Genomic DNA, 442,597 nt, shown 5'->3' with positions numbered 1-442,597 from the left:
CGCCGCGGACTTGCGCGTGCGCCCGTCACAGGAAGGCATGCAGCGGGCTCTCGTCTTTCCGTACGAGGCCCGGTTCGGTTTCGAGCTCTACGAGCTTACCTTCGCGCCCGGATTCGAGAGCATCTCGGAGCCGCACGACACCGGCGTCGTCGAGCATATCACCGTGCTGCAGGGCGAGGTCGAATTGCTGGTGGAAGACGAGTGGCGGCCGCTCAAGCAGGGGCAGTCGCTGCGTTTCCCCGCCGACCGCCGTCACGGCTATCGCAACCGGACAGCTGAGGAAGCCGTGGTCATCGACCTGATCCACTACCGCTTCGCGCCGGACTCATCCCGTCATTCCGGCTGGAGCGCAGCGGAACGCCGGAATCCATCTTAGAGCTCAGCGCTCTACGATGGATTCCGGAACTACGCCGCTGACGCGGCTTGTCCGGAATAACGTCCAGTGGCTCTGAAAAGCGTTCTCACTCCCCCAGCACCACCACCTTCGCGCCCTCGGCCACCTGCGCACCCGGCTCGGCGCCGAGCTCGGTGACGGTGCCGTCGCGCGGAGCGGTCAGGACGTGCTCCATCTTCATCGCTTCGACGATGGCGAGCCGCTGGCCCTTCACCACCGCCTCACCGGCCGTGACGAAGAGCGCGATCAGCTTGCCGTGCATCGGCGCCTTGATCACGCCGCCAGCGCCGGCGACCGCATCGAGATCGACGCTGAACGGGTCGAACAGCGCGACGGAGGTCTGCCGGCCGCGATGCAGCGCGAGATAAGTCCCAGCTTCGGCGCGGGCGAGCGTCACCTCGTGCTCGCCCTCGGGCAGCGGGTGGCCCGGCAGCGAGACGCGGGCGTCATCGCCATTCCACTCGATTCTGGCCTCGATGCGCTCGCCATCGACCAGCAGCGGCAGGCCGAGCGCCGGGCGCGGCATCAGCGAGAAGGCATCGGTGTCGAGCCAGGGCGACTTGCCCTCCTCGGCCGTGCGCTCGACAGCGAGACGCAGCAGCGCCTCCTGGCGCTCCTCCTCGAGCTGCAGCGCCGCGGCCGCGACCGCCGCCGCATCGAGCGGCTGCGGCTCGGCGCCGAGCGCTTCGATGTTGCGCTCGATGAAGCCGGTGTCGAACGGCCCCTTCCGGAACCCTTCCGCCTCGGCGAGCTTCTTCAGGAAGGCGAGATTGGTGCGCGGCCCGGCGACGATGGTCTCGCCGAGGGCGAAGGCGAGATGGTCGAGCGCCTCGTTGCGGGTGCGGCCATGCGCGATCACTTTGGCGATCATCGGATCGTAGTACGGCGTCACGGAATCGCCGGCCTCGACGCCGGTATCGATGCGGATGTCCTCGCTCTGCGGGAATTGCAGCGCCCAGAGCTTGCCGGTCGAGGGCAGGAAGCCCTTCTCCGGATCCTCGGCATAGAGGCGCGCCTCGACGGCGTGCCCTTCGGCGCGGACATCCTCCTGAGCGAAGCCGAGCGGCTCGCCGGCGGCGACCTTGAGCTGGAGTTCGACCAGGTCGAGCCCGGTGATCGCCTCGGTGACGGGATGCTCGACCTGGAGCCGGGTATTCATTTCCATGAAGTAGAAGCGGTCCGCTCTGAGGCCGTCGCGGCCGTCGGCGATGAACTCGACCGTGCCGGCCCCGACATAGCCGACCGCCCTCGCCGCCTCCGTCGCCGCCTTGCCCATTGCGGCGCGCACCTCCGGCGTCATCCCCGGCGCCGGCGCCTCCTCGATCACCTTCTGGTGGCGGCGCTGCAGCGAGCAGTCGCGCTCATAGAGGTGGACGACATTGCCATGGCTGTCGCCGAACACCTGGATCTCGACATGGCGCGGCGAGAGCACGTATTTCTCGACCAGCACGCGCGCATCGCCGAAAGCGTTCTTGCCCTCGCGCTGGGCGCTCGATAGCGCGTCGGCGAAATCCTCGGGCCGGTCGACCTTCTTCATGCCCTTGCCCCCGCCGCCGGCGACCGCCTTGATCAGCACGGGATAGCCGATGCGCCCGGCCTCCTTTGCCAGGAAATCCACATCCTGCTCGGCGCCGTGATAGCCCGGCACGACCGGAACATTGGCCTTCTCGACCAGCGCCTTGGCCGCGTCCTTCAGGCCCATGGCGCGGATCGCCGAAGCCGGCGGGCCGACGAAGACGATGCCGGCCGCCGCGCAGGCATCGGCGAAATCGGCATTCTCCGAGAGGAAGCCATAGCCTGGATGGATACAGGCTGCGCCGGCCTCCTTGGCGACGGCGAGGATCTTCTCGGCGTCGAGGTAGCTCTCGCGCGCCGGCGCCGGACCGATCCGATAGGCCTCGTCCGCCATCTCGACGAACAGCGCCTCGGCGTCGGCGTCCGAATAGACCGCGATGGTGCGCAGGCCGAGCCGCCTGGCCGTGCGGATCACCCGGCAGGCGATCTCGCCGCGATTGGCGATCAGGATGGAGGGCAGTTTGGCGGCAATCGACATGGGACATCCTCGAACCGATGCCCCGTTATAGCTCAGCCGAAGCCCTTGTCTGCGCCTTGTTGCGCAGGGTGCGGATGGGCGCCTTCACCAGAACCTTCCCGTCATTTCGGGACTTCGCGCAGCGAAGGGCCCGGAACCCAGAACCGATGCCGCTCGCCAGTTGAGAAACCTCGTCCTCTCCCCTTCGCGATCACGCGCATCTGTTCTGGGTTCCGGGCTCAGGCCTTCGGCCTGCCCCGTAATGACGGTGAGCTTCATTCGAGCAGCCGCAACCGCCGCCCGAGCTTCAACGTCGCCGTCGTGCCGACGATCAACCCGAACGCGAAGACCCAGCCCGAGGCCGCTCCGGCCGAGATGCCCGAGAGCAGCGTGCCGACCGTGCAGCCGAGCCCGAACACCGTGCCCCAGCCGAGCAGCACGCCACCGATCAGCCCACGCAACACGTGCCCACCATTCGGCCGCCGCGGCTTGAACTCGCCCGCCGCCAGCGCCGCGGCGAAGGCCGCTGCGACCAGCCCGGCGACGAAGAGCCCGTTCGGCGTCAGCAGAGCATCGCGGATCAGGGTGGCGCAGCCGCGGAAGCTGTCGAGCCCTTCCAGCCGCGCCGGCAGCCAGTCGAACTGGGTTGCCAACTGGCGCGAACGCGAGCCGAGCTCGGCGGTGACGCCGAGCGGCGACAGGCGGAGATAAGCGGCAACGCCGATCAATCCGACGAAGAGCCCGCCCAGCCAAGCCGGCCAACGACGCAGGAAGATCGCGGCGATCGGATCAGTTTGCGCTTCTTGCGCAGCGCCCAGCTCGCTTGGCCGACCAGCTCGCAGCAACCACCACGCAATTGCACCAAGCACCGTGAGTTCAGCTACAAGCGCGCCGCCATAGCCGAGCTGGCGCGGCAGCCACAGCACGGGCGAGTCCGAGATCGTCAGGAGATAGAGTTCGTTCCAGCTCAGGAAGCCGAGAATGAAACCGAGCCCTGCGCCGATCAACGCGAAGGGCGAGGTCGACGAGCCCTCCCCCAGCCGGTAGAGATGGGCGCTGATGCAGGAGCCGGAGATCGCCATGCCGGCGCCGAAAGCGAGCCCGGCCAGCAGAAGTGCCGGGCCGACCGGGCCGATATGCGCCGTCGGTGGCAGACGCAGACCCGAGGGATCGGGCAGCCAGGCGCCGTAGATCAGGGTGTAGCCGGCGAGCCCGACGCCAAGCGCAATGAGAATACCGAGCAGCCCGCGCGGATCGCGCCGGTCGAGCCAGTCCTTCCAGATGCAGAAGAAGCAGAAGCGGGCCCGCTGCAGCACGAAGCCGAAGGCAGCGCCGAGGATCAGCGAGAGCTGGAGCTGCGGCGCCAGATCGCCATGGCGCCCGACGAGATAGATCGAGACTGCGATCGCGCTAGCGACGACCGCCGCCGCGATGAAGCGCAAGGGCGGCAGCCTGATCGGCTCCGCCCCCGCCTGCCGGCGCGCCGTCTCATAGTCCAGCGCGCCGCTATCGTCGGAGATGCTCATTCAGTCTTACTTGCCGCCCCAGACCGTACCGGCCGGGTTCGCGATCGGCAGGCCGACGACATTGCCGTACTCGGTCCAGGAGCCGTCATAATTGGCGGCCTGGTAGCCGAGGACGCGCGAGAGGATGAACCAGGTGTGGCTCGAGCGCTCGCCGATCCGGCAGGAGGTGATCACCGGCTTGGAGCCGTCGATGCCGACCTCGGCATAGAGCTTCTTCAGCTCCTCCGGCGATTTCAGCGTCCCGTCGACCTGGTTGACCGCGCGCGCCCACGGCACGTTGACCGAGCCGGGGATATGGCCGGCACGCAGCGCCAGTTCCTGGAAGCCGGCCGGCGCGATGATCTTGCCGGAGAACTCGTCCGGCGAGCGGATGTCGAGCACGCGCGCTTCCGACTTCTTCTCGACAGTGGCGACGACATCCGTCAGCCGCGCGCGCAGCTTCTTGTTGGGCTCGCCCACAGTGAAGCTCGAGGCCTTGACCGGCACCGGGTTGGTCGCGACCGGGCGCTTCTCCAGCTCCCACTTCTTGCGGCCGCCATCGAGCAGCTTCACGTTGTCGCGCAGGCCGTAGATGTCGAACACCCAGGCGCCCCAGGCGGCGAACCAGTTGTTGTTGTCGCCGTAGAGGACGACGGTCACGTCCTTGTCGACGCCGAGCTTGCGCGCCAGCGCCTGGAATTTCTCCGGACCGGCGATGTCGCGCGAGACCGTCTCGACCAGGTCGGTATGCCAGGCGATGTTCTGCGCACCGGGGATATGGCCGCGCTCATAGATGCCGGACTCGACGCTGACCTCGACGATCCTGACCTTGGGATCGCTGAGGTTCTTCTCGAGCCACTCGGTCGAGACCAGCGGGCCGGACTGGGCCAGCGCCGCGCCGCCGAGCGCGAGGCTCGCGGCCAGCACGGCCGCACCACGGCGGATGAGGGAGAGGACGGACATTCTGGCGCTCCTTGGCGCCGAAAGGGCCGGGTTACCGGGCTGTTTCGGCATGAATTGCAGGGGCTGCCATGATTTCGCCACAACCTCCGCGGGAGAAGCCGCACAGGATTTTTTTGTTTGCCGCCAAGGCGGAAGAACCCGGTCGTACGACCTTGGTCTAGGAAGAATATTCTTCTTTTGCTTCGACTTTCGTCCGATCCCGCGACTGTCTGGTCGCGCGCCAGATCGCCCAGGTCGCCTGGAAGGAGAGGAAGGCGACGAAGACGTCGAACAGGTATTCCGGCCAGCGCACCGGCAGCAGCCGTGCGCCGAGGCCGAGCAGCGCGAAGCCGGTGGTCGAGATTGCGTCGTTGCGGGACGAAAGCCAGGTCGCCTTGATCACCGGGTTGGACTCGGCCCGGAAGCGCCAGAGCACGCCGATGATCAGATAGGCGATCAGGATCGCGCTCGCCGCCGAGAAGCCGAGCGCGAAGACCTCGATCGGCCGCGGCCGGGCGATCTTGTCCCAGAGATCGTAGAGCGTGTGCAGCCCCGCCACCGCCATCACCGCGCCGATGCCGAGCGCCGCGACCTTTTCAGCCCGCTCGTCGCGGCCGAAGACCAGTGCTGCGATGCCGTAGAGTGCGACGTCGTAGACCCAGTCGACACCGTCCTTGAACAGCTGGTTGTTGCCGATCGCCAGCGCCCAGAGCACGACATTGCCGGCGAAGATCAGGATGCCGAGCGCGATGCCCCAGATCGTCAGCCGATAGGCCCGGCCGACTTTGGGTTCGACCGGCGCAGCATGGCCGGGCTCGCTCTCACCGTCGGCGCCTTCATCGTCATGGTCGCCCTTGTGGCGACCATCCACGTCTTCAGTCTGCTGTGACGCATCGAAGGCTGACAAGCGAGGCACTCCAGAGCCGCCCCGGACAATGTCGCGCATGCCATGCGCTTCGCAAGACGTCGACGGCCGGGACAGGCCCGACCATGACGATAGCGGGTCGCCACTCATCGCGCCGGCGCTTGCGAGAGCGTGCGCCTCAGCCGCGGCCGACGAAGGGCGCCTTGGTCGCCATCACCGTGACGAACAGCACGTTCGCCTCGATCGGCAGCGCCGCCATGTGCAGCACGGTCGAGGCGACATGGCCGACATCCATCACCGCCTCGACCTTGATCGAGCCGTCCGCCTGCGGCACGCCGGTCGTCATCCGCTGCGCCATCTCGGTCAGCGCATTGCCGATATCGACCTGGCCGACGGCGATGTCGTATTTGCGCCCGTCAAGGGAGGAGGTCTTGGTCAGCCCGGTGATGGCATGCTTGGTCGCGGTATAGGCGATCGAGTTCGGCCGCGGCGCATGGGCCGAGATCGAGCCGTTGTTGATGATGCGCCCGCCGCGCGGCTCCTGGTCCTTCATCAGCTTGAACGCCTCCTGCGTGCACAGGAACGGGCCGGTCAGGTTGGTGTCGACCACCTTCTGCCAGTCGGCCAGCGACAGGTCCTCCAGCATGATCCCACCCGGCGCATTGACGCCGGCATTGTTGAACAGCACGTCGAGCCGGCTGAACCTGGCCTTGGTGGCGGCGAACAGCGCCTTGACCGAGCCCTGGTCGGTCACGTCGGTCGGCACCGCGAGCGCCTGCTCGGCCGGGGCACCCGAGAGCTTGATCGTCTCCTCCAGCGCATCCGCCCGGCGCCCGGCCAGCACGGTACGGTAGCCGTCCTTCAGGAAGGCGATGGCGACGGCCCGGCCGACGCCCGAGCCGGCGCCGGTGATGATCGCGACCTTGTTATGCCCTGACATGCGTTTCCTCGCCCTACCGTGTTTTCAACCGTTTCAGGTGCCGCACCATAGCAGCGTATGCAGTATACGGAACTGCTTTCCCCGCAGACCGGCCGCTTGCCAGCGTTTGCACCTAGCCTGCTGTTCTAGCGAGGGAGGATACGCCATGACCAGCCTGAGCCGTCGCAGTTTCATCGCCGCTGGGGCCGCTGGTCTTAGCCTGCCCGCTTTCGCCCAGCAGCCCGGGCATGAGCAGCATGGCGGCCATTACGAGCGGCTGAACCAGCCCGGGCGCATCGGCAAGCCCGAGCTCGCCGCCTCGCAGAACGTCTTCGATTCACCGGCGCCAAAGGCGGCCAACGCCGGCCGCTGGAGCGCGAAGGCCCTGCTGCCGCTGCCGCGCTCGGAGATGGCCTGGGCGACTGCCTACGAAGACCGCATGCACATCGTCGGCGGCTATGGCGAGCAGCGCACCGACCGGGCCTATCACCACGTCTACGATCCCAAGGCCGACAAATGGAGCGACGGCGCGCCGTTGCCGCAGGGCGCCAACCATGTCGGCGTCGCCTTCCTCGACGGCAGGCTCTACGCCATCGGCGGCTTCCTCGAGCAGAACCGCAAGCCGCATCCGCGCTGCTTCGTCTACGATCCCAGGACGGATAAGTGGGCGCAGATCGCGCCCCTGCCCCGCCCGATCGGCTCGGCTGCGATCGTCGGCCTGAACGGCCTGTTGCACTCGATCGGCGGCGCCATCGGCGACACCACCGAGAGCAAGACCTCGGTCAACTGGCACCGCGTCTACGATCCCAAGGCCGACGCCTGGAGTGAGCGGGCGCCGCTGCCGACGGCGCGCGACCACACCGGAACGCTGCCGATCGGCAACCTGATCCATGTCATCGGCGGCCGCGTCGACAGCTTCCACACCAACTCGAACCTGCACCACGCCTATGACCCTGCGACCGACAAATGGGCGCCGCGCAACCCGCTGCCGACCGCCCGCTCCGGCCATGGCGCCGTGCTCTATCGCGGCAAGGTCTTCATCATGGGCGGCGAAGGGACCAACCGCGTCTTCGGCCAGATGGAGGCCTATGACCCGGCGAGCGACGGCTGGGAGCAATACGCCCCGATGCTGACGCCGCGCCACGGCCTCGGCGCCGCCTTGGTCGGCGACGCCATCCACGTCGCCGGCGGCGGCCCGGTCATGGGCGGCGGCGTGCAGAGCGCCGTGCATGAGGCGTTCAGTCTGGGGTGAGCCAGCTGGCTCGTCGGCAGCGCTACCCCACCTCGACGACGATCTTGCCGAACTGCTGGTTCGTCTCGAGATAGCGATGCGCTTCGACGATCTCGTCGAAGGCGAAGACCTTGTCGATGACAGGCTTCAACGCGCCGCGCTTCAGCCCGTCGAGGATGAAGGCCTTGGCGCGCTCCAGCGCCCGCGGATCGCGCACGACCTCCTTGTACTGGTAGCCGGCGAGCCGCAGGTTCTTCGCCAGCAGCGGGAAGAGCGGCAGCGGCGTCGGCTCCGGCGAGAGCGCGCCATAGGCGATGACGATGCCGTTCTGCGCCATGGCGCCGAAGACCTGTTCGAGCGCCGGCCCCGCGACCGGATCGAAGGCGACGCGGGCGCCCTGCCCGCCGGTGTGCCTGGCGACGGCCTCCGCCAGATCCTCCTCCTGCGTGACGACGACATGCGCCGCGCCGGCCTCAGCTAGCGCCTGCGCCTTTTCACGCGTTCGCGTCGCCGCGATCGGGATCGCGCCGAGTGCCCGCGCCGTCTGGATCGCCGCGATGCCGACGCTGCTCGACGCCGCGGTGATCAGCACATATTCGCCCGCCTTCAGCCCCGCGAGCTCGACCAGCGCGCCATAGGCGGTGACATGCGCCATCCAGAGCGCGGCCGCCTCGATGAAGGAGAGCTCGGCCGGATGCTTCACCGCAACGGCCGCCGGCACCGTCGCGACCTCGCCATAGCTGCCCCAGCGCGTGATCGAGAGCGGCGGCACGATGCTGATCGCATCGCCCTTGGCGAAGCCGTCGACGCCCTGCCCGAGCGCAGTGACGATGCCGGCCGCCTCATAGCCGAGACGGGCCGGAAACATCGGCTCCTCGACATAGGGGCCGGAGCGGAACATCGACTCGGCCCGGTTGAGGCCGATCGCCTTCACCGCGATCTGCAGCTCCCCCGGCCCCGGCGGCGCGATCTCGACCTCCTCGATACGCAGCACTTCGGGTCCGCCCTTCTCATGAAAACGAACGATACGCGGCATGGCTGGCTTCCTCATCGGTGATGGATGAGGTCGATATGGATTGCTCGCAATGCCGCGATAAGTCGGCGTATCATCGCCACACTTGAAACGTTGAGTTTGTAATCATGGACCGTCTTGCCAGCATGGAGGTCTTCGTCAGGGTGGTGGAGGCAGGCACGCTCACGGCCGCCGGCATCAGCCTCGGCCTGTCCTCGCAGATGGTCGGCAAGCATCTGCGTTTCCTCGAGGAGCGCACCGGCGCGCGATTGCTGCACCGGACGACGCGGCGCCAGAGCCTGACCGAGATCGGCTCGGCCTATTACGAACGCTGCAAGCTCGTCCTGGCCGAGGCCGAGGCGGCCGACGCGATCGCGCAGAACCTGCGCGCTACCCCGCGCGGCAAACTGCGGATCAACGCCCCGCTCAGCTTCGGCGCCCACAGCCTGACGCCGGCGCTGACCCGCTACATGCAGCGCTTTCCCGAAGTCAGCGTCGAGCTCACCCTCACCGATCGTGTCGTCGACCTCGCCGAGGAAGGTTATGACGCGGTGATCCGCATCTCGCCGCTGAAGGATTCAGGGCTGATCGCCCGCGCGCTGAAACCCTACCAGCTGATCGCCTGTGCCTCCCCGGCCTACCTTGCGCAGCGCGGCACGCCACGGACGCCGGCGGATCTCGCGAGCCATGAATGCCTCGGCTTCGCCTACTGGGCCGCCCCGCCTCTGTTCGACTGGGAATTCACCGGTCCCTCTGGCACCGAGCGCGTCAGCGTGCGCAGCCAGTTCCTGGTCAATAACGGCCAGGCATTGCGACAGGCAGCGCTCTCAGGCTTCGGCATCACCCTTCAGGCAGAGGACATGCTGCGCGAGGACCTCGCCAGCGGCCACCTGGTCCAGGTGCTGCCGGCCTATGAGGGGCCCACACGGCCGATGCACATCGTCTTCATGCCGGACCGCCGCCCGACCCCGAAGCTACGCAGCTTCGTCGACTTCGTCGTTGCCGAATTCGGGTGATCCCGGCGGCTGGAGCCGGATCGGATCAGGTTGAACCAACCTGATCGGCGAATCCGTCTCCTATTTTAAGTCAGAGCCGGCTCACGGAATCGCTCGGCGCGACAGGCGCGTCCGGGAACCGGTCGAGGACAAAGGCGATGGCCGCCGTCGCGACGATCGCGAAGACCAGCCGACCGAACAGCACGCTGGTCAGGTCGGCGCCCAGCGCGACCACGACCAGCGTGTCCTCGATCAGGCTGTGGGCGAAGCCCATGAAGACGCTGGCGAGGAAGACCTGGCGCGGCTCGATCGGCTGCCGGCGCACCTCCGCCAGCATCAGCCCGCTGCCATAGGAAATGCCGAGCAGCAAGCCGACGGTGGTGAACGGCAGCGCCTCCTGGCGCAGGCCCACCAGGCGGAACAGCGGCGCGAGGCCCCTGTAGAGCACATCGAGGATGCCGGCGGCCCTGAGCAGTTCCATCGCCCAGGACAGGGCAAGCAGGACCCCGAGCATCACGACCAGCGTCCTGGCGGTGCCATAGGCGAAGCCGATCCAGCCGCCCTCGCCCGCTGCGGGCTTCCAGACCGGGGCGATCGGCTGCGACAGCCAGCCCGTCGCGGAAAAGAGCTGATGCAACAGCGCCGCAAAGGCCATCGCGCCGGCGATACGCAGGATCGACGTCGCCAGAAAACTCGGCCCAGCCCTGGCGACGATGCGCTGCTCGACCGGAATGGCATGCGCCATCAGCAGCAGGCTGGAGAACACGGTCATGTCGGCGGTGCTGAGCGCCGTCATCGGCACGAGCGTGAACAGGACGACCACGGCGCCCCACATCCCGACCAGCAATCCCGTCAGCCAGGCCAGTGCCAGCTCCGGCGGCAGGCCGAAGAGTCCCATCGCTGGCGCGAGCCAGGGTGACAGGAGCCTGATGACGCCGAGCTCGGTCAAAGCCTGCGTCGCCACGGCGATCGGGACCATGATCACCACCAGCTCGCGGTAGACGGCCAGCGTCTCCACCGTCTTGCGGTAAAACTGGGTTTGCAGCGGCATCGGCGGCGATCCTCGATTGGTGCCGGAACGCTAGCGCCGATGCATGCGCGGTGGTGGTCAAAATCATCGCCTTCGTGCAATTTTATTGCACGACAGTGCGTAGGATGGCCGCGATGGATCGAATCGACAGAAAGCTCCTGAACCTGCTCCAGGCCGACGCCTCACGCACCAATGCGCAGCTCGCCGATGAGGTAGGCCTCGCGCCATCGAGTTGCCTGCGGCGGATCCGGCGCCTGGAAGCGGCCGGCATGATCCTGCGCACCGTGGCGATCCTCGATCCCGCCAAGACCGGCAAGGGGCTGAAGGTGATCATCACCGTCGAGCTCGCCCGGCATGACGAGCCGAGCCGGCGGCAGTTCCTCGAGCTGGCATCGCGCCAGCCGGCGGTCGTCCAGGCCTATAGCGTCACCGGCCAGACCGACGCGATCCTGATGCTGCGGGTGGCCGACATGGACGAGGTGACCGCGCTGTGCGAGCTGCTGTTCGACGAACGCAGCAACGTGACGCGCTACTACACGATGATCGTCAAGAAGACCGGCAAGGAGACGACGGCGATCCCGCTTTGAGCCAACAGCGACAGCCTCGAACTAAGCGGCATTATCCTGCATACAAAATTCCGCATACACTCTTGTCGCTCACACGAGGGCGCATTACTCCTTGCATGCAAGAACAAGCGACAAGCATGGGAGGAAGACAATGAAGGGGTTCCGCAAGCTCGCGCTGGCCTTGGGCGCGCTCGCCATCAGCGCAGCGCCGGCCTTCGCATTCCCGGATCGACCGGTGCAATTGATCGTGCCCTGGGCAGCCGGCGGCGGCATGGATTCGGTGATGCGCATCTTCGCCAACGGGCTCGAGGCCGAGCTGAAGCAGCCGGTCAACGTCGTCAACCGCACCGGCGGTGGCGGCATCACCGGCCACTCGGCAATCGCGAATGCAACGCCGGACGGCTACACCCTTGGCGGCGCCAGCCCGGAGATCTCGTTCTTCAAGTCGCTCGGCCTCGGCGATCTCACTCCGGATTCGATCGATATGTTCTCGCGGGTGTCGCTGATTCCGGCCGGCATCACCGTCAAGGCCGACAGCCCGTGGAAGACGGCGGCCGACTATCTCAAGGCGGTGAAGGACAGCCCGAAAGGCTCGATCATGGCTTCGGGCACCGGCGTCGGCGGCTCCTGGCACATCGCCTCGGGCGGCATCCTGAAGGCGGCCGGCATCGCGCCTGACGCGGTGCGCTGGGTGCCGAGCAATGGCGGCGCCCCTGCCCTGCAGGACCTCGTCGCCGGCGGCCTGCAGGTCTTCACCGGCTCGCCGATCGAGGCCAAGGCGATGCTGGAAGCGGGCCGCGTGCGCACCATCCTGCTGATGACCGAGGAGCGTCACCCGAACTTCCCGGATGTGCCGAGCGCCAAGGAGGCCGGGCTCGACTGGACCTATCAGAACTGGTTCGCACTCGCTGCCCCCAAGGGCGTGCCGGCCGATCGGCGCAAGATCCTGTTCGACGCAGCCCAGCGCACCATGCAGCGCGAGGATGTCCGCAAGGGCATGGCCGATCGCGGCATCACCCCGGTCTGGGACAAGCCGGAAGAGTTCGCCGCCTATGTGAAGGCCTTCACCGAGCGCGGCAACGGCGTGCTGAAGGAACTGGGGTTGACGAAGAACTAAGGCATATCGCCGTCAGAGAGCGGCACGTCAGCGCTGAGCCCGGAAGCAGCGACCGCGTCTTTTCCCGTCATGGTCGGGCTTGTCCCGACCATCCACGTCTTTACTTCGCTGATCCAGCGTGGTGTTCAAGACGTGGATGCTCGCCACAAGGGCGAGCATGACGAGCTGAAATAGCCGCGCCGGTCATGAAGCCGCTTCACAGCCGGAATGACGGGCGGTCCTTCTAGTCGATTTCGATGAGCTTCTGAATCGCGTCGAGAGGGATCGAGTATCGCCGGAAAAGCGCTCTGAGCTCTTCACGTTGCCAAACTGCCAGGTGCTTCGAAATGGCGATCTGAATCACATCCGGATGAGCCCAAACTTGAACATGCATTGAATCAAGCAGGAAAAGGAAATTACGCTCGTCGCCATGGCTATAGAAGCTCATTCCTTTGAGATTTACTTCTGAATAATCGCCGTAATGCTCGATCGTAACATCCATCGGCGATAGCTCTCACATCCTGAACACGCCGAACCGCGTCTCCGGCACCTCGGCGTTGAGGCAGGCGGAATAGGCCAGCGCCAGCACGCGGCGCGTTTCGGAGGGCAGGATGATGCCGTCGTCCCAGAGCCGGGCGGTGGCGTAATAGGGCGAGCCCTCGGCCTCGATCTTGTCGCGGATGGGCGCCTTGAAGGCTTCGGCGTCCTCGGCCGTCCAGGGCTTGCCCTCGGCTTCGAGATTGTCGCCGCGCACGGTCGCGAGCACGCTCGCCGCCTGCTCGGCGCCCATCACCGAGACCTTCGAGTTCGGCCAGGCGAACAGGAAGCGCGGCGAGTAGGCGCGCCCGCACATGCCGTAATTGCCGGCGCCGAACGAGCCGCCGACCAGCACCGTGATCTTCGGCACCCGCGCCGAGGCGACCGCCGTCACCAGCTTGGCGCCATCCTTGGCGATGCCACGCGTCTCGGCCTCGCGGCCGACCATGAAGCCGTTGATGTTCTGCAGGAACAGCAGCGGGATGCGGCGCTGGCAGCAGAGCTCGATGAAATGCGCGCCCTTCAGCGCGCTCTCCGAGAACAGGATGCCGTTATTGGCCAGGATGCCGACCGGGATGCCGTGGATGCGGGCGAAGCCCGTCACCAGCGTCGAGCCGTAGAGCGGTTTGAACTCGTCGAGCTGAGAGCCGTCGACCAGCCGGGCGATGATCTCGCGGGCGTCGTACTGCTTCTTGAGGTCGGTCGGCACCACCGACTCGAGCTCGTCCGCGCCGTAGAGCGGCTCGACCGGCTCGGCAATGTCGATATCCGGCCGCTTGACGCTGTTGAAGTTGCTGGCGATCCGCCGCGCGATCGCGAGCGCATGGGTATCGTCGCCGGCATAATGATCGGCGACGCCCGAGAGCCGCGCATGGACGTCGGCGCCGCCGAGGTCCTCGGCCGAGACGACCTCGCCGGTCGCCGCCTTCACCAGCGGCGGACCGCCCAAGAAAATCGTGCCCTGGTTCCTGACGATCACCGTCTCGTCCGACATCGCCGGCACATAGGCACCGCCGGCGGTGCAGGAGCCCATCACCACGGCGACCTGCGGGATGCCGAGGCCCGACAAAGTCGCCTGATTGTAGAAGATCCGGCCGAAATGCTCGCGATCGGGAAAGACCTCGGTCTGGTGCGGCAGGTTCGCTCCGCCCGAATCGACCAGATAGATGCAGGGCAGGCGGTTCTCGCGCGCGATCTCCTGGGCGCGCAGGTGCTTCTTCACCGTCATCGGGTGATAGGTGCCGCCCTTGATGGTCGCGTCGTTGCAGACGACCATCACCTCGCGCCCGGCGACACGGCCGATGCCGGCGATCATGCCGGCGCCGTGGACTTCCTTGTCGTACATGTCGAAGGCGGCGAGCGCGCCGATCTCGAGAAAGGCGGAGCCTGGATCGAGCAGGCGCAGCACGCGTTCTCTGGGCAGCAATTTTCCGCGCGCCGTATGGCGCTCGCGCGAGCGGGCATTGCCGCCGAGCGCCGCGATGGCGCGCCGCTCCGTCAACTGCTCGCGCAGCGCGCTCCAGGCTTGCGTATTGGCGCGCGCCTCGGCCGAATTGAGATCGACCTTGCTCTCGATGACCGCCACGGCGCGCTCCCTCACGACAATTCTTCAGTGCGGGTTATGGCGCGCCGCGCCCAAAAGGCAAACAGGCGGCGGCGCACAGATGCGCCGTGCGTAAAGCCGAACCGCACGCCGCAGCCGCGCTTGACCATGTCGGACACTTGTCCTAAACGAAATTTAGGACAAATGACCTAGCGCTCTGACAGGTAGCGTGCTGGTCCGGGGAGTGGACGAGGTGACTGAGAGGACGACCCGTGACCTCATCGTCGAGACGGCCGACCGGCTGTTTTATGAGAACGGTTTCGATCACACCTCCTTCGCCGACATCGCCGGCCCCGTCGGAATTTCGCGCGGCAATTTCTATTATCATTTCAAGAGCAAGGACGAGATTCTCGACGCTGTCATCGAACGGCGCCTCGCCAACACTGCCACGATGCTCGCCGCCTGGGCAGAAGGCGATGAGAACCCGGCTGGCCGCATCCGCAGCTTCATCGACATGCTGATCGCCAACCGGGTGAAGATCATGGCCTATGGTTGCCCGGTCGGCACGCTCTGCAACGAGCTGGCGAAACTCGACCATCTCGCCCGCCCCCGGGCCGGCGAGATCTTCACGCTGTTCCGGGATTGGCTCCGCCGTGAATTCGCCCGGCTCGGCCACACCACCGAGACAGCAGATGCACTCGTCATGGAATTGCTGGCCCGCAGCCAGGGTGTCGCCGCGCTCGCCAGCGCCTTTCGCGACGAAGCTTTCATCCGCCGGGAAGTCGCGCAGATGCATGCCTGGCTGGATGCGCAGCGCCCCTCCCCGTCACCGGCCTGACCCCGCCGGTCAGCCACCGCCCCTTCCAGGAGAGACAATCGGCATGTTCATTGTCCTGCTTAGATTTTCGCAGAATGCCGGCCGGGCGGCCGAGTTGATGGACGGCCATAATGCCTGGCTGCGACGCGGCTTCACTGAGGGCATCTTCCTGCTGGCCGGCAGCCTCCAGCCGAAGCTCGGCGGCGCGATCATCGCACACGGCACCACGCTGCCGGAGCTTCAGGCCCGCGTGAATGACGATCCATTCGTTGCCGAGCATGTCGTCGAGGCCGAAATCCTGTCGATCGCTCCCGGCAGGGCCGACGATCGCCTGGCTTTCCTCCTCGATGACGCTTCGGGATTGAAAAGATGAGCACGATCATTCCGGGACCGGACGGCAGGCCGCGTTGCCGCTGGTGCGCGGCGGCGCCCGAATTCCTCGCCTATCACGACACGGAATGGGGACACCCGGTCGGCGACGACCATCGTCTCTTCGAGAAGCTGTCGCTCGAGGCGTTCCAGTCCGGGTTGAGCTGGCGGACCATCCTTGCCAAGCGCGAGAACTTTCGCCGGGCCTTTGCCGGCTTCGACTTCGATCGCATCGCCGCCTTCACCGAGCAGGACGCCGCCCACCTTCTCGCCGACCAGGGCATCGTGCGCCATCGCGGCAAGATCGAAGCCGTGATCAACAATGCTCGCCGGGCTCAGGCGATCGTCGCCGAATTCGGCTCGCTGGCAGCTTTCATCTGGCGCTACGAGCCGACTGCCGACGCGGTCGCAGCGCCGCAAACCGCCTCGACCTCCGCCGCATCGATCGCCCTGTCGAAAGAACTGAAGAAGCGCGGCTGGCGCTTCGTCGGCCCCACCACCGTCTACGCCTTCATGCAGGCGATGGGGCTGATCAACGACCATGTCGAAGGCTGCGTCATCCGGGCTGAGGTCGAGCGCTCCCGGATGGCTTTTCGAAAGCCGGCGTGATCGGCAGCCAATCCGCTGGTAGCCTTGACGCTACTCGCGCATGCGCCGGACCGAGCCGGTCACGGTCGGAGCTGCGAACGCGCCGACCGCGCCACCCGCAACCGCGCCGATCGGCCCGCCGATGATCGCGCCCGTTCCCGCACCGGCGGCAGCGCCCGCAATGCGCTCCTCAGTGGTCGAGCAGGCTGAAAGCAGGGCCGCCAGACAGCCCGCGAAGATGAACCTCGTCATCATCGTCCCCGTAGTTGATGTCACGGGGCAAGCATCCGGGCGGATGGTCAACGCAAGGTAAACGTCAGGAAACGGCGACCGTCGGGCCGAAAATCCGCTCGAACTCGGCCCGCAATGCGCTGTCGACCTCGGGCATCGTCACCAGCAGGCCGAGATCGACCAGCGAGGTCACGCCCTGGTCGGAGACACCGCAGGGCACGATGCCGTCGAAATGCGTCAGTTCCGGCTCGACATTGAGCGAGATGCCGTGGAACGAGACCCAGCGTCGGACCCGGATGCCGAGCGCGGCGATCTTGTCCTCGGCATTCTCTCCCTTCTCCGGCCGCCGCACCCAGACGCCGACGCGCTCTTCGCGCCGCTCGCCGCGGATGTTGAATGCGCCGAGCGTGCCGATCAGCCAGGCCTCCAGCGCCGAGACGAAGCGGCGCAGGTCCGGCTCGCGCCGCTTCAGGTCGAGCATGACATAAGCCACACGCTGGCCGGGGCCGTGATAGGTGAACTGCCCGCCCCGCCCCGTGCGATGCACGGGGAAACGCTCCGGCGTCAGCAAATCCTCGTCCTTCGCCGAGGTGCCGGCGGTGTAGAGCGCAGGATGCTCGACCAGCCAGACGCGCTCGCGCGCCACGCCGTCCGCGATCAGCGCGGCACGGGCTTCCATCTCGGCGACGGCCGCCTCGTAGCCGACCGGCTCGTCGGCGATCACCCATTCGACCGGCTCTGAACCCGCCTCCGGCAGGAACGAGACCGCAAGCGCCTCGCGCGTCTTCACTATGGCTTAACCTAGTTTGTTCAACTCTTGGCAACCGGTGCGGCGTCCGATCGCTTCGCCGCTGCTCATGCGCCGGTTTCTGCGTCGCTGGCAAGTTCGTGGAATCATTTTGAAGTAGGTCTGCGGAGGCGGGTTTTGAAGGCTGATCTCGATCACGTCGCGGTAGAGCTGACGGTGGTGCTCGGCTCGGCACAGATGCCGATCTACAAATTGCTGCGCATGGGCCGAGGCGCGATCATCGAGCTGAACGCGACCGAGAACGACGAGGTCCAGATCCTCGCCAACAACCACCCCTTCGCCAAGGGCCATGTCGTCGTCGCCGGAACGCGAATCTCGGTCGAGATCACCGAGATGCTGAAGCGCCCGACCGTCTACTCGCTCGAAACCGTGGCCGAGGCGGCCTGAGTTCCTGCGGCGAGAGTCGGCGCAATCTCACCCATCGGTGCCGCGCTGTTGAACGATAGACATGGCGAAGACGCCGTTGCCGACCGACCAGTCCGAATAGTCGTTCTCGTGCGTAAAGATGAAGACGTCCTTGGCTGACACGCCGGCTGCCGCGAGGCGCTCGGCGATGCCGGCGTAGAGCGCACGCTTCATCGCGTCGCTACGACCGCGACGCATCGTAATCTCGATGACAACCAGTTCGTCCGACCGCGCGATGCCATTGAACGAGCGATCGTAGAAGAACCTGTCGGGATCGTAGTCCGATACGAGGTTGAAGAGTTCGTCGGCCGGCATCCCAATTGCCTCGACCAGCGCCTGGTGAATGCCGTCGACGATCGCGGCGACGCGTTCGTGGCTCGTGCCCTTTCGAACTGAAGTGCGGATAAATGGCATTGCTCGCTTCTCCTGGAAAACAGCTTCAATAGGGCCTGTTCGAGCGCTTATGCGGGCATAAATGCGCAGAACAAATCGATATCTTCTCCAGTTCTATGTGCATTAAGCTCACAAGATGAAACGCCTGCAGATACCTCTCAATGCACTGCGTTCCTTCGAAGCTGCCGCGCGCCTTGGCCGGATGAGCGCCGCAGCCGAGGAACTCGCCGTCACGCACGGCGCCATCAGCCGGCAGGTCAGGCACCTGGAAGCCATTCTCGGCGTCGCGCTCTTCGATGGGCCACGGACGCGGCCGCGGCTGACCCCGACCGGCAAGGCTTTCCTGCCGTCCCTCTCCGCGGCATTCGACCAGATCGAGACAGCCGTGCAGACGGTGCTGCGCGCCGAGGACGAGGTTCTTGACGTCGGCTGCCTCAGCACCTTCCTGATGCGCTGGCTGATCCCCCGGTTGCACCGCTTCCGTGAGCGCCACCCGAATATCGACGTGCGCCTGAGTGCGACGGACTATTCGCCGGGTCTCAAGCCGAAGCGCTTCGATGTTGAAATCGCTGTGGACGAAGCACCACGCCCGGGTGGCGCCGGGGAGACGGCGCGCATCCTGTTTCAGGAGTGGCTCGGCCCCGTAGCGCGGCCGGATCTGGCGTCCCGGGGCGCAGGCGATCTGTCTCCGCCCCTGCTGCTTCGGACGAAGACCCGCATGAATGCCTGGCCGATGTGGTGCGCAGCGGCCGGCATCGACGCGATCGAGGCGGCTGGCACCACATTCGACCATTATTACTACACGCTGGAGGCTGCTGGAGCCGGCCTGGGTATCTGCATCGCTCCCTGGCATCTTGTCCTGGGCGATATCGAGGCGGGCCGTCTCATCGCCCCGCAGGGCTTCGTCAGGAGCGACTATTGCTACGTCGCCAGAACCAGATCGCCCTCTAATCCCAAGATCGAGCGATTCTGCGCATGGCTGACTGACGAGGCCGCCAGCATGCCCGCTCCGGCCTCCGCACACTCTACTGTCAGCCAATCAGACGTCGGGCCGTAGCAGACATCGAAGCTTTTCCTTCCCATGGCTCTTGTAGCCGGGAACTCGATTTGCTAGACCCGCGCCGCTCCGGAGTTCACCGCCACAGTGCGGTGCCCTTAGGAGCCGCTGCGGTCATGGCGGAATTGGTAGACGCACTACCTTGAGGTGGTAGCGGGGAGACCCGTGGAGGTTCGAGTCCTCTTGACCGCACCAGTTTAGAGCGAGAGCTCGCGAAACGGCGATCCGCAAGGGTCGCCGTTTTTCGTTACGATTGCATCGAATCCACTCCCGGCGCGTTGCCTTGTCGCGGCGGCGCTGACACAAGGGCGCTGACGCGTTCCGGCGCGGCTGTCCTGCCCCGAATCTCCCCACCCTCCCCTTGCCCTCGAATCGCGGAGCGACCCATGGTGGAAGCCGAGCATGCTCCGGACGAGACGCTGGAGCGCCGGGTCCGTGACGAGGACGGCGCAATCGACGCCGGATTCGTCGAGCAGGTCTCGCAGGCCGTCCTGCTGTCGGACGTCACGACGTTGCGCGAGCTCGTCGCCGAGCTGCACGAGGCCGACCTCGGCGACCTGATCGAGGCGCTCGATGCCGAGGAGCGGCCGAAACTGATCTCGCTGCTCGGCGTCGATTTCGACTTCACCGCGCTGACCGAGGTCGACGACGCCGTCCGCGAAGAGATTCTCGAGGAGCTCTCGCCGGAGACGGTCGCTGAGGGCGTGCGCGATCTCGACACCGACGACGCGGTCTACATCCTCGAGGACCTCGACGAGGCCGACAAGCGCGAGATCCTGGACAAGCTGACGCCGGCCGAGCGGACGGTGCTGCAGCAGGGCCTCGACTATCCCGAGGGCTCGGCCGGCCGGCGCATGCAGCCCGAGGTGATCGCGGTGCCGCCGTTCTGGACGGTCGGCCACACCATCGACTTCCTGCGCGAGACCGAAGACCTGCCCGAGCGCTTCTTCGAGATCTTCGTCGCCGACCCCAGCCACCATTTCGTCGGCACCGTCAGGCTCGACCGGCTGCTGCGCACGCAGCGTCCGGTCAGCGTCGCCGATCTCGTCGAGGACGATCGCCGCGTCGTCCAGGCGACCGACGACATCGAGGACGTGGCGCGCATGTTCCAGCGCTACAACCTCGTCGCGGCGCCGGTTGTCGACTCGGCCGGCCGCCTCGTCGGCGTTATGACCATCGACGACATCGTCGACGTGATCGAGGAGGCCGGAGACGACGACGTCAAGCAGCTCGCCGGCGTCGATGCGGAGGAAGAGATCTCCGACTCGGTGCGCCAGGTCGCGCTCGGCCGCTTCCGCTGGCGCTTCATCAGCCTGATTGCCGCCTTCGTCAGTGCCTCCGTCATGGCGATGTTCGAGGAGCAGCTCGGCAAGCTCGTCGCGCTCGCCGTGCTCGCACCGATCGTCGCCAGCCAGGGCGGCAATGCCGCGACCCAGACGATGACCGTGGCGGTCCGCGCGCTCGGCACCGGCGAGCTCGGCGGCTGGAACATGGGGCGCTTCTTCCGGCGCGAGATGATCGTCGGCGTGCTCAACGGCGTCGCCTTCGCGCTCATAACCGCGCTGGTCGCCGGCTTCTGGTTCGGCAATCCCATGCTCGGCGTGGTCATCGGCCTCGCCATGATCGCGACCTTGATCATTGCAGCGCTTGCCGGCGTCGCCGTGCCGTTGGCGCTCGACAAGGCCGGCATCGACCCGGCGATCGCGTCCGGCACCTTCGTGACCACGATCACCGACGTGGTCGGCTTCTTTTCCTTCCTCGGTATCGCGACTTTGCTGCTGCGCCTGACCTGACAGCCACGAAAAAACCGGTAACGTAAACCGGGCGTCAAGCTTTCTCCTTAATTGTCCGGGAAATGACCGCCCGCCGCATGAAATCCTTGTCCCTGGCCCCTTTTGCGCTGCTCACCGCCCTGACGGCGCTGGGCGGCTGCGTCGCGCTGGACAACTACCCGTCCAAGGGCGATGCGCGCCCGCATCCCGGCGTCGAGGCGGCGCGACGCTACGCGATCCAGGGCATCGACATCTCGCGCTGGCAGGGCGAGATCGACTGGGCCGCGGTCAAGGGCGCCGGCACCCGCTTCGTCTACATCAAGGCGACCGAGGGCGGCGACCATGTTGACCCGGCCTTCCAGCGGAACTGGGAAAGCGCGCGCCGCGCTGGCGTGCCACGCGGCGCATATCACTTCGTCTACTGGTGTCGCCCGGCCCATGAGCAGGCGGTCTGGTTCAAGCAGCACATCCCGAACGATCCCGAGGCGCTGCCGCCGGTGCTCGATCTCGAATGGAACGGCCACTCCAGGACCTGCCCGAAAAAGGTCGAGCGCTCGCTGGCGCTGGAGAAGATCCGGCTGATGCTGACCGAACTCGAGCAGCTCACCGGCAAGAAGCCGGTGATCTACACCGACATCACCTTCCACAAGGACATCCTGGAAGGCGAGTTCAACGACTACGCCTACTGGATCCGCTCGACTGCGGCGAAGCCCGAGACGCGCTACGAGAACCGCCCCTGGGCCTTCTGGCAGTTCACCACCACCGGCCGCATCCCCGGCATCAGAGGCGACGTCGACCGCAACGCCTTCTATGGCAATGAAGGCGAGTTCACCGGCTGGCGCGAAGGCCGCTTCGACATCGGCACCCGCACCTGGACGCGCCAGCGCCCGGCGGCGCCCAATCCGAGCCCTGGGCCTGAGCACACGCCCGTCGCGATGCTGCCCGGTGCCAGCAGGCCGGTGGCCGCAGCCGCCTTCCAGCCCGCGCCGCTCGGTGAGGTTGTCGAGGACGAGACCCAGCCGGAATCCGAATAGCGCCTATCCGCGCTGGACCCGGGCACGCAGCAGGCCGAGCCCGACAAAATAGCAGGCCGCCAACGCCAGTCCGGCCTTGCTCCAGATATCCGGTGCCATCCCCTGCCAGAGCGTCGCCGCCGCGGCGATCGCCCATAGCGCCAGCATCGTCAATGTCAGCCCGCGCCAGCGCCGCACGCGCACCGGATGCACGAACACCACCGGCAGGAACATCAGCGCCGTCGCGATCAGGATGACCGCCAGCGCAAGCCAGGCCGGCGGCGTGAAGGCGACAATGTAGAACACGACGATATTCCAGACCGCCGGGAAGCCGCGGAACCACCAATCGTCGGTCTTCATGCCGGTGTCGGCGAAATAGAGCGCGCTCGCCAGCGTCACGATGAGACCGGCGATGACTCCATAGGGCTGCGTCATCACCTCCGGCCGCAGCAGCATCGCCGCCGGCACGAAGACATAGGTGACGAAGTCGACGACGAGGTCGAGCTGCGCGCCGTCATAGCGCGTCGCCCGCTCCTTGACCGCGAAGCGTCGCGCCAGCGGCCCGTCGACCGCATCGACGATCAGCGCCACGCCCAGCCAGGCGAAAGCTTGCGCCAGATCGCCGAAGAGAACCGCCTGCAGCGCCAGCAAGCCGAGCGCGGCGCCGAGCGCCGTCAACACGTGGACGCCATAGGCCAGGACCCGGCTGCCCTTGTCTTTCCCCTTACCCTCAGGATCGTCCATCGCCAGCCTTCCGCCGGTTAACCAAGCCTGAAGCCGGCCACTCGAATGCTAACCACCTCTTAACTCGGCCGCCGCCTATCCTTGTCCCGCGAACGGGAGACAAGCATGGCGCGGCGCGCTGAGACCAGTCCAGAAGCGCGGCCGGCCACAGCTTTGCCGTTGCAGGCGCTTGCCGCGGCCGTTTTCGGCCTGCTCTGCGCCGGCCCCGCGTTGGCGCTCTACCCGAAGAAGGGCGATGCCTCACCCCATGCCGGCGTTCGCGATGCGCGCCAGCGCTCGATCCAGGGCATCGACATCTCGCGCTGGCAGGGCGAGATCGACTGGGCCAGGGTCAAGGACGCCGGCACCCGCTTCGCCTTCATCAAGGCGACCGAGGGCGGCAACCATCTCGACCCGAGCTTCCGGCGCAACTGGGCTGAAGCGAAGGCGGCCGGCGTGCCGCGCGGCGCCTATCATTTCGTCTACTGGTGCCGGCCGGCCAAGGATCAGGTGCGCTGGTTCAAGCGCCACATCCCGCGCGATTCCGACGCCCTGCCCCCGGTCCTCGACGTCGAATGGAACGGTGAATCCGCCAAATGCGGCAAGAAGATCCCGCGTGAGAAGGCGCTTGCCAAGATCCGCGAAATGCTCAAGGGCCTGCAGGAGCACACCGGCAAGAAGCCGATCATCTACACCGACATCACCTTCCACGAGGACGTGCTCGAAGGCGAGTTCAACGACTACCCCTACTGGCTGCGCTCGACCGCCGCCCCGCTCAAGCACCGCTATGAGCGCAAGCAGTGGGAATTCTGGCAGTTCACCACCACCGGCCGCGTACCTGGCATCACCGGCGACGTCGACCGCAACGCCTTCTTCGGCACGGAGCGCGAATTCGCCGCCTGGCGCGACGGCCGCTTCGACATCGGCGCCCGCAAATGGCGCGGCGACGAGCCCAAGGTCGCCACCACGCCCAAGCCGCCGGCCACCCCGGCAGGGCTTAGGACGCCGAAGGCCGCCGGCAACACGCCGCTGAAATTCGCACCGCCCGGCAAGATCCCGAAATCGGCGCGAGTCGACGTCACGACCACAGGGTCGATCGCCCGCGACTGAGCACAGTCGGCAATCGGCAATGGCGTAGTTTCGACGCGCCACCGTGTCGGCGTCACTACGTCCGCTCGCTTGTGCCGTTGAGCTGCATCAGCCTTCCTTTTTCATGCGGGGACGATCTGAGTTCGATGCTCTCGCAGGACGTAAAGCAGCTGCAGTGCGCAAGAGTGTCCTGGCGTAGAACGGCGCGCAAAAGGCCGGTGCCTACTATTGGCCTAAAGAGGACGCCGGCCAGCTGCGCATTCTTGGGTTTTCGCGCCGTCAGCTTAGGCAGGAGCCTCTGAGATATGCACCGACAAGCGTGATGTCCTCCGATGCAGGGCGGTCGGCGGGCGTCGCGATCATTTCATTGCATCAAGCGTCGTCAGGATCGTCAGGAACTGCTCTGGCGCGGCGGCGATGACGTTGTGCCGAGTGGGCAACTCCTCGATCCGCCAGTCCGGCAATTTCCTGAGACGGGTGACCGTCGGCGGGAACGGACTGTCGCTCCAGTCCGTAGCGTAGACGAAGAGCTTTTCACGAACCTGCTTCCACCGCCCAGTTAGTTGGATCGTCTGGAGAAACGACGCCAATGGGTGTGGCCGACAACGGGGGTCCATTCCCGCTGGAGGTCTAACGCCGAAGCCGTCGCCGTCTGCTCCCTCGATGGCGATCGTCCGGAAATAGTCGTTCATGAGGCGCCACCAGGAGTCGCCGTCCTCCGGCACCAGCGCGTCAATATAGACGAGCGCCGATATGCGGTCGCCCAGTCGATCCGCCACACCTGTGATCACCATCCCACCGTAACTATGCCCGCACAGAACGACACTCGAGAGGTCCTCGAATTCAAGGACGTTCGCTACGTCCTGAATATGCGTGTCCAGGTTTGGGCGCGTTGCCGCAAGGTGCGACCTATCGCCCAGTCCCGTGAGGGTTGGCGTGAACACCTCATGCCCGAGAGCGCGCAACTTGCGTGCGAAGGGAGAAAGTTCGCACCCGCCATGCCAGCCGCCCGGCACAATGACTACGTTTGCCATGAGTCTACCTCTCGCTCGACGTTGCATCCCGTTTTGGGTGCATCCCATTTTCCGTTCTTAATCAATGCGCTAAATCCAACGAGAACAATCGAGTGGGAGTGAAGGGGAGTGCCGTGGAGTAGTATCGGATAGCAGAGGACACTCGAGCGAATCCTAGGCCATCGATAGCAGTCGATAGATTCTAGGCGACCCGCAGATCGGCCGCTCTGCCCGGCGTCTCCCCGCTCTTCGAACGGCGCCCATACGCCGCCAGGCCCACCCAACCTTCGCGACTTTGCGACCTTCAAATATTCGGTCGCGCGCTGCTCGAAGAAGTTAGCGCGCGCGACCAGTTCTCGGCGTTGATCACACGGTCGTAGATCGATTACTGCTCCTTCTTGAACAGATCCTGGAAGATCAACTGGCCCCAGGTGCGGCCGTGTGCGTGCACCAGCGCGCCACCCTCGTTGAGCTTTCCCAGCTTGACGGGTGCGAACCCGAGTTGTTTGGCCAAGGCCGCCACGGGAGCGATCGCGTCCTCGTCGTCACCAGACAGAAAGACGACCCGGTGCCCGCCCTCGACGACCGGATCGGCAGCCAGGGTGGCCGCAACCAGGTGATTGAACCCTTTGACGAGCTTGGCGCCGGTGAACGCCTTCGCGACGAAGGCGGAGGACGGGAGATCGTCCAGTTCTTCAGATACTGGAAACACGTTCGTCGCGTCGATGACCGTCTTGCCTTCCCAACTCGGCAGAGCCTTCGCAACCTCGCGGTGTTCCCCGAACGGGACCGCCAAGAAGACCGTGTCGGCCTCGAGTGCTTCCCGCAGCGACTTGGCGACGACCGTGGGTCCGATCGCCCGAGCCTGCGCTGCCAACGCCTCGGGCGGCCGGCGGCTCGCGACGGTCACCTCGATGTTTTTACGGACGAAGGCATGGGCGAGGGCCTGGCCAATCTTACCGAATCCTACAATCGCGTAGCTCATGATGTTCTCCGATCCGTGTTGATATGATTCCCCGGCCTTCAACGGCGCTGGGTTACCCGTTTCGCTGCGTGGCGACCTTCGCGTAGGCGTCCCGCCGTGAACGACTTCCGCGCGGCCGGCCCGACCGTTCGGCGCGGAAGTCGTTCCACCATGGACATGCCAGTTCCCGCCGATCAGCCGCGTCCCGCGATCCGGCGCGATTTCAGATGGCCGAGAAGCCGCCGTCGACAGACAACTCCAGACCATTCACGAAGCTCGAATCATCTGAAGCAAGAAACAGTGCGACCGCCGCAATTTCCTCAGGACGACCCATCTTTCCCCGCGGGATCAGCGATTCGAACATCTGCTTCGCCTCCTCGGTGAGAACCTGGTCCTGCATCGCTGTGGCGATCGGCCCTGGGTGCAGCACGTTCACCCGGATATTCCGGCCCTTCAGCTCATTGAGCCACCCGCGAGCGAATGCGTGCAGCGCCGCCTTGCTCGCCGCATACACGCTGTAACCAGGAAAACCTTTGATCGAAGCAACTGACCCGGTCATGAAGATCGAGCCGCCATCGTTGAACAGCGGCAGCGCCTTCTGGACCGTAAACAGCGTGCCGCGCGCATTCAGGCCGAAGGTCGCGTCGAAATGCTGCTCGGTAATTTCGCCCAGCGGGACGGCTTCGCCCGTGCCAGCGCTCGCATACAAGACGTCGATCTTGCCCTTTTCCCGCTTGACCGTATCGAACAGGCGGTCGAGGTCGTCGAGATTGGCCGCGTCGCCACGCACGCCGGTCACGTTCCGGCCAATCAGCCTGACGGCCTCGTCCAGCGCCTCCTGTCTCCGGCCCGTGATGAACACATAGGCGCCTTCTTCAACGAACCGCTTGGCGCTCGCCAGCGCCATGCCGCTCGATCCACCCGTGATGACTGCAACCTTACCCTCAAGCTTTCCCATGACTTCCTTCAAACTCCGTCTTTGGCTGATCGGGGAGGTTCCCGAGACCCCCGAAATGGGTCTTTCGGCGTCAGGCGTTGAGTGCGGAAGCGCGCGGATCGGTGGTGCGAAATCGATCCGGCTGGACAGCTGACGCCAGCCGCGACGATCGGTGTCCGCCGTTCGGAGTTGAGCCGCACTCGTCGATATGGGCTATGATAACCGCCCATACTGCTGTTCGATGCGTTGGACGCGGGCTTTGGAGAGCGCACCCCGCGGTGCGGGGTTGCACCATGATCGACTGGGATGACGTTCGCTATTTTCTCGCTGTCGCGCGCGGAGGCTCGGTGCGGGCCGCTGCCGAGCGCCTCGGTGTGAACCACTCGACCGTGCTGCGGCGCATCGCCCAGCTTGAGGAACGCCTCGGGGTGCACATGTTCGAAAAGCTGCCTTCGGGCTACCGCCTGACGGCTGCAGGCGAGGAGGTCCTCGAGTTCGCGGACCAGATGGAAGCGTCCTCGCACCTACTGGAGACGCGCGTCTTCGGACGCGACCAGAGCGCGAGCGGGCTTCTGCGGGTGACGCTGCCACCGTTCCTGGCGACACATCTGCTCATGCCGGACTTCGCCGATTTCGCGCGTCTGCATTCGGACATCGAGATGGAAATCTTGTCGTCCGGCGAGGTGGCGAATCTGACCAACCGAGAAGCCGACGTCGCGATCCGCATCGTTCCCGACCGCAAGGCCCTGCCGCTCAATCTTCACGGCTTGAAGGGACCGGAGCTGTTCGGCGGCGTCTACATGTCCCGCGATCGACTAGCCGCGTGGCGTGCGGGCGCGCCTGATCCCATCCGGTGGATCGTCGTAAACACTCATGGCATCCCGGACTGGGCCCACGCGGGTGAGGTTCGTACCACAGGGGTTCCGTTCAGGACCCCGGACGCCGAGGCGCAGATCGTTGCAGCGCGGCAGGGGATCGGGATGACGAGACTGCCATGTTTCGTCGGAGATGCCGACCCGCTGCTGGCGAGGGTGCCGGGCATCGACCCGCACATGTACGGAACGCTCTGGCTTCTCACACAGGGGGAGACACGCAAGACGAAGCGCGTGCGGCTCTTCACCGAGTTCGTATCCCGCAGGCTCGCCGCCTACGCGTCGCTTCTCGCGGGCCTGTCCTTATCGCGTGACTGACGCCCGGCACGTCACCGGCGACGCTTGCAGTGGACAAGTGCCTGCAAGCGGACATCCCAGCGTACGGGTAGGGTCGCAACCGGGCGCCTTGCTGAACGCCACCCCAGCGCAACACACTGAGCAGACACGGCCTCCCCTCCCTTCGCGAACACCTGCGCATCGGCGCAGAACCATCTGCCGCCTCCCGCCCGCTGACTTGGCCGCCAACCGCGCTATAACCGGGCAAACGCCCTATCCAAGCCGGGAGGACACCATGCTCGCCAACGCGCCCCGCCCCTTCAATTTCGACCTCGGCGAGACCGCCGACGCCATCCGCGACACTGTCCACGCCTTCGCGCAGGAGAAGATCGCGCCGCGCGCCGAGGAGATCGACAAGACCAATCAGTTCCCGCGTGATCTCTGGCCTGAAATGGGCGCGCTCGGCCTGCACGGCATCACGGTCCCTGAGGAGTATGGCGGCGCCGGCCTCGGCTACCTCGAGCATTGCGTCGCGATCGAGGAGGTCTCCCGCGCCTCCGCCTCGGTCGGCCTCAGCTACGGCGCCCATTCCAATCTCTGCGTCAACCAGATCGCCCGCAATGGCAACGAGGCGCAAAAAGCGAAATACCTGCCCAAGCTGATCTCAGGCGAGCATGTCGGCGCGCTCGCCATGTCAGAGCCCGGCTCGGGCTCTGACGTCGTCTCGATGAAGACCAGGGCGGTCAGGAAGGGCGACCGCTACGTCCTGACCGGCAACAAGATGTGGATCACCAACGGCCCGATCGCCGAGACGCTGGTGGTCTATGCCAAGACCGATCCCGCGGCCGGCCCGAAGGGCATCACTGCCTTCCTGATCGAGAAGGGCATGAAGGGTTTCTCGACCCATCAGAAGCTCGACAAGCTCGGCATGCGCGGCTCCGACACCTGCGAGCTCGTCTTCGAGGAGTGCGAGGTGCCGGAGGAGAACGTGCTGGGTTCGGTCGGCCGCGGCGTCAACGTCTTGATGAGCGGGCTCGACTATGAGCGCGTCGTGCTCTCGGCCGGCCCGCTCGGCATCATGCAGGCGGCGATGGACATCGTCCTGCCCTACATCCACGAGCGCAAGCAGTTCGGCCAGTCGATCGGCGAGTTCCAGCTCGTCCAGGGCAAGGTCGCCGACATGTATGTCGCGATGAACTCGTGCAAGGCCTATGTCTACGCCGTCGCCAAGGCCTGCGACCGCGCCGAGACCACCCGCGAGGACGCCGCCGGCGCCATCCTGATCGCCGCCGAGAAGGCGACGCAGCTGGCGCTCGACGCGATCCAGCTGCTCGGCGGCAACGGCTACATCAACGACTACCCGACCGGCCGCCTGCTGCGCGACGCCAAGCTCTACGAGATCGGGGCGGGAACCAGCGAGATCAGGCGCATGCTGATCGGCCGGGAGTTGTTCAACAAGACGAAGTGAGGGATCGCGGCAGAGGCGCGTTGTGCTCAGGCTTGACCCGAGCATCTCGGGACGAGAAGCCTGCGCGGAGAACAAGCGCCTTCCCGTCCTGAGATTCTCGGGTCTGCGCTTCGCTCCGCCCGAGAATGACGTGGTGCCAATATGCCCCTCTACTTCGCCTACGGCCTGAACATGGACGTCGCCGGCATGGCGCAGCGCTGCCCGCGCTCGAAGGCGCTCGGCCTCGCCCGTTTGCCGCGCCACCGCTTCATCGTCACCACCGACGGCTATGCTTCGGTGATCCGCGACCCGCGCGAGAGCGTCCATGGCGTGCTCTGGGATTGTGCGCTCGGCGACATCCGCACGCTCGACAAGTTCGAAGAGCTCGCCAGTGGGCTCTATGTGAAGATCAACCAGCCGGTCATCGTCGAGGGCGGCGCCAAGCGGGCGCTGATCTATGTCGGGCGCAGCGGCGACATCGGTCGGCCCCGCCCCGGCTATCTCGAAAGCATCATCACCAGCGCCAGAAGCTGGGGCCTGCCAGAGACTTACCTTGCCGGGGTGAATCGCTTTCTGAGCAAGCCGATGCAGGAGGACAAGCCGCTGAATCGGGATTTCAACGAGCCGCTGCCCGCCGGCCCGGTCGCCGGCGTCAGGCCGCGTGCTGCAGCTCCGAACCTGGCAAGTCGCACCAGCAAGGCATCCGAATAGTTCGAAGGTCGAAAGATTGACACTGACGCATGCACGCCATGCGCGAACCTTCCCCGGCCGCGAAAGCAGCGCTGGTCGGGACAGGCGGGAGGCGCCCGGACGGGTTCTGGGCTCCTTTCCCGAACTGTCTCGATGGAGGCCCCAATGAGCGGAATCGTCGGCTGGATCACCGGCAAGATCAAATGGCTGCTGCTGATCGCAGCGATCGGCGGGCCTGTCCTCGCCTTCTTCAGCTGGCAGGATGGCGAGCGTGTCAGGACGATCGCAGCGAAGGGCATCGAGGCCCAGGCTTCGGTCGAAGGCGCGACCCGCACCAAGCGCCGCCGCGGCGGCACCAGCTACTCGATCGACCTCGCCTGGAAGGACAAGAACGGCCAGGACCGCACGGCCGAGAAGATCTCGGTCTCGACCGAGTTCGCCAGCCGCATCATCACCAACGACAAGCTCACCGTCGACACGCTGAAGATCAAATACCTGCCGGACGAACCCGGCAAGGACGCGGTGATCATCGCGGACGACGCCGCCAGGCAGGCCGATCAGGACAGCGAGATGATCTATGTCGGCGCCGGAGCCGGCGCGATCGGGATCGTCGGCTCGGCGCTGTTCTTCCTGCTCGGGCGTCGTCGCTCTGACGAGGAACCCCAAGCGGCTTGAACCGCGGGAGAACCCCTCCCCCTTGTGGGGAGGGGCAGGGGTGGGGGTCGCAAAGCCGGAACAATCGGTCAAACAGACAGCGTCGTCGCTGCTGCCGGCCTCCCATGCCTGCCGCCGGTCACCAAGCGGAACCACCCCCATCCCCAACCCTTCCCCACAAGGGGGAAGGGAGGAGCCAAGGCAATCGGCCTCAAGCAGTGGTTATCCGCAAGGAGCAAAGAAGCCACGCGGGCTTCATAGGGGCTGATGGCCTTAATAAGCCGCCAGCCCCTTGGCCAACTCGCTGACCTGCTTCTCGAACAGCGCCCGGTAGATGCCGCCGTCATGGGTCAGCAGCGTCTCATGCCGGCCTTCTTCCACGACCTCGCCGCGGTCGAAGACCAGGATGCGATCCATGGCGCGCACCGTCGAGAGCCGGTGGGCGATGACGATGGTGGTGCGGCCTTCCATCAGCCGCTCCATCGCCTCCTGGATCAGCGCCTCCGATTCCGAATCGAGGCTCGAGGTCGCCTCGTCCAGGATCAGGATCGGCGCGTCGGCCAGGAAGGCGCGTGCCAGCGCCACTCTCTGCCGCTCGCCGCCCGAGAGCTTGACGCCGCGCTCGCCGACGAGCGTGCCGTAGCCCTTGGGCAGGCGCATGATGAACTCATGCGCGTTGGCGAGCATCGCCGCCTGCTCGATCTGCGCCATGCTGGCGCCGGGCCTTCCATAGGCGATGTTCTCCGCCAGCGAGCGGTGGAACAGCACCGGCTCCTGCTGCACGATCGCGATCTGCGCGCGCAGTGACGTCTGCGTCGCCGAGGCTATGTCGCGCCCGTCGATGGCGATGCGTCCGTCGGTGACGTCGTAGAGACGCTGCACCAGCTTGACGAAGGTCGTCTTGCCGGAGCCGGAGCGCCCGACCAGGCCGACCTTCTCGCCGGCTTTGATCGTCAGCGAGAAGTCGCGATAAAGCGGCTCGATGTGGCCTCCATAGTGGAAGGTCACCCGCTCGAAAGCGATCTCGCCGGCGGTCACGTCCATCGCCGTAGAACCCGGACGATCCGGCACGCCGAAGGGCAGCGAATGCATCGCCACCAGCTCCTCCATGTCGTTCACCGAACGCTGGAGGTTGTGGACGTGCTGGCCGACATCGCGCAGATAGCCATGCACGACGGCATAGCTGGTCAGCACGAAGGCGACGTCGCCGGGCGTGGCCTGGCCATTGGCCCAGAGCCAGATCACCAGCCCGATCACCGCGGCGCGCAGCGCCAGCAGCACGATCTGCTGCGCCGTACCCGACCAGGTTCCGCGCACCCAGGTCCGCCGCGTCCGCCCGGCCCACTTGGCCAGCACACCGGTCAGGCGCTGGTCCTCGCGCGCCTCGGCACCGAAGGCCTTGACCACCGGGTTGCACGAGATCGAGTCCGCCAGCGCGCCACCCAGCCTGGTGTCCCAGCTGTTGGCGAGCGTCGCCGCCGGTGCGACGAAGCGCAGCGACAGCACCATCGTCACGGCGCAGTAGATCACCGCGCCGGCAAAGACGACCGCGCCCATCGCTGGCCAGTGCCAGGCCAGCAGCACCGTCGTGCCGAGCAGCACGATCAGCGAGGGCAGCAGCGCGATCACGATCGTGTCGGTGAGCAGGTCGAGCGCCCACATGCCACGCGTGATCTTGCGCACTGTCGAGCCGGCAAAGTTGTTGGCGTGCCAGTCGGTCGAGAAGCGCTGCAGGCGCGCGAACGCCTCCCGCGCCACGTCGCCCATGGTGCGCAGCGTCATCTGCGTGATGCCGATGAAGGACAGGTGCCGGAAGAACACCGTGCCCGCGCCGAGCGCGATCATCATCACGAGCGCCGCAAGCGCAGCATCGAGCCCGCTCGTCCGCTCGCCGGCGACCGCATCGACCAGCCGCCCGGCATAGAGCGGCATGAACAGGTCGGCAGCAGTCGCCGCCATCACGGTGAGGACCACGCCGGCGACGCGCCAGCGCTGGCGGCCCCAATGCGAAAATGTGAAGCCGAGAACGGCCCGGAACGGCTCCTGCCGCTCCTTCTTAGGAGAAAGAGACATGAAAGCATCCGGTCTGGGCGAGACCGGCTCCAAATTCAGGCGAAGCGCGACAAGGGTCGTCGCTTCAGAAAACGCGATGGGAAATGCTGGCTCGAGCCGCCGCAAAGGCGGGCCTCGTGCTGATCCGACCTAGTGGTGGCGGGACCGCATGGTGGGAGCGGTGATGGTAGCGAATTCCATTCAGCCCTCCCTTTCCTGAGTTGGAGCCAAGACCGGCAAGATGCCGCATGCCCGCTTATTGTGCAAGCCGCGTTTGATGCATGGGGCGGTTGCAGCCGAAACCGGTCGAGCTTCGCATTGCCGTCACGATGTTTGGCGACGCGCGGACGACATTTGCATGCGTCATCACAGCAGCACCAACAGCCCCACTCCGATTACGAACATGGGGGCCCCATCGTACAGCCGATCAAACACCTTGCTAATATTTCGGGCTCCAATCAGATTCGTAGCAGCAAGCGGCATTTTATTCATCGGGACACGAGATGTTTGAACAACCCAACAAGAGTGATATTGACCGAGCACTTTCTGCTTTGATGCACGAAGCGCATCATGATTTGGCAGCACGCCGCAACAAAATCCTATCTGAGGCGACAAAGGCCGGAGCACTCGGAAACTCAAGATTAAATTTTGCCATCGTGCAGGAAGCTGATGCGATTCATAAAAGAGCACTAGACCAGGGGATATCAACGCTAGTCAATTTTGCTCAGCGCATGGATACGGTGCCAGCGAAATTTATGGAATGGGCTCGATTCCACCTTGAGAACCTCGGAAACTCACTGCTTCGAGAGCTTTCCCCATCGGACTTCTCAGCTGAACATAAACAAGTGATTGCTCAGTATCGATTTCAATTCAGCCAAAGACTAACCGACGCGCTCCGTGACATAGAAATTGGCTTTGTGAAGGGAGTGGGTTTCACCGGATTGCCTAAGCAAAACGAATGGGTAAATGCAGCTGAAGCGATTGAGATGCTCAAACCAGTCCTAGCAGTGCATTCAGCACGCATTCGTATCTGCGAGCGCGCTCATGCTGGACTCATTCGAGCCCGCGCAGAACAATTTCACCAAGGGGACCGCGTGCTTGATAGCCATGACATCTCGAAGGAGTTTTGGTGGGCGGAGGGCCATGAAGCCCTTGAGCAGGACTGGGTTGCGGGCGATTTTTCAACTTGGATTCGGAACGGCTCAGTTCAACTAAAGGCATTTGGAGTAACATTTTCACGCAATGACATCGCTAAGCTCCTACCGCCTGCCAAGGACATAAAGGCAGAGATAAATAAATATAATGAAGAAGATGAGAAACTTATAAGTCTCTTAAACGCGTTAGTGCCGTCCGCCGCCTTGTCCTATAAGCAAGCTATTCTTGACCTAAATGACGATAGTCGAATTTCATTTCGTGGCCCCGCACTGGAGTTGCGTGAAACCCTGAGAGAGATCCTTAGTCATCTCGCACCAGATGACCAAGTGATAGCTCAGCACTGGTACAAGCCGGAAAAGAATACACCGGGCCCAACGCAACGACAAAGGGTACGATTCATCTTAAAAGGTCGGAATCAATCCTCCATAGACTTATCCGATCAAGCAATTAATTTATTTGAAGAAACAATCGAAAAACTTACTAGAGCTGCTTACGAACTATCCTCAAAAGCAGCACATATTTCCGGCGAGCGAGGCAGCGTAGCTCAAATACGTCGTTGCTTAATTGTAATTTTTCACGAGATTCTCGAAAAATAAATAGGAACACGCGCTTTAAAGCGCTGAACGGCAAAGGCCCCGCTACACTCCAGAGCTCTCACCAGAACATCGCCAGCAGCCTCATCCCGATCACCAGCAGGAACGCCGCGATGATCGTGGTCAGCACGCGCTGGCGCTTCGCCCGGTCCGGGAACTGCCTGGCAATCAGGCGGCCGAGCGGCTTGCGGAACAGGAAGGCGACAACCGCCAGAACAATCAGGATGTGGGACAAGCGGTGGGCTCAGCCTTGCTTCGGCTCGGGTGCGTCGAACGGAGCGCCGGCCTTCTTCCAGGCGCCGAAGCCACCGACGACATGCGCGACCGGCTTCAGCCCCATCTCCTGCGCCGTCTTGGCGGCGAGGGCCGAGCGCCAGCCACTGGCGCAGAAGAAGACGAACTGCTTGTCCTCCTGGAAGACCGGCTTGGCATAGGGGCTTTCCGGATCGATCCAGAACTCCAGCATGCCGCGCGGGCAATGGAAGGCGCCGGGCATGCGCCCTTCCCGCTCGAGCTCGCGCGGATCACGCAGATCGACGAAGACGGTATCGTCACGCCCGACCAGCGCCTGCGCCTCCTCGACCGACAGCGTCTTGACCGCAACATCTGCCTCCGCCAGCAGTGCCTTATAGCCCTTGGTGATCGTCTGCGGCATCGCCGGTCCTCCTGCGCGAGGCCGGCAAAGTGGCGGCTGCCGGGCCAAGCGTCAATCGCAGCTTCTCCCTCCCCCCGCTTGCGGTGGGGAGGGCTGGGGTGGGGGGCAGTTCCGCTCGGCGCGACATGAAAAGAAGGCCCGTGCGCGGCTTTCCGGCCCCCCATCCCTAACCCTTCCCCACCGCAAGCGGGGGGAAGGGAATACCGACGCCTCAACGCATCGCTGCAAATCCGGTTGCTCACATTCACAACGCCCGCCAATCTGCCGGCAGGAGGGGCTCATGGCCGGATTCGGGACGCTCGACCTCATCGCCATCGCGTTCTACGCCGCCGCCTGGGTCGGCTATCTGCTGGCCGTCGAGACTGGCCCGCACTCCAGGCGCAGCCTGAACACGCTGATGAACCAGCGCCGCGAGCGCTGGATCATGGAATCGGTGAAGCGCGAGAACCGCATCATCGACACGCAGGTGATGAACGGCCTGCAGAATGGCACCGCCTTCTTCGCCTCGACCTCGCTGATCGCCATCGGCGGCTCGCTGACGCTGCTGCAATCGGCCGACCGCGTCGTCCAGGTCTTCGCCGACCTGCCCTTCGCCACGACGACGACCCGCGCCGCCTGGGAGATCAAGGTGATCGGGCTCGCGGTGATCTTCGCCTATGCCTTCTTCAAGTTCAGCTGGAGCTACCGGCTGTTCAATTACTGCGCCATCCTGATCGGCGCGATCCCGCCCTGGACCGAAGCCGACAGGCCGGAGACGATCGCCGCGGCGCGCGAGGCAGTGGCGATGAACGTCGTCGCAGGCCTGCACTTCAACCGCGGCCAGCGCGCCTTCTTCTTTGCGCTAGCCTATCTCGGCTGGTTCATCTCGCCCTGGCTCTTCCTGATCGCCACCGCAGCCGTGCTGACGGTGATGTGGCGCCGGCAATTCGCCTCGGATTCGGCAGCGGCCGTCGGTGCGGGACGCCGCAGCGCTTGACGAAACCCGTCGCTGCGCTCAGCAAGCGGCATGACCACACCGACAGATGACGAGCTTGCCGAGACGATCCTGCGCCTCACCACCGAGCGGAGCGACCGCACGACCTCGCCGATGGACATCGCCCGCACCATTGGCGGCGACCATCCCGATGGCTGGGGCCCGCTGATGCAGCCGATCCGCCGCGTCGCAGTGCAATTGATGAAGGACGGCAAACTGGTGATCACCCGAAAAGGGCGGCCGGTCGATCCCGACGATTTCCGCGGCGTCTATCGCCTGCGCCTGCCCGGAGATGATGGGGCCGATCTGGGTTAGGGCTGTCTCGGGGCAATCGGCCCGATCCGCGCTGCTACCGCCGTCTTCGGACGAAGCTGAATCGGGCCCGTTCGCAATATCGCCGGATGATCGAGGGGATCGTTCGAGGCTGCGCTGCCAGCTCGCAAAGAGCGGTTTCAACTGCAACGGAGAGGGCCTGGAAGCGCCTCCGCTCCTTGCCACTATCATCGTCTAACGCGCCCAGGGGCTTGCGGCAAGCCCCCCTCCATGTCTTAGGAACGCTGCCCTCGGCCTGAACCTCAGGCCAAAGGGAGTAGCAAAATGCGTGTCTTATTATCAACTTACGGCTCGCGCGGCGATGTCGAGCCGCTCGCGGCACTTGCCGTGCAATTGCAGATTCTCGGCATCGAGGCGGTGGTGTCCGCTCCGCCGGATCAGGAATTCGCCGACCTGCTGGCCCGCGCCGGCGTGCCACTGGCGCCGGCCTTCATGCCGATCCGCCAATGGGTGAGCGAGCGGGCAAAGCCTGCGTCGGCGGCAGACTTCCATAGGCTCGCCTCCGACATGATGACTGCGCAGTTCGCCGCCATCTCCGCGGCCGCCGAGGGCTGCGACGCAATCGTGGCGACCGGCCTGTTCCCGTCTGCGAGTGCCGCACGGTCGGTCGCCGAGCGGGTGGGCCTCATTTATGGCCACGTCACCTTCTGCCCGCTGTTCCTGCCGTCACATCATCATCGGCCATTCCCCTATCCGGGGCATCCTTTGCCGCCGGAGGTAACCGACAACCGCAGCCTGTGGGATTTCAATATCCGGACCATGAATGCCCTGTTCGGCGAGGCGCTCGGGACGCATCGCGCGTCGGTTGGCCTGCCACCCGTCGGCAATGCCCGCGACCATGTCTTCACCACGCGCCCGTGGCTGGCGTCGGATCCGGTCCTCTGGCCATGGCGGCCGACGGATCTCTGCGATGCCGTGCAGACGGGCGCCTGGATCCTGCCTGACGAGCGCCCGCTTCCCGCGGAGCTGATGGCATTCCTGGAGGTGGGCGAACCGCCGATCTATGTCGGTTTCGGCAGCATGTTCATGCAGTCGGCAAGGGATGCCGCCGGCGTGGCCATCGAGGCGATCCGGGCGCAGGGCCGCCGCGCGATCGTGCTGCGGGGCTGGGCCGACCTCGCACTGGGCGACGACGCGGAGGATTGCTTCATCACCGGCGACGTCAACCAGCAGGCGCTGTTTCCCCGGATGGCGGCGGTCATGCACCATGGCGGCGCAGGCACCACGACAGCGGCGACTCGGGCGGGTGTACCGCAAGTGGTCGTCCCACAGATCGTCGATCAGCCCTATTGGGCTGGCCGGGTGGCGGAGCTGGGCGTTGGCGCCGCACATGACGGTCCGATCCCGACTTTCGAGTCGTTGTCGGCAGCGCTCGCCACAGCGCTGGCACCCGAAATCGGAATACGCGCGGCCGCTGTGGCGCGCACGGTTCGCAGCGACGGGGCTGCGGTCGCTGCGAAACTGCTGCTCGAGGCGGTCAGGCGGGAAGGACCGCCATTTTAGCGCCGCGTCGCAGCCTGCGCCGGCCCGGGAAACAGCGCATCGGTGTAGCCAGCGAAGTAATAGGCGACGAGCCCGGCCCATTCCTTGAAGGCGTCGTCGGCGATGTCGAGCCCGCGTGCCGCCTTGCGGTAAGGCCGCAGAAAATCTGCCCGCTCGCCGCTGGAGAGGAAGTCGACCGGGAAGGCCTCGACCTGGAAACCTGCCTTGCGGAACACGCCCATGGCGCGCGGCATGTGCCAGGCCGAGGTCACCAAGAGCCAGCGCTCACCGGGCTTGGGATCGACGAGGCGGCGGGTGAAGACAGCGTTCTCGACCGTGTTGCGCGACTTGTCCTCGAGGACGAGGCGGCTCTCCGGCAGGCCGAGCCCAAGGAAGAGCAGCCGCGCACCATCCGCCTCGGTTTTCAGCACCGGCGAGAGCAAGTTGGCGCCGCCGCCGGCGAAGACGAGTTTTGCCTCGGGATGAGCGCGGGCGAGCTCGACCGCCTTGACCATCCGCGCCGCGGCATTGTTGAGCACGATGTCCTCGCGCGCCACGCCGATCGCGCCGCCGAGCACGATGATGCCGTCGACCCTGCCGGAGTTCACCGCCTGCTGCGGGAAGCGATCTTCGAGCGGCCTGACCAGGATGCGCGGCAGCGGGCTGAAGGCGAGCAGGCCGAGCACGAACGCGCAAATAAGGCCGAGCCAGCGCCCCGGCCCGGAAAAGCGCGTAAAGGCGAGCAGGCTCGCCAGCACGAGCCCGCCGATGGCGAGGTTCACCGGCGAGGCCAGGAACCAGAGGATCTTGGAGAGGACGAAGAACATGATTTTCTTGAACAGACCAGCCTCCCCTTACGCGTAGAAAGCTGACAGGCCGTTAGGAAACGGCCGACGACGATGGGAGTTCGATGGTCGATTGCGTTCACGTTGCGGTGAGTGCCAGGTGGCGAGCAACGTCGTCCCAAGCCGTCATTCTCGGGCGAAGCGAAGCGCAGACCCGAGAATCTCAGGACGAGAAGGAGCTGTTCAGAGCCTCATCCGGCCTAAGATGCTCGGGACAAGCCCGAGCATGACGAGCCCTATTCCTACCGGAAGATCTGCGGCGGCGCGGCCGGTGGACGGCGGGTCTGGCGCGCCGCGAAGCGTTCGATCTCGAGTGCGCGCTCGGCCACCTCGCGCAGTTCGCAGCCGGCCTGCAGCCCGGCCGAACGCGCCGGCGGCTGGGATGCACCATAGAAGGCGCATTTCTGGACGGCGTAGCTTTGCCAGGCGAGCTGCAGCGCCGCGAACTGGCTGCGCGCCCCGGCATCGAGCGAACGTCCCAGCGCCGCACCCGCCAGCGTCAACCGCTCGCGCCAGACCGCCTCCTCGCGCCGGGCGCAGACGATCTCGGCCTGGGCCCGGTCGTTTGCTGAAGCGGCGCTGACACAGGGGACAGCGACAAGGCCGATGCAGCCCGGACTCGCGGTCAGCCCCTGCCGGACGCAGTTCGCCACCTGCAGCCGGTCACCTGACTGCACTGGGTTGGTCGGCGCCTGCGCGAGCGCAGCCATGCAGCCGAGCTGCGTCGAGACAAGTGAAATGGCAAGAAAACCGCGCATGGCGGCGATCATGACGGCCAAATTCGCCGGGTCAAGCGCGCTCTGCCGCCCTCACGTGATCGGCAACGGCAGCGCCGGCCCGGCCGCCGGCCGCGCCGCGACATGCTGGTACCAGCGGCGGACATTGGGCCAGTCCTTCTGCGGCACCGGCATGTGCAACCAGCGATGCGCACCGGGTGCGACCGTGATGTCGGCCATGCCGAAGCGCTCATTGGCGAGATAGGCTCGCCCGGCAAGATGCGCCTCGAGGATGTCGAGCTTGGCCTCGGCATTGGCGACAGAGGCATCGATCGACGCTTGGTCGGTATAGCCCGGCGTCTTGCGGATCAGCCCCCAGAAGGCCGGCGTCATCGCCGGCTGCAGCGAGGTGTTCATCCAGTCCATCCAGCGGTCGGCCTCGGCGCGCCTCGCCGGCTCCTCCTCCCAGATCCAGCCGGCGCCGTAACGGGCCGCGAGATAGCGCACGATGCTGTTGGATTCCCAGATGACGATCTCACCGTCCTCCAGCGTCGGAATCTGCCCGTTCGGATTCTTGGCGAGATAGGCCGGCTCGCGATTGCCGCCGAACTTGCCACCGATGTCGATGCGCTCGAAAGGCTGGCCGACCTCGCCGGCGGCCCAGACCGCCTTCTGGACATTGATCGAGCTGATCCGCCCCCAGATCGTCAGCATGTGTAGCACCTTCGCATGAGAGGGCGGCGACAATCAGCCTGCTCGCGGGCGAAGGCAAGCACCCGCGCCCCTTCAAATACTCCCGTCATTCCGGCCGCAGCGAAGCGGAGCGCCGGAATCCATCGTAGAGCTCCGGTGCCCTTCGATGGATTCCGGAGCTGCGTCGCTCCGCGACTTGTCCGGAATGACGGCGATGGTTGGCAATCTTGTTCCGCGCGGGAGCATCCGCCTCAGGCGAATTCCATGATGACCGCGTCGACCGCGAGCGAATCGCCCTCCTTCGCCAGGATCTTGGCGATGGTGACGTCCTTCTCGGCGCGCAGCACGTTCTCCATCTTCATCGCCTCGACCATCGCGAGCGCCTCGCCCGCCTTGACCTCCTGGCCGACGGTGACGAGCAGCGCCTTGACCAGGCCCGGCATCGGGCAGAGCAGCACCTTGCCGGTGTCGGCCGCAACCTTCTCCGGCATCAGCGCCGCCAGCTCCGCCTCGCGCGGCGTATAGACATGGGCGTTGGCATAGGCGCCCGCATGGCCGAGCGCGACGCCGTTCAGGATCGACCGGACCTGCGCCGCGATCGCGACCCCGCCGAGCGTGCCGCGCCAGACCGGCTCGCCCGGCCGCCAATCGCTCGCGACTGTCAGCTCACGGTCGGCAAAGGCGATCGTCACCGCCCCACCCTGCTCGGTGACCTCGCCCTCGAAGCGCTCGCCGCCGAGCGAGACGATGCGAGTGCGCTCGAACTCGACCTTGCGCCAGCCCTCCATCTGCGCCGAGACATGGCGCTTGCGGGCGTTGAGCCGGTGGTCGCAGGCAATCGCGATCGCCGCCATGCGCAGGGCGATCTCGCCTTCCGGCTGCGGCAGCGAGAAGCCCTCCGGAAACTCCTCGGCGATGAAACCGGTCGAGAGATTGCCCGAGATCCAGCGCGGATGCTGCATCACCGCCGCGACGAAGGGGATGTTGTGGCGGATGCCGTCGATGGCGAAGGCATCGAGCGCGCGCGCCTGCGCCTTGATCGCGGCCTCGCGCGTCGGCGCGTGCGTCACCAGCTTGGCGATCATCGGGTCGTAATAGATCGAGATCTCGCCGCCTTCGAACACGCCGGTGTCGTTGCGCACGGTGGCGTCGCCATCCGGCCCCTCGCTCGGCGGGCGATAGGTGACGAGGCGGCCAGTCGAGGGCAGGAAATTGCGGGTCGGATCCTCGGCATAGACGCGCGACTCGACCGCCCAACCGTTGAGCTTCACGTCGCTCTGGCCGATCGCGAGCGTCTCGCCAAAGGCGACGCGGATCATCTGCTCGACCAGGTCGATGCCGGTGATCATCTCGGTCACCGGATGCTCGACCTGCAGGCGCGTGTTCATCTCGAGAAAGTAGAAGGAACGGTCCTGGCCGGCGACGAACTCGACCGTTCCGGCCGAGTCGTAATTCACGGCCTTGGCGAGCGCGACCGCCTGCTCGCCCATCTTGCGCCGCGTCGTCTCGTCGAGCAGCGGCGACGGCGCCTCCTCGACGACCTTCTGGTTGCGGCGCTGGATCGAGCATTCGCGCTCGCCGAGATAGATGACGTTGCCGTGCTTGTCGCCCAGCACCTGGATCTCGATATGGCGGGGATCGACGATGAACTTCTCGACGAAGACCCGGTCGTCGCCGAAGGAGGACGCCGCTTCCGACTTGGCCCGGGCGAAGCCCTCGGCGACTTCGCCGGCCGAGTGGGCGATGCGCATACCCTTGCCGCCGCCGCCGGCCGAGGCCTTGATCATCACGGGATAGCCGATCTCGTCGGCGATGGTCACGGCATGGGCCGGGTCCTCGATGACGCCGAGATAGCCCGGAACGGTCGAGACATTGGCGGCCGCCGCCGCCTTCTTCGATTCGATCTTGTCGCCCATCGCGGCGATCGCGCCCGGATTGGGGCCGATGAAGACGATGCCGTTCTGCTTCAGCGCCTTGGCGAAGGCCTCGCGCTCGGAGAGGAAGCCGTAGCCGGGATGGACGGCCTCAGCGCCCGTCTGCTTGCAGGCGGCAATGATCTTGTCGATCTGGAGATAGGATTCGGCAGCGGGCGCGGCGCCGATATGCACGGCCTCGTCCGCCATCTCGACATGCAGCGCGTCGCGATCGGCATCGGAATAGACGGCCACCGTCTTGATGCCCATGCGCTGCGCCGTCTTGATGACGCGGCAGGCGATCTCGCCACGGTTCGCGATCAGAATCTTCGAGAACATGCGTGGCTTCCCCCAGACCGGTGCCTTCACTGTGCAGTGCGGGATTTACGGGAGGCAAGCGCATCCGTCCACTGATGCGAAAGTTTTGTAACGTGCGTGAAGGCCCGGCCGCGCCGTGGCCATAACGCCCGACTTGGCATCACGAAAAGCTGGGTCATCCCGGACAAGCCACGAAGCGGCGCCGATCCGGGATCCATTCCTGAGCCTTTCCGATTAAGGTTCTGGAATGGATCCCGGGTCGAGCTCCGCTCGCCCGGGACGACCGGAGTGTTTAAACCGATCGTAGATGCGGCGTGCCGGTCGCGCTCAGCTCGCCAGCAATACGCGCTGACCGACCGGGCTGGTCGAGATCCGTGCATCGGCCTTGCGCAGGGCGAAGCTGACCAGCGCCTCGTCGCAGACCTCGGCTTCACGCACCACCTCAAAGGCGATCTTCTGCGCCAGCGGCGTCGGGCCCTGCCCCGCCGAAAGCGTCGTCACCAGCCAGTGCGCCTTGTCGCGATCGATCTTGCCGGTCGGGCGGCTTTCCCAGACCGAGAAGTCGACGCAGAACGCCAGCAGCACATCGGCGAAGAGCGGCGACTTGTCGGCGACGGCGCGGTCGAGCGCCACCAGCACGTCGATGATGTCGCGAGTGAGCACGACCTCGTGCAAGATGTCGCGCTGAAGAACTCGGACGTCTTCATCGTCGATCGCGTGCCTGTCCATCACGCGATCGACGAATTCACGAAGTTCATGGCCGATCATTGTTCAACCCCTGTCCGACGTTGTTTTGTGTCGGTATGTCCCTGTCGTGTGAAGACGATGCAGTCGAGCCCGTCAGCAGGTGGTTAACGCGCAAATCTGAACGCGCGTTCAGGTTAAACGGTCCTGATCGGACGTGGTTGCGAGGATGTTACTGGCGCGGCCTTTCCCCCGTGCCCGCACGCGCTTCTCCGGGCTGCGTCTGGAGCATTGGACGCAAGCGCACGCGGCACTCTACCGTGACGCCGGATTCTCACCTCAGGCAGGCAGTGCGACCATGGCTTCTCCCGACACGCTCGCTGCGGTTTTCGACCATATCGACGCCAACCGAGGCACCTTCCTCGATCGCCTGATCGCCTATCTGCGCCATCCCAGCATCAGCGCCGAGAATATCGGCATCGCCGAAGTCGGCGCGCTGCTGGTCGAGATGCTGACCGAAATCGGGCTGGAGACCAGCCTGGTGCCGACCGACGGGCATCCCATGGTCGTCGCACGCTGGGCGAAGGCGCCGGGCAAGCCGACCGTGCTGCTCTACGGCCATTACGATGTGCAGCCGCCCGACCCGCTCGACAAATGGGTCTCACCGCCCTTCGAGCCGACGATCCGTGACGGCCGGATCTATGCGCGCGGCGTCGGCGATAATAAGGGCCAGCACTTCGCCCAGATCCTCGCCATCGAATCCCATCTCAAGGTGCATGGCACGCTGCCTTGCAACGTCATCCTGCTGCTGGAAGGCGAGGAGGAGATCGGCAGCCCGAACATCGCCGGCTTCGTGCGCGCCAACAAGGCGATGCTCAAGGCCGACCTCGCCGTCACCGCCGACGGACCGCGTCATGTCAGCGGGGCGGCTGCGATCAAGTTCGGTTCGCGCGGCGTGGTCTCCTTCGAGCTGCGCTGCCGCCACGCCGTCCGCGATGTGCATTCCGGCAATTTCGGCGGCGTCGTGCCGAACCCGATCTGGACCCTGGTGCATCTGCTCGGCACCATGAAGAACGCCGCGGGCGAGATCACCATTGCCGGCCTCCATGACGACATCGAAGCGCCGACCCAAGAGGAGCTCGCCGCTATCGAGGCCCTGCCGCTCGACATCGAGGCGGTCAAGCACAGCCTCGGTCTGACAAGGCTCGATGCGCCGGCCGACCGGCCCTTCTATGAACGCCTCTGCTTCCGCCCGACGCTGACCATCAACGGCTTCCACGGCGGCTATGGCGGTCCCGGCACCAAGACGGTCCTGCCGAATGAAGCCTTGGTGAAATGCGATATCCGCCTGGTGGACGCACAGGACCCCGAGGACATCCTGCGCAAGGTCGCGGCGCATGTGGCTGAGCACGCGCCGGAGGTCGAGTTCGTCGCAGGCGACGCCGGCATGCAGCCTTCGAAGACGCCGATCGCCTCGCCCTACACCGCCCCGCTACGCCGGGCCTTCGTCGCAGCGCAGGGCGAGGAGCCGCTGCTGATCCCGGCGGGTTTCGGCAGCCTGCCCGGCTATGTCTTCACCAAGATCCTCGGCATTCCCGCCTTCGTCACGCCCTATGCCAACCCCGACGAGGCCAACCACGCGCCAAACGAGAACCTGACGCTCGACTGCTTCTACAGTGGGCTTCGCACTGGGGCTGCGCTGTTGCACGAGCTCGGCCGGATCGAGGCGTCCTGAGCGGTGAATCCGTCTCTTACTTTTGGAAAGGGATTGTTTGCCAATCAGCTCGCGATGCAGGCTGATTGGAGCGAGCTCTCGGGAGGCAAGGAAATCGCATTTAGGTTTTTTGAGCCCTCATCCTGAGGAGCGGACCGCAGGTCTGCGTCTCGAAGGATGCTCCAGATGGTTCCGGAGCCTCCTGGAGCATCCTTCGAGACGCCATTCCAGATGGAATGGCGTCTCGAAGGATGAGGGCTCAGGGAGCAAATGCGACAGCCCTGCTCAGGGAGCGGTCCGTTCGCCCCTTAGGCTGGTTCTGCCACCGCCAGCCTGTCGACGATGCCGACCAGCTCGGCGCAGTTCTCGATCACATGCCGTGCGCCCGCCGCCCGCAATGCAGCGACCGGCTGGAAGCCCCAGGAGACCGCGACCGGAGTCACGCCGGCCGCCACCGCCATCTCCATGTCGAACGTGCTGTCGCCGACCATCAGCGTCCGCTCCGGCGCGACGCCGGTTTCGGCCATTGCCCGCAGGATCATCTCCGGATGCGGCTTCGATATCGCATCGTCAGCCGTCTGGGTCGTCGCGAACAGGCTGGCCCAGCCATGGCGTTCGATGGCGTAGTCTGCCCCGCGCCGCGACTTGCCGGTGGCGACGCCGAGCATCGTCTGCGGCCGCTGCGACAGCGTCGTCAGCAGCTCAGCGACGCCCGGAAAGAGCGGCTCGGCCAAAGACGGATCGGTCTCCGCCTGCTGGCGCATGCCGTTGAAGACGTCCCTGTAGGTCTGCGTCAGCACGTCGTCCGGCTCGGCAAGCCCCGCGACCCGCATCAGCGCGATATCCAGCGTCAGCCCGATGACACCGAGGCCAGCTTCGCGACCGGGGTGGACACGGCCGCAGCGTGCGAAGGTCTCGTACTGGGCGCCGAGGATGATCGCTTCGGAATTGATCAGCGTGCCGTCGAGGTCGAAGATGATGAGGTCCATGCCGGCGCTCTACAGGAGATGGCGAGATGCCGCCATCTCCACCGCTGCAAGGCGCTCATGCCGCCACGGCTTCATCCTTGCGGGTTGCGGCCGCATTCGGCGACGGCCGTGCGCAAGGCCTCGCCATCGAGCCCTTTCGAGCGCGCCTCCTTGCGGCATTCGGCACGCTGGGCAAGGTCCGGTCGCTTGCCGCTGAAGCAGGCGACCAGCGACGCGGTCCGCTCGGCCCCCTTGAGCCCGCTTGCATCAGCCTCCTGCTTGCAGACCGCCCGCGCCGTCGCAGCGGTGGGCTTGCCGTCGCGGGTCAGCCCGTCGCTGGCATAGAGCTTCACGCCCGGGAAGCGCTCCTGCAGGCAGTCGCGCATGGCGCGGCGCAGATCGTCGCCCGAGAGCGCGATGTTCTCGGCATAGCAGTCGCGCCGTGCCTCGGCGCGAGCGGCACGCGGCACCGGCTCATCGGCCGTTGCAGCGGCTGGTTGCGAGGCGGCCGGAGCCGGCTGCGCCTGGGCAAAGACCGTGGAGGAGAAAGTCAGAACGAGGCCGGCGGCAAGCAGGGAAATGCGCAACATGGAAAGCCTCCCGTGATGAACTGGTCACAGGAACAAACTTAGAACATAACGCGTTTTGTTCCGCAAGTGTTCTTACGTGAGGTCACGCAACTTTCCCGTGCGGACTGTCCTACTCGTCCGGCGCGTCGACGATCGGGTCGTAGGGCGCGTCCTCGAAGCCGAGCAGGTTCCAGCTCTGGCGCATATGCGGCGGCAGCGGCGCGCTGACATCGATCGTGCCCTTGCCGCGCGGATGCGGCAGCACGATGCGCCGGGCGAGCAGATGCAGCTTGTTCTGGATGCCGCCGGGCAATTCCCAGTTCTGGATGTTGAAGTATTTGGGGTCGCCGACGATCGGATGGCCGATATGGGCGGCGTGCGCACGCAACTGGTGGGTGCGTCCGGTCACCGGCTTGAGCGAGAGCCAGCCGAGCTTCTGCGCCGCGGTCTCGACCACGGCGTAATAAGTGACGGCATGCATGGCGCCCTCCCCGCCATGCTCGGCGATCGCCATGCGCTGGTCGCCGTCATAGGCTTCCTCGCGGGCGAGATAGGTCGAGATCCGGCCCTGGCGGACGCGCGGCACGCCGGCGACCAGCGCCCAATAGACCTTGCGCGCCGAGCGCGAGCGAAAGGTTTTTGCCAGCGTCGCCGCAGCAAAGCGCGACTTGGCGATGACGAGGCAGCCGGCGGTGTCCTTGTCGAGCCGGTGCACGAGGCGCGGCTTCTGCCCGTCCTTGCCGGTGAGCGCATCGAGCATGCCGTCGACATGACGGGTCGTGCCGGAGCCCCCCTGCACGGCCAGGCCGGCCGGCTTGTTGAGGACGATGACGTCGTCGTCCTCATAGAGCGTGATCGAGCGCAGGAAGCCGATCGTGTCACCATCGGCCTTGGCCGAGCGCGGCCGCTCTGCCGCCTGCTCGAGCTTGAGCGGCGGGATGCGCACGGTCTGGCCGGCCTCGAGCCGGTCCTTGCTGTCGGCGCGCTTGCCGTTGACGCGCAGTTCGCCCTTCCGGACGATGCGCTGGATATGGCTGAAAGAGAGCTGCGGGAAGCGCGCCTCGAGAAAGCGGTCGATCCGCATTTCGTTCTCGTCCGGCGTCACCACGAGCTGCTGCACGCCGGTCGAGAGTACCTCGGCGGTCACGGCCTTGACCTCGGCGCGCGTCGGCGCATCCGTGATCGGCGGCTTGCGCGGTGCGGGCTTGCGCGGTCCTGCCGCCCTCGGCGCGGGATGATGTGGCTTCGGGTTGCGCGTCGGCTCGGTGCGCACGGCCTCTTCCTCCGCCGGACGCGGCCTGGCGCGGGCCGAGCGGCGCGCGTCATGGCTCGGGCGCTTGCCCTTCGGCGCGCCGGAAGCGGGCGGCCTGCCGCCGCGCTTGGGGCCGTTGCCTCGCGCAGGTCCGCCTGTTCCCTTGCCCCCAGCTCCCTTGCCGCCGGTTCTCATGTCAGCCCCCGCACGATGGATAGTCCCGCGACCAGCGCCGCGAGCGAGAGGACGACCGAGCCGAGCACATAGAGCGCGGCCGGCAGCGCCTCGCCGCGCTCCCAGAGCAGCATGGCGTCGAGCGAGAAGGCCGAGAAGGTGGTGAAGCCGCCGAGGATGCCGGTGGCGAGGAAGAGCCGTGCATTCTGCGTCCAGCCTTCGCCGGCCTTAAAGGCGAGGAAGCCGGCGACCAGCCCCATCATGCCGGAGCCGAGGATGTTGATCGCCAGCGTCCCATAGGGGAACGAGGCGCCGAGCCATTTCAGCGAGACGAGGTTGACGCCGTGCCGGAGCACGCCGCCGATGCCGGCGCCGAGGAAGACGAGAGCGGTGGAAAGCATCGCTGAGGCATAGAGCGCCGCGCCATCGCGCACAAACGAAATCCGCTGCGGACGCGCCGGGTTCGGCCTGATATCGTCACCTACCCGCGGATTCGATCCCTCCCCGGCCGGCCCCGACAGATGAGCACCATCGGCGCCTTGTAGATGGTAGCCTTCTCTCGTCAGCCTCTGCGGCTTGGCATACGGGCGAGCCGCACCGGCAACGGAAATCGCTGTCCTGCCTCAATCCCATCCACGCAATTGACTTGCCTCGCCTGCGAACGGCAGAAACGCTGGATAGCGTGGGGTGATCGTCGCGCCGATGGCATGCGGTTCTGAGTTCGGAGGCGGATGGACCAGCACGGCGCTTCTGGCCGGGCTCGGCCTCGCACTTCTGCCGCAGATCGCCTTCGCGGCGCCGCTGCGCCTGCCATCCCATCCGGCACAGCCTCCAAGCTTCGCCCGCGCCTGCACCATCGCGCTACCCGAGACCCCACCGTTGTTCGCCAGTAAAGAGGCAGCTGCCGCGGCCAAGGATGAGGCGGACGACGACAGCGACGAGGAAGAGGACGACGACGACGACGATCCGCCGCAGCGCGGCCTCGTCCTGCCGGGCACGGCGACCTGCCTCTCGATCACCGGCACGGTCAGCGCCGGCATGCAGCGCGATGCCTTCCGGGCCTCGCGCCTCGGCCCGCCGCCGCCTTCCGACGTAACGTCATTCTCGGTCAGCGCCGCCTTCCGGATCGCGACCTCGCATGAGCTTTCATCGGGACTGCGCATCGGCACCGCCTTCGGCTTCACCCTGTACAGCCCGGTCGACGGGGTCAGCGAGAACTCGATCGACGAGGCGACGATCCTCATCGGTCCCTGGACCTTCGGGCTCGATGCCTCGCGCTTCTCGTTCTGGACCGGCGACGAGTTCATCTTCTCGACACGCGTCCCCTCACGCACCGTCGGGGTGATCGCGCTCGAGCTGCCGCTGACCGAGAGCTGGACCGCGACGCTCGCCCTCGAGGATCCGGCACTCGGCAACAGCTCCTCGACCGCGCCGATCCCGAGCGGCCGGCGAGTACCCGACGCGATCGGCCGGCTGGTCTATGCGCAAGGCGGCTGGACGATGCATGGCGCGCTGGCGCTGCGCGAGATCCCCGGCACGCCGTCCCGCTTCGGCCGGGCCGGCATCATCGGCGCAACCTATGAAGGCGAGGCGTTCGGCAAGGGCTGGAGCCTGACCGCCCAGCTCGCCGGCGCGATCGACGGCGCGCCCTATATCGGCTCGCAGCTCGATGCCCGCACCGTCAGCCGCGTGCTGCTGGCGAGCGATGCCACGCGCGGCTTCTCCGCGCTCGTCTCCGGCCGCTACGAATGGACCGAGCAGATCGCCAGCAACGCCTATCTCAGCCGCTATTGGCTGGAGGTGCCGCTGCCGGGCCAGATTCGCGGCGAGGTCAGGATCGACCGCCTCGCCGCCAATCTGGTCTGGACTCCGATCGAGGGCTTCAAGGCCGGGATCGAGAGCTCGGTCGCCTGGGCGAAGATCGCACTGACCGGACGCGAGATTCCAGTTGGGTTAGCGGGGCGGCAGATCTCGACGCAGGTTTTTATCGAGCGGAGTTTCTGAGGCGGCCGGGTGTTCGGCCGCATCCCGACGTCATTCTCGGGCGGAGCGAAGCGCAGACCCGAGAATCTCAGGACCAGTAGGCGCCGACTGGAGCCTCCTCCGGCCTGAGATGCTCGGGTCAAGCCCGAGCATGACGCGAGCTGAGCGTGCCTACTCCCCGCGCTCCTGCCGCAGCTTTTCCCAATACTCCAGGCGCTTCCTGATCTCGCGTTCGAAACCGCGCTCCGGCGGGTCGTAGAAGCGCTGGCGGCCGAGCGCGTCGGGCCAATAGTTCTGGCCGGAAAAGGCGTCGGGCGCGTCGTGGTCGTAAGCGTAGTCGGCGCCGTAGCCCTCGGTCTTCATCAGCTTGGTCGGCGCGTTCAGGATCGTCTTGGGCGGCGTCAGCGATCCGGCCTGCTTGGCGACGCTCATCGCCGCCTTGTAGGCGACATAGGCCGCATTCGATTTCGGCGCGGTGGCGAGATAGATCACCGTATTGGCCAGCGCGAGTTCGCCTTCGGGCGAGCCGAGCTGCTCATAGGTCTCGGCGGCGGCACGCGCATGCATCAGGGCCTGCGGGTCGGCGAGGCCGATATCTTCGACCGCCATGCGGACCAGCCGCCGCGCCAGGAAGCGCGGATCCTCGCCGGCGTCGAGCATGCGGGCAAAATAGTAGAGCGCAGCGTCAGGATCGGAGCCGCGGATCGTCTTGTGCAGGGCCGAGATCAGGTTGTAGTGGCCATCCTGCGCCTTGTCGTAGATCGGCGCGCGGCGCTGGATCACCTCGCTCAAGCCCGCTTCGTCGAAGATCTCGTCCGGCTTGGCGGCGCGCCAGGTTTCCTCGGCGAGCGTCAGCACCGCCCGCCCGTCGCCATCGGCGAAGCGCGCCAGCGCCAGCCGCGCCTCCGGCGTCAGCGGCAATTCGCGATTCTCCAGCGCCTCGGCCCGGCCGAGCAGGAAGAGCAGAGCCGCCTCGTCGAGCGCCTTGAAGGTCAGGACGCGAGCCCGCGACAGGAGCGCCGCGTTGAGCGCGAAGGACGGGTTCTCCGTGGTGGCGCCGACCAGCGTGATCGTGCCGTCCTCCATCACCGGCAGGAAGGCATCCTGCTGGGCCCGGTTGAAGCGATGGATCTCGTCGACGAACAGCAAGGTGCCCTTGCCGCCGAGCCGGCGGCCGCGGGCTGCATCGAACGCCTTCTTCAGATCGGCGACACCGGAGAAGATCGCGCTGATCTGCTCGAAGCCGAGATCGGTCTGCCCCGCGAGCAGGCGCGCCACCGTCGTCTTGCCGGTGCCGGGCGGGCCCCAGAAGATCAGGCTGCCGAGCGAGCCCGAGGCGATCAGCCTAGTCAGGACGCCATCCTCGCCGGTCAGGTGATCCTGGCCGGCGATCTCGCCGAGCGTCGTCGGCCGTACCCGGTCGGCGAGCGGGCGCGGACCGGACTTGTCGAGGCCCGAGGCGGAGAAGAGGTCGCTCATGATAACCGGTCGTCATGCTCGGGCTTGACCCGAGCATCTCGGAAACCAGCCATCTGGTCACGAGATTCTCGGCTCTGCGCTTCGCTTCGCCCGAGAATGACGAAATGACTCAACACCGCCCTCACCCGCCGAACGTCGAGGTCACGCTCTGGCCGCCGCGCGAGATCGTCACCTCCCAGGAGCGCTTGCGCTCGCGCGTCGCCAGCTCGATGTCGCGCGAGGCGTTGATGCGCTCGCCATTGATCGCGAGGATGAGATCGCCCTTGCGGAAGCCGACACGAGCGGCCGCGCTACCCTCCTCGATCTCGCTGACGACGACGCCCTCGGTCGAGAGGTCGATCGAGAGTTCCTCGGCGACGGCCGGCGACAGGTTCAGCACGGTCAGGCCGGTGAAGGGCGAACGGCCGGCGACCTTGACCGGCTCGCGCGGGCGCGTCTCCGGCGCCGGCGTCAACTTGATCGGGACAGTGATGCGCTTGCCGCTCCGCAACACGGTGAGCTGCGTCGTGCCGCCGATCGGCCGGGTCGCGAAGCGGTAGCCGAAGCTCTCGGGATCGTCGACACCGACGCCGTCGACCGCGAGGATCACATCCGAGCGCTTGAGGCCGCCTTCAGCCGCCGGCCCCGACTCGACGACGCTGGCGACGACCGAGCCGGCTGGCCGGTCGAGTCCAAGCCCGTCAGCGACGTCCTGGGTCAGCGCCTGCAGCCGCGCCCCGAACCAGGCCCGGCGCACAGTCGCTGCTCCCGTCTTCGCGCTCTCGACGACGACACGCACCATCGCCGAAGGAATCGCAAAGCCGATGCCGACACTGCCCCCCGACTTCGAGAAAATCGCAGTATTGATGCCGGTGAGCCGGCCCTGCATGTCGACCAGCGCGCCACCGGAATTGCCGGGGTTGATCGCCGCGTCGGTCTGGATGAAGGACTGGGCGTCGCCGACGCCGACCTGGGTGCGGGCCAGGGCCGAGATGATGCCTTGCGTCACCGTCTGGCCGACACCGAACGGGTTGCCGATCGCCAGCACGAGGTCGCCGATCTGCAACGTATCGGAATCGCCGACTTCGATCGCAGCCAGGTCCTTGACGCCCTTGAGCTTGAGCACGGCGAGATCGGTACGTGGATCGCGCAGCAGGATCGCCGCTTCGAACTCACGCTTGTCGGAGAGCGCGACCTTGACCTCGGTCATGCCCTCGATGACGTGGTTGTTGGTGACCACCAGCCCGCCGGCATCGACGATCACGCCCGAGCCGAGCGAGCGCTGCACCTGCTCGCGCGGCAGGCCAAAGCCGCCATCACCGAAGAAGCGACGGAAGAAGGGGTCGTCCATGAACGGGTTCTGCGGCCGCCGCTCGACGCGGGTGCCATAGACGTTGACGACCGAGGGCGCCGTCTTCTGCACGACAGGCGCGAAGGACAGCGTGATCTGCTGGCGCGCTTCGGGCACCTGCCGGGCCTGGGCCAGCGCAGTGCCCACCGGCAGCGACGTCAGGCATGCCGCGATCAGTGCGAGCCGCAAGCCTCGGGCGCTGGACTGGACCATGAATTTCTCCCGCCTGGGACATGAGTCGATGAAGGACATAGCTACGCGATAGCGGAAACCAATGCGCCGCAGCAAATGCCGAACGCCGAACGCACCAAAAGCCGGCGCGGTTCCCCGCGCCGGCTCGCCGAACCTAAAGATGGAAATCATGGCGACTTTGCGCCAGCCATAATGAGCAATGGCGGCGGCAGTCCCCTCTCCCCTTGCGGGAGAGGGCTAGGGTGAGGGGTCGCGCGACGCTAATCGCAAGCGTCCAGCCCGCGGCGAAACCTTCCAGACCTGAGCGACCCCTCATCCGGCCCTTCGGGCCACCTTCTCCCGCAGGGGGAGAAGGAAAGAGCGCGCGCTCGTAGGATGCGCAGCTCCCCCCTACTTCGCGTCACTCAGCAGCACCTTGTACTTCTCGATCTCGGCCGGAAGCATCTTGGCGACGAACTCCGGCGACATCTCGTCCTTCTCGGGGAGCACGGACGAAAGTTCCTTGAAACGCCCGTGCAGCCTCTCACTGGCGAGCGCCGTCCGCAGCGCCTGGTTCAACGTCTCGATCACCGGCTGCGGCGTGCCCTTCGGCGCAAAGATCGCGTTCCAGCCCTGGGCCTGGAAGGCCGGCAGCCCGGCCTCGGCCGAGGTCGGCACCTCCGGCAGGCTCGGCAGGCGCTGCGGTGTCGCCACCACCAGTGCCTTGACCTTGTTGCCCTGGACGGCGCCCGAGAGCGAGGTCGCCGCATCGCAGACGCCGTCGATCTGCCCGCCCATCAGATCGTTCAACGCCGGTCCCGCGCCGCGATAGCTCACCAGCGCCACGTCGAGCCCGGACGCCTTCAGGAAATTGCGGCAGATCAGATAGTTCGAGGAGCCGACGCCGGCGTGGCCGAGGCTGATCTTGCCGGGGTTCGCCTTGGCGTAGGCTAGGAATTCCTTGAGGTCCTTGGCCGGAAAGTCGAGCTTCAGCGCGATCATCGGCGAGGTCTTGGCGACGAGGCCGATCGGCACGAAATCGGCCGGCGTATACTTCAGGTCGTTGTAGATCGTGTAGGAGGCGGCATTGGTGCCGCTGTTGCCGATCACGATGGTATAGCCGTCGGGCTCGGCCCGCGCCGCCCGCGTCAGTGCGGTCGCGCCGCCCGCCCCGCCCATGTTCTCCATCACGATCCGCTGGCCGAGAATCCGGCTCATCTCGTCGCCGACGAGACGCGCGATCACGTCCGAAGAGCCGCCGGCGGCGAACGGCACCAGCATGTTGATCGGCTTCGACGGATACTTGTCCTGGGCCTGCGCCGGCAGGATTGCGATGGCAGCGAGAACGGCCAGAGCAGCGCGCTTCATGCGGATATCTCCCTCGATCCCGGGCTTGTTTCCCAGTGGCGTTGTACCGCCCTGCCCGGTTCGGGATGACGCTAGCATCGGCCTGACGCAGCGAAAAGCGCGAGCAGGCGCAACAATGTCTCGTAGCAATCGTTCCATCTTCGATTTGCGCGGGCAAAGAAAAAGGGCGGCCCGAAGACCGCCCTTTCAAAAATGCTTGATGCCGGTGAGGCTCAGGCCGCCTGCTCGTCATCCGCGGTGAAGACCGGGCCGGAATCCTTGCCCTTGGCCTCGACGTCGCGATCGACGAACTCGATCACGGCGAGCGGGGCGTTGTCGCCGAAGCGGAAGCCCGCCTTCATGATGCGCAGATAGCCACCATTGCGCTCCTTGTAGCGCGGGCCGAGCACGGCGAAGAGCTTGCCGACGATGGCGACGTCCTTGATCTGCGCGATCGCCTGACGGCGGGCGTGCAGGTCGCCGCGCTTGCCGAGCGTGATCAGCTTCTCGACGACCGGACGCAGGTCCTTGGCCTTCGGCAGCGTGGTGGTGATCTGCTCGTGCTTGATCAGGGCCTGGGCCATGTTGGCGAACATCGCCTGGCGATGCTCGGCCGTGCGGTTGAAACGGCGACCGCGAAATCCGTGACGCATTTTGGCTCTCCATTGATTTTACGGCCGCCGTGCCACGGTACGGCCGTTCGTTCTGATAGGGCGAATGATGAATAGCGAAATGGCGAATAGAGCGAACCACTCGCCATTCGCCATTTCGCCACTCGTAATCTCAGTAGTGTTCCTCGAAGCGCTTGGCCAGCTCTTCGATGTTTTCCGGCGGCCAGCCCTGCACGTCCATGCCGAGATGGAGGCCCATGGTGGCGAGCACTTCCTTGATCTCGTTCAGCGACTTGCGGCCGAAGTTCGGGGTGCGCAGCATCTCGCCCTCCGACTTCTGAATCAGGTCGCCGATATAGACGATGTTGTCGTTCTTCAGGCAGTTCGCCGAGCGGACGGACAGCTCGAGCTCGTCGACCTTCTTGAGCAAAGCCGGGTTGAACGGCAGCTGCGGCGCGGTCGAGACGGCCTCTTCCTTGCGCGGCTCTTCGAAGGTGATGAAGACGGCGAGCTGGTCCTGCAGGATGCGGGCGGCGAGCGCCAGCGCGTCCTCGGGGGTGACCGAGCCGTTGGTCTCGATCTGCATGGTCAGCATGTCGCGGTCGAGGTTCTGGCCCTCGCGGGTGTTCTCGACGCGATAGGAGACCTTCTTGACCGGCGAGTAGAGGCTGTCGACCGGGATCAGGCCGATCGGCGCGTCCTCGGGACGGTTCTGCTCGGAGGGGACGTAGCCCTTGCCGGTGTTGACCGTGAACTCCATGCGGATCTCGGAGCCCTCGTCGAGCGTGCAGAGCACGAGCTCGGGGTTGAGGATCGAGACGTCGCCGATGGTGTTGATGTCGCCGGCCGTGACGGTGCCCGGGCCGGTCTTGCGCAGGGTCATGCGCTTGGGACCCTCGCCCTGCATCTTGATGGCGATCGCCTTGATGTTCAGGACGATATCGGTGACGTCCTCGCGGACGCCCGGGATCGAGGAGAACTCATGCAGCACACCGTCGATCTGGACGGCGGTGACAGCCGCGCCCTGGAGCGAGGAGAGCAGCACGCGGCGCAGCGCGTTGCCGAGCGTCATGCCGAAGCCACGCTCGAGCGGACGCGCAATCACGGTGGCCTGACGCTTCGGGTCGTCTCCGACCTTGACTTCGAGCTTGTTAGGCTTGGACAGATCCTGCCAATTCTTGCTGATCACGACCGCACTCCTGGTGATTCAATAATGGCGGCGGCGGGCCGCCCCGTACCGGCGTCCGCCCCTGCGGACGCCGCTTCGATCCGGCTAAGGCTTTAGACGCGGCGACGCTTGCGCGGCCGGCAGCCATTGTGCGGGATCGGCGTCACGTCGCGGATCGAGGTGACGGTGAAGCCGGCGGCCTGCAGCGCGCGCAGCGCCGATTCGCGGCCCGAACCCGGACCGGTGACCTCGACCTCGAGGGTGCGCATGCCATGCTCGGCAGCCTTGCGGGCGGCGTCCTCGGCGGCGACCTGGGCGGCATAGGGGGTCGACTTGCGCGAGCCCTTGAAGCCCATCGTGCCGGCGGACGACCACGAGATCGTGTTGCCCTGCGCGTCGGTGATGGTGATCATGGTGTTGTTGAACGAGGCGTTCACATGCGCGACGCCGGAAACGATGTTCTTGCGTTCGCGACGACGGACGCGCTGGGCTTCCTTGGCCATAGTCTCTTTCTTCCATCCTTCAGGCGCGCCCGTGATTCCAGGCGCTGGGGATATCGCCTGCCCGCGGGCGGGTCAGGCGACGTAAAATGCGGCGAGCCGGTTGTCCGGCCCGCCGAAACTCACTTCTTCTTGCCGGCGATCGGCTTCGCCTTGCCCTTGCGGGTGCGGGCGTTGGTGTGGGTGCGCTGGCCGCGCACCGGCAGCGAGCGGCGATGGCGCAGGCCGCGATAGCAGCCGAGGTCCATCAGGCGCTTGATGTTCATCGAGACTTCGCGGCGCAGATCGCCCTCGACGAGATAATCGCGGTCGATCGTCTCGCGGATCTGGAGAACCTCGGCGTCGGTCAGCTGGTTGACCCGGCGCTCGGCGGCGATGCCGACCTTGGTGCAGATTTCCTGCGCCTTGGCCGAACCGATGCCGTGAATGTACTGCAGACCGATGACGACGCGCTTGCCGGTCGGAATGTTGACGCCCGCGATACGAGCCATGTTCTTCACCTCTCCATTGCGGCCATGACGCGAGGCGCCACGACAATGACAAGAACTCCGCGTCCGGTGGAGGCCGGCCCTTGCGGAGCGTTTGAACCCAGTCCACGCGAGAACGCGACGTCGACCCTTCTTGCGAAGGCATCGGCATCGCTCATCTGAAACCGGATTGCGCGCTGGTAGTCGGTTGGGCGTGCCCTGTCAAGCCAGGGGCGCAGGCTACCGGGGCAATCGCTTGAAAGGCTTTCTCACCGTTCCCGGAATGCGCAAAGCCCTCCCCCCGCCTGCGGTGGGGAGGGTTGGGTGGGGGGCAGCGCCGCTTGGCGCCGGATTGGAAAAATCTCGAGCCCTGCTTTCCGGCCCCCCATCCCTAACCCTTCCCCACCGCAAGCGGGGGGAAGGGAATCGCGCACGCCTCACTTCTTGACCAGCGGGCACTTGCTCTCCGACAGCGGCGCGATGATCTCGGCCGCCGGTATCTTGCGGACGACCTTGAAATAATCCCATGGCGCCTTCGACTCCGACGGCGCCTTGGCCTCGACCAGCAACATGTCGTTCATCAGCCGGCCATCCTCGCGGACCTTGGCGCCGGGCGCAAAGAAGTCGTCGACCGGCAGCTCCTTCATCTTGGCCGCGACCGCCGGGCCCGCCGCCGTGCCGGCCGCCTTCACCGCCTTGAGATAGTGCAGCACGGAGGAATAGACGCTGGCCTGGATCATGCCCGGCATCTTCTTGGTGCGCGCCATGTAGCGATCGGCCCAGGCGCGGCTCGGCTTGTCGGCGTCGTGGTAATAGGCGGTGGTGGTGATCAGCCCCTTGGCCTTGTCGAGCCCGAGCCCGTGCACGTCGCTCAGCACCACGACCATGGCCGCGAGCTTCTGGCCGCCGTCGACGAGGCCGAACTCACCGGCCTGCTTGATCGAGTTGATCGTGTCGGTACCGGCATTGGCGAAGGCGACGATCTTGGCCTTGGAGGCCTGCGCCTGCAGCAGGAAGGACGAGAAGTCCGGCGTCGACAGCGGCGCGCGCACGGTGCCGAGCGTCTTGCCGCCATTGGCCGCGACGATCGTCTCGATGTCGGCGGTGAGCTGGTGGCCGAAGGCATAGTCGGCGGCGATGATGTACCAGCTGTCGCCGCCTTCGCGCAGGACCGACAACGCCGTACCCTTGGCCGAGGTCGCCGTGTCGAAGGTCCACATGAAGCCGGTGGCCATGCAGTCCTCGTTGAAGAGCCGCGTCGTCGCCGGCCCATTGTAGAGCGCGACCTTCTGCTTCTCCTTCGCGATCCCCGCGACGGCGAGCGCAACCGCCGAATTGGTCAGGTCGGCGATCGCCGTGACGCCGTCGACATCGTACCAGCGCCGGGCCAGGCCGGCGGCCACATCCGGCTTGTTCTGATGGTCGGCGGCGACGATCTCGATCGGCTTGCCCAGCACCGAGCCGCCAAAATCCTCGATCGCCAGCTTCGCCGCCTCGACCGAGCCGAGCCCGCCGAACTCGGCATAGGTGCCCGACTGGTCGTTGAGGATGCCGATCTTGACCGCATCCTGCGCCCGCGCGGTCGATGCGGCCGCGAGCAGCGCAGCCGCCACAAGGCAAGCTATCCGTTTCATGCCGTCCTCCCGATCTCCGGCCGGTCGGCTGATCGGTGATGGCATATGCCACCAGCCTTGGCTGCCGCCGCTGCCGTGTCTTGGCCGTTATCGGCCTCAGCCGAGTTCAGTGCCCGGAAGGAGATGTGTCAATTGCGGGAGTGGCGCGGGAAACCGCGCCTGCGCCGGCCTAAATGTGCACCGCCCCCTCTCCCTGCTGGATCGCCGCCTCATCCGACAACGGTGCCCAACCTCGACCTTGCGGCTAGCGCCGCTGAGGCATATGCTCTGACATATGCCAACAGCGCGTGAAAGACACGAATGAACGAGATTCGGCATGTCAGGCTGTTCCGCAATGGCCGCAACCAGGCGGTTCGCATTCCTGTGGAGTTCGAGCTTCCCGGCGACGAGGCGCTGATGCGCCGCGACGGCGACCGCCTCGTCATCGAGCCGCTCGCGAAGCGGGGATTGACCGCCCTGCTCGCCGGGCTGGAGCCGCTCGACGAGGCTTTCCCGGAGATCGCCGATCCTCCGCCGGCGCCGGAGCGTGGCCTTTGACGCGTTACCTGCTCGACACCAACATTATTTCCGATCTGATCCGGCAGCCCCAGGGTCGTATCGCCAAGCGCATCGCCGAGATCGGGGATCGCCAAATTCTGACGAGCGTGATCGTCGCGGCCGAATTGCGCTATGGTTGCCGGAAAGCCGGCTCGGCGCGCCTGTCGGCGACCGTCGAGGCCCTGCTCTTCGAGATCGAGACCATTGCTTTCGACGAAGCAGCCTCACGCGCTTACGCTGATCTGCGTACGGCTCTCGAAGCCAAGGGCCAACCCATCGGCGGCAACGACATGCTCATCGCTGCGCAGGCTCTGGCGCTCGGCTGTGTCATGGTCACGGCTAACGCCAAAGAGTTCGCGCGCGTCGACGGGCTCGCGATAGAGAACTGGCTGAGCTGAGGGCTTCGATACTGGTTCGCGCGGCGCCTCAGCGCTTGCGCACGAACTCCGTGCGCAGAACGAGCCCCTTGATGCTCTCATGGCGGCAATCGATCTCCTCGGGATTGTCCGTCAGTCGGATCGACCTGATCACCGTGCCCTGTTTCAGGGTCTGGTTGGCGCCCTTGACCTTGAGGTCCTTGACCAGCGTCACCGCGTCGCCATCAGCGAGGATGTTGCCTGCAGAATCGCGAGCCTCAGGCTTGAGCGCTGCTGCCGCAGCCACTTCCGCGGCCGGGCGCCATTCGCCAGTCGTCTCGTCATAGACGTAGTCGTCATCGCCGTCGGCCATGGGCCTGCTCCATCCTAAGAAAAAGCCGCGCAGTGAACACCGCGCGGCATCGGAATTCAAATCGGCTCTGGGCCTCAGCCCGCGAGCGCCTGCTCGATCGCCCCGGTGACCTGATCGATCGGCTGCATCCCGTCGATCGGCGTGAGCTGGCCGCGCTTTTCGTAATAGGGCGCGACGATCGCGGTGTCGCGGTTATAGGCCTCGAGCCGGGTCTTGAAGACCTCCGGGTCATCGTCCTTGCGCACCGGCTGGCCGGCGGCCTTGGCCTCCTCGGCGCGGCGCACGATCCGGTCGACGAGCTTGCTCTGGTCGACCTTGAGCTCCAGCACCTTGTCGAGCTTCAGTCCCTTCTCGGCGAGCATGGCATCGAGCGCCTCGGCCTGCGCCAGGGTGCGCGGGAAGCCGTCGAGGATGAAGCCCTTCTTCGCATCGGATTCTTCGATGCGGTCGGCGACGATGCCGATGACGATCTCGTCCGAGACCAGTCCGCCTGCATCCATCACCGCCTTCGCCTTGAGGCCGACCGGGGTGCCGGCGGCTACCGCCGCGCGCAGCATGTCGCCGGTCGAGAGTTGCGGAATGCCGTGCTTTGCGACGATCCGTGTCGCCTGAGTGCCCTTCCCCGCCCCCGGCGGCCCCAGGAAAATCAGCCTCATCAGCGCCTTGCCCCCCTCAACTTCGCCTTCTTGACCAGGCCCTCATACTGATGGGCCAGGAGATGACCATGGACCTGAGCGACCGTGTCCATCGTCGTCGTCACCACGATCAGCAGCGAGGTGCCGCCAAGCAGGATGATCGGAATCTGGGCATAGGTGATCATGAACTCCGGGATCAAGCAGACGATAGTCAAATAGGCGGCGCCGAGCACGGTGATGCGGGTCAGCACCCGGTCGATATGTTCGGCGGTGCGCTCGCCCGGACGGATGCCCGGCATGAAGCCGCCATGCTTCTTGAGGTTGTCTGCCGTCTCGACCGGATTGAACACGATCGCGGTGTAGAAGAAGCAGAAGAAGATGATCAGCGCCGCATAGAGGAACATGAACAGCGGCCGGCCGTGCGCCAGATAGGTCGCCAGCGTTGCCAGGATGCCGGTGCCGCCCGAGGCTTGGCTGAAGCTCGCGATCGTGGTCGGCAGCAGCAGCAGCGACGAGGCGAAGATCGGCGGGATCACGCCTGCCGTGTTGAGCTTCAACGGCAGGAACGAGGTCTGGCCCTCATACATCCGGTTGCCGACCTGGCGCTTCGGATAGTTGATCAGCAGGCGCCGCTGGGCGCGCTCGACGAAGACCACGAAGGCAATGACGCAGACCGCCATGACCAGCACCAGCAGCAAGAGGCCGGTCGAGATGGCGCCCTGGCGGCCAAGCTCGAGCGTCTGCGCCAGCTGCGCCGGGAACTCGGCGATGATGCCGGCGAAGATGATCATCGAGGTGCCGTTGCCGATACCACGGCTGGTGATCTGCTCGCCGAGCCAGAGCAGGAACATGGTGCCGCCGACCAGGGTGATCGTGGTCGAGATCAGGAAGAACGGCCCCGGCTCCAACACGAGATTGCCCGAGCCCTGCAGGCCAACGCCGATGCCCCAGGCCTGGAACAGCGCCAGTACCAGCGTCAGATAGCGCGTGTACTGGTTGAGGATCTTGCGGCCCGCCTCGCCTTCCTTCTTCAACGCCTCGAAAGTCGGCACGACGCTGGAGAGCAGCTGGACGATGATCGAGGCCGAAATATACGGCATGATCGCCAGCGCGAAGATCGCGAGCCGGCCGACCGCGCCGCCCGAGAACATGTTGAACAGGCCGAGCACGCCTGACTGGGTCTGCTTGAACAGATCGGCGACCGCATCCGGGTTCATGCCGGGCAGCGGGATATAGGTACCGAGCCGGTAGACGATCAGCGCCCCCAGCGTGAACCAGATCCGCTTCTTCAACTCGTCGGCCTTGGCCAGCGCGCCGAAATTCAGGTTTGCCGCAAGCTGTTCAGCCGCCGATGCCATGCGTCCGGTCCTTGGGTGAATTCTGGTCTAGACAGTCAAACGGCGGCCAAGGCTTCGGGCCCGGCCGCCGCTCGCGTTAGTCATGTAAGCGTGGAAATCACGCCTGTGAAGCGGCAGCCGCCAGGATCTTGACTGTGCCGCCCGCCTTTTCGATCGCCTCGACCGCCGACTTCGACGCACCGGCAACCTCGAAAGCGAGCTTGGCCTTGATCTCGCCGACGCCGAGGATCTTGACGCCGTCCTTGGCCTGCCGGGTGATGACGCCGGCGGCGACCAGCGCCTCGATCGTCACCGCACCCTTGGCGTCCAGCTTGCCGGCTTCGATCGCCTGCTGGATGCGCCCGAGATTGACCTCGTTCAGATCCTTGGAGAACAGGTTGTGGAAGCCGCGCTTCGGCAGGCGCCGATAAAGCGGCATCTGGCCACCCTCGAAGCCCTTGACCGCCACGCCGGCGCGAGCCTTCTGGCCCTTGACGCCGCGCCCGGCGGTCTTGCCCTTGCCGGAGCCGATGCCACGGCCGACACGCATGCGCGACTTGTGCGCGCCTTCGTTGTCACGGATCTCTGTGAGTTTCATCAGACGATCCCCTCACTTGCCGTCGACGACGCGCACGAGATGCCTGACCTTGTCGATCATGCCCCGTACGGCCGGTGTATCGACCAGGGTCGACTGCCGGCGGAGTTTGTTGAGGCCGAGACCGATCAGGGTCTGGCGCTGCGAAGCCTCGCGGCGGATCGGGCTACCGATCTGCTCGACGACGACGGTGCTGCTCTTAGCCTTTGCCATGATCCCACCCTCACACTTCGGCCGCGGCATCGGTGCCGGCATCGCGGCGACGCGTCTGCAGGGCCGAGACCTTGAGCGAGCGACGTGCGGCGACGCCGCGCGGCGAATCCTCGTTCTTCAACGCGTCGAAGGTGGCGCGCACGAGGTTGTAGGGGTTCGACGAGCCGAGCGATTTCGACACGACGTCCTGCATGCCGACCGCCTCGAAGACGGCGCGCATCGGGCCGCCGGCGATGATGCCGGTACCGGCAGGCGCAGCGCGCAGGATGACCTTGCCGGCGCCATGACGGCCCTGGACGTCATGATGCAGCGTGCGGCCTTCGCGCAGCGGGATGCGGACGAGGCCGCGCTTGGCGGCTTCCGTCGCCTTGCGGATCGCCTCGGGCACTTCGCGGGCCTTGCCGTGGCCGAAGCCGACGCGGCCCTTCTGGTCGCCGACGACGACGAGGGCAGCAAAGCCGAAGCGACGGCCGCCCTTCACGACTTTTGCGACGCGGTTGATGTGGACCAGACGGTCCACGAATTCAGAATCGCGCTCTTCGCGAACCTGACGGTCACGAGATTCTCTCGCCATGTCTTCCTCTTACTTGCGCGGACGGTGCCGATCATGGCCCGCCGCTCGCTCGAGCGCCCCGGAATGGAGCGACTTTCCAAAATGCGACATGCGGGAAGCCGGTAAGGCCTCCCGCATCCCGCGATCTTCAACCAATCAGAAGCTCAGCCCGCCTTCGCGAGCAGCTTCCGCCAGCGCCTTGACGCGGCCATGGTACATGTAGGCGCCACGGTCGAACACGACCTCCTTGACGCCGACTTTGATGGCGCGCTCGGCAATGATCTTGCCGATCGCGGCGGCGGCCTCGACATTCGCGCCCGACTTGAAGTCGGCGCGGATATCCTTGTCGAGCGACGAGGCCGAAGCGAGCGTCAGCCCCTTCGCATCGTCGATGACCTGCGCATAGATCTGCTTGCCGGTGCGGTGCACCGACAGGCGGGCGCGGCCATTGGCCACTGCCTTGATCGCGCGGCGGACGCGGGCCTTGCGGCGCGCAGTCGCAACTGTCTGCTTGCTCATGGCTCCGGTCCTTACTTCTTCTTGCCTTCCTTGCGGAAGATGAACTCGCCGGCGTACTTGACGCCCTTGCCCTTGTAGGGCTCGGGACCGCGGTAATCGCGGATTTCCGCCGCGGTCTGGCCGACGACCTGCTTGTCGATGCCGGAGATCACGATCTCGGTCGGCTTCGGCGTGACGATCGCGACCCCGGCCGGAATGGCGTAGTCGATATCGTGGCTGTAGCCGAGCGAGAGCTTCAGGATCTTGCCGTTGACGGCGGCCTTGTAGCCGACGCCGTTGATCTCGAGCTTCTTCTCGAAACCAGCCGTCGTGCCGACGACCAGGTTGTTGATGCGGGCGCGCGAGGTGCCCCAGAGCGCGCGGGCGCGCTTGGTCTGCGAGCGCGGCTGGACGGCGATGGCGCCGTTCTCCAGTGCGACCGAGACCTCGTCGGGAACTTCGAAGGACAGTTCGCCCTTCGAGCCCTTGATCTTGACCAGCTGGCCCGAGACATTGGCGGTGACGCCAGCCGGGACCGAAACAGGCTTCTTACCGATACGAGACATTGAATCTCTCCTGAGCAGCGGCCTGAAGGTCAGAAGACCTTGCAGAGCACTTCGCCGCCCACGTTCTGCTCGCGGGCAAGATGATCGGACATCACGCCCTTGGGCGTGGAGACGATGGTGACGCCGAGGCCGTCGGCCACGCGCGGCATGGTCTCGACCGAGGAGTAGACGCGACGGCCGGGCTTCGACACGCGCGAGATCGACCGGATGACCGGCTGTCCCTCGTGGTACTTCAGCTCGATGTCGAACTCGGTACGGCCGTTGCCGAACTCAGTGGTCGCATAGCCACGGATGTAGCCTTCCGACTGCAGCACGTCGAGCACGCGGGCACGAAGCTTCGAGCCCGGGGTCGAGACGCGCGACTTGCGCCGCATCTGCGCATTGCGGATGCGGGTCAGCATATCGCCAAGCGGATCGATGATCGCCATGATGCTATCTCCTCACCAGCTCGACTTGACGAGGCCGGGAACCAGCCCCTTGTTGCCGAGCTCGCGCAGAGCAACGCGCGACATCTTCAGCTTGCGATAGAACGCGCGCGGGCGGCCGGTGACTTCGCAGCGGTTGCGCACGCGGATGCCGGCAGAATTGCGCGGCAGTTCGGCCAGCTTCAGGCGAGCGAGGAAACGCTCGTCCATGGACTGGCTTTCGTCATTAGCGATCGCGAGAAGACGCGCACGACGGCCCGCGAATTTCTTCACGAGCGCCTTGCGGCGGTTGTTGTTCTCGACGGAGCTTTTCTTAGCCATCGATATCTCCTGGTTTCCGCGTATGAGCCCGAAGGCTCACTGCCGGAACGGGAAGTTGAAGTGCTTGAGCAGGGCACGCGCCTCGTCATCCGACTTGGCGGTCGTGCAGACGATCACGTCCATACCCCAGACCTGGTCGACCTTGTCGTAGTTGATCTCGGGGAACACGATGTGCTCCTTGATCCCGAGCGCGAAATTGCCGCGCCCGTCGAACGACTTCGGGTTGAGACCACGGAAGTCGCGCACGCGCGGCAAGGCGATGGTGACGAGCCGGTCGACGAACTCGAACATCTTGGTCTTGCGCAGCGTGACCTTGCAGCCGACCGCCATGTTCTCGCGCAGCTTGAAGCCGGCGATGGCGAGACGGGACTTGGTGATGACCGGCTTCTGACCGGCGATCATGGCGAGGTCGCCGGCGGCGTTGTCGACCTTCTTGCGGTCGGCAGTCGCTTCGCCAACGCCCATGTTGATGACGACCTTCTCGAGGGTCGGCACTTCCATGACGTTCTTGTAGCCGAACTCGGCGATCATCGCGGGACGAACGACGTCCTCGTAATGCTTCTTCATGCGCGGCGAGAGAGCCGCCTGCTGATTCTCAGCCATCGATCAGATCCCCCGAACGCTTGGCGAAACGGACCTTGCGGCCGTCATCGAGCACCTTGAAGCCGACGCGAGTCGGCTTGCCGTCCTTCGGATCGGCGACGGCCAGGTTCGACAGGTCGATCGTGGCCTCCTTGCTGATGATGCCGCCCTCGGACTGGGCAGTCGCCTTGGTGTGCTTCTTGACCAGGTTCACGCCACGCACCACGGCGCGAGCGTCCTTCGGCAGGACCTGAAGCACTTCGCCGTTCTTGCCCTTGTCACGGCCGGCGAGCACGACGACCTTGTCGCCCTTCTTGATTTTCGCAGCCATCACAGCACCTCGGGAGCGAGCGAAATGATCTTCATGTGGTTCTTGGCGCGCAGCTCGCGCGGAACCGGTCCGAAGATACGGGTGCCCACAGGCTCCTTCTGGTTGTTGATCAGCACGGCCGCATTGCGGTCGAAGCGGATCACCGAACCGTCGGGGCGCTTGATGTCCTTGGCGGTGCGCACGACGATCGCCTTCATGACGTCGCCCTTCTTCACGCGGCCGCGCGGAATGGCTTCCTTGATCGAAACCACGATAATGTCGCCGATGCGGGCATAGCGCCGCTTCGACCCGCCGAGAACCTTGATGCACATCACGCGGCGGGCGCCGGAATTGTCGGCGACCTCGAGATTGGTCTGCACCTGGATCATGGCCTTGATCCTTCCATCTGTGTATCAGCGCGGTTTCCGGACAAAGGCATGAGTGCCTGAGCCCGGACTACGACTGACGGGGGTCGCTTCGCCCCCTGGCCTCAATGATTTGACTTACGCCTTGGGAGCGTTGTCGAGCACAACCCAGCTTTTCAGCTTGGAAATGGGCTTGGTCTCCTCGATCCAAACCGTGTCGCCGGTCTTGAACGACCCCGCCTCGTCATGGGCGTGATAGTTCTTCGAACGGCGCACCGTCTTCTTGAGGAGCGGGTGCGTATAACGCCGCTCCACCTTAACCACAACAGTTTTGTTCTGCTTGTCGCTGACAACGACGCCCTGCAGCACGCGCTTCGGCATTGTCCTACTCCTCAGGCGCTCACTGCCGCGGTCTTGGACCGCTGCAGTGTCTTGACGCGGGCGATGTCCTTGCGCACTTCGGTGACCCGAGCGGTATTCTCGAGCTGGCCGGTCGCGCGCTGGAAACGCAGGTTGAACTGCTCCTTCTTGAGCTTGAGAAGCTCATCCTGGAGCTGGTCCGTGCTCATCACCTTGAGATCGGACAGGCGTTGCGTAGCTTTCATGTCGCCCTCCTTACTCGGCGATGCGTTGGATGAAACGGGTCTTGATCGGCAGCTTGGCGGCGCCGAGACGGAGCGCCTCGCGGGCGATATCCTCCGGCACGCCGTCGAGCTCGAACATGATCCGGCCCGGCTTGACCTTGGCCGCCCAGAACTCGGGCGATCCCTTGCCCTTACCCATGCGGACTTCGGTCGGCTTCTTGGAAACCGGCACATCCGGGAAGATGCGGATCCAGACCCGGCCCGCGCGCTTCATGGCGCGGGTGATGGCACGACGGGCCGCCTCGATCTGGCGGGCCGTGACGCGCTCCGGCTCCTGGGCCTTCAGGCCGAACTGGCCGAAGTTGAGATCCGTACCGCCCTTGGCGACGCCGGAAATGCGTCCCTTGAACTGCTTACGGAACTTAGTGCGCTTTGGTTGCAGCATGGCTCTTCTCGATCAGCCTTACGCAGCCTGCTCACGACGGTCGCGACGCTCACCACCCGAGCGGCCGCCCTCGTCCGAGAGGCGCTTGTCCTGGGCCATCGGGTCGTGTTCGAGGATCTCGCCCTTGAAGATCCAGACCTTGATGCCGCACGTGCCATAGGTCGTGAAGGCAGTGGCGACGCCGTAGTCGACGTCGGCGCGCAGCGTATGCAGCGGCACGCGGCCCTCGCGATACCATTCCAGGCGCGCGATTTCGGCGCCGCCGAGACGGCCCGAGCAGTTGATGCGGATGCCCTCGGCGCCCAGACGCATCGCCGACTGCACAGCGCGCTTCATGGCACGACGGAAGGCGACGCGGCGCTCGAGCTGCTGGGCGATCGAGTCGGCGACCAGGGTCGCGTCGATCTCCGGCTTGCGCACCTCGACGATGTTGATGGTCACGTCGGCGTTCGTCAGCTTCGAAACCGACTTGCGCAGCTTCTCGATGTCGGCGCCCTTCTTGCCGATCACCACGCCCGGACGAGCCGAGTGGATGGTGACGCGGCACTTCTTGTGCGGACGCTCGATGATGATCTTCGAGACGGCAGCCTGCTTCAGCAGCTTCATCAGGGCGGCGCGGATCGCCATGTCCTCATGCAGCAGCTTGCCGTACTCGCCCTTCTGGGCGAACCAGCGCGAATCCCAGGTCCGGTTGATGCCGAGACGAAGGCCGATCGGATTGATTTTCTGACCCATCGTTCTCTCCTCAGGCCTTCGCAGCCTGAACTTCGCGCACCACGATCGTGATGTTGGCGAAGGGCTTCATGATGCGGGCGCCACGGCCGCGGGCGCGGGCATGGAAGCGCTTCATGACGAGCGCCTTGCCGACGAAAGCCTGGGACACGACGAGGTCGTCGACGTCGAGATCATGATTGTTCTCGGCGTTGGCGATCGCGCTCTGCAGGCACTTGCGCACATCGGTCGAGATCCGCTTGCGCGAGAACTCGAGGTCGGAGAGCGCGGTCGAGACCTTCTTGCCGCGGATGAGCTGGGCGAGAAGGTTCAGCTTCTGCGGGGAAACGCGCAGGTTGCGCGCGACCGCCTTGGCCTCGTTCTCGGGCAGCGCACGGGGGGCGGAGGGCTTACCCATGGCTTACTTCCTCTTCGCCTTCTTGTCGGCCGCGTGGCCGGGGAAGGTGCGCGTCGGCGAGAACTCGCCGAACTTGTGGCCCACCATTTCCTCGGAGACGTTCACCGGCACATGCTTGTGGCCGTTGTAGACGCCGAACGTCAGACCGACGAACTGCGGCAGGATCGTGGAGCGACGGCTCCAGATCTTGATGACTTCAGACCGGCTCGCCGAACGGGCGACCTCGGCCTTCTTCAGGAGGTATCCGTCGACAAACGGACCTTTCCAAAGCGAACGCGCCATGACGGACCTCAGTTCTTCTTCTTGCGGGCGTGACGGCTCGACACGATGAACGTATCGGTCCGCTTGTTCGAGCGGGTCTTCTTACCCTTGGTCGGCAGACCCCAGGGCGTGACCGGATGACGGCCGCCCGAGGTGCGGCCTTCGCCGCCGCCGTGCGGATGGTCGACCGGGTTCATCGAGACACCACGGTTATGCGGACGGCGACCCAGCCAGCGCGAGCGCCCGGCCTTGCCGTCATTCCGGTTCATGTGGTCGGGGTTCGAGACCGCGCCCACCGTGGCATAGCACAGGCCGCTGATCAGGCGCTGCTCGCCCGAGTTCAGGCGGACGATGACATAGCCCTGGTCGCGGCCGACGATCTGGGCGTAGTTGCCCGCCGAACGCGCCAGCGCCCCACCCTTGCCGATCTTGAGCTCGACATTGTGGACGATCGTGCCGATCGGCAGCGAACCCATCGGAGCCGCGTTGCCGGGCTTCACGTCGACGCTGTCGCCGGCGACGACGCTGTCGCCGACGGCCAGGCGCTGCGGCGCCAGGATGTAGGCGAGCTCACCGTCCTGATACTTGATCAGCGCGATGAAGGCGGAGCGGTTCGGATCATACTCGATCCGCTCCACGGCAGCCGGGATGCCGGCCTTGCCGCGGCGCTTGAAATCGATCAGGCGCAGGGTGCGCTTGTGACCACCGCCGCGGAAGCGGACGGTGATGCGACCGAGATTGTTGCGGCCGCCCGAGGACGACTTGCCCTCGGTCAGCGCCTTGACCGGCTTGCCCTTGTAGAGCTCGCTGCGGTCGACGATCACGAGCTGGCGAAGGCTCGGCGTGATCGGCTTGAAACTCTTCAAAGCCATGATGACGATCCTTCCTTCAGAGGCCCGTGGTCACGTCGATCGAGTGGCCCTCTTCGAGGGTCACGACGGCCTTCTTGACGTCCGAGCGCTGGCCGAGCCGGCCTCGGAAGACCTTGACCTTGCCCTCGGTGACGAGCGTGTTGACGCTCTTCACCTTGACATCGAACAACTTCTCGATCGCCGCCTTGATCTGCGGCTTGGTCGCGGTCTTCGCGACCTTGAAGACGACCTTGTTGTGCTCCGAGAGCATGGTCGCCTTTTCGGTGATCACCGGGCCACGAATGACGTCGTAGTGGCGCGGATCCAGATTCTTGGACTGGCTCATTTGAAGCGCGCCTCCAGCGCATCGACAGCCGAGCGCGTCAGCACGAGCTTGTCGCGACGCAGGATGTCATAGACGTTGATGCCCTGGATCGGCAGCACGTCGACGTTCGGGATCGAACGCGCCGCCAGGCCGAAGTTCACATCGATCTCGGCGCCACCGATCACCAGCGCGCTCGACAGGTCGAGCTTGCCGAAATGGCCCAGAAGCACCTTGGTCTTCGGCTCGGCGAGCTTGACGTCGTCGATGATGATCAGGCCCGCATCCTTGGCCTTGGCCGAGAGCGCGTGGCGCAGCGCCAGCGCCTTGACCTTCTTTGGCAGGTCATGGGCGTGGTCGCGCACGACCGGGCCGAAGGCCTTGCCGCCGCCGCGGAACTGCGGAGCCGAAGCTGCACCGTGGCGAGCGCCGCCGGTACCCTTCTGCTTGTAGATCTTCTTGCGGGTGCGGTCGACTTCCGAACGGCCCTTGGTCTTGTGCGTGCCGGCGCGGCGCTTGGCGAGCTGGTAGCGCACCATGCGGGCGAGCAGGTCGGCGCGCGGCTCGAGGCCGAAGATCGCATCCGAAAGCTCGACCGAACCGGCCTTGCCGCCGTCAAGAGTGACGATATCGAGTTTCATCACACGTTCTCCTCAGCCTGCGCCGCAGGAGCCTCGACAATTTCGGCCTTGCTCTCGCCGGAGACCTTGAACTTGCCCGGCAGAGGGGCGTCCTTCGGCAGGGAGCGCTTGACCGCGTCGCGGACGTGGATCCAGCCGCCGGCGACGCCGGGGACGGCACCCTCGACCAGGATCAGGCCGCGCTCGGCATCCGTCTGGACGACGCGCAGGTTCTGCGTGGTGACACGCTCGACACCGAGGTGACCCGGCATCTTCTTGTTCTTGAAGGTCTTGCCCGGGTCCTGACGGCCACCGGTCGAACCGATCGAACGATGCGAGACCGAGACGCCGTGCGTGGCGCGCAAGCCGCCGAAGTTCCAGCGCTTCATGCCGCCGGCGAAGCCCTTGCCGGTGGTCGTGCCGGAGACGTCGACGAACTGGCCGACGACGAAGTGGTCGGCGGTGAGCTCGGCGCCGACCGGGATCAGCGCGTCATCGCTGACGCGGAACTCGACGATCTTCTGCTTCGGCTCGACCTTGGCCACGGCGAAGTGGCCACGCTGCGCCTTCGAGACGTTCTTGACCTTGGCCAAGCCCGACCCGAGCTGCACGGCGACATAGCCGTTCTTCTCGATCGTGCGATGCGCGACGACCTGGCAGTTGTCGAGCTTCAGCACGGTGACCGGGATATGCTCGCCGGCATCGGTGAAGATGCGGGTCATCCCGACTTTCTGTGCAATCACACCGGAACGCATCGGTGCATACCTTCCCTTGGGGTCATGTCCATCCGGGAAACCCGGAAACAGAGGACCCGATGATGGATCAGAGCTTGATTTCGACGTCGACGCCGGCGGCGAGATCAAGCTTCATGAGGGCGTCGACCGTCTGGGGGGTCGGATCGACGATATCGAGAACCCGCTTGTGGGTCCGCATCTCGAACTGCTCGCGCGACTTCTTGTCGATGTGCGGCGAGCGGTTGACGGTGAACTTCTCGATCAGCGTCGGCAGCGGAATCGGGCCGCGGACCTGGGCGCCGGTGCGCTTCGCCGTCGAGACGATCTCGCGCGTCGACGCATCGAGGATGCGATGGTCGAACGCCTTGAGGCGGATCCGGATATTCTGACCGTTCATGGTCGTGTTATCTCCGTGACGTGAAAAGGCGAAAGCCCCGAAGGGCTCGCGCCCTCAGATCAGCCGTTACGCGATGATGGTTGCGACGACGCCGGCACCGACGGTGCGTCCGCCTTCGCGGATGGCGAAGCGCAGCTTCTCTTCCATCGCGATCGGCACGATCAGGTGCACTTCCATGGCGATGTTGTCGCCAGGCATCACCATCTCGGTGCCCTCGGGCAGGTGCACCACGCCGGTCACGTCCGTCGTGCGGAAGTAGAACTGCGGGCGGTAGTTGGTGAAGAACGGGGTGTGGCGGCCGCCCTCCTCCTTGGTCAGGATGTAGGCCTCGGCCTTGAACTTGGTGTGCGGCTTCACCGAGCCCGGCTTGCACAGCACCTGGCCGCGCTCGACGTCCTCGCGCTTGGTGCCGCGCAGCAGCGCGCCGATGTTGTCGCCGGCCTGGCCCTGGTCGAGCAGCTTGCGGAACATCTCGACGCCGGTCACCGTCGTCTTCACCGTGTCCTTCAGGCCGACGATCTCGATTTCCTCGCCGACCTTGACGATGCCGCGCTCGACGCGGCCGGTCACCACCGTGCCGCGACCCGAGATCGAGAACACGTCCTCGACCGGCATCAGGAAGGGCTGGTCGATCGGGCGCTCCGGCTGCGGGATGTAGGCGTCGACCGTCTTCATCAGCTCGAGCACCGCATCATGGCCGATCGCCGGGGTGACGCCGTCGAGCGCCGCCTTGGCCGAGCCCTTGGTGATCGGGATGTCGTCGCCCGGGAAGTCGTACTTCGACAGAAGCTCGCGGATCTCCATCTCGACCAGCTCGAGCAGCTCGGCGTCGTCAACGAGATCGACCTTGTTCATGAACACCACCAGCGCGGGAACGCCGACCTGGCGCGCCAAGAGGATGTGCTCGCGGGTCTGCGGCATCGGGCCGTCGGCCGCCGACACCACCAGGATCGCGCCGTCCATCTGCGCCGCGCCGGTGATCATGTTCTTCACATAGTCGGCGTGGCCGGGGCAGTCGACATGGGCATAGTGGCGGGCCGCCGTCTCGTACTCGACATGCGCCGTCGAGATCGTGATGCCGCGCGCCTTCTCTTCCGGCGCCTTGTCGATCTGGTCATACGCCGTGAACGACGCCCCGCCAGACTCCGCCAGAACCTTCGTGATCGCAGCCGTCAACGACGTCTTGCCATGGTCGACGTGACCAATCGTGCCAATGTTGCAGTGCGGCTTCGTCCGAGCAAACTTCTCTTTGGCCATGTCAGCCTCCGTCAGATCTTCTCAAGTGTTCCGTGTAATGCGTTGTTCAATCAGGCGTATTTGGCCTGGACCTCGGCAGCGACCGCGGACGGCACCTGCTCGTAGTGATCGAACTGCATCGTGTAGTTGGCGCGCCCCTGGCTGAACGAACGCAGCTGGTTCACGTAGCCGAACATGTTCGCCAGCGGGACCATCGCGTTGACCACGACGGCGTTGCCGCGCATGTCCTGGCCCTGGATCTGGCCGCGCCGGGAGTTCAGGTCGCCGATGACCGAGCCGGTATAGTCTTCAGGCGTCACCACCTCGACCTTCATGATCGGCTCGAGCAGCACAGAGCCGCCCTTCTGCAGGCCCTCGCGCAGAGCAGCGCGGGAGGCGATCTCGAAGGCGAGAGCCGACGAGTCGACCTCGTGGAAGGCGCCGTCGATCAGCGTGACCTTGACGTCGACGACCGGGAAGCCGGCAAGCACGCCGGAACCGATGACCGAGTTGAGGCCCTTCTCGACGCCCGGGATGTACTCCTTCGGCACCGAGCCGCCGACGACCTTCGACTCGAACTCGAAGCCCTTGCCGGTCTCGTTCGGCTCGATGACGAGCTTGACGCGGGCGAACTGGCCCGTACCGCCGGTCTGCTTCTTGTGGGTGTAGTCGATCTCGGCCTTCTTGGTCAGCGTCTCGCGATAGGCAACCTGCGGGGCGCCGATGTTGGCATCGACCTTGTAGGTCCGGCGCAGGATGTCGACCTTGATGTCGAGATGCAGCTCGCCCATCCCCTTGAGGATGGTCTGGCCGCTCTCCTGGTCGGTCGAGACGCGGAAGGACGGATCCTCGTTCGCGAGCTTCGACAGCGCCAGGCCGAGCTTCTCCTGGTCAGCCTTGGACTTCGGCTCGATCGCGATCGTGATGACCGGCTCGGGGAATTCCATGCGCTCGAGGATCACGGCCTGGACCGGATCGCACAGCGTGTCGCCGGTACGGACGTCCTTGAGGCCGGCCAGAGCGACGATGTCGCCGGCATAAGCCTCCTTGATGTCCTCGCGATTGTTCGCGTGCATCAGCAGCATGCGGCCGACGCGCTCTTTCTTGTCGCGCGTCGAGTTGATCACGCCCTGGCCGGTGTCGACCTTGCCCGAATAGACGCGGCAGAAGGTGATGGTGCCGACGAAGGGGTCGTCCATGATCTTGAAGGCGAGCATGGAGAAGGGATCCTCGTCCGTCGGGTGACGAACGGTCTCTTCCTCGGTCTTGAAGTCGATGCCCTTGATCTCGCCACGGTCGACCGGCGACGGCAGGAAGTCGACGACGGCGTCGAGCAGGGGCTGCACGCCCTTGTTCTTGAAGGCCGAGCCGCAGAGCACTGGGTGGAAGGCGCGGCGCTGCACGGCGGTACGAACCAGCCGGCGCAGGGTCTCGGCATCCGGCTCGGTGCCGTCGAGATAGGCTTCCATCGCCGCATCGTCCATCTCGACGGCGGCTTCAAGCAGCTTGTGACGGTATTCGACAGCCTTGTCGGCGAGATCGGCCGGGATCTCCTTCTCTTCGAAGGAGGCACCGAGCGCTTCGCCGTTCCAGACGATCGCCTTCATCTTGATCAGGTCGATCACGCCGGCGAAGTCCGACTCGGCACCGATCGGGATCTGCAGGCAGACGGGCTTGCCGGCGACGCGGTCGATGATGTCCTGGACGCAGCGATAAAAATCGGCGCCGATCTTGTCCATCTTGTTGACGAACACGACGCGCGGAACGTCGTACTTGTCGGCCTGGCGCCAGACGGTCTCGGTCTGGGGCTCGACGCCCTGGTTGCCGTCGAGCACGCAGACGGCGCCGTCGAGCACGCGCAGCGAACGCTCGACCTCAATGGTGAAGTCGACGTGGCCGGGGGTGTCGATGATGTTCAGGCGATGATCGCGCCAAAGGCAGGTCGTCGCGGCAGAGGTGATCGTGATGCCACGCTCCTGCTCCTGCGCCATCCAGTCCATGGTCGCGGCGCCGTCATGGACTTCGCCGATCTTGTGGCTCTTGCCGGTGTAGAACAGGATGCGCTCGGTCGTCGTCGTCTTGCCCGCATCAATGTGGGCCATGATGCCGAAGTTACGATAGCGATCGATAGGATGAGAACGGGGCATAGGAATGCTCTGTCTTTCCGGGTCCGAACGGACGAATTACCAGCGGTAGTGCGAGAAGGCGCGGTTGGCTTCCGCCATCCGGTGCGTGTCTTCGCGCTTCTTGACGGCGTTGCCACGGTTGTTCGCGGCGTCCATCAGCTCGGACGAGAGACGCTCGACCATGGTGCGGTCGTTGCGACCACGGGCGGCGGCGATCAGCCAGCGGATGGCGAGCGCCTGACGGCGCTCGGTGCGAACCTCGACCGGAACCTGGTAGGTCGCGCCGCCGACGCGGCGGGAACGAACCTCGATCGCCGGGGCGACGTTCTCGAGCGCGGTCTTGAAGACAGCGAGCGGATCGCTCTTCAGCTTACCCTCGATGATGTCGAAGGCGCCGTAGACGATGCCTTCGGCAGTCGACTTCTTGCCCTCGTACATGACCGAGTTCATGAACTTGGTCACGATCACGTCGCCGAACTTGGCGTCCGGGATGATCTCGCGCTTTTCGGCACTGTGGCGGCGGGACATCGTCTAGTCTCCGGTCAAATCTCAAAAGCTGCGAACTGGCTGGGGCATCCTGCCCCGCCAATCGGGCAGGAAAATTACTTCGGACGCTTGGCGCCGTACTTCGAACGGCGCTGCTTGCGGTTCTTGACGCCCTGCGTGTCGAGCACGCCGCGCAGGATGTGATAGCGCACGCCGGGAAGATCCTTGACGCGGCCGCCACGGATCATGACCACCGAGTGCTCCTGAAGGTTGTGGCCTTCACCCGGGATGTAGCCGATCACTTCGAAGCCGTTGGTCAGGCGCACCTTGGCGACCTTGCGGAGCGCCGAGTTCGGCTTCTTCGGGGTCGTCGTGTAGACACGCGTGCAGACGCCGCGCTTCTGCGGGCAATTCTCGAGCGCCGGAGCGGTGTTACGCGCCTTGACCGGCGAACGGGGCTTGCGGATCAGCTGGCTGATTGTCGGCATTTAAGGCCTCTCGCTCCCTTGAGCGCTAGATGAATTCGATGTGCATTCCGGCGCCTTGCGAGGCCATGACCAAACGAAGCCGCGCCATCGGCGCCCATTTCCGGGGCCTCAGGCGCGTTCGCGATGCAGAGGAACACGGAACTCGCCCGCGTTCATGCGTCCTGCCATGTCGTCGTGAGACGCTGGAATTCCGACGGAGTTTCGGTCGCGAACCTCGCTCGCAACAAAGGCAAGCGACAAACGTGTCCGACAGCCGTCGATAGTGGCGCGCTTATGACTCAGTCGGAGATTCGCGTCAACCCCGGATTTCGCGGGAGCTAGCGCAATCTCGCCATGCGCGCAGGGAGGCGGCTCAATCGGTCGCGCCCGCCGTGACCCCTGCCCCGCGCAATAAGCCTATCAGGTCGGCCTGGCGGTGCAATCCGGTCTTCGCCATCACCCGCTTTAGCGTCGAGCGCGCGGTTTCCTCCATGATCCCCAGGGCGGCGGCCGCTTCGCGCGGGCGGTGCCCCGCCGCGATCAGCGCAGCGAGCTTGGCCTCGGCCGGCGTCAGGTCGAACAGGCCCTGGACCACATCGGCCGTCGGCACGTCCTTCACCTCCACGGGCGTCACCACCAGGATGCTCGCCGCCCGCGAGAAGATGTCGTGGGCGGCACCGCGAATCGGCGTCAGGTGCAGGATCAGCGGCGGTTGGTTCTCGCGGCGCGCCACCGGAATCGAGCGCACGGTGGGCCCCTCCGCCCGCCCCGTCGCCTGCAGGGCCACGGCCAGCAAGCCATCTGCCGCCATATCGACGAGCCCGAGCCGCGACGGGCGGTCGACCGCGACTGCCGGCACCAGCGCCTCGAAGCGGGGGTTGAGCGCGAGCGCCCGGCCATTGCGGTCGAGTACCGCCGCAGGCAGGCCGATGGCGTCCAGTGCCTGGGCAGCGCCGCGTGCCCGCTCGAATTCGAGCCGGGCCGAAAGCAGCATCGCGCGGGCGAGATGCGGGCGCATCCGGTCGAGGCGCGCGATCAGCGGATCCTCGACATGGCCCTCGCCGCGTTCGCGCTCGGCATGCAGGATGAAGGCTTCCCCGGTCGGCGAAGCGACGAGGGTGGCGACACCGATGCCGAACCCCTCCGGTAACAGGAAATCACGATAGACCGGCTCCAGTGCCATCTCGGCCTCGGAGAGGATGTCGATATCGCGCAGGAAGCCGGCATGGCGGCGCTCGATCAGGCGGCGCGTGCGCTCATTTCCTGGGAAGCGGTTGAAATGCGTCGCGACGAGCTGGTCGAACTCGGCTGAGGACGAGATCCAGCGGTTGGAGGTCGGCGTCACTGCGACCAGCACGGCTCCGGCCCCGCGCGCGATCCCCTGGAACCGCTGCAGCACCTGCGGCCACAGCTCCGGCACCACCGCCGCTTCGTAAAGACTGTCGAGAAACTGCTCGTCCATGATCCCGGCCGCCCCAGGCCTGGTCCGCAGGACGAGAAACTCCTCCGCCGACCACGCCCCCGCATGGTGTGTCAGCATGCTGCACGTCGTTCAGCCGCTTCCGACCGAGCAACGAGAGGCCTGCTGACGCAGCGCTGCCCCCCGACAGATTTCGCAAGGTGAGTTTAGGCCGCTTGTCTTGGAAAAGGTCAAGGGAGCCGAAACGAAAACGGCCGCCCGCAGGCGGCCGTTCCAAGAAGCAGGCAAGCCTGCCGATATTATTCGGCGGCGGGTAGAACCGCAGCCGCCGCCGCGGCCCTGGCCGCCGCATCCGCCTTTTGGCCGACGATAAGATCGTCGCGGCGCGTCGCCACCTGCTTGATGCGGGCGACCTGCGCGCCAGTGCCGGCCGGGATCAGCGAGCCGACGATGACGTTCTCCTTGAGGCCTTCCAGCATGTCCATCTTGCCATTGACCGCCGCCTCGGTGAGGACGCGGGTCGTCTCCTGGAAGGAGGCGGCCGAGATGAACGAGCGGGTCTGCAGCGAGGCCTTGGTGATGCCGAGCAGGACCGGAACGCCGGACGCCGGCTTCTTGCCCTCCTCGCGCAGCTTGGTGTTGACCTCCTCGAGCTCGATCCGGTCGATCTGGTCGCCAGTGAGAATGTCGCTATCGCCGGATTCGGTGATCTCGACCTTCTGCAGCATCTGCCGAACGATGACCTCGATGTGCTTGTCGTTGATGGTCACGCCCTGGAGGCGGTAGACCTCCTGGATCTCGTTGACCAGGTAAGCGGCAAGCTCCTCGACGCCCTTGATCGCCAGGATGTCGTGCGGTGCCGGGTTGCCGTCGAGGATGTAGTCCCCGATCTCGACGACGTCGCCATCCTGCAGGTGGATGTGCTTGCCCTTCGGGATCAGGTACTCGACCGCATCCGTGCCGTCATGCGGGGTCAGCGTGACGCGACGCTTGTTCTTGTAGTCGCGTCCGAAACCGATGACGCCGGCCTTCTCGGCGATGATCGCGGCATCCTTCGGACGACGCGCCTCGAAGAGCTCAGCGACGCGCGGCAGACCACCGGTGATGTCGCGGGTCTTGGCCGAGTCGGTCGAGACACGCGCCAAGACGTCGCCGGCCTTCACCGACGAGCCCGGCTCCACCGAGATGATGCCGTCGACCGGCAGGATGTAGCGCGCCTCGCCGCCGCGGGCGAGCTTGGCAATCTTGCCGTCCGAGCCGTGCAGGGTCATCGCCGGACGCAGATCCGACGTACGGGCCGAACCACGCCAGTCGATCACGAGGCGCTTGTTGATGCCGGTCGCCTCGTCGGTCGTTTCCGTCATCGACATGCCGTCGACCAGATCCTCGTAACCGACCGTGCCGTCGACCTCCGCCAGGATCGGGCGGGAATAGGGATCCCACTCGATCAGGCGCTGGCCGCGCTTGACCTTGTCGCCGTCGTCGACGCGCAGCTTCGAGCCGAACTGGACGCGGTGAACCGCGCGCTCGGCGCCGTCCGGGCCGGTGATGACGATGGCGAGGTTACGCGCCATCGCGATCAGGTCGCCGTCCGAGTTGCGCGCCGCATTGCGGTTGCGGATCTTGACCGTGCCCTCGAAGTTCGACTCGACGAAGGACTGGTCGGCGATCGTCGCCGCGCCGCCGATGTGGAAGGTACGCATGGTGAGCTGCGTGCCCGGCTCGCCGATCGACTGCGCCGCGATGACGCCGACGGCCTCGCCCATGTTGACGGGCGTGCCACGGGCAAGATCGCGTCCGTAGCAGGTGGCGCAGACGCCGTTCTTGGTCTCGCAGGTCAAGACCGAGCGGATCTTCACCTCCTGGACGCCGGCGGCGTTGATCTTGGCGATATGGCTTTCCTCGATCACCGCGCCCTTGGCGACAAGGACGTTGCCCTCGAGATCGACCACGTCCTCAGCCGCCGAGCGACCCAGGATGCGCATGCCGAGCGAAGCCACGACCTGACCGGCATCGACGATGGCGCGCATCTTGATGCCGTTGTCCGAGCCGCAATCGACCTCGGAGATGATCGCGTCCTGCGCCACGTCGACGAGACGGCGGGTGAGATAACCCGAGTTCGCCGTCTTGAGCGCGGTGTCGGCGAGGCCCTTGCGGGCGCCGTGGGTCGAGTTGAAGTACTCGAGAACGTCGAGGCCTTCCTTGAAGTTCGAGATGATCGGCGACTCGATGATCTCGCCCGACGGCTTGGCCATCAGACCGCGCATGGCGGCGAGCTGCTTCATCTGCGCCGGCGAACCGCGGGCACCCGAATGCGACATCATGTAGATCGAGTTGATCGGCTTGTCCCGGCCGTTCTCGTCCTTCTTCACGGTCGAGATGCGGGCCATCATCTCCTGGGCGAGCTTGTCGGAGCACTTCGCCCAGGCGTCGACGACCTTGTTGTACTTCTCGCCCTGGGTGATCAGGCCGTCCTGGTACTGCTGCTCGTAATCCTTGGCGAGCGTGCGGGTCGCGTCGACGATCTCCCACTTGTTCTCCGGCACGACCATGTCGTCCTTGCCGAAGGAGATGCCGGCCTTGAAGGCGTGCTTGAAGCCGAGCGACATGATCCGGTCGCAGAAGATCACCGACTCCTTCTGACCGCAGCCGCGATAGACGGTATCGATCATTCCGGAGATTTCCTTCTTGGTCATCAGCTTGTTGACGACGTCGAAGGTCATGGCCGGATGCTCCGGCAATGCGGTCGAGAGGATCACGCGGCCCGGCGTGGTGTCGTAGATCTTCGTGTACGACTGGCCGTCAGGGCCGACGCCGGTCCAACGGTACCTGATCTTCGAATGCAGCGTGACGACCTTCTCGTGCAGCGCGTATTCGAGCTCGCCAAAGTCGCCGAAGACCTTGCCCTGGCCCGGTTCGCCATCCGAGATGATCGAGAGGTAGTACAGGCCGAGCACGATGTCCTGCGACGGCACGATGATCGGCATGCCGTTCGCCGGGTGCAGGATGTTGTTGGTCGACATCATCAGGACGCGCGCTTCCAGCTGCGCTTCGAGCGACAGCGGGACGTGCACGGCCATCTGGTCGCCGTCGAAGTCGGCGTTGAACGCGGCGCAGACCAGCGGGTGCAGCTGGATCGCCTTGCCTTCGATCAGCGTGGGCTCAAACGCCTGGATGCCGAGACGGTGCAACGTCGGGGCGCGGTTCAGCATCACCGGATGCTCGCGGATGACCTCGTCCAGGATATCCCAGACCTCGGGCTTCTCCTTCTCGACCAGCTTCTTGGCCTGCTTGACCGTGGTCGAGTAGCCCTTGGCGTCGAGGCGCGCATAGATGAACGGCTTGAACAGCTCGAGCGCCATCTTCTTCGGCAGGCCGCACTGATGCAGCTTGAGCTCCGGACCGACGACGATGACCGAGCGGCCGGAATAGTCGACGCGCTTGCCGAGCAGGTTCTGCCGGAAACGGCCCTGCTTGCCCTTCAGCATGTCGGCGAGCGACTTCAGCGGACGCTTGTTGGCGCCGGTGATGACGCGGCCACGGCGGCCGTTGTCGAACAGGGCGTCGACCGATTCCTGCAGCATCCGCTTCTCGTTGCGGATGATGATGTCCGGCGCGCGCAATTCGATCAGCCGCTTCAAGCGGTTGTTGCGGTTGATGACGCGGCGATAGAGGTCGTTCAGGTCAGAGGTCGCAAAGCGGCCGCCATCGAGCGGCACCAGCGGACGCAGGTCAGGCGGGATCACCGGGATGATGGTCATCACCATCCATTCCGGCTTGTTGCCCGACTCCTGGAAGGCCTCGATGATCTTGAGGCGCTTCATCAGCTTCTTCGGCTTGAGCTCCGACGTCGTGGTCGCGATCTCATGCTTCAGGTCGGCGTTGATCTGGTCGAGATCGAGCGCGCGCAGCATCTCGCGGATCGCTTCCGCGCCGATCATCGCCGTGAAGGTGTCGGCGCCGTACTCTTCCTGGGCGCGGACATACTCTTCTTCGGTCAGCAACTGGCGATCCTTGAGCGGGGTCAGGCCCGGCTCAAGCACCACATACGATTCGAAGTAGAGGATGCGCTCGAGTTCCTTGAGCGGCATGTCCATCAGGAGGCCGATGCGCGAGGGCAGCGACTTCAGGAACCAGATATGCGCAACGGGAGCGGCGAGCTCGATATGGCCCATGCGCTCGCGCCGGACGCGTGCCAGCGTCACCTCGACGCCGCACTTCTCGCAGATCACGCCCTTGAACTTCATGCGCTTGTACTTGCCGCACAGGCACTCGTAGTCCTTGATCGGCCCGAAGATGCGGGCGCAGAACAGGCCGTCGCGCTCCGGCTTGAACGTGCGGTAGTTGATCGTCTCGGGCTTCTTGATCTCGCCGAACGACCAGGATGCAATCTTCTCAGGGCTGGCGATCGAGATCTTGATCGCGTCGAACGCCTGCTGCACCGGCTGCTGGCCGAAAAGGTTCATGACCTCTTGCTTCATAGCCTGTCTCCTCTGGCCGGTGGGGTTTTAGGGAAAACCGCCCTGCCCGGCCCTTGATCCATCGGCCGGCGGCGAAAGTGCCGCCGGCATGAGTAACGAACGACGTTCCGCCCCTGCGGGCGTCGCGCCTTACTCGGCTGCCTCGGCCGGCACGTCGCCCGGCTTCGGCTTGTTGTTGATGAGCTCGACGTTGAGGCCGAGCGAGCGCATTTCCTTGACGAGCACGTTGAAGCTCTCCGGGATGCCCGCTTCGAAGTTATCCTCGCCGCGCACGATCGACTCGTAGACCTTGGTGCGGCCCGCGACGTCGTCCGACTTCACCGTCAGCATCTCCTGCAGCGTATAGGCGGCGCCGTACGCTTCGAGCGCCCAGACCTCCATCTCGCCGAAGCGCTGGCCGCCGAACTGCGCCTTGCCGCCGAGCGGCTGCTGGGTGACCAGCGAGTAGGGGCCGATCGAGCGGGCGTGGATCTTGTCGTCCACGAGATGGTGCAGCTTCAGCATGTAGATGTAACCCATCGTCACCTTGCGGTCGAAGGGCTCGCCGGTACGGCCGTCATAGAGCGTGGACTGACCCGAGCTGTGCAGCCCGGCCTGTTCCAGGAGCCGCTCGATGTCCGACTCCTTGGCGCCGTTGAAGACCGGAGTCGCGATCGGCACGCCGCGGCGCAGGTTCTGGCCCATCTCGACCAGCTCGGCGTCATCCATCGAGGCGATGATCTCGTTGTCCTCGTAGACGGCGTCGAAGGAGGCCCGCAGCGCCTTGGAGTCATGCGCCTTGCGATAGGCGTCGAGCGCCTTGCCGATCTGCTTGCCGAGACCGGCGGCAGCCCAGCCCAGATGGGTCTCCAGGATCTGCCCGACGTTCATGCGCGAGGGCACGCCCAGCGGGTTCAGCACGATGTCGGCATGGGTGCCGTCCTCGAGGAACGGCATGTCCTCCGCCGCAACGATGCGCGAGACCACGCCCTTGTTGCCGTGGCGGCCGGCCATCTTGTCGCCCGGCTGGATCTTGCGCTTCACCGCGACGAAGACCTTGACCATCTTCATCACGCCGGGCGGCAGCTCGTCACCGCGCTGCAGCTTCTCGACCTTGTCGAGGAAGCGCTGCTCAAGGCGCTTCTTCGACTCGTCGTACTGCTTCCGCATCGCCTCGATTTCGGTCATCAGGGCGTCGTCCGCCGTGGCGAACAGCCACCACTGCGAGCGCGGGAACTCGCTCATCACCTCACGGGTGATGACCGTGTCCTTCTTGAAGCCCTTGGGACCGGCAAGGCCGGTCTTGCCGGTCAGGATCTCGGCCAGACGCGCGAAGGTGTTGCGGTCGAGGATCGCCTGCTCGTCGTCGCGGTCCTTGGCGAGACGCTCGATCTCCTCGCGCTCGATCGCCTGGGCGCGCTCGTCCTTGTCGACGCCGTGGCGGTTGAACACCCGGACCTCGACGATCGTGCCCTGCACGCCCGGCGGGACACGCAGCGAGGTGTCGCGGACGTCCGAGGCCTTCTCGCCGAAGATGGCGCGCAGCAGCTTCTCTTCCGGCGTCATCGGGCTTTCGCCCTTCGGCGTGATCTTGCCGACGAGGATGTCGCCAGCCGCCACTTCCGCGCCGATATAGACGATGCCGGCTTCGTCGAGGTTCTTCAGCGCCTCTTCCGAGACGTTCGGAATGTCGCGCGTGATTTCCTCAGGGCCCAGCTTGGTGTCGCGGGCCATGACCTCGAATTCCTCGATATGGATCGAGGTGAAGATGTCGTCCGAGACGATCTTCTCCGAGAGCAGGATCGAGTCCTCGAAGTTGTAGCCGTTCCACGGCATGAACGCGACCAGCACGTTGCGGCCGAGCGCGAGCTCGCCGAACTCGGTCGACGGGCCGTCGGCGACGATGTCACCCTTCTTGATGACGTCGCCGACGCGCACCAGCGGACGCTGCGTGATGCAGGTCGACTGGTTCGAGCGCTGGAACTTCTGCAGGCGGTAGATGTCGACGCCCGGCTTGGTCGGGTCCATCTCGTCCGAAGCGCGGATGACGATACGGGTCGCGTCGACCTGATCGACGACGCCGGCGCGGCGGGCCGCGATGGCAGCGCCGGAGTCACGGGCGACCGCGGCCTCCATGCCGGTGCCGACGAACGGCGCGTCGGCGCGAACCAGCGGCACCGCCTGGCGCTGCATGTTCGAGCCCATCAGCGCGCGGTTGGCGTCGTCGTTCTCGAGGAACGGGATCAGCGCCGCGGCGACCGAGACGACCTGCTTGGGCGAGACGTCCATGAAGTCGACCTTGTCGACCGGCACGACGATGACCTCGCCGGCGCGGCGGCAGACGATCAGGTCGTCGGTCAGACGGCCTTCGTCGTCGACGACGGCGTTGGCCTGGGCGACGTTGTACTTCGCCTCCTCCATCGCCGAGAGATAGATGATCTCGTCGGTCTGCTTGCCGTCACGGATACGCCGGTACGGGCTCTCGATGAAGCCGTACTTGTTGACGCGCGCGAAAGTGGCGAGCGAGTTGATCAGGCCGATATTCGGCCCTTCCGGTGTCTCAATCGGGCAGATGCGGCCGTAATGCGTGGTGTGCACGTCGCGCACCTCGAAGCCGGCGCGCTCGCGGGTCAGGCCGCCCGGGCCAAGCGCCGAGAGACGGCGCTTGTGGGTGACCTCCGAGAGCGGGTTGGTCTGGTCCATGAACTGCGAGAGCTGCGACGAGCCGAAGAACTCGCGCACCGCAGCAGCCGCGGGCTTCGCGTTGATCAGGTCCTGCGGCATCACCGTGTCGATGTCGACCGAGGACATGCGCTCCTTGATGGCGCGCTCCATGCGCAGGAGGCCCAGGCGATACTGGTTCTCCATCAGCTCGCCGACCGAGCGCACGCGCCGGTTGCCGAGATGGTCGATGTCGTCGATCTCGCCCTTGCCGTCGCGCAGGTCGACCAGCGCCTTGACGACCGCGAAGATGTCCTCCTTGCGCAGGATGCGCACGGTGTCCTCGGCGTCGAGGTCGAGGCGCATGTTCATCTTGACGCGGCCGACGGCCGAGAGGTCGTAGCGCTCCGAGTCGAAGAACAGCGACTGGAACATGTTCTCGGCGGTCTCGAGCGTCGGCGGCTCGCCCGGACGCATCACGCGGTAGATGTCGAACAGCGCCTCTTCGCGGCGCGAGTTCTTGTCGACCTGGAGCGTGTTGCGGATATAGGGACCGACCGTGATGTGGTCGATGTCCAGCACCGGAATCTCGGTGTAGCCCTTGTTGATCAAGTCGATCAGGTTGCCCTTGACCTCGCCGGTCTTCGGGTCCGCCGCCATGCTCAGTTCTTCGCCGGCCTCGGCATGAACTTCGCCGGTGCTGGGGTCGACGAGGTCCTCGGCGATGTACTGGCCGACGAGATCCTCGTCCGTGGCGCGCAGGAACTTCAGGCCCTTGTCGGCGAGCTGGCGGGCGGTGCGCGCGACCAGCTTCTTGCCGGCCTCGATCACGACCTCGCCGGTGTCCGCGTCGATCATGTCGACGGTCGCCTTGAAGCCCTTCATGCGCTCGGCGTCGTACGGGACGCGCCAGCCCTTGTCGTCGCGGACATACTCGACGCGGTTGTAGAAGCGCTTGAGAATCTCCTCGCCGTCCATGCCGAGGGCGAACAGCAGCGAGGTGACCGGGATCTTACGCTTGCGATCGATACGGGCGTAGACGATGTCCTTGGCGTCGAACTCGATGTCGAGCCAGGAGCCGCGATACGGGATGATGCGGGCGGCGAAGAGCAGCTTGCCCGAGGAATGGGTCTTGCCCTTGTCGTGGTCGAAGAACACGCCCGGCGAACGGTGCATCTGCGAGACGATGACGCGCTCGGTGCCGTTGACGATGAAGGTGCCGTTGTCCGTCATGAGCGGCATCTCGCCCATGTAGACGTCCTGCTCCTTGATGTCCTTGACCGACTTGGCCTGGGTGTCAGGGTCGATATCGAACACGATCAGGCGCAGCGTCACCTTGAGCGGCGCCGAGAAGGTCATGCCGCGCTGGCGGCACTCGTCGACGTCGTATTTCGGCGGCTCGAAGGTGTACTTGACGAACTCCAGCAGCGACGCGCCCGAGAAGTCGCCGATCGGGAACACCGACTTGAAGACCGACTGCAGCCCTTCGTCGCCGCGGCCGCCCTTGGGTTCCTCGACCATCAGGAACTGGTCGTAGGACGCCTTCTGAACCTCGATGAGGTTCGGCATCTCCGCCACTTCCTTGAGCTTGCCGAAGAACTTGCGGACGCGCCTGCGACCCTGGAGGGAAGTTACCATCATGTTCCTCGCAATCTCGGACGGCTCACCCGGTGGTCCGGGGTATAGGCGGTCGGGCCGCCGGGTGAGCCGCTCGGCGCATCATGTCGCGCCGACATTCAAACTGGATCGACCTGACACCGCATGCGCGGGAGATCTTGAGTACGCGCCGCCCCTTCCGGAAACGACGCAACAGCCCCGGAGGCGGCGAACCGCCCCGGGACTGTCGTTGTCGACTAGATACGGACCGGCATCAGCCGGCCCGGGCTCACTTGAGCTCGACCTTGGCGCCGACGGCCTCGAGCTGCTTCTTGAGCTTCTCGGCCTCGTCCTTGCCAACGGCTTCCTTGACCGGCTTCGGAGCGGCCTCGACCAGGTCCTTGGCCTCCTTGAGGCCGAGGCCGGTGATGGCGCGGACTTCCTTGATCACCTCGATCTTCTTGTCGCCGGCGGCGGCAAGAACGACGGTGAACTCAGTCTGCTCTTCGACAGCGGCGGCGGCAGCGCCACCGGCGGCCGGGCCGGCGGAGACGGCGACGGCGGCGGCCGCCGAGACGCCCCACTTCTCTTCGAGCAACTTGGCGAGGTCAGCAGCCTCGAGAACGGTGAGCGACGAGAGTTCGTCGACGAGCTTGGCGAGATCGGCCATGGTTTAGGTTCCTGATGTAAGAGGTTCGAACGATTAAGGGTTTTCGGCTGCTCAGGCAGCGTCCTTGTCGGCATATGCCTGGAACACGCGCGCGAGCTTTGCGGCAGGCGCGGTCGAGAGCTGGGCGATCTTGGTCGCAGGGGCCTGCAGGAGGCCGAGCAACTTGGCGCGCAGTTCGTCGAGCGAGGGCATCGTGGCCAAAGCCTTGACGCCGTCGGGGTTCAGGGCGGTCGTGCCCATCGCGCCGCCGAGGATGACGAGCTTGTCGTTATCCTTGGCGAAGGCGACGGCGACCTTCGGCGCCGCGACCGGATCGCTGGAATAGGCGATCAGGGTGGGACCCGTCAGCAGGTTGCTGATGGACGCGACGTCGGTGCCTTCAAGAGCGATCTTGGCCAGCCGGTTCTTTGCGACCTTCACGGTGGCGCCATTGGCCTTCATCTCGCGACGAAGCTTCTGGAACTGGGCCACCGTCAAACCCGCATAGTGGGCCACGACAACGACCGACGTCTTCGAGAAGACATCGTTCAGTGTCGCGACGGCATCAGATTTTGCCGTTCTATCCACTGGGCTCTCTCCGGTAGGCGACAGGCTTTGAGACCCGTCGCCAGTTGCACGTGTCGCTCTCAGAAGTGACCGGTTGACACCGACCCCTCGCCGGAGCGACGCTCAGTGCCCTGTCCCCTGCCATGGCCGAAGCCGTGATCGGGCGAGATGGTTCGAACCTCGTTCGGCGCCCTTCGGCACCGGAAGAGTTCTTGCACCGTCTATGCAGGCCTCTTGGCGAAATTATGCCCTCTGGCCGGAGCCAAAGGCGCACCTGCAGTCTCAGACAGGACTGGATGCCCGGCTTTGGAGATTGCTCTCCTCGGCCAAAACACCCATTCTTCAGCGGCGAGAGCCGGATCCGATCAGGTTGGAACAACCTGATCGGTGAATCCGTCTCTCACTTTTGGTAGGAGACCGTTTTGCCGATCAGCTTGCGGCGCAAGCTGATCGGAACGGGCTCCGCCGCCAAAAAACGCGAAATGGACCTCCTCGTGCCAAGCACGCGGAAGCCCCGTCACTTATGGAAACACGGAGGAGGCTATAGACCCTCCCCCGGCTTCTGCCAAGTGGTAATCCCTGCGCTGAAGCGCAAGGCGGGGCTGCGGCCGCGATAGAAGCGGCCGCAAAGCGCTATCAGCCGCCGAGCACCGTGTTCGGCTCGATCTTGACGCCCGGACCCATGGTCGAGGAGATCGCGACACGCTGGATATAGGTGCCCTTGGCGCCGGCCGGCTTCGCCTTCGAGACCGAATCGACGAAGGCCTTGATGTTCTCGCCGAGCTTGTCGGCATCGAACGAGGCCTTGCCGACGGCGGCGTGGACGATACCGGCCTTCTCGACGCGGAACTCGACCGAGCCGCCCTTCGAGGCGGCGACGGCGGCAGTCAGGTCCATGGTGACCGTGCCGACGCGCGGGTTCGGCATCAGGCCGCGCGGGCCCAGCACCTTACCGAGACGGCCGACCAGGCCCATCATGTCCGGGGTCGCGATGCAGCGGTCGAAGTTGATTTCGCCCTTCTGCACGGTCTCGACCAGATCCTCGGCGCCGACGATGTCGGCACCGGCCTTCTTGGCCTCCTCGGCCTTGGCGCCGCGGGCGAAGACGGCGACGCGCAGCGTGCGGCCCGAGCCGTTCGGCAGGTTGCAGACGCCGCGAACCATCTGGTCGGCGTGACGCGGATCGACGCCGAGATTCATCGCGATCTCGACGGTCTCGTCGAACTTGGCGTTCGCGCGGGCCTTGACCATCGCGACGGCCTCGGCGAGCGGGTAGAGCTTGATGCGGTCAACGCCTTCACGGCCTTTGACGACGCGCTTTCCGACATGTGCCATTGTCAGTTCCCCCTCAGCCCACGACTTCCAGGCCCATGGAACGGGCCGAGCCACGGATCATCGCCACAGCCGAATCGACGCTGTCGCAGTTGAGATCGGCCATCTTCTTCTCGGCGATCTCCTTGAGCTGAGCCGACGTGACCTTGCCGACATTGCCGCCCTTGCCCGGGGTCTTCGAACCCGAGGTCAGGCCAGCAGCCTTCTTCAGCCAGTACGAGACCGGCGGCTGCTTCATCTCGAAGGTGAAGGAGCGATCCTGATACGCGGTGATGATCACCGGGATCGGCATGCCCTTCTCCATCTGCGCGGTCTTCGCATTGAAGGCCTTGCAGAATTCCATGATGTTGAGGCCGCGCTGACCGAGCGCGGGACCGATCGGCGGCGACGGATTGGCCGCGCCCGCCGGAACCTGAAGCTTCACGTAACCCGTGATCTTCTTAGCCATGATGGCTGCTCCTGTCGCTCGCCCCGGTGCCGACCGGAACGACGACGCCCCGCCCGCGAGCTGCTACCGCTCCGGATCGGGGTGTTGCAGGGCGTGGTGCGGCGTGAACCTCCGGCTGGCTGACCGGCACGCCTCCCACGCATGTGAGGGCCGCCCTATGGCACAGGGCGAACCGAAAGGAAAGCCCGGAAGCGCCCCCGCGCTGCGGACGGCGCGTCGCAGGCGAGAGCCGCTGCGCCTCGCGCGCCAGAATTCCCTCCGCATCGAGTTCCCGGATCGGCCGGTCGCGTCGCTATCCGGCCGTGATGCCCAGGTGCCACCGAGGGAACAATGACCATAAGGCGTGGTTGAATCGAGATCGGCATTGCGAACCAATTTGCCCAACGGGAGGCGACCATGCTCGTCATCTGGTTTGGTGCCCTTTTGGTTATTGCGGGCATGACCTACATGGCCATGAGGGCAATCTGGAAGGGTCCGATGAGCGGGCCGAACCGAACTCGCTCGGGTTTGCCTCGTGGCACCCTCGAACCGCCGGGGCGTGGCGGGGAGATCAGCGTCTTCGCTCTGTCACGGAACTGGCCCGGCCTACTGCTCATGGTGGTGGGCGCCATTCTCTTATTGGCGGGCGTCGTTTAGACCACTCCTCGAATCATCGGGCGGGCGGTCCGGTCAATCGACCAGACATCTCGCGAATTCGGCGCCAGGCGGCGCGAAAGGCGAGATTGAGGGGCGGCCAGCGCTCGCGGTGCCGGATGGTCGGGAAGCATAGGCTCAGCCGAGGCGGCGCGGGTGTTAACCGGTTAACGCAAGCTCAGCCGGCCTTGGCGTCCCGCGTCAGATAATCGCCGAGCGCCATCCCGATATGGATGACGACGAGCGCGATCAGCCCGAAGGCGAGCCAGGCATGGCTCGTCAGCAAGAGGTCGGCATGGCCCATCTCCTCCGGCCATATCGCTGGAAGCGAAAGGCCAAACAGCAGCTGTCGTGCCCCGAACCCGGAGGCGCCAGCCCAGCCCAGCAGCGGCACGACCAGGAGGACGAGATACAGCAGCGCGTGGACCGGCCGGCTCGCCACCCCCTTGCGCCAGCGTGCCGTGAGCTGCGCGAACAGGCGGTAGGCGATCCGGATCAGCACGAGGCCGAGCAGCAAGGCGCCCGTGGTCTTGTGGCAGAGGTAGAGCGCGTCGGCAGCCGGCCCCTCGCCGATCTGCTTCATCATCACGCCGCTGCCGAACAGCGTCAGCACCAGCGCAGCGGTCAGCCAGTGCAGGACCTGCGCGATGGCCGGCGGCGACGACGATGCTGCGCCCGCTTCCTGCTCGGACATCGCCATGCTCATGCCGCCAGCTCCTTGCGCGTGATGAAGCCCTCGACAGCCTGCCGCAGCTCCGCCGCCTGCCGGTCGAGATCGGCGGAGGCCGCCGTGACCGAGCCGGCCGTCTGGCGCCAGTTAGCCAGCGTGCCGGCGAGTTGCTCGACCTGTTCGGCGACGAGCCTGACATCGCCGGCGGTCCGCGACGTCGTCTCGCTGATCGAGCGCGAGCCGACATCCTGGCGAGCGGTCACTTCGGCGATCGAGAGCGCCGCCTTGTCGACTTTCTCGACCGAGGTCACCAGGGCGCCGATCCGCAAGGTGATGCGCTGCGCCGCGACGGTGATCTGGTTCAGCCCTGTGCGGACATCGTCGGTCGCCTCGGCGGTGCGGTGCGCGAGCTGCTTGACCTCGCCGGCGACGACCGCAAAACCCCTGCCCGCCTCGCCGGCCCGCGCCGCTTCGATGGTGGCGTTCAGTGCCAGCAGATTGGTCTGGCTGGCGACGGTTCCGATGATGTCGATGACCTGCACGATCTTGCCGACCGCATCGCTCAGCTCGACCGTGTCGGCCGTCGCCTGGTCGACCAGCGCCTTTGCGGCATCGGCGACCTCTGAGGTCCGCCAGGCCTCGCTTGCCGCCGTCGCCAGCAGCGTGGACACCTCGGCGATCGCGCCGGCGACATGATCGACATGCGAGGAGACGCGCTGCGTCGACTGCGTGGCAGCGCCGGCCCGCTCGTCGACGACACCTGAGAGCTCTGCAAATTCTCCGGCGGCCTGCGACAGCCGGGCGGCATGCTGCTCCAGCGCCTGGGCGATCGCGGCGATCCGTTCCTGGAAGGCTGCATTGCGGGCCTGGGCGGCCTCCTGGCGCGCGACTTCACCCGAAAGCGCGTCCAGTCGCGTCTGGGCGACCTCCTGTTCGGCCTGGAGCCCGCGCTGATGCGCCAGCAGGGCGCGGCCGAGCATGCCGATCTCGTCGCGCCGCATGGCGAGCTTGCCGAGCCCCCGCCCCTCTTGCCGGTTCTCGGCCAAAGCTCGCGCCATGCCGGAGATCGGGCGGACCAGCCAGTTATGCTCGAGCACCACGATGAAGACGAGGCTGAACAGCCCGAGCAGCGAGAGCAGGACCTTGTTCTGATGGGCGCTCTCGACATGATGCGACAGGCTCGCGCTCAGCCGGCCGATCTCCTCGCCGAGCCCGCGCCGCAGGGCCGAGCGCTTGTCCGCGATCACCCTGAGCTCGGCCCGGGCCGTCGCCGTGTCGGCCGTCTCGCGCATGGCGTTGGCACGCGCCGCAACCGCCTGGGTATCGGCCTGCAGCCTGCCCTCGAGCCGGGTGGCAATGTCCTCGGCCGCGATCGCGAGCACCTCGAGATCGGAAGGCTCCGCCCGATTGCCCGAGAAGATGGCGATGCTGATGCGCTCGAAGACCATGGTCGTCGCTTCGAGGCGGCGAGCGAGATCGCTCTGCGCCTCCAGGGCCTGCGTGAAGCCATGGAGCTTGCGCGAGCCGACAAGCTCGGTCGCGACATAAAGACAGGAGAGCGCGCCGAGGAGCACGCCCCACAGCGCCAAACGCTGCCCGACCGTCGCCTTGAATGTCCTGGGAAACATGCCCGCCCGCACCAAAAGCCGGCGGAACATTGCCATACACGCCTGAAGGAGGCGTTAACTACGAAATCACGCAAAAAGGGTGCCGTTTCCGGCACCCTTTGGCAGGCCGTCGCAGCGTCCAGGCGTCAGAGCTTCTCGACCTGGCTGTATTCGAGCTCGACCGGCGTGGCGCGGCCGAAGATCGAGACTGCGACCTTGAGGCGAGCGCGGGCATGGTCGACATCCTCGACGACGCCGTTGAACGAGGCGAACGGGCCGTCGGCGACCTTCACCTGCTCGCCGACCTCGAACACGATCGTCGGCTTCGGCCGCTCGATGCCCTCGGCGACCTGGCCCTTGATCCGCAGCGCCTCGTTCTCGGGAATCGGCATCGGCTTGGCCTTGTCGGCGCCGAGGAAGCCGGTGACCTTGGGCGTATTTTTGATGAGGTGGTAGACCTCGTCGGTCATCTCGCACTTCACCAGGACATAGCCTGGGAAGAACTTGCGCTCGGTGTCGACCTTGCGGCCGCGGCGGACCTCGACGACCTTCTCGGTCGGGACCAGCACTTCCTCGAACTTGTCGGAGAGGTGGCGCTGCGCCGCCTGATCCTTGATCGACTGCGCGACCTTGTTCTCGAAGTTGGAATAGGCGTGGACGATGTACCAGCGGGTGCTCACGTTATTAGCTTCCGTTCAACGAGCGCCGAGGATGAGGCCGAGACCCCAGCGGATCACCGTGTCGGTGAAGAGGAAGAACAGGCTGGACATCAGCACCATCAGCAAGACCAGGCCGGTGGTGATCAGCGTCTCGCGGCGCGAGGGCCAGGTCACCTTGGCGGCCTCGCTGCGCACCTCCTGCAGGAACTGGAAGGGATTCGTCTTCGCCATCGGGCTCGTCACCTCGGTTCCGGATCATCGCGTTTAAGCGGCGATTCGGCGGTCCTGAAAGATTCGCGGCGCGGGGCCCAGGGAGCCGCGCGCCGTCGTTAAGGGCTTCTTACAACGCGATTGCCCGCGCGCCAAGCGGTTTTGAATCGAGCGCTTCAGGGTCGCTCGGCTGCGACCAGCAGGAAGGCCGGCCGCTCGCGCTCTTTGGCCCAGTCCGGCTCGGCCGCGATCTGCTCGGGCGTCGGTCCCCATTCCTCGACATGGCGCAGGCGCAGGCCGAGCCCGATCAGCAGGTTGAGATAGGTCGCGAGCGTGCGGTGCTGCTTCATCACGCCGTCGGCCAGCCAGTCGGTGACGCGCCGGCCCTCGTCGAGATAGGCCCCGACCGGCCAGACCGGCAGGCCCGATTCATCCTGCGACCAGTTTTGATGGCGCGGCGCCGTCATGATCGGATGCTCGACCGAGAAGACAAAGCGCCCGCTTGGCTTCAGCGCCCTCTGCACGCGGCCGAAGACGACAGGCAGATCGACAAGGTAGTGAAAGGCGAGCGAGGAGTAGACGAGGTCGAAGCCCCCGGCCGCCGGCTCGTAGGTTTCGAGGTCGGCCTGCTCGAAGCGAACGCCTGTCGCGCTCGTCTCCGCCCTTGCCCGCGCCAGCATGCGCTCGGAGACATCGACGCCGACGACCTCCGCCGCCCCCTCACCGGCAGCAAAACGGCAGAACCAGCCGAACCCGCAGCCGAGATCGAGCACGCTGGCCCCGACCAGCGGCGGCAGCAAGGCGCGCAGCGCCGGCCATTCCGGTGCGCCGTCGAGCCCGCGCAGCGAACGTGGCAACTGGCTGTAATTCTGGAAGAAGCCGGCGTCGTCGTAGATGTTCTGTGTCATCGCAGCACGGACGGACGGCTGGCAGGGGCGGTAGGGCTCGAACCTACGACACCCGGTTTTGGAGACCGGTACTCTACCAACTGAGCTACACCCCTGTAGCGTCGGTTGCTTAGCCCGAACCTCGCCGGCTTTTCAAGTCGAAATCGCAACCGTCTCGTTCGAAGTTGACTCAGATCCTCAGCCGCACACGGCAAGGCCGTGCAACTTCAGCATAATTCGCTGAAGGCAGCTCGCGAAAGAGTTGGCTCTGGAAGCGCCCGCACAACGATAAGGGGCGGCGTGACCGCCGCCCTTCCGAACAACGGCCCCGGTTGGTCGCTTACTTCGGCAGCCGGCCGATGATCTTCTGCTTGCCGTCGACGACCTCCGCCAGGAAGCTCTCGCGCTGGACATCGCCCTTCTCGTCGAAGGTCGTCTCCATCAGGATGCCGGGCTCCTCTTCCGGCTTGATCGTGGCGCCATGCAGCGTCGCCGCGATCTTGGTCGGCTCGAACTTGCCGAGCTTCTCGGTCGCCCATTTCACCGCATGGACGGCCATGTAGCCCTTGATGCCGTTATGGTCGGGCATGAATTTGAAGCGTGCCTCGAAGCGCTTGCCGAACTCCTGCAAGGCCGGGATCGGCGCATCGATGGTCTGGCCGACATGGCCGCGCACGCCTTCTGCCGCCTTGCCGGCGAGCTCGATCACCTTCTGGCTCAGGATCGTGGTCTCGCCGATCACCGGCTTGCCGACATTCTGGTCGCGCATCGCCACCAGCAGCCGGGCGCTCTCCTCCTCGTTCAGATAGACGAAGACGGCGTCGGCATTGGCATTCTTGATCTTGATCGCATCGGCGGCGAAATCGGCCTGGCCCTGCTCGGTCGAGAGGTCGACCGAGACCGCGATGCCGCGGCTCTTCAGTTCCTTGAGGATGGCTTCGTGCCCGCCCTTGCCGAAGTCGTTGTTGACCCAGACGACCGCGACCGACTTCGCCTTGACCTCGTCCTTGAGATAGGCAGCGATCTTAGGCATCGCCGCCGACTGGCTGAGCGAGGTCCGGAAGATGAAGGGGTTGCCCTGGGCGGTGTAGGCCGTGCCGTCACCCGCCGCGAGCTGGGCGATCTCGGCCCGCTGCGCGATCTGCATCGAGGCCATGATCGAGCCGGTATAGACCGGCCCCAGCACCGCATGTGTGCCCTCGTCGATCGCGCGCTGCACGGCGGCGCGGGCATTGGCCGGGTTGGTCTGCGTGTCATAGGCGACGAAGTCGATCTTGCGGCCGAGAATGCCGCCCTTGGCGTTGATCTCCTCGATCGCCAGCTCGATGCCGCTCTTCCAGTTGGTGCCGGCGGTCGCCCCTGGTCCGGAGAGCTCGGCGATGGTGACGAGCTTCACCTTGTCCTGTGCCGCCACCGGCGTCGCAGCCAACGCGAGCGCCAGGGCCGCAGCTTTAAGAGCACAATTCATGACGCCTCCTCCCGAGGTTCGATGGGCCGTTTGCGGCTCTCATCCGAAAGCATAATCTCTAGGACACTGTATGCAAGTTCATTTGATCGCCCGGGGGCTCCCTGTCGCGGCGGCGCGTCAGGCCGGAACGTCGCCGCGACGCAGCACATCGGCATAGGCGTCCCAGGCCCGCATGATGTGCCGGTGCAGGATGGCGTCGAGATCGGCCAGACGACCTGCGGCAAAGGTTTCGACCATCAGGCGATGCTCGGCCATGGAGCGCTCCTGCTCGCCTTCCAGCGGCACCGAAAGATGCGTGCGCAGCGCCGCAACGCGGCCGGAGACGCCGCGATAGGCGTTGGCGAGATAGCGGTTTCCGCAATGCTGGAAGAAGACTTCGTGAAAATCGGTGTCGGCGCGGGCATAATCGTGGCGCGTGCCGCCCGCCAGCGCCGCCTCCATCGCTGCGAGCCCATTGTTCATCGCGGCGAGCGCTGCCACGCGCCCCTTGGCCATGCATTCGCGCAGGGCCTGCGTCTCCAGCATGAAACGGAAGACGCAGAGCTCGGCGACGTCCTCCTCGGTCGGCGCGAAGACGAAGGTGCCCTTCTTCGGCACGATCGTCACCAGTCCCTGCAACTGCAGCCGCGCCAGCGCCTCGCGCACCGGCGTGCGGCTGACCCCCAGCGCCTCGCTCAGCGCTTCCTCCGACAGGCTCTCGCCGAAGCCCATCTCGGCGTCGACGATCGCATTGCGTAGGCGTTCCTCAACGATCGTGACCAGGGATTTCGGCTGTTCGACCTTGAGATCAGGCATAGTGCTCGCGCCCCAGGAAAGCCTCGTAGCTCGGCAGGTCGAGCATGGTGGGCTCCAGCGCCCGCGTCGTGCCGGAGCGCTTCAGCTCACGCGCGAAGGCCGCCATCATATGGGCGTAGGCCAGGGTCGACGACACCGGATAGCTCAGCACCTTGAAGCCGAGGCGCCCGAAATCCTCGGCGGTCAGCGACGGCACCCTGCCCTCGACATAGTTGAACATCAGCGGCGCCTCGATCTCGCGCAGCGCCCGCTTCATCTCGTCCTCGGATTGCAGCATTTCGAGCAGCACGAGATCGGCGCCGGCCTGCGCATAGGCCTTGCCGCGCGCGATCGCCTCGTCGAGGCCGAGCGGCAAACGCGCATCCGAGCGGCCGATGATCAGGAAGTCGGGATCGCGCCTCGTCGCCACGGCGATGCGGATCTTCTCGGCCTGCTCCTCGCGCGTGACCAGAGCGAGCCCCGCCATGGCGCCGCAGCGCTTGGGCGTGACCTGGTCCTCGAGATGGATCGCGGCGACGCCGGCGGCCTCGTATTCGGCCACGGTCCGGGCGACGTTGTTGAGATTGCCGTAGCCGGTATCGGCGTCGGCGATCAGCGGCACCTTGATCGCGGCAGCCAGCGCCCGGCCGCGCGCCACCATCTCGGTCATGGTCAGGAGGCCGATATCGGGCGCGCCGATCAGGCTGGCGGAAAGACCGTTGCCGGTCATGTAGATCGCCTCGAACCCGGCCTGCTCGAGCGCCCGCGCGCCGATGGCGTCATGGCAGCCGGGCGCGACCACGAGGCCGGGCTGGCGCAGCCTGTCGGCGAGCGAATGGCGGGGACTCATCGCGTTTCTCCAGTCCGTATGCAAGATACAGGAAGCTGGCACGGCGCGCTCTGCGACGCCAGTCCCGAACTCGGTTCGCGGACGGGCTGGCGTCAGAATCGAAAAGGGCGGCGTTGCCGCCGCCCCTTCCCCAGTTTCGGACTGAGCCCGAAGCGTTACGCGATGATGGTTGCGACGACGCCTGCACCGCAAAGTCTGCGGTTTCCGCGGACGTCGTTGTCGCTTCGATCAAGCAATGATCGTAGCGACGACGCCGGCACCGACGGTGCGTCCGCCTTCGCGGATGGCGAAGCGCAGCTTCTCTTCCATCGCGATCGGCACGATCAGGTGCACTTCCATGGCGATGTTGTCGCCAGGCATCACCATCTCGGTGCCCTCGGGCAGGTGCACCACGCCGGTCACGTCCGTCGTGCGGAAGTAGAACTGCGGGCGGTAGTTGGTGAAGAACGGGGTGTGGCGGCCGCCCTCCTCCTTGGTCAGGATGTAGGCCTCGGCCTTGAACTTGGTGTGCGGCTTCACCGAACCCGGCTTGCACAGCACCTGGCCGCGCTCGACGTCCTCGCGCTTGATGCCGCGCAGCAGCGCGCCGATGTTGTCGCCGGCCTGGCCCTGGTCGAGCAGCTTGCGGAACATCTCGACGCCGGTCACCGTCGTCTTGACCGTGTCCTTCAGGCCGACGATCTCGATTTCCTCGCCGACCTTGACGATGCCGCGCTCGACGCGGCCGGTCACCACCGTGCCGCGGCCCGAGATCGAGAACACGTCCTCGACCGGCATCAGGAAGGGCTGGTCGATCGGCCGCTCCGGCTGCGGGATGTAGGCGTCGACCGTCTTCATCAGCTCGAGCACCGCATCATGCCCGATCGCCGGGGTGACGCCGTCCAGCGCCGCCTTGGCCGAGCCCTTGGTGATCGGGATGTCGTCGCCCGGGAAGTCGTATTTCGACAGAAGCTCGCGGATCTCCATCTCGACCAGCTCGAGCAGCTCGGCGTCGTCGACGAGATCGACCTTGTTCATGAACACCACCAGCGCCGGAACGCCGACCTGGCGCGCCAAGAGGATGTGCTCGCGGGTCTGCGGCATCGGGCCGTCGGCCGCCGACACCACCAGGATCGCGCCGTCCATCTGCGCCGCGCCGGTGATCATGTTCTTCACATAGTCGGCGTGGCCGGGGCAGTCGACGTGGGCATAGTGGCGGGCCGCCGTCTCGTACTCGACGTGCGCCGTCGAGATCGTGATCCCGCGCGCCTTCTCTTCCGGCGCCTTGTCGATCTGGTCATACGCCGTGAACGACGCGCCGCCAGACTCCGCCAGAACCTTCGTGATCGCAGCCGTCAACGACGTCTTGCCATGGTCAACGTGACCAATCGTGCCGATGTTGCAGTGCGGCTTCGTCCGAGCAAACTTCTCTTTGGCCATGTCACCTTGTTCCTGACGATGCCCGCGCAGGGCCGGAAAAACGCGGTCGCATTAGGGCGTTTTGGGGCGAAGCGCAAGCTGGCAGAGCCTGCAGCGGCACTTCCATGTGCCTGACGGCATCCGCGCCGGCTAGCGCACGACCTCGAGCCCGCCCTTCGTCAGGCGGAAGAGCTGCTTGCTGACCGGGAATCCATCATCCTTCATCGCGGCGATCGCTCGCAAAGCCGCTACGGCTTTCGGGTCGTCGCCGTCGCCGAAGGCGAGCACGCTGCGCCCCGGCATGGCGATCACGACCGTCTTCGGCAGATCGGGAATGTCCTTCCATGGATTCGGCAGCAGAAGGAGCGAGACATTGTAGTCGGGCGGGTTGAAGTCGAAGGCGCGGACCAAACCGTGATCGTGGATCTCAAACCGCTTGGCGCGCCGCTCGAGATTGGCGAGCGCCGCCTCGAACACCTGCGCATCGCTCATGCCATAGCGCCGCCCTTCCCCGACCGGGACGAAGCGGGTGATCCGCGGCAGATCGAGCGCCGGCACGACGATGACGTCGCCGGCAAGCGGCAGGTGAAGCAGCTTGCCGTCAGGCACGCCCTGCTTGCGAGCCAGCGCCGCGAAGTCGTCGACATATGAGCGGTTCTTGAGAACGGGCAGCAGCGCATCGCGGAAACGAGCGATCTCCGCCGGGCTGGGCTTGCTCGGATCTCCGCTGGCCGCGACGCGGTCGAGCTTCTGCAACAGACTGTCGAAAGCCTTTTGCCGGCGGCTCGCATCGGGCTCCCTGTTGAGCTGGGCCGACAGGCTCGCCAACCCGAAGCGCATCTCTGTGCCGCCGGCGATGACGACGAAGTCACCGGCATCGACGCGCGCGCCACTGATGCCGGCCCGGCCGCGACTGGCCGCCTGCAGCAGCGCCGCCAGTTCCGCCTCGCTGACCGGGCGTGCCTCGTTCAGCCGCGCGCGATCCAATGCTGCCGCGGACACGATGAAGCCCGCCAGGCAAACCAATGCCAGCACGAACACACGCAACGCTCTGCCCATAACGACCCCACCCTTACGTCACGAGCAGATGCTCGCACACAACCTGGGCGAGAACAATGACGTAACGGCACTCGCCGTATAATGGGCTGGTGCGCGATGCCAACCGTGGCGTAAGAGCGGGTTCTCTACCGGCTCCAGGAACACGTCATGACCGAACCCAAGCCCGGCCCGCGCATCGCCATCACCTATTGCAGCATGTGCAACTGGCTGCTCCGCTCCGCCTGGATGGCGCAGGAGCTGCTGCAGACCTTCGGCCAGGATCTCGGCGAGGTCGTGCTGATCCCGCGCACCGGCGGCATCTTCCAGATCCATTATGACGGCGAACTGATCTGGGACCGTACCGTCGATGGCGGCTTCCCCGATGTGAAGCAGCTCAAGCAGCGCGTGCGCGACCGGCTCGACCCCGAGCGCGATCTCGGCCACCTCGACGACCACAAGAAGAAGCTCGTGCAGGGCTGATCAGCCCTGCACCTGGCATCGTCCCGAAGGCGACCCGGAGGCCTTCTCGAAAGTCGCTCCGGCGAGTCGGCTGGCGGTGTTTTCGAGAACCGGAGCGTAGCGGACATCGGTCCGTGAGCACCGGAAGCGCAGAGAACGCCGTCAGACGGCCGTTGGAGTAGAGTTTCGGGACGGCCTCAGATGCCGCCGCCGCAATCGCCGGCTAGGATCTGGTCCATCGAGCGCGACGGCTCGGCGCAGCCGGCCTCGCCGACCACCTTGGCCGGCACGCCGGCGACCGTGGTGTTGCGCGGCACCGCCGCGAGCACGACCGAGCCGGCGGCGACGCGGGCGCATTGCCCGACCTCGATATTCCCGAGGATCTTGGCGCCGGCGCCGATCAGCACGCCCTTGCGGATCTTGGGATGGCGATCGCCGCCCTGCTTGCCGGTGCCGCCCAGCGTCACATCCTGCAGCATCGAGACATTGTCCTCGATCACCGTGGTCTCGCCGACGACGAGGCCGGTGGCATGGTCGAGGAAGACGCCCTTGCCGATCTTGGCGGCCGGGTTGATGTCTGTCTGGAACACCTCCGACGAGCGGCTCTGCAGATAGAGCGCGAAGTCGCGCCGGTCCTGCCGCCAGAGCCAATTGGCCAGGCGGTGCGTCTGCAGCGCGTGGAAGCCCTTGAAATAGAGCACCGGCTCGATCAGCCGGTAGCAGGCGGGGTCGCGGTCGAGCACGGCGACGACATCGGCGCGGATGCCCTGCCCGATCTCGGGATCGGCAGCGATCGCCTCGTCGAAGGCCTGCGCGATCAGCTCGGCCGGCACGGCGCCATGGCCGAGGCGCGCCGCGATGCGATGGCCCACCGCCGCCTCGAAGCTAGGCTGGTTCGCGATCGTCGCCAGGATGAAGCTCGCCATCGCCGGCTCGCTCGCGATCGCCAGCTCCGCCTCGTTGCGCAGCCGCGACCAGACCGGGTCGACGCGGTCGAGGCCGGTCGCGGGATCGCGAATCTCGATGTTCGGGCGCCCGGATGGCATGGCGTTCTCCGCTGCGGTTCGCTCGTAGATCATCTAGAGCCGGATCCGATCAGATTGACTCAATCTGATCGGTGAATCCGTCTCTAAGCTAAAGATAGAGACCGTTTTACCGATCCGCTTGCATAGCAAGCGGATCGGAACGGGCTCTAGCACGATCAGGTCGTGCCGGAGCACATGGCTCCGCCTTCTAGCTGAATCAAGCGGTGAAGAACAAGAATCGATTTGCGAGGCAAGTGTCGCAAGCTGTTGCCGTAGAATAATATTCTACCTGAGGAGAACTTTATTCTACGGCCGCCGCGCCAGGAACTCGACGACTGCCTGCTTGTGCGTGCGATCCCCGACCGCGAGATTGTGATCGCGCCCTTCGATGGCGAAGCTTTCGGCGCCCGGGATCAAGGCCGCCAGCTCCGGGCCGGAGCCGGAGACGTCGTCCCTGGTGCCGACGCTGACCAAAGTCGGCACGGCGATGCGGCCGACATCCTCGACCGAGAGCGTCTGCCGCGTGCCGCGTATGCACGCTGCAAGCGCCCGCAGATCACTGCCGGTGTTCTCGGCAAAGGCGCGGAACATCCGCTGCATCGGATCGGTCAGGTCGGCGAGTGAGGGCGCCTCCATGGCGTCGGCGATACCGAGCGGCAGGCCGACGCCTTCGACCAGATGGATGCCGAGTCCCCCTAACAGCAGCGAACGAACGCGCTCAGGATGGGCCAGCGTCAGATGCGACGCGATGCGCGCGCCCATCGAATAGCCCATGATGTCGGCACGCTCGATCGAGAGATGGTCCATCAGCCGGCGCGCATCCTCGGCCATGATGTTGGAGTGATAGGCTTCGGGATCGTAGAGCTTCTGGCTCCGACCATGACCGCGATTGTCGTAGAGCACGACGCGCCGGCCGGCATGGGTCAGCGTCTTGGTCCACTGCGTGTTGACCCAGTTCACCGCATGGCTCGAGGCGAAGCCGTGGATCAGCACGATCGGATCGCCGGAACCCTCGCCGGTTGGGGCGAGATCGAGATAGGCGATGGCCACGCCGTCGGAATCGAATGTCTGCATCTGCCCTGCTGCCGGCTGCCTTTGATCTTTGGGCTGGTCTGCCATGCCGGCGCGGCTTTGGGTAGCATCCTCGCCGGCATGCCGGTGCCCGCCACCCCTTTCCGCATTGCCGCGCGCCGCTTATGACGAAGCCATGAGCGAACAAGCGCAACCTTCGGCCGGCGGCCGTATCGAACTGGTCGATCTGGCCCGCGGCATCGCGCTCCTGGCGATGTTCGTCTACCATTTCGCCTATGATCTCTCCTATTTCCGGCTGATCGGCGTCGATGTCGTCAGCGATCCCGGCTGGCGCGCCTTCGCCCGGCTGATCGCCGGCTCCTTCCTGGCGATCGTCGGCTTCAGCCTGGTGCTGGCGACACGCAAGGGCTTCGACCGCGGCAATTATCTGCGCCGTCTCGCCCTCGTCGCCTGCGCGGCGATCCTGGTCACCTCCGCGACCTGGTTCGCCCTGCCGCAGATCTTCATCTTCTTCGGCATTCTGCATCATATCGCGCTGGCGAGCGTGCTGGCCCTGCCCTTCCTGTTCCTGCCGACGCTGATCATCGCGCTCACGGCTGTCGTCGTCTTCGCCCTGCCCTTCATCCTGGGCGACGGCGTGTTCACGCAGGACTGGCTGTCCTTTCTCGGCTTCGGCCCCTGGCCGCTCACCGCCGATTTCGTGCCGGTCTTCCCCTGGTTCGGCTGCGTCCTCGCCGGCATGGCGCTGGCGCGGATCGCTCTCCCGAAAACACAGGAGAGCGGCTGGGCAAGCTGGCGGGCGACATCCGCCCCGACCCGGCTCATCGTCCTGGGCGGCCGCAACAGCCTGTTCGTCTATCTCGTCCACCAGCCGCTCTTCATCGGCGCGCTCTTCCTGTTCATGCAGGCGACCGGCCCGAAACTGCCCGATGCGGAGGCGGTCACCTTCCTCACCTCCTGCCAACGCTCCTGCACGGCGACAGGCACGCCGAAGGACATCTGCGAGCGCGTCTGCGGCTGCTCGATGGACGGGCTCAAGCAGGCCAATCTCTGGGTCAAGGCGCTTGCCGACGCGCTGAGCCCGGCGGAAACCGAGCGGGCGCGCGAGATCGGCATGACCTGCGCCCGCCAGCCCTGATCGCCTCGCCGCCCGCAGCGGCGACAGGTCACGGCAGCATCGATGTCGATCTGTCTCACGCGCGCTGGCGCGGCCTGCGGCGAACGATTATGGTGCCGCCGAATTTACAAGGACGAGACCAGCCATGGCCGATCACGGCACCCCGCATTTCCACAATGATCCCGGCGTCGCCGTGATCCATGTCGGCGCGCGCGAGTTCATGTGCATCGGCGCCAAGCCGCCCTTCGATCACCCGCACGTCTTCCTCGACATGGGCTCCGACGACGAGATCGTCTGCCCCTATTGCTCGACGCTGTTCAAATACGAGCCCTCGCTCGGCCACGGCCATTGCAAGCCGGCCGAGTGCGAATACCACGACACCGCCGCCAAAGCGGCGTGAGGACGTCCTGCCGGGGGCGCGGCAGGACATGACATTATGGCCAACCTCCCGATCCTCATCGCAGGCGCCGGCATCGGCGGCTTGACCGCCGCGATCGCGCTCGCCCGCCGCGGCATCCCCGTCACCATCGCCGAGAAGCGCACCCGTTTCGACGAGGCCGGCGCCGGCATCCAGGTCTCGCCCAATGCCGGGCGCGTGCTCGAATCGCTCGATCTCGGCCTCGCTCTGCGCCGCGCCGCGATCCGGCCCGAGGCGCTGGCGATCGGCCATTGGGGCGGCGGCAAGCCTTTGCTCGCCATGCCGTTCGCCCCGCCGGTCGAGGGCGCGACCCCGTCGCGCTCGCTGAAGCGCGCCGATCTGCACCAGCTCCTGCTCGATTCGGCCCGGACCCTGCCGAACATCCGCTGGATCATCGGCCGCGGCCTCGTCGACGCGCATGAAACCGAGGGCGGCGTCACGGTCACGCTCGGCAGCGAGAGCGGCGGGGCCGAGACGGTCGAGGCCATGGCCCTGATCGGCGCCGACGGCCTCTGGTCGCGCGCCCGCGCCCTCGTCGGAGATACGGGCGAGCCCGGCTTCACCGGCTGGGAAGCCTGGCGCTCGCTGATCCCCGCGGAAGGGTTATCAGAGGCACTGCGCCGCTCCGCCGTGGCGCTGCATCTCGGCCGCGCCCGCCATGCGGTGCATTACCCCGTCTCGGGCGGCAAGGAGATCAACCTCGTCCTGATCCGCGCCGCGCGCGAGGCGCGGCCCGGTTGGTCGCGGGAGGGCGAGGCTTCGCAATTGACCGAAATCGCCGGCAATGCCGGACCCGGCTTGCGCGAATTGATCGAGCGCGCGCCGAGCTGGCGGATCTGGTCGCTCTACGACCGCGCCCCTGCCCGGATGGCGAAGGGCCGCATCGCTTTGCTCGGCGACGCAGCCCACCCGATCCTGCCCTTCCTGGCCCAGGGCGCGGCGCTCGCTATCGAGGACGCCGCCGTGCTGGCGCATGAGCTCGCCACGCGGCTGGCGACTGATGGGACTGCGGCCGTGCCAGCAGCGCTGGCGGCCTATGCCAAGGCGCGTTCCGAACGTGCGGCGCGCGTCCAGCAGGCCAGCCGCAAGAACGGCGAGGCCTACCATCTCGGCCGGCCATGGAGCTATGCGCGCGACTTCGCCATGCGCCGCATGGGTCCGAGCGGGATGCGCCAGCGCCACGCTTGGATCTATGACTGGCGCGCGCCATCCTGACGAAATCGTCATCGCCTCGCTTCGGCTGATCTCGTCAACGCCGCATTCGCTTCCTAGATTATCCGCGGGTGACACGAAACGAAACGAGCCATGATCCGCATCGACCTCAACAATGCCGCCAGCGCCCGTCTGGGCCGCTTGCCCCGCTGGGCGAGCTGGCTGGTCATGGCCGGTGCCTTCGTCGTCGGGGTGCTGATTTTCCTGGTCGCGGCGAGCCTGGCGCTGATCCTCGTGCCGCTGGTGATCGCCGGCGGCGCCTTCGCCACCTGGCAATTGCGCCGCCGCATGCGCGCCGCCGGCATCGACCCGCAGAACCCGTTCGAGCGTAGGCAGCCCGATACCGCCCGCGGCGAGATCGTCGACGCCGAGTACCGCGTGATCGAGCCGGCTGAGAAACGCTAACACTCATCATCTCCTTCCGTCATTCCGGACAAGCGCCGAAGGCGCGTAGCTCCGGAATCCATCGAAGGGCGTCTCGCTCTATGATGGATTCCGGCGCTCCGCTTCGCTACGGCCGGAATGACGGAGAGAATGTAACAGCGCGCAGCCTGCCTTAGGCGCGGGCCGCCAATTCGGCCCGCAATCGGGCATTCTCCATCTCGAGCTCCTCCAGGCGCTGCCGCACCGGTGCGAGCGCCGGCGCCAGCTCAGCCTCGCTGAAGCGCGGCGTGATGTGCTGCGGGCAGTTCCAGTCGAAGGCCTCGACTGCGATGGTCATGCCGCGCTCCGGCACCGCGCGATAGCCCGGCACGATCAGGCGCTGGGCCAATTCCGGCTCGGCGGCGAGATCGTGGAAGCGCGCCCGACCGAAGATCTTCAATCGCGCCCGGTGGCCATAATCCATCAGGAACAGGCAGAGCCGGTCGTCGGCCGAGAGATTGCCGAGGCTCAAGTATTGCCGGTTGCCGCGCAGGTCGGCGAAGCCGAGCGTCGTCTCGTCGAGCACCCGCAGGAAGCCGGGCGGGCCTCCGCGATGCTGCAGATAGGGCCAGCCGGTTTCCGACATGCTCGCAAGGTAGAAGGAATCGCGCACCGCGATGAAGCCGGCCTCGGCCTCGCCGAGCCGGTCGTTATGCGGCTCACCCTCCTCCTGCCTTGCATAGGCGCGCCGGCTGCCCTGCGCCTCCTGCGTCGCCTTCACAGCCGGTGTCGTCGCGATCTCAAGGAAACGATGGGTCATCTTGCGGGCCTCCGCCCGTCGAGATGACCATTTCATCACCACATCGCAATCACCGCGGCCGACAGTTCAGAATTCCGGCGAATGGAACAATCGGATCAAGGGAGCAGCCGCGACACGATACCCTCGAAGGGCGTTCCGATCCCCTGTGGCAGCAGTTGGACCGACGAGCCCGAAATCCAGACCTCGAAACAATCCTCCTGAGCACCTTCGGCACGCCAGCACAGGCTGTCGTCGCTGACACGCCAGCGCAGATCCTGTCGCCGGCTCATCGCATAGCCGACAACACCTCCGTCGGGCCTGAAGCTGTAGCGCCAGTGGACCCCATCGCTGTATTCCTTGCCGGCCAGCAGCCGTTCGATCGCGGTGCCGCGAATGCGCTTCGCCTCCGACTGTTGCGCTTGTGCCTGAGCGCAGAGACTGGCCACGATCAGCGCGGCCAGTCCCGTCCTTCTCGAATTCGCGCTCATCTCAGCCTCCCGTGAGCCGAACCAGCACGACTCCCGCAGCAGCGCAGGCGGCCAGCACCGGGATCATCCCGAACTTGAAGCGTAGCAGCGCGATCATCGCCGCTACCGCGAGTACGGCCGCGCGCCAGTCGAGTGAAGCCAGCACCGGCAGGTCCGGCGCGAATGGCCCAAATACCACCGGCTGCACTGTGCCGAACAGCACATGCAGACCGAACCAGAGTGCGAGATTGGCGATGACTCCGACGACCGCGGCGGTGATCGCCGTCAGCGCCGCCGAGAGCGCCTTGTTGCCACGTAGGGCCTCGATGTAAGGCGCGCCAAGGAAGATCCAGAGGAAGCAGGGCGCGAAGGTGACCCAGACGGTCAAGAGCCCGCCAAGGCTGCCGGCGACGAGCGGATCGAGCCCGCCATGTCCGCGCCAGGCAGCGAGGAAGCCGACGAATTGCAGCACCAGGATCAACGGCCCGGGCGTCGTCTCGGCAAGGCCGAGCCCATCGACCATCTCGCCGGCGGCGAGCCAGCCATAGGTCTCGACCGCCGCCTGCGCGACATAGGCCAGCACGGCATAGGCGCCGCCGAAGGTGACGACCGCCATGGCGCTGAAGAAGCCGCCGATCTGGGTGAAGGCGTTGCCGCTGCCGAGAAGCACCCAGAGCAGCACGACGGGTCCGAGCCAGAGCGGCAGCCAGACCGCCAGCACCTTGAGCGCCCTCCCCGCCGAGGGCTCGGCATGGGTGAGCTCGCCGCGCTCGAACATCAGGTCGACGACGCCCTTGAACTCCGGCGCGCCGTCCTTGCCGGCATGGCCACCGCCGCCGAACAGTGCCGGCGCCCAGCGATGGCCGAGCCAGCCGATCAGCCCCGCGCATATGATGACGAGCGGGAACGGCGCCTTGAGCAGGAAGAGCGCGAGGAAGGCAGCGACCGCGATCGCGATCATCGCCCGATTCTTCAGCGCCCGCTTGCTGATCCTGAGGCCCGCCTCGATCACGACGGCGAGCACCGCCGCTTTCACGCCAAAGAACAGCGCATCGACCAGTGGAACCTGGCGGTAGAGCACGTAAAGCAGGCTCAGGCCCCACATCACCAGCGCGCCGGGCAGGATGAAGAGCAGGCCGGCGATCAGCCCGCCGATGGTCCGGTGCATCAGCCAGCCGATATAGATGGCGAGCTGCTGCGCCTCCGGGCCCGGCAGCAGCATGCAGTAGTTGAGCGCATGCAGGAACCGGCGCTCGCCGATCCAGCGGCGCTCGTCGACCAGCTCCTTGTGCATCAGGGCGATCTGCCCGGCCGGCCCCCCGAAGGAGAGCAGGCCGATCTTCAGCCAGACCCGCGTCGCCTCGGCGAGGGAGGGTGTGGCGGGGGCGGCGATGGCCGCCCCTTCATTCGTCACGATCGTCATCGTCCGTCCTCAGTTCTTCACCGGCACGGACGGCCAGTTATGGGTTTCCTCGGTCGCATCCCGGCACCAGCGGTAGAACGCGTCGTAGAGCAGCATGCCGGCGTCGAGCTGTGCCAGGTCGTCGCGATACATCCGTGACAGGCCGAGCGAGGCGGCGAGGAAACCGGCCGCCTCCGGCACGAGATCGAGCCGCGCCGTATCGGCCGCCCTGACGATCGTGGCGAGCTGGTCGAGCGCTGGCGAGGACAACCCGAATTCCTCGATCATGATGTCGAAGCTGCAGCGCTCGCCGCGATGGCTCCAGAACACGCCGTCAATGTCGAACGGCGTCACCCCGAAGCGGTCCGCGACGTCCGGAACCTCCGAAGCCGAGACGAAGAGAAAGACCGCGTGACGATCGACGAAGCGGCGAATCAGCCAAGGACAGGCGATGCGGTCGACCTTGGGCCGCGCCCGCGTCACCCAGAGCGTGCGCCCGGCGGGGTCGCGCTTTGGCAGCTTGCCCGTCTCGACCAGGAGCCCGCCCGCCTCGCGCCAGGCCTCGAAGCCGCCGGTGAGGTTTTCCGCCTCGACACCCTCATGCCGCAGCCAGGCGGCGACGCCCTCGCTGAGTTTCTGCCCTCTCTGGCAGATGACGACGACCTTGCGGCCGGCATAGGCGCCGGCCCAGGCGGCGACGTCGCGATGGCTGCGGCGCTCGCTCGCCGGCAGCAGGCGCGAATCGGCGGCGATATCCTCGTCGATACGGACATCGATCAGAACCGGCGCATCGGGCAGACCGACGAGCCGCGACAATTGCGCAGATGTGATCTGGATATTGGAAGACATGAGCGTCCATCCTTGAGCTAAGGAAAGTGGACGCGATCCTTGGGCTGACGCCTCACGGGGCGGTCGCGAATGGCCCCTGCGGGAAGCTTACATCATTTGCCCTGAGCGGCGTCAACCGCCATCGCCGTCATGCTCGCCCTTGTGGCACGGCTGCCAGGTTGATTTTGCCGCCTGCGCCGAAAAGCTCGAGAAAGATTTTCAGCAAGTGGCAACGGGCGGGGCAAGCTCGGGGAACCCCTCTCCCGGATGGGAGAGGGGTAGGGGTGAGGGACCGCCGCTAATTGCTAGGGCGATACGGCGCCGTTGCGCCCTCTTTGGATAGGGCAGGCCCTCATCCCTGCCCTTCTCCTACACGGGAGAAGGGTTCCCCGCGCCCTTCATTCGCGTGCGGCCCTTCCCTCAATCCACCCGGCTGACCAGCAGCTTGTCGATCCGCCTGCCGTCGAGGTCGACCACCTCGAAGCGCCAATGGCCCTTCTCGAAGCTCTCGCCGACATTGGGCAGCCGGTTCATCTCGGCCAGCACGAAGCCGGCGACGGTCTGGTAATCGGCATCGCGCGGCACATGGATGCCGAGCTCATGCGAGAACTCGTCGACCTGCATCCATCCGGCGACCAGGAAAGAACCGTCGGCGCGCGTGACGATCGCCGGCTCCTCTTCGCCCTCGTCCTGGAACACGCCGGTGATCGCCTCGAGCACGTCGCTCGAGGTGATGATACCCTCGAAATGGCCGTACTCGTCGAAGACCAGCGCGAGATGGACGTTGGAAGCGCGGATGGCGCGCAGCACGTCGAGAGCGCTGCTGGTGTCGAGCACCACCGGCGCCTCATGCACGAGGCTGCGCAGGTCGCGGCCATCGCCGTCCGAGAGTGCGTCGAACATGGCCTTGACGGTGACCACGCCGATGATGGCATCAGCCTCGCCATCCTGCACCGGCAGGCGCGAGCGCTTGGTGGCGCGGACCTGAGCCTTGATCTCGTCAGTCGAGTCGGCGAGGTCGATGACCTCGACCTCGCGCCGCGGCGTCATCAGAGCCCGGGCCGAGCGGTCGGCGAAACGCATCACGCCCGAGATCATCTCGCGCTCGTCGCGCTCCAGCACGCCGGCGTTCTCGGCTTCGGCGATGATGGTGCGGACCTCTTCCTCGGTGACCGTCTCCTCCGGCTCGCCTTTCTGGCCGAGTAGCGCCAGCACGAGCTTGCCCGAAACGTCGAGCAGCCAGACCAGCGGCGAGCCGATCCTGGCGAGGAACGCCATCGCCGGCGCAACCTTCGCTGCAACGCGCTCGGGGTCGCGCAACGCGATCTGCTTGGGCACCAGTTCGCCGATGATCAGCGAGAGATAAGTGATGAGGACGACGACGGTACCGACGCCGAGCGCGTCGGCAGCGGTATTCGATAACCCGTGCGTGCCGAGCCATTCCGACAGGCGCGCGCCGAGCGTCGCGCCCGAGAAGGCGCCGGAGAGCACGCCGACCAGCGTGATGCCGATCTGTACGGTCGAGAGGAAGCGACCCGGATTCTCGGCGAGCTTGATCGCCTTCGCGGCCCCTCTGCTGCCTTGATCGCTGAGGACTTTGAGCCGTGCCGGCCGGGACGAAACGACCGCGAGTTCCGACATGGCGAGCACACCGTTGATGACGGTGAGGACGACGACGATCAATATCTCGGTTAACAAAACCGGCTCGGGAACTGCAGGGCCGCACTCTGTATCGGTCTGCTTCTGAGCCGCTTATAACGCATTGACGGCCGAACGCGATGGGAGAAGACGATGCCCCAGGACGATCTCCATCACCGCGATCCCCGCCAGCTCGCTCCGGCGACGCAGCGCAACCGCGAGCCGATCCTCGCGGTGCTGCGCGAGGTTCTGCCGGCGCAGGGCCTCGTTCTCGAGGTCGCTAGCGGCTCCGGCGAGCACGCCGTCCACTTCGCCGCCGCCTTTCCGGACCTGGTTTTTCAGCCGAGCGATCCGGATCCGGCGGCTCTCGCCAGCATCGACGCCTGGGCGGGCGAAGGCGCCCTGCCCAATCTGCTCGCGGCCATTCGCCTCGATGCAAGCGCGCCGCGCTGGCCCGTCACAGGGGCCGACGCGATCCTGTGCATCAACATGATCCACATCTCGCCCTGGGCGGCGGCGGAGGGGCTGATCCGGCACGCAGCGGAGCTGCTGCCGACTGGCGGGCCGCTCTATCTCTACGGCCCCTATCGCCAGAGCGACGTGCCGCTGGCGCCGAGCAATGCCGTCTTCGACGACAGCCTGCGCCGGCGCAACCCGAAATGGGGCCTGCGCGAGCTCGATGCCGTCGCCGAATTGGCCCGGGACGCGGGTTTCGGAGAGCCGGAAGTGACGGCGATGCCGGCCAACAATCTCAGCGTGGTGTTCCGGAGGCGCTAGGCATTTCAGACCTGAGCGATGTGCCTTTTCTTTGCGGTCCTTACAAATGAGGTCGCTTGGGCTCCTCCCTTCCCCCTTGTGGGGAAGGGTTGGGGATGGGGGTGGTGCCGCCTGGCGATCGCCGGCAGGAAACAGGAATGGCAGCAGCGGTGGTGCTGCGAAGTTCTACCGATCTCTCCGGCTTTGCGACCCCCACCCCTGCCCCTCCCCACAAGGGGGAGGGGTTCCCCGTGCCCCTCAGCCGCCGTCGCAGCTGGTCTCCTGCGTCGCGCAAATGCGGTCGACCCAGGCGCGGACACGGCCGGCCTCGGCTCCAGCCTTGGCGGCCGGCTTGACCTCGACGCCGGAGAGGGCCTCGCTGCCCTCCGGAAACGGGCCGTATTCGACCAGCACCCATTTGCCGCTGCAGCCGATGAGGCGGCCGTTCTGGACGAAGGCATCACCGTCGAAGCCGCTCCCATCCGATCCCGCCAGCACCGCCGGCGCCTTCGCATCGGGTCGCTGACGACCGGCATTGGCTTGCGATTTCACGGTCAGCTTGCGCCCGCTCACCCAGCCCGAGCCCTTGAACATCGGCCGCGGCGCGGCATCCGTCAGCGCCTCGTTGTCGCGGGCCTTGGCGATGCGGAACCAGCCATTGGCGCCGGCGCTGACCTCGACCTCGACCATGGCGCGCACTGGCGGATCGTCGCTGCTGAGCTTCACCGGCGGCAGCGTCCCGACCACCTTGTTGCCGGTACCCGGCCCGGCACGGACGTTGAGCCCCTCCGGATCGGTCTCGCTGACGAAGGCGCCGAAGGAGCAGGCGACCTGCCCGGCCGGCGCCGGCGCCACGCCTTCCGATTGCGCATATGCCGTCGGGGCAGCGAGCAGCAAGGCTGCCACAAGGCTGGTGGCAAAAGCGCTTTTCCACCAGCTGCGATCACCGAATCCGTCATTGCGAAGAGCGTCAGCGACGAAGCAATCCAGGGGCGGCAGAACTCTACGTCTTCCTGGATTGCTTCGCTGACGCTCGCAATGACGGCCTGAACCGATCAAAAAACACAGTAGGGCTTCAGGACGCGGCATTGACCAGCACGTAGTAGAAGGCGTTCGGCTTGCCGACCGCCTTGAGGAAGACAGGGTAGCGGTTCTTCGGAACGGTCTGGCAGCCGGCCGACCAGGTATTGGGCTCGAGCACAGTGTCCGCCCCGCCGCGGTGGATGTACATGCTGGTCCCCGCCCCTTTCGGGTCGATCCGGCTCTTGTCGTCTTCGGTGAAGCGGCCGTCGCCATCGGTGTCGCGCTCGGCGATCTGCGTGGTCTTAACCTGGAAGGCGCGGTCGCCGAGGAAGCCGCCCTGCTTCTCGAAATACTGATAGGTGCCCTCGGTCAGGCGGCCGGCATCCTTGATGCCGTCCTTGTTGATGTCGACGCCGTCGGCCTTCTTGAAGCCGACGCCCTTGTAGCGCTTGTCGCCGCTGCCGGCGCGCTGCGAATATTGCGCGCCCGGCTCGGTGCAGATCGGGAAGCTCGCAAGTTCGCGGAAGCGCCCGGTCCGGCGCATCACCACGACGAGGTCGTCATAGGAGCCCTTGCCGTGGTTGGCGATCGTGCTGCTTTCCTTGCGCAATGCGAGCAGAACGAGGCGGCCAAATCGAAGGTCGAAGCGCGCATCGGTCGAACCGAAGCGCCAGAAGATCGCCGAATAGGAATCGAAGGCCTGCTTCGTCGTGCGGAATTGCGGCCGGTCGGCCGAGGGACGACGGAAGCGGGCATCGAGGATTTCGCCGTAGAAGGCGCGCCATTCCCGCAAGGCACGCAGCCGCGTCTCGCCGGCTGGGCTGAGATTCACCTCGACGACGCGCCAGAAGAAATCCTGCAAGCCGGGCGGAACCGCCGCGACGATGTCCCGCCATTGCGAGAAGGCGATGACGCGGTCCTGGCGCAGACAGCGGTCGAACTGCCGGGCGAAATTACCGAAATCGAGTTCGGCGAGATCGGGACGGCGGCCGCTCATCTGCCACCACTGGATCGTTGGGGCGATCGCATCGAACCCTCCGCCGCTGCATCGTTCGGGAGACCATAGAGCAGCGCCGCCTGAAGGTCAGGCAGCGAGCAGCCGGTCCGTCAGCAGTTTGCGGAGGTCTGAGGGCTTTTCGCCCTCTCAGAACCAGCTCGAAAACTCACAGCCCTCATCCTGAGGAGCCGCGCAGCGGCGTCTCGAAGGATGCTCCAGGATGCTCCTGAACCATCTGGAGCATCCTTCGAGACGCGATCCTTCAGATCGCTCCTCAGGATGAGGACTCAGGGGATTCTCAGAGCACCATGGGCAGCACGAAGAAGCCACCGATGACGACCACAGCCAGCGCCAGCGCCGTCATCGGCAAATGCTTCTCGATGAAGATGCGGATGTCGTCGCCGTAATAGCGCAGCGCCACCGCGATCATCGTGAAGAAGGTGACGCGCGAGATCACCATGCCGAGCGTGAACTTCCAGATGTCGAAATGCAGGAAGCCGGACATGATCGTGACGATCTTGAACGGAATCGGGGTCAGTCCCTTGGTCAGCAGCACCCAGAACCAGTAGTCCTGCGAGGTGTGGATCAGGTGCGCCGCTTTCTCCTGCAGGCCGTAGATGCCGATCAGCCAGGCGCCGACCGATTCATAGAGCAGCGCGCCGATCGCGTAGCCGAGATAGCCGCCGGTGACGGCGCCGAGCGAGCAGACGCCGGCATAGAACCAGGCCCGGTCGGGCCTGGCGATGCACATCGGGATCAGCAGCGGGATCGGCGGCAGCGGACTGACGGAGCTTTCGACGAAGGTGATGGCGAAGAGCAGCCAGGGGGCTCCGGGATGCGACGCATAGGAAACGCACCAGTCGTAAGCACGCTTGAGCATGAAGGGGAAACCGTTCCTGGGTTCTCGCGCCGGTTGCAGGGCTGCCCTGCGTCCCATGCATTAATCTATCTGGCGCAGTCAGGCCAGTTATCTCTTGGGCTAGAGTCAATTGCGCAGATGGGCGTCAACAGCGCGACGCTTTCGTGACGAGATTGCGGGAGCCTCCATCGTCATTGCGAGGAGCGCAGCGACGAAGCAATCCAGGAAGACGTAGAGCTCTTCCTCTTCTGGATTGCTTCGCTTCGCTCGCAATGACGAGAACGCCCGTGCAGCACCTCACGACAGCCGCTCCAGCGCCTCCGCGATCTTGAGCTTGCGGGCCTCGGCGGCCGCCTTGCGCTCGCGGTTCTCCTCGACGATCTCCTCCGGCGCGCGCGCCATGAAATCGGGATTGCCGAGCTTGCGCTCGACCGCGGCGATGTCCTGGTCGAGCTTGCCGAGCTCCTTGGCGAGGCGCGCCCGCTCGGCATCGAGATCGATGATGCCGGCGAGCGGCAGCGCCGCCACCTCGCCGCGCACGATGATCTGCGCCGACTGAGCCGGCGCCTGCTCTGCGAACTCGATCGCGGAGAGCCGCGCCAGCCGCTCGATCATCGGCGCCCAGGCCTCGACTGCGGCCTTCGTCGACACGCTCGCCTTGACCAGCACCAGCGGCACCTGCGTCCCGCCCGGCACATTGGTCTCCGAGCGGATCGAGCGGATGTCGGAGATGAGATCGACGACGAAGCCGATCTCGGCCTCGGCCGCCTCGTCGACGAGCGCCGAAAGCTCGGGCCAGCGCGTCAGGCAGACGAGCCCCGCCTCCCCGGCCGGCACAATGCGGGCCGCGCCGGCATTGGCCTTCTGCGCCCAGAGCTCCTCGGTCAGGAACGGCATGAACGGGTGCAGCAGCTGGCAGATCAGGTCGATGACATGCGCCACCGTTGCCTGCGTCTCCGCGCGCGCCGCGGTACCGGCCGCGTCCAGTTCCTCGGCCTGCAGCACCGGCTTCGACAGTTCGAGGTACCAGTCGCAGAACTGGCCCCAGACGAAGCGATAGGCGCCGTCCGCCGCCTCGTTGAACTTGAAGCTCTCGATACCGGCGGCGACCGTCTCGGCCGTGCGCGCCGCCTCGCTTAGAATCCAGCGGTTGAGCGGCAGTTTCACCGCAGCCGGGTCGAAGCCCTCGGCTCGCAGGCAGCCATTGATCTCGGCGAAGCGGGCCGCGTTCCAGATCTTGGTCGCGAAGTTGCGGTAGCCTTCGACGCGCGAGGTCGCGAGCTTGATGTCGCGCCCCTGCGCCGCCATCGCCGCGAAGGTGAAGCGCAGCGCGTCCGCGCCATAGGTGTCGATGAGCACGAGCGGATCGATGACGTTGCCTTTCGACTTCGACATCTTCGCGCCCTTCTCGTCGCGAACCATCGCGTGGAGATAGACGTCGCGGAACGGCACCTCGTCCATGAAGTTGAGGCCCATCATCATCATCCGGGCGACCCAGAAGAAGATGATGTCGAAGCCGGTGACCAGCGTCGCGGTCGGGTAGTAGCGCTTGAGCTCGGCCGTCTCCTCCGGCCAGCCCAGCGTTGAGAACGGCCACAGGGCGGACGAGAACCAGGTGTCGAGCACGTCGTCGTCGCGCTTGAGCTCGACGGGCCCGCCATAATGGGCAAGTGCCAGAGCCTGCGCACCCGCTTCCGACTCGGCGACGAAGCATTCGCCGTCAGGCCCGTACCAGGCCGGGATCTGGTGCCCCCACCAGAGCTGGCGCGAGACGCACCAGGGCTCGATGTTCTCGAGCCAGTCATTATAGGTCTTGGTCCAGCTTTCCGGCGTGATCCTGGTCTTGCCGTCCTTGACCGCCGCGAGCGCGCGCTGCGCCAGCGGCTGCACGTCGACATACCACTGGTCGGTCAGCCAGGGCTCGATCACGACGTCCGAGCGGTCGCCATGCGGGACGGTGTGGGTGTTCGGCTCGACCTTGCGCAGGAGACCGCGCGCCGCCATCAGCCCGACCACCGCCTTGCGCGCCGCGAAACGATCTAGCCCGTCGAGCGCGAGCGTCTCGCGCTCGGGCGCAGCGCCTTCCAGGAAGTCGGCATTGTCCTGAATCAGGATGCGAGCTTCGCCGTCCAGGACGTTGACGACTCTCAGCGAATTGCGCTTGCCGACGTCGAAATCGTTGAAGTCGTGCGCAGGCGTGATCTTGACCGCGCCGGTGCCCTTCTCCGGATCGGCATAGTCGTCGCCGAAGATCGGGATGACGCGGCCGACCAGCGGCAGAACGGCGTTCCTGCCGATCAGTCCCTTGAGCGTGTCGTTCTCGGGATGCACCGCGACGCCGGTGTCGCCCAGCATCGTCTCCGGCCGGGTCGTCGCGACGGAAATGTAGGTCGCAGGATTCTCCGGATCGTAGACAGCGCCCTCGACCGGATAATCGAAATAGTAGAGATGGCCGTTCGGATCCTTGGCCAGCGCCTTCTCCAGCTTGTTGGCGTCGAACGCCTCCTCGCCGCCGCGCTGCCATTTGAACGAGCCGGTCTTCTCGAGCTGGAGCACCTCGATGTCCGAGATCGCGGTCTGGAACTTCGGATCCCAGTTCACCAGACGCTTGGCGCGGTAGATCAGCCCCTGCCGGTGCAGGGCGACGAAGACCTTGAGCACCGCGGCGCTCAGACCCTCGTCCATGGTGAAGCGCTCCCGCGACCAGTCGCAGGAGGCGCCGAGGCGCTTGAGCTGGTTGACGATCGTCCCGCCGGACTCGTCCTTCCACTTCCAGACCTCGGCCAGGAAAGCCTCGCGGCCCATCGTCCGGCGATCGGTCTTGTTCTCGGCCGCGAGCTTGCGCTCGACCACCATCTGCGTCGCGATGCCGGCATGGTCGGTGCCGGGCTGCCAGAGCACGTCCTTGCCGCGCAGGCGTTCGAAGCGGCAGAGCAGGTCCTGCAGCGTGTTGTTGAGCGCATGGCCCATGTGGAGCGAGCCGGTGACGTTCGGCGGCGGGATTACGATGCAATAAGGCTCGGCGCCGGGCGCGGCGCCGCGCCCCGCCTTGAAGGCATCCGCCTCCTCCCAGGCCTTGTTGATGCGCGCCTCGACGGCCGCCGGCTCGAATGTCTTGTCCATCATCGCTCTGCTCGAACGCCAAACGGCCGGGGAACCTGCCCCGGCCGCGAAAACGAAAGCCAAAAGGTCTGCGGCCTTAAGAGCGCATGCGCGGGCGTCCCGTCAACGGCTTCGATGATCGACGACCATGCAACGCCGTAGCACTCGAGCCCTCCCCCCGCTTGCGGTGGGGAGGGTTGGGTGGGGGCAGCGCCGCTTGGCATTAAGCTGGAAGAAGTCCCGAGCCCTGCTTTCCGGCCCCCCATCCCTAACCCTTCCCCACCGCAAGCGGGGGGAAGGGAATACCGGCACGCGCCAGTAGAACTCAAGCCGCGCTGGATTCGAGGAACCACAGCGCCTTGTCGAGCGCCCGCGAATAGCCGGTGAAGATGTCGGCCGTGTCGGCGTCACCGGCCTCGTCGGCGGAGTCGATCGCCGCCCGGACCGATTTTGCGGCCTCGGCATAACGCTCGATCAGTTCGGCGAGATGGTCCTTCACTGAGACGATGTCGGTCGGATAGGATTTGAGCTTGCTCGCACCGGCAACGATCTGCACCGTGCCGAGCGCAATGCCGCCGAGCTGCGCCACCCGCTCGGCCACCGTGTCGACATGGGTGTCGAGCTCGCCGCGGAAGCCGTCGAGCATCTCATGGATGGCGATGAAGCCGGGGCCCTTCAGGTTCCAGTGCGCCTGCTTGGTGACGAGCGCGAGATCGATGCCGTCGGCAAGTCGGGCGTTGAGCAGTTCGATCATTGCCGTCTTGACGTTGGATTTCAGGTCGTTGCGGGACTTGAGCTTGGCCATGGGACACCTCGCGCCTGATGGAGGGCGATCTATAGCAGCAAGTCCGGCGATCCGGCGACCACCGGAAACGGAACCTCGGCCACGCTTCGACGGTTGGGTGAGGATCACAAAGGAGCCGAGCGATGACCCACAAGACCGACCAGGACAGGACCTGGGAGCTGATCGAGGAGATCGGCCTGTGCATGCTCGTCAGCCATGACGGCAACGGCGACCGGCTGCGCGCCCGCCCGATGAGTGCCCATCCCCGTCGCGACGAGGATGCGATCTACTTCCTGACCGATCTGCGCAATCACAAGGACGACGAGATCGAGATCAACGAGAACGTCTGTCTCTGCTTCGCCGACAACGGCTCGTACAAATATGTCTCGGTCACCGGCACGGCCAACCTGCTCGACGATCGCCAGCGGGTTGCCGAGCTCTGGTCGCCAGCCGCCCGTGCCTTCTGGGAGAGCAAGGACGATCCGAACATCCGCATCCTCAAGGTGCGACCGACGTTGGCTGAATTCTGGGACAGCCCCGGCAAGATCGTGACCACGGTCAAGATGGCGGCCGCGGCGGTCACCGGTTCGCGGCCGGAGCTCGGCAGTAACCGCAAGGTCCTGCTCTGAAACCGGGAGAGAGACGATGAGGCTTCTCGTCCACCTCGTCGGCGCCTGGGTCGCCTCGGAAGCGGCCTCCGGCCGCTATCCCCGGCCCTTGTCGCTCGGCATGCAGCTTCTGGTCTCGCGGCTCGGGCCGCAGACCGCACTGATGGCGCTCGCCGGTTATGCGATCCAGAGCCTGAACGAAGGCGGGGCTTTCGGTCCGCCCCGGCCTCAACGCCGGCAGCGCCGCCGCTAGGACCTCAGCGTCGCCCGCCGCGGGCGACGCGCTCGATCTCCGCCCGCACCAGCCGCTCGACCATGGTCGGGAGGTTGTCGTCGAGCCAGGTCTTGAGCATCGGCTTCAGCATGTCCTTGACCAGGTCTTCGAGCGTGCGCGCATTGTTGCTGAGCACGGTGTTGGCGAGCGCACCGAAAGCGCTGTGCACCGCGGCACCGGCCTGGTCGGAAATCAGCGCCGCCATGTCCATCGGCGCAGCTTGCGGCTGAACCGGAGGCGGCACGAAGGCTACAGGCTGCGGCGCTTCGGGCGCAGGCTCGGGTTGCACCGCAGCTTGCGGCTCGACGAAGTCGACATCATCAGCCGATGCCTCGACGGGCGCAGCCGGCTCCTCCTCGATGCGCTCGGCCTCGGCGCCGAGATCGAGCACATCGTCTTCGATCGGCTCTGGCTCGGGTTCCGGTTCGGGCTGCGGGGCGAGCGCGACCGGTTCCGGTGCAGGCTCCGGCTCCGGGGCAGCAGGCTTCTCGTCATCGGCGATGATCCGCCGGATGGAGGCGAGAATCTCCTCCATCGAGGGTTCGCTGGCCTTGGGCTGCGCGCTCATGCTGATTCCGGTCACTCGACTCAAGGAGCGCCCATGGAATCAGCGCGCCCCAGTCATGAGTATTTCACCGGGAAACCAGCAGGCAAGGCGGCCTTGCGGCCGCCCACAGGAGAAATCCCGAGTGTTGCGCTGCTGCGTCTACGCGCCGGCCAGAGTGCCTGTTCAGCGCCCGTCCGGCGTCTGCGTGCCCCAGAGCAGGCCCTTGACCTGATCGTAGTGCTTGCGGGCGTCGTAGCGCTCGGCCTTGAGCTTCAGCGTATCGGACGAAAGCCGCCCCGTCGCCGACAGCACGGCATAGGACGCGACGACGCGGTCGCGCTGCGCCGTCACCAGCGTCGAACGGGCGATCACCAGTTCCTGCTGGGCATTGAGCACGTCGAGGGTGGTGCGCTGGCCGACCTTGGCCTCTTCGCGGACACCGGCCAGCGCCGTCTCGGCGGCCTGGACCTGGGCCTGCGCCGCCGTGATCTGAGCTTTGGCGGCTTCGTGCCCGCCCCAGGCGGACACCACCGCCGCGCGCACGTTGTCACGCGAGGTGTCGACCTCGATCCGACGCTGACCCGCCGTCTCCTTGGCCTGCCGCGTGCGCGAGTAGACTTGCCCGCCCTCGTAGAGCGGGATCGTCAGGGTCGCGACCGCAGTGGCCGAGGTGCGGTTGTCGCCGAAGAACTGGTTGTCGTAGCGCTGCTGGACGGTACCGCGCACACCGAGCACCGGATAGAGATCCGCCTCGGTGACCTTGACCTGCAGCTCCGCCGCATCGACGCCGTGCAGCGCCGCAATGATGGCCGGGTGCGCTGTCAACGCGGCGTTGAGCGCCGCCGGCAGGGATTTCGGCAGCAGGTTCTCGACCGGCCGCCCGGGAGCGAGCTGCTTCGGCTCGATGCCGACGTTCTGGCGGAAGCGGGCGATCGAGGTCTTCAGGTTGGATTCGGCCAGGATCGCCTGCGATTGGGCCTGCGAGAGGCGTGCCTCGGCCTGCGCGACGTCGGTGCGAGTCACCTCGCCGACCTGAAATCGATCCTTCGTCTGGCGCAGCTGCTCCTCCAGCACCTCGACGTTGTTGCGATTGAGGTTGAGGATCGCCGTGTCGCGCAGGACGTTCATATAGGAGGTGGCGGCGTCGAGCAGGACGTTCTGCTCGGTGTTCAGCAAGGTCGCGCGAGCGCCGAGCACCAGCGATTCGGCCTGGCTGACGGAGCTGCGGGTCTTGCCGCCGTCGAAGATGTTCTGATCGACCTGGACGCCGGCACCACGCGGGTTGAGGCGCGCGAGGCTGCGGCTATGCGGACTGCCTGCGCCCTGCGCGTTGGCTGGAAAGTCGCTCTCGGTGATGCTGGCGCCGATATCGGCGGAGGCCGTGACGCGCGGACGATAGCCCGACAGCGCCTGCGGCACGTTCTCGTTGGTGGCGCGCACCGCGGCGCGCTGTGCGTTCAGCGTCGGATTGCCTGAATAGGCCCGCGCCAGCGCCGCGTCCATCGTCTGGGCCAGCGCTGGCGAGCCTACCAGGGCCCCCAGCATGCCGGCGATCGCCAGACGGCTCGCGGTCTTCTTCAAAGTCGGTCGCGTTATGATCACTGGACGCCTCTTGTGCGGACTCTAGTCACGCCCAGGCATCGCCCCAGCCTCGGCACTCGGTCTAAAAGCATAAGCTTTGCAGCTCGCCTCGCCAATGTCGCGAGAGGAACTGGCTGTCTTTCATTTCTGCACTGCCGCAAAAATGCGACACTCCCGCCGGCGATTAGTACCGACGGACTACCCCTTCTGGGGAAAACCGCCTCGGGGGCGGCTCCGCTCACAGGGCGAACACCTCCACCTTGCGGAATTCACGCAGCGCGGGAGCCGCTGCATCGAAGACCGGTCGACCCGAAATCGATTCGCCCACCTTGCGATAGAGCACGACGCGCGCCGAACGGCCGAGCCCCTCGACCACGATCAAGCGTCCGCCCTGACGGACATGGCGGAACAGCGGCTCGGGTTGAACCTCGCAGGCGCCGCTGACCAGCACGGCATCGAACTGCCGGTGCTCCGGCAGGCTCGCGACCAGCTCGGCAGCCGGGACGCCCGGCTGGGCGAAGGCGGCGTGCGCCAGCGCCAATGCGGCCTCGTCCGGCTCGAGCAGCGTCGCCTTGGCCCCCATCGCCGCCATCAGCGCGGCACCATAGCCGGAGCCGCCGCCATATTCGAGAACCTCTTCGCCCGGCTGCAGATCCAGGACCTGGATCATGCGCGCGCTCACCATCGGCTCCGGCAGGGCCCGGCTGGTGCCCGGCAGCGGCTCCTGGCGGTCGAGATAAGCCAGCTGGGACAATTCGCCGGGCAGGAACGCCTCGCGCGGCACCGCGTCGGCCGCGGCGAGCACGGCGCGATCGGTCACGTCATAGGTGCGCAACTGGCAATCGACCATCACGCGCCGCAGTTCGGCGAAGCTGCTCATGCTCAAATTCTCCGAAGGAAAGCGCCTGGACGGGCACCTCGACCCCTGCCCGCGGGTTTTGGGCGAGGCTGCGGCAAAAGGCAAGCGGCCGCAGTGGGCAGGGTGCGGGTGGCGCTGATCTATCTCGTTCGGCGTATGCCAGCCTTGGAGAAGGCGCGCCGCGGCACACATTAAGAACGAGCGCCGCCGCCCCAACGAGAACGATCTGGCAAGCCGCGCGTTTGGCTGGAAGCAGCAACAGTCGAGGCGAAATGCGCTTTCCATCAGGAAGACAGGAATTGAGGGCCGCCTTCAGGCGGATCGAAGCCGAACTTCCGCCCCGGTTTGCCAAGGCGATGCGCTGGCTCCGGCATCGCGATTCGCGTCTCATCAGGATTCCCGCAGGGCTCGCCCTCATCATCGGCGGCGTGTTCTCGTTCCTGCCGATCCTCGGTGTCTGGATGCTTCCGCTGGGCTTGATGCTGCTCGCGTCCGACGTGCCGCCGCTACGGCGGCCGATGGCGCGCTTCGCGACCTGGTGCCTCGGCTTGCTGGAGCGCTTCAGGAAACGTCGCTCGGATTGAACGGCTGGTTTGTGCCTGCACGAGGGCATCGCCCGGCGGGGCAACCCGCCGAAAATCACCGAAACATCAGTGCAGGAATAAGGTGGAGGCCTCGCCCGGAATCGAACCGGGGTGCAAGGATTTGCAGTCCTCTGCGTAACCACTCCGCCACGAGGCCATCCCGGAGCGCCGCCTGAAGCGTGCTCCTCGGCGGGCGTATAACCACATGCCGCAGCGCGCCGCAACCGAAACTCTCCCGGCAATGTGAATTGACGCTGGGGCAAACCGGGCGCCCACGATTTTCTCCGCCTTGATGCCAGCAAAAGGCTTGCACCCGGCCGGCGGCGTCGCTATACGCCGCCCACCGATCCCGGATAGCTCAGCGGTAGAGCAATCGACTGTTAATCGATTGGTCGCAGGTTCGAATCCTGCTCCGGGAGCCAGCATTTTCAAGGGCTTAGGCGCTTATCCGCCTGAGCCCTTTTCCATTCTAGGTACGCGATAGGTACGCAGTGCCGCCCGGAATCGGCCGTAGGTACGCACCACCGCGCTTCGGAACCCCGCTGTTCGCCGTCCCCTGCCCTCGGGAATCACTCGCCTTTCTGCGCGATCGACGCCGATGCGGCGCGATAGAACCGCTGCGGTTGCTGGCGATTTGCGCGGCGATTCGAGGCGTGATTCTGTCGTTTCCATGCTTATGCGGAGCCGCCAGATTCAGGATGAGGAAGAGATCGGGTCTCGCGAGTTCGCCCGCTTGGTCTTGGCTGAGCTTCGCGACATCAGCGCTCGGCTTGAACGGATCGAGCGCGCTGCCAAGTCCGTCTCTCCGGATGCCGCGCTGCTCGCCGCCATTTCGCGCGAAGTGGGGGCGGCCAGCTTCAGCGCCGCCGACTTGATCAGGGCGGCACAGAAGCCGCATCGCGTGGCGCTCGCCGAGGCAATCCATGCGGCTGTCGGTCAGCTCAATGCGCGGCGTCTGGGCCGGAGAGTCGCACGCTTCCAAGGTCGCGAGAGCTGGGGCTTCGTCGTGGAGCATCAGGGCAAGGACCGCGCAGGGGCGATTTGGCGGATCCGGCGCATCGGTGACTCGCGCGGGTCAAAGTCGCGCCCCGCGTAGCGCCGCATGCGGCAGTCGGCGACCCTCGCTCGGACCCAACCGACCGAGGCGAGCGCCGAGATGCAGAGATTTTCATCCGTTCTGGATCGTGAAGACCACGCCGAGGCGGCTGGCGTCCTATGCGAAGTCGCCCGCTTTGTCGCCCTTGGCCGGGGTGACGCGATGCAATCGCTGGCACTGGCGCAAGCGGAACGCGCGTCCGAACTAGCTCTGCGGTATATCAAGTCCGCCGCAGGCTCCCTCAGCGACCCGACCTGGGGCGGCGCACTCGACGGCCGCGCCGAAGTGATCTCGGCTTTCGTCGAGTCCCTGCGTTCGAAGTCCGTGTTCGCCCGGCTCCTCGCAGACGGTATGACGCGGCTGCCCTTGAAGACGAGGGCGGCGATCGTCACCGCGAACGCGACTGCTTGGGCAACCGGCGAGGGCATGCCGATCTCAGTCAGTGCCATGTCGCTCGCCGGCTCGGCACTTGAAGAACGAAAGGCCGCGGCGCTGATCGTCTTGAGCAACGAGCTGATCCGCTCGACGAGCCCGGCGGCCCGTGCGTTGCTGGACGCGAGCCTGAAAAGTGCCGTGGCCGACGCGATCGACGCCAGCTTCCTCGATATCGTCACGGATGGCCTCACGCCGATCGCTGCGACCGGCACGACGCCTGCCGCCGCGTTGACCGACCTGCGCACCCTCTTGGGCCTCGTCAACACGACCGGCGCCGGCAGCCTCTACTTTCTCATGGGGGCCGATGTCGCGAACCGTGCTGCCACGCTCGCGGGCTCCGACAGCACGCTCACCTTCCCGGCCATGGGGCCGCTCGGCGGCGAAATGCTGAACACGCCGGCGCTGGTTTCGAGCGCAATGCTCAGCGGCCAGATTGCGCTCCTAGATGCCACCGGCATCGCCGGCGAGATCGAGGCGGTGACCGTTTCGCTCTCTGATCAAGCCAGCATCGAAATGGACAGCGCGCCGAGCTCGCCCCCGAACGCCGCCACTGTGCTGCGTTCGCTATGGCAAGAAAACAAGGTCGCGATCTTGGCTCGCGCCTATTTCGGCGCCGAGGTGATCCGCGCCGGCTCGATCGCCGCACTCGATGGAATCGCATGGGGAGCCGCGCCTTGAGCTCCTCCGATCTGATCCCCGAAGCCCTCGCCGACGCTCTCGGCAAGATCGTCGCCGACTGCAGGCGCGAGTGGCTGGCGGAGCTTGAGCAGCTCCGGACCGAGCGCCGCCTCTTGGTCGCCGAGCTCCGCCTCGCGGCGCTGGGCATCACGACTGAGGCGCCGGCCGATGCAGCCAAGGCTGTCGCCAAGCCGAAGGGTGGAGTCCGCGCATGACCAGCATCGAGAACTTGGAGTTGCGCCTGGACAACATGGCGGCCGAAGCGCTTCGGCGTGAGGCGCATCGCCTCGATCTCGCCAACGCCGGAAGGGAGGAGCGCGCCGCCGTGATGGCGTCGACACGAGCCAAGGTGGCTCGCTGGCGTGCGGACGCCACTGCCGGCGCTGTGCGGCCTGCTGCCGCCACCGCGAGGCCGGCATGAAGGTCAGCAACCGTGCCGAGTTACGCGCGGCCCTCGATGCCGCTGTCGAGCGCGGCCTCGATCAGGTGAGGGAGAGCTTCGAGGCCGCGGGCATTTCCAGCGATGATCTCGACGCGATCCTGTCGAGCGAGCGGAAGCGGCTGAAGGCGTGGCGCGCCGAGGTCGAAGCCTACGCGCTGCACGAGCTCGGCGCGCCGGCGATGCCATCGGGCGCGACAGTCACCCTCACCCGCAGGCCGGCCGGCAGGCTGCACTGAACGGCGACGGGACCGGGGGGGCATGTCCGAAACCGGCCACGAGGAGGCTGACACCACACGCGGTCACACGCGGAGGTTTTTTATTCCGTCGGCCTGAGAGTTTTGGCCATTTTTCGAACGGGGGACCGCCTCCCTCGTGTTTTTCCACCTCACGTCGAAGGGCTGGCGACCATGAAACGCTTGAATTCATCGGCAGATTCACCGGCGGAGGAAGCCGATCCGATCCCGCCGCGCGGGTTTTCGAAAGCCGAGAAAAGCGAGTTTCGGCGGGTTTGTGGCTTGCGCAGGAAGGCCGGAAATCCGGTTCAGGCGATCGAAAGTGACTTGGTCGCCCTTTATGTCCTGAGCCGATCTCACCTTGCGACCTGGCAGAAGAAGAACGCGTGGGGACAAGCCGTCCCACCGGGCAGCCACAACGCCAATCTGTTCCTCAGTCAGCAGCTTGCGGTGGCTGCGGCGGTGGATCGCACCGCCGCAGCCTGCCGGCGCCTAGCCCGCGACCTAAAGCTAAACGCCGGCTGAGATCGAAGAGCGGATGATGGAATGAGCCAGGCAGAGCTGAAGCTGATGCAAGTCCGTGCCATCTACGCATGGCCCGGTCTCGCCGATGTTGCAGTCCGTAGCGGCTGCGCCGTCGTGGCGGGGACAGAAAGCGATTGGCTGCTCGCGCACACGGAGGAATTCGTGGCGATCATCGGCGCCGGCCATGTCGTGCCCGGTCAGCGCGAACTTCGTCATCTCACCAAGCGCGCGATCGTCGAGGCGGATACGACACGCGGCCTTTGCTGTCGCGATCCGCATTGCGCTCATGGGGGAGCCATTGACCAGAATCTCGACGCGCCAGCGCGTCGTCTACGCAAGAGCCGCAGGAACCACGTCCAGAAAGAATATCATCCCGGCATCTTAAGCGTCCGGGTCAGGTGGTCGATTTTATAACCACACATTGAGGGTGCGTCTTTACAAGCAGTTTAGTCCGACATCCAATGCGCGTGCAGATTCGGGGCAATTGCAATTATTCGACGCCGTGCACAACTTCAGCGGCCTTGCTCGGGTATGAGCAGCGGCAGTCGGCGGGGGCGAACTTGAATCCAACATTGCCAAAGCGGTTGAAAGTCGACGCGATTCTCGAAGCGACATTTGAGCTCCGTTTCGACTCCGAAGCATCTGCGGTACCGGAAATCCTCTTCGGCCAACTTGTCTCGACACCGGCATGGGCTGGTTATCGGCCCGCGCGTCTGCCCACCGCTGACATTCCGATCTCTGTTCGGAAATCCGAGCAAAATTTAATGCACGCGCCCTCGATCGAACTGACATCGAATGATGGCGCTGTCAAAGTACGCTTTGGGCCATATTCTATCGTTTATTCGAGGGTTGGAAAATATCCGGGTTGGGATCCGACGTTTCGTGATGAAATCCGCGCGACCGTAGAACGCATTTTTGAACTTTTGCCGGACATCGAAATAAAACGAATTGGCTTGAGATACGTCAATGCGCTGAGATCGGATCTGCATGAAATTCGTAATTACGATGACGTGGACCTCAGCGTTAGACTTAGTAATGAAGTGATAAACACCGGGTTGAATGTTAACTACAAGCTTCGCGAGAACGATAACTTAGAGATAATTTGTAGAGTCGCATCAGCAGAGTTAGCACAAGGGATCGTTCCCGAGAACGCCACGATTATCGTCGATCTTGATGTCTATACGCCGGACGGCCACTTACCGCTGGACGCGACGGCAATCAGCGAGTGGGTCGAAGCTGCCCACGACATCGAAAAGAAGAATTTCTTCAAGATTCTCGGCGACGATGCTACTCAACGCTTGCGAGAAGACGCATGAGCTTCGCTGTCGACTATTTTGGGGCACTTTTCGCGACGAGTAAGGCCAGCGACAATCTGGCTCGCTGGCTACTGCGCTATTACACGCACGGTCCCGCAGAACTCGACTCATGGATCAAGTGGAGCAACTTGATGGACGCGAGCCAGACGGAAGCAGCGTCAGTTTGGGTTGGAGCGTATTCTCCTCAGCTGAACTATCCAAACGCTTGGCTGTCTGCTGTCGAGGCCCGAATCCGAGACTCTATTCTCCCTGATGGCCATAGCGAAGAATATCTCGGTGAATGGCTAAGTCCCGATGCCGCGCGAGCCGCCCTCGCATTTTTCGAGGCGGGCGCCGATATGCTGCCGTCAGAGCCTCATATCTACGGCACTTCGGATGGTGATTTGGTCGCGGAGTTCGAGGGGCCCGAGGGACGGATTACGAGCATCGTTTCCCGTGACGAAACAACACTGTTCGGCGTTTCTGAGCACAAGCCAGACAGGCCAATACAGACAGTCATTCCTCGGGGCAGCAATCAATATCGAGAGCATCTCAGATCGTTCACTAAAAAGATGGCGGCGAGGCAACATGGCGAAGTGGTCGCCGGGCACTGATATTGGCCCGAATGAGGCCATCGGCCGCCGTATCTATGAACCTGTGAAGCTGAAGGGTGCTGACGGGCAGCCAGAGTTCACGCGACTGAGATTAGAACATTTTCTCGAGAAGCGCGGGCGGGAAGCATCAGTCGATCGGCTCGGGCGTACGAACGTCGAGAAGGCAGTGAAGAACCACCTGCGGCCGCAAGCTGTCGAGTCGGGAACTGGCCGTCTGAGCCCTCACGCAATGCTCGGCTGGGTGATTACGCCTGCGAAAAGAATCACAGGCTACAAGGATCCTGATATCCCCGAACTGAAGTTCACACTGACGGCAGATCCCATTGCATCCGCCGTTCAGGCTGCGGCGGCGCCGCAGAGCCCAGGCGCGAATGACAACCCGTATCACGCCCACATTGCAGGGCCGGAAAGATTCAGCGCGCAGCAAATTGCATTGTACTTGCGACACGCATTTGAAATGCAGTTCGTATTCGAGAGCGTCGATGATCCGGTCACTGTCCCTTCGCAGCCAATCGACACTGGCGCCAACCCAGCGACTGACCGGAAAGCTTCCGCCAATTGGATCGGGGCTGGCTTGGAGCTTCTCGGGAGGCTCGTCATGCATGTTCGATCGCGGCTGTAACTGCTGCTCCTAACTCGTGCCGCCTTGACTCGTTCACCGGCTCCGCCAGTCTGATCCGGCTTGGCTGGAAGGCTCCCCCCAACCCAGCCGCCTCGCTGATCGGGCCGTGCGGGAGGTACTGATCCAGCAAGGGGGCGAGCGGTGGCGGACGGACTTACAATTGGCAGCATTCTTCAGATTGGTGGTCTCAGCGGCATCACCGCGGCGGCTGCAAAGTGGGCGATCGATGCCTTTTGGGTCGAGCGCCGCAAAAATCAGAGCGATGCGCTGTACGCAGCAATCCGTACGACGGTGATCCTTGAGCGCTACGTTCAACAATCCGAGGCGCACATGAGCGATCGCGAGGTTGAACACGAGAGAATGGGTCGTCTCAACGATGTTGGAGAGCTGCCTTCGCTCGATCCATTCCCACCGGATGTGAACTGGAGAGCCTTTGATACTGAGCTGACCTTCAAAGTCTTGAGCTTTCCGGGGCGTATCGCAGGCGCCCAAGCTGCGTGCGAACGAGCAGCTGCCGAGAGCCAAAACTACTATGACTCGGGAGACGAGGCGAAAAAGCTGGGCCTCGGTGCCTGGGAAATCGCGCTCGCGATCCGCAGTCGCTACAAGCTAGGCGCCAACGATAAAGTACGCGCGATGCTGCCACTCTTGAGCGACAGACGTATGGAGCTGGCAAGAAGGGCCGGCGAGGCCATGGCGAGGTGGAAAGAGAATAGAGCCGCTGATCCAGGAGCAATCGACCAGGCGGCCGGCGACTCGAGCGATGTGCGGTAAGTTCACCCAGTCCTTTGCCCCTCCGGAGGTGCTCTCGGTCTTCGACGGCGTCACGATCGAGGGCGGCACCCAACTCGTGCGCAAGTCGTTCAACATCTCGCCGACGGATCAGATCTCGATCATCGTCATGGTCGACGGGCAACGGGTGCTGAAGCCGGCCCGCTGGGGCTACATTCCCAAATGGTGGAACAAGCCGCTAAAGGAGAAGGCGGCGAGGATCTGCTGCAATCGCCTCCGCGCGACCTGAAGGAATGGATCGTCAGCCAGCGGGTGAACAGGGCCGGCGCCGGCCGCGATGATCCGACGATGACGGACCCGGTCGAGCCCGAACCGCCGCCGCCCCCTACAGGGGAGCCTGTTCTAGTCGACGGTAAAGACTCCGCTCAGCGTCTATTGAGCATGACAGTATATCGCGCAGCCCATCGATCCAAGGCGCGCCGCAACCCGCCATCTGGGTCGCTCCGATCCTCAGCGAGATCTCGCCAGTGCTGGACCTGCGACATTGCCACATTGCTGTCGATGGACCAGTTCTGTGGAATGTAAGCACTCTTCCTGGCCAGCAGTTGCCCGCTTTCGGAGTCGAATATCTGCAGCACACCGTTCCCTGCCAGGTGCACTTGGAATACGTTCACAATAGCGATCTCGCGGGCCGCCTCGGCCGAGCCATTGTCTGTATAAAAGACGTCACTAAGCGGGTCGAATTCCAGTCGTTCGTCTGGGAAATTGAGAATGAAGCGAAGGCGCGTGACGCTCGATTGAGATCTGTACCAAACGGCGATTTTGGCGCCTGTTCGTTCAAGCCCTGTTGGGACCATCTGAAGCAGCGGCGCGTAGGCGTCCATGTCCTTCAGGCGGACATCTACAATCGGTAATTCAACATGGTCGTCACCCTCGTAGGGACGATCACTGGCTATGATTTCGACCAGTTCAGGCCCAAACAGTTTCTTGAAGTGGCTTAGCTCGTACAGGTGCCGGCGATAGACCGTTTCCGACGTCTCAATCCCGAGGATGCTTTCAATCGCCAGCACCGCCAGAGCCGAAATGATTGGCAGATCGGACTCTACATCCCGCAGTTGGGACGGGTCGTCTGGGTCAAAGGTGCTCTCTGGAGATGCATGGGCGATCGCGCCGCGGCGGGCTCTAAAGAGGTGATCGCCAATGTCCCGCCCAGCTTCGGTATGCGCCTTGACTGCCGCGAGGGCTCGGACCTCGCTTAGTTGCGGAATGGTCTGATCAAACCACGTTTTGCGCTTTTCTCCACGGCCAACGAGCAGCTCAACGACACGGAAGAAAGATAGAAAGGCGTAGGCTGGATGGTTCAAGCCGCGCGCCTCTCTCATAAAGGCCAATGCCAATAGCGCGTCCTGTTCCTGTGGCTCGGGAAGATACTGAAGCGAGAACCCCGCATGAGGTGAAATCCCGCTGCTTTCATTCTTCCAAAGCGTCTGCGGGCGACTTGTCTGGACGATGGCGGCAACGACAAAGCCCTTATTCTCAGCCCAAGATAGCGCGCTGAGGAAGCGCACCAACAAATGCTCACAGTCCGCGGGCGAGAGTCCGGGCAACCTGCGCATCGCGACACCGGGACAGTGATTGAGCATGTAGGGCAATATCCAAACGGTGTGCCCGCGGTACTCAACTTGCTGTCGAACATATGACCAAGAGTGCGGAGCCTCGACGCTGGCAACTACCCATTCACCGGGTTCGGCTAGCTCGCCGGAAAAGACTTCGCTGGGCGTCAACAGGGCAAAGCTGCCGGCCCGGGGAAACAGCTCGCTAAAGAGAGAGGACATGGCAGGAGGATGGGGCAGTTCGGCCGCTATCTCAATCTGCTGCCATTTGATTGTTCGCGCTGCACTTGGCGAGGTATCAGTCGTCGGAGATGGCCATCTGCTCGGCGGCACCGGGCGGCCCGATTTCGCGAGGGAATACCTCGACGCGATGTTCCTTCATGGGAAACACGCGGCGGGCATCAAACCCGGTCGTCTTAAGCTTGTGCCAAAAGCCCGGCCGCACAAGTTTCGCATCGGGCGTCGCCCCTTCAGCGATGACGTGGGGGTGCTTGCAGCAGTCATCACCGTCGATGTCGACGTCGACAATAGCCTCGTAGGGCAGGACGACGGCAACCTCATACCAAGCTTGATTTGTTGGTGGCAGAGCCATCCAAAGCTTCCAAGCCTCGCCGCGCGCGTCGGCACGATTGCCGCCTTCCGACCAGGGATCCTCGTGTTCAGAAAGTACGGCGTCGTTGCTGGTTGCTGCGTAGTCCCAGCGCTCGCCGTCGTCATCGAGGAATGCAAGATGCCGTCCCACCTCAAGGTGCACGCCGTCGTGCTTGCACCCCAGATAGCGAAACACTTCCCATCGTCCCCTTTCTGATCGGGTCTTGCTCTCGTCCTCGTCCAGATAAGGGTAGCGATCATCACTCGCTGACCTGATCAGCAGAAGGTTCGGCCGGTCCTTCATGGCCCGAATGACCTTGCGCTTCGCCGCCAGTTTTGAGCGGATTGCTGTGCGTAACGCCCGTTTCCGCAACTGCAGTGAGAACCCGAAATAAGCGAAGAGCAGATGGTCGTTCTTCGGCTGGAAGAGCAGATCCTCGATTTCCGCCTTTCCCCAGAGGTATGCCTCCGAGAGCCCCATCTCGGCGGCCTTCGACCGAAAAAGGTCCCGCGCAAGTTTGGAGAAATCGCAGGCGGCCGCAAAAACGAGCCCATGTAGGTCTTCGTGTTTGGCTACTTCGGCCAGATAGCCACTCAGCTTCTTAGGAGCGATTTGGCGCTCTCGTTTGCACTGGACAAGCCATTGCCGCTGCGCCGTCCGCGAGAGGTCGGCCGCGCCACTCTCGAAGTCGGCTTCATCCGCGCGGTCGTCATCACCGGCGTCGACCGTGATGCTCTCCCATGCTCGAACATCAAAACCGTCATCCCCTCCGCCCCTTCCCGTTGCCTCGAGCTGGGCCCACGGCCGAAAATCGTACAGGAGCTGTCGGACGAGATCCTCGAATCGATGAGGCTCGAGGTCCTCAAAATGCAACGGGCCAATCGTGCGGGTGGTTGTCGGTGGCATGGTGTGGTTCCCAAGAGGAACTGACGCTAGGCGCTTCGCTTATGGCGGGGCAAGGTCTCACGCCGTCCAGTGCCTGATCGGAGGAACGCGCCACGCTCGCGTCATCGGGGCCATCGTTCGCGCTACATCACCATCGCTGCCGCCCGGCATCGCGCTTCGCGCCGCGCCCGCGTAACCACCGATGCCCGCAACGATCGCGAGGATCAAAATCCTCGCCACCGACCGTATCTCGAAACCGGGCAGCCTGATCGCGATCGGCGAAACAGAGAACTTCAAAACCGCGCTCGCCATCATGAACCCGACGACGCCGCCAACAGAGCGAAGAAAAGCCGCCGACCGCGTCGATATGGCCTATATTTTGCCCTTCTATCTGTCTGACTGCGACTTGGAACGGCCAACCACGATCGACCGCCCCCGATGTGAGCTCGCCCTTCCGTCTCATGATTTTTATCCTCATTGATAGGATCAAAATCAGATCGAGTCGGAGCGCGAGTCAATTCAAATGGCTGACGTTTCCTCCACGCTGCACGCTGCCGGCGCGGCTGACAGCCGGCGACTGGGCGAAACCCGCACTGGCCAGCTTCTATAGGGCTGTCATCGCGATCCAGATGCGGAGCATACCCCGGCCGAGGTTCACCTTAGCGAAGCCGTCATCGCTCCATCGAGATGACCCACACCGCAGCGTCCCGCGCAATGACGCGGTCGACGATAGAATAGGCGACGGTATCCCAGCCGGCCCCAGCCTCGGCCGTCTTCGTCATTTCGGCCCGGACGAGACTCGGGTTGACGACCGGCCCTTTCAGCAGTCGCCACACTTGGTACATCGCGGCGAAAAGCTCCTGCGCCTTCGTCCCCGGCGTCTGTAGCCCGCGGGCGGCTCGAATGCCGCGCCGCGCCAGATTGAAGGCCATCGTGCTGAACTCGATGAGCAGCAGGACGCCGTAAATGCCGGATAGCCATAGGCCGGTGGTTGTCCAGTCGTTGTAAAAGGCCGCCAGTATGCAGCCTATGGGGATCGCGAAGACGAAGGCGACGTACCAGAACAGATACTGGAGACGGCCTCCCCAGTCGGGCTTGCTCATCTCAGCGAGATTACCCTTCGTCGCGAAATATCGATGGTGAGAGGCGCCCAGCATGTCCCGACGCCCGGCCATGAACTGCCGCTTCACTTCCTCGCCGAAAGCCGAGAGCTCCCGCGTGATCGAGGCGTCGACGAAGACCCAGTCGAGGTGCGCGGTCTTCATCCAAGGACGTGCAAGGTAGCGCGCCGCGGTGTCGTCAAACATCTCCCTGTCGAAGTTGGTCTGATATTCGCTCTCGAAGCCCTCTCGATATCCTTGCAAGGGATCCCGTCGGCGCCACAGCGTCAGCTTGGCGGATTGACGGGCCTTGATCTGCTCCTCGGTCAGCTCGTCGCCGCGGTCGTTCCAGCCCTTGAGCTCGTCGGTCGTCAGGGTCATCCACAGGTCGTTGAGGATTTCATAGGCATCGCCGAGGCGGTCCTGGTAGTCGTAACCGTCACCAGCGGTCTTGATCGTCTCACCGAGTGCGGCTGCGGCGAGCTGGTTCATCACCATACGCATCTGATCGATGTAGCCGCGCCTTGCGGGCCCCATGCGATAGTCGATCCATTGCCGGGTGAATGGCTGCGCTTCCTTCACCGAGAGGGTCGCACCCCGGCCCGATGGAATCGGCGCGCTCTCTTCTTCATTCCCGCCCGCGTCGTCCATGCGCCCCCGCGTGCCCCCCGCCGTCAAATTTGCGTCTCAAGATAGCCGTTTCAGATCAGCCGGCGAATCCGGATTACAGGTGGATCAGGCGCCGCCCGGAATTACGGCTCGGCGCGCGGAACGCCCTCGGTGTCGTGCAAAACCTGCCTGACAGTCAGGTCACCGCTCGCCCCTTTCCCCGCGGCGTGGGGAAAGTCCCGCGAGTGACCTCCGCCCTTAGAAACCTTCACCCCAGCCCGAAGTGGGATTTTCCCACCTCGGCCAGATCTCCGGTCTCCTCAAAATTGAGGAGACGGAATTCGCCTTCATCGCGGAGACGCAAAATGTGCCTGTGGGGCGTATTTCAAGGGTGCTCGTGGTCGGTCGGGTTCGACCTTGGCTCACTGGCAGGTCGGACTAGCCTTTTCCGGCTCGCCGAGCCGAAGCCCTACCTTCTTTCCTCACGGCGAGAGGAAAGGTCCTGTCGATCGAGGGCTGCTCCTTGCCGCGATCGTCAATGTAAACTCGCGGCAGAAAATTCTGCCGCGAAAATTCCTCGGTGCAACCGCACGCCGGCTTTCCGCTCGGCGCGCCGAAGTTGGCGTGCGTCGCCTTGCTGCTGTCAGGGACTCCTTCGGCCGGCGCAATTCCTGTATGCCGGCCCAAACTGCCAGGAGATAGCGATGCCTGTGATGATCTTCGTGTCGGGTCCGGGAAACACCGGCAAGACGAGCGCCATTCTCGGCGCGATGAAGGCGCTCGGTATAGAAGTGAAGAACTCCGGTGACATCACAATGGCTGCTCAATGCTACGTCAAAAGCGGCAATTTTCGAAGCTCTTCGGTCGGGTTCGCCACTGGAGGAGACAATGCCGCCGTAGTGGTAAGCAACTGTCAATTTTTTCAAAGGCTACGTTCTCTTCCTGATTATCTCGTAATGGCTTGTCGATCAGGAGGAGGAAGCTGGAGCGCGCTCAACGCATTTGCTCAGTCTCTTGGAGTCACACCAATCTGGATCGTTACCGCCCGTCAGACCGGGGGCGTTCCAGCTTATTGGCAAGCGACAACTCAGCAGATTATTTCTCATATCCCGTGACGGCACCTATCGATCGCTCCTGGCTGCGAACGCGATGATAGCGGTAGCGATGTCGCCCGCGTTTGGATCGATCCTCATCACCAAAGCGGCGGCCTCCTGCAGTCCGTTGAGGCGGCCAGCGGCGAACTTGTTGTAGTTCGTCCCGAGCGCGAAATCGCACGGGCCTGCCGTTTGGAGCGCGAAGCGGTTCACTAGTAGGAGCTTGAGGAGTCTAACAAGCCGACAACGAGTTTCGGGAATGAGCTGAGCACGTCGTCTATGAACTGCTCGATCAGCGACAGCGAGCGATCGTCAGCCGGCCATTGCTGCGTCGCCGACTTCGATAGAGCGTGCTGCCAAATCTGCGGCCGATAGCGCACCAGTGAGCCGAGCATGAACGCCCCAAGGAACTGCAACGAATATTCGTTCAGGATGACGTCGCCGATAGGCTGGATTGCCCATCCATAGGCGTTTCTGTCGAAGCCCCCGGCCATGGGCGGAAGGATCGTGATGGGATCGGCAAACTGAGAATGTGCCCTGCTGATGCACTGAAAGCTGCCGTTTTGAAGTTGGGGCAGCATTTCAGGGGAGACGTCGTCATAGTCATAGCGGGCGTTGTCGAATTCGACGATCGAGTTGTCCCAAGCGATGCTGACGCTATCGAGCCGCCATTCCTTCAGGAACGGATAATCGGTTCGAAGCCGCGTGATAAGCTCAACGAGTTTGGCGCGATCAGTAGCCAGAAAAGGATCGTCGACCCGCAGCGTCGTTATAATTCCACTTGATGAGTGGGAGGTCAGAAGCATGCATTTCGTCTGATGGCCATAAGTCCGCGTGAAGGTCTTATGCAGGGTCGGAATCCGCGACAGGACATCAATGATCGAAAGCTCTTGGCCGATCAGTCCTTCGGCCGTTCTGAAGGGATTTGGGGCGCTCTTCCGCATTGAGTGGTCAAAATAATAGTAGCGGGCGCGGGGAGCGATTGCGTTGTTGAACTCCTGAAATGTCCCTTTCTCCTGAAAGGTCATTCGCAGGTTCTCAATGCTCGTCGGGCTGCCGACATCCTTCAGGCCGTGGGAGTGCTCCAATTCCGATATCTCGACATTCTTGATCGCTGCCGTCAGGGCGCGGGCGAAGCTCAAGACGCCGTAATAGACGAGCAGGGGCCTGATCTGGAGCGGCGCGGGTTCCGCAGCTTCGAAAAAGAGCCGCCCTTGTTGAATGCTGACGGAAATGTCCCGCCCGACCTTGGCATTCGGCTCTTTCCCGAAGGCCCGTTTCGCATAGGCCCTGACGTTGGTGGTGCTCTCCAAAAATGTGAGATCGTAGTGATTTGCGGCCACAAAAATCGCCCTATCCGAGAGAACCGGGCGATCTAATCGTGTTTGGATCGAAGGGGGAAGCGAGCGGCGGGTTAAACGTTCTCAAATCCAAAGGGGTCCTCGGATGCTGCTTAGCGCGGTCGGAGGGCTCGGAGCCGGTTGAGCTGATGTCGTTCATGGTGGAGCCTCTTTCAGATTCTGTCAGGCGCGGCGAAGCTGGGGAAGCCAGTGGACGGGCGTCGGCGGCAGAAGTCCGACCATGCGATCGAAGCGCTCAAGCGCGCCGACCGACCGCGGTTCGATCTCGATGCGCCACCGGACGGAGGTCGCGCGGAACGCGGCCAGATCGACGACCTGGGCGGAGGATGGCGCAGGCTGATGACGGCCCCAGCCGCCGAGAGGCGTTGTTTCCCAAGACCTGATCATGCCTTGGCCCTCCTCGCGGTCGGCGCGGTAGTTTCGATCTCGATTGCAGCGGCTCGAGCTTCCGCAATGGCTACGTCGGCGCTGTCGCTAAGTATCCCAACGTGACTGATCTGCTGGTGCAGCTGCTCAAGGCGGATGCGCCCCAGCATATCGGCGCGATCCCGGCCAAGGTCGAAATTCCCCTCGCCGAGCTCTTCCAGAATGTAACAAGCAGAGATCCTGTCGCCGAAAACGTCCTGCAGCCGACGTTCGCGCGGATCCTCAACCGGCGACGTTCGGCCAGGTCGGGCCGGCTCATTTTTTTGCGCTGACGCTTCGGGCACGCTCGATCGGTCGCCAAGCCCAATCTGTCTGCCGGGCGCTCCGGTCATTTGAGGGGTGCCATCCGCGCCGCCGTCCGCGACGCCAGAGCCAGCGCCAAGGCTGGGGCCGGTCGACGGTCCGGAGCGCTGCAAGCGAGGGACGGATGCAGCGCCTTGCGACCCTGAGACTGATTTGTGCGCCGATCCAGTATACTCTGTGATGCGTGCACAAACTTGTCTCACGCACAAACTTGTCTCACCGCTTCCTATCTGAGCGCACAAATCAGTCTCAGGCCGCTGCTGGCGAAAGTAAGTCGCGCGGGAGATTCCGAGTGCCTTCCAGGGCTTCGTCACGGAGAGAGATTCCGACCGTGGACGATGCTTGCCTTCCCGCCAGTTCTGCATGCGCTGACGATTGCGGAGGCGCGTCTCCTCCTTCCGACGAGCGATGCGCTCGGAACGCGGCTCGTCGGTCGCCTCGACCGTCCGGAGGCCGAGCAGATCACGCAGTTCGGCATCCACACCCAACATGCGCCCGGCCTCCTCGGGGCCGATGGTGCGGCCTTGGCTGGCCTCGTTGATGGCGCGCCTGATTTCGGGGTCATCCGACCCGCGCTGCCCCAAGCCGGCCTCTGCGGCGCGGCGAGCAAGGTCGATCGGGCAGAGGCCGGGCCATCGTCGCGCGCGACCCTTCACCAAATATGTGCCCTGCGGCGCGCTTGCGAGGGCGACGGCGAGCAGATCCAACACGTCGGCCGGCTCCAGCGCGTGCCCATACGCCAGCTGGTGCGCAGAAGCGCGGATGATCTCCCGCCGCCTCGCCGCCGCCTGCCGATGAAGCGAGCTGTCGCTCATGGCAGGCCTCCCCTCAGGCGCTCGGCCAACACCCGGAGCGCGGCCAGGCGGTGGTCGCGGGGCGTGTGTGGATGATCGGGCGAATCCGTGGCGGCCTTGCCGGCTGACAGCGGCGGAGCTATTTCAGGTGGACTTGCTTGCTCTTCGATTTGCCCCGTCGCGCCTGCCAGCGCGCCGGGGTTTTCGTTTGAGGGCGGGCGCATGGCTCAGCCCTTAGGCGCGAAGTATTCGCGCACTTGGCTTCGCCATGTCAGACGCTTCCGTCCGACGCGGACACCTTGTGGGAACCGGCCGAGTTTGCGCTGTCTCGCGATCGTGGCTCGCGAAATCGGGTAGCCTTTCTCGATCGCAGCGTCGCTTAACAGATCGGCGATCGGATCTTCTTCACCGTTATTGTTGGCTTTCGACATCTTCGGTGCACTCCTGTTGTCGGAATGCGTCGGAGGATGCCCCTCGCCTGCTCTGCTGTAACTTCCACGAAAGCCATTTCTTTCGAGGCAATCAGGGCAACTATTTAAAGCTGCTCACATATTTTCTGAGTGTCGAGAATGATGGCTCCGCGAGACCGGCCGCGCGATGACCGAGAAGCAAAAGCCGATGGAGCTTGCTTCCGTCAGAGATCGAAACGCGTGGTTCGACGTTCCGATAGGAGCCGATCAAATGGAGCGACAGCCTGAGACTATCGTTGATCACGCGCCCTCGCCCGCGCTGATCTTCGCGTTCTCCGCGCGCACGGCGCAATGCCGCATGGCTGTCAGCTAGCTCCTGCGCACCGGCCTTCAGCGCACCAAGGTCTTCTACAAACTGCTGGAATTCGTCATGGCTCATGTTTTGGCCAGTTGACCTTAGCCACGCAGCGTCCTCGACCTCCAATGCCTGCAGCAGGAATGCCGCAGCGGACGCCAGTTTTCGCGCTCGATCGCGGTCATCTTCGAAGGACCGTCTGGGAGTAAGCGGAAGCCAGTGACGACAACGCCCAACCGCAGCGGAGAATGAATTGCCGTCACCGAGCAGCTCCTCGACGAAATCGGCCTCCGCGTCGGACAGCCCGAGCGTCCCACGCAGCCGTATCGGGCCCTTCATATTCGCCAAGTCGGCCATCACGCTGCCGCCTTACGCAAGCCGTATCGCCGACGCGCCTTCGACATGGGCACAATCTCGGCGGCATCGAGCTCAGCGAGAATGGCGCTGAGCCGTTCTGACCAGAGGTCGAGCGCGGCGGTTTTTTCTTTCAAGTAATCGTGCTTGATGTAGGTCGCGGTTGTGACGGTCGACTTCGTTGTGGAGGCATGATTTAGAACAAGTCCGATATCGAAAGCTGAAACCCCAAGTTCAGCCATGTGGGTCGCGCAAGTTCTTCTGAGATCGTGCGCGGTCCATTTCTCTAGTCCAATGGCCTCTTGAGAGCGTTGGACTGCGCGGCTGATAGCCGTATTTGCCATCGGAAGACCGCGAGGACCGGGAAATACAGCAGGAAGCTCGTGCGCACTGAGCACTGGCTTTAGGACGTCGATCGCGAGTTCAGGCAGCGGCAGGTCGTGCGGTCGACCGTTTTTCGAACGCGAGGCTGGAAGCCTCCAGAGCTTCCGCTCCATGTCCAGCTCAGCTCGGACCATGCCCGCCGCCTCGCCCTGCCGGCAGCCCATAACAAGCGTGAAGCGGAGCAATTCAGCGGTCCACCGCGAAACCTTGCCCGTTTCCAATCCGTGCCAGAATCGCTTGATTTCGTCGGCAGAGAATGCGCGTTCGCGAGGCGGCCCGACTTCGGACGGCGGTTTCCATCGGTGCGACGGATCGACTTCGAGGAGTCCTTGATCAACTCCCCAGCCGAGCATGGACCGCAATAGGGCTGCGACGCGGTTCGCGTGCGTTCCCGCGCCTCGGCCCTTCACCCGGTCTGTGCAGCGGCTCAAGTCGAGGCGACGAACCTTCGAAATCGCGACGCTGCCGATCACCGGCGTCACGTCGCGAGCCAAACACCGTTCCATTTCGTCGACAGTCCGCCTTCCTCGCTGGCGGCGATCAGCGAGGAACAGCTCCGCCAGCCTCTTCACGGTCAACTCGCCCTCAAGCAGACCGGACTTGATCTCGCGTACGGCGACAGAGGCGTCCCGCCCTTCGTCGAGCCCGCTTTTCAGCTCGATCGCTCGGCCACGCGCGGCGCTTAAGCTCATGCTGGGGAACGAGCCGAACGTCGTTCTAGCGCGCGTTCGTTCTCCCGGCCGGCTGAAGACCAGACCCCACGCCCGACGCGACGCACTGACTCTCAGGAATAGGCCGGGGACTTGTTCGTCGAAGAAGTCGACCTGGGCGCCGTCCGACTTCGCTGCGGCGACGAACCGATCTGTCAGCCGAACCCGTGGCATTCGTCCCTCATTGCGTACCTATCCGTACAAGTTTAGGTACGCCTGCATGCGCTAGAGAGCAATCGAAAGAATGCGAGTGATAGAATGGGCTTGCGTAAGGCACTGATATTCAGTAGCTATCGGCAGCTCTGAATTTCTCTCTCGATCTGCCGCTATCAGATTGAAGTCGACTGTTAATCGATTGGTCGCAGGTTCGAATCCTGCTCCGGGAGCCAGGCCCTCTTTCACAGCCTTTCATAACTGATTGAAAAGCTGGAACTTTCGGGCCTTTCTGCCCACCGTGGGCATTCTCAGCTTTTCCAGCGAATTCATTGACAGCCAACAAATCTGTTGGTCGTGATGTTGGTCATCGAGGTCGACCAGCAGGGCGAGACCAACAAATGCGCCTTACCGATGCTGCAATTCGAGGTGCAAAGCCGGGCGGGTCCCGCCGGAAGCTTTCCGATGGGGGCGGCCTTCAGCTGTGGGTTGAGGCATCTGGCGCGCGACTCTGGTCGTTGGCTTATCGTTTCGATGGCAAGCAAAAGCGCCTGCCACTTGGGCCTTATCCAGACGTCCCCCTCCGGGAGGCGCGCGACCGTCGCGATGATGCGAAGCGCCTACTACGAGAGGGCCTACACGCCCGCCGAGGCTAAGGCCGTCCGTGCGATTGCGCAGACTTTCCGAGCGAGCAAAGGCGTCGACACCGCGCGCGCCATAACTGACATGGGCATCGGCGAGGCCTTGATCTCGATCATGGATCAACAAGGGGTTCCGACGCCTGTGGTACGCGCCAAGGTCAAGCTCCCAGTGTCACCATCGGCACCGCTTGATGAGTTGGAGCGTGTTGCACTCATTAGGCGCGATCCGTTACGGCAGCACTATGGCCGCCGCTTCGCGACAGATCAGGGCGCCTATGAAGCGTTCCTTACTCGCCTAGAGGCGCAGGAAGCGGCGGCGGCAGCCTCGCGGACCAAAAGTCTCTCCTGGCACGAAGAGGAATCTATCGAGTCAGTTGCCTCTTCTGCTGAAGGGCCTGTTACCTGAGGCATGAGACCACCTGCGGCTAAGCGTTCAAAACAGTCAATGAGTTAATGGCCCACAGTATAAAAACTCCAACTCCAACAGCGCTCAGGTAAAATACAGCTATCAAAAAATCAGCTTGATACGGCTTGACGCGCTTCATAATGTTTGAAGACAACTTAATCGGTAGATCGAATTCCGTCTCGGCATCGGCCGCTGCTTTTACCGCAGCCATCAACATCCGAAAATAATAAAATCGATCTAAGATGTATCCTACCAATAGAAAAACAAACGCCAATATTATCAGAGGAGATGCAATATGCACCTCCATTCTAATCCAAGGAACAAATAGAAGTCTGGATGAATTAGCCACAAAATACGCGAGTGTTGCCCCATATGCCGCAACTACAGCGGTTGCAGTAAGCTGCCTTGTGCGCTGTATCGCTTCATTAAAATGAATTTGGACTCGAATAACGCTCGACCATTGATCTTTTGCGACATCGTATCGGCTTGCCGTCATCTGCTCTTCCGATGCATCCCCTACCGAATCCAACACAGCCGCCTATCTCTTCTTTAGGGCCAATACGAACCCTATATCAAAATGCTTCGCAAGGTGCGAGCCATCGGTTCGCTTTTAAGCGCTGCTGCTCAGCGCGCAAATCGCCGCGCGATGCCGTGGCGCCGCTCCCATCACCGCCGTTGCCGCGACAAGGGTCACAGCAGAGCATCAGTCATTTAAGATAGTGTAACGCCAGCGCCCTGCCGAGCGCTGCGGACAAAAAGAAAATATTCAAACTACTTTAATTCGGTAAATATTAGCGCCGGACCGAGGGCCTTCGAGGACAGTGATTTCCTTTCCTGCAGCATCCACCCAAGCCAACACCTCAGTCGAACTGCTATCGCTCAAAATTCCCTGTACTGCATTTTTATCACGTCGAATTACAGTGCCAACCGCCGATCTTCCGCTCATAGCAAACTTATATTTTACTGGCCGCGTTGTTTTGCTGTTTTCTCCCATGAGAGAACCCAGAGCGCCGAGTGAATTATTATTAGATTCGTAACTTCCTGAGAGTTCCAGCTCTCTACCGTTTAGAGTTAGCTTAAGAAGAGATCTATTTCCTTGCCAATCTTCTGAAAGGCTTGTTTCTAATACAGAGAACCTAGCTTGCGCATATTCTCTAAGGAATGAGTTCTTTGGTCGAATCTCAGTAAGTTTTTTCTTCTCTCTAACAAGCTCGTCGTCGGAAGATTTACGAATTGATTCGATAACTGCAGGCACATTACTATGGTAGTTCTCAATTTTTAACGCATCTTCACAGAGCTTCTCGGCTTCCGGTTTGAAGCCATCTTCCTGCAACCGAGCAGCCAAATTGGCCATTGCCAGCGTGGCCGAATGATCATTAAATTCCGTCGATTTTCTCAACGAGACAACTGATTTTTCGTTCAAATTGAAGTGTTTATAGCTTATGCCCAGATTATTCCAGACCGTCGAGCTTCGTTCTGATCTCGGGATCGCCAGATAGTGCCAAAAACCCAAATCTTCAAAGTCGATTTCGGAATATCTGTAGGCAAGTTTGAACCTGGCATCGGAATCGTCCGGCTTTAGTTCGAGCAGCCTCTCCATAGACGCAATAAACAGATAGTCATCTTTCGCTAATTCGGCGTACTTACCAAGTGATTTACAAGCTTCAACCTCGGATACCGATCCCGCCGCGATCTCCGCATGTATAAGTGATATGACGCGAGCGCATTCGACATCCGCATCCGCAAGCTGAAAATTAAGCAAGGCATGGCCAATAAAATCAGCGCGCGTCTCATGGTCATTAGAATTTAATGCTGCCTTCTCAAACGTTTTAGCCGCAGATATATACTCATTAAAACTAATCAGTGCGCGGGCAAGATAAGAAATAATGATTGCATCTCTATCATTTCTATTTACAATTTCCTTGATCTTGTCGAGACTTCCTCCGCTTGCATACCTAATATGCATGCTTTCCTTTGCGGCGTCCCACCTATCAACATCTATACTACTACTGAAATTGCGCTTGTAGCTTTCCTCGATCTGCCGCTGTAGTTCATCGTTCTTAACAAGAACGGCATACTCAAGAACCCTGCGATGCTGAGAGTCCGTCCAATCAGGCTTGGGCACCGCCCAATCTTCCAACTGTTGCCCATCCGAAGTCGGCTCCTGCTCCTCCGCAATCCTCGTTTTGTCCTCCGAAGCGGAGCCGGTGCTCGCAGAAGGCGCGTTGGAAGGCGACGTTGCGCCAAAGTCCTTTGGGCTAAGCGAAGATACCATTTCCATGAATTTTCCGAAGCAACTGTCCGGATTCTGGCGTAAAAATGGTATATACTCAATATCTCCTTGAAGACCTCCGGGCTTACGCACGCCATCTTCAAGAAGAATTATGACAGGAATTTGCCTACCAATGGCAAGTCCGATCTCTTGTATAATCCAATCAGAAGTCTTCCACTCCAATTCTACTGACTTACCAGTAATTCTGGCGAGAAAATCAGCTCGCTCTCGTTTAACCACTTTTTCCTTACGGCTACATATAGCAATGAATAGATTTGAATCTTGAACAAGTGAAAGCACCTTCACCGCGAGCGCTGTAGGTTCCGCGACTTCAGCATGGACCCATGAGAAATCCGGTCGAATACGGTGAGTCTGATCAAAAAAATCTGTGAACTTTCTGATTAAATGCTTATCGTTTTCGGTAAAGCTGTGGCCGACAAATGCTCTAATTTCGGTCACGAGTGGCACCTATGAGCTTTGCTTGATTCGCATTTACGGCATGATCTATCGGCGCCGATTTGAATAGCGCAATCTAACCTCTGGTGTTATCCACGCCGTGTTCGAGAGTTCCGCGGCTCGAACTAACGGCTTCTTTTGGGCGAGGGAATTTCGCTCGTTGGTCAATTGGTGGTCAATTGGTCGCATGTAGATATCGGTACATCAGCGATATCAAAGTATTAGGCTTTGGTGTTGTCTCCTGCTCCGGGAGCCAGCATTTTCGAGGGCTTGAGCGGCGGCCGCTTGGGCCCTTTTTGCTTTCCGGAGACGGAACGGTGCAGCGGGAGGCGCGACAGACGGCGGTGCGACTCTTCGGGCTCCAGCTTTCCCTGCGCCGCTGCGCCGCCCTGATCGGCTGGGGCGCCGTCGCCATCGTCATCCTCGCGACCCTGTCTCCCATCGGCGCTCGCCCCCACCTTGCCTATCTGGGACCGCAGATCGAACGCTTCGCCGCCTATCTGATCGCCGCCGCGGCGCTCGCCATCGCCTATCCGTCGCGCAAGGGCGTGATTCTCCTGTGCATCGTCGCCGGCGCCGCCGGGCTCGAACTCGCCCAGCATTTCGAGGCGAGCAGGCACGCCCGTGCCTTGGATGCGCTGGTCAAGATCATGGGCGGCCTGACCGGGCTTGCCGTCGTGGCGCTGTGCGAGCGGCTCTGGCCGAAGCGCGCCGGCGCCCTTGCCACGGCCCGCCGCCAGGACTGACCGCGGATTCGCCGCCCTGCCCTCTGCTATGCTGCCGGCTGCACGCTGGCGAAGGCTTCGGCGATGCGTTGCGGCGCCGTCGGTCGCGCATACATGCGGTCGAGATAGCGCTGGAGCCGCGGGAAGCCATCGAGTAGGCCCTGCTCGTTCGCCCAGTCCATCAGGTAGGCGGTGACACAATCAGCCGCACCGATCTGCTCGCCGACGATGAAGTCGCGGCCCTCCATATGGGCCTCCAGCACCGCTGCCATGCGCCGGAACTCCTCGCTGGCCAGCGCGATGTCCTGCGGCAGCCGCTGCTCTTCGGGATAGAGGAAGCTGTGCTTGGTGATGCGCCAGAGCGGCTGCTCCAGCTCGGTCATCGCGAACAGGATCCAGCGGTAGACTTGCGCCCGCTCGTCGAGATCGTCCGGTAGCAGGCGCTTCTCCGGGAACTTCTCGGCGAGGTAGAGGATGATCGCCGCCGATTCCGGCAAGACACGGTCGCCGTCGACCAGCACCGGCAGCTTGCCGGCCGGGTTGATCTTCAGGAACTCGGGCGTCTGCGCCTCGCCGCCGAGCAGATCGACGTGGATGTAGTCGAACGACACCCCGAGTTCCTTCAGGCCCCATAGGGCGCGCAGGGTCCGCGTCGGTCCGAATCCATAGAGCTTCATCATCGTCTCCTCCCTTGTGATCGTCGGTTCTCGTGCTTCGACGCTCCGCCGCTAGCTGACAAAGCTACCGCGAGACTCGATCCGAGCCGCTCAGAAAATACATACTAATCGGTCTGTATATCATTCGACCTGACAGGCCCTGTCAGCAATCGCCAGCGCAGCTCGCCTGTTTTTGCGGAACGATCCTGCTAGGGAGGGGCCAATCAGCAGAAGGCATCGACCTCATGACCGAGCGTTTCACCGAGACTCTCCGCCAGGCCAGCCAGCCGGCCTGGTCGCAATCCGTCGGCCACCGCTTCGTCGCCGAGCTGCTAGGCGGCACGGTGTCTGACGCGGTCATGTCCCGCTACCTGATCCAGGATCATCGCTTCCTCGACAGCTTCCTGACCCTGCTGGGGGCCGCGCTCGCCGCCGCCGACAGCTTCGAGGCCCGCCTGCGCTTCGGGCGTTTCATCGGCATGGTCTGCGGCGAGGAGAACACCTATTTCCTGCGCGCCTTCGCGGCCCTCGGCATCAGCGAGCGCGAGCGTGCGGAACAGCCCGACACGAAGGCCACCGCCGGCTTCAAGGCGATCATGCGCGAAGCCGCCGCGACGCACTCCTACGCCGCCGCCCTTTCCGTCCTGGTCGTGGCCGAATGGCTCTATCTCGACTGGGCGCAAACCGCGTCCCAACCGCTGCCGGCGAACTTCGTCCACGCCGAGTGGGTCACCCTGCACGACAACCCCGACTTCCGCGACTTCGTCGGCTTCCTGCGGACAGAGCTCGATCGTGTCGGACCGAGCGAAGCCGAGACGAGCCAGGACTTCTTCCTGCGAGCCGTCGCGCTGGAGCGGGCCTTCTTCGACTCGGCTTATGACGGTGAGGCCTGATAAAGAAATCCCTCAGCGGCTGAAGACCACTGCAGCTCTTCTGGCCTTTGAAGAGAGCCTTCACCGCCGATGGCAGGCTCAAGCCCTCCCCCCGCTTGCGGTGGGGAGGGTTGGGTGGGGGGCAGTGCCGCTCGGCACTGAACTGAAAGAACGAACTCGCCCTGCTTTCCGGCCCCCCATCCCTAGCCCTTCCCCGCCGCAAGCGGGGGGAAGGGAATAGCCGGACCTTCCAGCAATTGCCCTGTGCCGGCCCGGAGTTCGACGTGACAGGCGCGGGCCGGTCTGCCACAAGGGCCTACGAGAGACGGGGGCGTTCGCCGCGAGGCGAGCTGAGAAGCACCCTTCGAACCTGAACCAGATCATGCTGGCGGAGGGAGTCGCTCGGGGCAGCCTCGTCAGCGCTTATCCCCGTGCCCGCCTTCCACCGGAAAGGCGAGCCTTGACGACGCATGGCGCGACAGAGCGGTGCCAGCCCTCGCTGCGAGGCCGGTGATGGCGGCGATCACCCCTGCCCTGCGGACCATTCTCGTCCTGCTGCTCTGCTGGCAGGGCTCAGTCTGGCTGTTCCAGCCGCCGCGCTACATCCTGCCCTCGCCGCTCGACGTCGCCCTCGCCTTCCAGCGCCAGCCCGGCTTTCTCGCCAGCCACAGCCTGACCACCATGGCCGAGATCGCGCTCGGCTTCGTGCTCGGCTCAGCGTTCGGCGCGCTGACGGCGGTCGCGATCGTGGCACTGCCGCGGCTCGGGCGCCTGCTCTGGCCGGTCCTGCTCGTCCTCCAGTCTTTCCCCGTCTTCGTCATCGCGCCGCTGCTGGTCGTCTGGTTCGGCTTCGGCATGGGCTCGAAGGTGATCATGGCGACGATCATCATCTTCTTTCCCGTAGCCTCCGCCTTTGCCGACGGCCTGCGCCGGACCGATCCCGAGCTCATCGACGCCACCGCGCTGACGACAGCAACGCATTGGCAGACGCTGCGCCATGTCCGCTTGCCGCTGGCCATGCCCAGCCTGCTCACAGGGCTGCGGGTCGCGGCACCGCTCGCACCGCTCGGCGCCGTGATCGGCGAATGGGTCGGCTCCTCGGCCGGGCTCGGCTTCGTCATGGTCCAGGCCAATGCCCGCATGCAGACCGACACGGTCTTCGCCGCGATGACCGTGCTCGCCGTGCTCAGCCTCGTCCTGCGCCATCTCGTCGACGCGCTCGGCCCGCGCCTCATTCCCTGGACGAGCGAGCCGTGAGGCAAAATCTCCGTTCAAAAACTGCTGCGAAACCCAAGAATGGCGCGCGAACCCCTCCCCCTTGTGGGGAGGGGCAGGGGTGGGGGTCGGAAAGTCGGAGCGATTCGCGGCCGGATCGAGCAGGCTCGCTACTACAAGCTACCAAGAACCCAGTCGTTCCACCCCCATCCCCAACCCTTCCTCACAAGGGGGAAGGGAGGCACCCCACTTCGCCTTTCGCAGAGAATCTCCATCAAGCAGAAGGATCTCGCCGCATGACCCTACGCGCCCTCACCAGACGCGCCCTGCTCGCCACCAGCCTCGCTTTGGCGGCCGGCCTCGCCAGCCCGGCGCGCGCCGCCGACAAGCTCACTGTCATGCTCGAATGGTTCGTCAATCCGGACCATGCGCCACTGGTCGTCGCGCAGCAGCTCGGCCTGTTCAGGGAGGCCGGGCTCGAGGTCACGATGGTGCCGCCCTCCGACCCCTCGGCGGTGCCGCGCCTCGTCGCCGCCGGCCAGGCCGATATCGGCATCCACTACCAGCCCAATCTCTATCTCGACCACGCCGCCGGCATCCCGATCGTCCGCTTCGGCACGCTGGTCGAGACCCCGCTCAACAGCGTCATCGTCAAGGCCGACGGGCCGATCAAGAGCCTCGCCGATCTCAAGGGCAAGACGATCGGCTATGCCGTCTCGGGCACCGAGACCACCCTGCTCGGCCAGATGCTGGCCAAGGCGGGCCTCAAACTCGACGACGTCAAGCTGGTCAACGTCAACTTCGCGCTCTCGGCCGCCCTGATCAGCGGCCGGGTCGACGCCACCATTGGCGGTTACCGCAATTTCGAGCTGACGCAGCTGAAGCTCGAGGGCCATCCCGGCACGGCCTTCTACCCCGAGGAGCACGGCGTTCCCGCCTATGACGAATTGATCCTGATCACCCGCCGCGAGCTCCTGGGCGACACCCGCCTCGCCCGCTTCCTCGATGCGGTCGAGAAGGCCGCGCTCTATCTCACCAATCATCCGCAGGAGGCCTGGAAGCTCTTCATCGCCGCCCATCCCGATCTCGACGACGCCCTCAACCGCCAGGCCTGGACGGACACGCTGCCGCGCTTCGCCAAGCGCCCGCGCGCCCTCGACCAGCGCCGCTACGAGCGCTTCGGCGCCTTTCTTGTCGAACGCGGCCTGATCAAGAAGGCCCCGGCGATCGCCGAGATCGCGGGCGAGGTGAAATAGAGCGGATGGCAGGCTCATCCGCCGCCCCCCAAGACAATCACTTGAACGGCTCCCTCGCCGCTACTGGAGCGCACGGCCCTCCCCCCCGCTTGCGGTGGGGAGGGTTGGGTGGGGGGCAGCGCCGCTCGGCACTGAACTGAAAGAACGAACTCGCCCCGCTTTCCGGCCCCCCATCCCTAGCCCTTCCCCACCGCAAGCGGGGGCCTCCCATCCCCGCTTCCACATCAGGGCGGCCCTGTGCGCGCCCCTCTGGGTCTGGCGCCGATCGCGATGCTATGAGCCGGCTTCGCGGCCATCCGGCGGGCCTTCGCCCGCCATCGCAGCTGCGCCCGGCGAAATCATCCGCATGAACATCAGCAAGCCGATCGCCTCCACCCGCCGCGCCGACCTGCCGGTGCTGTTCGCACTGAGCGCGACGCATCTGCTCAACGACATGATCCAGTCGCTGATCCCGGCGATCTACCCGATCATCAAGACGGCCTACGCGCTGGATTTCGGCCAGATCGGCCTGATCACGCTGACCTTCCAGATCACCGCCTCGCTGCTGCAGCCGCTGGTCGGCCACTACACCGACAAGAATCCGATGCCCTATTCGATGGTGGTCGGCATGGGCTGCACGCTGACCGGCTTGATCGGCCTCGCCTATGCCGGCAGCTATCCGCTGCTGCTTCTGGCTGCGGCCTGCGTAGGCCTGGGATCCTCGATCTTCCATCCCGAGGCGACCCGCATGGCCCGCAACGCCTCGGGCGGCCAGCAGGGGCTCGCGCAGGGCATCTTCCAGGTCGGCGGCCAGAGCGGCGGCGCGCTCGGCCCGCTGCTCGCCGCCTTCATCATCGTGCCGCGTGGCCAGACCAGTGTCGCCTGGTTCTCGGCCGCGGCGCTGCTCGCCATGATCCTGATGGTCTGGACGGCGCGCCGCTATGCCGCCCTGAGCAAGGCTGCTGCCGCCGCTCCGAAGCCCACGAAGATCGCGACCGCTGCGCCTGCCACCCCGGCGCACACGAAGGGCCAGATCGCTTTTGCGATCACCATCCTCGTCATCCTGCTGTTCTCGAAGAACGCCTATTCCCAGAGCTTCAGCTCGTATTACACCTTCTATCTGATCGGGAAGTTCGGCGTCTCGGTGCAGGCTTCGCAGCTGATGCTGTTCCTGTTCCTTGCCGCCGCTGCGGTCGGCGCGCTCGCCGGCGGCATCATCGGCGACAGGGTTGGCCGCAACCGCATCCTCTGGTTCTCGATCCTCGGCGCCCTGCCCTTCTCGCTGCTGCTGCCCTTCGCCGACCTGTTCTGGACCGGCGTATTGACGGTGGTGATCAACCTGATCATGGCGAGTTCCTTCGCCGCGATCCTGATCTACGCGATGGAGCTGATGCCGGGCCGGATCGGCCTGATCGGCGGCCTGTTCTACGGCCTGTCCTTCGGCCTCGGCGGCCTCGCGGCGGCGATCCTCGGCGAAGTCGCCGACTGGATCGGCATCGAGGCGGTCTACCGCATCTGCGCCTTCCTGCCGGCGATCGGCCTGCTCGCCTGGTTCCTGCCGAAGGTCGAGCACCGGCGGGGGTAGAGGCTGCCAACCAGGTCAATGGAGTAGGTCCCCAAGTGCTTTGCTGCCCGAGCTTGGATCAGCTTTGGACCCGTAGCGGGGTTTTTTACTCTTCGGTGACGATCCAGGAACGGCGGCCCGCAGCGATAGAAGGGGCGATGCAAGCGGGCTAAAAAAGGGCCTCTGAACTGGACTCTGCTGGAGAGCTATATGTCGCCTGACATTATCGACACGAGCCACACTATGGCTCTGATGGGAGCAGCGTTCTTTGTCCTCGGCGTTCCGCTCTTCTTAGGACTGGCTGAAGCATCGCTCGTGTCCGCCTTGTTGGTGGCCGCGAGCTACTTGCTCTTGAGTTTGATGGCCGGGCTTGTATTCGAGTCGTCACCCCAAACCGACCAAGCTGGGGCATTTGCCATCGTGATCCTACCAGCATACTTGATCTTAGCGATAGTGGCATGGAGCGCCGGTCGGGTGACGAAATGGATCGCTAGTCGTTGGCGGGCTTGAGAAGTTGATTGAAATCCTCGACTGGAAGCACGAGGGCATTTGCCGCGACATTGTACTCATGGAACGCAGCACCTCGTTTTCCTAAGGTCTGCTTCCGACCCCTAGCGGTCGTCCGGCCAATGTGCTGTACGCTGCTTCGCAAAAAGGGGGATCTGATGCTTCGTTTCGTTGTCTGCGCCACCGTTCTATACATGCTCACGGGTTGTGTATCCCAGCAGGCCCAACAGGAAGTCCGGTCGGGGCCCCAACAGGGCGCAGCCACGGAAGCTAGTGTCCAGCCTCCGGATAATGCCCTGATCCGCAAGCGGGTCGCGCACTTGATCGTCAATACTCACAGCCTCGGAAGAGACTGGTTGCGGGGGCAATGGAAAATCCGCGACGCCCATTTCGCAGGGCCATACAAGTCGCGAGCGCTCTTCACCGGAAAGCCGCAATTTGGCTACTGTGTGAGCTGGACTGTCAGCGACATCATTCCGGTTCCCAAGACCATGCGAGTAGTCGTGACACCAAAGCCGGAAAAACCTGGAAGCTTTGAGGCGGAGATCACAACGAGTAACCTTGCTCTTTGTAGTGGGGGCGAGGAACCCTTTCCCGAGCTCTTAGAGCTGAGCGCGGCAAAGCTGGCCGCTCAATAGTAGATGCAGCCGTCGCGTAATGTCCGCTTCCGACCCGAAGCCGCTCCTCAAACCCGCTGAAGCCCGACAGCCGTCTCAAATCATCTGATGACGGACAATGGCGCAGCGCGGCTTCCCATCGCCCGCCGGCATGCTCTAACTGTGACATGCCGCAAGAGCCCGCCACGCAGACCACCGCCGAGACCGCCGAAGCCGACCTCACCGCCGAGGGCCTGAAACCTGATGACGGGCGCTATTCAGCCTTTGCGCCGTTGCGCCAGCCGATCTTCCGTGCGGTCTGGATCGCAAGCCTTGCCTCGAACTTCGGCGGGCTCGTCCAGATGGTCGGCGCCGCCTGGCTGATGACTTCGCTCTCCAATTCGCCGGACATGGTCGCGCTCGTCCAGGCCTCGACCGCGCTGCCGGTGATGCTGTTCTCGCTCGCCGCCGGCGCGATCGCGGACAATTACGACCGCCGCCGCATCCTGCTGACGGCACAGGGCTTCATGTTTACTGTTTCGATCATGCTGGCGGTCTTCGCCTGGTATGGGCTGCTCTCGCCCTGGCTGCTGCTTACCTTCACCTTCCTGCTCGGTTGCGGCAACGCGCTCAACAACCCGGCCTGGCAGTCCTCGGTCGGCGACATGGTGCCGCGACCCGAGGTGCCGGCGGCGGTGACGCTGAACAGCGTCGCCTTCAACATCGCTCGCAGCGTCGGCCCGGCGATCGGCGGCGCGATCGTCGCCGCCTTTGGCGCGGTCGCGGCCTTCATCGTCAATGCCTTCAGCTATATCGGCCTGCTCGTCGTGCTGGCCCGCTGGCAGCCGCCGCGCGTCGAGCGCGTGCTGCCGCGCGAGACCTTCCTGATCGCGATGAGCGCCGGTCTCCGCTATGTCGCGATGTCACCCAATATCCGCGCCGTCATCCTGCGCGCCTTCCTCTTCGGCTTCGGCGGCATCGTCGGTCTCGCTTTGATGCCGCTGGTCGCACGCGATCTCGTGCGCGGCGGCCCGCTGACATACGGCATCCTGCTGGGCGCCTTCGGCGCCGGCGCGGTCGCCGGAGCCTTCGTCAGCGCCCGGCTGCGCCGTCGGTTCAGCACCGAGACCCTCGTCCGCCTGACCTTCTTGGCCTATGCGGCCGCGGCCCTGGTGGTCGGGCTGAGCCCGACCATCTGGCTCACCATGCCGGCGCTTGCCGTCGGCGGCGCCTGCTGGGTGCTGGCGCTCTCGACCTTCAATTCGACGGTGCAGCTGTCGGCGCCGCGCTGGGTGGTGGGACGCGCGCTTGCGCTCTACCAGATGGCGGCCTTCGGCGGCATGGCCGCGGGCAGCTGGGCCTGGGGCTGGGTCACCCTCCATTCCGGCCCGGCCGGCGGCCTCACCGCGGCGGCGGTCGCGCTCGTCTTCGGCGCAGCCGCCGGGCTGCGGTATCAGCTGCCCCCGCTCGAGGCGCTCAATCTCGATCCGCTCGGCCGCTGGCGAAAGCCCGAGGTCGCGGTCGATATCGAGCCGCGCAGCGGCCCGGTCTTCGTCACCATCGAATGGCGGATCAGGCAGGAGGATGTGGTCGAGTTCCTGAAGGCGATGGAGGAGCGCCGGCGCATCCGCCGCCGCGACGGCGCCCGCCACTGGTCGCTGCTGCGCGACCTGACCGATGCCGAGCTCTGGATCGAGCGCTATGACAGTCCGACCTGGGTCGAATATGTCCGCCAGGCCCAGCGCGTCACCCAGGCTGACGCCGAAATCGGCGACCGGGTCAGGGATCTGCATATCGGGCCTGAGCCGCCGGTCGTGCACCGCATGGTCGAGCGTCAGACCGGCGCGCTGCCGCGAGAGCTGCTGCGCGCGACCCGGCAGGCGCAGGCGTTGCCCTGAGCGGCGGCGCTCCTCGGCGAGGTCGCCGGCTGGATCGGGGCGGTCGACCGCATCTGCGCCTTCCTGCCGGCAATCGGGCTGCGTCTGGCTCCTGCCGAAGGTGGAGCATCGGAGGAGTTGGAGCCTGCCAGCTAGGTCGACAGAGCAAGCCCGCAAGCGCTTTGCCGCCGGAGCTTGGAGTCAGTTTTGGCCCCTATCAGATCAGCACGTCCGCTTAAGGGCCGCTTCGTTGCCCCAGGCTAGTCGCAGCGTCGCGACCACTAGGGGGATCACATCTTGTGCGTCCGCGTCGGACAGCTGTCCGTTTCGCCCAAATAATGTAATGCCTGATGCGATCTTCTGACTAGCACGAATACTCAAGCGTTGGAGCTTCCGAACGAAGCCGGCGCAGTCAGACCCCGCCCGCGTCAACGAATTATCGACGATTGCCTTGCAAGAGTGTCGGACCGGTAAAGGAGCTGGGGCTCGGATTTCGACACTGATGAAGACGCGTGCTTCCACGACGGTCCTCTATGATCCTGAGCTTCGCAGCGTCATGGTGCGCGCGCTCTACGGCACGCCATTGGCAATCCCGATCGGGATGGCGATCGCAACGATAGTGATCGCAGCTTGCGCTGCCATCACAGGTGACGCCACTTTCGCTCTCCTCAGCGCCGTCATGGGTTGCGTTGGCGCATTCCGCTTCGGAGCACAGGTTCTTTATAGGCGGAAGCAATTATCGGTTTCGACCCTCGTGTTCGAGCGTCTGGCATATGCTGGCGCGTGGGCGACCGCGTTCACGATGAGCTGTTTCGGTGCATATGCCGTCACGGTTCACTCCGACGACCGTGTCGTGACGTTGGCGGTTGCGCAGACCATCGGCTACATCGCCGGTATTGCGGGCCGTAATAGCTCCCGCCCGTTCATCACGAATGTCCAGGTCACTTTCGCAGTGCTACCCTTCGCCGGCGCGCTGATTGCATCTCAAATCCCTGCGTTCGTCGTTATCGCTGGTGCGCTGTTGATGACCGTTGTGCTGACGATTTCGTCCTCGGAAGTCATACACCGCGTGTTCCTATCGAATTTTCGCACAACACGCGATCTTAAGACCATCGCGAGGACCGACAGCATCACCTTGCTTCTCAACAGGCGCGGGTTCATCGAGGAGGTGGAAGAGCGGCTTTCGTCGGGGAGACTAACCTACCTCCTGTCCGTGGACGTCGATGACTTCAAAACAGTCAACGACACACTGGGCCACGATGTCGGCGATGCCCTGCTGTCTCTGGTAGCCGCTCGCATCTCGTCGGTCCTGGAACCCAGCGACAAAGCCGCGCGTATCGGCGGGGACGAGTTCATGATCGTGTCCGATCGCGGCGGCGAAGATGTTGCCGAGCTAGCCGCGCTAGTGGTTGGCTTGTTTGCGGACCCCATAAGCGTCGGCAAAGCCACTCTTTCGGTTTCGGTCAGTATCGGCCTCGCCAATGCGACTGGCGAGTCAATCGAGCGTTCACTCAAGCACTGCGACCTGGCTCTCTACAAGGCGAAGGCTGAAGGGAAAAACCGCTGGCTATCTTATGTGCCGGAGTTGAGCGAAGCCTATGATCGTCGGATCGAATTGGAGCAGGACTTAGCCAAGGCCATTGTAGAAGGCCAATTCGAACTCCATTACCAGCCGATCTATAGCCCGCGCGGTCGAACGATATTGATGTGCGAGGCGTTGATGCGCTGGAGGCATCCAACGCGCGGCTCGGTCAGCCCTGCGGAATTTATCCCCCTTGCTGAGCAGAATGGGCTGATCAAGAGCCTCGGTTCTTTTGCGATCGAGCAGGCGCTGAAAGCTGCGATCAGCTGGCCGCAGCCGATCGGCGTCAGCGTCAACGTATCCGCCAAGCAGTTCCACCGGGATCATGATCTAGTCGGCATCATCGAAGACGCGCTGCGGCGGACAGGGGTTGTGCCTCACCGGGTGACCATCGAGGTCACTGAGACGACGCTGGCGGAGGATAAGGAATTCGTGATCGCGACGCTGCACCGGATACGCGCGCTGGGCGTGAAGGTGGCTCTGGACGATTTCGGCACGGGATACTCGTCGCTGAGCTATTTTGCCGAGCTCCCTATCGACATGTTGAAGATCGACCGGGCCTTCGTCGGCAGCATCGCCACGAGCACCAAGGCGAGAGCGTTGATGCGGGCAATCACCGGTTTGGCGAGCGATTTGAACGTTCCGATGATCGTCGAGGGCGTGGAGACGCCAGAGCAGTTCGAAGCGGTGACGCGCTTCGCCCCTTATGGCGTTCAGGGCTTCCTGTTCGCGCGGCCAATGCCGAAGGAGGATATCGATCCGATCATCGATCGGCGCGTCGCGCTTCCCGCTATCGACCGGCCTTCCACAACCGTAAGCAAAAAGGGCCGTTCCTCCGCAGCCTAAACAGGATATGTTCTGCTTCCTAGCAACGGGAGCCAGGGCCCTATGGCTGGCGTAGGCGTCAAAGACCTCCTATCCGCCGATGATATCGACGAATCGGACCTGATCGACGTCTTGAACAAGGCTGCGGCAATTGCCGACGGAAAGTTGCCCCCACGGACAAGCGCCAAGATGATCGGCCTTTTCTTCGAGCAGGAAAGCACGAGGACCAGGATAGGTTTCGACGTCGCGGCCTCCCGACTCCGCCATCATATTGTCGATATCTCGGCATCGCCGGGCAGTCGGCTCGGCAAGGCTCAAGGCGAAGATCTGGAGGATCACGTTCGGACGGTCTCGGAGTACTGCGATCTCATTGTCGCTAGGACCGAACATGTCGCGACGATCGAAGAGATCGCGCGCCTTACGCACCTTCCCGTGGTCAACGGCGGGAACGGAATTGGCGAGCATCCGACTCAAGCCCTTGTCGATCTCTTCACGATCGAGCGGCGCCTTGGAGATGTCAGGGAGCTATCGGTGGCACTGTCGTGCGATCCGACCGCCCGTCATGCCCTTTCCTTCATGAAACTGCTCGCGTTGCGCGCCCCGCGGCGCTTCACCCTTTGCCTCGCACCTGAGACGAAATTATCCAACGTCGCTGCGGCTGCAATTGATGACTTGAGGCATTGCGGTACGACTATCGATATGGTCGACAACGTAGAAGCCACGCTGGATCATGATGTTCTCTCGATCCAAACGCAGAGAGCATCCAGTATCATCAGCGGACGTATTGGCGAGATGGATGCGGTTCAGAAGACAGAGGACGAGAAATTTACGTTGACGGCCGAAAAGGTACTTAGAAATCGGTCGAAGACGATGATTATGAACCCCTTGCCGCGGCATTCCGAGACCGACAAGTCATGCGACAGCCTCCCGAACGCCGCGTACTTCGAACAGGTCCGGCTCTCGGTTCCAATTCGGATGGCGGTTCTCAGCCGCATGCTCGCGGGTCGGCGCTGGGCGGGGCGATCTCTTTCGCGTTTGCGGCCTGGATGGCCGGAAACGTCTTCGCCTATTTCCTCCTCGCTGTCGCGATCCGTCAACTAAAGCTCGACCTCTCCTATCCGGAAATTCTCGCCATACGCTCGGCCGGGGGGGTGGCGATCGGCCTCGTCCTGGGTTGGCGCGACCGCAAGTTATTTCGCGAGGTCTGGCGCTCGCGCCTGCCGCTGCATCTCGCTCGAAGCGCTCTACATGCTATAGGCGCGATCGCGGTGGTTTGGAGTGTCGCCAATCTGCCGCTGGGCCTCGTGGCGAGCATCGAATTCAGTGGACCATTGTTTGCGGCAGCAATCGGCGTTTTCGCACTCCGGCTGCGACCCGCCGGATTCGCGTGGATCGGGCTCGGCCTAATTTTCGCAGGAGCCGCAGCTATCGTCTTTCAATATAAAGATGTCTTGGGTCTTACGATCATCATTCCGTTTGCTGGCGTCGGCATCCTGACGTGCACCAATATCATGCTCGCAACTCTCAGTCAGAGACAATCTACGCATTCGATATTGTTTATCATGAATGCAATTCAGTTAATTATCTTCTCAACACTGAGCATGATGGGGGACAAAACTCTCCAGCTTCCACCCTCCTCCATATCCACCATGGCACTCTTTACGCCCGGAACCGTAACGTTCACGTTTGCGATCGTTTTGATGGCTGTTTCCGGCTACATGACTCAAGCATCATTGAGCCAAGCGACGCGCCATGGCACCGTAGTTCAAGTCTCAGCGCTCGATACTCTGCGCATTCCAGCACTCGCAGTTGCCGGCGCGCTACTTTTCGGCGAACCGCTCAAACAGGACTTTGTTATTCCTAGCACAATCATTATGTGCGGGGCGATACTGGCCGCATATCTTGACCGAACCAAGCGAGTGCAAGAAAAAGGGGCCCGATAAAAATGTGGCAGCGCCAGCAGGCTGATTTCCTGTCCTGACACTACTCTTGTCTGGAAAGTTTAGGAACAAAAAACCGCGGCGCACTGAGCAGGTCCGCCTCTGGGCAAGTGGTTGATGTCCGGAAGTGGTGCACCGCTGACTATTGACCTGCCGATTCATCTTTCAAGCCATGGTGCGGACGGCGGGGGTCGAACCCGCATACCGTTTCCGGCGAGGCATTTTAAGTGCCTTGCGTCTACCAGTTTCGCCACGTCCGCGCCGCGAAACTGGTTAGCGACGGAATGCCTTTCCGACAAGCGCCGGTTGCGCGCCCCGGCTCAGCGCCGGTGCGCCGGCTTGTACCATTCGACTCCGTCAGGATCGACATAGAGCCCCGGCGCGACGTCGGAGCCGATCTTCTTCTCCTGCATCGGCACGCGCACCGTGTCGTCGCGGTCGCCGCGGCGGATATAGGGGCCGCTCGCCTGCTGACTGTGCTGGCCACCGCCGCTGCCGCCGCCGATCACGGCGCGGCGGCCGGCGACCTTGTCGTCGAGCGCTGCGACCTGGCGCGCCGAGAAGGCGATCTTCGCCGAGCCCTCGACGATCGGAACGGCCTTGCCGGCAGCCCCCTCGCCGGTGACGCGGATGCCGACGAAGCGCGGCACGTAAGACTGCCCGCCAGCGCCGCGCGCCAGCGCATCCCAACCACCGGTGGTCGAGACCTGAGCGCCGCAGCGCTTGTGGGCGCGCTCGCAGGCGGTCCGCGAGCCGTAGCGCGGCGCCTTCTGCTCGAACTCGGCGCGGGCGTTGCGATAGGCGTGCTCGCATTGCTCGGCCGAAAGCTTGCCGGCCTCGATGCATTCGTCGCGGCGGACATAGGTCTGGCCGGCGGCCTGCGCGGCGAGATCGGCGGGCGTCAATGCGATGCCGGCGACGGCAAAAGCCGCCGCGCGGACGGCGACGAGGGGAAGAAGCGTGATCATGCGCCCTCCCTGACCATGTGATTGTGGCGTCACAGCAGCGGCCTCATCGTGATGGCGAGCTCGCGCGTGCCACCATAATCGATCTTGCCGTTGCCGAGGACCGGAATCGAGCCGGTGACCAGGATCGCCTTTGGCAGCCACAATTCCGGGAAACCCTGCGCCTTGGCCTCGTCCTGCAGCGCCTTCTTCTCGGCGTTCGGCTTTTCGGTGACGAGGACGAGCTGCTCGCCCTTGCGCAGGTCCGGCAGCGCCACGACCACGTGATTGTGACCGGGCCACAGGCCCGAGATCATCGATTCGACCGCCGCGAGCGAGACCATCTCGCCGCCGAGCTTGGCGAAGCGCCGCGCCCGGCCCTTGATGGTGATGAAGCCGTCCTCGATCGCGACGATGTCGCCGGTATCGTGCCAGCCGCCCTCGGGCGGTACGATCGCGCCCGGCCGGTCGGCGTTGAGATAGCCGAGCATGACGTTCGGCCCCCTGACGCAGAGCCGCCCGCCCTCGCTGATGCCCTCGACCGGCTCGAGCTTCGCGGTGATGCCAGGCAGCAGCCGCCCGACGCTGCCATCCCTGGTCGCGACCGGCGTATTGCAGGCCAGCACCGGCGAGCATTCGGTGCAGCCATAGCCTTCGAGGATGGTGGTGCCGTAGGGCTCCCACATCCGGCGCGTCTCCGGCTTCACCCGCTCGGCCCCGGCGACGACATAGCGCACGCTCTTGAGGTCGCCTTCATCGGCGGCGCGGGCATAGCCTTGAAGGAAGGTGTCGGTGGCGAACAGGAAGGTCGAGCCGGTCTCGCCGATCAGCTTCGGCACCTGCTTGTAATGCAGCGGGCTCGGATAGAGCACGACCTTCATCCCGTGGATCAGCGGCATCAGCAGCGCTGCCGTCAGCCCGAAGGAATGGAAAGCCGGCAGCGGGTTCATGACGACGTCGCGCTCGGAGAGGAAGCCGGCCGCCAACTGGAAGATCTGGCGCGCATTCGAGACCAGATTGGCATGGCTCAGCACCACGCCCTTCGGCTTGCCCTCGGTGCCTGAGGTGAAGAGCACGACGGCCGGATCGTCGGGCTTGGCCGCATGGCGGCGATGCACCATGCCCGGCGCCAGCGAGGCCAGCGCGCCGATCGCCTTGTCGAGGCTGGTCAGCTCCTTGCGGACATCCTCGAGATAGATCACCCGCCGGCCGAGCTCGAGCGCCTCGATCACGTCGTCGAGCTTGGCCTGGTCGATGAAGCGGCGCGAGGTGACGATGGTCGAGATCGGCCCGATCTCGCAGGCGGCGGTCAGGTTCTTCAGGCCGGCGGTGAAGTTCAGCAGCGCCGGCACCCGGCCATAGGCCGAGAGCCCAAACAGCGTCACCGCCATGCCCTGCACGTTCGGCAGCATCAGCCCGACCGTCTCGCCGGGCCTGGTCAGCGCCGAAAGCTTGCGGCCGAGCACCAGCGCGCCCAGCACCAGCCGGCCATAGGTGATCGGCTGCCGTTCCGGATCCTCGAGCGCGACTCTGGCCCTGCCATGCTTGCCGGCGGCAGCCAGCAACGCCTGGAACAGGCTCAATCGCGCACCTTCGGCATCGAAGGGCTGCGCCGGCAGTTCGATCGCGGCCACCTCGGCTCGTGCTCCCCTTGTCGTTTCTCCCGCCTGCAACCTAAGGCGAACGGGCCGGGATACAAATGCGCCGGGCGAAACCTTCCCTTGCGTTAGCTTGCGCGCTACGGTTGCGCAGCGAACCGGGGGGATACGGCATGTTTCGGCTGCGCTTGCTCCTGTCGTTCCTGTCGCTCCTGATTGCCGGGCTCGCAGCCGGCGGCGCCTTCGCCCAGCCTCGCATCGAGTGGGAGATCGCCAACCGCTTCCGTCTGTTCAAGCAGGAAAAGCAGTTCCGCAAGCTCGCCGAGGTCTTCGCCGCGCTACCGGAGCAGGATCGCAGGGAGCGCCCCGCCTTCGCCTTCGAGGATGCCATGCAACGTGCCGCTGCGGCGCGCACGCTCGGGCCCGCCTTCGGCGATCCGGCGAGCGTCGACCGCTGGGGCTGGACTTCGGCGGTCACGCGCCAGACCTGCTTCCAGAACGGCAATCACGGCCATTGGCAATGCCTGCTCGACACCGGTGACCAGTTCATGGAACCGCGCGTCGCCGATGTGCTGGTCCGGATCGCCGACCTGCCGCCGGCGCTCGTCGGAAAGCCCTGCCGCTGGACTGCGGGCGAGCTTGCGGTGGTCGCGCCCTGCTCCGGGGAGGCCAGGCTGACCCGCCGCGCCTTCGGCGAGCCGTTCGACATCGCGGTCAGCGCCGAGGGCTCGGTCGTGGCCGAGGCGAAGGCCGTCAAACTGCGCCACATCGCCATCGCCGGCTTCGGCGACTCCTTCTCGTCCGGCGAAGGCAATCCCGATCGGCCGGCGGAACTCGTCGACGATGGCCTCAACACCTACAGGAACTCCTCGCGCAATGCCGATCGCCCGGGCTATCGCAACTATCCGCGGCGACGCGGCGCCACCGAGCAGTCGCTCGGCGGAGCCGCGGCGGCGATCTGGCTCAACGCCCAATGCCACCGCTCGCTTTATTCGCAGCACGTCCGCGCGGCGCTCGTGCTGGCTTTGGCCCATCGCGATGTGGCGGTGACGCTGACACCTTATAGCTGCACCGGCGCGGAGGTGAGCGCCGGCGTCCTCGGCTACTACGCCGCGCGCGACGATGTCGGCGACGCCGTCTACGACGCCTCGCCCCAGCTGATGCGCTATTGGCGCGACTATTGCCGCAGTTTCGCGGGCTATAACCGCTTCGACGACGAGGGCTCCGGCTTCGACTGGCGGCGCGATCTGGCGCGCTGCAGCCAGCCCCGCGCGATGAAGCCGGATGCGGTCCTGCTCAGCATCGGCGGCAACGACATCGGCTTCTCCAGCGTCATCGCCGAGGAAGTGGTGGGCCGCGGCCAATTCGGACTGCGCCTGGGCCTACTCTACAAGCTCTGGCTCAGCCAGATCGATACCAAGACCTTCACCGAGGCCCGAAGGGCCGTCGACGAGGTGATCCCGGCGCGCATCCGCGAGCTTTCCGCAGCGTTCGAGAAGCATCTCGATGTCCCGGCCTCGGCCATCGTCCAGACCGCCTATCCGCAGATCACGCGCAGCGAGGGCGGCCTGTGCGGGCCCAGCGTCGACGGCATGGACGTGCACCGCATCCTTGCGATCAGCAAGGCCAGCACGGGCGGGGATGCAGCCGCCTTCGTGCCCTATCTCAACCGCGGCATCGCCGCCGCGATCACCGCCCTGCCCGAGGCGCGGCGCTGGCGCTTCGTCGACAGCCATGTCGAGCGCTTCGCCGGCCACTCCCTGTGCTCGGCCGGCGCCCCCGGCGATGCTCCCGACCGGCAGGTCTCCGGCGCCATGCGCTTTCCGAGCTGGAACTTCGAGAGGCGCCGCTGGGAGCCGTTCGCCCCGAGCGCCTGGCGCGCCTACCGCCCGCGCCAGAGATGGTTCGTCACCCCCAACGACTCGTTCCTGACCGGACACTACATGCGCGTCGGCAGGTTCGAAGGCTCCGACACCACCGATCCGCTCAGCCCGGAGCAGCCGCTTTTCGCCGCGACGCTCGGCGGCTCCTTCCATCCCAATGCCAGCGGCCATTCCGCAATCGCCGACGCGACCATTCCGGTGCTGCGCGAGGTGCTCAAGCTTCCACAGCCTTGATCCCTTTGTCGGCGCATGGCCGCATGAGCCCGGCGCGGTGCCGGCGCTGCAATGCAGCAGAATTCATCGCGGAATCGATCGCAGCTCAACAATCTCGCAACATGATCGCCGCAATCGCCGAAATGTGACGAAGAAGCCGTTCATCACGTCGTGCTCCCGTCATTGAGATCGGGCATATTTATCGCTATCTCCGGTTGTGGAGCTGGGGACTACAGCCGTGCCGACCATTTCGAAACAAGTCATAGCGGTTGCCGCGCTGGCAGCGGCCTCGATTGCTATCGCCTCGCCCGCGAATGCAGCGGGCTTCTGGGAGACGCTGTTCGGCGTCCCGCAGCGCCGGGCCGTCGCGCCCATGCCGGAGAGCGTGCCGCTGCACATGACCGTGCGGCCGAAGCGCAAGAAGGCGAAACTCGACGGCGCCATCAAGGACGTCAAGGACGGGCCGAAGGCCCCGCTCGTCAAGCCGATGGAGTACGCCAACGACCCGTTCTGGTACCTCAGGGACGAGACGCTGAAGAAGGGCGACATCATCGTCCTGAAGGATCGCGTCGTGGTCTTCGACGGCGGCGCACGCGCTTACGCCAACTTCGCCAGTTTCCAGACCAGCAGGCTGCTGTCGAGCAAGGCCAAGAGCCAGCTCAAATACTTGGTCTCGACCCCGAGGGACAACTACACGGTCTGGGAGCCTGTCCAGTCGATCGGCGATCGCAACGCCGCCGCCTCGGCCGAGCTCTCGGAGCGCACGCGCTGAAACAGCGCGGCGCCTACGCCATCCCATTCCTGTCGCATTGATACCTTCGAATGGTCAGACCGGCGCCAGAGGCTGACCGGATTTCGCATCTAGGGTCGCTCCGCATCGGGCGTTTGCCCCTCCCTCCAGCGATGGAAAGGAGCCAACGATGCGCAATTTTGTCAGGACCGCCTGCCTGTCCCTGGCGCTGCTCGCCGGCACTGCCGCGGCGCAGGCTCAAGCTCCGTCCCTGCCCATCCCGGATAATCCCGGGCTTCCCAATCCTGATTCCATCCGCAACGCGACCGTGATCGAGCGCGGCTCGCTGCCGCCGCAGCTGCGCGTGCAGGTCGACAGTGCCGTGGCACAGGCCAGCCCCGACGACCTGAAGCAGCTCAGGCAGTCGATCGATGCCATTCCCGCCGCCACCAAGGCACTCCAGGCCAAGGGCATGAATTCGGCCGCGATCATCGCGGTCGGCGTCGACGAGGACGGCGATCTGCCCCTGATCGCGCAAGAGACGATCTGAAGGACAAGCATTCCGAAAGACGGCGGCCGCAGGGCCGGCCGATCCATGGGCAGTCCGGCGCTCCTGCCCCATTCTGAGCGGCGCCAGATCGAAAGGACCGATCATGAAACTGACCGAAGCAGGCATCGACAGCGCCCTCCACCAGATCGAGGCCCAGGCGATCCCGGAGAACCACCCGGCAACGGTCCAGCTCAGCGAGCTGTTCGGCGAACACACCTTCTTCCTCGACACCGGCGGGCTCGCCATCATCGAGCCGGTGAAGACAGATGGAAATGCCGAGAGCATGGGGCGAGTGGTCAAGCTCGCGCGCTGGGGCGACGAGACCCGAAAGAACCTCTCCCCGCATGAGCCTGAGTACACCGATATCGTGGTCGCGCTCGATCGGGCAGCGTAACAGCGCCCACCGCCTCCTCCGTCATGGCCGGGCTTGTCCCGACCATCCAGGTCTTCGTTCTTCGAGAGCGGTGTTCAAGACGTGGATGCTCGCCACAAGGGCGAGCATGACGGAGTGCGAACTCAACCGAACGCGCCGATCTCGTGCTGGATCGCGCCGGAGATTTCGCGCAGCAGCGCAAAGCATGCCCGCATCGGCTCGATCACGTCGCGATGCAGGGCAGCATAGGCGCCGCCTTCGCGCGGACCGGCAGGCTCGCCGAAATCGAGACCCAGCGCCGCATCGGGGTTGACCGGGAAGATCTCGCCGAGCAGCGCGAGCGCCCCGGTCATGTCGAGCCGCAGGATGCGCTCGAGCAGTAGCTCTCGCGTCACCCCGGCATGCGGCCTGAAGTCCGGAATATGCGTCGCCGACAGCCAGATCCGGTGCAGCAGCGCCAGCCGCAGCGTATGCAGCGCCACCAGCCGAACCGGCATGGCCGGCGGCTCGCCCGCCGCCTCCTTCAGCTTGAGCCGGTCCGAGGCGAAGCGCCAGAACAGCCGCCGCAGCGCCGGCGCAAGATCGAGCTGCGCCAACGCCTCGGCGACGGCAAGCAGTTCGTCGCGCCGCCCCTCCTTCTCGGTGCGCCGCGCCCGATCGAACCAGCTGCCGGCGTCGAGCGTGTCGAGATAGGCGCGCAGCACGTCGAGATCGCTGTTCGCCATCGCATGGGCCGCAAGTCGATAGGCCCGGCCGAAGCGCTCCGAGCTCTCGCGCATCGCAAGGAACAGTTCAGGCGCCCGCGCCGCAGCCTGGCCGATCCCGTGGACGCTGTTCGCCAGCCAGCCAAGCTGCTGCAGGATGGCGTTGTTGGGGATCGCGCGCAGCTCGCGCGGATGGCGGATCACCGTCGGCCCGCCGGCGTCGCTCTGCCGTGCCGCCGGTCGCGAGCCGGTCTTGTCGAGCAGGGACGGGCCGAAGGTGCCGATCAGCGCCGCATAGCCGGGATCGTCGACGAGATGGGTCATCTCCTCGCGCACGGTCTGGAAGAACTCGGTCGAGAAGTCCGGCTCGGCATAGATCGGATCGTCGGCTTCCGCCGCCGGATCGGCGAAGACGCTCTCGGCGATGCGCGCCACCGTCGCGCCCGCAAGCGCGCTGGTGCCGAACAGCAGGTAGCCATCGCTGCCCTGGAAGCTGGTCTCGCGTGTGACCTTGACGCCGGCCTTGGCGAAGGCGCGCCGCGGCCATTCCGGATCGAGATAGGCGAGCCGGTCCGTGAGGCTGTCGGGATGCGCGCCGCGCCCGGCCGACTCGCCATGGGTGTCGAAGATCACGAGCTCGACCTCGGTCAGCCCATAGCGCTGCAGCAATTCGAGGATGCGGCTCCTCAGCCGCTCGACCCAGAAGGTCGCGGCGACCTGGCCGATATAGCGGCCGGAATCGGAATAGCCGAACTGGACGCAGAGCCGGCCATGGCGCTTGAGATAGTCGCGCCAATGCGGGCTGCGCAGCGCCTCGTCGATGATGCGCGGCCCCTGTTCGAGCGCGTCCGAGGTCTCGAACAGCGGCGAAATCTCGACGTGATCGGCGATACCGAAGCGCTTGGCGAGATAAAGCGCCGACAGCAGCGTGTAGCCGGTCTCGGTCTCGGCGATCAGGAAGCGCACCGGCCGCGAGCCGTCGACATGCTTCACGATCTGCGCGACCATCATCATCATCCGCGCCGCCGAGGCACGCTCGACCGCGAGCGCCCCGAAATCGACCGGCGTCGGCTTCGCCTTGGCCAGCGCCTGGTTCGCGGCGGAGAGGAAGGCGCGTCGCTGCGCCGGCTGGGCTGGATCCTCGTCGAGCGGGATCACGCCGCGCATCGCGTTATGCAGCTGCGAGGCGTTGAGCCGGAAATGCGGCAGCGCGATCGAGACGCCATGCGCGATGACGCCGGCCCGCGCCAGTATCAGGGCGCCCGCCGTCGCCTCGTCCTCGGCCAGCACGATCGCCTTGTCGAGCGCTGCCAAGAGCGGTGACGCGTCGGGTAAGGCCGTCTCGCGCTCGCCGACCAGCGCCAGCGCGAACGCCTGCAATGCCGCGATCTCCGGCTTGCTGTTCAAGGGCGGGCAAAGCGCGAGCTGCCGCTCGACCGCCGCGAGCGCGCCTTCCACCAGCGCCCTCACCTCCGCCGTCGCCGGCGCTTCCGGCAGCTTCTCCAGCAGGCGGAAGAACTGGCCGCGCTTCGATTCCAGCCGATAGCGCAGCGTGTCCCACCAGCCGATATCGGTGCGCCCGTCAGTGTCGCAGCCGACCCAGGAGGCGAGCAGCAGCGCGCGTGGCCTGAGTTCGCGCCAGCGCTGCGGCCAGCGCGCCCGCGCCTCTGCGAGGAAGGCGGCGTTCAGCCGGTCGATCGCGTCGCGGGCATGGCGCACCGAAAAGCGCGCTTGCTCGAACTCGTCCTGCAGGGTGATCGCCGCATCCGGCCGGAAGGAGAGATCGGACGCCATCAGCGCCGACGCTTCGCCCTGGTTCGAGGCGAGTTCGGCCAGCGCATGCGCGACCGCCCGGCTCATGCCGAAGGTCGGATGCGCGGTGAAGACCGCGGCGAAGCGTGTGCGCGCCAGCGCCGCGCCATAGGCCTCGAAAGGCTGCGCCGCGCCGCTCGCCTCGTCGGCGACACGCCGCGCCAGCGTCGCATAAGCCTCAGCTTCGTCGCGCTCCAGCCCGACATAGTTCGCGACGCGCGCCGCCCGGTCGGCGAGCGCGGCGCGGCCGAGTTGGCGGATGAGTGCGGCAGCATCCTCGAGTGTGACCTCGCCGCGATCCATCTTGCGGGTCAGCCAGAGCGTGGCGCGCAGCACCGGGTTGCCGAACGGGTCCTCGCGCGCATCCGAGCGGGCCTGCACGATCGCCGCCGACAATTCGCTCGCCAGCGCCGATGGCGACAACTCCTCCGCACCCGCCACGCCGCTCTCCGCTTTTTTTCGATCGTTTGATGAGGCTTCCCCACAGGTGAGCAAGATTCCGGCTTTGCTGCAACTGCGAAAACCAATGCGGCGGCGCAGCAGCGATTGCGACCCTGGAATTGATCGCGCCGGGGAACATCGACTGCCGCACTTCGTTTGCCAGACAAGACCGAACGCAAGCCGTTCGTCCCCTCGCGCATCAGCAGAAGGGAGCAGATCATGCTGAAGCACGTCGTATTGGCCGCAGGCCTCGTCCTTGGCTCCACCGCCGTGATGGCGCAAAACCAGGGCCAGCCCAACGGCCTACCCGAACCGCCCGGCATCAGCAGCGAGCTCGCCCCGCGCTTCCAGCGCTATGTCGTCGAACAGCGGCCGACGTCCTACACCTATGACCAGCCTGTCATCGTCGGCACCACTCTGCCTGCGATCGGCGTGACCTATTATGCGATCCCGCAGGAATACGGTGTCAGCAGCGACTACTTCTACACGGTGGTCAATAACCGGCCAGTCCTCGTCGAGCCCGGCACGCGCCGCATCGTCCAGGTGATCGACTGATCGAATCGATCAGCTGCCGGCTCGGTCGCGCGGCGCCGGGCAGCATGCCAGTACCTCTAACCGGCTGCGCCCCTTACAATCGCCGTTGCCATGGCCATATCGGGGTAGACCCGGAGGAAACCATGGATACGACCGTTCGGCGTAACCTCTCCGACAATTGGGGCGTCTCCGACCTGCTCGAGCGCCCGATCTGCTCGATCATTCGCGACCCGCACGGCACGTGCTGGATCATCCTCTCGCAGGAGCAGGTCGCGCGTCTGAGCGACATCCGGAAGGGGCCGTTCCTGTCGGTCGATGCGGCGATGACCGCCATTGAGAAGAACCTCAAAGGACCCTGCCGCCATCGTGCGGCAACTGTTCCGGCGAACTATTTCCCATAAGGCCGCGCAGTCACAGCATAGCAGAAACCGCCCGCACAACTTCATTTGGCCACATTGCCCGGGTAGAAACGACAAGCAGGCGAAGACTGATCGGCCGGTTCCTCTGCTTGGAACTGGCGACGAGCCTCCACCCTACCCATCGAAAACCGATCGCTGCCGATGGCAGCATCATCGCCGCACGCATTGTGCCCGGCGATGTCACCACAAGACCGCGCGGCCTCGGCCGGGCGGCAAACGGACGTAAATGCAAGAATCAACACAACTGAAGTCACCCGAGACCGGGCGTGTCGCCGATGCGATCGCCAACACGCTTCCGCCGAAATCCGCACCTGACTGGAAGCCGCAGCCTTGCGGCCTGAGCCGCCAGGAACTGCGCCGCATCGTCAAGAAGATGCTGGGATAAGGAGGCTGGACATGAACATGCGCCAACCCAAACCCACCGCCTACGACAATCGCTTCACCCGTTCGGGACCACGCGCCAACGTTGCGCAGACAGGCCGGGGTGCTAGCCCGCAGGCGAACTATGAGCGCTATCTCGCTCTGGCCAAGGCCAAGGCCCTCGCCGGCGACCCGATCGAGGCCGAGCGCAACTATCAATACGCCGAGCACTATCATCGCCTGATCAACGGCACCGCGGCTTGAGACGTGGGTGCTCGCCATCGGGCGGGCATGACGGCCAGGAGGAGAACCGCGGCGCGGACCCCCTCTCCTCGCAGGCGCCGGAGCCGCGATGCAGAACCCCTCTCCCGGATGGGAGAGGGGCAGGGGTGAGGGACCGCCGCAGATTATTTGAATGCAACGGCGCCGTTGTGCCTTCTACGGATGGGGCAGGCCCTCATCCCTGCCCTTCTCCCACACGGGAGAAGGGTTCCCCGCGCCCCTCGCTTCACACGCAACGGCCTCAGCGGGCATAAACCCCCAATCAATCCCCGCCCCCAAAACCTGGCTTATGCTTCTCCCCGTCCCGCCCGAACCGAGGGGGCTTCGCGAGGCATCATGAGGCCGGGCGGGAGAGCGGTGTCCGTGGCGAGAGGGCCTTGCAAGCCTGAACGAGCATGCTCCGCAGACGTGCGAACCACGTCTGCGACCAGAGTCCGCTCGTTCCACCACGGAGGGGTTTCGTCGTTCGGGGCAGGCACCCCGGTCCAGCCGGACGCAACACACGGCGAGAACTCGAAAGAAAACCGCGCGCGGGGCTCGGGCAGTGGCCAGTGGCGCTGCCTCGACAATTCGACATCGACATTCGGCACGCAGCCGTCGACTGCGACGCCGCCCGACCCCGCGCCTCCCTCGGATGGCGTTCTGCCTCAAACCCTCGCGGCGATCAGCCGGCGGGATGCACGAGCATGACAGACGAACAGGCCGGCCGCCTCGCCATGCCGAGAGCCGATCCGCCGTCAGGCAGCTTTGCCTCTTTCATTCGAAATTAACTTTCTGGTAAGAGCTTCGGGATTCCTTTCCGGTGACGACGGCCCGCCGCCTCAGGCAGGCCAGACCCCGTAATCAGGAGATGACCGCATGAAGCGGACCGCGATCGCTGCAAATGCTGTCCGTTTCACCGGTATGAGCCGCTATAGTCGCAAGGCGATCCCGCTTCTGATTTCTCTGGCAGCGCCGGCGCTTGGCGCCTGCAGCGTCTCCCCGGTCCAGACCGCCTCGACGGCCGCCCCCTCGGCCAAGGAGCCGCACGAGGCTCGCAAGCGCGCCATCGAGCTCGCCAAGGCCGACCCGCGCGAGAAGGAATGCCTCGTCCGCGCGATGTATTTCGAATCGAACCGCTCGAGCGATGCCGGCCTGCTCGGCGTCGGCACGGTCGTGATGAACCGGGTCGGAGCGCCGCGCTACCCTGAGACGATCTGCGGCGTCGTCGGCGCGCCGCGCCAGTTCGCCCCCGGCGTGCTGACCCGCCAGATGGCCGCCCGCGACCTGCCGAAGGCCGAGGCCGCCGCCGAGGCCATCCTCGCCGGCAAGCGCAACGAGGCCGTCGGCAACGCCAAGCATTTCCACATGGCCGGCCTGCGCTTCTCCTATGCCAACATGCATTACGTGACGGTGGCCGGCGGCAACGCCTTCTACGTCAAGGGCGAGCGCCCCGAACGCCGCCGCATCGAGGAGCCGAGCTACCAGCTCGCCGCGGTCTCCGCGCCGGCGCCGCTCGCCACCACAGCCTCCGCCGGCTCGACCTCCTTCGCGGCCGCGCCGCTGGCCTACGCGCCGGAAACGCCGGCCGCCGCCGCGCCGGCAAGCCCGGCCTTGCAGCTCGTCGCCAATGCCACGCTGCCGCCGAGCCGGCCCTACGATCTCGGCATGTCCCGGAAGACCGCACAGGCCTTCATCGCGCCGCCGAAGAGCGACGCCCGCCTCGCCGCGCTGATCCCGGCCTCCCGCAGCCTGCGCAGCAGCCTGGCGCAGAACTGAGCTTCACCAACGCCGGGTGTGCTGCGCTCCCTCATGGCCCGCGCCGCAGAACCCCTCTCCCGGATGGGAGAGGGGCAGGGGTGAGGGACCGCCGCTGATCGTTAGGGCGAAGCGAAAGCCGCAGCACCTTCTTCGGAAAGGGCAGGCCCTCATCCCTGCCCTTCTCCCCACACGGGAGAAGGGTTCCCCGCGCTTCTCCTTCATAGACACGGGAATAGACCCCAATCCCAGCCTGCTCCACCCCGCCCACAAGCGCCCATGAGACGAAGCAACCAGGCCCGCCTGCCCGCGCCCTCAGGCGCATCTGGCTCGACCGCGCCGCGGTGCCGGACACAGAGGCCTATCCCTGGTGCCTGCCCGTCCTGCGCGACGAATTCGAGCTCGCCTTCGACCGGTCGATCACGATCATCGTCGGCGAGCCGGAATCGGCGCTGTCGCCGGCCCGCCAGATCGAGTTCCTCGAGCCCGTATGGACCGGCGCGGCCAGTGCCAGATGATCATGGCGACCCGAATGACCCAGGAACTTGCCGATCCTGATGGCCTATCCCGGCGCCCGCCTGCTGGGCTTGAGCAAATACGGGCTCGACCCCGTGACGATCGAGCAGACCCAGCATTTCCGGATCATCCGTGAGTTCTGCATGGATCCGGCGATGTTTGTGGAAACGATGATCGAGGAGTGAGGCGGCCCCATCCGCGCAAATCGATGACCGCCCGACGCGAAATGACCGCTTTCGACCCGTTGCGGACATTCGTGACTATCGGCCGCCCATTCGCCGCGGGCTTTTGATCTGCAAGGCTCGCCGACCGCCGAAGAGCGCATTGCCGATCATGTGCGGAATATACCATAGAAATAATGCGATGTAGATTATTTGAGATTCTTTCAAGTCGATATACTCTTTGATGAACGGTAATAATAACCCGAATAAGGCGATAATACCTGTTGCGATGGGTCGCCAAGGATATTTTTTATAATACTCCCTGGTTTCACGTTGTATCAATTCATCGTTTTGACGAGCTTCGGGGTTTTTTCGAGTGATAAAGAAGGCGATTATCATCAAAGCAAGTCCGATAAAATTTGAGATAAGGAGCCATGGGGAGTGAATTCCTTCAAAAGACATCAACGCAAGCGGAAGAATGGTTAGGACCCAACCCGCATCATGCAGCAGCTTTAAGGCTCTAATGCTCACCGAAGCCTCCGCGCGATGGACACTCGCTGCAGTCGTACACATTGGCCGGCATTGTGGCGGCTCTCCATCACTCACAGACGGGTCGTGCTCGCTTGCCGTAAGGCGTCAACGCCACAAAAAAGCGCGAACAAAAAACGCGACCGCTACCGACACCAGGGTCGAGAGCGCCCACAGGAGTGTGGCAGCCGCAATGAGCGCAGTGACTAGGTTGATTAGAACCTGATCTCTCAGCCCAAACAGTGCACACCACCAAGCGATCAAGCTCTTCACGTTCGCCTCCGCCCATGCCGTCTCACTACCTTGGGTGGCAAGGGCAATAACGCTCACGCGTTAAGAAATTTGGGTGATGAGTTAGTTGAGCTGACCGCGCTTCAGAAGTCGGCTCACGACCCAAAGCTGGCATTCCTTCAGGCGTCACGCCCGCACCAGCAGCCGAAGACACCCGCGGGCAGCGATGCTAAGCCTGCCTCACCAACAGCCACCTTCCTCGAGTCCCCGCCTTGCCCAGCTCCCTCTCCCCCGCCCGCCTCCAGGCCGCCATCGATTTCGCGCAGGCCCATGACTCGCCCTGGCCGCGCAGCATGTTCTATCCGGACGGCGCCTATGTCGGGAATCGCGAATGGGACGAGAAAGGTCCCTGGACCGAGATCGTCGGGCCGGTCGAGCCGCGCGGCGGGCCGGCCGGCATCATCATGCAGGGCGGCAAGGTCGTCGCCGAATGGGGCGATGTCGAGCGGGCCGACATGACCTTCTCGATCGCCAAGAGCTATCTCTCGGTGCTGACCGGCCTTGCCGTCGCCGACGGCTTGATCGCCGATCTCGACGAGCCGGTGGGCCGGAGCGTCGACGGCCCGCATTTCGCGAGCCCGCATAATGCGAAGATCACCTGGCGGCACCTGCTGCAGATGAACAGCGAATGGCAGGGCGAGATCTTCGGCAAGTCCGACCAGGTCGACCATAACAGGCAGATCGGCATCGGCGCCGACAACAGCCGCAAGGGCCAGCGCCGCGAGCTGCGCCAGCCCGGCAGCCTCTACGAATACAACGACGTCCGGGTCAATGCGCTCGGCTACGCGCTGCTGCGACGCTTCCGCCGGCCGCTGCCTGAGGTGCTGCGCGAGCGCATCATGAACCCGATCGGCGCATCAACGGGCTGGCGCTGGGAGGGCTACGAGACCTCCTGGCTCGAGATCGACGGGCAGCGCATGCAGTCGGTCCCCGGCGGCGGCCATTGGGGCGGCGGCCTCTTCATCAGCGCCCGCGACCATGCCCGCTTCGGCCAATTGATCGCGCAGAAGGGCATCTGGGAGGGGCGCGAGCTGGTCTCCCCGGCCTGGATCGAGCAGTCGCTGGTGCCCTCGCCGACCCTGCCGAATTACGGCTTCCTCTGGTGGCTGAACCGCGGCCCCGCCGCCAATCCCAAGCTCCCGGCGAGCGCCTTCAGCGCGCAAGGCGCCGGCAACAACCTGATCTGGATCGACCCAGAGCACGATCTCGTCGCGGTGCTGCGCTGGATCGACAAGGCCGCGATCGACGGGTTTCTGGAGCGGCTGGTGGCGGCGGTGGAGTGAAGGGCCTCCTTCTCCCCTCGGGGGAGAAGGTCCCGGCAGGGGGATGAGGGCGCCTCGACCGGGTGAGCCACCCTTCCCTCATCCGACCCGGCTTCGCCGGGCCACCTTCTCCCCCGAGGGGAGAAGGAAGAACCGCGGCTCCTCGCCTATGCACCCGGCGTCGATCACCCCGCCCGCGCCCACCCTTGCCGCCGTCCCCTCCCGCGCGCATAAGCCGCCTCGCTCCCGCAAGGCCTTAAGCCCAGTGTCCCCGACAGCTCCCGCCTCCCCTCGCCTCGCCATCGGTTTTGCCTGCGGCATCCTCTCGGCCGTGATCTGGGGCGTGCAGTCGGTGATCTCGCGGCAATCGGTGGCGGACGGGCTCTCGGCCGGCGACGTCACCATCTTGCGCTTCCTCGCCGCCGCCCTGGTGCTGCTGCCCTTCGCGCTGAAGCGGCTGAAGCCGTTTCCGGTCGGCCGGCTCGGGTGGAAGAAGGCGCTGATCCTGACCGCGATCGTCGGCCCGAGCTACAGCCTGATCCTGGTCGGCGGCGCCCATTTCGCCCCGGCTTTGCACTCGTCGGTGATCTCGCCCGGGCTGATCCCGGTCGCGACCGCGCTGCTCGCCGTCCTCGTGCTTGGCGAGCACATCAGCAAGCTGCGGGTGATCGGGCTTGCCATCATCGTCGCCGGGGTCGTGGTCTTCTCCTTCGAGGCGATGGCGAACACGCCGACTCGCGAGGGCGCCTGGATCGGCGACCTGCTCTTCGTCCTGATCGCCCTGCTCTGGTCGGTGTTCGGCCTGCTCGCCCGGCGCTGGGGCGCCGATGCGGTCGAGGTCACCATGGCGACCTGCCTGCTCTCCGTGCCGCTCTTGCCGCTGCTGGCGCTGGTGCAGCCGGTCAACCTGCTGCAGGTGCCGCTCTCGGCCGTAGCGCTGCAGGCGCTCTATCAGGGCGTCATCGTCGGCGCCGTCGCGCTCTTCCTCTACACGCAGGCGGTCGCGATTTTAGGCGCCGGCCGCGCCGCGCTATTCCTGCCGCTGGTGCCGGTGGTGACGGCGCTGTCGGGCGCGGCCCTTCTGGGCGAGCGCGCCTCGGCGCTGGAGATCGCCGGCATGGCCCTCGCCATCCTCGGCATGGTGGTGGCGCTCAAGGCGCCGAGCCACGCCTGACGCCGAACCGAACCCCGCGTCATTCCGGGGCTTCGCGGAGCGAAGAGCCCGGAACCCAGAACCGATGTCGCAACTCAGAAGGCGCAGGCATGGCCGCGCCCTCTCGGCAGCTCGCATCGGTTCTGGGTTCCGGGCTCAGGCCTGCGGCCTGCCCCGGAAAGACGGCCGCGGCCTCAGCCCTTGTGGTCCTTGGCGATCGGCTCGACATAGGACAGGCCCATGTCCCAGGGGAAATAGATCCAGGTGTCCTGGCTGACCTCGGTGACGAAGGTGTCGACGACAGGCACCCCGGCCGGCTTGGCGTAGACTGTGGCGAAATGGGCATTCGGCAGCATCTCGCGCACGACGCGGGCGGTCTTGCCGGTGTCGGTGAGGTCGTCGACGACGAGCACGCCCTTGCCCTTGCCGTCGCCGATGGCGCGGATCGAGGGCGCGATCTCCTTCATCACCTTGAGCTCGGACTGGTTCTTGTAGTCGTGATAGCTCGCGACACAGACCGTCTCGATCATGCGCAGGCCGAGCTCGCGGCAGATGATCGCCGCCGGCACCAGCCCGCCGCGGGTGATGCAGACCATCGCCTCGAACGGTCCGGCATCGGCGAGGCGCCAGGCGAGCGCCCGGGCGTCGCGGTGAAACTGGTCCCAGGAAACGGGGAAGGCCTTGTTGGAAGAAGCGTCGGCCATGGCGGGTCCTGCGGCGGGCTGGAAAAGGGCCTTTTTCGCAAAGCGCATCCGGCCGGCGCTGGCAAGAGCCTGACGGCCACAATCCCCGGCGCAGCGGCGTAAGATCGGAACGATCGCGGTCGCCGACGGTTGCTTGACCGACAGGAACAGCAGCGGAGCCGTACCATGCTCTTCGCCGTCCAGATTCTCGCGATCCTGCTCGCCGCCCTTTCGATGACGACGGCGCTCGGCCATGCCCTCGAAATGCCAGGCAAGCTCAGGCTGGCGCAGGAGCACTACCTCGCCGTCCAGCCGATCTATTATCCCGGCTTCACCATCGGCGGCGGCCTCGGCGAGATCGGCACGATCGTCGCCAGCGCCGTGCTCGCATTGATGCTGCCAGCCGGCAGTCCAGCGTCAGGGCTCGCCTGGGCCGCTTGCGCCAGCGCGCTCACGGTGCAGGCGCTCTACTGGATCATCGTGCACCCGGTGAACCGGTTCTGGCTGAAGGACTATGAGGTCGACGCCGCCAGCAAGGGCTTCTTCGCCATCGGCGCCGGCGACCGCACCGGCGCCGACTGGACGGCGCTACGCGACCGCTGGGAACGCGGGCACGTCGTCCGCGCCGTCTTCGCGACGCTCGCGCTCGTGCTGCTCGCAGCCTCGGTGGCGGTGGCCTAACCCACCGGCTTCTGCAAACGCACCCGCTCTGCCTCGACCATCGCCTGCACGGCCGACGTCGCCATCATCAGCTTTTCCGGGTCGCGCGAGCGGATGACGATGTTGGTGTCGGGGCCGGTCTCCGACCAGAACGGATAGGAGCCGATCGAGCAGTCGGGATGGGCTGTCGCGATCTCGGCGAGCGGCGTGCCGATATCGCCCTCGCGCAGGCCCGCCCTCACCGTCTCCGACAGGATCCTGGCGCCGGTCTTCAGCGTCGGCCCGACGACGTCGAGCATGGCCTGCATGATCGCCGGGACGCCGGCCATGACATGGACATTGCCGATCTTGAAGCCCGGCGCCTTCGACACCGAATTGGCGATGAGATCGGCCCCCGCCGGGATGCGCGCCATGCGCATTCGCGCTTCGTTGAGCTGGTCCTGCGGGAAGCGCTCCAGCAGCATGGCGACGGCGCGCGGGTCATGATCGATCGGCACACCGAAGGCCGCCGCGACCGCATCCGCCGTGATGTCGTCATGGGTCGGGCCGATGCCACCGGTGGTGAAGACGTAGGTGTAGCGCGAGCGCAGCGCGTTCAGCGCCGAGACGATCTCGTCGGTCAGGTCGGGCACGACCCGGACTTCGCGCAGCTCGATGCCGATATTGGTCAGATATTCGGCGATATAGCCGCTATTCTTGTCCTTGGTCCGCCCGGACAGGATCTCGTCGCCGATCACCAGGATCGCGGCGGTGATGACGGGCGGAAAGGCGGGAGAAGTTGATGCCGTCATGGCTTTTCCTGTGCTTTTCAAGACGCAGGGGCCGCCTCCCCGATCCGCCAGCGAGCTAAGCCGCTTGCGCGCGATTGCTCAAGCGGCGTGCCAGTCAGGGCCGCTATGCGCGCGCGGCGCGGCGCATCACGCGGTCGTGCGCTCGTAGACGAGGTTGAGCCGGGTCTGGGCGATCAGCTTGTAGCCCTTGCTCTCCAGCAGCGCCGGCAGGTCGCTCTGCCAGCGCCCGCGCGAATCCTCGACGATGATGAAGCTAGGCCAGAGCCCCTCCGGAGCATCGCGCAGGAAGGGTTCGAGGATCAGGTCCTCGGCGCCCTCGACATCGAGCTTGACCGCGTCGAGCCGCTCATAGCCCTCGCCCTGCATCAGCGCGAGCAGCGTCGTCGCCGGAACGCGGACCGAGTTCGCATTGCTGGAACGCAGGATGCGCACGCTCGATTCGCCCTTGTTCGCAGGGTCGAGGAACAGCGTCAGCTCGCCCGGCTTGTCGGCGAGCGCGCAGGCGACAGCCTTGACCGTGCCGAACGGATTCTGGGCGATGTTGTAGGTCAACCGCGCGAAGATGTCGGGCTGCGGCTCGACCGCCAGGATGCGCGCGCCTCGGCCGGCGCGGGCTGCGACGAAGAGCGAATAGGCGCCGATATTCGCGCCGATATCGATGAAGCAGAAGCCGTCGCGAATCCGCGACGCCAGCAGCTCGCGCTCTCGGCGATCAAAGTACTGCGGCGTGAACAGCACCCGCTTCTCGCAGACATTGCCTTCAGGATAGAGCCGCATCTGCGCGCCGAGCGACTCGATATCGACGGGCTTGCCTTTGAGCCGATTGAGCCCGAGACGGCGCAGCGCATAGGCTACCTTGCGCCCGAGGAAGGAATCCGAGGCGCAGCGCGTCCAGCCGATGATGCGGGCGATGCCGCCCTGGGGCGCAAAGGTGCCGAAAGGCTGGTCCTCGGCCGATCTGATCTCATTGAATGCCATTGGCGGGCTGATACACCCCAAGCGTTGGCAGCGCCAGCGGCTTGATCGACGCTTGCGTGGAGCCAAGGCGATGTCAGGCCGCATTGCTTGCCGCCGAAGCGCAGTCGGCGTGCAGCGGGCAAAGGCTGCCGCAATCGGCGACGCCAGCCAGCAGGTAGCGCAGGCAGCAGAGCTTGCGACGCCGGACCGGCTCGCCTTGCTCGACCGGATAGCGCACCGCATCGAACATGAGATTGCGGCGCCCGTCCGGCTCCTGCGGCCGCTCCAGCCGCAGGCGCGCCGCAGCCAATGCTTCCGCCTCGGCGAGCTCGGCCGGCACCTGCTGCAGCGTCCATTCGAAGATCGCCGCCGCATTGGCCCAGAGCAGCCGCGGCGAGACCCGGAACTGGCCTGCCAGCTGGGTGACCAGCGGCGCGACATGGCCGTCGAACAGGCGCGCAAACGGATCGGTCCCGCCACATCTCCGCGGGCCCTCGTCGGGAATGACGATGGCGCTCGTCAGTCCGGCTTCCTGCGGCACAATCGCGATCTGGTCGAGTTCCAGCGGCAGGTCGCGATCGCCGAGCAGAATCGCCGCTGTCGCCGGGATGACAAGCGCGCCGAAATGCCATTGCGTCCACATCGAGACCAGTGCGCGCCGGTCGCTGCCCGGATAGAGCATGGCGAAACGCGCCATCAGCTGATCGGCTGCGCCGGCAAGCAGATCCCGACCCGAAACGCTCTCCCGGGCCTCGCCGGGCAGCACGAGCTTGTCCTTGTACCAGGCCAGCGCTTCCGGAAAGCGAGCGGCGAAGGACGGCAGCGGCCGGGCCTCGCTCATCCGAGCACCGCCTGCTCCCCTGCCACCGGCTGTGCCGGAGCCGCAGGCCCGCTCAGCAACGCGACCAATGGCATCGCGATCAGGGCAGCGCCGGCGGCGAGCGCAAAGCAGACGCCGTAGCCGAAATGCTGGGCGACCCAGCCCGCACCGATGCCGCCGGCCATGCTGACCAGCCCGTCCATGCATTGCAGCAGGGTGAAGTCGACCCCGGCCTGGCGCGGATCGGACAGCGCCATGAAGCGGGCATAGAGCGCGACGAAGCCGAGCGCCATGACGCCGGACGAGCTCGCCAGCGCCAGTGCGAGCACGGCGGGCTGCGGCAGGCCGCGCCAGGCGGCGAAGGCGAGGCCCGCGAGCGAGGCCGCCTGCAGCACGAGCGCCAGGACGAGCACGCTGCGTGCACCGAGTAGCCGTACCAATGCGCCGCCGATGAGGGCGCAGGCGAAGCCGACCGCAAGGCCGCCGATGCCGTTGACGAGGCCGAGCGAGGCGAGATCGAGCCCGCTGTCGACGAGATAGGGCCCGAGCATGGCGACACCCCATTTCTGCGCGGGCACATAGAGAGCGGCGAGCAGCAGGCCGGAGCGCATCTCCGGCCGGCGTAGCGCTTCCTTCAGCGAAGGCTGGTGCGTACGCCGGGCCGGCGCGGCGGGAGCCAGCGAGAGCAGGAAGGGCAATGCCAGCAACAGGAGCAGCCCTGCCATGGCGAAGGTGGCGAGCTGCCAGTCGAGCCGCGCCACCAGCACGAGGAACAGGCCGGAGCCAAGCGCCGAGCCGAGATAGGCCCCGCCGACCTGGGCGGCGTTGCCCCAGCCATGATGGGCCTGCGACAGCGTCTCGACCGCATGCCCGTCGCAGGCGATGTCGCCGGTCGAGGCAGAGAACGCGATCAGCACGAAAACGGCGATCAGCGGGACGAACGCGATAGGCCCGATCAGCCCGACAGCGACGAGCCCCACCGCCGAAATCAGCGTCGTCGCCAGCACGATCGTCCGCGAGCGCGCCGGCCCGGTATCGGGCAACCGGTAGCGCTCGATCGCCGGCGCCCACAGAAACTTCAGCGCCCAGGGCAGCACGGCGAGATAGGTCAGGCCGATCTGGTCGAGCGGCAGGCCGCGCTCGCGCAGCACGCTCGGCAAGGCGATGAAGGTCAGCCCGCCGATGATGCTCTGGCCGACATATAACCCCCCGATGGCGAGGACGATCGCCATCGGCGACAGCATGAGCGCCCTCACCAGCGATAGCGCAGGCTGGCGATGACCTTGCGTCCCTCATCGAAGTAGCAATAGCCGGCGGTGCAGGTCTGCTGGACCTCGTTCAGGAGGTTGGTGGCGTTGACCTGCAGCCGCATGCCCTTGAGCTGAGGGCTGAGGTTTTCGAGGTCATAGCGGATCGAGCCGTCGACGAAGGTGCGCGCCTTGTTGTCGATCACCGGGCGGCCGAGATTGTCGCCGAGGCTGGAGCCGACATAGCGCACGCCGCCGCCGACCCCGAGCCCACGCGCCGCCCCGCTTTGCACCGTATAGTCGAGCCAGAGCGAAGCCATGTGGTAGGGCACGCTGGACAGCGGGTTGCCGACGGTCTCCGCCGTCAGCTTCTTGATGCGCGCATCATTGTAGGAATAGGAGGCCTGCAGGCTGAGCCCGTTCGCCAGCGAGGCGACGCCCTCGATCTCGAAGCCGCTGGAACGCAGATCGAGCTGGACCTGGCGGTTGAGGCCGTCGACGACCTCGTAGACCACCCCGTTCTCCTGGCGGATATTGAACACCGCCGCGCGCAGCGAGGCATTGTAGCCCGGCAGGTCGTACTTCACGCCGAGCTCGGCCTGCTTGCCGGTCGTCGGCTGGGCGATGCCGCCATTCAGCACCGTGCCCGGATTGGGCACGAAGGAGGTGCCGTAGCTGACATAGGGCGCGAGCCCGAAATCGGTGACGTAAGACAGCGCGGCGCGGCCGGTGAACTTGCCGTCATTACGCTTGCTCTCGGTGGGGACTACGCCCGCGGCACCCGCCTCGAACTTGCTGTCGACCCAGTCCAGGCGGACGCCGGCGGAGAGCCGCCAGTTCCCCCATTTGACCTGGTCCTGCAGGTAGACGCCGGTCGTGGTCAGCGTCTGCTCGGTCCGCCACAGGAAGGCCGGATTGTAGCCGAGCGGCACGCCGCCGAAGGCTTCCTTGCTCTTGTAGTGCAGCCGGCTGACATCGACGCCGGCGAGCAGCGTGTGGTCGACCGCCCCGGTCCGGACCTTCGCCTCCAGCGATGTGTCGACAGAGAAGCCTGCGGTGTTCTCGCGGGTCAGGCCGGGGTCGAAATAGACATATTGCTGGTTGTTGCCGAGCTGCTGGTACCGCGCGCGCTGGCGCAGCGTGAAGACCTCGTCGAACTTGTGCTCGAACTCGTAGCCGATGCGCGCCTGCTGCTGGCGGAAATCATTGTAGCGCTTGTCGCCGACATAGACCTTGGTGGCGCCCAGCGTCTTGGACAGCACATTGCCCTGGCGATCGACGTAAGGGCCGTACTGGTTGAGATAGGCCGCAGTGCCGCCCGTGGTCGAATCCATGTACTCGCCGAGCACGGTGAGCTTGGTCGCCTCGTTCGGCTTCCAGGTCAGCGCCGGCGCGATGAAGATGCGGTCGTCCTTGATCGCGCTGATGTCGCTCTTGGCATCGCGGATGACGCCGGTCAGCCGATAGAGCAGCGTACCCTCCGGATTGGCCGGGCCGGATATATCGAAATTGAACTGCTTGCGGCCGAAGGAGCCGCCTTGGATCTCGATCTCGCGGAACGGCGTTTCGGTCGGCCGCTTCGAGATCAGGTCGACGATGCCGGCGCTGGTGCTGGCGCCGTAGATCGCCGAGGCCGGTCCGCGCAGCACGCTGATCGCCTCCAGCCCGTAGGGTTCGAGCCGCATCAGCCCGTTCGGGCTGCCGATCTGGCGCAGGCCGTCGCGGAAGACCGCATTATGGGTGACGTCGATGCCGCGGATGGTGAAAGCGTCGTAGCGCGGATCGAAGCCATAGGTGCCTATGCGCGCGCCGGGCGTGTAGGCCAGCGCCTCGAGCAGGTTCTGCGGCTTGCGTTGCTCGAGCTGCGTCTGCGTCACCGTCGAGATCGACATCGGCGTCTCGAGCAGCGGCGTGTCGGTCTTGGCTGCGCTGCGGCCGGAGGTGGCGACATAGCCGTTGGCGCTGAAGACGCCCTTCTCGCCGGAGCCCTGCCCTTCGACGACGATGGTGTCGAGTTGGATCTGCCGTGCATTCTCAGCCTGCGCGAAGGCTGCGGCCGGAGCGAGGAACAAAGCCGACGAGATCAGAAGCGCAGAACGAAGAGTCATGACAAGGCAGTTCCGGAGATGAAATCACCGAACCGGGTACCAATATTGTTAGACGACGGTCAACGAAAACTTGTTTTTAATTATTCAAAACGGAGAAATAGCGCAAGGTATTAAAGAAAATTTGGAAAATAATACATCGATACCCAATGTTTATTTCCTTCTACACTCGACGCTCTGAAACTTCATCGTTGAAAGCAGGACCAGTCGTCAGCATGCGAAGGACAAAGCTCCCAGCGCTCGTATGTCATCTCACCTCTCCGCACCTGCGCCGGAATTTTTTTGAAGCTGCGCGAACCATTCGCGGCAGAGCGCCCCTCTTTCGGGTATTCAACCCGGAGACACGTATCATGACCTACCAAAAGAACCTGCCCCGCTGGGAACGTCTGATGCGCCTCGGTGCGGCGCTGGGTCTGGCTCTTTGCGCCGTTCTGTTCCGCGACGGCGTGCTCGGCCTCGTTTTTGCGGCCGGCGCGGTCATCACCGCGCTGACCTCGGTCTTCGGCTTCTGCCCGATGTGCGCCATGGTCGGGCGCCGCCTGCCGGGCGATGGCGGGGCTGGTCAGTGAGCGGCCTGCTGGCGCTGCCGCACGATCTCGTCGAGCGCGCCCGCGCCGGCGATCCTCGCGCGCTGGAGACCATGCTGGCGCTCTGCCGCACCGACATCGCCCGCTACGCTCGCCGTCATTGCGAGGCCGAGGATGTCGAGGAGGCGGTCCAGGACGCTCTCTGGATTCTGTATCGCCGGCTCGGGGGCCTGCGCAGCGCCGCCGCCCTCGCCGGCTGGCTGTTCCAGATCATCCGCCGGACCTGCCTTGCTCTCGTCAGACGGCGGCGCCGGCATCTGCCGATCGAGGATGCGCCGGCCGCAGCCTTACACGACAGCGGAGCGAGCGACCTCGAATTGCGCCTCGCCATCACCGGCATCATCGCCGGATTGCCGCAAAGCTATCGCGAGGTGCTCCTGCTGAAGGATGTTCAGGGTCTATCCGCCGATGAGGCCGCGAGCACGCTGGGCATCTCGCCGGAGGCCACTCGCAGCCGCCTGCACCGGGCGCGGGCGCTGGTACGCGCTGCGCTGACGGAGCAGGCTGGTCCTGGCCGAAAGGCGGTGCCGGCATGAGCTTCGGCAACGCCTCGATCACGATCCATCTGCTGCGTGGATTGCTGGGTATCCTTGCGCTGCTGCTCGCAGCCTGGAGCTACAAATGGCTCGGCCTGTTCTCTTTGCTGCTCCTGCCAGTCGCGCTGTGGGCGCTGAAGGGCTGCCCCCTCTGCTGGACGGTCGGCCTGTTCGAGACGCTCATCTCAAGAAAAACAAGGCATGAAACCGGTGAAGGCGAGGGTAAAGCGACAACGCGCCAGTGCCCCGATGCTTGCACGCCCCGCCAAACCCAATAGATAAGGAGATCAAGGAGCGGCCTCCGGAATGACCCTGAACGAATCGATCTCGCGCGCGCGGCGCGATCCCGCCATCAAGCTGCATGGCCCCGAGGCCTTCGCGGCGATGCGCAAGGCCGGGCAGCTCACCGCGCGCGGCCTCGACATGCTCGCCGGCGAGGTCAAGCCCGGCGTCACGACCCAGCGGCTCGACGATCTCGCCTTCCAGTTCGCCATGGACAATGGCGCCTATCCGGCGACGCTGTTCTATCGCGGCTACACCAAGTCGATCTGCACCTCGATCAACCATGTCGTCTGTCACGGCATCCCGGACGACAAGCCGATGCGCGACGGCGACATCGTCAATATCGACTACACGCTGATCGTCGATGGCTGGCACGGCGATTCCAGCCGGATGTTCGGTGTCGGCGACATCCCGCGCAAGGCCGAGCGGCTGATCGAGATCACCTATGAGAGCCTGCTGCGCGGCATCCGCGCCGTGCGCCCCGGCGCGACCACCGGCGATATCGGCTTTGCCATCCAGCGCTATGCCGAAAGCGAGCGCTGCTCGGTGGTCCGCGACTTCTGCGGCCACGGCCTCGGCCAGGTCTTCCACGATGCGCCCAACATCCTGCACTATGGCAGCCCCGGCGAAGGCGTCGAGCTCAAGCCCGGCATGCTCTTCACCATCGAGCCGATGATCAATCTCGGCAAGGCGAGCGTGAAGGTACTCTCCGACGGCTGGACAGCGGTGACGCGCGACCGCTCGCTCTCCGCCCAGTTCGAGCACACGATCGGCGTGACCGACACCGGCTGCGAGATCTTCACGCTCTCCCCCGCCGGCCTCGATAATCCGCTCGCCCGCACATGAAGACCAGCGGCAACGGCAAGTCAGTCCCGATTGCCGCTGCCCCGAACGACACCGCGCCGCATCATCTCGGCCATCGCGACCGTTTGCGCCAGCGCTTCCTCGAAGGCGGCGAGGCCGCCCTGCCCGATTATGAACTGCTGGAGCTCCTGCTCTTCCGTTCGATCCCGCAGCGCGACGTCAAGCCGCTCGCCAAGCAGTTGATCCAGCATTTCGGCTCCTTCGCCGAGGTGATCGGCGCGCCGCTCTCGCGCCTGACCGAGGTCAAGGGCATCGGCGAGAGCGTCGCGCTCGATCTCAAGATCGTCGAGGCAGCGCTGAAGCGCACGATGAAGGGCCAGGTCGCGAAGAAGCAGGTGCTCTCGTCATGGTCGTCGGTGATCGACTATTGCCGGCTGGCGATGGCCTTCGCCGAGCGCGAGCAGTTCCGTATCCTCTTCCTCGACAAGAAGAACGCGCTGATCGCCGACGAGGTGCAGCAGACCGGCACGGTCGACCACACCCCGGTCTATCCGCGCGAGGTGATGCGCCGGGCGCTGGAGCTCTCCGCGACGGCGCTGATCCTGGTGCACAACCACCCCTCCGGCGACCCGACCCCGTCCGGCGCCGACATGAGGATGACGCGCGAACTGGTTGATATCGCCAAGCCGCTCGGCATCGCCATCCACGACCACATCATCGTCGGCCGCGACGGCCATGCCAGCTTCAAGGGGCTGGGGCTGATCTGACGCGGTCAGAACACACCACTTGTGGGATGAAATAAAGCCGCTTCAGAGCGCGGGAGAGTTCTAGCGTGCAATAGCGTGCACAGAGGCGGGGTGGCTTCGCGCCCGCGATTGTCAGATTCGCGCCGACTGCGGACATGAGCCGGCAGTCGGATACCAGACATTGATTCCCAAAACGCGAATGTCTGTCACTCGACGTTTATGGAATGCCCAAGCGACCACGCCATCAATTGCGCAGCACTTCCGTTCGGCGGGAAAAATCGAACAGGCGGACATGGTCCAGGAAAGCTGTCATAGCAGCGCTGGGATGGCGTCGGTTGGGATAGTAGAGGAACCAGCTCGGCAACTGCGGACTCCAGTCGCGCAGCAGTTCGACAAGGCGACCGTCGTCGCAATGGGCCTTCGTATAATTTTCGAAGACATGAGCGATGCCCTGCCCGGCTAGCGCAGCCTGAAGTTCCTGATGGGCGGAGCTCAGGGTCAATCGACCTTCAGGCTCGATCTTCAGCTTCTCACCATCATTCTCGAACTGCCAGGAGACCATCGCCCCTCCGGGAGAGCGCCGCTGGATGCAGTCGTGGCCGATCACGTCTTGAGGCGTCGACGGGATATTTCGCAGCGCTAGATAATCCGGTGCGGCAACGATCGCGCAGCGCAGTGGCGGCGGCCCCAGCGGCACTGCGATCATGTCCTGCTGGATCTGCCTGCCGAAGCGAACACCGGCATCGAACCCCTGCGCCACGATGTCGACGATGGCGGCGTCGCTGATCAGGTCGACCCTGATCTTCGGATAAACCGAATGGGCGCAGTTCTTCCTCAAATGGGCCATGGCTCATTCCGCCAGCTTCTCGACGTCGAGGATGGCCTGCGCGAATGCGGCCGGCGCCTCCTGGGGCAGGTTGTGACCGATGCCCCCGGTGAGGAGCCTGTGACCGTAGGGGCCGGTGAACTTCGCCCGGTAGCCGGCGGGGTCTGGGTGCGGGGCTCCGTTCGCATCACCCTCCATGGTGATCGATGGGATCGTGACCGGAGGGCCCATGGCCAGCCTGGCCTCGAGGTCGTCGTACCGGCTCTCACCCTCCGCGAGCCCCAGCCGCCAGCGGTAATTGTGGATCACGATGGCGACATGATCAGGGTTCACGAACGATGCCGCAGTGCGTTCGAACGTCGCTTCGTCGAACTTCCATTGCGGCGAGGCCAACTGCCAGATCAGGCGGTTGAAGGCGTTGGTGTTGGCGGCATAGCCGGCCTTGCCACGCTCGGTGGCGAAGTAGAACTGGTACCACCACTGCAGTTCCACGCCGGGCGGCAGGGGCCTGGCGTTTCCGGCCTGGCTGCCGATCAGATAGCCGCTGACCGAGACAAGTGCCTTGCAGCGCTGAGGCCACTGGGCGGCCATGATATTGGCGGTCCGGGCACCCCAGTCGAAGCCGGCGACGATGGCCTTCTGGATGCCGAGCGCGTCCATCAGCGCGATCCCGTCCGTCGCCAGCGCTGCCTGCTGTGCGTTGCGCGGCGTCGATGCGGAGCGGAACACGGTCGAACCGTGGCCACGCAGATGGGGAATGATCACGCGATAGCCCTTTGCAGCCAGAAGCGGGGCCACTTCGGTGAATGCGTGAATGTCATATGGCCAGCCATGGAGCAGCAGGACGGGAGCGCCGGAGGCGGGGCCGACTTCGACATAGCCGATGTTGAGGACGCCGGCATCCACCTGCCTGGTTGGACCGAAGGATGCGGCAGAGCGCGATGGTGCCGAAATCGAGGACGATGTCTGGGCGGCCGCGCTGCCCGCGACGAGAGTGGCTGCAGCAGCGGCGGCAAGGCGTACAAGCTCGCGACGCTGGGGATCAACGATATCAAAAAGCGGTCCGTCCATATTGTCTCTCCTTTCAAAGGGGATCGGCAATGACGAAGGGGTGCGCCAAGTGCGGCTCACACGCCCGTTCGTCGCGCCGATCTCCTGAAAATGGTCTGAGTGCGGGGAGTTGCTTTCGCCGAACGCCCGATTTGGAAATGGGGCGAAGGGGCAGGTCCGATTGGAGCACGAACTCATTATCGCCATGAGTCCGCGCCTGGTTCGGCCCTACCCCAGCGAGGGTCAGTAATCCCAGAAGACCGGGACCCAACGGAAGGTGTCGCCATCGACCGCCACGCGGCCGACGGAGGGGAATGGCAGGTGAGTGGCCACCAGCAGTTCGCCGGTCGCCGCCAGCTCCGTCAAAAGTCGGACCCGAACGCGGGCTGCCTCCTCGGGATCGTGCTCGAAACCGTTGTGCCAGTCGGGATGGTCGAACCCGACGGCGAACACGGCGTCGCCGGCGAAGGTCAGCCGGTCGCCGCCGGATGCCAGGCGAACCACGCTGTGCCCGGGCGTGTGGCCGCCGGTGCGCTGGACGACCACGCCGGGCGCCACCTCATGCTCCTCGTCGAACAGACGCAGCTGGCTGCGATAGTCTTCTGCGAACCGCTTGGCGGCCGCGCGAAGCGCATCCGGGAAACCCTGCGGCATGTTGACGTGGGTGAAGTCGGGGTTCTCCCAGAACGTGACCTCGGCAGCGGCCACGTGAATCCGCAGGTCCGGGCGCAGCCGCTCCTTGACGCCGTCGACGAGCAGTCCGCCGACATGGTCCATGTGCATATGGGTGAGCACCACGTCGGTCACAGCCGCAAGATCGATGCCGGCGGCCTCCAGTCGCTTGATCAGCTGCCCGGCCCGCGGCAGGTTCAGGTCGGGGTCCAACCCCAGCCCGGCGTCGATGAGGATGGTCTGATCGCCGCTATTGACCACGACCACGTTCAGCGACCAGTCGAAGGCGTCCTGCGGCAGGAACATGTCGTTCAGCCAGGTCGCCCGCTCGGCCGCTTCGACATTGTGCCCCAGCATCTTGGTCGGGAGCGGCAGCACGCCATCGCTGATCACCAGCACCTCAATCTCGCCGATCCGCACCGCGTAGCGCGACGGAACCAGTTCTTCAGGCTTCGATCTGGCGGATTGTGAAGCAATGTCCAGGCTCATGTTCGTCTCCTGCTGACCGCCGCTCTACACACGGCATCGGCGACGCTAGGTTTGGACGTGTTTGCGGTCGATTGGGCCGAGGGAGAGGGTGAGCCGTACTGCAGTATATGTCTTGCTGGCCTCGCTGGGAGTTGCCGGCCCCCAGGTTATATCCCTCCTAGACTTTCGCATCGCCCGACAGAGGCTTCCGTTTGATGGTTTTGGCCGGCGGCTCAGGCGCATTGTCCTCTGCATTGGCCACATGGCCCGAGGAGAAAACAATGCAGACAGCAATGCGCACTCTGATCGGAATGATGATGCTCGGTACGTCGCTTGCCTTTCCGGGGAAGCCGTCGGCGCAGCCCGCCGGAAGCAAGCCGACGGTCGTGCTCGTCCATGGGGCCTTCGCGGAATCGTCGAGCTGGAACGGTGTCATCGCTGAGCTCAACAGGCGCGGCTACCGCACGATCGCCGCGGCCAATCCGCTCCGCGGCGTTGCAAGCGACGCGGCCGCCGTATCGGCCCTCATCGGATCCGTCCACGGCCCGGTCGTCTTGGTCGGCCACTCCTATGGCGGCCCAGTCATCACTGAGGCAGCCTCCGGAAAAGCCAACGTGAAGGCGCTGGTCTACGTGGCTGCGTTCGCCCCGGATACCGGGGAGTCCAGCCTCACGCTTTCCAGCCAATTTCCAGGCAGCACGCTCGGCGACGCGCTTCTGCCGGTGACGCTGTCCGCTGGAAACCTGGACCTCTACGTCGAGCCGGAAAAGTTCCACCAGCAATTCGCAGCCGATGTATCAGCAGCGCAGGCCAAGCTGATGGCGGCAACCCAGCGCCCCGTGGCGAAGGCCGCTCTGGCCGAGCCGTCGGTTACCGCCTCCTGGAAGACAATTCCGTCCTACGCAATCTACGGCTCAGCTGATCGGAATATCCCACCGGCGGTCATGAAGTTCATGGCTGAGCGCGCCCGTTCGGTGAAGACCGTGGTCATCAAGGACGCATCGCACGCCCTCATGGTCTCGCATCCCGGCAAAGTCGCTTCGCTGATCGAGGACGCCGCCAAGGCACCGTGAGGCAGAGCGGCCACAGGAGCCGTGCAGGAGGAATCAAGGCAAAGTCTTGCCCGCGCCGGCCTCGCGCATCGGCGCGGGCAGCGTTTCCCATGCCCGGATCAACTCGCCGATGGATGCGGCCTCCATCTTGCGCATGACATTGCCGCGATGCAGCTTGACCGTCACCTCACTGATGCCGAGGTCGAAGGCGATCTGCTTGTTGAGACGCCCGCGCGCCACGGCATGCAGAACCTCCCGCTCGCGCGGCGTCAGCGTCTCAAGACGTTCGACGTTGCGCTTTACGACTGCGGCGTCCGCGCGCCGGGCGGCATCCATCGCGATGCCCGCGATGACAGCGTCAAGCAGCGTTTGATCCCGCACCGGCTTGGTGAGAAAGTCCACCGCGCCAGCCTTCATCGCCTGGACGGTCATCGGAATATCGCCATGCCCGGTCAGGAAGATAATTGGCTTGGGATTGCCGCTTTGGGCCAGGTGATGCTGCAGATCGAGACCGCTTGCTCCCGGCATGCGCACATCGAGGATCAAGCAGCCCGGGCGATCCAAGACGTTGGCGTCGAGCAATTCGCGGGTCGAGGCGAAGCTGGCCGGCTGGAACCCCACCGACAAGACCAGCTCGGACAGTGCCTCCCGAACCGGCGCATCGTCATCGACGATAAGAACGAGTGACTGCCCCTCTTCACACCCTCGCTGCGGTGAAAACGGTGCCGATCTACGCTGGAGCGACTGGTCGACTCTCATGATGCTCCTCCATTTTCTCGATCGCGAACGGCGTCGCTGACGGTCGCAAGCAGAACTTTTGCGTCGAAGGGTTTGCGGAAGCACCCGCTGATGCCCTGGGCGCGGCGCTGATCCACGATCTCGTGGCGTCCGGTGATCAGGAACACCGGCAGCTCCGGGCGTGCCTTCTTCACTAGGTCGCGAAGTTCAAATCCGTCCATGCCGGGCAACCCGATATCGGTGATGAGCACGTCCAGGCCCGACAGCCCGCTGACCAGAAGCGATTCCGCCGATGAGAAGCTGCGGGCCACATAACCCGCGGATTCCAGCAGGTCTTCCAGCGACTCAAGCAGTCTTGGATCGTCATCGACAACCGCCACGATAGGCCTTCGCTTGCTCACCCTCAGCTCCCTCCCGCCCGGCGCGAGTGAGTGACCGGTATCTCCAACCACTCCGCGATACGCACGAGATCGGCGAGCGACGCCGCCTTCATTTTCTGCATGACATTCCTTCTGTGGATTTGCAGCGTGACCTCGCTGATCGCCAGCTTGGCGGCCGCCTGTTTGTTGAGAAGGCCGCTCACCACGAGCGGCAGCACCTCGCGTTCGCGTGGCGTCAGATCGAGATAGCGTTGCCTCAGAGCAGCCAGCTCGGCCCGTTCTGACCTCTTCTTCCGATCCAGGGCGATCGCTGTGCCGATTGCGGCCATGAGGTCCGCATCGCTGAAGGGCTTGGTCAGGAAATCCACGGCGCCGTGCTTGATCGCCTGGACGGATGACGGAATGTCGCCATGCCCAGTTATGAAAACGATCGGCGGATGATCGCCTTCGGCAATCTGCCGCTGCAGATCGAGACCGTTGATATCCGGCAGCTCGACATCCAGGACGAGGCAGGCTGGGACGTCCGGCTTTGCCGCACGGATATAGTCACCGGCCGATCCAAAGGCTTCGGCGTACATGCCGTGCGAGGCCAGCAACTCGCCGAGTGCCTCCCGAATCCGTTCATCGTCATCGACGATGAAGACGATATGGCCTTCCGTCGTCATGCCGCCGCTTTCAGTTCAATCGGCAATGTAAAGATGAACGTCGCTCCCTGCGGTTCATTCATCTCCGCCCACAGCCGTCCACCGTGGGCCTCTATGATCGACCGGCAAATGGCCAAGCCCATGCCCATGCCGTGCTCTTTCGTCGTGAAGAACGGCTCGAAGATCTTGTCGGGGGCTTCGACGCCGTGGCCGCGATCGCGGATCTCGATCCGGACCGCGCTTTCCGTCCTGCGCGCACGTATCCCGAGACCCCTGTTGCTCGCGCTGGCGTCCATCGCCTCCATGCCATTACGGATGAGATTGACCAGAACCTGTAGTATCTGGACGCGGTCGAACACCATCAGCGGAAGGCCGCTTTCAACGTCGATGTCCATACGGACCCGGCGCCGTGCCGCCTCTTCGGCCATCAAGCCCAGCGCCTCGGCGATGACGCCACTGAGCGCCGCAGAGCTTCTCGCCTCAGTGGACTGTTTGAACAGGGCGCGGATTTGGCTCACGACATCGGCGGCGGAATTCGCGTCGCGGATGATACGCTCCACCGTCTTTTGCGCCCGCTCGAGGTTCGGCGGTTCGGCCGTGAGCCAGCGTTGGCAGGCGTGCGAATTCGCCACGACTGCCGCGAGCGGCTGGTTCACCTCGTGCGCGATGGATGCGGAAAGCTCGGCAAGGCTCGCCGCTTGGCTCGCACGCGCCAGTCTCTCCTGCGCGAGGCGCAGCTCCTCTTGCGTCCGGATCTCACCGTCGATGTCCAGGCAGATGACATTCCATTGCACAATGGAGCCTTCGGCATTGCGCATCGGCGCGGCACGCGTCTCAACCCAGCGATACTCGCCATCGAAGCGCCGCAGACGGTGCTTGCGCGCATACGGCTCGCCTGTGGACAGCGAATGGGCATACCCCTCCTTGAAGCCCGCCAGGTCGTCGGGGTGAACACCGGCGTCGAGTGTGCCGGCCAACCGGGACTTGCCAGTGCCGTCCAGGTCATCGAGGTTATATCCGAGGAATTCGCGGAGCTGCTGGCTGCGATAGACCGGCTCGCCATCTGGCGCGGCGCAATCGATCATGGCCGGCAGCGTTTCGACGAGCTGCCAGAGGAAGCGTTCTCTCTCGCGCAGCGCCTCCTGCGCGGTCACTAGGTCATCGATGTCAAGGCAGACGCCGTACCATTGCAGAATCCGGTCATTCGGGCCGCGAAGCGGTTCAGCGCGCCCCTCGGTCCAGCGATAGGTTCCATCTGACCGGCGCTGGCGATACTTCATTACGAAGCTGGTGCCGGTCTCGAACGAGTGCGCGAGCACCTGCTCCACCGCCCGCTTGTCGTCCGGGTGGACATCGGCCAGGGACCGCGACGCGTCCGGCGCGGTCAAGTCTTCCAGGGAGACACCGACCGTATCCATCAGCTGCTTGTTGATGTAGGACGGCGCTCCTTCAGGCGTGGCGCTCCAAATCAGCGCCGGCACGGCGTCGATGAGCTGCCGGAGCTGCCGCTCGCTTTCGCGCAATGCTTCCTGCGCGCGCACTTCATCGTCGATGTCGAGGGAGATTGCGTACCATTGCACGATCGCTCCGTTTTGATCGCGCACCGGTTCTCCGCGGCCATCAACCCAGCGATAGGCGCCGTCCGCGCGACGCATGCGATATTTCATGGAGTAGGGCTCGCCGGTGGCGAGGGAATGGCGGACCGTCTCCAGCAGGCCGGACGCATCATCGGGATGGACGAGCGTCCGCATGGCCGCCGCTAACCGGCTCATGCCGGGCCCTGCCACTTGCGCGACGTCGTCCAAACCGAAGAAGTCGAGCAAGCGCCTGTTGAAAAAGGTCGGCTCGCCTTCGGGCGTCAAACGTCTGATCTGGACGGGAACCATATCCACGAGCTGCGAGAGCTCGCGCTCCCGGTCGCGCAATGCCTGCTGCGCGCGGACCTCTTCGTCGATGTCGAGAGAAACGCCGTACCATTGCGCGATCTCCCCGTCCTCATCACGCCAAGGCTCCATCCGGCATTCCGCCCAGCGATAGGCGCCATCTTTCTCGCGCCAGCGAAACCGCATCGCCGAGCCGCTGCCGGTTTCGAAAGATTTCAGCAGTGTGCGATGCACGTCAGGGGCGTCAGCGGGATAAATCAGCTCCTGCAGCAACGTTTCGATGCGCGGCTCCCCGAGGGCTCCGAAATCCGGGATAACGGAGCGGAAATGGTCCTGATATCGCTTGTTGAAGTAAACCGGCCCGCCCGTAGGCGTTATGCGCCAGATGCGAACCGGCACGGCGTCGATCATTTGCTGAAGCTGCCGCTCGCTGCGCCGCAACGCCTCTTCGGCCTTCATCTGATCGTCTATGTCGTGGCAGAGGCCGTACCACTGGACGATGCGCCCGTCCTGATCTCGCAGCGGTTCTGCACGGCTCGACATCCAGCGATAGACACCGTCTGCGCGGCGCAGGCGATATCGCAAGGCGAAGCTTTCGCCGGAGCCGAGGCAGCGACGGAGGGCATCCTCGAACTCCGCTGCGTCCTTCGGATGGACGGCTTCTATGAGCGTCGCCAGTCCGCTGGTGTCCGGCTTGCCCGTATTCGCCAGGTTGCGGCCGAGAAAATCGACCATACGCTTGTTGAAGAAAGTCGGCTCGCCGTTGGGTGTCAAACGCCAAACGTGGCTCGGAACCATGTCCACGAGCTGCGAGAGCTCACGCTCGCTTTCGCGCAATGTGAGCAGTGCCTGTTGGTGCTGCCGGGATATAGCGGCGACGATGAGGGCGGAAAGCGCCGAGATGGCCAGGAAAAGCTGCAGCATGACCTGCTTGTGCTTTTGGGACTCGGGATCGCCTGAGAATTGGCTGGTGCCGGATACAGTAAATGCCACCGTGATCAGAGCGAGAAGGGCCAAGGTGACGGCGGCGCCCTTGAACTCAAAGCGGACCGCGGCCCAAAGAAGAGGCGGCATGACGATATAGGCGAAGGGCAGGTAATCGCTCAAGGAAAGGGCGGCGACACCAAGAAAGATCAGGCCCAGAAGACCTGCTTCCACCCATCGCACGGCGGTGAACTGGGTCTTTCTCTGCCAGTTCTGGAACACGACCAGTGCCAGCGGCGCCACGATCAAGACCCCGGTGGCGTCTCCGATCCACCATAGAGGCCAAGCCGCTGCAAAGGATTGCGACTGTATGCCAAACCACGCAAGCGTTGCGCTTCCGATCGTCGCACTTATGGTTGGCGCAATTCCGGCGCCCGCTACGACGAATGCGAGAACTTCCTGCAGGGTTTCCAGCCGAACCGGCCGCCCGCAGGTCCGGTTCACGAGCCACGCGCCGACCACTGCTTCAAGAGCGTTGCCAATATAGATGAGGAACGCCGCGGGTAGCGGACTTTGGAACCACAAGAAATTGCTGAACAGTTCAGCCAGACATCCCCCCAGCACCCACCACGGCCAGCTCTGCCCGGAGGCGAGGACAAGCGTAGCGATGAAAAGTCCGCTCGGAGGCCAAATCGAAATACCCGTTCCAGGCACGATTGCGAGCGATTGGGCGAAGCCGCAGCCCAAGATATAAGTCGCTATAAAAAGCCCCAAGTGCAGGAACTGGGGACGGTGCGACCAGACGCGCATCATTGGCTTCTCCTGTTGGAAAGCCCGGAATTTTCGGCGTCTCGTATAGCAGCTGTTCTCACTATCTGGACCTGATCGTGAATTCACGGCCAAACCCTAGTCCCGCCATGCCCGAGCTGCATCTCATGGAAATCCATGAGATGTCGCGAGCGCTGGCGCGCTTCCCTGGCCTTCGGGATGCTCAGTCCCGACCAGCTGAGCAGCGGGACGGCCCCAGCACGATGTCTCGGTTCCTAAACAGGGTCAGGCGAGCGCGCCGCAGCACTCGGAGCGGAATACTGGCCGTTGGTTGTCGCTGGCACGAACACAAGGCTTGCGGCCAGCACAGTCTGCTCCTGGATGGGCGGCTGAAATAGAGGGGCCTGCCCGCGCATAGCCTAGCCGAATATCTTCGCGGCCGTCCGGGCGACGAGTTCGCCCTGGTGGCGCGCGCCGGCGAGATCGATCTCGCTAGGAGTGCGTGAGCCGTCGCCGCCAGCCACTGTCGTCGCTCCATACGGCGCGCCGCCGACGATCTCGGCCATGCTCATCTGGCCCTGATGACTATAGGGCAGGCCGACGATGATCATGCCGAAATGCAGTAGGTTCGTGATAATTGAGAAGAGGGTCGTCTCTTGGCCACCATGCTGGGTGGCAGATGAGCAGAAGGCGCCACCGACCTTGCCGATCAACGCGCCACGCGCCCACAGGCCGCCGGTCTGGTCGAGAAAGGCCGCCATCTGTGAGGTCATCCGCCCGTAACGGGTTCCGGTGCCGACGATGATGGCGTCGTAATGCTCAAGCTCGGCGACGGTAGCGACCGGAGCCGCCTGGTCGAGCTTGAAATGTGAGCTCTTGGCGACTGCCTCCGGAACCGTCTCGGGAACGCGCTTTACATCGACAGTAGCGCCTGCCGCTCGGGCCCCCTCGGCGACAGCGTTCGCCATCGTCTCGATGTGACCATAGGAAGAGTAATAAAGAACCAGAACCTTGGGCATGATAAATCTCTACGTGGTTGCCGGGATTGCTCGTGACTTGCGTTTCGTCGGTCGAACGCGGGTTGGACCTCGTAGGGACTGCAATATCCCAACGTTTCGATGAGCAAGCGCAGGGCGGAGCGAGCCCGCCCTGCCAGGCCCATCCGCGTCAACCCTTCACGAATTCGAGCAGGTCTCGATTGAGCACTTCGGCGTGCGTTGTCAGCATGCCGTGAGGGTAGCCCTTGTAGACCTTCAGCGTATTGTTCGTGAGAAGCTTGGCTTGGAGAATAGCTGCGTCAGCTATGGGCACGATCTGGTCATCATCTCCATGGAGGATGAGCGTCGGCACCTTGATTGCCTTCAGATCTTCCGTCTGGTCGGTCTCCGAAAAGGCCTTGATCCCTTCATACTGCGCAAGTGCGCCGCCATTCATGGCCTGCCGCCACCAGTTCTGGATCACGGCCTGCGAGATCGCCGCTCCCGGCCGATTGAAGCCGTAGAACGGGCCCGAGGCGAAATCGAGATAGAACTGGGCGCGATTCCCGGCCAGCGCCTTGCGCAGTCCGTCGAAGACTTCGAGTGGAAGTCCGCCAGTGTTCGCCTCGGTCTTCAGCATCAGGGGCGGAATGGCTGAAACGAGCACTGCCTTCGCGACTCGCCCCCGCGGTTGGCCGTGCTTCGCGACATAGCGAGCGACCTCACCGCCGCCGGTCGAATGACCGATGTGAACGGCATTGCGAAGGTCGAGATACTCGACGACCGCCGAGGCATCGGCGGCGTACTGGTCCATGGTGTTCGCCGTGCTGACCTGCGAGGACCGGCCATGGCCACGTCGGTCATGTGCGACAACGCGATAGCCGTTCGCAAGGAAGAACAGCATCTGCCCGTCCCAATCGTCGGAGGAGAGAGGCCAGCCGTGATGGAACACGACGGGCTGCGCGCTCTTGGGTCCCCAATCCTTGTAGAAGATCTCCGTACCGTCCTTGGTCTTGACGAAGCCGCTGCTCATGATGGTGCTGCCTTTCTGGGGATGTTGGGATGGACTGGTCTGCGCCAGCGTCACGGTTGGCAGGACGCTCGCCACCGGCAGGGCGGCTGCGCCAATCGCGACTATGCGCCGCGTGGGTAGGTTGTAGGGGTCGGGCATAATTATCGCTCCGCGACGTTGGTGACGGAGGAAATGCTAAGCAGCGGCGATCGGATGGAGAATCCTACACAGGGCTCGGCCAGCTATGTCCAAGGTCTAGGACGTCTCCCGATTTGGCGTGGCCAAGCTCGAGATTTCGCGCAAGCACATTGCGTGCGTGGGCGGAGCCGCCGCCCACGATATAAGCCGCAATAAAAAGCCCCAGATGCAGGAATTGGGGGCGGTGCGACCAGACGCGCATCATTGGCTTTTCCTGTTGGAAAGCCCGGGATTTTCGGCGTCTCGTATAGCAGCTGTTCTCACTATCTGGACCTGATCGTGAATTCACGGCCAAACCCTAGTCCCGCCATGCCCGAGCTGCATCTCATGGAAATCCATGAGATGTCGCGAGCGCTGGCGCGCTTCCCTGGCCTTCGGGCTGCTCCAACCCCGACCAGCTGAGCAGTGGGACGGCCCCGCCAGACGTTTCGGTTCCTAAACAGCGCCGGATGAGCGCGCCGCAACACTCAGAGCGGAATACTGGCCGTTGGTTGTCGCTGGCATGAACACAAGGCTTGCGGCTGGCACGGCCAGCGAAAGACCGCTTGCCTGGCATTGGTTATGGATGAGATCGATGATCTCGTTCTTGGCGGCTGTCGCCATAGCGACGCTCGCGACACGGAACTGCAGCTCCACCTCGATCGCGATCGCGTCTATGGCCTTGAGGGCCACGGCCGGCGGCGGGTCCTTGACGATTCGAGTGCTGGCTTGCAGCACCGACCGCATCACGTCCTCGACCGCGCGCGGCCGGTGTAGGGCGGCAAAGCGCACGCTCAATGTGATCTGATGCGTCTCGTCTGGGCGGCTGAGGCTGGTCAGGCCTTGCCTTGCCAGCATGCTGTTCGGTAGCACGACGATATTATTCGCGCCGGTCAGCAGGTTGGTGGAGCGCCAGTTGGTTTCGGTGACGCGGCCCGCAGTGCCGTCGCTCAACTGGACCCAGTCGCCTATTGCATAGGCCTTGCCGAGTGTCAGCGCGATGCCGGAAAAGACGTCGCCGAGCGTGTTCTGTAGCGCCAGGCCCAGGATGACGGCGACGACGCCCGAGGTCGTAACCAAGGTCGCGATCGGCATCCCGAAGACGAAGCCCATCACTGATAGCGCCACGCCGAGATAGATGGCAGCAACGGCCATGTCCAATATGAGATGGGCTTCCCGCGGCTTGCGGTTGAGCCTGACATAGATGTGGATGAAGCCGATGATCGTCCAGGCGAGATGGGTCCACCAGAGAACTCTGGCCGATTTGGAGAGCGCCGCTGCAAGGCCCTCCGTGTAGATGTCATCGGGGCGATGTGGAGCGATGTCTCCGATGTAAAGCAAGAAGCTCATGCCGGTGAAGAACAGGATCTGAACGATCAGGCGACCCGTCGGACGGTTGCAGCCCTGAACGTGCCACACGACGATCCCGGCAATTCCCAGGATGTTGATCAGGGCCAGCGGCAGGAAGTGGTCGTCGCCAAGCATGGGATGCTTCACCGATAGCGGTTGGTCGCGTTGAAGAGCGGCCAAGGGCACGGGCCGCCTTGAAGGCGGCCCGTGCCCAGGCGGTTACTTTCGAGGCGCCGTCGCGAACCAACCATCGAAGTCGATGCGGCCGATGCGCGGGTTGTTGTCGGAGACGAGCGAGCCGTCCCTCAGCTTGGTCCCGAAGTAATGGGCTTCCGGATCTGCGACGACAGAGCGGGTATCGCCGATCGCCTTGAGGTAGCGCGCGACGAAATCACAAAGACGCGCCCGTTCGGGGCCCGCGATTTCGATAATGCCATTGGCCGGTGCGGCTAAAGCGGCCTCGGTCACGAAGTCGGCGACGTCATCGGATGCGATAGGCTGGAGGTTGCCCGTCGACAGACGGGTCGTGTCGCCGACCGTGCCTGACTGGGCGATGCCGCCGAGGAACTCGAGGAACTGCGTGGACCGCACGATGGTGTAGGGAATGGCGGCGTCCCGAATGATCTTTTCCTGCGCGACCTTGGCGCGAAGATAGCCGCTGTCCGGCAGCCGATCAGCGCCGACGATGGAGAGCGCGACGTGGTGTTTGACACCGGCTGCCTTCTCCGCTGCCGTCAGGTTCTTGCCCGAAATCTGGAAGAATTCGAGCACGGCCTTGTCCTCGAAGGAGGGCGAGTTCGCAAGGTCGATCACGACCTCGGTATTCCTGAGGACCTCCGCCAAGCCTTCACCAGTGATCGTATTGACCCCGGTGCTCGGGGCGGCAGCAACGACCTCGTGCCCGTTCTTGCGCAGGCGCTCCGCGGTCTTGGAACCGATCAGGCCGGTTCCGCCGATAATCACGATCTTCATAAGAGGTCTCCATTCGTTGCGCACTCAGACACTTGCGCGGGTTTCGACAAATCCTCAGGCTGAGAGGCCCATTGAAAGCTCGGACTCGAAGGCCGAGCCAAGGCTCGACCTTCCAAGCTGCACGCCGCCATCGGGCCTGATCCAATAGTCGGTCAGTAGTCCCAGAAGACTGGGACCCAACGGAAGGTGTCGCCATCGACCGAGGCCCCCAAGGTCGCGAACGACTTTGCGGTGTTCGGATATCGGTGCGTCGCCCGATGCCGAGAAAATATCGGAAATCGCGAGAAGGCGGACCTGTTCCCCGGGATAGGTTGCGCTCGCTGTTGGATGCAGGGAGCTGCCCATACCAATGCACTCCCCAATCTTTGGCCGCTTCGGTTTCGCGTTGATCGCCCTTGCTCACGAACAGGAGCGACAATCGATGCCATGCCGCTGCTTCGATTGGACCGACGGGTTTGGAGCCGATCAGGCGCAGCTTTCCTCCCCGCGATGGCAAAGGCGATCGGTGGCGCTGCGCTGCCGGCTCAGTCGTCGAAAGGGGCGTTCATAACGAAATCGACGGCCGATCCGGCTTGGTAGCGGGGAACGAAACGCTCGCCGAAATCCCGCACAAAGTTGTCATAGGTCGTCTCCGGCCTGACTTTGGCGATGTGGCAGAAGCACTGCGTCATCCGCCGTTTCATGCCGAGCCGCGGATATTCAGCGAGAATGCCCTGCATCTCCTGCGATGGCAGCAGGCCATATTGGAGCCCGCCGACGTCGAGACAGACGCCAGCCGTGCAGAGCGCGACCTCGGCCTCCTTGTAAAGACCGATCGAGGGCGTCGAGTTCAATGCGACGCTGTCCCAGATCAGTTGGGCACGGCGCTCGTCGAGACCGCCCTTGCGGGCGAAATCCCGCGCCAGGTCCGCGCCCTCCACCTCGAAACGGCGGGGTCCATCGAAGCTCTGGTTGAGTGTGATGTCGTGCAGCAGCGTTCCCACGGCGACGACCTCCGCATCATGCTCGATATTCCGCAGCTGCCCCAGACGAGCAGCGAACAGCCAGGATCGAACGACATGGTTGAAAAGATAGGGCTCGCAGGCCTTGCGGGCATATGCGATCGCCTCCTCGATCAGCGAGCTCTCCGGCACGGCAATGCCGGCCAGCAGTCGAAATGTCCCGTCACTCATGTCCACGATCTTTCCTGGCCTTGATAACGCCGCCCGGCGCCGACCGTTCACGATGCCGAGGCGACGACTTTGGCCAGCGAAGCGACCTCGCCGAAGCACGGCACGGTAGCCGAGGGCGGGGTCTCGGTTGTCAGCGGTTCGCTTAGGTCAGCCCCAGACCGCCATCGACAGCGAGCACCTGGCCGGTAACCCAGGCGGAAGCCGGCTCGGCGAGCTGGACGATCCACCGGGCGACCTCTTCCGGGTTGCCACGCCGTTTGAGCGGGATCTGGTCGCGTTCCTGTGCCTTGATCGCCGCCGCCTGTTCTGGCGAGAGCCCCATCATCCCCGTCAGCGCGCCCGATTCAGTCGGGCCCGCTGCGACGGCGTTGACGCGGATGCCATGGGGGGCAAGCTCCAACGCCCAGCAGCGGGTCAGGTGCTCCAGGGCCGCCTTGCTTGCGGCATAGTGGGAGAGATCGGCCGCCGGTTTGTGGCCGAAGGTGCTCGATACATTGACGATCGCTCCCTTCGTCGCGATCAGATGCGGCAGCGCTGCGGAGGCGAGCAGGCTGGGTCCGACCACGTTCACCGCGAAGATGCTCGCAATGCGCTCCTGCGTGACGTCAGCCAGCGGCAGAATGGCGCCGGCACCGGCGTTGTTGACGAGAACGTCCAGGCGGCCCCAGGTCTCGATGGCCTTGGCGACGGTTCGCGCAGCATCTTCGGCGGAGGCGACATCCGCGACCAGCGCGACGATATTGGGATGGATCGAGGCGGCCTCCTCGAGGGCTGCGGTCCGCCGCGCCGTGACGATCACCTTCGCGCCCAACTCGGCGAAATCCACCGCTGCGGCCCGACCTATGCCGGAACTGCCGCCGGTGACGATCACGACCTTGTCTTTCAGGGTGCTCATGATGCTCTCTCCGTCGGTTTGATGGTGGCGTTGGGCTGGATCGTCAGCTTTCTCTCGCGTGGGCGGCGGAGCGCCCAGAGCGTCAGCAGGATCCCGAGAATGGCCGGCAGGGTCACAGCCGGAAAATCGCGCGGAATGACCGCTGGCGAGCAAATTCCCACCGCGACCTCCCAGAAGTGAAAGAGTGCATGCGCACTGAGCCAGGCGGTCGCTGCGGCCCAGAGGCCGATGCGGCGTTCGGGCACGACCATGCCGATGGCGAAGGCCACGCCGAGGAACAGCTGGATCATCCCGATGTCGCGGATGAAGTGCTGATTGAAGAAGCCCGTATCGGTCACGCCCGGCACGAGTTCGTACCAAGTCTGCGGGGCGATAAGCATGAACAGGCCGTTCGCGGAGAGGAAGGCTCCGTTGAAAGTCGCCATGGCCCCTATCAAGACCGCGACCGTCCGATTGTCCTTGAAATCCATCAGAAACAGCCTTTGCGATGTGCCGAGCCGTTTGCGCTGCTGCAGATTGCGGCGATGCAAAAAGTTAGCAGGCTTCGCCTTGAGGATCGCCTGAGACCCAAGGCGAGTACGGGCGATCCGAAAGGCTAGGGTGGCACCAAGGAAGAGTGCGCCGGCCTTCGGGCCGGCAACTAGACAGCCCGAAACCGGACGTTCCTCGTGTCCGCAATGGGCACGACGAGACGTCTGCGGTGAGCCATCGAACTGTGCGGCCTGCCCTGCCCTCTTGCGTACCTTCTGGACGGCATCCCATGCGGGTTCGCTACGCTACTCGGCGCTCTCTCCAAGGCGCATCCAATCGTGCAACAGGCTGCTGCATCATTGCTTGGCCTCAGGAGATCTCGTGTCGACCCCTGCCTACCGCACGCTCGAGGAAGTCGTTGCGCGCTATCGTGGCCAGGTCAGCGAAGGGACGCTGCGGAACTGGAGAGCGATGCGCATCAGTCTGTCCTTCATCAAGATCGGCAAGGCGGCCCCTGGCGGAGCAAGCTCAGGCAGGGTGAGCTCGATCACCCTGCCTGGCTGTTCACGTCATGAGCAATGCGAGATGATAAGATTCACGATGCGGAATCCGTGACACAGCAGTATTCTGGAGCATCGTCTAAGCTATGCTATGATCGCGAAGCGTTCATCACAAGCAATCATACACCGCATATACCAGCTAACGACCGCAATTTAGCTTGGGGCGCAAAGCCCTTGGGCATCGCGATCCACGCCCACATCATCGTCGGCCGCGACGGCCACGCCAGCTTCAAGGGGCTGGGCTGATCTGACTGTCCGGCCTCTCCCACTCACGACACGGAAAGCCCGAACCACCCACTTCAATCCGCCTCGCCGAGCGAATAACCCGGCAGGCGCGAGACGACGCCGCCGATGGGACGCAGGTGCTGTTCCAGAACCGCGCGCGCCCGGGCTTCATCCCGGGCCTGAAGGGCATCGAGCAGAGCGTAGTGCTCGCTGCGAATGCGCTCGATCCGGTTCGGCTCGATGCGCAGCGCGGTCATGGCGACACGCTGCTGGCGCGAGCCGAGCGATTGGTAGAGCTCGGACAGCACCTCGTTGCCGAGCGCCGTGACCATGGCGAAATGGAAGGCCTGGTTGAGTTCGACCCGGGCGAAATGATCGCTGAAAGGAGTAGCTTCCAGCTGTTCCAGGATCGCCGTCATGTGCGGCGGCACCGGAATCCTCTGCTGGCAGATGCGTGCGACCGCGTAGCCCTCGATCATGCGTCGCGTTTCATAGAGATCGACCAGTTCCTGCGCCGTGACCTGGCGCACGAGCGCCCCGCGACGTGGCAACAGATCGATGAAGCGCTCCGCCTCCAGCCGGTGGAAAGCTTCGCGCACCGGCGTTCGCGAGATGCCCAGCACCGAGGAGATCTGCTCCTCCTCGATGAAGGAGCCGCCGGCGAAGTTGCCACGCAGGATCTGCTCGCGGACATGGGCGTAGACCCGCTCGCGCGCAGGCTTCGCGGTGGACGGCCCTGACTCCCGCGGCTTCATTCCATCAGCGATTTGCATATCGCGACCGCCTTCCATCACGGTCCAAGGCGTCGACACTCGAACATCCGCCACGTATACATGACGCATCATGATTATGCACCATCGACAAAAGGACTCTGCAGAGGCCTGCGCCGTGATCGGTCGGGCGCCGGCGACCGCGCCGCGCATCGGCGAGCGTATGGTTCCATGATGGCGCTGTTCTTGCTCGGCGCGGCAAAGCCCCAATCCGGCGCTCTCGCAGCCCGCCACTGAGGATCAAGCCATGACGCTCTCCCGCCGCACGCTTCTTGGAGCCGGTCTTGCAGCCCCGCTGCTGACCTCCCCCCTCCTGACCGGGCCAGCGGCGGCGCAGCGCGCCAACGGCATCCTGCGCTTCGGCCTCTCTGCCTTCCCGCCCAATCTCCAGCCCTGGGTCTCGACGGGCGCCTCGGCCGGGACGGTGAAGCTGCTGACGCATCGCAGCCTCGTCTCCTATGACAACAAGGGGCAGTTGCGCGGAGAACTGGCGGAATCCTGGGCAATCGACGCTGACGGTGCCTGGGTCTTCAAGCTGCGCCAGGGTGCCGTCTTCCACAATGGCGAGCCGGTGACGGCCGACGATGTCAAATGGTCGATCGAGCAGATCGCCGGCGAGAAATCGACCGCCTATATGCGGACGCAGTTCCAGGAGGTCGCGAGCGTCGAGATCCCGAACCCGCAAACGATCCGCCTGGTCACCAAGACGCCGCAGGCGACGCTGCCGAGCTGGTTCGGCAACTACAACACCTTCGTGATCTGGCGGAAATCGACGCCGAACGAACCGATCGGCGCCGGGCCCTTCCGGCTCGTCGGGCAGGAGCGCGGCACCTCGCTCGATCTCGTCGCGTTCGACAAGTTCTACAAGCCCGGCTTCCCCAAGCTGAAGGGCATCAAGTTCGTCGTCTACGCCGACGAGAACCTGCGCCATGCCGCCCTGATGGCCGGCGATGTCGACATGATCGAATACGTCCCCTGGCAATCCATGGCCGCGGTGGAGGCCGAGGCGCGGCTCAAGCTCGATGCCGTCGAGGGACCGTTCATGGACATCCTCTTCAACGGCACCAAGCCGCCCTTCAACGATCCGCGCGTGCGCAGGGCCGTGGCCCATGCGATCAGGCGCGAGGACATCGTCAAGGCTGCCTTCTTCGGCCGCGGCAAGCCGCTGGAAGGGTTGCCGATCGTCGAAGCCACGCCCTGGTGGGACAAGGACCTCTCACGCGGCTGGGCCTATGACCCCGCCCGTGCCAAGGCGCTCCTCGCGGAGGCCGGCTTCGCCAACGGCTTCCAGACGACACTGCTTTCGACCGCGCAGTTCGGCATGCACAAGGATACCGCCGAAGTCGTCCAGCAGCATCTTTCCGCCGTCGGCATCCAGTGCGAGCTGCAGCTGCCGGACTGGTCGACGCGCGTCAGCCGCGGCTCGCGCGGCCAATACGACATGGCGATCCATGGTGTCTCGGCCGACAACAACGACCCGGACGGGCTCACCGTCGTGCTCGACACCTCGCTCTCGCCGAGCCACGGCCGCTCCTTCAAGGTCGAGGCGCCGCGCACCATTGCCGCGCTCGCCAAGGGGCGCTCCGAGTTCGACCAGGCCAAACGCGTCGAGATCTACAAGGAGATGCAGCGCGCCGCCCTCGAGGAGGTGCCGCTCGTCGGCCTCGCCTGGCGCTCGCAGGGCTACGGCATGGACAAGGGCGTGAAGGGCTTCACCAACCTGCCCGGCGCGCTGACCACCTCGTCGGGCGGCATGCTCGAGGAGACCTTCTTCGGATGACCGGCGTCTGGCTCACGCATCGCATCGCGGTCTCGCTGATCCTGGCCTGGCTCGTCGCAACGATCGTCTTCCTCGCCCTGCACATGGTGCCGGGCGATCCGGCCGAACTCCTGCTTTCGACCGGCGGCATCTCGCCGGACCCGGCCTCCGTCGCCGAGCTTCGCCAGAAGCTCGGGCTCGAACGGCCGCTCCTGACCCAATACGGTGCCTTCCTGGCCGGGCTGCTGCGCGGCGATCTTGGCACCTCGCTGGTCGACGACTATCCCGTCCTCCACGAAATCGCGCTGCGCCTGCCGCGCACGCTCGAACTCATCTTCGCCGGCACGCTGCTGGCGATCATCACCGGCGTTCCCGCCGGCATCTACGCTGCGATGCATCGCGGCGGCACATTCGATCGTTGCGCCTCGGGCGTGACCGCGCTTCTGCTGGCGATCCCGGTCTTCGTTGTCGGCACTCTGCTCGTGCTGCTCTTCGCGCAGACGCTGCGGATCATGCCGGCCGGCGGCTTTACACCCTTCGCGCAGGATCCCCTCCTCCATCTCAAGCTGCTGACCCTGCCGGCGATCGCGATCGGCAAGGGTCTCGCCGCCGTACTGTTCCGGATGACGCGCGCCGCCATGCTCGACGCGCTGGCCAACGACTATGTCCGCACGGCCCGCGCCAAAGGCCTCGCGCCAGGCCGCGTGCTCGTCGTGCATGTGCTGCGCAACGCGCTCAACCCCGTCATCACCGTGCTCGGCCTGCACATGGGCACGCTGCTCGGCGGCACGGTGCTGGTCGAATATGTCTTCAACTGGCCCGGCCTCTCGACGCCGCTGCTGCGCGCGGTCGAGGCGCGCGATTATCCGATGGTGGTCGGCATCGTGCTGACGATTTCCGTGCTGTTCCTGCTGATCAACCTGATCGTCGAAATGCTCCACGCGGCGCTCGACCCGAGGATCGGCGCACGATGAAACGGCTCTGGCTTCCAGGCGCCTTCGTCGCGCTGATCCTGCTGCTGGCACTCGCCGCTCCGCTGCTCGGCCTGCCCGATCCGGTGCGGCAGGACATCGCGCGCCGCCTCGCCGGACCGATGTCGGGCTCCTGGCTCGGTCGCGACGAATTCGGCCGCGACGTGTTCTCGCGCCTGATATGGGGCGCGCGCACCAGCCTCTCCGTCGCCTTCGCCTCGGCGTTGACGGCCGGCATCATCGGCGTCGTGCTCGGGCTGATCGGCGGCTGGTCGCGCGGCGTCGGCTCATTCCTGTCGGTGCGCAGCATGGACATCATCCTGTGCTTCCCGCCGGTGCTGCTGGCGCTGCTCGTCGTGACGTTGCTGGGACCGGGCGCCGCTACGCTGATCCTGGTGCTCTCGGTGCTCTACCTGCCGGGCTTTGCGCGCGTGACCTATTCGGAGGTTCTCTCGGTGCGCGGGCGCGACTATGTCGAGGCGACGCGGGCGCTCGGCGCCCCGACCTGGTACATCCTGTTGCGCACCGTGCTGCCGAACATCGCTGGCCCGGTGCTGGTGCAATTGTCGCTCGCCGTCGCCGCCGCCGTGGTGCTGGAGAGCGGCCTCTCCTTCCTCGGCCTCGGCGTCGTGCCACCGGCGCCCTCATGGGGCCTGATGATCCGCGGCGCGCGTGCCACCATGGAGCAGGCGCCGCTGCTGCTGGTCTGGCCCTGCGCGGCGCTGACCCTGACCATCCTCGCCATGAACCTGCTCTGCGACGCGCTGCGCGACGCAGTCGATCCACGCACGGCGGGACGCTGACCCCGCTCCCCTCTTCCACCAGCCTGAACAGGAACCAGACCATGGCTGCCAAGACCGATCCGCTCGTCCATATGGGCACGATCTCCGGGGGCGAGGCCCGCGAGATCCTGAAAGGCAATCCTGTCATCCTGCTGCCGATGGGCAGTCATGAGGACCAGGGTCCGCATGCGCCGATGGGCGACTATCTGCTCGCCGAGAAGATCGCCGAACTCGCCGCCATCCGTGCCACAAAGGCCGGCACGCGCACGCTCGTCGCCCCCGTCCTGCCCTTCGGCGGCGCCGACTGGTTCGGCTCGATGACCGGCGGCATCGCGATCTCGCAGGCGACGCTGACCACCGTCATCGCCGAGATGGTCGACTCGCTGCATCGCAACGGCCTGACCCGGATCATCGTCATCAATGGCCATGGCGGCAATGTCGGGCCGATTTCCGAGGTGGCACGCGAGCTTTACCTGCGCGAGCAGATGGTGCTGCCGAGCCTCTATCTCTGGCGCATCGGCTATGGGCTGCTGCCGTCGATCGTCGGCGCAGAGAAGGCCGCCGCCGTCTCCGGCCATGGCGCCGACCCGCTGACCTCGATCGGGCTGCATCTCTTCCCGGAACTGATCCGCAAGGACCTGATCCCGGACGGCAAGCCGCTCAAGCGCGATCCGATCCTCGACCTGCCCTTCACGGGACTTGGCACGGCCTCCTTCGAGGGCGCCGAGGTCGCGATGCCCAACGAATATGACGAGGTCTACAATCTCGGCGTCGCCAAGGGCGATCCGAAGCTCTGCTCGGCCGAGACCGGGGCGGCGCTGACCGAGAAGCTGACCGAGATCTGCGCCCGCTTCATCGCGCATTTCGCCAGCAAGGTCGAAGCCTGAGCCCAGTCTGCCCATTACAATCCGGCGCGCGGCGCGCCGCCGGTCCAGCAACCAGCAGGAGGTGTCTCATGCTCTCACGTCGTCTCGTCCTTCAGGCCGGCCTCGCGACCGTGGCTGCGCCTGCGCTGGTGCGCGCGCAACCCGGCCTCAGCGGCACGATCACGTTGATGTCTTATGCCGGCATCTTCCAGGACAACTACACCAAGGCCGTGATCGAGCCGTTCCAGCAGGCGCATCCGGGCGTGAAGGTCAACTACGTGCCGGGCGGCACCTCGGCCCAGATGGTCGGCAGCGCTCGCGCCCAGAAAGCCGATCCACAGGTCGACGTCACGATCATGGACGTGACGACATCGAGCATCGGCAATAGCGAAGGCCTGTTCGAGAAGCTCACCCCCGCCGAGTTCCCGGTGCTGAACGAGCTCCTGCCCGAGGCGCGCGCCGCAGGCGGCGACTACGGCCCGGCCGTGACCTTCGATCATCTCGTGCTGGTTTACGACGCGACGCTGCAGCCGCCGCTGGCCAAGCTCGCCGATCTCTGGCGGCCTGATCTCAAGGGCCTGCTCGCCGTCTCCGCCCCACCGAACATCCAGGGGCTGGCGCTCACCGCCATGGTTGAAAAGATGGAAGGCGGCGACCATCGCAAATCGATCGACGCCGCGATCAGGAAGCTCAAGGCGCTCGCCCCCTCCGTGAACACCTTCGAGCCGAACCCGGACGGCTATTCGCTGATCCTCAATGGCGTGGTGAAGGTCGCGACCGGCTGGAATGCGCGCTCGCAGCTCTATGCCGACCAGACCAGCGGCAAGATCGCCACGCTGCTGCCGCCCGAGGGTTCGGTCTTCCAGATCAACACGATCAACCTGACCACAGGCTCGAAGAACCGCGCGGTGGCCGCAGCCTTCGTCAACCATGCGCTGTCGCAGCCGGCGCAGAAGGCCTTCACCGAGCGAATGTTCTACGCGCCGACCAACGGCAAGGCGCAGATCGACCCCAAGGCGATCGCGCGCACCGCCGCCGCGCCGGAAAGCCGCTCGCGGATGATCGATCTCGACTGGAACGAGGTGATCAAGGTACGCGACCAGTGGAACAACCGCTGGCGCCGCGAGGTGGTGACGGCGCGCTGAGCTGAACCGGACCCATGAGCTATCTCGAACTCTCCGGGCTGCAGAAGCGCTACCGTGACACCGTCGCGGTCGACGACGTTTCGCTGTCGGTCGAGAAGGGCGAGGCCGTCGCGCTGCTCGGCCCCTCCGGCTGCGGCAAGACGACGACGCTGCGCATGCTGGCTGGCCTCGTCGATCCCGATCGCGGCGCGATCCGCCTCGACGGCGCCGAAGTCACCAGGCTGCCGGCGCATAAGCGCAACATGGGCTATGTCTTCCAGTCCTATGCGCTGTTTCCGCATCTCTCCGTCGCGCGCAATGTCGGCTTCGGTCTGGAGGAGCGCGGTGTCGCCAGGGCTGAAATCGCCCGGCGTGTCGCAGAGGCGCTGGCGATGGTCAGGCTCTCAGGGCTCGATCAGCGCCGTCCGCGCGAGCTTTCGGGCGGCCAGCAGCAGCGCGTGGCGCTGGCCCGCTCGCTCGTGATCCGGCCCTCGGTTCTGCTGCTCGACGAGTCGCTCTCCAATCTCGACGCCAAGCTGCGCGACACGATGCGCCACGAGATCCGCTCGATCCAGCGCTCGCTCGGCATCACCACGCTCTTCGTCACCCATGACCAGGTCGAGGCGCTGACGATGTGCGACCGGATCGCGGTGATGCATCGCGGTGGAATCGCGCAGATCGGCTCTCCCGAGGACATCTATGAACGGCCGGCGACACGCTTCGTCGCTGAGTTCGTCGGCCGCGCCAATGCCCTGCCGGCGACGCGCGATGCGGAAGGGCGCGTCGTCCTCTGGGGCGAGAGGCTCCCCGTCGCCGCGCCCGCCAGTGGCGAGTTCGACCTGTTCGTGCGCCCGCAGCGTATCCGTATCCTGCCGATCTCGGAACCTGTCGCGGAGAGCATGATGCGCGTGACCGGCAAGGTGCTGCGCAGTGTCTTCGTCGGCGACCATGTCGAGGTTCTCGTGGAGGGTGCCGACAGCCAGATCCAGGTCGAGCTGCAATCGGGCACGGCCCTGCCGCAGGAGGGCGCCGAGGTCGCGCTCGTCTGGCACGCGCGCGACACGCTGCCTTTCCCGCGCGAAACGGCATGAGCGACGCACGCCTCAAATGGCTGCTCCTGCCGGCCGCGCTGTTCGTCCTGGCGGTCTACGCCTGGCCGACGCTCGGCCTGTTCCGCAACGCCTTCAACGAGACCGGCCCGACCGGCGCCATGGTCGAGACCTGGTCGCTCAAGACCACGGCCGAGGTGCTCGAGGACAGCTTCACCTTCGAGCTGACGCTGAATTCGCTCTGGCTCTCGCTGAGCGCGACGCTGCTTGCGCTCGCGCTGTCCTATCCGGTCGCGCTCTTCCTGTTCCGCACCAACTCGCGCTTTCGCGGCCTGCTCGCGGTGGTCGCGATCATGCCGATGCTGATCTCCGGCGTGGTGCGCGTCTTCGGCTGGCTCGCCATCCTCGGCGACCGCGGCCTCGTCAATTCGCTGGCGCAGTCGCTCGGCCTGATCTCGGCGCCGATGAAGCTCGTCTTCAACTGGACCGGCGTCACCATCGGGCTGGCCGAGAGCATCATGCCCTACATGATCCTGGCCCTGCTCGCCGGCTTCGGCCAGCTCGACCGGACGCTGGAAGAAGCCTCGCGCTCGCTCGGCGCCACCCCAATGCGGACCTTCCTGCGGGTGACGCTGCCGCTGAGCCTGCCGGCATTGGCGCTCGCCGCAGGGCTCGGCTTCGTGCTCTCGATGTCCGCCTATATCACGCCGAAACTGCTTGGTGGCGGCCGCGTCTTCGTGCTGGCGACCGAGATCTTCGAGCAGGCGACGACCAACGCCAACTGGCCGATGGCCTCGGTGCTGGCGATCTATACGCTCGTCCTGCTGCTCCTGCTGCTCGTCGCCTCCAATCTCGCAGCGCGGGGGCTGAGGCGATGAACGGAGCCGGACGCGTTCTCTCCAGCCTCGCAGGCCTCGTCTATGCACTGATTCTGGCGCCGATCGCGATCGTCGTCGCGCTCGCCTTCTCGGCCGACAACTTCATCCTGTTCCCGCCCTCGGGCTATTCGCTGCGCTGGTTCAGGGCGCTGAGCGCGCATGGGCCGCTGCTCTCGGCGCTCTGGCTCAGCGTCCGGATCGCCAGCGTGGTGACGCTGTTCTCGCTCGTCATTGGCGTGCCCGCCGCGCTGGCGCTGGCCAAGGGGCGCTTTTCGGGGCGTGACGCGCTGACGAACTTCTTCCTCGCGCCGCTCCTCCTGCCGACGCTGATCACGGGTCTCGCCTTGCTGCTGTTCTTCACACCGCTGCGGCTGACCGCGACGCTGCCCGGCCTCGTGCTGGGACATATGACGGTCACCGTGCCCTTCGTCATCCGGATGATGACGACCGCATTCTCGACATTGCCCGACGACATCGAGGCTGCGGCGGCGACGCTGGGTGCCAGGCCGTGGCGTGTGGTCCGGCGGGTGACGCTGCCGCTGGCGACGCCCGGCCTGATCGCCTGCGCCTGCCTGTCCTTCCTGCTCTCCTTCGACGAGACGGTGATCTCGCTCTTCCTGTCGGGCCCGCGCGCCGCGACCCTGCCAGTCGAGATGGTGCGCTATGTCGAAGGCCGCACCGACCCGCTCGTCGCGGCGCTATCGGTCGTGCTGATCGTCGCGACGCTGGTTGTCGTCGTCATTGTCGAACGTCTTGTCGGCGTCGCGCGCGCTGTTGGAAAATAGGAGATTCCCGTGCCCGATTACCGCATCGCCCCAATGCCGGAACAACTGCCGGCCGCGCTTGTCGAGAAGCTGCAGAAGGTCGAGACGGCGACCATCGGCCATTCCCAGCACTGGGGCTTCATGGATCGCGGCATCCAGCCACTGCTGCGCGGCAAGCGCATCGCGGCAGCGGCCGTGACGCTCGCCATTCCTGGCCAGGATTCGACGCTGCTGCACCACACGCTCGGTCTGCTGCGGCCCGGCGACATCCTCGTCGTCGACCGGCTCGGCGACGACAAGCATGCCTGCTGGGGCGGCGGCGTCACCGTCGCGGCGAAGGTGGCCGGCGCGATCGGCGGCATCATCGACGGCCCCTGCACCGACCTGACCGAGATCGAGGACTCGGATTTCCCGATGTGGTGCCGCGGCATGTCGCCGATCACCACCCGGCTCTACAACCTCGGCGGGACGCTCAACCTGCCGATCTCCTGCGGCAATGTTCCCGTCAAGGCCGGCGACGTCATCCTGGCGGACGAATCCGGCGTGCTGGTGCTGCCGCGCGACGAGGCAGAGGCGATCGCCGACGCCGCCATCGCCCGGCAGGAGCGCGGCGAACGCAACCAGGAGCGGGTGAAGGCCGGCGAGAAGCTCGGCGACATCTCCGGCGCGACCAAGATGGTGCTCGACGCGCTCAAGCAGAACGGCTGAGGGGACAAGCCCGTGAACGCGATCGCCCCCGTGCCGCGACTGGCCCCCTTCACCTGCGAGAAGCGGCCGGCCGTTGGCTCGCGCGGGATGGTGGTGACCAACCACCCGCTCGCTTCGGCGGCGGGCTCGCAGATGCTGCTCGCGGGCGGCAATGCAGTCGATGCTGCCGTCGCCTCGCTCTTTGCGCTGACGGTCGTGGAGCCGATGATGGTCGGCATCCTCGGCGGCGGCATCGCGCATATCCGCATGGCCGATGGCCGCCATGTCGTGCTCGACGGGCTTTCGACCGCGCCGCTCAAGGCGAGCGCCGAGATGTATGACTGCCTCTCCGACGAGGTCGGTCGGCAGCGCGACGTGCGCGACCGGCTCAACGTCGTCGGGCCGAAGGCGGTCGCGGTTCCCGGCGCGCTCGCCGGCTGGTGCGAGGCCCTGGCGCGCTTCGGCACGCTCTCGCTTGAGGAGGTGCTGCAGCCGGCGATCGCCTTGGCCGAACGCGGCTTCGTCACCACGCCCTATCTCTCCAACTGCATCACCGACAATGTCGCCGATCTCGCGCGCGATCCCGGTCTTTCGGCGCTGCTGCTGGCGGGAGACAAGGCGATCGAACCCGGCACGCGGCTCGTTCAGGCCGACTATGCCGCAAGCCTGCGCCTGATCGCCAGCCAGGGTCCGGCGGCGCTCTATGACGGCCCGCTCGGCAAGGCGCTGACGGATTTCATGGCGGCGAATGGCGGCTTGATCGATCAGGCCGACCTGTCCGCCTACAAGGTCGCGACGCGAGAGCCCGTGCGTGGCAGCTATCGCGGCTATGAGATCGTCGGGCCGCCGCCGCCCTCCTCCTCGGGCGTGCACATCGTCCAGATGCTCAACATCCTCGAGGGCTACGATATCGGTTCCCTCGGCTTCGGCTCGGCGGATGCGGTGCATCTGCTGGCGGAAGCGCTCAAGATCGCCTTCGCAGACAGGGCCGTCGCCACCGCCGACCCCGCCTTCATCAAGGTCCCGGTCGAGCGGCTGATCGACAAGGCCTATGCGGCCGAGCGGCGCGCTCTGATCGCGATGAACCAGGCCAAAGGCTGGAGCGCCGGGCTCTCCGGTGGCGAATCCGCCGACACGACCCATGTCACGGTCGCCGATGCAAAGGGCAATGTCGTCACCACGACCCAGACGATCAACGGGCTCTTCGGCGCCTGCACGCAGATCCCCGGCACGGGGATGCTGACCAACAATTACATGTTCAATTTCGACCCGCATCCCGGCCGCGCCTTGTCGATCGCGCCTGGCAAGCGCGTCTTCACCTCGATGGCACCGATGATGGTCCTGCGCGACGGCAAGCTCGCCTTCGCGCTCGGGCTACCCGGGGCCCTGCGCATCTTCCCCTCGGCCCTGCAGGCGATCGTTAACCTGATCGACCACGGCATGAGCCTTCAGGAAGCGGTCGAGGCGCCGCGTGTCTGGACCGAGGGCGGCGCGCTCGAACTCGAGGCCGCGATCCCGGACAGCGTCGCGGACGAACTCACCGCGCGCGGTCACAGAATCCTCCGCATGCCGCGCATCGCCGGCGGCATGAATGCCATCGCCTTCAACCCTGACGGCACGCTGACAGGCGCGGCCTGCTGGCGCGCCGACGGCACCCCCGTCGCGATATCCGGCGGGCTCGCGCGCGAAGGCGTGCGCTTCACCATCTGACCCTTTTTGCGACCGGATTCCTGACCATGCCCGAAACCATCGTCCTCCTCGACATGACCGCCTCCGAGCGCGCCGAGAAGCTGCGCGCGCTGCTCCCGCCCGGCTTCGTGCTGACCCACGGCACGACGCGCGGCGACGCGCACATGAAGGAGATCATTGCCGAGGCCGACTACGCCATTTCCGGCCAGGTCGGCGTTTCGGCCGATGTGCTGCGCGCAGCCAGGAAGCTGAAGCTGCTGCATAAATGGGGCGTCGGCGTCGACAATATCGACGTCGCGGCGGCGAAGGAGCTCGGCATCAAGGTTGCCCGGACCACAGGCAGCAACGCCGTGCCGGTAGCCGAGTTCGCGCTCGGCCTGACGCTCGCCGCGCTGCGCTTCATCGGCTATGGCCACGCCGAACTGAAGAAGGGCCATTGGCGCACCGGGCACATGCCGGGCGACGCCTACACGCTTTCGGGCAAGACGGTCGGCATCGTCGGCTTCGGCGCGATCGGCAAGAATGTCGCCAAACTGCTCAAGGGCTTCGGCTGCACCATCCTCTATGCGAAGCGCCAGCCGCTCGACGCCGCGCAAGAGGCTGCGCTCGGCGTCAGGCACGCTTCGATGGCGGAGCTTCTGGCGCAGTCCGACGTCGTCTCGCTGCATTGCCCGCTGACGCCGGAGACCACCAATCTGATCGATGCCGCCGCCTTCCGGGCGATGAAGAAGACGGCGGTGCTGGTGAATGTTGCCCGCGGCGGCGTCGTCAACGAGGCCGATCTGGTCGTGGCCCTGCGCGCAAAAGAGATCGCAGGCGCGGCGATGGATGTCTTTTCCGTCGAGCCACTGCCCGCCGACAGCGAGTTGCTCACGCTCGACAACCTCGTCGTGACGCCGCATCTCGCCGCCATGGCCGCCGACAATTTCGCGCCGACCGTGAGGCGGATGTTCGCCAATATCGAGCACGTCTCTCGTGGCGAGCCGGTGCCGCCGCTCGATCTCGTGGTGTGAAGGCGCGTCTCAGAAGCTTCGCGAAAACCTGCCGTGACGACCTGTTTCCTCGTCATGGTCGGGACAACAAGCCCGACGATGACGATCGTCCATCAGTCGGGTCAAATCCGCCCCTCGGCAAGGTCCCGCGCCCGCGCTTCCGGGCTGCGTTCGGACGCCGGGCCATAGCCGCCGGCGCCGGGTGTGATGATCTCGACGATCTGCCCAGCCTCCAGCGCGCCATCACCCTTGACGAAAGGCTCGACGCCCTCGCTGAAGACGAAGGAGCCGCCCTGCCCCGGCCCGCCGCCGGCAATGCCCCAGGGCTGTGACTTCAGCCGCGAATTATCGATATTGAGCCGGCAAGGCGCCTCGGCGCGGTAGACCCGGCGCAGGCCCATGCCCCCCCGCTGGCGGCCCTGCCCGCCCGAGCCGTCGACGAGTTCATAGCGCAGCAGCGTCAGCGGATATTCGACCTCCAGCGCCTCGACCGGCAAGTTCGAGGTGTTGGTCATGTGGACATGGACGCCGTCGAGGCCGTCCTTGGTCGCACGCGCGCCGCTGCCGCCGCCGATCGTCTCGAGATAGACCCAGAGATCGCCGCTGCCGGGCTGCGCGCCCATGAAGGTCGCTGCTGCTACCGCGCCTGAACAGGCCGCGATGACGCGCACGGGGACGGCCTGGGCGAGTGCGCCATGGATGAGGTCGACGACACGCTGGCAGGACGCGATGCGTCCGTTCACCGCTGCCGGATGGACGCAGTTGAGCACCGTCCCTTGCGTCGCGGTGACGGTGAGTGGCCGTGCGAGGCCGGCATTGGGCGGGATCGTCGGGTCGGCGACCGTCTTGACGGCGTAATACACCGTCGAGAGCAGCGCGGTGTAGACCATGTTGAAGCCGGTGCGCATCTGCGGCGGCGAGTCGAAGGCGAGCGTCATCTCCTCGCCAGCGACGGTGATCTCGACCGAGAATGTCAGCGGCTCGTCGATCTCCGGATTGTCGAAGGAATCCTCGAAGCGATAGACGCCGTCGGGAATCGAGGCGATGCCGGCGCGCATCTTGCGCTCGGCATAATCCTGCAGTGCCTTGCCAGCGGCCAGCACGGTCGAGCGGCCGTATTTGTCGCAGAGCGCGCGCACGCGCTCGACGCCGAGCCTATTCGCCGCCATCTGGGCGCGCAGATCCGAAAGACGCTCGCGCGGGACCTGGCAGTTGAGCAGGATGAGTTCCTGCACGTCCTTCATCAACACCCCGCCGTCATAGAGCCGGATCGGCGGAATGCGCAGGCCTTCCTGATAGATATGGGCGTGGCCGCGATCGGCGAAATCGGAGTGATGGGCCGTGTTGACGGCCCAGGCGACCATCTCTCCGTCATGAAAGATCGGCTCGGCCAGGACGATGTCGGGCAGATGCGTGCCGCCGCCCTCATAGGCGTCGTTGCCGATGAAGACGTCGCCCGGCTTCATCTCGGCGATGGGATGGCGTTTCAGGATATGCGGGATGATGCCGATGAAGGAGCCGAGATGCATCGGGATATGCTCGGCCTGGCAGAGCGTGTTGCCCTCGACGTCGAAGAGCGCCGTCGAGCAATCGCGGCGCTCCTTGATGTTGGTGGAATAGCTCGCCCTGACGAGCGCCTCGCCCATCTCCTCGGCGATCGAGGCGAAGGAGGAGCCAATGACCTCGACGGTGATCGGATCGACGGCAACGGATGCGGTCGCGTTCATCACGGCGTCTCCAGGATCAGGTTGAGATAGGGCTCGACGCGGGCGGTCATGCCGGGCAGCAGCACTGTGGTCGCGTCCATCTGCTCGATGATCGCCGGGCCTTCGATCAGGTTGCCCGATTGCAACGCGTCGCGGTCATAGATCGGGCAATCGACAAAGCCTCCCGCCTCGGGGAACCAGACCTCGCGCTGGCCTATGATGGCGGCAGAGGCATCCGGACCGGCATCGGGCTGCGGCCGGAACTCGGCCTTCGGCACGAAACCGATCGCCTCGACGCGGTAGGTGACGAGTTGCACCGCCTCGCCCTCGGCGATGAAGCCGTAGAGCCGCTTGTGCGCGTCGGCGAAGCCTTCAGCGAGAGCAGCGATCGTCTCGGTCGTGATCGACCCGTCCGGCACGTCGATGGCGAGTTCGTAGTTCTGGCCATGATAGCGCAGATCGGCGGTGCGCCTGACCTTGCGATCGGCGGGGGCGACCTTCTCCTCGGCGAACCAGTGCTCGGCCTGCGCTTCGAGACTGGCGAATATCTCGGCCATGTCGGCGGCCAGCCCGTCACCGAGCGTCGCCAGGCGCGTCGTCGCAAAATTGGCGCGCAGGTCGGTAAGCAACAGTCCGAGCGCACAGCCGATGCCGGGATTGCGCGGCACGATGATGCGCTTCATCTCCAGCTCGCGCGCGAGACGGGCGGCATGAAGCGGCCCCGCCCCGCCGAAGGCAACAAGCGCATAATCCCGCGGATCATGGCCGCGCTGGACGCTGATGACGCGAATGGCCTTGGCCATGTTGGCGGTGACGACCGAGATGATGCCCTGCGCCGTCGCCATCAGGTCGAGGCCGAGCTTGTCTGCGATGCGGCCGATCGCCTGCCGTGAGAGCGACTGGTCGATCGGCATGCGCCCGCCGAGCAGATGCGTCGGGTTCAGGGTCTGCAACACGACATTGGCGTCGGTGACGGCCGGTTCGGTGCTGCCGCGACCATAGCAGACCGGCCCGGGATCGGCGCCGGCGCTGCGCGGCCCGACCTTGAGCAGGCCGCCCGAATCGATCGCCGCGAGCGAGCCACCGCCGGCGCCGACCGTGTGGATGTCGAGCATCGGCGCCTTGATCGGGTAGCCGTGGACATTGGCTTCGCTGGCGAGCTTGGCTTCGCCGTTACGCAGCAGCGCGACGTCCGAAGAAGTGCCGCCCATGTCGAAGGTGATCAGGTTCGCGATGCCGGTCATGGCGCCGATCGCCTGCGCCGCAACGACGCCGGTCGAAGGCCCCGACAGTACGGTCCGCACCGGCAGGCGCGCAGCCATGTCGAAGCCGATGACGCCGCCATTCGATTGCGTCAGATGCGGCGTCCCGGTGACGCCGAGTTCCTTCAGCCGCCCGGCGAGGCGCTGGATATAGCCTTGCATGACGGGGCCGAGATAGGCGTTCACCACCGCCGTCGAGATGCGCTCATATTCGCGGAATTCGGGCGCGACCTCATGCGAGGTACAGATGAAGGCGTCGGGAAACTCCTCGGCGACGATGCGCCGTGCGATGTCCTCATGCTCGGGCCTGACGAAGCCATAGAGGAAGCCGATGGCGATGGATTGGACGCCCGCGGCCTTCAGTTCGCGGGCCGCCTGGCGCACGCCCTCCTCGTCGAGCGGCGTCTCGACCGAACCATCATGGCGCAGGCGCTCAGCGACGCCGAAGCGCAGATCACGGGTGACGAGCGGCGGGGCCTTGTCGGCCTGGAGGTCGTAGAGATCGGGGCGCTTCTGGCGGCCGATTTCGATCAGATCGCGGAAGCCGTCGGTGGTGATGAGGCCGGTCCTGACACCGCGATGCTGGATCAGGGCGTTGGTGCCGACCGTCGTGCCATGGCCGAAATAGACGACCTCGCTCGGCCTGGCGCCAACGCGCTCGGTGCCTTCCTGCGTGCCGAGCGCGATGGCGCGGGACGGATCGTCCGGCGTCGAGGGCACCTTCCAGACCGCGACCTGCCCGCTCGCATCGTCGAAGAGGCAGACATCGGTGAAAGTCCCGCCGGAATCGATCCCGATACGCCAGGCCATGATCTCAAATCCTCCCGTTCAACCGAGCGCCGTCTCTGCGGCGGCTGACCATGGCACGCCATGGCCAAAGCCACCCTGATAGGCGCAGACCGCCGCCGCATTGGCCGCACCGGCGGCCAGTGCCTCCGGAATGCTTTTCTCCTCCAGCACGGCCAGAAGGAACGCGGCGATGAAGCCGTCGCCGGCGCCCAGCGTATCGACGATCTGAGCCTGGGTGATCCCGCTGTGGTGGAATACCCCACCTGCCGTCGCCAATGAGCCACGCTCGCCGCGCGTCACCACCACGAGGCCTGGCCCGGCATCGGCACAGCAGCGCGCGAGGTGGCGGCATTCAGCGTCCGAACCGGAGGGGAAGGATAGGAAGGCGATGTCGAGACGAGGCAGCGTCGCCGCCAGATTGGCGTCCGTCCAGCGCTCGGAGAAATCGTAGGAGAAGCGGCGCACGGCACGACGGAGCGTCTCAAGATCGGCGTCGAGCCCGCTATAAATGCTCGAATGCACCAGATCAAAGCTGGCGATATAGGCGATATCCTCAGGCGAGAACCCGCCCCATCGCCCACGCACCCCGTGCTGCGAGCGCAGGAAGCGGCGGTCATTGCCATCATGGCCGATGAAGGCGCGGGCATTGTCGCCGGCAAGCCTGCGGCAGCGGCTGGTATCCACACCCTCCCGGCGCAGGGCGTCGACGACCAGCATCCCACCCTCGTCCGAGCCGAGACAGCCGAGATAGCCTGTCTCGGCGCCGAGCCGGCGGGCCAGGACCGCGACATTGACCGCATTGCCGCCGGGAAATTGCAGGCCGCGATCGACATAGGTGTCGACCGTGTTGTCGCCGAGCCCGAGCAGCCTGTGGGTCATTGGCGTGTCCTCGGCCCTTTCCCCGCGACCTTGCTCAGTACGCAACCTTCCACATGTAGCGGCGGGTCGAGAGCGGCTGATTGTGGAGCACTGACAAATGCGCCGCCATGCGCTTCAGCGCCGACTGGAGGATATAGGGAGCGACGATCGGACGAATCTCCGGCGCGATGCCCTTCATCGCGAAATCGCGCGAGTCATATTTCATCACGCGCTCGGCATGGGTGTCGCAGAACGCCGAAACGCGCTCCATCAAGGGGCGGCTCGGATCTTCCCCGGTGATCAGGATGAGCGGCGTGCTGCGGTCGATGATCTCGAAGGGGCCGTGGAAGAACTCCGCCGCCTCGATCGGATAGCTGTGCAGCCAGAGCATCTCCATCAGGATGCAGACCCCGAAGACATAAGCCGTGGTGAAGCCCGGCCCCGAGGCGACATGATAGAAATTGCGGTCCTCAGCATAGAGGCGTGCGTCGGCTACGGCGCGCTCCTCGTTCTGCTCTGCCGCATCGCAGATCGCGCCGGGCAGCGCGTCGAGCGAGGAAACGAGCTTGTCGCCGAGAGGCCAGCCTTCCTTTTCCGCCATGACTCCGCCGACCAGCGCCTGCATCAGCATGAACATGGCCACGAAGGATTCGCTGGTGTCGCCGACGATGAAGCGTTCGGGAACGGATTGGCTCAGCGGCTTGTCGGCGTGTTGGCTGAAGGCCACGACCTTGCAGGGCTTGTCCTTCAGGAATCCCGCGGCGGCGACCGTCTCCGGCGTCGTGCCGGATTTGGAGGCGAGCAGGACCAGCGTGCGGCCGTCGAGCCGCGGCGGATCGACCGCCATGAACTCCGCCGGGAAATAGCGGCGCACCTCGATGCCCGGGGAATAGTGCTCGAGCCAGTATTTGATGCCAGCCATGGCGCGATTGGCCGAGCCACAGGCAACGAGATAGATTCGGTCGATATCGGGAGCGAGGCGGCGGCCGAACGCGAAGGCCCGTGGCACGGCGGCGCGGGTCTGCGCGAGCCCCTCCTGCACGCGAGCGCGATCGAAAGCGATGGACATGGAGAGTGTCACTTCCAGGCGGCAAAGAATTGGTATATACCAATCACCTATACCAATTCCTGTCAACCATAGTCCAACCGATCCATGGATCAGCTCGATTGCGACGGACTTGCGCGTTTATGCGCCCGGGAGATGGAGTCGACGCAATCTCCGCTATATGCGGAAGCGGGAAGCATCCGAAAGACGCCAGCCATGCGCGACCCAGTGAAGCGGGCCAAGCCAATCTATGTCGAGGTGCAGGATTACCTGCTCGATCTCATCAGCGGGCCAGATTATGGCCCGGGTGATCGCGTTCCGTCCGAACGCGCGCTCGCTGACACGCTTGGCATCAACCGCATGACCGTGCGCAAGGCGATCGACAAGCTCGTCGATCGCAATGTGCTGGAGCGCAACGGCACCAGCGGCACCCGCGTCCCGCTGGTCCAGGTGACGCGCCCGATCGAGGTGCACTCGACCCTCGGCATCACCCGCCTCATCCGCAATGCCGGCGGCAAGCCCGGCAACAAGCTGCTGCATTTCGGCGAGGAAAAGGCGACCGAGAGCATCGCGCACCGGCTCGGCATCGCCGTCGGCGCCGATCTGATCATGTTCCGCCGGCTGCGAACCGTGAACGACGACCCGTTCTGCATCGAGACCAGCTACCTGCCGGCGGCGCGCTTTACCGGCCTCGTGGCGGAAGACCTCGTTGGCGGGCAGTCGCTCTACGAATTGCTGAAGGCCCGCTACGGCGTCGAGGCCAGTGCGCGCGACCGCGAGATCGGCGTCGGCATCGCAACGGACCTGGAGGCCCGCCTGCTCCTGCTCCAGCCCGGTTCGCCCACTTTGGTGTTGAGACTGGTGGCACGCGACGGCAACGGCGCGCCGATCGAATACATGAAATCGGTTAACCACCCTCATCACGTCGTCTTTCGCAATTCCACCCCTGCCCCACAGGACTGACCATGCCGCGGCCTGCCTTTCGCCCTCGGTCCAAGGCCGGATTCCCGTCTCCGGTTGGGGAGCGCATGTGATGGGCATCACCATCGAGACGATCGCCCCCGATGCCACCCTGCCGAAGAGCAGCGACGTCGTCGTCATCGGCGGCGGCATCATCGGCATCATGACCGCGCTCTTTCTCGCGAAGGACGGGATTTCCGTCACGGTCTGCGAGAAGGGCGAGGTCGGCCATGAGCAGTCGGGCCGCAACTGGGGCTGGGTCCGGATCATGGGCCGCGATCCCGGCGAGATCCCGCTCGGGCTGGAAAGCATGCGGCTCTGGTCCGAGATGGACAAGCTCGTCGGCGGCGATACCGGCTTCACCCGCTCCGGCATCGTCTACGTCGCGGATACTCCCGCGGCGCTCGCCCAGCACGAAGCCTGGCTCGACCATGCCAGGCAATACCAGCTCGATTCGCGCCTGCTGAGTTCGCGCGAGATCGAAAGCGTGCTGCCCGGCTGCAAGCGCGCCTTTGCGGGCGCACTCTTCACGCCGAGCGACGCCCGGGCCGAGCCGCAAAAGGCCGTGCCGGCGATGGCGCGCGCGCTGCGCCGGCACGGCGGTGCCGTGCTGACGCGCTGCGCCGTGCGCGGCATCGAGACCACGGCCGGCCGGGTCAGCGCCGTGGTGACGGAGCGCGGCACGATCGCCTGCTCGCTGGTCGTGCTGGCGGGTGGAGCCTGGTCGCGCCTCTTCCTCGGCAATCTCGGCATCGACTTTCCGCAACTCAAGGTGCTGGGGTCCGTGCTGCGTACCGAACCGCTGAACGGCCCGCCGACCCATGCCGTGGGCGGCTCGGACTTCGCCTTCCGAAAGCGTCAGGACGGCGGCTACACCATCGCCCATCGCGGCGCGAGCACCGCCGAGATCGTGCCGGACTCGTTCCGCCTCTTCGCTGATTTCCTGCCATCGCTGGTGAAGCAGCGGCACGAGCTCAGGTTGCGTCTTGGGTCGCGTTTCCTGGAAGAGGCGCGGACGCCGCGGCGCTGGTCGCTCGATGAAGTCACGCCGTTCGAGCAAACGCGCGCGCTCGACCCTGCGCCCGTCGCCTCGATCCTGAGCGAGGCGCAGGCCAATCTGATCAAGGCTTTCCCGGCTTTCGCCGGCCTGAAGATCGCACAGGCCTGGGGCGGTTTCGTCGATGCGATGCCCGACGCCGTACCCGTGATCGGCGAGGTGCCGCGCCTGCCCGGCTTCTTCATTGCCAGCGGCTTCTCCGGCCATGGCTTCGGCATCGGGCCAGGCGCCGGGCGGCTGATCGCCGATCTCGTCAAGGGCACCACGCCGCTGATCGATGCCAAGCCCTTCCGGCTCGAGCGCTTCGCCCGGCTGGAGCGCACGACGCGAGCGATTTGAGAAGCTGCCCCGTAGATAGTTCCATCTCGCGCGTCATCCCGGACAAGCCGCATAGCGGCGCCGCTCCGGGATCCATCGTAGAGCTCCAGCGCCTTTCGATGGATTCCGGAGCTCCGCTTCGCTCCGTCCGGAATGACGGAGCTTGGTTGGAGCAAATCGCAGCATGCTCCAGGACAGATCAGCCCAGCGAGGTCTCCTCCAGCGAATAGGCCGAAAAGAAATTCGTGCCGCCCGGCAGAGCCTTGAAGCCGGTGACGCCCTTGACCATGCCATAGCCCTGGGACCGCCAGGCGAGGCCGACGAGCGGCGCCTGCTCCAGCGCGAGCTTCTCGAGCTCGGCGTAGATGGCCTTTCGCTTGGCGATGTCGAACTCGGCCCGGCCCTTGGCGAAAAGGGCGTGGATCTCCGGCGTCGGCAGGCCGAAGCTGCGCGAGATATTCGCCGGCAATTCGCCATCGAGCAGCGGGGCGAGCCCGTCGGGATCGTTGTTGTCGGCCGTCGTGCCCTGGACGCAGAATTCGTAGCGGCCTTTGCCGCCGAGATCGACCCGCGAGGCCCAATCCGGCAGGTTGAGCTTCACATCGATGCCGATCTCACCGAGATGGGCCTGCACCACCTCGGCGGTCGATTTGTGCATGCCGTATTGCGCCGTCGAGAGCAACGTGCAGGAAAAGCCGTTCGGCATGCCGGCTTCCGCCATCAGCTTCCTGGCCCTGTCGGGATCATAGCTCCAGAATTTCGCCCGCCCGGCGTCGTAATAGGGGCTGGTATCGGGGATCGGGATACCCTGGAGCGGCGTGCCGCGTCCGAAGAAGGCGGCCTTGACGATGTCCTCGCGCCGGATGGCGAAGCCGACCGCCTGGCGCAGGCGCGGATCCTTGAATGGCCCGCTCGTGCCGTTGAAGTTCAGTCCCATGAACGGACCGTTGGCGGCAACGAGATTGAGGCGTGGGTCCCTCTCGATCGCCGCCATGTGCTGCCAGGGCACATATTCGATCAGGTCGATATCGCCAGCCTGGAGCGCGGCAACGCGCAGGTTCTCGTCGGCATAGGCCGTGAGCTTGATCCCTGCGAGCTTGGGCAAGCCCGGCTTGTAGTATTTGTCGAAGGCGGCGACCTCGATCGAGACGCCGCGCTCCTGGTCCTTCACGGTGAAGGGGCCGGCGCCGACGCCGAGGCCGCGCCCCTCGATCGAGCCCTTGGCGACGATCGGCGCGTGCGGGCTGGCGAGCCAGATCGGCAGCGTCACCGTCGGCTGCTTCATCACGATGCGGACGGTGCGGGCATCGGGCGTCTCGATCGTCTCGATGCCGCCGAACTCGGCCCTGAGGAAAGCGGTGGAATTCGGCGCGGCGATCTGCTCCAGCGTCCATTTCACGTCGTCGGCCGTCACGGGCTTGCCATTGTGGAAGCTCGCCTGCCGCAGCTTGAAGACCCAGCCGGTCTCGCCATCCTGCGTCCAGGATTCCGCGAGCTCGGGCCGAACCTCGCCCCTTTCGTCGAAGCCGGTCAGGCCGCGGAAGATCAGGAGCTTCACGGTCAGCGCGGCGGTGCCGGTATGGACCCATGGCTGCAGGCTCGGCGGAAAACTCGACAGGCCGAAGCGCAGGACCTTCCTCGCGAGTGTCTGGGAGAAGGCAGAAGCCGAAACCAAGGGAAAGCTGGCTCCGGCGGCAAGAAGGGCACGGCGCGAAATCATCGTCATCGGAGATCCCCTTGTTGTCGGCCTGAGGAGCAGCATGGATTGGTGTATACCAAACGTCAATTCGCGTTTTTGACCTGGTAATGGTGCGCGTTTCTTCGGAGCGAGGCGGCTCTCGGGTCTTCGGCGATTTCTGCGCGCCCTTGCCGCTGGCGTCCTTGACAGCGTCGAGCGGCTTGAATGGTATATACCAACCTTACCAATGCCGGTCGTCGATGACATGGCGAAAGCCGCCGCGTTCCACTGAGTTGCCTGAAGGAGATGCCCCGTGAGCGAGATCATCAAGGTCGAGTTCGAGGTCACCGCCTATCGGCGCCGCCGGCCGGACAAGGCCGAAAAGCGCATCAGCGTCGACCTCTCCTGAGCCGGCCTGGCCGATGCCGGATGTCGTCATCGTCGGAGGCGGGATCAGCGGCGCAGCCGCCGCTTACGAGATCGCGCGCGCCGGCCATTCGGTGATCCTGTTCGAGGCCCGCAGCCTCGCGGCCATGGCATCCGGCTGGACATTGGGCGGCGTCAGGCAATCCGGGCGCGATCCGGCGGAGCTGCCGCTGGCGAAGGCCGCGGTCGAGCGCTGGGGCGGGCTCGACGAGGAACTCGGCGCGCCGACCGGCTATCGCCGGCGCGGCAATCTGCGCCTCGCCCGTACCGAAGCCGAGGTCGAGATCATCCGCGAGTTGGTCGTCGAGCAGCGCAAGCTCGGGCTCGCGATCGACTACCTGCCCGACAAGGCTGCGATCCGCGCGATCGCGCCGGCCATCGGCCCCGCGGTCCTCGCTGCCTCGTTCTGTCCGGGCGATGGCCATGCCGACCCGATTCCGGCAGTGCGGGCTTTCGCGACCGCCGCCGCACGCCATGGCGCGACCATCCGCGACGGCATCGGCGTGCGTTCGCTGACGCGAACCGGCGACAGGGTCACCGGCGTCGAGACATCGGAGGGCGAGAGCGTCCCTGCGGGGCGTGTCATCCTGGCGACGGGCATCCATGCGCCGGAGCTGTTGCAGCCGCTGGGCCTCGACCTGCCGTTGCGGGTCAAGCTCGTCTGCGTCCTGCAGAGCGTGCCGCTGCCGCCGATCTTCGAGCAGGTCTTCGGCGTCGCCAATGCCGATTGCGCCGGCCGGCAGGAGATCGACGGGCGGCTGCGCGTCACCACCGGCATCGGCGATTGGCCCTTTGAGCCGGCCTCCTGGACTACGGATGCGCTGGCGCCGCGCGCGGCGGACATCGGCGCGCTGATCGAGCGGGTCTCGCATGTCCTGCCGGCGCTGGCGGATGCTGGCGTCGCGCGCGTCTGGGGCGGACTGATCGACCTTACGCCGGACGCCCTGCCGGTGATCGACGCCCATACCGGTGTTGACGGCCTGATCGTCGCGGCCGGCTTCTCCGGGCACGGCTTCGGCATCGGCCCGGTCACCGGCGAAATCCTCGCTGACCTTGCGCTGTCGAAGCAGTCGCGCTTCGATCTTGCCCCTTTCAGACTAGGCCGTTTTGCCGAGACCCCGGCGAACGACGCCGCCCTGACGCTGCACGGCTAGAGGATTTGAGACCAATGCTTGCCCCGCAGGGACGCGTGATCCTGATCTCCGGCGCCAATCGCGGCATCGGCCGCGCCGTGGCGCAGGCCCTCTATGAAGACGGCTACTCCCTGAGCCTTGGCGGGCGCGACCTTGCCTCGCTCGAGGCAATGAGCGCCGGCTGGGCTTCAAGCCGCGTCCACATCGCGCGCTACGACGCACAGGATTGGACAAGCCATCGCGCCTGGACGGATGCGGCGATGGCGCGCTTCGGCCGGATCGACGGGCTCGTCAACAGTGCCGGCATGCATTCGTCGATCACGCTGCGCGCTCCAGACGAAGCCGAGCTCGATGCGATCTGGGCTGTAAACTGCAAAGGCCCGCTCAACCTGATCCATTGCGCACTGCCGCATCTCGAGACGAGTGGGGCGGGTCGCATCGTCAATGTCGCCTCGATGTCTGGCAAGCGCGTGCGCAACGACCATGTCGCCTACAACATGACCAAGCATGCCATGGTGGCGCTGACCCATGCGGCGCGCCGGATCTCCTGGGACAAGGGCGTGCGAGCGACCGCGCTCTGCCCCTCCTTCGTGCCGACCGACATGACGGCGACGAGCAAGGCGATGGCACGTCAGGACATGACCCAGCCCGCCGATCTGGCGCGCCTGGTTGCCACGGTCCTCGCGCTGCCCAACAATGCCTCGGTCGCGGAATTGCTGGTCAATTGCAGGCTGGAGGACATGCTCTAGGCGCGGAGACCGAAGGACAAAGAGAGGACAGAATTCGCGCTCCAGACGGGTCGTCGTCCTGCTCAGCTATCACCGGCGCAAAGCCGGGATCGTCGATACCCAACAAGAACACAGGGGAACAGCAATGAAACGAACCGGACCAATCGTCGCCGCCATGCTGGCCGGCGCGCTGCTGGCCTCGCCGGCGCTGGCACAGAAGACGGTGCTGACCGTCGGCATGCAGAGCTCCGATGCCGGCGTGCTCGACCCGCATCTGAATTCCGGCACGCCCGGCAAGGCGCTGCTGAACTGGATGTTCAACGGGCTGGTGCGGATCAAGCCCGGCGAACTCTCGCCCGAATTCATCGAGCCCGATCTCGCCGAGAGCTGGACCGCCTCGGCGGACGGCAAGGAATGGACCTTCAAGCTGCGCCAGGGCGTGCAGTGCCATCACGGCTATGGCGAGTTCACCTCGGCAGACGCGGTCTATTCGCTGAACCGGGCCGCAACCAAGGAAAGCTCGGCCTTTTCGTCGGATTATGGCGCCTTCGACAAGGTCGAGGCCCCCGACAAATACACCGTCAAGATCACGCTGAAGCAGGCCATTCCGAGCCTGCTCGGCATCGTCATGAACTACCATGGCGGCAACATGGTCTGTAAGAAGGCCGCCGAAGAACTGGGCAAGGATGGCTTCGCCAAGAAGCCTGTCGGCACCGGCCCGTTCATGTTCTCCGAATATGTGCCGCAGCAATACGCCAAGCTCGTTGCCAACCCGAACTATTTCCGGGCCAAGCCGAAGCTGACCGAGATCCTCTACCGCTTCATCCCGTCGGATTCCTCGCGCGACCTCGCCTTCCAGTCCGGCGAGCTCGACATGATGCTCGGCCGGCAGGAGCAGGCCTGGGTCGACCGCATGAACGCCTTGCCCGGCGTCAAGGTGGTGGCGATGGGCCCGGCCGAAATGTCGGTGCTGCACCTCAATATGAGCCAGCCGCCGCTCGACAACCTCAAGGTTCGCCAGGCGATCGCCCACGCGATCGATCGCAACGCGATCTGGCAGTTCCGCGGTAAGAACATCTCGCGCCCGGCCGTCTCGGTAGTGCCTTCGGGCTATCTCGGCACGGACGAGAAGGCAGCTCTTCTGCCTTTCGACCTCGCCAAGTCGAAGGCGCTGCTGGCGGAAGCCGGCTTCCCCAACGGCGTCACGATCAAGACGATCAACACGACGCTGCCCTCGATGCTGAGCTTCACCGAGGCGACGCAGGCGCTGCTGAAGCGGGCGGGCATCACGTTGGAGATCCAGCCGGTGGAGCATGCGACCTTCCACCAGCAGATCCGGCAGGACCTGTCGCAGGTGGTGCATTTCCAGGCGGCGCGCTTCCCCGTTGCGGATGTCTATCTCTCGCAGTTCTTCCACTCGCGCGCGATCGTGAAAACCCCGACGGCAGTGACGAACTTCTCGCATTGCAAGGTCGCCGATGCCGAGATCGATGCGGCCCGTTCGGAGACCGACAAGGCCAAGCAGCTCGCGCTCTGGAAGACGGCACAGGAGAAGATCATCAAGGAAGTCTGCGCGATCCCAGTCAACGAGATGATGCAGCTCTGGGCCTACAAGGACAGCCTCGACCTCGGCTACGAGCTCAAGGCCTCGCTGAATCTCGGCCCGCCGATCCTGGAAACCACGCGTTTCACGCGCTGAGCCTCGGTGCCTTGGGTTCGCAGGGAACCTCTGCGTGAAGCAATTTAGCATCCTGTTCCCAAGATTTTTCTTCCTTCCGGGATAGCGGCAGCATCATGGGCGCCTTCCTCGTCAAACGGCTCGGCTTCGCCGTCGTCACACTCTGGGCGGTGCTCTCGCTTGTCTTCGTCGTGGTTCGGATCGTGCCGGGCGACCCGGCGCAGGTCATTCTCGGCGACCAGGCCGATGCGACCGCGATCGCTGCGATGCGCACCAGGCTGGGGCTCGATGCCCCGGTGATCGAGCAATACTGGACCTTCCTCTCCGGGGCGCTGCAAGGCGACTGGGGCGTGTCGCTGGTCACTGGCCGACCGGTGATCCAGGAGATCCTCGCCGTCCTGCCCTGGACCATCGAGCTGACGCTGGTCTCGATGGCGATCGGCGTCGCGATCGGCGTGCCGCTCGGGGTCTGGGCTGCGATCGATCGCAACCGTATGCCAGACTATGTGACGCGCATCGCCTCGCTGCTCGGCCTGTCCTTTCCGCCTTTCGTCTCGGCGATCATCCTGCTGATCGTCTTCGCGATCATGCTGCGCTGGTTCCCGGTGATCAGCGCCGGCTCCGGCTCCCTCTCGGCCTGGTTCCAGGCGATGGCGCTGCCGGCGCTCAATCTCGGCCTGATCATGGCCGCCTACATCACCCGCGTCGCCCGCTCGGCCATGCTGGAGGTGCTGCAGGAGGACTATGTCCGCAGCGCACGGGCCAAGGGCGTGCCCTGGCGCGTCGTGGTCTGGAAGCACGCGCTGCGCAACGCGCTGATCCCGGTCATCACCATCGTGGGTCTGTATCTCGGCATCCTGATCGGCAATTCGGTGCTGACAGAGATCGTCTTCAACCGGCCCGGTCTCGGCAAGCTGATCATCGGCGCGCTGAACCAGCGCGACTACACCATGCTGCAGGGCATGATGGTGATCTACACGCTGATCGTCGTGCTGGTGAATATCGCCACCGATCTGACCTATGCCCTCGTCGATCCAAGAGTGAAGCTGTCATGAGGGTGAAGCTGTCATGAGCACCTCGGTCCATGATGCCAGCCAGGCTGCGCCGCCGCGCCTGCGTTGGCTTTCGGCCACGATCGGCGCCTTCAACGCCAACAAGACCTCCTGGGTCGGGCTTGTCATCGTCGTCGCAGTGATCCTGGCCGCTGTGTTCGCGCCGGTCATCGCCCCGCATGACCCGCTCGAGCAGGACATCCTGTCGCGCCTCCAGCCGCCGCATGACAATTTCTATCTCGGCACCGATTATTTCGGCCGCGACATCCTCTCCCGCCTGCTCTACGGCGCGCGCATCTCGCTGGTCATCGGTGTCGCCTCGACCGTGATCGCACTGGTGCTCGGCTCACTGATCGGCATCCTCGCCGGCTGGTATGGCGGGAAGTTCGATGTCGTCGTGATGCAGACGATGGACATCCTGCTCGCCTTCCCCTCGCTCATCCTCGGCCTGATCCTGGTCGCGATGCTCGGCCCCTCGATGGAGAACATCACCATCGCGATCGCGCTGACCTCGATTCCCTCCTTTGCCCGCATCGCCCGGGCGCCGACGATCTCGGTCAAGGAGCGCGACTATATCGAGGCCGGTCGGGCGCTGGCCTTCTCCGACGTCCGGATTATGGCGGGCCACATCCTGCCCAACATCTTCCCCGAGATTCTGGTGATGGGCTCGCTCTGGCTCGCCAACGCGATTCGCACCGAGGCCTCGCTCGCCTTTGTCGGGCTCGGCGTGAAACCGCCAATCCCGACTTGGGGCGGCATGATCCGTGAGGGCTTCGAGAACATCCTCGACAGCTACTGGCTGGTGCTGGCGCCGAGCATCGCCATCCTGATCATCGTCTTCGCGCTCAACATCCTCGGCGACGGCCTGCGCGACGCCATCGACCCCAAGCTCAAGGGCGAACGATGAGCGGGCCCGTCCTTTGCGTCGAGAGCCTGCAGACGGCCTTCCGCGTCGGCGGCCAGTGGCGCTGGGCGATCGAGGATCTGAGCTTCGACATCGCTCCGGGCGAGACCGTCGCAATCGTCGGCGAATCCGGCTCGGGCAAATCGGTCACCGCGCTCTCGATCATGCGGCTGGTCTCGGCCGCAAATGGCCGCATCCAGGGCAAGGTCGCACTCGAAGGCCGCGACCTGCTGGCGCTCTCCGAGGAGGAGATGCGCAAGGTCCGCGGCAACGATATCGCGATGATCTTCCAGGAACCGATGACGAGCCTGAACCCGGTTCTGACCGTCGGCCACCAGATCTGCGAGGCGCTGCGCTATCATCGCGGGCTCGACAAGGCGGCCGCCGAGGTCGAGGCACTGCGCATGCTGGAGAAGGTGCGCATCCCCTCCGCCAAGACCCGCTTCGCCAACTATCCGCACCAGCTCTCGGGCGGCATGCGCCAGCGCGTGATGATCGCGACCGCGCTTGCCTGCAAGCCAAAACTCCTGATCGCGGACGAACCCACCACTGCGCTCGACGTGACGATCCAGGCGCAGATCCTCGAACTGATCAAGACACTGCAGGACGAGGAGGGCATGTCGGTCCTCTTCATCACCCACGACATGGGCGTCGTCGCCGAGATCGCCGACCGCGTCGTGGTAATGTGGAAGGGCCGCAAGCTCGAGGACGCGCCCTCGGAGCAGGTCTTCAACCGGCCGGTGCATGGCTATACCAAGGCGCTGCTCGCCGCGGTTCCCAGGCTCGGCGACATGGAGGGGCATGGCAGGCCGTTGCGCTTCCCCCATATCGATCCCGACAATGGGCAGGTGCGCGGCAAGCCGGTCGAGGCCGCCGATACGGTCAAGGCCAGCGAGGCCCCACTCCTGGAGGTCGCCGGGCTGACGACGCGCTTCGGCATTCGCGGCGGCCTGCTCGGGCGGCTGCGCGGCCGGGTCCATGCGGTCGAGAACGTCTCCTTCACGCTGCAGCGCGGTGAGACGCTGGCGCTGGTCGGTGAATCCGGCTGCGGCAAGTCGACGACGGGGCGCTCGATCCTGCGGCTGATCGAGCCCTCCGCCGGCACGGTGCGCTTCGAGGGCCGGGACGTCACCGCTTTCGGCAAAAGCGACTTGCTCGGCGCCCGCCGCGACATGCAGATGATCTTCCAGGATCCCTTCGCCAGCCTCAATCCGCGCAAGAGCGTCGGCGCGGCCATCGCCGAGCCCATCGTCGTTCATGGCCTCGCCCGAGGCGCGGAAGCGAAGGAGCGCGTCGACGAGTTGATGCGCCGTGTCGGCCTGTCGCCAGCCATGGGCACGCGCTTCCCGCACGAGTTTTCGGGCGGCCAGCGCCAGAGGCTCGCCATCGCCCGGGCCCTGGCGCTGTCGCCCAAGCTGGTCGTGGCGGATGAAGCAGTCTCGGCGCTGGACGTCTCGGTCAAGGCGCAGGTGCTGAATCTGATGCTCGACCTGCAGGCAGAATTCGGCCTCGCCTATCTCTTCATCTCGCACGACATGGCGGTGGTCGAGCGTGTCAGCCACCGCGTCGCGGTGATGTATCTCGGCGAGATCGTCGAGCTCGGCCCGCGCGAGGCGGTGTTCGCCAATCCGCTGCATCCCTATACGCGAAAACTGCTCTCGGCGGTGCCGGTGCCCGACCCGGCGCGCCGGTCCTTACGCCGCGAGCTGGCGGTCGACGAGATTCCGAGCCCAGTTCGCTCGCTCGACTGGCACGCTCCGGCGCAGGCGCTGGTCGAGGTCGCGCCCGGCCATTTCGTCAGACAGGCGGTCTGACGGAGACGGGCCCCGCACGGGATCAAGAGGCGAAGAAGAGGTATCCTAAACGCCGAGGATGTATCCGCTCTGAAGCGCCGCGAGATGGCCGAGCAGGCGAGATTTCATCGAGAGCTTCCTGGGCTTCCGCATGCCGGACATCGACATAGCGGCGCTGCTGCGGGGCACTCAGGCAATCACCCAGCACCCGATGATTGACCGAGATCGGCTGCTCTGAGGTGGACACACGGGCGGGTCATCGCGCTCGGCGATGCGGGGGCAGGAGGATCGGATCGAGGATCTGCGGTCCGCTGCCAAGCTGGAGCAGGTCGCGGCCAATAACCGGCAGGTCGCCGGCTTGCTCAAGACGTCGGGCCAGGCGGAACCTTAGGCCGACCAGATCTCGCCCTTCGACGCCCTACGCACATAGTTCACCAGGAAATCGTTGAACACCCGGATCTTGGCCGGTAGGTGGTCGCGGTTCAGATACGCGATGTTCATGGTCAGCATCGGGAGTTGCCAGTCCAGGAGCACTGGCACCAAGCGGCCCGCGTCGAGATCATCCTGAACAATGTAGAGCGGCTGGACGAGGATGCCGAGCCCGGCGATCGCGGCCTGGCGGATCACCTGCCCGTCATTGCAGTCGAGCGCCGCGCCGATCCGCACGATCCGCTCGGTATCGCCCTTGGTCAGGCGCAGCGAGAACGGGTCGGCGGCGAGGTTGTAGACCAGCATGTCGTGCTGGGTGAGGTCAGCCGGGGTCCCGGGCCGGCCGCGCTCCTCCAGATAGGCGGGAGAAGCGGCCAGCACACGTCGCATGCGGCCGAGCCGCCGCACCACGATGTTGCTGTCGGGCTCGTGCAGCCGCGTGCGGATGGCGACGTCGATGCCGGCCTCGATGAAATCGAGATAGCGGTTAGCAACGGCGATGTGGACGCTGAGCTTGGGATAGAGCCTGCGGAAGGCCGGCAGCATTGGAGCCAGATAGATCGTCGCGAAGGACAGCGAGCTGGTGACGCGCAGCACGCCTTGCGGCGCCAGCGTGTGGGCGTTCACCGCATTTTCCGCTTCGCCGAGCTCGGTCAGCAGCGCGCCGCTGCGCTGATAGAACTGTTCCCCCGCCTCGGTCAGCCAGAGACGGCGCGTATTGCGCTCGACGAGCCGGGCCGCGAGGCGCTCCTCGAGGGCGGCGAGGTGCCGGCTGGCGGCGGCGTTGGACATGCCGAGCGCCTCGGCGGCACGCGACAGGCTGCGCAGCTCGGCGGTCTTCACGAAAACCTCGATCTGCGTGAAGCGGTCCATATTTCCGATTTCCGCAAAAGAGACTTACCAAAGCTCGGCTTTATTTCCGGCATTCGCAAGTCTTAACTCCTCGGACAATGACGACCAAAGGTCGAGGAAACGCCATGTCCGGTCCGGTCCGCCATATCGTGATGTGGCGCCTGCGCGGTGACACGCCCCAGCAGCGCGCCGATGCCCGTGCCAAGGTCAAGGCTGCCTTCGAGGGCCTCAGGGGCCGCATCGACGGCCTCACCCATGTCGAGGTCGGGGCCGATGTCAGCGGCGTCGACTATGCCTGCGACGTCGTCCTGGTCAGCGAGTTCGCCGATCGCGCCGCGCTCGAAGCCTATGGCAGCCATCCCGAGCACCTGCGGGTCCGGCAGGAGCTCGCCGATCTCAGGATCGCGCGTTTTCAGGTCGACTATTTCGCCGACAGCGACGTGCCTGCCTTCACGGGAAGCAATTTGCATCGCCGCAGCGAGGTCGTAGCCGGCGAGTAAGCCGGCAGCGACTGATCAACGCTCTTTCACAGGGAGCCTTCGATGATCGAGACCTTCACCTATGAGGCTCTCCCGTCCCGGGTCCGCTTCGGGCGTGGCACGATCAAGGAGGTCGCGGCGGAGGTCGAACGGCTCGGCGCCCGGCGGGCGCTGGTGCTGACGACACCGCAGCAGGCGGCCGCGGGCGAGAAGCTCGGCGCCCTGCTCGGCTCCGCTTTGGCCGGCTACTTCGCCGAGGCGACGATGCACACGCCGGTCGAGGTGACCGAGCGGGCGCTCGAAACCCTGCGCGAGACTGGGGCCGATTGCGTCGTGGCGCTGGGCGGCGGCTCCACCACCGGGCTCGGCAAGGCGCTGGCGCTGCGCACCGGCGTGCCGCAGGTCGTCATCCCGACCACCTATGCCGGCTCGGAGATGACGCCGATCCTCGGCCAGACGGAAGCTGGCCGGAAGACCACGATCCGCTCGCTCGACGTGTTGCCCGAGACAGTGCTCTACGATGTCGAGCTGACGCTGAGCCTGCCGCCGATGCTGTCGGCGACCTCGGGCGTCAACGCCATGGCCCATGCGGTCGAGGCGCTCTACGCCAGGGACCGCAATCCGATCATCTCCCTGATGGCCGAGGACGGCATTCGTACCCTGTCTTCGGCGCTGCCGATCCTCGTCCATGAGCCGGCGAACATGGATGCCCGCACCAACGCCCTTTACGGCGCCTGGCTCTGCGGCTGCTGCCTCGGCGCGGTCGGAATGGCGCTGCATCACAAGCTCTGCCACACGCTCGGCGGCTCCTTCGACCTGCCCCATGCCGAGACGCATACCGTCGTTCTGCCGCATGCGGTCGCCTACAACGCGCCGGCCGCGCCGGAGGCGATGGCGGCCATTCGCCGGGCGCTCGGCGCGCCCGATGCGGCGCAGGGCCTGTACGACCTGGTGCGCGCGCTCGGCGTGCCGCTGTCGCTGGCGCGGCTCGGCATGCCGGAGAGCGGCATCGAGACGGCGGCGGACATCGCCGTCGAGAACCCCTACTGGAATCCGCGGCCGGTCACGCGCGACGGCATCCGCGACCTGCTCGCCAAGGCCTTCGCCGGCGAGCGGCCCCGCGCCGCCATCTCCGAAGACGAGGCGGCCTGAGCCATGGCGCGCCGCATCCTCATCTCGGGCGCCACCATCCTCTCGATGGACGCCACCACGGGCGACCTGGATCGGGGCGACATCCTCGTCGCGGACGGCAGGATTGTCGCCATCGCGCCCCGCATCGAGGCTGACGATGCCGAGCGCGTCGACGCGGCCGGGCGCATCGCCGTGCCGGGCTTCGTCAACGCCCATATGCACAGCTGGCAGACCGGCCTGCGCGGGCTCGCGGCCGACTGGACGCTGCTCGAATATTTCCGCTGGGTCCATGCCGGCCTCGCCACCCTGTTCAAGCCGGAAGACATCGGCATCGCGACGTTGGCGGGCGCGCTCGGCCAGATCGACGCGGGCACCACGACGCTGGTCGACTGGTGCCACAACAACCCCACGCCCGAGCACACCGACGCCGCCGTCGAGGCGCTGGCCGAGAGCGGCATCCGCGCCGCCTTCTTCCACGGCTCGCCCAAGCCCGATGCCAAGCCCGGCGAGCCGCATTTCTCGGAGGTGCCGCATCCGCGCGCCGAGGTCGAACGGCTGCGGCGTGGCCGTTTCGCCGGCGATGACGGCTTGCTGACGCTCGGCCTCGCCATCCTCGGCCCGCATTATGCGACGATGGAGGTCGCGCGCGCCGATTTCCGCCTCGCGCGCGAATTCGGCCTCGTCGCCTCAATGCATCAGGGCGGCGGCGCGGCGAAGACGCCGGGCGGCTGGGAGACGCTGATCACCGAGGGGCTGGCCGGGCCCGGCATCAACATCGTGCACGGCAACGATCTTTCTGACGAGTTGTTAGGCCGGCTGGTCGATCTCGGCGCCTCCTTCTCCGTGACCCCGGAGAACGAGATGACCCAGGGCCACGGCTTCCCGATCACCGGTCGGCTGCTGGCGCGGGGCGTCGCGCCCTCGCTCGGCGTCGATCTTGAATCCGTGCTCGCCGGCGACATGATGGGCGTCGCGCGTATCGCGCTCGGCATGCAGCGCGCGCTCGACAACGCCGAAAGCCGTCGGCAGACCGGCACCATTCCGCCGACCTCGACGATTCCCGTCCGGCAGGCGCTGTCCTGGATCACCATCGAGGGCGCGCGCATGCTGGGGCTCTATCACCGCACCGGTTCGCTCGCGCCAGGCAAGCAGGCCGACATCACCCTGATCGACGCGCGGGCGCTGCATCTGCAGCCGGTGCACGATCCCGCCGCTGCCGTGGTCATGCAGGCCGGGCGCGGCGACGTCGAGGCCGTGATGATCGCCGGCCGCTTCCTCAAGAAGGATGGAAGGCTGCTGGCCGAAGGGCTGGACGCGAAGCTCGGCCGTCTCGCCGCCTCGGGCACACGGATCGTCGAAGAGCTTCGTCGCGGGCAACGGGCGGCGTGAGGACAGTGGAATGAGCGACACGCAAACCATAGGCTGGATCGGACTCGGCAAGATGGGGCTGCCCATCGCGACCCGCCTGGCGGTAGCCGGGCACGACATTGCTGGGTTCGACCGCGACCAGGAACGCATCGCCGCAGCGTCGGAAGGCGGCGTCAGGCCCGCCGCAACGCTCCAAGATGCGGCCAGGCGCGACATCGTCGTCACCTCGCTGCCGGACGACAAGGTGCTCGCCGCCGTCGCGCTGTCCGGCGGGCTCTTCGACGCGATGCGCGAGGGCGCTATCCTGGTCGAGACCTCGACGGTCAGCCCGACGATCTCGGCGGAGGTAGCGCGGAAGGCGGCGCAGCGCGGCGTTCTCTATCTGCGCGCGCCGGTCTCCGGCAATGCCGCCATCGCCCATACCGGCAACCTGACCTGCTTCGTCTCGGGGCCGCGCCCCGCTTTCGACGCCTTCCTGCCGATCGCGCAGGGTTTCACCCGCGCCCAGAAATATCTCGGCGAGGCCGAGGAGGCCCGCTTCGCCAAGCTCGCCGTCAACCTGATGATCGCGGTCTCGGCCGCGATGATGGGCGAGAGCATCGTGCTCGCCCGCAAGGGCAATCTCGCCTGGCAGGACATTCTGGACGTGCTGACCAACAGCGCGGTCGGCTCGCCCATGGTCCACTACAAGGCGAAAAGCCTGGAGACGCGCGACTTCTCGCCGAGCTTCTCCTGCCGGCAGATGGCCAAGGATCTCGATTTGATCATCGGCGCCGGCCATGCCGCCGAGATGGCGCTGCCACTGGCGAGCCTGACGCGGGAAACCTATGGCGCCCTGATCGGGCGCGGCGAGGGCGAGGCCGATTTCATCTCGACGGTACGCCTCGCCGAATGGCTCGCAGGCCTCGGCGAACCCGAGCTCGGCAGGGACGAAGGGAGGGTCGAATGAGGAATTTCGATCAGGACAGCATCACCCAGGCAGTACTCGAACGGATCGCCGGCGCGCCCGACGCACGCACAAGGCAGGTCAGCGAAGCCCTCGTCCGCCACCTCCACGATTTCATCCGCGAAGTCCGCCCGACGCAGGAGGAATGGGCGAAGGGCATCGCCTTCCTGACCGATACCGGCCAGATGTGCACGGGCACGCGGCAGGAATTCATCCTGCTTTCCGACACGCTCGGCGTCTCCATGCTGGTCGACGCGATCAATCACGACCATCAGAGTGCCGTCACCGAGAGCACCGTGCTCGGCCCATTCTATGTCGAGGGCCCGCCCGAGGCGGCGCTGGGCAGCGACATTTCCGGCGAGTTGCCGGGCGAGCCGATGTATGTCTCCGGCTCCGTCACCGCTGCCGATGGCAGCCCGCTCACGGGGGCGATCGTCGACGTCTGGCATTCCGACGAGGACGGCTATTACGACGTCCAGCATTCGGAGGATGCGGCCGATCTCGTCGCCCGGGCGCGCTTGCGTACCGATGCGCAGGGCCGCTTCCACTTCTGGTCGATCAAGCCGGCCGCCTACCCGATCCCGCATGACGGGCCGGTCGGCAAGATGCTGGAGGCGCAGGGTCGCCATCCCTGGCGGCCGGCGCATGTCCACTTCATGATCGCGGCGCCGGGACATGAGACGCTCGTCACCCATGTCTTCGTCGCCGGTGACCAGTATCTCGATTCCGATGCCGTCTTCGGCGTGAAGGATTCGCTGATCAGCGAGTTCACGGGGCAGCCGGCCGGCACGGCTCCGGACGGCCGGACGCTCGACCGGCCATGGTGCCGGCTCACCTACGATTTCCAGCTCAGTCCGGCGCCGGGACGCTCGCAAGGCGCGGGCTGAGCCCAGCAATCATCGACTGCAATCGAGAGAGCCCGGACAGCGGGCCGTCGTAGAGGGAGGACACCATGTTGACCAGACCATCCCGGAATGGTGGAGCCACGGAAACGGCGCTGACGCGACTGGCGCAGACGCTCGGCCCGCGCGTCACCCGCGCCCCCGGTGTCCTCGCCGACCATGGCCGCAGCGAGTCCTATCACGCAGCCTCGCCGCCCGATCTCGTGGCCTTCCCGGAAACCACCGAGGAGGTGCGCGATATCGTGTCGGTTTGCCGCAACCTGCGCCTGCCGGTCATCCCGTTCGGTGCCGGCACCTCGCTCGAAGGCAATGCTGCGGCGCCGCTCGGCGGCGTCTGCATCGACATGTCCCGCATGGACAAGGTGCTGGCGGTGAGTCCGGAGGACATGGACGTGCGCGTCCAGCCCGGCATCACCCGCAAGCGGCTCAATGCGCAGTTGCGCGACACCGGCCTGTTCTTCCCGATCGACCCCGGCGCCGACGCCTCGATCGGTGGCATGGCCTCGACACGCGCCTCCGGCACCATGGCCGTGCGCTACGGCACGATGAAGGACAACGTGCTGGCGCTCGAAGCGGTGCTCGCCGATGGCCGCGTGATCCGAACGGCACGGCGCGCCCGCAAATCCGCCGCCGGCTACGACCTCACCCGCCTGCTCGTCGGCGCGGAGGGAACGCTCGGTGTCATCACCGAGGTGACGCTCAAGCTCCATCCCCAGCCCGAGGCGATCTCCTCGGCCGTCTGCGCCTTCCTCGACCTGAAGGCGGCAGTCGACACCGCAATCGCCGTGATCCAGTCCGGCGTTCCGGTGGCGCGCATCGAGCTGCTCGACGCGATGATGATGCGCGGCATGAACCTGCACGCGAAACTCGGCCTGCCGGAAGCACCGCATCTCTTCTTCGAATTCCACGGCTCGAAGAGCTATGTCGCCGAGCAGGCTGAGACGGCGCAGGCGCTGGCCGGCGAGTTTGGAGGACAGGGCTTTTCCTGGGCGACCACGCCGGAGGAGCGCAGGCGTCTCTGGCAAGCCCGCGACAACACGCTCTATGCCGGGCTCGCTTTGCGGCCGGGCACGCGCGCTCTGGTCACCGATGTCTGCGTGCCGCTCTCGCGCCTGGCCGAATGCCTCGTCGCCACGGCCGCGGACATTGCCGAGACCGGGCTGATCGCTCCGGTCGTCGGCCATGTCGGCGACGGCAATTTCCACCTTCTCGTCCTGCACGACCCCGATAGCGCCGAGGAGTTCGCCCGGGTCAAGGCGTTCAACGAGCGTCTCATCAGGCGGGCGATCGCGCTCGACGGCACCTGCACCGGCGAGCACGGCATCGGCCTCGGCAAGATCGATTTCCTCGAGCTGGAGCTGGGCGAGGCGGTCGACGCCATGCGCCTGGTGAAGCAGGCGCTCGATCCGCTCGGGATCATGAACCCCGGCAAGATCTTCCGCTCGCCCGCGCAGATGGGAGGCGTCTCATGAGCGCGATGACGGCGATGAAGCCCCGCTTCGAAGCGGCCTCCCCACCACCTGCGCCCGACGAGGGTGTGCCGCTCTTCGAGCTCAGGGGCATCTCCAAGACCTTTCCCGGCGTGAAGGCGCTCGACGACGTCTCCTTCGCCCTCTGGCCGGGCGAGGTCCACATGCTGCTCGGCGAGAACGGCGCCGGCAAATCGTCGCTGATGAAGGTGCTGTGCGGCGCCTACCAGGCCGATGCCGGCGAATATCTCCATAAGGGCGAGACGGTCGAGATCCGCTCGCCGGCCGATGCCCGCAAGCTCGGCATCGCCGTGATCTTCCAGGAGTTCTCGCTCGTCCCCTTTCTCGACGTGGCGCAGAACATCTTCCTCGGTCGCGAGTTCCCGTCGCGCATTCCCGGCCTCGTCGACCGTCGGCGGCTCTACCGCGAGGCGCAGGCCGTGCTCGACCTGATCGGCCTCGACGTCGATCCGAGGACCAAGGTCCACACACTCGGCGTCGCCCAGCAGCAGATGGTCGAGATCGGCAAGGCCCTGTCCCAGGACGCGCGCATCCTCGTCATGGACGAGCCGACCGCCGCGCTCTCCGACCGCGAGACCGAGCGCCTCTTCGAGGTCATGCGCCAGCTTCAGGCCAAGGGCGTCGCCATCGTCTACATTTCGCACCGCATGGCGGAGGTGTTCGCGCTCGGCGACCGCATCACCGTGCTGCGCGACGGCAAGCTCGTCGGCCGGGCGCGGCCGGGCGAGACCACGCCGGACGCGCTGGTGCGCATGATGGTCGGCCGCACCGTCGACATGAGCTATCCGCGCAACTTCGCGCAGCAGCCGGGCGAGGTCGTCCTCGAGGTCAAGGGCCTGTCGGCGAAGAACGGCATCCGCGACATCGATCTGACGGTCCGCGCTGGCGAGATCGTCGGACTGTGCGGCCTCGTCGGCTCCGGCCGGACCGAGGTCGCGCGCGCCGTCTTCGGTGCCGATCAGGTCACGGCCGGCGAGATCAGCATCTTCGGCCAAGCCAGGCGTGGCGGGCCCGACGCCGCCGTCCTCGCCGGTGTCGGCCTCATCCCGGAAAGCCGCAAGACGGAAGGCCTCGCCCTGATCCGCACGGTCGCCGACAACCTCGCCGTTGCCGGCCTGCCGAAGCTGTTCCCGAACCGGCTGTTCTCGCCGCGCCGGGCGCAGCGCTCGGCCGAGGACCTGATCAGGCGGCTGCGGATCGCGACGCCATCGCCGAACCAGAGCGTCGCGCTGCTCTCCGGCGGCAACCAGCAGAAGGTGGTGATCGGCAAATGGCTCGCCGCCGGCACCAGGCTGTTCATCTTCGACGAGCCGACGCGCGGCATCGATGTCGGCGCCAAATCCGAGATTTTCGCGCTGATCGACCAGCTCGTCGCCGACGGCGCGGCGGTGCTGATGATCTCCTCCGAGCAGGCCGAGATCGTCCATGTCTGCGACCGCGCCTACGTCATGCGCGGCAAGCGCATCGTCGGCGAACTCTCCCGCTCCGAACTCTCCGAAGAGAACATCGTCCGAATGGGGATGCACCATGACTGATCAGGCGGTCTCCTCTCCTTCACCGCGCCTCCCGACGGTACCGGGCGTGGCCGTCGCATTGGGCGGACTCTCGCTGCTGTTCGCGCTGGCAAGCCCCGGCTTCCTCACCGCGGGCAACCTCTCCAACGTGCTGGTGCAGTCGGTCATCCTGCTGCTGCTCGCTTTGCCGATGACGCTGATCATCATGACCGAGGGGCTCGACCTCTCCATGGGCGCGGTTCTGACCCTGGCCTCGCTGGTGCTGGCGCTGATCGTGGTCGCGACGCAGTCGCTGGCGCTCGGGCTGATCGGCGCGCTCGCGGTCGGGCTCGCCTTCGGCCTCGTCAATGGCTGGCTGATCGCGGGCTTGTCGATCCCGCCCTTCGTCGCCACGCTGGGCACGCTCGGCGCGGCGCAGGGGCTCGCGCTCGTCGTCAGCGACGGCCAGAGCGTCGTCGGCATCCCGCGCTTCGTGCGGTTGGTCTATTCCGGCGACATCTTCGGCATTCCCACGCCGATCCTGATCGGCGCGGGCTTCTACGCGCTCTTCCACATCCTGCTCTACCACACCCGCTTCGGCACCTATGTCTGCGCGCTCGGCGGCAATCGCGATGCATTGACCCTCGCCGGCGTGGCCTGGAAGCGCCTGCTCGTCGCGGTCTACATGCTCGGCGGCGCCATGGCCGGCATCGCTGCCCTGCTGATGACCGCACGCATCAACGCCGGCCACCCGACCGCGGCGATCGGCCTGGAGTTCGACGCCATCGCCGCGGTGGCGCTGGGCGGAACCTCCTTCGACAAGGGCAATGGCTGGCTCTTCGGCACGCTGCTCGGCGTGCTGACGGTCGGCGTGCTGCGCAACGGCCTCAACCTGATGGCCGTTCCCTCCTCCGTCCAGGTCGCCTGCATCGGCGCCCTCGTCATCGCCGCCCTTCTCATCGACAGCCTGCGGAGCACAAGGTCATGAGCATTGCTAGCGACAGCGCCACCCGCCCGGCGGGTCTCCATCTCTCGCGCGAGACGCAGCAGCTCGCCTACCGGCTGCTGGCAGTCGCGCTGCTCTGCGCTGCCCTGAGCGTCGCGGCAGAAGCCTTCTTCACCGCCAACAACATCCTCAATGTGCTCAGGCAGGCGAGCCTGCTCTTCTTCCTGGCGTCGGGGCTGACACTGGTCATCCTGACCGGCGGCCTCGATCTCTCGGTCGGCGCCAATATCGGCCTCTCCGCCTGTTTCGCGGCGACCGTGATCAAGGCGACCGGCTCGCCCGTGCTCGGCACGCTCGCGGGGCTCCTGACCGGGCTCGCGATCGGCATCTGCAACGGGCTGATGGTCGCCAAGCTCAGGATCCCATCCTTCATCGCCACCTACGGCATGCTCTGGGTGCTGCACGGCATCACCTATTACTACATGGCCGGCGAGACCATCCACGGCTTCCCGCCCGGCTTCCGGCAGATCGGCTCGGGCTATTTCCTCGGCGTGCCGATCCCGGTCTATCTGATGCTGGCCTTCCTGCTGGCGGGCACGATCTTCGCCCAGAGGACGATCTGGGGGCAGCAGATCTACGCCATCGGCGCCAACCCGGTCGCGGCGCGCCTCACCGGCATCCCGGTCGATCGCCGCCTGATCCTGGTCTACGCCTTCTCCGGCGCCATGGCGGGCGTGGCCTCGATCGTCTTCCTCGCCCGGCTGAACTCGGCCGAAGGCGACATCGGCGAGGCCATGACACTGCCGGCCATCGCCGCGGCGCTCATCGGCGGCGCCTCGCTGTTCGGCGGCGTCGGCAGCGTGTTCGGCACCTTCATCGGCGCGCTGATCCTGACGCTGGTGCTGAACGGCATGAACCTGCTCGCGGTCAACGCCAACTGGCAGCCGCTGGTCACCGGGCTGATCGTCATCCTCGCCGTCTGGTTCGACATGGTCGGCCGTCGGCGCGCCTGAACCCGAGCAACACAACCACAGAACCAAAGGGAGGGAACCACCATGTCGAAATCAAAGCTTCTGGCCGCAGCGCTGCCCGCCATCCTGATCTCCACCGCGGCGTTCGCCGCCGGCGAGACGATCGCGGTCTTCACCAAGAACCAGACCAACCCCTATTTCCAGACGGTGCGGGTCGGCGCGGAGGTCGCGGCGAAGTCGCTCGGCGCCAAGGCGGTGCACTACATCCCGACCAAGCCCGACTCGATCCCCGAGCAGCTCAGCCAGGTCGAGGACGTGATCGTCAAGAAGCCGAGCGCCATCGTCTTCGTGCCCGTCGATTACAAGGCCATGGTGCCGGGCGTGGAGCAGATCAACGACGCCAAGATCCCGATCGTCAACGTCACCGACCGCAGCGCCGGCGGCAAGTTCCTCGCCTTCGTCGGGGCAGACGATTACAGCCTCGGCCTGGAGACCGCGCGTTTCCTGCTCAAGGAGATCGGCGGCAAGGGCAATGTCGTCATCCTCGAGGGCGTCAAGGGCTCCTTGACCAATATCGACCGGGTGCGCGGCTTCAACGACGCGATCAAGGAGTTCAAGGAGGTCAAGCTGCTCGCCAGCCAGCCGGCCAACTACCAGCGCCTGCAGGGCCTGCAGGTGATGGAGAACCTGATGCAGTCCCATGCGCAGATCGACGGCGTGCTGGCCGCCAATGATGCGATGGCGATCGGCGTGATCGAGGCCCTGGACGGCGCCAACCGCAAGGCCAAGGTCATCGGCATCAATGGCACCAAGGAGGCGGTCGATGCCATCAAGACCGGCAAGCTGCTCGCCTCGGGCGACTATAACGGCTTCCTGCAAGGCTGCATCGGCACGCTCGTCGCGATCCGGGCCTTGCGCAACGAGCCCATCGTCACCGAAGTGGTGCTGAAGCCGACCGTGGTGAACGCCTCGAACTTCCAGCCCTACGATGTCCCGCTGGAATCGCGTAGCTGCCCAAGCTGGAGCGAGGCGGTCGCCCTGGCCAGCAAGCCGAATTGAATCTCTGGAACTGAATCTCAGCCATAGCGGCGGCTGGTGAACCGCCCGGCCGCCACAGGAGCATATCGCATGCTGTTCGTGATCCATGCCCTCGACAAGCCGGGCGCGCTCGGCGCCCGCCTGGCCCATTACGACGCGCACAAGGCCTTCCTTTCCGACACCTCTGCGCTGAAGGTCGAGATCGTGATGTCGGGCCCCCTGGTCGCCGACGACGGGTCGACCATGATCGGCAGCCTCTTCGTCGTAGAGGCCGCGGACCTTGCAACCGTGGAGCGCTTCAATGCCGCCGATCCGTTCCACGCCGCCGGCATCTGGGAGCGCGTCGCGATCACCGGCTTCATCAGGCGCCAGGGCTGAGCCCGATAACCAACCAAGTGTTTCAGGAGACAAGACATGACGAAGGATAGCCGCCCGATCCGGGTCGTCGGGATTTCGGGCAGCCTGCGGGCCGGGTCCTACAACACCGCCGCGCTCAAGGCCGCGATCGCGCTGGCGCCCGAGGGAATGACGATCGAGACCGCCGAGATCGGCGACCTGCCGCTCTACAACGACGATGTGCGCGCCGCGGGCTATCCGCCGGCGGTCCGGCGTCTGCGCGACCAGCTCGCGGGCGCCGACGCGATCCTGTTCGTGACGCCGGAGTACAACTACTCGATTCCGGGCGTCCTCAAAAACGCGATCGACTGGGCTTCGCGCCCGCCGAGCCAGCCTTTCGACAACAAGCCCGTGGCGATCATGGGCGCAAGTGGAGGCATCTTCGGCACGGCGCAGGCACAGTACCAATTGCGGCAGATGCTCGTCTTCCTCAACGCCTTCCCGCTCAACAAGCCGGAGGTGATGATCGGCGCCGCTCAGACCAAATTCGACGAGGCCGGGAGGCTGACCGACGAGCAGACAAAGGAGTTCGTCCGGACTTTGCTCGATGCCTTGTCCAATTGGACAATTCGGCTGAGACAGTCCGTGCCCGACACGGCGCGCCCGGGCTAGGCGGCCTTCCCCAACATCATTTCCGCTGCAGATGCATGGTTTCATTTGCGCCAGCGGCGCGACCCTACATCGTCAAAATCGCCCGAGAGCGCACGATTGGCAGTTTGACAAGAGCGCAGCAGACAGAAGTCCCCGCGCCGCTTTCTGTCGAGCGCGGGATCGGACAAGCCAAGCCACGGGCCCGCTTCGCATGACGCAAGCAGGTCCAAGTAGCTCGGCTGTGCCCTGGCTGCCCAACGACCTGTCCGGCGCTCCCAGTGTGACAGGGAAGGTAGGCTCCAGCTCGGTGACCTGCACAGCCAGTTTCCATTGTTGGAGCGCTATTCCAAGCAGATCACAGTCCAGTTTCGCTGGCATCGCTGTGCCCCGGAAGTTGACATTCGAAACCTACCGGACAACGGACATAGAATATGTGGCTCTGCGCATATTTGCGTTGCGGGGCCTTCGTGAGGCTTGAAATATCAAACTTGGCGCGGTGTCAGCACCGAGTTTCCGGTATGGCGGCGACAAGGAGGCAGTCATGCGCATCGATTCGCCCGACGTCGAACAACTGATCGATCTGCCGTTGGGGGTTGGTGAAGGCGCATTCTGGCACGCCGCCGAACAAGCGCTGTACTTCGTGGACATCCTGGCTCCCGCCCTGTTCCGGCTCGATCCCGCGACGCGCGCGCTTGCGCGCTGGGATATGCCGAGCGCGATCGGGAGTTTCGGATTGTGCCGCGACGGCCGGGCGATCGTGGCCTTGCGACACGGTATCCACTTTTTCGACTTCACTAGCGCCCGGTTCGAGCTCGTGGCCCATCCCGAGGCGGATCGGCCCGGCAATCGCCTGAATGACGGCAAGGTCGGCCCCGATGGCCGCTTCTGGGTCGGCAGCATGGACGATACGCCGGACAAGCGGCCCGTCGCCTCGCTCTATCGCGTCGATCATGACGGCACCTGCATCCGGATGCTCGATGGCCTCATCGTCTCGAACGGGCTGGCTTGGTCGGCGGATGGGCGAACGCTGTTTCACTCCGACAGCCGCGGCAGATTCGTTCAGGCTTTTGACTACGACCTGTCCAGCGGCGGGCTGAGCCGCCAGCGCCGCATTTGCCTGCTGGAAGATGAAGATGGCCGCCCCGATGGAGCGGCCTGCGATGCGGAGGGCTACTACTGGTCGGCCGGGGTCTCCGCCGGCTGCCTCAACCGGATCGCGCCGGATGGCAGCATCGACCGCAAGGTTCTGCTGCCCGTGCCCGCCCCCACCATGCCCTGTTTCGGTGGGCCTGATCTGAAGACGCTCTTCGTCACCTCATTGACCACGGACCGCACCGGCACGAAGCGGGCAGGAACGGTGGTGTCGTTCCGCGTCGACGTGCCGGGAGCGCCAGTGGCCCGTTTCGGCGAGCCGCTGGAAATGCACGTGTAGGGCCAGTTCTGTAGGGCCGGTTTCAGAAGCGCGGGCGCGCCGGATTGAAGTCCGGCCGGTATTTGCGCATCTCCTTGGCGTCGTCGCGCACCCGGATGCCGCAATCGAGATATTGCTGGTGAAGGCGCGCCAGCGCAGCGCGATCCAGGTGCACGCCGAGGCCAGCCCCTTCCGGCGGCGCGACCGAGCCGTTCTCGATCCTGAGCTTGCCGCCCTCGATCACCTCCTCGACCTGCCACGGATAATGCGTGTCGCAGGCATAGGCGAGGTTGGGGATGGTGGCGCCGACATGCGTCATCGCCGCCAGGCTGATGCCCATATGGGAGTTCGAGTGCATCGAGATGCCGAAGCCGAAGACGCGGCCGAGATGGGCGAGATTCTGCGTGGCGCGCAGGCCGCCCCAGTAATGATGGTCGGACAGGACGACCTGAACGGCGTTCAGGCGGATCGTCTCGGGAATGTGCCCGAAGGCGATCGTGACCATGTTGGTGGCGAGCGGCATCGGCGCGAATGTCGCGACCTGCCCCATCTCGGCGAGCGTCCGGGCGGGATCCTCGAGATATTCGAGCAGCCCCTCCAGCTGCGGCATGACGCGCCGCGTCGTCTCGACCGACCAGCCGCCATTGGGGTCGATCCGCAACGGGTGGTCTGGAAACGCCTTGCGCAGGTGCCGGAGCGTCTCGATCTCGAAATCCGGCTCGAACACGCCGGCCTTGAGCTTGATGGAGCTGAAGCCGAACTCCGTAACCATCCGGCGCGCCTGCTCGACCATCTGCTCATGACTGAGCCCCTCGCCCCAATCATCGGCGGGATAGCCGGGGTCGTCCTTGTGACGGGCGAATTTGTAGAAGAGGTAAGCGCTGTAGGGCACGCGGTCGCGCAGCTTGCCGCCGAGGATGTCGTAGAGGGGACGGCCGGTCAGCTTACCCTGGAGATCGAGGAAGGCGACCTCGAAGGCAGCGAGCGCCGAGGCGCGCGCCTTGTCGCCGGCGGGCGCGAAGGTCTGGCCGGGATCGGGATTATCGCCTACCGCCGCGTAGACGACCCGGGTCAGCCCGTTCAGGTCGAACGGATCGAGCCCGATCAGGCCGGGCTTCGCCTTGCCGAGATTGGCCAGGGTCTCCAGGTCGCCATAGCTTTCGCCGAGCCCGACATGGCCCTCAGTGGTCTCGACCTCGATGATGCTGCGCAGGGCCCAGGGCTCGTGCACGCCGGCGACGTTCAGAAGCGGCGGGTCGCGGAAGGCGATCGGGGTGACACGGACATCGGTGATGCGCATCGGAGGCCTCGGCAGGGTCTGAGGTTGCGGGCTGGACTATTCGCGGCGCCTCATGCGCCCGATGCGGGCGGCGGAACCGGCGCGCCGGCATATTCGATCGAGCAGAAGCCGCCGCCCTGGAAGTAGAGCGCCGGCGGCTCATGCGTCAGCTCGGCCTCCCCGGCCATGGCCTCCTCGGTGTAGTCCTCGGCATGGTCCTCGGGCCTGTAGCCGAGCCCGCGAGCGACGGAATTGTCGTACCAGCCGCCGGCATTGTCCGAGACGCCATAGACGATGGTATTGTGGATGTCGGGATGCTCCAGCCCGATCAGGCAGAGCTGCGCGAGATCGCGCCCGCTGATCCAGATCTTGAGCGTGCGGGCATTGCCGGGGATGTCGGCGGCATTGCCGATCCGTACATGCATGCTCTTGACGCCATATTTGTCGGCATAGAGGGCGCCGACGGCCTCGCCCCAGCATTTGCTGAGCCCATAGCGGCCGTCCGGCCGCGGCAGGACCGTCTCGTCGATGCGCTGATGCCTGGGGTAGAAGCCGACGGCGTGGTTGCTCGAGCCGAAGACGACGCGGCGCACGCCCTGGCGTCGCGCCGCCTCGTAGACGTTCCAGGTGCCGACGACATTGGTCTGCAGAATGGCCTCGAACTCCGCCTCGCGCACGATCCCGGCCATGTGGATCACGCCGTCCATGCCCGTCATGGCCCGTTCGACGGCGGCGATGTCGCCAATATCGGCCAGCACGGCCTCTTCGTTGGCGGCGAGGCTAGCCGGAGCGACGGCATCGAGAATGCGGATGTGCGCGAAGCGGGTACCCAGCTCGTGGCGCAGCTTCCGCCCGATATTGCCGGCACCGCCCGTGATCAGCAGGTTGCGAATGGCGCTCGGCTGTTGCTCTTCCATGCGTCGTCTCCCTGCTTTTGTTCTCGAATGAGTTGGTCGGCCCTGCGGTTCAGCGCAGCAGAGCGGCCCGAAGCCGCCTATCGAGGGCGAAGACGCTTCCCGACGCCGGGGCCTCGGCGATCTGCTGCGGCGTCAGTCCGATCCGGCCGCTGGTGACATAGAGCTGGTCTCCATCCGGCCCGCCGAAGGTCAGCCCGGTCGGGCGCGGCACCGGCAGGGATAAAAGCCGCATGTCGGAGCCGTCGCGCTGCAGCCGTGCCAGACTCCAGCCATCCCACAGGGCGACCCAGAGATGGCCCGGCTCTTCCAGGGCCAGGGCCATCGGACGGCCGTGCAGGGCGTCGACGCGCGCGACCAGCTCCAGGCGTCCGAGCCGGTTGCCCGGCCCGACAGCGAAGCGGATGATGTGGCCGGCCTCCCTGAGCGCGACATAAAGCTGGCGCCCAGTCGCATCGATCAGGATGTCGGTGGGCGCGGCCGGCAGGTCCACCTCCAGCACGGGCGCCCCGTCGACCAGGCGGTAGAGTCCGGGGCGACTCTGCGGCGCCGAGGTTTCCCCGACCCCGAGCCAGATCAGCCCATCCGGCCCATGGCAGGCACAGGTGATGCCGGCGAGCAGTTCCTGCGACAGCGCCGGACGCAGGTCGGTCAGGCGCGCCTTCCGGTCGACGGTCATGGCGCCCTTCTCCGTCGCCACGAACCAGCGCCCCTCGCCGATCGAAGTCAGGGCCATCGCCGGCGAGGTGAACTGGGCCATCACCTCCGACCTGGAAGGCGCTGCAGGCTCGTCGACGCGCGAGCGCATGATCGCCGGCGCCAGCGCATCCAGCCACAGCAGCGAGCCGGTCGCTGTATCCCAGCTCGGCGACTTTCCCAGGAACGAGCGCCCGCTGGAAGCCAGCGGCACCTGCCCGCCATCGGCCCGGGCGCGCGGGCGCGTACTCCCATGCCGCTTCACCGCCTCGCCGAGCCGCCTGGCCGCGGTCGCGACCTCGGGTCCGAGCTGATGAGCCCGCTCCAGCGTCATCCGATAGCAGGGGCCCGACACCGTGAAGGCGCCGAGCGGGACGTCGCCCTCGCCGGGCACGGCGGCGCTGACGCAGCGGACCCCTTCCATGAACTCCTCGTCATCGATGGCGTAGCCCCGCAACCGGAAGACATCGAGCTGCGAGCGAAGCTGGACAGCGTCCGTGATCGTGCGATCCGTGACGCGCTCGAAGCTCATGCGGTCGATCAGGGCCTCGCACTCGGCGGGCGCCAGCGCCGCCAGGTGGGCCTTGCCCATTCCGGAGCAATAGAGCGGCCGGAGGCTGCCCAGCGGGGCGCCGGTGCTGATCGGATAAAGGCTCACGATTTTCTGGATGATGATCATGTTGGCGCCACCGGGCGCGGCGAAATAGACGGTCTCTCCGCTGAGTTCGTGCAACCAGCGGATCTCCGTCATGGCGAGCATCGGCAGATCCGGAATCGGCCAGACGGCCTGCGCGTATTCGAGAAACCTGAAGCCCGGGAAATAGCCCTGCCCGCTGGCATCGAGGCGCACGAGGCCGCGTTGCTGCAGCGTGTTGATGATGCGGTAGACCGTGCTGCGCGGAAGGCCCAACTCGTCGGCCAGGCTCTGCGCCCGGTGCTCGCCCGGCGAGGCGGCGATCAAATCGAGCAGGTTCAGCGCCTTGCCGACGAGCCTCGTGCCGCGAACCTCGGCGACGCCACTGCCCTTCTGCCCCTCGTCTTCGGGTGCGGCATCCTGTTCGAGGCTGGCGAGGCGATGACGCATGAAACCGAGGCGGCCTGTCGAAGCGAGCTGATGCGGCGAAGGCCGCAGCTTACGCAGACACTCAATCGGTCGCAACGGTTCAGTATCACGATGTAAGAAATACCTATGCTGCAAATGCGAAGTAATTCGTCTTTTCGCACATAGTAAGAATGGTCGTTGACACCACGCCTCACCACTCCTAGCCTTTTGGTCAAGATCGGGGTTCTCCCGGCTCAGTGGGGACGAAACGTGACAATGGCGGACGCGACGACGCCACCGCTCCGTTCTGCGCAGGCCTCGCCTTCCGTTCGCGCTATGGCGGCGGGGTCGATGCGGGCAACGGTGAGGCCAGCCGAGGGTGGGCGGCTCGCGGCGCTGTGGCGCGAGGAGCACGGCGGTCTGCGCACCGACCTATTGGTGCCAATGCCCGAGGCCGCTTTCGATCCGCTGATCTGGCCGAAAGCGGGCATCTATCCGCTCGTCCCTTATTCGAACCGCATCCGCGACGCCGCCTTCCGGTTCGGCGAAACCCGGGTCGAACTTGCGCCGCACCCCGCCGCGGCTCCGCACGCGCTGCATGGCTTCTGCCAGATGCGGCCCTGGACCGTGACCCGGCAGGCAAACACGCATATCGAGATGCGCTATCGCCATGATCCGCAGGATGCTCCGGACGCATGGCCTTGGGCGTTCGAGGCCGTTCAGCGCATCACGCTTGACCCGGCCGGCCTGACCCACGAGATCGGCGTCGAAAGCCGGGCAGACTCGCCGATGCCGATCGGCCTGGGCATCCATCCCTATTTCGCGGTGTCGCACGGCGACCGGATCCGGTTCGCCTGCGAGGCCCTGTGGGACCAGGATGCCGACGGATGCGGCCGGCAGCTTCGCCCGCTCACCGGCAGCGCGCGCCACTACGATTCACCTCACGACGGCAACGACGCCACGACCTATTACGCCGGCTGGGACGGGATCGCTTCGATCGACCGCCAGGACGGCACACGGATCGTGATCCAGGCCGACGCCCCGCTCGATCATCTCGTGTTCCATGTCCCATCCGGCGGGCGCTATCTCTGCCTCGAGCCGGTGAGCCACGTCGCGGACGCCTTCAATCTCGCGGCAGCCGGAAAAGCAGGAACCGGGATGCGGGTGCTGCGCCCCGGCGAAGCGATCCGGGCAACGGTACGGATCGAACTGGCATGATGTGACCTGAACAGGCGGCGACGCCACGAGCCGCGCGACGGCTCCTCGACCCTAAACGACAAGGCCAAAAAAGGCCGGCAACATCTCAATCCGGGAGGAAAACATGAGCAGGGACACCCAAAGAGGACCACACCGGCGCCGGGGCCTAGACCGCCGCCAGATGCTGAAGGGACTTGCCGGCGCCACCGCGCTCTCGGCCATGCCCCATGCGGCTTTCGCCCAGGCGGCCAAGGAAGCGCCGACCCTCGCCAAGTTGGCGGCGGAGGGCAAACTGCCGCCGCTGGCCGAGCGGGTTTCGGCGAACCCGCTGGTCATCAAGGTGGAGAAGGTCGGGCGCTATGGCGGCTCGCTCAGGCGCGGCCTGCGCGGCTCGTCCGACCATAACGGCATCCTGCGGATGGTCGGCAACCAGGGCCTGGTGCGCTGGAACCTGGCCTTCACCGAAGTCCTGCCGAACGTCGCCGACAAATGGGAGGTCAACGCGGATTCCACCGAGTTCACCTTCTATCTCCGCAAGGGCATGAAATGGTCCGACGGCAAGCCGTTCACGGCCGATGACGTCGTCTTCGCGATCGAGGACTGCGCCAAGAACACCGATCTCTACAAGTCCGCCCCCTCGCCGATCGTCATCAACGGCAAGCCGGGCACGGCGACCAAGATCGACGAGACGACGGTCAAGTTTACCTTCGCCAGCCCGTATGCGCTGTTCCTGGAGCAGATGGCGACCCCGCTCGGGCAGCATCCGACGCTCTTCGCCAAGCATTACTGCAGTCAGTTCCACCCGAAATACAATTCCGGCGTAGCTGACCTCGTCAAAGCGGCGAACCTATCCGACTGGGGCACGCTGTTCCGCAACAAGTGCGGCGATATCGAGATCCCGTCGCGCTGGGGCAATGTCGAGAAGCCGACGCTCGATCCCTGGGTGGTCAAGGAGGCCTATACGGGCGGTTCGACGCGCGTCGTGATGGAGCGCAATCCCTATTTCTGGCAGGTCGACAGCGCCGGAAACCAGCTTCCTTACATCGACCGGCTCACCTTCAGCATCTCGCAGGACGTCGAGTCGCTGATGCTCGACGCGATCTCCGGGCGCCTCGACATCCAGGAGCGCCATCTCGACACGCTTCAGAATAAGCCGACCCTGTCGCAGAACATGCAGAAGGGCGGCTACCGCCTGATCGAGCTGGTCAACTCGTCGTCCCAGCAGGTTCAGATCTATCTGAACATGACCCACAAGGACGCGAAGATGCGGGAGATGTTCGCCAGCAAGGAGTTCCGCAAGGCGCTCTCGCTGGGCATGGACCGCAAGGAGATCATCGACCTGGTCTATCTCGGCCAGTCTCAGCCGCATCAGACCGGGCCGCGCCCGGGCCACCCCTGGTATCACGCGGGATTGTCCGAGCAATTCACCAAATTCGACCCGGCCGAGGCCAACGCCATCCTGGATAAGCTCGGCTATGCCAAGAAGGACGCCGGCATCAGGCTGCGGCCGGACGGGCAGAGGGTCTTCTTCGCCATCGACGTGATCCCGACCCTGTACCCCGACCAGGTCGACGCACTCGAGCTGGTGAAGCGGCACTGGGCCGAGATCGGCGTCGACATCAAGATCAACACGATCGAGCGCGCGCTGTACTACACGCGCGGCGACAACAACGACCATGACGCCGCCGTCTGGCCGGGCCCCGGCGGGCTCGATCCTATGCTCGATCCGCGCGACTACCTCGCCCAGCACACCCAGGGCTCGCGCTATGCCATCCCATGGGCGCAATGGTACGTCTCGGGCGGCAAGGACGGCCAGGAGCCGCCGGATAGCCAGAAACAGCGCATGAAGCTCTACGACCAGGCCCGTGCCACGGCTGACCTGCAAAAGCGCGGCGAGCTCATGAAGCAGGTCTTCGACCTCACGGCCGAGGCCTTCGAGACCATCGGCATCTGCCTGGCGGTGAACGCCTTCGGTATCTGCAAGAACAACCTGCAGAACGTGCCGCCGAAATATCCCAACGCCTGGTCCTGGCCCAATCCCGGCCCGGCCCTGCCGCAGCAATTCTTCTTCACGACATGAGCGACGGGAGCCCGGCGACGCCTCTGGCGTGACCGGGCTCCCTCATCGAAACAGGCAGTGCCATGCTCCGCTTCATCGCCAAGCGCCTCCTCTGGATGGTGCCGTCACTGATCGTCGTCAGCTTTCTGTCCTTCGTGCTGATCCAGCTCCCGCCGGGCGACTTCGTCACGACCTATATCGCGACGCTTGCGGCCTCGAACGAGGTGGTCGACCAGAATACCGCAGCCGACCTGAGGATCCGCTTCGGGCTCGATCAGCCGATGATCGTCCAGTATTTCAAATGGATCAGCGGCATCGTGCTCAGGGGCGATTTCGGCCTAAGCTTCGAGTGGCAGCAGCCGGTCGGCGATCTGATCTGGGAGCGGATGGCGCTGACCCTGGTGCTGACCTTCTCGACGCTGCTCGCGACCTGGGGCATCGCGCTGCCGATCGGGGTGTTCTCGGCGGTCAAGAAATATTCGATCGGCGACTACGTCGTCACCTTCTTCAGCTTCCTCGGCCTCGCGATCCCGAGCTTCCTGCTCGCGCTCGTGCTGATGTACGTTGCCGCGGTCGAGTTCGGGCAGGAGGTCGGCGGGCTCTTCTCTGAGCAGTACCTGACGGCGCCATGGAGCGTCGGCAAGGTCATCGACCTGCTGCAGCATCTCTGGATCCCGGTCATCATCCTGGCCGTCTCCGGCACTGCCAGCCTGATCCGCGTCATGCGCGCCAATATGCTGGACGAGCTGAACAGGCCTTATGTTACGACAGCGCGGGCAAAGGGCCTGTCGGAATTCCACCTCTTGGTGAAGTACCCGGTTCGCCTTGCCCTCAACCCGTTCATCTCGACGATCTCCTGGCTGCTGCCGAACCTAGTCTCCGGCTCGATCATCGTCGCCATCGTGCTGAGCCTGCCGACCGCCGGGCCGCTCCTGCTCCAGTCGCTGATGAGCCAGGACATGTACCTGGCCGGTGCCTTCGTGCTGCTGATCTGCACGCTCACGCTCGTCGGCTCGCTCATCAGCGACATCCTGCTCGCCCTCGTCGATCCCCGCATCAGGCTGGAATAGGCCATGACCGACACCGCCCTTTCACCCGTCGACAGCAAGCGGCTGGCCGTCGCCTCGCAATGGCAGCTCGTCTGGTGGGCGTTCAAGCGCCACCATCTCGCCATGGCGGGGCTGGTCATCACGGCGTTCCTCTACATCATCGCCATTGCGCCGGGCTTCTTCGCCATCAACGACCCGTCGCAGCAGAATGCGCGGGCGGCGTTCTACCCGCCGCAGACGATCCACTTCATCGACACCGCGGCGGATGGGAGCTGGGCGATCCGCCCCTATATCCATCCCTACACGTTCAAGCGCGATCCGCAGACGCTCTCGGCGGTCTACAGCGAGGACAAGAGCCGCAAGAGCTATGTCCGCTTCCTCGGCGAGGGTTATGAATACAAGCTGCTCGGCCTGTTCAGCACGACGACCCACCTGATCGCCTCCGAGAACAAGACCCAGCCGATCTTCCTGCTCGGGGCCGACCGCCTCGGCCGCTGCGTCTACAGCCGGATCATGCAGGGTGCCCAGATCTCCCTGTCGGTCGGCCTGGTCGGCGTCCTGCTCTCCCTGACCATCGGCATCCTGCTCGGCGGCATCTCGGGCTATTATGGCGGGCGGATCGACTTCGCGGTACAGCGCGTCATCGAATTCGTGCTGTCGCTGCCCAGCATCCCGATCTGGCTCGCTTTGTCGGCCGCGCTGCCGCAGGATTGGCCGGCGACGCTCAACTATTTCATGATCACGCTGATCCTGTCGCTGACGGGCTGGGCCCAGCTCGCCCGTGTGGTGCGGGGCCGCTTCCTCAGCCTGCGCACCGAGGAATTCGTCACCGCGGCGCGGCTCGACGGCGCCTCGGAAGGACGGGTCATCTTCCGCCACATGCTGCCGAGCTTCGCCAGCCACATTATCGCGTCGATTTCGCTGGCGATCCCGGCGATGATCCTGGCCGAGACAGCACTCAGCTTCCTCGGCCTGGGGCTGCAGCCGCCGACCATCTCCTGGGGCGTGCTGCTGCGCGAGGCCCAGAACATCCGCTCGATCGCGACCGCGCCCTGGCTGTTCGCGCCCGGCATCGCTGTGGTGATCGCCGTGATCGCCCTCAACTTCCTGGGAGACGGATTGCGCGACGCCGCCGATCCGTACAACAAATGAGCGTCATCGATCTCGCCATAGCCCCGGAGGCGCGCACTGCCGCGCCGGCCCCGATCATCCTCGAAGTGACGGGTCTCGTGACGCATTTCCCGGTGCGCAACGGCACCGTCAAAGCCGTCGATGGCGTCTCCTTCACGCTCCAGCGCGGCAAGACCCTCTGCATCGTCGGAGAAAGCGGCTCGGGCAAGAGCGTGACGGCGCGCTCGATCCTGCAGATCGTCGATGCGCCCGGCCGCATCGTCTCGGGCGCGATGGTCCTGCATCGGCCGGGCGGAACCTCGGTCGACCTCGCGAAGCTCAACCCGCGGGGGCGCGAGATCCGCGCCGTTCGCGGCCGCGAGATCGCGATGATCTTCCAGGAGCCGATGTCGTCGCTGTCGCCGGTCCATACGGTCGGCGACCAGATCATGGAAGTGCTGCAGCTCCACCTGAAGATGGGAAAGAAGGAGGCCCGCGCGCGCTGCGTCGAGCTCCTGAGCCAAGTCGAGATCCCCAAGCCCGAAGCCGCCGTGGACCGCTACACGTTCGAGTTCTCGGGCGGCATGCGCCAGCGCGTGATGATCGCGATGGCGCTGGCCTGCAATCCCTCCCTGCTCATCGCCGACGAGCCGACGACGGCGCTCGACGTCACCACGCAGGCCGAGATCCTCGACCTGATCAGGCGACTGCAAAAGCAGCACGGCATGGCCGTGATGTTCATCACCCACGACATGGGCGTGGTGGCGGAGATCGCCGACGACGTGCTGGTGATGCACAATGGCAAGGTGATGGAGAGCGGCCCGGTCGACGCCATCTTCCACGCGCCACAGGACGACTACACCCGCATGCTGATCGGCTCGGTGCTGAAGCTGGAGCAGAAGGCCGAGATCCGGCTCAAGCGCGCGCCGATCGCGGAGGAGGCCCTGCCGGTCCTGCAGGTCAAGAACCTCGCGATGTATTTTGGCTCACTCAAGGCTCCGCTCAGGGCCGTCGACGACGTCTCGTTGGAGGTCAGGCCGGGCGAGACGCTCGGCATCGTCGGCGAATCCGGCTCGGGTAAGACGACGATGGGGCGCTGCCTGCTGCGGGTCTACGAGCCCCAGGGTGGAGCGATCGACTATCGACGCGCCGATGGCGAGGTCGTCGACCTGCTCAAGGCCGACAAGGAGACGCTGAAGGCCTGCCGGCGCGAGATCCGCATGATCTTCCAGGATCCCGTCGGCTCGCTCAACCCGCGCATGACGGTGGCCCAGATCGTCGGCGAGCCCTTGCTCGTCAACAAGATCGCGGCCGGCAAGGAGCTCGATGACCGCGTCGCCGAGCTGCTGCGGCAGGTCGGCCTGGAGCCGTCCTGGCGGGAGCGCTATCCGCACGCCTTTTCCGGCGGCCAGCGCCAGCGCATCGGCATCGCCCGGGCCATCTCGCTCAATCCCCGCATCATCGTCGCCGACGAGGCGACCTCGGCGCTCGACGTGTCGCTGCGCTCGCAGATGCTCGACCTGATGATGAACCTGCAGGACAAGCTCGGATTGTCCTACGTCTTCATCAGCCACGATATCGGCGTCATCCGCTACATGTGCGACCGGGTGGCGGTGATGTATCGCGGCAAGGTGGTCGAGACCGGCGCGGCCGAGCAGGTTTGCAACGCGCCGACGCATGCCTATACGCAGGCGCTGATCTCGGCCATTCCGCGGCCCGACCCGAGAGCCCGCAGCATCCACCGCAGGCATCGATACGCCGGCTAATCAACTCCCCTGGGCATTCCCCATGAAGATCGTCGACATCAAGACCTTCCTGATGCATGCCGGCGCGCCCAGCCTCAAGAGTTGGGCGTCGGACGGATCGTTCGGCGCGCAGCAATTCTCGAAGAATCTCACCGGCAGCCGCAACTGGCTGTTCGTCAAGGTCGTCACCGACGAAGGCATCACCGGCATCGGCGAATGCTCGGGCTGGCCGCGCGTCATCAGGACGGCGGTCGAGGACCTCAAATCGTTGCTCGTCGGCGAGGATCCGACCCATATCGAGCGGCTCTGGCAGAAGATGCAGATCGCGATCATGGGCCACGGCATGACCGGCGTGGTCGGCGCCGGCGCGATGACCGGCATCGACATGGCTCTCTGGGACATCAAGGGCAAGGTGCTGAACACGCCGGTCTGGAATCTGCTCGGCGGCAAGCTGCGCGACAAGATCCGGATCTATGGCCACGCCAATACGCCAGAGACCGCGCTGTCGCTGAAGCAGCGCGGCGTCACCGCGATCAAATGCGGCGGCGTCTCCGATCCCGTCGGGAAGGTCGCAGCGCTGCGCGAGGCGGTCGGCGCGGAGGTGGACATCGCCATCGACCTGCATGGCCCGCCATGGCTGACGCCGGCCGACGCGACTCAGGTCTGCCGCGCCCTCGAACCCTACAAGATGATGTGGGTTGAAGACCCGATCGCACCGGACAATCTCGACGGCTACGCCCGCATCCGCAGCCATTCCTCGGTGACGCTGGCCGCGGGCGAGCGCATGGCCACGATCTTCGGCGAGCGCGAGCTGATCGAGCGCGACCTGATCGATGTGGTGCAACCGGACACCGGACGCGCCGGCGGCATCACCCAGATGAAGAAGATCGCGGCGATGGCGGAGGCGCATCACATCATGCTGGCGCCTCATTCCGGCTCGCTCGGCCCGGTCGCGGAATATGCCGCGCTGCATCTGCTCGCGAGCTGCCCGAACGGGCTCGTCCTCGAGCGCATCGAGGACGACTGGGACGGCCGCGCCAAGACGGTCATCCCGCATCCGGTCTCGCGCGACGGCTATCTCAACGTGCCCGACCGTCCCGGCCTCGGCGTCGAGATCGACGAGGATTTCGTCGCGCAATGGCCGAGCGAGATGAACGTCTCGATTCCCGTGACGGAGGGCGCCGGCTCCTATGCCGAGGGCACCTTCCGCGAGCATGTCTACGTGCAGACGCGCTGGAAGCGCGGCGCCTATTTCCCGGAGAGCTGAGCCTATGAAGATCGAGCGCCTGCGGGCCTATATGTCGCGCGACAAGGATCGCCCTCGCGTCGTCATCGCCATCGACACCGATGACGGCTTGACCGGCTGGGGCGAGTGCTACAATCACGGGCCCGACAAGGCGCTGCTGCCGCTGCTCGACTACCTGTTCGAGTTCATCCGCGGCCAAGACCCGCGCCGGATCGAGTACCTGATCCTCTACCTAATGCAGCAGAGCCGCTTCCCGCCCGGCGCGCTCGGGCTTGCGGCGATCTCGGCCATCGACCATTGCCTCTGGGACATCTCGGCCAAGGCGCTCGGCGTTCCCGTCTACATGCTGCTCGGCGGCAATGTCCGTGACAAGGTGCGCGTCTATGCTGGCGTCTACACCGCGCCGGACCCGGCCATCGCGCGCGACGAGCTCAACGCACTGAACGAGCAATGGGGGCTGACGGCGTTCAAGCTCAGCCCTTACCGGATCGACATGCATGCCCATCGCTGGGGCGAGGTCGTGCGCACCAGCGCCGAATATTTCCGCAACCTGCGCGAGACCGTGCGTGCGGACTATGAAATCGCCTTCGACGCGCATGCCAAGATCTTCGAGGTCGGACAGGCGATGCAGCTCGGCAACGCGCTCGCCCCCTACGATCCGCTCTTCTTCGAGGAGCCGCTGCGGCCCGAGAACGTCGAAGCCTGGGGCGAGCTGAAGCGCGGGCTAAGCTGCACGCTCGCGACCGGCGAATCCCTCTACAGCCGGTTCGAGTTCCTGCGGCTGCTCTCGGTCAAAGGCTGCGACATCATCCAGCCCGACATCTGCGTCGTCGGCGGCCTCCTGGAGATGCGCAAGATCGCGGCGATCGCCGAGGCGCATTACGTCACCGTCGCGCCCCACAACCCGATGGGGCCGCTCGCCACCGCCGTGAATCTGCATTTCTCAGCGGCGCAGCCCAACTTCCGGATTCTCGAGTACCGGCTCCCGCATGGCCCCAACTACGCCTTCGGCGACGGCAGGGGCGACGCCAATGCCCAGCCCGATCGCTCGCAGGGGGCCTGGTACGTCAAGGACCCCTATCTGCCGAAGGACGGCTACCTCGAATTGCGGCCCGGCCGCCCGGGCTGGGGCGTCGAGATGGACATGGATGTCTTGGCCAAGGAGGACTACGTCCACTGGGAGCGCAAGGTCCCCCGCCGCCCCGACGGCTCGACCGCCTATGCCTGATGCGGCAGGCGGGGGATGCGGGGCGGTGCTGAAATGGGGCCTGGTTCCCCTTTCGCCACGAGCAGCCGCTTCATGGACGATTTGGCGATGGAGTGCCCGGCGCCGCGAGCGCGCCGGCCCGCTCAGCCGCAGCAGCGAGAAACAAGCGGACAGCGCGAATTTTTGAACCGCTTCCAGACGGAAATTGCCAACGGCCAATCACGGTCGCCGCCTCTGGCAGGATGGACTGCCGAAGAGCGGACATTGCTAATGTCAGCAACGGGCCGAATTCGGCTGTCGAGCGGAAAAGAGTTTTCAGTCGCTCTGAAGCAGTCCCAACCCTGCCATGCCAAGCCGGACAGCTTGGGACCGCCAGACGAGACGTTCGATAGTCCTCGCGGCCAAGGGAAAGGCTCGGCAGCGCGGGCCCGTTAAGCAGGGCTCTGCATTTCGACCCGGCGCAGCCTGGCCGAGCCTTTCGCATGCAACAGGCGAGGCCGGAAACGGCTCCGCCTGCCAGCGGTATTGGAGACGAGGTCTCGGCTTACTTCGCCGCGCGCCCTGCGGCGATCCAGCTGTCGAACTGCGTCTTGTGGGCGCCGATCCATTCGTCGGCCATCTTGGTGATCAAGGCGTTGCTGCCGCCGTTCTTGTTGATGTTGAACTCCCAGCCCGACCAGTCCTCGAGCGGGAACTTCATGTTCTCGACGAGCGCCTTCACAGCCGGGTTGGCCGCGACGAACTTCTTGTTCGCGACCGCCCCCCAGTTCCACGAGGCCATGGCCATGCGGCAGGGATCAGCGCCGCCGGCGCAGCCCTTGACGCCCTTGACCAGAGCCGAGCCCTTGTTCGGGACGGACGCCGGCAGCGCGTCCTCCGGCGTCGGCAGCCAGACGACATCCTTGCCCGGAACCAGCGCATTGTTCACCCAGGATGGGCTCCAGGCGTAGAAGAAGGCAGGCTCGCCGCGCTTCACTCGCGCCACGGCCTCAACCATCAGCGCTTCGTACTTGCCGCGGATGGATTTCACGGTGTCCTTCAGGCCGAACTTGTCGAGCTGGAAATCGACGACGTCGCCACAGCTCCAGCCGGGATCGCAATTGATCAGGTCGGCCTTGCCGTCCTTGCCGAAGAGTGCCGCGATCTTCGGATCCTTCATCTGGGTCAGCGAGGTGATGTTGTGGGCATCGGACGTCTTCTTGTCGATCAGGTAGCCGTTGATGCCGCCACCGACGATCAGGCCGCCGCCGACGATCTCGGCATCCTTTTCGACGGCACGAAAGCCAGGTTCGCGCTGTGGGAAGTTGACGTCCGTCGCGAGGTCGAGATCGCCCTGTGCCGCCGCCTGGAAGAACAGGGTCGTGTTTACGGTGCTGAGCTTGATGTCGTAGCCGAGCTCCTTCAGCGCCTTCATCACGATCTGGGCGGTGACATAGTTGGCGCCGAGGCTGTCGCTCTGGGCGTAGCGGATCGTCTTGCCCTTGCCAGGCAGTTCCTGCGCTTGCAACGGAGCCGCAGCAAAGACGAGCACGCCTGCCGCAACAGCCGCCGTCAGAATTTTCAGCCGATTGATGGTCATCATCTCGTTCTCCTCGTTGCCCGGCACGTCGCCCGACCTGCCTTGCGTTGCTTTTTATTGTTCCCCTTCCCGCCTCATGGCGGGCCTTCCAGGCCGGGTGCAACCGCACCCAGCCCGATCTGCTGGCGCATCTGACGATGCGTCAGACAGCCTGCTTGGCCGATGCGGCTACCCCGCCGGCCTCATCGGGCCGCCCGCCCTTGAACAGGCGTGCCACCGTGCCGAGCAGCGGGACGCGCGCGGCGGACTTGCCACCGGCCTTCGGCGCAGCCAGCTTCTGCGTGATCCGATCGAGCACCATGGCGAGCAACACGATGGCGATGCCACCGACCGCGGCACGGCCAACATCGAGGCGACCGAGGCCCTGGAGCACGACGAGGCCGAGGCCTTCGGCGCCGATCATCGCCACGACGACAGATAGAACCATGGCGGTCAGCACGGTCTGGTTGAGGCCGCCGAGGATGGTCGGGATGGCGAGCGGCAGCTGGATTTCGAAGAGGAGCTGCCGCTTGTCGGCACCGAAGGCGAGCCCGGCCTCGACGATCTCGTGCTCGACCATACGGATGCCGAGATTGGTGAAGCGGATCAGCGGCGGCACCGCGGCCGTCACGACCGCGACTTCGCCCGGCACGGTGCCGACCCCGAACAGCATCACGACCGGGACGAGGTAAACGAAGCTCGGCGTCGTCTGCATGATGTCGAGAATCGGGCGCACGACGTTCCAGACCCCGTCGCTGCGGGCGCACCAGATGCCCATCGGAATGCCGATCACCGCGCAGAAGACGATGGCGGTCGAGATCAGCGACAATGTCGTCATCGCCTCGTTCCAGACGCCGAGCATGGCGATCACGATCAGCGAGATGGCGCTGAACAGCGCGATCCCCAGCGTCGACAGCCGCCAGGCGAGCAGGAAGAAGCCGACGACGAAGATCGGGAACGGAATGGCGTGCAGCACCCAGTCGTTCAGGCTCAGCAGGTTCTCGACCGGCCATTTGATGGCGAGGAAGATCGGGCGCAGGTTGAGCGCCACCCAGCTGACTCCGCTCTGGATCCAGGCGTCGATCGGGAAAACGGCAAGATCGTCAGCCTTGAACATGGCGCTCTCCAGTGGAAGCGGTCTTGGGCGTGGTGGAGGAGATGCGGTCCAGGATGTCGTCGGCGCCGAGCGTGCCGACGAACTTGCCATCGTCGTCGACGACCGCGATCGGGCAGCCACCGCGATAGCTGCGAGCAACTTCCAGCAGCTTCGCCCCCTGCCCCACGCTGACATAGTCGGCGCTCGGAGCGCCGATCTCGCCACTGCTGCGGGCCTTGCCGCAGGCATCGGCGTCGAGCGTGCCGAGGATCCTGCCGTCACGGTCCAGCACGAAGCCCGCCCCACCGGTCTCGCCGACCAGGCTGCCGCGCTCCGATTGCAGGATCGGCTCGCCGCAGCGCATCACCGAGCGCGCGTCGAACAGGCGGGCCCGGTCGATCTCGCGGGTGAAGGCGGCAACATAGTCGCTGCCCGGCTCCAGCACGATCGATTGCGGCGTGCCCTCGCGGACCAGCTCGCCCTCGGACATGATGGCGATGCGGGTGCCGAGCTTCAGCGCCTCCTGGAAGTCATGGGTGATGAACAGGATCGTCTTGTTCAGCGTGCGCTGCAGGCGCAGCAGCTCGTCCTGCATCTCGGTGCGGATCAATGGATCGAGCGCGCTGAACGCCTCGTCCATGATCAGCACGTCCGCATCGGTCGCGAGCGCGCGGGCAAGGCCGACGCGCTGGCGCATGCCACCCGAAAGCTCGTGCGGGAAATGATAGCCCCAGCGGCCAAGGCCGACCACGGTCAGCACCTCCTCGGCGCGGCGCCGGCGCTCGGCAGGAGCAATGCCGCGCAGCTTGAGGCCGAATTCAACGTTCTCGATGACGCGCTTGTTGGGCAGGAGCGCAAAGTGCTGGAAGACCATGGAGATGCGGGTGCGGCGCACCTCGCGCAGGTCTTCTTCCCCGAGCGGCACGATGTCACGACCGTCGAGCAGTATCTTGCCGGCACTCGGTTCGTTCAACCGGTTGATGCAACGCGCCAGCGTGGACTTGCCGGAGCCCGACAGGCCCATGACCATGTACATGGCGCCCTGAGGCACGGTCAGCGAGACGTTGTTGAGGCCGACGACTGCGCCGAGCTTCTCGAAGACCTCGTTCTTGTCGCCACCCTTGGCCAGGATCTCCAGCGCAGGCCCGGGCGTGCTGGAAAATACCTTGTACAGATTCTGGATCTGCAGTCGCTCGGTCATCTCCGAACCCCTCCTCTCGGCGCCCGCTTGCACCGGGCTTGTGCGACCTGCCTGCCGCCTCAGTTAAGAGCCGGCAGGGCTTGTGCGTCTTCCTGCGATCCGCAGGAGAATGAAAACCTTCACTCGTCTCCCACGAGGAAGATCGGCCTCTCCTGCGTCAGCGCAGCGGCGAAAAATCCGTCGGCAGCAGGATCCGGTTCTCAGCCTGCTCGATGGTTTCCGAAAGCTTGGGCAGGAAGGCCTGCCAGCGCGGGTCGTCCGCGAGTTGCTGGCGCCGGCGCGTCCTGTCCTCGAAATCAGCATAGGCCCAGAGATGGGTCACGTGGCTGAGCGGCCCGATCTCGGTGGTGAAGTAGCCGACCAGATGGCCGAGGATCGGCTGCTGGATCGCCAGCCCCTCCTCGCGCACTAGCTGGAGATAGCGGCCCATGCGGCCATTGCGGATGCGGTAGATCCGTTCCTCGACGATCATGCCGACTGCCTTTCCGAGCCATTGCCAAGAAAGTCGCGCATCAGCCCGGCGACCTGCTCGGGCGCTTCCATCAGGATCGAGTGGCGCAGACCCGGCAGGATGTGCAGCTGCGAGCCGGAGATGCGCTCGTGCATGTAAAGCGCCATGCGCGGATTGGAGCCGGCATCCGCCTCGCCGGTCGCGATCAGGACCGGGATGCGGATCTGGTCGAGCAGCCCGCCGAAATCGGTCTGCGCCAGCACGCGATAGGCCGCAGCATAGCACTCCGGGTCGTTCTCGGCATTGCGCTGGCGCAGCTGCGCGATCAGCTCCGGGTTTCTTGCCTGGAAGCCCTCTGTCAGCCAGCGCGAGAGCGAGGCGTCGTAATGCGAGCCGCGGTCACCCGCTTGCAGGGCCGCCAGCCGGGTCGCGACGCGCTCGCGTTCCTCCTCGTTGCGTCCGGCCACCGTCGCCAGCAGCACGAGCCGGCGGACGCGCTGCTGATACGTCAGCGCAAGTCGCTGCGCGATCAGCCCGCCGAGCGAGAAGCCGGCGAGGTTGAAACTCTCGAAACCGGCATGGTCGGCCAGCACCAGCACGTCGCCGACGAAATCGTCGATCTCGTAGCGCCCGCGCACCTTGCTCGAGCGACCATGACCGCGCAGGTCGAATGTCAGGATGCGGAAGCGATCGGAGAGGCGCTCCGCCACACCCTCCCAGGCCTCCAGATAGGAGCCGACGCCGTGGATGCAGATGAGCGGCTCGCCCTGCCCCTGCAGGCGATAGTTCAGCCTCACGCCGCCGACGGTCAGGCTCTGCGGCCCACCCGTCGGCTCGGCGCGCCGGGCGGCCGAGGTTCCGGCAGCCACGGCTCAGTATCCCACGGCCGCAAGGCGCAGCGCCTTGGCTCCGTCGCGCTCGCGGGCGGCGAAATGCGGCATCACCTCGTCGATGAAGAGGCGCAGCGTCCGCATCTGCAGCTCGAAAGGCAGGTTGAACGAGAGGCCAAGGCAGTACTGATCGACGCCGGCCTCCTCATAGACCTGCAGCTTGCGGATCACCTCGTCGGGCGTGCCGAACATCAAATTGTCGCGCACGGCTTGCGGATTGTAGTTGTCGCGGTTGGCGATGGTCTCGAAGGGAATGGCCTCGGGGAAGCCGTTCGTCACCGTGCCACTGTTCTGCATCAGGTTCTCAAAATAGCCGCCGTAATCGACCGAGTGCCGCACCGCGAGCTCCCAGTCGGCCTGCCGGTCGTAGATGCAGGTGCGCCGCTGCATCATCAGGCGCGGGCGGGGGTGCTCGGGATGGTCGGCGACCGCCTTGCGGAACTTCTCACCGAGCACGCCGACCTCGGCCGGCGGCGCCGAAAGCGGCGTCGAGAGGATGTTGGCGCCGATGCCGACCGCCCAGTCGAAAGTGCCGGGATCGCGTGCCGCGACCCAGATCGCCGGGTGCGGCTGCTGCAGGGGCTTGGGCACCGAGGTCGCGAGCGGAAACTTCCAGTAGTGCCCGTCATGCGCGTAGTCGCCCGCCCAGAGCTTCTGCACCGCCGGCACGAGCTCCTGCATGAAGGCGACGCCCTGCTGCTGCGGGATGCCGCCGGCCATGCGGTCGAATTCGTATTGATAAGCGCCGCGGGCGATGCCGAACTCGAGGCGCCCGCCAGTGAGATGATCGCAGAGCGCGGCCTCACCGGCCAGCCGGATCGGCGACCAATAGGGTGCGACCAGCGTCGCGGTGCCGAGCCGGATGCGGTCGGTGTGCTGGGCGAGCCAGGTCAGCGTCTGGAACGGATTCGGCGAGATCGTGCACTCGATGGTGTGATGCTCGGCGGTCCACAAAGTCTCGAAGCCGCCCTCGTCGGCGACCTTCGCCAAGGTGCGGAAATTCTTGACGGCGTCCCGCATGGACTCACCCGGCGAGAAGCGCTCCATGCTGATGGAAACGGCGAATTTCATGGCTTTCCTCCGTTCTGGCTTCTGTCGCGGACAGCTCAGCGCAGGCGAATGACGAACGGGTCCTGCATGGCGCCCGAGTAGTCGATGAGAACGTTCTTCAGGCGCGAGAACTCGCGCATCACCTCGAAGCCGCCGCGGCGGCCATAGCCGCTGTTCTTCATGCCGCCATTGGCGGACATGTAGGCGGCGGAGCGGTAGGTGTTGATCCAAACGGTGCCGGCATCGATCTCGCGGGCGAAGCGCATCGCTCGGTCGATGTCCCTGGTCCAGATGCCCGACGCCAGGCCATATTCCGTGTCGTTGGCGAGCTGGATCATCTCGGCCTCGGTCTTGAACGGCACGATGCCGACGACCGGCCCGAAGATCTCCTCGCGCATGAAGCGCATGTCGTTGCGCGCCTCGACCATGACCGTCGGCTCGAAATACCAGCCGCGCGCCAGCTCGCCGTCCTGCGGCTTGCGGCCGCCGACAGCGATCTTCGCGCCCTCACGTACGCCGGAGCCGACATAGTCCTCGACCTTGGCAAGCTGGGCCGCCAGTGCGACCGGGCCGATATCGGTGTCCTCGACCTGCGGGTGACCAACCTTGATGCGGCGGGTGCGCTCGACCAGCGCCTCGACGAAGCGATCGTAGACCGGCTGCTCGACGAAGCAGCGCGAGCCGGCGACGCAGGTCTGGCCTGCCGCGGCGAAGACGCCCGAGACGACGCCGTTCACCGCCCGGTCGATGTCGACATCGGAGAAGATGACATGGGGAGACTTGCCGCCGAGCTCCATCTGGCAAGGCGCGAGGTTCTGCGCGGCGTTGCCGGCGATCTTGCGCCCAGTAAAGGTCGAGCCGGTGAAGACGTATTTGGCGATGCCGGGATGGCGCGTCAGCGCCTCGCCGGTGGTGGCACCGTCGCCGGTGACAACGTTGAGAACGCCCGGGGGGATGCCGGCCTCGATCGCCAGCTCCGCCAGCGCGAGGCTCGAGGCCGTGGCATGCTCGGAGGGCTTCACGACGATGGTGTTGCCGATGGCGAGGCAAGGCGCGAGCGTGCCGGTCAGCATCATCAGCGGCGAGTTCCACGGGATGATCATGCCGATCACGCCGAGCGGCTCGCGCAGGTTGAAGTTCAGCGAGTCGAGCTTGTTGACCGGGATCGTGTCGCCCTGGAGCTTGTCGGCCATGCCGGCGAAGTAGAGATAGGAATCCGGGATGGCCCGCATCTGGGCCCGCATCTCCTTGAGCAGCTTGCCGTTGTCGCGGCACTCGATCATCGCCAGCTCGTCGGCGTTCGCGAGCACGAGCTCGCCGAGCCGGCGCACCAGCTTGCCGCGCTCGGTCTGGGTCATGCGGCGCCAGGCCGGATTGACGAAGGCGGCCCGCGCCGAGCGCACAGCGGCATCGACATCGGCGGCGTCGCCCTGGGCGAATTCGTACCAGGGCTCGGCCGTCGTCGGGTCGTAGGACGGTACATAGACGCCGCTCTTCGGTGCGACGAAGGCGCCGTCGATGAACAGGCCCTGGCGCGAACCTTCGAGGGATGTGACGGTCGTCTGCATGATCGCTCTACCGGCTCAGGATTGCGGAACGGTGGTCCAGGGCTGCGCCTCGCCGACCATGGCGAGACGGCCGCCATCGTTGGAATCCATGTAGATTCCGAAGCGCTTGCCGGCGCTTTCGCGCGCATAGCGCCGCAGCATCGAGCTGATCTCGCGGGTCGGGATCTCGTCGAAGGGCAGTGCGTCGATCGGGAAGAAGCGGAGCCCCGGCGAGAGCACGACCGAAGCGGAATCCTGCGCCAGCCGGGCGCGGTAGATCAGGTAGCCTGGGTCGCCGTCGCTGACGTCGAAGACGGAGTAGAGGAAGGTGTCGTCCGGCACGAGCGTCAGCGCATCGCCGCCGTCGAGCTTCAACTCATTGTCGGCGATGCGGCGCTTGGCACTCGGCAGCACCCAACCGCCCTTGCCGTCGGCGCGAAGCAGGAGCTGCCCGTCCGACTCGATCAGGTAGCCGACGATCATGCCGTGGGATTCGAGCCAGCCCGGCGGCAGCGGATCCTTCACATTGGCGTAGCGGCCCCGGCAGAAGCCGAGTGGCGCTGAGGGGCTGGTGCCGAAGGCCTGCACCTCGCCGATCAGCACGACATGGTCGCCGGCGTCGACGCGGTTGTGGACCATGCAGTCGAACCAGGTCAGGCAGTCAGTCAGCACCGGCGCGCCGGTATGGATGCGGTCGTGATTGACGGTGTCGAACTTGTTCGCAGCCTTGGAGGCGAACAGGTTAGAGATGTCGGTCTGCGCCTCGTGCAGCAGGTTGACCGCGAAGGAATCCGAGTTGTTGAAGGCGCCGTAGCTATGGGCGCTCTTGCCGACGCAGACCAGGAGCAGAGGCGGATCGAGCGAGACCGAGGTGAAGGAGTTCGCGGTCATGCCCCGCAGGGTGCCGTCGGCATCACGCGTGGTGATCACGGTGACGCCGGTCACGAAGGTGCCGAAAGCGCGGCGCAGCGCGACCGGATCGATCGCAGGGGCTGTCTTTTCCGCGGTAGCGAGCATCGGCCTCACCTCGATCAATGCGGGATCGTGGTGAGAGGCTAGGCGCCGAGAATGCCCTTCGCTTCCTAGGAACAGCCGGACAGATTCAGGAAATGTTTCGCCGGATCGATGGAGCCGAGATCTCTCAGGCCACCGTCACTTCGCTACTCTCGATGACGCCGTGCAGCCGGATGGCGAGCTCGATGGCAAAACGCTTGTCGGCCGTTTCCGGATCGATGCCGAAGAGATCCTGGATGCGCGAGAGGCGATAGCGCAAGGTCGTGACGTGCAGCCCCATCGCATCGGCGCAGGCCTGGGCGCGGCAGCCCTCGCGCAAATAGGCAGCAAGTGTCTCCAGATAAGGCGTATTGTGCTTGCGGTCATGCGCGATCACCGCGCCGATCGCCCCATCGACGAAGCTACGGACATCGGCCGACTCGGCTGCGCCGATCAGCATCGGCATCGGACCGAAGTCGAAGGCCGACAAGGTGCCGCTGCGGCCGAAGGAGCGCGCGATCCGGATCATCCGCCAGCAACGCTCCCATTCCTTCGGGTAGCTCTCAAGTCCGTCGCAGACGCCGCCGAGCACCACGATCGGCTCGCGGCTGAAGCTGTGGCGCAGGACTTCGACCATGCGGTGCGCCAGTTTCACCGCCCGCTCAGGGCCCCCGCTCTTCCCCTCCGGAACGAGGCAGACGAGCCCGCCGCCGACCGCAATGACGTTGATCGACAGGTTCATCTGGCGCGCAAGCCGGGTCACGGCGTGGTGGCAGTCGACGCTGATATCGGCCGGCGGGGTCGGGCCGTCGGGAAAGTCGACCACGATCATCCGCGCCGGCGTGCCAAGCGCGAGCCCGAGCCGGCGGCTGCGCTGGACGATGTCGTCGGCATCCCGCCAGCGCCGCTCGACGATTTCGAAGAAAAGCTCGGTCAGAGTGCGCGTCTCGAAGCGAAAGCGGATGACGCTGCGCATCATCTGCACGCTGAGCGCAAATTTCACACTGTCGAGCAGGAGCCGCTGGAGATCCCCGCCCCCCTCGCCGCTCTCCGGAAAGATCACCAGCGCGCCGACCGGCTGGCCATCGACATCGAGCGCCTCAATTCTTGCCGCGATCTGCGCCCGCTGCGATCCGTCATCGAGGTGAAGGTTCTGCGGTTCGACCCGGCCGGCCGCCACGGCCTCCCGAGCGGCGGCCGCGATCTGCGCGCCGACCGCGCCGTCGAGCGCCGCCTGCCAGGCCGCATCATCGTAGCGCAGCGGCGCCGGCGAGCGGCTGGCCGTGAGCGCATTACCGGCGAAATCCACGACCAGGATCGCATCCGGCAGCAGCCCGGCGAGCATGGTGGAAAGAGCCGCAGTCGAGCCGCCGGACAGAACCTCCTGCAACAGCATGGTCTGGGTCTGCAGGGCGTTCCGCAATTGCTCCGCCGCCAGCCGCTGCGCCCGCAGCTGATGCTCGCGCGCCACCGCGATGCCACCGAGATGGACGATCATGCTCATGAAGGCTAGGTCGTCGCCGGACACGTCGGTCACGCCGCGCGAGACGACGTTCAGCACCATTGGCCGGCCTTGCGCGTCCATGCAGCTCATCGGCAGTACGAGCACGGTGCGATAGTCGCGCTCGAAGGCCTCGCGGCGGTAGCCCGGGAACTCGTCCGAGGCGCGCGCGTCACGGATGTAGACGGGCTCGTTGCGCTGGAGCGCGATCAAAGCGGGGCTCGTCGCCAGCTCCCAGCGGTTCTCCAGCGGCCGGCGCAGCAGTGTCGGGTCGTGCCGGACGATGACGTGCGCATCGCCATGCGCCGCATCGATCGCCATGATCGAGCCCAGTGCCCAGCCGCCATGCTCGCAGGCAGCTCGGATCAGGTCGCGAAGCACCGTGTCGAGATCACCGCCGGAATTGATCCGGCTCGCGACATCGCGCAGCGAGCGCATCTGCGAGGCCTGGTCTGCCACCGTGCTGATCCTTCCTTAGCGGTCGATCTTACGCCGCATCGCAGGTCGTTCCAGGATATTCTTCCAGCGATCCGATGGAAGACGAAGCGGAAGCGCGGCCGCTACGTTTCACCACCGTTTCACAATCGCAATGGGTGGACACGCCATGGACTACGGCCTGCGCAAAATCTCGACCTTCGTCGAGGAAACCTTCATCGAGGGCGGCAAGACCGCCGGCAAGCCGGTGCGCTTCGTCGTCGTGGCAGCCGTCCTGCGCAATCCCTGGGCTGGGCAGGGCTTCGTCGATAACCTGCACCCCGAGATCCTGCGCATCGCCCCGCATCTCGGCGCTGAGCTCACCAGGCGCCTCGTCGCGGTGATGCCGGCCGAGCAGGTCGAGGCTTATGGTAAGGCCGCCGCCGTCGGCTCCAATGGCGAGATCGAGCACGCCTCGGCGCTGATCCACACGCTGCGCTTCGGCAACATGTTCCGCGAGGCCGTCAAGGGTACCGCCTATCTGAGCTTCACCAACACGCGCAACGCGCCGGGCGCCCTGCTCTCGCTCCCGATGATCCACAAGAGCGAGACCGGCAAGCGCTCGCACTTCCTCACCGCCCAGTTCCAGATTCCGGATGCGCCGGCCGCCGACGAGGTGCTCGTCGCGATCGGCGCCGCCGACAACAGCCGCGCCCATCCGCGCCTCGCCGACCGCTTCCAGGACATGGAGGAGATGAAGCAGGAGCTGGAGACTGCTTGAGGCCGACGGACCGGGCAACATCCTCAGCCTTGCGGGGCTCGCCAATCTGGCGAGCCCCTTTTCATTGCATGTTAGGTGCGGGGCTGACCGCGACCTCCGGCGAGCGCGCGCCCATCGCGGGCAAGTTCGCGGGCTTAAATTTCGACAACGCTGCGTGGATCAAATTCCCGATTCTCTTGATCCCATGGAGATTTGGATAACCAGCCTGATTTGCAAAGACACGCGTCCGGTCAACCTTCGTTTTCGTCTGATCCCGCCCCCATTGCGACGCTTGCTCTGCGCGTCACGCCCCGATGTTGAGATGGCCTGCGGCATCGCGAGGAGCATGTCCAAACCAGCGGGAGTAGGCTCGGGAGAACGCTTCCCGGCTGGAGAAGCCGGACCCGTCGAGCGGCTGATTTCACGCTTTGGCCTCGCAACAGAGCGCATCGCTTGACATCAGTGTAACGTTTTAGTGTAAGGTTTTACTAGCCGCTTCAAGACGGTCTTTGACTAGCTTCGGGAAGGAACGCCTATGTCCATTTCACGCCGCGCCCTGCTGGGTGGCGCCGTTGGCGGCGCTGCGACAGTCATCGCCAGCCCCTCGATTCTTCGCGCCCAGGCGCCGATCGCCTTTCGCGTCTCATCGTCCATGCCTGCCGACAGGAACGCTGCCCATTTCGTCTGGTTCGAGCGTTTCCAGGCGCTTGCGAAGGAGCGTATCGGGGACAAGATCAGGCTCGACTATTTCGCCAACAGCCAGCTCGGCCGCGAGGCCGATGTGGTGCAGCAGGTCGTCCTCGGCTCGACCGACATCATGATCACCGGCTCCTCGATCTGGGCGACGACGGTGGCCGAATGGGGCATGCTCGACCTAGGCTACGTCTTCGACAGCCAGGACCATGCAATCAAGGCGATCGATTCCGGGCTCGGCGATGCGCTCGGCAAGATGCTGATCGAGCGCCGCGGCGCCGAGGTGCTGGGCTGGGGCTTCCATTTCGGCGCCCGCAACGTCTACACCAAGGTCAATGTGAAGAGCCTGGCCGATCTGAAGGGCGTCAAGCTGCGCGTGCTGCCGGCACCGGCCTTCATCGAGACCTTCAAGATCATGGGCGCGGTGCCGGTGCCGATCCCGTTCAACGAACTCTATACGGCGCTGCAGACAGGCGTCGTCGACGGCTTCGAGCATGACGCCGCCAGCGTCATCGCCAACCGGCTCTATGAAGTCACCAAGCATTGCTACCAGACCGACCACCTCTTCAGCCCGATGGTCGCGGTGATGGGCAAGCGCGGCATGAGCAAGGTTCCCGCCGATATGAAGGCAACGTTCCTTGCCTGTGCGCAGGAGGCGACGACATTCCAGCGCGCCGAAGCTGCCTCGAAAGGCTCCGGCGCGATCGAGGAGCTGAAGGGGCTGGGACTCAGCTTCACGCCGATGCCGAAGGAGGAGCGCGCGGCGATCCTGCAGCCCATGTCGGAAAAACTCTATGGCGACTTCGCCAAGCAGTACCCGCCGACCAAGGCGCTGTTCGAGATGGTCGCCAAGGCGCGCGGCTAAGATTCGACACTGCACTCGGGCAGCCGGCCGCCGCGTGGCGCCGGCTGCGGGCCCTCCTGCTCGCGGTCTCAATCAATGCATGCTTCGGATGCGGGCCTCGCGCCCATGCTTTACCCCCGCTTCGGCCAGGTCGGCCGGACTCTGCGCGGAATGCTCCACATCATGGAGGCGCTCGCGGCCTTCGCGCTGGCGGTCGACGTGCTCGTGGTCTTCGTCTCGGTGATCTTTCGCTATGCCCTGCACGAGCCGCTGGAATGGGCCGAGGAGATCGCACGCGCCATCATGGTGCTGCTGGTCTTCTTCGGCGCGGGCACCGTGCTCGGCCGCGGGCGCCATGCCGGCGTCGACGTCGTGCGCGGCCTGCTGCCGGCGCATTGGCGGCCGGCGCTGGTACAGATGTGCTGCTGGATCATCGTCACGGTCGCGCTGGCGCTGTGCTTCACCTCGATTGGCCTGACGATCGAAACCAGCGACCAGACCACGCCGCTGGGCCTGCCGCAGGCGATCTATCTCTGGCCCGTGGTGCTGGGCAGCCTGTTCATCGCGATCTTCGGCATCGCCAATGCGCTGGAGGGACCGCCGCGCCTGGTCTGGGGCACGCTCGCCGCCGGACTGGCGATCGTCGCGGCCGTTTATGCCTGGAACCATCTGCTGATGCCGGGTCTGGCGTTGAAGCCGCTCTGGTTGCTGATGTTGACCTTCGTCGGCAGCGTCGTGATCGGCGTGCCGATCGCCTTTGCGCTGGCCTTCGCGGCGCTGATCTATTTCCTCAACGATCCCTCGTTGCCGCTGGTGATCTATGCCCAGCAGATGGCCTCGGGCGCCGATCATTTCGTGCTGCTTGCGATTCCCTTCTTCGTCGTCGCTGGCTTGGCGATGGAGGCCAACGGCATGTCGGCGCGGCTGATCGAATTGCTGCTGCGCATGATGGGGCGGCTGAAGGGCGGCCTCAACCTGATCAGCATCGTCGCGACGGCGCTGTTCTCCGGTATCTCCGGCTCGAAGCTTGCCGATATCGCGGCCGTCAGCGGCATCATCATGCCGGCCGTGCGCAAGACCAAGCAGGACCCCAATGAGGCCGCCGGACTGCTCGCCTGCACGGCGGTGATGTCGGAGACCATCCCGCCTTGCGTCAACATGATCATCTTCGCCTTCGTCGCGAACATCTCGGTCGGCGGGCTGTTCATGGCCGGCCTCGTCCCGGCCGGCGTGCTGGCGCTTTGCCTTGCGGCGGTGGCGATCTGGTTCGGCAGCCGGATCGATCCCTCCGACGTGACTAGCGGGCGGACCCTGGCCCAGCTCATTGGCGGTTCACTGATCGCGCTCGTGATGGTTTTCATGATCGGCCGGGGCGTGACCTCGGGCGTCGCGACCTCGACGGAGATCTCGGCTTTCGCCGTGGTCTATGCGCTGGTCGTCGGCGGGCTCGCCTTCCGCGAACTGACGCTGCGCTCGATCGTCGCTTTGTTCGTGCAGTCGGCTTCGATGGCGGGCGGCATCCTGTTCATCGTCGCCGCCGCCTCGAACTTCGCCTTCGCCCTGACCATCGAGCAGATTCCCGCTGCACTGTCGCATTCGCTGGTCGCGTTCGGGCAGGCCTATGGCAGCCTGATGTTCATTGCGCTCGCGGCGGTGCTGATGGTGTTCTTCGGAGCCGTGCTCGAAGGCGCGCCGGCGCTGATCATCTTCGGCCCGCTGCTGACACCGATCGCGCTGCAGCTCGGGGTCAACCCGCTGCATTTCGGCACGATCATGGTGATCGCGATGGGGCTTGGCCTGTTTGCACCGCCGGTCGGGCTCGGCCTCTTTGCGACCTGCGCCATGACCGGCACCAAGATGGAGGATGTCGCCCGGCCGATGGCTAAATATCTGGCGGTGCTGGTGCTTGGCCTTATCCTGCTGATCCTGTTTCCGTCGCTTTCGCTGTGGCTGCCGACGCACCTCGGCCTGAATTGAGTTCAAGAGAGATCGTGTCGACCATTATCGACGTTGCCAAGCTGGCCGGAGTTTCGATCACGACCGTGTCGAACGTGCTGAACGGGCGCGCCGACCGGATGAAGAAGGACACCCTGTCGCGTGTCGAGCACGCGATGGCGGAGCTCGGCTTCCAGCCCAACCGTGCGGCGCGCCAGCTCAAGACGGGCCAGGCCGAACTCTTCGGCCTGCTCGTGCCCTCGCTGGCCAATCCCAGCTACGGCATGCTGGCGCGCGAGATCGAGACTGCAGCCCGCGACAGCTATGGCTACCGCGTCATCGTCGCCAACACCTATCGCGACCCCGCGCAGGAGCGCGCCTTCCTCGACGATCTCTGGTCGCATGGGGCGCGGGGGGCGATCGTGGTCTCCTCGCTGGCCGATGAGCGCCATTTCGAGGAGCCGATCGCGCGCGGCATGGTCGTGGTCAGCTATGACAGCCTGGCCCGGCGCGACGTGCTGCCGATCCTCGACTACATCTCGGTCGACAATGCCGTCGCCGCGGGCCTTGCCATGGAGCATTTGATCGGGCTTGGGCACCGCACCATCGCCTTCGTCACCGCTTCGGGCTGGACTTTTAGCCGTGCCGAGAAGCGGCGGGGCTTTTTGGAGGCTGCCAGAAAACACGGAGTCGAGGCGGTCGTCGTCGAGGGCGCGACGGCCTCGACCTATTCCGACGCCGAGATGGCCGAGCTCGGCCAGGCGCTGACGGGCGCGGTCATCGCGCATCCGGCCCGGCCGACCGCAGCCGTGACCATCAACGACATGATGGCGATCGGCCTGATCGCGGGCTTGCGCGAGGCCGGGCTCAGTGCACCGCAGGACATGTCCGTCATTGGCTTCGACGCCCTCTCGCTCGGCGCCTATATCGCGCCGGCCCTGACCACGATCCGCACACCGCTGACGGCGATGGCCCAGACCATGGTCGATCGGATCGTGACGCGGCTCGACGCGCCCGGCACGCCGCTCGGCGAATTCCGCTTCGCCCCGGAGCTTCTCATTCGCGGCTCGACCAATGCCGCTCCTCAAGACCATGGCGCCGCGCGATCGCGCATGCCGAAGCAGACATGATCATGCGCGTTTTCCTCACCCACACGCCGCAAATGCGGACGAACTATTACGGCAAGACGGCGCTGGCCCGGCTACGCGCGCTGGCGGAGGTCCGGCTGTACCAAAGCGAAGAATCGCTCGATACCGCCGCGCTGATTGCGCAGGCCAAGGGGTGCGACATCATCATCTCCGACCGCCAGACCGCCGGCGAGGCGGAGCTGTTCGAGGCCTTGCCGGATCTCGTTGCCTTCCTGCGCTGCGCGATGGACATCCGCTCCGTCGATGTGTCGGCGGCAAGCCGGGCCGGCGTGCTCGTCACCCGAGCGACAGCGGGCTTCGTCGACGCCGTCGCCGAACTCGCCATCGGCTTCATGGTCGATCTGTCGCGTGGGGTCAGCCGCGCCATCGCATCCTACCGGGTCGGCGAGGCGCCCGCGATCGCGATGGGCGTGCAATTATCGGCGGCGACCGTCGGCATCATCGGCTTCGGCGCGATCGGCCGGCGCGTCGGCACGGTTGCGGGCGCACTCGGCATGACGGTCCTGGCGAGCGATCCCGCTCCGATCACGCAGCCGGGCGTCGAGCAGGTCGGCATGACCGAGTTGCTCGGCCGGTCGGATTTCGTGATCTGCCTCGCACCGGCGACGCTCGAGACAGAAAACCTGATGAACGCGCCGGCTTTTGCTGCCATGCGCAAGGGCAGCTTCTTCATCAATCTGGCGCGCGGCGAACTCGTCGACGAGGCCAGCCTGGTTGCCGCGCTCGATAGCGGCCATCTGCGAGGCGCGGCGCTCGATGTCGGCCGCGCGCCCGACCAGATGCCATCACCGTTGCTGGCGAGCCGATCCGACGTGATCGCGACGCCGCATATCGGCGGGCTGACGCCGCAGGCGATACAGCACCAGGCTTTCGACACGGTCGAGCAGGTCGCCGCCCTGGTGGAGGGTCGCATCCCGCCCGGCACCGTCAATGCGGGCCATGGCGCCAGGTTCGAGCGCCTGCTGAGGATGGCTTCATGATCGACAGCCTCGTTCCGCGCGGCGCCTGCGACTGCCATGTCCACATCTTCGATCCCGCCCACCCCTTGCCCGGCCGACCGCCACAGGACACGCCCGATGCGACGCTCGCGGCCTACCGCTCCGTGCAGCGCGCGACCGGGCTCGAACGCGTCGTTCTCGTCCAGGCCAACGGCTATGGCAGCGACAACAGCTGCATGCTGGAGGCGCTCGCCGTGCTCGGACGAGACGTGGCGCGTGGCGTCGCGGTGGTGGCGCCCGATGCGCCGCGCGAGGCTCTGGCCGAACTCGACGAGCAGGGCGTCTGCGGTATCCGCTTCCATCTGCTGCCCGGCGGCCTGCTCGGCTGGGACGCGCTGCCGCGCCTATCCCGGCTGGCTGCCGATTTGGGCTGGCATGTCCAGGTCCAGTGCGACGGCCGCGCGCTGGCCGAGCATGCGGAGTTGCTGGCAGAGCTGGCCTGCCCGATCGTGATCGACCATATCGGCAAGTTCCTGGAGCCGGTGCCGGTCTCGCATCCCGGCTTCGTCGCTCTGCTGCGCCTGCTGGAGCGCGGCGATGTCTGGGTAAAGCTGTCGGCGCCCTATGAGGTCTCGCGGTCGGGTCCGCCCGATTATGCCGACGTCAGCACGCTGGCCCGCGCCTTGGCGAATGCCGCGCCCGAGCGCATGGTCTGGGCGAGCAACTGGCCCCATCCTTGGTTTGCCAACCCGCCTGACGAAGCCGCTCTGATCGCGCTGCTGGCGTCCTGGGTGCCCGACGAAGCTCGCCGCCACGCCATCCTGGTCGAGAACCCCGCCAGCCTTTACAGCTTCGACACGGTCAGCGATCGCCCGCAACAGGCTGCGAGCGCCCGCACACCAGCGGCATGGCCGTGAAGAGACGTCGCCGAGCGCAAGGGCGGCTACTGAGCGCTGGATGTAAGCTGGACGGCGGTTCGGAATTGGGATCGCGGTCCGCTACAACTCCCGGTCGTCGCGATGATCGGCAAGCTCGCTCACAACGCGCCGGGTGAGCTCCTTCATGTCCATGTCGACACCGCTGCCGGACTGGCGCTCCAGCCCGTAGACCGCTTCGGTATGGGCGGATATCGGTGCCAATTGCTGCAAGACGTAACGGGCGCAACCCGCGAGAGTTCCGCCTGAGATGACCATGAACCAAAGCCACGAGCGGCGTGCTCAAGCGTCCGGCTCGTCTCTTTCGGGCGAAAGCAGATCTGCCAACTCCGCCACCTTTCCTGACGGAAGCGGCCTTCCCGCTTTGATCAGAGCGTCATCGCAGTTCAGCCAATACCAGGCCTGGGCAAGATCGTCTCGGGTCGCACCGGTCGCTATGATCTCGGCCACAAGGGTCTCATCGACCGGTCCGAGGGTTGCTGTTACGTCAGCAGAGGACATCGCCATGGCCATCTCCCTCGCTCGCATGATCGGCTATCAGTCAGCCTCAGGAGAAACCCGCATAGTCGAGAAGAGTTCGGCGATCGACCCCGATGGGCTCTTGAACCTGCAAGCCTCTGTTCTAAATGATTAATCGCCGGACGCCGAATGGGTTCGGCAATGTCCAGGAGGCGCCGGGCTGGCTCAGCCGGGCCCGTGGCGCCCTCTTGTATCCATGTTGCTCAAGTGAGGATGTGGCTATGAGAACCGCTTTCGATCTCTCCGCCTTGTTCCGGTCGAGCATCGGCTTCGACCGCATCTTCGATCTGCTCGCCAGCCGAGGCTGGGTCGACGCCGTCGACGGCTGGCCGCCCTACGACATCTCCAAGGTCGGCGACGGCGCCTACCGCATCAGCATGGCGGTCGCCGGCTTCTCGCAAGACGAGCTGACCCTCACGCACGAGCCGAACTTGCTCGTCGTGGCCGGCCGGAAATCGGACGAAGACAATCGGCAGTACCTGCATCGCGGCATCGCCGCACAGGCTTTTGAGCGTCGTTTCGGCCTCGCCGATCACGTCAAGGTCGCCGGCGCGAACCTGGAAAACGGCATGCTGACGATCGAGCTCAAGCGCGAGCTTCCGGAGGAGATGAAGCCGCGCCGGATCGCGATCGCAACTGCGCCGGCACTGCCAAGGGAGCAAACCCGTCAGGCCGCCGAAAAGCAGGCCGCCTGACGCACCACGTCGATGTCTCGGTGCCAAGCCGTTGGCCCGGCACCGAGACATCGAAGATCAAATCCGCAGAAAGGAGAAGGACATGAGTGTTCGTGACCTGATTCCCTGGAGCCGCAGCGGCAGCCAGACCCCCTCCCTCTATCGCGACGACGACCGCAACCCGTTCGTTTCGTTGCATCGCGAGGTGAACCGGCTGTTCGATGATGTTTTCCGCGGCTTCGATAGCCGTCTGCCGAGCCTTGGAGCATTGTCGAGCTTCAATGGCGGTTGGCCGAGTGTCGAAATCTCCGAGACCGATGAGGAGCTTCGCGTGACTGCCGAAGTGCCGGGCCTCGACCAGAAGGACATCGAAGTCCTGCTCGACGACGACGTGCTGACGCTGCGCGGCGAGAAGCGCTCGGAGACGGAGGACAGGCAAAGGCCGTTCTCGGAACGATACTACGGCCGCTTCGAGCGGCGCATTCCGCTCGGCTACGAGGTCGAGGCCGACAAGGTCGACGCCCAGTTCAAGAACGGCGTCCTGACCGTGACCCTGCCCAAGACCGCGAAGGCACAGTCGCGGGTCAAGCGGATCGCGATCAAGAGCTGAGTCAAGGTCTGCTGGTGGGCCGCTCGGCCCACCAGCCACTACGCGTTTTCTCGGGTGGGGACGCGATCGCCTCCACCGGATCGGCTCCTGGCGATTCCGGTCGGCGCCAGGTCGTTGCCTTTGTCGCCGACACGAACAGTCTGGCCGCAAGCGGACGTTACCAGCGTCGAGAATGGGCCAGGATCGGCTGTTGCTCCGTGTGCAGTGAACCCGGCCACGGCGCGCAGCGAGACCGACAGTGTAGCGTTGCACTGTGCCGTCGCCCTGCCCTCTTGCGTACCTTCTGGACGGCATCCCATGCGGGTTCGTTACGCTACTCGGCGCTCTCTCCAAGGCGCATCCAATCGTGCAACAGGCTGCTGCATCATTGCTTGGCCTCAGGAGATCTCGTGTCGACCCCTGCGTATCTCACGCTCGAGGACGTTGTTGCGCACTACCGTGGCCAGGTCAGCGAAGGGACGCTGCGGAACTGGAGAGCGATGCGCATCGCGATCCACGACCACATCATCGTCGGCCGCGACGGCCATGCCAGCTTCAAGGGGCTGGGCCTGATCTGACCATCTCAGGCCGAGCGACGCTCCATTCGTGCCCTCTCCGGCCGGAGATTCTCGGGGCTGCGCGGAGTTTATCCTTGGGCCGGCCAAAGGCCGGACCCGAGGGCTCCGCCCGAGAATGACGTGCCCGCTCACACCTCCCGCATCGCGATGCCAAACTCGCCCAGCCTCCGCATCAGATGGCTGGTCTCGACCAGCGTCTCCGGCAGGTGCAGACCGGCCGTCGGGCGCGCCTTGCCGGCGAGCCCGAACAGACCCTCGATCACCACGGTGATGCCCTTGGCGCTGAGCGCGGCATAGCCGTCCGGATCGACCAGTTCCCAGCGGAAGCGGCCCTCGCGGCCGTCGCGGCGCTTGCCAGTGATCTCGATGATCACCTCGTGCGAGGGCTTTTCGCCGCGCAAGGTGCTGGCCGTCTGTCCCTCGGCGAAGTCGACACGCACGCTCTTCGCCTCGCTTGCCGACAGGCTGAAGACGTCGACCAGACCGACGGTCGCGCCCTGATGCGTGCGCCCATCGACGCCGGTAAAGCTGCGCTCGGTTTGCGGCGCCGTGATCCAGCACCACAGCCCCTCAGATTTGACGAGAGGCGCCGGGCCGATCGCGCCGATGCGGTCCATGTCCTTCTGCGACGCTAGGCCGAGTGGATCGGCCGGATCGAAGACGAGCCCGACCTCGATCTCATCGACGCGCTCAAAGTCGCGGGCGGCATGCAGCGCAGCAAGTGCCGGCACCGCGCCCATGCTGTGGCCGAGCAGCACAACCGGCGCGGCCTTGGGTCGGCGGATGAAGCCGGCGATTGCCGGACCGACCTCGAAAACGCCATCCGATAGTGCGACATAGGCCGCGCCCTGCGCCGCCGCCCAGCTCTGCGTGCGCAGCGAAAGATCGCGCACCGCCATCAGCACGACCGCGGGCTTGAGGTCAGCCGGCAGGCCGAGATCGTCGCGCTCGAGATCGAGCGGCGCGATGCTGGCATGGCCGAGTTCCGCGACCAGCGCCTGCGCCTTGGCGAGGTCGCGGCCAGCGATCACCAGCGGCATTTCGGGATGGAGCTGGCGCAAGGCGCGGGCCGTGCGCGAGCCGACGCTGCCATAGCCGCCGAGGATCAGCACGGCACCGAAAGCGGGATCAGCCATTGGCCTTGATCTCCGTGAAAGTCGCGCCGAACTCCTTCATCCGGGCAACGCAATAGGCCGCGTCGATGATCCCATCCGGGAAGTAGAGCCCCGGCTCCAGGGCCTCGCCACCGGCGAGCCCGAGCGCGCGTTCGGTCGCGAGTGCGACGCCGAGCGCCGTCAGCGGCGCCTGCCCCTGCGGATGCACGACCTCGTAGCGGCGCATAGCGCGTTCGCCCGAGTGCAGCACGCCCTTGATCGCGATCACACTCTCGGTCGAGAACGGCTCGCCGCGGCGGCGGCTGGCCGAGACGTCGAAGGCAAGGTCGAAGCGGATATTCTTCGCCTCGGTGGCGGTCGCGAGGCTGAGCACGTCGAGCGGCCCGTAGGCCGTTGCCGGAAGCTCGACGCCGTCGACGCTGTGATACCACGCCTTGGCCTCCTCGCCCGCGATCCAGGCGAAGCGCCCATCCTTCAGCGTCAAGGTCGCCGAACCCGACTGCGTGATGCGCTCATAATCGGCCAGCGCCGCCTGCCCGCCCATGTCCTGCTCGTCGAGCAGCACGCCGACATGGATCGTATCGATCGAACGAAAGGCCTTGGCGTAGTCCAGTGTCGGGAACAGCGCCGCGCCGGCGAGCCACTGGCTGGCGAGCACGATCGGCGCCGCCTGCGGCGCATGGATGAAGCGGGCGGCCTCGATGCCGATCTCGAAGGCGCCGCTGGAGACGCTGAGATGCGGGATGCCGTGGCGCTGGGCAAAGCGCAGCGCATGACTCCAGTCGTCCTTAACGAAGACGATGACGGCGCTGAAGCGCGCTTTACTGGGCAGCCCAAGATCAGGGCTGGAGAGGTCGGCGGCGAGCGCCTCGACGCCGAGCTTGTCGGCGACGGCCCGCGCCTTGGCGAGATCCCTACCGGCGATCGTCACCGGCAGGCCGGGATGCAGGCGGCGGATCGCTGCTGCAGCCTGTGCGCCGACGCCGCCGGAGCCGCCGATGACGAGGACAGGATGTTGTATGCTGGGCATCTGATGGTCTCCTTGACGAGGTTGGCCATTGGAGGATTAGCATTCTTACTAATAGTAAGTTACTTTAAGTAGGAATTCGTTTTCCCTTTTGTCAAGCGGCCTTCGCCGGGAAACTTGAATCGACATGCCACCGACTTTCGCCGCCGCATCAGCCCGCAAGCTGCCGAAGCAGGAGCGCCGCGAGCAGCTGCTCGATTGCGCCCAGGTTATGGTGCGCGAGGAGGGGACCGAGGCCCTGACGCTGGCGCGTGTCGCCGAGCGCGCGGGTGTCACCAAGCCGGTCGCCTATGATCATTTCGGCACCCGCGAGGCGCTGATGATCGAGCTCTTCCGGCGCATCGACGACAAGCAGACGGCCCTGCTCGTCGACACGCTGAGGACGACCGCGGGCCGGCTCGATGCGATCGCCGCGACGATCGCCGCGGCCTATATGAGCTGCGCCATGGAGGTCGGAACCGAGTGGTACGCGCTCTCGGCGGCGCTGAAGGGCAGCGAGGCCATGGAAATCGTGCAGCGCGAACTCGCCGCCCGCTATGTCGGGATCTGGCGTGACGCCTTGACCCCGCACGCGACCCAGCTGCCGCCGGACGAGTTGAGCCTGCGCTGCACCGCCATCCTCGGCGCAGCCGAGGCGATTTCGCTCGAGCTGCTGCGCGGCCATATCGACCAAAGGCGAGCCGCGGCGACGCTGGCGACGCTGGTCACGGCGACGCTCCGCGCTCCGGTCTCGACGGCAGCGAGCTGACCCTGCCCAAGAAACAAGCAAGCCTCGCCAAAGTGCTTGGCAACAGACCTCTTTCCGAAGGCGAGCGAATGCGCATAGGCTACCTGAAATAGGGGAAGACGCCTGCATGGTCGCATTCGATGAGATGACGGGTGGAGAAGGCGGCCTGCGGGCGGCCTATGGCGAACTGGATCGCTGGCTGAAGGAGGCGCCGCCCGAGATGCTGGCGCTGCGGCGCAGCCAGGCCGAGCTGTTCTTCCGCCGCATCGGCATCACCTTCGCCGTCTATGGCGACGAGGAATCGACCGAGCGCCTGATCCCCTTCGACATCATCCCGCGGGTGCTGACCAAGCCGGAATGGACCAAGCTGGAAAAGGGGCTGCGCCAGCGCGTCACCGCGCTCAACATGTTCCTGGCCGATGTCTACGGGCCGAAGGAATGCCTCAAGGCCGGGATCATCCCGCCCGATTTGGTCTATCGCAACGCCTGCTACCAGATGCAGATGGTCGATTTCCAGGTGCCGCATGGCATCTACTGCCACATCGCCGGCATAGACATCGTCCGCGTCGACGCCGACACCTTCTACGTGCTCGAGGACAATGCCCGCACGCCCTCCGGCGTCTCCTACATGATGGAGAACCGCGAGGTGATGCTGCGGCTCTTCCCCGAGCTCTTCGCCACGCACCGCGTCGCACCGGTCGACAACTATCCCGACCAGTTGCTGGCGACGCTGCGCTCGGTCGCGCCGCGCACCGCCTCCTCCGACCCGACGATCTGCCTCCTGACACCCGGCCAGTACAATTCGGCCTTCTACGAGCACTCGTTCCTCGCCGACAAGCTCGGCGTCGAGCTGGTCGAGGGCTCGGACCTGCTGGTCAAGGACGACGTCGTCTACATGCGCACGACGCAAGGTCCCAAGCGCGTCGACGTGATCTACCGGCGCATCGATGACGACTTCATCGACCCGCTGGTCTTCCGCAGCGATTCCGTGCTCGGCGTGCCCGGCATCATCGGCGCCTACAAGGCCGGCAACGTCACGCTGGCCAATGCGGTCGGCACCGGCGTCTCCGACGACAAGGCGGTCTACAGCTACATGCCGGAGATCGTGAAGTTCTTCACCGGCGAGGAGCCGATCCTGAAGAACGTGCCGACCTATCGCTGCCGCGAGCGCGACGCCAACGCCTATGTGCTCGACAATCTCGAAAAGCTCGTGGTCAAGGAGGTCAACGGCTCCGGCGGCTACGGCATGCTGGTCGGACCGCACGCCAGCAAGGCGCAGATCGAAACCTTCCGCCAGAAGCTGAAGGCGCAGCCCGAGGGCTTCATCGCCCAGCCGACGCTGGCGCTCTCGACCTGCCCGACCTTCGTCGCCTCGGGCGTGGCGCCGCGCCATGTCGATCTCAGGCCGTACGTCCTCTCCGGCGCCAACGGCATCTCCTGCGTGCCGGGCGGGCTCACCCGCGTCGCGCTCAAGGAGGGCTCGCTCGTGGTCAATTCCAGCCAGGGCGGAGGGACCAAGGACACCTGGGTGCTCGATGCATGACCCCGCGGGAGCGCCTTCGATCCAGCCTCGTGCGCAGTCCGAGCACCCGCGCGAACCGCATCATGCCAGAAGACCGGACCTGATCATGCTTTCCCGTACCGCCGACAGCCTCTACTGGGTTTCGCGCTATGTCGAACGGGCCGAATACCTCGCCCGCATCCTCGACGCCACGACCCGCCTGACCAACCTGCCCTCCGCCTATGGCGGCGCCGGCACCGAATGGCAGAGCGCCGTCGCCACCGCCGGCTGCGAGGACACCTTCGCCAAGGCATATGGCGAGGCGAACGAGCGCAATGTCTGCGATTTCCTCAGCTTCAATCCCGACAATCCCACCTCGATCCGCAATTGCTTCGCCCTCGCCCGCTCGAACGCCCGCGCGGTCCGCACCGCGCTGACCTCTGAGATGTGGGACGCGCTCAACGGCGCCTGGCTCGAATTGCAGCGCTTCGAGCGCAAGCGCATGGATCGCGAGGAATTCGCGCGTTTCCTCGACTGGGTGAAGAACGTCTCGCTGACCTTCGACGGCTCGGCCTACCGCACCATGCTGCGCGACGACGGCTACTGGTTCTCGCGGCTCGGCGTGAATGTCGAGCGGGCCGACAACACCGCCCGCATCCTCGACGTGAAATACCATGTCCTGCTGCCGGAGACCGAACAGGTCGGCGGCTCGCTCGACTATTTCCAGTGGACCACGATGCTGCGCGAGGTCTCGGCGCTGACGGCCTATCACTGGGTCTATCGCCAGGCCGTCAAGCCGGTGCTGATCGCCGACCTCCTCATCCTCAACCGGCGCATGCCGCGTTCGCTGGCGAGCTGCTACGAGAACATCTCGCGCTTCCTCGACCAGATCGGCGACGCCTACAACCGGCACGGACCGGCACAGCGCCAGGCCCGCAAGACCTTGACCAACCTCGCCAACACGCCGATCGAGGCCGTGCTCCAGCGCGGGCTGCACGAGTTCATCGAGGACTTCATCACCGAGAACAACCGCCTCGGACACGTCATCGTCGAACAATATCTGCAATAAGGACCTCCCTTCCGCTCCCAAACTTGGATTCTTCGCCGCATGCGGATCCGGATATCCCACAGCATCGCCTACACCTACGCCGAGCCGGTACGCCAGCTTCGGCAGGTGCTGCGGCTGACGCCGCGCGACCATGACGGCCAGCACGTCATGTCGTGGCGCGTGGCGCCGAGCATCGACGGGCGGCTGCATGCCGGGCAGGATCCGTTCGGCAACATCATCCACGACTTCACCGCAGAGGGACCGATCGAGGGCTATACGATCGAGATCAACGGACTGGTTGAGACCATAGACCTCGCCGGTGTCGTCCGCGGCGTGACCGAGAAGGCGCCGCCCGACGTCTTCATGCGCGACACCCGGCTGACACAGGCGAACGAGCCGCTGCGCGCGCTCGCCGACAAGGCTGCCGGCCGGGATGGCAGCGACCTCACCAAGCTGCACGCGCTGCTGGAGACGATCCACGCCGAGATCCGCTGCATGCCGACGGCCGACCATCTCGGCATCGGCGCCGCGGCCTGCGCAGAGGCCGGCGAAGGCATCCCGCAGGACATCGCCCACGTCTTCATGACTTGCGCCCGCCTTTTGGGGGTGCCTGCGCGCTACGTCTCCGGCTATGTTGCAGCGTCGGATACGCTGCCCCACGCCGACGGCGCCCATGCCTGGGCCGAGGCTTATCTGCCCGATTACGGCTGGATCGGCTTTGACAGCGCCAATGGCCTCTGCCCGATCGACACGCATGTGCGGGTCGCCACCGGGCTTGACTATGCCGATGCCGCCCCGGTTCGCGGCGCCCGCACTGGCGGCCAGGGCGAGAGCCTCCTGGTCGAGGTCAGCGCCCAGGCGGCGAAACCGCGCTTCCAGGGACAATAACAGCGGCATCGCATTGCCGCTGTCACGACCGGCTGATACCAGCCTCACGTGCCATGTCGGCGCGCTGCGGAGACTGATCTTGACCTATTGCGCCGGCATCCTCGTCCAGGACGGGCTCGTGATGATCGCCGACACCCGCACCAATGCCGGGCTCGACGACATCTCGACCTTCCGCAAGCTGCACGTCTTCTCCTGGCCCGGAGAACGGACGATGGCGCTCGCCACCGCCGGCAATCTCTCCGTCACCCAGTCGGTCGTCAGCCTGTTGCATGAGGGCGTCCCTCACCCCGAGACCGGCGAGCCGGAGACCTTGCAGAACGTGTCTTCGATGTTCCGCGCCGCGCAGCTCGTCGGCCGCGCGGTCCGTCTCGTGCGCGCGACCGATGGCGAGGCGCTGCGCGACGCCGGGGTCAAGTTCGACATGTCCTTTTTGTTCGGCGGGCAGATTCAAGGCCAGCCAATGCGGTTCTTCATGATCTATTCGGCCGGCAACTTCATCGAATGCGGCATGGATGCGCCCTTCCTGCAGATTGGCGAGCACAAATACGGCAAGCCGATCCTCGATCGCGCCGTCACCTTCAAGACCCATCTCTACGATGCACTCAAGGTCGGCCTGATCTCGATGGACTCAACCATGCGCTCCAATCTCGGCGTTGGCCTCCCGATCGATCTGATCGTGCTCAGGCGCGACGCGGCTGCGCCCGAGCTCAACCGCCGGATCGAAGCCGGTGAACCCTATTTCCACGATCTGCGCGAACGCTGGTCGGCGGCGCTCCGAGCCGCCCATATGGCGATCCCGCGTCCGCCCTATGAGCCTGCCGGCGAGTAGCACCAATGGGCCGGTGCAGACGAAAAGAAATGCAACTTCGCTGATTTCTCGGCATCGCCGGAAACCGGATAGCAAGATTCCCCTGTCAAGGTCCGCCGTTAGCGCGCCGCCACAGGTCAGGGCCTTTGCCGACTCTCGTTAAGATGACGAACACAGAATCGTCGGCGCGCATGCTGACCCGCACGCTGGCGACGCTGGCCTGTGCGTTCGCTCTCGTGCTGGCGGCCGTTCTCGGCGTGATGTTCGCAATGGTCAGCAACGCCAACCAGATCGAGACGGTCCGGCAACGCGACCGCGTCGAGGCGGCTCTCACAACCCAGGTGCATCTGCGCCGCCTGCGCTTCGAGAATCTGCAGGCTGCCGGCGTATTGCAGCCGATCCTCAACAGCATGCTGCCGAACGCCACGCTGCAATGGGCTTTCGCCCAGCTGAGCAATCGTTTCCTGGACTTCGACGGCACTTATCTGGTCACCGCCTCGGGCCGCGTACTCGCGGGTGTCGAACAGCGCAAAACCGGGACGCAGGCGGGCTACGACGCCTTGCTGAGGCTGAGGTCCGACCTACCTGGCGGCGCCGAGCCGGCAGGATCGCGCGGCATCGGAACCGGCCCGGTCAAAGTCCTGCTGGTGCATGAGGGAACCGACACATTCGGGGTCATCGCCGCAGATCTGCGCACGCCCGACCAGATCGCCCGCCAGGACGATGGCCCTGAGACGGCCGCGTTCATCGTCGGCTATCGCAAGGTCGTCCAGGCTCAGCTCGATGAGCTCGGCACGCGCTATCGTGTCCCCCGGCTGGAGATCGTGACCGAGCGGCCGGCCGATCCATTGCGGCGGCTCGACATCTCCTCCCCCGACGGTGCTGTGCGGGCCTGGCTGAGTTGGACGCCGGAGCGCCCCGGGGACGCGATGATCGGCCAATTCGCCTGGGCGCTGGGTGCGGTCAGCATTCTTTTCGTCGCGCTGTTCGCCTATGTCCTGCATCGCCTGCGCATTGCCGCCCAGCAGATCGCATCGCGCGAGAGCCAGATCCAGCGCCTCGCGGGCCAGGACGAGCTTTCCGGCCTGCCAAATCGCCGGACCTTCGATCTCCGGCTGGACCAGGAACTCGCCCAGCTCGGCCGGACCAAGAGCGCGCTCGCGGTGCTGATGCTCGACCTCGACCGCTTCAAGGCGGTGAACGACACCTATGGCCACAATGCCGGCGACGAACTGATCCGTCAGGTCGCCAATCGCTTGACCACGATCTTGCGCGTCGGCGACACCGTCGCCCGCCTCGGTGGCGACGAATTCGGCATCATCCAGACACATATGGCCGCGCCGAACGCCAGTGCCACGCTGGGCCAGCGTATTCTCGATGCGCTGACCAGCCCCTTCGAGATCGGCGGCGTCGCCGTCACCATCGGCTGCTCGATCGGCATCGCCCACGCACCGCAGGACGGCGCCGACCGCAGCATGCTGCTGCGCCTCGCCGACACCGCGCTTTATCAGGCGAAGAACGAAGGCCGGAACCGCTACTCCTTCTTCGAGCCGCAGATGAACCGGGCGCTGCAGCTCAAGCGGATGGTCGAGGAGGATCTGCGCAACGCGATCGCGCGCGACCAGCTGCTGCTGCACTATCAGCCGCAGGTCTCGATCGACGGCACAACCATCATCGGCGTCGAGGCGCTGGTGCGCTGGCCACATCCCGAGCATGGCTTGATCCCACCATCCGAATTCATCGGCATCGCCGAGGAACGCGGACTGATCGTCCCGCTCAGCGAATGGGTGCTGCGCCGCGCCTGCGAGCAGGCCCGGCAATGGCCTGGCATCAAGCTTGCGGTCAACGTCTCGCCGATCCAGTTCCGCCACAAGGATTTCGTCGCCAGCGTGATCCGCATCCTCGAGGAAACCGGCTTCGACCCTGACCGGCTCGAACTCGAGCTGACCGAGGGCGTCGTGGTCGAGGATGCCGATGCGGCGGAAGCAGCGATGATGGATCTGCGCGCCCATGGCGTCAGCCTGGCGCTGGACGATTTCGGCACCGGCTATTCGAGCCTGATCTATCTGCGCCGCTTCGCCTTCGACAAGATCAAGATCGACCGGTCTTTCCTCGAATACATGGAGGCCACGGGCGAATCCGCGATCCTCGTCCATTCGGTCGTCCACCTCGGCCGGGCGCTCGGCCTGCGCGTCTGCGCGGAAGGCGTCGAGACGGCCGAGCAGCACCGCTTCCTGCAGGCGATCGGCTGCCACGAACTGCAGGGCTTCCTGTTCTCGAAGGGCGTGCCGCCCGAGGAGATCGACCGGCTGCTGGCGCTCGACCAGCCCTTCGAGCAGGCGCTCGCCGCCTGAGCGGCGAGGCTCAGAAGAAGCTCGCCAGCCAGCTCACCAGCGCATAGGCGAAGCCCGCCGACAAGGCGAGGCCGATCGCGCCGACCACGGCGCCGACGAGGATCAGAACACCGTCGCGCTCCACCAGGCCGAGCCCGACCAAGCAGACCGCGAGCCCGAGCGGAATCTGGCCGATGAACGGCGCCGCGACGATCAGTCCGAGCGCCAGGATCAGCAGCACGGCGCCGAGCACCGGCAGTGCAAACGGGCCACCGAGCATGGTCAGCCGCGGCTTCGAAAAGCGCTCGAGCCGGACCAGCAGCGGCAGGGCACGCTGGACGGCACGGGCGAGATCAGCCTGGGCGATGCTGCGGTTGAGCAGCCGCTGCGGCAGCCAGGGCGTGGCGCGCGCCATCAGCATCTGCGCGGCGACGAAGGCGAGGACCAGGCCGCAGACCAGCGGGATCGGCGGTGGCATCGGCAGGCAATTCGGCAGGCCGAGCAGCACCACCAGCAAGGCATAGGCCCGATCGCGCAGCGCCGCGACGATGTCGCGGACAGCAATGCGCGGGCCCGGCAGATGGGCAAGCGCGAGCAGCAGTCCGGAGGTACGCAAAAGGGAGGACAAGAGGCTCGCCAGGCGATGAGCAGGGCCTGCGGCCTAGCATGCCAGGCGCCGGGCCAACAACCCCGCCGCGGCGCATGGCCGTCAGTGCAACGTCAGCACGCCGTTCACATTCACGATCTCGGCCGGGCGGATCAGCCTCGCATGCGCCACCGTGATCGAATGCAGCGGCCCGTCGAGCTCGCGGCGCCAGAAATCGAGGAATTTGTGCAGCTCCGGAAAGCGGGGAGCCAGGTCGTACTCCTGCCAGACATAGGTCTGCAGGAAGTCGGGATGATCCGGCATCCGATAGAGGATGTTGGCGGTCGTCAGCCCGTAGCCTGCCAGCTGGCGGATGAAGTCCTGCGAGACCATGACCGATGCGCTCCTTTGACGAGAGAACAATGAGCCGGCTGTCGTCAGGGTGAGGCGCGATGGTTAACAAATGCTTGCAGGAATTTGGCCAACTGCCACACTCATGACGTGTAGCGACACCGCCCGATCACAAGGGCGGGAGGGGCGTTGGCGTGGCGTGGGGGGTCGCGAGCCGATCAGGCATGTTCGCGCGAGGGATCGTCCTCGCGAGCACGCTGCTGTCATCATCAGCGAAAACCGACCCCGCCTTGCACGAGCGGCCGCCTTTGTCGGCAGTCATGTTCGGATCTCTGGATGCAGGCGCTGGCAAGATTCACGGCGCTTTCGGCATGAAATATGCCATCGGTGGCGACGGCCTCGATGCCAGCGGCTTCAGACTCAGTCTCGTCTCGGGCGCAAGTACCGAACCCGCGCGCCGTCGGCCGACGCAAGGCAGCCTGTACAGAAGCGATGTCGGCGCTCTGCTCGGCTATGAGTGGCGAATCCATGACAGCTTCGTCACCGTGTCGGTGGGACCCGACCTTGAGACTGCATATCTGACATGGCGCGCCTGGCGCGCTATCGGCCAGCGTATCGGTCCTCGAATCCAACTGGATATGTGGGCTGCGCCCGACAGGAACTCACTGATACAGGTCAACGCCTATGCCGTAGCGGCCGGCAGCGGGCGCTCGGGTGCGCGGGTAGCAGCAGGTTGGAGGATGGCGCAGCAGCTCTATCTCGGCCCGGAAGTCGAGCTCTATCGCGAGCGTGACTACTTCAAAGTACGACTCGGCATGCACCTCACCGGCCTGGAGTTCTTCGGCATCACCTGGCGACTATCGGCAGGCGCGCAGAAATCCAGAGATGACAGGAATGAGATCTACGCAACCCTGGGCTTCCACTGGAAGCGTTGAGCCCTCAGTTGCGCGGCCCCTGCCCTGTCAGCGCCCTGAGCGCTTCCGGCGTATCGATGTCGAGCGCGATGGCGGGATCGTCGAGCGCGATCTCCTCGACCGCATCGCCGGCCGCATCGAGCAATCGCCGCGCGCCCTGGTCGCCATTGAGCTTGGCGACCTCCGGGAAGATTGCCCGCGACAGCAATACCGGATTGCCGCGCTGGCCGAGCAGCGTCGGCGCGACCGCGAGCGCGTCGGCCCGGTCGGCGAAGGCCTGCGCCAGCCGGTCGATCACACCGGCGGTGACGTTCGGCATGTCGCCGAGCGAGACGACGACGCCGGGAACGTCCTTTGGCAGTGCCGCCAACCCCGCCTTGAGCGAGCCCGACAGGCCCTCGGCGAAGACCGGGTTGTGCACGACGGTGACGTCGAGCCCGGCGAGCGCGGCACGGACCTCGTCCTGCTGATGGCCGGTCACGACGATCACCGGTGCAGCGTGCGAGGCGAGCTGCGCCTCGACCGCGTGCCGCACCAGCGGCTTGCCGCGGACCTCCTGCAGCAGCTTGTTGCCGGCGCCCATCCGGGTCGAGCGCCCGGCGGCCAGCACGATGCCGGCGACGGGCGCGGCCTCGCCACGGCCGGGTGCACGCGGCTGCGGCCGCGAGACGATCTCCATCAGGAGCCCACCAACGCCCATCTTCTGGATGTCGGCGCGGCTGACGGGCACGCCCGCAAGGCTGCGCTGCAGCACCCAGTCGAAGCCATTCTCCTTGGGTGAGCGGGCGCAACCCGGCGCGCCGATCACCGGCTTGCCACCCAGCGTACCCAGCATCAGCAGGTTGCCGGGATCGACAGGCATGCCAAGATGCTCGACCGTGCCGCCGGCCAGGGTCAGGGCTTGCGGCACGACATCGCGCCGGTCGGTGATGGCCGAAGCCCCGAAGACGACGACGAGCTCGGCCGGGCCGGCCACGGCCTCGCGGATCGCCTCTGCCAGCGGCGGGCTCTCATGCGGCACACGCCGGTCACGTTCGATCGTAGCGCCGGCCGGCTCGAGCCGCTCGGCCATGGTGCGCAAGGTCTTGTCGACGACGCTGGTCTTCAGGCCAGGCAGCAAGGTCGAGACGACCGCGACCGATTTCAGCCTGTACTCGGCGATCGCGATCGGCCTGTCGGCGCCGAGCCGCTCCAGCGCCTCGGCGATGCGCTTCTCCGGCACGGCATAGGGGATGATCTTGACCGTGCCGACCATCTCGCCGGCGACGACCGGCTTCAGCGCCGGCAGGGTCGCGACCGTGATCGCCTCGTCGACGGCGTTCAGCGCGTCGATCACGGCCGTATCGATCCGCAGGATGCCGGGCGCCGCGGCGAACAGATTGACCCGGCCGGTGAACGGCGCCTCGGTCACCACCGCCCGGCCTGCCAGCGCCCGCGCCAACTGCTCGGCCGCCGTGTTCTCGTCAATGTCACCGGCCTCGAACTGCACGGCGACGATCTCGCTCAGGCCCGCTGCGGCGAGCTTCCGCGCGTCCTCCTCGCCGATCGTCGCGCCCTTGCGCACGATCACGTCGCCGGCGCGCACGGTGTGGGCGGCGACGGCGCCGGCGGCCTCGGCGATGGGAACGGGACCGAACTTCATCGGACGCAATCTCTCAAGCGGGCTGGCGGCGCGGGCCGCGCAACGCCTGCACGATCTCGCCGAGGATGGCGAGCGCGATCTCGGCCGGGGAGACCGCGCCGATATCGAGCCCGATCGGCGCATGGATGCGTTTCATCTCGGCCTCGCCGAAGCCGGCTGCAGCGAGCCGCTCCAGCCGCTTGCCATGCGTCTTCCGGCTGCCGAGCGCGCCGATATAGAAGCAGTTCGAGCGCAGCGCCGCGATCAGCGCCGGATCGTCGATCTTCGGATCATGCGTCAGCGCGACGAAGGCGGTGTAGCCGTCGAATGGCACACGCTGCAGGGCCTCCTCCGGCCATTCCGCCAGCAGGGTCACCTCCGGGAAGCGCTCTTGCGTGGCGAAGGCGGTGCGCGGATCGATGACCGCGATGTCGAGATCGAGCAGCTTCGCCATCGGCGCCAGCGCCTGCGAGATATGGACGGCGCCGGTGACGACGAGGCGCAGCGGCGGCGCCTGCACGGTCAGGAAATAGGCTTTCCCATCGACCTCGACAGTGCCGCTCTTGCCGCTGCGCAGCTGCCTGTCGAGCACCTCGGTCAGCGGGTCGCCGGCAAGATCGGCTTCCTTCACCAGCCGCTGCTCGCCCGAGCCGAGCTCGGTCACCAACACGGTTGCGCGCCGGGCGGCGCGCTCGGCGTTAAGCGTGGACAGAAGCGAAAGGTCCACCGCGTCAACCCTTGTCTGTCGCGAGCTTGAGGCCGAGCCCGATCATCAACGAGCCGCCGAGCCAGCGCCCGAGCGCGAAACCGGCGCGGCTCGCCTTCATCATCCTCATCACCAGGCTCGCGCCGAAGACGGTGACGAGATCGGCCGAAGAGAAGGCGAAGTTGACGATCGTGCCCAGGATCAGGAACTGCGCCCAGACCGGCAGCGAGGCGGCGGGATCGACGAACTGCGGCATCAGCGCGATGAAGAACAGCGCGACTTTCGGGTTCAGAACCTCGACGATGAAGGAATCGATCAAGGCACGCCTGACCGTCTTGGCCGGCGCCACCACCATCTCCCCTCCGCCCAGCCTGGAGCGGATCATCCCGATGCCGAGCCAGACCAGATAGAGCGCGCCGGCGAGCTTCACGGCGACATAGAGCTCGGGCACGTGCTTGAACACCGCCGACAGGCCGAAGGCCGCAGCGAAGACGTGGACATAGCAGCCGAGATGGATGCCCAGCATCGCCATCAGCCCGGCGCGCTTGCCGTGGGCGATGGTCTGCGCCGCCGTGTAGAGCAGCGCCGGGCCGGGGAAATAGGCGACGAGCAGCGTCAGCGTCGCGAAGGCGAGAAGGGTTTCCCAGGAGGCCATAGCTGCGTTTCCTTAAGCCCGAACCGGCTCGACATAGACCTTGATCCGGCCGCCGCAGGAAAGGCCGACCTGCCAGGCGGTCTCGTCGGCGACGCCGAATTCCAGCGTGCGCGGCTTGCCATCGGCGATGACGTCGCCAGCTTCGGCGACGACCGCGCCCTCGACGCAGCCGCCCGAGACCGAACCGAGGAAATTGCCCTCCCCGTCAATGACGAGATGCGAGCCGACCGGGCGCGGGGCCGACCCCCAGGTCTCGACCACGGTAGCGAGCGCGACCCCGCGCCCGGCCTTGGCCCAGGCCTCGGCGGTCGCGAGGATGTCGGTGTCGGTGCTGATCATGGCTGTCGCTTACCGCTCATCTGAAAATCGTCTTGCAGAACGCCGACCTGCCCCCTCTCCCCTTGCGGGAGAGGGTTGGGGTGAGGGGTCGCGCCACCCTGTCCGTCGGCCCTTGTGAAAAGAGCGGACACGTCGCGAGACCCCTCATCCGTCTCGGCTTCGCCGAGCCACCTTCTCCCGCAAGGGGAGAAGGGAAGCCCGCGCTAGACAGATCATGCCTCAACCCGCTTTCTTCAACCACTGGCGCGGATCGGTGACCTGCCGTGCGTCGGACGACAGCGCTGCGCAGAGATCGGCCATTGCCGCGAGGTTGTGGATCGGCCGGAACTGGTCGACATGCGGCAGCATCGTCCGGATGCCGCTGGCGCGCGCCTCGAAGGCGTCATAGCGCAGTAGCGGATTGAGCCAGGTCAGTTGCCGGCAGGAGCGGTGCAGGCGGTCCATCTCGAACGAGAGATCGGGGCCGAGATGGCGCTCCAACCCGTCGGTGAAGAGCAACACCACCGCCCCGCCCGCCAGCACCCGCCGCGACCAGACCCGGTTGAAGGCGTGCAGTGCCGAGGCGATGCGGGTGCCGCCCTCCCAGTCCGGCGCCGCCTTGCCGGCCAGCGCCAGCGCCTCGTCGGGATCGCGGGCGCGAAGCATGCGCGTGACATTGGTCAATCGCGTGCCGAAGACGAAGGAATGCACGCGCCGGCGCTGCTCGGTGACGGCGTGCAGGAAATGCAGGAAGATGCGCGAATACTCTGCCATCGAACCTGAGATGTCGACGAGCGCGACCAGCGGCGGATGCACCTCGGCCCGCTCACGGAAGGCGAGATCAATCGAGGCGCCGCCGCCGCGCAGCGAGCGGCGGAAGGTCCGGCGCGGATCGATCCGCGCGCCCGCATGCGCCGCCTGGAAACGCCGCGTCGGCACGGCATCGTTCGGCAACTTCAGCTCTCCGATGAGCTGTCGCGCCTTGGCGATCTCGGCCGCGCTCATCTGGGCGAAGTCGCGCGATTTCAGCGTCTCGCGCTCGGAGACGGTCAGGCGGGCGGTAAGTTCGGTCAGTTCGACCGGCGGCTCCTCCTCGCGCGGCGGCGGGGTGAAGGCTTCCGCAACGCGCAGCGCGCCCGCTTCCGGCTTCTGCGGCCCGCTGTCGACCCGCGGCGTCACCGGCGACATCTGCGCCATCAGCTTCTCGATCAGCCCGCGCCGGCGCCAGAACAGCCGGAAGGCCTGGTCGTAGACCGCCGAATCCTCGTGCTTCTTCACGAAGATCGCATGCAGCGCCCAGTAGACGTCGTCGCGGCCGCCGAGCGCCCCGTCCGCCAGCGCCTCGACCGCCTCGACCACCGCGCCCGACCCGACGCGCAGGCCGGCGCCCCGCAAGGCACGGGCGAAATAGGCGACGTTCTCGGCGAGCTTGCCGGTCATGCCGCAGCATCGCGGAAGCGGGAGCGGCCTCCCTTCTCCCGTATGGGAGAAGGTGGCACGGAGCGCCGGATGAGGGCCTGCCATTGCCGCGGGAGGCGCAACGGTGATGCCATTAGCCAATCCTGAAAGGGCGGTCCCTCACCCCTGCCCCTCTCCCACCCGGGAGAGGGGTTCCCCGCGCCTCTCATCGCAAGCGTAACTTTCACGCTCTCGTCTCGGTCATGAACACCTTCTGGGCCACGAGCCATTTGCCGTCGACCTTCAGGAAGGAGAGCAGATCGGTGAAGTAGCGCGGCGGCATCTGGCACTTGACCTTGACCAGCGCCATCGTTGGCCCGATCAGATCGATCGCCAGGATGTGGTCGCCGCGCTCCAGCCCGGTCTCCTTCGGCGATTTACGCCCCCTCACCGCCTCGAACCATTGCTCGCGCGGCACGACCTTGAGTTCGCCACCCTGCGACTGCGTCAGCGCGCTGGTCGGATGGAAGACCGAGCCGAGCTTCTCGACATCCCCTTCATAGAGCCCGTCGAGATAGGTCCAGGTCGCAGCTTCGATCGCCTTGATGTCGTCGTTCATCGCTTGCTCCGTCATGCTCGGGCTTGTCCCGAGCATCCACGCCTTGCGACGCGGATGAAGGGAAAGACGTGGGTGGTCGGCACAAGGCCGACCATGACGGCTCTCATCCCCGCGCCGCCTGCTTGGCCTGGTCGAGCAGTTCGCCGACCTTCGAGCCCTGCATCGCCTGGATGTCGTCCTGGTATTTGAGCAGTGCGCCCAGCGTATCGGAGACGATCGCCGGATCGAGCGCCACCGCGTCGAGCTCGACCAGCGCGCTCGCCCAGTCGAGCGTCTCGGCGACGCCCGGCGCCTTGAACAGCTCCTCCTTGCGGATCGCCTGCACGAAGGAAACGACCTGCCTGGCGAGCTTGGCCGGCGCGCCCGGCGCCTTCGCCTTCAGGATGGCGAGCTCGCGGGCGGCGTCGGGATAGCCGACCCAGTGATAGAGGCAGCGGCGCTTCAGCGCATCATGGATCTCGCGGGTGCGGTTCGAGGTCAGGATCACGATCGGCGGCTCGGCCGCCTTGATCGTGCCAAGCTCGGGGATCGTCACCTGCGCATCGGCCAGCACTTCGAGCAGGAAGGCCTCGAAGGCCTCGTCGGTGCGGTCGAGCTCGTCGATCAGCAGGATCGGCGCGCCGCCCTCCTGTGGCTCCAGCGCCTGCAGCAGCGGGCGCTTGACCAGATAGCGCTCGGAGAACAGGTCGCTCTCCAGCCGCTCGCGATCGCCGGCGACGCCGCCGGCCTCGGCGAGGCGGATCGCCATCATCTGGCCGGCATAATTCCATTCGTAGACGGCCGAGGCGAGATCGAGCCCTTCATAGCATTGCAAACGGATCAGCCGGCGGCCGAGCCCCATGCTGAGCACCTTGGCGATCTCGGTCTTGCCGGTGCCGGCCTCGCCCTCGAGCAGCAGCGGCCGCTTCATTCGTAGCGCGAGGAAGAGCACGGTCGCCAGGGCCCGGTCGGCGACATAGCCCTGCGCCTGCAGCAAAGAGAGCGTGGCGTCGATCGAGGTCGGGATGCGGGATGAAGTCAGCATCAGCGAGGTCTAGCGCGGCAGCGGCAGCGACGGAAGCGACGCCGGTGCAGGGCGCTCTGCTGTCATGATCGGGACGGGGTTTCGGTCTACCATCGTGCCCTCACGGAGGACACGCCAATGACAACCCAGGATGTCGCTACGGATTTCGTCGCTCTGCTGAAGGATGGCAAGCACGAGCAAGCAGCCGCCGCCTATAATGCCGACGACATCGCCAGCTACGAGAACATGCCGGGGCCGATGGCCGAATGCCAGGGCAAGCAGGCGGTGAAGGGCAAGGGCGAATGGTGGGTCGCCAACCACGAGGTCCACGAATTCACCACCGAAGGCCCCTATCTCAACGGCGACCAGTTCGCGGTGCATTTCTACTTCGACGTCACCGTCAAGGAGAGCGGCGAGCGCCGCAAGATGCACGAGATCGGGCTCTACACCGTCAAGGATGGCAAGATCGTCGAGGAGCGGTTCTTTTATTGAGGGGCCCCAGCGGCATGCGCGACCTGCCCCCTCTCCCCTTGCGGGAGAGGGTAAGGGTGAGGGGTCGCGCGACGCCGACCGCTGACTTCGCGTGACATTCCAATAGCGTCCCAACCTCCGCGACCCCTCATCCGGCGCTTCGCGCCACCTTCTCCCGCAAGGGGAGAAGGGAGAGGCTCAGGTCTTCCCCGTCGCCTGCGCCACGGCCTGCTTGGCCATCACGCCGATCAGATGGGCGCGATACTCGGCATCGGCGTGGATATCGCCGTTGATGCCCTTGGCCGTGTGCTTCAGCCCATCCAGCGATTTGGCGGCGAAGCGCGCCTTCAGGGCGGCCTCCGCTTCCGGCCAGCGGAAGACGCCGCCCTCACCCGCCCCGGTGACCGCAACCGCGACCTCGCTGCCGCGCTTGGCGACGAAGACGCCGACCAGCGCATAGCGCGAGGCCGGATTGCGGAACTTGGCATAGCCAGCTTTCGACGCGACCGGGATCGAGACCTTGATGATGATCTCGCCTTCTTCCAGAGCGGTCTCGTAGAGCCCGCTGAAGAACTCGGCAGCCGGGAGCTTGCGCTTGTTGGTCACCACCGTCGCGCCGAGCGCCAGCAGCGCTGCCGGATAGTCGGCCGCCGGGTCGTTGTTGGCGACAGAGCCGCCGATCGTGCCGCGATGGCGCACATGCGGATCGCCGATATGGCTGGCGAGAAAAGCGAGCGCCGGAATCGCCTCCTGCACCGCCGGCGAGGCGGCGACCTCGGCATGGGTCGTCATCGCGCCGATGACGAGATTGCGGCCCTTATGGGCGATGCCCTTGAGATCGGCACAGGAGGAGAGGTCGACCAGCGCGCTGGGCGAGGCCAGGCGCTGCTTCATCGTCGGCAGCAGCGTGTGCCCGCCGGCCAAGAGCTTGGCGTCCTCCTTCTTGGCGAGGAGGCTGGCGGCCTGTCGCGCGGTCGCCGGGCGGTGATAGGTGAAGGCGTACATCGTCTCGTCCTTTCAAATCACTCGGCAGTCATGCGGCTGAGCGTTTTCTGCGCCGCGCGCCAGACGGCCTGCGGCGTCGCCGGCATGGCGATCTCCTCATGGCCGAGCGCGTCGGTGATGGCGTTGATGACTGCGGGCGGCGAGGCGATGGCGCCGGCCTCGCCGCAACCCTTGATACCCAGCGGGTTCGACGGGCATGGCGTCACCGTCATGCCGACCTCGAAGGACGGCAGGTCGTCGGCGCGCGGCATGCAGTAGTCCATGAAGCTCGCGGTGACGAGCTGGCCGTCGGCATTGTAGCGAGCGCCTTCGAGCAGCGCCTGGCCGACGCCTTGGGCGATGCCGCCATGAACCTGGCCCTCGACGATCATCGGATTGATGACATTGCCGAAATCGTCGACCGCGGCCCAGCGCTCGATCCTGGTGATGCCGGTGTCGGGATCGATCTCGAGCTCGCAGATGTGGACGCCGGCGGGGAAGGTGAAGTTGGTCGGGTCGTAGAACGCCCCCTCCTTCAGCCCCGGCTCGAGGTCCTGGCCATTGAACTTGTGCGCGACATAGGCCTGCAGCGCACAGGAGCCGAAATCGAGCGTCCGGTCGGTGCCCTTGACGGTGAAATTGCCGTCCTTGAAGTCGATATCGGCCTCGTCGGCCTCCAGCACGTAGGCCGCGACCTTCTTGCCCTTGGCGATCACCTTGTCGATCGCCTTGAAGATCGCCGACATGCCGACCGCACCCGAGCGCGAGCCATAAGTGCCCATGCCCATCTGCACCTTGTCGGTGTCGCCATGGATGATCGAGACGTTCTCCAAGGGCACGCCGAGCCGGTCGGAGACGAGCTGGGCGAAGGTCGTTTCATGCCCCTGGCCGTGGCTGTGCGAGCCGGTCAGAACCTCGACCGTGCCGATCGGATTGACCCGGACCTCAGCCGATTCCCATAAGCCCACGCCGGCGCCGAGCGAGCCGACCGCGGCTGACGGGGCAATGCCGCAGGCCTCGATATAGGCGGAGAAGCCGATGCCGCGCAGTTTGCCACTGCGCGCCGAATCGCGACGGCGCTTCGGAAAACCTTTGTAATCGATGATCTCCATCGCCTTCTTCAGCGAAGCGCCGTAATTGCCGGTGTCGTACATCATGATCACCGGCGTCTGGTGCGGGAACTTCCGGATGAAGTTCTGCGTCCGGAACTTGGCCGGGTCCTTGCCGAGCTGGCGCGCCGCAACCTCGACCAGGCGCTCGACCACGAAGGTCGCCTCCGGCCGCCCTGCACCGCGATAGGCATCGACCGGGGCGGTGTTGGTGTAGACCGCGTCGACCTCGCAATAGATCGCCGGGATGTCGTATTGGCCCGAGAGCAGCGGCGCGTAGAGATAGGTCGGCACCGAGGAGGAGAAGGTCGAGAGATAGGCGCCGAGATTGGCGGTGGTGTGCACCCGCATCGCCAGCATCTTGCCGTCTGCGTCCATCGCAAGCTCGGCATGGGTGACGTGGTCGCGGCCATGCGCGTCGGAGAGGAAGGCCTCGGTGCGATCCGAGGTCCATTTCACCGGCCGACCGACCTTCTTCGCCGCCCAGACGCAGACCGTCTCCTCGGCATAGATGAAGATCTTCGAGCCGAAGCCGCCGCCGACATCCGGCGCGATCACTCTGAGCTTGTTCTCTGGCGCGATGCCGATGAAGGCCGAGAGCACGAGGCGCGCCACATGCGGGTTCTGGCTCGTCGTATAGAGCGTGAAGGCGCCCTCGCCCTGGTCGTAGTCGCCGACCGCGGCGCGCGGCTCCATCGGGTTCGGCACCAGCCGGTTATTGACGATGTCGAGCCTGGTGACGTGCTTCGCCGCCTTGAAGGCCGCCTCGGTCGCAGCCTTATCGCCGAGATGCCAGTTGAACACCGTGTTGTCCGCCGCCTCGGCATGGACCTGCGTCTTCGCCTTTGCTGCGCTCGCCGTATCGACCACCGCCGGCAGCACGCCGTAGTCGACGACGATCGCCTCGGCCGCGTCGCGCGCCTCAGCCAGCGTCTCGGCGACGACGACCGCGACATGGTCGCCGACATAGCGGACCTTGCCCTGGGCGAGCGCCGGATGTGGGCCCGCCTTCATCGGCGAGCCGTCCTTGGAATGGATCATCCAGCCGCAGATCAGCCCACCGACCTTGTCAGCGACGAGGTCATCGCCGGTGAAGATGCCGAGCACGCCCGGCATCGCCGCTGCGGCCTTGGTATCGATTGTCTTCAGCGTGGCGTGCGCATGCGGCGAGCGCAGGAAATAGGCGTGGGCCTGGCCCGGCCGGTTGATGTCGTCGGTATAGCGGCCCTGGCCGGTGATGAAGCGATGATCTTCCTTGCGGCGGACGGGAGCGCCGATTCCGGTGGCGGACATGGATTCCTCCTGGCGTGGCGCCTCTTGGCGGGCGCTATCAGCATGTTTCGGGGATCACATCGGAAGCAGACCGCGCCGGTCCTGCCGAGCGCAGCCTGGGCAGCACGTTACTCGGCGGCCTGGCGGATCGGGGCAGCGCCCTTGCCCATCGCCTCGGCGCCGGCAGCGACCGCCTTGACGATATTATGGTACCCGGTGCAGCGGCAGATATTGCCGTCGAGATCCTCGCGGATGGTCTTCTCGTCGAGGCTGTTGCCGCGCCGGTTCACGATATCGACCGCCGCCATGATCATGCCCGGCGTGCAGAACCCGCATTGCAGGCCGTGATGCTCGCGGAAGGCCTCCTGCATCGGGTGCAGCGCCCCGCCATTGGCCAGGCCCTCGATCGTCGTCACCGAGGCGCCCTCGCAGGACAGCGCCAGCGTGGTGCAGGCCTTCACCGCCTTGCCGTCGAGGTGGACGACGCAGGCGCCGCACTGGCTGGTGTCGCAGCCGACATGCGTGCCGGTCAGCCTGAGATTTTCGCGCAGGAACTGCACCAGCAGGGTGCGCGGGTCGACAGTCGCGGTGACGGGCTTGCCGTTCACCGTCATCGACAGATTGGCCATGGGGCACTCCTCCGAAAGCCTGTTTTTCCGGCGCGGCCCACGACATCTCGATAGGTCACGCGATTCGCTCGCTGGCCCGTTCGGCGCCAACGAAGAATTTCCTTGGAACAACTTCAAAAAGCAGTGTGGACCCGGGATTTTCCGCGGTCAAGCGGACACCCATTCCGCAGATGCGCCCGTTTGGCGGCGTTTTTGCATGGTTTTGGACGGTCTGGCTTCAAAGGCGACCTGCCGCGCGTCGCAACTACCGAGCGAACGCTTTGCGGAATCTTAACTACGCATGCCCAACATCCCCCGTTGGAATGACGATCTCCGATCGTCGCGCTCACGGATGGCGCGGTTGGCCACAATCCTCGAACACGTCCAGCGTCGCCTGCAGGCGATCGGCTATGACGAGCGCCAGCGCCAGCGCTTGCGTCGCTATCGTGCCCTCATCGATCGCGTCATCATCGACGTCGTCGAGCAGGATTTCGCCCGCGCCTTCGCCATCCACCCGATGCTGAAGCTGGCGGTCGAGCCGGTCTCAGTCGAGCTTTTCGCGGCAGAAGCCGCCCATTTCCGCCTGCTGTTCGAGGGCGATTTCGATCAGCACTACTGCGACTCGCTGGAACGGCTCACCCTGCTGGAGCGGCATGGCCAGGTCGGCGCCCGCGCCCGCGCCTCGATCGCCTTCACCCTGTTCCGGATCATCCTGGAGGAGAGCCGGACGCGGCTGGTCTTCTCGCGGCGCGACGTCCCGCGCGACCTCTTCACCATCGAACGGGTGCTGACTTATGACGTCAACACCGCCATGTCGCTCGACCGCGAGTTCGAGGCGGGCGAAGCGCGCCGCCGCGGAGTTGCGCTGGACGAGGTCGCCGCGACGCTGACCTCGCGCATCGGCCAGCTCGATGGTGCGATCAGCAAGGCGGTCGATCTGTTCGTCGAAACCGCCGACGAAACCTCGGCGGCCAGCAGCTTCATCAAGGATCAGGTCGGCTCGGTCGCCCAGACCTCGCTGCTGGTGCGGGAGAAGGCGATGCAGACCGCGGCGGCGACCGAGGAGATGTCGGCGAACATCGCCGAGATCGGCCAGCGTGCCCGCCAGAGCCTTGAGATCGCCAATCGCGCCGTCGCCGACGCGCAGGCGATGGATGGCGCGATCGCAAGGCTGCGCGACGTCACCCGCAGCATCGAGACCGTGGTCGGCATGATCGCCGACATCGCCGCGCAGACCAATCTGCTCGCCCTCAACGCCACCATCGAGGCGGCCCGCGCCGGCGAATCCGGCCGCGGCTTTGCAGTGGTCGCGGCGGAGGTGAAGTCGCTGGCGACGCAGACCGCCTCGGCCACCCAGGAGATCGCGGCGCAGATCGCAGAACTCTCGGCCAGCGCCGAAGCCTGCGGCATCCGCGCCACCTCGATCGGCGCGACGATCGGCGAGATCAAGGCGGATTCGGAAGCGATCTCGGATGCTGTCGCCCAGCAGAGCAGCGTCACAGGCGGCATCGCCCGGCACGCTGCCGAGGTCGCACACGGCTCGGACGAGGCGATCGACAGCGCAACCCGCGTCAACGACAGCATCGGCAAGACCGAGAAGGCGCTGGAGCGCGCCAACGCCGCAGCGGCCGACATCGCGCTTCAGGTCGGCGCGGCGGAGGCGACCGTCAGCCAGGCGCTCGCCGCGCTGCGCAAGGCCTCGTAAGGCTCGTCGTCATTGCGAGCGTAGCGAAGCAATCCAGACTCGTAGCGCTCTGCCGCCCCTGGATTGCGCCGTCGCCATGCGCCTCGCAATGACGAGATGGACTCAGCCCTCGCTCACAGCCTTGGCGAAATTGGCGAAGAACTCGTCGGCCAGCTTCTTCGAGACCGAATCGATCAGGCGCGAGCCGAGCTGCATCAGCTTGCCGCCGACCTGCGCCTCGACCTCGTAGCGCAAGAGGGTCTGCCCGCCCTCGGCATCGTCCAGCATGACCTTGGCGCCGCCCTTGGCGAACCCCGCGATACCGCCCTCGCCTTCGCCGACGATGCGGTAGCCGTTCGGAGGATCGAGATCCTGCAATTCGACCTTGCCCTTGAAGGTCGCCTTGACCGGGCCGAGCTTGACCTTCACCACCGCCGAGAAATGCGTGTCGTCGTCCTTGACGAGCTGCTCGCAGCCGGGGATGCAGGCCTTCAGCACCTCGGCATCGTTGAGCTTCTCCCAGACCACCTGCTTGGCCGCGGGCAGCACCGCCTCGCCGTTCATCGTCATCGCCATGGCGTCGCTCCTCACGGTTCTCCCGGGCCGCTGACATGTTGCAGGCGGACCGGCCTCGGGTCTATCCAAGTTCACCTGATCCATGGCCGGAAAGCACCGGCGCGCACAAGGGGACGAAGCTGGGATGTGGGTTGCACCGACTGCTCCGCACAAAGGCCCGTCCGGACATGACTGAGGGCAGGCTCTATGGCGAGCTCTTCGCCGACCACGAGATGGCAGCGCTGCTCGACGATCGCGCCGCGCTGCAGGGCATGCTCGATTTCGAAGCCGCGCTCGCCCGGGCGGAGGCGGAGGTCGGCGTCATTCCCGCTGCGGCTGTCGAGATCATCGCGGCGCAATGCAAGGCTGAACTCTACGACATCGTCGCAATCGGCACAGCTGCGACGCTCGCCGGCAATCCGGCGATCCCGCTGGTCAAGGCGCTGACGGCCCGCGTCACGGTGGTCGATGCCGAAGCGGCGAAATGGGTGCATTACGGCGCAACCAGCCAGGACGTGATCGATTCAGGGCACGCCCAGCAATATTGCGCTGCCTGGGAATTGCTGCTGGCGCGCTCCGCACGCCTTGCCCATGCGCTCGCCGGACTCGCAAGAGAGCATCGCCGCACGCCGATGATCGGCCGCACCTTCTTGCAGCATGCGGTTCCGATCTCCTTTGGGCTCAAGGCCGCCAACTGGCTCGCCCCGATCGTCTCCTTCCACGACGATTTCATGATCTGGGGCCAAGCCGCGCATCAGCTCGGCGGCGCCGCCGGCAGCCTCGCCTCGCTTGGCGACAAGGCCGAGGCGGTGTCGGAAGCCTTTGCTCGCACCATGCCGTCGATCGGCGCGGTCCGCGTGCCCTGGCACAGCGAGCGCCGGCGCCCGGCCCGGATCGCGACCGAGCTAGGCCTGCTTCTCGGACATCTCGGCAAGATGGCGCAGGACATCGCCTTGATGGCGCAGACCGAGATCGGCGAGCTCGCCGAGCCGGAAGCGCCTGGCAAGGGCGGCTCCTCCGCGATGCCGCACAAGCGCAATCCGGTGCTCTGCACGCTGATCCTCGCTGCGGGCAAGCGCGCCCCCGGGCTGGTTGCGACCATGCTCGCCGCCATGCCGCAGGAGCATGAGCGCGCCATGGGCGGCTGGCACGCTGAATGGCCGACGCTGCGCGATCTCTTCCTGATCGCCGGATCGGCCCTGAACCAGGCGGTCGCGCTGATCGAGGGACTCCAGGTCTTCCCGGAGCAGATGCAGTACAATCTCGACCTCACCAATGGGCTGGTCATGGCCGAACGCGTTTCGCTCGCGCTCGCGCAGACGATCGGCCGCGGCGAGGCGCATCACCTGCTCGAGGAGGCGAGCCGCGATTGCATCGCCAGCGGCCGCCATCTCAAGGATGTCCTGGCCGACCACCCGACGCTCGCCGGCAGGCTTTCGTCTGAAGAGCTCGACGACCTGTTCGATCCCACGACTTATCGCGGTGCGACCGACGCCATCATCGACCGCATCCTCGTGCTCTACGAGGAGGAGCGGGAATATATGAGCGGCAATAGCTGAGTTCCGCCAGGGCGTGTGATCGCGCCGAAAGCGGCGAGATCACGATCGGCGGGTGGAGAGGCAGGCTTCAGACGCCGCCGAAGCGGCGATGGCGATAGACCAGCCCCGGCCCGGAGCCGCTGCCTCCCAGCGCCACCACCTGGCCGATCACGACGCGATGCGTCGCGACCCGGTGCACCGCAGCCACCCGGCAATCGAAGCTGGCGAGCGCGCTCGCCAGCGCCGGAGCGCCGGTGATGAGTTCGCCCCATTCGCCGGCGGCGAAACGGGCCTCCCCCGTCACACCGCCCCGGCCGGAGAAGATGGTGGCGAGCTCATGGTCGGCGGCTGCCAGCGTATTCACGCAGAAGATGCCGCTCTCCTCGATCACAGCCAGCGTGCGGCTGGCAGCCTCGATACAGACGAGCACGGTCGGCGGCGCATCCGAGACGGAGGCGACAGCGGTCGCAGTCAGCCCGGCACGGCCGGCCGGACCAAGCGTCGTCACGATATGGGCGGCGCTCGCCACCTCAGCCATCGCCTCGCGGAAGGCCTGCGCTTCGGGGCGCGACGCGCGTAAGGCGGCATCGACCATGTTGTTCATCGCCCAACTCTGCGCGAGGGTACTGCGTTTTATCTAAGCACGCAGGGGTAAAAGGCCAGTTTCAGCAATTGTCGAGATAAAGGGCCTTTCCGTCGCAGGGTTAAGATATATCACTCCCACGAAAATGATGCCGCAGCTCATTCGCGCCGCAGCGCTGCCAGCAATCCGGCGCGCAGATGGCACATCAGCGCATCGCTCGCTTCAGCGGCGGCGCCTGGCTCAGCTGCTACCAGTGCCTGGGCAAGGGTCACATGGTGGCTCGCGGCCGGCACGAGGTCGACCTGCCGGTCGAAGAAGTACCAGGCCCGGCGGATCAACGCCTGCAGCGGCTCGACGGCGCGGCTGGCATAGGGGCTGCGTGCCGCGGCTGCCACCAGCGCGTCGAGCTCCTTGTCGAGGCGCATATAAGCGTTGACGTCGTCCGCCTGCGCCGCCTCGCGCATCGCCCGCGCCTTGGCGAGGATCGCGCTGCGCTCGGCCGGCCCCGCCCGTTTTGCCGCCTCGGTCGCGATCAGGCGCTCCAGCACCTCGCGCGCATCGAGCGCCGCCATCACGTCGATCGCGTCGATGGCCGTGACCACGACGCCCTTGCGCGGGAGTATCTCGACCAGACCCTGCTGGGCCAGCCTGATCAGTGCCTCGCGCACCGGTGTGCGGCCAACGCCGACGAGCTCGATCATCTGTGCTTCGGTCAGCACCGCGCCTGGTCGCAGGGACAGGGTCACGATCGCCTCTTCGAGGCGGCGATAGGCCAGATCGGACAGGCTGACGATGGCGCGAACGCCAATGGCATCCTCCCTGGAAACGCGGGCATCCTCGGTCATGGGCGGCACCAGCGATGCTTGACGCACCGGATACCATTGATATATCAGAACTTTCAACAAGACCGCAAGGCGGGCAAGCCGACCGACCAGCGGTTAAAATCCCGCGAATGGAGGCCGACATGGCGTTCGCCTGCACGATCCCCGCCGTCGCCACGCTTCAGCAGGACGACGATACGGTCCGGATCACGCGCTGGGATTTCGAGCCCGGCGCGGTGACCGGCTGGCACAGCCATGGCTGGCCCTATTTCGTGATCATGCTGGTCGCCGGAACCTTGCGCATCCATGACGGCGCCAAGGAGACGGACGTGCCGCTGGCACAGGGCCAAGCCTATATGCGCCAGGCCGGCATCCAGCACGATGTGATGAACGGCTCAACCCATCCGATCGCCTTCGTCGAGATCGAGGTGAAGCAGCCGGCGACACTCAGGCTCCTGCCCGAGGCACTGTCCACCACATGAAGATCGCGATCATCGGCGCCGGCATCGTCGGCACGGCCACCGCCCATGCTCTGCTCGACGAGGGCCATGAGGTCCTGATCCTTGACAAGGAGGGGCCGGCCTTTGGCCCCTCGCGCGGCAATGCCGGCATCATTGCCCATACCGACGTGCTGCCGATCGCCAGCCCCAACATGCTGCGCAAGGTGCCGGGCTTCCTGCTCGACCCGCTCGGACCATTGGCGATCCGCCTCGGCTACCTCCCGCAATTGCTGCCCTGGCTGGCGCGCTTCCTGCTCGCGGCACGGCCCGCCGCCTATGAGCGCTCGATTGCGGGGATCATCGCCCTGCAGCAGCTCGCGCTGCCGGCCTGGCTGTCACGCGCCGACAAGGCTGGCATCAGCGGGCATACCCATCGCCGCGGCGCGCTCTACGCCTATCGCGATGCGAGTGACACCGCCGGCCTCGAAGAGCTCGCCCGGCGCCAGCGCGCCGCCGGCATCGCCGTCGACATGCTGCAGCCGCAGGAATTGCGCCAGATGGAGCCGGCGTTGAAGGATCGCTTCGCCGGCGCCGCCTTCCACCCCGACGCCGCCCATATCAGCGATCCGCTCGCCCTCACCATGGCGCTCTTCGAAGCTGCGCTGGCGCGCGGCGCAACATTCGAAAAGGCCGAGGTCGAGAACATCTCGATGGGCGAGCGCCCTGCCCTGATCGGTGCCGATGGCTGGCAGCGTGTCGTCGATCGCGTTGTCGTCGCAGCCGGCGCCTGGTCGAAGCCGCTGGCGGCCGCGATGGGCGATGCAATCCCGCTCGACACCGAGCGCGGCTATAATATCAGCTTCCCGGGCGTCACCGGCCTGACCAGCCGCCCCGTCGGCTTCAAGGACCACGGCTTCGTCATGACCCCGCTTGAAAGCGGCCTGCGCATCGGCGGTGCCGTCGAGTTCGGTGGGCTCGAGGCGCCACCCAACCATGCCCGCACCAGGGCACTCTACGACAAGGCGGCGACGCTGGTTGACGGGCTGCCGGCCTTCGACAGTGGCCGGCTCTGGATGGGGTTCCGGCCGTCGCTGCCCGATTCGCTGCCGGTGATCGGCAAGGCGAGCCGCAATCCCAACGTCATCTATGCCTTCGGCCACGGCCATTACGGCATGACCCAGTCGACGGCGACGGCCGATCTCGTTGCCGCATTGATCGCCGGCCGGCCGCCTTCGATCGATCTTGGCCATTTCAGCCCGCAGCGCTTCTGAAGGATGCAGTTCCATACAGCGCTTGAATCGGTTCCTTCGGCGGCTGAATCAATGCCTTAGCCGGCAGGGGCAACGCCATGATCCGACTCGGTTTTGCGCTTCTCGCCATCACCGATGGCCTACAAGCGCCGCTGCGACCAGCAATCGGTCGGACTGATCCTGAAGCTGGCCCTGCGCCTCATTCCAACCTTAGGTCTGGGATCGCCGAAAGGATCGGAAAACCTTTCTGGACAAGAGTTTATCCACTCAGTGGCGTAGCTGCCGTTCCTCAACTAGCCTGACGCAACGGCAGAAAATGCCGACAAGGGGAAACGCGCATGCAGGCCTCGATCCTGACCGATCTGCTGCTGCCGCTTGCCATCGGTATCGTCATGCTCGGACTGGGCCTGAGCCTGACGATCGCCGACTTCCGCCGCGTCGCGCGCTATCCGCTCGCCGTCGGCTTCGGCCTCTTTCTCCAGGTCCTGCTGCTGCCGCTCGCCGCCTTCGCGATCGCGATCGGGCTGAAGCTCTCGCCCGATCATGCCGTCGGCCTGATGCTGCTGGCGGCCGCGCCGGGCGGGGCGACTGCCAACATCTACAGCCATCTCGCCCGCGGCGACGTCGCGCTCAACATCACCCTGACGGCGGTCAACAGCCTGCTCTGCCTGCTGACGCTGCCGATCGTGCTCGACCTCTCGCTCGACTATTTCCTCGGCGCCGGCCAGTACGTGCCGCCGCCGCACCGCAAGGTGGTCGAGGTAGCCGCCATCATCCTGATCCCGGTTGCCATCGGCATGCTGCTCCGGGCGAAGGCTGAGCACTTCGCCCTCAGCGCCGAGAAACCGATCAAGGTGTTCTCGATCCTCGTGCTCGTCGCCCTGATCGCGATCGCGATCTACATGGAGCGGAAGGCACTGCTGCCGAGCTTGATGGCGGTCGGCGGCGCCTGCCTCGCCTTCAACCTCGTCAGCATGCTGGCCGGCTATCTCGCCCCGCTGGCGCTGCGCCTGCCGAAGGGCCAGGCCGTCGCCATCGCCATGGAGATCGGCATCCACAATGCCGCGCTGGCGATCTTCATCGCACTCAACGTGCTGCGGAACCCGGCCGCGGCCGTGGTGCCCGGCATCTACAGCCTGGTCATGTACGTGACCGCCTCGACCTTCGCGGTCTGGCTGCTGCGGCGGAACGCAGTACCACGCACCGCCTGAGGCTCAGGCGAAGCGCGCCGGGGCGAACGGCGTCGGATCAACGAAGACCTTCTGGCCGCTCACCATCTCCGCGACCATGCGCCCGGTCACCGCCGCGAGCGTCAGCCCGTGATGGGCGTGGCCGAAGGAGAACCACAGGTTCCGGTGCTTCGGCGCCGGGCCGATGATCGGCATCATGTCCGGCGTGCACGGCCGGTTGCCGAGCCAGGGCTCGGCGTCGAGCCGCTCGCCGAGCGGGAACAGGGTCTTGGCGATCGGCTCGGCGCGGGCGAGCTGCACCGGTGTCTTCGGCGCGCCGCGATTGGCGAACTCGGCCCCGGTAGTGAGCCTGACACCCTGACGCATCGGCGCGAGGAAATAGCCGCGCTCGGTATCGAGCACCGGATGGTTCAGCACGGCGTTGCCAAGCGGCTTGTAATGCATGTGATAGCCGCGCTTGACCGCGAGCGGCAGGTGGTAGCCGAGCTGGCGCGTCAGCACGTCGGCCCAGGGGCCGAGCGCCACGATCGCGTCCATGCCAAGCGCCTTGGTACCGTCCGCCAGCGTCACGCTCCAACGGTCTCCGTCCTGGACGAGCGTTCCGGCATCGCCCTGGGCGAAGCGCCCGCCGAGCTTCTCGAACAGTGCCAGATAGGCCTTGGACAGGCCGAGCGGATCGATCACCGTCACCGGATCTGTCCAGTGCAGGCCGCCGATCAGGCTCTGGTCGAGATGCGGCTCCTCGGCCCGCAAGCTGGCCGCGTCGAGGGCGCGATGGTTCAGGCCGTAATCGCGCTTCCAGCGCGCCGCTTCCGCCAGCCTGGTCTCCTGCTCGAAGGGCGTGCGGAACACCTTCATCCAGCCCTTGCGCCGCAGCAGGTCGGTGGCGCCCGCCTCCTGTGCGAGCGCATCATGCTCGGTGACGCAGTGCTCGATCAGGGTCGCGTATTTATGGGCGATCGCCTCGTGCTGGGAGGCGCGCGAGTGCATCCAGTACGACCACAGGAAAGGCGCGAGCTTCGGGATCGCGTTCCAGTGGTAATGCGCGTCGATGGTGTTGTTCATCGCATAGCGGATGAGCGCACCGAAATCATGCGGGAAGCCGTAGGGATAGACGCCCTCGCGCTGGATCAGACCGGCATTGCCGTAGCTGGTCTCGCCGCCGGCCTGGCCGCGATCGACCAACAGCACCGAGCGGCCAGCCTTCTGCAGGTGCAGCGCCACCGAAATCCCGACAATGCCCGCCCCAAGAACGATCGCGTCCGTGCGCATCCAACCTGTCTCCGCCAGCCTTCCCCTCCTGCAAGAATAGCGCCGGCCGCAGCGCTGTCAGCTCTTGTGTGGAATGTTGCGGCACATCCGGCAAAGTTTCGCAGTTCATGCAGAGATAATGGCCAAAAAGCTGTCAAAGTCGGCAACAGCATCGAACATGCACAATTTTCTGCGATCCAAATATGCCGTCATTCCGGCCGCAGCGAAGCGGAGCGCCGGGATCCATTGTAGAGTGCCGGAGCCCTCCGATGGATTCCGGATCAGCGCGGCTTCGCCGCTTGTCCGGAATGACGAGACTTCGATCGAGACACATCATCGGCCGCTGGCGGCCCGCCGCGCGATTACAGCGTGCCGCCCTGCGCCCACGCCAGATGACGGCGCCCTCCGGATCGGCCAGTGTGGCGTCCCCGTTTCGCTCTCCCGGTTTCGATGCTCGCCGCCCTCGCCTCCGCCCTCGCTTTGCTCGGCCGCTACGGCACGCAGGGCTTCGCGCTCTCGATCTTCCTTGGGCTCGCCTTGCCGCAGTTCTCCGCGGCGGCGCGCCCGCTCCTGCCGATCACGATCTTCTGCTTCACCACCGTGGTGTTCATGCGCGCCGATCTCGGCGTCATCGCCGGGCTGGTGCGCCGGCCGGCAAAGCTGGTCCTGACCTGCCTCTGGCTGCTCTTCGTCCCGGCCCTGCTGATTGCGGCGACCCTACTCCTCCTCGGCCGCGAAGCGCTCGATCCTGGCCTTTTGCTCGGCATCGCGATCATGGGCGCGGCGCCGCCGATCATGTCCTCGCCCGCGGTCGCCATCCTCTACGGTTTCGAGCCCTCGCTGATCATCGCCGGCGTGATCGTCACCACGATCGCAAGTCCGCTCATCGCACCGTTCCTGGTCGACTGGCTGGCGGGCGCCGCCGTCCCACTCGACCGGATGGCGCTGGCCTTGCGGCTCGTGATGTTCATCGGCGGCGGCATGGTCGTCGCCTTTGCGATCCGGCGCTGGCTCGGGCCTGAGCGCATCCGCGCACTGAAACCCAATCTCGATGGCTTCGGCGTGCTGATGTACTTCATCTTCGCCATCGCAGCGATGGACGGCGTCACCCGCGCGGCGCTGGAGCAGCCGGGCCAGGTCGCGCTCTTCCTTGCCGTCGCCTTCCTGGTCTCGGCCATCGGCCTCGCCAGCGCCTGGCTGGCCTTGCGCCGTTTTCCCCGCTCCGAGCGCTTCATGATCGGCTATGGCACCGGTCAGCGGAACATGGGCTTGCTGGTCGCGGCGCTCGGCGCCGGTGTGCCGCCGACCACCTTCCTCTATTTCGCGCTGGCCCAGTTCCCGATCTACCTCCTGCCCTGGCTGCTGCGCGGCATTGCCGCGCGCCTCCGGCGCAGGGAGGCACCTGCTGACGCAGGCTGACCAGGCCGGCCTCCAGGTTGCCCATAACCGGCCGCTCTGACGGCTTGGGCAAGGGGGGAAACCAATGAAGCTCTATTCCGGACCACTCAGCCTGTTCGGCCGCAAGGTCGAGATCGCCCTTGCCGAGAAGGGACTGGCCTTCGAGCGCGTCGTGGTGCCGTTCAACCAGATGGTCGGCTACAATCCGAAGCACCCCGACGTGCTCGCCGCCAATCCGAAGGGGCAGGTGCCGGTCCTGGTCGATGGCGAGCTGACCCTCTACGATTCCACCCTGATCCTCGAATATCTCGACGAGGCCTATCCGCAGCCGCCGCTCTACCCCGCGACGCCGGTCGAGCGGGCGCGCTGCCGCCAGCACGAGCTCTTCGCCGACGAAGTGGTGTTCGGCGCGCTGCGTCAGCTCTTCCATCGCAACGGCGAACGCCTGCCGCAGGCGGAGTTGGAGCAGGCGGAGGGCGAGGCCAGGGCAGCCGAGGCCCTGCTGGCGCGCTACTTCGTCGACATCGACGCGGCACTCGGTCAAAAGCCCTATCTCTGTGGCGCCTTCTCCGTCGCTGACATCGCACTGTTTCTGATGGTGCACTATGTCCGCCGGCTGGACGGGCCGTCATTCGCGGCCCTTCCGGCGCTCGCGGCCTGGTATGAGCGGGTCGCCGCACGCCCCGTCTTCGCGACACAATTGACCGAGATCGCCGATTGGGACCGCAAGCTCTCGCTGCCGCTCCAGCGCCTCTGACTCCAGGGGGATAGCGGAAGCGCATGTGCTGGCGGCAACGCATGAGCGCACCACTCCATACCGCTTCCGCCGACGCCCCGGTCGCCGACTCAAAGAAATCCCTGCTGACGCAGGCTGACCCGAAGTGTTGCGAAGGTCGCTCCAAGCAAAGCCGGAGTTCCTGTTATGATCACGCTCTATTCGGGGCCACTCAGCCTGTTCTCGCGCAAGATCGAGATCGCTCTGCGCGAAAAAGGTCTCCCCTTCGAGCGCATCATGGTGCCGTTCAACCAGACGACCGGCTATGATCCGAAGCATCCCGAAGTCGTCGCCATCAACCCCAAGCAGCAGGTCCCGGTCATGAACGATGACGGGCTGGTGCTCTACGATTCCACCGTGATCCTCGAATATCTCGAGGACGCCTATCCTGAGCCGCCGCTCTTTCCGCTCTGCCCCGGCGCCCGCGCGCGCTGCCGGCTCAACGAGCTCTATGCCGACGAGATCATGCTGCAGGCGCTGAAGCCGCTGATGCATCGCACCAGCCCGCCGTCGACCGACCAGACCCGTCGCCTCTCGCAGGAGGCCGACGCGCTGATCGCCGAGCGCGCGCTGGAGAACCACTATGCCGTGCTCGAAGACCGCCTCGCCGGTCGCGACTTCTTCGGCGACGCCGTCACGATCGCCGACATCGCCCTGTTCATGAGCGTGCTGTTCTCGTTGCGGCTCGGCGGCCCGTCGCTCGCGCCGTTCGACGGCCTCTCGCGCTGGTTCGAGCGGCTGAAGCTGCGCCCCGCCTTCACCCAGGCCGCCGTCGAGATCGCCGAGGCCGACCGGCGCCTGTCATTCCCGTTGAAGCGGGCGTGAGGGTTCTCCCCGTCTTTCCGGGGCTTCGCGCAGCGAAGAGCCCGGAATCCAGAACCGATGCCGGGTCCAGAATGGGCGGCCTGCCTTCGCGCCCCAATGATAACCGACATCGGCTCTGGATTCCGGGCTCAGGCCTGCGGCCTGCCCCGGAATGACGACCTGGCGGTTTCGCGATCCCGCGAAACAGGCTAAACGCCGGCCATGAGCACGATCCGCATCGCCCCCTCGATCCTCTCGGCCGATTTCGCCAAGCTCGGCGAAGAGGTCCGCGCCATCGACGAAGCCGGCGCCGACTGGATCCATTGCGACGTGATGGACGGGCATTTCGTGCCCAACATCACCTTCGGCCCCGACGTGCTGAAGGCGATCCGCCCGCATACGAAGAAGTTCTTCGACGTCCATTTGATGATCGCCCCGGTCGATCCCTACATCGAGGCCTTCGCCAAGGCCGGCGCCGACCTGATCTCCTTCCATGTCGAGGCTGGCCCGCATCCGCACCGGACGATCCAGGCGATCAAGGCGCAGGGCAAGAAGGCCGGCATCGTGCTCAACCCCGGCACGCCGGCGAGCGCGGCCGAGCCGCTGATCGGCGATGTCGACCTGATCCTCCTGATGACGGTCAACCCCGGCTTCGGCGGCCAGAGCTTCATTCATTCGGTCGTCGACAAGATCGCGCAAATTCGGGCCCTGATCGGCGGGCGGCCGATCGCGCTCGAGATCGACGGCGGCGCCACGCCCGAGACGGCGCCGCTCGCGGTCAAGGCCGGAGCCGACGTGCTGGTCGCCGGCTCGGCGGTGTTCAAGGGCGGGCCATCAGCCTATGCCAGCAACATCGCCGCCATCCGCAAGGCGGCCGAGACGGCGCGGGGCGACTGGGTCTGATGCTCGCCACGCTCGCCGTCATTGCGAGCGCAGCGAAGCAATCCAGGAGCGGCGGAGCTCTACGTCCCCCTGGATTGCTTCGTCGCTACCGCTCCTCGCAATGACGAAAAGCGTCGCTCAGGCCAGATCGATCGCGGCGAAGCCGCCATAGATCAGCCGTGTGCCGTCGAAGGGCATCGGGTTGACGTCGGGGGCCATTCGCGGATCGGCCATCAGCTTCTGCCAGCCGGCATCGCGCGCTTCCTTGCTCGGCCACTCAACCCAGGAGAAGACGACAACCTCGTCGTCCTTCGCCGCGACGGCCCGGTAGAAATCGGTCTGCTTGCCGCGCGGGACATCATCGCCCCAGCACTCGGCGACGCGCGTCGCGCCATATTCCTTGAACAGCGGCGCGGCCTTGCGGGCATGCTCGGCATAGGCCGCACGATTGGCGGCTGGCACGGCCGCGACGAAACCGTCGACATAGGACATCGATCTTTTCCTCCTTGGGTCTATCGGCGCTCCCGGTGAGGAACGCCCGCCCAGCCGGCGCGGACGCTAGGCAAAGCGAGGGCCCGAAGCTGTCAGCAGCGCCCTTCGGCATTCCACCCAGAGCCTCTCCGTGCTAGCGAGCCCGCGAGCCATTTTATCATCACGCCGCGAGCCCGCTATGATCCCCCGCTATTCCCGCCCCGAGATGGTCGCGATCTGGGAGCCGCAGACGCGCTTCCGCATCTGGTTCGAGATCGAGGCGCACGCCACCGACAAGCTCGCCGAGCTCGGCGTCGTGCCGAAGGAAGCGGCGGCGACGATCTGGGCTAAGGCCAAGGACGCCACCTTCGATGTCGCCCGCATCGACGAGATCGAGCGCGTCACCAAGCACGACGTCATCGCCTTCCTGACCCATCTCGCCGAGATCGTCGGCCCCGAGGCGCGCTTCGTCCACCAGGGCATGACCTCCTCCGACGTGCTCGACACCACGCTCGCCGTGCAGCTCGCCCGCGCCGCCGATCTCCTGATTGCCGATGTCGACGCCCTGCTCGCCGCCATCAGGCGCCGCGCCTTCGAGCACAAGCTGACGCCGACCATCGGCCGCTCGCACGGCATCCACGCCGAGCCGGTCACCTTCGGCCTCAAGCTCGCCCAGGCCTATGCCGAGTTCGACCGCTGCCGCGCCCGGCTCATTGCCGCCCGCGCCGAGATCGCGACCTGCGCCATCTCCGGCGCGGTCGGCACCTTCGCCAATATCGACCCGCAGGTGGAGGAATACGTCGCGGAGAAGATGGGGCTGACGCCCGAGCCGGTCTCGACCCAGGTCATCCCGCGCGATCGTCACGCGATGTTCTTCGCCACGCTCGGCGTCGTCGCCTCCAGCGTCGAGCGCCTAGCCACCGAGATCCGACATCTCCAGCGCACCGAGGTCTATGAGGCCGAGGAGTATTTCTCGCCCGGCCAGAAGGGCTCCTCGGCGATGCCTCACAAGCGCAACCCGGTGCTGACCGAGAACCTGACCGGCCTCGCCCGCCTGGTGCGCGGCATGGTCACCCCGGCGCTGGAGAACGTCGCCCTCTGGCACGAGCGCGACATCTCGCACTCCTCGGTCGAGCGCATGATCGGCCCCGATGCGACGGTGACGCTCGATTTCGCCCTCGCCCGCCTGACCGGCGTTATCGACAAGCTGCTGATCTATCCGCAGAACATGCGGAAGAACCTCGACAAGCTCGGCGGCCTGCACAATTCGCAGCGCGTCCTGCTCGCTTTGACCCAGGCCGGCGCCAGCCGCGAGGACAGCTATTCCATGGTCCAGCGCAATGCGATGCGCACCTGGGAGCACGGCGAGGACTTCCTCACCAACCTCAAGGCCGACAGGGATGTGACCGCGAAGCTCTCGGTGGCTCAACTGGAGGCGATGTTCGACGAGGGCTACCACTTCAAGCACGTCGACACGATCTTCCGCCGGGTGTTCGGCTGATTGAAGTTACTCGGCTTAAAGCTTTTTCTTTTTGACTGCCTCCACGACATCCGTTCTGAAACCACCGAGCCATTCGCTATTTGGCCGCGCCAGCAGTCTGGCGTGGCCATATGCCCAATCGGGATACAAAACTGTAGCCGCGCGGTACCATCCGCCATGTCGCTCCAAAGTAAGAGCCAAATCAGGGTTTGTAGCATTTCTTAAATATAGCGGCAGCAAGAGCTGGATTCTTCCTCGGTAAAATTGAGGAACGGCAATTCTATAATTTCTCTGAGCAAGTCTAATGCTATGCTTCATTGCACCTTCAAGAGCATTTCTAGTCGCCAGAGGAATTTCGTGGCCATCGCTTTCGTTTGCGACATCTGCATCCTCTTCGTCCGCCTGAGTCGCAAGGTCAGTGGGCACACCCTTCTTATCGACCTTGCCTCCCAATTCCTCAGGAAATCTATTTAGATTATCACGAATGATATGGTCTAAATTGAGCTGGACCTGTAATTTTGGATCAAACACCAAATGCGACGGATCATTCCAGTACTCAACCAAGCTCGGGAATTCCAAAAAGGTTGTTAGAAGGTGATCACCTGATCGGACCCAGGATCTTAAGTACCATTTTTTATTGTCTGAAGAAATGGGCTTTGTCCTATCAAATCTTTCAGACAGCGAGAAAACTGCATAAATTTCCTCCTGCCCTGGAGTCAGAAGCCCGGTGTTGAAGCATGTTAGATTATCCGACTCTACAATCTTTTGCTGATCAAAAGCCCTCTCAAAAGTATATTTGATGTAATTTTCCAAAATAATAGAATTCGATTTCCCACTTATATTAAGATAAGACCATCTTTCCTGCTCAGCAAGCTGAGCAAGATTACTAAGCCGACTCTCCCAATCTGCAACAACGGCAAAATCAAAAATCTTCATCGCAATCCCCCAGCTATCTCGAGAAGCAATACCCACTCCTTCACCACAACGCAAGGTTGCTACTTGAATCAACTGGTTGACCAGTTTAAATTCAGACCATGATCACCGTTGGCGCCTTTGAGGCCAAGACAAAATTTTCCGAACTCCTCGACCGCGTAGAACGGGGCGAGGAAGTCGTCGTGACGCGGCATGGAAGGACGGTGGCGCGGATCGTGCCCGATGGACCGCTCGATGCCGAGGCTGAGCGGAAGGCCCGCGAAATCAAGGCGGCCGAGATCAAAGCGGAATTTGCCCGGACAAGGGAGATGTTGCGCCGCGAAGGTGTCAGCCTAACACGTGACGAGATTATCGAGCTGAGAGATCTGGGCCGCCGATGAAGGCCGTCATCGACGCTTCGATCGTCCTCGCCGCGCTGGCTCCGGACGAAGCTTCGCCGTCCGCGATGCGCATAATCGAGCCATATTTGTTGGGCGGTGGTCATGCCCCTGCGCTGTGGTCGTTTGAGGTCGCAAACCCGCTGTATTGGAAAGTGCGCAGGGGCCTGCTCTCCCCGGCGACCGCCGAGCAAGCCTTGCAAAGCGCCTACCGCATTCCGCTGACCTTCGACCAGCTATCCCCCGCCGAAGTGGCGCGCGATGTGGTCCCGTTGTGCTGGAAACACGGGCTGACGGCCTATGATGCCGCATATCTGGAACTCGCCTTGCGTCTTGCTGCGCCTCTGGCTTCGATCGACAACGCTCTCATCCGCGCCGCGGCGGCGGAAGGCGTGAAAGTGCTCTGATCCCATGAAAACCTCCGACACCGATATCCTGATCGTCCCCGGCTGGTCGGGCTCCGGTCCCGACCATTGGCAGAGCCGCTGGGAAGCGAAGCTGCCGACCGCCCGCCGCGTCGAGCAGGAGGACTGGTACAAGCCGACCCGCGACGGCTGGGCGGACCGCATCGTCACCGCGGTGCGCGCCGCGACCAGACCAGTCGTCATCGTCGCCCATTCGGCCGGCTGCAGCGCCGTCGCGCATGCGGCCGAGCATCTGAAGCCGCATGAGGTCACCGGCGCCTTCCTGGTCGCGCCGGCCTCCGAACGGGCCAAGCGCGCCATTCCCGGCATGGCGGACGACTTCGCCTCGATCCCGCATAAGGCCCTGCCCTTCCGCTCCGTACTGATCGCCAGCGCGACAGACCCCTATTGCACGCAGGACGAGGCCAGGGCGCTGGCCGAGGCCTGGGGCTCGGAGTTCGTCGATGCCGGCGACAGCGGCCATCTCAACACCGAATCCGGCCACGGCCCCTGGCCGGACGGCCTGCTGCGCTTCGCCGGGTTCATGAAGGGCCTCAGCCTTATTTCAACGGCGTCACAGTGACCATCGCCGTGCCCTGATTATTGGCGTAGAACGGTTGGTAGAGGTTGAACGGCAGGATCGCGTCGTTGACGAAGAGAAAGAGTTCGCCGGTTCGCTTGGCCGTGATCTCTGCCGTCATCTTTCCGCGCCATGGCCCCGGCCGGCTCCAGTCATTGGGATAGAGCGGATAGTCGTCCGCTCCGAAGGCCCCGATCCGGGCGATCGGCATGAACCAGAACTGGTCGAGCTTCCTCCTGAACAGGACGAACGGCCGCAGATACCAGGGGAATCTGCCGGTCTCGAAGCCGAGCACGTCGGCCTTCATCGGGTCCTTCTCTTCGGTTCCCGCGCTGGCTGCGGCAGCTTTTGCAGCAGGATGCTTCGGCGGCCCGTCGCGCCAGTCATGTCCGATCTCGAGGGTGATCGCATAGCGACGGCCCTTTTCGAGCGTGATCCCGCTCGCCCAGCAGATCGAACTCGATTTGAAATCGGACCTCGTTACGGACGCTTCGGTTATGGCTGGGTTTGGCTTGGTCGCCTTGCAATAATAGCCCAGCGTGGAGGTCGCGGTGACGCCGATCCTGCTGACCGCCGCAACGAGGAGAAACAGCACGGCCAGACCGGCCAGGGTCGGCGTAATGTTCCGTTTCAGGACGCACACGGCCGTCTGATAGGCCTTCGCCATCCTCAGCCGGTACAGCCCGCTCTGTCTGACATCGCCCCTGGGTCCTGACGGCATCGGGAGCAGCGCCTTGGTCAGATTGCGCCATCGCGGCCGCATGGCGTCGCCGATCATGGTCTGGCGGACGCTGCCGAGGAACAATAGGCCACTGAAGATCAGCATCGGCCAGGCGAAGCTCGCGGGGTGGGTCCGCCAGCTGGCCAGCCAGGGCTGGACGAAGCCGGGAAGGAACGAGCCAACTCCATCGATCGCGGGCGCCAGAAAGCAGCCAGGTCCGATGCAGGTTTCCGCAGCCGGCATCGTTAGCGGCATCGCTGCGATGAAGAGCAAGGTGAAGATGCTGGAGAAATAGAGCACTCGGCGTAACCAGACATGGTTCCAGACCCATTCCTGGTCCAGCGCCCGCCGGCGCGCTTGCTCGCGGTCCTCGATCGGGTATGGCAGCGGGATCGGCTTCTGTCCTGGCAACGGCAGATCGTTGATCGCCCCCTTGCGGTCGACCACGGCGTAGCGTCCCGGCAGGACGATCGGCGCGTAGCCGGTTGCGCAGCTGCCGATACGGCGCATCACGCTCTCATGGATCTTGATGCGATCGATCTTGACGAAATTCCGGCCGATGTTCTTGACGCCACGGGCACCGAAGCTGTCATGCGCGAGTAAAGCGAGCTTGCGCGGCTGGTAGCGGTAGGAGCCTCCCAATCCTCGCCGAGAATCGGCCATCGGGGCATCATGGTCGGCGAGCAGCGCGACGCTGGCATGCTCGCCTGCCTTGAAACGCAGGCCAGCAGCACCGAGCGGCCCGTTTTGTCCGACTTGGGTCATCATCCAGTCGAGCGCGATATGGGCCAACCCGTCGAGCGGATATCCGCCGCCGACATTGGAGTGCATTCCGGCGAACCACACCTGAGTGAACCGCTCTTGGTCAATATGACGTGGTGGTGGCGCCTTCGGGTTGCGCTGATGCTGCCGCGCCGCCTCGTTCCAGAGTACCGGATGGAAGGTGTTGCGCTCATCGTCTAGCGCCAGCGCGTGGCAGGCGCGCTCGACATTCTTGTGCAGGCTGCGATCAGGCACCGAGAGTGGGAAGAAGACGTTCCAGGCGCGGGTGAGCTCGTCGATCGGCAGACCATAGGCCGAAACCGTATCCCAGACCCCGAGAAACGCGATCTTGCGATCGGGGTCCTTGAGCCTGGGCAGGCGCGTCCGCCCCCGAAGCTTGTCGAGTCCGCCAAGCGCCTTGTCGCGCAGCCAACGCGCCGCCGCCAGGATCTGGTCGAAGACGATAACCCGCGGCTGAAACCGGCCGCGATATTTGCGAAACGCTTCATGCGCATCAAGCGCCATCTGCGCATCCGAACCCTTCTGCACCAGCCCTTCCCGGAGGATGAGCCCGGCAAGGATGCGCACGGTGAAGGCGCCGCGGCTGAAGCCGAACAGGTAGATCTTGTCCTCTTCCTCATAAGTTCGGCTGAGCTGGAGGTAGAGGTCGATGACGTTGCGCTTCAGGCCGAAGCCGAAGGCGCCACCGAGCATCGCCAGCGGCCGAAAGGTCGAGGTGCCGACACCGTCATCATAAAAGGCGATCTGGTCGGGAGTTGCGAGGTCGAGCGCCTGGTAGAGTCGGAAGACATTGGTCTTGAACAGAGCCGACGCGCTGTTCCCCGTGCCGTCGGAGAACAGTATGATCTTCTTGGCCACGAGCGCCGCCTCCCCATGTTGACGCTACGGCAACCATAGTCATTACCCCCGCAAGATTGCAACCGACGATTTAAACGGCAGGACCCAAGAAACGAAAAATCGCACCGAGTCGCTTCTGAGCGAACCTCTGTCACCCCGTCGATGACGCAGAGAAGACCGCCAATTGAGCCTCGAATGCGCGCTTGTATGCGGGCCGCGCTTCGGCGCGGGCGACGTAAGCGGCGAGGTTCGGATACTCCTCCAGGATGCCCGAGCTCTGCAATCGGCGCAGCACCGTCACCATCAAGAGATCACCGGCGCTGAATGCGCCATCGAGCCAGTCGGCATCGCCAAGGTGGCTGGAAAGCCCTGCCAACAGCTTGCGGATGCTCTTGTCGAGGGCGGCCAGGCGCTGCTCATACCAAGGCTCGTCGCGCTCGAGGATCCTGACGAGGCTGCGGTCGAAGATCGGCGGCTCCAGCGTATTGAGTGCGGCGAACATCCAGGTGATCGCGCGCGCCCGGGCATTCGTATCGTCCGGCAGCAGGCTGGCATGGCGCTCGGCGATATGGAATACGATCGCCCCGGACTCGAACAAGGCGAGATCGCCGTCTTCATAGGTCGGAATCTGCCCGAAAGGTTGAAGCGCGAGATGCGCAGGCTCCTTCATCGCCTTGAACGACAGGAGACGAACCTCGTAAGGCTGGCCGACTTCTTCGAGCGCCCAGCGGAGGCGCATGTCACGCGCCAGACCATTGCCGCGGTCGGGCGAGCGTTCAAAGGCGGTAATGGTGACGGTCATTGGCAGGCTCCGTGACTGTTTCACGCTTTGCAGCCAAAGGACGAACGATCACCGCAGCGCCCGACAACTCTCCTCGTTTTTTGATCGCGAGGTTTCGTGATCCGGTTTTGCCGCCTCAACAAAAAACCCGCCCCGGATCGCTCCGGAGCGGATCTTGATGTCACGCCTTGCGGCGATCAGCCGATATCAGTTCTCGACATAGCCGATCTTGCCGTCGGCACCCTTCTTCCAGGTGTAGACGGTGTAGTCGGGGCGGGTGATGTCGCCCTTCTTGTCGAAGGCGATCTTGCCGATGACGGTGTCGACCGCCTGGCCGCCATGCAGCGCCGCGGCGATCTTCTTGGGATCGACCGAGTTCGCGCGCTTGGCGCCTTCGGCCATGATCTGGACAGCGGCGTAGCTGTACAGGGTGTAGGCTTCCGGCTTGAACTTGCGGGCCTCGAACTTCTTCAGGACGGCCGCCGCCTCCGGACGCTTCTGCGGATCCGGCGGGAAGGTCATCAGCGTGCCCTCGACGCCCGGGCCGCCGATCGTGGCGAACTCGTCGGTGGTGATGCCGTCGCCGGAGATCAGCACGGTCTTCAGGCCCTGGTCGCGCATCTGGCGCACGATCAGGCCGCCTTCGGTGTGCAGGCCACCCCAGTAGAGATAGTCGGCACCCGTCGACTTCAGCTTCGAGATCAGCGCCGAGAAATCCTTCTCGCCGGCGTTGACGCCTTCATAGAGCACGTCCTTGACGCCGGCCTTGGTCAGGCCCTTGCGGGTCTCGTCGGCGAGGCCCTGGCCATAGGTCGTCTTGTCGTGGACGATGGCGATCTTTTTGCCCTTGAGGTTCTTGGCGATGTACTCCGCCGCCACCGAGCCTTGCTGGTCGTCGCGGCCGCAGGTGCGGAACACGTTCCAGAGGCCACGCTCGGTGATCTTCGGATTGGTCGCCGAGGGGCTGATCATCAGGATGCCGTTCTCGGCATAGACTTCCGACGCCGGCATGGTGACGCCGGAGTTGAAGTGGCCGAGCACCATCTTGACGCCGTCGCCGACGAACTTGTTGGCGACCGAGACGCCTTGCTTCGGATCCGAGACGTCGTCACCGACGACGACCTGGATCTTCTGGCCGAGAATGCCGCCGGCAGCGTTGATGTCTTCGGCGGCCTGTTCCGCCCCGTTCTTCAGCTGCGCGCCGAATGCCGCATTCGGACCCGTGATCGGGCCGCCGACGCCAAGCTTGATCTGTGCGTTCGCTACGCCCGAAAAGGCGAGGACCGCGCCAAGGGCAATTCCGCCCAAGAGCAGCTTCTTCATGCGTTGTGACTCCCCTGTGAGTATATTACGGGCCGGTTTGGCCGTCCCGTCTCGGCGCGTGGTGCCACCGTGAAACGCAGTCTTGCGCTTTTTCGCAGTGGTGTCACGCGGCAAGCCCCGTGAACTTTGGTTGTGTTTTCCAGAGCCCGTTCCGATCAACTTGCACCGCAAGTTGATCGGAAAAACGGTCTCTGAACTCAAGGTAAGAGACGGATTCACCGATCAGATTGATTCAATCTGATCGGATCCGGCTCTAGCCTTAAGTGCTCTCGCGAGCCCTCCAGGTGAAGGGTCCGGTGCGCTCGTAAAGCCAGCGATATTGCGTCGTCATCTGGCGTGCCCGGTTGTAGCGCCAGCCGGCGAAGCTGAAGGCGAACAGCACGATCGTGTCGACGATGTAGTAGTGCGGCGACAACAGCGTCGCCTCGAACAGGGCGAAGTGGATGAAGCGGATGAACAGGCCGAGGATCAGCGTGTAGAAGACGAGCTGGATCGGCGGGCGCCAGGTGATCGCCACCGCCCGGCCGGTCATCCAGGCGGCCCAGCCGCCCATCACCACCGTCACCAGCAGGAAGAGCCAGATGGTCGGCTCCTCATAGAGAATGCCCTGCATCATCGTGCTCCGTTCAAGCCCGCGGCGCTCAATGCCGCCCGCCTTCGAGATAGGCTGCCCGCACCTGCGGATTTGCGAGCAGCTCTTTGCCCGTGCCGCTCATGGTGATGACGCCGTTGACCATGACATAGCCGCGATGGGCGAGCTTGAGCGCGTGGAAGGCGTTCTGCTCGACCAGGAATACGGTCAGCCCCTGGCTGCGGTTGAGCTCGCGGATCGCCTCGAAGATCTGCTTGACGATCAGCGGCGCCAGGCCGAGCGAGGGCTCGTCGAGCATCAGCAGCTTCGGCCGCGCCATCAGCGCGCGTGCGATCGCCACCATCTGCTGCTCGCCGCCAGAGAGTGTACCGCCGCGCTGCTGCAGCCGCTCCTTCACACGCGGGAAGAGCACGCAGATTTTCTCGAGATCCTCGTCGAAATGCTGCATCCCGGCGACGGCCGCGCCCATCTGCAGGTTCTCGAACACGGTCATGCGCGGAAAGATCCGCCGCCCTTCCGGCGACTGCGCGATGCCGAGGCGTGCGATCTCGTGGCTCGGCATCCGGGTGATGTCGCGCCCCTGATAGGTAATGGTGCCTTCGCGCGCTTGCGGGGTGCCGAAGATCGTCATCATCAGCGTCGACTTGCCGGCGCCGTTGGCGCCGATCATCGTCACGATCTCTCCGGGGCGAACATCGACGTCGACGCCCTTCAGCGCGATGATCTTGCCGTAGTAGGTCTTGACGCCGCGGACGGAGAGGAGCGGTTCTGCCTCGCTCATAGGCCGACCTCCGCTTCCACCTGCTCGATCTCTTCGTCTTCGACGCCGAGATAGGCCGCGATCACCTTCGGATCGGCCTGCACCTCGGCCGGCGTGCCGTCCGCGATCTTGGTGCCGTAGTCGAGCACCACGACGTGGTCCGAGATTTCCATCACCACCGACATGTCGTGTTCGATCAGGAGCAGCGCCGTGCCGTGATCCTTGCGGATCGACAGCAGGAGGTTGTTGAGGTCGAGACTCTCGCGCGGGTTGAGGCCGGCGGCCGGCTCGTCGAGGCAGAGCAGCACCGGGTCGGTGCACATCGCCCGGGCGATCTCGAGCCGGCGCTGGTCGCCATAGGGCAGATCGGCGGCAGGATCGTCGGCGCGATGGACCAGATTGATCTTCTCGAGCCAAGCCTTGGCCTTCTCGATCGCCTCCTTCTCGCGCGCCTTGTAGCCGCCGATGCCCAGCACGCCGAGGAAGGTGAAGCCCGAGGCGATCATCAGCGGGTTGTGCTGCGCGACCAGAAGGTTCTCCAGCACCGTCATGCCGCCGAACAGGCGGATGTTCTGGAAGGTGCGGGCGACCTTGGCCTTCCAGGCGATGCGGAAATCCGGCATCCGTTCGAGCAGATAGCTGTCGCCCGAAGAACCATCGCGATTCTCCTGGGTCAGCGTGATCATGCCCTCGGTCGGCTTGTAGAAGCCGGTGATGCAGTTGAACACCGTGGTCTTGCCGGCGCCGTTGGGGCCGATCAGTGCCGTGATGTCGCCCTTGCGGGCCTCGAAGGAGAGGTCGTTGACGGCGGTCAGGCCGCCGAAGCGCATCGTCAGATGCTCGACCTTGAGTAGCGGGGTCCCGGGCGGAGCGGCCGTGACGGCCGTCATCGCCGAGGTGGTTTCGACCAGGTTGGTCATCAGCCGTGCCCCTCCTGGACCATATCGGAGGAGATCGCCTTCTTCTCCTTGAGGAAGGCGGTCGGCTCGCGGGTCGAGATCAGCCCGCGCGGCTTCCAGATCATGATCACCACCATGGCGAAGCCGAAGATCAGCATGCGGTATTTGGTCGGGTCGAAGTCCTGGCCGAAAATCTGTTTCAGCCAGTCGAGCTCGCGTAGCAATTCGGTACCACCGATCATCGCGATCGCCGCGATGGCGCAGCCCCAGAGCGAGCCCATGCCGCCGAGGACGACGATAGCGAGGATCACCGCCGATTCCATGAAGACGAAGGATTCAGGCGAGATGAAGCCTTGCCGCGCCGCGAAGAACGAGCCGGCGAAGCCGCCGAACATCGCGCCGAGCGAGAAGGCGGTCAGCTTGGTGTTGGTGGTGTTGATGCCGAGCGAGCGGCACGCGATCTCGTCCTCGCGCAGCGCCTCCCAGGCGCGCCCGACCGGCAGGCGGCGCAGGCGCAGGCTGACATAGGCGGTCAGCAGCGCCAGGCAGAGGATGACGTAATAGAGGAAGATGGTGCGGTAGAGCGGCGAGAATTCGAGGCCGAATACAGCCGCGAAACCGTTATCCGCCGCGGTGAACGGTATGCCGAAGAAGGTCGGCCGCGGAATGCCGGAAATGCCGGCATAGCCGTTCGAGAAATCGGTCCAGTTGATCAGGACGAGGCGGATGATCTCGCCGAAGGCCAGCGTCACGATGGCGAGATAGTCGCCGCGTAGGCGCAGCACCGGGAAACCCAGGATGAGCCCCCAGAAGGCGGCGAGGATGCCCGACAGCGGCAGCAGGATCCAGAAGGACAGGCCGAAGTTCTTGGCGAGCAGCGCGTAGGAATAGGCGCCGACAGCGTAGAAGGCGACATAGCCGAGGTCGAGCAGGCCGGCGAGGCCGACGACGATGTTCAGCCCCCAGCCAAGCATCACGTAGATCAGGATCTGGACGCCGAAATTGTCGATCCATTTCAGCGCCCCTCCCCAGCCGGCGAGGCTGATCGCGATGATCGGGAAGGTCAGCAGGAAGCCGAGGCCGAACAGCGAGAAGATCCGCGAATGGCGCTGGAAGAAGCCGATCGTGCCATGCGGCAGGAGCCGCACGACCGACTTGCCCTCGCCGCGCTTCTGCTGGCGCAGCGCCATCAGGAAACGGCCGACGAAGATGATGGCGACCGCCCAGGCGACCGCGTCCCAGCGCGGGTCGAGGACGAGCTGGTTGTCGAGGTTCTGGCGCGTTCCCCAGGCGATGATCGGGATGCACAGGCCGAAGGTGACGAGCGCGGCGAAGGCAGCTTCCTTCAACGCCCGCGTCATGTCGGCCTGGCGCTTGGCCGGGGTCGATGTCTCCATGGCCATGGGCTCAGACCTTCTCGACTTCTGGCCGGCCGAGAATGCCGGAGGGCATGAAGACGAGGACGACCGCGAGGATGCAGAAGGCGGCGACGTCCTTGTAGTCGATGGTGAAATAGGCCGACCACATCACCTCGATCAGGCCGATCAGTAGCCCGCCGAGCACGGCGCCCGGCAGCGAGCCGATGCCTCCGAGCACGGCCGCGGTGAAGGCCTTGACGCCCGGCGTGAAGCCGTCGGCGAAGTTCACCACGCCGTAGAGCACGAGGTACATGACGCCCGCCACCGCAGCGAGCGCGGCGCCCATCACGAAGGTGATCGAGATCGTGCGATCGACGTCGACACCAAGCAGCGAAGCCATCTTGCGGTCCTGCTCGCAGGCGCGCTGGGCCCGGCCGAGCGGTGTCTTCTGCACGAGGTACCAGAAGGCGGCGAGCAGCACGATCGTGGTCACGATGATGACGACCTGCTTGTAGGAAATCGAGACCGGATAGGTCGCGCTGTCGATCAGCAGGATCGACTTGTTCAGCATCGGCGGAATCGGCTTGTTGCGCGGCCCCTGCACGACCTGGACGAAGTTCATCAAGAAGATCGACATGCCGATCGCCGAGATCAACGGCGCGAGGCGGAACGACCCACGCAGCGGCCGGTAGGCAACGCGCTCGATCGTCCAGTTCCACAGCGAGGTGAAGAACATCGCCAGGATCAGGACGAAGATCAGCGCCAGCACGATCAGACCGGCGCCAAACCAGGCCGAGATCAGCATAAAGAAGATCAGCGCGATGAAGGCCGATAGCATGAACACGTCGCCATGGGCGAAGTTCACCATGCCGATGATGCCGAAGACCATCGTGTAGCCGATGGCGATGAGGCCGTAGATTGACCCCAGGGTCAGCCCGTTGATGAGCTGCTGGACGAATACTTCCATTGAACGACGCCTAACCCCTCGAATCAGTTACCCGTTCTTTTTTGCGCGGCATGACGCCGACGCATGCGGGATGCGATTGCGGCGCAGAGCTACCAACGGTCTGCGCGCTCGACAATCACCCCGGGCCACATTTCTGTCAAAAGCAATCTGCGCGACATTGCATATGCAATAGGCAGCCGATGCTGCTGCTCCGCGCGCTTTACGCGCAAGATGATTGCTCGGCATGCAGTGTACGATTCGCCTCATCCAGCCCGGCTTGTCGCCGATGTCGCACCAACCTCCACGCGAGATACCGGAATGGCGGTTCCGATCCCGCTCGAATCCTGCGCTTTAGGCCTCGCGCAGGAGCCCGCCCCCTGCCACGATCACGCTTCCACGATTCCCGCTTTCCAGGTGCGCCATGGTCCTCGCCGCCCCTCCCCTCGCCGATGCTGCCTACGACGAGGCGCTCGCGTTGCTCGATCGCGTCCCGCTGATCGACGGCCATAACGACCTGCCCTTCGTCGTGCGTCTCGATCCGGCCGCGAAAGGCGATCTCGCAACCTACGACCTCGGCAAGGTCCATCCCGAGACCGACACCGACATTCCGCGCATGCGCGCCGGCAAGCTCGCTGCGCAGTTCTTCGCGGCCTATGTTCCGCCCAATCACCCCAAGCCCGCCGGCTTCGCACTGGCGCAGATCGCGCTCATGCGCCGGATTTGGGCACACCACGCCGACGTCTTCCGGCCCGGCCTCTCGGCCGATGACGTCGAGGCCGCGAAGAAAGAAGGCCGGATCGCCCTGTTCATGACGATCGAAAACGGCTCGGCGCTCGACAACGAGCTCGAGACGCTCGACGCCTATTGGGACCTCGGCGTCAGGCTGATGACACTCTGCCACAACGACACCCACGATTGGTGCGATTCGGCGACCGACGCGCCGCGCCATAACGGGCTCAGCCCCTTCGGCAAGCAGGTGATCGGGCGCATGAACCGACTCGGCATGATCGTCGACCTCGCCCATGTCGCGCCGAAGGTGATGCACGACGTGCTCGACATCAGCGAGGCGCCGGTGGTTTGGTCGCACTCCAACGCCTTCTCGCTCTGCAACCACCCGCGCAACGTTCCCGATGACGTGCTCGACCGGGTCGCCGGCAACGACGGCATCGTGATGGCGACCTTCGTGCCCGACTTCATCAACCAGGCCTCGCGCGACTGGAACCGCCCGGCCAGGGATCAGTACGGCAAGGCGCGGGAAGGGCTCGACTTCAAGAAGGTCGAAGCCGAGATCATCCAGACCTCCGGCCCCCGGCCAAGGGCGACGCTGGCGCAATATTGCGACCATCTCGACTATCTGGCCAAGCGCATCGGCCACGACCATCTCGGCATCGGCTCGGATTTCTTCGGCGGCCTCACGCCGGACGGGCTCGAAGACGCCTCGACCTTCCCGAGCCTGATCGCCGAGCTGATCCGCCGCGACTGGTCGGAGGAGAACCTCGCCAAGCTCGCCAGCGGCAACATGCTGCGGGTGATGCGCTCGGTCGGAAGCGCTGCCGCGCGCTGAACGCGGTCCGGCGATATCCCAGTTTCAGCCCTCATCCTGAGGAGCGCTCGCAGAGCGCGTCTCGAAGGAGCTCCAGATGGTTCAGGTGCCTCCTGGAGCATCCTTCGAGACGCGATCCTTCGGATCGCTCCTCAGGATGAGGGCTGAGTATCGAGATGGGTTGCGGGCCAGCGCCCCCGACAAGGCGAAACTGAGGCAAATTTTTAAAGGTATGATGCGAGACCTTTCAGGCCCGACATTGCGAGCGGGGGCGGAGCGCTAGCGACTCCCCTGTCCCGCGCCAGAACAGCCCGGACAGGACCCGTGAATCTCTTCAGCGCTTCGATCAGGAACTATCTCGTCGCCACCATGGCGTGTCTGTGCGTGCCGGGCCTCGGCGCGCTGGCCTATCTGGCCGAGCAGGCGGCGGAGGATGTCTATACCAGCCACCGCCTCGTCGAGCTGGTCGCGGCCGACGAGGCCCTCCTCAACGCCGGCAACACCATCCGCTCCAACCGCGGCCAGGCCCAGACCGCGATCCAGGTCGCCGACGATCCCGCGCCGACGCTGAAGAAGATCGAGCTGGCCAACCGGGACGAACTTGGCCGCGCCATCGCGCGCTTGCGGAGCACCGACCTCCCCGATCGCAACGCGCTTGCCGACGCGATCGACCAGAAGGAGAAGGCGACCGCGGCGAAGCTGCCGGAGATGTATGCCGAAGCGGCCAAGCCGAAGCCGCAGCGCAGCCTCGCCGCCACCATGCCCTGGTACAATGGTATCGGCGAGATCGAGACCGTGATGACCACGGCCTCGGATACGACCTCCACGGCGGTGCGCCTGGCCGATCCGGCGCTTGCTGATCTCCAGAACTTCAAGGCAGCCGGCTGGCGCGTGCGGTCAAGCTACGGCACTCAGTGCTCGGTGCTGCGCCCGGTCTTCGGCAGCAACAAGCCGATGGATGCTGCGCAGCTGCGCCGGCTCGGCGAGATGCGCGGCGCCTCAGACGCCGGCGTCGCGCAGTTGACGCAGTTGGCGGCGCGCCCGGGCGTCAGCCCCGAGCTGGTGCGCAAGGTCGGCGCCATGAACACCGAGGTCCAGGCCGCCAACCGGCTGATGGACGAGCAGATCGGCCGCGTCGGCCAGGGCAGCAGCCCGGTCGTCGGCGCCGAGGAATGGACCAAGCAGTGCAACGGGCCGTTCAACACGATCCTCGCCGCTGTCGGCCAGTCCTTCGACGAGATGGAGAACGTGACGCAGGCGACGCTGTCGCGGGCCTGGACCCGGCTCGCGATCACCGGCGGCCTGTTCCTCGCTTTGCTCGCCATCTGCGTGCTGAGCTGGCGCGGCGTGCAGCGCCGCATCGCCCGGCCGCTGGTTTCGCTGCAGACGGCGCTGGCCGGCATGCAGGCCGGTAACTTCGCCCAGAAGATCCCGGCTCCGCCCTGCCCCGACGAGATCGGCACGCTCAGCGGCGCGCTCGAAGACTATCGCCAGAACGCGCTCGCGCTCGAAACCAACCGGCGTGACCGCGAGGTCGCCATGCTCGCCGACGCCGAGCAGGCCGCCAAGGTCCGCACGCTTGTCGGCGAGGTCGCGGGGATCGTCGCCGCAGCCCGTGCCGGCGACTTCTCCGGCCGCGCCGAAGCTGGCGATGTCGAGGGACCGCTGCGCGAGCTGGTCGAGGGCGTCAACGAGATCAACGCCGTCGTCGATGCCGCGACCACCGAGTTCGCAGAAGCCATGCAGTCGCTCGCTGGCGGCGACCTCACCCACCGCGTGACCACGAGCTATCGCGGCCGCTTCGCCGCGCTGCAGGAGGCGATCAACCAGACAGCCGAGCGGCTCTCGACGACGTTGCGGACCATCCAGGCCAACGCCTCCGATGTCGGCCTTTCGGCCCGCGAGATCTCGACCGGCGCCGACGATCTCTCCAAGCGCACGGAGGAGCAAGCCTCCTCGCTGGAAGAGAGCGCTGCGACCACCGAGGAGCTCGCCGCCTCGGTCAAGGCCTCGGCCCAGGCCGCCCAGCAGGCGGTGCGCCAGGCCGGACAGGCCATGCAGGTCGCCCAGGATGGCGGAGCCATCGCCGGCGAGGCGGTCGCGGCCATGGTCCGGATCGAGCAGGCCACGAAGAAGATCTCCGACATCATCCGGGTGATCGACGATATCGCTTTCCAGACCAATCTCCTGGCGCTCAACGCGGCGGTCGAGGCCGCCCGTGCCGGCGATGCCGGCAAGGGTTTCGCGGTGGTCGCCAGCGAGGTGCGTACCCTGGCGCAGCGCTCCAGCGCGGCGGCCAAGGACATTTCGGGGCTGATCTCCTCGTCGAACAGCGAGGTCGAGACCGGCGTGAAGCTGGTCCGGCAGGCTGGCGATGCGCTGACCCGCATCGTCGAGGCCTCGAGCGGTGTGCAGACCACCATCTCCGAGGTCGCGACCGCCTCGGCCGAACAGGCCAACGGCATCGAGGAGATGAGCCAGACCGTCGCGCATATGGACGAGATGACCCAGGCCAATGCCGCATTGGCCGAGCAAAGTGCGGCCAGCGCCAACGCCCTCGCCGGCAAGATCGCCGAGCTCAATGCCCTCGTCGCGGCATTCCGGACCGGCGACGACCTCGCGCCGATCGCGAGGTCCCCGGTCGCCGCCGCCTCCTATGCCCCGCCGCCCCTGCGCACCTCCGATCTGGCGGCGATCGCGAACGGCCGGGGCGCCGAACCGGAGCGCCTGCGCAAGCTCGCTGCGGCGCTCGTCGAGCAGCAGAAGGCGCCGCCGCGCCAGGCTCCAGCCCGCAAGCGCGCCAACGATGCTGGCTGGGAAGAGTTCTGAGACGCAGTCCAGCGTCACGGCCAGAAAACAGTGGGCACGGCCTCAAGCCGTGCCCGCTCTGCGTTTAGCGGAACCTTAAGCATGTTTTGGCACGCTTTCGCCCGATCTCGACAGGTGTGAGGGTCATGGCGTTGTCTACCGCAGGTTCACGCTCGGCCGCATCGCGCCTGACGATCCAGCTCAGGATCGCGCTGGTCAGCGTCGTCTTCGTCCTCGGCCTCGTGCTGATCGGCGCCGCCTCCTGGATCGGTAATGGCCGCCTCACAGCCGCCTTCGAGGACCACAAGGCCTATTCCGCCCTCGCTGCCCGCTCACGCGAGGTGCGCGCTGCGAGCTTTGCGCTGAAGGCGTTGAGCCGCGATGTCCGCTTCCGCCAAGAGAGCACTGATATCAAGGACTTTGGCTCCGGCCTTGAATCTCTGAAGCAGGCGATCACACGCCTTGGCAGCGCCGCCGGAGCTGACCGCGTGCGTGACAGCATCGTCGCGCTCGACGCCCCCATGAAAGCAATCGAGGCCGACTTCACCGCGATCGGCGCGATGCAGCTCGGCCTGCGCGCCCCCGCTCCAGAAGGCCTCGCCGCCAGGCTGGAAGAGGCCGCCGAAGCGCTCGAAACCAAGGTCCGCTCCAACAGCATGGGTTCGGATTCGCCCGACCTCGCGCGTTTGCCCGGCATTCTCGCGGCGCTGCGCCGGATCGACGCCTCTTATCGCCTGAGCCTCGACGAGAGCCTGCTCGGCCAGTGGGAGGTCGAGCAGGGCCGCTTCGAACGCGCGCTCGGCCGCCAGGGCGTCTCGGCCGAGGCCAAGACCGAGATCGGACCAGCCTTCACGGCTTACGCCGAGATCGTTCCCGCCTGGACCAAGGCCGAGAAGGATTTCATGCTCGCGGCCGAGAAGCTTTCCGGCCAGTTCGACTTGATCGCCCCGCCGCTGCAGGAGCTCGAAACCCGGCTCGCCGCCGAGGAGGCGCAGGCCGGCGCTCGTCTCGCCGAGGCACAGGCCCGCACGCAGGCGATCATCCTCGGAACCATTGCGGCCGCGCTCGTGCTCGGCCTGATCGCCGCCTTCATCGTCGGCCGCACCACCGCGTTGCCCTTGCGCCGCCTGCGCGACGCCATGCTCAAGCTCGCCGCCGGCGACTATGAGGTCGCTATCACCGGCTTGTCGCGCCGCGACGAGATCGGCCAGATGGCGCAGGCCGTGCAGGTCTTCAAGGAGAATGGGCTCTCGGTGCAGCGGCTCGAGGCGGAGACCAGCGAGGGCCGGGCCGAGGCCGAACGCCAGAACCTCGCCATCACCCGCCAGCGCGAGGAGGCGGCCTCCGCCCAAGCCTCCCTGCTGACGGAGCAGCGAGAGGTCGTCGGCCTCCTTGCCGAGGCTCTTGCCCGCCTCTCGCAGGGTGACCTCACTGTGCGGATCGAGGATGCGGTCGCCTCCGACTACGAGACGCTGAAGCAGGATTTCAACACCGCGATCGAGCGCCTCGCCGCGACCGTCGACGCGATCAAGGCGACCTCCATCGAGGTCGCGACCGCCGGCCGCGAGATCACCAGCGGCGCCGACGATCTCTCCAAGCGCACCGAAGAACAGGCCTCCTCGCTGGAGGAAAGCGCCGCAACGACTGAGGAGCTTGCCGCCTCGGTCAAGGCCGCAGCTGGCGCCTCGCGGCAAGCCGCGCAGCTCTCGCAGGACGCGAGCGGTGTCGCCCGCAAGGGCGGCGCCATCGTCGACGACGCCGTCCAGGCGATGACCCGTATCGAGGAGGCCTCGCGCAAGATCTCCGACATCACCTCAGTCATCGACGAGATCGCCTTCCAGACCAATTTGCTCGCGCTGAACGCGGCCGTTGAAGCCGCCCGGGCCGGCGACGCCGGCAGGGGCTTTGCCGTCGTCGCCTCGGAAGTGCGCATCCTCGCCCAGCGCTCCAGCGAGGCGGCAAAGGATATCTCGGCGCTGATCCGGACTTCGAACATGCAGATCGGCGATGGCGTCGAGCTGGTGCGCTCGGCCGGCGCCGTGCTCGGCCAGATCGTCGAGGCGTCGCAGCGCGTCGCGGCCACCGTGACTGAGGTTTCTTCGGCAGCCGCCGAGCAGGCCAGCGGCATCGACGAGATGAGCCAGACCATCGCCCATATGGACGAGATGACCCAGCAGAACGCGGCATTGGCGGAAGAAAGCGCCGCCTCCGCCACGGCGCTGGGCCAGCAGATCGAGCGGCTGAACGCGCTGGTCGCCGCCTTCCGGACGCATGACGCCGGCGACAGTGGCCACAGGGTCGACCTCTCCCGCGAGCGCCGCCGCGCCTGAGCCCGGCTACGCGGTTGACGAGAGCGGCACAGCCGGCGCATGGCTGCGCGCTCTTTCAGGACACTGCCTTCTCATGACCGGTTCCGGCACCGACCGCACGCGCCCGCCCCTCACGGCACAGGCTCCCATCGTCATTCTTGTCGAACCGCAACTCGCCGAGAATATCGGCATGTGTGCGCGCGCCATGGCGAATTTCGGCTTGTCCGAGCTGCGCCTCGTCGCGCCGCGCGACGGCTGGCCAAGCGGCGGCGGCCTCAAGAAGGGCGCGACCGCGGCCGCTTCCGGCGCCACCCACATCCTCGACAATGCCCGGCTCTTTCCCGATGCCGCCGCGGCCATCGCCGATCTCAACCATGTGCTGGCGACGACGGCGCGCGAGCGCGGCCAGATGAAGCGCGTCTTCACCCCCGCCGAGGCAATGCCGAACCTCAGCGAGCGCATCGCCTCGGATGAGCGCGTCGGCATCCTGTTCGGGCGCGAGCGCATCGGCCTGACCAATGAGGAGATCAGCTTCGCCGACGCGATCCTGACCTTCCCGGTCAATCCCGCCTTCGCCTCGCTCAACCTGGCGCAGGCAGTACTGCTCTGCGGCTATGAATGGCTGAAGGCCAGCGGCGGCGAGCCGCCCTTCCGCGAGAACAACCCCTCGCCGCCGGCGAGCCGGGCCACCGTCCTGTCGATGTTCGACTATCTCGAGGGCGAGCTCGAGCGCTGCGGCTTCTTCCCACCTGGCAAGAAGCCGGTCATGACCGCCAATCTGCGCGACATCCTGCACCGGCTGGGCATGACCGAGCAGGAGGCGCGCACGCTTCGCGGGGTCTTCAAGTCATTGGCCGAAGGGCCGCCCGCCCCGCGCAAGAACCCGCGTGAAGGTTGAACCACCCCACAAAAAAAGCCGGCCCCGAAAGGCCGGCCGAAGTCAGTCTCGAAACAATACGCTCAGAACTGGTACTTGAGCGTCGCCTTCACGGTGCGGCCGGGCTCGCTGTAGTAGTCGCGCGCCTGCGGGCGCGAGAGCGGTACGTTGGCCGCATCGAAATACTTGCGGTCGAAGATATTGTAGACGCCGACCTGCAACTCGACATCTGCGATCTCCGGCGCCGGACGCCACCAGGCTGACGCGTTGAAGATCGCATAGCCCGGCGCCTTGAAGCCGGTCCCTGCCTGGACCGTCGCGACGTCGTCGCGCTTGCCGGCCATCTTGGCCGAGACCTCGGCGCCCCAGCGATCTGTGCCATAGGCGACGGCGACGATGCCCTGCACCGGCGGGATCGAGTTCAGGAAGATGTCGTCGGTCTTGTTGCGGCCACGGGTATAGGCGAAGGAGCCGCGCACTAGCCAGTTCGATGCAAAGGCATATTGCCCGTTGAGCTCGACGCCCTGGATCTCGGCGCGCGGAATGTTGCGGAAACTGACGATGCCGCCCTGGGGGTACTGACCGCCGACGCCCGCCGCCTGGAGCTGGATCTGCTCGATGTAGTTGCGATAGTTGGTGTAGAAATAGGTGATCGAGCCGCCGAGCTGCCGGTCGCCGAAGCGGACGCCGACATCGACGCCATTGCCCTCTTCCGGCCGCAGCAAGGGGTTGCCGGCGCGCAGATAGGTGCTCGGCCCGCCGAAGCGACCATAGAGCTCGTCCGCCGTCGGCGCCCGGAAGCTCTTGGCCCATTGCGCGAAGACGGTGACGTCCTTCACCCAGGGTGCGTTCTTCAGGATGTCGTATTCCAGCCGGATCCGCGGCGACCAGGCCGAGTCGCTCGAAGACGGCGGCAGGCCGACCGGGCGCGAACCGCCGGCGGAATAGGCCGGTGTCGCCTGCGGCTTCTCCTCGTACCAGTCGAAGCGCACGCCGGGCGTGATACGCAGGCGGTTGTTGAGCAGGCCGATCTCGTCCTGCACGTAGAGGCCGACGAGCCGCCCGTCGACATCGGGCTGGTCAGCCTGGTTGGTGAAGAGGTTGTTGCAGGTGGCGAGCGCCCCCGTGAACGAACCGGATGCCGGCCGCGGCGGGCAATTGTCGACGCCGGACGAATACTGCTTCAGCGAGGACATGCGCAGCTCGGTGCCGAACGTCACCCGATGCGAAGCCGGCCCCGTCTGGAAATTCTTCACACCATAGGCATTGAAGCCATAGGCGTTCTGCTCGCTCTCATTGTCACGGGCATAGGGCCCGATGATGCTGGTGTAGCGCCAGGCGGTGACGAGGTCGTTGCGCTTCAGGCGCTGCCAATAGAGGTTGGCATGCGCCTCGTCGAGGAAGCCGCCGGGCTGCTTGTAGTCATAGGTCAGCGAGACACGGTTGCGCTCGACATCCTCGCCCGTCTGATGGGCGCCGGGACGAAAATTGCCGGTCAGCGACACCGTGCTGGTCCGGGTCTGGATCCGGTCGGCGCGCTTGAAGAACTCGCCGGTGATGCCGAAGCGATGGGCTTCGCCGACCTGCTGGTAGACCTTGCCGAGGAAGCTGTACTGGTTGAAGTCGGCCGGGTTCGGCGCCGTGCGGGTCGCGCCGATCGACTTGTCGTTGCCCTTGCTGTCGATCTCGTGGCCGTTGCGGAAACCACCTTGCAGCAGGACGGAGGTGTTGCCCATCCGCGCTGCCGCCGCCGCGCTGCCGAACCAGGCCTGGTCGGTGCTGTCATAGCCGGTCTTGGCGAGCGCTCCGTAGGAACGGCCATTGCGGATGATGTCCTCGGGATCGAGCGTGCGGACCGCGAGCGCGCCGCCGAGCGCACCGCCGCCGAGCGTGGCGCCGCCGCTGCCGCCGCGCAGCAGGTCGAGCGACGACAGCGAATCGAAATCGAAGGCATTGGTGCCGGCGCGACCTATGCGGGTGTCGACCACGAAGGGCTGACGGATGCCGTCGATCGTCGTCAGCACCCGCGCCCCGTCGAGGCCGCGAATGTTGAGCGAGCCGTTCTGCCGGTTGAAGGTGATCCCGGCCTCGACGCGGTTCGACAGGTCGGTCAGGCTCTGGATCTGCTGCCGGTCGAGCTCGGCGCGGGTGGTGGTCGTGGTCGTCGGCCCCTGCAGCAGCGGCGCCGCCTGCCGCTCGCCCTGAACCGTGATCTGGTCGAGCTGCACCTGATCGGTGGCCGCCGGCGGAGCCGAATTGCGTTGCTGTTGCGCGAGCGCCGGCCCCGTCATGGCCAGCATCAAGGCTCCAAGCGCCACGCCATGGCGTAGCCCGCTGCAATTCGTCCCCATCGCCCGTATCCTGTCGCTGAGAAGCAACTCACCTTGCCAAGTTGATTGCCAAGTCGAATTGCATTTTACAATGCTTGAAAACTAGGGCACATGCCTTACTTTCACCATCAGCGGTTATTTAAGTACAGTTTAACTGTCAATAGACTCGCATCTACGTGATACATTACTTACTTATTCGAATTCAAAACTAAGGTTGTCATTCGTCCAAACTGAAAGACGATCATCTCCGGGACAGGCACGCCTGCGACCTCGCAAAGCTGTGATCGCCCCGCTTCTGCCGCACTCGTCCTCGTGTATTGCAGCGTGAAAAGCGGCTGCCATCATGGATTCGTCGCAGGAACGGACTACGCTTCATGCTCGACCGCCGGAGATGGCTGATGGGTTCAGGAGCGCTGGCAGCAAGTCTCGCCGGCGGGTCTTTCCCTGTCCGCGCCGCCGAACCCGATGTCGTCGTGATCGGCGCCGGAGCGGCAGGGATCGCCGCGGCAAAGCAACTCCAGGCTGCAGGGCGTCAGGCCATCGTGCTCGAGGCGCGTGACCGCCTCGGCGGGCGCACCTTCACCGATTCGTCGCTGGGGCCGGCCTATGACGCCGGGGCGATGTTCATCCATTGGGCCGAGCGCAATCCCTGGACCGAGATCGCCCGTGAGCTCGGCGTGCCCACGCCGGACGAAAGCTGGGGCGGCGGCTTCCAGCTCTTCGCCAACGGCAAGCCGATGGCCGCGAGCGACCGCACCCGGCGTCGCGGCGCCTTCGGCGAGATCGACCGGCGACTTGAGACCACCGATTTGCAGGCGCGCGATCTCTCGGTCGCCGACCTGCTGAGCGATCTCGGCCCCGATCTTGCGCCCGTCGCCGCCTCCGGCCTGCTGCTCTCGATCGGCGAGGAATCGGCACGCATCTCGGCGCGCGACTATCAGCGGCTCTGGTCGGGCGAGGATTACGTCGTGCCGAGCGGCTACGGCAATCTCGTCGCGCGCTATGGCGCCGGCCTCGACATCCGCCTGAACCAGCCGGTCACGGCGATCGACTGGAGCGGCTCGCGCGTCGCCGTCACTACCGCCTCGGGAACGCTGAGGGCGCGCGCCTGCATTGTCACCGTGCCGGTCGGCGTGCTGAAGGCCGGTGGAATCCGCTTCACGCCGGATCTGCCCGCACGCACTCGCGACGCACTCGCCGGCATCGGCATGGGCGCACTCACCAAGATCGCGCTCAAGGTCGAGGGCGAACGCTTCGGCATCTCACCGGGCACGACCTATTTCGAGGCCGGCGCGGGCAGCCGGCTGATCAGCTTCGAACTCTTTCCCGACAATCGCGACCTCGTCATCGGTTATTGCGGCGGCGATTTCGCCCGCGACCTCTCGACCGCCGGTCCCGGTGCCGCCCGTGAGCAGGTCGTCGACCTTCTCGCTGCAATGATCGGTAACGAATTCCGCAAGGCGGCCGGCCCGGTCTCCTTCCCGGCCTGGTGGACAGACCCGTTCTCGCATGGCTCCTATTCGGTCTGCCTGCCGGGCCATGCCAATGCACGCGACATCCTCGCCGAGCCGATCGGCGGCAAGCTCTGGCTCGCCGGCGAGGCCACGGCCGGCGGCGGCGCCATGACCGCTGGTGGTGCAACGCTCGCCGGCCGCACCGCGGCGGCAGCCGTGGCACGCCTCAAGGTCTAAGGAGCCCGCTCGACCCGAGATCGGCTCTGGCGCCCACAAGGCTTGCCCGACCCGGCCAGTCTTTGTCACCATGGCGGTGCTGGGGATCGAAGCGGAGCCTGATGATGCGTCTGTCGCTCATTCTGGCCGGCGCCCTGCTGGCCGCCCCGGCGCTTGCCGCCGGGCCGTACGCGAAATTCTCGGTCGGCAACTGGGCCGGCGGCGCCTTCACCAACAACCAGACCGGCGCGTTTTCGCACTGCGCCGTCTCGGCGAGCTACAAGAGCGGCGTCACCATGCACGCCTCGCTCAACGGCAATTATGGCTGGAATCTCGGCTTCTCCAACCGGGCCTGGGGCCTGCAGCCGAACGCCGACGTGCCGATGGAACTGGTCTTCGACCGCAACGACACCGTCCGCATCAACGCCAAGGCCGTGCAGCCGCAGCTCGTCGTCGTCACCATGCCGGCGAACTCCAACATCGTCCGTGCCTTCCGTGGCGCCGAATTCCTCGAAGCCAACATGCTCGGGGCGCGCTATACCTTTCGCCTCACCGCGACCGCCGAGATCATGCCGGCGCTGCTCGACTGCGTGAAGACCAATGCCGGCCTGAAGGTCACGCCCGGCACGCCGGCGCCTGCACAAGGCGGCGGCACGACGACAGCCGCCGCGGCCGACCCATCACTCCAGCTCGAAGCGGTGACGCTCGCGACCAATTTCCTGCTCAAGACGCAGTTGCCCGAGCCGAAGGTGCTCAGCGGCGCGGAAGCGCCCTCCGGCATCGGCAACAACGGCGCCGGCTGGCAGGCCAAGAATGCGACCGGCCTCGTGCGCGTCCTGGCGAATCCGAACCAGAAGGATGTCGACGTCGCCGCCGCGGTCTCCGCCGCCGATGCGCGCAGTTGCCGGGGCAAGTTCGCCTCCGGCCGGACGACCGACACGGTCGAAGGGGGCTCCATGCTGCGCGGCTTCTCCTCCTGCGAGAATGGCGGCGATGCCCGCTATTCCGAGTTCTACGTGCTGCCGCGCAAGCATGGCGGCTTCGTGATGTTCTCGGTGGTGACGACGGGAGATGGCTCGCTGCACCAGCAGCGGCGCGCCGACTTCCAGCGGGCGGCGCTGACCTTGGTGCAGTGACGCGCTCTACAGCTCGCGCTCCCAGTTCTGCCCGACCAGATCCTTCCCGAAGGAATGGTGCTTCTCCTCCGCCACCAGCCTGAAGCCCTCGGCGATGTAGATGGCCCGGGCGGCGTGCAGGATGTCGTTGGTCCACAGCACCATCCGGCGATAGCCGGCGGTGCGGGCGAAGGCGAGCGCCTCGCGTACCAGCCGTTTGCCGAGGCCGAGCCCCTGCGCCCGCGTCTCGACCAATACGAGCCGCAGCTTCGCCACCTCCTCGCTCTCGCGCACCACGAAGGCCGAGCCGACCGGCGCGCCGTCGAGCTCGGCGATGAAACAGCGCTCCTGTCCCGGCCGGAACTCGCGCAGGAACTTCGCCGCGATCTCGGCGACGAGTGCCTCGAAGCTGATGTCCCAGCCATGGACCTCCGCGTAGAGCCGGGCATGGGCCGAGATCACCCAGCCGATGTCGCCCGGCCGGTGCTCGCGGATCACGATCTGCGGCTGCGGGCTGGCGGCGCCTGACAACAGCGTCTGCGCCCGCTCCAGTGCGGTGACGAGTGTCGCCTGCTCTCCCTTTCCCAGCCGCGACAGGATCGTATCGGCTTGGCGGCGCGAGGCTTCGTCAAGCGGTGCGAAGGCCATCCGCCCGGCCTTGGTCAGCCTGAGCTCATAGGCCCGGCCGTCGCCTTCCGCTTTCGCCCGCTCCAGCCAACCCAGATCGATGAAGCGCTTCAGCAGGCGCGAGAGATAGGCCGGGTCGAGCCCGAGCTCGCGCGCCAGTTCCCCTGCCCGCCAGCCATCGCGCTGCGCCAGCTCGTAGAGCACCCGCCCCTCGGTCAGCCCGAAGCCGGAGCCGTGCAGATCGCCGCTGAGCGCGCCGATGAAGCGGGAATGGAAGCGGCCGAAGCGGCGGATCGTTGCGATGGCTGATGTGTCGACGGCGGACATGGCTGGCCTCCTCATCCGCTGCGAGAAGCGCCATTTAATGGACAGAGTCAACTATTCCGATGGAGCCGATCTCCATGCGCGTGTCATCCCGGGCGACCGCAGGGAGACCCGGGATCCATTCCGGACCATGTCCGATCAAGGTTCAGGCATGGATCCCGGATCGGCGCCGCTGCGCGGCTTGTCCGGGATGACACCGTTCGATTGTACCGAACACCGCAACGCCGCGTTCACCGCGTCTTAACCGGCTAGGCGCCCAATCGAGGGCTCGGCAGACACGATGAGTATGAGTGCGATGCAGGTCGATCTTCTGGCCGGAGCCGGCTATGCCGCACCGGTGCTGCCCTTGCGAATCCCGACCATTCTCGTTTTCGATTCCGGCCTCGGTGGATTGACCGTGCTGCGCGAAGTCATGCGCCAGCGCCCCGACGCCGATATCGTCTATGCCGCCGATGACGCCGCCTTCCCCTATGGCCGCCTCGACGAGCCGGCGCTGGTCGCGCGCGTCCTCGCCGTGATGGAGCGCCTCGTCGACCGCTTCCATCCCGACCTCGTCGTCATCGCCTGCAACACCGCTTCGACGCTGGTGCTGCCGGCCCTGCGCGCCCGCTTCGCCATTCCGTTCGTCGGGACCGTTCCAGCGGTGAAGCCGGCGGCGGAGCGCACCCGGAGCCGCCTGATCTCGGTGCTGGCGACGCCCGGCACCGTCGCGCGCGACTACACCCGCGACCTGATCGAGAACTACGCCGCCGGTTGCGAGGTCACCCTGGTGGGCGCCAACCGCCTCGCCGGCCTGGCGGAAGCGGCACTGAAGGGCGAGCCCGTCGCCGACACCGAGATCGCCGCCGAGATCGCGCCCTGTTTCGTCAACCGCGACGGAAGGCGCACCGATGTGGTGACGCTCGCCTGCACGCATTACCCTTTGCTGCTGGCCCGCCTGCAGCGCCTGGCGCCCTGGCCGGTCGAGTGGATCGATCCCGCCCCGGCGATCGCGCGGCGCACGGCGCAGTTGCTCGGCCCGGCCCAGCCCCGTCCCGAGCCCGTCGCGACCGTCGCCGTCTTCACCGACGGCGCGCGCCTCTCCGGCCCGGCGCATATCGCGCTCGCCGGCTTCGGCCTGGCACGGATCGAGACCGAGCCGCTCCCGCTCGCAATCTGACCATATTTTGGAACTGTTCTGATCTGGGCGCGTTCTCGTCGCCACCGGTCATAATGGGAGAGTGCCATGAAGAAGCTGATCCTGGCCGCCGTCCTCGGGCTCGGCGCCATGCTGTTCGGGTTCGGCGGCATCGACGATGCGCAGGCCAAGCCGAAGGGCTGGCACGGGCACAAGGGCCATCATTACGGCCACAGCTACGGCCCACGCCGTCACCATGGCTGGAATCGCGGCCGCCATCTCGGCTGGTACAAGCATCCGCACCATCGGCGCGCTTATTGGCGTTATTGACGCTGGCCGATTGACTTCCCGTGCCCTTTCCCTCATAGGCACCTCCGTCGCGCGGCTCCTCACGGGGCCGCGTGGTTTTTTCCGCACCCGTGATCCGCTTCTCTTCGGAGGCCGGATCTGTCGCCCCGGAGACGGGGACAGGAGGGCGCGGTCCTCAACTCGCGAACCTAGAGGACACGCGATATGTCGAAGCGCCATGAGGCAAAGTACAAGATTGACCGCCGCCTCGGTCAGAACATCTGGGGCCGTCCGAAGTCCCCGGTCAACCGCCGCGAATACGGCCCCGGCCAGCACGGCCAGCGCCGCAAGGGCAAGCCGTCCGACTTCGGCACCCAGCTGCGCGCCAAGCAGAAGCTGAAGGGCTATTACGGCTCGATCTCCGAGAAGCAGTTCCGCCGCTATTACGCCGAGGCGATCCGCCTCAAGGGCGATTCGGGCGAGAACCTGGTCGGCCTGCTCGAGCGTCGTCTCGACGCGGTGATCTACCGCGCCAAGTTCGTCGCGACCGTCTTCGCCGCCCGCCAGTTCGTCAACCATGGCCATGTCACGGTCAACGGCAAGCGCGTCAACATCGCGTCCTACCAGGTCAAGCCGGGCGACGTGATCGCGGTCAAGGAGAGCTCGCGCCAGCTCGCCATCGTGATCGAGGCTGCCGCGCTCGCCGAGCGCGACGTGCCCGACTACATCGACGCCGACCACAACAAGTCGACCGCCACCTTCACCCGCACGCCGACCCTGACGGACGTGCCCTATGCGGTGCAGATGGAGCCGAACCTGGTCATCGAGTTCTACTCGCGCTGATCTAGGATATCAGCCGGAGCGCGCAAGCCTCTGGCAGGATTCATGGAAAGGGCGGTCCGCAAGGGCCGCCCTTTTTGTCGAAAGCGCACGCTTACAGGTCTGGCTGTTGAGCCTTCGCTCCGGCCCGCCTACGCTCCCTGACGTGACCTCTATCCCTCCCGCCTGGACGCATCTTCAACCCGACTCTCTCAAGGCGCTCCTGGAGCCGCCCGGCAGGGTCCCGCAGGCGCTCCGCCTCACGCCCCATAACGTCCCCATCAAGGCCGCCCTTCAGGTCCCGATGGTCCACGCTGCGAGGCTCCTGCTGGAGCTTGCCGTGGAGAAGGGCGGGCTTGTCCTCACGCCTGCCGGTGCTTTGAAGCGTGCCGATGTCTGGCACGTCTTCGACCGCACGGAATGGCCGGGCTACGACAAGGCCACCACGCTCGCGATGAACAAGGTCATCAATGAAGATGACGCCTACGGAGTCCTTTTCACGAGGATCGTGCTGCAGGCTGCGGGGCTCTTGAGGAAGCGATCAGGGGTCCTGAAGGCGACCAAGGCGGCGAAGGCCCTGCTGGCCCCTGAAGCGGCCCCTGCCCTGCTGGCTGAACTGTTCGAGGCGGTGTTCTGGAAGGTCAACCTTCAGGACTTCGACAGGAACCCCATCGAGTTCTGGCCGCAGCACCACATGGGCGTGATCCTCTGGAGCTTGTCGGTGACGGCGCATGGCTGGTCGAACGCGGGGCAACTGATGCTTGCCGGCACGATCATGGAGACGCTCGACGAGGTGGCGAGGCCCGACCTCCCCGAGTTCGCCATGGTGTCGCGCGTGCTGCGACCGCTGACATGGTTGGGGGTTTTCGAGAGCCGGAAGCAGAAGAGGCACTCCGGCCGGGGGTTCGAGGAGGATTTCCGGAAGGTGCCGCTGTTCGGGCAGCTGGTGGGGTTTGACGTGGAGATGCAGGGGTCGGAAGGAGCGCGGCATTGAGATGTCCAGCCTGCGAGAAGCGTCAACTCTTCAGGCCCTGACGCCCGCGCGAAAATCCTGTACGCTTGGGCGAAGCAAATTGGGAACATAGAGGGAGAAAAGACGATGGCTAAAGCCTATTGGATAGCCGCATATCGCTCTGTCAGTAATCCTGACGCATTAGCTGCCTATGCTAAACTCAGCGGTCCCGCGATCATCGCTGCCGGAGGTCGCATAATTGTGCGGGGCATGCCCGCTCACCTATACGAAGCCGGCCTTCCGCAGCGAACCGTGGTGATTGAGTTTGACTCTGTAGAGCAGGCGCAGGCGGCACACGACAGTCTTGCGTATCAAGAAGCATTGGCAGCGTTGGCAGGGGGAGCGGAACGGGATATCCGCATCGTAGAAGGGGCATAGACAGCTGGTACTTCCGCATATCCACCCGCCAAAACTTTCAGCCTCCCCTCTCCGGCCGCGTTCCCCAATCTCCCCGCGGCCCCCTCGCGTTTCCTGTAGGGAACCATCACGGGAACCTGCCGGGCTTCAAGAATGCGCCTTACCTTCACCGATCGTTCGAGCTGTCGGGATTATCCTTCTTCACAGGCCAGAACAGCCACGCGAGGAATGCCGCCGCCAAAGCGACATCAACGGCCAAACCGGCCCAATAGACGCGCTGATAGGGCCTCTTCACGACCGCCATCAGCAGGACGAAACAGACCGCTAGAAAGCAACCTATCGCCCGGTTGGCCTTGAAGAAGTCTTGTAACCTACTCAGCACGTATGCTGCTCCCGGTGCGATCCTGCGCTTCTTCCACCATTATCACGCGCCCTGCCCGCCTCCTGACGGGCCTCTTGCCGCTACAGGTCGGGAGCGTACAGTCCACTGCGCGCAACGTGAGTAATATCCAAGTACGGTTCCTGACGTGACTGGCATTCTTCAAGCGATAGTGAAGCGAGCTCACAACTTTATCCGCTCCGTTTGCACGCTTTTTAGTGACATGAGCTAAATTAACCGCTATAGAAAACTCTTCAGCTTCGGGGAGCCTGGGTTCGACTCCACTTGTTCTACTGGTTGCCGCTGTCCTCACCTTCGCAGTGATTGACTATCTAATCATCAGCAAAGGAAAGGATCATAACATGAGAAACAGCAGTCAACATCAAACGGCAGATCAAGGAACAAAGGCAAACTGGACCACTCGTATAAGAGGCCTGTTGGCCTCTCTCACACTAACGGTGTGGGCGGTTGGCGCCAGTTGGACAAGCGGTCTTGTCTCCCAACTCCATGCGCCGGCCGGTTGAGCAGCTCGCTCCCGGCCGTCTATCTCCTCCAAGATCGAATGCACATCCGGGTACACCCCAAAGTGACGCAATCGCAGCGCCTGCACGCCACTCAATCGCTGGTACTGCTCTCCCAAGTCGCGTGCGTCACGCCCTTCAGGCGCTCGATGCGCTCGACAACCGCGTCGAGTTCCTTGCGCTCGACGGCCGTGCTGATCAGCGTCGCGACGATCTCGATCGCCTCTTCGCCGCGCTCCACCGTCTTGACGTCGCCGACCGGGTAGCTCGCCTGCTCGAGCAACTCGACCATCGCCTCGCGCACTGAGGGCAGCGCCTCCGGATCGGTGGTGACCACGACCTCGTAGGTTGCCTCGGACGCCTTCTCGTTGATCGGGCTGCGGTTGATCGCGTTGACCAGTGGCCGCAGCAAGGTGTTGCCGGCGATGACGAAGACGGTGACCAGCGCGCCCTCGGCCACCATGTCGGCGCCGGTGCAGGCACCGACCGCAGCCGCGCACCAGAGCGTCGCCGCGGTGTTGAGGCCGCGGACGTTCATGCCCTCCTTCATGATCACGCCGGCGCCCAAAAAACCGATGCCGGAGACGACATAGGAAATGACCCGCACCGCCTCGGCCGAGCCGGCGATGCGCATGGCGAGATCGACGAAAGCGGCCGAGCCGACCGCGACCAGCACCGTGGTGCGCAGGCCCGCGGTCCGCTGCCGGTACTGGCGCTCGGCCCCGATCAGCGCGCCGAGCACGAAAGCCGCCAGCAGGCTGACGACCGAGTCGAGGAAGGGGTAGAGGTCGAAGGTCTGGATGAAGCGCATGCGCCTGCCCCGCAATGACGGCAGCGCACGTTCAACCGCGGCGACCCGGCCGCCTATAGCGAGCGGGATGTGACGGTTCAATGAAAACGGCCGGGCTTGCGCCCGGCCGTCTCACGTTTCGCTATGACAGCGTCGGCTTAGCCGCGATCGTCGTCGTCATCATGGCCGCGATCGCGCCAGCGGCGCGGGCCGCCGCGGTCGTCGTCACGGTCGCCGCCGCGGCCATGCCACTCCATCCAGCGCCCGCGCATTTCCTGCATCCGCTCGCGCCCTTCCGACATGGCCTGGCGCACGGCCCGGCGCGCCACGGTCTTCTGCTCGTCTGAGAGCGTCGTCCAGAGCGGACGCACCGCGTCTGCCATCTCCTTGCTGCGGGTCGCACGCTCGGCCTGGCGATTCGCCATCATGTCGAGCCGCTCCATGATGTCGGCATCGCGATAGGTCTCGCGCTGTTCGCGCATCCTGGCGAAGCTCTCGCGGCGCTGCTCGGCATTGCGCTTGATCAGCGCCTCCAGCTTCTCGAAGGCCGGGACTTGCTCCGGCTTCAGCTTGAGGTCGGTGCGCAACTGCGCGAGGCGCTCGTTCATCCGGGCAGTGGCGCGCTCGGCCTGGCGCTGGCGCCATTCCTCGCGCCGGTCGGAGCGGTCGCCCCGCTCGGCGCGGTCGCCGCGCGGCTCGCTCTGCTGCTGCGCCGGCGGAGTGCTGCCCGGTGCGGGCGGGATCGGCTGCGGTTGGGCGATCGCCAGCGTCGCCGCGACGGCCGCGGCGCTGGAGGCGACGATGAGGGCGATGCGTTTCATGCGAGGTCTCCGGATTGTGGTCTTGCAATAACGGGTCGCTTTGCGGGTCTCGAAGCCGGGTCGCGATATCACCACGGTGCCGGAACCGGCCTGACCCGGCCATGGCGCGCGCATGACAAGATCGTAATGTCGGCACGACGCGCCGACGAGCGGGAAGTTCCAACCAGATCGCCGCGCAAGGCCGAATCGGCGCACCATCCGACCGAGCGGTTTGCTCACCCCCGATCGGCAGCGAGTTTTGACCATGCGCAATCTCATCACCGATGTTCGTGGCATTCTCGTGGGCAATGCCGAGGATGCCGCTGCCGCGACCGGCGTCACCGTCGCACTGTTCGAGCGCCCGAGCATCGCCTCCGTCGCCGTGCTCGGCGGCGCGCCCGGCACGCGCGACACCGCGCTGCTCGAACCGGGAATGACGGTCGAGCATGTCGACGGAATCGTCCTTTCCGGCGGCTCGGCCTGGGGGCTCAGCGCCGCCGACGGCGTGATGAGCTGGCTGGCTGCCGAAGGACGGGGCTTTCCCGTCGGCGGTTTGCGCGTGCCTATCGTGCCGCAAGCAATCCTGTTCGATCTCGCCAATGGCGGCGAAAAGCCCTTCGCCCGCGGCGACGGCGAGGCGCCTTACCGCCAACTGGGTGGGCTCGCCGCGGCGGAGGCGGCGGCCGAGTTCGCGCTTGGAACAGCGGGGGCGGGCTTCGGAGCCACCACGAAGAACCTCAAGGGCGGGCTCGGCTCGGCCAGCGCAGTCGCCGCTACCGGCCAGGTCGTCGGGGCTCTGGTCGCGGTCAACGCCGTCGGCATGGCGACGATCGGCGATAGCCCGCATTTCTGGGCCGCCCCTTACGAGCACGGTCTCGAATTCGGCGGCCGCGGCTGGCCGGCGGCGATCCCGCCCGAGGATCTCGCTCTGCGCTTCAAGGGCGGCCCCGGCGCCAATACCACCATCGCCCTCGTCGCGACCGATGCGGTGCTGACCAAGGCGCAGGCCAAGCGCATGGCGCTCTGCGCCCATGACGGGCTCGCCCGGGCGCTGCGGCCGGTGCATGCCCCGCTCGACGGCGACGTCGTCTTCGCCGCCGCGACCGGCCATAGCGGCGCGCCGTCCGACGCCTATGCCCTGACCGAGCTCTGCGCCACGGCAGCGGATGTGCTGGCGCGGGCGGTGGCGCGAGCGGTATATTGCGCCAGCGCCCTGCCCTTTCCGGGCGCGCGGCCGGCCTGGCGCGACAGGTTCGGTACATAGGCAGCCCTCGCGGGGCCGCCACGACGCGAGGGAGCGAGCCGATGGCCAGCGTCCGCTATTTCGTGACTGATGTCGACGAAGCCGTGCGCTTCTATGTCGACAGGCTCGGTTTCACGCTGGGACAGCAATTCGGCCCGGCCATGGCGATCCTCACGCGAGGCGACCTGACGCTCTGGCTCGCGGGTCCCGGGGCATCCGCTTCACGGCCGATGCCGGACGGGCACAAGCCTATTCCCGGCGGTTGGAACCGCTTCGTCCTCGAGGTGGAAGATCTCGCAGGGTTCGTGGAGGCACTGCACCGCAAGAGCGTACCTTTCCGCAACGAGATCGTGGTCGGCCCCGGTGGCAAGCAGATCCTATGCGAGGACCCGTCGGGTAATGTGATCGAGCTGTTCGAACCCGCCTGATCGTTGCGGCACATGACTGAGCGGCAGCGCAGCTTGCGCCGCCCCCAAAAAGAGAAAACGGGAGGGCTTACGCCCTCCCGCTGTCGTCATCGATTGTCGGTCTGCGCGCGGACGGCGAGCCGCCCCTGCCGCGAGATCCGGTAAGGGCCGCCCTGGCGCGACTCGATCAGGTGTTTTCGCCTGAGCCCGCCGAAGATGGCGAGCGTGCAATCCCTCAGGATGTAGCCTTCATGGGTGAAGCAGTCGATGTGATGAATGCGGCCGTTTTCGCCGCGAAGATGGCGGATTTGTCCGCCACGGGCCAGCACGTGCAGCACGCGCTGCTCGCCCCGCGAAATGTTCATGTTGGTAGAGCCTGTGCATGGAACCATGACAAGCGCAGCGGTGAAGGCGGACCTCGAGCATGTTCCGCAAAAGTGGGAACCACTTTTGCGACGAGAACTTGCTCTACTTTGAGTCTGCGCGAATTCTTCTCGTTCGACCGGTCCGGTCGAACGGAAAGCGCGCTGGGCCTCGTCTTTCACCCAGCGCTGGATCAGGTCTCGCCTCAGCGAAACCTCACCGGGTTCCCACAGTCTCCGACATAAAACCCTCTTGCACCTCGCGCGGACGCATTCGCGTCCGGGGTGGAGGCGTTTAAGCGAGCGCCCGCGCCACGTCAATGATCGGGCGTGTTCAGTCAAAGCCGGTTTCGCAGCCGCCCCCGGATGCGCTATGGAGCCGGCATGTCGACCGATGATTTCCTCGCCCGCTTCGGCGCCGCCGGCCAGCGCCAGCCCGATCCCGTCGCCGCCGCCCAGCAGGCGATGCGCAACCCGCTGCCCAAACGCTTCTATGAGAAAGCCGAGGCGCTGGAGCGCGACGGCCTGTTCCATGTCGCGCTCGACGGTCGCACCGCCCGCACGCCGGCCCGCAAGCCGCTCGCCGTCGCCTCGCGTACCGTTGCCGACGCGCTCGCGGAGGAATGGCAGGCTCAAAAGGAGCTGATCGATCCGGCCCGCATGCCGCTGACTCGGCTGGTCAACTCGGCGCTCGACGGCGTCGCCGATCAGGACGAAGCGGTCCGCGCCGAGATCGTCCGCTATGCCGGCAGCGACGCGCTCTGCTACCGCGCCGGCGAGCCGGAAGCGCTGGTCGAGCGGCAGGATGAGGTCTGGAATCCGCTCATAGCCGCGCTGGAAGAACGCCTCGGCGGCCGCTTCATGATGGCGCAAGGCGTGGTCTTCGCCGAACAGCCACAAGCCGTGCTCGACGCGGTGGCGAGACGCGTCGCTGCGATCCATTCCCCGGTCGCGCTCGCCGGCGCCCACAACGTCATGACCCTGACCGGTTCGACCATCCTGATGCTCGCCCTCGCCGAGGGTCTGATCGACGCCGAGGCGGCCTGGGCCGCCGCCCATCTCGACGAGGATTACCAGATCGGCATCTGGGGGCAGGACGAGGAAGCAGCAGAGCGCCGCGCCATCCGCCGCAAGGAGTATGACGCCGCTGTGCTGCTGCTGATGAAAGGCTAGAGGCGATGATGCCGGGCGCGCCCAAGGCCGACAACCCGGCCGACTATGTCGCCCAGCTCGATGGCTGGCGGCTGGCGACAGTCGAGGCGTTGCGCGCCGCGGTGAAGGCCGCCGCCCCGCTCGAGGAGCGGATCAAGTGGACGCATCTGGTCTACTTTTCGAACGGTCCGGTGCTGCTGATCCGGGCCGAGGCCGAGCGCGTGCTGTTCGGCTTCTGGCGCGGCAAGCGGTTGCGTGAGATCGAGCCCAGGCTGAAGTCCGGCGGCAAGTTCGAGCTCGCCACCATGGTCCTGCGCGAGGGCGACGCCGTCGATCCGGCGATTGCCGCCGAGCTGGTGCGTGCCGCGGTCGCGCTCAACCGCGAGCTCGGCGACCCCAGCAAGCCGAGCGGGTGATCACGCTGCCGGCGGCGGTTCGGTCATGATCCGGTCGATCAACCCCCATTCCAGCGCTTCCTCGGCGCTCATGAAGCGATCCCGGTCGAGCGCGCGCTCGACCTCCTCCTCGCTGCGCCCGCAATGCTCGGCATAGAGCCTGATCATGCGCCGCTTCGTCTTCTGGATCTCCTCGGCATGGATCAGGATGTCCGAGGCCTGGCCCTGAGCCCCACCCAGCGGCTGGTGGACGTGCAGGCTGGCATTGGGCAGCGCCGCGCGTTCACCCGGCTCGCCCGCCATCAGCAGGAATGAGCCCATCGACCGGGCCGTGCCCATGCAGAGCGTATGCACCGGCGAGCGGATGTAGCGCATCGTGTCGTAGATCGCGAAGCCGCTGGTGACCACGCCGCCAGGCGAGTTGATGTAGAAATGGATCGGTCGTTTCGGATTCTCGGCCTCGAGAAAGAGCAGCTGGGCGCAGATCAGCGACGCCGAGCCGTCATTGACCTCCCCGCTGAGGAAGACGATCCGCTCGCGCAGCAGGCGCGAATAGATGTCGAAGGAGCGTTCCCCGCGAGTCGACTGTTCGACGACCATAGGGACGAGCTGCATCGTGCCGTGCATCGACGACCTCCTCTGTTCGGGACTGTTGGTGACTAGGCTTGTGGGCTAGGCCCGCGCCGTCAGGCGGCGCGCAGCATGAGCGGCTGGTTGCTGTTCGCAGGCGACGGCAGCTGACCCAGCCTTGCATCCGTCAACTGGTGGATGATGCGCAGCTCCGTGCCATCGGCATTCGGCGTGAGCTGGAAGGTCACGACGCTTTCCAGGAAAGGCGGTTCCTCGTCCCTCAGCCGGTAGCGGACCTCCTCCCCCGGCACGGAAGAGAGCGTCTCGACCTCGGCCGGCAGCCATCTCTCGCGGAAAGCTGGAATGCTGAGCGCCCGCCAGACCTTCTTGGGAGGAGCATCCAGTTGATATTCGAAGACCAGCTGCTTCGTCCGATCCTGTGTCTCGATCTCGCTCATTGGTCCATGTCCCGCAGCAGATCCTTGAGAGCATCGACGCGCGCCGGCCAGTAGGCGCGGTATTTCGCCAGCCATTGCGCGATCAAGGCGAGTCCGTCCGGGTCGACCTCGTAATTCACGAAGCGTCCCTGCCGCTCCTTCCGCACCAGCCGCGCAGTGCGCAGCACCGCAAGGTGTTGCGACATTGCCGGCTGGCTGATCGCCATGCCCATACGCAGGGCGCTGGCGTTCATCCCACCTGCCGCGAGCTTCTCGAAGATCGCCCGGCGGGTCGGGTCGGCCAGCGCCTTGAAGATGTCCTGCTCCATGCACAACACATAAGCATACACTTATTTGACTCGCAAGCCCGCACAGCAGCCGCAGTGAGCAGGTCGCGCGCACGATCGCACCCGGCCTTGCACCAAAGCGGGAGGCGCGCCCGATGGACAGCCACGCCTTCCGCCCTTAAGCCGGATAGCGGATTTTGACAGGCTTCCGGGGGCTCCATGAAGGACATTCTCGAACAGCTCGAAGACCGTCGTGCCGGGGCCCGGCAGGGCGGCGGCGAGCGTCGCATCGAGGCGCAGCACAAGCGCGGCAAGCTGACCGCGCGCGAGCGCGTCGAACTCCTGCTCGATCGCGACTCCTTCGAGGAGTTCGACATGTTCGTGCAGCATCGCTGCGTCGATTTCGGCATGGAGAAGGGCGAGAAGATCCCCGGCGACGGCGTCGTCACCGGCTGGGGCACGGTCAACGGCCGCACCGTCTTCGTCTTCTCCAAGGATTTCACCGTCTTCGGCGGCTCGCTCTCCGAGACCCATGCGCAGAAGATCACCAAGATCCAGGACATGGCGCTGAAGATGCGCGCGCCCATCGTCGGCATCTTCGACGCCGGCGGCGCCCGCATCCAGGAGGGCGTGGCAGCGCTCGGCGGCTATGGCGAGGTCTTCAAGCGCAATGTCGCAGCCTCGGGCGTGATCCCGCAGATTTCGGTGATCATGGGCCCCTGCGCCGGTGGCGACGTCTATTCGCCGGCGATGACCGATTTCATCTTCATGGTCCGCGACACCAGCTACATGTTCGTGACCGGCCCGGAGGTGGTGAAGACCGTCACCAACGAGACCGTGACCTCCGAGGAGCTCGGCGGCGCCAAGGTCCATACTTCGAAGTCCTCGGTCGCCGACGGTTCCTTCGAGAACGATGTCGAGGCGCTGCTGCAGGTGCGCCGCCTGATCGACTTCCTGCCGGCCAACAACACCGTCGGCGTGCCGGAATGGCCCTCCTTCGACGTGCCCGACCGGGTCGACATGAGCCTCGACACGCTGGTGCCGGACAATCCGAACAAGCCCTACAACATCAAGGAACTGATCCTGAAGGTCGTCGACGAGGGCGATTTCTTCGAGATTCAGCAGGCTTATGCCGGCAACATCGTCACCGGCTTCGCCCGGATCGAGGGCCGCACCGTCGGCATCGTCGCCAACCAGCCGATGGTGCTGGCCGGCGTGCTCGACTCAGACGCCAGCCGCAAGGCGGCCCGCTTCGTGCGCTATTGCGATGCCTTCGAGATTCCGATCGTCACCTTGGTCGATGTTCCCGGCTTCCTGCCGGGCACCGCGCAGGAATATGGCGGCCTGATCAAGCACGGAGCCAAGCTGCTCTTCGCCTACAGTGAATGCACCGTGCCGCTGGTCACGATCATCACCCGCAAGGCCTTCGGCGGCGCCTATGACGTCATGGCCTCGAAGCATATCGGCGCCGACGTCAACTATGCCTGGCCGACGGCGCAGATCGCGGTGATGGGCGCCAAGGGCGCGGTCGAGATCATTTTCCGCGGCATGGACGCGGATGGCATCGCCGCCAAGACGAAAGAATACGAGGACCGCTTCATGTCCCCCTTCGTCGCGGCCGAGCGCGGCTATGTCGACGAGGTGATCATGCCGCACTCGACGAGGCGGCGGGTCGCCCGCGCGCTGGCGATGCTGCGCACCAAGAGCGTCGAGCGACCCTGGCGCAAGCACGACAATATCCCGCTCTGAACCGCATTTCCGTCATTGCGAGCACAGCGAAGCAATCCAGGGGCGGCAGAGCTCGATGGCTCCCTGGATTGCTTCGCCGCTGCGCTCCTCGCAATGACGGTTCAATCTAATCAAGTATCTCGCCTGACGCCGAGCCCCCATCACATCAGTCCCGGCAATTCGGCCGCCAGCGCGTCGATCGCAAAGCGGATTTTCGGCGGCAGATGTGGTGTCTGCAGCCAGAGCGCATGCACGTCATAGGGCAGCCGCCCCTCGCCCGGCAGCAATTCGACGAGCGCGCCGGCCTGCAGCCGCTCGCGCACGAGCCAGGATGGCAGCCATGCGAGGCCCATGCCGAGCGCAGCTGCATCGGCGATCGCCTCCAGATCGTCGAGCCGCAGCCGATGGCGTGGCATGACCTCCACTGGGCTCCCATCCTCGCGCGGGAACAGCCAGGGGCGGACGCGCCCGGAGCGGCGATAGACCACCGCGTCATGGCCCTCCAGCTCTTCGATCTGCTGCGGCGCTCCGCGGGCGTCGAGATAGGACGGCGCGGCACAGACGATCATGTGCTGACGTGCGACGCGGCGCATCACGAGGTTCGTCGCATCCTGGAGTTCGCCGGTGCGGATGGCAAGGTCGTGCCCGCCTTCGACGAGGTCGACGAAGCCGTCGGCGAAGGCAAGGTCGAGCTCCAGCAGGGGATGGCGCCGGGCAAGATCGAGCAGGATCGGCATCACACACCGCCGGCCGAACAGCACCGGCAGCGCCACCCTTAGCTTGCCGCGCGGCTCGCCCAATTGATCGGCGGCAAGCGCATCGGCCGCCTCGGCCTCGGCGAGAACGGTCCGGCAGCGCTCGTAATAGGCGCGGCCGAACTCGGTCAGGCTCTGCCGCCGCGTCGTGCGATTGAGCAGGCGCACACCAAGGCGCTCCTCCAGGAAGCGGACGTGCTTGCCGACCATCGGCGCTGAGAGGTCGAGCGCCGCTGCGGCCGCGGCGAAGGAGCCAAGATCGGCCGCCCGAACGAACACGGCCATGCTGGTGAGGCGATCCGTCATTCGAAATCAATAGTTCTGATTATCGATCATAGGCCGCAGTTTATCGCGGAATGAACCGCCGCCATAGCTCATTCACTCACCTTGATTTGGATTTAAAGCATGGCACGCATCGTCCGCTTTCACCGCCATGGCGGCCCCGAGGTCCTGACCATCGAGGACATCGCGGTCGCGCCTCCCGGCCCCGGCGAAGTCCAGATCCGGACCAGGGCGCTCGGGCTCAACCGGGCCGAAGCCCTGTTCCGCTCGGAGAGCTATATCGAGCAGGCGCGCTTTCCCTCCGGCATCGGCCTCGAAGCCGCCGGCCTGGTCGAGAGCCTCGGCGGCGCTGTCGAAGGCTTCTCGCCCGGCGATGCCGTCAGCCTGGTGCCGCCGCGCTCGATGGTGCGCTGGCCGGTGCATGGCGAGCTCGTCACCGTTCCCGCCGAACTCGCAATCAAGCACCCACCGACGCTCGGCTGGGAGGCGGCCGCGGCCAGCTGGATGCAATATCTCACCGCCTATGGCGCGCTCATCGACATCGCCCGCCTCGGCCGCGGCGAGTTCGTAGTCATTACAGCGGCGTCGAGCAGCGTCGGCCTCGCCGCGATCCAGATCGCCAACCGGATCGGCGCGATCCCGATCGCGGTGACGCGGACCACGCGCAAGGCGCAGGCGCTACGCGAAGCCGGTGCAGCCCATGTCGTCGCATCGAGCGAAGAAGACGTGGAAGCCAGGCTGAAGGGCATCGCCGGCGAGAGCAGCATCAGGGTGGTGTTCGACGCTGTCGGCGGCCCGGCCTTCCTGCCGCTGACCGCTGCGATGGCGCGCGGCGGCCTGCTGATCAACTATGGCGGCCAGAGCCCCGAGGCGACGCCCTTCCCGCTTTTCAACGTGCTGAGCAAGAGCCTGACGCTGCGTGGCTACCTCGTCCACGAGATCACCGGCGATCCCGAACGTCTCGCAACCGCCAAGGCCTTCATCCTGGGCGGTCTGGGCGATGGCTCGTTGAAGCCGATCATCGCCCGGAGTTTCCCATTCGAGCAGATCGTCGCGGCACACCGCTACCTCGAATCGAACGAACAGTTCGGCAAGGTCGTGCTGACGCTGTGACGACGCGGTCCGCGCTGCTCAGGCCCAGCGCTTGAATACCGCGCTCGCATTCACGCCACCAAAGCCGAAGCCGTTCGAGATCGCGTGCTCCATCGCGAGGGGCCGGGCCACCTTCGCGACGAGGTCGAGCCCGGCCGCATCGTCGTCCGGGTTCTCGAGGTTGAGCGTCGGCGGTGCGATCTGGTCGCGCAGCGCGAGGATGGTGAAGACCGCCTCGAGCCCGCCGGCGGCACCGAGCAGATGGCCGGTCGTCGCCTTCGTCGCGCTGATCGCGATGCCACCCTGATCTCCGAACACGGCCCTGATCGCGGCTAGCTCTCCGCGGTCGCCAACCGGTGTCGAGGTCGAATGGGCGTTGAGGTGGCTGATATCGCCAGGCTTCAAGCCCGCCTGCTTCAGCGCCGTCTCCATCGCCCGGCGCGCGCCCGAGCCATCCTCTGGGCCGGAGGTGATGTGATAGGCGTCGGCGCTGGTGCCGTAGCCGGTCAATTCGGCGAGGATCGTCGCGCCGCGCGCCTGCGCATGCTCGAGCGCCTCGATTACCAGGAGCCCCGCGCCCTCGCCCATGACGAAGCCGTCGCGATCGCGGTCGAACGGGCGCGAAGCCTTCTCCGGCTCGTCATTGAAGCCGGTCGAAAGCGCGCGCGCCGCCGCAAAGCCGCCGAGCGCGACGAGATCGACGCAGGCCTCGCTGCCGCCGCAGAGCGCGATGTCGGCTTCGCCGGCCCGGATCATCCGCGCCGCATCGCCGATCGCCTGCACGCCGGCGGCGCAGGCGGTGACCGGCGCGCCCATCGGACCCTTGAGGCCGTGCTCGATCGAGACCTGGCCGGCGGCGAGATTGACCAAGAAGGATGGAATGGTGAACGGCGAGAGCCGGCGCACGCCACGCTGGTCGGTGGTCCGCACTGCCTCGGCGATCGCAGGAAAGCCGCCGATGCCCGAGGCGATCACCGTCGCGGTGCGCTCGCGCTCGGCCTCGCTCTGCGGCTGCCAGCCGGCCTGCGCCAGCGCCTCCTTGGCGGCGACCAGCGCGAACTGGATGAAGCGATCCATCTTGCGCTGATCCTTCGGCGCGATCGCGACATCGGGATCGAAGCCGCCCTCATTGTCCTCCGCCTTGCTCGGCACGACGCCGGCGACCTTGGCCGGCAAGGTCTCGGCGATCGCGTCGGGCAGGCGGCGCAGGCCCGAGCGGCCGGCAAGCAGGCGCTGCCAGGCGAGCTCGGCCCCGCAGCCCAGGGGCGAGACGACGCCCAGTCCGGTGACGACGATACGACGCATGGAAAGCTCCTAGTTCGACCTGGCTTGGGTGGCTGCGTGGCGCGCAGCGAGGCGCTCGCGCAGCTCGGTACTCGCGCGCGGCCCGGCAATGACGGTAGCACCTTCTGCGGTGACCGGTTGCAAAGTCACCGCGTCGACGACGATCGGCACGATCGGTCGCTGTGTCTCGCGTTCAGCAAGCAGCAGCGAGGCGCCTTCGGGCGCGAGGTGCCGGTTGGCGTAGCCGATCAGCGCCACGACGACCGGAAAGAAATCCCTGCCCTTGTCGGTCAGGACATATTCATAGCGCTTCGGCCGCTCGCTATAGAGCCGTCGCTCGAACAAGCCGCTCTGGGTGAGATGCTTCAGCCGGCGCGCCAGCATGTTCGGCGCAATGCCGAGGCTGCGCTCGAACTCGTCGAAGCGGGAGAGCCCCTGCAGCGCATCGCGCAGGATCAGGATGCTCCACCACTCGCCGACGGTCTCGACCGCGCGGGCGCAGGGACATTCGGCAAGCGGGGCGAGCTTGGGCTGCATGGCCCAGTCCCGCTACCGCAGTCACTTTTATTTTGCAAGCAACTACCAGGCGACGGCCTAGCTTACCGCGCGCCGCTGGTATTCCTCGCAGGCGTCCCCGCGCCGGTCAAAGCGCTCGACAATAGCGCCGCAGCGCCGGCGAGCCCATCGCCACCGCCGGTGACGACCGTGTTCGGCACCAGACGGCCGACCAGGTTCACCAGCTCCGGCTTCTTTTCCAGCGTCGCCAGCACCTTCTCCAGCGCCTGCAGATAGGCGACGCGATCCTGGCCGAGGACATTGGCCTGCGCGTTCTGGCCCTTGGCCAGCTCTTCCAGATAGCCGCGCTCGGCCTGCCCCAGAAGCTGGCGCTCCTTCTGGCGCTGCTCGGCGACCTGGACGCCGATCTGCGCGGCGACGAATTCACGCTGCTGGTCGGCACGGGCGCGGGCCGCCTCGGTGTCGAGGCGGACCTTCTGCGCCTCGGTCTCGCGGGAATAGGCGCGCGAGAGCTGCTCGGCGAGTTGCTCGCGCAGGCGCGAGACCAGCAGTTCCGGCGGAATCGACGGCTCGCCCATCCGGACTTCCTTGATCTCGATGCCGGCCTTGCGCCCTTCGATCCGGATCTGCTGCTCGATCGTGCTTTCGAGCGCATCGCGATTGTCGATCAGGTCGAGCACGCGGGTCGGCCGGGTCTGGAACTGGCCGGGCGCGAGCTCGCCGGCGGCGTTGCGGACCGGCACCCGGATCGAGGATCCCGCGACGTTGCGGACGATCGAGCGGATCGTCGGCGTCAGGATGCGGTCCTCGATCTGCTCCAACCCGCCGACGCCGCCGACCACGACTGGGGCGTTCTCCGGTGGCACCTGGACGACGACGCGCAGCTCGACCGGGATGTCCCAGCCCTCGATCTTGACGAAGATCGCCTCGTCGGCCGCGCCCTTCGGCGTCGGTTGTTCGACGAAGCGCTCGACCTGGCGGATGCGGCCCTGATCGTCGACGGCGAGATCGATGATGCGCTTGCGGAAACCGCCGCGATACTCCCAGGTCTGCACGCGGGTATCGACCTGCGTCATCTCATAGGCCTGATGGTTGAGATAGTACGCCCCTGGCAACAGCACGCTGCGCCAGATGCCGACGCAACCCATCGGCACGACCGGCACGACGATCGCGTCGGACGTATCGGCTGTCTGCACCTTCTCCTCACGGCAGGCAACGCCGGGCGCGGCGACGTTCGACTTGATCACCCCGACGAAGCCGGCCGGCACGATGCTGGCCACCGTGCGGTTGTTGATCTCGACATCGAAGAGATAGCGGTTGAGCCGGTAGACGCCCGGCTTCAGCACAGTCTCCTGCGCGCCGCGCAGGCCTCCCGAGGTCAGGAAGGTACGCGCGTCGAGCATGCCGGCGACCTTGTCGTCGGGAATTGCCGGCGCCATGAACACGCCTGATGGCAAAGCGAGGCCGTCCTTGGCGACGAGCCGGCCATAGCTGCCGTTCGGTATGGTGACGAGATCGAGCTGCTCGACCTGGTTGAGCACGTTGACGAAGGGGATGAAGTGGAAGCCGGGCCCGAGCAGGTCGGCCTGCGGTCCCTTCTGGCCATCGATCGCGATGATCTTGCCGGTCGGCAGGTCGGAGCCGCCATAGATGCGCTTGAGATGCCCCGCCTCGTTGGGGCCGACCACGACATAGGAGGTGGACGCGAACAGGAAGACGGCGATCAGCACGGCGGCGATCGCAGCCATGTTGAAGCCGGTGCGGCGCTTCAGTGAAGCTCCTTCCCGCTCGGCGATAACGGCGTTCGGGTCGCCGCGGCGCGCCAGCAGACCGAAGATCACGGCGAGCAGGACTGCCAAAAGCGTCAGGATCAGGATCAGCATGGCGCAATCGGCTTCCTAGCGATGGGATCGGCAAGGGACCGTTCGCTTGACGCTTAGTCAAGCGGATTCGCGTGCTTAGCCGGCACCGGACAACTCCTCCGATCGAGCGATCAATCCAGCGTGCTCCTGAATCGCATCAGCGCGATGCCGGCATAAAGCGGCACGAAGGCGGAGAGGTAGATGACCTCCGTGCCGATATCGCCAAGGTCCGCGCCCTTCAGCATGATCGCGCGCACCACGCGCAGGAAATGCGTCAGCGGGAAGATCTCCCCGAGCCACTGCGCCCAGAGTGGCATGCCGGCATAGGGGAACATGAAGCCTGACAATAGCAGCGAAGGCAGAAAGAAGAAAAAGGTCAGTTGCATCGCCTGGAGCTGCGTGCGCGCCATGGTCGAGATCGTGTAGCCGAGCAGCACCAGCGCCAGCACGAAGATCAGGACGCAGGTCAAGAGCAGCGCGAGGCTGCCGAGGAAGGGCACGCCGAACAGCAGCTTCGCTGCGCTCAGGACCACCGCGACCTGGACGCTGCCAACCGCGAGATAGGGCAAGACCTTGCCGAGCATGATCTCGCCCGGCGTCGCCGGCATGGCGAGCAGGTTCTCCATGGTGCCGCGCTCGATCTCGCGGGTCAGCGCCATCGCCGTCATCATCACCATGGTCATCTGCAGGATGACGCCGAGCAGGCCCGGTACGATATTGTACTGGGTGATCCCCTCCGGATTGTAGCGCCGGTGCACCACGAAGGAGAGCGCGCTCTCGCTCTGCTCGCGCTTCAGCTCCTCGGTGCCGAGCGCCCGCGTCAGCGCCCGGCTGGCGATGGTCTGCAGCGCGCCGACCGCGTTGCTGGACGCCGCTGGATCGGTCGCATCGGCCTCGACCAGGATGCGCGGCTCGTCGCCGCGCTCGACGCGCATGCCGAAATCGCTGGGGATGGTGACGAGGAAGGAGACCGCGCCGCGTGCCATCAGGCTCTCGGCCTCGGCCGCGCTCTCCGGCCGCTTGCCGAAGCGGTAATAGCCGGAGACCTCGAGCGCCGCGACGACCGAGCGGGTATAGCGGTCCTGCCCCAGCGCCAGAACCGCCGCCGGCAAGCCCTTGGGATCGTTGTTGATGGCATAGCCGAACAGCAGGAGCTGGACGATCGGCACCACCAGCATCATCGTGAAAGTGATGCGGTCGCGCCGCATCTGCACGAACTCCTTGGCCAGTACGGCCCCCAGCCGGCCTGCAGACAAAAGGGCGATCGCGCTCATGCCGCTCTCCCCTCGGCTTGGGCCTTCGCCATGAACTGGATGAAGACGTCTTCGAGGCTGGTCGTGTCCGGCTCGATACGAAGGCCGGGGCGGTTCTTGAGCGGCGCCAGCGCCTGCTCCAGCTTCTCCTTGTCGGTGCCGACGACATGCAGCGTCGTCCCGAAGGGCGCGACCTGCTCGACGCCGTCGGTCTTGGCGAGGTCGGCGATCTCGGCCGGCTTCAGTGCGCCATGGACGACATAGGTCGAGAGACCCGAGCCCTGGACGACTTCCTCAACAGTCCCGGTCGCCAGCATCTTGCCATAGGCGATGTAGCCGATGCGGTGGCAGCGCTCGGCCTCGTCCATGTAATGGGTCGAGACCAGCACGGTCAGCCCATCGCCGGCGAGCCGGTGGATCTCGTCCCAGAACTCGCGCCGCGCCTTGGGATCGACGCCGGCGGTCGGCTCGTCGAGCAGCAGCAGTCTGGGCTGGTGCATGATGCAGGCGGCGAGCGCGAGCCGCTGCTTCCAGCCGCCCGAGAGCGTGCCGGCGAGCTGGTCCTTGCGCGAGGTCAGGCCGAGATTGTCGAGCGTGCGCGCCACGGCCTCGTCGACCGGCTTCAGGGCATAGAGCCGGGCGACGAAGGTGAGGTTCTCCTCGATCGTCAAATCCTCGTAGAACGAGAACTTCTGGGTCATGTAGCCGACCTGGAGCTTGATCTGCGCACTCTGCGTGCGGACATCCAGGCCTAGCACGGTGCCCTCACCGGCATCGGGCGTGAGCAAACCGCAGATCAGCCGGATCGTCGTGGTCTTGCCGGAGCCGTTCGGCCCGAGGAAGCCGACGATCTCGCCCCGCCGAACCGTCAGGTCGACATTGTCGACCACGGTGCGCTTGCCGAAGCGCTTGGTCATCCCGCGCACATCGATGACGTTGCCGTCGCTCACCGCCGCCCCCGCAGCATGACGTCGACGATCTGGCCGGGCTGGAGCCGCGCCGCCGGGCCGCCTTCGGGCCGCGCCTCGACGAGATAGACCAGCTTCTGGCGGGTCTCGGTCGAATAGATCACCGGCGGGGTGAATTCCGGCTCCTGCGAGACATAGGAGACGGTGGCGGAAAGCCCCTGCGGACAGCCCGAGCAGCGTACGTCGAGCCGGGTGCCGACGGTGGTGCCGAAGAGCAGCGCCTCCGGGACATAGAGCATCAGCTTGACCGCGCCGTCGGGCAGGATGGTCAGCGCCGGCGCCGATGGTCCGGCGAGCTCGCCGGGATGACGGATGAGATCGGTGACGATGCCGGCTGCCGGTGCCATCAGCTTGCGCTGGCCGAGCCGCCAGTTGGCCTGGTCGAGCGCGGCCTGCGCCTGCGCCACCTGGTTGCGCATCGCCCTGATCTCCGCCTCGCGCGCCGCCAACCGGGCGACCTCGAGATTGGCGGCAGTCTCGCGCACCCGTGACGTGGCGACGTCGCGCGCCGTCTGGGCCTGATCGAGATCGGCCTGGGTCGAGACGCCGCGGCGGAACAGGTCCTGCCGGCGCTCCAGCGCCCGCTCGGCCTCGCGCTCCTGCGCCTTGGCCGAGACAGCCGTCGCCTCGATCACTGCGATCTCTTCCGGCCGCTTGCCGCTGAGCAGGTTGGTGAGCTGCGCCTGCGCCTGGACCAGTCGCGCCTCGCTCTCGGCCGCGGCATTGCGGGCATCGTCCGCCTGCAGTTCGGCGAGCAGCGCGCCGGGCGCGACACGCTCGCCGCGACGGACCGCGACACTCTCGATCCGCGCCGTATCGATCGGCCCGATCCGGACATACTCGCCCTCGACATAGCCGACGACGCGGGTCGAGGGCGGGGCGCAGACGCTGAGCGAGGCGGCAATGGCGAAGGAGCAGATGAAGTCGAGGATCATGACGCCTCTCCCCTGCAGGCGAGGATGCTGGCGCGAACCGAGCGCCTGATGGTTTCAGCGATCGCGCGTGCTTGTTCGGGGCCGATCCTGTCCCAGCCCATGCGCCGGGTCACCGCCGGCCGGGCAATGCGGAAATAGACGAGTTGGCCGATCGCAGCGAAGACGGCGAGCCGCGTCGCCGGCGCCTCCGGCTCCATGCCGGTCGCCGCCGCCCAGACCTGGCAGACTCGCCGATGCACCGGCTCGAACAGCCCGCCATAGATCGTGTCGAACGCCGGACTCGGCGTGAACATCTCGCGCACGACGAAGCGGGCGATCATCTCGCTCTCCGGCGCCGTCGTCAGGAAGGCGATCATGCGGTCGATCAACGCGAGCAAATGTTCGGTCGCGACGTCGCGATCGGCCGCAATCGGGGCAGTCGGCTCCCCGCCCATCAGCACTGCCTGCATCCGGGCGATGATCGCCTCGGCACAGGCCTTCCTCAGCCCGTCCTTGCCGCCGAAATGATAGGCGATGCCGGCGCTGTTGACCTTCGCCGCCTGAGCGATCTCGCGCGTCGAGGTCGCGTCGAAGCCGTTGCGGCCGAACAGGTCGAGCCCGGCCCGGATCAGCGCCTGCCGGGTGCCTTCGGCGTCCTTGAGGATGGAAGTGCGTGCCATGACGAAAACCAATAGCACGGCGTTACGATTAAATCAATCGATTGATTGAATCTAAGCGCTGGAGCCCGCGCGCTTGGCCGCATGACTCTCAAGCCGCAAAGTGCCTGTCACCAACACGCGTATTCTGTCACCGCGGCGCGTCCAGTTTGTCACTGGCGCGGATCACCTCCGAGGCCTCACCGATGTCGCGAACCGCATCGGTGAGCTCGGCGCGAATGGCAATGGCCGCCTCGATATCCGCCGCCGCGGCGCCGACAACGCCGCTCGTTGCGTCGGTTTCGCGACGAATCTGGCCGACACTGTCTGCGAGGCGGCGGGAGCATATCTCGACGGACGAGATATCCTCGCTGGCGTAAGCAACGCGCGAGACGGCACTGGTCAGAGAACCATGCGTCGCCTCCGCAATGGTACGCAGCATGACGGCTGCCTCGGTCATGCGTTCCGCCGAGTTCATGAAGGCGTTCATGATGTCGCCCACCTCATCGCGGAAGCCGCGCGCACGTGCCTCAGCAGACTCCCTGCGGTCCTCGTCGCGGGCAGTCAGATGGACTGCGAATGCTGCCGCTGTTAGCGGTCGGCTCAGAGGGCTGTTTGATCCACAAGGAAAACGGATCCGGAATTTTTGGTAAATCGCAATTTCAGCACGTAGTTACCAGTAACTATGTAAAATTGCGCGTTCTCCTGCAATATTCCATTGATCGACAACTCTCTGCTGCGCTGCGATACCCCATCGTCAAGCTTCAAATCGAGCCGCAAGGCCGGGCGACGATTCCTGGCGTCAACTGCTGTAACGGCAAGGCTGCGCATGTTCATCCGGATTTTGGATTGCATACGGACCGACCATGATCCCAAGCTCGTTCTTCTGGCGGTCCTCGTCTCGCTCGTCTCGGGGTTCACCGTTTTTGCCATTCTCGACCACGCCCGCGCGCAACAAGGTGGGGCGCGGCATGGCTGGTCGCTCATAGCGGCCTGCGTTGCAGGTGGCGGCATATGGTCCACCCATTTTGTCGCGATGCTCGGCTTCGCCCCCGCGACTGCCGTCAGCTACGACATCACGCTGACGCTCGCCTCCGCGCTGCTGAGCATCGTGATCGCCGGCATCTCCATGCCCCTCTTGATATCGACGGCTCTCCCATGCGCCCTCGTCGGCGCTGTCGTACTCAGCGCGGCCATTGCTGCCATGCACTTCACCGGCATGCGAGCGCTGCTGTTCGCGGGCACGTTCGCTTGGGAACCTGCTCTGGTCGCGCTTTCCGTGAGCTCCGCTGGCCTGTTGGTCAGCGCCGCCATCTTCATCGAACGTCTCGCCAACAGGCGGAGGCACAGACTGGTCGCCGCAACGCTATTTGGCGCGGCCGTCTGCTGCCTCCATTTCACCGCGATGGCCGCCGCCGTTGTCAAGACGGACCCGACCCTCGCCGTTTCGGACGAAGGCCTGTCGGAGTTTCTGCTTGGGCTTTCGGTCGCCTTCGTGGCGTCGGTGATCGTGGCTCTCAGTCTGGTGGCGATCGTCTTCGACAAGCGCGCTCACAGGGCGTCCGCCGATGCGGACCAGATGCGAAACATCATCGAGGCGGCACAGACCAGCATCGTCGTATGCGAGAACCAGAAAGTGATCGCAACAAACCGGACCTTCGAGCAACTGGTCGGCCTCGATCAGGCGGAGATCGAAGGGACCCCCCTGACGGATTTTATCGCCAAACCTGCACTGACCAACGACCGCAGCAATAACTGCCTCAGGGGAGTTGAGGCGCAGTTAGTGACGGCCACCGGCGCCCTCATCGATGTTGCGCTGAGCGCCACGCCGATCCTGTCCAGCGGCGCCCCGCGACTATTGGTCGAGATCCGCGACATCCGCGTGGAGAAGGCCGCGCGCGAGCACATGACCTATCTTGCAAACCACGACGCACTGACGGGCTTACCGAATCTTCGGCTGTTCCGCAGCGAACTTCGAAGGGCCATCGACATCGCCGCCGCGTCCAGTGACGAGTTCGGTCTCCTGTGGCTCGACCTCGACCATTTCAAGAGCGTGAACGATACCTATGGGCACGCCGTGGGCGATGTTCTCCTCCGCTCGGTCGCCGGGCGGTTCCGTTCGCTCCTGGGAGAGCGGCACCTATTGGCCCGGGTAGGTGGCGATGAATTCGTGGTCTTGTGCCGGCCCGGGCAAAAAAGCTCCGACCCGGCGGCCCTGGCCCTGCGGCTGCTGGAGGCGATGGTCGAACCGGTCCCGATAAACAACAAGAAAATCGACGTTGCCTTGTCGATCGGTCTGGCGGTTTTTCCGCACGACGCGGATTCGCTCGATGCCCTCATGCACAAGGCTGATACAGCGCTTTACGAAGCCAAGAAGATGGGCCGCAACTGTTGGAGGCGCGCTGCCTGAATTGGTCAACATTGCTCAATATTTCGCCTCGACTTGCCCAAATAGTTGCCCATCCGGCCCTGCCTTCTAAAAAATTGTCGAATTTGAAACCATTGCGCTCGCCCAGGAGCTTGGCACGGATCTTGTTTAGGGTGCGGCGTCCCGCTGCAATGAGGCAGCGCCATTCCTGAGGCTCGATTGCGCAGCGCCGCGCGATCCAGCCAGGATCTCTCCTACATTCTGGATTTCCATGACCAAGCAGTCGCTTGTTGTGGTCGGCAACGGCATGGCGCCCGGCCGGGCGCTGGAGAAGCTGTTCGAGGCTGCCCCCGACGCCTACAAGGTGACGGTCTTCAACGCCGAGCCGCGCGTCAATTACGATCGCATCATGCTCTCGCCGGTGCTGGCGGGTGAGAAGTCCTATGAGGACATCGTCATCCATGGCGACGGCTGGTACATCAAGCACGGCGTGACCCTCTACAAGGGCCACAAGATCGTGGCGATCGACCGTGCCGCGAAGACCGTGACCTCGGAGCATGGCGAGACGGTCGCCTACGACAAGCTGATCGTCGCGACCGGCTCGAACCCGATCATGATTCCCGTGCCCGGCCATCAGCTGCCCGGCGTGTTGAGCTATCGCGATCTCGACGACGTCCACGCCATGATGGTCGCGGCCAGGCCGGGCGCGCGCGCCGTGGTGATCGGTGGCGGCCTGCTCGGGCTCGAGGCGGCGGCAGGTCTGCAGATGCAGGGCATGGACGTCACCGTGCTGCATCTGATGCCGACCCTGATGGAGCGCCAGCTCGACACCGCCGCCGGCTATCTGCTGCAGCGCTCTCTCGAAAGCCGCGGCATCCGCGTCCACTGCAAGGCCAACACGCAGGAGATCGTCGGCGAGAAGCGCGTTACCGGAGTGCGCCTCGACGACGGCACGCTCTATCCGGCCGACATCGTCGTGATGGCGGTCGGCATCCGGCCGAATGCCGGGCTCGCCGGGGAGGCCGGACTCGCCGTCAATCGCGGCATCGTCGTCTCGCCCGACATGCGCACCTCCGACCCCGACATCTTCGCGCTCGGCGAATGCGCCGAAGCCGCCGGCCAGGTCTTCGGCCTCGTTGCGCCGCTCTACGAGATGGCCGGCGTGGTGGCGAAGAACCTGCTCGGCGACGCGGCCGAGTTCCACCCGAGCGCGACGGCGACCAAGCTCAAGGTCACCGGCATCGACCTCTACTCGGCCGGCGATTTCGCCGAGGCCAAGGACCGCGAGGAGATCGTGCTGCGCGACCCGACGCGCGGCGTCTACAAGCGCCTCGTCCTCAAGGAGAACCGCATCCTCGGCGCGGTGCTGTACGGCGACGTCGCCGACGGTGCCTGGTTCTTCGACATGATCAAGCGCAGCGTCGACGTCGCGGAAATGCGCGAGACTCTGATCTACGGCCAGGGCTATCAGGGCGGCGGCGCGCTCGACCCGCTGGCGGCGGTCGCGGCGCTGCCGGACGAGGCCGAGATCTGCGGCTGCAACGGCGTCTGCAAGGGCAAGATCACCGACACGATCAGCGAGCTCGGCCTGAAGAGCCTCGACGATGTCCGCGCCCACACCAAGGCTTCGGCCTCCTGCGGCTCCTGTACCGGCCTTGTCGAGCAGGTGATCAGGCTCACCATCGGCGATGCCTACAATCCCGCCGCGGTCCAGCCGATGTGTGGCTGCACCGAGCTCGGCCATGACGATGTCCGGCGCCTGATCAAGGCCAAGCAGCTGAAGTCTATCCCGGCGGTGATGCAGGAGCTCGGCTGGAAGAGCTCCTGCGGCTGCGCCAAATGCCGGCCGGCGCTGAACTACTATCTCGTCTGCGACTGGCCGGGCGAATACGAGGACGACAGCCAGAGCCGCTACATCAACGAGCGCGTCCACGCCAATATCCAGAAGAACGGCACCTATTCGGTGGTGCCGCGCATGTTCGGCGGGCTGACTAGCGCTAAGGAACTGCGCGCCATTGCCGATGTCGTCGACAAGTTCGCGATCCCGACGGTGAAAGTCACCGGCGGGCAGCGCATCGACCTGCTCGGCATCAACAAGGAGGACCTGCCCGCCGTCTGGGCCGATCTCAACGCCGCCGGCATGATCTCGGGTGCTGCCTACGCCAAGGGCCTGCGCACGGTGAAGACCTGCGTCGGCTCGGAGTGGTGCCGCTTCGGCACCCAGGATTCGACCGGCCTCGGGGTCAAGATCGAGAAGTTCATGTGGGGCTCGTGGACGCCGGCCAAGCTCAAGATGGCGGTTTCCGGCTGCCCGCGGAACTGCGCCGAAGCGACCTGTAAGGATATCGGCGTGATCTGCGTCGACTCCGGCTACGAAATCCATTTCGCCGGTGCCGCCGGGCTCGACATCAAGGGCACCGAGGTGCTCGGCCATGCCGCGACAGAGGAGGAGACGATCGAGATCGTCGCCGCCCTGACCCAGCTCTATCGCGAGCAGGGCCGCTATCTCGAGCGCATCTACAAATGGGCCAAGCGCGTCGGCATCGACAGCGTCAAGGCGGCGATCATGGACGACACGGAGCGGCGCCGCGCCCTGTTCGAGCGCTTCGTGCTCAGCCAGAGCTATGTCCAGACCGACCCGTGGGCCGAACGCGTCGCCGGCAAGGACGCGCACGAGTTCGCGCCCTTGGCCGCCTTCGGCGCGGCGCGGCATGCCGAGTGGAGGCTGTCATGAGCGCGAGCGCGAATGATGCCGTCGTGATCGACTGGATCGCCGTCGGCAGCGCCGACGATATCCCGCTGCGCGGCGCCCGCGTTGTCACGGCGGCGAGTGGCGACATCGCCGTCTTCAAGGCGGCCGACGGCGCGATCTTCGCGCTGCGCGACCGCTGCCCGCACAAGGGCGGTCCGCTGAGCCAAGGCATCGTCCACGGCCATGGCGTGACCTGCCCACTGCACAACTGGGTAATCAGCCTGCAGACCGGCGAAGCCCAGGGCGCGGACAAGGGCTGCGTGCCAAAGATCCCGGTCCGGATCGAGGACGGCAAGGTGCTGCTGCCGGCCGCGGTGCTGGCGGCGTTCGCCGCCTGAGCGGCGCGCGGCAAGCAACACGATTCCATCGAATTCGTGCCGGCAGGTGCCGGCGCGCGACATCTCACACAAACGCCTCTGGGGAGCACTCATGGCCTATCTCGTTCCGTCCGAATTCGTGACCAAGATGGTCGACGCCGGCGAATCCAAGATCTTCATGTCGACGCGCGATACGATCATCCGAGCCTATATGGCCGGCGCCATCCTGGCCCTCGCCGCCTGGTTCTCGATCACGATCATCGTGCAGACCGGCATCCCGCTCGTCGGAGCTATCCTGTTTCCGGTCGGCTTCTGCATGCTCTATCTGTTCGGCTTCGACCTGCTGACCGGCGTGTTCGTCCTGTGCCCGCTTGCCTTGCTCGACAAGCGGCCGGGCGTGACCTTCAAGGGGGTGCTACGCAACTGGGGTCTCGTGTTTCTCGGCAACTTCGGCGGCGCCTTCACCGTCGCGGTGATGGCGGCGATCGTCACCACCTTTGGCTTCTCCAAGGAGCCCGACAAGGTCGGCGTCATGCTGGGCCACATCGGCGAAGGCCGCACGCTGGGCTACGCCTCGGCCGGCGCCGCCGGCATGCTGACGTTGTTCGTCCGCGGCATGCTCTGCAACTGGATGGTTTCGGCCGGCGTGGTCGGTGCCATGATCTCCACCACCGTCACGGGCAAGGTGCTCGCGATGTGGATGCCGATCATGCTGTTCTTCTTCATGACCTTCGAGCATTCGATCGTGAACATGTTCCTGTTCCCCTCGGGCCTGCTGCTGGGCGGGAAGTTCACATGGTTCGACTACATCTTCTGGAACGAGATCCCGACCGTGGTCGGCAATCTCGTCGGCGGCCTCGCGTTCACCGGGCTGACGCTTTACGCCACGCACATCCGCACCGCGCCGAAGCGCGCCTTCGAATGAGCACTGCGCCGGGCCTCGCCACCCTGCGGCGGGGCCCTGCCGGTATGGCAAGCGATGTCGCATAGACTGACGATCTCGGTCGGCCAGCATTCCGACAAGGGACGCAAGGAGACCAATCAGGACTTCCATGGCGCCCTGATCCCGGAGGAGCCGCTCCTCGGCCTCAAGGGCATCGCGGTCGCGCTGGCCGATGGCATCAGCAGCAGCAGCGTCAGCCGGATCGCCGCCGAATCCGCGATCAAGAGCTTCCTGACCGACTATTACTGCACCTCCGAGGCCTGGTCGGTGAAGACCTCGGCGCAACGCGTCATCGCCGCGACCAATTCCTGGCTGCACGCGCAGACACGCCGCAGCCAGTATGCCTATGAGCGGGACAAGGGCTATGTCTGCACGTTGAGTGTGCTGGTGCTGAAATCGGCCAGCGCCCATCTCTTCCATGTCGGCGATTCCAGGATCTACCGCCTGGCCGGCAACTCGCTGGAGCAGCTGACCGACGACCATCGTGTCGGTGTCTCCTCCGAGCAGAGCTATCTCGCGCGAGCGCTCGGCGCGAACCCGCAGATCGAGATCGACTACCAGAAGCTGACGCTCGCAAGGGGCGACGTCTTCATGCTGGCGACCGACGGGGTCTACGAGCATGTCGCGCCACGTTTTGTCGCCGGCACCATCGCCGGGAATGCGCAGGATCTCGACCGCGCCGCGCAACTGATCGTCGAGGAGGCCTATCGCAACGGTAGCCCGGACAATCTGACCATCCAGATCGTCCGCATCGACGACCTGTCAGAGGGCGATGCCGGCGAGGCGCTCGGGCAGCGTTCCGAACTGCCGCTGCCGCCCCTGCTGGAGGCGCGCATGCTGTTCGACGGCTACCGGATCGTCCGGCAGCTGCATGCCAGCAACCGCAGCCATATCTATCTCGCCGTCGATCTCGACGACGAGAGCCTGGTGGTGCTGAAGATCCCCTCGATCGACCTGCGCGGTGACCCGGACTATCTCAGGCGCTTCATGCTCGAAGAATGGGTCGCGCGGCGCCTCGACAGCGCCCATGTGCTCAAGCCGCGCCTGCAATCGCGCGCCCGCAACTATCTCTACGTGGCCACCGAATTCGTCGACGGCCAGACCCTGGCGCAGTGGATGATCGACAATCCCCGGCCCGAGCTGGAGACTGTACGCGGCATCGTCGAGCAGATCGCGCGAGGCCTGCTCGCCTTCCACCGCAAGGAGATGCTGCATCAGGACCTGAGGCCGGCCAACATCATGATCGACAAGACCGGGACGGTGAAGATCATCGATTTCGGCTCGACGCGGGTGGCAGGAGTGGCCGAGGCGAGCCCGGCGGGGGCGGAAGCGATCCTCGGCACGGCGCAGTATACGGCACCGGAATGTCTCCTCGGCGAAGGCGGCTCGCCGCGCTCCGACCTCTACTCGCTCGGTGTCATCGCCTATGAGATGCTGACCGGGCGCTTGCCCTACGGTGCCGAGATGGCCAAGGCCAGGACCAGATCGCAGCAGCGCAAGGTGCATTACGCGACAGCTCTCGACGAGAGCCGCGAGCTCCCGGCCTGGATAGACGCAGCCCTCGGGAAGGCAGCGAGTCCGGATCCGGACAAGCGCTACGATCTGCTCTCCGAGTTCATTTATGATCTGCGCCATCCGAACCGGAATCTCATGTCTACGGAACGGACGCCGCTTCTTCAGAAAAACCCACTTCTGTTCTGGAAACTCTGTTCGCTGGTTCTCGCCGTTCTGGTCCTTTGCCTGCTCTACCTGCAAGTCCCCGGCCGGCACTGAATAACCGATTGGAGTGGGAGTGATCCGAAGAAAGGTTTCATCAGTGAATATACAACTGACGCCGTTGACCGCCCCTTCACCGATTCTGCGATGACTTGAGGAGCGCCTGTGGCGCCGGCGGAGATGTCCGGTTTGGGACGGAAGCTCAACGTCCGCTCCTGACGCCCGGCCGACGAATAGCCGTTATGGGACGCAACGGCTGGGTGGATGGAAATCGGAACCAGTTCAGGGCGCCCTGTGGCGACCTGCTATTGCCGTAACCTTCTTGAGCAAACCATCTGACCTGAGGTGAATTTGGGGCGAGCTTTGCTGGTCGCTGTGACCGGTCGGCCACATGCTCGCTGGCACACTCACGCTGACGGGCGTCAGCACTTTCTTATGCTGAGGTGACGAACTCGATGCATTTTGAAAATTACGCTAAGCCGCCGGACGATCAGAGCTGGCGCAGGCCGATATGCTCGATCAGGGGAACGATCTCGTCGCGCGCGGCGACGCGATGAGCGCGGGCGCTGCGATGCGCCTCCCCGGCATCGCCGGCGCGCACGGCCGCAATGATCAGGCGATGCGCCTGCGCCGAACCGATCGGCCGCGCCCGCAGCTTCAGGGTCAGCATGCGGGCGCGGTGCGCCTGGTCCGTCACCGTCTGGGCGATGCGGCGCAGGCGGCCATTGCCGCAGCGCTCGACCAGCAGGCGATGGAAGAGATCGTCGGCCTCGGCCCAGCCCGGCAGATAGTCACGCGCCAGCGCCGCCTCCATGGCGGTGGTCGCCGCCTCCAGCTCGTCGGCCACAGTCGCGCGAGCAGCGTCGGACAAAACTGCCAGCAGTTCCGCCGCCATCGATTCCACGGCGATGACGACCTCGTAGATCTCGCGAATGTCCTGCGGCGCGAGCGGGCAGATCAGCACGCCGCGCTTTGACAGGACGCGGACCAGCCCGTCTTCCTGCAACCGGATGATCGCCTCGTGCACGGGCGTGCGGCTCATGCCGAGCCTAACCGCGATCTCCTGCTCCGAGCCCTGGTAGCCGGGCGCAAAAACGGTGTCGCGGATCGCCTGCTTCAGCGCGGCATAGGCCTCGTCGACCAGCGAACCTCGCTTGACTCCAGCATCCGAAATATCCGCGCGCACAAGCTCGACCATGGTCCCTCCAACGGCCGATTGAGCACATGGGATTATTTCCATGCAAGTAAGAATGGAACCTTGACATCGCGCCTTCCCGCGATGACGATCAACCATGCAAACTTCCATGGAAGAGAAGTCGAAGCGCACCAACAGCGCCGGCATAGGGAGAGAAGCAATGAAGCGAATGCTGTTCGCGCTGGCCTGCGGGCTGGCTGCATCGACGCCGGCTGCGGCGCAAACCACCTATCCAGCTCGGGCGATCACGCTGGTCGTCCCCTTCGCCGCCGGCGGCACCACCGATATCGTCGCCAGGCTGATGGCCGATCATATGGGTCGCACGCTCGGCCAGTCGGTCGTGGTTGAGAACGTCGCCGGCGCCGGCGGCACCACCGGAGCCTCGCGCGTCGCCAAGGCGACGCCGGATGGCTACACGCTGCTGATGGGCAATCTCGGCACGCAGGCCGCGAGCGTCGGGCTCTATCCCAAGCTCGCCTATGATCCGCGCACCGATTTCGAGCCGGTGATGAACTCGGCCTCGACGCCGATGCTGGTGGTCGCCAAGAAGGACCTGCCGGTCAAGGATTTCCGCGAATTCGTCGTCTATCTCAAGGCCAACGCGGAGAAGCTGAACTACGGCTCCGGCGGCGTCGGCTCGACCTCGCATTTGACCTGCCTCTTCCTCGACTCGCTGCTCGGCACCAAGCCGCAGCACGTCCCCTTCCGCGGCTCCGGACCGGCGCTCAATGCCCTGCTCGGCGGCCAGGTCGACTATGTCTGCGACCAGACCGTCGCGATCGTCCCGACCGTGCAGGCCAAGGAGGGCAAGGGCCTCGTCGTCGCGGTCAAGGATCGGCTTTCGGTCATTCCCGATGTTCCGACCTCGGCCGAGCAGGGGTTGCCGCAGTTCCAGGCGACCGGCTGGAACGCGATGTTCGCGCCCAAGGGCACGCCGAAGGCGATTGTCGAACGACTGAACGCCGCCGCGCGTGCCGCGCTCAAGGATGAGGCGACGCGCAAGCGCTTCCTCGATCTCGGCGCCGAACTGCCCGACGAGGCCGGCCAGACCCCGGCCGCGCTCGGCGAGCTCGTCCGCAGCGAGATCGACAAATGGGTGCCGGTCATCCGCAATGCCGGCGTGACGGTGCAGTAATCACCAGGCAGCGTCCGCCCCAAGCGGGCGCTGCATCCTCATAGCCTGAAACTATTGGACAATAGCATGCGCACGCACAGGATCGCCACCATCGGCGGGGACGGCATCGGCCCCGAGGTCATCGCCGCCGGACTTCAGACCCTGGAGGTCTGCGCCGAGCGCGATGGCGGCTTCCGCCTCGATGTCGAAGCCTTCGACTGGGGCTCCGACTATTATCGCAAGCATGGCGTGATGATGCCGGCTGATGGCGCCGACCAGCTGCGAGCCTTCGACGCGATCTATTTCGGTGCTGTGGGCGCGCCGGATATTCCCGATCATCTGACGCTGTGGGGCCTCAGGCTCGCGATCTGCCAGCCGCTCGACCAGTACGCCAATGTCCGCCCGACCCGCATCCTGCCGGGGATCGTGAGCCCGCTGCGCCACGTCTCCGGCCCCGAGCTCGACTGGGTGATCGTGCGCGAGAACTCGGAGGGCGAATATTCCGGCGTCGGCGGCCGCGTCCACAAGGGCTTGCCGGAGGAAGTCGCGACCGACGTCGCCATGTTCACCCGCGCCGGCGTGACCCGGATCATCCGCTACGCCTTCGAGATCGCCCGCTCGCGGCCGCGCAAGCTCCTGACCGTCGTCACCAAGTCGAACGCCCAGCGCCACGGCATGGTGATGTGGGACGAGATCGCTGCCGAGGTCGCGAAGGGTTTCCCGGATGTCAGCTGGGACAAGATGCTGGTCGACGCGATGACCATGCGCATGACGCTGAAGCCCGAGACGCTCGACACCATCGTCGCGACCAATCTCCATGCCGACATCCTCTCCGACCTCGCCGCGGCGCTCGCCGGCTCGCTCGGCATCGCGCCGACAGCGAATCTCAATCCCGAGCGCAAGACGCCGTCCATGTTCGAGCCGATCCATGGCTCGGCCTTCGACATCACCGGCAAAGGCATCGCCAATCCGGTCGCGACCTTCTGGACCGGCGCGATGATGCTGGAGCATCTCGGCGAGAAGGCCGCCGCCGCCCGGCTGATGCGTGCCGTCGAGCGCATCACAGCCGACCCTGCCCTGCACACGCCCGACCTCGGCGGCAAGGCGACGACGAAGCAGGTGACGGAGGCGGTTTGCGAGGCGCTCAGAGGCGACAACATCTGAACGGCTCGACGCTTCTCCCTCCCCCCGCTTGCGGTGGGGAGGGTTGGGGTGGGGGGCAGTGCCGCTCGGCGAAATGATGAAGGAAAGGGCTCCGGCTTTCCGGCCCCCATCCCTAACCCTTCCCCACCGCAAGCGGGGGGAAGGGAACGCGGAAGCGCCGAACGTCTGCATCTAACCTACCACCCCGACCATGACAGCGGGCACGTAATCGTCTAAGGCGGCCCTCTCCCGCCGCCCTCACCCGCCCGATGCTGTTCAACTCCTTCGCCTTCCTGCTCGGCTTCCTGCCGCTGGCGCTCGCCCTGCACTGGCTGGTCGAGCGCTTTGCGCCGGCCTGGCGGCTGCCATTGCTCGCGGCGCTCTCCTTTGCCTTCTATGGCTGGTGGGACTGGCGCTTCGTGCCGCTGCTCGCCTTCTCGATCCTGCTCAACTGGCTGATCGCCGAGGCCTTCCTGAAGACGAAGCGCGGGGCGCTGATCACCCTCGCCATCGCGATCAACCTCGCCATCCTGGCGCTGTTCAAATACTTCAACTTCTTCGCCGATCTTACTGCGATGATTCCAGGATTGCCGACAGCGAAGCTCGACCTCGCGCTGCCGCTCGGCATCTCCTTCTTCACCTTCCACCATGTGATGTACCTGACCGATCTGCGCCGGGGCGAGGCGCCGCGCTACGATCTCGTCCGCTACGCGCTTTACATCGCCTTCTTCCCGCAGGTGCTGGCCGGGCCGCTGGTGCGCTGGCGCGAGATCATGCACCAGCTCGATGAGCGGCCTTACCTCAGGCCGGATGCGGCCGAGCGCATCGCCCGCGGCATCATGCTGCTGACGATCGGCCTGGCGAAGAAGGTGCTGCTCGGCGATCCCCTGGCCGAATACGCCAATCCGGTCTTCGCCGCGGCGGCGGCCGGCGAGGCCCTGAGCATGGCGCAGGCCTGGCAGGGCACCCTCGCCTTCACCTTCCAGATCTATTTCGACTTCTCCGGCTACACCGACATGGCGCTCGGCCTCGCTTTGCTGTTCGGCATCGTGCTGCCGCAGAACTTCGACGTGCCCTATCGCGCCGTCAGCCTGCAGGATTTCTGGCGGCGCTGGCACATGACGCTGTCGCGCTTCCTGCGCGACTATCTCTACATCCCGCTCGGCGGCTCGCGGCACGGACTGCCGCTGCAGCTCTGGGCACTGTTCGCCACCATGGCGCTCGGCGGCCTCTGGCACGGCGCCGGCCTCAACTTCGTCGCCTGGGGCGTGGCGCATGGCGTCGTGCTCGCCATCGGCGTGCTCTGGCGCCGCGCCGGTTTGCCGATGCCGCAGCTGCTCGGCTGGGCGCTGACCTTCCTCTTCGTCGCCTTCTGCTGGGTGCTGTTCCGCACCACCTCGTTCGAGGCGGCGCTCGCGATCTACAAGGGCATGCTCGGCCTCGGCCCGGTCGGCACCGGCTTCAAGTGGCGCGCGTTTCTGCCCGCGATCGCGGTCGCGATGATCGGCCCCACCGCCTGGGTGGCAGTCCACAAGGCGCCCGCGGCGCGCTGGCTCGCCGTCCTCACCGCGATCCTCTTCGTGCTGGTCCTGCTCAAGATCGGCGACGACGCCAATTACGAGTTCATCTACTTCCAGTTCTGACGCGCGCTGGGGCGGCTTCAGCCGCGTCTCGGCGATCCTCGGAAACTCCCATCCAGCTGGGCCTCGCGGAGCTTTTGAAGGGAAGAACCGGCGCCCCTTCACCTCGTCAGCGCCCCGCCCTGGCTCCCCGAAGTCCGGGCCGACACGGCTGCCGCGCCACCTATGTCAAGCCAGCCGAGAGCCGACCGAAAACTGCTCTCGTCGACTGCGTGCAGACCGGCCGGAGAATCGCGAACCGGAGAAATATTTCGACCATGCCCACTACCGGCAGGGGATCGCCGGGCCGCTCGGCGCCGACATCGCTGCGGCGATCATCCGATTGCGTTGATTTTCCAGCACTTTGCCAGCTTGTTCACGGCTGCGCGAAAGCGATTGTTCCTTATGTGACCAATCGCTATAAGGGCGCCAAATCGGCGGCCTCGACACGGCAAAGCCGGCGGGGCCTTCGAGCGGACGTTCATGCAGAAGGCCTCTCATGTCGAAGCAGATCAGTCTCGAGCCTGACTACAAACCCTCCGACAAGGAGCCGTTCATGAATGAGCGGCAGCGCGAATATTTCCGCGGCAAGCTGCTCGCCTGGAAGGAAGAAATCCTCAAGGAGGCCAAGGAAACCCTGGTCACCCTGCAGAGCGAGAGCGAGAACCATCCCGATATCGCCGATCGCGCCTCCTCGGAAACAGATCGCGCCATCGAGCTGCGTGCTCGTGACCGCCAGCGCAAGCTGATCTCGAAGATCGACTCCGCGCTGGCCCGCATCGAGGACGGCTCCTACGGCTATTGCGAGGAGACCGGCGAGCCGATCTCGCTGAAGCGCCTGGAAGCCCGTCCGATCGCGACGCTCTCGCTCGAAGCGCAGGAGCGCCACGAGCGCAACGAGCGCGTCTTCCGCGACGATTGAAATACTGCGAGCACATGGCTCGTCAACAATAAGGCCCCGCAGTTTCGCTGCGGGGCCTTTTGCATTTGGGATCAAGGCCACTGGCCCGGCCGCCGCTGAACGCGGCGGCCGGGCCAGTCCGATCCTGGATCAGGCGACGTCGAAGCGATCGAGGTTCATCACCTTGATCCAGGCCGCGACGAAGTCCTTGACGAACTTCTCCTTCGCATCCTGGCTGGCATAGACCTCGGCCAGAGCGCGCAGGATCGAGTTCGAGCCGAAGACGAGATCGACGCGGGTGCCGGTCCATTTGGCGGCGCCGGTCTTGCGGTCGGTCCCCTCGAACACGTCCTTGGCCTCGGAAACAGCCTTCCACTGCGTGCCCATGTCGAGCAAGTTGACGAAGAAGTCGTTCGTCAGCACGCCCGGCCGGTCGGTCAGGATGCCGTGCTTGCTGCCATCGGCATTGATGTCGATGGCGCGCAGTCCGCCGATCAGCACCGTCAGCTCGGGCGCGGTCAGGGTCAAAAGCTGCGCCTTGTCGATCAGCGCAACCTCGCCGGCCACCTTGGCCCCAGCCTTCTGGTAGTTGCGGAAGCCGTCGGCGGCAGGCTCCATCACATCGAAGGAGTGGGTGTCGGTCTGCTCTTGCCTGGCATCGGTGCGACCCGGCGTGAACGGCACGCTGACCTCATGGCCAGCCGCCTTCGCCGCCTGCTCGACACCGACATTGCCGGCCAGCACGATCAGGTCGGCCAGCGAGATTTTCTGGTCGCCGTCGGCCTCTTTGTTGAACTGGCGGCGGATGCCGTCGAGAACCTCGATCACCCGGGCGAGCTGGACCGGCTGGTTGATCTCCCAGTCCTTCTGGGGCGCCAGGCGGATGCGCGCGCCATTGGCGCCGCCGCGCTTGTCCCCGCCGCGGAAGGTCGAGGCCGAGGCCCAGGCAGTGCCGACCAGCTCGGAAACCGTGAGGCTGGAAGCCCTGATCTTCTCCTTGAGCGCGGCGACATCCGCCGCGTTGACCAGCGGATGGTCGAGCGCCGGCACGACATCCTGCCAGATCAGCTCTTCCTTCGGCACTTCCGGCCCGAGATAGCGCGAGCGCGGGCCGAGATCGCGATGGGTCAGCTTGAACCAGGCGCGGGCGAAGGCCTCGGCGAAGGCTTGCGGGTTCTCGAGGAAGCGGCGCGAGATCTTCTCGTAGGCGGGATCGACGCGCAGCGACAGGTCGGTCGTCAGCATGGTCGGCTTGCGCTTCTTCGACGGATCATGCGCGTCGGGGATGACGGCCTCGGCGTCCTTGGCTTCCCACTGGATCGCGCCGCCCGGGCTGCGGGTCTGCACCCATTCGTATTTGAACAGGTTCTCGAAAAAGAAATTGCTCCACTGCACCGGCGTCTGCGTCCAGGTGACCTCGATGCCGCTGCCGACCGCGTCGGCACCGTGCCCGCTGCCGTAATTGCTGGCCCAGCCAAGGCCCTGCGCTTCCAGCCCGGCCGCCTCCGGGTCCGGTCCCTTGTGGGATTCAGGCGCGGCGCCGTGGGTCTTGCCGAAGGTGTGGCCGCCGCCGATGAGCGCGACGGTCTCCTCATCGTCCATCGCCATGCGGGCGAAGGTCTCGCGGATGAAATCCGCGGCCGAGAGCGGATCGCCGTTGGCGCCCGGTCCTTCCGGGTTGACATAGATCAGGCCCATCTCGGTGGCGCTGAGCGGCGCGTCGAACTTGTCGAGCGGGCGGTGGGTCAGCCAGGCTGTTTCTGTGCCCCAGCTCACATCGTGATCGGGCTCCCAGGTGTCTTCGCGGCCGCCGGCGAAGCCGAAGGTGCGGAAACCCATGGTCTCAAGGGCGACGTTGCCGGTGAGGATCAACAGGTCGGCCCAGGAGATCTGCTGCCCGTATTTCTGCTTGATCGGCCAGAGCAGGCGCCGCGACTTGTCGATATTGACGTTGTCCGGCCAGCTGTTGAGCGGGGCAAAGCGCTGCTGGCCGCGGCCGCCGCCGCCGCGTCCGTCGGCGAGGCGATAGGTGCCGGCGGCGTGCCAGGACATGCGGACGAATTGCGGGCCGTAATGGCCGAAATCGGCCGGCCACCAATCCTGCGAGTCGGTCATCAGCTTGCGCAGGTCGTTCTTCAGCGCCTCGTAGTCGAGCTTCTTGAACGCCTCGCGATAGTTGAAGGCCTGGCCCAGCGGATCGGACTTGGCCGAGTGCTGGTTTAGGAGGTCGACAGGCAGCTGGCTCGGCCACCAGTCGCGGTTCTGCCGAGTGCCGCCACCATGGGCGACGGGGCATTTGCCCGTGCTGTCCTCAGTCTTCGCGTTCATGTCATTCTCCGAGCTCAGCTGGCTGCTGGGTTGCGTCTTAGCAAAGGTATTTCATTATTTTAATTCCGATTTTCTGATCGCGACGATAAGCTGCGATTATGACAAACCTGACTTTCAAGCAGCTTCGCTATTTCGAGGCGCTGGCGCGGCATGGCCATTTCGGACGGGCCGCCGAGGCATGCTCGATCTCGCAGCCGGCGCTGTCGATGCAGATCAAGGCGCTCGAAGAGGAGCTCGGCGCCGAGCTGTTCGAGCGGGACAGGCGCCAGGCTCGCCTGACCAGTTTCGGCGAGGAGATCGCCCAGCGCGCCAAGGACATCCTGCGCGCATTCGACGAGCTGGAAGGCTATGCCCGTGCGTCCCGGAGCGGTCTCGTCGCCAAGCTGCGCATCGGCGTGATCCCGACTGTCGCGCCTTATTTGCTGCCGAGCCTCATCGGCGATCTCACCCGCCTGCATGGCGGCCTCGACCTGCATGTGCGCGAGACCTTGACGCCGAAGCTGGTCCAGGAGCTGAACGAGGGAAGGCTCGACATGGCGATCGTCGCCCTGCCGGTGTCGGAACCATCGCTGACCGAGATCGCCCTCTTCACCGAAAGCTTCGTCCTGGTTCGGCCGCGGGAGGACGAAGGAAAACCCGTGCCCAATCGCGAGGCTCTGCGCGAGATGAGGCTGCTCTTGCTGGAAGAGGGCCACTGCTTTCGCGATCAGGCCCTCTCCTTTTGCAACACGAAGCCGCGCACCGTGCAGCCGCGCGACCTCCTGGATGCAAGCTCGCTGTCGACACTGGTCCAGATGGTCGATGCGGGGCTCGGGGTCACTCTGATCCCGGAAATGGCCGTGGCGGTCGAGACGCGCTCTGCCTCAGTCTCGGTCGTGCGCTTCGGGCAGCCCGAACCGTCCCGGACCATCGGCATGGTCTGGCGCAAGACCAGCCCGCTGGCCAGGCAATTGCTCGAGATCGCCGACATGGTCCGCGAGTCGGCCGGCGTGCTGCGGCAGGCCCACGACGCCTCCTCGTCCGGTTCTTACCTCGGGACTGCAGGGGCTGGTACAGCCTCGTGAAAGCAAAGCCCCGCGCGGGAGGGCGCGGGGCTTCTGGCCGCCAGCCGTGGATAGCTGGGGAGCGTGGCGGGCGGCCGGGAGGAAAGGCGGCTCGGGAGAGACCGCCAGCCCGGCGCGAAGGCATGGAACGTGGGGAGCGTTGCCGTCGCGCCGGAAGCTTTGGGATCGGAATTATCTTTCAGGCATGTCCTGTCTCGGAAAAATCGGTCTCCACTTTTCCGGGACATGCCTCAGAATGGCAGCAGGATATCCATCACCTGCTGGCCGTAGCGTGGCTGCTGCACGTCCGTGATCTGGCCGCGGCCGCCATAAGCGATGCGGGCCTGGGCGATCTTGGCCGACTCGATCGTGTTGTCGGATTCGATGTCCTCCGGCCGGATCACGCCGGCGACGATCAATTCGCGCACTTCGAAATTCACCCGGATCTCCTGCTTGCCCTCGATCACCAGATTGCCGTTCGGCAGGGTCTGGGTGACGGCGGCGGCGACATTGGTGGCGAGCTGCTCGGCCCGGCGGACCGAGCCACTGCCCTCGCTCGAAGAATCCGAGTCGAGCTTCAGCAGCGAACTGGGATCTGCCTTCTTGCTCCACTTGCTCTCGGAGCCGAAGAAGTTCTCGGCGCCGAAATCCTCGCCGTTCTTGCGGCTGCGCTTGGTGGTGTTGTCGAGCTGGGCCCGGTCGGTGACCTTGACCTTGACGGTGACGAGGTCGCCGACCTGCCGGGCGCGCTGGTCCTTGAAGAAGGCGCGCGATCCGGTGCGCCAGAGCGAATTCGGCGCGAAGGAGGCGTGCTCGACCGGTGGCATCGGCATCTGCACGGGCTTATAGCCCTTGGCGGCGGTCGGATCCTCGATCGGCGAGAGCGCCGGCGCCTGGCCGACATTGGCGAGCCTGTCGGCGGCTCCGCAAGCCCCCAGCATGAGGCTGAGGCCAAGGGTGGCAGGGATGGCGAGAGGGTTGGTCCGGGTCATGGGAATAGTCCGCAACTGGAGCAATGGGGCCGCCTTCAGCGGGCAGCGGCGATCTGGCCGCCGCCCTGCGGGCTGACGTTGACGCGCCCGGGACCGGTGACGGTTCCCTGCAGCACGCGCTTCGACTGTGGATTGGTGATCGAGATGACGTCGCCGATCGCACCGGCCTCGTTGGCGCGGCCACGCATGCTGATCGCGACGCCGCGCGCCTCGTAGAGGATGGTGACGATGTCACCGCGCCCGACGATCTCCTCGCGCTGGACATCGCCGCTGCGCAGCACCGAGCCCGCCACCAGCATCCGCTTGGCGACCTTGCCGACCGCCGCTTTCGCCTCGCCGATCACGTCGTTGAACTGCGCATCGCGCGGCCGGCGCTCGACGGTGACGTCGGATGCCTTGAGCGTCTCGCCGCGGGCGATCGTGCGCAGCGGCACCACGGCCTCCGTCGTCTCGACCAGCTGGCCTGAGACACGCACCGGTTTCAGCCGGGTCGCGGCGCTGCCCGGCATGGTCAGGCGGCCCGTGATGCGGCGGCTGCGGGCGTCGTAATTCAGGTCGAGCGCGGCGAGGTCGCCGGTCAATTCCGGCTCGACCACGACGGAGGGCGCGCCGCCATCGAGCAGCAGCGCGAAGGCGCGCCCGTCGAAGCCGAAGCGTTCGAGCAGCGCCGACTTCACCGCCGCCTCGACATCGAGCCCCGTGATCCGGCGCGCCGCCCGGCTCACCACCACCTGGGCGACGCCCTGGCTGTCGAGCTCCTGCGCATCGCGCAGGATACCGTGCTTCACCGCGGCCTCGACGATGCGGCTGACCTGGATCGTGCCGGTCTCGCCGAGCGCTGGCGCCCGGAAGGCCGGCAGCGCCGCATCCTGCGGCGACAGGCCGGCGATCAGGTCGCCGAAGCCGACGATGTCGCGCGAGAGCGTAAGGTCGGTCTTCAGCTTGAGCTTGCTGGCTGCCGCCGGTGCCGCCGCGGGAGCACGCTCGCCGGCCGGAGCCACCGCCTGTGCAAATGCCGCGGCGGGAATCGCGGTCATGGTCGCGATCAGGAGAATGGAGCGGATCATCTGGCTCATCCCTCTCAGCGCATGATCTGCGTGGTGGACTGCATCATCTGGTCGGCGGCCGAAATCACCTTGGAGTTCATCTCGTAGGCGCGCTGCGCCGCGATCAGCGAGGAGAGCTCGGTCACCGCCTGGACGTTGCCTTCTTCCAGGTAGTTCTGCTGCAGCGTGCCGAAGCCCTCTTCGCCGCCGAGTCCGTCGATCGCCGGGCCGGAGCCAGCCGTCTCGAGGAACAGGTTGTCGCCGATCGATTCGAGGCCGACCTTGTTGATGAAGCGGGTGAGCTGGATCTGGCCGAGCTGCTGCGGAGCGGTCTGGCCGGGAAGATTGACCTCGACCGTGCCCTGCGCGTTGATGTTGACGCCGGTCGCGTTGTTCGGGACGGTGATGCCCGGCTGGACCTGGTAGCCGTCGCGCGTCACCAGCCGGCCCTGGCTGTCGAGGTCGAAGGAGCCGTCGCGCGAATAGGCGGTGCGGCCATCAGGCATCTGGATGCGGAAGAAGCCCTCGCCGCGGATCGCGATGTCGTACTGCTTCTCCGTCGGCGTCAGGTTGCCCTGGCTCATCACCCGCCCGGTCGACGCGGTCTTGACGCCCGAGCCGACGAAGGTGCCGGCTGGAACCTGTGTGTTCTGATCCGAGGTCTGCGTGCCGGCGCGGCGGAAGTGCTCGTAGAGCAGGTCCTGGAAATGCACGCGCTGGCGCTTGTAGCCGGTGGTGCGAACGTTCGCGATGTTGTTCGAGATGACCTGGACGTTGAGTTCCTGGGCCATCATGCCGGTGGCAGCGGTGTAAAGCGCGCGCATGGTTTGGCTCCTTTCCGCGTCAGGCTTGCTGATCGGCCAGGCGGGTGATCGCCTTGGCACGTAGTTCGTCGGTCTTGGCCATCATCGCCGACAGGGTCTGGTAGGCACGCTGGACTTCGACCAGCCGGGTCATCTCGACCACGGCCTTGACGTTGGAGCGCTCGATCGCCCCGGTCTCGAGCCGCGCCTGCGGGCCTGCGGCCTGGGCAGCGGTGGTCGAGGAGAAGAGATTGCTGCCATCGCTGGCGAGCGCAGCGGGATTGTCGAAGCGGACGATCCGGAGCTTGCCGCGCTGGCCCTGGTCGGAGGTGACCGTGCCGTCGGCGGCGATCTGCGGATTGCTCTCGGTCGAGCCGAAGACGATCGGTCCGCCATCGCCCATGACCGGCTGGCCGGCCTGGGTCACGAGCTGGCCGCGGCCATTGATACCGAGTGAGCCGGCGCGGGTGTAGCGCTCGCCCTGCGGCGTCTGGACGACGAGATAATTGTCACCCTGAACCGCGACATCGAGCGGGTTACCGGTGCGCTCGATCGCCCCCAGCGACAGGTCGATCGGCGTGCCCTTGTCGATGACATAGGAAAGCCGGCGGTCCTGCGTCTGGAAGGTGTCGGCGCGCGCCGTCGGCGAGACGTACTCGGCAAAGCGCGCCGAGCGCGCCTTGAAGCCGTTCGTGCCGACATTGGCGACATTGTTGGCGATGACGTCGAGCTCGCGCGCCAGAGCCATCTGGCGCGACAGGCTGACGAGAAGCGCGTTTTCCACGGCTCCTGCTCCCGATCTGTCCCATGGCCGCCCCGACGCTCCCCAGCGCGGTGGCCACGCCAATCAGGTGGCAAGCGATGTGCCAACATGGTTAACTCAGGCAAGCCTTTGATATAATTACATATTGACTTGTGAAACGCATCCGTTCGCCCTGGTAAGAACCCGCCCACACGGCAGAAACGACCCGGCAAAAATTGCCCGCCTTAACGGGCCGTTAACCGTAATTGGTCAGGGTCGCAGACAGGAAGACGGGCCGGTGGCGGCGCCTCTCCCGGGCGGGCAAGCCGAGATGGCGAAGAAGACGAGCAAGGACGACGAAACCGCCGAGGACGGCGCCGAAGCGGCGTCGAAGCCCGGCAAGAAGAAGCTCGTCATGATCGGCGGCGCCCTGGCGCTCGTCGCGGTGCTCGGCGGCAGCTGGTTCTTCCTCCTGAAGAAGAAGCCCGTCGAGGAGATCAGCGCCGAGGCGGCTGCCGCGGCAGCCAAGAAGCAGATCACCTTCGTCGAGATGAAGGACATGATGATCGGCATCTCCGCCGGTCCGCAGCAGGACCGCCAGCCGATCGTCAAGATCAAGGTCGCGCTCGAGATTGCCGACCCGAAGACTGCGGACCAGGTCAAGCCACTGCTGCCGCGTGTCGAGGACGCCTTCCAGGTCTTCATGCGCGAGTTGCGCCCGTCCGACCTCGACGGCTCGGCCGGCATTTACCGGCTCAAGGAAGAGCTGCTGCGCCGGGTCAACGTCACAGTCTACCCGGCAAAGGTCGACGCCGTCCTCTTCAAGGAACTGCTGCTGCAATAGCGGCAGCCTCATTCGCCCGAGCAGACCCACATGGCCAGCAGCGACCTCGAAGCCCAGGACAAGGACAAGCTGCCGCTGACGCCGGAAGGCATGGCGGCGGAGTGGGCTGCCATGCCCGACATCGTCGACGAGGACGGTGGCGAGGCGGAAGCCAATATCGATCGCCTGATGAATCAGGACGAGATCGATACCATGCTCGGCTTCTCCATCGGAGATGACGGCAAGGGCGGGCGCAGCGGCATCCAGGCGATCGTCGATTCTGGCTCGGTCACCTACGAACGCCTGCCGATGCTCGAGATCATCTTCGAGCGCCTGGTCCGTCTCCTCTCCACCAGCCTGCGCAACCTGTTCAGCGACAATGTCGAGGTGACGCTGGAAGGCATCCGCTCGGTGCGCTTCGGCGACTACATCAACTCGATCTCGCTGCCGGCGATGCTCGCGGTGTTCAAGGCCGAGGAATGGGACAATTTCGGCCTCGTCACCATCGAGTCCGCCCTCACCTATTCGGTGCTCGACACCATGCTCGGCGGCAAGCGCGGCCAGACGGCAGGGCGCGTCGACGGGCGCCCTTTCACCTCGATCGAGATGAGCCTGCTGCGCCGCGTCATCGGCGTCGTGCTCGGCGATGCCGAAGCGGCCTTCAAGCCGCTCTCCCCAGTGAATTTCAAGATCGACCGGATCGAATCCAATCCGCGCTTCGTCTCAATCTCCCGGCCGGCCAACGCCGCCATCCGCGTCGAGCTGCGCTTCGACATGGAAGGCCGCGGCGGCTCGCTCCATCTGCTCCTGCCCTACGCCACCATCGAGCCGATCCGTGAATTGCTGCTCGAAAGCTTCATGGGCGAGAAGCTCGGGCGCGATCCGATCTGGGAAAACCACCTCGCGACCGAGGTCTGGCAAGCTGATGTCGCGGTCAAATGCGTGCTGCACGAATGCACCATGCCGCTGAAGCGGGTGATGAAGCTCGAGATCGGCGACACGCTGATGTTCGATGCGCGCCCCGACTCCGTCGCCTCGTTGCGCTGCGGCGAGTTCATCGTCAGCGAGGGCCGGATCGGACGCGTCGACGACAAGATCGCCGTCCAGGTCGTCAGCCCGTTGCGGCGCTCGAAGACGACCATGGCTGCCTTCGACACCAGCCATCTCACTCCGGCGTCCTGACCAGGGAGTCCCTGCCCCATGACCATCACCCTGATCGCCGATGCGCTGGTGGGTTGCCTGCTGGTCGCGACCATCATCACCTGCTTCGTGCTCTCCAAGCGCATCGAGCGGCTGAAAGCCGATGAGAGCGCGATGCGCCAGACCATCGGCGCCCTCATCTCGGCGACCGATACGGCCGAGCGTGCCATCGCCGGCCTGAAGCTGACGCTCGGCGATTGCGACCGCACGCTCGGCGAACGCCTGCGCACCGCCGAGCGTTATGCCGCCGACCTCGCCCAGCAGATCGAGGCCGGCCAGGGCGTTATGGAACGCATCGGCCAGATCGTCAGTGCTGCCAGCATGGTCGCCCCGAAACCCGAGCCCGCCACCGAGAAGCCGGCCGTCTCGCGCATGGCCAGCGCTGCCGACGCCGCCGCCGCCATCCGCGCCCGCGCTGCCCGCAGGCTCGAAGGCCAGGCTGCGTGATCCAGTCGCCCCGCCTCATCCCGGCCGTCATCCTCGGCGCCATGGGTCTCCTGGCGCTGAAGCTGCTTGCCTGGTCCGCGGAGCCTTCTCCGGGCAAGGTGCCCGCCAGCGCGCAGATCTTGCCTGCAAAACCGGAGAAGGAAGTCTGGGGACTGGCCAAGATCATCGCCAAGGCCCACCAGCCCGACGTCTTCATGGATCCCGAGACCACCGGCACGATCGATCCGCCGGCGCCGAAGCTCCCGCCCGAGGAACAGGCCAAGCGCGACGCCAACCCGAACAACAGGGCCGGCGTGATGAACGGCACGACCCAGCCGGTCTCGCCTGCGGAGAAGGCCCTGCTCGAACGGCTCGGCCAGCGCCGCGAGGAGATCGAGGCCCGCATGCGCGAGCTCGACATGCGCGAGAAGCTGCTCGATTCGGCCGAGAAGAAGCTCGGCGGCCGCGTTGACGATCTCAAGGCGCTGGAAGAGAAGGCCGAAGGCCCGCGCAAGCAGGAGACCGAGGCCAATCAGGCCGTCAAGAACCTGGTGATCATGTACGAGACGATGAAGCCGAAGGACGCCGCCCGCGTCTTCGACCGGCTGGCGCTCGACATCCTCGTCCCCGTTGTCCAGCAGATGAGCCCGCGCAAGATGTCGGACGTGCTCGCCGCGATGTCGCCGGAGGCAGCTGAACGGCTCACCGTCGCGCTCTCGCTGCGCGGGCGTCCCGTCGTCGCGATCGATCGCACCCCGGCCGCCATGCCGGCGGGCACCGAGCTGCCGGCGATCGAGCCTGCGCCGCGGCGCTGACCGCCTTGCCAATTTGACTTGCCTGGATAGGCCGCGCGGCGATCAGGTCACGGGCTCGACCGTCACTGCTGAACCGTGATGCCGCTCTCCTTGATGATCCTCGCATAGGTCGACACGTAGCGGTCGATCACTGTCTCGAACTCCGCGCCCGGCCGTGCCAGCACCGTGAAGCTCAGGCCCTGGAGGCGCTCGCGCACGTCCGGGCGCGTCAGGGCCGTAAGCCAGGCGCGCTCCAGCGCTTCGCGGGCCGGCGCCGGCGTATCGCGCCGCACCATGATGCCGAACCAGCTGTCGGAGAGAAGGTCCGGCTGGCCGAGTTCGGTGAAGGTCGGGACCTTGGGCAGCTCGCGCACGCGCCGGTCCGCAGTAACTGCAAGCGCGAGGAGCTTGCCCTCGTCGATCGACTGGACGACGTCCGGAAGATTGCTGAGCGCAAAGTCGATCCGACCGGCGAACAGGTCGACGAAGAGCTGCGAGGTGCCGTTATAGGGCGCATGGACGGCCCTGCCGCCGATCAGGCGCAGGAAGTGCTCGGAGCCAAGATGCGGCGAGGTCCCGATCCCCGGGCTCCCATAAGTCACTGAGTCGCCGCTCTCGCGCAGGCGTTTGACGAAGCCCGCCCAGTCTATCTTCAGCGGCGGCGCGACCACGAGGACATGCGGTACTACCGTCGCCTGCACCACCGGAGCGAAGGCGCGTTGCCAATCCGCCGTCCGCGCCCGCAGCGTGATGTTCGCCGCAAAGCTGTTGGCGATCATCAACATGGTGTGTCCATCGGCCGGGGATTTCAGCGTCTCGGCCCCGGCGACCACGGTGGCTGCGCCGGCGATGTTCTCGACGACGACGGTCTGGCCGAGCGTGTCCTTGAGGCTCTCCTGGGCCAGCCGGGCGACCGGATCCATCGATGTCCCGGCTGTGAACGGGAGGATCAGCCGCACCGGCCTCGTCGGTCGCCATTCGGTTTGTGCTCTTGCGAGAGCCGGGGCGGTCAATCCCGCCAGGAGGAACGCACGTCGATCAAGCAACATCGGGGCTCTCCAAGCATGACACCGTCAAAACCCGCGGCCGGCTGCTCTGCGTTCCCATTCCGGCAACACGCGCAACGGGCCGCTTTTTGGTCAGGACTGCGCTTCGATCACGATCTCTCGCGGCAGGCCCCTCACATCCATCTCGTAGTCGAGCACCGCCACCGGAGGCCGCGAGAAATGCCAGGTCACGGCGCGGCCGAGACTGGTGATCGGCAGGAGGACATCCGCCAGGAGCGGATGGATGTCGCGAACCGTGTAGATGTTCGCGACCGTGGCATCCTGCCAGCCATAGCCGAGCCCCGTCAGGCGGCGCTCCATCTCGCCCATCACCCATTCGGCCTTGGCGCGCACGCCGCTTGGGGAGGTATCGCCCGGCCGGATCGTTCCCTGCGCGTAGCTTGCGCCGCCTTCCGGCGCCTCGCCGCTGCCCGCGACCACGAAGCTCGCCCGCGCCGAGGCATCGGGGACAGTGTAGCTGAAAGCATGGAGCGAGACGGTATCCGGCTTGCCGATCTCCGGGCAGATGTTCGTCCGGGCGACCGGGTTCACCTTGCCCTGCAGGACACCCCATTGGTCGAGGCGGGAGGCATAGAGCCGGTTGAAGGCGTCGAATCCGCCCTCCGAAAAGGGCTCGGGAGAGCGCAGCTCGCAGGCGCAAAGCGCGATCAGCGGCCTGCCGACCTGCTTCAGATGCGCTTCGATGATCGCAAGGCCGCGATCCAGCGCGACCGGGGTCGCCAATTGCGCGCGCTCGATCCGAAAGCCCGGCTGCGCCGCGACGCCACCGGAGTATTGATAGACGGCGGGAATGAACCTGTAGCTGCCGTCCTGGCTCGGTTGGGTCGAATACATCGGATCGGTTCCCCGCAATGTTCTGATCATTTCTAGAGGCGGCGACAATCGACCAGCCAGCCTGGAATCGCGGAGAGATCGTTGCCGATCCGGCAACAGTTGCCTACCGTCCAGCCGACCGACCTCTGCCACCGGCGAGACTCTTTTCATGTCGCTAACCCGCTACCGGTATTTCGCGCTCGTCGCCGATCACGGCTCCGTCCGCGAGGCTGCGGATGCGTTGCGTGTCGCCCCTTCGGCGATCAGCCGCCAGGTCGCCAGTCTCGAAGCGGAATACGGCACGACGCTGTTCGAGCGCCGGGCACGCGGCATGAGGCTCACGACGGCGGGGACGGCGGTGCTCGATACCGCCCGCACCATCCTCGACAGCGTCCAGACGGCGCGCTCCGCCATCGAGGAACTCCAAGGCATGAAGCGCGGGCATGTACGCGCCTGGGCGGTCGAAGGCTCGCTCGACGATTTTCTCTACCCTGCCCTTGCCGAGTTCTCGGCCGCGCACCCCTCCGTGAGCTTCGAGGTCATGGTCGCAAGTTCCGACCAGCTCGTGCAGCGCCTGCTCGACGACGAGGCCGACGTGGCGGTGGCGTTCAACCCGATCCTCCACCGCAGCGTCCTGTCGCTCGCCGAGATCGCCGACGCGCTCGTCGTCGCCGCCCATCCGGACGATGCCGTCGCGCAACGCCACTCGGTGACGATCGGAGATGTCGGCGAGATGAAGCTTGCGCTCCCGGACAGGACGTTCGGCCTGAGGCGCCTCGTCGACGATATCGCCGCAGCGACCGGTATCGAGCTCAAGCCGGCTCTGATCACGAACTCGATCGAGTCGCTGCGCTCCTTCGCACGGGCCGGCATGGGCGTCAGCATGCTGACCCGCTGTGCCACGCGGCGTGACGTGTCCGAGGGACGCCTGGTCACCGTTCCGCTTCAGGGCCGCAACCTGCGCAAGGCCTGCCTCAAGATCTGCGTGCGCAAAGGCCGAGCCCTGTCGCCCGCGGCCCGGGCACTGGCACGGCACCTCGCCCGCAGCGCCCGCAAATACGCGGCCGGACACACGTAACCCCTTAATTGCGCCCAATCTTAAGGGTGAACACCATGGTGCCAGTAAATTGGCAGCCTCGGCACGGACCCTGCCGGAGACGATAAGAAGCGCTAGGTCACTGCCACCCTCGCCAAATGCGAGCACGTCGCTAGAATGCGCGCAGGGGGATAGGCATGAAGCTCACCGGTCAACTCGGCGTACTGTTGGTCGCCCTGTTTCTCTGCAGTGTCTTCGTCTTGATGCTTTGCTTGACGTTCTGGCTCGATGCGGCCTGCACGAATGAGCAGCGGCGCGTCATCATGAAAGCAACTGGCGGCGTTGGCTGCTTCGAGTTCTGGTTCAATCGCTACCAGAGCTTGATCGGCAACCTGCTGACCGCCGGCGTCGCCGGGGCTGCTCTGATCTGGGCAGCACGGCAATTCGGGATGTCGTACCGGCAGAATGCCGTCTCGGCAGCTCAGGTGCTGCGATCTCGCGCCGGTGAGATCAGCGCAGAGCGCGATCTCGTGGACGGCGCGATCAAGATCGTTTCCGCCATCTCAGATTTCCCGAACACCTATGGCGGCGTGCCTGCGGCTCTGACTGCCGATCGAGGGACTATTAACGCATACGCGCGAAGGCTTTCGACGGCGTTCAATGAGCTGAATGCCGTGGACCAGCGCGACCGCGACGGTCAGCTTGCCGAGACCCGCCGCAAGCTGCTGCTCGCTATGAATTCAGCTTCGCTCCAACTCAAAAACGCGTTCGAGGTGTCGGATGCCTTGCAGCGCGCCTCTGAGCCGCTCCAGCAGGAGTATCGCGAGATCCTGAACTCTACCTGGGCCGAGATTCGGCTGGTGTCTCACGACTGCACAGTTGCTTCCAATTTTCTTTTCAACGGACTTTTCCACGAAGCTGAAGCGACGTGGCGGCAGGTGCGGAAGTTCGAACGTATCGCTATCGGAGAGACTTGATCTTGTTCTGCCGCGTCTCGCCGCGCAACCTCCAGTTCTTCGACCTTGAGCGCGACATAAAAGCGGTCCAGACCGGCGGGGCAGCCACGGTAAGCTTGGATAAGAATACCGGCCTTTCCAGCGTTTCAGCATGCGCGCTGCAATAACGCGAACGCGCGCCGCACGGGAACAAGTCCAGCGCCTACCATTTCGGCTGCGGCGTAGGATTGCGCTTGGTGGACATCACACGGCCCTAAACCGCGATCAATACAGCCTTCACAAGGGAACGCCCCTTAACCCCCCGTTATCCTTGACGGGCTAGCCTCCGCGCAGGTTGGAGCGGCACCTCGCCGCCCAGCATCGCGTCGAGTTGAGTAGCGGTCGTGCGTATCCTGCGGTCCCTGAGCTTCGGCATTGGCCTGGCGGCGCTGAGCCTCGCGGCCGGCTTCGTTGCGCCTGTGGCGGCGGCCACCGCGACCTTGCGCGGTGAGGCCATGCGCGCCGGCTTCGGCCGCCTTGCCTTCATCTTCGACGAGCCGGTGACCACGCGGGTACGAGTCTCGAACGGCGTCGTCGTCATCGGATTCAGCCAGCCGGTCAAGCTCGATCCGGGCCGGCTCGCCGCCGAACTGCCGAGTTATGTTTCAGTCGTGCGGATCGATCCCGACGGCCGCGGCCTGCGCCTGGCGCTCGCCCGCCCCTATCGCGCCAATCTGCTCGAAGCGGGCGACAAGGCCTTCGTCGACCTCTTGCCCGAGAACTGGACCGGCCAGCTGCCGGGCCTGCCACCCGAGATCCTCGCCGAGCTCACCCAACGCTTACGCCTCGCGGAGGCGCGCGCCCGTGAAATAGCTCGCATGCCAGCGCCCATGCCAAAGCCGCTCGGCTTCCGCAGCGCCCGGCTGCCGACGCTCGACCGGCTGATGTTCTCGACGCCGCCGGAGACCATGCTCACCCCCATTCTGGGCGACGGCAAGCTGACGCTGGGCTTCGACCAGGCACTGACGGTGACGCCGTCGCAGATCCGCAGCCTGCTCCCGGCCGACTTCACTCTCGAGCAGGCGACGATCGCGGATGATCGGACGCAGCTCGTCTTCTCCGTGCCCAAGGATCGCCAGCTCCGCAGCTTCCGCGACGAGACGGGCTGGACCGTAGACCTGCCACATTCCGGCGCCGCCATTCCGCTTTCGCTGGCCGATCTGCAGGCCTCCCCTCCCGCTCCGGCGAAGGAGGCAGAGGCCAGGGCGCCGGATCCAAAGCCTGGAGTCGCGGCGACCTCCGAGCCTGTCTCCCGGACTGAAGCGCCACAGGCCCAGCCCAAGCCAGTGGCTGCAGTCGCCGCTGACGCACCGCCTCGGGATATCGAGATCGGCTCCGCCGCCGATGGCGATGGTGGCCGCATCGACTTCCGCTTCTCGCGGCCGACAGGCGCCACCGCCTTCGCCGAGCCGGGCCGGGTCACGCTGGTCTTCGACACGCGCGACACGCTCGATCCTGACAGGCTCAAGGGCGTGCTGCCCGCTCTGGTTCAGGACGCCACCGTCACGCGCGAGGCCAAGGTCACCGTCATCAGGCTGAAGACGCGCCGCCAGCAGATCGTGCGGCTCTCCGATGACGGTCCGCAATGGTCCCTGACTTTCGGCGACAAGGCCGGCAAGCCGGCCGGCGCGCTCAGCCCGCGCCGCGGCGGCGACGAACGCGGCCAGACCATCGTCAACGTGCCGGTGCCGGGCCTGACCGGCGTGCACTGGCTCGAGAACAGCGAGGGCGGCCCGGCGATCGCGGTCGCGACCGCGATGGGACCGACGCGGGCCGTCTCGAAGCCCTATCGCTTCGTCGAGTTCGGTCTACCGCAGAGCGCCCATGGTGTCGTCGTCAGCGCCATCGCCGACGATCTTGCCGTGCGCGCCGACACCAATGAGGTGCGGATCGGCCGTAGCAACGGCCTGATCGTCAGCCTCGACGCCGAAAAACCGAGCGAGGCAGACAAGAAGAGCGCTGCGGCGGCCACCCAGCCATTGCTCGACAGCGAGGCCTGGTCCGCCCTGCACACTACCGATGTCCGCGATCGCGCGGCAGCCTTGCTGCGCGAAGTCGCCGGCGCCTCGCGTGGACGCAAATCCGAGACCCGGCTGGCGCTGGCCCGGTTCCTGGCGGCCAACGGCATGATGTCGGAAGCGGCCGGACCGCTGAACGCGCTCCTCGCCGATGACGCTGCGATGCGCGGCAACCGCGATGCGCTCTTCCTGCGCGGCCTGATCGCGACCCGCATGCACCGCAGTGCCGCGGCGCTGAAGGCTTTCGAGGCCGCGCCGATCCGCGATGAAGCCGAGGCCGGGCTCTGGCGCGCCCTCTCGGAGCAGCGGCTCGGCCGCAACGGTCAGGCGCTCGCCGGCTTCCGCCGGGCAGAAGATGCCCTCGACCGCTACCCCGTCGATCTCCAGGCCGAGTTCCGGCCGGCGATGGCGCGGGCCGCACTCGCCGCCGGCGAGGCGACAGTGGCGGAAAAGCAGATCGGACGCCTCGCCGAGATGCCCGAGGAGCTGATGAACCCCGACGAGCTGGCGCTGCTGCGCGCCATGCTCGACGACGTCAGCGGCCGGCCGGAGGCCGCGCTCAACGCCTATCGCCCGCTTTTCGAGGCGAAAACCCGGCCGGTCGCGGCCGAGGCGCAGTTGCGCGCAGTCAAGCTCGCCCGGGCCGAGAAGCGCACCGACCTGCCCGTCAACGAAGCCATCGCCCGGCTCGAGACTGTCTCGGCGATCTGGCGCGGCGGCGAGGTCGAGATCGAGGCGCTGGCCGAGCTCGGCCGCCTCTATGCCGAGCAGCAGCGCTGGCGCGACGCTTTCCAGACGGCGCGGCGCGCCAACGAGATCTTCCCGGAGCATCCGGCGACGCGGCTCCTGCACGACGAGACCGCCCAGCGCTTCGAAGCGCTGTTCAGCGATCCCAATCTCGAAAAGCTGCCGCGGCTCGATGCGCTCGCGCTGTTCTACGACTTCAAGGAGTTCCTGCCGATCGGCCGGCGCGGCGACGAGATCACCCGCCTGCTCGCCGACCGCCTGGTCGAGCTCGACTTGCTCGACCAGGCCAGCGACATCCTGCAATACCAGATGGATCGGCGCCTGACCGGCGCGGCGCGCTCCACCGTGGCGACGCGGCTCGCCATGATCCGCTTGATGAACGGGAAACCAGCGGAGGCCCTCCAGGCGATCGTCTCGACGCGGCTCGCGGAACTGCCGGCCGACGTCAAGCGCGCCCGCTTGCTGCTCGAGGCCAAGGCGCTGTCGGACCTGTCGCGCACCGATCAGGCGCTCGACCTGATGGAGGGCGAAAGCGGACCCGAGGTCGATCGGCTCAACGCCGACATCCTGTGGAGCGGGCGGCGCTGGCGCGAGGCCGGCGAGGCACTCGAACGCATCCTCGGCGAGAGCTGGCGCGGACAGGCGCCGCTCGGCGACGGCGAGCGCGGCGACGTCATGCGGGCCGCCATCGGCTATGTGATGTCGGACGAGGCGCTCTCGCTCGACCGCTTGCGCACCAAGTTCGCCGGCAAGATGGCGCAGGGTGCCGATGCGCGGCTGTTCGGTTTCGTCACCGGCGCAAGCCGGGCCAGCGCCGCCGACATTCGCGAGGCTGCGCGCTCGGCCTCCGGCTCCGACACGATGACCGATTTCCTCAAGGAATACCGCAAGCGCTACCCGGCCTATTCCAGCTCCGTGCGCGAGAGGCGCAAAGCCGGCGAGTCCGATGCGGCCAATGCCGGCCCCAAGCCCGGCCAGGGCTGAGCCGCCGCTTTAGCTGCCGTAGCTCTTGACCAGGGAGCCGGCGACCAGCCCCCAGCCGTCGACCAGCACGAAGAAGATCAGCTTGAATGGCAGCGCCACCGTCACCGGTGGCAGCATCATCATGCCGACCGACATCAGGATCGAGGCGACCACGAGGTCGATGATCAGGAACGGCACGAACAGGAGGAAGCCGATCTCGAAAGCGCGCCTCAGCTCCGAGATCATGAAGGCCGGCACCAGCACCTGAATCTGGACCAGCTCGGGGCGCTCCGGCGCCGGCTCGCGCGACATCTCGATGAACAGCGCCAGATCCTTCTCGCGCACATGCTTCAGCATGAACTCGCGGAACGGCACGATGCCGCGCTCGAACGCCTCCTGCGGCTGCATCTGCCCGGCGATCAAAGGGGCGCCGGCGACGCGGTAGGCCTCCTTCAGGGTCGGCGCCATCACAAAACCGGTCAGGAACAGGGATAGCCCGATGATCACGGCATTGGGCGGCGCTGTCTGGGTACCGATCGCCGAGCGCAGCAGCGACAGCACCACCGCGATGCGGGTGAACGAAGTCACCATGATCAGGATCGACGGCGCCAGCGACAGCACCGTGATCGCGGCGATCACCTGCAGCGCCCGCTCGGTGACGCCGCCCTGGCCGAGGTCGAGCGAGAGCGTCTGGGCCTGGGCGACGCTTCCGAGCGCACCCAGCATAACGGCGGACACCGCCAGCCAGCGCAGTCTCCGTCCCGTGGGTATCCGCCTGCCCATCATCCGTCCCTGCCCGAATCAAGGCGCGGGCTCGCAGGAACGCTAGAGCAAGGCTCGGGGGCGGGCGAAGGGGGTTTCGGTCGCTATCCCCTGCCGCCTTGGCGACAGGGAGGCTCGCTGCTCCTTCGCGCCAGGGAGGCTGGCTCAGCCTTTCGGCTTGGGATCGCGCCCGAGCAGGCGGGCGAACTCCGCTTCGATCGCATCGACCGAGAACGGGTCATCCTCGGGTGGCTTGGCGGCCGACTTCGGTTCGGACGGCTTGGCCTCTGCCTTGGTCTCAGCAGGCTTGGTCTCGGCCGGCTTGGTCTCGGCAGGTTTGGACTCCGCGAGCTTCGTCTCGCCCGGCTTGCCTTCGCTCTTGGCCGGCGCCTCGGGCGCATCTGCCTTGGCCGAGTCCGGCTCGTCGTCGAGCATGTCGTCAAAGACGGGCGCGAACTTGGCGGGCTTGGGCTGATCGGCAACCGGAGCCGGTGGCGCCTGCTCCTTCGCAGGTCCCGCCTTCTTCTCCTCGGCCTTGGCTGGCTCGACCACCGGCGGCTTCGGCGGAGCGAAGACCGGCGGGGCGACGAGTGGCGCTTCGGCCGCAATGGGCCGGGCCGGCGTGGGCTTCAGCCCTAGCGCCATTTCGAGCTCGGCTTCCATATCCAGCGCCGGCCGGGCAGGAGCTGGCGTCGGAGTAGGCGGCTTGGCGGCGGCGACCGGCGGAGCCGGCGGCACGGGAGGCGCCGGCGGCGGAGCGGCAGGTGTTGATGCCGGCGCTTCCGGTTCCACGCGCAGGCCGGCCGAGCCGGGGCGCACGGCGGAGAACGGCCGCTTCAGCGCCTCTTCGAGCTGGCGGGCCATGTCGCCAAGCTCGCTGGCGCTGGCGGCAGGAGCCGGGTCGCGGGTCAGGGCGGTGCTGATGCCGGCTGCTCCTGCTGCGACCCCGGGAGCAAGCGGAGCTGGAGCAGGACGCGGCGGCTGAGGCTGGGCTGTCGGGCGTGCGAGGGGCGCCGGAGCAACTGGCGGCTGCGGGCGCGGCGGCGGAACGGAATCGACCGGAACGGCTGCGGCCGGCACCGGCGAAGGCGGCAGCGGGCGCGGTTCCTCGGCGACATGCGGACGCGAATCGGGCTCGAAGGCCAGCGGCCGCTCGGCCAGGCCTTCGGTCGGCGCCGGCATCGCCACGCGCCCGCCGCTGCGTACGATATTGGTCTCGACCACGACGTCGGAGGCGCCGCCGATCATCACGAGATGCTCGACATTGTCACGCCGCACCAGGATCAGCTGGCGCTGCCGGTCGAGATCGTAGACATCGACCACGCCGAGGCGCGGCTGGCGGGCACGGCCCCCACCCTGGCCTTTGAACTTCAGCCGGCCGCCGCTCATCCGCCGCAAGAAGAAGCCGAGCAGCGCGACCAGGAGGAGCACCACTGCGAAGGCGATGATCCAACGCAGGCCGGAGGAAAGTTCGAAGCCAAACAAAGTCTGCAAGGTCTGCCTCATGAAGCGACGCGACAGCCGCCGACCGCTCTTTGTAAGGGCGATCAGACGGATAGACGGAGTTGGCTATACCATAAGCACCGCGAGTTCGAGAAACATGGTTAGCAGATGGTTAACATGAACCTGCAGATCGCACAGGGTTAACCGGCCGTTAACCATGCACCCGGCAATAATTTCCTACTTCGGCAAGAGCCGACGGGAGATTGGCAGCATGGCGAACAATGGCCTTGGCCTGATGGGAGCTCTGAAGACGCGCATGCACTGGCATCAGGCGCGCCAGAAGCTGCTCGCCGAGAACGTCTCCAATGCCGATACCCCTAAGTTCAAGCCGCATGACCTGCGCGCGCCCTCCCCGGCCGGCGGCGCCATGACCCTGGCGCAGACCTCGCCGATGCATCTCGGCCTCTCCGGCCAGCAAGGTGGCTTCGATCCGCGCGATCCCAAGCGCTTCGAGACGACGCCGAGCGCCAACAGCGTCAATCTCGAGGATGAGATGATGAAGGTCGCGCAGAACCAGTCCGACTACCAGCTCGCCGCCTCGCTCTACAGCAAGGGACTCGGGCTGATGAAGGTCGCGATCGGCAAAGGTCGCTGAGGAGCCGCGTCATGGATCTGCTCAAGAGCCTCGCCGTCGCCGCCTCCGGCCTGAAAGGCCAGGCGGGCCGCATGCGCGTCATCGCCGAGAACCTCGCCAACGCCGATTCCTCGCCCGAGCGCGCCGGCGTCGATCCCTATCGCCGCAAGATCGTCAGCTTCCAGGGCAAGCTCGATCGCGAGCTCGACGCCCAGGTCGTCGAACTCGGCAAGGTCGGCCGCGACCGCAGCGACTTCAAGACGAAATATGATCCAGGCCATCCCGCCGCCGACGCCAACGGCCTGGTCAAGATGCCCAACGTCAATTCACTGATCGAGACGATGGACATGCGCGAGGCCCAGCGCAGCTACGAGGCCAACCTCAACATCATCTCGTCCACGCGCCGGATGATCCAGCGCACCATCGACATCCTGCGCGTCTGACACGGCACGGCAGAAGCGGAGCTGATCTGATGACCACGTCGAGTTTTGCCGCCGGCGCCTACGCCTCGATGCAGGGGATGGGCACGAGCGGCCTGCTGAAGAAGCCGGCGTCGGTCGGCGGTCTCGACGGCGCCGGCGCCGGCCTGCCCGACTTCTCGTCCCTGGTCGGCAAGGCGCTGGAATCGACGGCACAGAGCGCTCGTCAGGCCGATGTCCAGGCCGGCAACGTCGCCGCCGGCCGCTCCAATGTCGTCGACGTCGTCACCGCGGTCGCCGAGAGCGAGGCTGCGATCGAGACGCTGGTGGCGGTGCGCGACCGCGTCATCGCCGCTTACGAGGAAATCATGCGGATGCCGGTCTGACGACCGCCCTCCCATCCAACGCCGACCGGATCAGAGCCCGATGACCTCCGCAGCCATCCTCGACGTCGCCCGCGACGGCATCGTCGTCTTCCTCAAGGCCGGCGCGCCGCTGATGCTGATCGCGCTCGCCGTCGGCCTCGTCGTCTCGCTGATCCAGGCGCTGACCCAGATCCAGGAACAGACCCTGGTCTACGTTCCCAAGATCATCGCGGTCTTCGCTGCCATGCTGCTGTTTTTGCCGTTCATGGGCGACGCGCTGGCGGGTTATATGGGCAGGGTCGCCGTCCGAATCGCCACGGGCGAATGAGCCTCGCGCCTGCCAGCGCCTCCTTCCCGTGGAGTCCGGTCGGCGCGCCTCACTGGCGCGGGAGCCGGGTCCACCCGATGCAGATCGCCATCCTGCCCGAGATCAGCGCGCTGTTCGTGCTGGTCTTTGCGCGTGTCGGCACCCTGGTGATGCTGATGCCGGGGATCGGCGAGCGCTTCATCCTGTCGCGCGGCCGGCTCTCCCTCGCCTTCTTCGTCGCCCTCGTCATCCTGCCGATGGCCCGCAGCACGATCACCGTGCCGCAGGATCCGGCCGGGCTGGGCGGGCTGCTGATCAGCGAGATCATGGTCGGGCTCGTCATCGGCGCGACCGTGCGTCTTTTGATGGGTGCCCTGCAGACTGCCGGCTTCATCATCGCCCAGACGCTCGGCCTTGGTTTCGCCGTCACCGTCGACCCGACCGGCGGCCTGCAGAACCCCTCGCTCGCCAACTTTCTCTCCATGCTTGGCATCACGCTGATCCTGGCCACCGACCTCCACCACCTCGCGCTCGCCGCCATCCATGAGAGCTACAGGCTTCTGCCGCCCGGTGGCTTCCCCGAGATCGGAGACGTCATGACGCTCGCGGTCAAAGCGATGGCGCAGGGTTTTTCGCTCGCCGTGCAGATCTCGGCGCCCTTCATCGTTTTCGGCCTGCTGTTCAATCTCGGTCTCGGCGTGCTGGCGCGCCTGATGCCGCAGATGCAGGTCTTTTTCCTCGCGGTCCCCGCCTCGATCCTCGGCGGGATGCTGGTGTTCCTCGCCACGGTCGGCGTGATGATGGGCGTCTTCCTCGACGATCTCGGCACCTTCCTGCGCCAGTTCATCGGTCTCTAGAGGAGGCGCAGGCATGGCCGGTGACGTCGAAAACGAAGACCGCACAGAAGAACCGACCCAGCGAAAGCTCGAGCAGGCGATCGAAAAGGGCGACGTCGCGCGATCGCAGGAGATCGGCACCTTCTTCGTGCTCTGCGGCTTCACGCTGGCGCTCCTGATCGCCGCAGGCTCGGCTGCCCGCGATGCAACGCTCTCGCTGCGCTCGTTCCTGATGAACGCCCATCAGGTCTCGGACGACCCGACCGCCCTCTTCCACGTCACCAGCAAGGGGGTGATGACCGGCTTCGCCGCGCTCGCCTTGCCACTCGGCTTCATCCTCGTCGCTGCGCTCGCCGGCGCCCTGATCCAGCACAAACCGCTCTGGACCACCGAGCCGATGACGCCGAAATTCGACCGGATCTCGCCGATGGCCGGGGCCAAGCGCATCTTCGGCAAGGATGCCTGGGTCAATTTCGCCAAGGGTCTCGCCAAGATCGCATTGGTCGGCGTCGGCGTCTGGATCGTGCTCTGGGGCGAGCGCGACCGCCTGCAGGGCTTTGCCCAGATGGATGTGCACGCACTGCTGCCAGCCGTCCTCGTTTTGACCATCAAGTTGATGGCCGGCGTGCTCTCGATCTTCGCGATCATCGCCATCGGCGATTTCGGCTACCAGCGCTTCAGCTGGCACCAGCGCCAGCGCATGACCAAGCAGGAACTCAAGGACGAGTACAAGAACTCCGAGGGCAATCCCGAGGTGAAGGCCAAGCTGCGGCAGCTGCGTGCCCAGCGCGCCCGCTCGCGCATGATGGCGCAGGTGCCGAAGGCGACGGTGATCATCACCAACCCGACCCACTATGCGGTCGCCCTGCAATACGATCAGGGCCGGGGCGCACCGGTCTGCCTCGCCAAGGGCGTCGATGCTATCGCGCTGAAGATCCGCGAGGTCGCGGGCGAGCACAGCATCCCGATCGTCGAGAACCCGCCTCTGGCCCGCGCGCTCTACGCCACCGTCGAGATCGATGACGAAATTCCTGTCGAACACTATCAGGCGGTGGCGGAAGTCATCGGATACGTCTTGCGCCTGAAGCGTCGCCGCGCCTAACTCGCTGGCCGGGCAGGCGACAATATCCTGGCGCCCTGCCCTGACCCATCGACGACGGGCGACTGAAGGAAAACGGACCCGCTGCAATGAGTGCAAGCACGGCATCGACCGCGATCGACCGGTCCGACCGGCCCGGCCATGTCGGGATCATCCTGCTGATCGCGGGTCTCCTGGTTGGGGCCGCGATCGCGCTCGGCTTCATCGCCAATGAATGGGCGCAGCCGCTGATCCTCGGCCTCCTCGCCATGCTTTCGGTCGTCGGCGTGTTCTGCCTGTTCGCCTTTGCGATCGGGCTGATCCAGTTCGCCGGTCGCTCCGCGCGCAACGACCTGACCAAGGCGATCGTCGACAGTGCCGACGACGGCGTCGTCGTCACCGAGGGTGACAATCGCATCGTTTATGCCAACGAGGCCTATCTTGCCTTCGCCGGCGCCCGCAACGCCAGCGAGATCGCCCCTGTCGAGCGCCTGTTCAAGGGCCGCGCCGAGGTTTCCGAAGCGATCTACCGCCTCGCCACCGCTGCCCGCGCCGGTCGCCGGCTCTCGGAGGAGATCCGGCTCGAGCCGGCCCTGAACGAGCGCGGTGCCGTCGGCTGGTATCGCGTGCGCGTCTCGCCGATCACCCGTGCCGGCCGCCCCGCCTGCCTATGGAGCGTCGCCGACGTCACCCCCGAGCGCGAGCGCCAGGAGAACGCGTTCCAGGAGCTGCAGCACGCGATCGACTATCTCGACCATGCCCCAGCCGGCTTCCTCTCGATCGATGCCGACAGCGAGGTGCCCTATCTCAACGCCACGCTGGCCGGCTGGCTCGACTACGACCTCGCCCGCTTCGGTTCAGGCGGCCTGCAGCTCGACGACATCGCCTCGCCCAACGCCTCGGCGCTGATCCAGGCTATCCGCGGCCAGCCTGGCGATGTCCGCATCGAGGTGCTCGACGTCGACCTGCGCCGCCGCAACGGCCAATCCCTGCCGGTGCGCCTGCACCATCAGGTCGCCTTCGGCCAGGACGGACGCGCCGGCGCCTCGCGCACGCTGGTCCTCAACCGCGCCGCCGGCGAAGCCGGAGCCGACCGTCACACCGACGCCGAGGCGCGCTTCGCCCGCTTCTTCCACGCGACGCCGATGGCGATCGCGACCGTCGATCGCACCGGCGCGATCCTGCGCTCGAACGCCTCCTTCGCCCGCCTGACGCAAGGCAGCGCCCAGCCGGCGACGATCCAGGAGCTGGTCAACGGCAATGGCGCCCTCGCGCAGGCCTTCGAGGCTGCGCTCGCCGGCAAGGGCGAGATCGCCCCGCTCGACGTCGCGCTGATCGGCGAGGAAGGCCGCTCGGCCAGGCTCTATCTCTCGCCGGTTCCGGCGAGCGAGGACACCGATGGCGAGCGCGCTATCGTCTATGCGCTCGAGACCACCGCCGAGCGCAAGCTCAAGGACAATATGGACCAGGCCGGCAAGATGCAGGCGGTCGGACAGCTCGCCGGCGGCATCGCGCACGACTTCAACAACGTGCTGCAGGTCATCATCAACGCCTCCGAATTCCTGCTCGCCAGCCACAAGCCGACCGACCCGTCCTTCCCGGACATCATGCAGATCAAGCAGAACGCCTACCGCGCGGCCTCGCTGGTCCGGCAACTGCTCGCCTTCTCGCGCCGGCAGACCTTGCGCCCGCAGGTGCTGGCGCTGGGCGACGTGCTCTCCGACCTCTCGCTGATGCTGAAACGCGTCGTCGCCGACAAGATCTCGCTCGATGTCCGCCAGGGCCGCGACCTCTGGCCGGTCAAGGCCGATCTCGGCCAGCTTGAGCAGGTCGTCGTCAACCTCGCCGTCAACGCCCGCGATGCTATGCAGAGCGGCGGCAAGCTCCAGGTGCGCACCCGCAACGTGCCGGCGGCCGAGGTCGGCGAGCTCGGCTACGAGGCTCTCCCCGCCACCGATTATGTCCTGCTCGAGGTCGAGGACAGCGGCACCGGCATCGCGCAGGAGTATCTGGAGAAGATCTTCGAGCCCTTCTTCACCACCAAGGAGGTCGGCAAGGGCACCGGCCTCGGCCTTTCCATGGTCTACGGCATCGTCAAGCAGACCGGTGGCTTCGTCTTCTGCGACTCCGTCGTCGGGCGCGGCACCAATTTCCGTATCTTCCTGCCGCGCCACATCCCGACCGAGGAGGACATCGCCGCCGAGGCGGCCGCCAGGGAGGCGCCGAAGAAGGTCGCCGCCGACCATACCGGTGCCGGCATGATCCTGCTGGTCGAGGACGAGGACGCCGTGCGGGCCCTCAACGCCCGCATGCTGGTCTCGCGCGGCTACACCGTCCACGAGGCCGCTTCCGGTGTCGAGGCGCTCGAGCTGTTCATGCAGCACGAAGGCAAGATCGACCTCGTCATCTCCGACGTCGTCATGCCCGAGATGGATGGCCCGACCCTACTCGGCGAATTGCGCAAGCGCAGCCCCACCACCAAGGTCGTCTTCGTCTCCGGCTATGCCGAGGAGGCCTTCCGCAAGAATCTGCCGGAGGGCGAGGAATTCCTCTTCCTGCCCAAGCCCTTCACGATGAAGCAGCTGGTCGAGACGGTGAAGGCGGCGATGAGCTGAGCGGCGAGGCTTCTGATTACCGGGCGCCCTAGGCCTTCTGCGCCCGGATCAGCATATGCGGACGGAAGCGCGGGAACAGGTATTCGAAGGTCCGGAACGGCAGCTTCTTCAGGCTTTCGGACGGGCTCTGCCAGAGCATTTCGATCTCGACGAGCTTCAGGCCGGCAGCCGCCAGACAGGTTTCCAGCTCGGGTCGCGTATATTCGCGCCGGTGGACATATTCGTGCTCGAAATCGACATCGGCGAATAGGTCGGGCGGCAAGGCGACGATCGAGCGGTTGAAGATCAGCTTCAGGATGTTCCGCAGCCGCGCGAAATTATCGGTGGTTATGAAGATCTGCCCGGTATCCGAGAGAGCTGAACGCAGCTTGCGCAGGATCCCTGTCGGATCCGTACGCAAATGCTCGATATTGTCGAACCAGAAGACGGCGTCGACGGCATCGAGCGGAGAAACCCACTCTGGCGCGGAGATGTCGCCGGCGAACATGCCGGCGAAGTTCCCGTAGAGTTCGCCTTCGATTTTCAGGGTTTCGGCGAAATCGACGACGAAGACCGAAGCATCGAGATGTTTCTGGACAACCTCCTCGACGAAAGCTCCGCCAGCTCCCAATGACAGGACGCGAGGACTCCGCCCCAGGCTGCCCAGAGCCATGTTCGCCGCGCGATACTGTCGGTAGAAGCTGCTCTCGAAATAGGACTTCATGTGGAATTTGCGTTTTTCGAGATCGATCGACGATCTGAATTCGTTCGGCGACAGCGCACTCATGCAGAGCGACCTTCTGAGCAATGACTACCAAGCCAATAGCGCGGACACCTTAAATAATTGCATCCGGCTTCGTAGAATTGGCGCCCATCCGATCAAGGGTTTTGCCTCCTTGTCGGACACCTGACCCAACACCTCCTCCGGTCCCTTCCTGCTTCGAAATGACGGCACCGGGACGTCCTGCCGCCGACCAGCATTACCAAGAGTTCATGCTCTGGACAGGCGCTCCTGGGCGGCTGGCTGTAAGGTGGCTCGTCGTCGACAGCACTGCGCCGGGACCTTCGATGAAACGTTACGCGATCATAGCCCTTCTGGTGGCTGTCGCCGCCTTCGCCGCCTATCGGGTGATCAGACCGCAGGACGGCCCGGAGCAGGCTCATGCCGAGCGCCGCGAAGGGCCGCCATCGACACCGGTCACGACCATGCTCGCCGGCCGCGCCGACGTGCCCGTGACACGCCGCTCGATCGGCTTCGCCGAGCCGGTTGCCATCGTCGCGGTCAAGTCCCGCCTCGATGGCGTCATCGCCGACCAGCACGTCAAGGAGGGGCAGGAGGTCAAGCAGGGCGACCTGCTCTTCACCCTCGATGATCGCGAGCTCAAGGCGCAGGTCGCCCGCGACGAGGCCAATGTCGAGCGCGACAAGGCGGCCGTGGCGCAAAAGCGCGCCGACCTCGCCCGCCAGAAGAGCCTGGTCGACAAGGGCGCCGGCACGCAGCAGGCGCTCGACCAGGCGACGGCCGACGAGGCGGTCGCCAACGCCGCCGTCAAGGCTGATGAGGCGACATTGGCGCTCGACCGCGTCCGGCTCGGCTACACCACGATCACCGCCCCGATCTCGGGCCGGCTCGGCGCCATCACGGCGACGCCGGGCAATGCGGTCCGGGTCAATGACGCCAACAGCAATCTCGTGACGGTGACTGAGCTCGCTCCGATCCGCGTCACCTTCACCCTGCCCGAGCGCGACCTGACCCTGGTGCAGGCCGCGGCGAAGGCGCAGACGCCAGCGAAAGTCACGGCCTTCGCCTCCGGCACGCGCGAGGAACTCGCCACCGGCGACCTCTCCTTCATCGATTCCGCGGTCGATATCCCCTCCGGCACGGTCAGCGTGAAGGCGCTGTTCACGAACGAGCCGCACCGGCTCTGGCCCGGGCAATATGTCGATGTCGTCGTCCAGCTCGGCATGCTGCCCGAAACGGTCACCGTGCCCTCCGTCGCCCTGCAGGAGGGCCAGAAGGGCCCCTTCGTCTACGTCGCCAAACCCGACGACACGGTCGAGGCGAGGCCGGTCAAGGTCGCCTCCAACGAGAACGGCGTCGCGGCGCTCGCATCGGGGCTGTCGCAGGACGAGAAAATCGTCACCGAAGGCCAGTCGCGGCTGGCGCCCGGCACCCGGATCAGGCTGTCCGCCCCGCCAACCACCAAGCCGTGAGGGCGCGCCATGTCGGTCTCGGCCTTTTGCATCCGCCATCCGGTCGCGACGATCCTGATGTCGTGCGCGCTGATCCTCGGCGGCCTGTTCGCCTGGCGCTCCCTGCCGGTCGCGGCGCTGCCCCGGGCTGAATTCCCGGTCGTCAACGTCTCGGCACAGTTGCCCGGCGCCTCGCCCGAGATCATGGCGACCTCGGTGGCGACGCCACTGATCAAGCAGTTCGCCACCATCGCCGGCATCGACTCGATCGCCACAACCAACGCGCTCGGCACCACCTCGATCGCGATCCAGTTCGCGCTCGATCGTGACATCGACGCGGCAGCCGCCGACGTCCAGGCCGCGATCGCCCGCACCCAGCGCCAGCTCCCGGTCGACATGACGACGCCGCCGAGCTACCGCAAATTCAACCCCGCCGACGCCCCGATCTTGCTGCTGGCGCTGAAGAGCGAGGTCACGCCGCTCTCCAAGATCGACGCCTTCGTCCAGCAGGTGCTCTCGCCGACCCTCTCCACAGTCGAGGGCGTGGCGCAGGTCCAGATCTTCGGCAGCCAGAAATATGCCGTGCGCATCCAGGTCGACCCGACGGCGCTCGCCGCTCGCGGCATCGGCATCAACGACCTGCAGACGGCGATCACCGCCGCCAACGTCAACACCCCGGTCGGCACCATGCAGTCCGGCCCGCAGCAATTGACGATCGAAGCCGAGACGCAGCTCGCCGACGCCGCGCACTTTGCCGACATCATCATCGCCACCCGCGATGGGCGTCCGGTCCGGCTCGGCGACGTCGCCAAGGTGATCGACTCGGTCGAGAACCTTCAGCTTGCCAGCTGGTATGATGGCTCGCGCGCCCTCGTCGTCGCGGTCTTCCGCCAGCCCGATGCCAACACCGTCCAAGTCGTCGACCGCGTCAGGACAGCGATCGGCCAGATGCAGTCGCTGCTGCCGCCGGCGACCACACTCGGCCTGCTCAATGACCGTTCCGCCTCGATCCGCCAGGCGGTCGAGGACGTTCAGTTCACGCTCGGATTGACGATCGTGCTGGTCGTCGCAGTGATCTTCCTCTTCCTGCGCCGCTTCACCGCGACGCTGATCCCGGCCGTCGCCGTGCCGATCTCGCTGATCGCGACGCTGGGAGCGATGTATCTGTTCGACTTCTCGATCGACAACATCTCGCTGCTCGGCCTGACGCTCGCCGTCGGCCTCGTCGTCGACGACGCCATCGTCATGCTCGAGAACATCGTCCGCCACATGGAGGAGGACGGGCTCTCGGCCTTCGATGCGGCGCTGAAGGGCTCGAGCGAAATCGGCTTCACCATCGTCTCGATCTCGATCTCGCTGGTCGCCGTCTTCATCCCGGTGCTGTTGATGGGCGGCGTGATCGGGCGCGTCTTCAACGAGTTCGCGGTCGTCGTCACCGTCGCCATCCTCGCCTCGGCCTTCGTCTCGCTGACGCTGACGCCGATGATGTGTGCCCGACTTGGCGCCAGCGCGGCAGCCCACAGCGCCGGTGCGGGCAAGGACCGCCTCGCCTTCCTCGAACGCGGCTTCGACGCCGTGCTCGGCGCCTATCGCACCGGGCTCGACCTCAGCCTGAAATACCGCCGCACCGTGCTGATGATCTTCGTCGCCAGCGTCGCCGCCAGCGCCTGGCTGGTGATGACCATCCCCAAGGGCTTCTTCCCGCAGGAGGATATCGGCCAGCTCCAGGTCGCGACCGAAGCGCGCCAGGACATCTCCTTCGACGCCATGTCGGTCCTGCAGCAGAAGGTCGAGGAGGTCTTCCGGCGCTCGCCCTATGTCGCTCATGTCGCCTCGACCATCGGTTCGGGTGGCCAGTCCAGCAGCCTCAATGCCGGGCGGCTCTTCGTCGAACTGAAGCCGAAGGCACAGCGCCCGTCCTTGCAGCAGATGCTCGCGGATCTACGCCGAGAGCTCGCCGCCATCCCCGGCATCGCGGCCTATATGTCGCCGGTGCAGAACCTCAACATCGGCGCACGCTCCTCGAAGAGCCAGTACCAGTTCGTGATGCAGGCGATCGACCAGGCGGCACTGTCAGACTGGTCCGGCAAGATGCTGGAGGCGCTGCAGCGCGACCCGCTCTTCGTCGATGTCACCACCGACCTGCAGAACAAGGCCCTGCTCGCCAACCTCGTCGTCGACCGGGCCAAGGCGCAGTCGCTGGGCATCACCGCCGACGTGCTGCGCTCGAGCCTCTATTCCGGCTTCGGTGTGCGCCAGATTTCGACGATCTACACCACCAGCGACAGCTATCAGGTCATCATCGAATTCAACCCCGGCATCCAATGGTCGAACGACCGGCTCGACCAGGTCCGCTTCCGCTCCTCCTCCGGCGCACTCATCCCGCTCGGCACCTTCGCCAGGATCGAGCGCAAGGCCGGCCCCCTGACCGTCAACCAGCTCGGACAGCTCCCGGCCGTCACCCTTTCCTTCAACCTGCCGGCCGGCCGCGCGCTAGGAGAGGCCGTGCAGCGCATCGACGCGATCAAGGCCGGGCTCAATATGCCACCGCAGATCGGCACCAGCTTCGCCGGCGTCGCCAAGACCTTCGAGCAGTCGCTCGGCAACCAGGGCCTGCTGGTCGCCGGTGCGGTGCTGACGATCTACATCGTGCTCGGCATTCTCTATGAGAGTTTCATTCATCCGCTGACCATCCTGACCGGCCTGCCGGCGGCGGCGCTCGGCGCGCTCCTGACGCTCAAGCTCTTCGGCCTCGACCTCTCGGTCATCGCCGTGATCGGGCTCCTGATGCTGATCGGCATCGTCAAGAAGAACGCGATCATGATGATCGACGTCGCGCTCGAACTGCAGCGCGCAGGCGAGCCGCCGGAAACCGCGATCCGCGAGGCGTGCCTGCGCCGCTTCCGTCCGATCATCATGACGACGCTGGCGGCGATCCTCGGCGCGCTACCGATCGCGATCGGCGCCGGCGCGAGCGCAGAGCTGCGTCAGCCGCTCGGCCTCGCGGTGGTCGGCGGGCTGATCGTCTCGCAGGTGCTGACGCTGTTCATCACCCCGGTGATCTTCCTCGCCATGGATGGACTCTCGCGCCAGCTGGGTGGCTCGAAAACGGCCGCGCCCGCCATGGCGGAACCACCGCGCACCGCAGGTTGATCAGATTTGCCCGCAGGCGGGCGGAGGTCCCAACGCCTAACCGGTATGCGCAATTGCCCAATGACGGTCTGCGACATTTGATGTCTCACTCGGCACGCTCCTGGCGGAGTTTGCGACATTCGAAGGAGAGCCGAGCATGACTGAGATGCCGCAGGGCCGGGACGCACCGCAGGACGAACCTGCGCTCGCCTTCGACGGCGTCACGCTCTCGCCGCAGAAGGAAATCGTCAGGGTCTTCTACAAGGAGATGTGGGACCACGCCGACAAGTCGCTGATCCCGCGGATCTTCCACGAGGACTTCACCTTTCGCGGCTCGCTCGGCCCGGTCCTGCGCGGCCATCGCGAATTCGCGGGCTATGTCGACTGGGTCACCGGCGCGCTCGGCAGCTACACCTCCGACATCCTGGCAATCGTCGAGGAAGGCGACCGCGTCTTCGGCCGGCTGCGCTTCCACGGTTTCCACCGCCGCGAGATGTTCGGGGTGCCACCAACAGGCCGCCATGTCTGGTGGCATGGCGCGCCAGCCTTCACCTTCGAGGACGGCCTCGTCCGCGACCTCTTCGTGCTCGGCGACATCCATGGCCTGATCGGGCGCCTGCGGCAGGGCTGAGCAGCCCTGCCCTATTCGGCGAAGGTCACGCCCGCCTCCGCCGGCGCCAACCGGATCAGGCGACAATCCTTCACCGCCGCCTGTCGGTGCAGCATCGCCTCGCGATAGACAGGATCGCGGAAGAGGCTAGCGAAGGCCTCGACGCTGGGATATTCGGCGATGAAGCAGATGTCCCAGCGCTCGTCCTCCGGGCCGATCAGCATCTGCTCGAAGCCGCCGCGCCAGATGATGCGCCCGCCGAGCCGCGCCAGCACCGGCGCGCTGATCCGGCCATAGTTCGCGAAGGCTTGAGTTCCACCGCCATGAGGCCCGTCCGGATACTGCGCCTCGGCATTGAGCCGGATCAGGTTCAGCATTTGCACCGGGCCCGGCCGGTCGTCGGCACGGAAGGCAGCGAAAGCCTCGCGGCTGAAGCTCGTATGATCGCTCATCTGTGCCCCCCTCAGCCCGCCTTGGCGACCAGCGACCAGCCGCCGGAATAGACCGGCTGGCGCCGCGCCATCCAGGCGTCGAGGCCCTCGCGCAGATCGGCCGTCGGCGCGACGCGGGCGAACTGCTCGCTCTCGATCAGCAATCCCTCGGCGATGCTGGCGTTGATGCCGCGCGTCACCGCCATGAGGATGCTCGCCGCCGCCAGCGGCGAATGCCTGATGATGCGCTGAGCCAGCGCCTGCGCCGCCGGCAGCAACTCCTCATGCGGCACCACCGCGTTGATCAGCCCCAACTCGAGCGCCCGCTGCGGCGTGAACGGATCGCCGGTCAGGAGCAGCTCCAGCGCGCGCTTGCGCCCGGCGAGCCGCGGCAGACGCTGCGTCCCGCCGAAGGTCGGCGGCATGCCGAGATTGATCTCCGGCTTGGCGAACATCGCACGCTCGCTGGCGATGGCGAGCGGCACCGCTTCGGTGACCTCGCAGCCGCCGCCATAGGCGAGCCCGTTCACCGCCGCGATCACCGGCTTGCCGAACGCCTCCAGGCGCGCCGTCAGTGCTTGGCCGCGGCGGACGAAATCGCGCACCGCCTGCTCCGGCCCGGCCGCGACGCTCTGCGAGAACTCGTGGATGTCGCCGCCGGCCGAAAAGGCGCGCTCGCCGGCGCCGGTCAGGATCACCGCGCGGATCGACGGGTCGACCTCGATCCGGTCGAGGATTTCGAGCAGGCGGTCGATCAGCCCGTAGCTCAGCGCATTCAGCTTCTCGGGGCGGTTCAGCGTCAGCGTCGCGATCGCCTCGCGCTGTTGAATCAGGATGAGATCATTGTCGGGCATCGCCTTGGCTTTCTTCCGCTTTCAGATAGCGGAAGGCTGCGCTCCAAGCTTGACGATGTATACTACCTGTACGGTATACATGAGGCATGGCCGAACCCGACAGCCCGACCCGCAAGCGCATCATCGACGCCGCCAGCAAGCTCTTCTATGGCGAGGGCATCCGCGCCGTCAGCGTCGACGCGGTGGCCGAGAAGGCAGGCGTCACCAAGCGCACGCTCTACTACCACTTCGAGAGCAAGGACGAGCTCGTCGCCGCCTATCTCGAGGCGCGTGACCAGCCCAATCTCAAGCTGATGGCCGGCTGGTTCGACAAGGCCGAGGGCGGGCTGCCGCAGAAGGTCGAGGCGATCTTCCAGAACCTCGCGCGCGCGGCCCGGCATCCGCGCTGGAAGGGCTGCGGCTTCCTGCGCACCGCCGCCGAGCTCGCCAACCTGCCCGGCCATCCCGCCATCAAGATCGGCGCGCGCCACAAGGCCGGTTTCGAGCGCTGGCTCGCCGGCGCCTGCGCCGATCGCGGTGCCGCCGCGCCAGATGAGCTCGCTCGGCAGGTCGTGCTGCTGATGGACGGCGCCTTTTCGGTCATGCTCGTCCACCGCGACCCGGCCTATGTCGAGGCCGCCGGGCGCGCTGCCGCGACCCTCGCTGCCGGTTCCTGTCGGGGCCAGCTCGTTTGATCGGCGCCGGGCGGCTCTCTATCCTGCGCCGATGACACCACGGCCCGTTCTCGCCTACACGCTGCTGCTTCTCGTGCAGACCGCCTGCGCGCTGGTGATCCTCTTCTACATCCACGCCATCTTCCGCATCCTGGTCGCGCATATCGGCGAGCAGCAGTCGCTGCCGAGCGAGATTCTGGCGCAGGTGATCGTGGCGGCGCTGCTAGGCCAGTTTTGTTATTGGACCCGCCTGTATCGGCTGCCGGTGCCGCGGGGCTTCCGCAATCTGGCCTTGGGGCATCTGCTGGCTTTCGCCGCCCGCCTCGGCGCAATCGGCGGCGGCGCGCTGGCCTCGATCTACTTCCTGCGTCATCTGCCTGAGCTGACGAAGCTCGCCGATAGCTTCACCCTGGTCTGGCGCTCCGGCCTGCTCCTCGCGATCGTGTTCGCGCTCTATTGCTACACGCTGGAGCTGGAGCGGCTCGCCGCCGCCTGGCAGGCCGAGCCGGAGGAATGACGTCCTTCTGTCGGCGCTGCGAGCCCGGATTCGTCAGGCACGCAAGCTTGCGAGCCAGAGCCTGAAGCTCCGCAAACGCTCCCGCCCCGCCTGCCCGAGCACAACTGCCCGTCGCCATGCCGCGCTCGCCTTGATCCGGCCGATCACCGCCTGCCGGATCGCGTCGATCCAGCCCATGATCCGCGCGAACCAGGGGATGGTGAGGAGCTGCGCCCGCCCGGCATGGTAGACGCGCTCGACCAAGAGGAAGCCGGCGAGATGGCCGATCGCCGTCGTGACGATACCCGCCGTGAATGCTCCGCGCGCCAGGAACAGCAGGCCGAGCAGCTTCAGCGGCTCGACGATGGCGAAGGGAATCGCAAGGGCGACCAGCGCGCCATAGGGCGGCAATCGCCCGATCGCTTCTTCACACCGCGCCACCAGCCGGAGCGAGGCGAACCGGGCGATCAGCGGCCGATAGAGCGGCCGCACCAACTCGTCGAGCAGGATGACGAGCCCGACGATGAGATCGAGCGGGATCAGGAGCAGCCGGATCAGGGATCTGTGCATCACGCTCCTCGGGCCGATCGCATTCGCGCCTCAGATCTACAACCAGCGCGTTCAAGCGAACGTCCTGCCGTCGAATTGCGGCCATCCCTGCCGCATATCCCCAGAAAAATTTCAAACGTTTTAACCACCTGAGCGGTCCGCCGGCATCACCGATTGACAGTCACCTAACGTCATCACGCCTCATGAAGGCAATGGCGAGGGCTGCCCGCCATCAGGATTCGCGACACCTGATTTTCGGTGGAAAACCGGGCTGTTGCATGGCTATCGGAGCACCCGGTGATTCCAAAATTGGTGGGTTCGACCACGCTACGCTACTTCTCCGAAGTGGCCGAGCGTGGCTCCTTTCGCGCTGCGGCGGAATCCCTGCACATCGCAGCGTCGGCGATCAACCGGCAGGTCAGCAATCTCGAGACCGATCTCGGCGTGAAGCTGTTCGAGCGGGCGCGCGGCCGAGCCGGGCTGCAACTGACGGAAGCGGGACGCATCCTGCAGTTCCGCCTGCGTTCGGCGATCGATGAACTGCGCATCGCAAATGATGAGATCATGGCGCTGCAGGGTCTGGGGCGCGGGCATGTGACGGTCGGCTTCAACGACGTCGTCGTCAATGCCATTTTGCCGGACGCAATCAAGAGTTTTCACCAGGCCCATCCGAATATAACCTTCGGGGTTAAGGTCGACAGCACGCGTGGGCTGGTTTCGCGTCTGAAGGACGGCGACATCGATTTTGCCGTTGCCTATAATTTCTCTCCGGATGCGGAGCTGTCATACATGGAGAGCATCTCTCTCAAGATGTATATGATCGCCTCCCCTGATCATCCCCTTGCGGCACGAGCCTCCGTCGCGCTGTCAGACCTCGGCGGACACAATTTCATCGTGCCGGACGGGGCGGGACTTATACGGCAAGTATTCGATATTGCTTTCGGTGGCTCCAATGCGCCGATCAATCAGGTTGTCCAGACGAACTCCTTCGAGCTGATCCATTCGCTCGTGGAATGCGGAGTCGGGGTCAGCATCGTGACCGGGCGAGAGCAGAAAGAGGATCGGGCGCGACTGGCCCATGTCGAGGTCGACGATGCCCTGCTTTCGCAGAATGTGCTCGCCTGCTGCAAATCGCCCGACCGCAACCTGTCACCGGCCGCGACGGCGTTCGCCGGCGTCATCTGTGACGCCTTGAGAGCATTCGGACAGCGTGAAGCCCGCGCCGGCAGAGCCGGAGACGGAGCGTAGAGCCCGATCCGCGAGGCGATTCGCGGAATGCCGGGGATTCCGGATCCTGAGGCCGGAACGGCGCGACGCGCCCAGTCGCCTGTCCGAACTCTCAAGCAACGCGACCCGTCATGAGCCGCCGACATGCCCTCCAATCAAGTAGTGCATGGCAAGCACCTCGACGGCCAACGTTTGCCGAATTTCTGAGCACAATCCGCGCTTCCGGACTCAATACATGCGTCTGGCCACGCTTCTGCCCTCAATGCGCTAATTCCGTGTCTTCAAAGAGGCAAAATCGGTGCTTTACCTGGGCGTGCAACCATAGGTACTCATCAAGCTGCACTAATAAGCTTCTGACGCGGCGGTCGACTTGACGTATGAGCAAGACAATTACTGAATTTGAATTAATTTGCTCGAAGGCCGACGCCGCATGGGCGGCTATACAGAGTCAATATGTTGACCGGCTGACCACGGCGGAGATCGATTTTCTGTTCTCCCGCCTCGTCCTCGGCCTGACCTCTCCCTTCTATGCCGAGCGCGAGCCGGCTCTTCATTTCACGGCCTGCAGCGCCGTCATCGGGCGGAAGCTGCCGCCCGAGCGCGTTCATGCAGCCTTGCATGCCGTTCCCGAACCCAGCCAGCCATGGGTCGAAAGAGCCTTCGGCCTGGCGGAGGAGCACGGAACCAAAATCGCAATGACGCTGATCGAACAGCGCGACCGAACCAATCACGCAGAAACCACCGATCACACAGACGCCAAAGCCGATGCGGCACATCGAGAGCTTTCGAGCGGGGCTAAGGAGCAAGTGGGCTGATGACTGACTGCACTGACATGCGCGCGCAGGGTAGGTTCCGTGGCGGCTTCGCCGGCAATTGGGTTTCAGGCGGCGACAGCCGCTCGCTGCGCCGCCGGCTGATGGCGGTGCTGCGCATGGCCCACCGCGTGCTCGGCGTCAGTCGCAAGGGCATGGGCCTCGGGACACTGGGTGTCGGCGGCGGCCTGCGTTCGGCCGGCGCGATCGGCGGCCTGGCTGTGCTCGCCGCGCTCGGCCTCTCCACGCCAGCGCAGGCGCAATACCAGGCTGGCGGCGGTTCGGCGACAGGCGGCAACGCCGTCGCCATCGGTAACGGTGCCACCACGAATGGCGCCAACAGCGTGGCGTTGGGCACCTCCAACAGCGCAACGGGCAACGCTACGATCGCCATCGGCTATTCGATGAGTGTCAATGGCCTCAATTCCATAGGCATCGGTGTCTTCGCAGGCGCGAACGGCGTCAACGCGCTCGCCATAGGCGGGAACGCCCAAGCCACTGCGGACGGAGCAAGCTCCATTGGCGTCAACTCGGTTGCCGCCGCAGGCGCGGCCGCCTTTGGCCTGAATGCGCGTGCCGACGGAACGAACTCGACGGCGATCGGCTATGTTACCCGGGCGACCGGGCTGCGCGCCACCGCGCTCGGATTTGGGGCAACAGCGTCCGGACTGGATTCGCTTGCCCAAGGCAATAGCGCCGTCGCAAGCCAGCAGAATTCCATCGCCATCGGCTTCCAAGCGACCGCGACCGCGATCAACGCCGTCAATCTCGGCAACCGCACTGTTGCGGGAGGGGGCGCCCTTCAACAGGGCGCCATCGCCATCGGCACGGACGTGACGGCAAACGCGGTCGACGCCACTGCGATAGGACGCGCGAGCCAGTCGACCGGGGTTAATGCCGTGTCGATAGGTATCGCGGCCAACGCATCGGCCGCTGGTGCCTACGCGCTCGGCAGCAACACCGTGGCGTCGGGGATCAATTCCGTCGCACTTGGCAACTCCGCCGATGCGACCGGTGCTGCAGCGATGGCGTTCGGCGTGAGGGCCCAGGCAAGCGGCGGCCTTACGATCGCCATAGGCCAGGACGCAACGGCCACGGTCAGCAGCGCGATTGCGCTGGGCACCAGCGCGGTCGCAAACAACACCAACTCTGTCGCGCTCGGCGCCGCTACCCAGGCCACGGGTGCCGGCTCAGTCGCTCTGGGCACCTTCAGCGTTGCTTCGGGAGCGAACTCCGCTGCGGTCGGCAACGCCACGGCCAGTGGCGACCGTTCGTTCGCCGGCGGCCGTGTTGCCAACGCCACCGGCACCGATTCTTCCGCCGTTGGTTTCAACTCCAGCGCCGGAGGGATTAGCTCATCAGCGTTCGGCACCGTCGCCAATGCCTCGGCAGATTTTGCCACGGCAGTCGGTAATCAGGCCGTGGCGAGTGGCTTCGGTTCTCTTGCGGCAGGTTCGGGAGCGCAGAGCACGGGCGTCTCCTCCGTGGCGCTCGGCAACAATGCTACCGCGAGCGGCCAGAATGCGATCGCGGCCGGACTCGGCTCCGTCGCCAGCTCCGTCGACGCCGTCGCCATCGGCACCGCCGCAAACGCAAGCGGGGGCAAGGCTGTCGCGATCGGCGCCGGCAATGTCGCTTATGGCGACGGGGCGGTCGCGATCGGCGATCCGAGCTTCGCCAGCGGCACCGGCGCCTTCACCGGCGGCGCGAACAACATCGCCAATGCCGACGGCACGGCGAGCGCCAATGCGGGCAATGCGGCCAATGGCGCGGTCGCCATCGGCAACAACAACGTCGCGATCGGCCAGGGCTCGGTCGCGCTCGGCAACTTCAGCCGCGCCGGCGCTGCGGGCGCGCTCGCCTTCGGCGACACCGCCGTCGCCAACAATGCCGGCGACGTCGCCCTGGGCTCGGGTTCGACGACCGCGGTCGCGGTGGGTACCGCCAATGCCGTCATCAACGGCACGACCTATACCTTCGCCGGCACGGCCACGCCAACCTCGACGGTGAGCGTCGGCGCAGCGGGTGCCGAGCGCACCATCACCAATGTCGCACCGGGCCGGATCAGCGGCTCCTCGACCGACGCGATCAACGGCTCGCAGCTGTTCGCGACCAACCAGGCGGTCGATGCCATCGGCGTCACCGTCAACAACATCACCACCGGCGCCGGCATCAAGTATTTCCACGCCAATTCGGTCCTGCCGGATTCGCAGGCCCTGGGGACGGATTCCGTCGCCATCGGCCCGGCCGCGATCGCCAACAACGCCGGGGACGTCGCCATCGGCAATGGTTCGGTGTCGGGCACGACGACGGCGGTGGGGGGCACGACGATCGGCGGCACGGCCTACACCTTCGCGGGTGCGAACCCGGCTGGCGGCGCCTTCTCGGTCGGCTCGGCCGGCGCCGAGCGCCAGATCCAGAACGTCGCGGCCGGGCAGCTCACAGCCGGATCGACCGACGCGGTGAACGGCTCGCAGCTCTTTGCGACCAACCAGCAGGTCACGCTGAACACGACCAACCTCACCACGCTCGGCACGACGGTCAACAACATCGCCGGCAATGTCTCGACCGCCTACACCGACGCCAACGGTGATGGCATCCGCTATGTGCGCACCAACGACCGGACCCTTGCGATCGCCGATTCCTTCGCCCAGGGGATCGCGGCCACGGCCGTCGGCTACCAGGCGATCGCCGCCGCTGACAATTCGCTGGCGCTCGGCCGCGACAGCCAGGCCACCATCCTGGGCAGCATCGCGCTCGGCTCCGGCTCGGTCACCGATCGCGCTCTGGCGCCGACGTCCGGCACGATTACGGTGGGAACCAATCTCATCCCCTACAATACCACCGACAAGACGTTGCTTGGCGCCGTTTCGGTGGGCAATCTCACATCCTTCCGCCAGATCACCAACGTGGCTGACGGAACGGAGGACCAGGACGCCGTCACGCTTCGGCAGTTGAAGGGCGCCATGAGCTCCTTCTCGGTGACGCCGATCCAGTACTTCCACGCCAACTCGACCGCTTCGGACTCGTTGGCGGTCGGAGTCGACTCGGTGGCGGTCGGCCCGCGCACGACGGTCAATGGCGACAACGGCATCGGCATGGGCAACGGCGCCATCGTGCAGATGACCGCGCCCGGCGGCATCGCCATCGGCCAGAACGCGACGGTCAATCTGGCGGACGGAGTCGCGCTCGGCACCAACTCGACCGCGAACGGCATCCAAGCGCTCGCCCTCGGCCCCGGCGCCACGGCTAGCCACGCCGGCAGCGTCGCGCTCGGCGCCGGCTCCGCGACGGACGCGACGGTCGCAACCACGGGCGTCACGATCCGCGGCACGGTCTACAACTTCGCCGGCGCCGCCCCGGTGGGCACCGTGAGCATCGGCAATGTGGGCGCGGAGAGGACGCTGACGAACGTCGCCGCCGGACGCATCTCGGCGGCCAGCACCGATGCGATCAACGGCTCGCAGCTCTACGCGACCAACCAGGCGCTGGAAAGCATGCAAGGCGGCATCGGCGCGATCAACAACACCGCCGTCTTCTATGACCTCAACGTCGATGGCAGCAAGAAGAACAGCCTGACCCTGCAGGGCGGCGACCCCAATGCGCCGGTCGTCATCTCCAACGTCGCCGAAGGCGTGAGAGGGACCGACGCCGTCAACGTCAACCAGCTCAACCGGGGCATCACCGAGGCCAAGGCCTATACGGACAGCCAGATCGCAAACATCGTCGATGCCGGCAGGGCCTATACCGACCAGAAGTTCGGACAACTGAACCAGGAGATTCGCGCAGCGCGCCAGGAGGCGAGGCAGGCCGCTGCGGTCGGGCTTGCGGCGGCGTCGCTCCGCTTCGACGATCGTCCCGGCAAGCTCAGCGTGGCGGCTGGTGGCGGCGTCTGGCGAAACGAGGGCGCGTTCGCCTTCGGCGCCGGCTACACCAGCGAGAACGGCCGCGTCCGCGCCAACCTGACCGGCGCGACCAGCGGTGGCGAATGGGGCGTCGGCGCCGGTGTCAGCGTCACGCTGAACTGAGAACGGCATGACTGGCAAGCGAGCCGCATCGGCAGCGTCCATGGTCATGGCTTGCTTGCTCCTGTCCGGCCAGAACTCGGCCGGACAGGCGCCGCCGGGTTCCGACTACAGGATCAAGCCCTCCGACGTGGCATTGCCGCCCAACGCGAAGCTGGGGAGCTATCGCCGGATCACCCAACCCTTCGAGAACTGGACGCTGATCTGCGACGAGAACCTGCAGGCGCGGCAGAAGGTCTGCAACGTGACCCAGACCATCGAGGACGCTGCCGGCCGCCTGGCCTTCAGCTGGTCGCTCGCGGCCTCGAAGGACGGCAAGCCCTACATGATCCTGCGCACCGCGCCGGATGCGAAATACCCCGGCCCGATATCGCTGAGACTCCAAGGCCAACCCAATCCGGTCAAGGTCCAGCTCGACGGCTGCAACGCCACGGTCTGCGTCGGGATGCTTCCCGTCGGGCCGGTCCTGCGCGAGCAGATCTCCAAGAGCGCGACCCCGGAGGTCTCCTACGAGACGAGCGGCGGCAAGACCGTGACCCTGGCCGCCACCCTCAAGGGGCTCTCGAAAGCGGTCGAGGCGATCAGATGAACAGGCGAGACCGATGAACCAGCAATCCATCCATGATCGGATCATGTCGCGGCAGGAGGGCCATTCGGCCCGGCCAGGCCGTGGCGACGACCGCACCGCGTCCAACCGCAACTGGACCCGGATCGCGATCTATTCGGCGATCGGCATCGTTGCCCTGGGCGGGCTCGCCTACGGCTCGATGAATTACGCCACGATCCGAAACCTCGTCTCGCAACCGGCGATCGCGGAAACGAACAAGACCGACCCGTCCCGCCCCGAAACGCCCTTCCTGCAGCACGCCAGGCAGGCGGGCCTGAAGAGCTGCTCCACCGTGTTCCCGGTTCTCGGAGAGCTGCTGACGAATGGCGCGAAATACGACGTCCAGTCGTCGTGGAACAACGAAGCTGCCGATCGTCATGCCGTGCAGGCCCTGGTCGGCATGAGCTACACCGCCCAGAACTATAGCGGACCGGCCGCCGGCGTCGTCTTCGCCGCACCGACGCAATCGACCTGCGAAGGCACCATGGTGCGGGTGGCGCCATTCTCCACCCCGTGCAGCGAGATTCCGGCCATTCTCCCGCAAGGCAGCAAACTGGCCAGCAATCTCGGCCAGATCGCCGTCTACGCCGTCGCCAATAATGGCGGCAACGCGCTGCTTCTCCCGACGGGAAGTGGCTGCGTCGTCGTTTCCGTAGCCTCGGCCGCCAGACGATAAGGAGCCAAGATGAAACTCCGCTCTGCCATTGCAGCCATTGCCGTGCTTGTCGCCTGCGCGAGTCAGCTCGGCGCAGCCGATCTGGCGCCGGCTCGAAAATCGCCTCCGCCCGCGACGAAGGAAAGCGGCATCTGGGCGGCGATCGCCTATTCGAGCGCCGACCAGAAGCACGGCTTCTTCTGGGGCGCCGACAAGCGGAAAGAGGCGGCGGACATCGCCCTCGAGCATTGCCGGCGGGCTGGCGGCGACGCATGCGTCGTCGTGAGCGTCTTCCGCAATCATCGCCATTGGGACGATGATGACCGCACCGGCTTCCCGTACCATCACTGCGGCGCGCTCGCCGTGGCCAAGGACAAGAGCGACCGCATGACGCCCTGGAGCGCAAAGGCTGCGCCGACGCGCCAGGAGGCCGAGGATCAGGCCGTGCAGGCCTGCGAGCGGACAGGCACGCAATGCGCAGTGCGCGAATGGGTCTGCACCTGACGCGTCGGCTTGAAGGACGAGCTGGAGCGCGGCCGCCGACCGGCCCGCTCCTACGATTTTAGCTATACCCCAATGAGAACAAAAAAAGAACTTGCGGGAGAGAACAAACCATGACCATAGTCCTCGCCATGGCGCGGATTGAGATGTGGTCGCGCCCCTGCCATAAGGAGCGCACGTCGTGAATCAGGCGAATCTCAGGCTCGTGGAAGGCTCTTCGATGGACAAGGCCAAGGCGCTCGACGCGGCGCTCTCGCAGATCGAACGGGCTTTCGGCAAGGGCTCGATCATGCGCCTGGGCAAGAACCAGCAGGCGATCGAGATCGAGACGGTCTCGACCGGCTCGCTCGGCCTCGACATCGCGCTCGGCGTCGGCGGCCTGCCGAGGGGCCGCGTCGTCGAGATCTACGGGCCTGAATCCTCCGGCAAGACCACGCTCGCGCTCCACACCATTGCGGAAGCTCAGAAGAAGGGCGGCGTCTGCGCCTTCGTCGATGCCGAGCATGCGCTCGATCCGGTCTATGCCCGCAAGCTCGGCGTCAATCTCGACGATCTCCTGATCTCCCAGCCCGACACTGGCGAACAGGCGCTCGAAATCACCGACACGCTGGTCCGCTCCGGCGCGATCGACGTGCTGGTCATCGACTCCGTCGCCGCCCTGACACCGCGCGCCGAGATCGAGGGCGAGATGGGCGACAACCAGCCCGGTCTCCAGGCCCGCCTGATGAGCCAGGCGCTGCGCAAGCTCACCGCCTCGATCTCGCGCTCGAACTGCATGGTCATCTTCATCAACCAGATCCGCATGAAGATCGGCGTGATGTACGGCTCGCCCGAGACCACCACCGGCGGCAATGCGCTGAAATTCTACGCCTCGGTGCGCCTCGACATCCGCCGCGTCTCGACGCTGAAGGAGCGCGACGAGGCGACCGGCAACCAGGTCCGCGTCAAGGTCGTCAAGAACAAGGTCGCGCCGCCCTTCAAGCAGGTCGAATTCGACATCATGTTCGGCGAGGGCATCTCGAAGGCCGGCGAGCTGGTCGATCTCGGCGTCAAGGCCGGCATCGTCGAGAAGTCCGGCGCCTGGTTCTCCTTCGACAGCCAGCGCCTCGGCCAGGGCCGCGAGAACGCCAAGACCTTCCTCAAGGCCAATCCCGACGTCGCCGCCAAGATCGAGACGACCATCCGCCAGAATTCCGGCCTGGTCGCCGAGCGCATCCTGGAGAACGCCGACCCAACCGCCGAGGATCTCGACGAGGGCGAGGCCTGAGCCTTCAAACCGGGACATAGAGTCATCAAGTCGACGGGCGGCCTTTGGGTCGCCCGTTTCCGTTTTGCGGTCAGCTTCTTGCCGGTACTGCGTCCTTGCGGCGCTTTCTGGACAGGCGCACATGCGCTGACTAGAACCACTGCGCCGGGCCGGCCGGCCCCACCATGAACAGAGCCAAGATTGCGATGAGCGGCGTCAACGAGATCAGGTCGACCTTCCTCGATTACTTCAAGAAGAACGGCCACGAGGTGGTGCCGTCGAGCCCGCTCGTGCCGCGCAACGACCCGACCTTGATGTTCGCCAATTCCGGCATGGTGCAGTTCAAGAACGTCTTCACCGGCCAGGAGAAGCGGCCCTATGCACGTGCCACCACCGCGCAGAAATGCGTGCGCGCCGGCGGCAAGCACAACGACCTCGACAATGTCGGCTACACCGCCCGCCATCACACCTTCTTCGAGATGCTGGGGAACTTCTCGTTCGGCGACTATTTCAAGGAACAGGCGATCACCCATGCCTGGACCCTGGTCACGCGCGAGTTCGGCCTGCCCAAGGAGAAGCTGACCGTCACGGTCTACTCCGAGGACGATGATGCGCACGCGCTCTGGAAGAAGATCGCCGGCCTGCCGGACTCCCGCATCATCCGCATCTCGACCTCGGATAATTTCTGGCGCATGGGCGACACCGGCCCCTGCGGCCCGTGTTCCGAGATATTCTACGACCATGGCGACCATATCCCCGGTGGCCCCCCGGGCTCGCCCGACGAGGATGGCGACCGCTTCATCGAGATCTGGAACCTCGTCTTCATGCAGTACGAGGAAGCGGCTGGCGGCATCAGGACCGATCTGCCCCGCCCTTCGATCGACACCGGCATGGGGCTGGAGCGCGTCGCCGCCGTGCTCCAGGGCACGCATGACAACTATGCGATCGACCTGTTCGCGACACTGATCCGCACCATCGCCGATCTGACCAATGTCCCCTCCGAAGGGCCGATGAGCGCGAGCCACCGCGTCATCGCCGACCATCTGCGCTGCTCCGCCTTCCTGATCGCCGACGGCGTGCTGCCCTCGAATGAGGGCCGCGGCTATGTACTGCGCCGGATCATGCGCCGCGGCATGCGCCATGCGCAGCTGCTCGGCGCCAAGGATCCGCTGATGCACCAGCTGGTACCGGCGCTGGTTCGCGAGATGGGCCAGGCCTATCCGGAGCTGATCCGGGCCGAGGCGCTGATCGGCGAGACGCTGAAGCTCGAGGAGAGCCGCTTCCGCACCACGCTGGCGCGCGGCCTGTCCATCCTCGATCAGGAAACGCAGGCGCTGGGTTCCGGCGACAAGCTCAAGGGCGACGTCGCCTTCACCCTCTACGACACCTATGGCTTCCCGCTCGACCTGACGCAGGATGCGCTGCGCGCCCGTGGTGTCGGCGTCGACATAGAGGGCTTCGACGCGGCGATGGCGCAGCAGAAGGCCAAGGCGCGCGCTGCCTGGGCCGGCACCGGCGAGGCCGCGACCGAGAAGCTCTGGTTTCCGCTGCGCGAGCGCGTCGGCGCGACCGAATTCCTCGGCTACGATACCGAGAGCGCCGAGGGCGTGGTCACCGCTTTGGTCAAGGACAACGCCGAGGTCACGACGCTGAAGGAAGGCGAGAGCGGCATCGTCATCCTCAATCAGACGCCGTTCTATGGTGAGTCCGGCGGCCAGGTCGGCGATACTGGCACGCTTGTCGGCAACGGCTTCAAGGCTGAGGTGACCGACGTCCAGAAGAAGCTCGGTGACGTCTTCGCCCATCAGGTCAAGGTCGTCTCCGGCGAGATCGGCCTCGGCAAGCCGGCCGAGCTGACGGTCGACCACGGCCGTCGCGGCACCATCCGGGCCAACCATTCGGCCACCCATCTGCTGCACGAGGCGCTGCGGCGCGTGCTGGGCGACCATGTCGCGCAGAAGGGTTCGCAGGTAGCACCCGAGCGCCTGCGCTTCGACTTCAGCCATCCCAAGCCGATCAGCCGCGAGGAGCTGGCGCGGGTCGAGGAGATGGCGAACCGGCTGGTGCTGCAGAACGAGCCCGTCGTCACCAAGCTGATGTCGGTCGATGACGCGATCGCCTCCGGCGCGCGGGCGCTGTTCGGCGAGAAATATGGCGACGAGGTCCGCGTGGTGTCGATGGGCACGGATCGCGATGCCGACACGCCGAAAACCTTCTCGGTCGAGCTTTGCGGCGGCACCCATGCCAGCCGGACGGGTGACATCGGTCTCGTCACCATCCTGTCGGAGTCCGGCGTTGCAGCCGGTGTGCGCCGACTCGAGGCGCTGACCGGCGAGGCGGCGCGCCGTCATCTGCGCGAGGAGAGCGTCGCGCTCGACGAGATGGCCGGGCTGCTGAAGGCCTCGATCGCCGAGCTGCCGGCGCGCGTTGCGACGCTGGTCGAGGAGCGCCGCAAGCTCGAGCGGGAGCTCAGCGAAGCGCGCAAGAAGCTCGCCATGGGCGGTGGCGGCGAAGCGAGCGATCCGATCCGCGAGGTTGCCGGCGCCCGGCTGCTGGCGCGCGCCGTCACCGGTGTCGAGATGAAGGATCTGAAGAGCCTGGTCGATGAGGCAAAGGCCCGCGTCGGCTCCGGCGTCGTCGCCATCGTCGGCGTTGCCGAGGACGGCAAGGCCGGCGTCGTCGTCGGCGTCACGCCGGACCTGACCGAGCGCTTCGACGCGGTCGCTTTGGTGCGCGCCGCCTCCGAGCGCCTCGGCGGCAAGGGCGGCGGCGGCCGCCGCGACATGGCCCAGGCCGGCGGGCCGGACGGCGCCCAGGCGCAGGCCGCGCTTGACGCCGTCGCCGACGCGATGGGCTGAGGCGATCATGGCGCCTGTCCCGCAGCCTGGCATGAGCTGGCGGCGGCGGGCGCATCTGGTCATCGACCGCGGCGCCGGCGACGATCTCTCGGTCAGGCTCGTCCATGGCGGGCTGGTCGCCCTGATCATCATCAATGTCGCCGCGCTGGTGCTGGAATCGGTGCCGAGCCTCGCCGCCGCCTATGGCCGGGCGTTCTACTGGATCGAGCTCGTCTCGGCCGTGCTGTTCACGCTCGAATATGCCGTCCGGCTCTGGGTTGCGCCCGAACATGCACGCTATCGCGACCTGAGCGACTGGGCGGCGCGCCGCGCCTACGCGATGTCGCCGCCGGCGCTGCTCGATTTCCTCGCCACGGTGCCGCTCTACACCGCCCTGCTCGGCTATGGCGACCTCAAGATCCTGCTGCTCTTCCGCCTGCTGCGCTTCTTCAAGCTCGGCCGCTATTCGCCCGGCATGGCTTCGCTCGGCGCGGCGCTGCATGCCGAGCGCAAGGCACTTCTCGCCTGCATCGTTATCCTGATCGGCGTCATGCTGCTCTCGGCGACCGCGATGCACTTCGTCGAGCACGACGTTCAGCCCGAGAAATTCGGCACCATTCCCGATGCGATGTGGTGGGCGATCATCACGCTGACGACGGTTGGCTATGGCGACGTCTACCCGGTGAGCGTCGCCGGCAAGCTCGTCGCCTCACTGACCGCGGTGATGGGGCTCGTCATGCTGGCGCTGCCGGTCGGCATCATCGCCACCGCCTTCGCCCAGGAGATCCACCGCCGCGAATTCGTGGTGACCTGGAGCATGCTGGCGCGAGTACCCCTGTTCAGCGGCCTCGACGCCTCCGAGATCGCCGAGATCATGCATGCGCTACGCGCCCGCACCGTGCGTGGTGGTGGCATCGTGCTCCGCCCGCACGAGCCGGCTCACTCGCTCTATTTCGTCGCCAGCGGCGAGGTCGAGCTCGTCGCGGCCGATGGCAGCCGCTGCCTCGACGAAGGCTGCTATTTCGGCGAGCTCAGCCTCACCGAGATCGCCGCCGTCGAAGGTGGCATTGCAGCCCGCGCGACCGTCGCGACCAAGCTCCTCGTCCTTGATCCTGCCGACTTTCGCCTGCTCATGCTGCGTCAGCCGGAACTGGCCGCCCATCTCCACCGACTTGCCGCAGCATGATGCCGACCCGCCGCACGATCCTCACCCTGCTCTTGTGCGCAGGCGTCCCCGCCTTGGCCCAGCAGCCGCGGCCGCAGCGCCCGCCGCAAGGGCCGAGCCTGTCGGCCCCCCGGACGCTGATGGCCGGGTCCATGGCGACCGCTTTCGTCAGCCGCGCACCGGCCAATGCCCGCCTCGCCATCAGCAGGCCAACCGACCCGCCGGAGGGCGCGATCGTCGCCGCGCCGCTCGGCCAGGTGACGGTGCTGTCGCTGCCGGCGCCGGGGGAAGTCGGCACCTTCGAATTACGGCTGCTCGGCGAGAGCGACGGCAAGCCGGTCATCCTGCTGCGCCAGCCGCTTCTGACGACGCCGCCGAGCGCGACGCTCGCCGCCCCTGCCCGCGTCGCCCGTGGCAATCCCCTGCCGGTGCGTGGCATCGGCCCGAATGGCGACCGCGACCGCGTCGTCCTGGTCAAGCCCGATGCGCCGCCCGAGGGGCAGGGCCCGAATTTCTTTCCGGCCGAGAATGTCGAGAGCACGCTGGAGGCCCCCGCCGAGCCCGGCACCTACGAATTGCGCTATGTGATGGACGCCCCCCTCACCGGCCCGCGCGTGCTGGCCCGCCGCGAGGTCGTGGTCGAATAGTCCTCGAAGCGTTCTCCGGTCTGACTGTGCCGTCATTGCGAGCGCAGCGAAACAATCCAGGGAGGCAGCGCTCGACGACTTCTGGATTGCTTCGTCGCTCCGCTCCTCGCAATGACGGGGCGGGCTTCAGGTCGAGCTGGAGCAGGGCAACGGGACTTGAGGCTCCATTCGGCGGCAACACAATCCCGGTTCCCGTGCGCTGCCGTGAGAACCTCCAACATGTTCAGGCTTCCATCAGCCTGGAGGACAGGAATTCGATGAAGCGCTGGGTCTTGGCTGGAATAAGGCGAGTTTCTGTGACGGCGTGAATGCTGACCGACGACCCCTGCCATTCGGGCAGGATGCGTCGGAGCCGGCCAGCGGCCAAGTCATCGGCGACGATTTTCTCGGCAAGCAAGGCGATGCCCTGATGGTTGACCGCCAGGGCGCGGATCATCCCGACGCTGTTGAGCGTGAAACGGCCGCGAACGCCGACGTCGACCTTGTCCATCCCCTGGTGCAAAGCCCAGCTCGGGCTCCGCGGCATGCAGATGCATTCATGCTCCGCCAGGTCCGCCGGTGTCGCGGGCTCGCCCGACGCTTCGATATAGCCAGGAGACGCATAGAGGTGGCGCGAATGCCGCCCGATAAGGCGCGTGATCAAACTGGAATCGTCCATTTTTCCCATGCGGATCGCCACATCGAACGGCTCAGCCACCAGATCGACACGGCGTGGAGTCAGGTCGAATTCAAATGAAATGCCGGGATAGTGCCGCGCGAAGTCGGCGATGATCGGCGTGAGGTAAAGAATAGCGAAGTCGACCGGAAGCGAAACCCGCAGGACACCGCTCGGCTGCTCGAGCAGCGCGCCGAGCTGTTCGTGCGCAAGCCGTGCCTCGTCGACGATGCGCTTGCTTCGCTCATAGTAGAGCTGACCGGCCTCGGTGAGCTCGATCTTGCGCGTCGTGCGATGCAGCAGTCTCAGGCCGATCGCCTTCTCCAGCTCGCTGACACGCCGCGACAGAGTCGAGTTTGGCATGCCGAGAGCCTCCGCGGCCTTCCGAAAGCTCCTGGCTCTGGCAACCTCCACGAACAGTGCCATGTCGTTCAAATGGCTCAGCTGATTGCTCCATCTATGGAAAGATGATTCCAATTCTGCCAGATTTATCCCGTGACTGGAATGGTGAACAAGGGTTCCAACGAATGGAGAACCCCATGAATCCACTGTTCACCCCGGTCCGCATTGGCCGCTACACACTTCCCAACCGGCTGGTCATGGCGCCCATGACCCGCAGCCGCGCTGCCTTCGACGGCACGCCAGGGGAACTGGCTGCCGAGTATTATGCCCAGCGTGCGGGCCTCGGCCTGATCGTCACCGAAGGCACCCAGCCCTCGGATGACGGACAGGGCTATCTCACCACGCCCGGCATCTACACGCCCGCACATGTCGCGGGCTGGCGAAAAATCACCTCCGCCGTGCACGATAAAGGCGGCCGCATCTTCATCCAGCTCATGCATGCCGGGCGCATGTCGCATCCCGACAACACGCCGCATCATCGCCAGGGCGTTGCACCGTCCGCGATCGCGCCGGGGACGGGCATGTTCACGGCGACCGGGATGCAGGACATTCCCACGCCGCGCGCGCTGACGACCGAAGAAGTGCGTCAGACCGTCGCCGATTTCCGCCACGCAGCCCGCTCAGCGATCGAGGCCGGTGCCGACGGCGTCGAGATTCACGGCGCGAACGCCTACCTCGTCCAGCAGTTCTTCGCGCCGAGTGCCAACACGCGCACGGACGGATATGGCGGCTCCATCGAGAATCGCGCCCGCTTCGCTATCGAGGTCGCCACCGCGATCGCCGAGGAAATCGGCGCGGACCGGACCGCCATCCGACTGTCCCCGGGCACGGCCATGTGGGGAATCGACGAAGGCGCCGAGGGGCCGGATCTCTACCGCCATCTGGTCGCCGAACTCGACAAGCTCAGGCTCGCTTACGTGCACATCATGCACCAGGGCGACGAACCGTTGCTCGCCGACATTCGCAAGCTCTGGCACCAGGCGCTGGTCCTCAACCGGCCGGGTCGTGCGCGCGACCAGATCGGCGCCGACCTGGCTTCGGGATTGGCCGATCTGGAAGCCTATGGCACGATGATCCTTGCCAATCCGGACTTCGTCGGGCGGCTGAAGGCCGATGCAGCGATGAACGAGGCAGACCACAACACCTTCTTCGGTGGCGCCGCGCGAGGCTATATCGATTACCCCGCCCTGAGCGCCTAGGCGATTCCAGCCGTCGTTCCGCTCCAGCGAGCGGGCCGCCTTGAATGGCCGCCATTCTCACAAGGCGCCGCGGATCGGCAGCTTTCCTTGCGCACAGCAGAAGACCTGCTCTCCAGCCAAAGCGAAACGTGCCAGCCCAGACATCTGGCACCTGCCACGTAAGAAAAAAGCCCGGCCAGACTGGCCGGGCTTTGTGTTTGCAACGAGGTTCGAACCGCTTACGCGGCCATCGCCTTGCGCAGGTTGTCGCTGACCTTGTCGAGGAAGCCCGTGGTCGAGAGGAACTTCTGGTCGGGGCCGACCAGCAGGGCCAGGTCCTTGGTCATGTCGCCGGCCTCGACGGTGTCGACCGTGACCTTCTCCAGCAGGCTGGCGAACTTGGCGAGCTCGGCATTGTTGTCGAGCTTGGCGCGGTGGGCGAGGCCGCGCGACCAGGCGAAGATCGAGGCGATCGAATTGGTCGAGGTCTCCTTGCCCTTCTGGTGCTCGCGATAGTGACGGGTCACCGTGCCGTGGGCGGCCTCGGCCTCGACGGTCTTGCCGTCCGGCGTCATCAGCACCGAGGTCATCAGGCCGAGCGAGCCGAAGCCCTGCGCCACCGTGTCGGACTGCACATCGCCATCATAGTTCTTGCAGGCCCAGACATAGCCGCCCGACCACTTCATCGCCGACGCCACCATGTCGTCGATCAGGCGATGCTCATAGGTGATGCCGAGCTTGTCGAACTCCGCCTTGAACTCGGCGTCGTAGATCTCCTGGAAGATGTCCTTGAAGCGCCCGTCATAGGTCTTGAGGATGGTGTTCTTGGTCGAGAGATAGACCGGATACTTGCGCAGCAGGCCATAGTTCAGCGAAGCCCGCGCGAAGTCGCGGATCGAGTCGTCGAGATTGTACATCGCCATGGCGACGCCGGCCTCGGGAGCCTTGAAGACCTCCTTCTCGATGACGTTGCCGTCCTCGCCGACGAATTTGATCGAGAGCGTGCCCTTGCCGGGGAACTTGAAGTCGGTGGCGCGATACTGGTCGCCATAGGCATGACGGCCGATGACGATCGGCTGGGTCCAGCCCGGGACAAGGCGCGGCACGTTCTTGCAGATGATCGGCTCGCGGAAGATCACGCCGCCGAGGATGTTGCGGATCGTGCCGTTCGGCGACTTCCACATCGACTTGAGATTGAATTCCTTCACGCGCCCCTCGTCGGGCGTGATCGTGGCGCACTTGACCGCAACGCCGTGCTTCTTCGTGGCGTTGGCGGCATCGATCGTGACCTGGTCGTCGGTCGCGTCGCGGTTCTCGACCGAGAGGTCGTAATAGTCGAGTTCCAGGTCGAGATAGGGGAAGATCAGCGTGTCCTTGATCTTCTGCCAGATGATGCGGGTCATCTCGTCGCCGTCCATGTCGACGACCGGGTTGGCGACCTTGATCTTGCTCATGTGATACGACCCCTGCTCTGGCCAGTCTGGAACGATTGCAGGCAACAGCATAAGCGCTGCTGCCGGCCCGCGCGCTTCCTAGCGGGTTCGAGGCGCAGGGGGAAGCCGGCCTTTTGGGCAACGGTCCGCCGCCCAGCCCAGCCGGCACTCAGCTTCTGAGAAATTCGAGCATGTCCCGGCCGAGTTGCTCCTTGTGCGTGTCGGTGATGCCGTGCGGTGCGCCAGGGTAGACGACGAGCCTGGCATGCGGAACCAGCTTGACCCCGGCATGAGCGGATGCCCCGATCGGTACGATCTGATCATCGTCGCCGTGCAGGATCAGGGTCGGCCTGTCGAACCTCTTCATATCCTCGGTGAAGTCCGTCGCCGAGAAGGCGGCAATGCAGTCATAGGCATTCTTGTGGCCAGCCTGCATGCCGGCGAGCCAGAAGCTATCGATGATGCCCTGGGACGGCTTGGCACCTGGCCGATTGAAGCCGAAGAACGGCCCCGAGGCGAGATCGTTGTAGAGCTGTGAGCGGTCCTTGAGGCTGCCTTCGCGGATGCCGTCGAAGACCTCGATCGGCAGGCCTCCTGGATTGCTCTCAGTCTTCAGCATCAGCGGCGGCACCGCCGAGACCAGGCCGATTTTCGCCACCCGGCCAGTACCGTGCCGGCCGACATAGCGGGCGACCTCGCCGCCGCCCGTCGAGAAGCCGAAGAAGGCGGCGTCACGCAGGTCGAGCGCGTTGACGAGCTCGGCGAGGTCATCGGCATAAGTGTTCATCTCGTTGCCGTGCCAGGGCTGGCTGGAGCGGCCATGGCCGCGCCGGTCATGCGCGATGATGCGATAGCCGCTGTTGGCCAGGAAAAGTGCCTGCGCTTCCCAGCTGTCGGCATTCAGAGGCCAGCCATGGCTGAGCACGACCGGCTGCCCCGTACCCCAGTCCTTGAAGTAGATCTGCGTGCCGTCCTTCGTGGTGATCATGCTCATGGATCGCGTCCCTTCGTTTGCTGAAACGGCGGCGGTCGGTCGAGTCAGGCGCAGGCCGGGCTGAAAGCCGCTGCGGCGGCCCGCAACCCATGATCTCCAGGCATGCGACAGCGCTTCGCGCCGAGGCGACAGCGGCTTTTCGCATGGTCATCGGAATCTGCCGGGAGCTGCGGCCGGCGCCGGAGACGAGCGTATCGGCGAGAAAGCCGAACGCTCTTGACCCGAAGGACAAATACCGCGATCGTTCCGAATGTGTCAACTGGCAAACATAATGTTCACTAGATGACACAATCAAGATTTCGGGAGGATGCGGAGCGTTGACGAATTCCGGTGAGAGAAGGTCGACCTCCCCGCGGAAGCCGAACGTGCCGATCGTCCGCGCGCTCGATCGCGGCATTGCCCTTCTTCGAGGCTTCACATCGATGCGGCCGCGCCTGACCTTGATCGAGCTTGCCCGCGCGGCCGAGCTTGACCGCGGCACGGCTCGCAGACTGCTGCAGACTCTGCGCCTTGCCGGCCTCGTCGAGCATGACGAGTTGTCCGGCCGCTATTTCCTCGGCATAGGCGTGCTCGAGCTTGCTTCAGCCGTCGAGATCGGCCGTGATCTGCGCGAGATCGCCGAGCCCTACCTGATCGATCTCGCCAATCGCACCGCTGCTGTCGCCTTTCTCTGGACCTATAGCGAAGGTCAGGCGCTTTGCCTCGCCAGGGTCAAGGCGGAGACGCCAGCGGTCGAAGCGACGTGGTTTCCCGTCGGTGCGCGCGCGCCCCTGAACTGTGGAGGCGGTCCCAAGGCACTGCTTGCCTTCATTGCAGACGAGGAACGCGAGCAAGCCCTGAAATACGACCTGCCGAAGCGCACCCCGGCGAGCCTCACCGATCCGGAGGTATTGCGCGAAGAGGCGGTACGCAATCGTTCACAGGGCTGGGCACTCGGCATCGATGATTTTGTGGTTGGCCTGTCCGGTGTCGGCGTGCCGATTTTCGACGCACGCAAGCAACTGATCGGCGCCTTGGCCGTCTCCGGATTGAGCTCTGTCTTTGCCGTATCGCCGGAGCCGCCGCATCTCGATGCCCTGAAGCAGGCGGCCACCGCCATAGGCGTAAAATCGGTCAGCGCCTGACGACCTCCCTCGCTGCAGCGAACGCAGAGCACTCCTGTTGGCAATGGCTCTTTTCGCTGCACATTAGATCGATTTAGGGTCGCCCAATGACCGAACTTTCCTCCCCCCTCGCCCTCGTCACCGGTGGCACCCGCGGCATCGGCGCCGGCGCGGCGCTCGCGCTCGCGGAGGCCGGCTACCAGGTCCTCGCCACCGGCCTCACCGACGACGAGGTCGCGGCCACGCCCGCCCATGCCGCGATCCGCCATGCCAGGCTCGATGTCACCAGCGATGTCGAGGTCGCGGCTATCGTCGCCGGCTGCGAGCGCATCGACGCTTTGGTCAACTGCGCCGGTATGATCCAGCGCGGCGGCAAGGAGTTCGAAATCGAAGCCTTCCGGCTGACGATCGAGGTCAACCTCACCGGCACGATGCGCATGTGCCTCGCAGCCAGGGAGAAGCTCAGCCTCGCCAAGGGCGCGATCGTCAACACCGCCTCGATGCTGACCTTCCACGGCTCGGCCTATGCGCCGGGCTACTCCGCCTCGAAGGGCGGCGTCGGGCAATTGACCAAGTCGCTCGCCGCCGCCTGGGCGCAGGATGGCATCCGCGTCAACGCCGTCGCGCCGGGCTGGATCGCAACGGAACTGACCCGGCCATTGGTCGAGGATGCGGCGCGCTCCGCACCGATCCTGTCGCGCACCCCTATGAACCGCTGGGGCGATCCGAGCGATGTCGGCGGTGCGGTCCTGTTCCTGCTCTCTGACGCCGCCCGCTTCATCACCGGCGCGGTCCTGCCGGTCGACGGCGGCTATCTCGCCGTCTAGCCGCACGCAGAAAAGCTTCGAAACACCAGCGGCATGGCCGCGTTTCCTGAATCAGTCGCCCAGCCAGCTGAATCAGGAACTCAACCGGAGGAATAACGATGAACACGGTCAGCCCGGTTCCCGTCCAGGTCAGCTCCGAAGAGCGCTGGACCCCCTACCGGCACCCGCAGCCGAAGGATTCTCCGCCTGAACTGATCGTGCCGAACGTCATCCCCGAGGATGAGCGCGTCTGGGTGCCGGTCGACGACAATGTCTGGTTCCGTCCCTTGTGCCTCTCAGTGACGCGCGGCTACTGGATGAACCTGCTGCGCGTGCGCCGCGCCGGCGTGCTTTCCCGCCACCGCCATCCCCAGCCGGTGCATGGCTATGTGCTGAAGGGGAAGTGGCGCTATCTCGAACATGACTGGGTCGCGACCGAGGGCTCCTATGTCTACGAAGCACCGGGCGAGACCCACACGCTAGTGGTCGATCCCGATGTCGAGGAGATGATCACCATGTTCCAGGTCAATGGCGCGATGATCTATGTAGACCCGGACGGCAAATGCCTCGGCTATGACGACGTCTTCACCCGGCTCGACAAATGCAGGGCGCATTACGCGACCAACGGGCTCGGGGCCGACTACGCCGATCAGTTCATCCGCTGAGCGATCCCGTCATTCGAACGGGCGGTTGCCGATCGAAGCGCGCCTCCCTTCTCTCCTTGCGGGAGAAGGGAGCTGCGAAGCCGAGACGGATGAGGGGTCGCGCGACGATTGCAACGTCAGCGTATGGCATGCTCAGCATTCGGACAGGACAGTGCGACCCCTCATCCTGCGCTTCGCGCCACCTTCTCCCAAAGGGGAGAAGGGAAACACCTCCTCGATCAGCGCCCGAGCTTCGCCAATTCGACCGCGGCGCGCAGTTCGATATGGGCGAGCACCTCGTCGAGGCGCGGATCATCGGTCGCCTCGCGCCGCGCCGACAGCATCGCCTTGAGCCGCTCGAGCTCCGAGACCTGCACACGCCCTGCCAGCAAGGCCGCCTTGAGCTGGTCGAGTCCGTCGAGCAGGTCGTGACCCCGGCGAGCCTGACGTCGCTTGCGCTCCTGCCCGTCTTCCTCGGCCTGGACCGCGAGCAGCCCGTCGAGCGAGCCGGCGTGGCTGACGGACGTGCCCTGTGCCGTCGCCGTGCTCTCGCGCGTCGGCAGGCGGAAAGTCGACCCGCTGGCCGAACCGCTGCGGCTGGTCGGGCTGGTCGACGTGACCGGGCTGCGCTGGTCGATGCGGATCATCACGCTCTCGCAAGGTCAGCCCAAAAAAGGCACTGCAGGGACGCTGCCTGACCCATATCCTTGTGCCGGCAACGTGGTTAACGACCGGTAAATCACCCGGCAGGATTTGCCGGGGCGGCAGCTTTGCGCCAGCGACCGCTCCCGGTCCGATCAGGCCACCCATCTCTAAAATCCTGATTAAAAAGCGTTTTCACTTTCTCCCGAACTGGCACGTTCCTCGCAACGGGCCGGTGACATCAGTTTCACCCGGTGCGCCATGCCTCGCCTCTTTCGCCTCCGCCATCTGCTGACGCCGCTTGCAGCGCTGCTGCTGGCCGGCGCGGCCATGGCGGCCGATCTCGCACCGGCGGGACCTATGGGCCCCGCTGGTCGCGGCGGCAGCCCCACCAATAACGGCCCGGCGCGCAGCGGCGCGGCCGAGGCCGGCGCCACGCGAACCGCCTTTGCCGGCAGCGGCGGCATGGGAACCGCACTCTCGCGCATCAAGGATCTCGCCTCGATCGAGGGCGTGCGCAGCAACCAGATCCTCGGCTACGGCATCGTCGTCGGCCTCAACGGCACCGGCGACACGCTCAACAACGCCCCCTTCACCAAGCAGTCGCTGACCGCGATGCTGGAGCGCCTCGGCGTCAACACCCGCGGCGCCAGCATGCGCACGGCGAACGTCGCAGCTGTGATGATCACCGCCAATCTGCCGCCCTTCGCCGTCCAGGGCACGCGGCTCGACGTCACGGTCTCGGCGCTGGGCGACGCCAAGTCGCTGCAGGGCGGCACCTTGCTCGCCACCCCGCTGCTCGGCGCCGATGGCGAGGTCTATGCCGTCTCGCAGGGGCCTGTCGCGATCTCCGGCTTCTCGGCCGAGGCCGAGGCCGCCAAGATCACCCGCGGCGTCCCGACCGTCGGGCGCATCGCCAATGGCGGCCTGGTCGAGCGCGAGATCGATTTTGCCCTCAACAAGCTGAAGACATTGCGCCTGTCGCTGCGCAATCCCGACCTGACCACGGCAAGGCGCGTTGCCGCCGCGATCAACGACTTCATCGGCGGTGACTCGGCCGAGCCGACCGACCCCTCGACGGTGCTGCTGCAGATCCCGCCGCGCTTCCAGGGCAACATGATCCGCCTGCTCACCGATATCGAGCAGCTCAGGGTCGAGCCCGACCAGGGCGCCCGCGTCGTCATCGACGAGCGCTCCGGCATCATCGTGATGGGCAAGGACGTGCGCGTCTCTACCGTTGCGGTCGCCCAGGGCAACCTGACGGTGACGATCTCCGAGGAGCCGCAGGTCAGCCAGCCGAACGAGTTCGGCCAGGGTCGGACGGTCGTCGTCCCGCGCAGCAACGTCAAGGTCGACACCGAGGGCACCAACAAGCTCGCTCTGGTCAGAGAGAGCGTGACCCTGCGCGAACTCGTCGACGGGCTCAACGCGCTGGGCCTCGGCCCGCGCGATCTGCTGACCATCCTGCAAGCCATCAAGGCAGCCGGCGCGCTGCAAGCCGACATCGAGGTGATGTAATGACTGCCATCCTCGCCGCCCCTGCCGCCAAGCTCGCCATCGGCGCCGCCGTCAATCTCGCCGGCGGCATCGCCGACGCGCTGAGCTCGCAGAATTCCAAGGCGAAGAAGACCGCCGCTGATTTCGAGACCGTCTTCCTCGAGAACTTCACCCAGACCATGATGAATTCGAGCGGGACCGAAGGTCCTCTCGGCGAGAACGGCGTCGGCGGCGACGTCTGGCGCTCCATGCTGACGCAGGAATATGCCAAGCAGATGCAGCGGGCCGGCGGCGTCGGCCTCTCCGACCAGATCATGCGCGACCTGATCCAGGTCCAGGCGGGCTCGTCGGCCACCGGACCGGCGGGAGCCGGCAATGGTTGAGCGCCTGCGCGTCGTCGACGAGCGCCCGCGCGTCTCGAACGCCGTCGAGGCCGAGACGCTGATCGAAGCCGTCATGGAGACGCTCGGCGCCCTCTCCCATGTCGTCGGCGAGGAGACCGGCCTGGTCAAGGCCGGCCGCCTCAAGGACGCGATGGAGCGCGAGACGCGCAAGGCCGAGCTCGCCGGCGTCTATATGAAGGGTGTCGAGCAGATCAAGCTGAACGCCGTTGCGCTCGCCCGCTTCGCGCCGGACAGGGTCAAGCGCCTGAAGAACGCGCACCTCGCCTTCCAGGAGCTGATCGATCTCAACCAGACCGTGCTGGCGACGGCGCGGGCGATCTCGGAATCGATCATGCGCGACCTGGCTGCCGACGCCAACCGGCAGAACAAGGCTCCGGGCTACGGGCCGACCGCTGCAGTCGGCGCCGGAGTCTTCGCCCGGCCCAATGCCGGCCCCCTGGTGCTTTCGAAGAGCCTGTAAGACTCGCTCAGGCAAGAAGAACCGCACAGGCAGCTACGGCACAGCCAAATCAGGGCGCACCGATAACAAAAAAGACCATGGTTAACCTGAGGCGTGACTCGACCTCAGGCCCGTTAACGCTATCAAAGCGCAGATTAAGCGCAAAATGCGTCGCAATTTACCAATTTCCCTAACGGCAGATTCAACTCTCTGCTGCATGGTCCCACGCTTGGAAGAAGTCCGCCTTTGCGAGAGGAGTCCAGAATGGATTTCGGCGCGACACCCAGGACGTTCGCGACCGGCGCCGTGCAGGCGACGATCCGCACCGACATTTCCGTCCAGAACGGCGCGACGCCGGTCGAGCTCCCTCCGGAGAAGACCGTCCGCTCGATCACGGCCGGCGAGCCCGTCCAGCTCGATATCCGCGCCCGCGCCGAAGAGCGTCGCTCAGACGCGCAGCGCCAGCAGAGCACGCAGGATGAGGCGACGCAGCAGCGCCGCTTCGACGAGCAGCGCCGCCAGCAGGATCTGCGCGAGGTGATCGACCGGCGCCTCGAGATCGATCCGAAGACACGCAGCATCATCCTGCGCAAGACCAACAGGGATACCGGCGAGGTCGTCGAGCAACTGCCTGACGAGACCCTGCTCAAGCTGCGCGCGCTCTCGCGCGAGATCATCGAGCGCGGCCGCGAGAGCGCCAACCAGCAGCACGAGGTCGAGCGTATCGCCTGATCGCCTGCGCTTTCAGCCACCGACTCTTCTTCCAACCGCCGTCGACGAGCCCCGTCGCCGGCGGCTTTTCCTTGTCCATCCCCGAGACCGCACGGCGAACAGCTGCAGACAGACTCGCTCCGCCCCTCCGTGACATTTGGTTAACCATGCCGCGGCTTTGCCCAATTCGCGAGCAATTCGCGGGGCCGAATTTACCAGCTGTTACGAGATCGGGCCCGATGGTCCACGGGTCGCGGCCAGGATGGCCCCGACGCCAGAAGGCATCTGACCAGAAGGGTTTCTCAAGATGGCCACCGTCTCTCTCTCTGCCGGCGTTCGCAGCGCCCTCACCTCCCTCTCCCAGACCAACTCCGCCTCGCAGCAGGGCCAGTACCGCCTCGCCACCGGCAAGAAGGTCAATTCGGCTGTCGACAACCCGGTCAACTTCTTCACCGCCGCTGGTCTGAACGACCGCGCCGGCCAGCTGACCGGCCTCCTTGACGGTATCTCCAACGGCGTCCAGACCATCACCGCCGCCTCCCAGGGCATCGACTCCGCCACCAAGCTGGTCGAGTCCCTGCAGTCGACGGTCAAGCAGGCTCAGGCCGACGCCGCCGCCAACCGCCCCAACAAGGTCGGCACGGCTGACGTCCTCGCCAACGCCGCGGAAGTCACCGACACCGGCGGCAAGAGCCGCAAGGACATCGCGCTCGACAAGCGTATCGGCGAGGCCGCCGTTGCCGCCCGCGCCACGGCTTCCGACACCGGTCACCTGATCGACACCACCACCAACACCAACCTGGCCCTGACGGTCTCCGCCGGTGCCACGAGCTACACCGTCGACCTTTCGGCCACCGCAACCGTCCGCGACCTCGTCAACGAGATCAACAAGTCGGGCGTCGCCACCGCCTCGGTTGACGACTCCGGCCGCCTGAACGTCACCGGCTCGGGCTCCGATACGCTCCGCGTCGGCGTCGGCGCCAGCACCAGCGCCGCCCTCGCCCGCGTCAACGCCTCCAGCGGCACCAACCAGAACGTCGCTATCGGCCTCGCCGTTGCCGACGGCGACATCGCCGGTGCCGGCATCGTTTCGGCCGGTGGCAATTCGACCGTCCGCTCCAACCTGATCAAGCAGTTCAACGACCTGCGCACGCAGATCAACGAGCTTGCCAAGGACACGAGCTTCAACGGCAAGAACCTGCTCAACGGCGACAAGCTGTCGATCGTGTTCAACGAGAAGACCGGTGCCAACCAGTCGAAGCTCGACGTGCAGGGCTCGGTCCTGAACTCCGCCAACCTCGGCGTTCTGGAAGCCACCAGCGCGACGGCAGTGACCGGGACGTTCAATATCCAAAGCGACACGGACCTCGCTTCGGTCTCCGATGCGCTGACCAGCGCGCTCGGCTCGCTGCGTTCGACCGCCTCGTCGCTGGGCTCCAGCCTCTCGATCGTCCAGGCTCGCCAGGACTTCACCAAGAACCTCGTCAACACCCTGACCCAGGGCGCTGACAACCTGGTTCTGGCCGACACCAACGAGGAAGGCGCCAAGCTGCTCGCTCTGCAGACCCGCCAGCAGCTCTCGCAGACCGCGCTGACGCTTTCGAGCCAGGCCGACCAGGCAGTGCTGCGCCTGTTCTGATCCCTTCGGTCCCGCAGGAGCGGGCCAGCCCACAGGATGTGGGGCGAAGACATGGAAGGCGGCGGAGCGCGAGCTCCGCCGCCTTTCGTCCGTCGAAGGGCCGCCAGCAAGGTCGCCAATTAACCAGTTGTTAGCCTTAACGAAGCATTATTCGGTCAGACCAAACCGCAAGAGCGCCGAATCGCGCTTTCAGGGGACCGAAGATGGCGAACACGATTCTCACGAGCGGCGTCAGGGCGAACCTTTTGACCCTGCAGCAGACCACTGCCGAGCAGGGCGTCATCCAGAACCGCCTCGCCACCGGCAAGCGTGTCAATTCCGCCATCGACAACCCCGTCAACTTCTTCACCTCGCTTGGCCTGAACGACCGCGCCAACGAGCTGAAGGGCCTGCTCGACGGCATCTCCAACGGCATCCAGACCATCACCGCCGCCTCCCAGGGCATCGATGGCATCACCAAGTTCGTCCAATCGCTGCAGTCGACGATCAAGCAGGCCCAGGCCGACGCCGCCGCCAACCGCCCCAACAAGGTCGGTACAGCTGACGTCCTCGCCAACGCCACGGAAGTCGCCGACACCGGCGGCAAGAGCCGCAAGGATATCGCCCTCGACAAGCGTATCGGCGAGGCCGCCGTTGCCGCCCGCGCCAATGCCACCGATACCGGTCACCTGATCGACACTACCACCAACACCAACCTGGCGCTGACGGTTTCGGCCGGCGCCACGACCTATACCGTCGACCTCTCGGCCACCGCGACCGTCCGCGACCTCGTCAACGAGATCAACAAGTCGGGTATCGCCACGGCGTCGATCGATGACTCCGGCCGCCTGAACGTCACGGGTGCAGGTTCCAGCACGCTGCGCGTCGGTGTCGGTGCCGGCACCAATGCCGCCAACGCCCGCACCAACGCCTCGAGCGGCACCAACCAGAACGCCCTCATCGGCCTCGCTGTTGCCGACGGCGATACCGCCGGCGCCGGCATCGTCTCGGCCGGCGGCAACTCGACTGTCCGCTCCAACCTGATCAAGCAGTTCAACGACCTGCGCGACCAGATTGACAAGCTCGCCAAGGATTCCGGCTTCAACGGCAAGAACCTGCTGAACGGCGACAAGCTCTCGATCATCTTCAACGAGAAGACCGGCGCCAACCAGTCGAAGCTCGACGTGCAGGGCGAAACGCTGTCGGCTGCCAATCTCGGCGTGCTGACGGCCGTCAGCGGCACGCCCTTGACCGGCCAGTTCAACATCCAGGACGACATCGCCCTCAATACCGCTGCCGACACCCTGACCAGCGCGTTGACCTCGCTGCGCTCGATCTCCTCGACGCTCGGCTCCAACCTCTCGGTGGTGCAGACCCGCCAGGATTTCACCAAGAACCTCGTCAACACGCTGACCACGGGCGCCGACAATCTCGTCCTCGCGGACTCGAACGAGGAAGGCGCCAAGCTGCTCGCACTCAACACCCGCCAGCAGCTGTCGCAAACCGCCCTATCGCTGGCCTCGCAGGCCGACCAGGGCGTGCTGCGCCTCTTCGGCTGACGCAAGCTCTGCCGCCCCACTCTTCGCCAGAAGGCAGGACATACATGGCCCTCAAGGTCGAGCTCAAGCCCAACGAGCGCATCATCATCGGCTCGGTGGTGATCCGCAACGACGAGCAGCGCACCCGCTTCTTCATCGAAGGCGAAGCGCCGATCCTGCGCGAGAAGGACATCCTGACCGCAGCGACCGCGGACAGTCCAGCGAAGAAGATCTACCTGGCGGTGCAGCTCATGTACCTCACCGGAGATGCGACGAGCGAGCACGAAGTCTATTTCCAGCTGGTGCGCGACTTCCTGCAGGCCGCGCCGAGCGCCCTGCCGCATGTTTCCGAGATCAATAACTGCATCTTAAGCTCCGAGCTCTACAAAGCTCTCAAGTCAGCAAAAAAGCTGATCGCTTACGAGGCGGAGCTCATCGAGAATGCAAAGCGGGTTTAACGCCTATGCCGCGGCGGCCAAGTCGGCTCAGAATACCGCTTCTCCCCGCGAACTAGAGGCTTCCCTACTCCTGAAGGCCGGCGTCCGCCTACAGGCCATTGTCGATGACTGGGCCGGCCGCTCGCGCGAGCTCGACGAGGCCCTGACTTATAATCGCAAGCTCTGGACGCTTCTCGTCTCGGCCGTGATCGCGGAGGACAACCCGCTGCCGGTCGACATCAAGCGCAACATCCTGAGTCTCGCAAACTTCATCTTCAATCACACGTTCCGCGTCGCCGCCAATCCGGGCCCGGCCGCGCTCACCGTGCTGGTCGACATCAACCGCGACATCGCCGCAGGCCTGCGAGGCCGCTGAAGCCCGCCGAAAGCCCTCGATCGATAAATAAAACGCCGCCCGGATTGCTCCGGGCGGCGTTTTCAGTTGGTGAATCCCAACGACCTCTACGGCAGATAATTCGTCAGCGACAGCTTCGACAGGATCGAGGTGGTCTGGTAACTCGCCTGCAGCTGGGTCTGCAGCGCCAGGATCTGCGCCGCGACCTCCTCCGTCGTGACGTTCTCGACGCCGTCCAGCGTCGTCGTCAGATAGTTCTTGGTGCTGGTATGGCGTTCCTTGGCCTGGGCCATGGCAGTCTGCGCCGACCCCAGCTCCACGATGATCTCGGACGGCTTCTGCGTTCCGTTCGGGAAGCCCAGCTGCTCGCCTGCCCGCTGCGTCAGCGCGTCATAGCGATCGCCCGACGTCGTGTCGGTGGCCGGGAAGGTCTCGGCCGCCAGCACCGCGAACTGCGCCAACCCGACCTTGAAAGCCTGCTCGTTAGCGCGGGCGCCGGCAGCGACGACCTGGCCCTGATCGGCCTGCACGCTCGCGGTCGCGCGCGCCGAACCGGCGGCGTCATCACCCTTGTACCAGATCACCGTGTTGGCCGCCGTGCCCGGCGCCGGGGCGGCCGTCGCGGTCTCGAAGGGCGGGCCCGGCACCCGCAGAGGCGGATTGCTCGAGCTGCCATTGAAGAAGTCCTTTGCCGCCACCTGCGCGGACGAGGCCGACAGGGTCGTCTTGGCCTCGTTCGACAGCGCCGCCGAGATCGCGGCGCGCAGGTTCGCCGCGGTCGTCGCGTTGTCGGGGCCGATCGCGAAGGTCTCGTGCGCCTTGCCCGTCGTCGCGGAATCGCGCGCGGTCAGGACGATCTCCTCCTGGGTGCCATCCGGCAGGTCGAGCTTGATCTTCAGGGTTTCGCCGACAAGCGGCGTGCCGACGACATTGACCGCGACATCGGCCGGCGGGCCGGCCGTATAGGTCGTGTTCAGGGCGGCCGAGTTCGTCGAGGCGGCAGCGATCTTGAAGCCGTAGGGCGGATCTCCCGCCTCTTCCGTAATGGTCGCGGAGGTGCCCGCCCCGCCCGCGGTGAGGCGCCCCATGCCGGTGGTGCCGAGATCGGCGAGCTTGCGCTCGGCGATGAGCTGCTTCAGCCCAGCGCGGGTCGCGTCGCCATCCATGATCAGCGAAAAACCTTCGACCGGCTCGACGTCGCTGGTGCGGCCGGAGAACAGGTAACGGCCGTTCACATCCGTGTTCAGCATGTCGAGGACCTGCTTGAACTTCTCCTCCGCCAGCACCTGCGGCGCCGAGCGGCCGGTCGAGCTCGGCAGGTAGCTGCCCGGGCGCGCATCGCTCTTCATCTCGTT

Annotated in this window: 437 protein-coding genes, 5 tRNA genes, 2 pseudogenes and 1 riboswitch (2 of these 445 only partly in view); of the genes and pseudogenes, 223 read left to right on the top strand and 221 right to left on the bottom strand. The window is 65.6% G+C overall.

Annotated elements, in window-relative coordinates; genetic code table 11:
- A protein-coding gene (locus ACSQ24_RS10025; protein ID WP_436094526.1) for a helix-turn-helix domain-containing protein crosses the window boundary here: on the top strand, positions 1-376 show its 3' portion. 245 nt of this gene lie to the left of the window's left edge; only the last 376 of its 621 coding nucleotides appear in the window; its start codon lies beyond the left edge, outside the window; its stop codon occupies positions 374-376.
- Positions 377-461: 85 nt separating this feature from the next.
- On the opposite strand, the gene ACSQ24_RS10020 is transcribed toward ACSQ24_RS10025, so the two are convergent.
- From ACSQ24_RS10020 to ACSQ24_RS10000, 5 genes are all read right to left on the bottom strand, one after another.
- The gene (locus tag ACSQ24_RS10020; protein ID WP_436094525.1) at positions 462-2,447 is read right to left on the bottom strand and encodes an acetyl-CoA carboxylase biotin carboxylase subunit; all 1,986 of its coding nucleotides are present in this window, start codon (positions 2,445-2,447) and stop codon (positions 462-464) included.
- A gap of 254 nt (positions 2,448-2,701) precedes the next feature.
- Positions 2,702-3,952, bottom strand: coding sequence for a YeeE/YedE family protein (locus tag ACSQ24_RS10015; protein ID WP_436094524.1), 1,251 nt, complete (start codon positions 3,950-3,952; stop codon positions 2,702-2,704).
- Between the two features lie 6 nt (positions 3,953-3,958).
- On the bottom strand, positions 3,959-4,894 hold the full coding sequence (locus ACSQ24_RS10010) for a sulfurtransferase (protein ID WP_436094523.1): 936 nt from the start codon (positions 4,892-4,894) through the stop codon (positions 3,959-3,961).
- Positions 4,895-5,051: 157 nt separating this feature from the next.
- Positions 5,052-5,780, bottom strand: coding sequence for a cation transporter (locus ACSQ24_RS10005; protein ID WP_436094522.1), 729 nt, complete (start codon positions 5,778-5,780; stop codon positions 5,052-5,054).
- A 136-nt stretch (positions 5,781-5,916) separates the two neighbouring features.
- Positions 5,917-6,678, bottom strand: a complete 762-nt coding sequence (locus tag ACSQ24_RS10000) for an SDR family oxidoreductase (RefSeq protein ID WP_436094521.1) — start codon at positions 6,676-6,678, stop codon at positions 5,917-5,919.
- A gap of 145 nt (positions 6,679-6,823) precedes the next feature.
- Here ACSQ24_RS10000 and ACSQ24_RS09995 point away from each other — a divergent pair, with 145 nt between their 5' ends.
- Positions 6,824-7,909, top strand: coding sequence for a Kelch repeat-containing protein (locus ACSQ24_RS09995; RefSeq protein WP_436094520.1), 1,086 nt, complete (start codon positions 6,824-6,826; stop codon positions 7,907-7,909).
- Between the two features lie 22 nt (positions 7,910-7,931).
- On the opposite strand, the gene ACSQ24_RS09990 is transcribed toward ACSQ24_RS09995, so the two are convergent.
- Positions 7,932-8,924 (bottom strand): zinc-dependent alcohol dehydrogenase family protein, encoded by a 993-nt coding sequence (locus ACSQ24_RS09990; RefSeq protein WP_436094519.1) that lies wholly within the window; start codon positions 8,922-8,924, stop codon positions 7,932-7,934.
- A gap of 104 nt (positions 8,925-9,028) precedes the next feature.
- On the opposite strand from ACSQ24_RS09990, the gene ACSQ24_RS09985 reads away from it, so the two are divergent.
- Entirely contained in the window at positions 9,029-9,916 is an 888-nt protein-coding gene (locus ACSQ24_RS09985; protein WP_436094518.1) for a LysR family transcriptional regulator, read from the top strand.
- Between the two features lie 70 nt (positions 9,917-9,986).
- On the opposite strand, the gene ACSQ24_RS09980 is transcribed toward ACSQ24_RS09985, so the two are convergent.
- Positions 9,987-10,946, bottom strand: coding sequence for a nucleoside recognition domain-containing protein (locus ACSQ24_RS09980; RefSeq protein WP_436094517.1), 960 nt, complete (start codon positions 10,944-10,946; stop codon positions 9,987-9,989).
- Between the two features lie 113 nt (positions 10,947-11,059).
- Here ACSQ24_RS09980 and ACSQ24_RS09975 point away from each other — a divergent pair, with 113 nt between their 5' ends.
- Both ACSQ24_RS09975 and ACSQ24_RS09970 read left to right on the top strand, forming a co-directional pair.
- Positions 11,060-11,512 carry an Lrp/AsnC family transcriptional regulator gene (locus tag ACSQ24_RS09975; RefSeq protein WP_436094516.1) on the top strand — a complete coding sequence of 151 codons (453 nt, stop codon included), beginning with the start codon at positions 11,060-11,062 and terminating at the stop codon, positions 11,510-11,512.
- Between the two features lie 130 nt (positions 11,513-11,642).
- Positions 11,643-12,608, top strand: coding sequence for a Bug family tripartite tricarboxylate transporter substrate binding protein (locus tag ACSQ24_RS09970; protein ID WP_436094515.1), 966 nt, complete (start codon positions 11,643-11,645; stop codon positions 12,606-12,608).
- A 223-nt stretch (positions 12,609-12,831) separates the two neighbouring features.
- On the opposite strand, the gene ACSQ24_RS09965 is transcribed toward ACSQ24_RS09970, so the two are convergent.
- Entirely contained in the window at positions 12,832-13,089 is a 258-nt protein-coding gene (locus ACSQ24_RS09965; RefSeq protein ID WP_436094514.1) for a hypothetical protein, read from the bottom strand.
- Between the two features lie 12 nt (positions 13,090-13,101).
- Entirely contained in the window at positions 13,102-14,709 is a 1,608-nt protein-coding gene (locus ACSQ24_RS09960) for a carboxyl transferase domain-containing protein (protein ID WP_436094513.1), read from the bottom strand.
- Between the two features lie 211 nt (positions 14,710-14,920).
- On the opposite strand from ACSQ24_RS09960, the gene ACSQ24_RS09955 reads away from it, so the two are divergent.
- The 3 genes from ACSQ24_RS09955 to ACSQ24_RS09945 are packed head-to-tail and all read left to right on the top strand — an operon-like array spanning position 14,921 to position 16,462.
- Positions 14,921-15,505 (top strand): TetR/AcrR family transcriptional regulator, encoded by a 585-nt coding sequence (locus ACSQ24_RS09955; RefSeq protein ID WP_436094512.1) that lies wholly within the window; start codon positions 14,921-14,923, stop codon positions 15,503-15,505.
- 43 nt (positions 15,506-15,548) lie between these two features.
- A complete protein-coding gene (locus ACSQ24_RS09950) occupies positions 15,549-15,857 on the top strand; it encodes a YciI family protein (RefSeq protein ID WP_436094511.1) in 309 nt (102 codons plus the stop codon).
- A complete protein-coding gene (locus ACSQ24_RS09945) occupies positions 15,854-16,462 on the top strand; it encodes a DNA-3-methyladenine glycosylase I (protein ID WP_436094510.1) in 609 nt (202 codons plus the stop codon). Before ACSQ24_RS09950 ends, ACSQ24_RS09945 begins: the two co-directional genes overlap by 4 nt.
- 30 nt (positions 16,463-16,492) lie before the next feature.
- On the opposite strand, the gene ACSQ24_RS09940 is transcribed toward ACSQ24_RS09945, so the two are convergent.
- Complete coding sequence (locus ACSQ24_RS09940; RefSeq protein WP_436094509.1) at positions 16,493-16,693, bottom strand: hypothetical protein; 201 nt, start codon at positions 16,691-16,693, stop codon at positions 16,493-16,495.
- Positions 16,694-16,757: 64 nt separating this feature from the next.
- On the bottom strand, positions 16,758-17,465 hold the full coding sequence (lipB, locus tag ACSQ24_RS09935) for a lipoyl(octanoyl) transferase LipB (RefSeq protein WP_436097862.1): 708 nt from the start codon (positions 17,463-17,465) through the stop codon (positions 16,758-16,760).
- A gap of 132 nt (positions 17,466-17,597) precedes the next feature.
- Here lipB and ACSQ24_RS09930 point away from each other — a divergent pair, with 132 nt between their 5' ends.
- The gene (locus ACSQ24_RS09930) at positions 17,598-17,867 is read left to right on the top strand and encodes a FliM/FliN family flagellar motor switch protein (protein ID WP_436094508.1); all 270 of its coding nucleotides are present in this window, start codon (positions 17,598-17,600) and stop codon (positions 17,865-17,867) included.
- 27 nt (positions 17,868-17,894) lie between these two features.
- On the opposite strand, the gene ACSQ24_RS09925 is transcribed toward ACSQ24_RS09930, so the two are convergent.
- Positions 17,895-18,299 carry a tautomerase family protein gene (locus ACSQ24_RS09925; RefSeq protein ID WP_436094507.1) on the bottom strand — a complete coding sequence of 135 codons (405 nt, stop codon included), beginning with the start codon at positions 18,297-18,299 and terminating at the stop codon, positions 17,895-17,897.
- A 115-nt stretch (positions 18,300-18,414) separates the two neighbouring features.
- Between ACSQ24_RS09925 and ACSQ24_RS09920 the strand changes: the two genes are divergently transcribed.
- The 4 genes from ACSQ24_RS09920 to ACSQ24_RS09905 all read left to right on the top strand — a co-directional run bounded on the left by ACSQ24_RS09920 (position 18,415) and on the right by ACSQ24_RS09905 (position 22,141).
- Positions 18,415-19,335, top strand: a complete 921-nt coding sequence (locus ACSQ24_RS09920) for a LysR substrate-binding domain-containing protein (RefSeq protein ID WP_436094506.1) — start codon at positions 18,415-18,417, stop codon at positions 19,333-19,335.
- A gap of 110 nt (positions 19,336-19,445) precedes the next feature.
- Positions 19,446-19,530: transfer RNA gene (locus tag ACSQ24_RS09915), tRNA-Leu, on the top strand.
- Between the two features lie 191 nt (positions 19,531-19,721).
- Complete coding sequence (mgtE, locus tag ACSQ24_RS09910; RefSeq protein ID WP_436094505.1) at positions 19,722-21,128, top strand: magnesium transporter; 1,407 nt, start codon at positions 19,722-19,724, stop codon at positions 21,126-21,128.
- Between the two features lie 77 nt (positions 21,129-21,205).
- Positions 21,206-22,141: a glycoside hydrolase family 25 protein gene (locus ACSQ24_RS09905; protein WP_436094504.1), complete on the top strand. Its 936-nt coding sequence runs from the start codon at positions 21,206-21,208 to the stop codon at positions 22,139-22,141.
- A 3-nt stretch (positions 22,142-22,144) separates the two neighbouring features.
- Here the strand turns inward: ACSQ24_RS09905 and ACSQ24_RS09900 are convergent, their stop codons facing one another.
- Positions 22,145-22,864, bottom strand: a complete 720-nt coding sequence (locus tag ACSQ24_RS09900) for a CDP-alcohol phosphatidyltransferase family protein (protein ID WP_436094503.1) — start codon at positions 22,862-22,864, stop codon at positions 22,145-22,147.
- A gap of 105 nt (positions 22,865-22,969) precedes the next feature.
- Between ACSQ24_RS09900 and ACSQ24_RS09895 the strand changes: the two genes are divergently transcribed.
- Complete coding sequence (locus ACSQ24_RS09895; protein WP_436094502.1) at positions 22,970-23,953, top strand: glycoside hydrolase family 25 protein; 984 nt, start codon at positions 22,970-22,972, stop codon at positions 23,951-23,953.
- Positions 23,954-24,291: 338 nt separating this feature from the next.
- Here the strand turns inward: ACSQ24_RS09895 and ACSQ24_RS09890 are convergent, their stop codons facing one another.
- From ACSQ24_RS09890 to ACSQ24_RS09880, 3 genes are all read right to left on the bottom strand, one after another.
- The gene (locus ACSQ24_RS09890) at positions 24,292-24,966 is read right to left on the bottom strand and encodes an alpha/beta fold hydrolase (RefSeq protein ID WP_436094501.1); all 675 of its coding nucleotides are present in this window, start codon (positions 24,964-24,966) and stop codon (positions 24,292-24,294) included.
- A 364-nt stretch (positions 24,967-25,330) separates the two neighbouring features.
- Positions 25,331-25,930, bottom strand: a complete 600-nt coding sequence (locus tag ACSQ24_RS09885; protein WP_436094500.1) for an NADPH-dependent F420 reductase — start codon at positions 25,928-25,930, stop codon at positions 25,331-25,333.
- A gap of 202 nt (positions 25,931-26,132) precedes the next feature.
- Positions 26,133-26,867: an SDR family NAD(P)-dependent oxidoreductase gene (locus ACSQ24_RS09880; RefSeq protein WP_436094499.1), complete on the bottom strand. Its 735-nt coding sequence runs from the start codon at positions 26,865-26,867 to the stop codon at positions 26,133-26,135.
- 272 nt (positions 26,868-27,139) lie between these two features.
- Between ACSQ24_RS09880 and ACSQ24_RS09875 the strand changes: the two genes are divergently transcribed.
- From ACSQ24_RS09875 to ACSQ24_RS09860, 4 genes are all read left to right on the top strand, one after another.
- Positions 27,140-28,036, top strand: a complete 897-nt coding sequence (locus ACSQ24_RS09875) for a LysR family transcriptional regulator (RefSeq protein WP_436094498.1) — start codon at positions 27,140-27,142, stop codon at positions 28,034-28,036.
- A gap of 253 nt (positions 28,037-28,289) precedes the next feature.
- Positions 28,290-29,462, top strand: a complete 1,173-nt coding sequence (locus ACSQ24_RS09870) for an isovaleryl-CoA dehydrogenase (protein ID WP_436094497.1) — start codon at positions 28,290-28,292, stop codon at positions 29,460-29,462.
- Between the two features lie 141 nt (positions 29,463-29,603).
- Complete coding sequence (locus ACSQ24_RS09865) at positions 29,604-30,152, top strand: gamma-glutamylcyclotransferase family protein (protein WP_436094496.1); 549 nt, start codon at positions 29,604-29,606, stop codon at positions 30,150-30,152.
- A 144-nt stretch (positions 30,153-30,296) separates the two neighbouring features.
- Positions 30,297-30,806 carry a hypothetical protein gene (locus tag ACSQ24_RS09860; protein ID WP_436094495.1) on the top strand — a complete coding sequence of 170 codons (510 nt, stop codon included), beginning with the start codon at positions 30,297-30,299 and terminating at the stop codon, positions 30,804-30,806.
- A 252-nt stretch (positions 30,807-31,058) separates the two neighbouring features.
- Here ACSQ24_RS09860 and ACSQ24_RS09855 read toward each other — a convergent pair whose 3' ends face one another.
- The gene (locus ACSQ24_RS09855; protein ID WP_436094494.1) at positions 31,059-32,858 is read right to left on the bottom strand and encodes an ABC transporter ATP-binding protein; all 1,800 of its coding nucleotides are present in this window, start codon (positions 32,856-32,858) and stop codon (positions 31,059-31,061) included.
- 482 nt (positions 32,859-33,340) lie between these two features.
- Here ACSQ24_RS09855 and ACSQ24_RS09850 point away from each other — a divergent pair, with 482 nt between their 5' ends.
- Entirely contained in the window at positions 33,341-34,588 is a 1,248-nt protein-coding gene (locus ACSQ24_RS09850; RefSeq protein WP_436094493.1) for a hypothetical protein, read from the top strand.
- A gap of 58 nt (positions 34,589-34,646) precedes the next feature.
- Here the strand turns inward: ACSQ24_RS09850 and ACSQ24_RS09845 are convergent, their stop codons facing one another.
- Positions 34,647-34,820, bottom strand: coding sequence for a hypothetical protein (locus ACSQ24_RS09845; protein ID WP_436094492.1), 174 nt, complete (start codon positions 34,818-34,820; stop codon positions 34,647-34,649).
- 9 nt (positions 34,821-34,829) lie between these two features.
- Positions 34,830-35,240 (bottom strand): rhodanese-like domain-containing protein, encoded by a 411-nt coding sequence (locus ACSQ24_RS09840; protein ID WP_436094491.1) that lies wholly within the window; start codon positions 35,238-35,240, stop codon positions 34,830-34,832.
- Positions 35,241-35,520: 280 nt separating this feature from the next.
- Here ACSQ24_RS09840 and ACSQ24_RS09835 point away from each other — a divergent pair, with 280 nt between their 5' ends.
- The 3 genes from ACSQ24_RS09835 (at position 35,521) to ACSQ24_RS09825 (ending at position 38,049) form a co-directional block, all read left to right on the top strand.
- Entirely contained in the window at positions 35,521-36,216 is a 696-nt protein-coding gene (locus ACSQ24_RS09835) for a DUF599 domain-containing protein (RefSeq protein ID WP_436094490.1), read from the top strand.
- A 30-nt stretch (positions 36,217-36,246) separates the two neighbouring features.
- The gene (locus tag ACSQ24_RS09830; protein WP_436094489.1) at positions 36,247-36,528 is read left to right on the top strand and encodes a DUF3253 domain-containing protein; all 282 of its coding nucleotides are present in this window, start codon (positions 36,247-36,249) and stop codon (positions 36,526-36,528) included.
- 345 nt (positions 36,529-36,873) lie between these two features.
- On the top strand, positions 36,874-38,049 hold the full coding sequence (locus ACSQ24_RS09825) for a nucleotide disphospho-sugar-binding domain-containing protein (RefSeq protein ID WP_436094488.1): 1,176 nt from the start codon (positions 36,874-36,876) through the stop codon (positions 38,047-38,049).
- Here the strand turns inward: ACSQ24_RS09825 and ACSQ24_RS09820 are convergent.
- The 5 genes from ACSQ24_RS09820 to ACSQ24_RS09800 form a co-directional block, all read right to left on the bottom strand.
- Entirely contained in the window at positions 38,046-38,855 is an 810-nt protein-coding gene (locus ACSQ24_RS09820; RefSeq protein WP_436094487.1) for a YdcF family protein, read from the bottom strand. The two genes, ACSQ24_RS09825 and ACSQ24_RS09820, sit on opposite strands and share 4 nt — an antisense overlap.
- Positions 38,856-39,115: 260 nt before the next feature.
- Positions 39,116-39,631 (bottom strand): hypothetical protein, encoded by a 516-nt coding sequence (locus tag ACSQ24_RS09815; protein ID WP_436094486.1) that lies wholly within the window; start codon positions 39,629-39,631, stop codon positions 39,116-39,118.
- Between the two features lie 51 nt (positions 39,632-39,682).
- Positions 39,683-40,303, bottom strand: coding sequence for a glutathione S-transferase family protein (locus ACSQ24_RS09810; protein WP_436094485.1), 621 nt, complete (start codon positions 40,301-40,303; stop codon positions 39,683-39,685).
- A gap of 230 nt (positions 40,304-40,533) precedes the next feature.
- The gene (locus ACSQ24_RS09805) at positions 40,534-42,534 is read right to left on the bottom strand and encodes an acetyl-CoA carboxylase biotin carboxylase subunit (protein ID WP_436094484.1); all 2,001 of its coding nucleotides are present in this window, start codon (positions 42,532-42,534) and stop codon (positions 40,534-40,536) included.
- A gap of 306 nt (positions 42,535-42,840) precedes the next feature.
- Positions 42,841-43,281, bottom strand: coding sequence for a hypothetical protein (locus ACSQ24_RS09800; RefSeq protein ID WP_436094483.1), 441 nt, complete (start codon positions 43,279-43,281; stop codon positions 42,841-42,843).
- 274 nt (positions 43,282-43,555) lie between these two features.
- Here ACSQ24_RS09800 and ACSQ24_RS09795 point away from each other — a divergent pair, with 274 nt between their 5' ends.
- Positions 43,556-44,932: a M20/M25/M40 family metallo-hydrolase gene (locus ACSQ24_RS09795; protein WP_436094482.1), complete on the top strand. Its 1,377-nt coding sequence runs from the start codon at positions 43,556-43,558 to the stop codon at positions 44,930-44,932.
- 287 nt (positions 44,933-45,219) lie between these two features.
- Here the strand turns inward: ACSQ24_RS09795 and ACSQ24_RS09790 are convergent, their stop codons facing one another.
- The 4 genes from ACSQ24_RS09790 to crcB form a co-directional block, all read right to left on the bottom strand.
- On the bottom strand, positions 45,220-45,900 hold the full coding sequence (locus tag ACSQ24_RS09790; RefSeq protein WP_436094481.1) for an HAD-IA family hydrolase: 681 nt from the start codon (positions 45,898-45,900) through the stop codon (positions 45,220-45,222).
- 71 nt (positions 45,901-45,971) lie between these two features.
- Positions 45,972-46,469 carry a hypothetical protein gene (locus ACSQ24_RS09785; protein ID WP_436094480.1) on the bottom strand — a complete coding sequence of 166 codons (498 nt, stop codon included), beginning with the start codon at positions 46,467-46,469 and terminating at the stop codon, positions 45,972-45,974.
- Positions 46,470-46,578: 109 nt separating this feature from the next.
- On the bottom strand, positions 46,579-47,895 hold the full coding sequence (locus tag ACSQ24_RS09780) for an RluA family pseudouridine synthase (RefSeq protein ID WP_436094479.1): 1,317 nt from the start codon (positions 47,893-47,895) through the stop codon (positions 46,579-46,581).
- Entirely contained in the window at positions 47,892-48,275 is a 384-nt protein-coding gene (gene crcB / locus ACSQ24_RS09775; protein ID WP_436097861.1) for a fluoride efflux transporter CrcB, read from the bottom strand. Before crcB ends, ACSQ24_RS09780 begins: the two co-directional genes overlap by 4 nt.
- 286 nt (positions 48,276-48,561) lie before the next feature.
- On the opposite strand from crcB, the gene ACSQ24_RS09770 reads away from it, so the two are divergent.
- A complete protein-coding gene (locus ACSQ24_RS09770; protein WP_436094478.1) occupies positions 48,562-49,878 on the top strand; it encodes a hypothetical protein in 1,317 nt (438 codons plus the stop codon).
- Positions 49,879-50,028: 150 nt separating this feature from the next.
- On the opposite strand, the gene ACSQ24_RS09765 is transcribed toward ACSQ24_RS09770, so the two are convergent.
- The 8 genes from ACSQ24_RS09765 to ACSQ24_RS09730 form a co-directional block, all read right to left on the bottom strand.
- The gene (locus tag ACSQ24_RS09765; RefSeq protein WP_436094477.1) at positions 50,029-51,336 is read right to left on the bottom strand and encodes a replication-associated recombination protein A; all 1,308 of its coding nucleotides are present in this window, start codon (positions 51,334-51,336) and stop codon (positions 50,029-50,031) included.
- Between the two features lie 121 nt (positions 51,337-51,457).
- Positions 51,458-52,879, bottom strand: a complete 1,422-nt coding sequence (locus ACSQ24_RS09760; protein WP_436094476.1) for a DegQ family serine endoprotease — start codon at positions 52,877-52,879, stop codon at positions 51,458-51,460.
- Positions 52,880-53,248: 369 nt separating this feature from the next.
- Complete coding sequence (locus ACSQ24_RS09755; protein ID WP_436094475.1) at positions 53,249-54,205, bottom strand: tripartite tricarboxylate transporter substrate-binding protein; 957 nt, start codon at positions 54,203-54,205, stop codon at positions 53,249-53,251.
- A gap of 212 nt (positions 54,206-54,417) precedes the next feature.
- Positions 54,418-54,837, bottom strand: a complete 420-nt coding sequence (gene rplQ / locus ACSQ24_RS09750) for a 50S ribosomal protein L17 (RefSeq protein ID WP_436094474.1) — start codon at positions 54,835-54,837, stop codon at positions 54,418-54,420.
- Positions 54,838-54,967: 130 nt separating this feature from the next.
- Positions 54,968-55,984 carry a DNA-directed RNA polymerase subunit alpha gene (locus ACSQ24_RS09745; protein ID WP_110489267.1) on the bottom strand — a complete coding sequence of 339 codons (1,017 nt, stop codon included), beginning with the start codon at positions 55,982-55,984 and terminating at the stop codon, positions 54,968-54,970.
- 92 nt (positions 55,985-56,076) lie between these two features.
- Positions 56,077-56,466 (bottom strand): 30S ribosomal protein S11, encoded by a 390-nt coding sequence (gene rpsK / locus ACSQ24_RS09740; RefSeq protein ID WP_043237079.1) that lies wholly within the window; start codon positions 56,464-56,466, stop codon positions 56,077-56,079.
- A 119-nt stretch (positions 56,467-56,585) separates the two neighbouring features.
- The gene (gene rpsM / locus ACSQ24_RS09735) at positions 56,586-56,954 is read right to left on the bottom strand and encodes a 30S ribosomal protein S13 (protein WP_436094473.1); all 369 of its coding nucleotides are present in this window, start codon (positions 56,952-56,954) and stop codon (positions 56,586-56,588) included.
- A 413-nt stretch (positions 56,955-57,367) separates the two neighbouring features.
- Positions 57,368-58,564, bottom strand: a complete 1,197-nt coding sequence (locus ACSQ24_RS09730; RefSeq protein WP_436094472.1) for an ABC transporter substrate-binding protein — start codon at positions 58,562-58,564, stop codon at positions 57,368-57,370.
- Positions 58,565-58,864: 300 nt separating this feature from the next.
- Here ACSQ24_RS09730 and ACSQ24_RS09725 point away from each other — a divergent pair, with 300 nt between their 5' ends.
- A complete protein-coding gene (locus ACSQ24_RS09725) occupies positions 58,865-59,101 on the top strand; it encodes an antitoxin (protein ID WP_284170354.1) in 237 nt (78 codons plus the stop codon).
- Complete coding sequence (locus ACSQ24_RS09720; RefSeq protein ID WP_436094471.1) at positions 59,098-59,499, top strand: type II toxin-antitoxin system VapC family toxin; 402 nt, start codon at positions 59,098-59,100, stop codon at positions 59,497-59,499. Before ACSQ24_RS09725 ends, ACSQ24_RS09720 begins: the two co-directional genes overlap by 4 nt.
- A 28-nt stretch (positions 59,500-59,527) precedes the next feature.
- On the opposite strand, the gene ACSQ24_RS09715 is transcribed toward ACSQ24_RS09720, so the two are convergent.
- The 35 genes from ACSQ24_RS09715 to rplK all read right to left on the bottom strand — a co-directional run bounded on the left by ACSQ24_RS09715 (position 59,528) and on the right by rplK (position 89,021).
- Positions 59,528-59,830: an alkylphosphonate utilization protein gene (locus ACSQ24_RS09715; RefSeq protein WP_436094470.1), complete on the bottom strand. Its 303-nt coding sequence runs from the start codon at positions 59,828-59,830 to the stop codon at positions 59,528-59,530.
- A 74-nt stretch (positions 59,831-59,904) separates the two neighbouring features.
- Entirely contained in the window at positions 59,905-60,486 is a 582-nt protein-coding gene (locus tag ACSQ24_RS09710; protein ID WP_436094469.1) for an adenylate kinase, read from the bottom strand.
- Complete coding sequence (secY, locus tag ACSQ24_RS09705) at positions 60,486-61,823, bottom strand: preprotein translocase subunit SecY (protein ID WP_436094468.1); 1,338 nt, start codon at positions 61,821-61,823, stop codon at positions 60,486-60,488. Before secY ends, ACSQ24_RS09710 begins: the two co-directional genes overlap by 1 nt.
- Before the next feature lie 97 nt (positions 61,824-61,920).
- Positions 61,921-62,400, bottom strand: coding sequence for a 50S ribosomal protein L15 (rplO, locus tag ACSQ24_RS09700; protein WP_436094467.1), 480 nt, complete (start codon positions 62,398-62,400; stop codon positions 61,921-61,923).
- Between the two features lie 12 nt (positions 62,401-62,412).
- Positions 62,413-62,610, bottom strand: coding sequence for a 50S ribosomal protein L30 (rpmD, locus tag ACSQ24_RS09695; protein ID WP_436094466.1), 198 nt, complete (start codon positions 62,608-62,610; stop codon positions 62,413-62,415).
- A 10-nt stretch (positions 62,611-62,620) separates the two neighbouring features.
- Positions 62,621-63,184 carry a 30S ribosomal protein S5 gene (gene rpsE, locus ACSQ24_RS09690; RefSeq protein ID WP_284170363.1) on the bottom strand — a complete coding sequence of 188 codons (564 nt, stop codon included), beginning with the start codon at positions 63,182-63,184 and terminating at the stop codon, positions 62,621-62,623.
- Positions 63,185-63,319: 135 nt separating this feature from the next.
- Complete coding sequence (rplR, locus tag ACSQ24_RS09685; RefSeq protein ID WP_436094465.1) at positions 63,320-63,682, bottom strand: 50S ribosomal protein L18; 363 nt, start codon at positions 63,680-63,682, stop codon at positions 63,320-63,322.
- Between the two features lie 11 nt (positions 63,683-63,693).
- Entirely contained in the window at positions 63,694-64,227 is a 534-nt protein-coding gene (gene rplF / locus ACSQ24_RS09680; protein WP_436094464.1) for a 50S ribosomal protein L6, read from the bottom strand.
- A gap of 29 nt (positions 64,228-64,256) precedes the next feature.
- On the bottom strand, positions 64,257-64,655 hold the full coding sequence (rpsH, locus tag ACSQ24_RS09675; protein ID WP_436094463.1) for a 30S ribosomal protein S8: 399 nt from the start codon (positions 64,653-64,655) through the stop codon (positions 64,257-64,259).
- Positions 64,656-64,667: 12 nt separating this feature from the next.
- Positions 64,668-64,973, bottom strand: coding sequence for a 30S ribosomal protein S14 (gene rpsN / locus ACSQ24_RS09670; protein ID WP_110489257.1), 306 nt, complete (start codon positions 64,971-64,973; stop codon positions 64,668-64,670).
- Positions 64,974-65,009: 36 nt separating this feature from the next.
- Entirely contained in the window at positions 65,010-65,576 is a 567-nt protein-coding gene (gene rplE / locus ACSQ24_RS09665; RefSeq protein ID WP_110489256.1) for a 50S ribosomal protein L5, read from the bottom strand.
- Positions 65,569-65,886 (bottom strand): 50S ribosomal protein L24, encoded by a 318-nt coding sequence (rplX, locus tag ACSQ24_RS09660; protein ID WP_057193254.1) that lies wholly within the window; start codon positions 65,884-65,886, stop codon positions 65,569-65,571. The genes rplE and rplX overlap by 8 nt, the downstream gene beginning before the upstream one ends.
- Positions 65,886-66,254: a 50S ribosomal protein L14 gene (gene rplN / locus ACSQ24_RS09655; RefSeq protein WP_057193256.1), complete on the bottom strand. Its 369-nt coding sequence runs from the start codon at positions 66,252-66,254 to the stop codon at positions 65,886-65,888. Before rplN ends, rplX begins: the two co-directional genes overlap by 1 nt.
- A gap of 114 nt (positions 66,255-66,368) precedes the next feature.
- A complete protein-coding gene (gene rpsQ, locus ACSQ24_RS09650; protein ID WP_436094462.1) occupies positions 66,369-66,611 on the bottom strand; it encodes a 30S ribosomal protein S17 in 243 nt (80 codons plus the stop codon).
- Between the two features lie 11 nt (positions 66,612-66,622).
- Complete coding sequence (gene rpmC / locus ACSQ24_RS09645; protein WP_436094461.1) at positions 66,623-66,835, bottom strand: 50S ribosomal protein L29; 213 nt, start codon at positions 66,833-66,835, stop codon at positions 66,623-66,625.
- 10 nt (positions 66,836-66,845) lie between these two features.
- Positions 66,846-67,259, bottom strand: a complete 414-nt coding sequence (rplP, locus tag ACSQ24_RS09640) for a 50S ribosomal protein L16 (RefSeq protein WP_057193262.1) — start codon at positions 67,257-67,259, stop codon at positions 66,846-66,848.
- Between the two features lie 18 nt (positions 67,260-67,277).
- Positions 67,278-67,994, bottom strand: coding sequence for a 30S ribosomal protein S3 (gene rpsC, locus ACSQ24_RS09635; protein WP_436094460.1), 717 nt, complete (start codon positions 67,992-67,994; stop codon positions 67,278-67,280).
- Positions 67,995-68,004: 10 nt separating this feature from the next.
- Positions 68,005-68,388, bottom strand: coding sequence for a 50S ribosomal protein L22 (rplV, locus tag ACSQ24_RS09630; RefSeq protein ID WP_126110514.1), 384 nt, complete (start codon positions 68,386-68,388; stop codon positions 68,005-68,007).
- A gap of 3 nt (positions 68,389-68,391) precedes the next feature.
- On the bottom strand, positions 68,392-68,670 hold the full coding sequence (gene rpsS, locus ACSQ24_RS09625; protein ID WP_091842265.1) for a 30S ribosomal protein S19: 279 nt from the start codon (positions 68,668-68,670) through the stop codon (positions 68,392-68,394).
- 8 nt (positions 68,671-68,678) lie between these two features.
- Complete coding sequence (gene rplB / locus ACSQ24_RS09620; protein WP_126110512.1) at positions 68,679-69,521, bottom strand: 50S ribosomal protein L2; 843 nt, start codon at positions 69,519-69,521, stop codon at positions 68,679-68,681.
- Positions 69,522-69,537: 16 nt separating this feature from the next.
- On the bottom strand, positions 69,538-69,846 hold the full coding sequence (locus ACSQ24_RS09615; RefSeq protein WP_114827649.1) for a 50S ribosomal protein L23: 309 nt from the start codon (positions 69,844-69,846) through the stop codon (positions 69,538-69,540).
- Complete coding sequence (rplD, locus tag ACSQ24_RS09610) at positions 69,843-70,463, bottom strand: 50S ribosomal protein L4 (protein WP_110489251.1); 621 nt, start codon at positions 70,461-70,463, stop codon at positions 69,843-69,845. Before rplD ends, ACSQ24_RS09615 begins: the two co-directional genes overlap by 4 nt.
- Positions 70,463-71,197 (bottom strand): 50S ribosomal protein L3, encoded by a 735-nt coding sequence (rplC, locus tag ACSQ24_RS09605; RefSeq protein ID WP_436094459.1) that lies wholly within the window; start codon positions 71,195-71,197, stop codon positions 70,463-70,465. Before rplC ends, rplD begins: the two co-directional genes overlap by 1 nt.
- 67 nt (positions 71,198-71,264) lie before the next feature.
- Positions 71,265-71,573, bottom strand: a complete 309-nt coding sequence (gene rpsJ, locus ACSQ24_RS09600; protein WP_043237115.1) for a 30S ribosomal protein S10 — start codon at positions 71,571-71,573, stop codon at positions 71,265-71,267.
- 66 nt (positions 71,574-71,639) lie between these two features.
- On the bottom strand, positions 71,640-72,830 hold the full coding sequence (gene tuf, locus ACSQ24_RS09595; protein ID WP_436094458.1) for an elongation factor Tu: 1,191 nt from the start codon (positions 72,828-72,830) through the stop codon (positions 71,640-71,642).
- A 50-nt stretch (positions 72,831-72,880) separates the two neighbouring features.
- The gene (fusA, locus tag ACSQ24_RS09590; protein WP_436094457.1) at positions 72,881-74,956 is read right to left on the bottom strand and encodes an elongation factor G; all 2,076 of its coding nucleotides are present in this window, start codon (positions 74,954-74,956) and stop codon (positions 72,881-72,883) included.
- A gap of 36 nt (positions 74,957-74,992) precedes the next feature.
- On the bottom strand, positions 74,993-75,463 hold the full coding sequence (rpsG, locus tag ACSQ24_RS09585; RefSeq protein ID WP_110489247.1) for a 30S ribosomal protein S7: 471 nt from the start codon (positions 75,461-75,463) through the stop codon (positions 74,993-74,995).
- Between the two features lie 74 nt (positions 75,464-75,537).
- Positions 75,538-75,909, bottom strand: coding sequence for a 30S ribosomal protein S12 (rpsL, locus tag ACSQ24_RS09580; RefSeq protein WP_057189964.1), 372 nt, complete (start codon positions 75,907-75,909; stop codon positions 75,538-75,540).
- Positions 75,910-76,261: 352 nt separating this feature from the next.
- The gene (locus ACSQ24_RS09575) at positions 76,262-77,428 is read right to left on the bottom strand and encodes a helix-turn-helix transcriptional regulator (RefSeq protein ID WP_436094456.1); all 1,167 of its coding nucleotides are present in this window, start codon (positions 77,426-77,428) and stop codon (positions 76,262-76,264) included.
- Positions 77,429-77,607: 179 nt separating this feature from the next.
- The gene (gene rpoC, locus ACSQ24_RS09570) at positions 77,608-81,789 is read right to left on the bottom strand and encodes a DNA-directed RNA polymerase subunit beta' (protein WP_436094455.1); all 4,182 of its coding nucleotides are present in this window, start codon (positions 81,787-81,789) and stop codon (positions 77,608-77,610) included.
- A 129-nt stretch (positions 81,790-81,918) separates the two neighbouring features.
- Positions 81,919-86,067 (bottom strand): DNA-directed RNA polymerase subunit beta, encoded by a 4,149-nt coding sequence (rpoB, locus tag ACSQ24_RS09565; RefSeq protein WP_436094454.1) that lies wholly within the window; start codon positions 86,065-86,067, stop codon positions 81,919-81,921.
- 247 nt (positions 86,068-86,314) lie between these two features.
- Positions 86,315-86,695 carry a 50S ribosomal protein L7/L12 gene (rplL, locus tag ACSQ24_RS09560; RefSeq protein WP_126110501.1) on the bottom strand — a complete coding sequence of 127 codons (381 nt, stop codon included), beginning with the start codon at positions 86,693-86,695 and terminating at the stop codon, positions 86,315-86,317.
- Positions 86,696-86,746: 51 nt separating this feature from the next.
- The gene (gene rplJ, locus ACSQ24_RS09555) at positions 86,747-87,262 is read right to left on the bottom strand and encodes a 50S ribosomal protein L10 (RefSeq protein WP_110489243.1); all 516 of its coding nucleotides are present in this window, start codon (positions 87,260-87,262) and stop codon (positions 86,747-86,749) included.
- Between the two features lie 615 nt (positions 87,263-87,877).
- Complete coding sequence (gene rplA, locus ACSQ24_RS09550) at positions 87,878-88,576, bottom strand: 50S ribosomal protein L1 (RefSeq protein WP_057189971.1); 699 nt, start codon at positions 88,574-88,576, stop codon at positions 87,878-87,880.
- Between the two features lie 13 nt (positions 88,577-88,589).
- Positions 88,590-89,021 (bottom strand): 50S ribosomal protein L11, encoded by a 432-nt coding sequence (gene rplK / locus ACSQ24_RS09545; RefSeq protein ID WP_126110497.1) that lies wholly within the window; start codon positions 89,019-89,021, stop codon positions 88,590-88,592.
- A 396-nt stretch (positions 89,022-89,417) separates the two neighbouring features.
- On the opposite strand from rplK, the gene ACSQ24_RS09540 reads away from it, so the two are divergent.
- Positions 89,418-89,657, top strand: a complete 240-nt coding sequence (locus ACSQ24_RS09540; protein WP_436094453.1) for a hypothetical protein — start codon at positions 89,418-89,420, stop codon at positions 89,655-89,657.
- A gap of 175 nt (positions 89,658-89,832) precedes the next feature.
- On the opposite strand, the gene ACSQ24_RS09535 is transcribed toward ACSQ24_RS09540, so the two are convergent.
- The 10 genes from ACSQ24_RS09535 to tuf (ACSQ24_RS09490) all read right to left on the bottom strand — a co-directional run bounded on the left by ACSQ24_RS09535 (position 89,833) and on the right by tuf (ACSQ24_RS09490) (position 98,198).
- Positions 89,833-90,360 (bottom strand): cytochrome b, encoded by a 528-nt coding sequence (locus ACSQ24_RS09535; RefSeq protein ID WP_436094452.1) that lies wholly within the window; start codon positions 90,358-90,360, stop codon positions 89,833-89,835.
- Positions 90,357-91,952 (bottom strand): methyl-accepting chemotaxis protein, encoded by a 1,596-nt coding sequence (locus ACSQ24_RS09530; RefSeq protein WP_436094451.1) that lies wholly within the window; start codon positions 91,950-91,952, stop codon positions 90,357-90,359. Before ACSQ24_RS09530 ends, ACSQ24_RS09535 begins: the two co-directional genes overlap by 4 nt.
- 125 nt (positions 91,953-92,077) lie before the next feature.
- Positions 92,078-92,611 (bottom strand): transcription termination/antitermination protein NusG, encoded by a 534-nt coding sequence (nusG, locus tag ACSQ24_RS09525; protein WP_436094450.1) that lies wholly within the window; start codon positions 92,609-92,611, stop codon positions 92,078-92,080.
- Positions 92,612-92,626: 15 nt separating this feature from the next.
- Positions 92,627-92,821, bottom strand: coding sequence for a preprotein translocase subunit SecE (secE, locus tag ACSQ24_RS09520; RefSeq protein WP_057189978.1), 195 nt, complete (start codon positions 92,819-92,821; stop codon positions 92,627-92,629).
- Positions 92,822-92,976: 155 nt separating this feature from the next.
- Complete coding sequence (locus ACSQ24_RS09515; protein ID WP_436094449.1) at positions 92,977-93,708, bottom strand: class I SAM-dependent methyltransferase; 732 nt, start codon at positions 93,706-93,708, stop codon at positions 92,977-92,979.
- Positions 93,709-93,727: 19 nt separating this feature from the next.
- Positions 93,728-93,803: transfer RNA gene (locus ACSQ24_RS09510), tRNA-Trp, on the bottom strand.
- 224 nt (positions 93,804-94,027) lie between these two features.
- Positions 94,028-95,155, bottom strand: coding sequence for an ABC transporter substrate-binding protein (locus ACSQ24_RS09505; protein WP_436094448.1), 1,128 nt, complete (start codon positions 95,153-95,155; stop codon positions 94,028-94,030).
- A 117-nt stretch (positions 95,156-95,272) separates the two neighbouring features.
- The gene (locus tag ACSQ24_RS09500) at positions 95,273-95,950 is read right to left on the bottom strand and encodes a GntR family transcriptional regulator (protein WP_436094447.1); all 678 of its coding nucleotides are present in this window, start codon (positions 95,948-95,950) and stop codon (positions 95,273-95,275) included.
- Positions 95,943-96,779, bottom strand: a complete 837-nt coding sequence (locus ACSQ24_RS09495; protein ID WP_436094446.1) for an isocitrate lyase/PEP mutase family protein — start codon at positions 96,777-96,779, stop codon at positions 95,943-95,945. Before ACSQ24_RS09495 ends, ACSQ24_RS09500 begins: the two co-directional genes overlap by 8 nt.
- A gap of 228 nt (positions 96,780-97,007) precedes the next feature.
- Positions 97,008-98,198 (bottom strand): elongation factor Tu, encoded by a 1,191-nt coding sequence (gene tuf, locus ACSQ24_RS09490; protein ID WP_436094445.1) that lies wholly within the window; start codon positions 98,196-98,198, stop codon positions 97,008-97,010.
- Between tuf (ACSQ24_RS09490) and ACSQ24_RS09485 the strand changes: the two genes are divergently transcribed.
- Positions 98,130-98,312 (top strand): hypothetical protein, encoded by a 183-nt coding sequence (locus ACSQ24_RS09485; RefSeq protein ID WP_436097982.1) that lies wholly within the window; start codon positions 98,130-98,132, stop codon positions 98,310-98,312. The genes tuf (ACSQ24_RS09490) and ACSQ24_RS09485 overlap by 69 nt on opposite strands.
- 15 nt (positions 98,313-98,327) lie before the next feature.
- Here ACSQ24_RS09485 and ACSQ24_RS09480 read toward each other — a convergent pair whose 3' ends face one another.
- Entirely contained in the window at positions 98,328-99,236 is a 909-nt protein-coding gene (locus ACSQ24_RS09480) for a hypothetical protein (RefSeq protein WP_436094444.1), read from the bottom strand.
- Between the two features lie 147 nt (positions 99,237-99,383).
- Between ACSQ24_RS09480 and ACSQ24_RS09475 the strand changes: the two genes are divergently transcribed.
- Positions 99,384-99,695 carry a SelT/SelW/SelH family protein gene (locus tag ACSQ24_RS09475; RefSeq protein ID WP_284170413.1) on the top strand — a complete coding sequence of 104 codons (312 nt, stop codon included), beginning with the start codon at positions 99,384-99,386 and terminating at the stop codon, positions 99,693-99,695.
- Between the two features lie 176 nt (positions 99,696-99,871).
- On the opposite strand, the gene cysE is transcribed toward ACSQ24_RS09475, so the two are convergent.
- Positions 99,872-100,720 carry a serine O-acetyltransferase gene (gene cysE, locus ACSQ24_RS09470; protein ID WP_436094443.1) on the bottom strand — a complete coding sequence of 283 codons (849 nt, stop codon included), beginning with the start codon at positions 100,718-100,720 and terminating at the stop codon, positions 99,872-99,874.
- 285 nt (positions 100,721-101,005) lie between these two features.
- Entirely contained in the window at positions 101,006-101,773 is a 768-nt protein-coding gene (locus ACSQ24_RS09465; RefSeq protein WP_436094442.1) for an alpha/beta fold hydrolase, read from the bottom strand.
- A gap of 133 nt (positions 101,774-101,906) precedes the next feature.
- Here ACSQ24_RS09465 and ACSQ24_RS09460 point away from each other — a divergent pair, with 133 nt between their 5' ends.
- From ACSQ24_RS09460 to ACSQ24_RS09445, 4 genes are all read left to right on the top strand, one after another.
- A complete protein-coding gene (locus tag ACSQ24_RS09460; RefSeq protein WP_436094441.1) occupies positions 101,907-102,869 on the top strand; it encodes a DUF1624 domain-containing protein in 963 nt (320 codons plus the stop codon).
- 124 nt (positions 102,870-102,993) lie between these two features.
- Positions 102,994-103,248, top strand: a complete 255-nt coding sequence (locus ACSQ24_RS09455) for a zinc-finger domain-containing protein (RefSeq protein ID WP_092159679.1) — start codon at positions 102,994-102,996, stop codon at positions 103,246-103,248.
- A 36-nt stretch (positions 103,249-103,284) separates the two neighbouring features.
- A complete protein-coding gene (locus tag ACSQ24_RS09450; protein WP_436094440.1) occupies positions 103,285-104,481 on the top strand; it encodes an FAD-dependent monooxygenase in 1,197 nt (398 codons plus the stop codon).
- Positions 104,482-104,571: 90 nt separating this feature from the next.
- Positions 104,572-104,883, top strand: a complete 312-nt coding sequence (locus tag ACSQ24_RS09445; protein WP_436094439.1) for a hypothetical protein — start codon at positions 104,572-104,574, stop codon at positions 104,881-104,883.
- 151 nt (positions 104,884-105,034) lie between these two features.
- Here the strand turns inward: ACSQ24_RS09445 and ACSQ24_RS09440 are convergent, their stop codons facing one another.
- From ACSQ24_RS09440 to ACSQ24_RS09420, 5 genes are all read right to left on the bottom strand, one after another.
- Positions 105,035-105,661 (bottom strand): pyridoxamine 5'-phosphate oxidase family protein, encoded by a 627-nt coding sequence (locus ACSQ24_RS09440; protein WP_436094438.1) that lies wholly within the window; start codon positions 105,659-105,661, stop codon positions 105,035-105,037.
- 95 nt (positions 105,662-105,756) lie between these two features.
- On the bottom strand, positions 105,757-106,128 hold the full coding sequence (locus ACSQ24_RS09435; protein WP_436094437.1) for a hypothetical protein: 372 nt from the start codon (positions 106,126-106,128) through the stop codon (positions 105,757-105,759).
- Between the two features lies 1 nt (position 106,129).
- Positions 106,130-107,530, bottom strand: coding sequence for a chromate efflux transporter (chrA, locus tag ACSQ24_RS09430; protein WP_436094436.1), 1,401 nt, complete (start codon positions 107,528-107,530; stop codon positions 106,130-106,132).
- A gap of 9 nt (positions 107,531-107,539) precedes the next feature.
- Positions 107,540-108,358 carry a chromate resistance protein ChrB domain-containing protein gene (locus ACSQ24_RS09425; protein WP_436094435.1) on the bottom strand — a complete coding sequence of 273 codons (819 nt, stop codon included), beginning with the start codon at positions 108,356-108,358 and terminating at the stop codon, positions 107,540-107,542.
- Positions 108,359-108,757: 399 nt separating this feature from the next.
- Entirely contained in the window at positions 108,758-110,035 is a 1,278-nt protein-coding gene (locus ACSQ24_RS09420) for a hemolysin family protein (RefSeq protein WP_436094434.1), read from the bottom strand.
- A 93-nt stretch (positions 110,036-110,128) separates the two neighbouring features.
- On the opposite strand from ACSQ24_RS09420, the gene ACSQ24_RS09415 reads away from it, so the two are divergent.
- Positions 110,129-110,752 (top strand): DUF938 domain-containing protein, encoded by a 624-nt coding sequence (locus tag ACSQ24_RS09415; protein ID WP_436094433.1) that lies wholly within the window; start codon positions 110,129-110,131, stop codon positions 110,750-110,752.
- A 237-nt stretch (positions 110,753-110,989) separates the two neighbouring features.
- Here the strand turns inward: ACSQ24_RS09415 and ACSQ24_RS09410 are convergent, their stop codons facing one another.
- The 5 genes from ACSQ24_RS09410 to dps form a co-directional block, all read right to left on the bottom strand.
- Complete coding sequence (locus ACSQ24_RS09410; protein ID WP_436094432.1) at positions 110,990-111,628, bottom strand: SH3 domain-containing protein; 639 nt, start codon at positions 111,626-111,628, stop codon at positions 110,990-110,992.
- Between the two features lie 178 nt (positions 111,629-111,806).
- On the bottom strand, positions 111,807-112,751 hold the full coding sequence (locus ACSQ24_RS09405) for a hypothetical protein (protein WP_436094431.1): 945 nt from the start codon (positions 112,749-112,751) through the stop codon (positions 111,807-111,809).
- Positions 112,752-113,049: 298 nt separating this feature from the next.
- Positions 113,050-113,631 carry a YqaA family protein gene (locus tag ACSQ24_RS09400; RefSeq protein ID WP_436094430.1) on the bottom strand — a complete coding sequence of 194 codons (582 nt, stop codon included), beginning with the start codon at positions 113,629-113,631 and terminating at the stop codon, positions 113,050-113,052.
- Between the two features lie 276 nt (positions 113,632-113,907).
- On the bottom strand, positions 113,908-116,736 hold the full coding sequence (locus ACSQ24_RS09395; protein ID WP_436094429.1) for a valine--tRNA ligase: 2,829 nt from the start codon (positions 116,734-116,736) through the stop codon (positions 113,908-113,910).
- A gap of 301 nt (positions 116,737-117,037) precedes the next feature.
- Complete coding sequence (gene dps / locus ACSQ24_RS09390) at positions 117,038-117,517, bottom strand: DNA starvation/stationary phase protection protein Dps (protein WP_436094428.1); 480 nt, start codon at positions 117,515-117,517, stop codon at positions 117,038-117,040.
- Positions 117,518-117,639: 122 nt separating this feature from the next.
- Between dps and ACSQ24_RS09385 the strand changes: the two genes are divergently transcribed.
- Both ACSQ24_RS09385 and ACSQ24_RS09380 read left to right on the top strand, forming a co-directional pair.
- Positions 117,640-118,125 (top strand): pyridoxamine 5'-phosphate oxidase family protein, encoded by a 486-nt coding sequence (locus tag ACSQ24_RS09385; protein ID WP_436094427.1) that lies wholly within the window; start codon positions 117,640-117,642, stop codon positions 118,123-118,125.
- 16 nt (positions 118,126-118,141) lie between these two features.
- Entirely contained in the window at positions 118,142-118,357 is a 216-nt protein-coding gene (locus ACSQ24_RS09380; RefSeq protein ID WP_436094426.1) for a hypothetical protein, read from the top strand.
- A 4-nt stretch (positions 118,358-118,361) separates the two neighbouring features.
- Here ACSQ24_RS09380 and ACSQ24_RS09375 read toward each other — a convergent pair whose 3' ends face one another.
- The 3 genes from ACSQ24_RS09375 to ACSQ24_RS09365 form a co-directional block, all read right to left on the bottom strand.
- Positions 118,362-118,946 carry a PopZ family protein gene (locus ACSQ24_RS09375; RefSeq protein ID WP_436094425.1) on the bottom strand — a complete coding sequence of 195 codons (585 nt, stop codon included), beginning with the start codon at positions 118,944-118,946 and terminating at the stop codon, positions 118,362-118,364.
- Positions 118,947-119,108: 162 nt separating this feature from the next.
- The gene (locus tag ACSQ24_RS09370) at positions 119,109-120,470 is read right to left on the bottom strand and encodes a TolC family outer membrane protein (RefSeq protein WP_436097860.1); all 1,362 of its coding nucleotides are present in this window, start codon (positions 120,468-120,470) and stop codon (positions 119,109-119,111) included.
- Between the two features lie 274 nt (positions 120,471-120,744).
- Positions 120,745-121,386 (bottom strand): protein-L-isoaspartate O-methyltransferase family protein, encoded by a 642-nt coding sequence (locus tag ACSQ24_RS09365; protein ID WP_436094424.1) that lies wholly within the window; start codon positions 121,384-121,386, stop codon positions 120,745-120,747.
- Between the two features lie 278 nt (positions 121,387-121,664).
- On the opposite strand from ACSQ24_RS09365, the gene ACSQ24_RS09360 reads away from it, so the two are divergent.
- Positions 121,665-121,949, top strand: coding sequence for a YgaP family membrane protein (locus ACSQ24_RS09360; RefSeq protein ID WP_436094423.1), 285 nt, complete (start codon positions 121,665-121,667; stop codon positions 121,947-121,949).
- 83 nt (positions 121,950-122,032) lie between these two features.
- On the opposite strand, the gene ACSQ24_RS09355 is transcribed toward ACSQ24_RS09360, so the two are convergent.
- Positions 122,033-122,106, bottom strand: a tRNA-Cys gene (locus tag ACSQ24_RS09355).
- 190 nt (positions 122,107-122,296) lie between these two features.
- On the opposite strand from ACSQ24_RS09355, the gene ACSQ24_RS09350 reads away from it, so the two are divergent.
- The 13 genes from ACSQ24_RS09350 (at position 122,297) to ACSQ24_RS09290 (ending at position 128,910) form a co-directional block, all read left to right on the top strand.
- Positions 122,297-122,371: transfer RNA gene (locus ACSQ24_RS09350), tRNA-Asn, on the top strand.
- Between the two features lie 176 nt (positions 122,372-122,547).
- Complete coding sequence (locus tag ACSQ24_RS09345; protein ID WP_436094422.1) at positions 122,548-123,045, top strand: hypothetical protein; 498 nt, start codon at positions 122,548-122,550, stop codon at positions 123,043-123,045.
- Between the two features lie 60 nt (positions 123,046-123,105).
- Complete coding sequence (locus ACSQ24_RS09340) at positions 123,106-124,158, top strand: phage major capsid family protein (RefSeq protein ID WP_436094421.1); 1,053 nt, start codon at positions 123,106-123,108, stop codon at positions 124,156-124,158.
- Positions 124,155-124,373 (top strand): hypothetical protein, encoded by a 219-nt coding sequence (locus tag ACSQ24_RS09335; protein WP_436094420.1) that lies wholly within the window; start codon positions 124,155-124,157, stop codon positions 124,371-124,373. The genes ACSQ24_RS09340 and ACSQ24_RS09335 overlap by 4 nt, the downstream gene beginning before the upstream one ends.
- Positions 124,370-124,579: a hypothetical protein gene (locus ACSQ24_RS09330; protein ID WP_436094419.1), complete on the top strand. Its 210-nt coding sequence runs from the start codon at positions 124,370-124,372 to the stop codon at positions 124,577-124,579. The genes ACSQ24_RS09335 and ACSQ24_RS09330 overlap by 4 nt, the downstream gene beginning before the upstream one ends.
- Complete coding sequence (locus ACSQ24_RS09325; RefSeq protein ID WP_436094418.1) at positions 124,576-124,836, top strand: hypothetical protein; 261 nt, start codon at positions 124,576-124,578, stop codon at positions 124,834-124,836. The genes ACSQ24_RS09330 and ACSQ24_RS09325 overlap by 4 nt, the downstream gene beginning before the upstream one ends.
- Before the next feature lie 171 nt (positions 124,837-125,007).
- A complete protein-coding gene (locus ACSQ24_RS09320; RefSeq protein WP_436094417.1) occupies positions 125,008-125,358 on the top strand; it encodes a hypothetical protein in 351 nt (116 codons plus the stop codon).
- A 21-nt stretch (positions 125,359-125,379) separates the two neighbouring features.
- Positions 125,380-125,772 (top strand): hypothetical protein, encoded by a 393-nt coding sequence (locus tag ACSQ24_RS09315; RefSeq protein WP_436094416.1) that lies wholly within the window; start codon positions 125,380-125,382, stop codon positions 125,770-125,772.
- Positions 125,773-125,819: 47 nt separating this feature from the next.
- The gene (locus tag ACSQ24_RS09310) at positions 125,820-126,674 is read left to right on the top strand and encodes a TIGR04255 family protein (RefSeq protein WP_436094415.1); all 855 of its coding nucleotides are present in this window, start codon (positions 125,820-125,822) and stop codon (positions 126,672-126,674) included.
- Positions 126,671-127,267: a hypothetical protein gene (locus ACSQ24_RS09305; protein WP_436094414.1), complete on the top strand. Its 597-nt coding sequence runs from the start codon at positions 126,671-126,673 to the stop codon at positions 127,265-127,267. The genes ACSQ24_RS09310 and ACSQ24_RS09305 overlap by 4 nt, the downstream gene beginning before the upstream one ends.
- On the top strand, positions 127,242-127,889 hold the full coding sequence (locus ACSQ24_RS09300; RefSeq protein ID WP_436094413.1) for a hypothetical protein: 648 nt from the start codon (positions 127,242-127,244) through the stop codon (positions 127,887-127,889). Before ACSQ24_RS09305 ends, ACSQ24_RS09300 begins: the two co-directional genes overlap by 26 nt.
- Positions 127,890-128,030: 141 nt before the next feature.
- Positions 128,031-128,663: a hypothetical protein gene (locus tag ACSQ24_RS09295; protein ID WP_436094412.1), complete on the top strand. Its 633-nt coding sequence runs from the start codon at positions 128,031-128,033 to the stop codon at positions 128,661-128,663.
- Positions 128,653-128,910, top strand: a complete 258-nt coding sequence (locus ACSQ24_RS09290) for an SOS response-associated peptidase family protein (protein ID WP_436094411.1) — start codon at positions 128,653-128,655, stop codon at positions 128,908-128,910. Before ACSQ24_RS09295 ends, ACSQ24_RS09290 begins: the two co-directional genes overlap by 11 nt.
- 136 nt (positions 128,911-129,046) lie before the next feature.
- Here ACSQ24_RS09290 and mauJ read toward each other — a convergent pair whose 3' ends face one another.
- On the bottom strand, positions 129,047-130,456 hold the full coding sequence (mauJ, locus tag ACSQ24_RS09285) for a methylamine utilization protein MauJ (RefSeq protein WP_436094410.1): 1,410 nt from the start codon (positions 130,454-130,456) through the stop codon (positions 129,047-129,049).
- A gap of 76 nt (positions 130,457-130,532) precedes the next feature.
- On the bottom strand, positions 130,533-131,732 hold the full coding sequence (locus tag ACSQ24_RS09280; protein ID WP_436094409.1) for a restriction endonuclease: 1,200 nt from the start codon (positions 131,730-131,732) through the stop codon (positions 130,533-130,535).
- A gap of 181 nt (positions 131,733-131,913) precedes the next feature.
- Here ACSQ24_RS09280 and ACSQ24_RS09275 point away from each other — a divergent pair, with 181 nt between their 5' ends.
- Positions 131,914-132,192 carry a hypothetical protein gene (locus ACSQ24_RS09275; protein ID WP_436094408.1) on the top strand — a complete coding sequence of 93 codons (279 nt, stop codon included), beginning with the start codon at positions 131,914-131,916 and terminating at the stop codon, positions 132,190-132,192.
- Positions 132,193-132,382: 190 nt separating this feature from the next.
- On the opposite strand, the gene ACSQ24_RS09270 is transcribed toward ACSQ24_RS09275, so the two are convergent.
- Positions 132,383-133,462 carry a hypothetical protein gene (locus tag ACSQ24_RS09270; protein ID WP_436094407.1) on the bottom strand — a complete coding sequence of 360 codons (1,080 nt, stop codon included), beginning with the start codon at positions 133,460-133,462 and terminating at the stop codon, positions 132,383-132,385.
- 662 nt (positions 133,463-134,124) lie between these two features.
- Here ACSQ24_RS09270 and ACSQ24_RS09265 point away from each other — a divergent pair.
- Positions 134,125-134,535: a hypothetical protein gene (locus ACSQ24_RS09265; protein WP_436094406.1), complete on the top strand. Its 411-nt coding sequence runs from the start codon at positions 134,125-134,127 to the stop codon at positions 134,533-134,535.
- A gap of 191 nt (positions 134,536-134,726) precedes the next feature.
- On the opposite strand, the gene ACSQ24_RS09260 is transcribed toward ACSQ24_RS09265, so the two are convergent.
- The 6 genes from ACSQ24_RS09260 to ACSQ24_RS09235 all read right to left on the bottom strand — a co-directional run bounded on the left by ACSQ24_RS09260 (position 134,727) and on the right by ACSQ24_RS09235 (position 139,785).
- Positions 134,727-135,857, bottom strand: a complete 1,131-nt coding sequence (locus tag ACSQ24_RS09260) for a YaaC family protein (RefSeq protein WP_436094405.1) — start codon at positions 135,855-135,857, stop codon at positions 134,727-134,729.
- Positions 135,858-136,037: 180 nt separating this feature from the next.
- Entirely contained in the window at positions 136,038-136,262 is a 225-nt protein-coding gene (locus ACSQ24_RS09255; RefSeq protein ID WP_436094404.1) for a hypothetical protein, read from the bottom strand.
- On the bottom strand, positions 136,259-137,419 hold the full coding sequence (locus ACSQ24_RS09250) for a hypothetical protein (RefSeq protein WP_436094403.1): 1,161 nt from the start codon (positions 137,417-137,419) through the stop codon (positions 136,259-136,261). Before ACSQ24_RS09250 ends, ACSQ24_RS09255 begins: the two co-directional genes overlap by 4 nt.
- Before the next feature lie 206 nt (positions 137,420-137,625).
- Positions 137,626-137,829, bottom strand: coding sequence for a helix-turn-helix transcriptional regulator (locus tag ACSQ24_RS09245; protein WP_436094402.1), 204 nt, complete (start codon positions 137,827-137,829; stop codon positions 137,626-137,628).
- A gap of 100 nt (positions 137,830-137,929) precedes the next feature.
- Positions 137,930-138,520 carry a hypothetical protein gene (locus tag ACSQ24_RS09240; RefSeq protein WP_436094401.1) on the bottom strand — a complete coding sequence of 197 codons (591 nt, stop codon included), beginning with the start codon at positions 138,518-138,520 and terminating at the stop codon, positions 137,930-137,932.
- Positions 138,520-139,785, bottom strand: a complete 1,266-nt coding sequence (locus ACSQ24_RS09235; protein WP_436094400.1) for a tyrosine-type recombinase/integrase — start codon at positions 139,783-139,785, stop codon at positions 138,520-138,522. Before ACSQ24_RS09235 ends, ACSQ24_RS09240 begins: the two co-directional genes overlap by 1 nt.
- A 380-nt stretch (positions 139,786-140,165) precedes the next feature.
- Here ACSQ24_RS09235 and ACSQ24_RS09230 point away from each other — a divergent pair, with 380 nt between their 5' ends.
- Both ACSQ24_RS09230 and ACSQ24_RS09225 read left to right on the top strand, forming a co-directional pair.
- Positions 140,166-140,420, top strand: coding sequence for an Arm DNA-binding domain-containing protein (locus ACSQ24_RS09230; RefSeq protein WP_436094399.1), 255 nt, complete (start codon positions 140,166-140,168; stop codon positions 140,418-140,420).
- Complete coding sequence (locus ACSQ24_RS09225) at positions 140,371-140,811, top strand: helicase HerA-like domain-containing protein (RefSeq protein WP_436094398.1); 441 nt, start codon at positions 140,371-140,373, stop codon at positions 140,809-140,811. Before ACSQ24_RS09230 ends, ACSQ24_RS09225 begins: the two co-directional genes overlap by 50 nt.
- A gap of 19 nt (positions 140,812-140,830) precedes the next feature.
- Here the strand turns inward: ACSQ24_RS09225 and ACSQ24_RS09220 are convergent, their stop codons facing one another.
- Positions 140,831-141,307, bottom strand: coding sequence for a hypothetical protein (locus ACSQ24_RS09220; protein WP_436094397.1), 477 nt, complete (start codon positions 141,305-141,307; stop codon positions 140,831-140,833).
- A 270-nt stretch (positions 141,308-141,577) separates the two neighbouring features.
- Positions 141,578-143,542 (bottom strand): tetratricopeptide repeat protein, encoded by a 1,965-nt coding sequence (locus ACSQ24_RS09215; protein WP_436094396.1) that lies wholly within the window; start codon positions 143,540-143,542, stop codon positions 141,578-141,580.
- Between the two features lie 314 nt (positions 143,543-143,856).
- Between ACSQ24_RS09215 and ACSQ24_RS09210 the strand changes: the two genes are divergently transcribed.
- A complete protein-coding gene (locus ACSQ24_RS09210) occupies positions 143,857-144,285 on the top strand; it encodes a VanZ family protein (RefSeq protein WP_436094395.1) in 429 nt (142 codons plus the stop codon).
- Positions 144,286-144,311: 26 nt separating this feature from the next.
- Here the strand turns inward: ACSQ24_RS09210 and ACSQ24_RS09205 are convergent, their stop codons facing one another.
- Positions 144,312-144,941 (bottom strand): glutathione S-transferase family protein, encoded by a 630-nt coding sequence (locus ACSQ24_RS09205; protein ID WP_436094394.1) that lies wholly within the window; start codon positions 144,939-144,941, stop codon positions 144,312-144,314.
- A gap of 224 nt (positions 144,942-145,165) precedes the next feature.
- On the opposite strand from ACSQ24_RS09205, the gene ACSQ24_RS09200 reads away from it, so the two are divergent.
- From ACSQ24_RS09200 to ACSQ24_RS09160, 9 genes are all read left to right on the top strand, one after another.
- Positions 145,166-145,813: a TenA family protein gene (locus ACSQ24_RS09200; protein WP_436094393.1), complete on the top strand. Its 648-nt coding sequence runs from the start codon at positions 145,166-145,168 to the stop codon at positions 145,811-145,813.
- 296 nt (positions 145,814-146,109) lie between these two features.
- Positions 146,110-146,206: riboswitch (TPP riboswitch) on the top strand.
- A 99-nt stretch (positions 146,207-146,305) separates the two neighbouring features.
- Positions 146,306-147,049 carry an ABC transporter permease gene (locus ACSQ24_RS09195; protein WP_436094392.1) on the top strand — a complete coding sequence of 248 codons (744 nt, stop codon included), beginning with the start codon at positions 146,306-146,308 and terminating at the stop codon, positions 147,047-147,049.
- 254 nt (positions 147,050-147,303) lie between these two features.
- On the top strand, positions 147,304-148,263 hold the full coding sequence (locus ACSQ24_RS09190; protein WP_436094391.1) for an ABC transporter substrate-binding protein: 960 nt from the start codon (positions 147,304-147,306) through the stop codon (positions 148,261-148,263).
- A gap of 346 nt (positions 148,264-148,609) precedes the next feature.
- Positions 148,610-149,827: an MFS transporter gene (locus ACSQ24_RS09185; protein WP_436094390.1), complete on the top strand. Its 1,218-nt coding sequence runs from the start codon at positions 148,610-148,612 to the stop codon at positions 149,825-149,827.
- A gap of 644 nt (positions 149,828-150,471) precedes the next feature.
- Positions 150,472-150,951: a hypothetical protein gene (locus ACSQ24_RS09180; protein WP_436094389.1), complete on the top strand. Its 480-nt coding sequence runs from the start codon at positions 150,472-150,474 to the stop codon at positions 150,949-150,951.
- Between the two features lie 146 nt (positions 150,952-151,097).
- Complete coding sequence (locus ACSQ24_RS09175; protein ID WP_436094388.1) at positions 151,098-152,807, top strand: MFS transporter; 1,710 nt, start codon at positions 151,098-151,100, stop codon at positions 152,805-152,807.
- Positions 152,808-153,288: 481 nt separating this feature from the next.
- Positions 153,289-155,214, top strand: coding sequence for a putative bifunctional diguanylate cyclase/phosphodiesterase (locus tag ACSQ24_RS09170; RefSeq protein WP_436094387.1), 1,926 nt, complete (start codon positions 153,289-153,291; stop codon positions 155,212-155,214).
- Between the two features lie 42 nt (positions 155,215-155,256).
- The gene (locus ACSQ24_RS09165; protein ID WP_436094386.1) at positions 155,257-156,294 is read left to right on the top strand and encodes a hypothetical protein; all 1,038 of its coding nucleotides are present in this window, start codon (positions 155,257-155,259) and stop codon (positions 156,292-156,294) included.
- Entirely contained in the window at positions 156,240-157,136 is an 897-nt protein-coding gene (locus ACSQ24_RS09160; protein WP_436094385.1) for a DMT family transporter, read from the top strand. The genes ACSQ24_RS09165 and ACSQ24_RS09160 overlap by 55 nt, the downstream gene beginning before the upstream one ends.
- A gap of 170 nt (positions 157,137-157,306) precedes the next feature.
- Here ACSQ24_RS09160 and ACSQ24_RS09155 read toward each other — a convergent pair.
- From ACSQ24_RS09155 to ACSQ24_RS09145, 3 genes are all read right to left on the bottom strand, one after another.
- Positions 157,307-157,393, bottom strand: a tRNA-Leu gene (locus tag ACSQ24_RS09155).
- A 60-nt stretch (positions 157,394-157,453) separates the two neighbouring features.
- Positions 157,454-158,101, bottom strand: coding sequence for a DUF1190 domain-containing protein (locus ACSQ24_RS09150; RefSeq protein WP_436094384.1), 648 nt, complete (start codon positions 158,099-158,101; stop codon positions 157,454-157,456).
- Between the two features lie 29 nt (positions 158,102-158,130).
- Complete coding sequence (locus tag ACSQ24_RS09145; RefSeq protein WP_436094383.1) at positions 158,131-159,711, bottom strand: AMP-binding protein; 1,581 nt, start codon at positions 159,709-159,711, stop codon at positions 158,131-158,133.
- A 137-nt stretch (positions 159,712-159,848) separates the two neighbouring features.
- On the opposite strand from ACSQ24_RS09145, the gene ACSQ24_RS09140 reads away from it, so the two are divergent.
- The 4 genes from ACSQ24_RS09140 (at position 159,849) to ACSQ24_RS09125 (ending at position 163,445) form a co-directional block, all read left to right on the top strand.
- Complete coding sequence (locus ACSQ24_RS09140) at positions 159,849-161,792, top strand: hypothetical protein (protein WP_436094382.1); 1,944 nt, start codon at positions 159,849-159,851, stop codon at positions 161,790-161,792.
- Positions 161,793-162,009: 217 nt separating this feature from the next.
- A complete protein-coding gene (locus ACSQ24_RS09135; RefSeq protein WP_436094381.1) occupies positions 162,010-162,543 on the top strand; it encodes a hypothetical protein in 534 nt (177 codons plus the stop codon).
- 148 nt (positions 162,544-162,691) lie between these two features.
- On the top strand, positions 162,692-163,051 hold the full coding sequence (locus ACSQ24_RS09130) for a hypothetical protein (protein ID WP_436094380.1): 360 nt from the start codon (positions 162,692-162,694) through the stop codon (positions 163,049-163,051).
- Positions 163,052-163,154: 103 nt separating this feature from the next.
- Entirely contained in the window at positions 163,155-163,445 is a 291-nt protein-coding gene (locus tag ACSQ24_RS09125; RefSeq protein WP_436094379.1) for a hypothetical protein, read from the top strand.
- A gap of 122 nt (positions 163,446-163,567) precedes the next feature.
- Here ACSQ24_RS09125 and ACSQ24_RS09120 read toward each other — a convergent pair whose 3' ends face one another.
- Positions 163,568-166,243, bottom strand: coding sequence for a phosphoenolpyruvate carboxylase (locus tag ACSQ24_RS09120; protein ID WP_436097859.1), 2,676 nt, complete (start codon positions 166,241-166,243; stop codon positions 163,568-163,570).
- A 357-nt stretch (positions 166,244-166,600) separates the two neighbouring features.
- Here ACSQ24_RS09120 and ACSQ24_RS09115 point away from each other — a divergent pair, with 357 nt between their 5' ends.
- The 7 genes from ACSQ24_RS09115 (at position 166,601) to ACSQ24_RS09085 (ending at position 170,414) form a co-directional block, all read left to right on the top strand.
- Positions 166,601-166,936, top strand: a complete 336-nt coding sequence (locus tag ACSQ24_RS09115; protein WP_436094378.1) for a DUF1236 domain-containing protein — start codon at positions 166,601-166,603, stop codon at positions 166,934-166,936.
- Positions 166,937-167,058: 122 nt separating this feature from the next.
- Complete coding sequence (locus ACSQ24_RS09110; RefSeq protein WP_436094377.1) at positions 167,059-167,316, top strand: hypothetical protein; 258 nt, start codon at positions 167,059-167,061, stop codon at positions 167,314-167,316.
- 244 nt (positions 167,317-167,560) lie between these two features.
- Complete coding sequence (locus ACSQ24_RS09105) at positions 167,561-167,719, top strand: hypothetical protein (RefSeq protein ID WP_436094376.1); 159 nt, start codon at positions 167,561-167,563, stop codon at positions 167,717-167,719.
- Between the two features lie 11 nt (positions 167,720-167,730).
- Positions 167,731-167,958 (top strand): DUF4167 domain-containing protein, encoded by a 228-nt coding sequence (locus ACSQ24_RS09100; RefSeq protein WP_436094375.1) that lies wholly within the window; start codon positions 167,731-167,733, stop codon positions 167,956-167,958.
- Between the two features lie 876 nt (positions 167,959-168,834).
- Positions 168,835-169,734: a cell wall hydrolase gene (locus tag ACSQ24_RS09095; protein ID WP_436094374.1), complete on the top strand. Its 900-nt coding sequence runs from the start codon at positions 168,835-168,837 to the stop codon at positions 169,732-169,734.
- A gap of 323 nt (positions 169,735-170,057) precedes the next feature.
- Positions 170,058-170,231, top strand: coding sequence for a hypothetical protein (locus tag ACSQ24_RS09090; RefSeq protein WP_436094373.1), 174 nt, complete (start codon positions 170,058-170,060; stop codon positions 170,229-170,231).
- Between the two features lie 39 nt (positions 170,232-170,270).
- On the top strand, positions 170,271-170,414 hold the full coding sequence (locus tag ACSQ24_RS09085) for a hypothetical protein (RefSeq protein WP_436094372.1): 144 nt from the start codon (positions 170,271-170,273) through the stop codon (positions 170,412-170,414).
- Positions 170,415-170,489: 75 nt separating this feature from the next.
- Here the strand turns inward: ACSQ24_RS09085 and ACSQ24_RS09080 are convergent, their stop codons facing one another.
- Positions 170,490-170,921 (bottom strand): hypothetical protein, encoded by a 432-nt coding sequence (locus ACSQ24_RS09080; RefSeq protein WP_436094371.1) that lies wholly within the window; start codon positions 170,919-170,921, stop codon positions 170,490-170,492.
- A 500-nt stretch (positions 170,922-171,421) separates the two neighbouring features.
- On the opposite strand from ACSQ24_RS09080, the gene ACSQ24_RS09075 reads away from it, so the two are divergent.
- Together ACSQ24_RS09075 and ACSQ24_RS09070 are read left to right on the top strand one after the other, a co-directional pair.
- Complete coding sequence (locus ACSQ24_RS09075; RefSeq protein ID WP_436094370.1) at positions 171,422-172,492, top strand: serine hydrolase domain-containing protein; 1,071 nt, start codon at positions 171,422-171,424, stop codon at positions 172,490-172,492.
- A 244-nt stretch (positions 172,493-172,736) separates the two neighbouring features.
- The gene (locus ACSQ24_RS09070) at positions 172,737-173,645 is read left to right on the top strand and encodes a DMT family transporter (RefSeq protein ID WP_436094369.1); all 909 of its coding nucleotides are present in this window, start codon (positions 172,737-172,739) and stop codon (positions 173,643-173,645) included.
- Between the two features lie 173 nt (positions 173,646-173,818).
- Here ACSQ24_RS09070 and gpt read toward each other — a convergent pair whose 3' ends face one another.
- A complete protein-coding gene (gene gpt, locus ACSQ24_RS09065; protein WP_436094368.1) occupies positions 173,819-174,328 on the bottom strand; it encodes a xanthine phosphoribosyltransferase in 510 nt (169 codons plus the stop codon).
- A 165-nt stretch (positions 174,329-174,493) separates the two neighbouring features.
- On the opposite strand from gpt, the gene ACSQ24_RS09060 reads away from it, so the two are divergent.
- Positions 174,494-174,988, top strand: a complete 495-nt coding sequence (locus ACSQ24_RS09060; RefSeq protein WP_436094367.1) for an anthrone oxygenase family protein — start codon at positions 174,494-174,496, stop codon at positions 174,986-174,988.
- Here the strand turns inward: ACSQ24_RS09060 and ACSQ24_RS09055 are convergent.
- The 5 genes from ACSQ24_RS09055 to ACSQ24_RS09035 all read right to left on the bottom strand — a co-directional run bounded on the left by ACSQ24_RS09055 (position 174,985) and on the right by ACSQ24_RS09035 (position 180,890).
- Positions 174,985-175,758, bottom strand: a complete 774-nt coding sequence (locus ACSQ24_RS09055) for a competence/damage-inducible protein A (RefSeq protein WP_436094366.1) — start codon at positions 175,756-175,758, stop codon at positions 174,985-174,987. The genes ACSQ24_RS09060 and ACSQ24_RS09055 overlap by 4 nt on opposite strands.
- A 126-nt stretch (positions 175,759-175,884) precedes the next feature.
- The gene (locus tag ACSQ24_RS09050) at positions 175,885-176,736 is read right to left on the bottom strand and encodes an FkbM family methyltransferase (protein ID WP_436094365.1); all 852 of its coding nucleotides are present in this window, start codon (positions 176,734-176,736) and stop codon (positions 175,885-175,887) included.
- A gap of 73 nt (positions 176,737-176,809) precedes the next feature.
- Positions 176,810-177,556, bottom strand: coding sequence for a siderophore-iron reductase FhuF (gene fhuF / locus ACSQ24_RS09045; RefSeq protein WP_436094364.1), 747 nt, complete (start codon positions 177,554-177,556; stop codon positions 176,810-176,812).
- Positions 177,553-178,779, bottom strand: a complete 1,227-nt coding sequence (locus ACSQ24_RS09040) for an MFS transporter (RefSeq protein WP_436094363.1) — start codon at positions 178,777-178,779, stop codon at positions 177,553-177,555. The genes fhuF and ACSQ24_RS09040 overlap by 4 nt, the downstream gene beginning before the upstream one ends.
- Before the next feature lie 8 nt (positions 178,780-178,787).
- The gene (locus ACSQ24_RS09035) at positions 178,788-180,890 is read right to left on the bottom strand and encodes a TonB-dependent siderophore receptor (RefSeq protein ID WP_436094362.1); all 2,103 of its coding nucleotides are present in this window, start codon (positions 180,888-180,890) and stop codon (positions 178,788-178,790) included.
- 347 nt (positions 180,891-181,237) lie between these two features.
- Here ACSQ24_RS09035 and ACSQ24_RS09030 point away from each other — a divergent pair, with 347 nt between their 5' ends.
- The 5 genes from ACSQ24_RS09030 to radC are packed head-to-tail and all read left to right on the top strand — an operon-like array spanning position 181,238 to position 183,863.
- Positions 181,238-181,456, top strand: coding sequence for a YgaP family membrane protein (locus tag ACSQ24_RS09030; RefSeq protein ID WP_436094361.1), 219 nt, complete (start codon positions 181,238-181,240; stop codon positions 181,454-181,456).
- The gene (locus ACSQ24_RS09025) at positions 181,453-182,010 is read left to right on the top strand and encodes an RNA polymerase sigma factor (RefSeq protein ID WP_436094360.1); all 558 of its coding nucleotides are present in this window, start codon (positions 181,453-181,455) and stop codon (positions 182,008-182,010) included. The genes ACSQ24_RS09030 and ACSQ24_RS09025 overlap by 4 nt, the downstream gene beginning before the upstream one ends.
- Complete coding sequence (locus ACSQ24_RS09020; protein ID WP_436094359.1) at positions 182,007-182,288, top strand: hypothetical protein; 282 nt, start codon at positions 182,007-182,009, stop codon at positions 182,286-182,288. The genes ACSQ24_RS09025 and ACSQ24_RS09020 overlap by 4 nt, the downstream gene beginning before the upstream one ends.
- A gap of 28 nt (positions 182,289-182,316) precedes the next feature.
- Complete coding sequence (gene map, locus ACSQ24_RS09015; RefSeq protein ID WP_436094358.1) at positions 182,317-183,138, top strand: type I methionyl aminopeptidase; 822 nt, start codon at positions 182,317-182,319, stop codon at positions 183,136-183,138.
- Positions 183,135-183,863, top strand: a complete 729-nt coding sequence (gene radC / locus ACSQ24_RS09010) for a RadC family protein (protein WP_436094357.1) — start codon at positions 183,135-183,137, stop codon at positions 183,861-183,863. Before map ends, radC begins: the two co-directional genes overlap by 4 nt.
- Before the next feature lie 223 nt (positions 183,864-184,086).
- On the opposite strand, the pseudogene ACSQ24_RS09005 reads toward radC, so the two are convergent.
- From ACSQ24_RS09005 to ACSQ24_RS08995, 3 genes and pseudogenes are all read right to left on the bottom strand, one after another.
- Positions 184,087-184,656: pseudogene (locus ACSQ24_RS09005) on the bottom strand (LysR substrate-binding domain-containing protein); the annotation flags it as partial.
- Positions 184,657-184,692: 36 nt separating this feature from the next.
- Positions 184,693-185,739, bottom strand: coding sequence for an alpha/beta fold hydrolase (locus ACSQ24_RS09000; RefSeq protein WP_436094356.1), 1,047 nt, complete (start codon positions 185,737-185,739; stop codon positions 184,693-184,695).
- A gap of 222 nt (positions 185,740-185,961) precedes the next feature.
- Complete coding sequence (locus ACSQ24_RS08995) at positions 185,962-186,879, bottom strand: MBL fold metallo-hydrolase (protein WP_436094355.1); 918 nt, start codon at positions 186,877-186,879, stop codon at positions 185,962-185,964.
- A 293-nt stretch (positions 186,880-187,172) separates the two neighbouring features.
- Here ACSQ24_RS08995 and ACSQ24_RS08990 point away from each other — a divergent pair, with 293 nt between their 5' ends.
- Entirely contained in the window at positions 187,173-187,931 is a 759-nt protein-coding gene (locus tag ACSQ24_RS08990) for an alpha/beta fold hydrolase (protein ID WP_436097858.1), read from the top strand.
- A gap of 33 nt (positions 187,932-187,964) precedes the next feature.
- On the opposite strand, the gene ACSQ24_RS08985 is transcribed toward ACSQ24_RS08990, so the two are convergent.
- The 11 genes from ACSQ24_RS08985 to ACSQ24_RS08935 form a co-directional block, all read right to left on the bottom strand.
- Entirely contained in the window at positions 187,965-188,669 is a 705-nt protein-coding gene (locus ACSQ24_RS08985) for a response regulator transcription factor (RefSeq protein WP_436094354.1), read from the bottom strand.
- Entirely contained in the window at positions 188,666-189,049 is a 384-nt protein-coding gene (locus ACSQ24_RS08980) for a response regulator (RefSeq protein WP_436094353.1), read from the bottom strand. The genes ACSQ24_RS08985 and ACSQ24_RS08980 overlap by 4 nt, the downstream gene beginning before the upstream one ends.
- A 2-nt stretch (positions 189,050-189,051) precedes the next feature.
- Entirely contained in the window at positions 189,052-189,693 is a 642-nt protein-coding gene (locus tag ACSQ24_RS08975; RefSeq protein ID WP_436094352.1) for a response regulator transcription factor, read from the bottom strand.
- Positions 189,690-193,292, bottom strand: coding sequence for a PAS domain-containing protein (locus tag ACSQ24_RS08970; protein WP_436094351.1), 3,603 nt, complete (start codon positions 193,290-193,292; stop codon positions 189,690-189,692). Before ACSQ24_RS08970 ends, ACSQ24_RS08975 begins: the two co-directional genes overlap by 4 nt.
- A gap of 374 nt (positions 193,293-193,666) precedes the next feature.
- Positions 193,667-194,266: an NAD(P)H:quinone oxidoreductase gene (wrbA, locus tag ACSQ24_RS08965; RefSeq protein ID WP_436094350.1), complete on the bottom strand. Its 600-nt coding sequence runs from the start codon at positions 194,264-194,266 to the stop codon at positions 193,667-193,669.
- 148 nt (positions 194,267-194,414) lie between these two features.
- Positions 194,415-195,257, bottom strand: coding sequence for an alpha/beta fold hydrolase (locus ACSQ24_RS08960; protein ID WP_436097857.1), 843 nt, complete (start codon positions 195,255-195,257; stop codon positions 194,415-194,417).
- A gap of 612 nt (positions 195,258-195,869) precedes the next feature.
- The gene (locus ACSQ24_RS08955; protein WP_436094349.1) at positions 195,870-196,898 is read right to left on the bottom strand and encodes a mechanosensitive ion channel family protein; all 1,029 of its coding nucleotides are present in this window, start codon (positions 196,896-196,898) and stop codon (positions 195,870-195,872) included.
- 84 nt (positions 196,899-196,982) lie between these two features.
- Positions 196,983-197,735: an SDR family oxidoreductase gene (locus ACSQ24_RS08950; RefSeq protein ID WP_436094348.1), complete on the bottom strand. Its 753-nt coding sequence runs from the start codon at positions 197,733-197,735 to the stop codon at positions 196,983-196,985.
- Positions 197,736-198,259: 524 nt separating this feature from the next.
- Entirely contained in the window at positions 198,260-198,958 is a 699-nt protein-coding gene (locus ACSQ24_RS08945) for an HD domain-containing protein (protein ID WP_436094347.1), read from the bottom strand.
- Between the two features lie 91 nt (positions 198,959-199,049).
- Positions 199,050-199,802, bottom strand: a complete 753-nt coding sequence (locus ACSQ24_RS08940) for an SDR family NAD(P)-dependent oxidoreductase (protein WP_436094346.1) — start codon at positions 199,800-199,802, stop codon at positions 199,050-199,052.
- Positions 199,799-200,272: a hypothetical protein gene (locus tag ACSQ24_RS08935; protein ID WP_436094345.1), complete on the bottom strand. Its 474-nt coding sequence runs from the start codon at positions 200,270-200,272 to the stop codon at positions 199,799-199,801. The genes ACSQ24_RS08940 and ACSQ24_RS08935 overlap by 4 nt, the downstream gene beginning before the upstream one ends.
- A 382-nt stretch (positions 200,273-200,654) precedes the next feature.
- Here ACSQ24_RS08935 and ACSQ24_RS08930 point away from each other — a divergent pair, with 382 nt between their 5' ends.
- Positions 200,655-200,888: a hypothetical protein gene (locus ACSQ24_RS08930; protein WP_436094344.1), complete on the top strand. Its 234-nt coding sequence runs from the start codon at positions 200,655-200,657 to the stop codon at positions 200,886-200,888.
- A gap of 110 nt (positions 200,889-200,998) precedes the next feature.
- Positions 200,999-201,079: pseudogene (locus ACSQ24_RS08925) on the top strand (RadC family protein); the annotation flags it as partial.
- A gap of 53 nt (positions 201,080-201,132) precedes the next feature.
- Here ACSQ24_RS08925 and ACSQ24_RS08920 read toward each other — a convergent pair.
- On the bottom strand, positions 201,133-201,981 hold the full coding sequence (locus ACSQ24_RS08920) for a GntR family transcriptional regulator (protein WP_436094343.1): 849 nt from the start codon (positions 201,979-201,981) through the stop codon (positions 201,133-201,135).
- A 94-nt stretch (positions 201,982-202,075) separates the two neighbouring features.
- On the opposite strand from ACSQ24_RS08920, the gene ACSQ24_RS08915 reads away from it, so the two are divergent.
- The 11 genes from ACSQ24_RS08915 (at position 202,076) to ACSQ24_RS08865 (ending at position 213,410) form a co-directional block, all read left to right on the top strand.
- Positions 202,076-203,608 (top strand): ABC transporter substrate-binding protein, encoded by a 1,533-nt coding sequence (locus ACSQ24_RS08915; RefSeq protein ID WP_436094342.1) that lies wholly within the window; start codon positions 202,076-202,078, stop codon positions 203,606-203,608.
- Complete coding sequence (locus tag ACSQ24_RS08910) at positions 203,605-204,561, top strand: ABC transporter permease (protein ID WP_436094341.1); 957 nt, start codon at positions 203,605-203,607, stop codon at positions 204,559-204,561. The genes ACSQ24_RS08915 and ACSQ24_RS08910 overlap by 4 nt, the downstream gene beginning before the upstream one ends.
- Positions 204,558-205,361 carry an ABC transporter permease gene (locus ACSQ24_RS08905; protein ID WP_436094340.1) on the top strand — a complete coding sequence of 268 codons (804 nt, stop codon included), beginning with the start codon at positions 204,558-204,560 and terminating at the stop codon, positions 205,359-205,361. Before ACSQ24_RS08910 ends, ACSQ24_RS08905 begins: the two co-directional genes overlap by 4 nt.
- 41 nt (positions 205,362-205,402) lie before the next feature.
- A complete protein-coding gene (locus ACSQ24_RS08900) occupies positions 205,403-206,227 on the top strand; it encodes a creatininase family protein (protein ID WP_436094339.1) in 825 nt (274 codons plus the stop codon).
- A gap of 68 nt (positions 206,228-206,295) precedes the next feature.
- Positions 206,296-207,351 carry an extracellular solute-binding protein gene (locus ACSQ24_RS08895; RefSeq protein WP_436094338.1) on the top strand — a complete coding sequence of 352 codons (1,056 nt, stop codon included), beginning with the start codon at positions 206,296-206,298 and terminating at the stop codon, positions 207,349-207,351.
- Positions 207,352-207,365: 14 nt separating this feature from the next.
- Positions 207,366-208,421: an ABC transporter ATP-binding protein gene (locus ACSQ24_RS08890; RefSeq protein ID WP_436094337.1), complete on the top strand. Its 1,056-nt coding sequence runs from the start codon at positions 207,366-207,368 to the stop codon at positions 208,419-208,421.
- Positions 208,418-209,257: an ABC transporter permease gene (locus tag ACSQ24_RS08885; RefSeq protein WP_436094336.1), complete on the top strand. Its 840-nt coding sequence runs from the start codon at positions 208,418-208,420 to the stop codon at positions 209,255-209,257. Before ACSQ24_RS08890 ends, ACSQ24_RS08885 begins: the two co-directional genes overlap by 4 nt.
- The gene (locus tag ACSQ24_RS08880; protein WP_436094335.1) at positions 209,254-210,042 is read left to right on the top strand and encodes an ABC transporter permease; all 789 of its coding nucleotides are present in this window, start codon (positions 209,254-209,256) and stop codon (positions 210,040-210,042) included. The genes ACSQ24_RS08885 and ACSQ24_RS08880 overlap by 4 nt, the downstream gene beginning before the upstream one ends.
- 33 nt (positions 210,043-210,075) lie before the next feature.
- Entirely contained in the window at positions 210,076-210,729 is a 654-nt protein-coding gene (locus ACSQ24_RS08875; RefSeq protein WP_436097856.1) for an RraA family protein, read from the top strand.
- 87 nt (positions 210,730-210,816) lie between these two features.
- Positions 210,817-212,418, top strand: a complete 1,602-nt coding sequence (ggt, locus tag ACSQ24_RS08870; protein ID WP_436097855.1) for a gamma-glutamyltransferase — start codon at positions 210,817-210,819, stop codon at positions 212,416-212,418.
- A 26-nt stretch (positions 212,419-212,444) separates the two neighbouring features.
- The gene (locus tag ACSQ24_RS08865) at positions 212,445-213,410 is read left to right on the top strand and encodes a 2-hydroxyacid dehydrogenase (protein ID WP_436094334.1); all 966 of its coding nucleotides are present in this window, start codon (positions 212,445-212,447) and stop codon (positions 213,408-213,410) included.
- 101 nt (positions 213,411-213,511) lie between these two features.
- Here the strand turns inward: ACSQ24_RS08865 and ACSQ24_RS08860 are convergent, their stop codons facing one another.
- From ACSQ24_RS08860 to ACSQ24_RS08845, 4 genes are read right to left on the bottom strand one after another with little or no spacing between them, the layout of a single operon-like run.
- Positions 213,512-215,116 carry a hydantoinase B/oxoprolinase family protein gene (locus tag ACSQ24_RS08860; RefSeq protein WP_436094333.1) on the bottom strand — a complete coding sequence of 535 codons (1,605 nt, stop codon included), beginning with the start codon at positions 215,114-215,116 and terminating at the stop codon, positions 213,512-213,514.
- Entirely contained in the window at positions 215,116-217,167 is a 2,052-nt protein-coding gene (locus ACSQ24_RS08855; RefSeq protein WP_436094332.1) for a hydantoinase/oxoprolinase family protein, read from the bottom strand. Before ACSQ24_RS08855 ends, ACSQ24_RS08860 begins: the two co-directional genes overlap by 1 nt.
- An 18-nt stretch (positions 217,168-217,185) precedes the next feature.
- On the bottom strand, positions 217,186-218,025 hold the full coding sequence (locus ACSQ24_RS08850) for a PfkB family carbohydrate kinase (protein ID WP_436094331.1): 840 nt from the start codon (positions 218,023-218,025) through the stop codon (positions 217,186-217,188).
- A gap of 34 nt (positions 218,026-218,059) precedes the next feature.
- Positions 218,060-219,073, bottom strand: coding sequence for an SIS domain-containing protein (locus tag ACSQ24_RS08845; RefSeq protein WP_436094330.1), 1,014 nt, complete (start codon positions 219,071-219,073; stop codon positions 218,060-218,062).
- 192 nt (positions 219,074-219,265) lie between these two features.
- Here ACSQ24_RS08845 and ACSQ24_RS08840 point away from each other — a divergent pair, with 192 nt between their 5' ends.
- The gene (locus tag ACSQ24_RS08840; RefSeq protein WP_436094329.1) at positions 219,266-220,012 is read left to right on the top strand and encodes a GntR family transcriptional regulator; all 747 of its coding nucleotides are present in this window, start codon (positions 219,266-219,268) and stop codon (positions 220,010-220,012) included.
- A gap of 67 nt (positions 220,013-220,079) precedes the next feature.
- Positions 220,080-221,405: an NAD(P)/FAD-dependent oxidoreductase gene (locus tag ACSQ24_RS08835; RefSeq protein WP_436094328.1), complete on the top strand. Its 1,326-nt coding sequence runs from the start codon at positions 220,080-220,082 to the stop codon at positions 221,403-221,405.
- Between the two features lie 178 nt (positions 221,406-221,583).
- Here the strand turns inward: ACSQ24_RS08835 and ACSQ24_RS08830 are convergent, their stop codons facing one another.
- The gene (locus ACSQ24_RS08830; protein WP_436094327.1) at positions 221,584-223,110 is read right to left on the bottom strand and encodes an ABC transporter substrate-binding protein; all 1,527 of its coding nucleotides are present in this window, start codon (positions 223,108-223,110) and stop codon (positions 221,584-221,586) included.
- Between the two features lie 374 nt (positions 223,111-223,484).
- On the opposite strand from ACSQ24_RS08830, the gene ACSQ24_RS08825 reads away from it, so the two are divergent.
- From ACSQ24_RS08825 to ACSQ24_RS08800, 6 genes are all read left to right on the top strand, one after another.
- Entirely contained in the window at positions 223,485-224,642 is a 1,158-nt protein-coding gene (locus tag ACSQ24_RS08825; RefSeq protein ID WP_436094326.1) for an NAD(P)/FAD-dependent oxidoreductase, read from the top strand.
- A 14-nt stretch (positions 224,643-224,656) separates the two neighbouring features.
- Entirely contained in the window at positions 224,657-225,370 is a 714-nt protein-coding gene (locus ACSQ24_RS08820; RefSeq protein WP_436094325.1) for an SDR family NAD(P)-dependent oxidoreductase, read from the top strand.
- Between the two features lie 124 nt (positions 225,371-225,494).
- Positions 225,495-227,048, top strand: a complete 1,554-nt coding sequence (locus ACSQ24_RS08815) for an ABC transporter substrate-binding protein (RefSeq protein ID WP_436094324.1) — start codon at positions 225,495-225,497, stop codon at positions 227,046-227,048.
- Between the two features lie 95 nt (positions 227,049-227,143).
- The gene (locus tag ACSQ24_RS08810; protein WP_436094323.1) at positions 227,144-228,082 is read left to right on the top strand and encodes an ABC transporter permease; all 939 of its coding nucleotides are present in this window, start codon (positions 227,144-227,146) and stop codon (positions 228,080-228,082) included.
- A gap of 13 nt (positions 228,083-228,095) precedes the next feature.
- Complete coding sequence (locus ACSQ24_RS08805) at positions 228,096-228,986, top strand: ABC transporter permease (protein ID WP_436094322.1); 891 nt, start codon at positions 228,096-228,098, stop codon at positions 228,984-228,986.
- Positions 228,983-230,797, top strand: a complete 1,815-nt coding sequence (locus ACSQ24_RS08800) for an ABC transporter ATP-binding protein (protein ID WP_436094321.1) — start codon at positions 228,983-228,985, stop codon at positions 230,795-230,797. The genes ACSQ24_RS08805 and ACSQ24_RS08800 overlap by 4 nt, the downstream gene beginning before the upstream one ends.
- A gap of 366 nt (positions 230,798-231,163) precedes the next feature.
- On the opposite strand, the gene ACSQ24_RS08795 is transcribed toward ACSQ24_RS08800, so the two are convergent.
- The gene (locus ACSQ24_RS08795; protein ID WP_436094320.1) at positions 231,164-232,078 is read right to left on the bottom strand and encodes a LysR family transcriptional regulator; all 915 of its coding nucleotides are present in this window, start codon (positions 232,076-232,078) and stop codon (positions 231,164-231,166) included.
- A 104-nt stretch (positions 232,079-232,182) separates the two neighbouring features.
- On the opposite strand from ACSQ24_RS08795, the gene ACSQ24_RS08790 reads away from it, so the two are divergent.
- From ACSQ24_RS08790 to ACSQ24_RS08730, 13 genes are all read left to right on the top strand, one after another.
- The gene (locus tag ACSQ24_RS08790) at positions 232,183-232,557 is read left to right on the top strand and encodes a Dabb family protein (RefSeq protein WP_436094319.1); all 375 of its coding nucleotides are present in this window, start codon (positions 232,183-232,185) and stop codon (positions 232,555-232,557) included.
- 42 nt (positions 232,558-232,599) lie between these two features.
- Complete coding sequence (locus ACSQ24_RS08785; RefSeq protein WP_436094318.1) at positions 232,600-233,688, top strand: maleylacetate reductase; 1,089 nt, start codon at positions 232,600-232,602, stop codon at positions 233,686-233,688.
- Positions 233,689-233,691: 3 nt separating this feature from the next.
- On the top strand, positions 233,692-235,056 hold the full coding sequence (locus tag ACSQ24_RS08780) for an amidohydrolase family protein (RefSeq protein ID WP_436094317.1): 1,365 nt from the start codon (positions 233,692-233,694) through the stop codon (positions 235,054-235,056).
- A gap of 10 nt (positions 235,057-235,066) precedes the next feature.
- On the top strand, positions 235,067-235,984 hold the full coding sequence (locus ACSQ24_RS08775) for an NAD(P)-dependent oxidoreductase (RefSeq protein WP_436094316.1): 918 nt from the start codon (positions 235,067-235,069) through the stop codon (positions 235,982-235,984).
- On the top strand, positions 235,981-236,868 hold the full coding sequence (locus ACSQ24_RS08770) for an intradiol ring-cleavage dioxygenase (RefSeq protein ID WP_436094315.1): 888 nt from the start codon (positions 235,981-235,983) through the stop codon (positions 236,866-236,868). The genes ACSQ24_RS08775 and ACSQ24_RS08770 overlap by 4 nt, the downstream gene beginning before the upstream one ends.
- A gap of 65 nt (positions 236,869-236,933) precedes the next feature.
- On the top strand, positions 236,934-238,355 hold the full coding sequence (locus tag ACSQ24_RS08765; protein WP_436094314.1) for an FAD-linked oxidase C-terminal domain-containing protein: 1,422 nt from the start codon (positions 236,934-236,936) through the stop codon (positions 238,353-238,355).
- A gap of 14 nt (positions 238,356-238,369) precedes the next feature.
- Positions 238,370-239,908 carry a sugar ABC transporter ATP-binding protein gene (locus tag ACSQ24_RS08760; protein ID WP_436097854.1) on the top strand — a complete coding sequence of 513 codons (1,539 nt, stop codon included), beginning with the start codon at positions 238,370-238,372 and terminating at the stop codon, positions 239,906-239,908.
- Complete coding sequence (locus tag ACSQ24_RS08755; RefSeq protein ID WP_436094313.1) at positions 239,901-240,854, top strand: ABC transporter permease; 954 nt, start codon at positions 239,901-239,903, stop codon at positions 240,852-240,854. Before ACSQ24_RS08760 ends, ACSQ24_RS08755 begins: the two co-directional genes overlap by 8 nt.
- On the top strand, positions 240,851-241,825 hold the full coding sequence (locus tag ACSQ24_RS08750; RefSeq protein WP_436094312.1) for an ABC transporter permease: 975 nt from the start codon (positions 240,851-240,853) through the stop codon (positions 241,823-241,825). Before ACSQ24_RS08755 ends, ACSQ24_RS08750 begins: the two co-directional genes overlap by 4 nt.
- 42 nt (positions 241,826-241,867) lie before the next feature.
- Entirely contained in the window at positions 241,868-242,842 is a 975-nt protein-coding gene (locus tag ACSQ24_RS08745) for a sugar ABC transporter substrate-binding protein (RefSeq protein WP_436094311.1), read from the top strand.
- 69 nt (positions 242,843-242,911) lie between these two features.
- Positions 242,912-243,199, top strand: coding sequence for a YciI family protein (locus tag ACSQ24_RS08740; RefSeq protein ID WP_436094310.1), 288 nt, complete (start codon positions 242,912-242,914; stop codon positions 243,197-243,199).
- A gap of 36 nt (positions 243,200-243,235) precedes the next feature.
- Entirely contained in the window at positions 243,236-243,829 is a 594-nt protein-coding gene (locus tag ACSQ24_RS08735) for an NADPH-dependent FMN reductase (protein ID WP_436094309.1), read from the top strand.
- 520 nt (positions 243,830-244,349) lie between these two features.
- Positions 244,350-245,240, top strand: a complete 891-nt coding sequence (locus ACSQ24_RS08730) for an SMP-30/gluconolactonase/LRE family protein (protein ID WP_436094308.1) — start codon at positions 244,350-244,352, stop codon at positions 245,238-245,240.
- A gap of 22 nt (positions 245,241-245,262) precedes the next feature.
- Here the strand turns inward: ACSQ24_RS08730 and ACSQ24_RS08725 are convergent, their stop codons facing one another.
- The 3 genes from ACSQ24_RS08725 to ACSQ24_RS08715 form a co-directional block, all read right to left on the bottom strand.
- Positions 245,263-246,519: a glucarate dehydratase family protein gene (locus ACSQ24_RS08725; RefSeq protein WP_436094307.1), complete on the bottom strand. Its 1,257-nt coding sequence runs from the start codon at positions 246,517-246,519 to the stop codon at positions 245,263-245,265.
- A gap of 50 nt (positions 246,520-246,569) precedes the next feature.
- Complete coding sequence (locus tag ACSQ24_RS08720) at positions 246,570-247,391, bottom strand: NAD-dependent epimerase/dehydratase family protein (protein WP_436097853.1); 822 nt, start codon at positions 247,389-247,391, stop codon at positions 246,570-246,572.
- A gap of 73 nt (positions 247,392-247,464) precedes the next feature.
- Entirely contained in the window at positions 247,465-249,192 is a 1,728-nt protein-coding gene (locus tag ACSQ24_RS08715; protein WP_436094306.1) for an IclR family transcriptional regulator domain-containing protein, read from the bottom strand.
- Between the two features lie 234 nt (positions 249,193-249,426).
- Between ACSQ24_RS08715 and ACSQ24_RS08710 the strand changes: the two genes are divergently transcribed.
- The 7 genes from ACSQ24_RS08710 (at position 249,427) to ACSQ24_RS08680 (ending at position 258,784) form a co-directional block, all read left to right on the top strand.
- Positions 249,427-250,368 (top strand): hypothetical protein, encoded by a 942-nt coding sequence (locus ACSQ24_RS08710; protein ID WP_436094305.1) that lies wholly within the window; start codon positions 249,427-249,429, stop codon positions 250,366-250,368.
- A 160-nt stretch (positions 250,369-250,528) separates the two neighbouring features.
- Positions 250,529-252,427 carry an ABC transporter substrate-binding protein gene (locus ACSQ24_RS08705; protein WP_436094304.1) on the top strand — a complete coding sequence of 633 codons (1,899 nt, stop codon included), beginning with the start codon at positions 250,529-250,531 and terminating at the stop codon, positions 252,425-252,427.
- A 62-nt stretch (positions 252,428-252,489) separates the two neighbouring features.
- Entirely contained in the window at positions 252,490-253,476 is a 987-nt protein-coding gene (locus ACSQ24_RS08700; protein WP_436094303.1) for an ABC transporter permease, read from the top strand.
- Positions 253,477-253,479: 3 nt separating this feature from the next.
- Positions 253,480-254,607 (top strand): ABC transporter permease, encoded by a 1,128-nt coding sequence (locus ACSQ24_RS08695; protein WP_436094302.1) that lies wholly within the window; start codon positions 253,480-253,482, stop codon positions 254,605-254,607.
- A complete protein-coding gene (locus tag ACSQ24_RS08690; protein ID WP_436094301.1) occupies positions 254,604-256,331 on the top strand; it encodes an ABC transporter ATP-binding protein in 1,728 nt (575 codons plus the stop codon). Before ACSQ24_RS08695 ends, ACSQ24_RS08690 begins: the two co-directional genes overlap by 4 nt.
- A gap of 22 nt (positions 256,332-256,353) precedes the next feature.
- Positions 256,354-257,577 (top strand): mandelate racemase/muconate lactonizing enzyme family protein, encoded by a 1,224-nt coding sequence (locus ACSQ24_RS08685; protein WP_436094300.1) that lies wholly within the window; start codon positions 256,354-256,356, stop codon positions 257,575-257,577.
- A 4-nt stretch (positions 257,578-257,581) separates the two neighbouring features.
- Entirely contained in the window at positions 257,582-258,784 is a 1,203-nt protein-coding gene (locus tag ACSQ24_RS08680; protein WP_436094299.1) for a mandelate racemase/muconate lactonizing enzyme family protein, read from the top strand.
- 523 nt (positions 258,785-259,307) lie between these two features.
- On the opposite strand, the gene proX is transcribed toward ACSQ24_RS08680, so the two are convergent.
- From proX to ACSQ24_RS08635, 9 genes are all read right to left on the bottom strand, one after another.
- Complete coding sequence (proX, locus tag ACSQ24_RS08675) at positions 259,308-260,345, bottom strand: glycine betaine/L-proline ABC transporter substrate-binding protein ProX (protein WP_436094298.1); 1,038 nt, start codon at positions 260,343-260,345, stop codon at positions 259,308-259,310.
- A gap of 139 nt (positions 260,346-260,484) precedes the next feature.
- Positions 260,485-261,438: an ABC transporter permease gene (locus tag ACSQ24_RS08670; protein ID WP_436094297.1), complete on the bottom strand. Its 954-nt coding sequence runs from the start codon at positions 261,436-261,438 to the stop codon at positions 260,485-260,487.
- Complete coding sequence (locus ACSQ24_RS08665) at positions 261,425-262,618, bottom strand: quaternary amine ABC transporter ATP-binding protein (protein WP_436094296.1); 1,194 nt, start codon at positions 262,616-262,618, stop codon at positions 261,425-261,427. Before ACSQ24_RS08665 ends, ACSQ24_RS08670 begins: the two co-directional genes overlap by 14 nt.
- A gap of 157 nt (positions 262,619-262,775) precedes the next feature.
- Positions 262,776-263,090: an NIPSNAP family protein gene (locus ACSQ24_RS08660; protein WP_436094295.1), complete on the bottom strand. Its 315-nt coding sequence runs from the start codon at positions 263,088-263,090 to the stop codon at positions 262,776-262,778.
- A complete protein-coding gene (locus tag ACSQ24_RS08655; protein ID WP_436094294.1) occupies positions 263,087-263,938 on the bottom strand; it encodes an alpha/beta fold hydrolase in 852 nt (283 codons plus the stop codon). The genes ACSQ24_RS08660 and ACSQ24_RS08655 overlap by 4 nt, the downstream gene beginning before the upstream one ends.
- A 3-nt stretch (positions 263,939-263,941) precedes the next feature.
- Positions 263,942-265,030 (bottom strand): LLM class flavin-dependent oxidoreductase, encoded by a 1,089-nt coding sequence (locus ACSQ24_RS08650; RefSeq protein ID WP_436094293.1) that lies wholly within the window; start codon positions 265,028-265,030, stop codon positions 263,942-263,944.
- Between the two features lie 35 nt (positions 265,031-265,065).
- Positions 265,066-266,577, bottom strand: a complete 1,512-nt coding sequence (locus tag ACSQ24_RS08645) for an aldehyde dehydrogenase (RefSeq protein WP_436094292.1) — start codon at positions 266,575-266,577, stop codon at positions 265,066-265,068.
- Between the two features lie 15 nt (positions 266,578-266,592).
- The gene (locus ACSQ24_RS08640; protein WP_436094291.1) at positions 266,593-267,573 is read right to left on the bottom strand and encodes a flavin reductase; all 981 of its coding nucleotides are present in this window, start codon (positions 267,571-267,573) and stop codon (positions 266,593-266,595) included.
- A gap of 124 nt (positions 267,574-267,697) precedes the next feature.
- Positions 267,698-269,488: a helix-turn-helix domain-containing protein gene (locus ACSQ24_RS08635; protein WP_436097852.1), complete on the bottom strand. Its 1,791-nt coding sequence runs from the start codon at positions 269,486-269,488 to the stop codon at positions 267,698-267,700.
- A 166-nt stretch (positions 269,489-269,654) separates the two neighbouring features.
- Here ACSQ24_RS08635 and ACSQ24_RS08630 point away from each other — a divergent pair, with 166 nt between their 5' ends.
- The 6 genes from ACSQ24_RS08630 to ACSQ24_RS08605 all read left to right on the top strand — a co-directional run bounded on the left by ACSQ24_RS08630 (position 269,655) and on the right by ACSQ24_RS08605 (position 276,699).
- Entirely contained in the window at positions 269,655-270,245 is a 591-nt protein-coding gene (locus tag ACSQ24_RS08630) for an amino acid synthesis family protein (RefSeq protein ID WP_436094290.1), read from the top strand.
- A 514-nt stretch (positions 270,246-270,759) separates the two neighbouring features.
- Positions 270,760-271,782, top strand: a complete 1,023-nt coding sequence (locus tag ACSQ24_RS08625) for a TRAP transporter substrate-binding protein (RefSeq protein WP_436094289.1) — start codon at positions 270,760-270,762, stop codon at positions 271,780-271,782.
- A gap of 105 nt (positions 271,783-271,887) precedes the next feature.
- The gene (locus ACSQ24_RS08620) at positions 271,888-273,738 is read left to right on the top strand and encodes a TRAP transporter large permease (protein ID WP_436094288.1); all 1,851 of its coding nucleotides are present in this window, start codon (positions 271,888-271,890) and stop codon (positions 273,736-273,738) included.
- A 14-nt stretch (positions 273,739-273,752) separates the two neighbouring features.
- Positions 273,753-274,826 (top strand): LacI family DNA-binding transcriptional regulator, encoded by a 1,074-nt coding sequence (locus tag ACSQ24_RS08615; protein ID WP_436094287.1) that lies wholly within the window; start codon positions 273,753-273,755, stop codon positions 274,824-274,826.
- Positions 274,823-275,824 carry an NAD(P)-dependent oxidoreductase gene (locus ACSQ24_RS08610; protein WP_436094286.1) on the top strand — a complete coding sequence of 334 codons (1,002 nt, stop codon included), beginning with the start codon at positions 274,823-274,825 and terminating at the stop codon, positions 275,822-275,824. The genes ACSQ24_RS08615 and ACSQ24_RS08610 overlap by 4 nt, the downstream gene beginning before the upstream one ends.
- Positions 275,821-276,699 (top strand): amidohydrolase family protein, encoded by an 879-nt coding sequence (locus tag ACSQ24_RS08605; RefSeq protein WP_436094285.1) that lies wholly within the window; start codon positions 275,821-275,823, stop codon positions 276,697-276,699. The genes ACSQ24_RS08610 and ACSQ24_RS08605 overlap by 4 nt, the downstream gene beginning before the upstream one ends.
- Positions 276,700-276,780: 81 nt before the next feature.
- Here the strand turns inward: ACSQ24_RS08605 and ACSQ24_RS08600 are convergent, their stop codons facing one another.
- Both ACSQ24_RS08600 and ACSQ24_RS08595 read right to left on the bottom strand, forming a co-directional pair.
- Positions 276,781-276,921 carry a hypothetical protein gene (locus ACSQ24_RS08600; protein WP_436094284.1) on the bottom strand — a complete coding sequence of 47 codons (141 nt, stop codon included), beginning with the start codon at positions 276,919-276,921 and terminating at the stop codon, positions 276,781-276,783.
- A 78-nt stretch (positions 276,922-276,999) separates the two neighbouring features.
- Positions 277,000-277,224, bottom strand: coding sequence for a hypothetical protein (locus ACSQ24_RS08595; RefSeq protein WP_436094283.1), 225 nt, complete (start codon positions 277,222-277,224; stop codon positions 277,000-277,002).
- A 233-nt stretch (positions 277,225-277,457) separates the two neighbouring features.
- On the opposite strand from ACSQ24_RS08595, the gene ACSQ24_RS08590 reads away from it, so the two are divergent.
- The 3 genes from ACSQ24_RS08590 to ACSQ24_RS08580 all read left to right on the top strand — a co-directional run bounded on the left by ACSQ24_RS08590 (position 277,458) and on the right by ACSQ24_RS08580 (position 279,077).
- Positions 277,458-277,931, top strand: a complete 474-nt coding sequence (locus tag ACSQ24_RS08590; RefSeq protein WP_436094282.1) for an Hsp20 family protein — start codon at positions 277,458-277,460, stop codon at positions 277,929-277,931.
- 82 nt (positions 277,932-278,013) lie between these two features.
- A complete protein-coding gene (locus tag ACSQ24_RS08585; protein WP_436094281.1) occupies positions 278,014-278,520 on the top strand; it encodes an Hsp20/alpha crystallin family protein in 507 nt (168 codons plus the stop codon).
- Positions 278,521-278,909: 389 nt separating this feature from the next.
- Positions 278,910-279,077 carry a hypothetical protein gene (locus ACSQ24_RS08580; RefSeq protein ID WP_436094280.1) on the top strand — a complete coding sequence of 56 codons (168 nt, stop codon included), beginning with the start codon at positions 278,910-278,912 and terminating at the stop codon, positions 279,075-279,077.
- 128 nt (positions 279,078-279,205) lie between these two features.
- Here the strand turns inward: ACSQ24_RS08580 and ACSQ24_RS08575 are convergent, their stop codons facing one another.
- Complete coding sequence (locus ACSQ24_RS08575) at positions 279,206-280,213, bottom strand: saccharopine dehydrogenase NADP-binding domain-containing protein (RefSeq protein WP_436094279.1); 1,008 nt, start codon at positions 280,211-280,213, stop codon at positions 279,206-279,208.
- On the bottom strand, positions 280,206-281,222 hold the full coding sequence (locus ACSQ24_RS08570) for an NAD(P)-dependent oxidoreductase (protein ID WP_436094278.1): 1,017 nt from the start codon (positions 281,220-281,222) through the stop codon (positions 280,206-280,208). The genes ACSQ24_RS08575 and ACSQ24_RS08570 overlap by 8 nt, the downstream gene beginning before the upstream one ends.
- A 124-nt stretch (positions 281,223-281,346) precedes the next feature.
- On the opposite strand from ACSQ24_RS08570, the gene ACSQ24_RS08565 reads away from it, so the two are divergent.
- The 6 genes from ACSQ24_RS08565 to ACSQ24_RS08540 all read left to right on the top strand — a co-directional run bounded on the left by ACSQ24_RS08565 (position 281,347) and on the right by ACSQ24_RS08540 (position 288,545).
- Positions 281,347-281,967 (top strand): TetR/AcrR family transcriptional regulator, encoded by a 621-nt coding sequence (locus ACSQ24_RS08565; RefSeq protein ID WP_436094277.1) that lies wholly within the window; start codon positions 281,347-281,349, stop codon positions 281,965-281,967.
- Positions 281,968-282,073: 106 nt separating this feature from the next.
- Positions 282,074-283,489 carry a circularly permuted type 2 ATP-grasp protein gene (locus ACSQ24_RS08560; protein WP_436094276.1) on the top strand — a complete coding sequence of 472 codons (1,416 nt, stop codon included), beginning with the start codon at positions 282,074-282,076 and terminating at the stop codon, positions 283,487-283,489.
- 85 nt (positions 283,490-283,574) lie between these two features.
- A complete protein-coding gene (locus tag ACSQ24_RS08555; protein ID WP_436094275.1) occupies positions 283,575-284,516 on the top strand; it encodes an alpha-E domain-containing protein in 942 nt (313 codons plus the stop codon).
- A gap of 39 nt (positions 284,517-284,555) precedes the next feature.
- Positions 284,556-285,383, top strand: a complete 828-nt coding sequence (locus ACSQ24_RS08550; protein WP_436094274.1) for a transglutaminase family protein — start codon at positions 284,556-284,558, stop codon at positions 285,381-285,383.
- Between the two features lie 79 nt (positions 285,384-285,462).
- On the top strand, positions 285,463-286,212 hold the full coding sequence (locus ACSQ24_RS08545) for a peptidase (protein WP_436094273.1): 750 nt from the start codon (positions 285,463-285,465) through the stop codon (positions 286,210-286,212).
- A gap of 143 nt (positions 286,213-286,355) precedes the next feature.
- Positions 286,356-288,545: a putative bifunctional diguanylate cyclase/phosphodiesterase gene (locus ACSQ24_RS08540; protein WP_436094272.1), complete on the top strand. Its 2,190-nt coding sequence runs from the start codon at positions 286,356-286,358 to the stop codon at positions 288,543-288,545.
- A 10-nt stretch (positions 288,546-288,555) separates the two neighbouring features.
- Here the strand turns inward: ACSQ24_RS08540 and ACSQ24_RS08535 are convergent, their stop codons facing one another.
- Positions 288,556-289,152, bottom strand: coding sequence for an exopolysaccharide biosynthesis protein (locus tag ACSQ24_RS08535; protein WP_436094271.1), 597 nt, complete (start codon positions 289,150-289,152; stop codon positions 288,556-288,558).
- A gap of 81 nt (positions 289,153-289,233) precedes the next feature.
- Positions 289,234-289,503 carry an usg protein gene (locus ACSQ24_RS08530; RefSeq protein WP_436094270.1) on the bottom strand — a complete coding sequence of 90 codons (270 nt, stop codon included), beginning with the start codon at positions 289,501-289,503 and terminating at the stop codon, positions 289,234-289,236.
- A 182-nt stretch (positions 289,504-289,685) separates the two neighbouring features.
- Here ACSQ24_RS08530 and bcsS point away from each other — a divergent pair, with 182 nt between their 5' ends.
- Positions 289,686-290,396, top strand: a complete 711-nt coding sequence (gene bcsS, locus ACSQ24_RS08525; RefSeq protein ID WP_436094269.1) for a cellulose biosynthesis protein BcsS — start codon at positions 289,686-289,688, stop codon at positions 290,394-290,396.
- A 4-nt stretch (positions 290,397-290,400) separates the two neighbouring features.
- Here bcsS and ACSQ24_RS08520 read toward each other — a convergent pair whose 3' ends face one another.
- From ACSQ24_RS08520 to ACSQ24_RS08490, 7 genes are all read right to left on the bottom strand, one after another.
- Positions 290,401-292,017 carry an NTP transferase domain-containing protein gene (locus ACSQ24_RS08520; protein WP_436094268.1) on the bottom strand — a complete coding sequence of 539 codons (1,617 nt, stop codon included), beginning with the start codon at positions 292,015-292,017 and terminating at the stop codon, positions 290,401-290,403.
- Positions 292,018-292,030: 13 nt separating this feature from the next.
- Positions 292,031-292,723, bottom strand: a complete 693-nt coding sequence (locus ACSQ24_RS08515; protein WP_436094267.1) for an XdhC family protein — start codon at positions 292,721-292,723, stop codon at positions 292,031-292,033.
- A gap of 4 nt (positions 292,724-292,727) precedes the next feature.
- Positions 292,728-293,357, bottom strand: a complete 630-nt coding sequence (locus ACSQ24_RS08510; protein ID WP_436094266.1) for a LysE family translocator — start codon at positions 293,355-293,357, stop codon at positions 292,728-292,730.
- A gap of 12 nt (positions 293,358-293,369) precedes the next feature.
- Positions 293,370-293,696: an XdhC family protein gene (locus ACSQ24_RS08505; protein ID WP_057188819.1), complete on the bottom strand. Its 327-nt coding sequence runs from the start codon at positions 293,694-293,696 to the stop codon at positions 293,370-293,372.
- A 219-nt stretch (positions 293,697-293,915) separates the two neighbouring features.
- Entirely contained in the window at positions 293,916-295,115 is a 1,200-nt protein-coding gene (locus tag ACSQ24_RS08500; protein ID WP_436094265.1) for a vWA domain-containing protein, read from the bottom strand.
- Positions 295,116-295,317: 202 nt separating this feature from the next.
- A complete protein-coding gene (locus ACSQ24_RS08495) occupies positions 295,318-295,692 on the bottom strand; it encodes a nuclear transport factor 2 family protein (RefSeq protein ID WP_436094264.1) in 375 nt (124 codons plus the stop codon).
- Positions 295,693-295,795: 103 nt separating this feature from the next.
- On the bottom strand, positions 295,796-296,716 hold the full coding sequence (locus ACSQ24_RS08490; protein WP_436094263.1) for an AAA family ATPase: 921 nt from the start codon (positions 296,714-296,716) through the stop codon (positions 295,796-295,798).
- 117 nt (positions 296,717-296,833) lie between these two features.
- Here ACSQ24_RS08490 and ACSQ24_RS08485 point away from each other — a divergent pair, with 117 nt between their 5' ends.
- On the top strand, positions 296,834-297,187 hold the full coding sequence (locus ACSQ24_RS08485) for a SnoaL-like domain-containing protein (RefSeq protein ID WP_436094262.1): 354 nt from the start codon (positions 296,834-296,836) through the stop codon (positions 297,185-297,187).
- A 177-nt stretch (positions 297,188-297,364) separates the two neighbouring features.
- Here the strand turns inward: ACSQ24_RS08485 and ACSQ24_RS08480 are convergent, their stop codons facing one another.
- The 3 genes from ACSQ24_RS08480 to ACSQ24_RS08470 all read right to left on the bottom strand — a co-directional run bounded on the left by ACSQ24_RS08480 (position 297,365) and on the right by ACSQ24_RS08470 (position 301,160).
- Positions 297,365-298,171 (bottom strand): FAD binding domain-containing protein, encoded by an 807-nt coding sequence (locus ACSQ24_RS08480; RefSeq protein ID WP_436094261.1) that lies wholly within the window; start codon positions 298,169-298,171, stop codon positions 297,365-297,367.
- A gap of 17 nt (positions 298,172-298,188) precedes the next feature.
- On the bottom strand, positions 298,189-300,552 hold the full coding sequence (locus ACSQ24_RS08475; protein ID WP_436094260.1) for a xanthine dehydrogenase family protein molybdopterin-binding subunit: 2,364 nt from the start codon (positions 300,550-300,552) through the stop codon (positions 298,189-298,191).
- A 107-nt stretch (positions 300,553-300,659) separates the two neighbouring features.
- Positions 300,660-301,160, bottom strand: coding sequence for a (2Fe-2S)-binding protein (locus tag ACSQ24_RS08470; RefSeq protein ID WP_436094259.1), 501 nt, complete (start codon positions 301,158-301,160; stop codon positions 300,660-300,662).
- Between the two features lie 340 nt (positions 301,161-301,500).
- On the opposite strand from ACSQ24_RS08470, the gene ACSQ24_RS08465 reads away from it, so the two are divergent.
- Positions 301,501-302,844 carry a methyl-accepting chemotaxis protein gene (locus ACSQ24_RS08465; protein WP_436094258.1) on the top strand — a complete coding sequence of 448 codons (1,344 nt, stop codon included), beginning with the start codon at positions 301,501-301,503 and terminating at the stop codon, positions 302,842-302,844.
- Between the two features lie 102 nt (positions 302,845-302,946).
- On the opposite strand, the gene ACSQ24_RS08460 is transcribed toward ACSQ24_RS08465, so the two are convergent.
- Positions 302,947-303,399: an SRPBCC family protein gene (locus ACSQ24_RS08460; RefSeq protein ID WP_436094257.1), complete on the bottom strand. Its 453-nt coding sequence runs from the start codon at positions 303,397-303,399 to the stop codon at positions 302,947-302,949.
- A gap of 167 nt (positions 303,400-303,566) precedes the next feature.
- On the opposite strand from ACSQ24_RS08460, the gene pcaB reads away from it, so the two are divergent.
- Positions 303,567-304,937 carry a 3-carboxy-cis,cis-muconate cycloisomerase gene (gene pcaB, locus ACSQ24_RS08455; RefSeq protein ID WP_436094256.1) on the top strand — a complete coding sequence of 457 codons (1,371 nt, stop codon included), beginning with the start codon at positions 303,567-303,569 and terminating at the stop codon, positions 304,935-304,937.
- 67 nt (positions 304,938-305,004) lie between these two features.
- Here pcaB and ACSQ24_RS08450 read toward each other — a convergent pair whose 3' ends face one another.
- Together ACSQ24_RS08450 and ACSQ24_RS08445 are read right to left on the bottom strand one after the other, a co-directional pair.
- Complete coding sequence (locus tag ACSQ24_RS08450) at positions 305,005-305,520, bottom strand: flavin reductase (protein ID WP_436094255.1); 516 nt, start codon at positions 305,518-305,520, stop codon at positions 305,005-305,007.
- A 137-nt stretch (positions 305,521-305,657) separates the two neighbouring features.
- The gene (locus ACSQ24_RS08445; RefSeq protein ID WP_436094254.1) at positions 305,658-306,344 is read right to left on the bottom strand and encodes a GntR family transcriptional regulator; all 687 of its coding nucleotides are present in this window, start codon (positions 306,342-306,344) and stop codon (positions 305,658-305,660) included.
- Between the two features lie 119 nt (positions 306,345-306,463).
- Here ACSQ24_RS08445 and ACSQ24_RS08440 point away from each other — a divergent pair, with 119 nt between their 5' ends.
- The 3 genes from ACSQ24_RS08440 (at position 306,464) to ACSQ24_RS08430 (ending at position 309,221) form a co-directional block, all read left to right on the top strand.
- A complete protein-coding gene (locus ACSQ24_RS08440) occupies positions 306,464-306,802 on the top strand; it encodes a cupin domain-containing protein (protein ID WP_436094253.1) in 339 nt (112 codons plus the stop codon).
- The gene (locus ACSQ24_RS08435; protein ID WP_436094252.1) at positions 306,799-308,031 is read left to right on the top strand and encodes an FAD-binding oxidoreductase; all 1,233 of its coding nucleotides are present in this window, start codon (positions 306,799-306,801) and stop codon (positions 308,029-308,031) included. Before ACSQ24_RS08440 ends, ACSQ24_RS08435 begins: the two co-directional genes overlap by 4 nt.
- A gap of 317 nt (positions 308,032-308,348) precedes the next feature.
- Entirely contained in the window at positions 308,349-309,221 is an 873-nt protein-coding gene (locus ACSQ24_RS08430; protein ID WP_436094251.1) for a bile acid:sodium symporter family protein, read from the top strand.
- A gap of 3 nt (positions 309,222-309,224) precedes the next feature.
- Here the strand turns inward: ACSQ24_RS08430 and ACSQ24_RS08425 are convergent, their stop codons facing one another.
- On the bottom strand, positions 309,225-310,472 hold the full coding sequence (locus tag ACSQ24_RS08425) for an NAD(P)/FAD-dependent oxidoreductase (RefSeq protein WP_436094250.1): 1,248 nt from the start codon (positions 310,470-310,472) through the stop codon (positions 309,225-309,227).
- Between the two features lie 396 nt (positions 310,473-310,868).
- Between ACSQ24_RS08425 and ACSQ24_RS08420 the strand changes: the two genes are divergently transcribed.
- The 4 genes from ACSQ24_RS08420 (at position 310,869) to rpe (ending at position 314,331) form a co-directional block, all read left to right on the top strand.
- Positions 310,869-311,870: a hypothetical protein gene (locus ACSQ24_RS08420; protein ID WP_436094249.1), complete on the top strand. Its 1,002-nt coding sequence runs from the start codon at positions 310,869-310,871 to the stop codon at positions 311,868-311,870.
- A gap of 64 nt (positions 311,871-311,934) precedes the next feature.
- Entirely contained in the window at positions 311,935-312,606 is a 672-nt protein-coding gene (locus ACSQ24_RS08415; protein WP_436094248.1) for a glutathione S-transferase family protein, read from the top strand.
- 165 nt (positions 312,607-312,771) lie between these two features.
- A complete protein-coding gene (locus ACSQ24_RS08410; RefSeq protein WP_436094247.1) occupies positions 312,772-313,449 on the top strand; it encodes a glutathione S-transferase family protein in 678 nt (225 codons plus the stop codon).
- Positions 313,450-313,650: 201 nt separating this feature from the next.
- The gene (gene rpe / locus ACSQ24_RS08405; protein ID WP_436094246.1) at positions 313,651-314,331 is read left to right on the top strand and encodes a ribulose-phosphate 3-epimerase; all 681 of its coding nucleotides are present in this window, start codon (positions 313,651-313,653) and stop codon (positions 314,329-314,331) included.
- Between the two features lie 117 nt (positions 314,332-314,448).
- On the opposite strand, the gene ACSQ24_RS08400 is transcribed toward rpe, so the two are convergent.
- Complete coding sequence (locus tag ACSQ24_RS08400) at positions 314,449-314,802, bottom strand: DUF1428 domain-containing protein (RefSeq protein ID WP_436094245.1); 354 nt, start codon at positions 314,800-314,802, stop codon at positions 314,449-314,451.
- A gap of 178 nt (positions 314,803-314,980) precedes the next feature.
- On the opposite strand from ACSQ24_RS08400, the gene purB reads away from it, so the two are divergent.
- Entirely contained in the window at positions 314,981-316,282 is a 1,302-nt protein-coding gene (gene purB / locus ACSQ24_RS08395; RefSeq protein ID WP_436094244.1) for an adenylosuccinate lyase, read from the top strand.
- Positions 316,283-316,297: 15 nt separating this feature from the next.
- On the opposite strand, the gene ACSQ24_RS08390 is transcribed toward purB, so the two are convergent.
- Entirely contained in the window at positions 316,298-317,197 is a 900-nt protein-coding gene (locus tag ACSQ24_RS08390) for a DUF3825 domain-containing protein (RefSeq protein ID WP_436094243.1), read from the bottom strand.
- A 98-nt stretch (positions 317,198-317,295) separates the two neighbouring features.
- On the opposite strand from ACSQ24_RS08390, the gene ACSQ24_RS08385 reads away from it, so the two are divergent.
- The 3 genes from ACSQ24_RS08385 to ACSQ24_RS08375 are packed head-to-tail and all read left to right on the top strand — an operon-like array spanning position 317,296 to position 318,558.
- Positions 317,296-317,574: a type II toxin-antitoxin system Phd/YefM family antitoxin gene (locus ACSQ24_RS08385; RefSeq protein ID WP_436094242.1), complete on the top strand. Its 279-nt coding sequence runs from the start codon at positions 317,296-317,298 to the stop codon at positions 317,572-317,574.
- Positions 317,571-317,978: a type II toxin-antitoxin system VapC family toxin gene (locus tag ACSQ24_RS08380; RefSeq protein WP_436094241.1), complete on the top strand. Its 408-nt coding sequence runs from the start codon at positions 317,571-317,573 to the stop codon at positions 317,976-317,978. Before ACSQ24_RS08385 ends, ACSQ24_RS08380 begins: the two co-directional genes overlap by 4 nt.
- 4 nt (positions 317,979-317,982) lie before the next feature.
- Complete coding sequence (locus ACSQ24_RS08375) at positions 317,983-318,558, top strand: RBBP9/YdeN family alpha/beta hydrolase (RefSeq protein WP_436094240.1); 576 nt, start codon at positions 317,983-317,985, stop codon at positions 318,556-318,558.
- Here ACSQ24_RS08375 and ACSQ24_RS08370 read toward each other — a convergent pair.
- From ACSQ24_RS08370 to ACSQ24_RS08335, 8 genes are all read right to left on the bottom strand, one after another.
- Positions 318,536-320,917, bottom strand: coding sequence for a DUF2235 domain-containing protein (locus tag ACSQ24_RS08370; protein WP_436094239.1), 2,382 nt, complete (start codon positions 320,915-320,917; stop codon positions 318,536-318,538). The genes ACSQ24_RS08375 and ACSQ24_RS08370 overlap by 23 nt on opposite strands.
- Before the next feature lie 130 nt (positions 320,918-321,047).
- The gene (locus ACSQ24_RS08365) at positions 321,048-321,698 is read right to left on the bottom strand and encodes a glutathione S-transferase family protein (protein WP_436094238.1); all 651 of its coding nucleotides are present in this window, start codon (positions 321,696-321,698) and stop codon (positions 321,048-321,050) included.
- Between the two features lie 186 nt (positions 321,699-321,884).
- Positions 321,885-323,000, bottom strand: coding sequence for a branched-chain amino acid ABC transporter substrate-binding protein (locus ACSQ24_RS08360; RefSeq protein ID WP_436094237.1), 1,116 nt, complete (start codon positions 322,998-323,000; stop codon positions 321,885-321,887).
- A gap of 259 nt (positions 323,001-323,259) precedes the next feature.
- Positions 323,260-323,613 carry a DUF6867 family protein gene (locus tag ACSQ24_RS08355; protein ID WP_436094236.1) on the bottom strand — a complete coding sequence of 118 codons (354 nt, stop codon included), beginning with the start codon at positions 323,611-323,613 and terminating at the stop codon, positions 323,260-323,262.
- Positions 323,614-323,641: 28 nt separating this feature from the next.
- Positions 323,642-324,373 carry an ABC transporter ATP-binding protein gene (locus ACSQ24_RS08350; RefSeq protein WP_436094235.1) on the bottom strand — a complete coding sequence of 244 codons (732 nt, stop codon included), beginning with the start codon at positions 324,371-324,373 and terminating at the stop codon, positions 323,642-323,644.
- Positions 324,370-325,242, bottom strand: a complete 873-nt coding sequence (locus ACSQ24_RS08345) for an ABC transporter ATP-binding protein (RefSeq protein ID WP_436097851.1) — start codon at positions 325,240-325,242, stop codon at positions 324,370-324,372. Before ACSQ24_RS08345 ends, ACSQ24_RS08350 begins: the two co-directional genes overlap by 4 nt.
- A 29-nt stretch (positions 325,243-325,271) precedes the next feature.
- The gene (gene livM / locus ACSQ24_RS08340) at positions 325,272-326,648 is read right to left on the bottom strand and encodes a high-affinity branched-chain amino acid ABC transporter permease LivM (protein ID WP_436097850.1); all 1,377 of its coding nucleotides are present in this window, start codon (positions 326,646-326,648) and stop codon (positions 325,272-325,274) included.
- 10 nt (positions 326,649-326,658) lie between these two features.
- Complete coding sequence (locus ACSQ24_RS08335) at positions 326,659-327,576, bottom strand: branched-chain amino acid ABC transporter permease (protein WP_436094234.1); 918 nt, start codon at positions 327,574-327,576, stop codon at positions 326,659-326,661.
- A 400-nt stretch (positions 327,577-327,976) separates the two neighbouring features.
- On the opposite strand from ACSQ24_RS08335, the gene ACSQ24_RS08330 reads away from it, so the two are divergent.
- The 4 genes from ACSQ24_RS08330 (at position 327,977) to ACSQ24_RS08315 (ending at position 335,113) form a co-directional block, all read left to right on the top strand.
- Positions 327,977-329,119 carry a dipeptidase gene (locus tag ACSQ24_RS08330; RefSeq protein WP_436094233.1) on the top strand — a complete coding sequence of 381 codons (1,143 nt, stop codon included), beginning with the start codon at positions 327,977-327,979 and terminating at the stop codon, positions 329,117-329,119.
- A 303-nt stretch (positions 329,120-329,422) separates the two neighbouring features.
- Positions 329,423-331,927, top strand: a complete 2,505-nt coding sequence (locus ACSQ24_RS08325; RefSeq protein ID WP_436094232.1) for a methyl-accepting chemotaxis protein — start codon at positions 329,423-329,425, stop codon at positions 331,925-331,927.
- A 125-nt stretch (positions 331,928-332,052) separates the two neighbouring features.
- The gene (locus ACSQ24_RS08320; protein WP_436094231.1) at positions 332,053-334,236 is read left to right on the top strand and encodes a methyl-accepting chemotaxis protein; all 2,184 of its coding nucleotides are present in this window, start codon (positions 332,053-332,055) and stop codon (positions 334,234-334,236) included.
- Between the two features lie 73 nt (positions 334,237-334,309).
- Complete coding sequence (locus tag ACSQ24_RS08315) at positions 334,310-335,113, top strand: RNA methyltransferase (protein ID WP_436094230.1); 804 nt, start codon at positions 334,310-334,312, stop codon at positions 335,111-335,113.
- A 62-nt stretch (positions 335,114-335,175) separates the two neighbouring features.
- Here the strand turns inward: ACSQ24_RS08315 and ACSQ24_RS08310 are convergent, their stop codons facing one another.
- The gene (locus ACSQ24_RS08310) at positions 335,176-337,392 is read right to left on the bottom strand and encodes a TonB-dependent hemoglobin/transferrin/lactoferrin family receptor (protein ID WP_436094229.1); all 2,217 of its coding nucleotides are present in this window, start codon (positions 337,390-337,392) and stop codon (positions 335,176-335,178) included.
- Between the two features lie 428 nt (positions 337,393-337,820).
- Here ACSQ24_RS08310 and ACSQ24_RS08305 point away from each other — a divergent pair, with 428 nt between their 5' ends.
- Positions 337,821-339,113 carry a flavin monoamine oxidase family protein gene (locus ACSQ24_RS08305; RefSeq protein WP_436094228.1) on the top strand — a complete coding sequence of 431 codons (1,293 nt, stop codon included), beginning with the start codon at positions 337,821-337,823 and terminating at the stop codon, positions 339,111-339,113.
- Positions 339,114-339,217: 104 nt separating this feature from the next.
- Entirely contained in the window at positions 339,218-340,228 is a 1,011-nt protein-coding gene (locus ACSQ24_RS08300) for a hypothetical protein (protein ID WP_436094227.1), read from the top strand.
- 6 nt (positions 340,229-340,234) lie between these two features.
- Here the strand turns inward: ACSQ24_RS08300 and ACSQ24_RS08295 are convergent, their stop codons facing one another.
- On the bottom strand, positions 340,235-341,161 hold the full coding sequence (locus tag ACSQ24_RS08295) for a bifunctional helix-turn-helix transcriptional regulator/GNAT family N-acetyltransferase (RefSeq protein WP_436094226.1): 927 nt from the start codon (positions 341,159-341,161) through the stop codon (positions 340,235-340,237).
- Positions 341,162-341,453: 292 nt separating this feature from the next.
- Here ACSQ24_RS08295 and murI point away from each other — a divergent pair, with 292 nt between their 5' ends.
- The 5 genes from murI to ACSQ24_RS08270 all read left to right on the top strand — a co-directional run bounded on the left by murI (position 341,454) and on the right by ACSQ24_RS08270 (position 344,772).
- Positions 341,454-342,317: a glutamate racemase gene (murI, locus tag ACSQ24_RS08290; RefSeq protein ID WP_436097849.1), complete on the top strand. Its 864-nt coding sequence runs from the start codon at positions 341,454-341,456 to the stop codon at positions 342,315-342,317.
- 66 nt (positions 342,318-342,383) lie between these two features.
- Entirely contained in the window at positions 342,384-342,605 is a 222-nt protein-coding gene (locus tag ACSQ24_RS08285) for a hypothetical protein (RefSeq protein WP_436094225.1), read from the top strand.
- Between the two features lie 183 nt (positions 342,606-342,788).
- A complete protein-coding gene (rpsD, locus tag ACSQ24_RS08280; protein ID WP_110492841.1) occupies positions 342,789-343,406 on the top strand; it encodes a 30S ribosomal protein S4 in 618 nt (205 codons plus the stop codon).
- 280 nt (positions 343,407-343,686) lie between these two features.
- The gene (locus ACSQ24_RS08275) at positions 343,687-344,376 is read left to right on the top strand and encodes a hypothetical protein (RefSeq protein ID WP_436094224.1); all 690 of its coding nucleotides are present in this window, start codon (positions 343,687-343,689) and stop codon (positions 344,374-344,376) included.
- A 105-nt stretch (positions 344,377-344,481) separates the two neighbouring features.
- A complete protein-coding gene (locus ACSQ24_RS08270) occupies positions 344,482-344,772 on the top strand; it encodes a DUF1330 domain-containing protein (RefSeq protein WP_436094223.1) in 291 nt (96 codons plus the stop codon).
- 145 nt (positions 344,773-344,917) lie between these two features.
- On the opposite strand, the gene ACSQ24_RS08265 is transcribed toward ACSQ24_RS08270, so the two are convergent.
- The 3 genes from ACSQ24_RS08265 to ACSQ24_RS08255 form a co-directional block, all read right to left on the bottom strand.
- Positions 344,918-345,133: a hypothetical protein gene (locus ACSQ24_RS08265; protein WP_436094222.1), complete on the bottom strand. Its 216-nt coding sequence runs from the start codon at positions 345,131-345,133 to the stop codon at positions 344,918-344,920.
- Positions 345,134-345,745: 612 nt separating this feature from the next.
- A complete protein-coding gene (locus ACSQ24_RS08260; RefSeq protein WP_436094221.1) occupies positions 345,746-346,462 on the bottom strand; it encodes an MgtC/SapB family protein in 717 nt (238 codons plus the stop codon).
- A gap of 137 nt (positions 346,463-346,599) precedes the next feature.
- Positions 346,600-347,262 (bottom strand): Spy/CpxP family protein refolding chaperone, encoded by a 663-nt coding sequence (locus ACSQ24_RS08255; protein ID WP_436094220.1) that lies wholly within the window; start codon positions 347,260-347,262, stop codon positions 346,600-346,602.
- Positions 347,263-347,506: 244 nt separating this feature from the next.
- Between ACSQ24_RS08255 and ACSQ24_RS08250 the strand changes: the two genes are divergently transcribed.
- A complete protein-coding gene (locus ACSQ24_RS08250) occupies positions 347,507-348,505 on the top strand; it encodes a P1 family peptidase (RefSeq protein ID WP_436094219.1) in 999 nt (332 codons plus the stop codon).
- A gap of 41 nt (positions 348,506-348,546) precedes the next feature.
- A complete protein-coding gene (locus tag ACSQ24_RS08245; RefSeq protein WP_436094218.1) occupies positions 348,547-348,912 on the top strand; it encodes a VOC family protein in 366 nt (121 codons plus the stop codon).
- A gap of 86 nt (positions 348,913-348,998) precedes the next feature.
- Here the strand turns inward: ACSQ24_RS08245 and ACSQ24_RS08240 are convergent, their stop codons facing one another.
- Complete coding sequence (locus ACSQ24_RS08240; RefSeq protein WP_436094217.1) at positions 348,999-349,256, bottom strand: YjhX family toxin; 258 nt, start codon at positions 349,254-349,256, stop codon at positions 348,999-349,001.
- 381 nt (positions 349,257-349,637) lie between these two features.
- Between ACSQ24_RS08240 and ACSQ24_RS08235 the strand changes: the two genes are divergently transcribed.
- Positions 349,638-350,426 carry an ATP12 family chaperone protein gene (locus tag ACSQ24_RS08235; protein WP_436094216.1) on the top strand — a complete coding sequence of 263 codons (789 nt, stop codon included), beginning with the start codon at positions 349,638-349,640 and terminating at the stop codon, positions 350,424-350,426.
- 8 nt (positions 350,427-350,434) lie between these two features.
- Entirely contained in the window at positions 350,435-350,821 is a 387-nt protein-coding gene (locus ACSQ24_RS08230; RefSeq protein WP_436094215.1) for a DUF1801 domain-containing protein, read from the top strand.
- Here the strand turns inward: ACSQ24_RS08230 and ACSQ24_RS08225 are convergent, their stop codons facing one another.
- The 3 genes from ACSQ24_RS08225 to ACSQ24_RS08215 are packed head-to-tail and all read right to left on the bottom strand — an operon-like array spanning position 350,822 to position 352,136.
- The gene (locus ACSQ24_RS08225) at positions 350,822-351,427 is read right to left on the bottom strand and encodes an ATP-dependent Clp protease proteolytic subunit (RefSeq protein ID WP_436094214.1); all 606 of its coding nucleotides are present in this window, start codon (positions 351,425-351,427) and stop codon (positions 350,822-350,824) included.
- A gap of 59 nt (positions 351,428-351,486) precedes the next feature.
- Complete coding sequence (locus ACSQ24_RS08220; RefSeq protein WP_436094213.1) at positions 351,487-351,828, bottom strand: SRPBCC family protein; 342 nt, start codon at positions 351,826-351,828, stop codon at positions 351,487-351,489.
- A complete protein-coding gene (locus ACSQ24_RS08215; RefSeq protein WP_436097848.1) occupies positions 351,825-352,136 on the bottom strand; it encodes an ArsR/SmtB family transcription factor in 312 nt (103 codons plus the stop codon). Before ACSQ24_RS08215 ends, ACSQ24_RS08220 begins: the two co-directional genes overlap by 4 nt.
- Positions 352,137-352,313: 177 nt before the next feature.
- On the opposite strand from ACSQ24_RS08215, the gene ACSQ24_RS08210 reads away from it, so the two are divergent.
- Complete coding sequence (locus tag ACSQ24_RS08210; protein ID WP_436094212.1) at positions 352,314-353,843, top strand: acyl-CoA carboxylase subunit beta; 1,530 nt, start codon at positions 352,314-352,316, stop codon at positions 353,841-353,843.
- Between the two features lie 140 nt (positions 353,844-353,983).
- Here the strand turns inward: ACSQ24_RS08210 and ACSQ24_RS08205 are convergent, their stop codons facing one another.
- On the bottom strand, positions 353,984-354,862 hold the full coding sequence (locus ACSQ24_RS08205) for a LysR family transcriptional regulator (protein WP_436094211.1): 879 nt from the start codon (positions 354,860-354,862) through the stop codon (positions 353,984-353,986).
- A gap of 120 nt (positions 354,863-354,982) precedes the next feature.
- Between ACSQ24_RS08205 and ACSQ24_RS08200 the strand changes: the two genes are divergently transcribed.
- Positions 354,983-355,972, top strand: a complete 990-nt coding sequence (locus tag ACSQ24_RS08200) for a zinc-dependent alcohol dehydrogenase family protein (protein WP_436094210.1) — start codon at positions 354,983-354,985, stop codon at positions 355,970-355,972.
- An 18-nt stretch (positions 355,973-355,990) separates the two neighbouring features.
- Here the strand turns inward: ACSQ24_RS08200 and fabF are convergent, their stop codons facing one another.
- The 8 genes from fabF to ACSQ24_RS08160 all read right to left on the bottom strand — a co-directional run bounded on the left by fabF (position 355,991) and on the right by ACSQ24_RS08160 (position 363,894).
- Positions 355,991-357,256: a beta-ketoacyl-ACP synthase II gene (gene fabF, locus ACSQ24_RS08195; RefSeq protein WP_436094209.1), complete on the bottom strand. Its 1,266-nt coding sequence runs from the start codon at positions 357,254-357,256 to the stop codon at positions 355,991-355,993.
- A 9-nt stretch (positions 357,257-357,265) separates the two neighbouring features.
- Positions 357,266-357,772 carry a winged helix-turn-helix transcriptional regulator gene (locus ACSQ24_RS08190; protein WP_436094208.1) on the bottom strand — a complete coding sequence of 169 codons (507 nt, stop codon included), beginning with the start codon at positions 357,770-357,772 and terminating at the stop codon, positions 357,266-357,268.
- 62 nt (positions 357,773-357,834) lie between these two features.
- Entirely contained in the window at positions 357,835-359,634 is a 1,800-nt protein-coding gene (locus ACSQ24_RS08185) for an SPFH domain-containing protein (protein ID WP_436094207.1), read from the bottom strand.
- Between the two features lie 110 nt (positions 359,635-359,744).
- On the bottom strand, positions 359,745-360,887 hold the full coding sequence (locus tag ACSQ24_RS08180; RefSeq protein ID WP_436094206.1) for an ABC transporter permease: 1,143 nt from the start codon (positions 360,885-360,887) through the stop codon (positions 359,745-359,747).
- Positions 360,884-361,783: an ATP-binding cassette domain-containing protein gene (locus ACSQ24_RS08175; protein ID WP_436097847.1), complete on the bottom strand. Its 900-nt coding sequence runs from the start codon at positions 361,781-361,783 to the stop codon at positions 360,884-360,886. The genes ACSQ24_RS08180 and ACSQ24_RS08175 overlap by 4 nt, the downstream gene beginning before the upstream one ends.
- Positions 361,784-361,812: 29 nt before the next feature.
- Positions 361,813-362,769 (bottom strand): HlyD family secretion protein, encoded by a 957-nt coding sequence (locus ACSQ24_RS08170; protein ID WP_436094205.1) that lies wholly within the window; start codon positions 362,767-362,769, stop codon positions 361,813-361,815.
- Positions 362,766-363,428 carry a CerR family C-terminal domain-containing protein gene (locus ACSQ24_RS08165; RefSeq protein ID WP_436094204.1) on the bottom strand — a complete coding sequence of 221 codons (663 nt, stop codon included), beginning with the start codon at positions 363,426-363,428 and terminating at the stop codon, positions 362,766-362,768. The genes ACSQ24_RS08170 and ACSQ24_RS08165 overlap by 4 nt, the downstream gene beginning before the upstream one ends.
- Positions 363,429-363,555: 127 nt before the next feature.
- Positions 363,556-363,894, bottom strand: coding sequence for a hypothetical protein (locus ACSQ24_RS08160; RefSeq protein WP_436094203.1), 339 nt, complete (start codon positions 363,892-363,894; stop codon positions 363,556-363,558).
- Between the two features lie 228 nt (positions 363,895-364,122).
- Between ACSQ24_RS08160 and ACSQ24_RS08155 the strand changes: the two genes are divergently transcribed.
- From ACSQ24_RS08155 to ACSQ24_RS08135, 5 genes are all read left to right on the top strand, one after another.
- Entirely contained in the window at positions 364,123-365,814 is a 1,692-nt protein-coding gene (locus tag ACSQ24_RS08155; RefSeq protein ID WP_436094202.1) for a diguanylate cyclase domain-containing protein, read from the top strand.
- Between the two features lie 229 nt (positions 365,815-366,043).
- Positions 366,044-368,506 carry a nitrite reductase large subunit NirB gene (gene nirB, locus ACSQ24_RS08150; RefSeq protein ID WP_436094201.1) on the top strand — a complete coding sequence of 821 codons (2,463 nt, stop codon included), beginning with the start codon at positions 366,044-366,046 and terminating at the stop codon, positions 368,504-368,506.
- The gene (gene nirD, locus ACSQ24_RS08145) at positions 368,503-368,862 is read left to right on the top strand and encodes a nitrite reductase small subunit NirD (protein ID WP_436094200.1); all 360 of its coding nucleotides are present in this window, start codon (positions 368,503-368,505) and stop codon (positions 368,860-368,862) included. Before nirB ends, nirD begins: the two co-directional genes overlap by 4 nt.
- Positions 368,863-368,953: 91 nt before the next feature.
- The gene (locus ACSQ24_RS08140; RefSeq protein WP_436094199.1) at positions 368,954-369,766 is read left to right on the top strand and encodes a formate/nitrite transporter family protein; all 813 of its coding nucleotides are present in this window, start codon (positions 368,954-368,956) and stop codon (positions 369,764-369,766) included.
- Positions 369,767-369,820: 54 nt separating this feature from the next.
- A complete protein-coding gene (locus ACSQ24_RS08135; RefSeq protein WP_436094198.1) occupies positions 369,821-371,557 on the top strand; it encodes a protein kinase domain-containing protein in 1,737 nt (578 codons plus the stop codon).
- A 433-nt stretch (positions 371,558-371,990) separates the two neighbouring features.
- Here the strand turns inward: ACSQ24_RS08135 and ACSQ24_RS08130 are convergent, their stop codons facing one another.
- Positions 371,991-372,698, bottom strand: coding sequence for a GntR family transcriptional regulator (locus tag ACSQ24_RS08130; protein WP_436094197.1), 708 nt, complete (start codon positions 372,696-372,698; stop codon positions 371,991-371,993).
- Positions 372,699-372,855: 157 nt separating this feature from the next.
- On the opposite strand from ACSQ24_RS08130, the gene ACSQ24_RS08125 reads away from it, so the two are divergent.
- The 4 genes from ACSQ24_RS08125 to dksA all read left to right on the top strand — a co-directional run bounded on the left by ACSQ24_RS08125 (position 372,856) and on the right by dksA (position 377,493).
- Entirely contained in the window at positions 372,856-373,830 is a 975-nt protein-coding gene (locus tag ACSQ24_RS08125) for a tripartite tricarboxylate transporter substrate-binding protein (protein ID WP_436094196.1), read from the top strand.
- Between the two features lie 66 nt (positions 373,831-373,896).
- The gene (locus ACSQ24_RS08120) at positions 373,897-374,973 is read left to right on the top strand and encodes a tartrate dehydrogenase (protein ID WP_436094195.1); all 1,077 of its coding nucleotides are present in this window, start codon (positions 373,897-373,899) and stop codon (positions 374,971-374,973) included.
- A gap of 248 nt (positions 374,974-375,221) precedes the next feature.
- Positions 375,222-376,595, top strand: a complete 1,374-nt coding sequence (locus ACSQ24_RS08115) for an MBOAT family O-acyltransferase (protein WP_436094194.1) — start codon at positions 375,222-375,224, stop codon at positions 376,593-376,595.
- Positions 376,596-377,070: 475 nt separating this feature from the next.
- Entirely contained in the window at positions 377,071-377,493 is a 423-nt protein-coding gene (gene dksA / locus ACSQ24_RS08110) for an RNA polymerase-binding protein DksA (protein ID WP_126110106.1), read from the top strand.
- A gap of 129 nt (positions 377,494-377,622) precedes the next feature.
- Here dksA and katG read toward each other — a convergent pair whose 3' ends face one another.
- Positions 377,623-379,800 carry a catalase/peroxidase HPI gene (gene katG / locus ACSQ24_RS08105; RefSeq protein WP_436094193.1) on the bottom strand — a complete coding sequence of 726 codons (2,178 nt, stop codon included), beginning with the start codon at positions 379,798-379,800 and terminating at the stop codon, positions 377,623-377,625.
- 98 nt (positions 379,801-379,898) lie between these two features.
- On the opposite strand from katG, the gene ACSQ24_RS08100 reads away from it, so the two are divergent.
- Complete coding sequence (locus tag ACSQ24_RS08100) at positions 379,899-380,864, top strand: hydrogen peroxide-inducible genes activator (RefSeq protein WP_436094192.1); 966 nt, start codon at positions 379,899-379,901, stop codon at positions 380,862-380,864.
- 230 nt (positions 380,865-381,094) lie between these two features.
- Here the strand turns inward: ACSQ24_RS08100 and flgH are convergent, their stop codons facing one another.
- From flgH to flgF, 4 genes are read right to left on the bottom strand one after another with little or no spacing between them, the layout of a single operon-like run.
- Complete coding sequence (gene flgH / locus ACSQ24_RS08095; RefSeq protein WP_436094191.1) at positions 381,095-381,859, bottom strand: flagellar basal body L-ring protein FlgH; 765 nt, start codon at positions 381,857-381,859, stop codon at positions 381,095-381,097.
- Between the two features lie 11 nt (positions 381,860-381,870).
- Entirely contained in the window at positions 381,871-382,902 is a 1,032-nt protein-coding gene (flgA, locus tag ACSQ24_RS08090) for a flagellar basal body P-ring formation chaperone FlgA (RefSeq protein ID WP_436094190.1), read from the bottom strand.
- A 14-nt stretch (positions 382,903-382,916) separates the two neighbouring features.
- On the bottom strand, positions 382,917-383,705 hold the full coding sequence (gene flgG, locus ACSQ24_RS08085; RefSeq protein ID WP_436094189.1) for a flagellar basal-body rod protein FlgG: 789 nt from the start codon (positions 383,703-383,705) through the stop codon (positions 382,917-382,919).
- 19 nt (positions 383,706-383,724) lie between these two features.
- Positions 383,725-384,468, bottom strand: a complete 744-nt coding sequence (gene flgF, locus ACSQ24_RS08080) for a flagellar basal-body rod protein FlgF (RefSeq protein ID WP_436094188.1) — start codon at positions 384,466-384,468, stop codon at positions 383,725-383,727.
- Between the two features lie 256 nt (positions 384,469-384,724).
- On the opposite strand from flgF, the gene fliL reads away from it, so the two are divergent.
- Genes fliL through ACSQ24_RS08060 form a run of 4 tightly spaced genes read left to right on the top strand, consistent with a single transcriptional unit; the run spans position 384,725 to position 387,690 of the window.
- Complete coding sequence (gene fliL, locus ACSQ24_RS08075) at positions 384,725-385,270, top strand: flagellar basal body-associated protein FliL (protein ID WP_436094187.1); 546 nt, start codon at positions 384,725-384,727, stop codon at positions 385,268-385,270.
- A 30-nt stretch (positions 385,271-385,300) separates the two neighbouring features.
- Positions 385,301-386,431 carry a flagellar motor switch protein FliM gene (gene fliM, locus ACSQ24_RS08070; protein WP_436094186.1) on the top strand — a complete coding sequence of 377 codons (1,131 nt, stop codon included), beginning with the start codon at positions 385,301-385,303 and terminating at the stop codon, positions 386,429-386,431.
- 18 nt (positions 386,432-386,449) lie between these two features.
- Positions 386,450-386,896 (top strand): DUF6468 domain-containing protein, encoded by a 447-nt coding sequence (locus tag ACSQ24_RS08065; RefSeq protein ID WP_436094185.1) that lies wholly within the window; start codon positions 386,450-386,452, stop codon positions 386,894-386,896.
- Entirely contained in the window at positions 386,893-387,690 is a 798-nt protein-coding gene (locus tag ACSQ24_RS08060; protein ID WP_436094184.1) for a MotE family protein, read from the top strand. The genes ACSQ24_RS08065 and ACSQ24_RS08060 overlap by 4 nt, the downstream gene beginning before the upstream one ends.
- A 62-nt stretch (positions 387,691-387,752) precedes the next feature.
- On the opposite strand, the gene ACSQ24_RS08055 is transcribed toward ACSQ24_RS08060, so the two are convergent.
- Both ACSQ24_RS08055 and cnbZ read right to left on the bottom strand, forming a co-directional pair.
- Complete coding sequence (locus ACSQ24_RS08055; protein WP_436094183.1) at positions 387,753-388,592, bottom strand: Bug family tripartite tricarboxylate transporter substrate binding protein; 840 nt, start codon at positions 388,590-388,592, stop codon at positions 387,753-387,755.
- A gap of 216 nt (positions 388,593-388,808) precedes the next feature.
- A complete protein-coding gene (gene cnbZ, locus ACSQ24_RS08050; protein ID WP_436094182.1) occupies positions 388,809-389,570 on the bottom strand; it encodes a 2-amino-5-chloromuconate deaminase CnbZ in 762 nt (253 codons plus the stop codon).
- A gap of 148 nt (positions 389,571-389,718) precedes the next feature.
- On the opposite strand from cnbZ, the gene ACSQ24_RS08045 reads away from it, so the two are divergent.
- The 3 genes from ACSQ24_RS08045 (at position 389,719) to ACSQ24_RS08035 (ending at position 395,329) form a co-directional block, all read left to right on the top strand.
- The gene (locus ACSQ24_RS08045) at positions 389,719-390,627 is read left to right on the top strand and encodes a LysR family transcriptional regulator (RefSeq protein WP_436094181.1); all 909 of its coding nucleotides are present in this window, start codon (positions 389,719-389,721) and stop codon (positions 390,625-390,627) included.
- Between the two features lie 155 nt (positions 390,628-390,782).
- Complete coding sequence (locus tag ACSQ24_RS08040) at positions 390,783-391,562, top strand: hypothetical protein (protein WP_436094180.1); 780 nt, start codon at positions 390,783-390,785, stop codon at positions 391,560-391,562.
- A 362-nt stretch (positions 391,563-391,924) separates the two neighbouring features.
- Positions 391,925-395,329, top strand: coding sequence for a hypothetical protein (locus ACSQ24_RS08035; protein ID WP_436094179.1), 3,405 nt, complete (start codon positions 391,925-391,927; stop codon positions 395,327-395,329).
- A 9-nt stretch (positions 395,330-395,338) separates the two neighbouring features.
- Here ACSQ24_RS08035 and fliP read toward each other — a convergent pair whose 3' ends face one another.
- Together fliP and ACSQ24_RS08025 are read right to left on the bottom strand one after the other, a co-directional pair.
- Complete coding sequence (gene fliP, locus ACSQ24_RS08030) at positions 395,339-396,091, bottom strand: flagellar type III secretion system pore protein FliP (RefSeq protein WP_436094178.1); 753 nt, start codon at positions 396,089-396,091, stop codon at positions 395,339-395,341.
- 144 nt (positions 396,092-396,235) lie between these two features.
- The gene (locus tag ACSQ24_RS08025; protein WP_436094177.1) at positions 396,236-397,564 is read right to left on the bottom strand and encodes a hypothetical protein; all 1,329 of its coding nucleotides are present in this window, start codon (positions 397,562-397,564) and stop codon (positions 396,236-396,238) included.
- 220 nt (positions 397,565-397,784) lie between these two features.
- Here ACSQ24_RS08025 and flgB point away from each other — a divergent pair, with 220 nt between their 5' ends.
- From flgB to cckA, 7 genes are all read left to right on the top strand, one after another.
- Positions 397,785-398,168 carry a flagellar basal body rod protein FlgB gene (gene flgB / locus ACSQ24_RS08020; RefSeq protein WP_436094176.1) on the top strand — a complete coding sequence of 128 codons (384 nt, stop codon included), beginning with the start codon at positions 397,785-397,787 and terminating at the stop codon, positions 398,166-398,168.
- An 11-nt stretch (positions 398,169-398,179) separates the two neighbouring features.
- Positions 398,180-398,590: a flagellar basal body rod protein FlgC gene (gene flgC, locus ACSQ24_RS08015; protein ID WP_436094175.1), complete on the top strand. Its 411-nt coding sequence runs from the start codon at positions 398,180-398,182 to the stop codon at positions 398,588-398,590.
- A 29-nt stretch (positions 398,591-398,619) separates the two neighbouring features.
- Positions 398,620-398,952: a flagellar hook-basal body complex protein FliE gene (locus tag ACSQ24_RS08010; RefSeq protein ID WP_436094174.1), complete on the top strand. Its 333-nt coding sequence runs from the start codon at positions 398,620-398,622 to the stop codon at positions 398,950-398,952.
- Positions 398,953-398,992: 40 nt separating this feature from the next.
- Positions 398,993-399,259 carry a flagellar biosynthesis protein FliQ gene (fliQ, locus tag ACSQ24_RS08005; RefSeq protein WP_129154846.1) on the top strand — a complete coding sequence of 89 codons (267 nt, stop codon included), beginning with the start codon at positions 398,993-398,995 and terminating at the stop codon, positions 399,257-399,259.
- Positions 399,260-399,336: 77 nt separating this feature from the next.
- The gene (fliR, locus tag ACSQ24_RS08000; protein WP_436094173.1) at positions 399,337-400,095 is read left to right on the top strand and encodes a flagellar biosynthetic protein FliR; all 759 of its coding nucleotides are present in this window, start codon (positions 399,337-399,339) and stop codon (positions 400,093-400,095) included.
- Positions 400,096-400,108: 13 nt separating this feature from the next.
- Complete coding sequence (gene flhB / locus ACSQ24_RS07995) at positions 400,109-401,176, top strand: flagellar biosynthesis protein FlhB (RefSeq protein WP_436094172.1); 1,068 nt, start codon at positions 400,109-400,111, stop codon at positions 401,174-401,176.
- An 86-nt stretch (positions 401,177-401,262) separates the two neighbouring features.
- Entirely contained in the window at positions 401,263-403,767 is a 2,505-nt protein-coding gene (gene cckA, locus ACSQ24_RS07990; RefSeq protein WP_436094171.1) for a cell cycle histidine kinase CckA, read from the top strand.
- A 28-nt stretch (positions 403,768-403,795) separates the two neighbouring features.
- Here the strand turns inward: cckA and ACSQ24_RS07985 are convergent, their stop codons facing one another.
- The gene (locus ACSQ24_RS07985) at positions 403,796-404,533 is read right to left on the bottom strand and encodes a methyltransferase domain-containing protein (protein ID WP_436094170.1); all 738 of its coding nucleotides are present in this window, start codon (positions 404,531-404,533) and stop codon (positions 403,796-403,798) included.
- 281 nt (positions 404,534-404,814) lie between these two features.
- Here ACSQ24_RS07985 and ACSQ24_RS07980 point away from each other — a divergent pair, with 281 nt between their 5' ends.
- From ACSQ24_RS07980 to ACSQ24_RS07970, 3 genes are all read left to right on the top strand, one after another.
- A complete protein-coding gene (locus tag ACSQ24_RS07980) occupies positions 404,815-405,960 on the top strand; it encodes an efflux RND transporter periplasmic adaptor subunit (RefSeq protein ID WP_436094169.1) in 1,146 nt (381 codons plus the stop codon).
- Between the two features lie 9 nt (positions 405,961-405,969).
- The gene (locus ACSQ24_RS07975; RefSeq protein ID WP_436094168.1) at positions 405,970-409,092 is read left to right on the top strand and encodes an efflux RND transporter permease subunit; all 3,123 of its coding nucleotides are present in this window, start codon (positions 405,970-405,972) and stop codon (positions 409,090-409,092) included.
- A 136-nt stretch (positions 409,093-409,228) separates the two neighbouring features.
- Positions 409,229-409,702 (top strand): ester cyclase, encoded by a 474-nt coding sequence (locus ACSQ24_RS07970; protein ID WP_436094167.1) that lies wholly within the window; start codon positions 409,229-409,231, stop codon positions 409,700-409,702.
- A gap of 11 nt (positions 409,703-409,713) precedes the next feature.
- Here the strand turns inward: ACSQ24_RS07970 and ACSQ24_RS07965 are convergent, their stop codons facing one another.
- Together ACSQ24_RS07965 and ACSQ24_RS07960 are read right to left on the bottom strand one after the other, a co-directional pair.
- Complete coding sequence (locus ACSQ24_RS07965; protein ID WP_436094166.1) at positions 409,714-410,133, bottom strand: DUF1330 domain-containing protein; 420 nt, start codon at positions 410,131-410,133, stop codon at positions 409,714-409,716.
- Between the two features lie 11 nt (positions 410,134-410,144).
- Positions 410,145-410,966, bottom strand: coding sequence for a crotonase/enoyl-CoA hydratase family protein (locus ACSQ24_RS07960; RefSeq protein WP_436094165.1), 822 nt, complete (start codon positions 410,964-410,966; stop codon positions 410,145-410,147).
- An 86-nt stretch (positions 410,967-411,052) separates the two neighbouring features.
- Between ACSQ24_RS07960 and ACSQ24_RS07955 the strand changes: the two genes are divergently transcribed.
- The gene (locus tag ACSQ24_RS07955; protein ID WP_436094164.1) at positions 411,053-411,640 is read left to right on the top strand and encodes a TetR/AcrR family transcriptional regulator; all 588 of its coding nucleotides are present in this window, start codon (positions 411,053-411,055) and stop codon (positions 411,638-411,640) included.
- Between the two features lie 31 nt (positions 411,641-411,671).
- The gene (locus tag ACSQ24_RS07950; RefSeq protein ID WP_436094163.1) at positions 411,672-412,136 is read left to right on the top strand and encodes a hypothetical protein; all 465 of its coding nucleotides are present in this window, start codon (positions 411,672-411,674) and stop codon (positions 412,134-412,136) included.
- A gap of 33 nt (positions 412,137-412,169) precedes the next feature.
- On the opposite strand, the gene ACSQ24_RS07945 is transcribed toward ACSQ24_RS07950, so the two are convergent.
- The gene (locus ACSQ24_RS07945) at positions 412,170-412,685 is read right to left on the bottom strand and encodes a hypothetical protein (RefSeq protein ID WP_436094162.1); all 516 of its coding nucleotides are present in this window, start codon (positions 412,683-412,685) and stop codon (positions 412,170-412,172) included.
- Positions 412,686-412,961: 276 nt separating this feature from the next.
- Between ACSQ24_RS07945 and ACSQ24_RS07940 the strand changes: the two genes are divergently transcribed.
- From ACSQ24_RS07940 to ACSQ24_RS07895, 10 genes are all read left to right on the top strand, one after another.
- The gene (locus ACSQ24_RS07940) at positions 412,962-413,912 is read left to right on the top strand and encodes a LysR family transcriptional regulator (protein ID WP_436094161.1); all 951 of its coding nucleotides are present in this window, start codon (positions 412,962-412,964) and stop codon (positions 413,910-413,912) included.
- Between the two features lie 356 nt (positions 413,913-414,268).
- A complete protein-coding gene (locus tag ACSQ24_RS07935; protein ID WP_436094160.1) occupies positions 414,269-414,706 on the top strand; it encodes a hypothetical protein in 438 nt (145 codons plus the stop codon).
- The gene (locus ACSQ24_RS07930) at positions 414,706-418,731 is read left to right on the top strand and encodes a YadA-like family protein (RefSeq protein ID WP_436094159.1); all 4,026 of its coding nucleotides are present in this window, start codon (positions 414,706-414,708) and stop codon (positions 418,729-418,731) included. The genes ACSQ24_RS07935 and ACSQ24_RS07930 overlap by 1 nt, the downstream gene beginning before the upstream one ends.
- A 40-nt stretch (positions 418,732-418,771) precedes the next feature.
- Positions 418,772-419,317, top strand: coding sequence for an invasion associated locus B family protein (locus ACSQ24_RS07925; protein ID WP_436097846.1), 546 nt, complete (start codon positions 418,772-418,774; stop codon positions 419,315-419,317).
- Between the two features lie 13 nt (positions 419,318-419,330).
- Positions 419,331-420,011: a hypothetical protein gene (locus ACSQ24_RS07920; protein WP_436094158.1), complete on the top strand. Its 681-nt coding sequence runs from the start codon at positions 419,331-419,333 to the stop codon at positions 420,009-420,011.
- A gap of 9 nt (positions 420,012-420,020) precedes the next feature.
- Positions 420,021-420,494, top strand: coding sequence for a DUF4189 domain-containing protein (locus ACSQ24_RS07915; RefSeq protein ID WP_436094157.1), 474 nt, complete (start codon positions 420,021-420,023; stop codon positions 420,492-420,494).
- A 178-nt stretch (positions 420,495-420,672) separates the two neighbouring features.
- Positions 420,673-421,758 carry a recombinase RecA gene (gene recA / locus ACSQ24_RS07910; protein WP_282568159.1) on the top strand — a complete coding sequence of 362 codons (1,086 nt, stop codon included), beginning with the start codon at positions 420,673-420,675 and terminating at the stop codon, positions 421,756-421,758.
- 185 nt (positions 421,759-421,943) lie between these two features.
- The gene (gene alaS / locus ACSQ24_RS07905; protein WP_436097845.1) at positions 421,944-424,595 is read left to right on the top strand and encodes an alanine--tRNA ligase; all 2,652 of its coding nucleotides are present in this window, start codon (positions 421,944-421,946) and stop codon (positions 424,593-424,595) included.
- Between the two features lie 7 nt (positions 424,596-424,602).
- Positions 424,603-425,760 (top strand): cyclic nucleotide-gated ion channel, encoded by a 1,158-nt coding sequence (locus ACSQ24_RS07900; protein ID WP_436094156.1) that lies wholly within the window; start codon positions 424,603-424,605, stop codon positions 425,758-425,760.
- Between the two features lie 131 nt (positions 425,761-425,891).
- Positions 425,892-426,386 carry a hypothetical protein gene (locus tag ACSQ24_RS07895; protein ID WP_436094155.1) on the top strand — a complete coding sequence of 165 codons (495 nt, stop codon included), beginning with the start codon at positions 425,892-425,894 and terminating at the stop codon, positions 426,384-426,386.
- 223 nt (positions 426,387-426,609) lie between these two features.
- On the opposite strand, the gene ACSQ24_RS07890 is transcribed toward ACSQ24_RS07895, so the two are convergent.
- Positions 426,610-427,485: a LysR substrate-binding domain-containing protein gene (locus tag ACSQ24_RS07890; RefSeq protein ID WP_436097844.1), complete on the bottom strand. Its 876-nt coding sequence runs from the start codon at positions 427,483-427,485 to the stop codon at positions 426,610-426,612.
- A gap of 83 nt (positions 427,486-427,568) precedes the next feature.
- On the opposite strand from ACSQ24_RS07890, the gene ACSQ24_RS07885 reads away from it, so the two are divergent.
- Positions 427,569-428,642, top strand: coding sequence for an alkene reductase (locus ACSQ24_RS07885; protein WP_436094154.1), 1,074 nt, complete (start codon positions 427,569-427,571; stop codon positions 428,640-428,642).
- Positions 428,643-428,860: 218 nt separating this feature from the next.
- On the opposite strand, the gene ACSQ24_RS07880 is transcribed toward ACSQ24_RS07885, so the two are convergent.
- Together ACSQ24_RS07880 and ACSQ24_RS07875 are read right to left on the bottom strand one after the other, a co-directional pair.
- Positions 428,861-430,075: an NADP-dependent isocitrate dehydrogenase gene (locus ACSQ24_RS07880; protein ID WP_436094153.1), complete on the bottom strand. Its 1,215-nt coding sequence runs from the start codon at positions 430,073-430,075 to the stop codon at positions 428,861-428,863.
- Positions 430,076-430,223: 148 nt separating this feature from the next.
- Entirely contained in the window at positions 430,224-431,180 is a 957-nt protein-coding gene (locus tag ACSQ24_RS07875; protein ID WP_436097843.1) for an alpha/beta fold hydrolase, read from the bottom strand.
- A gap of 233 nt (positions 431,181-431,413) precedes the next feature.
- On the opposite strand from ACSQ24_RS07875, the gene ACSQ24_RS07870 reads away from it, so the two are divergent.
- The 3 genes from ACSQ24_RS07870 to ACSQ24_RS07860 all read left to right on the top strand — a co-directional run bounded on the left by ACSQ24_RS07870 (position 431,414) and on the right by ACSQ24_RS07860 (position 433,622).
- Positions 431,414-432,172, top strand: a complete 759-nt coding sequence (locus ACSQ24_RS07870; RefSeq protein ID WP_436094152.1) for an IclR family transcriptional regulator — start codon at positions 431,414-431,416, stop codon at positions 432,170-432,172.
- Positions 432,173-432,258: 86 nt separating this feature from the next.
- Positions 432,259-432,978, top strand: coding sequence for an SDR family NAD(P)-dependent oxidoreductase (locus ACSQ24_RS07865; RefSeq protein WP_436094151.1), 720 nt, complete (start codon positions 432,259-432,261; stop codon positions 432,976-432,978).
- A 98-nt stretch (positions 432,979-433,076) separates the two neighbouring features.
- Positions 433,077-433,622, top strand: coding sequence for a 2,4'-dihydroxyacetophenone dioxygenase family protein (locus tag ACSQ24_RS07860; protein WP_129154823.1), 546 nt, complete (start codon positions 433,077-433,079; stop codon positions 433,620-433,622).
- Between the two features lie 218 nt (positions 433,623-433,840).
- Here ACSQ24_RS07860 and ACSQ24_RS07855 read toward each other — a convergent pair whose 3' ends face one another.
- The gene (locus ACSQ24_RS07855; RefSeq protein WP_436094150.1) at positions 433,841-434,248 is read right to left on the bottom strand and encodes a flagellar assembly protein FliX; all 408 of its coding nucleotides are present in this window, start codon (positions 434,246-434,248) and stop codon (positions 433,841-433,843) included.
- Between the two features lie 256 nt (positions 434,249-434,504).
- On the opposite strand from ACSQ24_RS07855, the gene ACSQ24_RS07850 reads away from it, so the two are divergent.
- From ACSQ24_RS07850 to flaF, 8 genes are all read left to right on the top strand, one after another.
- A complete protein-coding gene (locus ACSQ24_RS07850) occupies positions 434,505-435,761 on the top strand; it encodes a flagellar basal body P-ring protein FlgI (protein ID WP_436094149.1) in 1,257 nt (418 codons plus the stop codon).
- Complete coding sequence (locus ACSQ24_RS07845; RefSeq protein ID WP_436094148.1) at positions 435,761-436,123, top strand: rod-binding protein; 363 nt, start codon at positions 435,761-435,763, stop codon at positions 436,121-436,123. The genes ACSQ24_RS07850 and ACSQ24_RS07845 overlap by 1 nt, the downstream gene beginning before the upstream one ends.
- Positions 436,116-436,604 (top strand): hypothetical protein, encoded by a 489-nt coding sequence (locus ACSQ24_RS07840; RefSeq protein ID WP_436094147.1) that lies wholly within the window; start codon positions 436,116-436,118, stop codon positions 436,602-436,604. Before ACSQ24_RS07845 ends, ACSQ24_RS07840 begins: the two co-directional genes overlap by 8 nt.
- A 243-nt stretch (positions 436,605-436,847) precedes the next feature.
- Positions 436,848-437,315: a hypothetical protein gene (locus ACSQ24_RS07835; protein ID WP_436094146.1), complete on the top strand. Its 468-nt coding sequence runs from the start codon at positions 436,848-436,850 to the stop codon at positions 437,313-437,315.
- A gap of 286 nt (positions 437,316-437,601) precedes the next feature.
- Complete coding sequence (locus ACSQ24_RS07830) at positions 437,602-438,933, top strand: flagellin (RefSeq protein ID WP_436094145.1); 1,332 nt, start codon at positions 437,602-437,604, stop codon at positions 438,931-438,933.
- 203 nt (positions 438,934-439,136) lie between these two features.
- A complete protein-coding gene (locus tag ACSQ24_RS07825) occupies positions 439,137-440,471 on the top strand; it encodes a flagellin (protein ID WP_436094144.1) in 1,335 nt (444 codons plus the stop codon).
- 44 nt (positions 440,472-440,515) lie between these two features.
- Positions 440,516-440,908, top strand: coding sequence for a flagellar biosynthesis repressor FlbT (gene flbT / locus ACSQ24_RS07820; protein WP_436094143.1), 393 nt, complete (start codon positions 440,516-440,518; stop codon positions 440,906-440,908).
- Positions 440,892-441,263 (top strand): flagellar biosynthesis regulator FlaF, encoded by a 372-nt coding sequence (flaF, locus tag ACSQ24_RS07815; protein ID WP_436094142.1) that lies wholly within the window; start codon positions 440,892-440,894, stop codon positions 441,261-441,263. Before flbT ends, flaF begins: the two co-directional genes overlap by 17 nt.
- 86 nt (positions 441,264-441,349) lie before the next feature.
- Here flaF and ACSQ24_RS07810 read toward each other — a convergent pair whose 3' ends face one another.
- Positions 441,350-442,597 carry the 3' portion of a flagellar biosynthesis protein FlgL gene (locus tag ACSQ24_RS07810; RefSeq protein WP_436094141.1) on the bottom strand. Its footprint extends 270 nt past the window's final position, so only the last 1,248 of its 1,518 coding nucleotides appear in the window; its start codon lies off the right edge, out of view; it ends in the stop codon at positions 441,350-441,352.

The organism is Allobosea sp. LjRoot237 (assembly GCF_964253285.1).
Taxonomy (GTDB): Bacteria; Pseudomonadota; Alphaproteobacteria; order Rhizobiales; family Beijerinckiaceae; genus Allobosea.
Note: the sequence above shows the minus strand (reverse complement) of the source record. Positions and strands in the feature narration are given on the sequence as shown.

Excerpts from the sequence above, each read along its gene's own strand:
- rplP (WP_057193262.1), bottom strand. The coding sequence starts at position 67,259 with ATGCTGCAACCAAAGCGCACTAAGTTCCGTAAGCAGTTCAAGGGACGC.
- ACSQ24_RS08640 (WP_436094291.1), bottom strand. The coding sequence starts at position 267,573 with ATGCTCGCTACCGCGGAAAAGACAGCCCCTGCGATCGATCCGGTCGCG.
- rpsH (WP_436094463.1), bottom strand. The coding sequence starts at position 64,655 with ATGGCGATCATCGATCCGCTTGGCGATATGCTGACCCGCATCCGCAAT.
- ACSQ24_RS08040 (WP_436094180.1), top strand. The coding sequence starts at position 390,783 with ATGAAGCTCACCGGTCAACTCGGCGTACTGTTGGTCGCCCTGTTTCTC.
- proX (WP_436094298.1), bottom strand. The coding sequence starts at position 260,345 with ATGATGACCATCAATCGGCTGAAAATTCTGACGGCGGCTGTTGCGGCA.
- ACSQ24_RS08345 (WP_436097851.1), bottom strand. The coding sequence starts at position 325,242 with ATGACGGCCGTCACGGCCGCTCCGCCCGGGACCCCGCTACTCAAGGTC.
- ACSQ24_RS09180 (WP_436094389.1), top strand. The coding sequence starts at position 150,472 with ATGCTTCGTTTCGTTGTCTGCGCCACCGTTCTATACATGCTCACGGGT.
- ACSQ24_RS08120 (WP_436094195.1), top strand. The coding sequence starts at position 373,897 with ATGCGCACGCACAGGATCGCCACCATCGGCGGGGACGGCATCGGCCCC.
- ACSQ24_RS09925 (WP_436094507.1), bottom strand. The coding sequence starts at position 18,299 with ATGCCATTTATCCGCACTTCAGTTCGAAAGGGCACGAGCCACGAACGC.
- dksA (WP_126110106.1), top strand. The coding sequence starts at position 377,071 with ATGTCGAAGCAGATCAGTCTCGAGCCTGACTACAAACCCTCCGACAAG.
- ACSQ24_RS08810 (WP_436094323.1), top strand. The coding sequence starts at position 227,144 with ATGGGCGCCTTCCTCGTCAAACGGCTCGGCTTCGCCGTCGTCACACTC.
- ACSQ24_RS08700 (WP_436094303.1), top strand. The coding sequence starts at position 252,490 with ATGCTCCGCTTCATCGCCAAGCGCCTCCTCTGGATGGTGCCGTCACTG.
- rpe (WP_436094246.1), top strand. The coding sequence starts at position 313,651 with ATGAGCACGATCCGCATCGCCCCCTCGATCCTCTCGGCCGATTTCGCC.
- ACSQ24_RS09205 (WP_436094394.1), bottom strand. The coding sequence starts at position 144,941 with ATGAAGCTCTATGGATTCGGACCGACGCGGACCCTGCGCGCCCTATGG.
- ACSQ24_RS09300 (WP_436094413.1), top strand. The coding sequence starts at position 127,242 with ATGGCGAAGTGGTCGCCGGGCACTGATATTGGCCCGAATGAGGCCATC.
- ACSQ24_RS07900 (WP_436094156.1), top strand. The coding sequence starts at position 424,603 with ATGGCGCCTGTCCCGCAGCCTGGCATGAGCTGGCGGCGGCGGGCGCAT.
- ACSQ24_RS08550 (WP_436094274.1), top strand. The coding sequence starts at position 284,556 with ATGCGGATCCGGATATCCCACAGCATCGCCTACACCTACGCCGAGCCG.
- ACSQ24_RS08990 (WP_436097858.1), top strand. The coding sequence starts at position 187,173 with ATGATGCTCGGTACGTCGCTTGCCTTTCCGGGGAAGCCGTCGGCGCAG.
- nirD (WP_436094200.1), top strand. The coding sequence starts at position 368,503 with ATGAGCGCGAGCGCGAATGATGCCGTCGTGATCGACTGGATCGCCGTC.
- ACSQ24_RS09255 (WP_436094404.1), bottom strand. The coding sequence starts at position 136,262 with ATGATCAGGTCTTGGGAAACAACGCCTCTCGGCGGCTGGGGCCGTCAT.
- wrbA (WP_436094350.1), bottom strand. The coding sequence starts at position 194,266 with ATGCCCAAGGTTCTGGTTCTTTATTACTCTTCCTATGGTCACATCGAG.
- ACSQ24_RS09110 (WP_436094377.1), top strand. The coding sequence starts at position 167,059 with ATGGATACGACCGTTCGGCGTAACCTCTCCGACAATTGGGGCGTCTCC.
- livM (WP_436097850.1), bottom strand. The coding sequence starts at position 326,648 with ATGGAGACATCGACCCCGGCCAAGCGCCAGGCCGACATGACGCGGGCG.
- cysE (WP_436094443.1), bottom strand. The coding sequence starts at position 100,720 with ATGCCATCCGGGCGCCCGAACATCGAGATTCGCGATCCCGCGACCGGC.
- ACSQ24_RS08165 (WP_436094204.1), bottom strand. The coding sequence starts at position 363,428 with ATGGCACGCACTTCCATCCTCAAGGACGCCGAAGGCACCCGGCAGGCG.
- ACSQ24_RS09725 (WP_284170354.1), top strand. The coding sequence starts at position 58,865 with ATGAACGAGATTCGGCATGTCAGGCTGTTCCGCAATGGCCGCAACCAG.
- ACSQ24_RS08215 (WP_436097848.1), bottom strand. The coding sequence starts at position 352,136 with ATGGAGCAGGACATCTTCAAGGCGCTGGCCGACCCGACCCGCCGGGCG.
- ACSQ24_RS09480 (WP_436094444.1), bottom strand. The coding sequence starts at position 99,236 with ATGGGCAGAGCGTTGCGTGTGTTCGTGCTGGCATTGGTTTGCCTGGCG.
- ACSQ24_RS08530 (WP_436094270.1), bottom strand. The coding sequence starts at position 289,503 with ATGGTCTCGCAGGACTTCATCCGCCAGCTGGCAGGCTACGGGCTGACG.
- ACSQ24_RS09890 (WP_436094501.1), bottom strand. The coding sequence starts at position 24,966 with ATGGCAAACGTAGTCATTGTGCCGGGCGGCTGGCATGGCGGGTGCGAA.
- ACSQ24_RS08645 (WP_436094292.1), bottom strand. The coding sequence starts at position 266,577 with ATGCAGACGACCGTCACATCCCTCGAAGGTTCGCGCCAGGGCCTGTTC.
- ACSQ24_RS07860 (WP_129154823.1), top strand. The coding sequence starts at position 433,077 with ATGAACACGGTCAGCCCGGTTCCCGTCCAGGTCAGCTCCGAAGAGCGC.
- rplA (WP_057189971.1), bottom strand. The coding sequence starts at position 88,576 with ATGGCACATGTCGGAAAGCGCGTCGTCAAAGGCCGTGAAGGCGTTGAC.
- ACSQ24_RS09840 (WP_436094491.1), bottom strand. The coding sequence starts at position 35,240 with ATGCCGCAGACGATCACCAAGGGCTATAAGGCACTGCTGGCGGAGGCA.
- ACSQ24_RS08685 (WP_436094300.1), top strand. The coding sequence starts at position 256,354 with ATGAAGATCGTCGACATCAAGACCTTCCTGATGCATGCCGGCGCGCCC.
- ACSQ24_RS09615 (WP_114827649.1), bottom strand. The coding sequence starts at position 69,846 with ATGAGCCAGTCCAAGAATCTGGATCCGCGCCACTACGACGTCATTCGT.
- ACSQ24_RS08125 (WP_436094196.1), top strand. The coding sequence starts at position 372,856 with ATGAAGCGAATGCTGTTCGCGCTGGCCTGCGGGCTGGCTGCATCGACG.
- ACSQ24_RS08225 (WP_436094214.1), bottom strand. The coding sequence starts at position 351,427 with ATGCACGGCACGATGCAGCTCGTCCCTATGGTCGTCGAACAGTCGACT.
- ACSQ24_RS07850 (WP_436094149.1), top strand. The coding sequence starts at position 434,505 with ATGCCTCGCCTCTTTCGCCTCCGCCATCTGCTGACGCCGCTTGCAGCG.
- ACSQ24_RS08235 (WP_436094216.1), top strand. The coding sequence starts at position 349,638 with ATGTCGACCGATGATTTCCTCGCCCGCTTCGGCGCCGCCGGCCAGCGC.
- ACSQ24_RS08485 (WP_436094262.1), top strand. The coding sequence starts at position 296,834 with ATGACAACCCAGGATGTCGCTACGGATTTCGTCGCTCTGCTGAAGGAT.
- ACSQ24_RS08715 (WP_436094306.1), bottom strand. The coding sequence starts at position 249,192 with ATGCGTCATCGCCTCGCCAGCCTCGAACAGGATGCCGCACCCGAAGAC.
- ACSQ24_RS09125 (WP_436094379.1), top strand. The coding sequence starts at position 163,155 with ATGAAACTGACCGAAGCAGGCATCGACAGCGCCCTCCACCAGATCGAG.
- ACSQ24_RS08915 (WP_436094342.1), top strand. The coding sequence starts at position 202,076 with ATGACGCTCTCCCGCCGCACGCTTCTTGGAGCCGGTCTTGCAGCCCCG.
- flgB (WP_436094176.1), top strand. The coding sequence starts at position 397,785 with ATGGCGAACAATGGCCTTGGCCTGATGGGAGCTCTGAAGACGCGCATG.
- ACSQ24_RS07975 (WP_436094168.1), top strand. The coding sequence starts at position 405,970 with ATGTCGGTCTCGGCCTTTTGCATCCGCCATCCGGTCGCGACGATCCTG.
- rpsQ (WP_436094462.1), bottom strand. The coding sequence starts at position 66,611 with ATGCCGAAGCGCGTGCTGCAGGGCGTCGTTGTCAGCGACAAGCAGAAC.
- ACSQ24_RS09395 (WP_436094429.1), bottom strand. The coding sequence starts at position 116,736 with ATGATGGACAAGACATTCGAGCCGGCGGCCGTCGAGGCGCGCATCAAC.
- ACSQ24_RS08850 (WP_436094331.1), bottom strand. The coding sequence starts at position 218,025 with ATGACCCACAGGCTGCTCGGGCTCGGCGACAACACGGTCGACACCTAT.
- ACSQ24_RS08435 (WP_436094252.1), top strand. The coding sequence starts at position 306,799 with ATGAAGATCGCGATCATCGGCGCCGGCATCGTCGGCACGGCCACCGCC.
- ACSQ24_RS08360 (WP_436094237.1), bottom strand. The coding sequence starts at position 323,000 with ATGAAGAAGCTGCTCTTGGGCGGAATTGCCCTTGGCGCGGTCCTCGCC.
- ACSQ24_RS08690 (WP_436094301.1), top strand. The coding sequence starts at position 254,604 with ATGAGCGTCATCGATCTCGCCATAGCCCCGGAGGCGCGCACTGCCGCG.
- fusA (WP_436094457.1), bottom strand. The coding sequence starts at position 74,956 with ATGCCCCGTTCTCATCCTATCGATCGCTATCGTAACTTCGGCATCATG.
- ACSQ24_RS08375 (WP_436094240.1), top strand. The coding sequence starts at position 317,983 with ATGAAAACCTCCGACACCGATATCCTGATCGTCCCCGGCTGGTCGGGC.
- ACSQ24_RS09485 (WP_436097982.1), top strand. The coding sequence starts at position 98,130 with ATGGTCAACGTGACCAATCGTGCCGATGTTGCAGTGCGGCTTCGTCCG.
- rplQ (WP_436094474.1), bottom strand. The coding sequence starts at position 54,837 with ATGCGTCACGGATTTCGCGGTCGCCGTTTCAACCGCACGGCCGAGCAT.
- ACSQ24_RS09850 (WP_436094493.1), top strand. The coding sequence starts at position 33,341 with ATGTTTGAACAACCCAACAAGAGTGATATTGACCGAGCACTTTCTGCT.
- ACSQ24_RS08605 (WP_436094285.1), top strand. The coding sequence starts at position 275,821 with ATGATCGACAGCCTCGTTCCGCGCGGCGCCTGCGACTGCCATGTCCAC.
- bcsS (WP_436094269.1), top strand. The coding sequence starts at position 289,686 with ATGTTCGCGCGAGGGATCGTCCTCGCGAGCACGCTGCTGTCATCATCA.
- ACSQ24_RS08880 (WP_436094335.1), top strand. The coding sequence starts at position 209,254 with ATGAACGGAGCCGGACGCGTTCTCTCCAGCCTCGCAGGCCTCGTCTAT.
- ACSQ24_RS08775 (WP_436094316.1), top strand. The coding sequence starts at position 235,067 with ATGAGCGACACGCAAACCATAGGCTGGATCGGACTCGGCAAGATGGGG.
- cnbZ (WP_436094182.1), bottom strand. The coding sequence starts at position 389,570 with ATGTATTCGACCCAACCGAGCCAGGACGGCAGCTACAGGTTCATTCCC.
- ACSQ24_RS10020 (WP_436094525.1), bottom strand. The coding sequence starts at position 2,447 with ATGTCGATTGCCGCCAAACTGCCCTCCATCCTGATCGCCAATCGCGGC.
- ACSQ24_RS09820 (WP_436094487.1), bottom strand. The coding sequence starts at position 38,855 with ATGTTCTTCGTCCTCTCCAAGATCCTCTGGTTCCTGGCCTCGCCGGTG.
- ACSQ24_RS08575 (WP_436094279.1), bottom strand. The coding sequence starts at position 280,213 with ATGGCTGATCCCGCTTTCGGTGCCGTGCTGATCCTCGGCGGCTATGGC.
- ACSQ24_RS09175 (WP_436094388.1), top strand. The coding sequence starts at position 151,098 with ATGCCGCAAGAGCCCGCCACGCAGACCACCGCCGAGACCGCCGAAGCC.
- ACSQ24_RS09880 (WP_436094499.1), bottom strand. The coding sequence starts at position 26,867 with ATGGGAAAGCTTGAGGGTAAGGTTGCAGTCATCACGGGTGGATCGAGC.
- ACSQ24_RS09170 (WP_436094387.1), top strand. The coding sequence starts at position 153,289 with ATGAAGACGCGTGCTTCCACGACGGTCCTCTATGATCCTGAGCTTCGC.
- ACSQ24_RS07830 (WP_436094145.1), top strand. The coding sequence starts at position 437,602 with ATGGCCACCGTCTCTCTCTCTGCCGGCGTTCGCAGCGCCCTCACCTCC.
- ACSQ24_RS08210 (WP_436094212.1), top strand. The coding sequence starts at position 352,314 with ATGAAGGACATTCTCGAACAGCTCGAAGACCGTCGTGCCGGGGCCCGG.
- ACSQ24_RS08350 (WP_436094235.1), bottom strand. The coding sequence starts at position 324,373 with ATGAGCGAGGCAGAACCGCTCCTCTCCGTCCGCGGCGTCAAGACCTAC.
- mauJ (WP_436094410.1), bottom strand. The coding sequence starts at position 130,456 with ATGTCCTCTCTCTTTAGCGAGCTGTTTCCCCGGGCCGGCAGCTTTGCC.
- ACSQ24_RS08845 (WP_436094330.1), bottom strand. The coding sequence starts at position 219,073 with ATGTCCATCGCTTTCGATCGCGCTCGCGTGCAGGAGGGGCTCGCGCAG.
- ACSQ24_RS09375 (WP_436094425.1), bottom strand. The coding sequence starts at position 118,946 with ATGAGCGCGCAGCCCAAGGCCAGCGAACCCTCGATGGAGGAGATTCTC.
- rplE (WP_110489256.1), bottom strand. The coding sequence starts at position 65,576 with ATGGCTGAGAATCAGCAGGCGGCTCTCTCGCCGCGCATGAAGAAGCAT.
- chrA (WP_436094436.1), bottom strand. The coding sequence starts at position 107,530 with ATGACGATCGTGACGAATGAAGGGGCGGCCATCGCCGCCCCCGCCACA.
- rplL (WP_126110501.1), bottom strand. The coding sequence starts at position 86,695 with ATGGCCGATCTCGCCAAGCTCGTCGACGAACTCTCGTCGCTCACCGTT.
- rpsN (WP_110489257.1), bottom strand. The coding sequence starts at position 64,973 with ATGGCTAAGAAAAGCTCCGTCGAGAACAACAACCGCCGCAAGGCGCTC.
- ACSQ24_RS09200 (WP_436094393.1), top strand. The coding sequence starts at position 145,166 with ATGACCGAGCGTTTCACCGAGACTCTCCGCCAGGCCAGCCAGCCGGCC.
- ACSQ24_RS09290 (WP_436094411.1), top strand. The coding sequence starts at position 128,653 with ATGTGCGGTAAGTTCACCCAGTCCTTTGCCCCTCCGGAGGTGCTCTCG.
- ACSQ24_RS08180 (WP_436094206.1), bottom strand. The coding sequence starts at position 360,887 with ATGAGCGCGATCGCCCTTTTGTCTGCAGGCCGGCTGGGGGCCGTACTG.
- ACSQ24_RS09040 (WP_436094363.1), bottom strand. The coding sequence starts at position 178,779 with ATGCTGTCGCCGATGGCGATCGTCCTCGCCATCGGGGGGTTATATGTC.
- ACSQ24_RS08430 (WP_436094251.1), top strand. The coding sequence starts at position 308,349 with ATGCAGGCCTCGATCCTGACCGATCTGCTGCTGCCGCTTGCCATCGGT.
- flbT (WP_436094143.1), top strand. The coding sequence starts at position 440,516 with ATGGCCCTCAAGGTCGAGCTCAAGCCCAACGAGCGCATCATCATCGGC.
- ACSQ24_RS08780 (WP_436094317.1), top strand. The coding sequence starts at position 233,692 with ATGGCGCGCCGCATCCTCATCTCGGGCGCCACCATCCTCTCGATGGAC.
- ACSQ24_RS09105 (WP_436094376.1), top strand. The coding sequence starts at position 167,561 with ATGCAAGAATCAACACAACTGAAGTCACCCGAGACCGGGCGTGTCGCC.
- ACSQ24_RS09400 (WP_436094430.1), bottom strand. The coding sequence starts at position 113,631 with ATGCTCAAGCGTGCTTACGACTGGTGCGTTTCCTATGCGTCGCATCCC.
- ACSQ24_RS07920 (WP_436094158.1), top strand. The coding sequence starts at position 419,331 with ATGAACCAGCAATCCATCCATGATCGGATCATGTCGCGGCAGGAGGGC.
- ACSQ24_RS09855 (WP_436094494.1), bottom strand. The coding sequence starts at position 32,858 with ATGTCTCTTTCTCCTAAGAAGGAGCGGCAGGAGCCGTTCCGGGCCGTT.
- ACSQ24_RS08170 (WP_436094205.1), bottom strand. The coding sequence starts at position 362,769 with ATGATCCTCGACTTCATCTGCTCCTTCGCCATTGCCGCCTCGCTCAGC.
- ACSQ24_RS08270 (WP_436094223.1), top strand. The coding sequence starts at position 344,482 with ATGGCTAAAGCCTATTGGATAGCCGCATATCGCTCTGTCAGTAATCCT.
- ACSQ24_RS09225 (WP_436094398.1), top strand. The coding sequence starts at position 140,371 with ATGATGCGAAGCGCCTACTACGAGAGGGCCTACACGCCCGCCGAGGCT.
- ACSQ24_RS09830 (WP_436094489.1), top strand. The coding sequence starts at position 36,247 with ATGACCACACCGACAGATGACGAGCTTGCCGAGACGATCCTGCGCCTC.
- ACSQ24_RS08790 (WP_436094319.1), top strand. The coding sequence starts at position 232,183 with ATGTCCGGTCCGGTCCGCCATATCGTGATGTGGCGCCTGCGCGGTGAC.
- ACSQ24_RS08950 (WP_436094348.1), bottom strand. The coding sequence starts at position 197,735 with ATGAAGATCGTGATTATCGGCGGAACCGGCCTGATCGGTTCCAAGACC.
- ACSQ24_RS08500 (WP_436094265.1), bottom strand. The coding sequence starts at position 295,115 with ATGACCGGCAAGCTCGCCGAGAACGTCGCCTATTTCGCCCGTGCCTTG.
- ACSQ24_RS08875 (WP_436097856.1), top strand. The coding sequence starts at position 210,076 with ATGCCGGAACAACTGCCGGCCGCGCTTGTCGAGAAGCTGCAGAAGGTC.
- ACSQ24_RS08185 (WP_436094207.1), bottom strand. The coding sequence starts at position 359,634 with ATGCTGATCCTGATCCTGACGCTTTTGGCAGTCCTGCTCGCCGTGATC.
- ACSQ24_RS07930 (WP_436094159.1), top strand. The coding sequence starts at position 414,706 with ATGACTGACTGCACTGACATGCGCGCGCAGGGTAGGTTCCGTGGCGGC.
- ACSQ24_RS08415 (WP_436094248.1), top strand. The coding sequence starts at position 311,935 with ATGAAGCTCTATTCCGGACCACTCAGCCTGTTCGGCCGCAAGGTCGAG.
- ACSQ24_RS08820 (WP_436094325.1), top strand. The coding sequence starts at position 224,657 with ATGCTTGCCCCGCAGGGACGCGTGATCCTGATCTCCGGCGCCAATCGC.
- ACSQ24_RS08900 (WP_436094339.1), top strand. The coding sequence starts at position 205,403 with ATGGCTGCCAAGACCGATCCGCTCGTCCATATGGGCACGATCTCCGGG.
- ACSQ24_RS08365 (WP_436094238.1), bottom strand. The coding sequence starts at position 321,698 with ATGACCGTCACCATTACCGCCTTTGAACGCTCGCCCGACCGCGGCAAT.
- flgC (WP_436094175.1), top strand. The coding sequence starts at position 398,180 with ATGGATCTGCTCAAGAGCCTCGCCGTCGCCGCCTCCGGCCTGAAAGGC.
- ACSQ24_RS09895 (WP_436094502.1), top strand. The coding sequence starts at position 22,970 with ATGGCGCGGCGCGCTGAGACCAGTCCAGAAGCGCGGCCGGCCACAGCT.
- ACSQ24_RS08410 (WP_436094247.1), top strand. The coding sequence starts at position 312,772 with ATGATCACGCTCTATTCGGGGCCACTCAGCCTGTTCTCGCGCAAGATC.
- ACSQ24_RS08955 (WP_436094349.1), bottom strand. The coding sequence starts at position 196,898 with ATGCTTGGCGACGACCACTTCCTGCCGCTGGCCCTGATCAACATCCTG.
- ACSQ24_RS08445 (WP_436094254.1), bottom strand. The coding sequence starts at position 306,344 with ATGACCGAGGATGCCCGCGTTTCCAGGGAGGATGCCATTGGCGTTCGC.
- ACSQ24_RS08620 (WP_436094288.1), top strand. The coding sequence starts at position 271,888 with ATGCTTTACCCCCGCTTCGGCCAGGTCGGCCGGACTCTGCGCGGAATG.
- ACSQ24_RS09465 (WP_436094442.1), bottom strand. The coding sequence starts at position 101,773 with ATGCAGACATTCGATTCCGACGGCGTGGCCATCGCCTATCTCGATCTC.
- fliM (WP_436094186.1), top strand. The coding sequence starts at position 385,301 with ATGGCCAGCAGCGACCTCGAAGCCCAGGACAAGGACAAGCTGCCGCTG.
- ACSQ24_RS08610 (WP_436094286.1), top strand. The coding sequence starts at position 274,823 with ATGATCATGCGCGTTTTCCTCACCCACACGCCGCAAATGCGGACGAAC.
- ACSQ24_RS08935 (WP_436094345.1), bottom strand. The coding sequence starts at position 200,272 with ATGGATTTCAAGGACAATCGGACGGTCGCGGTCTTGATAGGGGCCATG.
- ACSQ24_RS09505 (WP_436094448.1), bottom strand. The coding sequence starts at position 95,155 with ATGAATTGTGCTCTTAAAGCTGCGGCCCTGGCGCTCGCGTTGGCTGCG.
- ACSQ24_RS07935 (WP_436094160.1), top strand. The coding sequence starts at position 414,269 with ATGAGCAAGACAATTACTGAATTTGAATTAATTTGCTCGAAGGCCGAC.
- ACSQ24_RS08740 (WP_436094310.1), top strand. The coding sequence starts at position 242,912 with ATGCTGTTCGTGATCCATGCCCTCGACAAGCCGGGCGCGCTCGGCGCC.
- ACSQ24_RS09345 (WP_436094422.1), top strand. The coding sequence starts at position 122,548 with ATGCGGCGCGATAGAACCGCTGCGGTTGCTGGCGATTTGCGCGGCGAT.
- ACSQ24_RS08115 (WP_436094194.1), top strand. The coding sequence starts at position 375,222 with ATGCTGTTCAACTCCTTCGCCTTCCTGCTCGGCTTCCTGCCGCTGGCG.
- ACSQ24_RS08355 (WP_436094236.1), bottom strand. The coding sequence starts at position 323,613 with ATGCAGGGCATTCTCTATGAGGAGCCGACCATCTGGCTCTTCCTGCTG.
- rplR (WP_436094465.1), bottom strand. The coding sequence starts at position 63,682 with ATGAGCAAGCAGACAGTTGCGACTGCGCGCCGCAAGGCCCGCGTCCGC.
- ACSQ24_RS09920 (WP_436094506.1), top strand. The coding sequence starts at position 18,415 with ATGAAACGCCTGCAGATACCTCTCAATGCACTGCGTTCCTTCGAAGCT.
- ACSQ24_RS08540 (WP_436094272.1), top strand. The coding sequence starts at position 286,356 with ATGACGAACACAGAATCGTCGGCGCGCATGCTGACCCGCACGCTGGCG.
- ACSQ24_RS09230 (WP_436094399.1), top strand. The coding sequence starts at position 140,166 with ATGCGCCTTACCGATGCTGCAATTCGAGGTGCAAAGCCGGGCGGGTCC.
- ACSQ24_RS08860 (WP_436094333.1), bottom strand. The coding sequence starts at position 215,116 with ATGAACGCGACCGCATCCGTTGCCGTCGATCCGATCACCGTCGAGGTC.
- ACSQ24_RS07840 (WP_436094147.1), top strand. The coding sequence starts at position 436,116 with ATGGTTGAGCGCCTGCGCGTCGTCGACGAGCGCCCGCGCGTCTCGAAC.
- ACSQ24_RS09440 (WP_436094438.1), bottom strand. The coding sequence starts at position 105,661 with ATGACCCATCGTTTCCTTGAGATCGCGACGACACCGGCTGTGAAGGCG.
- ACSQ24_RS08320 (WP_436094231.1), top strand. The coding sequence starts at position 332,053 with ATGGCGTTGTCTACCGCAGGTTCACGCTCGGCCGCATCGCGCCTGACG.
- ACSQ24_RS07970 (WP_436094167.1), top strand. The coding sequence starts at position 409,229 with ATGACTGAGATGCCGCAGGGCCGGGACGCACCGCAGGACGAACCTGCG.
- ACSQ24_RS07945 (WP_436094162.1), bottom strand. The coding sequence starts at position 412,685 with ATGCACAGATCCCTGATCCGGCTGCTCCTGATCCCGCTCGATCTCATC.
- ACSQ24_RS08510 (WP_436094266.1), bottom strand. The coding sequence starts at position 293,357 with ATGGCCTCCTGGGAAACCCTTCTCGCCTTCGCGACGCTGACGCTGCTC.
- rpsS (WP_091842265.1), bottom strand. The coding sequence starts at position 68,670 with ATGGCGCGTTCGCTTTGGAAAGGTCCGTTTGTCGACGGATACCTCCTG.
- ACSQ24_RS08665 (WP_436094296.1), bottom strand. The coding sequence starts at position 262,618 with ATGACCGAGCGACTGCAGATCCAGAATCTGTACAAGGTATTTTCCAGC.
- ACSQ24_RS08960 (WP_436097857.1), bottom strand. The coding sequence starts at position 195,257 with ATGAGCAGCGGCTTCGTCAAGACCAAGGACGGTACGGAGATCTTCTAC.
- ACSQ24_RS09755 (WP_436094475.1), bottom strand. The coding sequence starts at position 54,205 with ATGAAGCGCGCTGCTCTGGCCGTTCTCGCTGCCATCGCAATCCTGCCG.
- ACSQ24_RS09220 (WP_436094397.1), bottom strand. The coding sequence starts at position 141,307 with ATGACGGCAAGCCGATACGATGTCGCAAAAGATCAATGGTCGAGCGTT.
- ACSQ24_RS09455 (WP_092159679.1), top strand. The coding sequence starts at position 102,994 with ATGGCCGATCACGGCACCCCGCATTTCCACAATGATCCCGGCGTCGCC.
- ACSQ24_RS08520 (WP_436094268.1), bottom strand. The coding sequence starts at position 292,017 with ATGAAGTTCGGTCCCGTTCCCATCGCCGAGGCCGCCGGCGCCGTCGCC.
- ACSQ24_RS09765 (WP_436094477.1), bottom strand. The coding sequence starts at position 51,336 with ATGAGCGACCTCTTCTCCGCCTCGGGCCTCGACAAGTCCGGTCCGCGC.
- ACSQ24_RS09190 (WP_436094391.1), top strand. The coding sequence starts at position 147,304 with ATGACCCTACGCGCCCTCACCAGACGCGCCCTGCTCGCCACCAGCCTC.
- ACSQ24_RS09865 (WP_436094496.1), top strand. The coding sequence starts at position 29,604 with ATGCCCCTCTACTTCGCCTACGGCCTGAACATGGACGTCGCCGGCATG.
- ACSQ24_RS09050 (WP_436094365.1), bottom strand. The coding sequence starts at position 176,736 with ATGGCATTCAATGAGATCAGATCGGCCGAGGACCAGCCTTTCGGCACC.
- rpmD (WP_436094466.1), bottom strand. The coding sequence starts at position 62,610 with ATGGCAAAGGCTAAGAGCAGCACCGTCGTCGTCGAGCAGATCGGTAGC.
- ACSQ24_RS09985 (WP_436094518.1), top strand. The coding sequence starts at position 9,029 with ATGGACCGTCTTGCCAGCATGGAGGTCTTCGTCAGGGTGGTGGAGGCA.
- ACSQ24_RS08680 (WP_436094299.1), top strand. The coding sequence starts at position 257,582 with ATGAAGATCGAGCGCCTGCGGGCCTATATGTCGCGCGACAAGGATCGC.
- ACSQ24_RS09330 (WP_436094419.1), top strand. The coding sequence starts at position 124,370 with ATGACCAGCATCGAGAACTTGGAGTTGCGCCTGGACAACATGGCGGCC.
- ACSQ24_RS09460 (WP_436094441.1), top strand. The coding sequence starts at position 101,907 with ATGAGCGAACAAGCGCAACCTTCGGCCGGCGGCCGTATCGAACTGGTC.
- ACSQ24_RS09940 (WP_436094509.1), bottom strand. The coding sequence starts at position 16,693 with ATGACGAGGTTCATCTTCGCGGGCTGTCTGGCGGCCCTGCTTTCAGCC.
- ACSQ24_RS08985 (WP_436094354.1), bottom strand. The coding sequence starts at position 188,669 with ATGAGAGTCGACCAGTCGCTCCAGCGTAGATCGGCACCGTTTTCACCG.
- ACSQ24_RS09120 (WP_436097859.1), bottom strand. The coding sequence starts at position 166,243 with ATGGATCGCGGCGAGGTCACACTCGAGGATGCTGCCGCACTCATCCGC.
- rplB (WP_126110512.1), bottom strand. The coding sequence starts at position 69,521 with ATGGCTTTGAAGAGTTTCAAGCCGATCACGCCGAGCCTTCGCCAGCTC.
- ACSQ24_RS09115 (WP_436094378.1), top strand. The coding sequence starts at position 166,601 with ATGCTGAAGCACGTCGTATTGGCCGCAGGCCTCGTCCTTGGCTCCACC.
- ACSQ24_RS09310 (WP_436094415.1), top strand. The coding sequence starts at position 125,820 with ATGCGCGTGCAGATTCGGGGCAATTGCAATTATTCGACGCCGTGCACA.
- alaS (WP_436097845.1), top strand. The coding sequence starts at position 421,944 with ATGAGCGGCGTCAACGAGATCAGGTCGACCTTCCTCGATTACTTCAAG.
- ACSQ24_RS08135 (WP_436094198.1), top strand. The coding sequence starts at position 369,821 with ATGTCGCATAGACTGACGATCTCGGTCGGCCAGCATTCCGACAAGGGA.
- ACSQ24_RS08450 (WP_436094255.1), bottom strand. The coding sequence starts at position 305,520 with ATGAACAACATGGTCGATGCCGCCTTACGCGCGTCGCGCCCCGAAGCG.
- ACSQ24_RS08555 (WP_436094275.1), top strand. The coding sequence starts at position 283,575 with ATGCTTTCCCGTACCGCCGACAGCCTCTACTGGGTTTCGCGCTATGTC.
- ACSQ24_RS09530 (WP_436094451.1), bottom strand. The coding sequence starts at position 91,952 with ATGTTTCCCAGGACATTCAAGGCGACGGTCGGGCAGCGTTTGGCGCTG.
- crcB (WP_436097861.1), bottom strand. The coding sequence starts at position 48,275 with ATGCTTTCCACCGCTCTCGTCTTCCTCGGCGCCGGCATCGGCGGCGTG.
- ACSQ24_RS09500 (WP_436094447.1), bottom strand. The coding sequence starts at position 95,950 with ATGCCTGATCTCAAGGTCGAACAGCCGAAATCCCTGGTCACGATCGTT.
- ACSQ24_RS08815 (WP_436094324.1), top strand. The coding sequence starts at position 225,495 with ATGAAACGAACCGGACCAATCGTCGCCGCCATGCTGGCCGGCGCGCTG.
- tuf (WP_436094445.1), bottom strand. The coding sequence starts at position 98,198 with ATGGCCAAAGAGAAGTTTGCTCGGACGAAGCCGCACTGCAACATCGGC.
- ACSQ24_RS09415 (WP_436094433.1), top strand. The coding sequence starts at position 110,129 with ATGCCCCAGGACGATCTCCATCACCGCGATCCCCGCCAGCTCGCTCCG.
- rpoB (WP_436094454.1), bottom strand. The coding sequence starts at position 86,067 with ATGGTAACTTCCCTCCAGGGTCGCAGGCGCGTCCGCAAGTTCTTCGGC.
- ACSQ24_RS09785 (WP_436094480.1), bottom strand. The coding sequence starts at position 46,469 with ATGTTGCGCATTTCCCTGCTTGCCGCCGGCCTCGTTCTGACTTTCTCC.
- ACSQ24_RS08190 (WP_436094208.1), bottom strand. The coding sequence starts at position 357,772 with ATGCAGCCCAAGCTCGCCCCGCTTGCCGAATGTCCCTGCGCCCGCGCG.
- ACSQ24_RS09320 (WP_436094417.1), top strand. The coding sequence starts at position 125,008 with ATGAAACGCTTGAATTCATCGGCAGATTCACCGGCGGAGGAAGCCGAT.
- ACSQ24_RS09160 (WP_436094385.1), top strand. The coding sequence starts at position 156,240 with ATGGCCGGAAACGTCTTCGCCTATTTCCTCCTCGCTGTCGCGATCCGT.
- ACSQ24_RS07955 (WP_436094164.1), top strand. The coding sequence starts at position 411,053 with ATGGCCGAACCCGACAGCCCGACCCGCAAGCGCATCATCGACGCCGCC.
- tuf (WP_436094458.1), bottom strand. The coding sequence starts at position 72,830 with ATGGCCAAAGAGAAGTTTGCTCGGACGAAGCCGCACTGCAACATTGGC.
- ACSQ24_RS08045 (WP_436094181.1), top strand. The coding sequence starts at position 389,719 with ATGTCGCTAACCCGCTACCGGTATTTCGCGCTCGTCGCCGATCACGGC.
- ACSQ24_RS09365 (WP_436094424.1), bottom strand. The coding sequence starts at position 121,386 with ATGAGCAGCTTCGCCGAACTGCGGCGCGTGATGGTCGATTGCCAGTTG.
- ACSQ24_RS09245 (WP_436094402.1), bottom strand. The coding sequence starts at position 137,829 with ATGTCGAAAGCCAACAATAACGGTGAAGAAGATCCGATCGCCGATCTG.
- ACSQ24_RS08250 (WP_436094219.1), top strand. The coding sequence starts at position 347,507 with ATGCGCAATCTCATCACCGATGTTCGTGGCATTCTCGTGGGCAATGCC.
- ACSQ24_RS09950 (WP_436094511.1), top strand. The coding sequence starts at position 15,549 with ATGTTCATTGTCCTGCTTAGATTTTCGCAGAATGCCGGCCGGGCGGCC.
- ACSQ24_RS08745 (WP_436094311.1), top strand. The coding sequence starts at position 241,868 with ATGTCGAAATCAAAGCTTCTGGCCGCAGCGCTGCCCGCCATCCTGATC.
- secE (WP_057189978.1), bottom strand. The coding sequence starts at position 92,821 with ATGGCGAAGACGAATCCCTTCCAGTTCCTGCAGGAGGTGCGCAGCGAG.
- ACSQ24_RS08730 (WP_436094308.1), top strand. The coding sequence starts at position 244,350 with ATGCGCATCGATTCGCCCGACGTCGAACAACTGATCGATCTGCCGTTG.
- ACSQ24_RS09575 (WP_436094456.1), bottom strand. The coding sequence starts at position 77,428 with ATGCTGACACACCATGCGGGGGCGTGGTCGGCGGAGGAGTTTCTCGTC.
- rplX (WP_057193254.1), bottom strand. The coding sequence starts at position 65,886 with ATGGCTGCGAAAATCAAGAAGGGCGACAAGGTCGTCGTGCTCGCCGGC.
- ACSQ24_RS07915 (WP_436094157.1), top strand. The coding sequence starts at position 420,021 with ATGAAACTCCGCTCTGCCATTGCAGCCATTGCCGTGCTTGTCGCCTGC.
- ACSQ24_RS08295 (WP_436094226.1), bottom strand. The coding sequence starts at position 341,161 with ATGTCCGCCGTCGACACATCAGCCATCGCAACGATCCGCCGCTTCGGC.
- ACSQ24_RS08205 (WP_436094211.1), bottom strand. The coding sequence starts at position 354,862 with ATGGCCGTGTTCGTTCGGGCGGCCGATCTTGGCTCCTTCGCCGCGGCC.
- flgA (WP_436094190.1), bottom strand. The coding sequence starts at position 382,902 with ATGATCCGCTCCATTCTCCTGATCGCGACCATGACCGCGATTCCCGCC.
- ACSQ24_RS09900 (WP_436094503.1), bottom strand. The coding sequence starts at position 22,864 with ATGGACGATCCTGAGGGTAAGGGGAAAGACAAGGGCAGCCGGGTCCTG.
- ACSQ24_RS07825 (WP_436094144.1), top strand. The coding sequence starts at position 439,137 with ATGGCGAACACGATTCTCACGAGCGGCGTCAGGGCGAACCTTTTGACC.
- ACSQ24_RS10010 (WP_436094523.1), bottom strand. The coding sequence starts at position 4,894 with ATGTCCGTCCTCTCCCTCATCCGCCGTGGTGCGGCCGTGCTGGCCGCG.
- ACSQ24_RS09945 (WP_436094510.1), top strand. The coding sequence starts at position 15,854 with ATGAGCACGATCATTCCGGGACCGGACGGCAGGCCGCGTTGCCGCTGG.
- ACSQ24_RS08460 (WP_436094257.1), bottom strand. The coding sequence starts at position 303,399 with ATGGCGATGACGATGAACGGCGAGGCGGTGCTGCCCGCGGCCAAGCAG.
- flhB (WP_436094172.1), top strand. The coding sequence starts at position 400,109 with ATGGCCGGTGACGTCGAAAACGAAGACCGCACAGAAGAACCGACCCAG.
- ACSQ24_RS07985 (WP_436094170.1), bottom strand. The coding sequence starts at position 404,533 with ATGAGTGCGCTGTCGCCGAACGAATTCAGATCGTCGATCGATCTCGAA.
- ACSQ24_RS08400 (WP_436094245.1), bottom strand. The coding sequence starts at position 314,802 with ATGTCCTATGTCGACGGTTTCGTCGCGGCCGTGCCAGCCGCCAATCGT.
- ACSQ24_RS09060 (WP_436094367.1), top strand. The coding sequence starts at position 174,494 with ATGCTCTTCGCCGTCCAGATTCTCGCGATCCTGCTCGCCGCCCTTTCG.
- map (WP_436094358.1), top strand. The coding sequence starts at position 182,317 with ATGACCCTGAACGAATCGATCTCGCGCGCGCGGCGCGATCCCGCCATC.
- ACSQ24_RS09000 (WP_436094356.1), bottom strand. The coding sequence starts at position 185,739 with ATGGACGGACCGCTTTTTGATATCGTTGATCCCCAGCGTCGCGAGCTT.
- ACSQ24_RS08635 (WP_436097852.1), bottom strand. The coding sequence starts at position 269,488 with ATGCGCTCGCTGCGCGATGTCGCGAGCCGGATCAATTCCGGCGGTGAT.
- ACSQ24_RS09780 (WP_436094479.1), bottom strand. The coding sequence starts at position 47,895 with ATGAGAACCGGCGGCAAGGGAGCTGGGGGCAAGGGAACAGGCGGACCT.
- ACSQ24_RS09235 (WP_436094400.1), bottom strand. The coding sequence starts at position 139,785 with ATGCCACGGGTTCGGCTGACAGATCGGTTCGTCGCCGCAGCGAAGTCG.
- ACSQ24_RS09790 (WP_436094481.1), bottom strand. The coding sequence starts at position 45,900 with ATGGACCTCATCATCTTCGACCTCGACGGCACGCTGATCAATTCCGAA.
- ACSQ24_RS09380 (WP_436094426.1), top strand. The coding sequence starts at position 118,142 with ATGAGGCTTCTCGTCCACCTCGTCGGCGCCTGGGTCGCCTCGGAAGCG.
- ACSQ24_RS08830 (WP_436094327.1), bottom strand. The coding sequence starts at position 223,110 with ATGACGATGATTTCGCGCCGTGCCCTTCTTGCCGCCGGAGCCAGCTTT.
- ACSQ24_RS08065 (WP_436094185.1), top strand. The coding sequence starts at position 386,450 with ATGACCATCACCCTGATCGCCGATGCGCTGGTGGGTTGCCTGCTGGTC.
- ACSQ24_RS10015 (WP_436094524.1), bottom strand. The coding sequence starts at position 3,952 with ATGAGCATCTCCGACGATAGCGGCGCGCTGGACTATGAGACGGCGCGC.
- ACSQ24_RS09150 (WP_436094384.1), bottom strand. The coding sequence starts at position 158,101 with ATGATCACGCTTCTTCCCCTCGTCGCCGTCCGCGCGGCGGCTTTTGCC.
- ACSQ24_RS09280 (WP_436094409.1), bottom strand. The coding sequence starts at position 131,732 with ATGCCACCGACAACCACCCGCACGATTGGCCCGTTGCATTTTGAGGAC.
- ACSQ24_RS09445 (WP_436094439.1), top strand. The coding sequence starts at position 104,572 with ATGATCCGCATCGACCTCAACAATGCCGCCAGCGCCCGTCTGGGCCGC.
- ACSQ24_RS08390 (WP_436094243.1), bottom strand. The coding sequence starts at position 317,197 with ATGAAGATTTTTGATTTTGCCGTTGTTGCAGATTGGGAGAGTCGGCTT.
- ACSQ24_RS08590 (WP_436094282.1), top strand. The coding sequence starts at position 277,458 with ATGAGAACCGCTTTCGATCTCTCCGCCTTGTTCCGGTCGAGCATCGGC.
- ACSQ24_RS09815 (WP_436094486.1), bottom strand. The coding sequence starts at position 39,631 with ATGCGCGGTTTTCTTGCCATTTCACTTGTCTCGACGCAGCTCGGCTGC.
- ACSQ24_RS08010 (WP_436094174.1), top strand. The coding sequence starts at position 398,620 with ATGACCACGTCGAGTTTTGCCGCCGGCGCCTACGCCTCGATGCAGGGG.
- ggt (WP_436097855.1), top strand. The coding sequence starts at position 210,817 with ATGGTGGTGACCAACCACCCGCTCGCTTCGGCGGCGGGCTCGCAGATG.
- mgtE (WP_436094505.1), top strand. The coding sequence starts at position 19,722 with ATGGTGGAAGCCGAGCATGCTCCGGACGAGACGCTGGAGCGCCGGGTC.
- rplK (WP_126110497.1), bottom strand. The coding sequence starts at position 89,021 with ATGGCTAAGAAGATCACGGGTTACGTGAAGCTTCAGGTTCCGGCGGGC.
- gpt (WP_436094368.1), bottom strand. The coding sequence starts at position 174,328 with ATGGCCGACGCTTCTTCCAACAAGGCCTTCCCCGTTTCCTGGGACCAG.
- dps (WP_436094428.1), bottom strand. The coding sequence starts at position 117,517 with ATGGCCAAGCTCAAGTCCCGCAACGACCTGAAATCCAACGTCAAGACG.
- ACSQ24_RS08305 (WP_436094228.1), top strand. The coding sequence starts at position 337,821 with ATGGGTTCAGGAGCGCTGGCAGCAAGTCTCGCCGGCGGGTCTTTCCCT.
- ACSQ24_RS08130 (WP_436094197.1), bottom strand. The coding sequence starts at position 372,698 with ATGGTCGAGCTTGTGCGCGCGGATATTTCGGATGCTGGAGTCAAGCGA.
- ACSQ24_RS09995 (WP_436094520.1), top strand. The coding sequence starts at position 6,824 with ATGACCAGCCTGAGCCGTCGCAGTTTCATCGCCGCTGGGGCCGCTGGT.
- ACSQ24_RS09515 (WP_436094449.1), bottom strand. The coding sequence starts at position 93,708 with ATGACACAGAACATCTACGACGACGCCGGCTTCTTCCAGAATTACAGC.
- fliQ (WP_129154846.1), top strand. The coding sequence starts at position 398,993 with ATGACCTCCGCAGCCATCCTCGACGTCGCCCGCGACGGCATCGTCGTC.
- ACSQ24_RS09875 (WP_436094498.1), top strand. The coding sequence starts at position 27,140 with ATGATCGACTGGGATGACGTTCGCTATTTTCTCGCTGTCGCGCGCGGA.
- ACSQ24_RS08670 (WP_436094297.1), bottom strand. The coding sequence starts at position 261,438 with ATGTTCAAGGCTGACGATCTTGCCGTTTTCCCGATCGACGCCTGGATC.
- ACSQ24_RS09165 (WP_436094386.1), top strand. The coding sequence starts at position 155,257 with ATGGCTGGCGTAGGCGTCAAAGACCTCCTATCCGCCGATGATATCGAC.
- ACSQ24_RS08995 (WP_436094355.1), bottom strand. The coding sequence starts at position 186,879 with ATGAGCCTGGACATTGCTTCACAATCCGCCAGATCGAAGCCTGAAGAA.
- ACSQ24_RS08230 (WP_436094215.1), top strand. The coding sequence starts at position 350,435 with ATGCCGGGCGCGCCCAAGGCCGACAACCCGGCCGACTATGTCGCCCAG.
- ACSQ24_RS08475 (WP_436094260.1), bottom strand. The coding sequence starts at position 300,552 with ATGTCCGCCACCGGAATCGGCGCTCCCGTCCGCCGCAAGGAAGATCAT.
- ACSQ24_RS08245 (WP_436094218.1), top strand. The coding sequence starts at position 348,547 with ATGGCCAGCGTCCGCTATTTCGTGACTGATGTCGACGAAGCCGTGCGC.
- ACSQ24_RS08760 (WP_436097854.1), top strand. The coding sequence starts at position 238,370 with ATGAAGCCCCGCTTCGAAGCGGCCTCCCCACCACCTGCGCCCGACGAG.
- rplD (WP_110489251.1), bottom strand. The coding sequence starts at position 70,463 with ATGAAACTCGATATCGTCACTCTTGACGGCGGCAAGGCCGGTTCGGTC.
- ACSQ24_RS09435 (WP_436094437.1), bottom strand. The coding sequence starts at position 106,128 with ATGAGCGCGAATTCGAGAAGGACGGGACTGGCCGCGCTGATCGTGGCC.
- ACSQ24_RS09475 (WP_284170413.1), top strand. The coding sequence starts at position 99,384 with ATGACCGAACCCAAGCCCGGCCCGCGCATCGCCATCACCTATTGCAGC.
- ACSQ24_RS10000 (WP_436094521.1), bottom strand. The coding sequence starts at position 6,678 with ATGTCAGGGCATAACAAGGTCGCGATCATCACCGGCGCCGGCTCGGGC.
- ACSQ24_RS07865 (WP_436094151.1), top strand. The coding sequence starts at position 432,259 with ATGACCGAACTTTCCTCCCCCCTCGCCCTCGTCACCGGTGGCACCCGC.
- ACSQ24_RS09835 (WP_436094490.1), top strand. The coding sequence starts at position 35,521 with ATGGCCGGATTCGGGACGCTCGACCTCATCGCCATCGCGTTCTACGCC.
- ACSQ24_RS09905 (WP_436094504.1), top strand. The coding sequence starts at position 21,206 with ATGAAATCCTTGTCCCTGGCCCCTTTTGCGCTGCTCACCGCCCTGACG.
- ACSQ24_RS08335 (WP_436094234.1), bottom strand. The coding sequence starts at position 327,576 with ATGGAAGTATTCGTCCAGCAGCTCATCAACGGGCTGACCCTGGGGTCA.
- ACSQ24_RS09370 (WP_436097860.1), bottom strand. The coding sequence starts at position 120,470 with ATGCTGGGGGCCCTGGTAGGCTCGCCAGCGCTGGCCCAGACGATGGAC.
- ACSQ24_RS09885 (WP_436094500.1), bottom strand. The coding sequence starts at position 25,930 with ATGAGCTACGCGATTGTAGGATTCGGTAAGATTGGCCAGGCCCTCGCC.
- ACSQ24_RS07855 (WP_436094150.1), bottom strand. The coding sequence starts at position 434,248 with ATGATCCGCATCGACCAGCGCAGCCCGGTCACGTCGACCAGCCCGACC.
- ACSQ24_RS09450 (WP_436094440.1), top strand. The coding sequence starts at position 103,285 with ATGGCCAACCTCCCGATCCTCATCGCAGGCGCCGGCATCGGCGGCTTG.
- ACSQ24_RS07960 (WP_436094165.1), bottom strand. The coding sequence starts at position 410,966 with ATGCCCGACAATGATCTCATCCTGATTCAACAGCGCGAGGCGATCGCG.
- ACSQ24_RS09195 (WP_436094392.1), top strand. The coding sequence starts at position 146,306 with ATGGCGGCGATCACCCCTGCCCTGCGGACCATTCTCGTCCTGCTGCTC.
- ACSQ24_RS08260 (WP_436094221.1), bottom strand. The coding sequence starts at position 346,462 with ATGCGCTTCATCCAGACCTTCGACCTCTACCCCTTCCTCGACTCGGTC.
- ACSQ24_RS08970 (WP_436094351.1), bottom strand. The coding sequence starts at position 193,292 with ATGATGCGCGTCTGGTCGCACCGTCCCCAGTTCCTGCACTTGGGGCTT.
- ACSQ24_RS08440 (WP_436094253.1), top strand. The coding sequence starts at position 306,464 with ATGGCGTTCGCCTGCACGATCCCCGCCGTCGCCACGCTTCAGCAGGAC.
- rpsM (WP_436094473.1), bottom strand. The coding sequence starts at position 56,954 with ATGGCTCGTATCGCGGGCGTCAACATTCCGACCGGCAAGCGCGTCGTC.
- ACSQ24_RS08800 (WP_436094321.1), top strand. The coding sequence starts at position 228,983 with ATGAGCGGGCCCGTCCTTTGCGTCGAGAGCCTGCAGACGGCCTTCCGC.
- ACSQ24_RS09980 (WP_436094517.1), bottom strand. The coding sequence starts at position 10,946 with ATGCCGCTGCAAACCCAGTTTTACCGCAAGACGGTGGAGACGCTGGCC.
- ACSQ24_RS07925 (WP_436097846.1), top strand. The coding sequence starts at position 418,772 with ATGGTCATGGCTTGCTTGCTCCTGTCCGGCCAGAACTCGGCCGGACAG.
- rplC (WP_436094459.1), bottom strand. The coding sequence starts at position 71,197 with ATGCGTTCCGGTGTGATTGCACAGAAAGTCGGGATGACCCGCATCTTC.
- ACSQ24_RS08385 (WP_436094242.1), top strand. The coding sequence starts at position 317,296 with ATGATCACCGTTGGCGCCTTTGAGGCCAAGACAAAATTTTCCGAACTC.
- ACSQ24_RS09250 (WP_436094403.1), bottom strand. The coding sequence starts at position 137,419 with ATGAGCGACAGCTCGCTTCATCGGCAGGCGGCGGCGAGGCGGCGGGAG.
- ACSQ24_RS08425 (WP_436094250.1), bottom strand. The coding sequence starts at position 310,472 with ATGCGCACGGACGCGATCGTTCTTGGGGCGGGCATTGTCGGGATTTCG.
- ACSQ24_RS07965 (WP_436094166.1), bottom strand. The coding sequence starts at position 410,133 with ATGAGCGATCATACGAGCTTCAGCCGCGAGGCTTTCGCTGCCTTCCGT.
- ACSQ24_RS07895 (WP_436094155.1), top strand. The coding sequence starts at position 425,892 with ATGGCGACCGCTTTCGTCAGCCGCGCACCGGCCAATGCCCGCCTCGCC.
- ACSQ24_RS08055 (WP_436094183.1), bottom strand. The coding sequence starts at position 388,592 with ATGGATCCGGTCGCCCGGCTGGCCCAGGAGAGCCTCAAGGACACGCTC.
- ACSQ24_RS08910 (WP_436094341.1), top strand. The coding sequence starts at position 203,605 with ATGACCGGCGTCTGGCTCACGCATCGCATCGCGGTCTCGCTGATCCTG.
- ACSQ24_RS08885 (WP_436094336.1), top strand. The coding sequence starts at position 208,418 with ATGAGCGACGCACGCCTCAAATGGCTGCTCCTGCCGGCCGCGCTGTTC.
- rpsG (WP_110489247.1), bottom strand. The coding sequence starts at position 75,463 with ATGTCCCGCCGCCACAGTGCCGAAAAGCGCGAGATCATCCCGGACGCC.
- ACSQ24_RS08565 (WP_436094277.1), top strand. The coding sequence starts at position 281,347 with ATGCCACCGACTTTCGCCGCCGCATCAGCCCGCAAGCTGCCGAAGCAG.
- ACSQ24_RS09265 (WP_436094406.1), top strand. The coding sequence starts at position 134,125 with ATGCCTGTGATGATCTTCGTGTCGGGTCCGGGAAACACCGGCAAGACG.
- ACSQ24_RS08975 (WP_436094352.1), bottom strand. The coding sequence starts at position 189,693 with ATGACGACGGAAGGCCATATCGTCTTCATCGTCGATGACGATGAACGG.
- fliP (WP_436094178.1), bottom strand. The coding sequence starts at position 396,091 with ATGGGCAGGCGGATACCCACGGGACGGAGACTGCGCTGGCTGGCGGTG.
- ACSQ24_RS07885 (WP_436094154.1), top strand. The coding sequence starts at position 427,569 with ATGGAGAACCCCATGAATCCACTGTTCACCCCGGTCCGCATTGGCCGC.
- ACSQ24_RS08160 (WP_436094203.1), bottom strand. The coding sequence starts at position 363,894 with ATGAACGCCTTCATGAACTCGGCGGAACGCATGACCGAGGCAGCCGTC.
- ACSQ24_RS07835 (WP_436094146.1), top strand. The coding sequence starts at position 436,848 with ATGGATTTCGGCGCGACACCCAGGACGTTCGCGACCGGCGCCGTGCAG.
- ACSQ24_RS09975 (WP_436094516.1), top strand. The coding sequence starts at position 11,060 with ATGGATCGAATCGACAGAAAGCTCCTGAACCTGCTCCAGGCCGACGCC.
- ACSQ24_RS08890 (WP_436094337.1), top strand. The coding sequence starts at position 207,366 with ATGAGCTATCTCGAACTCTCCGGGCTGCAGAAGCGCTACCGTGACACC.
- ACSQ24_RS08825 (WP_436094326.1), top strand. The coding sequence starts at position 223,485 with ATGCCGGATGTCGTCATCGTCGGAGGCGGGATCAGCGGCGCAGCCGCC.
- ACSQ24_RS09275 (WP_436094408.1), top strand. The coding sequence starts at position 131,914 with ATGCCCGCAACGATCGCGAGGATCAAAATCCTCGCCACCGACCGTATC.
- ACSQ24_RS09340 (WP_436094421.1), top strand. The coding sequence starts at position 123,106 with ATGCAGAGATTTTCATCCGTTCTGGATCGTGAAGACCACGCCGAGGCG.
- ACSQ24_RS08785 (WP_436094318.1), top strand. The coding sequence starts at position 232,600 with ATGATCGAGACCTTCACCTATGAGGCTCTCCCGTCCCGGGTCCGCTTC.
- ACSQ24_RS08595 (WP_436094283.1), bottom strand. The coding sequence starts at position 277,224 with ATGGCGATGTCCTCTGCTGACGTAACAGCAACCCTCGGACCGGTCGAT.
- ACSQ24_RS08505 (WP_057188819.1), bottom strand. The coding sequence starts at position 293,696 with ATGATCAGCACCGACACCGACATCCTCGCGACCGCCGAGGCCTGGGCC.
- ACSQ24_RS07880 (WP_436094153.1), bottom strand. The coding sequence starts at position 430,075 with ATGAGCAAGATCAAGGTCGCCAACCCGGTCGTCGACATGGACGGCGAC.
- ACSQ24_RS09860 (WP_436094495.1), top strand. The coding sequence starts at position 30,297 with ATGAGCGGAATCGTCGGCTGGATCACCGGCAAGATCAAATGGCTGCTG.
- ACSQ24_RS09715 (WP_436094470.1), bottom strand. The coding sequence starts at position 59,830 with ATGGCCGACGGCGATGACGACTACGTCTATGACGAGACGACTGGCGAA.
- rplO (WP_436094467.1), bottom strand. The coding sequence starts at position 62,400 with ATGAAACTCACAGAGATCCGTGACAACGAAGGCGCGCACAAGTCGCGC.
- ACSQ24_RS09990 (WP_436094519.1), bottom strand. The coding sequence starts at position 8,924 with ATGCCGCGTATCGTTCGTTTTCATGAGAAGGGCGGACCCGAAGTGCTG.
- ACSQ24_RS09730 (WP_436094472.1), bottom strand. The coding sequence starts at position 58,564 with ATGAAACGGATAGCTTGCCTTGTGGCGGCTGCGCTGCTCGCGGCCGCA.
- ACSQ24_RS09760 (WP_436094476.1), bottom strand. The coding sequence starts at position 52,879 with ATGGTCCAGTCCAGCGCCCGAGGCTTGCGGCTCGCACTGATCGCGGCA.
- ACSQ24_RS08255 (WP_436094220.1), bottom strand. The coding sequence starts at position 347,262 with ATGAAACGCATCGCCCTCATCGTCGCCTCCAGCGCCGCGGCCGTCGCG.
- rplN (WP_057193256.1), bottom strand. The coding sequence starts at position 66,254 with ATGATCCAGGTGCAGACCAATCTCGAGGTCGCCGACAATTCCGGCGCC.
- pcaB (WP_436094256.1), top strand. The coding sequence starts at position 303,567 with ATGACTGAGGGCAGGCTCTATGGCGAGCTCTTCGCCGACCACGAGATG.
- purB (WP_436094244.1), top strand. The coding sequence starts at position 314,981 with ATGATCCCCCGCTATTCCCGCCCCGAGATGGTCGCGATCTGGGAGCCG.
- ACSQ24_RS09055 (WP_436094366.1), bottom strand. The coding sequence starts at position 175,758 with ATGACGGCATCAACTTCTCCCGCCTTTCCGCCCGTCATCACCGCCGCG.
- ACSQ24_RS08770 (WP_436094315.1), top strand. The coding sequence starts at position 235,981 with ATGAGGAATTTCGATCAGGACAGCATCACCCAGGCAGTACTCGAACGG.
- ACSQ24_RS09795 (WP_436094482.1), top strand. The coding sequence starts at position 43,556 with ATGGCTTCTCCCGACACGCTCGCTGCGGTTTTCGACCATATCGACGCC.
- radC (WP_436094357.1), top strand. The coding sequence starts at position 183,135 with ATGAAGACCAGCGGCAACGGCAAGTCAGTCCCGATTGCCGCTGCCCCG.
- ACSQ24_RS08470 (WP_436094259.1), bottom strand. The coding sequence starts at position 301,160 with ATGGCCAATCTGTCGATGACGGTGAACGGCAAGCCCGTCACCGCGACT.
- ACSQ24_RS09405 (WP_436094431.1), bottom strand. The coding sequence starts at position 112,751 with ATGAGCGGCCGCCGTCCCGATCTCGCCGAACTCGATTTCGGTAATTTC.
- ACSQ24_RS09810 (WP_436094485.1), bottom strand. The coding sequence starts at position 40,303 with ATGCTGACGATCTGGGGGCGGATCAGCTCGATCAATGTCCAGAAGGCG.
- rpmC (WP_436094461.1), bottom strand. The coding sequence starts at position 66,835 with ATGAAAGCTACGCAACGCCTGTCCGATCTCAAGGTGATGAGCACGGAC.
- ACSQ24_RS08805 (WP_436094322.1), top strand. The coding sequence starts at position 228,096 with ATGAGCACCTCGGTCCATGATGCCAGCCAGGCTGCGCCGCCGCGCCTG.
- ACSQ24_RS08200 (WP_436094210.1), top strand. The coding sequence starts at position 354,983 with ATGGCACGCATCGTCCGCTTTCACCGCCATGGCGGCCCCGAGGTCCTG.
- ACSQ24_RS08840 (WP_436094329.1), top strand. The coding sequence starts at position 219,266 with ATGCGCGACCCAGTGAAGCGGGCCAAGCCAATCTATGTCGAGGTGCAG.
- nirB (WP_436094201.1), top strand. The coding sequence starts at position 366,044 with ATGACCAAGCAGTCGCTTGTTGTGGTCGGCAACGGCATGGCGCCCGGC.
- ACSQ24_RS09185 (WP_436094390.1), top strand. The coding sequence starts at position 148,610 with ATGAACATCAGCAAGCCGATCGCCTCCACCCGCCGCGCCGACCTGCCG.
- ACSQ24_RS09100 (WP_436094375.1), top strand. The coding sequence starts at position 167,731 with ATGAACATGCGCCAACCCAAACCCACCGCCTACGACAATCGCTTCACC.
- ACSQ24_RS09970 (WP_436094515.1), top strand. The coding sequence starts at position 11,643 with ATGAAGGGGTTCCGCAAGCTCGCGCTGGCCTTGGGCGCGCTCGCCATC.
- ACSQ24_RS09535 (WP_436094452.1), bottom strand. The coding sequence starts at position 90,360 with ATGAGCATGGCGATGTCCGAGCAGGAAGCGGGCGCAGCATCGTCGTCG.
- ACSQ24_RS08920 (WP_436094343.1), bottom strand. The coding sequence starts at position 201,981 with ATGCGCGGCGCGGTCGCCGGCGCCCGACCGATCACGGCGCAGGCCTCT.
- ACSQ24_RS08660 (WP_436094295.1), bottom strand. The coding sequence starts at position 263,090 with ATGATCGTCGAGGAACGGATCTACCGCATCCGCAATGGCCGCATGGGC.
- ACSQ24_RS08330 (WP_436094233.1), top strand. The coding sequence starts at position 327,977 with ATGGTCCTCGCCGCCCCTCCCCTCGCCGATGCTGCCTACGACGAGGCG.
- ACSQ24_RS09805 (WP_436094484.1), bottom strand. The coding sequence starts at position 42,534 with ATGTTCTCGAAGATTCTGATCGCGAACCGTGGCGAGATCGCCTGCCGC.
- ACSQ24_RS09270 (WP_436094407.1), bottom strand. The coding sequence starts at position 133,462 with ATGGACGACGCGGGCGGGAATGAAGAAGAGAGCGCGCCGATTCCATCG.
- ACSQ24_RS08480 (WP_436094261.1), bottom strand. The coding sequence starts at position 298,171 with ATGTACGCCTTCACCTATCACCGCCCGGCGACCGCGCGACAGGCCGCC.
- ACSQ24_RS08940 (WP_436094346.1), bottom strand. The coding sequence starts at position 199,802 with ATGAGCACCCTGAAAGACAAGGTCGTGATCGTCACCGGCGGCAGTTCC.
- ACSQ24_RS08585 (WP_436094281.1), top strand. The coding sequence starts at position 278,014 with ATGAGTGTTCGTGACCTGATTCCCTGGAGCCGCAGCGGCAGCCAGACC.
- ACSQ24_RS08735 (WP_436094309.1), top strand. The coding sequence starts at position 243,236 with ATGACGAAGGATAGCCGCCCGATCCGGGTCGTCGGGATTTCGGGCAGC.
- ACSQ24_RS09800 (WP_436094483.1), bottom strand. The coding sequence starts at position 43,281 with ATGATCGGCCATGAACTTCGTGAATTCGTCGATCGCGTGATGGACAGG.
- ACSQ24_RS08855 (WP_436094332.1), bottom strand. The coding sequence starts at position 217,167 with ATGGCCTGGCGTATCGGGATCGATTCCGGCGGGACTTTCACCGATGTC.
- cckA (WP_436094171.1), top strand. The coding sequence starts at position 401,263 with ATGAGTGCAAGCACGGCATCGACCGCGATCGACCGGTCCGACCGGCCC.
- ACSQ24_RS09385 (WP_436094427.1), top strand. The coding sequence starts at position 117,640 with ATGACCCACAAGACCGACCAGGACAGGACCTGGGAGCTGATCGAGGAG.
- rpsK (WP_043237079.1), bottom strand. The coding sequence starts at position 56,466 with ATGGCCAAGGAAGCCCAGCGCGTCCGTCGTCGCGAACGCAAGAACATC.
- ACSQ24_RS09425 (WP_436094435.1), bottom strand. The coding sequence starts at position 108,358 with ATGTCTTCCAATATCCAGATCACATCTGCGCAATTGTCGCGGCTCGTC.
- ACSQ24_RS07950 (WP_436094163.1), top strand. The coding sequence starts at position 411,672 with ATGACACCACGGCCCGTTCTCGCCTACACGCTGCTGCTTCTCGTGCAG.
- ACSQ24_RS08175 (WP_436097847.1), bottom strand. The coding sequence starts at position 361,783 with ATGACCAAGCGCTTCGGCAAGCGCACCGTGGTCGACAATGTCGACCTG.
- ACSQ24_RS08140 (WP_436094199.1), top strand. The coding sequence starts at position 368,954 with ATGGCCTATCTCGTTCCGTCCGAATTCGTGACCAAGATGGTCGACGCC.
- murI (WP_436097849.1), top strand. The coding sequence starts at position 341,454 with ATGCAGGTCGATCTTCTGGCCGGAGCCGGCTATGCCGCACCGGTGCTG.
- ACSQ24_RS09315 (WP_436094416.1), top strand. The coding sequence starts at position 125,380 with ATGAGCCAGGCAGAGCTGAAGCTGATGCAAGTCCGTGCCATCTACGCA.
- fabF (WP_436094209.1), bottom strand. The coding sequence starts at position 357,256 with ATGCGTCGTATCGTCGTCACCGGACTGGGCGTCGTCTCGCCCCTGGGC.
- ACSQ24_RS09540 (WP_436094453.1), top strand. The coding sequence starts at position 89,418 with ATGCTCGTCATCTGGTTTGGTGCCCTTTTGGTTATTGCGGGCATGACC.
- ACSQ24_RS08625 (WP_436094289.1), top strand. The coding sequence starts at position 270,760 with ATGTCCATTTCACGCCGCGCCCTGCTGGGTGGCGCCGTTGGCGGCGCT.
- ACSQ24_RS08490 (WP_436094263.1), bottom strand. The coding sequence starts at position 296,716 with ATGCTGACTTCATCCCGCATCCCGACCTCGATCGACGCCACGCTCTCT.
- ACSQ24_RS08560 (WP_436094276.1), top strand. The coding sequence starts at position 282,074 with ATGGTCGCATTCGATGAGATGACGGGTGGAGAAGGCGGCCTGCGGGCG.
- ACSQ24_RS09030 (WP_436094361.1), top strand. The coding sequence starts at position 181,238 with ATGACCTACCAAAAGAACCTGCCCCGCTGGGAACGTCTGATGCGCCTC.
- ACSQ24_RS09325 (WP_436094418.1), top strand. The coding sequence starts at position 124,576 with ATGAAGGTCAGCAACCGTGCCGAGTTACGCGCGGCCCTCGATGCCGCT.
- ACSQ24_RS08495 (WP_436094264.1), bottom strand. The coding sequence starts at position 295,692 with ATGAACGACGACATCAAGGCGATCGAAGCTGCGACCTGGACCTATCTC.
- ACSQ24_RS09020 (WP_436094359.1), top strand. The coding sequence starts at position 182,007 with ATGAGCTTCGGCAACGCCTCGATCACGATCCATCTGCTGCGTGGATTG.
- katG (WP_436094193.1), bottom strand. The coding sequence starts at position 379,800 with ATGAACGCGAAGACTGAGGACAGCACGGGCAAATGCCCCGTCGCCCAT.
- ACSQ24_RS07980 (WP_436094169.1), top strand. The coding sequence starts at position 404,815 with ATGAAACGTTACGCGATCATAGCCCTTCTGGTGGCTGTCGCCGCCTTC.
- ACSQ24_RS08725 (WP_436094307.1), bottom strand. The coding sequence starts at position 246,519 with ATGCGCATCACCGATGTCCGTGTCACCCCGATCGCCTTCCGCGACCCG.
- ACSQ24_RS08695 (WP_436094302.1), top strand. The coding sequence starts at position 253,480 with ATGACCGACACCGCCCTTTCACCCGTCGACAGCAAGCGGCTGGCCGTC.
- ACSQ24_RS08795 (WP_436094320.1), bottom strand. The coding sequence starts at position 232,078 with ATGGACCGCTTCACGCAGATCGAGGTTTTCGTGAAGACCGCCGAGCTG.
- ACSQ24_RS08710 (WP_436094305.1), top strand. The coding sequence starts at position 249,427 with ATGGCGGACGCGACGACGCCACCGCTCCGTTCTGCGCAGGCCTCGCCT.
- ACSQ24_RS09710 (WP_436094469.1), bottom strand. The coding sequence starts at position 60,486 with ATGAGGCTGATTTTCCTGGGGCCGCCGGGGGCGGGGAAGGGCACTCAG.
- ACSQ24_RS09035 (WP_436094362.1), bottom strand. The coding sequence starts at position 180,890 with ATGACTCTTCGTTCTGCGCTTCTGATCTCGTCGGCTTTGTTCCTCGCT.
- rplF (WP_436094464.1), bottom strand. The coding sequence starts at position 64,227 with ATGTCTCGTATCGGTAAGAAGCCTGTTTCGGTCCCGGCTGGCGTCACC.
- ACSQ24_RS09085 (WP_436094372.1), top strand. The coding sequence starts at position 170,271 with ATGGCCTATCCCGGCGCCCGCCTGCTGGGCTTGAGCAAATACGGGCTC.
- rpsL (WP_057189964.1), bottom strand. The coding sequence starts at position 75,909 with ATGCCGACAATCAGCCAGCTGATCCGCAAGCCCCGTTCGCCGGTCAAG.
- ACSQ24_RS08300 (WP_436094227.1), top strand. The coding sequence starts at position 339,218 with ATGCGTCTGTCGCTCATTCTGGCCGGCGCCCTGCTGGCCGCCCCGGCG.
- rplV (WP_126110514.1), bottom strand. The coding sequence starts at position 68,388 with ATGGGTAAGCCCTCCGCCCCCCGTGCGCTGCCCGAGAACGAGGCCAAG.
- ACSQ24_RS08765 (WP_436094314.1), top strand. The coding sequence starts at position 236,934 with ATGTTGACCAGACCATCCCGGAATGGTGGAGCCACGGAAACGGCGCTG.
- ACSQ24_RS08630 (WP_436094290.1), top strand. The coding sequence starts at position 269,655 with ATGGACTACGGCCTGCGCAAAATCTCGACCTTCGTCGAGGAAACCTTC.
- ACSQ24_RS09140 (WP_436094382.1), top strand. The coding sequence starts at position 159,849 with ATGTTTCGGCTGCGCTTGCTCCTGTCGTTCCTGTCGCTCCTGATTGCC.
- ACSQ24_RS08240 (WP_436094217.1), bottom strand. The coding sequence starts at position 349,256 with ATGAACATTTCGCGGGGCGAGCAGCGCGTGCTGCACGTGCTGGCCCGT.
- fliR (WP_436094173.1), top strand. The coding sequence starts at position 399,337 with ATGCAGATCGCCATCCTGCCCGAGATCAGCGCGCTGTTCGTGCTGGTC.
- rpsJ (WP_043237115.1), bottom strand. The coding sequence starts at position 71,573 with ATGAACGGTCAGAATATCCGGATCCGCCTCAAGGCGTTCGACCATCGC.
- ACSQ24_RS08285 (WP_436094225.1), top strand. The coding sequence starts at position 342,384 with ATGAAGAAGCTGATCCTGGCCGCCGTCCTCGGGCTCGGCGCCATGCTG.
- ACSQ24_RS09095 (WP_436094374.1), top strand. The coding sequence starts at position 168,835 with ATGAAGCGGACCGCGATCGCTGCAAATGCTGTCCGTTTCACCGGTATG.
- ACSQ24_RS08865 (WP_436094334.1), top strand. The coding sequence starts at position 212,445 with ATGCCCGAAACCATCGTCCTCCTCGACATGACCGCCTCCGAGCGCGCC.
- rpsC (WP_436094460.1), bottom strand. The coding sequence starts at position 67,994 with ATGGGTCAGAAAATCAATCCGATCGGCCTTCGTCTCGGCATCAACCGG.
- ACSQ24_RS09870 (WP_436094497.1), top strand. The coding sequence starts at position 28,290 with ATGCTCGCCAACGCGCCCCGCCCCTTCAATTTCGACCTCGGCGAGACC.
- ACSQ24_RS08315 (WP_436094230.1), top strand. The coding sequence starts at position 334,310 with ATGACCGGTTCCGGCACCGACCGCACGCGCCCGCCCCTCACGGCACAG.
- ACSQ24_RS08570 (WP_436094278.1), bottom strand. The coding sequence starts at position 281,222 with ATGCCCAGCATACAACATCCTGTCCTCGTCATCGGCGGCTCCGGCGGC.
- ACSQ24_RS09305 (WP_436094414.1), top strand. The coding sequence starts at position 126,671 with ATGAGCTTCGCTGTCGACTATTTTGGGGCACTTTTCGCGACGAGTAAG.
- ACSQ24_RS09495 (WP_436094446.1), bottom strand. The coding sequence starts at position 96,779 with ATGAGTCCCCGCCATTCGCTCGCCGACAGGCTGCGCCAGCCCGGCCTC.
- fhuF (WP_436094364.1), bottom strand. The coding sequence starts at position 177,556 with ATGAGCGAGGCCCGGCCGCTGCCGTCCTTCGCCGCTCGCTTTCCGGAA.
- ACSQ24_RS08275 (WP_436094224.1), top strand. The coding sequence starts at position 343,687 with ATGGTCCACGCTGCGAGGCTCCTGCTGGAGCTTGCCGTGGAGAAGGGC.
- flgG (WP_436094189.1), bottom strand. The coding sequence starts at position 383,705 with ATGCGCGCGCTTTACACCGCTGCCACCGGCATGATGGCCCAGGAACTC.
- ACSQ24_RS08650 (WP_436094293.1), bottom strand. The coding sequence starts at position 265,030 with ATGAAATTCGCCGTTTCCATCAGCATGGAGCGCTTCTCGCCGGGTGAG.
- ACSQ24_RS08705 (WP_436094304.1), top strand. The coding sequence starts at position 250,529 with ATGCTGAAGGGACTTGCCGGCGCCACCGCGCTCTCGGCCATGCCCCAT.
- ACSQ24_RS09240 (WP_436094401.1), bottom strand. The coding sequence starts at position 138,520 with ATGGCCGACTTGGCGAATATGAAGGGCCCGATACGGCTGCGTGGGACG.
- secY (WP_436094468.1), bottom strand. The coding sequence starts at position 61,823 with ATGGCATCGGCGGCTGAACAGCTTGCGGCAAACCTGAATTTCGGCGCG.
- ACSQ24_RS08895 (WP_436094338.1), top strand. The coding sequence starts at position 206,296 with ATGCTCTCACGTCGTCTCGTCCTTCAGGCCGGCCTCGCGACCGTGGCT.
- rpsE (WP_284170363.1), bottom strand. The coding sequence starts at position 63,184 with ATGGCGAGAGAATCTCGTGACCGTCAGGTTCGCGAAGAGCGCGATTCT.
- ACSQ24_RS09130 (WP_436094380.1), top strand. The coding sequence starts at position 162,692 with ATGCGCAATTTTGTCAGGACCGCCTGCCTGTCCCTGGCGCTGCTCGCC.
- ACSQ24_RS08310 (WP_436094229.1), bottom strand. The coding sequence starts at position 337,392 with ATGCTGGCCATGACGGGGCCGGCGCTCGCGCAACAGCAACGCAATTCG.
- ACSQ24_RS08380 (WP_436094241.1), top strand. The coding sequence starts at position 317,571 with ATGAAGGCCGTCATCGACGCTTCGATCGTCCTCGCCGCGCTGGCTCCG.
- ACSQ24_RS07845 (WP_436094148.1), top strand. The coding sequence starts at position 435,761 with ATGACTGCCATCCTCGCCGCCCCTGCCGCCAAGCTCGCCATCGGCGCC.
- rpoC (WP_436094455.1), bottom strand. The coding sequence starts at position 81,789 with ATGAAGCAAGAGGTCATGAACCTTTTCGGCCAGCAGCCGGTGCAGCAG.
- rpsD (WP_110492841.1), top strand. The coding sequence starts at position 342,789 with ATGTCGAAGCGCCATGAGGCAAAGTACAAGATTGACCGCCGCCTCGGT.
- ACSQ24_RS09965 (WP_436094514.1), bottom strand. The coding sequence starts at position 13,089 with ATGGATGTTACGATCGAGCATTACGGCGATTATTCAGAAGTAAATCTC.
- ACSQ24_RS08750 (WP_436094312.1), top strand. The coding sequence starts at position 240,851 with ATGAGCATTGCTAGCGACAGCGCCACCCGCCCGGCGGGTCTCCATCTC.
- ACSQ24_RS08755 (WP_436094313.1), top strand. The coding sequence starts at position 239,901 with ATGACTGATCAGGCGGTCTCCTCTCCTTCACCGCGCCTCCCGACGGTA.
- ACSQ24_RS08905 (WP_436094340.1), top strand. The coding sequence starts at position 204,558 with ATGAAACGGCTCTGGCTTCCAGGCGCCTTCGTCGCGCTGATCCTGCTG.
- ACSQ24_RS08220 (WP_436094213.1), bottom strand. The coding sequence starts at position 351,828 with ATGAGCGAGATCGAGACACAGGATCGGACGAAGCAGCTGGTCTTCGAA.
- flaF (WP_436094142.1), top strand. The coding sequence starts at position 440,892 with ATGCAAAGCGGGTTTAACGCCTATGCCGCGGCGGCCAAGTCGGCTCAG.
- ACSQ24_RS08100 (WP_436094192.1), top strand. The coding sequence starts at position 379,899 with ATGACAAACCTGACTTTCAAGCAGCTTCGCTATTTCGAGGCGCTGGCG.